Source organism: Afipia carboxidovorans OM5, from assembly GCF_000218565.1.
Lineage (GTDB): Bacteria > Pseudomonadota > Alphaproteobacteria > Rhizobiales > Xanthobacteraceae > Afipia > Afipia carboxidovorans.
This window is the reverse complement of record NC_015684.1, coordinates 909,343-1,363,665: the sequence shown is the minus strand read 5'-3', so window position 1 is coordinate 1,363,665 and position 454,323 is coordinate 909,343. Positions and strand designations below refer to the sequence as shown.

Genomic DNA, 454,323 nt, shown 5'->3' with positions numbered 1-454,323 from the left:
CTGCAAAAAATCCGGCGATCACGAAAGCGATCCAACGCGTCAGGTAGACATTGATGCCAATCAGCGAGGCACGATTTTCGTTATCGCGCACTGCCGCGAATCGCATTCCGAGCGGGCTTGCAACGAGCAGCGCGAACGCAGCGAAGCAGGCGAAAACGATCATGTAGATGAAATAGAACTGCGTCACGCGGTCGGTCAGCGACAATCCCGCCGCCTCCCATAACGCCGGGGTGCTGAAGGACAGCCCATCATCGCCGCCGGTGATCGATTTCGCCGACATCGCGACGAAATAGAAGATCAACGAAAACACGACCGTGATGATTGCGAAGTAGTGCCAGGTCAGGCGAACGGCCACCGCCCCCGAAATGGCCGCCATCGCGCTTGCGGCTCCGACGCCGAGGAAGAAAGCAGGCCACAAACCAAGGCCGAAATGGCTGACCCCGATCGCAACGCCATACATGCCGAAGCCGAAATAAAGCGCCTGACCAAACGACAGCAGCCCGACGTAACCCAGCAGCAGGTTGACGCTGGCGGCGAGCAGCGACCAGATCATGATCTCTGCGATAACGTTGATCCAGAACAGGTTACCGGTCTGCTCCAGGATCAAGGGAGCGCAAGCCAGCCCGGCGGCTATGACGGCAACACCCGCCCATTTGATACGACCGGCCATCATCGCGTTGCTCCTGCAAACAGACCATTCGGCTTGAGCAGAAGAACACCGCTCATCACGGCAAGGGACGTGATCCGGGCCAGCGTCGGATCGGCAAAGCTGGATACGAGCCCCTCGAGCACGGCGAGCAGGATCGCCGCCGCAACAGTCCCCTTGAGATTACCGAGGCCGCCAATCACAACGGCCATGAAACTGACCGGAAGGATGTCGACACCGGTACGGAATTCGACGGTGGTGATCGGCGCAGCGATCGCACCGCCCAGAAGCGCCATCGCGGTACCCAGTCCGAACGTGAAAGCACAGACGCGTGTGACCGGAATGCCAAGCGCCGTCGCCGTTTCACGATCGTGGCGTACCGCACGTATCCACGTTCCGAGCCTCGTGCGGGACAGAAACAGGAAGAACGCGGCAATACACAGCATGGCGAACACAGCCGCGAACAGCCGATAAACGTCGTATTCGAGGCCGAACAGCGGAACGGTGCCGGGAATTGGCGCGGCCATGCGACGGGCCTGCGCGCCGAACGTCGCACGCACGGCTTCCTGCAGGATCATCGACAGACCGAATGTCGTGACGATGGTCAACGATGCGGCGCTGATGGTTGGCCGGATCACCAGGCGCTCGATGACAAGACCGAGTGCGAGGCCGATGAGCGGCACCAGGACAAGCGCAATCCAGAAGCCTGTCGTCCCCGCAATGACCAACGCCAGCACCGTGCCGACCATGAAGAAGTCGCCGTGCGCCACGTTGATAATGTCAAGAAGGCCGAAAATGATCGAAAGGCCGAGCGCAATCAGCGCGACAATCAATCCCCACACCAGGCCGTTAATTGTCAAGGCAATGACAAGATCCATGCGCTCCGCCCAAATTATCGTTTTGCAGGACCAGAAAGCTTCCGCCCGGCTTTTGACAAGTTTGCAACACTTGCCTGTCGGCGGAAGCAAGAAAACGTGCAAGTGCCTTTGCGCAAATGATATGTCGCATTCGCGTGCAGTTGCACAATGGATCATCACGGGCATGGTCGATGGACGGACCACCCCACTGATGAAGCGGCTATTGCTGCTTAATTCCGAAGTCAACAAAGCCTTTTTCGCGCTGCAAAATTGACGCTGTCGCATGACGCGAGAGTGCCGGCGAGATTACCGCTCAGACAAGACGATATGTCGCGGCGCACATACGGCTTTGCCGTTACACCAGACAGACCGCTCCCCAGTGACGTCTCAACCCGTCACCACACAGTATAATGTGGACCCTGAAGGACGACGATCATTCCACGCAAGAGATCGCAACGGCAGCTTTCGCACTCGCGCAACTCGATCGATGTCGTGAGGAGAAACACCTCTGCCGATACGCAAGATGCTTGCAACACGCCTTGCAAGATTCGGCATCATTGCTCCTGAACAGACGTGCTAGCCTCGATCACACGATAAAACAGAACACGAGGTTTCGGATCATGTCGTCGCTTGTGAAAGTTGCTGCGGTTCATGCCGCGCCAGTCTTTCTCGATCGTGCCGCTACCACGGCGAAGGCGATTTCAATCCTGCGAGAAGCGGCGAATGCAGGCGCGGAACTGGTCGCGTTTCCCGAAACCTACATTCCGGCGTTTCCGGTCTGGGCTGCTCTGTGGGCGCCGATCGATAACCACGACCTGTTCACGCTGATGGCCGAACAATCGGTGTCGCTCCACGGCCCCGAAATCGCGGCGCTGCGCCGCGAGGCACGCGCGCTCGGCGTGATCGTCTCGATGGGTATCAGCGAAAGCTCGAACGCGAGTGTCGGTGCGATCTGGAACAGCAACGTGCTGATCGGCAGCAACGGCGACATTCTCAATCATCACCGCAAACTCGTCCCCACCTTCTACGAAAAGCTGGTGTGGGCGGCAGGCGACGGCGCAGGCCTCAAGGTTTCTTCGACGCCCATCGGGCGGATTGGAAATCTGATCTGCGGCGAGAACACCAATCCGCTAGCCCGCTATACGTTGATGGCGCAGGCCGAGCAGATTCACATTTCAAGCTGGCCGCCGATGTGGCCAACCCGTCGGCCGAGCACCGGCGGCAATTTCAACAACGTTGCAGCCAACCGAATTCGTGCCAGCGCGCACTCCTTCGAGGCCAAAGCCTACGGTATCGTGACAGCTGGCTATATGGATGCCGCGATGCGCGATTTCCTCATTGCGCGCGACCCATCCGTCGTCGAGGTCATCGACCGTACGCAACGCGCTGCAAGTTTCTTTGTCGACCCGACAGGTGAAGCCGTCGGCGATCTGCTGCAGGATCAGGAAGGCATCGCCTATGCCGAGTTCGATCTGACCCGCTGCATCGAGCCGAAGCAGTTTCATGATGTCGTCGGCTATTATAACCGCTTCGACGTTTTCGATCTCACCGTCAACCGCAAGCGGCTGAAGCCTGCCACCTTCCTGGACATCGCCGAGACCCCGGCCGCTTCCGAGACGGATGAAAGCGGCGCGCTGGACGATGCGTCCTTCCGAAATGGTAACGGAGGAAGTCTTGATGCGTGAGACCTTCTTCGCCGATCTGCTTAGTCAGATTGCGGATCGAGGGCGTGCACTGTTTTCGGGAAGCCGCCAGGTCCCGCTATTAGGGCATCAGCCCGACATTCGCGATCTTTGCCATGCCCTGCTCTCCCGGCGGGGTGAAGCGTCCGGCGTAGCACTCGCCGACCAGATCCTGAGCATCTGGAGCCAGGGCGACAGCGAACAGAAGAAGCGTTTCCTGCTGGATCTCGTCGCCGATTTCGGCCCTTCGATCCCGCAGTTCGAAGCGGCGGTAGCGGCGTGGAAGGAACAACCTTCGGAAGCTGCTCTTCGCACAATTCATGCGGCCGCCGAGCCTCGTCGCCAGGAACTTATTCGCCGCCTCAATCTCGCGCCGGGTGGCACCCGCAGACTGGTTTCGATGCGCGAGGAAATCTTCGCTCATCGCAAGGCGCATCCCGAACTCGACGTTCTCGACGCCGATTTCGTGCATCTGTTCTCGTCCTGGTTCAACCGGGGCTTTCTGGTGTTGAGGCGGATCGACTGGACCACGTCCGCCAACATTCTTGAAAAGATCATCCGCTACGAAGCGGTGCACGCCATCCACGACTGGACCGAACTGCGGCGACGGATCGAGCCGGAAGACCGCAGGCTGTTTGCTTTCTTCCATCCTCAGATGACAGACGAGCCTCTGATATTCGTCGAAGTCGCGTTGACGCGTGACATTCCCGACAGTATCGCACCGCTGCTTGCGCCGGATCGTCAAGCTATCAGCACCACCGAGGCCGACACTGCGGTATTCTATTCGATTTCAAACTGTCAGGCCGGTTTGCGCGGCGTGTCGTTCGGGAACTTCCTCATCAAGCAAGTGGTTGAGGATCTGCGACGCGAGCTTCCCAATCTTCGCACGTTCGTGACGCTGTCGCCGGTCCCCGGTTTTGCCAAATGGCTCGACCGGCAACTGAGCGCCGCCCCGGCATGGCTGACGCCAGCCGATATAGACGCGCTGGAGAGTCTGCGGCAAAGCGGCGGAATTCATAACGATCAGGAGCGTACACGCCTCGCCACCACGCTGGACGGAGCAGCCGCACAATATTTCCTGGTGGAGAAGAACGACCACCAGAAGCCGATCGATCCAGTAGCCCGATTTCATCTCGGCAATGGCGCGAGGCTCGAGCGCCTCAATCCTTTCGGCGATACGTCCGCGAACGGCATCCGCCAGTCCTACGGACTGATGGTCAACTATCTCTACGATCTAAAAAGTATCGAGGAGAACCACGAGGCGTTCGCAGAAGCCGGAGAAGTGGCGGCATCATCCGCCGTGCGCGGAAAGCTGCGCCCTGCAACAGTCGAACGCAAGGACAACAGGAAGATCGTAGCGTAACTCAGGGCGGAAATAGTAATGACAGACGAAATGGCCAATCTGTATACGGCCTTCGTTGCGCGCTGCGCGAATCCGGATAAGACTTTCATCAAAACGCAAGACGGGCGCCGCATCCGTTACCGCGAGGCTTTCGATCTCGCCGGACAGATCGCCAATGTCCTGAAAGGCAACGGCGTTAAGCCGCTCGATCGTGTCGCGGTTCAGGTTGAAAAATCGGCCGAGGCCCTGATCCTGTATCTGGCGTGTCTGCGCGTCGGTGCAATCTATCTGCCGCTCAACACTGCCTATACATTGAGCGAGCTCGATTACCTCATCGGCGACGCCGAGCCACGCGTCGTAGTCTGCAGACCTGCATCTCATGACGCAATCCAGTTGCTCATGGCACGCCTGCCCGGCTCGTCGGTTCTCACCTTGGGAACGCAGGGAAGTGGCTCTCTGATGGAGGCGGCCCGGACTGCATCCACCAAGATTGATGCTGCACCGTGCGGCCCCGATGATGTCGCAGCCATCCTTTATACGTCCGGTACGACCGGCCGCTCAAAAGGCGCGATGCTGACCCATCGCAATCTCTACTCGAATGCGGCAACGCTGGCAGATGCATGGCGCTTCACGGCGGATGACGTTCTGCTCCATGCGCTGCCGTTGTTTCATACCCACGGCCTGTTCGTCGCCACCAACATCGTCCTGATGGCTGGCGCATCGATGATCCTGCTGCCGAAATTCGACCCTGTGGTCATCCGCGAGAAACTGCCCCAAGCCACGGTGATGATGGGTGTTCCCACATTCTATACCCGCCTGCTTCAGGAAGATTGGCTCGATGCGAAGACCGTCGCGCATATGCGGCTGTTCGTATCAGGCTCGGCCCCACTGTTGGCCGACACTCATCGGGAGTGGAGCGAGCGTACCGGCCACGCCATTCTCGAACGCTACGGTATGACCGAAACCAACATGATCACCTCCAACCCCTACTCCGGTTCGCGCATACCCGGAACAGTCGGCGCGGCACTTCCAGGCATCGAGGTTATCGTCACGGCCCCACAGACCGGCGTGCCTCTTCCGCATGGCGACGTCGGGATGGTCGAGGTGCGTGGACCGAATGTGTTCAAGGGCTATTGGCGAATGCCCGAGAAAACCGAGGCGGAGTTGCGCAGCAACGGATTCTTCATTACGGGCGATCTCGGCAAACTCGACGACAACGGCGTGCTCTCGATTGTCGGTCGCGGCAAGGACCTTGTCATCACCGGCGGCTACAACGTCTATCCCAAAGAGGTGGAAACCCAGATCGACGAGATCGACGGCGTCATTGAGAGCGCGGTGATCGGCGTGCCGCATCCTGATTTCGGCGAGGGCGTCACGGCCATCGTCGTCAAGGCTGCTTCCTGCAATCTGAACGAGAACGCTATCGTTCAGGTGCTGGATAGCCGTCTCGCCAAATTCAAGCTGCCGAAACGCATCATCTTTGTCGATGAGCTGCCACGCAACACGATGGGCAAGGTTCTGAAAGAAGCGCTGCGGGCCCAATACAAATCCATCTATACTGGATAGCCTGATTAGCTCGATGTATCGGCCAACTCGCGCACGGCAGACACAGGCAAGCTCATTCGCAACGGCAGCGCGTCCGCTCTCCTCACAATGCGCTCCGGCGTGAAGCGCCAGGCTCGCTCAGCACCTTCGAACGAGGCGCCTTCGCTGCAGGCGGTCAGCACTTCGACCCGCCCCGTCATCTGCAGTAAATCTCCGCTCCGCCAGTCCACGAACACCAATCCCGCGCGCGAGTTGGCAAGGAAATTGCCGAGCGTATTGAAGAACATGTTTCCTGCATAATCGGGAATCGTGAGCGTGTTGACGTCGATCCGAACAAAGCCGGCTCTGCCGCCACGATGCGAAACATCGACGCGCCGGCCCCGCTCAGCGTCGACATAAGACGCCACGAAGAACGTATCCGCGCGCAAGATCAATTCAACCGATGCGCCATCGAGGCACGGCAATTCTACGGTCGCGCCCACTCTGGTTATTGACGGATCGCGAGTGAACTCCAGATTTCGAGGCGTAATGAAGCGCGGGCAGTTGCCAAAGGATTCCTGCACCAAAACCTCGAACGCCTCGCTTCGGTTGCGCCGGACGATGCCATTCAGCCGATTGCGGCGGCGTGTCTCGAGCTGGATGCCCAGAAGAGCGATAGCGTCACCATCGTTCATGCCGCTGTCTGCCGGATCCGTCTGATCACGACCGATCTCGACACGCAGCAACGATGGATCGGGCGAATGGAGGAAGCCGGGAGTGCCTGCGCGGAGCGTCGCCCAAACGTCGCCACGCCCATCGACCGCTCCCAACACAATGAAGGGCAACTCTGCAAAGAAAAGGCGATGCTGGTCGATAAGGTGGCGGCGAATGACCCGCGGCCCCACGACGCCCATGCGATCGGCGACGCCGGCGCAGCGCTGCATATGCACTTCGCCAGCGTGCCACGGAGAGAGTTTATCGTCGTTGCCTGGATGTGACATACGTCACCTCCGATCAGGCTCCTGCCTCGAGGCCTGCTTTCGTTTTACGGAAGGGGAAAAATCCGGACAGCGCTTCGACCCGGCGGAGCCATGATCTGACATGACCATAGGCAGCCAGATCGACATTCCCTTCCGGAGCGCGGTCGATATAGCTATAGAGCGCGACATCCGCGATGCTTGGCTCGACCGTTCCCGCGATCCAATCCTTGTTGCGAAGCTCATCATCCATCACACGCAACAGGGCATGCGATCGCTCGATGGCTTCGTCCGCATTCATCTTGTAACCAAACACCGTGATAAGCCGCGCGGCACAGGGGCCGTAAGCGACCTTTCCTGCCGCAACCGAGAGCCAGCGTTGAATATTCGCGGCCGTAACAGGATCTTCGGGAAGCCAGTCTGTCGTCCCACTTTTTTTCGCGAGATAAACGAGAATGGCATTGGAATCCGCGATAACGGTGCCGTCGTCATCCAGGACAGGAACTTCGCCAAAACTGTTGAGGCGGAGAAACTCGGCAGTCTTGTGATCACCGGCGCGAAGATTAAGTTCGATCGGCTCGTAATCCATTCCGAGCAACGACAGAAAAAGCCGCGCGCGGTGTGAGTGGCCGGACAGTGGTCCATAGTAGAGTTTCATGGTATTTTTCCGGAGAATTATGCATGTACGAAAACAAGATATGCTCTGGTCATCTTTGAAATAATGGATGAAATGGGTATAACTTTATTTCTGGAAATGAAATAATGGATCGCCTCGATGCCATCCGGGTCTTCATTGCCGTTCTGGATGAAGGCAATCTGACCAAAGCCGCTCTACGCCTGAACCGTTCACCGGTGGCCGTGACACGTGCGATTGCATTTCTGGAAGCGGATGTCGGCACCGAACTGCTTCACCGCACGACACGGAGCGTCCGTGTCAGTGAAGCCGGTGAACGATACGCGGTCGTATGCCGTCGTATTTTGAACGATCTGGAGGAAGCTAATCTCGCGGCGGCGGGATTGCATTCCTCTCCCCGTGGCGTGCTGACCATTACCGCACCGGTCTTGTTCGGAACAAGAATCCTGCGCTCCGTCATTGATGATTTTCTGGAAAAGTATCCGGCACTCAGAATCCGGTATCTTCTTGTGGATCGTCAGGTCAATCTGGCCGAGGAAGGCATAGACGTCGCCCTACGAATTGGACATCTGCCTGATTCAGGATTGATAGCCACAAAGATCGGCAGCGTGCGCCGTGTTATCGCTGCCTCCCCCTCCTATCTGAAGGGTAGACCCGCAATTCGCACTCCGTCGGACTTGGCGGCGCATAACTGCATCTCGAACTTCGAACTTGGGCATGGTGAGGTCTGGACCTTCCCACCGAAGCCCGGGACGAAAGCCCACCGCAATGTGCGGCTGAAGCCTCGCCTGAGCGTCAACACCATCGAATCCCTGGTTCGTAGCGCGGCCGACGGGCGCGGTGTTGTCCGCGTGCTGTCCTATCAAATTGAAGAAGAAGTCCGGAAGGGCAAGCTACAGATATTGCTTAAGAGCGCTGAGCCGGACCCTCTACCCGTTCATTTGGTCGTGCCCGATGGACGAGCGGAGCTATCCAAAGTGCGGGCATTTATCGACTACGTCGCGCCCCGTCTCAGAAAGATGTTACGCACGCCTGCCGTTTAAAGCCCGCCTCCCCACACGAAATCAATTTCGTCGGGGTCAACCAATCCCTAGACCTTAATACCAAGCTGCGCGGAAATCTTCTTTGCGGTCGCAAGGCGATCCGCTGTCAGCTTGCTGACCGCATTGCGCGCGTTCTCCAACACCTGCTTGGGGGCACGATCCGGAGTCCCTGCATCGAACGGCGGTTCAGGCTGATACTGCATGTAAAGCTGAATTTGCTCCGCCGCAGGCTGGCCGCGCAGCAAAGCGGCCACATGCAACGCACCATCAATTCCGGACGTCACGCCGGCAGCGAAGACCCAGTTGCCGTCAATCACAACACGCTGGTCCACCGGCGTCGCGCCGAAGTACGGCAGGAGATGGTGAGACGCCCAATGCGTTGTCGCCCTTTTGCCTTTGATCAAGCCGGCAGCACCGCAAAGCAAGGCGCCCGTGCAGACGGAAAATACATACGTCGCCTTTGATGCCTGCTTGCGGATGAAGTTGAGAGTCTCCTCATCTTCCATCAATGCCTGTTGCCCCGGGCCGCCCGGCACGTGCAGAACGTCCAGATCGGGAGCCTCGTCGTAGGTCATATCGGCAACGAGGTTCAGCCCGTGAAAGTCCTTAACCGGGCTCTTGGTCTTCCCGACGACATGCAGCGTCGAATTGGGAATAGCCGACAGAACCTCAAAGGGGCCGGTAAGATCGATCTGGTCGAGACCTGGAAACAGCATCGATCCGATCGTGAGGTGCTTGTCCGGTGGAAGCATGGTGCTTCTCCTGTTGCGGCGGTTCGGCTTCCGGTTGGTTCTAGCAGACAAATAACCTGCATCAAGACATAAATAGATCAAATTATATTTTGTCTGGACAATTCTCAAGAAACTCGAGATTTTGTCATAGAGAGCGTTCGGAACAGTGGCGTTACTCGATGGGTCTCACGACTCGCTCCTCTCCAGCCAAGAGATGTCAGCAATGGCAAAGACATTATCCGTGCAAACAAAGCCAACCGCCTCTGATGGGGTCGTCACCGGCCGGACAGCTATGCAGATCATGAGCAGTCTCGAGGCCGCCATTCGACGCGGCACCTTTGCCGCGGGCGAAGCCCTCCCGCCGATCAGGACATTGGCAGACAAACTGGGCGTGAACCGCAATACCGTTGCCTCTGCCTACCGACAGCTTTCCGATGCCGGCCTTATCGAAGGGCGTGGGCGCCAAGGCAGCCGCGTGGCAACTCCCGGTATGGGCGCCACGAAACCCCCTCCTTTCATTTACGATATGGGAGCGGGCAACCCCGACCCTCAGCTTCTTCCCGACGTTTTCGGAGCCTTGCAGCGCTGCCAATGGCGCCACCGCGACTACGACGACGCCCCCGATGAACCGGCGCTTCTCGAATACGCCACTCAGCAGTTTCGCCAGGACAGCATACCCATCGGCGATATCTGGATCTCGAACGGCACTTTCGACGCCATCGCTGTCGTCTTACGGGCAACCCTTCCGAAAAGATCCCCGATCGCCGTCGAAGACCCCTGCTTCATGACAACCTTGGGGTTATTGCGCGAACTCGGCTACCAGCCTGTTCCGGTCGCGGTCGACGATGAAGGCGCGATTCCTCAATCTCTCGACCAGGCGCTCAAGAGCGGCGTTAAAGCTGCCATCCTGACACCGCGCGCACAAAACCCTTACGGCGGCTCATGGTCGACGGCCCGCCAAAAAGAGCTTGCAGCAGTCATCGCACGCTACAAGGATGTCCTCATTATCGAAGACGACCATTTTTCAGCACTCTCACAATTTAAACCCGTCACACTGGTCTCGGACGATCGCCCCAATTGGGGCGTCATCCGGTCAGTCTCGAAATACGTCGGCGCTGATATGCGTCTCGCCTTTGTAAACTCCAGCAAAGAGCTTGGACCCAAGGTCATTGGATTGAGCGCGTTTACCTATCGCTGGGTCAGCAGCATTCTTCAGAAGACGTTGCTTGCGACAACCAGCGCAGCCGATTACGAGGCAACGATACGCAAGGCCTCAGAGCTGTACAAAAAGCGGCGGGAGACCTTCGTTCAAACGCTCGCCAAGTTCGGCATCGAGAGCCACGGAGCAGACGGCATCAATGTCTGGATTCCAGTCGAGCACGAACAGTTCACCGCCCAACGGTTGATGGAAGCCGGATGGATCGTCAGAACTGGATCGATCTTCAGGCTGAACAGCCCTCCGGGAATCCGATTGACCACAAGTACAATCACCAAATCGCAATCGGTCGAGTTTGCAAAACTCTTATCCAGCATTCAGCAACACGGAGCACGCGTGCAGCGTAGCGCTTAGTGTTACGTCAGACGAAAAAACGGACTGACGAAGATGCACCTGAGCATTGTGCTCAGGTGCATCTCCGGCAAGCGGCGACAAAATAAGAAATTACGCCTATAAATGCCTATACATAATGTGGATCTGAAATTCGCAGCTAGCAAGACTAATAAAAATACCGCCGTCAAAAAATACGCCAACATGAGCTAATGAAATCGCTCACGGATTGGAGTGCGGAGTATCGCGCTTTATCTTCTTCTCCTCCAACAAGACACGCTGCGCCCGGTTGACCAGTTCTCGAGGATCGGGATGACCGTCATATTCGACAACCCCTACGCTGAGTGAGCAGTCCAGCACCGTTTCCCCGTTCACGCTGAAATGGGTCGTTGCATATCGATCCGTAATAAATTTAGCGAGCTGCTTTGCAGCCAATAGATTCGCCTCGACATAGACGACCAAAAACGTCTCGCGCCCCATACTGAAGACGCTGTCGCTTGTGCGGGTCGAGTCAAAAATCAGTTGCGCGGTGCGCTGAACAATTATGTCACCGCCCGTCTCGCCCAAACGGGATCGCAGCTGATCGAATCGATCAATCTCGATCATCAGCACTGAAAATGGATGAGTCGACACCTTCTGCGCGGTGATCTCCGCGGAGATCACCGTGTTGACGAATTTCCGATTGAGAAGCTGCGTCAACGTATCGCGCGCACCCTGCGCCTCCAGCGAATTGTCGAACAAGAGAGCGAGGAGTGAATTGATTTCACCAATTGCCGCTTTGATCTTCCGTAAATAATCGATCCGCTGTTGAGGCGGAGAAAACGTCACCAGTTCAGAAATCTGTTCGACATTCTTTATAGCATCAATGAGCCGCTCGTACTCGGAGGAGCGATCAAACAATAAAATGGCACGATGAAATACCCACAAACCAAAATCTGATTGCGATATCGGAACAAAAGTAAGAGGGCTCGTGCCCACCTGTAGGGTGAAAAAGAACGACTGAGCCCACTCTGAAAGAGATGCGCGCTGGCGCTCACGCTCCGTCACGAGATTTTGGCCCAAAGAAAAGAGCCGAAATGCTTCATCCGACCGTACGCTTCGCTCAGAGCGATCAATGTAAGCGCACGTCATCACGTCGAAACCGAGATCGAGCAAAGCAGAGACAAAATAGATAGCGGCAGAAAGGTCTTCACGCGACAGGCGCGTTCCGCGCAGGCTGATGATAATATTTCGCTTCAGCTCGCGAAAACCTCGCGATACCAATCGCTCCGGCACCTTTATACGCGCATGGACCCAGCCAACCTGCTGCTGCCTCCGGATAAAAGACTTGGCTTCAATGCCATCACGCTTGAACAAGTCATCGAGCCACTCCTTCATCGCTCGATGGAGGCGCTCATTCACAAGTTGATGGTCGAGGAAAAAATGCGCGCCCGGCTGATTAATCACCACATCATAAAATTGATCGGTGAACTCGGCAGATGTCCGCCTAATAACGTCGTAGACAGTAGTCCGAACGCTGGAAGGTGTGACGCGATAGACTTCCTTTAATTCCGCTTCGATCGCCTCCATTTCCTCGGAGGCGCTCAGATTCTCACTTTGATTCTGCGTATTCACTCATGCCTACTCCTCGATGCGGTTTGAGAAATTATTTAAAATATATTTCAAACGTATCTAATCGTCTCTCAACTCAACTAAATGTTTTGTTTACTCCGGTTAATTCTCTTAATGAAGTGGCATCTCCTACTCGCCACCCGCCAAGCCCACGGTATCTATTTCCCGCTGATCTATCGCCGCTTTTAGGCGCGCTGTTAATCTAGATGAACGCACTCTTTAATTTTCTTAACCTTCCTTAACAAAATCCTAAAATCGGCAAACTGGCTCTCAGCCGCGAAACTTAACGCTGTTTGCGTTTTCTAGGCCTCGTTGTTCCGCTCCTTCCTGCGGGACGACATGCGGCACACACAGCGAGGCAGAGCCATTTCATGACTGCGACTATCTTTAATTTTTTAGCCAAGAGAAACGACGCGTCCGACCACATCCTTCCGCAATCTGCCTTCCCCAACAACCAAACCCTCGGTTCGCTGGTCGAAGGGCTCAACGCGCTGATGCAGGAGCTCGAGCACTTCTACCTGGAGATGGAGCACGTCCTCTCGGAGGGGGCTATCTCCATTGAGGATCAAAGCTCTCTGCGACACAGCCAGATCAGCGTCGTTACTGACATTCAAACAGCAAACAGAACCCTCTGCTCGCTTTTGCAGGAACTAGCTCCTGCGAACACCGCGCGCATATCGGATCCAGCAGAAACCGCTCTGCCGCCTTCAACTTCGATCCCCTCTCAAACTTTCCCGAGCTGAAGCCGTCACTCCACTCTCCAGTTTTCTCGAAAATTCCCAAACGCCATAGAATCACAAGGAACAGCAATGTTTTCTCGTAAATCTCACACTGACTCTCATGCGCAAATCGAAGCGATCGGTCAGTCGCACACCATCATCGAATTCAACATGGATGGCCTGATCATCACAGCCAACAAGAAATTTCTCGATACGTTCGGCTGCAGCCTCGAGGATATTCAAGGCAAACATCATTCGTCGGTTCTGCCGGCCGACCAGCGTGATGATACCGAATACAAGGACCTGTGGGCTGCATTGAAGCGCAGCGAATCCCGCACCATCCGGTGCAGGCGGTTGACCAAGGACGGTCGCGAGCTTTGGATCGAAGCGTCCTACAACCCAATTATGGGTCGCGATAAGCGGTTAAGCGGAGTGGTGGAAATTGCGACCGACATCGCACAGAAACAGAATTCCAACAGAAAAGAGACTACAAAACTCGATGCCATCAACAAAACTCAAGCGGTCATCGAATTCGATCTGGATGGCACCATTCTAACCGCCAACCAGAATTTCCTTGATGCGCTCGGCTACACGCTTGGCGACATTCAAGGCAAGCATCACAGCATGTTCGTCTCATCATCGGAGCGCGACACCGATGCGTATCGTGAGTTCTGGGCCAAGCTTAACCGCGGAGATTATGTCAGCGGCGAGTTCAAGCGCATCGGGAAAGGCGGCAAGGAAGTCTGGATCCTTGCGTCCTACAATCCGATCATGGACGAGAAGGGGCGGCCTTTTGGGGTCGTAAAATTCGCCACGGATGTGACCGCCAGCAAGTTGAAGAACGCCGATTTTGCCGGGCAGATCGAGGCGATTGGCAAGTCACAGGCCGTGATCACATTCAATATGGACGGCACGATTGTCACCGCCAACGAAAACTTCCTGCATGCCGTCGGTTATACTCTTCCGGAAATCCAGAACAGGCATCACAGCATCTTCGTCGATGCTGACGAGCGAAATTCCGACTCCTATCGTGAATTCTGGACGGCGCTTAATCGCGGCGAATATAAATCCGCAGAGTTCAAGCGGATCCGCAAGGATGGTAAGGAGATCTATATCCAGGCTTCCTACAACCCCATCCTCGACCTCAACGGCAAGCCCTTTAAGGTCGTCAAATACGCCGCAGACGTGACCCGGCAGGTTCTCGTCCGGATTGGCAATGAGCGGGTCAGGTCCATGATGGAGTCGGTTGCGGCAGGCTCCGAAGAACTCAGCGCATCGGTTCGCGAGATCTCGGAAGCCATGGTCAAATCACGCAGCACAGCCACGGGCGCGGTCGAACAAGTTGTCCTCGCGGATACGCAAGCTCTTCGTCTGACGGAAGCAACCCAATCGATGAGCGGGATCGTTCAGCTCATTCACGACATTACGGGTCAGATCAATTTGCTGGCTCTGAATGCCACGATCGAGTCCGCTCGCGCTGGCGAAGCGGGTCGCGGCTTTGCCGTGGTCGCGTCGGAAGTCAAGAATCTTGCCAATCAAGCCAAGCAGGCAACCGATAAAATCGCCGCTGAGATCGATAGTCTCAATGGCATCTCCAGCGACGTGGTCGCGGTGCTGAGTGCCATAAAGACTGCGATCAACAATGTCAGCGAGTATGTCACGTCCACCGCGGCGGCCATTGAAGAGCAGAGCGCCGTGACAAACGAGATGTCCAACAGCATTCAACATGCCGCCGCTGAGGCCTCCAAAATTGCTTCCGGAGCAGCATAACCACCTTTGCCGGGATCAAGTCGGGAGACATAATTTGTCTCCAGAATAACGAGGATGATCCCAGGCTACCGACCTTGTGTATGACCCGAGAAGTCGGGTCATACGCTCCCTAGGAAGCAACAAGGCAACGCACCGGCCTGCCGACTACCTCGCTAGTTGATGTTCTCAGACCGACAGCCACGAGTAGGACGCCATCACCAACAGGCTGTTCTGCGGCAGGTAAAGCCTCCTGAGGCATCGGGACCGAATTCGGCCAAAGCCTCTTCAATCCAATCATATTGCGCGTCACGTAGTCGGTGTTCCGCCCCGCTCGTGGCGAGGCAGCACGTGCGTCCCGCTTTAGCACTTGCTATATATTCAAATATTCGTATATTCGTAAATATGAATATTAAATCGAAGATCGACCCGGAAGCGATGCGCGTGGCCGCCGACGAGGCCAGCACGCTGTTGAAGACGCTGTCCAACCAGCACCGTCTCCTCATCCTCTGCCAACTCGTTGGTGGCGAGAAGTCGGTCGGCCAACTCGCGGAGTTCCTCGACATCCGCGATTCCACAGCATCGCAGCATCTATCGTTACTGCGCCGCGATGGCATCGTTGCCAGCCGCCGTGACGGCCAGACCATTTGGTATCGCATCTCCAGCGAGCCTGCGCTCCACATTATGCAGGCTCTCTATGCGGAATATTGCACTGGATCAAAGTCGAGAGACGGCAAGAGGCGATCATGAGCCGCACGACCATTGCAAAGCTCTCGAAGCATTACGGACGAAGGCTGATCCATAAGAGGACGCCGCCCCTCCGCAAATCGCCACCCTGTTCACAAGGAGTAGAGCAATGACTATCGATCGTGCCGTTATGCTGTTTGCCGGCTTCATGGTGCTGTTGTCGCTGGCGCTCGGCTTTTACCTCTCACCCTATTGGTACCTTTTGGCGGCCTTTGTCGGCGTGAACCTCATGCAAGCGTCGATGACCGGTTTCTGCCCCGCAGCCAGAGTCTTCAAGATGCTGGGCGTAAAAAGCGGATGCGCGTTCGACTGATCGCCCACGCTCGGCGAGCGATAGTCAGCGCACGGCTCCGTTTATCTGAAGGAAGCACCATGCCTCGCGGCATCAGCTTTGTCTGCCTCACGGCGTTGACGTTGCTCTCCAGCGCCGCGTCGGCAGCGGCCGAGTATGTGGTTCGGCCCATCGCCGTGCCGGATATGAAGGCTGTGTTCGGCCAGGTCGAAAGCCGAAGGGTCGTGCCAGCGCGGGCGCGCATCGGCGGTTCGCTACGCGAGATCAAGGTCAGCGAAGGCACGCAAGTCAAGGAAGGCGAAGTTGTCGCCATCGTTGTGGACGACAAGCTCGCGCTCGAATTGAACGCCGCCAACGCCAAGATCGAGGCGCTCAATGCGCAGCAGGAAAATGCACGCGCCGAATTTGAACGGGCACAGCAGCTTCTCGCCCGCGGCGCGGGGACCCAGGTTCGCCTCGATCAGGCCAGGATGCAGCTCGACGTCGTCGTTAATCAAGTTGCCGCCGCACAAGCCGAGAAAACTGTCATCGAGCAACGGGCTCGCGAGGGCGAGGTGCTCGCTCCGGCGGACGGCCGCGTGCTGACCGTCCCGATCACGCTCGGATCGGTGGTGCTTCCCGGCGAGGAGATCGCGCGTATCGCCAGCGGCCGTTACTACCTGCGGCTGTCTTTGCCCGAGCGACATGCTACAGAGATCAAACAGGATGCCCTCGTACGCATTGGCCAGCGTGGGCTTTCACCCGCCGCCAGCGGCAACATCGCCGAAGCACGGCCGGGCCGCGTCGCCAAGGTCTACCCGGAAATCACGAACGGCCGCGTCATTGCCGATGTCGATGTCGACGGCATTGGCGATTATTTCGTCAACGAGCGCACGCTGGTGTGGATTCCGGTCGCGCAACGTTCGGTACTCGCCGTTCCGCCACAGGTGATCGTGACACGCCACGGCATCGACTATGTCCGCGTCATCACGGATGACGGACCGATCGAAATCGCCGTAATCCTCGGTGAGACGATTGGAACCGATGACGGCTCGCGCATTGAAGTGCTGACCGGGCTGCGCGACGGCGACCGCATTTCCCTGCCGGGCGGCAAGCCATGAAGCTCGGAATCGCTGGTCACCTCACCCGTGCCTTCATCGCCTCGCCGCTGACGCCGCTATTCCTGCTCGCAGCGTTTGCTCTCGGGCTGGTTGCCCTCCTCACGCTGCCGCGTGAGGAAGAGCCGCAGATTTCGGTGCCGATGGTGGACATCCATGTCGAGGCCAACGGGCTCAAGGCGGAGGATGCGGTCAAGCTCGTCACCGAGCCACTCGAGACCATCGTCAAGAGCATCGATGGCGTCGAGCACGTCTATTCGCAGACCGAGGACGACGGCACTGTCGTCACTGCGCGCTTTCTCGTCGGCACCAGCGCCGATGCCGCGATTCTGCGCATCCACGAGAAAATCCGCGCCAATATGAATCGCATCCCGGTCGGCATCCCGGAGCCGCTGATTGTCGGCCGCGGCATCGACGACGTCGCCATCGTCGTCGTGACGCTGACGCCAACACCGGCTGCTGCGGAACGGTGGACCGCGAACGACCTCACTCGCCTCGCCCGCGAGCTTCAGGTCGAAGTGCTCAAACTGCCCGACATCGGCCTCACCTATATCGTCGGCGATCAGCCGGAGGAAATCCGCGTTGAGCCAGATCCAGAGCGGCTGTCGCTCTATGGCATCACGCTGCAGCAGCTCGCAGCCAAGATCGCCGGCGCCAACCGCTCGTTCCAGATCGGCCGGGTGCGCGAACGTGGCGAACAGCGCACGCTCATGGCCGGCCAGACCCTGCAATCGCTCTCCCAGATCGGCAACCTCTTACTGACGACGCGCGACAGTCGGCCGGTTTACGTGCGCGACGTTGCCACTGTCGTGCTCGCCACCGAGCCGAACGAGGCGCGGGTGACGAACATCCGCAAGACGGCCGTAGGCCTGCAGCGCGCGCCCGCCGTGTCGCTCGCCGTCGCCAAGCGGCCTGGTACCAACGCTGTGGTCATCGCCCATAATATCGTGGAGCGGCTCGAGCAGGCGCGTGGCCAGATCTTCCCGGCCGAGGTGGAGATGTCCGTCACCCGCAACTATGGCGAGACGGCGAACGAGAAGGCCAACGAACTCCTGTTCCATCTCGGCCTGGCGACCGTCTCGATCGTGATCCTGGTCGGCTTCGCCATCGGCTGGCGCGAGGCGCTGGTGGTGGCGGTGGTGATCCCGACCACCATCCTGCTCACGTTGTTCGCATCGTGGATCATGGACTACACGCTCAACCGTGTCAGCCTGTTCGCCTTGATCTTCTCGATCGGCATCCTGGTCGACGACGCCATTGTGGTGATCGAGAACATTGCCCGCCACTGGGCGATGAACGACGGACGGCTACGCAGGCAGGCCGCAATCGAAGCCGTGGCCGAAGTCGGCAACCCCACCATCGTCGCGACGCTGACGGTGGTTGCCGCATTGCTGCCGATGCTATTCGTTTCCGGCATGATGGGCCCCTATATGAGCCCGATCCCTGCAAATGCCTCGGCGGCGATGCTGTTCTCCTTCTTCGTCGCCGTCATGCTCACACCATGGCTGATGGTGAGATTTGGCGGCGGCGCGCCTACAGCCGCGCACGAGAGCCAGGGTGGCTGGCTCGGCCGCGCCTATGTCAAAGTTGCCGACCCTATTTTGCGTACGAAGAAGCGGTCATGGATCTTCTTGATTGCCGTCGGAATCGTCACCCTCGCCTCGCTCGGGCTGTTCTACACACAGCACGTCACCGTCAAGCTGCTGCCGTTCGACAACAAGACCGATCTTCAGGTGGTGGTCGATCTGCCCAAGGGTTCGTCGGTTGAAGATACCGACCGGGTGCTGCAGACGATGGTTGAACGGCTTGCAGGCGTCACGGAGGTGGTCTCGTTCCAGACCTACGCTGGCAGCGCCGCGCCGTTCAACTTCAACGGCCTCGTGCGTCACTATTATCTTCGCTCACAGCCGCAGCAGGGCGATATCGCGGTCAATCTCGCACCCAAGGGCGAGCGCAGCCGCACCAGTCACGATATCGCACTCGATCTGCGGACGCGGCTGAACGGCCTGCCGCTTCCCGAAGGCACCATTGTGAAAGTGGTCGAGCCGCCACCAGGCCCGCCCGTGCTCGGCACCCTGCTCGCGGAAATCTATGGCCCCGATCCGGAGACACGGCGCGCGGTCGCCGCCAAGGTGCGAGAGACGTTTGCAAGCGTTCCCTTTATCGTCGACATTGAGGACAGCTTCCGCAACCGGCCTGAGCGCGTGCGAGTCAGCATCGATCAAGACAATCTTGAATATTACCGTGTCGAGCAAGGCGACGTCTACGATACGATCCGTACGTTCGGCAGTGGCACAACGGTCGGCTACTCTCATCGCGGCGGTGGGCGCCAGCCCATCCCGATCCGCATCGCACTTGGGAAAAGCGAGCGCGTCGTCAACCCGCGCACCTTGACGACGCCAGTACCGGCGAATGCATTGCCCGGTGACCGTGCGATCGTCGAACTTGGAGACGTCGTCTCGGTGACGCGCGAGCGGGCCTCCTACCCGATCTTCCGGCACAACGGCCGCGCCGCCGAGATGGTGACAGCCGAACTTGCCGGCACGTTCGAGGCACCGGTCTACGGCATGCTCGCGGTATCCGACGCCATCGCCCGAGCCGACTGGGGTGACGTTCCGAAACCGGTCATTGCGTTGCACGGCCAGCCTAACGACGAACAGCACCCGACGCTGTTATGGGACGGCGAATGGGAGGTCACCTGGGTGACCTTCCGCGACATGGGTGCAGCATTCGCGGTCGCGATCCTCGGCATCTACATCCTCGTCGTTGCGCAATTTCGCTCATTCACCCTACCGCTGGTGATCCTGACACCGATTCCGCTCACCTTCATCGGCATCATGCTCGGCCACTGGTTGTTCGGCGCGCCGTTCACCGCGACCTCGATGATCGGCTTCATCGCGCTCGCCGGCATAATCGTGCGCAACTCCATTCTGCTGGTGGATTTCATCCGCCATACGCGAACACCCGGACGGCCGCTGGTCGAAGCGTTGCTGGAAGCCGGCGCCATCCGCTTCAAGCCGATTCTTCTCACGGCGCTCGCCGCCATGATCGGTGCGGCTGTGATCCTTACAGATCCGATCTTTCAAGGGCTCGCCATCTCACTGCTGTTTGGCCTCGCATCCTCGACGGCCCTGACCGTGATCGTCATCCCGGCGATCTATATTGTGCTCAGGGGAGAACGGACTTTGCGACAAGAACCTGACCGCCTTCCCAAGGCGTGACAAATATCAAAGGCACGGCCTCAGAAACACAACGCATCGTCGTGCGTTAGAGAGCTATGTTTGTCGCATATGTGAGCAGTCGATGCTTAAAGTCAGCAAGCATTCCGATATTGATTTAATGAGGCGCTGCATTGCATTAGCCAGATCGTCCCTCGCTGCGGGTGAATATCCGTTTGCAGCCGTCATCGCCTGCGATGGCGTATTCGTATGCGAATCGATCAACAGGGCAAGGCAGGATCAGGACGTTAATCGTCACGCAGAAGTCGTCGCGATTTCGTTGGCGCAACAGATTCGAGGAATAAATTTGGCTGATTGCACCCTCTATTCAGCGGTCGAGCCATGCGCCCAATGCTCATACGCAATTCGCGAAGCCCAGATAGGACGGGTTATCTATGGTTTAAAGTCACCATTGATGGGCGGGCATTCCCGATGGGACATTCTGTCGGATGCCAAGCTGTCAACCGTACTTCCCGAGGTCTTCCTGCCGGCTCCTGAGGTTGTGTCCGGATTTCTACACGAGGAAGTCGAAGCCCTCTTTCGCGAGTGGAGCCCTTTAATTTGGTCCATTATCAAGGCACGCGGCGTGTTCGTCAGTGACACAGAAGAACGCGTTCAGCTTCCGCATCGGCGCGGATTTGTGGCCACCCTGTTCAGACGCTTCAGAATGTACATTATCGATCGTATCAGGCAGCGGCGCGGCGCGCCTGCATCAACATCCCATCAGCCCGCAGCCGCTATCGATCTTGACACACATCAACGGTAGAGGCCCTGCCATACTTCATAGTTGCGAGCACCGGAGCGGCCATGGACACGTCAGACTCCTTTCCAGATGATGATGTTGGCAATGCAGCGGTGTCTGGTGAGCCTGCACAGGAAGCCGTGTTCGCCCTGCTCGCCGATCCGGCGACCCACGGCGGCGGGCCGGTGCTACGCTGTGATACCCATGCGTCGGCGGTGTTTCTGGCGCCTCGGCGGGCCTACAAAGTCAAGCGCGCCGTGCAATTTCCGTTTCTTGACTATTCGACGCTGCCGAAGCGCAAGGCCGCATGCGAGGCGGAATTGGTCATCAATCGCCAGTTCGCGCCACGCCTCTATCGTCAGGTGATAGCGATCACGCGAGAGTCAAACGGCCAGTTAGCGGTAGGCGGTAAAGGCAAGCCTGTCGAATGGGCGGTCGAGATGGAGCGTTTTGACGAAAGCCGGACTCTGGATCACATCGCCGCTCGTGGTGCCTTCGACGATACTTTGCCCGCAAAGCTCGCTCACATGGTCACAGCGATGCACCAGAGAGCGGAGTGCACCGATCCTGATCCGTGGCTCGCGGCACTCCCCCGCTATATCGAGCAGAACACCGTCGCGTTGCGTGAGGCCAGTGACATCTTTCCCGCTGAAGCTGTCAGCGAACTCGATCGGCGCTCGCGGGACGCGCTGGCACGGATTCGTCCGCTTCTCGTCTCCAGAGGCCAACGGGGCTTGACACGCCGCGGCCACGGCGATCTGCATCTCGGCAATATCGTACTTCTCGACGGAGAGCCCGTTCCCTTCGACGCTATCGAATTCGATCCAGTTATGGCATCCGGTGACATCCTGTACGATCTATCCTTCCTGCTGCTGGATTTGATCGCGCACACGCTTACTCCTGCCGCCAATGTCGTTCTCAACGGATATTTCGCGGCAACACATCAGATTGAGGATTATGACGGCCTTGCCGCGCTGCCCCTCTTCATGTCGATACGCGCTGCAGTCCGGGCGAAAGTGACCGCGGCTCGCCTCAGCCAAAATACCGGTGACAAACGGAACGAGATTATCCAGGCGGCTCAACGCTATTTTGAGTTGGCCCGGATATTGATCGCACCTCCATCACCTTCGATCGTTTGCGTCGGAGGCCTTTCCGGGACGGGGAAATCGATATTGGCACGATCACTTGCGCCGCTTATTCACCCTCTTCCGGGCGCGATCGTTCTGCGCTCTGATGTCGAACGCAAAACGTGGTTCGGTGTTGATGAAACCGATCGCCTGCCCCCAGAAGCCTACCGACCTGAGATATCGACAACCATCTATGCAATGTTATGCGACAAAGCTGCCCGGATTGCCCGAGCCGGTCATTCGGTCATCGTCGACGCCGTCTTTGCCAAAGCTTCCGAACGCGCCGCGATCGAGGCCATCGCGCGCGAGGCGAATGTGACATTCCATGGGTTATTTCTGGAAGCCGATCTGGCCACGCGCATCGCTCGGATCAGCGGGCGAGGCCCGGATGCCTCCGATGCGAACCCGAGCGTCGCGCGCCAACAGGAAGACTTCGAAGTCGACTCCCTCTCGTGGTCCGTCATCAACGCCGCCGGTTCTCCGGCGGACACGCTCGCCCGGGCATGTGATACTCTTCCAGAACCATGAAGTTTGGAGAGCGCTGGGTCATGAGGAACGAAACGATCCAACCTGAGTGACGGCCATGACAATCCGAAATCTGAGTCATGCTTTCGCACCCAAATCCGTTGCCGTTATCGGAGCTTCGCTTCGCCATGGCTCGGTTGGACACATCGTGCTCAACAACATCGTGAACGGCGGTTTCGAAGGTGAAATATGGCCTGTGAACCCGAAGTACACGGATTTGAACGGCCGCCGCTGCTATCCCTGCGTAAGTGATCTTCCCGGAATTCCCGACCTCGGCGTCATCATAACGCCGGCAGCCGTGGTGCCAGACCTTATTAAAGAGCTGGGCGAAAAAGGAACCCGCGCTGCCGTCGTCATCACCGCCGGTATCACCAGGGAAAACGGCCTGAGGCAAGCCATTCTTGATGCGTCGAAGCCTCACCTGCTCCGCATCATCGGCCCGAACACCCTCGGACTCGTGCTGCCTCTCGCCAAACTCAATGCAAGTTTCGCCCATATGGGAGCTGCGCCCGGCAACATCGCCCTGCTGTCTCAGTCAGGAGCCATCGCCACCTCATTGATCGATTGGGCAGCGGCAAACGGTATCGGATTTTCGCAAATTGTATCACTTGGCGACATGGCGGATGTCGATGTTGCGGACTGTCTGAACATGCTCGCGGGTGACGCTCAAACACGCGCCATCGTGATGTATTTGGAATCGGTGCCGAACCCGCGAAAATTCATGACCGCAGCCCGCGCTGCTGCACGCGTCAAGCCGGTCATCGCCATCAAGCCGGGACGCCACGCCGAAGCTGCCAAAGCCGCCGCAACCCACACCGGAGCGCTTTCAGGCGTCGATCGCGTGGTGGACGCAGCGCTCCGCCGTGCCGGAATTCTGCGGGTGAACGAACTGGCCGATCTTTTCGGCGCAACGGAAACAATCGCGCGGTTTTCACCCATTGAGCGGGCGCGCGTCGGTATCGTCACCAACGGCGGCGGAGCCGGTGTTCTGGCCGTCGACCGATTGATGGATTTTCATGGCGAGCTTGCCGTTCTATCACCCAAGACGATTGCTGCCCTTGACCAGACGTTGCCGTCAAACTGGTCGCATGCCAATCCTGTCGACATCGTCGGAGATGCTCCGCCGGAACGCTACCGCGCCGCCGTCGAAGCCGTCGCCGCAGATCCGGACGTCGATGTGCTGATGGTGATGAATTGTCCGACCGGCGTAGCGTCGTCGTCCGATGCAGCGACGACGGTCGCATCCCTCGCGAAAAACGGCACGATCAACGACAAACCGGTTCTGACATGCTGGCTGGGCGAGCAGTCCGCGCGCGGCGCCCGCCGGTTGCTGCAGGCGGCTGGGATCACAAGCTATGAAACCCCGGCGGCAACGGCGACGGCGGTATCCTATCTGACGGACTGGTCGCGCTCCCAGAAGATGCTCCACCGCGTTCCTTCAGACAGAAGCACGGACGTCACAAGCGCCCGCGCCACCGCACTCTCTATTTTTCGACAAGTCGCGGGGGAAAGCCGCCGCATGTTGACCGAACCCGAGGCAAAGGCCGTCGCAAAGGCTTACGGCATCCCGGTTCCAGAAATTATCGTGGCGCATTCGCCTGACGACGTCGAACAAGCAGCAACAGATCTTCTCGCCAATTCAAACAAGGTCGCTGTCAAGCTGCTGTCGAAGTCGATCACGCACAAATCGGACGTGGGTGGCGTTGTCCTCAGTCTCGAGACAGCGGCAGCCGCACGCGAAGCGGCAGAGGCAATCACGCGACGACTGCATCAGCATCGCCCGGATGGCACCATCGAGGGGTTTGCCGTACAGCCGATGATCGAGCGCAGGCAGGCGCAGGAGCTTATCCTTGGCGTCAATCGTGACGCTATTTTCGGCCCCATCATTCTTTTCGGCGCCGGCGGCGTGGCAGTCGAGGTCATGGATGATATCGCCATTGGCCTGCCGCCGATGGACGACATTCTAGCTGGCGATTTGATTGACCGGACCCGGATCGGACGCTTGCTCGCCGGTTTTCGAGATCGTAAGCCGGCAGACCGCGCCGCAATCAGCCAGGCACTCAACGGACTGTCGCAATTAGTCGTCGATTTTCCTTGCGTCACCGCCGTGGATATCAATCCTCTGTTGGCCGATAGCGATGGCGTGATCGCCCTCGATGCCCGGATTGAAATTGACCCACTGTCTGTCGAACAGCCCGGCCCCAATCCTGCACTTGCCATCCGGCCATATCCGGCAGAATGGGCCAGGGATTTTACCCTCGACGACCACACATATCATATACGACCGATCCAGCCAGCCGACGCGGCGCTCTATCCTGCATTCCTCGCCAAGATTGCCAAAAGGGACATGCAGCTCCGCTTCTTCAACATCAGTACGGAATTTTCAGACAAGTTTCTGGTGCGCCTCACTCAGCTCGACTACGACCGCGAAATGGCATTCGTGGCTCTCGATGAAGAGAGTGGCGCACTATGTGGCGTCGCACGGCTGTCGAACGATCCGGATCATGAAGTGGCGGAATATGCAGTCCTGGTGCGCAGTGACCTGCAAGGACAAGGCCTCGGCTGGACGATGCTGAATCACCTGATCCGCTATGCCAAGGCGGATGGTCTGAGCCGGGTTGAAGGTATCGTTCTCAGCGCGAATACAAAGATGCTGCGGATGTGCCGCGAGATCGGCTTCCAACTCGCCGCGGAACCTCCCGGGGATGGCACGGTCAAGGTGTCGCTTGATCTTGCCAAATACGACCCGGACTGAAGCGGCGATTGCAGAGCACTGCGCTCGTTCAACGAAAGGCGTCTGTGGCGGGTCTCTGTGCACCTTTCCATCGCCAGTTTCTCACCTCAGGCAGATCGACGCCGTGAGTACGGATGAAACGCTCGTGCTCAACCAGTTTGTCGCGAATAGCCTGTTTGGTGTAGACGGCGGCCGCGCCAAGCTGCGGCACCCAGTCAATGACAGCCGCAATCAGATGAAATCGATCGATCCTGTTCCGAACAGCCATATCAAAGGAGGTCGTCGTGGAGCCCTCCTCTTCATAGCCCCGCACATGGATATTGTGGTGATTTGTACGTTTGTAGGTCAGCCGATGAATTAACGTCGGATAGCCGTGATAAGCAAAGATCACCGGCTTGTCCGTGGTGAACAGCGCATCGAAATCGTTGTCGGCCAGCCCGTGCGGATGCTGTTCTTTTGATTGCAGCGTCATCAGATCAACGACATTCACGACCCGAATTTTCAATTCCGGAATCTGCTGCTCCAGCAAATCGACAGCAGCAAGCGTCTCCAGCGTCGGCACGTCACCCGCGCACGCCATGACGACGTCCGGCTCGCTGCCGCGATCGTTGCTGGCCCATTCCCAAATTCCGATTCCTTCCGTGCAGTGTTTGATCGCAGCATCCATCGAGAGCCACTGCGGGCTCGGCGCCTTACCAGCAATGATGACATTGACGCGATCCCAGCTCCGCAGGCAGTGATCGGCCACATACAGCAGAGTGTTTGCGTCGGGCGGCAGATAAACGCGGACGATATCGGCCTTCTTGTTGATGACGTGATCGATGAACCCGGGATCCTGATGGCTGAAACCATTGTGGTCCTGCTGCCAGACGTGCGAAGTGAGCAAATAATTCAACGAGGCAATCGGCTGGCGCCATGGCACCTCCCGAGCGGTTTTCAGCCACTTGGCATGCTGGTTGAACATCGAATCTACAATGTGAATGAAGGCCTCATAGCAAGAGAAGAAGCCGTGGCGGCCGGTCAGCAGATAGCCTTCGAGCCATCCCTGGCAGGTGTGTTCGCTCAGAATCTCCATGACGCGGCCATCGGGACCAAGGTCATCATCGTCCGGGATTATTTCGGCATTCCATGACCGGTCGGTAACGTCGAACAGAGCCTGTAGTCGATTTGAAGCTGTCTCGTCCGGACCGAATACGCGGAAATTGCGGTTGGCTTTGTTCGCCGCCATGGTGTCGCGGAGGAAGCCACCCAGCACGCGCGTTGCCTCCGCGTCGACCTGTCCTGGAGCTTCCACATCAACCGCGAATGACGTGAAGTCAGGAAGGCAGAGCGGCCGCCTTTTGGTGCCCCCATTCGCATGAGGGTTGGCGCTCATCCGCTTTGCCCCTTCCGGCGCGAGGGCCGCGATCTCGGGGCAAAGCCGGCCAAGATCATCGAACAGCCGCTCCGGAAGGTAGCTTCGAAGCCAGTTCTCCAGAAGCTGCAGGTGACCGGGGGCTCGTATGTTACTGAAAGGGACCTGATGCGATCGCCATGATCCTTCGGTCTTCTGGCCATCCACCGTCTTCGGCCCGGACCATCCCTTTGGGGTTCGCAGAACAATCATCGGCCAACGCGGCCGCTCAGGATTACGTTCGCTTCGGGCTGTTTTTTGGATTTTTGCGATATCGGAGAAGGCAGTTGAGAGCGCCAACGCCATCTTCCGATGCATCTGGAAATGATCGTGCCCCTCTACGAAGATCGGCGCATATCCGTAACCTTCAAACAAGGCGCGAATTTCCTCCGAAGGAATGCGCGCAAGAACGGTTGGGTTGGCGATCTTGTAGCCGTTGAGATGAAGGATCGGCAGCACGGCACCATCGGACGCCGGGTTGAGAAACTTGTTGCTGTGCCAGGCGGCAGCAAGCGGCCCGGTCTCGGCCTCCCCGTCGCCGACCACGCAAGCAATAATCAATTCCGGATTGTCGAACGCCGCTCCAAAAGCATGGGATAGCGAGTAGCCGAGCTCACCACCTTCATGGATAGAGCCCGGCGTTTCAGGTGCGGTGTGGCTTGGCACACCACCGGGAAACGAAAATTGGCGGAACAGGCGCTTGATGCCTTCAATATCCTGCGTGATTGCAGGACAGAGTTCGCTGTAGGTGCCCTCGAGATAAGCGTTCGCAATAATTCCCGGAGCGCCATGACCGGGCCCAGTCACAAACAGAATGTTCAGGTCTCGCGCCTTGATGAGACGATTGAGATGCGCGTAGATGAAGTTAAGCCCCGGCACCGTTCCCCAGTGGCCAAGGAGACGCGGCTTGACGTGCTCGATAGCGAGCGGAATTTTCAAGAGCGGATTGTCGAGCAGGTAAACCTGACCGACAGAAAGATAATTGGCCGCCCGCCACCAGGCATCAATGAGACCAAGCTCGTGATCCGTCAGGGATGTGTCCGCTACCATAGAGCCCTCCGGTCAGCATCCAGGAGGTAAGACGACGTTTTATCCTTGGGCGATATCAAACTCGGCCCGATAAAAATGCAGCGCCCGATCGGTTCCGGTTAGCGTATCGCCCACGATAACCACCCCCAGGATGCCTGCATATTTTTACACGGCGATTAAGGCGAGACAAGGAAAGGCGTCCTACGCCGACCCTTAACCTAACGTCTCCAATATATCGCATCGACTGTGGTTATCTGTTGAATCTTAATTTTAAAGGCACTGCTCCTCTAGGTAAGTGTTCCTGTCAGAGCCCGACGGCTGCGACGTTTCGCGACAGCAGGACATTCTCTCCATCTTGCGCGAAATCAAGCGCGCCTCTTCCGAAAGCCTTATTCTGAAAGCAATAGACCGGCCAAAATCGCTTATCCCGTGACCGACCCAGATGGAAGCGATCCGGCGCTTCATTTCAGGAGAAGGCAAATGCACCTCGACAAAATCCTCGTCGACGAGAAACAGCCTGCCGATCTCATCCAGGGAAAGACCGTTATAAAATACCCAACAGTCGCAGCCGCCGCGTTTGAGTTTCAAAAGCTCTCGCCCCGCGAGCAGAAAAGAACGCGCATCAAAAGCGGCGGGTTCACCTACACGTACGACGAGATTGAACGGCTTTGCTACGCAAAAGACGAGATTTCGTGCAGTACAAAGCCGCGGCGCCTTACGAATCTGGCCCGCATCAAGAAGGCGCCGTTTTCCTATCGCGCATCAAGGCGCCAAGCGCACGATAGCGTGCTGAGCAATTAAGGCTGGAAATTGCCATTGCAGTAGCGGGATGAGATAGCGCCCTTCCCGCTCCGCTCCCACGAGCCTTCAACACGTGCGACAATCCAAGTCACGGCGCCCCAACTAGCTGCGGGATTCCCGGCGTTCGTCTTCCGGAGACAGCAGGCTCAGGCCGGACATCGGATCAATCCAGCAAAGATGATCATGGACTCGCTTCACGCCTTGCACATTCTCGGCCGCGACGATGCTGGCCTGCCGCGACCGCTCATCGGTAATGATGCCATCGATATGAACGACGCCCCCGCGAACGCGAATATTGAAACTGATCGGCCGCCAATCGTTCGATTCGATCGCACGGATAATGCGCTGCTGTAGATGATCATCATCGGCCGTGGGATCGGGAACCTCACGATCCAGGCTGGCGACGGTGCGCAACAGGTCCGTCCGCGTCACCATTCCCAGAAGCTGCATATCCTTCACCACAGGCAGCCGCTTGATGTTGTGCTTCTCCATGAGGCGCACGATGTCTTCCAGATTGGTATCCTCGGTTATGGTCACTGGCTGAGGGTTCATGACCACTCCGACCTTGCGGCCTCGCTCATGGACGAACTCGGTCGCGGCCCGGCCGGGACCTATGAAGAACGCCAGCCACCGAGCCCGTTTCGTTTGAGTGCCAATCTCCACCCTGCGCACGAAATCTCCTTCGGAGATAACGCCGACGAGCTTGCCAAATTTGTCAACGACAGGGAGCCCGCTGATGTGATTCTGCAGCATCAGCAGGGCCGCCTCTCTCAAGGTGGTATCTTCAGTAACGGAGACCGGATTCCGGGTCATGATCTGATGGGCGCGCATGGCTCTCTCCTTCAACTGGCGAAGGAATACACCCGTCGGGGCTAGTGCTTTTGATACCGATCAACCCGAATTGTCGCCTGTTTAGCGGAACTCTCCTAAATCGCTACCTATCATACGATATAATTATCTGGCGGCGGGTGAGTGCGTCATCCTATCGCATCAAGGCTTGAGGACGGCCGCCCCGACCAGACTTCCTTGTCGCAACATGGCAAGCGCCTCGTTGGCGCGCCCAAGTTGGAAGACCGTGGTATGCGTCTGGACCTTGGCTTGGGGCACGATTCTGAGAAACTCGATCCCGTCGCGACGGGTCAGGTTTGCGACCGAGACGATCTGTCGTTCTTCCCATAACAAGCTGTACGGAAAGGATGGGATATCGCTCATGTGAATGCCGGCGCACACGACACGGCCGCCTTTCCGCACCGCGCGCAGCGCCGCAGGAACAAGAGAGCCGACAGGCGCATACAGGATCGCGGCATCGAGAGGCTCCGGCGGCAACGCGTCGGAGGAACCGGCCCATACCGCGCCCAACTCTCTCGCAAAGGCTTGCGCTGCAGCATCATCGCCGCGGGTAAAGGCATAAATCGACCGGCCTTGCCACTTCGCCACTTGCGCCACGATATGGCCGGCTGCCCCAAAACCATATATTCCAAGACGCTTTGCATCACCGGCCATGACCAGCGAGCGCCAGCCGATCAGGCCGGCGCAAAGCAACGGGGCAACCGCCTCGTCAGGTCCCTCCTCTTCCAACGGAAACGCGAAATCTGCGTCGACAACCGTGTGCGTCGCAAATCCGCCATCCCGCGTATAGCCGGTGAACAGAGGATCATCGCAAAGATTTTCCATCTCGCTCCTGCAGTAAAAACACTCCCCGCAGGTGTGACCAAGCCAGGGAACACCGACCCGCTCGCCAAGACAATGGTTGGAGACGCCAGGTCCGATCGCGTCCACGCGCCCGACAATCTCATGTCCGGGAATGATCGGATATTTGATATGCGGCAACTCGCCGTCCATGACGTGAAGATCGGTTCGGCAGACGCCACAGGCACCGACCCGCACGCGCACCTGGCCGGGCTGTGGAACAGGATCCGGCAGATCGGCCATCTTGAGTTCCGCTCCCGGTCCGCTCAGAACCATCGCGCGCATTTGCCACCTCTTTGCCCAAGAGCCCGATAAAATTATCTGCCCACCGATCTTTGACTCCGCTCAACACAAAAATGATCGGTCCGGCAAAAATAGCTGCGGAGCATGTGCTCCGACATGGAGGCTATCATGACAGTGAAATCAGTCATTCCCGTAGCTCAAGATCGTGTCGTTGCCCGCAAGGAGTCGAACCCGTTCTCCCTGCTGCAACATGAGATCGACCGTCTGTTCGACGGCTTTACGCGCAACTTCGCGCCATTCTCGCAAAACCCTGTTGTCCCCAACATGGATGTCGCCGAAACCGAGAAGGAAATCGAAATCACGGCTGAACTCCCCGGTCTCGAGGAGAAGGATGTTCAGATCAACGTGGCCGACAATCTTCTCACCATTCGCGGCGAGAAGAAGAATGAGCGCGAGGAAAAAGAGAAAGACTATCACCTCGTGGAGCGTAGCTACGGCTCGTTCCTTCGCACGGTCGAACTGCCGCCAGGCGTGAACCTTGACACCATCAAGGCCACGATCGCCAAAGGCATTCTGAAGGTGACGGTGCCAAAACCTGCGCCCTCGCAAATGAAAAAGATCGAGGTCAAGACGGCGGCGTAAATGATGGATGAAAGAAAAGCGGCATAGACAACTATGCCGCTCTTTTTTGGTTGGCGCCTAACCGCGCTAGAGGCGCTCTACTCGCATCACCCGGAAGGGGCGTGCCTCCTCATCCTCCGTAATCGAGACATATTCCCCTTCGACAAAACGCTCGTCTTCAAAATGATACCCCGCCTCATCAGGCGACGTCTCATAGCGGAATGCCCAGGTTCCTCCTGGACGACGGACCAGATGACCATGGATCTCGGGCTCGTCTCGCCGCAAGCGGATGACGCGGCAAGCATCTTTGTGATCGCGCCATAGCTCGTGATCGATATGTCCATCCGGCGTCAGCGGCATGACGAGGACATAGCCGACCTCCTCGTCGCCGGCCGGATGGTCCGGCTCCCGCGCAAGGATCAGGCGAACGCTACGGAACGCTGGCGGCAGGCTGGTGTTCAATATCGGCTCCAGCTTCGGCATGGGACCTCCATGAACTAATGAAGACAAGCCCAGAAAGCCTAGCTTTAGCAAAGCTGCCGCTGTTGACTTGCCTCAAGGTTCCATCGCTGCCGCTCCCTTGAGACACATCAACACTGCTCACACACTAATCCGCTTACTAAGCGTCGAAGATTGGTTGGGAGGCAAAGCATGAGTGTCGCGCCGAAATTGACGACCGATCTGATTGACGGTCGCGCGCAGATGTACGCTGCCGGATCCTGGACAGCATCTCAGGTATCAGCGCTTGAGCCTGCGGTCGAAGCCGCAACACGCACCGCGTCTGGAGCACGGGCACTGCAGCTCGACATGTCAGCCGTGAACGAGATCGACACCATTGGGGCCTGGCTTCTCGAGCGCATGATCCGTCACGCACGCCAGGCGGGCTCGGAAATTAAGACGGTGGGGATCAGCGAGCGCTTCGCGGGGCTGATCGAGGAGCTGCGATCCGCCAACCTCAATCCTCCGGTCTACGAAAAGCAGAATCCTCTTCTCCTCAAGCTCTACCAGATCGGCCAGTCGACGGTTTCCTCACTGCAGGAACTGTTGATCTTTATCGACATGCTGGGTCGGCTCGGCACCGTTCTCGCAAGGGTTATTCTTCATCCCAGGCGTTTGCGCCTGACATCCACGATCTATCAATTGCACAAAGTCGGATGGCAAGCCGTCCCTATCATCGTGCTGATCACTTTTCTGATCGGAGCCATCATCGCCCAGCAGGGCATCTTCCATTTCCGGAAATTTGGTGCCGACGCCTATGTCGTCGACATGGTCGGCATTCTGGTCTTGCGCGAAATCGGCGTTCTGATCGTTGCCATCATGGTCGCCGGCCGGTCAGGCAGTGCGTACACCGCAGAGCTCGGCTCCATGAAGATGCGTGAGGAGATCGATGCCCTCACGACGATGGGCCTCGATCCGCTCGAAGTGCTGATCCTGCCGCGCGTCATCGCCCTCATCATTGCGCTGCCGATCCTGACATTTATCGGATCGATCGCAGCGCTTTACGGCGGCGGTCTGATCTCATGGCTCTACGGCGATATGATGCCGGCAACCTTCATCGCCCGCCTTCACGAAGCCGTGTCAGTCACCCACTTTGAGGTTGGCCTCATCAAGGCGCCGTTCATGGCACTCGTCATCGGCATCGTCGCCAGCAGCGAAGGATTGCGCGTCAAAGGAAGCGCTGAATCGCTCGGGCGACAGACGACGACATCAGTCGTTAAATCGATCTTTCTCGTCATCGTTCTCGACGGACTGTTCGCGGTCTTCTTTGCATCGATCGGGATGTGACCATGAACGAGTTACAGCCTGACATTGCCATCCGCGTCCGCGATCTCGTCGTCGCATTCGGCAAGCATACGGTCCTCGATCACCTCTCGCTCGATGTCCGGCGTGGCGAAATTCTCGGCCTCGTAGGAGCATCCGGCGGGGGCAAGTCGGTGCTGATGCGCACCATCATCGGATTGATCCCGAAGCAAAGCGGCACCGTCGATGTGATGGGATCGCAAATTCACGGCGCCGACGACAGGCAGACGCAGGAGTCGGCCGCGCGCTGGGGTATTCTGTTTCAACAAGGTGCGCTGTTCTCATCTTTGACCGTGCGGCAGAACATTCAGGTGCCCATGCGCGAACACCTCTCCATGTCGCAGGAGCTGATGGACGAGGTGGCCAATGCGAAACTCGAGATGGTCGGCCTGAAGGCGACTGACGGCGACAGATACCCCTCGCAGCTCTCAGGCGGCATGACAAAGCGCGCCGCACTCGCGCGCGCTCTGGCCCTCGATCCTGCAATTGTGTTTCTCGATGAACCGACCTCTGGACTCGATCCGATCTCGGCCGGCGACTTCGATGCGCTGATCAAGACCTTGCAGAAAACACTCACCTTCACCGTGTTCATGGTGACGCACGACCTGGCCAGCCTCCATACCGTCTGCGACAGGATTGCCGCCTTGGCTGACGGCAAGATCGTTTCAATCGGCACGATGGACACACTTCTTGAAGCAACCCACCCCTGGGTGCGCGCATATTTCCACGGCGCTCGCTCGGAAATGCTCCAACCCCGTAAAAATTGAGGATTCCGATGGAGACGCGCGCGCCCTACATCATTGTCGGTCTCTTTGTCCTCTCGATCGCGGCAGCCGTGTTCGGCTTCGTCTATTGGCTGAACAATGCCGGTGGCCTTGGCGCGCGCAGCATCTATCAGGTGCAATTCGACGAGCCGGTGCCAGGATTGCTCGTCGGTGCCGGCGTGCTGTTCAACGGCATCCGCGTCGGCGAGGTGACACGCCTCGCGCTCGATCCTCAAAGCCCGCGCCGCGTGAATGCATCCGTCAGCGTGCTCACCGATACGCCTGTCCGCGCTGACACCAAGGTTGGGCTGGAGTTTCAGGGGCTGACAGGCGTCCCTGTGATCGCACTCGAAGGCAACAAGGATACGCTTGCGACAACTCCGATCGGCGTGCTGGTGGCATCACCCGGCGCGGGCCAAAGTATGACGCAGGCGGCTCGTGAAGCGCTTAGGAAAATCGATTCCGTTCTCAGCGATAATTCGCAACCTCTCCATGACACCATCGCCAATCTGAGCACATTTGCCGAAGGGCTCGCCCGCAATACGGGACGCCTCGACGGTATCCTCGCAGGATTGGAAAGAATGACCGGTGGAGGCGAACCGCAGGCGCAGAAGCACGTCTACGATCTAAGTGCCGTTCAGACCTACGCGGCTACCCGGACACCTCTCACGCTCCAGCTTGCGATTCCCGAGCCAACCGTAATCCTCGCACTCGATACGCAACGCCTGATCGTGACACCGGAGGGGGACGCCCTTGATGCGTCGATCGCTCAGGCGCAGTGGGCCGACAGCATACCCAAGCTCGTTCAAGCCCGGCTGCTCGAAAGCTTTGAAAATTACAGCGAAGAGAAAGCGCCGGTTCGCCCGACCGATGGAGTGCAAACCGATGCGACGCTGCTGAGCGAAATCCGTCGCTTTGGCGTCGACACTTCCGGTAGCCCGACTGCCGAAATTTCCCTCTCGGTGAAGCTCGTTGCTAAATCCGGGCAGATCGTCGCCTCCCGCATTTTCCGGTCGAACCAGCCAGTCGCACACCTTGATGCAAAAACCGCCGTGTCGGCTATCGATCGTGCCTTCACCGACACAGCCAAACAGATCGTCACCTGGGCTGCCGACAAACTCAAATGAGATCGGCCGGTCCGTCCAACTTTGGAGCACGAGATTGGCCGTCAGCGAACGACCAACACCGGTACCTTCGAAGTCGAGACAACTTGCGTGGTCTGGCTTCCGAGCATGGCTCGACTGAGACCAGTACGACCATGAGACGACATCACAATGAGACTGCAGCCACACTGCTCCGCGATTTCCACCAGCGCATTCGCAGGTGTGCGCCACGGAACGTGGATGGTCTCGATCGGGACGCCAGTCGCTTCAGCATCTTGCCGGATCCGCTCCAGGATACGCTTCGCTATTGCAGCCTGATTTTTGTCGTAGGCTGCGATTTCGCCCTCGCTTGGCGACCACAGATCGGAGGCGAAGGCAAATTGTCCACCGAGCGGTTCGGTCACCGTCACGGCGGTGACCTTGCTGCCATGTATTTTTGCCAGCCTTAACCCATGATCGACGCCCGCTTGCGCGAGATCCGAGCCATCGCTCGATACGAGTATGTGCTCATACATCATCGATTTCTCCGCTCTTGGGTCGTGATTATCCAAGCCGACTGCACTGGCCGGCAAGGATGTCATGAAGGCGGAGGCATCTCAATTCCGGAGCATACCTGAGGAAGAAACCACACGATTTCTGGCTGACGGTCGCACCCCTTCAGCCTCAAGCCTTTGCGCGAATACACGTCCGATGCCGATCAAAGCAGGCTGCCCATCCCGTATGATAGTGCAGCAGTCCGGCAGCCCAGCCAGGTCCGTCGAATGTATCGCTTCACCGGGGCGGCCGATGTTCACACCAACGACAGCGGGCGTGCGAGCAGACATCCCCCGCTGAATAAGCTCCGCGGAAATCCGGGCGGCCGTACGCGCGCCCATATAGAAGATCGTCGTGGCAGAGGGATCGGCAACAGCAGCCCAATCCACATCTTGCGGCAAGCCACCATGCTGCGAGTGGCCAGTCACGAACCGCACGGACCTCACGCAGTCGCGGTGGGTCAGCGACACGCCGAGCCGTGCAGCCATCGCAAGCCCCGCAGTGATGCCGGGCACGACATCGTGCCCAATGCCTTCATTTTCAAGGGCCGCAATTTCCTCACCCAAACGTCCGAAGATCATAGGATCACCGGACTTCAGACGTACGACCCGTCGACCGGCCTTTGCGAGCGCGATCATCATCTCGTTGATCTCATGCTGCTTGCAGCTCGGCCGCCCGGCGCGCTTTCCAACGAGGATGCGCTTCGCTTCGCGCCGCGCCAGTTCCAGCACCTCATCTGACACGAGATCATCGAACAGGATCACGTCGGCCGCCTGAAGCGCGCGGACAGCCTTCAACGTGAGCAGTTCAGGATCACCGGGCCCGGCACCAACGAAGGTGACATAGCCCTGCCGTTTCTGTTCAGCTACCTCACGAATATCGCTGCGAAGCTGTTCCAGAGCATCACCGCTGGGCGCACCAGCAAAGGCGCGATCGACGAACCGCTCCCAGAAATGACGTCGCGCCTCACCTGGCAACAGGCGCTCAGCGACAACATCGCGCAACTGTCGCGCAAGCGCGGCCCAGTCAGCAAGCGAGCATGGTAGCAGTGTCTCAATGCGGCGGCGTACCGCCTGGCTGAGGACAGGGGCCGCGCCCGACGTCGAGATGCCAACCACCAATGGTGAGCGGTTGACAATAGAGCCGAACTGAAACTGGCAATGGGCCGGTCTGTCGATGACATTCCAGGCCGCACCTGTTTTGCGGGCGGCCGCTGCAAAAGCTATCGCCTCCGATTCATCCTCCACATCGGCCAGCGCCATCACGGCGCCCGCAAGGCAATCCGCATCCCAGACGTGGCGGTGGAGTTTCACGCGGGGCTCGCGCTCATGCAGCACCACCATGCTCTCTGACAAGCGCTCGGAAGCTGTATAGACATCGACCTGAGCGCCGGCCGCGGCTAGAAGTTCCGCTTTCCAAGCGGCAGCCTCACTGCCGCCGGCCACGACGGCTCGCTTTCCCGTAAGATCGAAAAACGCGGGAAGAACGCTCAACGCGGCAATGCGCGGCGGTGCGGAGTCACTCGGCGGCCTGGAGACGAGCTTCATCGATGATCTTTCTGATTTCAGCGCGGCAGGAGCCGCAATTGGTACCAGCACGAATGTGTTCGCCGATTTCGCCCACGCTCCGGCATCCCGCAGCGACCGAGACCGCAATCTGGTTTACCCCGATGTTGAAGCAGGAGCAGACGATGCGGCCGATGGACGGCGTCGGGACAGGCGAGCGGCCGGACAGGAGCGCCATGCGCTCGGCCCCGCTCAATGGTACGCGAGAGCCAAGCAGCGACACCAGCCAGTCGCGCGATGGCAACTGGCCCTGAGGACTGACCAGCAGCGCCTCGGCCATCGCTCCATCGTCGTCGATGGCGGCCGCGCGATAGTTCAAGCCGCGGCGGTCAGTGTACTCCAATAACTCCTCGCGCCGGTACGCCTCCATGAACTGCCGAGAAAGCAGAATGCCCTGATCGGGCGTCTCAGTTCCACAGAGCTCGTAGATCCATCCGCCCGACACGGTTTGCCGGCTCCAATGAACAAAACCAGTAGGTCGAAGATAGCGTCGTGTGATCAGAACGCCTTGCCATGCAACTTCCTCGCGCACGATCTTCACTGGAACGTGTTTCAACTCCGGCTGGCCGGAAACCGCATCGGCCAATGGTGTTGCAAGTGGCCCTGCCCCGGCATTGGCCGCGAATTGGCCGCTCCAGTGCATCGGGAGGAATGCGCTGCTCGGTTTCTGACTGCTGGAAACCTTTACCTTGGCACGCGCTAAGCCGTAGGGACTCGAGACGCTGGCGAGATCGCCATCCGCCAGCTCATATCTAATAGCGTCTTCGGCTGCGATTTCCAGCAATGGCTCCGGTGCGTTCGACATCAATCTCGGCACACGTCCGGTCCGAGTCATGGTGTGCCACTGATCACGTAGGCGACCTGTATTCAGCGAGATAGGACGCGTGGCGTCGACAGCCTGCGCGACACTTTGCTGGCGGACGGCGACGAAGAAAGCGCGGCCGTCGGCCGTTGGAAAGCACCCATCACCAAATAGCCGATCAGCAGACGCACCATCACGCGACACCGGCCAGCACACGGGCGTAAAGCCGTCATACTCTGCCTCGGTGACGCCCGCGAAAGCGCCAATATCAAACAGCCGCTCACCCGCGTTCTCATAGGTGGAGAGAGCCGCGTGCTCGCGAAAGATGGCGGCCGGCCCATCGAAGCTGAACGCGTGCCCATATCCCATGCGGCGAGCCACGTCGCAGACGATCTTCCAGTCCGGTCGTGCGGCTCCCGGCAGCGGCAGAAACGGGCGCTGCCGCGAAATCCGGCGTTCCGAATTTGTGACAGTCCCACTCTTCTCGCCCCAGCCAGCAGCCGGCAGCAGCACATCGGCGAACCGCGTGGTGTCGGTTCGGATAATGTCGGAGACAACGACGAAATCGCAGGCCTTGAGCGCGGCGCGCACGCGGCCAGCGTCCGGCATGGAGACGGCGGGATTGGTGCCCATGATCCACAGCGCCTTGACGCGACCATCGCCCGCCGCTCGGAATAGATCGACTGCCTTCAGCCCAGCCTTTCGTGCGATGTTCGGCGCGTTCCAGAAGCGTGAGACAGTCTCAATGTCCTGCGTGGATTCGAAGCTCATATGAGCGGCGAGCTGGTTGGCCAGGCCTCCAACCTCGCGGCCGCCCATGGCGTTGGGTTGCCCCGTGACTGAGAACGCGCCCATGCCGGGCCTGCCGATACGCCCCGTCGCCAGATGGCAGTTAATGATCGCATTGACCTTGTCGGTGCCGTGCACCGACTGGTTGACGCCCTGGCTATAGACGGTGATGGATCGCTCCGTTGCCGCGAACAGCTCATAGAAAAGGCGAACGTCGCCGGAGTTGAGGCCGCATCCCTCAGCCACCGACTCGATCGACGGAGCATCGGCAGCCGCCGCATCGAGTGCTATCGCGAGGCCCGAGGTTCGGCCGGCCACGAAGCTCTCATCGATAACGTTTGATCGAGCCAGATGAGCCAGCAGCCCGTTGAAGAGCAGCACGTCCGTTCCTGGATCGATGGCAAGATGCAGATCGCCCTCCTCCGCCGTCGCAGTACGGCGCGGGTCGACGACAACGATCTTCGTGCCCCGCTTGCGCCGAGCAGCCAGCAAACGCTGATAGATGATCGGGTGGCACCAGGCGGTGTTGGATCCCGCCAGCACCACAAGGTCAGCCTGTTCGAAATCCTCATAGATACCGGGAACGATGTCTTCACCGAAAGCGCGGCGATGGCCCGCTACTGAAGATGCCATGCACAAGCGCGAGTTGGTATCGATATTGGCGGAGCCTATGAAGCCTTTCATCAGCTTGTTGGCGACGTAGTAGTCCTCCGTGAGCAACTGGCCGGAGACGTAGAAAGCAACCGAGTCAGGGCCGTATCGCCCGACAGTATCCGTGAAGCGCCGCGCAACGAGATCCAGCGCATCGTCCCAGGATGCTTCGCGTCCGCCGATCTCCGGCGCAAGCACGCGTCCTTCCAGACCTGTCGTCTCGCCGAGCGCCATCCCTTTCGAGCACAGCTTGCCGAAGTTGGCCGGATGCTCGGGATCGCCACGAACAGAAACCGATCCATCGGGGGTCACCCGCGCGAGGACGCCGCAGCCCACTCCGCAATATGGGCATGTGGTTCTTACTTCGGCTACGGCTGGCTCCTGCATGCCGTCACTCCGCCGCCGCCAGAGCAACGTCGAGAGCGAGCGAGATACGCCCTCCGACAAGCCTGACCGGAATGGTCTTCAACGCACCTTCGTCAGCTCCCAGCGCCTTGCCCGTTTCCAGCGAGAACACCCAATTGTGCAGCGGGCAGGTTACGGACGCGCCATGAACGATGCCCTGACTGAGAGGGCCGCCGCGATGCGGGCAGTGATCCTCGACCGCGTAAACCTTGTCATCGGCCGTCCGAAAGACGCCGATACGACCCTGCGGCGTCTCAACACACCGCGCACCACGCTGTGGGATGTCTTCAAGTGCACCTATTTCAAACCAACCCATCGCCTCACTCCGCCGCCTGCGGGAAAGGAACAGCCGCCATGGGCCGAAACTCATGCTTGTCCTTGCCCGACACCCGCTCGGCCCAAGGATCGATCTGCGCGAATTTCTGGCTAAAGACGAAGCGGTCGAAATACTCCTGGCGCCGCGCGGTATTCTCCAGCACCTGCTTCCTGATCTCATCGGTGCCGATGCGTTTGGCCCATTTGTAGATGCGCTCCAGATAACGACCCTGCTCGCGATACATCTGGACGAGCGCGACGATCACCTCGAGCGCCTCGTCCTCTGTCTTGACGAGGCCGAGGACTTCCGTGCCCTTGATGTCGAGCCCGGCAGCACCCGCGAAATGAATCTCGAAGCCGGAATCCACACAGATCACGCCCACATCCTTGCAGGTCGCCTCGGCGCAGTTGCGTGGACAGCCGGACACAGCCATCTTCACCTTGGCTGGCGTCCACGAGCCCCACATGAATTTTTCGATGCGGATGCCGAGCCCCGTAGAATCCTGAGTGCCGAACCGGCACCAATCGGTTCCCACACAGGTCTTTACCGTGCGCAGGCCCTTCGCATAGGCATGGCCGGATACAAAGCCAGCCTGACCAAGATCAGCCCAGACAGCGGGCAAGTCTTCCTTCTTGATACCCAGCATGTCGATGCGCTGGCCGCCGGTGACCTTCACTGTCGGGATGGCAAACTTGTCCACGACATCGGCGATGGCTCGAAGCTCGCGCGCCGAGGTGACGCCACCCCACATTCGCGGCACCACCGAATAGGTGCCGTTCTTCTGGATGTTGGCGTGGGCGCGCTCGTTGATGAAACGGGACTGATAGTCGTCGGCATACTCATCTGGCCAGTCGGCCACCAGATAGTAGTTGAGTGCGGGCCGGCACTTGGCACAGCCGCAGGAGGTCTTCCATTCAAGCTCCTGCATGACGGCAGGAATGGTCTTGAGTCGCTTGGCCTTGATGAGCCGGCGCACCTCGCCATGCCCGAGCGTGGTGCAGGGGCAGACCGGCTGAACGGTGGCCGGATTGTAGCTGTCGCCCAAGGTGAGCGTCATCAGCTTCTCGACCAGTGGCGTACAGTTGCCGCAGGACGCCGAAGCCTTGGTATGAGCCCGCACGCCGTCGAGGCTGGTCAGCCCCTTGGACGTGATGGCCGAGACGATCGTACCCTTGCACACGCCGTTGCAGCCACAGATTTCCGCATCATCCGCCAGTGCCGCAACGGCCGCCAAAGGGTCCGCAGACGTACCACCTTGGAGCGCTTGACCGAAGATCAGCGTGTCGCGCATCGCCGATATATCGGTCTGCTTTTTCTGCAGGTCCGCGAACCATGCCCCGTCCGCCGTTTCGCCAAACAGAACCGCGCCGATGATGCGATCGTCCTTGAGCACGACGCGCTTGTAAATACCCGCGGAGGCATCCCGCAGCACGATCTCCTCGCGGTCGTCGCCATCGGCAAAGTCGCCGACCGAATAAAGATCGATGCCTGTCACCTTGAGCTTGGTCGGCGTCTCGGAATGCACGAAGCGCGCCTCCGGCGCACCGGCCAGATTCTCGGCCGCCACGCGGGCCATCTGATAAAGCGGCGCGACGAGGCCATAGGTCCGGCCTTCGACTTCCACGCATTCGCCGAGCGCCAAAACCGACGGATCGGATGTCTGCATGGAGGGATCGACCACAATGCCGCGCCTAACCTCCAGGCCTGCCTCCTTTGCGAGCGTCGCATTCGGGCGAATGCCGACTGCCATGACCACCAGTGAAGCCGGGATCACTCGACCGTCCTTCAACGCCACACCGGTGACGCGCTTATCGCCAAGGATTGCCCTGGTATCAGCCTTGGTGATGACCTTGATGCCTCGCGCCTCGACGGCCTTCTGCAGCAGGTAACCGGCAGCGGGATCGAGTTGACGCTCCATCAGAGTCGGCATGACATGGAGGACCGTCACATCCATGTCTCGCTCTTTAAGTCCGGCTGCCGCTTCAAGACCGAGCAGCCCACCGCCGATAACCACCGCCTTGTCACGCGATTGCGCGGCAAGCAGCATGGCATTCACATCATCCAGGTCACGATAGGTTATGACTCCGGGAAGATCGGAGCCCGGCACCGGGATGATAAAGGGGACCGATCCGGTCGCCACGACCAGCTTGTCGTAACTCTCGGTAACGCCCTTGTCCGAGGTAACCGTCTTCCCTGCACGGTCGATGGCAACGATCTTGTGACCCTTGTAGAGCGTCACGCCATTGGCGATATACCAACCATCGCCATGGATGACGATTTCCTCGAAGGTCTTCTCGCCGGACAGCACAGGCGACAGCATGATACGGTCGTAATTGACCCGCGGCTCCGCATTGAAAATGGTTACCTCGTAGCGGCCGGGAGCAGCCTCGAACAGGTGCTCCAACATCCTGCCGGGAGCCATGCCGTTACCGATGATGACAAGTTTCTCGGTCATTGCCGTATTCTCCTCAACGATTATTCCGCGGGCTGAGCGAGCGCAGAGCTCGACGGCGTAGCGCTCGTTTCCATGCGTCGGATCGCGAGATGCATCCACGCGAGGCACACTCCTGCGAGAGCGAACAGCAGCATGAAGCAGTTCGACCAGATGCCGGTGAGATCGTTGAGCGCACCAAAGACGATCGGCAGAACGAAGCCGCCGAGACCGCCGATCATGCCGACGAGGCCACCAACCGCGCCAACATTGTTCGGATAGTAGACAGGGATGTGCTTGTAGACGGCGGCCTTGCCGAGGCTCATGCAGAAGCCAAGGATGAAAGCGACTGCAACGAAGGCGACCGGCCCGACCGTCATGTGGAAGGCGATCGGTCCCTTGATGCCGTGCACCGTGTAGTCAGCGGCCGGAATCGACAGGATGGCGCAGCAAACCGCCGACACCGCGAAGGTCCAATAAAGCACCGTGCGCGCACCGATCCGGTCGGAAAGAATGCCGCCATAGGCCCGGAAAATCGAAGCGGGAATTGAATAAGCCGCACCGATGATACCAGCGGTCGCTATGTCGAAGCCGTAGACGCCAATGAGATAGCGCGGCAGCCACAGAGCCAGCGCAACGAAGGCCCCGAAGGCGAAGAAATAGTAGAGCGAGAAGCGCCAGACGCGCACATCCTTCAGCGGCTTGAATTCGGCAAGGAAGCTGCGCGCCTGCCCGCCCCCGGTCTTGCGGCGATGGCGGATCACCGGATCGTCTTCGGTCATGAACCAGAACACGACCGCGATGATGGCCAATACGCCGGACCATATCATCGCAACGCTCTGCCAGCCCCACGCGATAAGGACGAACGGTGCGATAAACTTGGTGGCTGCCGCACCCACATTGCCGACACCGAAAATGCCGAGCGCCGTGCCCTGCCGAGAGGCTGGGTAGAAACGCGACACATAGGCAACGCCGACCGCGAACGAGCCACCGGCCAGGCCGACACCAAGCGCTGCGATCAGCATTTGGGAATAAGTCGTCGCAAAGGTGAGCAGGAAGGTCGCCAGCGCCGCGGCAAGCATCGTGATGGTGTAGACGAGGCGCCCGCCGAGGCGATCGGTCCAGATGCCGAGAAGCATGCGCACGAGAGAGCCCGTCAGGATGGGCATCCCCACCAGAAGGCCAAATTGCGTATCACTCAGACCGAGTTCGTCCTTGATGCGAACGCCGATGATCGAAAAGATCGTCCACACGGCAAAACACACGGTGAAAGCGATCGTCGACATCGACAGTGCTCGTGTCGCCGAGCGATCGCGCATGTGTGCGGGGTTAGCAGCTTCCGTCATCTCTCACTCCATCAGCACCACGCGGAAGCGGTGCTGGATTGAAAACAAAAGGCCGCCGATCAACCTCTACGCACCCGGATATCCGGATCGCGATCGAGCCCGAGCGGCGGCCTTGCCTGGAAGCGCCCGACGTTGGACGCGAAATTTCTCACCCAGCTTTGGGCTTGCAGCACTTGTTAAGCAGGAGATGTGCCAGTTTTGGCGATGTGCTGATTTATTAAATATGCCAGCGACTTAACGGCCCAAGCGTCGCCATGCGGCGTGGGCACATAACCGATCATGATCGAAATTGAAGTTGATGCTGCCCAAGATTTGTGCGCTGCATAATTATGCGCCGTCAAATGAAGCAGGCGTCGAGCCGATAGGGTCGGGAGCTATGTGTTTTCCGGACCAAGCAGACCGGCGGCCATGACCAAGCTCTCGGCAACTTCTGAGATCTTGCGGTTCTGATTCATCGCGGTCCTGCGCAGGAGCGCATATGCGCCCTCCTCCGAAAGGCTACGCGACTTCATCAAGATGCCTTTCGCGCGTTCCACGAACTTGCGGTTCTCCAGTTCGGTTCGCACTTCCTCCAGCTCCCGTGCCATCCGCGAGACCGCATTGAAGCGGCTGATTGCCATATCAAGAACTGGCTTCACGCGGTGCTTGTGCAGCCCATCAACGACGTAAGCCGAAACGCCCGCTTCGACGGCCGCCTCGATGGAGGCGCTATCGGAGCAGTCCACGAACATAGCAATCGGCCGCTTCACGGAGCGGCTTAGCTGAAACATGCTTTCAAGCATGTCGCGGTTGGGGTTTTCGAGGTCGATTACAATGGCATCCGGTTCGATCTCAGCAATGCGCTGCGCTATGCCCGTCATGTCGTGGATGATGGTCACGCCACCATGTCCCGCCTCGCGCAAACCTTCTTCAATGATCGCTGCGCGAACCTGGTTTTTATCAACGATCAGGATACGAAGGGCGTGACGGCTCATGAGACAACTGGTTCCGCATTAAACACCCATCGCTACAGGCAAAATCGGTGCCAAACGACAGAACGCATTGGGCGTCGTCACGTCAGCACTAGCGGAATTCAATGGCCGCTCAGCACCAGTGTCTTGACCGGCAATAGCAGAGCCTGAATACGCAGCAGCATCGCATGCACGATCCCGACAGCATCGACAGCATGCAGCCAGAGACCCTTCAGAAAACCGGTTTCCTTCGCGGCGATCCGATCATGATTGCTGGTATAGGCATTGGCGATGCAACGGCTGCCTGGAGTAACGCCGTCAAGGCCACCTTTATAAATCGGCTCCATAATGACAAGAATAGAGCCAGGCGCCAAAGCTTGCTGGGCGTCGATAAGTTGCTCACCGCCCCGGAATTGGCCCGCTGCGATGTAATCCTGCACGCTCGTGATAACCATCGGAATAACGGTCCATGGCTTTGAGATGCATGTCGCCTCAGCCACCATTCCGACCTTCATGACCTGCGCTTCGATCTGTCCGAACCCTGCCGCAAGCCTCTGCCGTCCTGCGCCTTCCGGAATAAGGACACCAGCCGAGCGCATCATGGGATTAACGACATCGCCCGGCCGCAACAGGAATTGTTCAACACGACCATCAACGCCGGCGCGAATGAATGTCTTGTCCATATCCACCTGTGCTTGAGCGAGCGCAGCCTCTGCACTGGCTTTCTCCGCGGGCAGCAGGGCCGTCACGCGAGCCATGATGGATTGGTGGGCGGCGGTTGCCGCATCGACGGCGGCTTGACGGCCGGAAACGACAACGTCCAGCTTTTCAATATCGCGCTGCGGGACGATGCCGGGATTGCGCCTCTGCAAATCGCGTTTGACATCCAACTCCTCGACCGCCTGCCGGTATGCACTTTTGGCTTCCTGGATCTGCGCATCCGCTTTCAGAATGTCTGCCTGTGCCGCAACCATGGCAGCATCGATTTCCGCGACTTTGCGGCGGGCAGATGCAAGTGCGGCCTCCTGCTTTGCGCTATCCAGCTTGAATATCACCTCCCCTTTTTTAACGGGAGCGCTGAAATCGGCGTGAACCTGCGATACACGTCCGATCGTCTCCGGCACGATCGGAACAGTTCTGAAATACAACGTCGCACTGGTCGTGGAGGGATGAAAATAGAAGATGATTGTGATCAGAGCGACTGTCAGCATGAGGCATGAGACGATGCCCCATCTTAATTCGTACCAGACTGAGAAGAGCGTAATCTCTCGGCCAATGCGCTTGCCTTGCGCGTAGCGACGATAAAGATAGTCGGGAAACACTGTCAGGAGTGAACAGAGGATGAGCTCAAGCATGGCCCTGCTCCCTCACTTCGTCGTTTGAATCTTCCTTTTCATTTGGCAGGCTCGCAGCCGCTCGAGACATTTCAGGCGGCTCTGGCGGATCCGGGTCGGGAGGAATGCCGGCTATTTTCTGAACGGAAGCTGCGATGCTGTGCAGCGGCGTAGTGAAATCGGGAAGATCGATCAGAGCAAGAAGTAATCCAGCCACCCAGAACAAGTGATTGTGCGTAAAGAGGGCGAGCAGGCAGAGTACGGCTACGATCTCGAACTGCAGCTTCTGCGATTTGTGCGCCATCCGCTCCGGCAAGGAGTGGATCTGCAGATAGATGTTGCCGACAAACAGAATGGCGAGAAGCAGGATGATGCCGACGACGACCATCAGGATGTCGGTATTGCCGGGAGGGGTGATGAACGATGGCAAATGATGCGGCGCGAGCGGATGCAGCGAATCGTTCAAAGCAGCCTCCCCTAACGATTGTTCATCGAACAACGTATGATCGGTACTGGCCGTCCGGTTCCATCTTTGCACAAAGCGAGAGGCTGGCAAGTGCAGAGGTGTTTGCGGTGGCGCACAGGTTCAGACCGGCGCACGCTGTCGACGGCGAAACAACGCCTTATACCGACTGACAAAAGTAATGATTATTGATGTTGAGAGTGAACTGACAAAAAAGCCAATATCCAAATAAAATCAATCGGCTGAGAGACAGCACAATCCAAAATTACGTTGATCCCTGCAGTCGTTAATTGCGCGGGCTGCTTCGTCTAAATCGGTCTCTGCACGGCGACATGAAGATGACCGTGCTGCGACACCATGCGAGCTCCCACGACATAGACCTCCTCAACATCTGCGGCGTAACCGCCTCGCTGATGAAGAAGAGCGCAAAAGAAAGCTCGCCATCGAGAAACGAGGGCGAGCTAAGGTTGTGCTGGCACTCAACCAGCTAAGGGGAGAAGTTGACGGACCTACTAGAAGCCAATCCAACCTTTCCAAAAACAGGCTACATTCGATCGACAAAACATTCTTTGATCTTAAACAACAAAAACCCCGCTTTCGGGAGTATCCAGCTCGGACCACCGCCGCACGCAATCGAGTGATTCCGGATCGCAGTTGCCTGACAAAATCAACCCTTCAAGGGCCCGCTGTCAGCGATAACCAATACCCATCACATAGTCGCGCAGCAAATCTTCCTCGTATTCCGTTTCCTTCAACAAGGCCTGCAGTGCATCGCGAGCATTGAGGGTGCCGAGCGGACGATTATCATCATCGACGACTGGAATATGCGCATGACCTTTTTCCTTCATCCGCTTCCACGCTGTTTCGAGCAACTCGGGCGGCCGGCAATAAATTACGTCGCGTGACATGACCGAAGCGACCGATGCCGTGCAGGCATGGCCCTGACACCGGCTGATCCGCGAGACGATATCCATGCGGGTGACAACCCCAGCCATCTTCCCCGTATCCTCGCATACCACGACAAGATCGATCCTGCCGCTGCCCAGAAGGGACGCCGCATCTACCAGTTGAGCCTTGTCGCTGACCGTGATCAGGCGCTCCCGCGTAACGGAAAGGATGCTTGCGATGTTCATGGCGTCACCATGGACAGACAAGCATGCGCAATGTCCGGAAAGCCCGGAGACACTTGTCGATAGCATTGCTTCACTTCCAGCATGTTGCGCCACCGTAGCAGCGGTTCCGGGAGAATTCGGATGCACCAAGGATACTCGCAACCAGCAGAAGCAGATTGATCAAGGACAAACTGGCCCCGATATCGAATCCGCGGAACTGCAGCCGACAAACCATGGCGCGCGTCTTCAGGAAGTCACGCCACCTTCCACAGGCACCCATTCAGCATATTCAAGCGCCAGTTGGAGGGAATGCCGCCAACGGGTTGCTCTCTTGGCTACCGTCTATTCAGCGGACGTTGAAGCTAGAACGACACTCCTCCACGGGAGAAACGATGGCAAACCAACATTGCTAGGTAGCAACATGGTCTTTCATAAACTGCATCGTTTAAATCGCCCCCTGCACAACGACATGAAGATGACCGTGAAGCGACTCCACGCGCGCTTCCACGGCATAGACCTCGCTCAACATCTGCGGCGTAACCGCCTCATCCGGCGCGCCATGCAGATAGAGCGCTCCGTGATTGAGAACGACAATCGAGTCTGCCCAACGTGCGGCTTGGGAAAGATCGTGCAGCACGCAGATGACGATCTTTCCCGCCGCGGCGAGCTCACGGACAACCCCCATAACGGTCGCCTGATGGCGCAGATCGAGAGCGCTGGTCGGTTCATCCAGCAAAAGGATCGAGGGATCGGAAACCAGCGACTGCGCCAGACTGCAGAGCTGACGCTGCCCGCCTGAAAGACAATCGAGCGGATCCAGCGCGATATCCGTAATGTCGAGCTGCTCGAGCACCGAGATCGCACGGTTACGATCATGAGCGTTGCCCATCATGCCGGGGCGGCGCGTGGCACGGAGCGTTGCGATGACGCTTTCCAGAACGGTCAACGACACGCGCTCCGGAACCGACTGCGGCATGTACGATACGAGCGCAGATCGTTCGCCATAACCCATGGTCAGCAGGTTCTTGCCGTGAACGAGCGCCGATCCGCTGGCCCGCAGCAAGCCTGCAATGGCGCGGAGCAATGTTGTCTTGCCGGCCCCATTCGGCCCGACCAGAGCCGTCACCTGCCCCGCCTTGATCGACGACAAGGTCAGATCGCGGACAATCCGCTTGCTGCCATAGCTCACCGACAAATGCTCGAGCTGCAGGTCCCCGCTCTCGTGAGCCATCATGCGAGCCTCCGCGGACGAAGGATCAGCGAGAAGAACACCGGAAGCCCGATCAGTGCCGTGACGATTCCGATCGGAATCAGCACGCCGGGCAGGATCGCTTTACTGGCAATCGACGCGAGCGCCATGATCGCGGCGCCAGTCATCGCACTCGCCGGAAGAAAAAAGCGGTGGTCCTCTCCGAGTAGGAGACGCGCGATATGCGGACCAGCAAGGCCGACAAATCCGATCGTGCCCACGAAGGCCATCGCCGCTGCCGTCACAGGCTGACGCGCAGCAACGACATGAAGCGAAGGCGCGTAACATTGACGCCAGCGCTTCTGTCTCGATCTTCGCCGAGTCGAAGTGCCGTCAGTTGCCGGCTTGCAGCGAAGGAAAACGGCGTCACGACTGCGACGACAAGCGCAAGGACCGTAACTTTCTGCCAATCCGCGCGGGCAAGGCTGCCCATGATCCAGAATACCAGTTGCTGCAGCGCCTGCTGGCTCGCCACAAACTGCAACAACGCAGTCAGAGCATTGAAGGTAAAGAACAGCGCAATGCCGCACAGCACCAGCGTATCGATCCCGGAGCCGCGAACGCGCGCGATCGCCTGCAGGAGCATGACCGAGATCGTTGCGAAAATGAAAGCATTGGCCGGCACGATCCAGACTTGGGAGATGCCCGGCAATCCTGCACCGATGATGATGGCAAGAGCTGCACCGAAAGCCGCCGCAGACGACACACCCAGCGTGAACGGACTCGCCAGCGGATTGTTCAGGATGGTCTGCATCTCGGCGCCGGCCAGAGACAGCGCAACACCCACGAGCGTGGCAAGGCAGGCTTGCGGCAGCCTCACCTGCCAGACGATGGACGTCGCCGCTTGAGAGGCCTGTCCGGAGTCTATCAGCGCAGCCCATACCTGATGCACACCAAGGTCGGAGGGGCCGATCACGAGGTCGAGCAGAAATCCCGCCACCGCGATGACAAACAAAGCAACGCAGATGGCGATGCGCTTTCGCACGAAAGCATCGTAGCGCGCCGCAACGGATGCTCCCTGCGGAGAAATATTCAAAGATGGGCCGGTCAGGTTGTCCGTCAAAACTTTCTCTTGCTCAAAGCCCCAGAGAGTGCGCCCCACATCACTTCAGATCGACCAGATAGATACCCTTCAAGGGGACGGAGAGAAATCTCCTATTGATCTCATCGATGGTTTGCGCCGGATCAAGATCACCAAACAGCGACGGATGAATCCATTTTGCCAGCGCTTCCGTGGCGACGATATTCAGCGGCGTCGACATCAGGTTGTGAAACATGCCGTGAATCCGGCCGTTTCGCACAGCATTGATCGAGGAAAATCCGGGCCGCGCAGCAAGCCCGGCAAGACGTTTTCCGGTGCCGTGGTCTGGATGTACGAATAGACCAACGATCCACCGGCCGTGCGCGCGTGAGTGTGGGTATAGCCAGCATAGACCTGCAGCCCGGTCGCAAGTTTGTCCAGTTGATGTCGCGAAGGCCTACCGGGGCGAAGATGCCCGTATAGCTGCAGCCTATCGCGCAGCGAATGAGGAAGAAGCTGAAGCTTTCAGAGCTGATGGACGGCCAGGGCGCGCGTTATCAGCGCACAAGATCCAGCAGAGCCACGGGGGACACGCCCAACGCAACATCGCGCGGGCTTTGTCAGCGCCCAGAAAGCGTCACGCGCACCGGCTGGTGAACGCTTTGGCAACATCCGTTCAGAATGGGCAAGGAAACAGTTTCAGAATGAGACTGTGAAAATTTCCAAATAGCCAAGTAAAATCAATTGGCTGGGGCGGGAGGATTCGAACCTCCGCATGGGGGAATCAAAATCCCCTGCCTTACCACTTGGCGACGCCCCAACAGCCTTGAGAGCCTCCCGAGCCGGGAGTTTCAGCATGATCTCGCGGCCTTGGTCCGCACGATCCGAGCCTCGCGCTGTCTATAGGCACCGCGCCGCGGTTTCAACCGCGAAGGCGGATTATGCGCGCGAAATTGTTCTGAAAAATCAGCGGAGTGAGAGAAATTGCCTGTCGCTCCAGCGATTACGGCGACAACCAGCGCGCCTGATAATGCCTGCGCCGTTTCTGTTCGTATGCAGCAGCTCGCGCTGCCGCTACCTGAAGATGCTCGCGTCGGAAGGAGAGATCTGAACCCCCACGACGTCATCTTCCGAAAAGCCGTTACGCTTACCGATATGGGGCACGTCGATGAAGATGTCCTCGCCACCAGTCTTCAGGGCATAACGGATCGTCGATCCTAAAAACTCCCGGCCTGAGATGCGGGCCGACAATCTCAAATCGGAGCCAGAGGCGACTTCGCTCTTTGTGACGAGGCTCGCATTCTGCGGACGGAAGAACAGCTTTGCAGGACCCGGCTCCTCATTAGCCGGCGCCGGCAGAACCTCTCCTCCCACGGCCTGAAACACCCTCTCCGAGCCATTGGCGCGGATTTCGCCGCTCACCGTATTCGCCGTCCCGAGAAAGCGGCCGACGAACAGATTGGCGGGATTGTCGTAGAGCTCCATCGGCGTGCCGACCTGCTGCACCATGCCTTCGCTCATCACCGCGATGCGATCGCAGACCGTATTCGCTTCTTCCTGATCATGCGTGACGAAAATTGTCGTCAGCCCGAGCCGGCGCTGCATCGCGAGAATTTCGCGCCGCACCTGAACGCGCAGGCTTGCATCGAGGTTCGACAACGGCTCATCGAGCAGAAGCACGGTTGGTCTGACGGCAATGGTGCGGGCCAGCGCCACACGCTGCTGTTGGCCGCCGGAGAGCTGCGACGGCTTGCGGTCCGCCAGCTTTTCGAGGCCGACCAGCTTCAGCGCATCCTCCGCGCGCTGATTGCGCTCCTGCGCCGAGAGCCGACGCTCCTCCAAGCCGAACGTGACGTTCTTCCAGACCGTCATATGCGGCCACAGCGCATAGGACTGAAACACCATGCCGACATCGCGCCGCCATGGTGGCAGCGTCAGCACATTGCGCCCGCCGATCACCACGCTGCCGGTCTGCGCGGTGTTGAAGCCCGCAATCAGGCGCAGAAGTGTGGTCTTGCCGCAGCCGGACGGGCCAAGGAAAGCGAAGAACTCGCCCGGCTTGATTTCCAGATTCACGTTCTTCAGCGCGTGATATGCGCCGTACGACACATTCACATTGCTGATCGAAATCTCGGCAGCCTCGCGCTTCAAAGCATCCAGAGACGATTCGGCCATGTTGCGCTCCCTGATCGATAACGTCGCTGTTAGTGCGACTGCGAGCTGTTGCGACGCTCGAGATAAACGTGGCTGAGATAGGCGCACACGCCGACGATGATGACCGCGATCACGCCAAGCGCAGCGCCCGGACCGCGACCCGCCGGAGACTGCATGAAGACATACAACCCATAAGACAGCGGTGCGTTGTCGGTCGATTGCACCAGCATCATCGTCGCCGACAGTTCGACCGCCGCCGTGGCAAAGCTCGTGACGAACCCGGCGACAATGCCGCCCGCCATCAGCGGAACGACAATGCGGCGGATCGTCTTCGGCTTGGCGACACCGACATTCTCGGCTGCCTCCTCGAGCGAGACAGAGACCTGCTGCAGGCCGGCCGAACAGGCCCGCATTGCATAAGGCAGGCGGCGGATGCCGAGCGCGATTCCGAGCATGATCCAGAACGCAGCAAGCGACGTGCCATCCGGAAGCTGGATGTCGTAGAACGTGCGCAGATAGCCGATGCCGAGAACGACGCCGGGCACGGCGAGCGGCGCCGTGGCGATATAGTCGAGCGCGTGGCGACCGATCGCCTTGGTGCGCTGCGACAGGTAGGCAATCGCGGTACCGAGCGACACACCGATCACTCCGGCGATGGTCGCATACAACAGCGTGTTGGTGACGAGCTGCGAAGACTCGTCGAAAATCACCTTATAGTGCGACAGCGTGTAGCCATCCGGCAGCGGCGCGAACGACCAGACGGTCGCGAACGACAGCAGCAGCAGGCCAACATGCGGCGCAAGCACGATAGCAAGGATTGCGAAGATGATCCCGTAAGCGACAATGGTGTCGACCTTGTTCATCCGCCGCTTCGACAGGCCACCGCCGCCACGTTGAACGGTGGAATAGTCCTTGCCCTTCGTCACCAGCGTCGAAGCCCAAAGTGAAAACACCGAGAAGGCAATCAGCACGACGGAGATGACGTAACCCATCGGGTCAGCGATGCCCATCGAGGTGATGCGCAGATAGGCCTGCGGTGCCAGCATGTCCTGCACGTTGAGCAGGAGCGGCGTTGCAAGATCATCGAACACCTTGATGAAGACAAGCGCGGCGCCCGCGATGTAACCCGGCATTGCCAGCGGGAAGATGATCCGCCGGAACAGGCGGAGACCGCGGCAGCCGAGATTCTGCGCCGCCTCTTCCATCGAGCGATCGATGTTGCGCAAGCTCGCGACAAGATTCAGCAGAATGAACGGGAAGTAGTGAACGGACTGCACGAGAATGACGCCGTTCAGCCCCTCCATGAATGGCAGCGTGAAACCGAACCAATCATCCAGCAACAGATTGACCGTGCCGGTGCGCCCGAACAGCAACTGCATGGCAATCGCGCCGGCGAACGGCGGCATAATCAGGGGCAGAACGCCGAGCGTCTGAATCAGGACAGCGCCCTTGAACTCAAACCTGGTGGTGATGTAGGCGAGCGGGATTGCAAATGCGCTTGCCCACACCACCGCCATGAATGACGCATAGATCGAATTCCACAATGACCGCCGGAACAGATCGTTCTGGAAGAAATCGTAGAAGTTCACCAGTGTGAAGGTGTTTGTGCCCTTCTGCATAAAGGCGGTCGTGATGACGCTGAGAAGCGGCACCAGAAAGAACACCGCAAGAAACAGGAACAAAAAGGCCGTTACAGCATGCAACGACCAATTCGTTCGCGCCGGCGGCGCGCTTTCCACTGATACAGAAATAACGTCCGCTTTTGCCACCGAAGACACGGCTTCCCCTCGTCGCTTTATGTTACGCGGCGGTTTCGAAGCTGGTGCAGGCTAGCCGATCGCCTGATCGGCCTTTTTCGCAAGCTCCAGAGCCTTCGCATAATGATCGCGTGCAAATGTCGACCACTGCTGCTCAAGCTCCGACTGTCTTGCTCCCTTCGGTGCCCCCTTCTTTCCGGAAGCTCCGGCGAACGCCTCGATGTACTCCTTGGACACAGCCTGGTTCTCATCGAACGGGCTGGCTGCAATCGCCTCCCGCGCCTGCTTGAGGAGATCGGCCGCCGTCGCGTTGCTCTTCTTCGCGAGCTTCGCATCGGCGTCGTGAATGGCCTTGGTTGCGGCCTTCAGCGCATCGAGCTGGAAGGTGATCGTCTGATCGAACATGGAGTCGACCACGGCGTAGCGCGTCTCGGACTTGAGGACGTCGAACTTGAATCCGCCACCCGGGCCCCATTTGATCTCGAACGGATTCGGAACCCCTTCCGGTGCTTTCTTGTAGGCGGCGGGGAGTACCGGCAGACGGCCGATCTTCGGATTGAACAGGAGCGCCTGCCCTTCCTCCGACAGCATATATTCGATGAACTTCTGCGCCATCTCCTTGTTCGGCCCGTTCTTCACCACGCCGATGTTGGAGGGCACGATGGTGGTATCCGGCGGATAAGCAAATTCGACCGGGAAGCCGGAGCCATGGGCCGCCAGCGCCTGATAGTCGAACACGATACCGTAGCCAAACTGCCCCGAACTCACGGCGTCCGGCACGCCGAACGAGCGCTCCGTGATCTGGCGCATGTTGCCGCACATGGCCTTCACCAGAGCCCAGCCGCCGTTCCAGCCGCGTGCCTGTAGAATGGTTTCGAGCGTGAGATGCGTCGAACCCGACCGCGACGGCATCGCAATGCCGGTCTGATCGAACAGTTCGGGCTTGGTCAGATCGTCCCAGGTCTTCGGGACAGGAAGCTTCTTGGCCTTGAGGTAGCGCGAATTCCACATGATCGCGCCGCCGGAGAGCGCAAAGCCTGCATAGTAACCCTCGGGATCGTTGATCGGATAATCGCCGATCTTGGCAGGGACTCCCGACTCCTTCGGAGAGAACTTCTCCAGGAGATTGTCCTTCTTTAGCACCTCGAAAGCGTCGGGCGCCGACGCCCACATGATATCCGAGGTATTGTTCGCCTTGGTCTCGCGCAGGAAGGTTACAGCAGCCTGCGTTCCACGCTGCTGCACCTCGACGACAACATCAGGATAGAGTTTTTCGAATCCCTGCTTGTACGCCGCCGACAATTCTTTCGGCAGCGACGTCAGTACGGACAGTTTCTTTTTCTCCTGCGCAAACGCTGCAGGCACGGAAAAGACAACCGGAGCAAGGCAAGTTCCGATCAGAAATTCGCGGCGCTTCATGACTCTCTCTCCCTATCCTGTATTTATATTTTTAGTGTGACAGCCAGACTCTAAGCTGGTCCGTTCAAGGCAAAGTCAAAGATGTCGAAGTTGCGCAGCCGACGCGCTGCAACGATGGCCTGATATTCTTTGTTCAGCGGCTTCGACACCATAAAGGGCACAGGCTGTTCGGATAGCCCGCCATGCGAGCGGAGCTTGTGGCCGTTCAGCCCGCTCAGGTCATGCTCATCCGGACGCGAACCGATCGCCGTATAGGTGTCTCCGATCGCGATGAAGTCGCCTTCCCTTTCGATCGGCATTTCGTAACGTTCCGACGCACTCTTGCCGTCAAGCACCAGCGCTACGCCCGGAATACGCGCAGCCGCATCCATCAGAGTTTCAGGCGAAGTCTTGCCGGTGGCGTAGACACGCACGAACGATCCGAGCGCACCGTGATGTTTGACGAATGGATCGGTAATCGGGCAGATCACCCGCACCGATCCCGGGCCGAACTGTTCGTTCAGCATCTTCTCCAGGAACACCACCTGCGGCTCGCCGTCCGGCGTGCATTTGTCGGTCATGCCGTGATCGGCAACAATGCCGACGACCGCACCAAGCTCCATCAGGCGGCCAACGCGCTGGTCGACGTCGCGATTGAACTGGTCCGCAAGTTCCTCTCCGGGCCCCGCGCTGTGCTGCACCATGTCCGACAGCGACAGATAGAACAGGTCGGCCTTCTTCTGCTCCAGCAGCTTGATACCGGCATCGAGCACGAACAGCGACAAATCGGGGCTGTACATGCCCGGCGTCTTGCGGCCGACGAGCGCTTCAACGTTCTCAATGCCGTTTTCCGCAAGCGTCGCTTCATTGGCTTTCTCGGACGAGAAGCAAATGCCCTTGAGGCCGCTGCCCAGCATCTTGCGCAGCTTGTCCTTGGCGGTAATTGCAGCCACCCGGACGCCCGCATCGGCAAGCCCGGCGAGCACCGTGCCAGACGACACCAGCGAGGCGTCGGTGATCATCACTTCTTTTCCGGTCTTCTTATCCAGATAGTAGTTGCCGGAAATGCCGTGCACGATCGGCGGCGCGCCGGCGACGATCGACATGTTGTTTGGATTGGTGAACGTCGGCATCGCCGCGTCGGCGATCGTATAGAAGCCCTGCGAAATCACCTTCGAGATGTTCGGGAAAAGGCCGGCGGACAGGCCATGCGAAATGTAGCGAGGGTCGCAGCCGTCGAAACAAATCACTGCGGTTGGCTGGCGCGGTGCACGATAAACCCGCCCGTTCACTTCAACCGTTTTGTTTTGTGCTACCGTTGCCATCATCGCGTCCTCGATTAATTCGCTAGTCAAACACTATGAATTTTCGTACGAATAAAAATCGATAATATCTCACAATCATGTGCGGAAAACTCAACGATGAAAACGCGCGAATTGCCCCTCTCCGCCCTGCGTGCATTCGCCATCGCTGCGCAGTGGAAAAATCTCGGTAACGCCGCACAGGAACTGGGCGTGACCCACGGCGCCATCAGCCGCCAGATCGGCAAGCTCGAGCAATGGATTGGGCGCGACCTGTTTACCCGTCAGGGGCGCCAGCTTGTCCTGACGCCGACAGGCGAACTGCTCGCATCAAAGATCGGAAATTCTCTCACCGAAATGATCGGCGCCTGCACGGAAGTCGCCGGCACCGGACAGCGACACATCGTAACGATTGAAGCGCCGACGACGTTTGCGATGTACTGGATCCTTCCCAAGCTGAAGGAGTTCGAAGCGCGTATTCCGGAGACGGAAATTTCTCTCACCACGCGCATGACGAATGAAATTCACGATGGACCGTTGAGCGATATCGTCATTACGCGCGGACCCGGCTTCGACCGCAGATTGCAGAGCTACGACAAATTCATTCTGTTCTACGAAGATCTCTGCCTGCTCGCAGCGCCATCGTTCGTGCGGTCTGCCAAAATCTCAAAGGCCCGGGACGTCCTGCGGCAACAGATCGTGGGCTCGGTGACACGGCCGACGGATTGGCCCGGCTGGCTGAGCGAAGCCGGCTTGCGCGGAGAGCACATCCGCTTCCGGCATGTGTTCGACCACCTGTTTATCGCGATGCATTGCGTCCGCGACGGCATCGGCACCATCGTCGCGCCTCGCAACATCTTCAACAGCGGACCGGGCTCATCCTCCGCGGGCTTTCGCCCTGTCCTGCCGAACATTCATTTTCGGGGGGCGCCTTATGTCGTCCACCACCGTCCGTCGGACCGGAGAGTTATCGGCAAGCTCGTCAAGCTGATCGAGACATTCTCGGAATAATATGGCCCTGCTGGAACCTTGATCACTGCCCACAACCGCGAGTAGACGCGATGCTTGTGCCGCGTCATTCGAGCCGGCAAAGTGCTTCATCTCTATCGCTTACGGACATCCAACCATGACGTCATCTGCCTCCCCCGTCCTCTATCGCGGCATGAACCGCGCTGAACTCGACGCTGCCTATAATAACGGTGCGGCTGTCAGCGACAGCGCCGCATGGACGGAGTCATGGCGCGAGCGCAGCGCGCAGGCACAGCAGAAGCCTGGGGTACTTCTGGATATTCCCTATGCGGACGGCGAGCGCACGAAGTTCGACTACTTCCCAGCCGGGGCTGCGAAGGCGCCGCTGTTTGCCTTTATCCACGGCGGGTACTGGGTGCGCAATTCCCGTGACCTGTTTTCCTTTTTGGCCACGGGACCGAACGCGCACGGCATCGATTTCGTCTCGATCGGTTACACGCTGGCACCGCAGGCGCGCCTGCCGAAGATCGTCGACGAGATCCGGCAATGCCTCACATATCTCACGACGCGGGTGGACGACCTCGGATACGATCGCGAACGGATTTTCGTTGGCGGCTGGTCGGCCGGCGGTCATCTCACGGCGATGACCTGCGATCATCCCGCGGTGCGCGGTGCGCTCCCGATCAGTGGGGTCTTCGATCTGGAGCCGCTGTCGCTGAACTATCTCAACGAGCCGCTGCAATTGACATTAGAAGATATCCAAACACTAAGCCCTCTGCACCACCTGCGGACGGGGCTGCCGCCGCAACGTCTGGTGGTCGGCGGCAGCGAGCTGCCGGAATTGCAACGGCAGTCCCGCGAGTACGCCGCGGCAGCAGAAAAGCAGAATCTCGATGTGAAAATGCGCGTTTTACAGGGGCATCATCATTATTCGATCCTCGACGAACTCGCCAAACCGGACGGCGGCATCACCTCGGATCTGGTCAAACTGATCTCCCACGCATCAGGCCCGGCACGCTAACCGCACCCGTTACGTCATTGATATACAACCCTCTTGTCAGTGATATACAAGCAATGTAGGGTCGATCATAAAGAGAATCGTTTAAACTAACCGCTCTGGATATATCGTTCCCTGATATAGACTGAGACGCTGTTTTTTACGACCGATTTTCGAGACGATGCGAACATCTCAGCCTGCGGCGAGCTGTCGCTGGCCAGAAAAGAGACGAATTTTGAAATCAAAAAAAAAACTTCAAAGCGGCGCACCTCTGCAGCGAGGGCTAACCACGCGACCCTGACAGACCTCGCCTATAGCGAGCTCGAAGAAATCATTGTTACTCTGCAAATTCCCCCCGGCACGGTGTTGTCGGAACGCACGCTGATGCAGCGCCTGAAGATCGGGCGCACGCCGACCCGCGAGGCCCTGCAGCGCCTCGCCCACGATGGCCTCGTCGTGATTATCCCGAGACGCGGCATCATGGTCTCCGAAATCAACCTGCAGAAACAGCTCCGCCTGCTCGAGGTTCGCCGCGAGATCGAACGGCTGATGGCCCGCCTCGCCGCCGAACGGGCGAATGACGAGGAGCGGAAGGAGTTCGCCGAGCTCGCCAAGAACATGGTGAAAGCCGCCAAGAGCGCCGACGACATCGAGTTCATGCGGCTCGATCAGCGCTTCAACGGCCTCATCGCCAATGCCGCGCATAACGAATTTGCCCGCCGCTCGATCGGTCTGATGAGCGCAACCTCCCGCCGGTTCTGGTATCAGCACTATCAGCGGGTTGCCGACCTGCCGTTGGCGGCGACGCTCCATGCCAAGGTCGCCAAGGCGATTGCGGACCGTGACCCGAAGGGCGCAGCCGACGCCTCCGACCGCCTGATCGACTATATCGAGGATTTCGCACGCAAGACGCTCGATACCTGATGCAGGGAGAGCCTCTGGCGGCGGCCGCCGCCAGAGGTTTACCCGCTCGTCTTAGTCGAACATCACAATGCTGCGGATCGTCTCGCCCCGCTTCAGCGCTTCAAAGCCGGCGTTGATATCCTCAAGCGAGATACGGCGCGAGATCAACGAGTCGAGATCGAGCTTGCCGTCGAGATAGGCCTGCGCCAGCAGCGGAAAATCACGCAACGGGCGGGCATTGCCATAGCTCACGCGGCGGATGCGCTTTTCCTGCATCAGCGAGCCCCAGCGGAACGAGACATCCTGCTGTACATCGACCTTGCCGAGCCAGATCACCTGGCCGCCAGGCCGCACGGCTTCCATCGTCGTCCGAAACGCCGCAGGGCTTCCCGCCGACTCGATCACCACGTCGACGCCACGGCCATTGGTGAGATCGCGAGCCGCCGCCACCACGTCCTGCTCCTTGGCATTGATGCCGTGGGTGGCGCCGAGCCTCTTCGCCAGCGCGAGCTTGGCCGGATCGAGATCCACCGCCACCACGGCGCCTGCGCCCGCCAACCGCGCGCCCTGCACCGCCGCAAGGCCAACCGCACCACAGCCGATCACCATCACGGTGTCACCATAGGCGATGGCATTCAGATTGAGCGCCGCACCGACACCGGTCATCACGCCACAGCCGATCAGGCAGGCGCGATCAAACGGGATGTCCTTTGGCACCACGATCGCTTGCTGGTCCGGCACGATGCAATACTCGCCGAACGCACCGAGATACATCAGATGCTGCAAACTGCGGCCATCACCGAGCGTCGCCCGGCTGTCACCGTCAAAGCCCCGCGCCTTGGCGCCTTCGCCGAGATAGGTCTCGCACAGGATTGGCGCGTCGCGATCGCAATAAAAGCAATGGCCGCAATGCGGATTCCACGACAGCACGACATGGTCACCCTTGCGGACACCGCGCGCCTCCGGCCCGACCTCTTCGACGACGCCGGCCGCCTCGTGCCCGAGCACGATCGGCATCGGAAAGCGCAATCCGCCTTCGATCACTTCAAGATCGGTGTGACAGAGCCCGGCAGCCCGTATCCTGACGACAACATCGGCCGGCTTGAGCGGCGTTGCCGTCACGGGCTCGATCGTCATCGGCGTTTTGGCGGCGTGCAGAACCGCCGCACGATAGGTCAGCGGCATCAGGCGACGGCCTTACCGCCCTTGAGAATGGCCAGCGCCTGGGCGATGTCGTCCGAGGTCATCTCCCATTCGTTGCCGAAGTTGGCGACAACACTCTTCATGAACGCGCTGGACGACGCCTTGGCGGCTTCCGCATCGCCAAGATGATCCATCAACAACGCAAATGCGAGCTGGAGCGGCGACTCGCCCTCGTAGCCCCATTCAATGCCGTTATCGCTATATTGCATGACGTCAGTCCGCGGCGACAGCGGAACGCCGTCGACGCTGACCTGAACTCCGTCAATCGTTCTGTCGCCGACATAATGTTTCATTTTTATTGTCCTCTTACGTTTCAATAATTCCAGCGCAGCAACTACGACGCCATCTCGACTTCGCCGGCGATCACCCGCATCACGTCGCGATCACGATGCGCTTCCGCGAGCGTGCCGGTGAACATCAGTTCGCCGCGCTCCAGCACGTAGAGCCTGTCGACATATTCGGGGATGTGGTGGACGTTGGATTCCGCCATCAGAACGCCCTTGCCCATGGCGCGGATCGAAGCGACGCCTTCGGCGATCAACGGAATGATTGCGGGCGACAGTCCCTCGAACGGCTCATCGAGCAGCAGAAGTTTCGGGTCGAGCGTCAAGGCGCGGGCGATCGACACCATCTTGCGTTCGCCACCGGAGAGCTCCGCACCGCCGCGGGCGAGATACTGCCGGAGTTTTGGAAACACATTGTAGGCTTCCTCGATGCGCGTCTTGGCATCGCGTCCGGTCGGCCGCGTCCAGGTCGAGAGTTCGACATTCTCCGCAACCGTAAGGTCGGCATAGACCTCCGACTCTTCCGGCGAGAAGCCAATGCCGCTCTGCGCGATCTTCCAGGTCGGCATCTTGGTGAGGTCGAGTCCGTCAAAGGTGATCTCACCGGAGCGGATGCGGCGATAACCCATGATACTGCGGAAAGTCGTGGTCTTGCCCGCGCCGTTGCGGCCGACGAGGCAGACGAGTTCGCCCGCACCGACCTCAAGAGTCACGCCGTTGAGAATGCGGCTGCCCTGGATATCTACCTTCACATTGGAGAGGTTGAGCATCACGAAGCCCTCTTCATGTTCGGCGGCCGGGTGCCGACCACAGCGGAGATCATTTCCGGATCGGAGAAGAATTGATCAGGCGGCATGTCGGCCAGCACCTGCCCGGCTTGCAATGCGACGATCCGGTGCGAGTAACGCGCCACCAGATCCATATCGTGCTCGACCTGGACGATGCCGCGCACGCCCGCCTCCTTCGCCGCACGCACCAGCACTTCCATGATGGCGTGCTTGTCGCCGGTGGAGACGCCGCTGGTCGGCTCGTCGAGCAAAATGACCTGCGGATTGAGCGCAAACGCACTCGCGATATCGAGGAGCTTTTTCTCGCCCTGTGACAACGTCGACGTCACGGTATCGAGACGCGAGCGCAGGCCGAGGACTTCAGCCACACGCTCGGCTTCGGCCTGCAACTCCGTATCCTTCCGAAGCGAGCGGAACGGATTGGAGACGCGATTGAGGCGCGACGCGATGGCGACGCCAAGCGTCTCACGCACCGTAAGTGCGGGAAACACGTTGACGAGCTGGAATGCCCGCGCCATGCCGCGGCGGCCCAGTTCGACTGGCCCGACACCTGCGATATCGCGGCCAAGAAACCGCACTTCGCCGGTCGTCGGCTTAAGGAGGCCTGTCACCACGTTGACGATGGTGGTCTTGCCTGCCCCGTTCGGGCCGACGATCGAGATGAACTCGCCATCGCTGAGGCGGAACGAAACGTTATGCAGCGCACGATAGGCGCCGTAGAACTTGCTCACGCTCTCCGTCTCAAACAGAGGCGTATCGTTCTTTGCAGGAGTCGCTTGAGGCTGCATCACTTGCCTCCACTCTGGCGGGAGAACAGCATCTTGAATGCTCCGGAAATGCCCTGCGGCAGGAAGATCACCAGGAGCACCAGCACCGCGCCCATCACGAAGCGCCAGTACTGCGTCACGGTCATCACGATGTCCTGCAGCGTCACGAAAGCGAGCGCACCAATCACTGGGCCTACAAACGTCCCGCTGCCACCAAGCACCGCCATGAAAACGAGGTTGCCAGAGTGCGTCCAGTACGCGAGCTCGGGATCCGCAAGGCCGGTGGTGATGGCAAGAATAGTGCCACCGACACCGCCATAAACCGCCGAGATTACGAAGGCGGCAAGCCGCATGCGGAAGATCTGCACACCGACATAGGCCGCTTTGTTCGCGTTCTCGCGGATCGCCTTGAGATGCAATCCGAACGGCGATTCCGTGATCCGCCACATCACCGCGCCAAGCACTGCGAACAGCGCCAGCACATAATAATAGAACGGACCGATCAGGAAGCTGGTCTTGCCCCCGCCGAAATCTATTCCGAGCAGCAGCGGACGCAGCACACGCATGCCCTGATCGCCGCCAGTGACGGAATAGAACTTGAACAGGAAGGAGTGGAACAGCATACCGAATGCAAGCGTCAGCATGCCGAAGAAGATTTTGGTGTAGCGCACGCACAGCGCGCCCACGATGACCGCGACCAGCGCGGACACCAGCATGCTGACGAGGAGAATCGCCTCGTAGCTCAGCACACCGAACTTCGATGTCAGCGTCGACGCCGTATAGGCGCCGACGCCGAGGAACAGCGCATGGCCGAACGACAACAGGCCGGTCGTACCGAACAGCAAGTTGAAGCCGAGCAGCGCGATTGCGTAACCGAAGAACGGCAGCAGCATCAGCAGCATGTAGGATGATGCGAAGAACGGCATCACCGCCATGACGGCAATCAACGCCGCAAGAACCCACAGGCCGGAAATACGCGGCATTGCTCGTCGCTCCGTGCGTGGCAGAGATACATCCATGGATTGCTGGCTCATGCTGTCACCTTTCCAAACAATCCGGCAGGCTTGAGAATGAGGACCGCGACCACGACGAGATAGACCGACAGCAACTCCATTTCAGGCATGATGGAGATCGACGCCGCACGCATCAGACCGACGATGAGAGCGCCAACCAGTGCACCACTCATGCTGCCGAGACCACCGATCACAACGACGGCGAACGCCTCGACGACGAGTTCGACGGCCATTTCCAGCGACGCAGCGCTGGAGGGCACCACAAGCGCGCCACCGACAGTGCCGAGCATGCAGCCGACCGTGAATACCAGCGCGAAGATCTTCGAGACGTTGACGCCAAGACCTTCGGCCATGTCGCGATTCTCGGCGGTCGCACGCACGATACGACCAGTCCGGGTCTTCTGGAGGAACAGGCCGAGCGCAACGGCAATGCCGATGCTCGCTGCGATCACCAGAAGATTGTAGGTCGGCACGCGGACACCAAAAATGTCCGCGACACCATAGACCAGATAGGCATTGTCCATAGTGCGCGGCGTGGCGCCCCAGACAAACCTGAACACGTCCTGAAACATCAAGAGTAGGCCGAACGTGATGAGAAGCTGGTAGCTCTCGTCACGCCGGTACACTGCACGCAGGACGCGCTCGATCGGAAAACCGACCAGGCCAATCAGGAGGCCTGCCGCGATCACCACCGGAAAGAAGGAGGCTGCAGGCAGACCCAGACTCATTGCGATCCCAACCGCCGTGATCCCGAAATACGCGCCAAGCGCGTAAAACGAGCCACAGGCGAGGTTGATGATCTTCTGAACCCCGAAGACGAGCTGGAGCCCAGCCGCTACCAGAAAAAGGACAGCGGCATGGAATGCCCCGCCGAGGATAACGTCGACGACCCCCTGCATGGTCAGACCGGCATCTTACCAGTCTTGATCCACTCCCAGAAGTCGACTCCGGGCGGCTTCTGAAGCTGATCGGCCTGGAACACGTCCACCGAAGCCAGCGTCGGGAAATCGTACTTGTTCTTGTTGGTCGAGGGGCCCTGATAGAACACCTGCTCCGCAATCTTGTCCTTGCGGAAGCGCCCCTTGCCGCCGAGGCTCTCGACATCGAGACCCGGAATGGCCTGCGCCACGGCATCTGGCGTCGGCCACTTGCCACCCGCCTTCTGCGCCGCCTCAACACCAGCCTTGTAAGCGGCGAGCGCGAAGTAGGCACGATCGGCTTCCCAATGCGGAGCTTCCTTGTAGCGATCCATATAGTCCGCAACGAAGGCCTTCTGCAGCGCGGAGCCGTCGGCGTAATCGAAGTAAAGGGTGTTGTGTCCGAAGATCACGCCGTCAGGCATGAATTCCTTCTTGAGCTGGTTGAGCTGCCAACCGGCTGCCGGCAGCACGACCTTGACGCCATCGAACAGACCGGCCGCGGTGCCCTGCTTCATGAACACCGGCAAGTCAGCGAACAACATCGAGGAGAAGATCAGGTCTGGCTTTTCAGCCTTGAGCGCAGCAACGTGCGAGGTCAGATCAAGCGTGCCGACCTTCGGCCACTGCTCGGCGACGAACTCGGCCTGAACGCCGAAGCGCGTCAGAATCTGCTTGAAGGCTTCCCAGTTGTTGCGGCCATACGAGTAATCCGGGTTGATGCCGGCGACGCGCTTGAACTTGCCTTTGAAGTGCTTCACCGCGAGAAGCGAACCCATCACGGCTTCACACTCGTTATCGGTTGAGCGGAACACGAACTTCGGATCCGGCATCGTTTCCTTGACACCGTCCTGCGTCGTTCCGTCCCACATCACGAACAGCGAACGCTCTTCTTCGGCCACCGGTGCAACACCGAGGCTGACGCCGGTCGAGATCAGACCGTGCACGCTCTCGACCTTCTCCTGAAGGATCAGGCGGCGGAACCGTTCGATCGTATCCTTGGGGTTGGTTTCTTCCTCAACAATGAGCTGGATCTGACGGCCAGCGATGCCGCCCGCCTTGTTCATCCGCTCTGCCGCCCACTGCACGGCACGAATGCCGCACTCGCCGGCAGTTCCGGCCACGCCGGAGCGCGGCGCCAGAATACCGATCTTGAGCGGTCCGCTCTGGGCGATCGCCGGGCTGAAGACTGCAGGAATTGTCGCAGCCGCAAGACCCGAGCCGGCAAGTTTTCCAAAGGAACGACGGGTTAGTTTCATAGGCCCCTCCCATATCATTGTTTTAATTAGGAACGTTATGTTGTAGGCATACGTTGTTGCCATACCATAAATATATCACGGGCATTATAGCAAGCAGTTTTTGATATAGATCTAAAATTTTCGCGACTCGCGTGAACTGCTATTGTCTGCGTAATAGATGGCTGATATATCAGAATCCAGCGCGATCCTGTTACGGGTCGGTCAGACTATTCATTCAATGGGAGGACAGAATGGTGGAACTCACTTCCAGTCCGATGATGGACAAACAACGCAAGTATCGTGCGACCTATCGTGATCGGATCGCCGGTTGGTATAATGGCTGGCTGCACGTCGCCGTCATCTCGATCATCGGCGCCGCGGCACTGTCGGTTTATATCGGCAACATTCACAACGTCGCCTGGTGGGAATGGCTCATCGTCCCGGTGACCTTCCTGTTTGCGAACTTCTTCGAGTGGTGGATCCATGCCGTCGTCATGCATCGCCCCTCCAAGATCAAGGCGTTCCGCGCGATCTACAATCGCCACACGCTGATGCATCATCAGTTCTTCACCGAGAAGGAGATGCGGTTCGCCGATCATCACGACTGGCGCGTGACGTTCTTCCCGCCCTACGCGCTCGTGACCTTCACGCTGATGTCGATCCCGCCGTCGCTCGTGCTCGGCTGGCTGATTTCGCCGAACGTCGGCTGGCTCTTGATCACCACGACGACGGCGACCTACCTCGTCTATGAGTTCATGCACTTCTGCTGCCACGTCGGCGACAACTGGTTCATGCGCAACACGCCGTTCATCAACACAATCCGGCGCCACCACACGGCCCACCACGATCAGTCGATCATGATGGAGCTCAACATGAACCTGACGTTCCCGATCATGGACTGGCTGCTCGGCACCTCGGATCTCGACCGCGGTCTGATCGGTCACCTGTTCAACGGCTACAGCACCAAGCATCTGCGGAAAGATATGCGTAAGACGTCCCGCACGCCGATGCCGAAGGCTGACGGGAACAACGGGCAGATCGTGTCGCCCGCCGAGTAAAGACGACAGACAAGGACAACGCTCATGAGTTCGATCGAACCAAATTGGCTGTCTCTGCTCTGGTTCACATTGTTCGCGGCGATCTGCGGCATTTCGCTGCTGATCGTCACGGGCATGTTCCCGCTCGGCCACGATCCGGAGGGGCGGCGCCGCTCCGGATTGACCGTGCTCCTCGTGCTCGGCAACGCCGCTCTGCTCCTGGCGCTGGCGATCGGGACCGGGATCTACGGCTACAACGAACTGCGATGGAGTTCGCTTGTGGCGGTGACCGGCCTGATCATCCTGTTTGCGCCAGGCCTCTTTGAGGAGTGGCGCTGGCCGATCGGCGGCATCCGGACTCAGCTTGCCGTTCTTGTCGGCGTCCAGGCGCTCGCGCTTGTTACGCTCAGCCAGATCGGCGGCACCGTCCTGCCGTTCGCATCATAGAAAACTGACCAGGGAGCAACCCCATGCCTTTCCACATCAAGCTAATGATATCGATCGTCACAGCGATCACCGCGGCCGTCGCCTTCTATATGCAGGGGCAGATCGGCCATGTCCGCGAACAATACCTGATCGCCTTCCTCGGCCTCTTCATGGTGTTCGCAATGTGGCTCTTCCCGGAGGTGAAGCGGGAGGAGCGCCCCAATCGCAACAAGCAATCTGCCTGAGTAAGTACGACTACCCTACCTACCTTTGCTTCGCCTCATCCGGCCCGAAACGACGCTCTCCGTTTCGGGCCGTTTTTTATGTCAGCTACCAACGCTGCTGGCATAGCTAGGCCAGCACGATCGACGCACGAATTACGGCTGGTCAGGAAGATTGGCGGGCGACCCAGGTCGATAACCCGGCGATGGTCTTGAAGTCGTCTGCTGCACGGGCGGCGATGCTTGGCATCTCCTCTCCCATGATCTTTGTCAGGGCCTTCCCTGCTCCAAACTCGAGCGTTGCAGTGACGCCGTATTCACTGAGCGCCAACATCGTGCTGGCCCAATCGAGGTGCACACAGATTTGCCGGGCCAGACTGGAAATCGCTTGCTCGCGGCTCGTCACCGATGCGCCATTGATGGGAGACAGAAGGCGGTGAGACGGGCGCCGCCACTCGCATTGCTGTAAGACTGTCTCGAATTCCGCTGCAGCCGAAGCAAGGTAGCTCGTGTGAGAAGCAACTCGCACCCCGAGACGTTTGATATGCGCGCCGGCAGCCTCGGCTTTCGCTTCCAGCGTGTCCAAAGCAGCAACCGGCGCGCCGACAACGACGTGATCACGCCCATTGACGAGAGCAATCTCGACACTGCTATCTGAAGCCATCTCCTGGATCGCCTGAATCGAAAGGCCGCGTATCCCCGTCATGCCAAGCATCGTGCCGCACTCGGACGCGGCGCGATCCATTGCACGCCCCCGAGCATCTGCAAGCTTCAACGCATCGTCGATCGAGATCGCCCCGGCGAGCGCATGCGCCGCAAGATCCCCAACGCTGTAGCCTGCAACTGTCAGCCCATGTGTCGGACGGTCGGAAAGCGATGACCAAAGTGCGAGCGTGTGACCAACAACAAGAACCTGTGCGATCCTGTTTTCGGTGAGAACCTGCGGATCGTCGAGATTGCTCAGGGTGAGACCCGTGAGTTCCTCGATCTTCGCCAGAATCAGCTTTGCCGGCTCCACGTCAAGCAATCGTTGAAACATGGCCGCATGCTGACTGCCCTGCCCGGGACATAGAATCGCAAGCGACATACCGCTCAGACTCCGAACATCGACTCGAAATCATGGAGAAAGTAGCACAAGGCCAGCATGTCCGCAGAGCCGCCGGGGCTGAGCCACGCGGCAACAAACTCGCTATGAAGAAGCCGCGCCGCACACCGGCCTTCCATGGTAAAAGCACCGCCAAGCAGCAGCGTTTCTTTTGCGCCACGTTGCGCAAAGTCGAGGGCATCCCTGCCCCCACGATGCAGCAGATTGCTGTCGTCAAGCACCGCAACACTGGTCAAAAACGACTGCACACCAGCCCAGTTGATATCGAAGCCGGCCTCGCGCGCCGCACGCAACGCCGGGAAGGAATGCCGACGCAGCGCCGGAAATCCGTCGGCCGCCTGCTCGCGTGCACCGGCAACACCGTAGCGATCGCGCACAAGAGCACCATTCGTGCCTCGGCACTGATAGCTCGTGGCGAGCATCTCGGCGCCCCAGAGATTGCCGACCTGCAGGCAGACCGAATTTGCTGACAGGCGTTGATCGCGTGCCGCCCCATGGCCGGCGGCGGCTGCGAGCAACCCTAGGGAAAACACCGCACCGCGATGCGTATTCACGCCTTGGGTCGCGGCCAACATTTTCTGCTCGGCGGCCATTCCGATCCGGTTGAGCGTTTTGAAATCCACCGCGCGACGGCCGGCATCGGCCATATCTTTGAAGTAGCCGCGAAGGCTATCGATGCTGGCCAGAAAGGTCGCAGCATCCATATCGGCATGGCTGCCGCAATCCCGGAAGCTAACGAGGCCGGGCTTGGGATAACAGGCGAGCTCGGCGTGGAGCGCTTTGATCGCAAGATCGTCGACGGTCTGCGCAAACGTCGAGGTTTCAACAGTTGCGTTGACGGTCATGGTACGCGCCCTTCCAGGGGGCTCAGCCACATATCGCGAGACGCAATGCGTGGGCCGCGAATATCCTTCACCAGAACATCCCTGCTCGAGCTCAACAGCTCGCGCCATGCGACAGCTTCACCGCTCGGCGCAACGATCTCCCCGTCAATGCGCGGACCCGGTGACAGATCACTGTCTTCGAGAATTTGCAGCAATGCTCGCAATTGGGCCATGCTGGTCGGGTGGATCACGAGATCAAGGTCAGACCGCGGATGGAGATAAATCTCGCCGGTGAGATATTGCCAGGCAAGCGAGCCAACCACGCGCACGCTCGCTGCGTGCTCGGTTAATTCCTGACACAGCCTGTCAACCCCAGCTCTCCACTCGGGCGGCAACGTCTCGATAGCTTCGCGCAAGGACGGCGGCTGCGCGACAGATTGAACGAGCGAGGGCTCAACGGTGAGTGCAATGCGTTTCTTGCCAAGATTGAGCGGCAGCGGCAAACCAAGCGCAATCAGGCCATCCGCATCCCGATCGGAGCGTGTACGGGCGATCAGCGGCCGGCCTGCGCGTATCCAGCTTTCGATAACAGCAATATCCTGCGAATGAGCCGTACGGATCGCTCCATCGCTCAGCCGCTCCGGCGCGCAATAGACGAAGGCATGGCGTTCGCCGGGATGGCCCGTCATAACCGCTCACGTCCTTCGCGCACCGCCTGAGCAACCTTGGCAGCGAGCAACCGCCCACCTCGCTCCGCACCACGTGCTCGGCGAGGGTCTTCCTGATCAGGCGAGGACAATGCTTCGCGCAGATGCGTACGCAGATCGCCCGACCACACACCAGCGATCGCGCCAATGCGCTCAAAATTCTTCACGCCCGGCCCAAGAATAGGATTGGACTTCGTGAGTTCGCCAAGCCGCTCCAGCGGAATACGCGTAATCCGGCTCATCGCCTCCGGCGCCATCACGCGAAGCTCAGCACCTTCACAAGCGTAGCAGTCGCCGGTCGCCATGCCCGTCGCCATGAACCCGCCGCTGATCGCAAGCTCATGCACAAGGCCGATGACCGTGTGCCCACGCCGCCGCGCCGCATCGAGGCACGTCGACAGATGCGCGATATATCCGTTATTACCGATCAGTTCGTCGAACAGACTGAGCTTCTGCCCGCTATTCTCGACGACGAGAAGGATCGGCCGCCCGGGGTGATCCCGCATCACATCGAGAACATAGCGCGCCTGCTCGAGCGCAAGGGAGGCACTGATATAGGCCCGCTCCAGCGTCCCGAGAATAGCGATCGTCTTGCCTTCGAACGTCGCCTCGCCATGAAGCAACGAGCCATCAAATTCGATAGCATACTTGTCGCCAAACAAATCGGAAAAAAGCCGCTCAAGGCTTTGATGGGATTGTTCACTCATGGCCGACGCACCGCGCAGGAAGATGCAAGATTTTCGAACTCATCCGGATTAAGGTCCGGCACGCGGCCCGACTCGTTGACGCCAAGGCGCGCCCATATCTCCCGCGCATCGCGGCAATCCTCAAAACGCTTGAGGCGGCTTGCAAGAAATTCCTGTTCCGCATTCAGCGCATCAAGCGTCAATGGCCGCGATTTCCCAAAATAATCCTGTGCGGCTGCGCGGAACGCGTCGATATCGTCAGCCACCACGCGGTCGATATCGCCAATCAGGCGGCGATGCTTGACACCCATCGTACGCCACACCAGCGCGCGATCCTGCGAGTCGAACTCCTCCGCGCCCTCGACCGTTTCGATCACTTCCGGGCCGGAGATCGAAAGTCGTCCCTCTTCACTCCCGATAATCCAGTCGCAGGTCCGCGCAACGATCGAGGTTCCGCCGTAACAGCCGTTACGTCCCCCAACAAGCGCGATGACCGGCACACCAGCATGGCGCGCAGCCAGAACAGCGCGCTGAATTTCACCGACCGCAATGAGACCAGCGTTCGCTTCCTGCAAACGGACCCCACCGGTGTCGAACAACAGCAACACCGCTGAGGGCTTGATGTCGATGGCACGCTCCAGAAGGCCGGTCAGCTTCGCACCATGCACTTCGCCGACGGCGCCGCCCATGAACTTGCCTTCCTGCGCTGCAATCAGAACGGTACGGCCACCGATCTTGCCCTCGCCAACAGCTACACCGTCATCGAAGGCAACCGGCATATCCAACTCGGGAAGGTGTGGACTGGTGACCCGTGCGGTCGGGCCCAGAAATTCCACAAAGCTACCCGGATCGAGCAGACCCAGGATGCGGTTGCGGGCGCTCGCTTCCAGATAGCTCCTGCTCATCGGGCCGCTCCGAGATAATCCGCGACAGCCTGATCGAGCCGCAATGAGACCACTGCCGGCGTCGCTCCGCCATCGTTGATGGAAATTCGAATGTCCGACAGCGTATGTCGCTCCATGAAATCCGTCAGCACCTGCCGCCACGTCTCACCAAAGCCGACAATCGATGTCGAGATGGTTGCGAGACAATCGCCTTTGAGGTCGGCCGGCTCGATCAGAACTTCGAGATTGCCGGACCCGACCACGCCGACGAGTTTGCCTTCGGCCTTCCAGACAAGGCCGGGCCGCCCCGGAAAGCGAAATTCAAGATGCTCCATGAGATCACCAATTCCGAAAACGCGCGGGCGGATCGTACAAACCGCCAGACCAACGCACGAGGTCTTTGATGGAACGCGCCGCAAGAAGGTCGCGGGTCGCAAGCCGCTTATCGACGCCGATGTCCTCGGGGTAGACGACCGCGCCCTTGGCGCGCAATCGCGTAACTACCGCCCGGTCACGGCCGAGGCCGACAGGTGTATAGCCCGCAACGGCACGAATGGCCTGCTCACGCTCGGCAAGATCATCGCACAGCAGAAGATTGGCAATGCCCTCTTCAGTCACAATGTGCGTGAGATCGTCGCCGTAGACCATGACCGGCGGCAGCGGCAGACCGAAGCTGTCCTTCAAGGTCCATGCATCCAATCGCTCGACAAAGGTCGGCGATGTCGGATCGGAGAACGTCTGGACAAGCTGCACCACAAGCTTGCGCCCGCGCGGCATACGGTACGGGTCGCGTGATGCCTCCTGCCCCGCCAGCAGCCAACTGGGGCTCGCATGACGCCGGCCTCGTGACTCCGAACCGAAATTCGGCGCTCCGCCAAATCCGGTGATGCGGTTATGCGTTGCCGTCGAACTGTTTCCTTCCAGATCGATCTGCAGCGTCGAGCCGATAAACAAATCCGCATAGTGGCCGGCAAGCTGGCAGAACACCCGGTTCGAGCGCATCGAGCCGTCCCGGCCGATAAAGAAGACATCGGAGCGCGCAGCCACGTAATCGCTCATGCCGACTTCGGAGCCGGCGCAATGGATACCATCTATAAAACCGGACTCGATCGCCGGGATCAGCGTCGGACATGGATTGACCGACATATAGCGGCAGATCTTGCCCTTGAGGCCCAGATCCGCAGCATAGGTCGGCAGGATCAGCTCAATCGCCGCCGTATCGAATCCGATGCCGTGATTGAGCCGCGTCACACCGTATTTCTCATAGATGCCGCGGATCACCATCATCGCCATCAGGATCTGGATTTCCGTGATGACAGCGGGATCGCGGGTGAAAATCGGCTCAATGTAATAAGGCTTCGGCGACTCGATCACATAGCTGACCCAGTCTCCCGGCACATCAACCCGCGGCACGCGATCGACGATACGGTTGACCTGTGCGATCAGGATACCGGACTTGAACGCCGTCGCCTCGACAATGGCCGGTGTGTCTTCCGTATTCACGCCCGTATAGAGATTGCCATCGCGGTCGGCAGCATCGGCCGCAATGAAGCTCACATGCGGCGTGAGATCACAAAAATAGCGGCTATAAAGCTCGAGATAAGTGTGGATCGCGCCGACCTTCACCTGCCCGTCTTTCACAAGGCGCGAGATGCGAACGCCTTGCGGGCCCGAGTAACAAAAGTCGAGTTTTTCAGCGAGACCGTTTTCAAACACATCGAGATGTGTCGGCAACGCGATATTGGACTGCACGATGTGCAGGCCGTGAATCCGCTCCGGCGAACAGCGGGCGAGTTCGGCGGCGAGAAAATCTGCATGTTTCTGGTTGTTGCCTTCGATGCAAACCCGATCACCGGGTTCGATCACAGCCTCCATCAAGGCGACTGCATCCTGATGCGGGACAATCTTGTGCCCGGATATCGCGTTGCCGCGCTCCATGCGGCCCCGATAGCTCTGCTCGAGCCGGGTCCAGTCCCGTGCGGGCTTTCCTAACATCGAAGATTGATACACAGGCGTTCTTGTCCTCTCAGAAAAATCACCGAGCGCCTCGATTCACGATAGTCGATATCGCAGCGCGCAAGCAAAGCGCACCATCAGGACGATGGTTCAACCGTCACCGTGGCCGGCCGTCCGAAAAGGCGACGTACCTGGCTGGTGATCGGCCCCCACAACAGCAGCGCGAACGACAGCACCACCAGCGTGGTCACGAGCGGATTGTCGAAGAACACCGACAAGTCACCAGCCGATCCGATCAAGGCCTGACGGAAAGCATCCTCCGCCCGGTCACCGAGCACAAGCGCCAGCACCATCGGAGCAAGCGGATAGTCCAGCTTCTTCAGCACATAGCCAACGATCCCGAACACCAGCATCAACCAGATGTCGAAGCGCGAGTTCGCAACCGTAAACGCACCGATCGCACAAACCATGAGGATGACAGGTGCGATCAGAGCAAACGGTACGCGCATAATCGCGGCGAACAGCGGCACCGTGGCGAGAACGACCAGCAATCCGGTAATATTGCCGAGATACATTGAGGCGATCAGGCCCCAGACGAAATCCTTCTGCTCGACGAAAAGCAGTGGCCCCGGCTGCAGGCCCCAGATCATCAGGCCACCGAGCAACACGGCGGCAGTCGCAGACCCGGGAATGCCGAGCGCAAGCATGGGCAGCAAAGCCGACGTGCCGGCGGCATGCGCGGCCGACTCCGGCGCGAGCACACCCTCGATGTTGCCCTTGCCGAAGCTATCGCGGTTCTTCGAGAAACGTTGCGCAAGACCGTAACCCATGAACGACGCGGCGACTGCGCCACCAGGGGTCACGCCCATCCACATGCCCGTGATCGATGAGCGGACCAGCGTCTTTAGATAGCGCGGTATCTGACGCCAGACATGGAAGACCACGGCCATATCGATGCGTGCGCGCTTGCCTTTGAACTCCAGCCCCTCCTCTAGGGTGACCAGAATTTCGGAAATGCCGAACATGCCGATAACCAGAACGAGGAAATCGAATCCGTTCATCAGTTCCGGAACATCGAACGTCATTCGCATGTCGCCGGAAATCGTATCGATGCCGACGGCGGCCAGCACAAAGCCGCCTGCAAGCGAAGCAACGATCTTCGCCTTGTTCTCCTTGCCCATGCCAATGAAGCTGCAGAACGTCAGCAGGAACACAGCGAAAAATTCTGCGGGACCGAACCGTAACGCGAACTTCGCTACCATCGGTGCGAGGAACGTGATCAGAATGACGCCCGAGATCGCCCCGATGAACGATGCCGTGAAAGCCGCTGCCAGCGCCTCGCCGGCGCGACCCTGCTGCGCCATGGGATAGCCGTCGAACGTCGTTGCGACCGACCATGGCTCACCCGGAATATTGAAAAGAACGGCAGTGATGGCTCCGCCGAACAGCGCGCCCCAGTAAATCGCCGTCAGCAGAATGATCGCCGTTGTCGGATTCATACCGAACGTCAGCGGCAGCAGGATCGCTACGCCATTGGGGCCGCCGAGCCCCGGCAGCACGCCGACGACGATACCAAGCAGAACGCCGATAATCATAAACAGAACGTTGTGCCAGGTCAGCGCAACCGCGAAGCCATGAAACAGAAGCTCGAGGTTTTCCATCAGTTCACCTCAGTATCCCAGCCAGGCTTCAAGCGGCCCCTTCGGGAGCGGCACCTTGAACTGCAGTTCGAAGACCCAGAACGTCACCAGCGGGATGAGGAGTCCTGACAGCAGAACCGCCCACCACCGGAACGAGCCAAACGCAACCATGAATCCTGCGATGAAGAACGCGGAGGCAACATAGACGCCGACATATTCGATGGCGAGGATGTAAAAAGTGAGCGGGATCAGCACCTGCGCGACGCGACGCAACTGCAACCACGTGACGAGAACGCCAGGTGGTCGACGCAACCCCTGAAAGAATATGAATATCGAAGCGACGAGCAGAATGCCGGCCATCTGCGCCGGAAAGAATCCGCTCTGCGGCCCGCCAGACCATCCTGCTCCCCGCTCAAAGCTATCCCAGAGCGCGAGCCCGGAGAAAAACGCGACGATAAGCGCCCATCCACATTCCGCAGCTCGATAGGATAAGCCGCGTTCGAACTCGCCTTGCTGCAAGTCTGATTGATCTGACATCCCACTATCTTTCGAAGAGCATTCCCGATCACGCGCGACTTTGCAGAAGCAGGCAGCCCGTTATGAGCCGCCTACCTACTGTCCGCGTTTATTTTGTCGAGACGAACCCGGCTTCGGTCATCAAGGTCTTGTGCTTGCTTTCGTCAGCCGTGAGGAAGTCGACATACTCTTTCCCGGTTCTCAGATCCGGAAGAAGAGCGTTGCGCTGCAGGTATTCCTTCCATTCAGGCGTTGCCGCGACCTTCTTCAGAAGATCGACGAAGTAAGCCTGCTGATCCTTGGTCACGCCGCCCGGCATAAAGAGGCCGCGAAGCATGTTGTAGGTGAAGGAAAGCCCCTGCTCCTTACAGGTCGGCACATCGCTCCAGGCAAGATCGGTCGTGATCTTTTCGGTGTAGGTGATGCGCTTTTCCGAAAGCACGCAGAGTGGCCGCGTCATGCCGGCACGCCAGTTCGCAACGTCCTCTGAGGGATTGTTGGTTTCCGCAGCGGTGTGACCACCGGCGAGCTGCGTCGAAGCTTCGCCGCCGCTCTTGTAGGGGATGTAGGAGACGGTCGCGCCGAGCTCTTTCCACATGCCATAGGTGATGAGTTCGTCTTCACGCTTCGACCCGCCACCACCGATCTTCAACGGCGGCTTTGCGGCCTTCGCGGCCTCAACGAGATCCTTCAGCGTCTTGTAAGGCGCTGCCTGATTGACCCAGACGAGAAACTCATCCTGCGCCACCATTCCGACCGGCGTGAGATCATGCCAGGTCACAGGAATGCGGGTTGCGAGCGGCGTCATGTAAATCGTGCTGGACGTCGTCAGCAGCTTGTGCGCATCGCCTTTCGACTTCTTCATGTCGAGCATCGCTTCGCCGCCAGTGGCAGCCGGCTTGTTCACGACGATGAAGGATTGCGAGGAAAGATTATGCTTCTGGATGATCGCCTGCATGGTGCGAGCCATCTGATCGGAAGCGCCGCCCGGGCCAAACGGCACGATGATTTCGACAGGCTTGGTGGGTTCCCAGGCAACGGCGGTCAGTGTCGACAGGAGCAATCCAGCTCCGGCAAGAGTCAGAGACTTCATATTCCCCCCTTGTGAGTTTCACGCGTGTTTCCGCGCTTGTAGGGGGACTTTGTTATGTCAGTCGGTCACGATATGCAATTGAAATATTCTAGATATACTAGATGTCAGCCTGTACGAAATACATAAATATCGCACGATGGATCGCAGAAAGCGGCGTTACATGAGTTTCACTCGTATCGTGAAAACTACAAAAACAGCTGATACATCGTATCATTTCGAAATAAGCACGAATGCGTGAGCGGTAAGCAGTTGCAGATCTTCAACACGTGTTAGCACATGCAACATTCAATGCAGACGCGCACGCTACGCAATCAATCGGCGGCGCGCTATCGCTAGCTCTAAGCTTTGGATGACGAAGCCAGCGGTAATGCCTGCATCTGTTCGCTCTTGGTGAAACGAGAAATCAACGCCGTGCGATTTAATCGTTCGATTTGTCCGCTCATTCCGTTCACTGCAGCAGAAGCGGCACAAAAGATGCAAGCCAAGCCTTTCATGGATACGCGACCGGTTTGGTCTTAGGTGGCGCGATTGCCTCGTTAGCCTGTTGTGACGGGACGTCTCCGTCGGGCCACCAAAGCACTTCCACACGCCCGGATCCGGTAGACATTAATATGAACGCCGGAGATCGCCTCAAGGCGGATAATCATCTTCTTCGTTTGCGCGCGAAAAGAGGAACTTTCTCTCCCTGCCGAGAGGCGGAAGGTCATTTTTTGTTATTTTTCTGAATGGGTTGCCCGCGCTGGACGCCTGTTCCACGATCCCCACATCAGAATTTCATCATCCGACCGAAAGGTGGCCGAGGCCCTTTGCACCGGCCGCCCGGAACGATGCTTATTAGTGGAACGCACCATGACACGCTTGCCTATTCTTAATGCCGCAACAGCCCCCGAAGCCGCCAAGGAGAGAGTTCAGAACGCCGAGAAGGCGAACGGCTTCCTGCCCAACCTGATCGGGCTTCTCGCCAATGCGCCCGTGGCACTCGAGACCTACCAGACCGTCAGCGGCATCAATGCGCGCAGCGGCCTGACACTTGCCGAGCGCGAGGCCGTACAGATCACCGCTGCCGCCACCCATGGCTGCGGCTTTTGCGTCGCTGGCCACACCGCCGTCGCCTACAAGAAGGCCGGTCTCGATGAGGCGGCCGTAAACGCGTTGCGCGATGGTTCGCATGGGCCGGACGCACGCCTCAATGCCGTCGCCGATTTCACCCGCGCGGTGATCCGCAGCCGCGGCCGCGTCGAGGATGCCGAGTTGAAGGCGTTCCGCGATGCCGGGTTCTCCGATGCCAACGCGCTTGAAGTGGTGCTCGGCGTCAGCCTCGCCACACTGTGCAACTTCTCAAACAATCTCGGGCAGCCGGATCTCAATCCGCAGCTCCAGCCCTATGCCTGGAACAACACCGCCGCCATTGCTGCTGAATGACGAGCGAGGACATTGCCGTGACATACCTGACCTCTGATCTTGGTGCGTGGCTCGACGCCAACGCCTTCCATCTCGATACCGCGGCCGACACTGATGCATCAGTTCTGCCGAAGCTCGCGGAAGGCGGCCTGTTTCGCATCGGCGTGCCGGTTCAGTGGGGCGGCAGCGGCGGCAATGTTGGTGAAGCGGCCGCAGCGATCGCCGAAGTCTCGGCACGATCGCTGACGGCAGGCTTCGTGTTCTGGGGCCATCGCACGTTCATCGAATATCTCTTGCAAAGCCCGAACGCGGCTCTGCGCGAAGCGCTGCTGCCAGATCTGCTGGCCGGCCGCGTCGGCGGCGCCACCGGACTGTCGAATGCGATGAAATTCCTCTCGGGCATCGAGGGGCTGTCGGTACGGGCACAGCGCGATGGCGCACGGCTGCGCCTCGACGGCCGCCTCCCCTGGGTCACCAACCTGCCGACGACGGGCTTTCATGTGGCGATGGCCGTCGAAGGCGCGGACGGTGCTCCGGCTTTCCTTGCCACGTTGTCGTCCAAGGACGCCGGCCTTTCGCGTTCTGCCGATCTCGATCTGATGGCCATGCGTGGCTCAAACACCGCGGCGCTCAAGATCGACAGCGCGCATATCAGCGAGAGCCGCATCATCCATCCCAACGTGGCCGAATGGCTGCCGTTTGTCCGCCCTGCCTTTCTGTCGATGCAATGTGCGATGGCCATCGGGCTTGCACGTCGCTCGCTCGAGGAAGCAGGCAGCCGGCTACAGAATGATCGCGACATTCTGAGCGAACCGGTTGCGGCGCTGACCGCAGACCTCAAAGCTGCCGAAACCGCGATGCACGACGGCCTGAACGGGTCGCGCTTTGTTGAGCAACCGGCGAGCCTGTTCCGCCTTCGCATTCGCCTCACCGAGATCGCGGTGCAGGCCGTGCAGCTCGAACTGTCCGCCTCGGGCGGCAAGGCCTATTTGTCCGAACCCGGCGCGGGCTTCCAGCGGCGGCTGCGTGAGGCCGCTTTCATTCCGGTCGTTACGCCGAGCCTGGTGCAGTTGAAACTCGCGCTTCGCATTCAGGAGTTGCCGACGGCTGTCGGCGCCACCGCATGACAGCGACCGCACAACTCGCCCCTCCTCCACCGGCTCAGCAAGCCGCGCTTCTCGAAGCGTCCGGGATTGTGCTGCGCTACCCCGGCCAGCCGCAGCCGGTGGTCGAGACGTTCGACTTTGCGCTCGAAGCCGGCGAGACCGTCAGCGTGCTTGGTCCGAGCGGCGTCGGCAAATCAAGTCTGCTGCGCGTCCTGGGCGGCCTGCAGAAGCCGACCGCCGGCGCAGTGATGATGAACGGCAAGCCGCTGCAGGGCGTATCACCGCGCGTCTCCATCGCGTTTCAGGATGCGAGCCTCCTGCCCTGGCTGTCACTCGAGAAGAACGTCGCATTCGGATTGAACTTCAAGCATCAGCCCGAACTGACGTCAGAGGAAAGCAAGGCCCGCGTCGATGTTGCAATCCGCGAAGTCGGACTGACACACGCGCGCCGTTACTTCCCGGCACAATTGTCCGGCGGCATGGCGCAACGCGCCGCGCTCGCGCGCTGCCTCGCACGCAACCCGGAAATCCTGTTGCTCGACGAGCCGTTCGGCGCGCTCGATGAAGTGACCCGCACCGAGATGCAGCATCTGCTGCTCAAGGTTGTGCACAATTTCCATACCGCGGCGATCCTCATCACCCACGATATCGATGAAGCGCTGCTGGTGTCCGATCGCATTCTGCTGCTTGGCGGCGCGCCCGCACGGATCATCGGCGAATGGCGCATCGACCTGCCGACGCCGCGCGAGGATTACATCGCAGAGCTTGGCGCCATTCGTGTCGAAATTCTCTCGCGACTGCGCGGGGCCACGCAACGGCGCGTTCACTGAACCGTCCCGCGGGAACACCGCGCGACAAGATGACGACTTAAAGGACCTAATTATGTCGATCGATGAATTTTCCCGCTATGATGTCTCGCGCCGTCAGATGCTGCGCCTCTCGGCGCTCCTCACGGCAGGCGGTGCCTTGCCGCTCCTGAAGGCCTACGAGGCGCGGGCACAGGAGCCCGACGCACCGCTGCGCATCGGTTATCTGCCGATCACCGATGCGACGCCGCTTCTGGTGGCGCACGGCAAGGGCTTTTTCGAAGAAGCCGGCATCAAGGCCGAGAAGCCTGTGCGCCTGCGGAGCTGGGCGCAGGTGTTGGAAGCTTTCATTTCCGGTCAGGTCAATGCGGTTCATCTGCTCTCCCCGATGACGGTGTGGGCGCGCTTCGGCAGCAAGGCGCCGGCCAAGGTGGTTGCGTGGAATCACACCAGCGGCTCCGGCCTCAGCGTTCTGCCGCACATCAACAGCGTAAAAGAGCTTGGCGGCACCACAGTCGCCATTCCGTTCTGGTATTCGATCCACAATGTCGTGCTGCAGATCCTGCTTCGTGAGAACGGGCTGACGCCGGTGTCGAAAAAGACCGGCACGCCTGCCGCGAACGAGGTCAACCTCATCGTCATGGCACCGGCCGACATGGTGCCCGCGCTCGCCTCGAAGCAGATCTCCGGCTACATCGTCGCCGAGCCGTTCAACGCCGCAAGCGAAGTGCTCGGCGTCGGGAAAATCCTGCGCTTTACCGGCGACGTCTGGAAGGACCACGCCTGCTGCCTCGTGTTCATGCATGAGCGCGATATTCAGCAGCGCCCGGAGTGGGTACAGCGTGCGGTCAACGCCATGGTGAAGGCGCAGCTTTGGACACGCGAGAACCGCGCCGAGACGGCTGCCCTGCTCTCCAAGGACAATCCGAACCAGTACACGCCGCACAGCGTGCAGGTCCTCAGCAAGGTGCTGGCGCCGCCGGAAAGTGACGATGCCGTCTACATCAAGGCCGGCGCGATCCGGCACGCCGACTGGCGCGAGCGCCGGATTGATTTCCAGCCTTATCCGTATCCGAGCTACACCGAGGAGCTGATCCGCCGGCTGCGGACCACGCTCGTCGAAGGTGAGCGCGACTTCCTCGACAAGATCGATCCGGGTGCGGCCGGCCGCGAGCTCGTCGACGACACCTTCGTCAAAAAGGCAGTGATCGCCGCAGGTGGCATGGCCGCGTTCGGCCTGCCCGAATCCTTTACCCGAACCGAGGTCGTCGAAGCATGAGTGCAAGCTGGTCGAGCGACAGCCTGGGCGTGTCCACGTCTTCGCAACCCGTCGGAGCGTGGCGTGGCGGCAAGCTGCCATTGACGCTGCCCGGGCTGATGGGCGGCCTGCTCGGCATCGGCGGCCTCATCACGCTGCTTCTGCTGTGGTGGCTCGGCACGGATGTGCTCGCATCATCGGAAGGCTTCATCCGCCAGTTCTCACCGACCACAGCGATCCCGAAGCTCGCAGCAATGCTGGCTGGCCCCGATCTGCCGGTGCACATTATGGTCAGCCTTCGCCGCGTGCTGGTCGGCCTTGGCTTCGCCCTGCTGATCGGCGTGCCGCTCGGCCTCGCGGTCGGCAGCTATGCCCGCCTCAACATCGCGACCTCGCCGGCGTTTCAGTTTCTACGCATGATCTCGCCGCTGTCGTGGATGCCGATCGCGGTGATGGTGTTCGGCGTGGGCGACAATCCAATCTATTTCATGCTGGCCTTCGCCGCGGTGTGGCCGATCCTGCTCAACACTGCTGAAGGCGTGCGCCGCCTGCAGCCGAGCTGGCTCAGCCTTGCGGATAGCCTCGCGGCCACCCGCTGGGAAACGCTGTGGCACGTCATTCTCCCGGGCGTGCTCGGCCATGTACTGACCGGCCTGCGGTTGGCCATCGGCATTGTCTGGATCGTACTGGTGCCGTGCGAAATGCTCGGCGTCTCGGCCGGGCTTGGCTACTTCATCCTCGATACCCGCGACCGCCTTGCCTATTCCGAACTGATGGCAACGGTGCTGATGATCGGCATTCTTGGCTTCATGCTCGATGCCGGAGCGCGGGCGCTCTATCAGGCCGCAACCCGCAGCCACGCCGCCTGACCGCGCAACAGCTTTACAGGCCGCGCATCCTTCTCCCCAAAAAAAATCCACCCGGAGCGGACCTATCCGCTCCGGGTGGAGACTTAAGTCAGATCGACAGTCTTAGAACTTGACCGTGATGCCGGCGTGGAGGCTCTCCTCGGTGCAGGAGCCAGCACGCAAGCCCGTGCAGGTTGGGCTCCGCGCATGATCGATACCGAACTTGTTCTGCCAGTAGCGGTAAGCCACCCAGACGTCGGTGAAGTGCGAGTACTTCGGACCCCAGATCATCTTACTGGCATCGAGCGTCAGACGAACCGGCTCGGTGTTGATTTCAGTGACAGTCGCAACACCGGTATTAAGCGGGCTGTTCTGGTTGCCCTTCGGACCGTAGAAGCCCGCACGACCGCTGATGGAGATCGGCAGATAATCCGGCAGGAAGCCGAGATCCATGTAGTAGTTGATCTCCAACGCCCATGACGTCTTGTATCGGGTGTTGCCATCGACGAGACACGGCGGCGCACCGAGTGTCGCGCACGACAGGAAGGCGTTGTGGTTGAGCTCCTTGGCAACCATCGGTGAGATGTTCAGGAAGCCCTTGTACGGCAGGCCGAACTGGAATTGCAGACCGGCAAGGCCGAGGCGCTTCGCGGGATGAACGGCATTGTTATGAGTGTTGGCATCACCACCAATGACGAACGACACGTTACGCAACGGGCCGACCGAAAATGCCTTGGTGTCGAAAATCTGATTGAAACCAAAGGTGCTGCGCAAGATGCCATAGAACTCTGTTGAGCCGGCAGTGCCACCAACGGCCGGGTCGTTATGGTCGGACTTGTTCACCGAAATCGAGAAGAAGTTCGTGCCATAAGCCCAGACGTCGAAGTGGGTGAAATTGTAAACCTGCTTCGCCGTCTTGCCCGTGACGCCTGGAGCCGTACCATTGAAGATGTACGAGTAGCTCAGGCGGTTATCGTTGACGAGAAAGAATGGATTTTCCGGCACCGTGACAACCGGCTTAACCTTGGCAGGCATGTCGGCTGCGAACGCAGAGCCGAGGCATATTGTTGATATGAACAATGCTGCACTAACTTTACTTCCTAATGTCATTTGTCCCCCCTGATGAGACCCGGAATCGCATCCGGGCTTGATGGTTGATCGTCAGCCCACTCACGAAGTCCCGTGGCTCCCAGTTACGATTGCCTTCCGGACGCCTTCGTGAACTCTCGGCCACATTCGCGCCCTCTCGGATTGCGCGCGCCCTGCGTCATCCGTTAGTTACGAACAGGGAAACGCTAGATATCGTTGACTATTCAGTCAACTAGACCAATCAACTGCATTACTGACGAAAATATCAGCTTGAAGATCGCCGTCTTATTTTCAGAAAATATAGGTATTTTCGCAGCTTACGCTTCAAACCAATCAATCTGTAGATGGATTGGTAGAGTCGCTAAACCAACTAATCTGTGTTGACTATTTTGTCAGTGTGATTGTCATGACACGGAAAAGAACAAAAAAATAAGTAATTAAATACCGAGACGACGTGTCGATCAGCCAGGAGAGAATCGGAGAGGCAGAATCTTCAACGCCATTCGGCTACACAAGCAGAGGACAAAGAAAGTCGCTCATCGGCTAGACAATAAACCATCCTAACAGAGCGATTGCTCAACTACGACGGACGACTTCATCTCCGCTACCGATCATTGTCCGGCCTTCACAGCCACTATGGACGACAACAAGGTTCTCAGTGATGGCACCCGGTCGGCGATTGAGAGTTAAACCGAGGAGCGACAAAGGATCGATTATTGAAAGTTGTGTCACGTCGGCAGATCGCGAGAATTCCTGGCGACAATTCGTGGGTCACGGGTGGCGTAGTAACCGTATGTCAATGAGGCTTACTAACAACTTAGACTAATACCCAAATACCCAAACACCCAATTATAGATTCACAATCGAAATACACTTCTTCCGTGAAGCTGCGCCTCATTATCTCCAACGAACCCGCGTCTTCCGGAGCGGAACCTCGCATGCTATTATTATTAGCTTTCTGCCTGCACTAGAAGAGCGCTTGTGAGCGGTAACGCCGCCGCTGTCGGCTTGGCCGGCCACATCCACCATCCGGCATTGTCGCAGGATATTTTTCCGAACTCCTGCGTATTCGAAGAACTTACTGGAGACGAACCTTGGCACGCCGTAGCGCCGACCCTGTCCGGACTCGAGAAAAAATCTTGAAATATGCAACCGATGAGTTTGCTCGTTTTGGTTTTGGCGGTGCTCGGACCGACCGCATCGCGGCACGATGCAAGCTCAGCAAGAACATGCTCTATTATTACTTCAAGTCCAAAGAGGGCCTTTTCATCGCCGTTCTCGAACGCATGTATCAAACATTACGCGATAATCAAAGAGACCTTTCTATCAGGGCGAGTGATCCTCTCCGTGCGCTGGAGCAACTGATCCGACATACTTTCCATGCGTTCGAAAGCAATCCCAACACCATTCTCCTTCTCAACGAAGAGAATAAGCATCGCGCCAAATACATCCGAAAGTCACATCGTACGAGGGAGATGTACTACCCTCTCATCGATACGGTGGGTCTCGTTTTGGAAAAAGGGCAACGGGAAGGAGTTTTCAGACCCGGCCTGGATCCGACCGACGTGTATCTGACACTTGCGTCGATGTGCTATCATGTCCTTTCAAACCAATACACGCTCGAGATTGCGCTGAATCGCAATTTTGGTGCTACTAGGGTAAAAAGCAAATGGCTAGATCACATCGTTGATGTGATCTCCATGTACTGCATGCTCGAGCCGGTGCATCGGCCCAGTGAAAAAGAAAAGACCCAGAAGAATGCCTTGACAGCGGCATCTTAAACAAACTTCACGTCCCTGCCCCGGTGACGAGCCCCCTATCGCTGCGCATCACGCGCAAAAACAAACCGGCGCCAACGGCGCCGGTTTTGATCACATCACGGAAAGCGAAAGCGAAGTCCGCCTTCTCTTCATGCGGGCATTACTTCTTGTTGCCGCTCGCGTCGAATTGCTTGAGATAGGCAATCACGTCCGCACGCTTGCCGGCCTGCGAGATGCCGGGAAACGCCATCTTGCCGCGCGGCGCAAGGTGCTTCGGATTGGTGATGTAGTCGTCGAGCGTCGCCTCGTCCCAAACCTTGCTGTTCTTACCTGCCGTCAGATCGGCTGAGTAATTATAACCTTCGACTGCGGCCCACTTACGCCCGACGATGCCGTTGAGCTCAGGACCGACCTTGTTCTTGGCGCCGGGGCCGACCGCGTGACAGGCCATGCACACCTTGAATGCCTGCTCGCCCTTGGTAACGTCGCCTTCGGCATGGGCCGTGCCGACAAGGGCAACGAGGGTGGCGGCTGCAATCATCCAACGCATTTTCTTCTCCTTTTTTTGTTCAACAAATCGAACCGCAACGCTCCGTCCATGCTTGGTCAGCCAGCGCCGGAGCTCGGCGAAGGCTCTACAAGGCGCGGCTGGGAGGGTTGGATTTGGGAAATCCAAAGCGAGGCTGCGATTTTCGTTACCGCTATACCACGATCAGACATGCTGACGGCAATAACAGCACCGCATCTTTTCATCACAAGCGAATGTGATGCTGAGGCCGCTTCATCGGCGGATGATCAGCACGTGGAAGATCAGGCAAGCTTGCGTGCAAACGGATAAAATTTCAGCGCACCGCTGCCCATTATTGCGGCAGCGGCGCGTGCAATGTCCCTCTATAAGGGCAATGCCTCTCTATAAGGACGCCCATGCGCATTCTCGTCTTTCAGCACGCTGCTATCGAGACCCCCGGCATCTTCCGCAAATTCTGGCGCGAGGCCGGACACAACCTCACCACGGTACAACTCGACGAGGGCGAGAGTATTCCGCCGCTCGACGCATTCGATCTGATGGTGGTCATGGGCGGCCCGCAGGACGTCTGGCAGGAGGATCGGTTTCCCTGGCTCGTCTCAGAAAAGGCCGCGATCCGCCATTGGGTCCGCGAGGCGGAAAAGCCGTATCTCGGCATCTGCCTTGGCCATCAATTGCTCGCCTCCGCACTTGGCGGCACGGTCGGAAAAATGCAACGGCCTGAAGTGGGGCTCGCACCTATCATGTTGACGCCGGAGGGGTTGCGTGATCCCGTCCTTGCAGGTTTCACAAACCCGGTGGAGAGCTTTCACTGGCATGGCGCCGGCGTCAGCGAGCCGCCTGCGGGCGCCGTGGTCCTTGCGGGCAACGAGGCTTGCCCGGTGCAGGCGATCCGTGTTGGCCGTAACGCTTATGGCTTTCAGTATCATTGCGAGATTGAAGCCACCACGGTCGAGGACTGGAGCACGATCCCGGCCTATCACGCGAGCCTGATGAAGGCGCTCGGCCAAGATGGCGCCGCCCGGCTCCCGCATGAGTTGCTGGAGCGCCTGCCCGCTTTTCACGCTCGCGCAGAGCGGCTCAACGCCAACCTGATGGATTTGATCGCCACCACAACCGCCTGATACGAAACCTGCCGCTCAGTGCAGCTTGATAATGGAATGCTCGGCTGACGCCACGATGTGCGCCAGCGCTTCTTCCGTCTGCGGCGGGCTGAACAGATAGCCCTGCATCTGATCGCAACCGAGCCTCCTCAGCGCATCGAGTTGCGCGGCCGTCTCGACGCCTTCGGCAGTCGTCGTCATGTTGCGGGCAGCGGCGATATCGACCACCGCCTTGACGATGTGAGACGCGCCATGCGGCTCGTTGATGTTGCTGATGAAGCAACGGTCGATCTTGATCTTGTCGAACGGGAAAAGCTGCAGATAGCGAAGCGACGAATAACCCGTGCCAAAATCGTCGAGCGCGATCCGCACGCCGAGCCCGCGCAACTCATGAAGGATGGCCAGCGCTTCCTCATCGTCGCGGATCAGAACAGCCTCGGTGATCTCAAGCTCAAGACGGTTCGCCGGCAGGCCGGAGGAGCCAAGTGCCGCGGCCACATTGAGCGCAAGCGTATGGCCCTTGAACTGCACCGGCGAGACGTTGACCGCGAGGCGCACACGCTCCGGCCAGTTTGCGGCGGCGTGACAGGCCGTCTTCAACACCCATGAGCCGAGCTGGTCGATCAGGCCAGTCTCCTCGGCGATCGGAATAAAGTCGGCAGGCGAAATCAACCCCCGCTCCGGATGACGCCAGCGCACCAGCGCTTCCGCGCCAAGAACGGTCTTCGTTTTGATGTCGACAAACGGCTGGTAATAAACCTCGAACTCCTGACGCGCGAGCGCGCTGCGGATTTCCATTTCCAGATCGTGGCGCTTCTGGGCACGAACTTGCATCTCCGGCTCGAAGAAGCGATATGTCCGCCGGCCACTGCCCTTCGCGGCATAAAGCGCGAGATCAGCATTGCGCAACAAGCCCTCGAGTTCGCTACCGTCGCAGGGGGAGACAGCAACGCCGATGCTCGCATCGACATTGAGGCGATGCCCGACACAGCTATACGGCAAGCGGATCGCCGCGTGGACGCGCTCGATCAACGGAATGAGGTCCGCCCTCTCGCGTACGCCGTGGCGCACGATAGCAAATTCATCACCGCCAAGCCGCGCGACAAGATCGCCGGGCTCCATGCAATCGCTGACCCGGCCTGCAATCGCGACAAGCAGCTCGTCGCCCACGAAATGGCCGAGCGTATCGTTGACCTGCTTGAACTCATCGACGTCGATCGACAGAACCGCGAGAGGTTCACTCTGTCTCAACATCGTCTCGAGGTGATCGCGGAACATAGTGCGGTTCGGCAGATCGGTCAGCGCGTCATAGCGGGCCATATGCGCGATCCGCTCCTCGGTCCGCTGCCGCTCGGTGATATCCTCGAAGGTCGAAACCCAGCCGCCGCCGGAGATCGCCTGAAAATTGGTGTGGATGATCCGCCCATCCGGAATCTCGGTGGTGAGAGAGCCGCTGTCGGAGGCGAGATTGAGCGCATTCAGGCAATAGCTCTCGATATCGCCCTTGAACATGCCGCGCCGCCTCAGCAGCTCCATGATATCGCGCAGGCTGCAGCCGGGCGCGATATCCCGCCTCGGAAGATGGAATATCTCGGCATAGCGACGGTTCACGACCACCAGCCGATGATTGGCGTCGAACAGCAACAAGCCCTGCTTGAGATTGTTGACCGCGGTGTCGAGGCGCTGCTTCTCCAGCATCAGCCGCTGCCGCGCGGCCTGATGCTGCGACATCAGGCGGCGGACGATGAACCAGACAATCAGCACCACCGCCATTGACGCAGAAAACGCGATCAACACCAGCATGCGGATCTGCTCGTACCAATCCTTCAACGCAGCATCGACGGTCTTGGTGGCGATGATGACGATCGGAAAGTCTTCGAGCTTGCGAACAGAGCCGACCTGCTTCTGGCCGGTGACGGGGCTCACCATCAGCCGCGAACCATAATTGGCATGTCGCAGTACGCCCTGAAACAGCGGGCCGTTACTGAAATTCCGGCCGATCATGGAGTCGACATGCGGATAGCGCGCGATCATCGTTCCGTCTGCGTGGAACATGGAAATCGCAGCGTCCGAGCCGAGCGCCAGCGAGGCAAAGAAAGCCTCGAAGCGCGAGGGCTCAATGCCCCGGCTCACCATGCCGACGAACTCACCCTTGGCACTGACGAGCTTGCGCGCAAAAACCGTCGTCCACGTTCCCGTCACCCGGCTGTGGACAGGGTTGACGACGAGTTGGAGCGATGCCGCGCCATATTTCAAAGCTTTGAAATGCGACCGGTCGGACACATTGATATCCGGCACCGGCCATATTTCCGAAGAATTGACCAGCTTGCCGTCGGGATCGAAGAAATTGACGGCGCCGACATACGGCAGGGCCCGAACCTTGTTTGAAAGCCTGCGGTGGAAGTCGTCGCTCGAAATGAGGCGGACATAGTCCTTGACGGTCTTGGCTTCGAGAGCGCGAACACTCGCGACCGCATCATCCTGTGCGACCTGCCAGTCCCGCAATTGCTGATCGAAATGACGGGTCAGCAGAAGAAGGGTGTTTTCAAGTTCGCGCTCGCTGCTCAGCAGCGTTCTCTCGCGAAAATTGTTGATGGCGAGGACCGTGCCGAGGACGATCGCCGCAACGAGTACGGCACCGCTCACAATCAGCCAATAGATCGGGCTTCGCTGGCGAGGCTTGATGGCCTGTTCTATCGCAGCGGCGATCTCCGGCGCGTCGAGGCCGCCGTCCTGATATAGAGCGTGATTTCCCATCATCCCTCTTTTCCGGGATGAGTGGATACAGGTGCGAAGTGGATATCGTGTTAGCAGGAGGGGTTAGCGGGCGGTTAAACGCTGCCGCAAAATATTGCTAACGCTTTCTTTCTTGCTCAAGCCCGTTCCGAAAAATGAAAGGCGCCGCACAAGGCGGCGCCCAATCATTTCCCACACCCTCGGGGTCACATATTCGGGAAGGCGAACTCCGCACCCGAGGCAATGCCCACCGGCCAGCGGCTCGTGATGGTCTTGAGCTTGGTATAGAAGCGCACGCCTTCCAGCCCATGCATGTCGTGATCGCCGAAGAACGAGGCCTTCCAGCCGCCGAACGAATGGTAGGCCATCGGGATCGGGATCGGAATGTTGACGCCGACCATGCCGACCTGAATGCGATGGGCGAACTCACGCGCCGCATCGCCGTCCCGCGTGAAGATCGAGGTGCCGTTGCCGTACTCATTCTCATTGATCATCTTCGCGGCGGTCTCGTAGTCGGGCGAGCGCACAACAGAAAGAACCGGGCCGAAGATCTCGTCCTTGTAGATCTTCATGTCGGTGGTGACGTCGTCGAACAACGTGCCGCCGAGGAAGTAGCCGTTCTCATAGCCCTGCATCTTGAAGTCGCGACCGTCGACCACGAGCTTGGCGCCCTCCGCCACACCGGTGTCGATATAGCTGTGCACGCGGTCGCGATGTGCCTTGGTGACGAGAGGCCCCATCTCGGCATCGAGATCGGAGCCCGGCCCAATCTTGAGCCCGCGCACCCGCGGTGTCAGCTTCTCGATCAGCGTATCGGCGGTCTTCTTGCCGATCGGCACCGCAACGGAGATCGCCATGCAGCGCTCGCCGGCCGCGCCATAGGCCGCGCCCATCAGAGCATCGACTGCCTGATCCATGTCCGCATCCGGCATGATGACCATGTGGTTCTTGGCGCCGCCGAGCGCCTGGCAGCGTTTTCCTTCATGCGTCGCGGTCTGGTAGATGTAGCGCGCAATCGGCGTCGAGCCGACGAAGCTCACCGCCGCAACGTCGGGATGCTTCAGGAGAGCATCGACCGCCTCCTTATCGCCCTGCACCACGTTGAAGGCGCCATCCGGCACGCCTGCTTCCTTCAGCCAGTCGGCGATCAGAAGCGCACCGGAGGGATCGCGCTCGGACGGCTTCAGCACGAACGTGTTGCCGCAGGCGAGCGCCACAGGGAACATCCACATCGGCACCATGGCGGGGAAGTTGAACGGCGTGATGCCGACGACGACACCAAGCGGCTGGCGCACGGCATAGCTATCGACGCGCGTGCCGACATCCTCGCTGTAATCGCCTTTGAGAAGATGCGGCGCACCGGTCGCGAATTCCACGACTTCCATGCCGCGCTGCACTTCGCCGCGCGCATCGGTCAGAAGCTTGCCGTGCTCCTGCGAGATCACCTTGGCGAGTTCCTCGCCGCGTTCCTCGCAGATGCGCAGGAAGCGATTGATGATGCGCGAGCGGCGCAGCGGCGTCACCGCAGCCCATTCAGGAAACGCGCGCTTCGCAGCGGTCACGGCCTCATCGACTTCCGCCGCATTCGCAAGCGACACCGCCGCGATCTGCTGGCCGATCGCCGGATTGAACACCGGTGAGGCACGTCCGCTTTTGCCCGCTACGCGCCGGCCGTTTATATAATGGGGGACATCCGAGGCCATCATTGCTCTCCCGAGGCTGTTTTCCTCCTCTGAAAATCGCCCCGTAGCGGCATGCGGACAATCTCAACTATTGTCCCTCCGTTGTGCAAAAATTAAAGTACCTCATGTGAGGTGCTCAATGGACTGGGATCGCGTCCGGATATTTCTCGAAGTCGCCAGAACCGGCCAGATTCTTGGCGCTGCAAAAAAGCTCGGGTTGAATCACGCGACCGTGGCGCGGCAACTCACCGCTCTCGAACGCGAGATGAAGACGCGCCTCGTCAAGCGCGACACCACAGGTTGTACGCTGACGCGCTCGGGTGAAGCGCTGATGACGACCGCAGAAAAGGTCGAATCCGAATTTCTGCGCATCGGCTCGCAGCTTGTTTCCACGTCCGACCGGGTCACGGGAACCGTGCGGGTCGGCGCGCCGGACGGCATCGGAAATTATTTTCTTGCCGAACAGCTCGGCGCGCTTGCCGCAATGCACCCGGAACTGATCGTGCAGCTTGTTCCACTACCGCGCACCTTCTCGCTGTCGAAGCGCGAGGCCGACATCGCCATCATGGTGGAGCGGCCGAAGGAAGGCCGCCTCATCACCACCAAGCTCACGGATTATTCGCTGAGCCTTTACGCCTCGAAGCAATATCTCGATCGCTTTCCGCCGATCCGCAGCGAGGCCGATCTCGCAGGCCACCTCTTCATCACGCAGGTGAGCGATTTCATCTACAGCCGCGCGCTCGACTACTCGTCCTATTTCGACACCATCATGTCGCGGCGTTACGAATGCGGCAGCGTCGTTGGCCAGGTCGAAGCGGTGCGCGCCGGCCACGGCATTGGCATCCTGCATGATTTCTCGACCCGCCGGCATCCCGAACTGCTGCGGCTGCTGCCGGAAATCCGTTTCGTGCGGAATTACTGGCTGATCTCGCATCCGGACACACACGGCACCCGGCGTGTCCGTGAAGTCCATCGCTACATCGCCTCGCGGGTCCGCGCCGAGCGGCGGCATTTCCTGATCGAATGAGGAAGCCTGCGGCGAGCGCTGCGGCCATTCGCAGCGCCTCGCCTCTTTCCGCACATCAAGCTATCCTCGCGAAACCTGCCGCTTCTCTGAAGAGTTTTGCCGATGACTTACCGCGCTCCCGTTGATGATATCCTGCTTGCGCTCAATTACGGCGCAGGCCTGAATGACGCCGTCACCGCGGGCCATTACCGCGCTTACGATGCCGAGACCGCAGCCGCCGTGATCGAGGAAGCAGGCAGATTCGCCACCGAGGTGCTGGCGCCGCTCAATCGGGTCGGCGACGAGCATGGCGCGACGCTGAAAGACGGCAACGTCACCACCTCGCCGGGCTGGCGCGATGCCTATCGCAACTGGGCTGAAGCGGGCTGGAATTCACTCACCGGCGACGAGGCGTTCGGCGGGCAAGACCTGCCGATCGTGCTTCATGCCGCCTGCAGCGAAATCTGGAGCGCGGCGAACATGGCGTTCGGTCTCTGCCCGCTGCTCACGGCGGGCGCGATCGAGGCGATCGGCGTACACGGCAGCGACGATCTCAAGCGTATCTATCTTGAAAAGCTCATTTCCGGCGCGTGGACCGGCACCATGCAGCTTACCGAACCGCAAGCGGGCTCCGATGTCGGCGCGCTTCGTACCCACGCCGAGACGCAGGCCGACGGCAGCTATCGCCTGTCGGGCACAAAAATCTTCATCACCTACGGCGACCACGACATGACCGAGAATATCGTGCATCTCGTACTCGCCCGCCTACCCGGTGCGCCGGAAGGCACCAAGGGCATCTCGCTGTTCGTGGTGCCGAAATTTCTCGTCAATGCCGACGGCTCGCTTGGCGCGCGCAACGATATTTACGCCAGCGGGCTCGAGCACAAGCTCGGCATTCACGGCTCGCCGACCTGCACCATGACGATGGGCGATCATGGCGGTGCCGTCGGCTATCTGCTCGGCGAAGAGAACAACGGCATGGCCTGCATGTTCACGATGATGAACCAGGCCCGCCTCGGCGTCGGCCTTGAAGGTGTCGGCATTGCCGAGCGCGCGATGCAGCAGGCGATCGCCTATGCACGCGAGCGCAGGCAGGGCCGCGCCATCGGAAAGAAGGACGGCGGGCCCGATCCGATCATCGTGCATCCTGATGTGAAGCGGAATCTTGTGACGATGCGTGCGCTCACCGCGGCGGCACGCACGATCTGCTACGCCACGGCAGTCGCAATCGACGTCGCGCGCGAAAGCACAGACGAAAATATACGTACGAAAGCCTCGGCCCGCGCCGGCCTTCTCACCCCGCTCGCAAAGGCTTTCTCCACCGATATCGCCAATGACGCCGCGGCGCTCGGCGTTCAAGTGCATGGCGGCGCTGGCTTCATCGAGGAAACCGGCGCTGCGCAATATATTCGTGACGCGCGCATTCTCACTATCTACGAGGGCACCAACGGCATTCAGGCCAACGACCTCGTGATGCGCAAGCTTGCCGTCGACAAGGGCGCGGCGCTGAATGATTTATGCGCAGAGCTTGCAGCGATTGTCGCGCGCGTGGCGGCCTCGAACGATCCCACCTTCGGTGCAACGGCAGCGCGACTGCAGGACGCGCTTGGGTCTGTCGAGCGCGCCAGCCGCTGGCTGCTGGACAAAGCCGCATCCGCACCGAACGAAGCGCTGGCAGGCGCAACGCCGTATCTGCGCTTGCTTTCGCTTGCGACCGGCGGCTGCCTGCTGGCGCGCGAAGCACTCGACGGCCGCGCTGATGAGACGCTGCGCGAGGCCGCAACACGCCGCGCCTCGCTGGCGCGTTTTTTCGCCGAGGCTATCGTCGTGCAATCAGGAGCCCTCGAGCACAGCATCGTTGAAGGCGCGGCAGCGCTTGCGGCGGCCGATGCTGCCTTTATGCACGACAGTACCTGATACGAACCTGACAGCGCTTCCGCCTCTAAAACAGGCATGTCTCTCCCCAGATCATTCGGGGCCGCCGGCGTTTGCCTATTAGGGCTCCCGCGCAACATCGTGTAAGATAGCGCGACATTGCCGCCCGCCCCGCAAGGTTAAGGACACGCATGCCAGACCATGTCATCGTCACCGACGAAGAAGCCATCCGCATCATCAAACTGCGCCGGCCGGAGAAGAAGAACGCACTGACGCAAGGCATGTACGATGCGATGCGCGATGCCATCGACACCGCGCAGAACAACCCGGCGATCCGTTGCCTCATGATCACCGGCGGGCCGGGCGTCTTCACCGCAGGCAACGATCTCGAAGATTTCCGCAGCACCACCGCGGGCGACCCGCGGCCAGTGGGTGCCGTCAAATTCATGTACTCGCTGGTGCAGAATACCAAGCCGGTTATCGCGGCCGTCGATGGCATCGCCATCGGGATCGGCGTCACGATGATGTTTCATTGCGACTACGTGGTCGCGAGCACCACGGCGTTGTTCTCCACGCCCTTCATCCATCTGGGGCTGGTGCCGGAAGGTGCATCGAGCCTGCTCGCCCCGGCGACGATGGGCTATCAGCGCGCATTCGCGATGCTACTGATGGGCCGCCCCATCAGTGCCGAGGAAGCTCATCAGGCAGGATTCGTCAACATGGTGGCCCCGCCCGGCCATGCCGAAGTCGAGGCGCTCAAAGTTGCGCGCGACATCTGCATGCTGCCCGCGGAGGCGCTCGCGGTTTCGCGAAAATTATTGCGTCCCCCGCCGGAACAACTCTTGCGCCGGATCGATCAAGAGAGTCATCTGTTCGGCGAGCGGCTTTCTTCGCCCGAGGCGGTTGCCGCATTCAACGCGTTTTTTGCGCGCAAAAGCGCCTGACGCCGCACCCGTACCACATGCATTCGTGACCTATGCAAGGATCGTCTATGTCCACTCTTCTGCTGACGCACACCGCTTCGTCCCTCAATCATAAAGTGAGCGAAGGCCACCCGGAGCGCCCCGACCGCATTCGCGCGATGGAGAAGGCGCTGAGCCAGGACACCTTCAAGCCGCTGGTGCGCGAGGAAGCGCCGATGGGGGACCTCGAGACCGTCAAGCTCTGCCACGACGAAAGCTACGTCGAGGAAATCCGCGCGATGTCGCCGAAGCAGGGCCTCGTCTATCTCGACGGCGACACCATGATGTCGCCCGGCACCTGGGAAGCCGTGATGCGCGGCGTCGGTGGCGCCAATGCGGGCGTCGATGCCGTCGTCAGCGGCAAGGCGCAGAACGTGTTCGTCGGCACCCGCCCCTGCGGCCACCATGCCGAGCGCAACCGCGCGATGGGCTTCTGCTTCTTCGATCAGGCTGCGATCGCCGCGCGCTATGCGCAGAAGAAGCACGGCGTCGGCCGCGTCGCCGTGGTCGATTTCGACGTTCACCACGGCAACGGTTCGCAGGATATCTTCTGGGCCGACCCCACTGTGATGTATTGCTCGACCCACCAGATGCCGCTGTTTCCCGGCACCGGCGCGGCACAGGAGCGCGGCGAACATGACACCATCGTCAACGCGCCGATGCGCCCCGGCGATGACGGCGTGAAATTCCGCGAAGCCTTCGAGGGTGTGATCCTGCCGCAGCTTCAGAAGTTCTCGCCCGAACTCATCATCATCTCCGCAGGCTTCGATGCGCACTGGCGCGATCCGCTCGCCAACATCCAGCTCGACGAGAAGGATTTCGGCTGGGTGACGCGCAAGCTGATGGACGTTGCCGACAAGAGCGCCGGCGGACGTATCGTCTCGGTGCTCGAAGGCGGCTACGATCTGCAGGGTTTGCATGATTCGATCGTGGAGCACGTCAGCGCCCTGATGGGCCACTGATACGCCACATTGCGTCCGCAAATCGCACCTACGATTCACCACGCGTCACAGGATCGACCGGGAAATACTGTCATGGCCAGCAACGCTTCAGCCGACGTCACGACGATGACATTCGAGCGCGCAATCGAGGAACTCGAATCCATCGTCAAGCGTTTGGAAGACGGCAAGGTGCCACTGGAGGAATCGGTCGCGATTTACGAGCGTGGCGAAACGCTGAAGCGCCGCTGCGAAGAGTTGCTGCGGCAGGCGGAGGCCCGTGTCGACAAGATCACCACGGACGCAAACGGCGCGCCCGTGGGCACCGAGCCTCTCGACGTTCGATAATACGGCCTTTTCGTAAGCGGTTTTCCTAAGCTTTGCCTTGCGCGGCCAGCCTCGCGCAAGGCCTTTCGGGCTCGCTTCAGACGCCATTTTCGGCCCTTTCCGGACACGTTTTCAGGCGTCGGGACGCATTGGCATGACTTTGGAATTGGTATAAAGCCTGCCGCATCCCGACCCGGCTTCGGCTGGAGGGTCGCTCCCCTATTCCGCAAGGTTGATCCGTGACCAGCACGACCCCGTTGCTCGACAGCGTTCCGACTCCCGACAAGCTTCGCGCGCTCTCGCCCGAGCAACTGCCGCAGCTTGCCGACGAACTGCGCCGCGAAATGGTCGATGCCGTCTCCGTCACGGGCGGCCATCTCGGCGCGGGGCTCGGCGTCGTTGAACTGACCGTTGCCTTGCATTACGTTTTCAATACGCCGGCCGACCGCATTATCTGGGACGTCGGCCATCAGGCCTATCCGCACAAGATCCTCACCGGACGCCGCGACCGCATTCGCACGCTGCGTCAGGGCGGCGGCCTCTCCGGCTTTCCGAAGCGCGCCGAGAGCGAATACGACGCGTTCGGCACCGCGCACTCCTCGACCTCGATCTCCGCCGGCCTCGGCATGGCGGTAGCGCGCGACCTGCAGGGCGGCAACAACAACGTCATCGCGGTGATCGGCGACGGTTCGATGTCGGCCGGTATGGCGTATGAGGCGATGAACAATGCCGGTGCGCTGAACTCACGTCTGATCGTCATCCTCAATGACAACGATATGTCGATTGCGCCGCCGGTTGGCGCGATGTCGGCCTATCTCGCCCGCCTGATCTCGAGCCAGACCTACGGTACCGCGCGGGAAATCCTCAAGACCATCGCGCAGCGGATGCCGAAATTCTTCCACGATCGCACGCTGCGCGCGGAGGAATATGCCCGCGGCATGGTCGCGGGCGGCATGCTGTTCGAGGAGCTCGGCCTGTTCTATGTCGGTCCGATCGACGGCCACAATCTCGATCACCTGTTGCCAGTACTCACCAATGTGCGCGACAGCGGCACTGGCCCGGTGCTCATCCATGTCGTCACCAAGAAGGGCAAGGGTTACGCGCCGGCCGAGGAATCCGACGACCGCTACCATGGCGTCGTGAAGTTCGACGTCGCGACCGGCAAGCAGTTCAAGGCGAAGTCGAACACCCCCTCCTACACTTCGGTGTTCGGCAACAGCCTCGTCAAGGAAGCGCAAAAGGACGACAAGATCGTCGCCATCACCGGCGCGATGCCGGGCGGCACCGGCATCGACATTTTCGGCAAAGCGTTTCCCGATCGCACGTTCGACGTCGGCATTGCCGAGCAGCATGCAGTGACGTTTGCGGCCGGTCTTGCGGCGGAAGGCTATAAACCGTTCTGTGCGCTCTACTCCACCTTTCTGCAGCGCGGTTACGATCAGGTGGTGCACGACGTTGCAATCCAGAACCTCCCGGTGCGTTTCGCGATCGATCGTGCGGGCCTCGTCGGCGCGGATGGCCCGACCCATGCGGGCTCGTTCGACAACACCTACCTCGGCTGCCTGCCGAACTTCATCATCATGGCGGCGGGCGATGAGGCCGATCTCGTGCACATGATTGCCACCCAGACCGGAATCGACAATGCGCCGAGCGCGCTGCGCTATCCGCGTGGCGAAGGCCTTGGCGTCGAGTTGCCGGATGTCGGCGTGCCGCTCGAAATCGGAAAGGGCCGCGTGCTGCGCGAAGGATCCAAGGTCGCGCTGTTCTCGTTCGGCACCCGGCTCGGCGAATGCCTCAAGGCGGCCGACGATCTCGAGTCCCGCGGCCTGTCGACCACGGTCGCCGATGCCCGCTTCCTCAAGCCGCTCGACACCGATCTGCTGTTGAAACTCGCGCGCTCGCACGAGGTGCTGATTACGATCGAGGAAGGTTCGGTCGGCGGCTTCGGCACCCATGTCATTCAGGCGCTGGCCGATCACGGCGCGCTCGACAAGGGCCTTAAGATCCGCTCGATGGTGCTGCCCGACATCTTCATCGATCAGGATTCGCCCGCGAAGATGTACGAACAGGCCGGGCTCGACGCCAAGGCCATCGTCGCGAAGGTTCTGGAAACGCTCGGCAACGGTGTGGCGCCCAGCAAGCTGGCGTGAGTTGGCGAAGACGTCACAAAGCTAATGCACTCCCTCTCCCCGGCGGGGAGAGGGTCGGGGTGAGGGGCACTGAATGCCTCAGTGCGGCACCGATCCCCTCACCCGGCTCGCCTTGCTCGCCGACCTCTCCCCCACGGGGAGAGGTGAAAAAGGGACGACGATGACTGAACGCAAGCGCGCGGACGTTCTTCTGGTCGAGCGCGGCCTGTTTGAGAGCCGCGCTCGCGCGCAAGCGGCCATCGAGGCTGGGCTCGTCACCGCCAACGGCAAGGTCATCGCCAAAGTCTCGGAATCAATTCCAGTCGACGCAGACATCAGCGCCGAGCCTGCACATCCTTGGGTATCGCGCGGCGGCGTCAAGCTCGCGGCTGCACTGGAGCATTATCCGCTCGATATCGAGGATCACGTCTGCGTCGATGTCGGCGCCTCGACCGGTGGTTTCACCGAGGTGCTGCTTGCGAACGGCGCGAGCCTCGTTTTTGCAATCGACGTCGGCACGGCCCAACTGCACCCGAGCCTGCGCGGGAATCCGAAAATCGTATCGCTGGAGAACACCGATATCCGCTCGCTTGAAGGCCGCCGCCTTGAGGTGCGGCCGGATGTTGCGGTGATCGACACAAGCTTCATTTCGCTGAAGCTCGTATTGCCAGCGGTGTTCTCGTTCACCGCCGCGCCGATGCAGATGCTCGCGCTCATCAAGCCGCAGTTCGAAGCCGGCCGCGCGCAGGTGAAAAAGGGCATCGTGCGTGACGAAGCCGTGCATCGCGCGATCTGCGACGATATCGCGGCGTTCGCGGCCGCGCAGGGCTGCACCGACATCGAGGTATTTCCCTCGGCCATCGCAGGCGGCGACGGCAACCGCGAGTTCTTCCTCGGAGCCAGGCGCGGCTAATGTCGCTCGAGCGCCTCACCATCGACCATGTCGGCCAGCAGGGCGACGGCGTGTCGTTCGACAGCGGACACGCACTCTACGTGCCCTACACGCTTCCCAATGAAGTCGTCGACGTTACCTCCTCGCCCGGCGCACAAGCCGATCGCCGCGGGCTGGTGAATATCATCACCCCGAGTGCGGAACGCATCGCACCGTTCTGCACCTATTTCGGCATTTGCGGCGGCTGTGCGATCCAGCATTGGCAAGAGGATTTCTATCGTGCCTGGAAGCGCCAGCTTGTTGTCGACACGTTGAAGCAGGCAGGCTTGGTTTGCGAGGTCGGCGAACTGATCGATGCCCATGGCACCGGCCGCCGCCGCGCCACATTCCACGCGCGACAGGGGTCGGGCGGACTGCGTGTTGGTTTCGCCGCGGCGGGACGACACGAGATTGTCGCCATCGACCGCTGCCCCATTCTCGATCCGGCAATGGAGGCCGCGCTTGCCGCCGCCAATGCGATTGCGCAGCTACTAAAGCCCGTCGGCAAACCGCTCGATATTCAGGTGAGCGCGACCGAGAACGGCCTCGACATCGATGTACGTGGCTCTGGTCCGCTCGATACGGCGATCTTAACAAAGCTGTCCGAGCTCGCGGACCAGCATTGCCTCGCCCGCCTGACACGCCATGGCGAACTCGTTCTGCTGCGCGCGCCACCAACCATCCGCGTCGGCCGAGCAGGCGTGACACTGCCGCCCGCCTCCTTCATGCAGCCAACACAAGCCGGTGAAGAAACGCTCGCTGCTCTCGTCATTCAGCGCTGCAAAGGCGCGAAGCGGATCGCCGACCTGTTCTGCGGCTTCGGCCCGTTCGCGCTGCGGCTCGCGGAAAAATTCCGCGTGGCCGCTTTCGACAGTGACGGCAAGGCGATCGACGCGCTGAATAACGCCGTCCGCGCCACGCAGGGGTTGAAGCCGCTCACGGCGGTGGCGCGCGATCTGTTTCGCCGGCCGCTGGTGCCGCAGGAGCTACGCGAGTTCGACTGCGTCGTGTTCGATCCGCCGCGCCAGGGCGCTGAGGCCCAAAGCCGCCAGCTTGCCGCCAGCCGCCTGTCCCGGGTGGTCGCCGTCTCGTGCAATCCCGCGACCTTCGCCCGTGACGCACGAATCCTGACCGGCGGCGGGTTCAGGCTCGCAAGCGTCAGCCCGGTGGATCAGTTCCGCCATACGGCCCATGTCGAACTCGTCGCGGACTTTATCCGCTAGGACTTTGCCTAGAGCAAAGAGGGCTCGGGCCGGTCACGGATTTCGGTGGCCAACGGGTAGAGATTTACCAACATTTCATACTGTTTAGTTACCTTGTCACATGCGGGTCCGGGTCTCATTGCAGCGCCTCGGCCCGACTGGAACTCGCCACCTCTGCTTCCGCGACAGTCTGGTTTCCCAGGCAATGCCGCCTTGCGTCTTTTTTCAGGGCTCTCCCGCCTTTAAGGACTTCGATCATGCTCTCCAGGCTCTCCATCAGCGCCAAACTCATTACGCTCGTGTCCGTCCTCCTGCTTTCGCTTGCAGCGCTCGGGACGTTTTCGATTGTCGAGATGCGGACGATCAATGCGTCGACCCAGGAAATCCGCACCAACTGGCTGCCGAGCATCCGCTACCTCGGCGAGATGCGCACCCAGGCCGCGCGCTTCCGCGCCGTGCTGCGCGACACCCTGACGGAGCCCGATGAGGCCTTCATGGCCGACATCATGAAGAACCTGACTGCCCGCGCCCGCGACTTCGACAAGGCCTTTGAAGGCTACGGCGCGCTGATTTCCTCACCGGCAGAGCGCGAGATGTACGCCGACCTTGATGCTTCCTGGAAGAAATTCCGGGCTTCGGCCGACGAAGTCGTCGAACTCGCCAAGAAGAAGGACGTCGCCGGCGCCCGCAAGCTCAACGCCGAGAAGTCGGTGAAGATCGGCCGCGCAATGGACGGCGCCCTCGCCAAGATCGTCGCCCTGAATGACCAGAGCGCCGACGCCGCCGGCAACCAGGCCACCGAGGATTACAACATCGGCTCGATGATCGTAATCGGCGCGCTCGCCATTATGATCCTGATCGGTGCAGGCGCTGCATTCCTCATCGTCCGCGACGTCGCCCACTCGATCGGTTCGGTCATCAAGCCGATGGAGATGCTGGCGGAGGGCGATCTCTCCGCCGAAATCCCGCAGCAGAGCGAGAAGACCGAAATCGGCAAGATCGCGGCCACGCTGCAGGTTTTCAAGAACGCGCTGGTCGCCAAGAAGGCAGCCGACATCGCCGCTGCCGAGGAGGCAAGCGCCAAGGTCAAGCGCGCCGAGATGGTGGATGGCATCACCCGCGAGTTCGAAACCATGATCGGCGAACTGGTGACCTCGCTGTCGTCAGCTTCCACCGAAATGGAATCCTCCGCCGGGACGCTGACCAAGGCCGCGGACGTCACCCAGCAGCTCTCGACCTCCGCCGCCAACGGTTCGCGCACGGTGTCGGAGAGCATCCAGTCGACCGCTGCGGCAACCGAAGAGATCACCTCCTCCGTCGGCGAGATCGGCCGTCAGGTGATGGAATCGAGCCGCGTCGCCCAGCGCGCCGTGCAGCAGGCCGAGAAGACCAACGCCAGCATCAGCGAGCTTTCGGCTGCCGCTGCCCGCATCGGCGACGTCGTCAAGCTCATCACCGCGATTGCCGAGCAGACCAACCTGCTTGCCCTCAACGCCACCATCGAGGCGGCGCGCGCGGGTGAAGCGGGACGCGGCTTTGCGGTCGTCGCTTCCGAGGTGAAGGCCCTCGCCTCCCAGACCGCGAAGGCGACCGACGAGATCGGCGCGCAGATTGCCGGCATGCAGGCCGCGACCGACGACTCGGTCGTGACCATCAAGGAAATCAGCGCAACGATCGACCAGATCTCGGAAATCTCCTCCGCGATCGCCGCCGCTGTCGAAGAACAGGGCGCGGCGACGCAGGAGATTGCTCGCAATGTGCGTCAGGCGGCCGAGCTCTGTTCGCAGGTCGCCGTCAACATCGACGAGGTCCATCGCGGCAACAGCGAGACCGGCGCGGCCTCCTCGCAGGTGTTCTCGGCGGCACAGTCGCTGGCACAGGAAAGCACCCGGCTCGAAGTCGAGGTGCAGAACTTTATCGGCCAGATCCGCGCTGCCTGAGCTGACACCACTTCAACATGCAAACGGCGGCCCAAGGGCCGCCGTTTTTGTTTGCCGGAGCGTTGCGATAACGCCGCAAGCGATCAATCGCACACGTTGACGGTCCGTGCGTGCCAGCCCGTCCGGGTGTGATAGCGCGTCACCCGGTAACACGAGTCATTATAGGCGTAGTCGCCGTAGTAGCTGTCACCGTAATAACCATCGCCGTAATAGGCGTAGTCATACGGGTAATCGTCGTAATAACCGCCGTAGTAGCCATAGCCGAACGCCAGCGGGACTCCATAACCCCAACCACGGTGACGCCATCCGCGATGTCCATGGCCGTTCCAACCGCGGACATAGCGACCGCTACCGACTGTGGGACCAAACGAGCGGTTGATTGTGGCATTGCGCATCACGCCCGGATTGGTCGCCGCAAAACTGTTGCGCATGCCGCCGCCGCGCATCACGGAGCCGCCAAAGCTTCCGCCGCCGCGGGAAAAACCACCACCGCGCGCGAACCCGCCGCCACCAAAATGACCGCCGCCAAATCCGCCTCCGCCGCCGAAGTGCGCACCGCCGCCCATGTGGCCGCCTCCGCCACCTCTATGCTGCGCCATCGCCGCACCGGGCTCAAACGCCGCCATGGCGGCGACGATCGCCGTGCCTATCAGGATTGTCTTGAGCATCGCTCATCTCCACCTATCCGTTCCGTGGAGATAATGAGCCTGCGACCAATTGGCTCCCGGCCCGCGCGCAACAATGCGCGTTCCGGCATCAGCAATCCGTGAACGAAAGAATGTGAGTCTAGCCGTTCTGGCCGCGGTGGCGCAGGAAGTGATCGGCCAGCACGCAGGCGACCATCGCTTCGGCAACCGGCACCGCGCGAATGCCGACACAAGGATCGTGCCGGCCCTTGGTCAGGATGTCGGTCTCCCCGCCTGCGCGATCGACGGTCTTGCGCGGCGTGAGGATCGACGATGTCGGTTTCACGGCAAAGCGCGCTACCACGGCCTGTCCGGTCGAGATGCCGCCGAGGATGCCGCCCGCATGGTTCGACAGAAACACCGGACCGTTATTGCCAGCGCGCATCTCGTCGGCGTTGTCCTCTCCGCGCAACTCGGCTGCGCCGAAGCCCGCGCCGATCTCGACGCCCTTCACCGCGTTGATGCTCATCAGCGCAGCCGCAAGATCGCTATCGAGCTTGCCGTAGATCGGTGCGCCCCAGCCCGCGGGTACGTTTTCCGCGACCACTTCGATCACAGCACCGATCGACGAGCCGCTCTTGCGGATCTCGTCGAGATATTCCTCGAAGAAGGCGGCCTTGGTCGCGTCCGGGCAGAAGAACGGATTGCGCGTGACATCGTCCCAGTTCCAGTTGGCGCGGTCGATCTTGTGCGGCCCCATCTGCACGAGCGCAGCGCGCACCTTCACATCGGGAATGACCTTGCGCGCCACCGCGCCCGCCGCAACCCGCGCCGCGGTCTCGCGCGCCGAGGAGCGGCCGCCGCCACGATAGTCGCGGATGCCGTACTTGGCTTCATAGGTGTAGTCGGCATGACCGGGACGATATTTGTCCTTGATGTCCGAATAGTCCTTGGAGCGCTGATCGGTGTTCTCGATCATCAGCGCAATCGGCGTGCCGGTCGTCACCTGCCCGCGCTCGGTCTCCATCACGCCGGACAGAATCTTGACCTGATCGGCCTCCTGCCGCTGCGTGGTAAAGCGCGACTGGCCGGGCTTGCGGCGATCGAGATCGCGCTGGATTTCCGCAGCCGTCAGTGGAATGCGCGGCGGGCAGCCATCGACCACGCAGCCGAGCGCTACCCCATGGCTCTCGCCGAAGGTGGTGACACGGAACATATGGCCGAAGGTGTTGAAGGACATGAGCCAAGCCAAATAGGAAATTTCCTACGTGGTAGCCAGATGTAGCGAAAATCGCAACAGCCGTCGCAACATGCGTCATGCCCCGCCTTGTCCCAGTCATGACACTGGGGACGGGACTCTTCCCCTCTCCCCTTGTGGGAGAGGGTGATCCGAGCGTTAGCGAGGATCGGTGAGGGGTCTACCACCTTGAGCCTTGACCCCTCACCCGGCTCAATCTCGCTTTGCTCGATTCGCCACCCTCTCCCACAAGGGGAGAGGGGAAGAAGCAGCTGATAGGCTCGGCTTCCTCTCAACTATGCTTGGTGATCTTGCCGTCCTTGAAGACGTAGACGACGCCCTGCTCGATATAAATCTCGACCGCACTGACCGGCGTCTCGACCTCGAGCGCCGCCATCAGCGCGCGGCAGGCGCCGCCATGGGACACCGCAACCGTGTCCTGCAGCAGCGAATCGTACCAGTCGCGCATGCGTAGCGCCACCGACGCATAGCTTTCGCCACCGGGCGGCGGCACGCCCCATTTGTCGGCCTGCCGCTGCGCAAACAGTTCGGGGTGAGACTTCTCCATCTCGACCAGCGTCGAGCCTTCCCAGTGGCCATAACCCACCTCGCGCAGACGGTCATCAAGGTCATAGCCGTGCGGCGGCATGCCGAGCTCGCCGCGCACAAGCTCCATCGTCTGACGCGCCCGGCCAAGTGGCGAGGCGACAAACGGAATGCGCTCCGGCTTGTGTGAATCCACAGCGAGAATGTCGGCCAGCAGTTCGCCCGCGCGCACCGCTTGCACCTTGCCGCGCTCGTTCAGCGGAATGTCCTGCGTGCCCTGAAAGCGGCCGGCCGCATTCCATTCGGTCTGGCCATGGCGGATGAAGTAGATGGTGGGAGACGGCATCGGGCGATTAATCTCAATTCAGGTCGTCATTGCGAAGGATCGGCCCCTCAAGTGTCCCGGGCGCGATGCGGCGTGCAACGCCGCTTCGCAGAACCGGGACCCTCGCGGACACCGAATTCGAAACGGCCCCGGCTCTGCAGCGCACCACTTACGTGATGCGCTGCGTCCGGGGCACGCAGCGTCGGAGTTCAGTCTTTCCCCGCAAGCGATATATCCGGCGCGTCGGGGCGTTTCATGCCGACGACATTATAGCCGGAATCGACATGGTGCACCTCGCCGGTGACGCCGCGCGCGAGATCGGACAGCAAATACATCGCACTGTCGCCGACTTCTTCCTGCGTCACGGTTCGGCGCAGCGGCGCGTTGTATTCGTTCCACTTCAGGATGTAGCGGAAATCGCCGATGCCGGACGCGGCGAGCGTCTTGATCGGTCCCGCCGAAATCGCGTTGACGCGGATGTTCTTCTCGCCGAGATCGGCCGCGAGATACCGCACGCTCGCCTCGAGTGCCGCCTTGGCAACGCCCATGACGTTGTAATGCGGCATCCACTTCTCCGCGCCGTAATAGGACAGCGTGAGAATCGAACCGCCCTCCGTCATCAGCTTCTCGGCGCGCTGCGTGATCGCCGTGAGCGAGTAGCAGGAGATCAGCATCGAGCGCGAGAAGTTCGCCTCGGTGGTGTCGAGATAGCGGCCGTCGAGTTCGTCCTTGTCGGCAAAAGCAATGGCGTGGACGACAAAATCGATCTTGCCCCACTGCTTTTTCGCTTCCTCGAACACAGCGTCGATGGAAGCGCCGTCGGTGACGTCGCAATGGCCGAGCGTGATCGCGCCGAGCTCCTTGGCGAGCGGCTCGACGCGCTTCTTCAACGCATCGCCCTGCCAGGTCAGCGCCAGTTCCGCGCCCTGGTCGCGGCAGGATTTGGCGATCCCATAGGCAATCGAGCGGTTGTTCGCGACGCCAAGGATGATCCCTCGCTTACCGCGCATCAGACCGGTATTTTCAGCCATGAAAACTGTCCGTTGATTGGAAAACCTGAAAAACAGAGGCCCGTCTTGGCATAGCCGGTTTGACCGGGCAAGGCCGCGAATGGGCGGGGCCAATACCCTGCCTAAAGCCACCAGAGCGGGAATAGACGTAATTTCACGGTGTTATACAGGACAACGCGAACCAGCCGCCAGAGCCTGAACCCATGCCCGACTTCCGCGACAGCGTTGAGACCATGATTCCCGCGCTGCGCCGTTACGCCCGGGCGCTGACCCACGACCGTGAGGCGGCCGACGATCTCGTCCAGGATACGCTGGTGCGGGCGCTGCGGGCGGAGAAGCTGTTCCTCGGCGGCGACCTGCGCGCCTGGCTTTATACGATCCTGACGAACCTTAACCGCAACCGCCGGCGATCGCTGGCGCGGCGGCCGGTGCTCGCGGAGTATCACGACGATGCGCCCGAACCCTCCGGCACCGAGGCCGAAGGCCGCGATATCGCCCGCGCGCTTGCGACATTGCCGGACGACCAGCGCTCCGCGCTTCTTCTCGTCGCGCTGGAAGGCCTGAGCTATCGCGACGTCGCCGAGATTCAGGGCGTGCCGATCGGCACCGTGATGTCACGCCTCGCGCGCGCCCGTACCCAGATCCGATCCGTTCTCGACGGTGAGCGCCCCGCGCTTCGCCGCGTCAAGTGAAAGACACTGCGATGATCCACGACACGCCTGTCACCGAAGACGAACTCCACGCTTACGTCGATGGCGAGCTACCATCCGAGCGACGCGACGCGGTGGAAGCCTGGCTTGCCGCGCACCCTGACGATGCGGAGCGGGTTCGCCTGTGGCGCACGATGAGCGACATGCTGCATGCGAAATACGATCATGTCGCCGACGAGCCGGTGCCCGCGCGCCTCGCGCTCGATCGTTTGACGCAACGCCCGCGGCAGTGGGCCTTGACGGCGACGGCCGCGATGCTGGCCGCCTTCCTGATCGGCGGGGGCAGCGGCTATGTTCTGCGCGGCATGACCGCGCAAACGACTGCCACCACGAGCTTCACCGGCGATGCGCTGGAGGCGCACCGGCTTTACGTCGTCGACGTGCGCCATCCGGTGGAAGTCGGAGCAAGCGAGCGCGCCCATCTGCAGCAATGGCTCACTAACCGCTGCGGCTGGCAGGTGCGCGCGCCCGAACTCGATGCGCAGGGCTTGAAGCTTGTCGGCGGACGTCTCCTGCCCGGCCCCAACGGCCCGGCGTCATTCTTCATGTATGAAAATGCATCGGGCGAGCGCTTTACGATCTATGCGTCGCGCGCAACGAGCGCGTCGAGCAACATGCGCTATGCTGCGCAGGACAAGGACGCCGCGATGTATTGGGCGGACAACGGCATCGGTTATGTCGTGTCGGGCCCGGCCGACAAGGAGAAGCTGACGCAAGTCGCGCGGCTTGTGTTCGACCAGACCGATCAGGCGGGGCGGAAACTGTAGGGCCGCATCAAAGCAGCCCGTCATGGCCGGGCTTGACCCGGCCATCCATTATTTTTGAAAGATGGATGCGCGGATCAGGTCCACGCATGACGACTGAAAAATCCCTCGTCTATGCAAAACATAGGCATCCCTCACGCGCCGTAATACTCGCCGACGGATTTCGTGGCCGCTCCCCAATCCCATTCGGTGCCGGGCTGATATTTCGGACCGGCTTTCAGCTTCTCGACCGGGATCATGATCTGATAGCCGCCAAGGTCGACGTTGTATTTCAGTGCGGGCCACGGCAGCGGGTAATGCGCGTCGCCGATGCCAAGAAACCCGCCGAAGCTCAGCACTGCGAACGACACGCGGCCGCTTACCTTCTCGATCATCACGCATTCGATCACGCCGATCTTCTCGCCATCGGCATCGAACACCGAAGTGCCCTGCACACGATCGCTTCCGATCAAACTGGAGGTCGAACGATTGAGGTCGGTCGGCATAGCATTCTCCCGTCAGAACAAGGAAGTAATGCCCGCTGCAACGCCGTGGTTCCGCAGTCCGCGGCACCATCACGCAATCGGTTTCGGAACTACCGTGCGTAAAAAACAAGGCCGGAGCAAGCTCCGGCCTTGCGAACAAACATGGGTTGAACAATCTGCAGGTGAATGACTAACGGCCGCGTACGGCCGCCATCTCTCACGCTTTCGCGCGCTTCAAGACCGGCTTTGCGGCCTCTTCAGCCTCTCTGGCGAGGCGCAAGGCACGCAGCCTTGCCATGTTCTGACGGACGGCAACCGCCTCGCGTGCAACCTCGGCGAGTGCCTTCTCGCCCTCGATACGGGCGACACGTTGCTTTTCCGCACGGGCGATCTGTTCGGGGGTTTGGGATTTCGCTGTTTTGCTCATCCCTTAGATATGGGGATGGAACCGTAAATTTGAAACCCGTGGAACCCGGAAAAATGGCCGTTTCAGGACCCGTCGCCGGAGCCTCAGCCGAGCCCGCTGCGGGGGTTGTAAGGGTGCTGGCTGCGCCACTTCTCCATCAGCGCCTCAAGTTCGGCGTCGTTGCCATCCGGCAAGACGATCCGCACCGAAACATAGAGATCGCCGCCTCCGCCTTTCGCAGGCACACCCTTGCCCTTGAGGCGGAAGGTGCGGCCGCTCGAGGTGTTCTTCGGAATGGTGAGTTCGACCGCGCCCTTCAGTGTCGGCACGCGGACCTTGCCGCCCAGCACCGCCTCGTAGAGCGTCACCGGCAGTTCGATGCGCAGGTCGTTGCCGTCCACCTTGAAGAACGGGTGCGGCGCGATGTTGATCGTCAGCAGCACGTCACCGGGCCGATGCCCGGGCGCGGTGTCGCCCTGCCCCTTCAGCCGGATCTGCTGGCCTGAAGTTACGCCCGCCGGAATCTTGACGTTGAGCTCCTTGCCGTTCGGCAGGCGAATGCGCTTGCTGCCGCCATTTGCTGCCTCTTCCAGCGAAACGCTCAGGTTTGCCGCGATATCGAGATCGACGCCAACGCCGGGATCAAATTCGAAGCCGCCGCGTCCACCGCCGCGCGGACCTGCACCGCCCATGCCGGCTCGCCCGCCGAACATGCTGGAGAGAATGTCCTCAAAGCTGCCCGCTCCGGCACCTGCGCCCGCACCGGGGCCGCCGCTCGTAAACGAGTATTCAAATCCGCCGGGCCCTGCACGCCCACCGGCGCCGCGCGCACCGAACGGAGAGCCCGCACCCTCGAAGCCCTGAAAGCGCGGCTTGCCTTCGGCATCGATCTCGCCACGATCGAACTGCTTGCGCTTGTCCTCGTCACCAAGGATTTCGTTGGCCGTATTGATCTCGGCAAAACGCGCCGCCGCTTTCGCGTCGTTCTTGTTGGCGTCGGGATGGTGTTTCTTGGCGAGCTTGCGAAATGCGCTTTTGATCTCCGCAGCGCTTGCGCTTCGCTGCACCCCCAGGACCTCATAGGGGTCGCGCATCCGTTACCTCTCCTTCAAGCATCACTCAGTCAGATGATCGGGCCGGACAGCCCCAAGAATACCGACAATAAATGGGAACGCCGTGAAGCGGTTGCAACCGTATCACGACCGCTTCCAGGGCTTCATACTGCGGATTTCCCAGGCACCGCCTGACTTGCAGGCCTCGCCCTGCAGCCAGCCCTCGTTCGTACCCCGCACATAGCTTGCGAGGAAATCCCGGCACATCCGCCCGCCCTCGCCGGTATAGGCAGAGGCAAGAGGCGTCACCGAGCCGCGCGCGCCGGTCTGCGGGTTCTCCCACGGCTGGCTCGCATCCCTGGCGCCACGGGTCAACACGTCGGAGGCAGCGTTACGCGCCAGCGCGAGGTCGGTATCGGTGAGATTGGTATCGTCGGTCAGGCGTACCGGGGTAATCGAGCCGGTCACTTCGACCTCGGCAGGAGCCGCAGCCTCTTTTGCCTTGTCGCCGCCCAGCATATCGCCGAGCTTGTAACTGCAGCCACCGGCGCAGATACCAAACCCGACCATCAGCGCCACCACCGCCATCTGGCGGATCGGCGTTTTCCCCATTCGATGGCTTGCCCTATAATGGGGGGTAAACGCGCGGTTAATGGGCGCGGGCCAACGCAACGCGGTACTCCAGACATGAACACGACTGATGCCATTCAACAACAAAGTCCGTTAACATCCGGTGATTTTACCGAAAGCACCGAACCGTTCGCGCTTTTCACGGCATGGTTCAACGAGGCAAGGGCCTCCGAGCCGAACGACCCCAACGCCATGGTGCTCGCGACCGCCGATGCCGATGGCATGCCGGACGTGCGCATGGTGCTGATGAATGGCGTCGGTCCGGATGGCTTCGTATTTTACAGTCATATCGGCAGCGCCAAGGGGCAAGAGCTTGCGGCCAATCCGAAGGCCGCGCTGTTGTTTCACTGGAAGTCGCTGCGGCGGCAGATCCGGGTTCGCGGGCCGGTCACGCCCGTCAGCGACGCCGAGGCCGACGCCTATTTCGCGACCCGGCCCAAGCAGTCACAGATCGGCGCATGGGCGAGCAAGCAGAGCCAGCCGCTGGAGAGCCGTCTCGCCTTCGAGAAAGCGATTGCCCTGAACGCCGCAAAGTATGCTATCGGCGACGTCCCACGTCCGCCGGGATGGAGCGGATGGCGGATCACGCCGCAATCGATCGAGTTCTGGCACGATCGCCCCTTCCGCCTGCACGATCGCATCGTTTTCCGCCGCGAGGGCGACGGCTGGAGCAAGACCCGCCTTTATCCTTGAGCGATTTCACTGTCCTTTCTGTCACCGTGAGTGAAGAATCCCATCATGACGTCACCTCCCCCACCCAACCAGCCGCGCCGCACGCTTCTGTTGACCGGCGCGAGCCGCGGTATCGGCCACGCCACAGTGATCCGATTTTCCAGTGCGGGCTGGCGCGTCATCACCTGCTCGCGCCATCCCTTTCCCGAGCAGTGCCCGTGGGACGCCGGGCCTGAGGATCACATCCAGGTCGACTTGTCGGACATCGACGACACCGAGCGCGCCATTCAGGAAATCCGCAGCCGCCTCGAAGGCGGCCAGCTTCATGCGCTGGTGAACAATGCCGCGATCTCGCCCAAGGGCGAAGGCGGCAGCCGGCTCGGCACCATCAAGACCGACAACGACACCTGGGCGAAGGTGTTTCGCGTCAACTTCCTCGCGCCGGTGTTTCTCGCGCGCGGCCTGATCGAGGAATTGAAAGCCACCAAGGGTTCGGTGGTGAACGTCACTTCGATTGCGGGGTCGCGCGTGCATCCGTTCGCGGGCGCGGCCTATGCCACCTCGAAGGCTGCACTTGCGGCGCTGACGCGCGAGATGGCTTACGACTTCGGCAAGGTCGGCGTGCGCGTGAACGCCATCGCGCCCGGCGAGATCGACACTTCGATCCTCTCGCCCGGCACCGAAAAGATCGTCGAACAGCAGATTCCGATGCAGCGGCTCGGCACGCCGGACGAGGTGGCGAAGATCATCTACGTGCTCTGCACCGAAACCTCATCCTATGTGAACGGCGCGGAAATCCACATCAACGGCGGCCAGCACGTTTGAGGCATCAGCCTCAGTCGATCTGCTCACTGCGTCATTGCCGGGCATAGCCTGTCGAAGACGGGCGTGAACGCCCTTATGCCCCCGGCAATCCATTTTTTTGGAAGATGGATGCGCGGATCAAGTCCGCGCATGACATTTCGTTAAAGCGAGAGAGCAGTCAAAGGAACCTGAGCGCAGCCTTGCGGGTTTATCTCCATTCCTCGCAAGGCAGCCTCCCGTGACCCGTAAAAAGCTCTCCGTCTACCAGACCAAACGCGACTTCACGAAAACCGCGGAGCCCTCCGGCGCTGCAAAAGTTACGCGTGGAAAGTTGCCGCGTTTCGTCATCCAGAAGCACGATGCGACGCGACTGCATTACGATCTTCGGCTCGAAATCGACGGCATCTTCAAATCATGGGCGGTGACGCGCGGCCCCTCGCTTGATCCGAAGGACAAGCGCCTCGCCGTCGAGGTCGAGGATCATCCGCTCGACTACGGCGATTTCGAGGGCACGATTCCGAAAGGCCAGTATGGCGGCGGCACAGTGATGCTGTGGGACCGCGGCTTCTGGCACAGCGACGATCCCGCAGGCGGCCTAAAGAAGGGCGATCTCAAATTCACGCTGGAGGGCAAGAAGCTGCACGGCGAGTGGGTGCTGGTGCGGATGCGCCATGACCGCACCGGTGGCAAACGCACCAACTGGCTTCTCATCAAGCATCGCGACGAGGCCGCGCGCGAGGGCGAGGACATTCTCGATCAGGATCGCTCGGTCGCATCCGGCCGCACGATGGAGCAGATCGCGCAAGGCAAGGGCCGCGGGCCGACGCCGTTCATGACGGCGAAGGGAAACGCAAAGCCAAGCCGCTCCAAAGCCGACCGCGTCTGGCAATCGAACCAGGGCACAGCGGCGGCATTGCGCGCGAAATCGGTGGCAAAAACGAAGACGCTGGCAAAGCCAGTGCAGGCAGCCGTGCGCAAGGTCGATCACCTGCCGGAATTCATCGCACCGCAACTGTGCAAGTCCGTTGCCCGCCCGTCCGATGGCGCGGACTGGATTCACGAAATCAAGTTCGATGGCTACCGGATGCAGTTGCACATCCAAGGCGGCAAGGTGCACTTGCGCACGCGCAAGGGCCTCGACTGGACCGATAAGTTTCCGGCTATCGCCAAGGCGGCCGCCAAGCTGCCGGAGTGCATCATCGATGGCGAGATCGTTGCACTCGACCACGAGGGGCACCCGAGCTTCGCCTCGCTGCAGGCGGCGCTATCTGATGGCGACACCGATGAACTGATCTTCTTCGCGTTCGACCTTTTGTTCGATAAAGACAGCGACCTGCGCCGCCTGCCGCTCACCGAGCGCAAAGCGCGGCTGGAACAGTTGCTCGACCGCCAGAGCAAAACCAGCGTCATCCGTTATGTCGCGCATTTCGACACCGGCGGCGACGCGGTGTTGAAGTCGGCCTGCCGTCTCGCGCTCGAAGGCATCATCTCCAAGCGGCGCGACGCGCTCTATCATTCCGGTCGCACCGAAAGCTGGACAAAAGCAAAGTGTCGCGCGGGGCACGAGGTTGTCATCGGCGGCTGGAAAACCACCGCGGGCAAATTCCGCTCGCTGATGGTCGGCGTGCCGCATGAGGATCATCTCGCTTATGTCGGCATCGTCGGCACCGGTTACGGTCAGGCCGTCGTTAAACGGATTATGCCGGAGTTGAAGAAGGTGGCTTCGACGACAAATCCGTTCGGCGGCAAGAACGCGCCGCGGAAAACGACGGGCGTGCACTGGGTCAAACCCGAGCTTGTCGCCGAGATCGAGTTCGCCGGCTGGACCGGTGACAACATGGTGCGGCAGGCCGCGTTCAAAGGCCTGCGCAAGGATAAGTCGGCAGACGAAGTGCAGGTCGACGAACCGGTCGTCACGCCCATCGCCGAACCCGCACCACGCAAGACCAACACCAAGGCCAATACGAAGACTCGCGCGAAAGCTGCCACACGCACGTCCTCCTCCGGCAACGCCGTGGTGATGGGCCTCACCATTTCCAAACCGGACAAACCGCTCTGGCCGGACGATGGCAAAGGCGAGCCGGTCACCAAGCTCGATCTCGCCCGCTACATGGAGACCATGGGCGAATATCTGCTCCCGCACATCGAAGGGCGGCCCTGCTCCATCATCCGCGCGCCGGATGGCATCGAGGGCGAGAAGTTTTTTCAGCGTCACGCCACGGCCGGGATGTCGAACCTGATCGATCAGGTTCGCGTCTCCGGCGACCGCAAGCCTTACATCCAGATCGATCGGATCGAAGGGCTTGTGGCGGCGGCGCAGATCGGCGGTGTCGAATTCCATCCGTGGAATTGCGCGCCGAACGAACCCGATGTGCCGGGCCGTCTGGTGTTCGATCTCGATCCCGCGCCGGGCGTCAACTTTACCGATGTCATCACCGCCGCGCGCGATCTGCATGATCGGTTGTCGTCGCTCGGACTCGAGAGCTTCTGCAAGACCACCGGCGGCAAGGGCCTGCATGTGGTCACGCCGTTGAAGGATGCGAAGAAGGATCGCATCGACTGGAAAGCGGCGAAGGCCTTTGCACAGGCGGTCTGTCAGGCGATGGCGGCGGATGCGCCGGAGCGCTATCTCATCAACATGTCGAAGAAGAAACGCGAGGGCAAAATCTTCCTCGACTATCTGCGCAACGACCGCATGTCGACGGCGGTCGCGCCGTTCTCGCCGCGCGGGCGCGACTTCGCTCCGGTGGCATGGCCGATCACCTGGGCTCAGGCGCGCACGGGCCTCGATCCGCTGAAGTTCACGCTACGCACCGTACCCGCGCTGGTGAAGACATCGAAGGCGTGGGCCGGTTACGACCGCGCCGCGCGCTCGCTGAAAGATGCGATCCGGAAAATGGGTGGCTGACGGTTAAAATCCGTCCACAAAATGATCTGTCATGCGCGGACTTGATCCGCGCATCCATCTTCGAAAAAGTGGATGGATTGCCGGGTCATGAGGGCGTTCACGCCCGTCTTCGACGGGCTATGCCCGGCAATGACACCCGGATGTTTCCGAGCGACATGAAAAACGCTTCATCCCACCTCACCCATCAGCCATGCCCGATATTTTTCGCCGACGCCATCGACCGGCAGGCGAATGATCTCAGGTGTATCGTAGGGATGAAGCTCCAGCAGCAAGACTTCCAGCACGGCAAACTGGTCGGTCCGCGTCTTGAACAGGATCATCTGCTCGCCGTCCTCGACGACTTTGCCCTCCCAGCGATAACAACTGGAAATCGGAAGGGTCTGGGCGCATGCCGCAAGGCGCGCATCGACCACCGCGCGCGCAAGCGCCTTTGCCTGCTCCGGGGTCGTGACGGTGGTCATCACGATGCAAACGTCATCGGCCATCATTACCTCCTATTGTTCCAGGCGGGATGGCTTACAGCCACTTCTTCCACTTGAAGAACACATAGGGCAGCACCGCCGCAAACAACATGGCCATCAGCGCAAAAGGATAGCCGTGCCGCCATTCAAGCTCCGGCATGATCTTGAAGTTCATGCCGTAGATCGAGGCGATCAGCGTCGGCGGCATCAACACCACCGCCATAACCGAGAACAGCTTGATGATGTTGTTCTGCTCGAGATTGACGACGCCGAGCATCGCATCGAGCACGAAGGTGATCTTGTTCGACAAATAGGAAGCGTGATCGGTGAGCGACTGCACGTCGCGCTGCAACGTCTTGAGTTGCGCGCGCTGCTCCTTGCTCCAGCGCCCGGTCTGATCGATATCGACCGTGACAAAGGAAATCACGCGGCCGATCGAGACGAGACTTTCGCGCACCTTCGACGTCAGGTCTCCCTTGCGGCCGATGGTGATGAGAATGCGGGAATATTTGCGCGCCTGCCCGCGATCGGCGGACAATTCGAAAATCGTGTTGCTGACGTTATCGACATCGGCACCAACACGCTCGAGGACGTCGGCGCTGCGATCGATGATCGCCTCCAGCAGCTCCAGCAGGACAGCATCACCGGTCGTCCCCGCGGGGCAGGTACGCCCGAGCTTTCCCGCTACCAGCATAAAGGGCTTCGGCTCATCATAGCGCACGGTTACGAGCCGCTGCCCCGTCAGGATGAAGGAGACCGGTGCCGTGCGCGGGTTAACGCCATCTGTGCCGCAAACGAGCGTCGCCGTCATGTAGCGAGCGTTGTTCTCGATATAGAGGCGCGAGGAGATTTCGATCTCCTGCATGTCCTCGCGGGTCGGGATCTGGATGCCGACGAGCTTCTCGACCGCCTTGTCCTCGCCGGGAACCGGTGCCTTGAGGTCGAGCCAGACGGCATCCTCAGGCAGCGCGTTGAGATCCGCGACGTCGACTTTCTTCAGCGACCCCGATGAGGGTGCGAATACGGACAGCATGACAGGTGGTCTCCGGCTGCGGCACGACGTCACTCGCCAAAACGCAAATCCGCTCGATTCGGGCAAGTCGGAAGGAGTTCGGCCCCGGGGATGCCTGTTCCACGGGCAGAGGCAGGGTTTACAGAAGCTTTATGACGCAGGAGTGCGGCAGCAATGCCACAGGTGGGATGCTGCGTGGCAAAACAAGGCTCGCGTGGCTGGCGTTGGGCGAAAACCTGATGTTTATAAGGCAAGCGATATGATGGCGGCTTAGGTCCATTGATTCTTGTTTTATCCGCCGCCGCGCCTTCAAGGTTCAAGTCGATGCCGTCGATTGCTTCCAAATTTGCCGTGCTCGCCGCCGGCCTGTTCTTGGCGGGCTGCATGCAGACCACCCATTACGAGGCCTCGAGCGATAGCCTGCTCAAGCCGCGTGACAAGGAACTCCTGTCCAAGGTGACCTATGCGAAGGCGCCGGTGGCTGAGCCGTTCCGTCGTGCCATTGTGGATTACCACCGCAAGGAAGCACCGGGCTCGATCATGGTCGATTCCGACAACCACTATCTCTACTACGTGCTCGATAACGGTAAGGCGATCCGCTACGGCATCACCGTCGGCGAAGAAGCCATGGCCTGGTCCGGCATCGCCAAGGTCGGCGCGCTGCGCGAGTGGCCGGATTGGCACCCCACCAAGAGCGAGATCGAGCGCCTCGGCGTTCCGACCTTCGTCAAGGGCGGCCCGGACAATCCGATGGGCTCGCGCGCGATCTACCTGTACTCGGGCGGCAAGGACACGCTGTTCCGCATTCACGGCACCAACCAGCCGGAATATATCGGAGCGTCGATTTCCTCGGGCTGCATCCGCATGACCAACGAGGACGTCATCGACCTCTACAGCCGCGTCAAGATGGGCGCGATCGTCGTCGTGCTCGAGCCCAAGCAGGGTGACTCGCCCTTCAACTCGAAGATGGCGCTGCAGGGCGGCAACACGCTCTATCAGTAAGCTGTCGCAATCTTTCAATCGAAGCGCCGCCCCTCACCCGGGCGGCGTTTTTCGTTGGGCGATACAGGTATTGCCATGCGAGCTCACTCATTCGTTGCCCAATCTCGCAGCAGCGTTCCCTTCACCTCTCCCCCAACGGGGAGAGGTCGGCGAGCCATTAGCGGGTCTTTGACACGCTAGGGCGAGCCGGGTGAGGGGGACCAGATATTCAATCGAGGCATTTAGATCCCCTCACCCCAACCCTCTCCCCAACGGGGAGAGGGAGCACACCGTGGGCGATAAACCTCCTCACAATAACGATTCAACCCGATTCATTCCGCCTTGCCCGCAGCCGCACCCGCTTCCCCCTTTGAAGGCTCGGACGTAGCAGGCGCCGGTGCATCTGACGGTCGCTCCGCCGGCAGGAATGGCGGGGTCGCCGGCAGCGGCTCGTAGATATTCCACTGGCAGAGTTTGTAGTTGTTGCGGCGCTGCGCGATGTCGAGATGGATATGATCCTCGTGATACCAGTCCGAGCCCGGACCGAGCACCGTCGTGAAGCGCGTGCACACCGACCACAGCACCTTCTCGCGCACCTCGGGCGCCAGCGCACGATCGGTCAATGACAGTTTCCTGCCGTCGGCAAGATCGAGGCTACGCACATCGAGCGCATTCGCCTTGCCGTGCTCGGACAGTTTCGCTCCCTTCACGCGGTTGCGGCCGCGGCAAGAATAGGAATCGAAATTGTCGAGCGCATCGAGCTCGGAGCCGAGGCTCTGCGCGAGAGGAGAGGCATCCTCGCGTATCCAGTCTGCAACCGCCCGCGCCATCTCACAGCGCAGTGTTGCCGCCGGCTTGAGGCCGACACGCCGCCCGTCCCGCAGCACCACGGCCTCGAGCCGCACCAAATCCTCGCCACCACAGCCGCTGGCATCGCGAATTGGCGCGATTGACGGGGCAATCGCGATGTCGTCGGTCAGGGACTTGCGGCAGGCCGAGACTTCCGGCGTTGCGGGCTCAGCCGGGGCACTCTTCTTCTCGTCACCAACCTGCGGAGCCGCCTCCGGCGCGACTGCGGGCACCTCCGCAGGGCGCGGCCGGGGCAGCGGTACGGACGCCATCGCGGCCGGCAGCAAGGCAAGCATGCCTCCCGCCGCAAGGGCCATAACCCACGCCTGCAGAAGGCCGTGCGCGCGGAGATTTCGATAGGCTTGCGGGATCGGCATTCCGGAGCAGACAGGCAATTCTGGAAGGGACGACGGAAGGTGCTTCGTTGCCTTTCCCCCACCATAAAGCGCCCTGCCGCTGCTGCCAATTCCGGGCACGCACGCGATACGATAGAACGGAACCATGGGGCTGATTCTCGTTCTCATCGTCGGGCTTGTGGCCGGCATCTTCAGCGGCATCGTCGGAACCGGCGCTTCGATCATGCTGGTGCCGGTCCTTGCCACCATCTATGGACCGAAAGCCGCGGTGCCGATCATGGCGGTCGCCGCGGTGATGGCGAATCTCTCGCGCATCCTTGCGTGGTGGCGCACGGTCGATTGGCGCGCGTTCGCGGCTTACAGCATCACCGCGGGTCCCGCCGCGTTTCTCGGCGCGCGCACGCTGCTGATCCTGCCCGCGCGCGCGGTCGATTTCACCATCGGACTGTTTCTGCTGTCGATGATCCCGCTACGGCATCTGCTCGCCAAACGCATGATCCGCCTGACGCTGTGGCACATGGCGCTGGCGGGCGCGGTGATCGGTTTCCTCACCGGCATCGTCGTCTCCACCGGACCGATCTCGGTGCCGGTGTTTCTCGGCTACGGACTCGTGAAAGGCGCATTCCTCGCAACCGAAGGCGCGTCATCGCTCGTCATCTACGTCGTCAAGGTGCTGACTTTCGGCAGCAGCGGCGCACTGCCGCTCGACCTTCTGCTGAAAGGCCTCATCACCGGCGCCGCGATCATGGCCGGCACCTTCATCGCCAAGCCGTTCGTGCTGCGCCTCGCGCCGGAAACCTTCCGTGTCATCATGGACGGGCTGATGCTGATCTGTGGCCTCACCATGATCTGGAATGCGGTGATGGCCTCATGAATTCGCGGCCCGATTTCGATGTCCACGACTTCCCTCCCCGCAGGGAAATAGGCTAGGTCAAACGAGCCGGCGCAAGCCCTGCGCCCGTGGATCATCGAATGGCCCGCCGCTTTTCAGCCGCCTATCTGAAAGAACCGATTTCACCGCTCGCCTCGTGGGCGCGGCGAATGGCGGTGTTCGCGCTGGTCGCGACGGTTGCCTCGGTTCTGGTGGTGCGTTTCGGCTTCCTCGATTTCCGCCCCGCATTGACGACGTTCTTCGGCGCGCTCGCCTGCGCGGGCCTCTCCATCCTGCTGTGCTTCGCCGCCTTCGCCGCGATCTGGCAGAACGGCTCGCGCGGCATGAGCCGCATCCTGCTCGCGCTGTTCATCGACGTGCTGATCCTCGCCTACCCGGCCTATCTCGCCTTGCAGTACCAGCGCCTGCCGCGGCTCTACGACATCTCGACCGATCCGATCGACCCGCCGCGCTTCGATGCACTGGCCCGCCTGCGCGCCGCCGATGGCGCGAACCCGGCCGCCTATGCCGGGCTCTATTCCGCCGAGATGCAGCGCGAGGCCTATCCCGACATCGAGCCGGTCTATGTCAACCTGTCGCCGCAGCGCGCCTACGACATGGCGCTGCGGATCGTCACCCACCGCAAATGGCTGGTGATCGACGATCGCCCACCGGCTCCGCCGCAGCGGATCGGGCGCATCGAAGCGGTGGCGCGCACGCAGGTGATGGGATTGCGCGAGGACGTTTCGATCCGCGTCGTGCCGGACGGCGACGGCGCGCGCGTCGATATTCGATCTTCCTCGCGCTACTTCGAGCATGATTTCGGCAGCAACGCTTCGCGCATCCGCGCCTTCGCGAGCGAACTCAGCGACGCGGCCGACAACGCCAAACCCGAGAAGAAGATTCTCGAACCGGCAAAGCCTCAGCCCAAGGGCACCAAGAGGCGATAGGTCTTGTCGATGGTCGGCGCGCCATTGGTTACGACGATGCCGCGCTCGGCCAGATCTTCGAGATGCGCAAGCACCGAATAGCCTGCAGCGCTCACAAGCCGTGGATCGATGCCGATATAGCTCGCACGCACGATGCTCGGAATATCGGCATCGCCCTTCGCCAGCCTGTGCAGGATCGAGGCCTCGCGCGCACGGCGATGACGGATCATGAAGTCCGCGAACCGCGGCCCATCTTCAATCTCCGGCCCGTGGCCCGGAAAATAAAGCCGCTCCGGCCGCGCTGCGAGCTTTTCGAGCGAGGCCATGAAATCGATCATCGCGCCATCCGGCGGCACCACGATGGTGGTGGACCAGCCCATCACATGATCGCCGACGAAGATCAACGAGCGCTCGCGCCAGGCAAACGCCATATGGTTCGCGGTATGGCCCGGCGTCGTCACCGCCTGCAGCGACCAGCCCTCGCCTGAAACAACCTCGCCGTCCGTTAGCGCGACATCCGGGCGAAAGTCGAGATCGTTGGATTCCTTGTTGCGGGGCGGCTCGCCTTCATGCATCGGCCGCGCCGCGCGGTGCGGGCCCTCGGCATAAACGCTCGCACCGGTCGCCTGTCTGATCTTCGGCACAGCAGGCGAATGATCGCGATGAGTGTGGGTGACAAAAATGTGCGTCACCGTCTCGCCGCGCACGGCGTCGAGCAGCGCCGCGATATGCGCATCGTCGTCCGGCCCGGGATCGACGATGGCGACGCGCCCTTCGCCCACGATGTAACTCACCGTGCCGGTGAAGGTGAACGGGCCGGGATTGTCACAGAGAACTCGCCGCACACCCGGCACCGGACGATCGACCACGCCGGGCTTCAGCGGAAAGTTGCGATTGAACGGAATGTCGTTATCGAGCGCCATCACGCGCCCCTTTGCGCGAGCGTGCGCAAACCCATCATCGCATGCCGTACGCGCATCAGGTGAACGCCTGAATTCCGGTGATGGCGCGGCCGAGGATCAGCGCGTGCACGTCGTGGGTGCCCTCATAGGTGTTCACGCTTTCCAGATTCTGCGCATGGCGCATGACATGGAATTCGCTGGAGATACCGTTGCCGCCGTGCATGTCGCGTGCGACACGGGCGATGTCGAGCGCCTTGCCGCAATTGTTGCGCTTCATGATCGAAACCATCTCAGGCGTGACCTTGCCCTCGTCCATCAACCGGCCGATCCGCAATGATCCCTGCAAACCGAGTGCAATCTCGGCCTCCATGTCCGCGAGCTTCTTCTGCACGAGCTGGGTCGCGGCGAGCGGCCGGCCGAACTGCTTGCGGTCGAGCACATATTGCCGCGCGCGATGGAAGCAATCCTCCGCTGCGCCCATCGCACCCCAGGAGATGCCGTAACGCGCGCGATTGAGGCAACCGAACGGCCCCGCAAGCCCGGAGACATTCGGCAACAGCGCGCTTTCCGGCACCACGACGCCATCCATCACCACCTCGCCGGTGATCGAGGCGCGCAACGACAGCTTGCCCGCGATCTTCGGCGCCGAGAGGCCCTTCATGCCCTTTTCGAGAATGAAGCCGCGTACCTTGTTGTCATGCGCCTGCGACTTCGCCCACACCACGAACACGTCGGCGATCGGCGCATTCGATATCCACATCTTCGAGCCAGTGAGACGATAGCCGTCGGAAACCTTCTCGGCGCGGGTTTTCATGCCGTCGACATCGGAGCCTGCGTCAGGTTCGGTCAGACCAAAGCAGCCGACCCACTCGCCGCTCGCAAGCTTCGGCAGATATTTCTTGCGCTGCGCCTCGTCGCCATAGCTATAGATCGGATACATCACCAGCGAGGACTGCACGCTGTTCATCGAGCGATATCCGGAATCGACCCGCTCGATCTCGCGCGCGACAAGGCCATAGGCGACGTAACTTGCGTTGGCGCAGCCATATTCTTCGGGGAGCGTGAGGCCGATCAGGCCAAGCTCGCCCATCTCGCGGAAAATGTCGCGATCCGCCGTCTCATCGGCATAGGCATCGAGCACGCGCGGCAGCAGCTTGTCCTGCGCGTAGGCATGCGCCGTATCGCGGATCATGCGCTCGTCTTCGGTTAGCTGGTCTTCAAGGAGAAATGGATCGTCCCATTTGAATACGGGCTTGTCCTTCGCCTGGGGGCGCACGCTCATGTATCGCTCTCTCGCTTGCTCTGCCCGAAAAACCTAGCACGCCGCCGCGTCGGCCGTATATCGCCGGCCTTTCGCAAATCGTGTCAGCTCTCGAACAGCTCGTTCCCCACGATCTCGATGCCGTATCCCGACAGACCCTTGTAGTCATGGACCGCGGAGGTGAGATGGCGGATCGACGTCACGCCGAGGTCACGCAGGATCTGTGCGCCGACACCGATCTCGCGCCATTGCCGATTGCGATCCGCCTCCGAGGAATGATGCTGATCGATCGGCGCCACCGGCACGCCGACCACGCCGTCGCGCAGATAGACGAGCACGCCGCTGCCGTTCGCCTTGAACCGCTCCAGCACCTTCGCAAGGCGCTCCGATCCGAAGAAGATGTCGCGCGTGAGGTTCGGCTTGTGAATGCGGGTTAGCACACCCTTGCCGTCGCCGACACCATTATAGACGAAGGCCGCGTGATAGACCGGATCGAACGGCGAACGATAGGCATAGCCCTGCATCGGGCCGATCGGCGAATCCACGGTGAAGGTGGAGACACGCTCGATCAGTTTCTCGCGCGCCTGCCGATAGGCGATCATGTCGGCAATGGTGACATGCTTGAGGTTGTGCTTGGCGGCGAAGCTCGTCACCTGCTCGCCCTTCATCACGGTGCCGTCGTCGTTCATCAGTTCGCTGATGACGCCGACCGGCGGCAGGCCCGCGAGCTTGCAGAGATCAACCGCCGCCTCGGTATGGCCGGAGCGCAGCAGCACGCCGCCCTCGCGCGCGATCAACGGAAAGACGTGGCCCGGCCGGGCGAAGTCCGCGGCACCCGCATTCGGGTTGGCGAGCGCACGGCAGCAGGCAAGCCGCTCTTCCGCCGAAATGCCGGTCGTCATGCCGGGCTTGTAGTCGATGGAGACCGTGAATGCCGTGGTGTGGTTGGAATCGTTGTTCGCGACCATCGGATCGAGCCGCAGGCGCCGCGCATCCTCGACGGTGATCGGTGCACATACGATACCGGAAGTGTGGCGGATGATGAACGCCATCTTCTCCGGCGTGCATAAGGTGGCGGCAACAATCAGATCGCCCTCGCCCTCACGGTCGTCATCGTCGGTCACGACAACGAGTTCACCCGCGGCAAATGCCTTCAGGACTTCGGCTATAGTGTTCGGCATTTTTCGTACTCAGTGCGACTTATTGAATCAGGCGATCGATTAAATCGTATGATGCACAGGGCGGCCTCGCACAACCGCCTGCCGGGCTAACAAATTCCTTACCTATCTGGTGAGAATGGCACAACGGGAATCCCGCAGCCTTTTCCCCGGTGGCTTTTCGGTGCATTGAAGATGAGAGCCCGATCGCCCATATCAGATATGGAGATTCGAGACGATTCCCCCGTCATTCGCCCCTCGGTTCCACAATCACGCACGGTCCTGATGGTTCTTTCCGCACACAACATCCTTCTCGCCGGTCTCGCATGCGTTGCGATGACGCTCACGGTCCCGCTTCCCGCTGCCGCGCAGAATACCAATCCGGTTGTCGGCACGTGGCGGACGGAGAAAGGCGATGCCACGGTGCGCGTCACCACCTGCGGTAGCGGCATTTGCGGCAAGGTCGTCGGCTTGCGTGAGCCGATCGATCCGGACACCGGCAGGCCCGCGGTTGACAACAAGAATCCGAATCCCGCGCTGGCACAGCGCCCGATCATCGGGCTCAATCTCTTCAACGACATGCGCGAGACCAGCGCGACAACCTGGGCCGGCCGCATTTATAACGCCGACGACGGCCAGTTTTACGCGAGCAAGGTCGCTATCGAGGGCCCTTCGCGGCTACGCGTGGAAGGCTGCGTCGGCGCGATCTGCGGCGGCGAGATCTGGACCAAGGTCAGCCGCTGATATCGCATGCTCGTCAATCGCGCGACGTCAAAATTTCACCTCGCGTATAACTCTCCAAACTCATCGCATGCCTGAGCTTCGAGCGCGCGCATCAAGCCGTCGCCACGCCTGATGTTGAATTTCCGGTCAGCATCGCATTCCAATGCCGGCTGGCCGAAGAGATGACGCGCCAGACTCATGCATCGCGCAAATGTTTGAGCATCGCTCAAAGTCTGACAGACCGTGCCCTCGAACATCGGCGGGCGGAAATGCACCTTCTGTGAGGGCCAAGGGTGCAGATATCCTGAAAACAGGTACCACCACCACTGGTCTGACGATGACATTGCGCCGGCAGGCCCCATCCATGGCCGGCAACCCGGCCGAGAGCGGCTTGGAGCAACCTGCCGGAAAGCGGCGGCCTCATCTCCCGGCTTTCAGGAGGGATTGCGCCGAAATTCACCGAGCGCCGGACGCGTATGTCACACGCTCCGCTGCGAGGAAATACCGGTCAATTTCAGGGATTTGAAAAAATGGTCGGAGTGGCAGGATTCGAACCTGCGACCCCTGCGTCCCGAACGCAGTGCTCTACCGGGCTGAGCCACACTCCGACGTTGAGGCGGGTCTTATAGCCGCGCCCTCCGCTCGCCGCAAGGCGCGCGAGAACGCTTTGACGCAGGCGCGCCCAGCGCTCATAAAAGGGCGCGATGACCCTGATTTTGACCACAAAAATCCTTCCCGCGGCGGAGGCGACCCGCCCGGCGGCAGAATGTCTGGCGGCTGGCGGCCTCGTCGCCTTCCCGACCGAGACCGTCTATGGCCTTGGCGCGGACGGCACCAACGGAAGCGCCATTGCGCGGCTTTACGAAGCCAAGGGGCGGCCCTCCTTCAACCCGCTCATTGCCCATGTGCCGACGCTGGAAGCCGCCCAGCGCATCGCCCGCTTCAACGACACCGCCTTCAAGCTTGCGAGGGCCTTCTGGCCGGGGCCGCTGACGCTGGTGCTGCCCAAAACGGCCGATTGCCCGGTTTCGGACCTCGCCACCGCGGGGCTCGAGACGGTCGCCGTGCGGATTCCGGCGCATCCGGTGGCGCAGGCGATTCTGCAGGCGCTCGGCCGGCCGATCGTCGCCCCTTCGGCCAATCGCTCCGGCCATGTCTCGCCGACGACCGCCGCGCATGTCCGTGATGATCTCGACGGCCGGATCGATCTCATCGTCGATGGCGGACCGGTCCAGGTCGGCGTCGAATCGACCATCGTCGGCTGCACTGGTACCCCCATTCTGCTGCGCCCCGGCGGCACACCTCGTGCCGCGATCGAAGCCGTACTCGGCACGCCGCTGGCGCGCCAGCCCGCGCCTGTGCAGAACGGCCCGCTCGCGCCCGGCATGCTGGCCTCGCATTATGCGCCCTCAGCCAATGTCCGACTCAATGCCACGGAGCTTCGCAACGGCGAGGCGCTGCTTGCCTTCGGCCCGCCGCTCCCCGGTGCGCCTGCGGGCCGCACGCTCAACCTCTCGCCGCGTGGCGATTTGATCGAAGCTGCTGCCAACCTGTTCAGCCATCTGCGGGCGCTGGACGAGACCGGCGCGCGCACGATAGCCGTGATGCCGATTCCCACTGCCGGCCTCGGCGAGGCGATCAACGACCGGCTGCGCCGCGCCGCCGCCGAGCGGCCCGCGCCATGACGGCCGCGCCCCTCTCCGACGATCTGCTTGCGCGTTTCCGCGCCATCGTCGGCGACAAGCATGCCGTCAGTGGCGAGGCGGATAAGGCGCCTTATCTCGTCGAGGAGCGCGGCCTCTATCAGGGCCGCACGCCGCTGGTGCTGCGCCCCGGCAGCACCGACGAAGTCGCGGCGATCTGCAAGCTCGCGAGCGAGACGCGGACGCCGCTGGTGCCGCAGGGCGGCAACACCGGCCTCGTCGGCGGGCAGATCCCGCATCACGGCGAGATCGTCATCTCGCTGCGCCGCCTCGACAAGATCCGCGAGGTTGATGCTGCCTCCAGCACCATGATCTGCGAGGCCGGCGTCATTCTCGCCAATGCCCACACGGCGGCAGAACAGGCCGACCGCATCTTCCCGCTATGGCTCGGCTCGGAGGGAAGCTGCACCATCGGCGGCAATCTCTCCACCAATGCCGGCGGCATCGCCGCGCTGTCCTACGGCATCGCGCGCGATCTGGTGCTCGGGCTTGAAGTCGTGCTCGCCGATGGTCGCATTTTGCGCGGCCTGTCGAAGCTGAAGAAGGATAATACCGGCTACGATCTGCGCAACCTGTTCATCGGCTCCGAAGGCACGCTCGGCATCATCACCGCGGCGGTGCTGAAGCTGCTGCCGAAGCCGCGCACGGTCGAGACCGCCTTTGTCGGCCTTGCCTCGCCGCAAGCCGCACTGTCGCTTCTCAACCGCGCGCAGGCCGCCGCAGGCGCGACGCTGACAAGCTTCGAGTTGATCTCCGACGTCGCGGTGTCGTTCGCGGTGAAGCATGGGCCGAGCTTGCGCGCGCCGCTCGTAGGCCCATATCGCTGGTATGTGCTGATGGAAATTTCCTCGCCGCGCGAAGATGCGCGCACACTGATTGAGGACATTCTGTCTGCTGCGATGGAAGATGGCTTGGCCGACGATGCGGTGATCGCTGCAAGCCTTGAGCAGCGCAAGATGTTCTGGACGCTACGCGAGGTGATCTCGCCCGCACAGAAGCCCGAAGGCGGTTCGATCAAGCACGACGTCTCGGTGCCGGTGGCGGCGGTGCCGACGTTTCTCACCGATGCCGATGCAGCGGTGGCGAAGCTCATTCCCGGCGCTCGGGCGGTGGCGTTCGGCCATCTCGGCGACGGCAACATCCACTACAACGTGAGCCAGCCCGTTGGTGCCGACAAGGCGGCCTATCTCGCGCGCTGGCATGAGATGAACGAAGTCGTCCACGCGATCGTGTTGAAGCATGGCGGCTCGATCTCTGCCGAACACGGCATCGGCTTTCTCAAGCGTGACGAGCTTGCGCATGTAAAGGACCCGGTCGCGCTCGACCTGATGCGCACGCTGAAGCGCACGCTCGATCCGCTCGACATTCTCAATCCGGGCAAGGTGGTGTGAGATTTGTCATGCCCGGCTTTATGCCGGGCATCCACGTCTTAAAATTTTCGCCCGAAGGAAGACGTGGATGGCCGGGACAAGCCCGGCCATGACGAGTCTTTCCATCAGATCAATTTAAAACAGCGAGCCCTGCCTCTCCTCCGACGCGCGACGCGTGGCACGACGCGACGAAGCCTCCGGCTTCTCAGGCTCCGCAACTTCAACAGGCTCGATGCGCTCCAGCAACCCGGCGTGATCGTTCGCAACACGATTGACCTCGACCGACACCGGATGCCACGCGAGGCTTCCCGAGGGCGGCGGCTGCAACAGACGGATCGCCTCCGCCGTTGCGGCCTCGCCGCCGTCGAGCCAGCAGGCATAGTCATTCGGCGCGATCAGCACCGGCACGCGCGCATGCAGATGCGCCATCTCCTCCCGCGCCGCTGTCGTCACGATCGCCACGGTGTCGAGTTCCTCACCGTTCGGCCCGACCCATGTCTCGGCAATTCCGGCGAGGCCCATCGGCGCGCCGTCGCGCGGGTGAATGTAGAACGGCTGCTTGCGCGCGCCGCCCGCCTGCCATTCGTAATAGCCGTCGGCCGGCACCAGGCAGCGCCGCCGCCGGATCGCATTGCGGAACGCAGGCTTCTCCAGCACGCTTTCGGAACGCGCGTTGATGACGAGCGAAAACGCCTTCGGGTCTTTCACCCAGGCCGGGATGAATCCCCAGCGCACCAACTGGAAATGCCGCGCGCCCTCGCTGGCCAGCACCACCGCGACCGGCTGCGTCGGCGCAACGTTATAACGGGGCGGAAAGTTCGGCTGCTCGGCATAGTTGAAGGCCTGCCGCAGGATAGCCGGCGCCGATGTCAGCGTGAATCGCCCGCACATGCCTTCCCTCTAACCAGATACCGATCATTAATGGGCCGCGTTGTAACCTTTTAGCCAGCCGCATCAGACCCTTCAAAGCCCGCAATGGCGTTATCCCAATCTTCAGCCCTGACGATGAGCCAACCCGATGCCGCGGCAAAAGCGGCTCGCGACAAACTGCTGAAGGACAACAACATCAATCCGCGCACGGGGCTCGCGACCGACTATCTCAATCATTTCAACGAAGCGATCATGCTGCTCGAAATGATCCCGGACATGCCCGAATGCGCCGAGGATTTCCTGAGCTGGCGGCCGCTGACCTACCGTCAGCATTTCGAGGCCTCGAACCTCAAGGCGCGAGAGCTCACCATCGAGGCCTATGAGCAGGCCGAGGTCGCGATGAAGGCCGAATTCGACCGCGTGATCGGCTCGATGCGCGATATTCTGGTGGCGGTCAGCGAAGGCATGCGCAGCACCAGACAGGACACCACCCGCATCAGGCTCGCCACCGAGGCAATCGGCTGGATTCAGCCTCTGCTTGCGATGGCTGGCGCTTTGATCCACGGTGTCTCCGACGGCACCGATATCGACAGCATCATGGAATCCTGAAGACGTGAACGACACCCTCGCCGCACGGCCGCAGATCGCGGTCAGCGCAGGCATTTTCCGCGACGGCAAGATCTTGCTCACCCGCCGCAACCGCAACCCGGCCCGCGGCATCTACACCTTCCCCGGCGGCCGTGTGGAATTCGGCGAATCCCTGACCGAGGCGGTCGCACGCGAGGTGATGGAGGAAACCGGCCTCACCATCGAGGTCGTGGGGCTCGCCGGGTATCGCGAGGCCCTGCCGCTCAGGACCGGCGCCGGCCGCCATTTCATCATCCTGCCCTTTGCCGCCCGCTGGGTGTCCGGCGAGATTAATCTCAACGACGAACTCGACGACGCCAAATGGCTGACGTCCGGGCAGCTCGGCAACCTGCCGGTGACCGAAGGGCTGCGGGACGTCATGCTCTCCGTCGAGCGGATTCTGGCGGCGACCCCATAAGCCAGCCTCGGCCTGCCGCGAGAGCCGCCTTGCTTACGCCACGCCGGCAGGGTTATGACCCCCGCCATGCTGCGCCGTGCCCTCGCCGTGCTCCTCACCTGCCTGATCCTGCTGCCGGCCACCGCCGCGCGGGCGGAGGACGAGGCCGCGCCGTTCGATGCCGATTTGCAGCGGCTCGCGGAAATCCTCGGCGCGCTGCATTACCTGCGCGGCATCTGCGGCACCAACGAGGGCCAGAAATGGCGCACGCAGATGCAGGCGCTGGTGGAGGCCGAGACGCCGTCCGGCGACCGCCGCACCCGGATGATCGCCAGTTTCAACCGCGGCTATAACGGCTTCCAGCAGACCTACCGGACCTGCACCCCGGCGGCGAATCTCGTGGTCCGCCGCTACCTCGTCGAGGGCGCCGACATCTCGCGGAACCTGACTTCGCGATATGCCAACTGATTTATCTACAGCCGTCTCGTTTGCGTTAACCCTTTCGCAAGAACTGACTGGGCTCGCCCGCCCCCCATGTTAAAGCTCTGGAACATTTCAACGGCGCGCCGCGCCTGATTCCGGATCGTTCATGTCGTATTCCCGTCTCGCTCCGTCCCGTGCCGCTCTCCCCGATCAGGAACAGAAGCAGGCCGCGCTGACCTATCTAAACGAGGCGTGGGCGGAAGCGCTTCACGACGGCATCGACGGCGACTGCCTCGCGCAGGCGAGCCTGTTCGCGGCCTTCGCCGAACTGGTGAACACCTACGGCGAGGATGCGGTGGCGAAGTTCGTCGAGGGTCTGCCCGCACGCGTGCGCAGCGGCGAATTCTCGCTGGTGACGTTCAAGCAGTAACGACGCTCAAGGTATCCCACGCACTATCGCCGTTCCCGCGCAAGCGGGGACCCAGATAGATTCAAAAAACACGCGACCTTCATCACCGAGCTTGTCCCGGTGATCCACGCTTTTTTTCTGCGGATGTCGCCAAGGCGTGGATGGCCGGGACAAGCCCGGCCATGACGCAAGCAGCGTATTCTCTCACCAGGAATTACGGCTTCAGCGTTTCCATGAAGCGCACCGGTTCGCCGCCGGATGCCGCCACAAGTTCGCCCTGCCACATCACCCGCCGTCCGCGAACGAACGTGCCGACCGGCCAGCCCTTCACCTTCACACCATCATAAGGCGTCCAGCCCGCGCGCGACGCGTTGTCCTCGTTCCGGATCGTCTCGCTGCGCTTCATATCGACGACGGTGAAGTCGGCATCGTAGCCCGCTGCGATCCGGCCCTTGCAGGCGATGTTGAAGATGCGCGCCGGCCCCGCGCTCGACAGATCGACGAAGCGCGCAAGCGACAGCCGCCCGGCATTGACGTGATCGAGCATGATCGGCACCAGCGTCTGTACGCCGGTCATGCCGGAAGGCGAAGCCGGATAGGTTTTGCCCTTCTCGTCCAGCGTATGCGGCGCGTGATCGGAGCCGAGCACGTCGACGATGCCCTGTGAGATGCCCTGCCAGATCGCCTCGCGATGGGTTGCATCGCGCACCGGCGGATTCATCTGCGCGCGAGTGCCGAGCCGTTCGTAGCATTCGGGCGCGGCGAGCGTGAGATGATGCGGCGTCGCCTCGCAGGTTGCGACGTCCTTGTGATCGCGCAGGTAGGCGATCTCTTCCTTGGTCGAGATATGCAGAACGTGAATCCGCTTGCCGTATTCGCGCGCGATGCCGACGAGCCGCTTGGTCGCAATCAGCGCCGCCATCTCATCGCGCCACACCGGGTGCGAGCGCGGATCGCCCTCGATGCGCAGATTCTTGCGCTCGTTGAGGCGATATTCGTCCTCGGCGTGGAACGAGGCGCGGCGGCGGATCGCGCTCAGAATATGCCGCAGGCCGTCATCGTCCTCGACAAGTAGGCTGCCGGTCGATGAGCCGATGAACACCTTGACGCCCGAGCAGCCCGGCGCGCGCTCGAGTTCCGGCAGATCGCGATAGTTCTCACGCGTGCCGCCGATGAAGAAGGCGAAGTCGCAATGCATGCGGTGATGCGCGGCGTTGATCTTTGCGGTGAAGGTTTCCTCGGTGATCGTCAGCGGGTTGGTGTTCGGCATCTCGAACACGGCGGTGACGCCGCCCATCACCGCACTGCGCGAGCCCGTTTCCAGGTCTTCCTTGTGGGTGAGGCCCGGTTCGCGAAAATGCACCTGGGTATCGATCACGCCGGGCAGGATGTGCAGGCCCTTGCAGTCGATCACCTCGCCGGCACTGGCATCGTCCGGCACGTCGAGCGCGGCGATGCGCCCCGCGGTGACGCCGATGTTGCGCACCCCCTCCCCGTCCTGATTGACCACGGTGCCGGATTTGAGGAGGAGATCGAAGGTCTGAGCCATTATCTGAAATGCCGCTGCTGGAATGTCACATTTGCGCCGCGCAAGCCGCGCGCGGGGCTTGTTGCGCGCACCTTACAGCCTTACGTTTCATGGCGATATCGGCGATGTGCGATTCTTCGCGAAACTTCTGCCGATCAACGTCTTTCAAGAACTTGCCGATCAAGAATCCCATGAAATCCGCATTTCTCTCCGATCGGGGCGTGATCAAAGTCGGCGGCGAGGACGCTCGCCACTTTCTCAACGGCCTCGTCACCACCAATATCGAACTGGTCCGCCCCGGCCTTGGCCGTTTCGGCGCGCTGCTGACGCCGCAGGGCAAGATCATCGCCGACTTTCTCGTCACCGAGATTCCCGCGGGCCATGGTGGCGGCTTTCTGCTCGATTGCCCGAAAAGCCTCGCGCAGCCGCTCACCGCGCGCCTGTCGATCTACAAGCTGCGCGCCAAGGTCGTGATCGAAAACCTTTCCGACTCGCTCGGCGTGTTGGCCGTCTGGGACGGACAACCGCAGATGACGCCGGACCTCGCGTTCGCCGATCCGCGCGACAATGAGCTCGGCTGGCGTATCCTCGTGCCCGCGGAGCTTGCGGAGAAGGCGGCAGCGGCCATCGGCGCCACGATGACGAGCGAGGCCGACTACGAGGCCCACCGGATTGCCTGCGGCGCGCCACGCGGTGGCGTCGACTTCGGTTATAACGACGCCTTCCCGCACGATGCCAACATGGATCGCCTGCACGGCGTCGATTTCGACAAGGGCTGTTACATCGGCCAGGAGGTCGTCTCCCGCATGCAGCATCGCGGCACCGCGCGTAACCGCATCGTCCGCGTCGGCATCGACGGCGATGTTGCGTCCGGCACGACGGTGATGGCGGGCGAGAAGACGGTCGGCACGTTCGGCTCCTCCGCGGGCGGACACGGACTCGCGCTGCTGCGCGTCGACCGCGTCAACGATGCGATCGAATCCGGATTGGCGGTCACGGCCGAGGGCCATGCGCTGACCTTCGTCGCGCCGCAGGACATCGCGCTGCCGAAGAAGGCCGTCACATGAGCCCTGCTCTTTCGCGCGTGAAAGATCTGCCGCGATGCGCCTGGCCGGGCGAGGACCCGCTCTACGTTGCCTATCACGACGAGGAATGGGGCGTGCCGGAATATGACGACCGTGCACTGTTCGAGAAGCTGATCCTCGATGGCTTCCAGGCGGGGCTGTCGTGGATCACCATCCTGCGCAAGCGCGACAATTTCCGCAAAGCCTTCGACGATTTCGATCCGGTGAAGATTGCGCGTTACGACGCGAAGAAGATCGCCGCGCTGATGAACGATGCCGGCATCGTGCGCAATCGCGCCAAGATCGAAGGCGCGGTGAAAAGCGCGCAGGCCTATCTCGTCATCATGGAGGAAGGCCCCGGCTTCTCGAAGCTGTTGTGGAGCTTCGTCGACGGCAAGCCGAAGATGAATCGTTTCCGCAGTAAAGGGCAGGTTCCGACCTCGACGCCGGAGTCGATTGCGATGTCGAAGGAGCTTGTGAAGCGCGGCTTCAAGTTCGTCGGCCCGACCATCGTCTATGCCTTCATGCAGGCAACCGGCATGGTCAACGATCACATGATCACCTGCCATTGCCATGCCACCTGCGGGCAACCGAAGCGCCAACGCAAGACTTCCCGCAAAGCCTCATGACGGCGAAACGCACACCCGCAAAGCCCGCGCCTCGTGCCTGGCAGCGTATGCTGTCGGGCCGCCGTCTCGACCTACTCGATCCCTCGCCGCTCGATGTCGAAATCACCGACATCGCCCACGGGCTTGCCCGCGTCGCGCGCTGGAACGGCCAGACCCACGGCGCGCATATCTTCTCGGTGGCGCAGCACACGCTGCTGGTCGAGGAAGTGCTGCGGACGCACGCGCCGCGCGTCGACCGCCGGGTGCGGCTCGCGGCAATGCTGCACGATGCGCCCGAATACGTCATCGGCGACATGATCTCTCCGTTCAAGGCGGTGATCGGCGGCTCCTACAAAGTCGTAGAGCGGCGACTTCTTGCCGCAATCCATCTGCGCTTCGGCCTGCCTGCGGTGCTGCCCGCCGAGATCGAGACCATGATCAAGGCCGCCGATATCGGTGCGGCCTATCTCGAGGCGACGCGCCTTGCGGGCTTCAGCCAGGCCGAGGCGAAACGCCTGTTCGGCCGCGACCCGAAACTCAGCCCGGCGAGCGTCGACAGCTATCTGACGCCCTGGTCGGCGACCAAGGCGGAAAAGCTGTTCCTCGCGCGCTGCCAGTCGTTGACCGCATAGTCGGTCCGCCCCGCCGCGCTTTGCCCGCGCGTCTGCCTGACGTATAGAGGGCTGATATCCCGAGGCCCTTGATGATCCACGTCTGTTCGCTCGCCGAGCTTCATTCCACCGTCGCCGCCGTCAGCGCGAGTCACATCGTGACCGTGATGGGGAAGGTCGAGAAGGCGCAGACGCCCGCCTCTATCCTCGCGGCGAACCATCTGCGTGTCTCGATGGACGATATCACCGAGGCCGCCGACGGCTTCAAGGTTCCCGCAGCCACGCATATCGAGACCGTGCTGCACTTCGTGCGGCACTGGGACCGCCGCGCGCCGCTCGTCGTCCATTGCTTCGCGGGGATCAGCCGTTCGACCGCGACCGCCTTTCTCGCCGCCTGCGCGCTCAACCCCGGCCGCGACGAAAGCGAGATCGCGAGCGCGATCCGCGCCGCCTCGCCAAGTGCGAGCCCGAACCGGCTGATCGTGCAGTTGGCCGACCAGATCCTCGGCCGCGACGGCCGCATGGTCCGCGCCCTCGATCATATCGGCCCCGGCAGCGCCGTGCTGGAAGGCCGACCGTTCCGCATCCACATCGAGTAACGCGATGGCCGAGAAGTCGCTGACCCCGATCGAGATCGGCCTCACCGCCGCGATCGTCTCGATCAACGACAACGAGCCGCTGATCCTCACCGCCCCCGGCGACGAGGATGAACTCGCGGGGCTGCCGTTCGGCCCGTTCGATGCGGTGAGCCATCGCACGTTCGAGATCGGGCTGCGCGCCTGGGTTGCCGAGCAGACCGGCCTCCGCCTCGGTTATGTCGAGCAGCTCTACACCTTCGGCGACCGCGGCCGCCACGCCACCGCCGACCACACCGGTATGCACGTCGCCTCGATCGGCTATCTCGCGCTGACGCGCAGCGTCGATGGCGAATCCTCGCCCAAGGTCGAGGGCGCAACGTTCGAGCCGTGGTACCGCTATTTCCCGTGGGAAGACTGGCGCGTCACCAAGCCCGCTCTCATCGATCAGGAAATTTTGCCCGCACTGAAAGCCTGGGCGGACAAATCGGATGCATCGAACGCCAACCGCGCGCTCAGCCGCGCCGATCGCGTGCGGCTTTATTTCGGCGCGGAAGGCGCGCACTGGGACGAGGAGCACGTGCTCGACCGCTACGAGCTTCTCTACGAGGCAGGCCTTGTCGAGGAAGCGAAGCGCGACGGTCGCCCGGCAGCACTCGCGCGCAAGTCACTGCCGCCGCTCGGCGCCGCGATGCGCTTCGACCATCGTCGCATTCTCGCGACCGCGATTGCGCGGCTGCGCTCGAAACTGAAATACCGCCCGGTGGTGTTCGAACTGCTGCCACCGGAATTCACGCTGACCGAATTGCAGCACACGGTGGAGGCGATCTCCGGCCGCCATCTGCACAAACAAAACTTCCGTCGCCTGGTGGAAGCGGGTGCGCTGACTGAGCCGACCGGTGAAGTCTCGACCCGCACCGGCGGGCGCCCGGCCGCCTTGTTTCGCTTCCGTCGCGAGGTGCTGCAGGAGCGCCCGGCCCCGGGGTTGCGGGTGCGCGCGCGCAGGTAACCTTAACGACCCGCCGAAAAAGCCCGCAGCCAATGCCTGCAGGACAGGCACAGGCTTCATCAAAAGGTTTTATAGTCCATCGCATCGCCTGAAAAATTTTATCGGTCCCAGATATGGCCGTGATAGATGATTTTCAGGACCAGGCTCCCGCTCCGACGCGGGATCACGATTTTCTGACGCCGCAGGGGCCGCACCACTCCCTCACCGGCGATGAAGGCGAGGACCTTTGAGCATGCAAGACTCTTCGAGCAGCGACGTTACGACGTCCGGCCCCACCGGCGAGCCAACCATGTTGCCTCCGCTGGTGCCGCACCGGCTGCGCGCCTCGATCCTCAATGAGCTGCACGCCCGCCCGTTCACCGCGCTCGCGGTGCCACGGCGCATCCTGCACTTCGCCTTCCAGACCGACGAGGCGGCCGCGCAGACCGACCGGGTGAACCTGTTCGCGTTCTGCACGACGCGCGGCCTTGCCGGGCCGCTGCCTGCGGAAAAGCATTATCGCGTCGCACTCGGCTCCACGGTGCTGCGCTGGGAGCAACACTCCGAATTCACCACCTACACCTGGGAGATGCCGTCCGCATCGAGCGATGCGCCGTTCACGCCGAACGTTGCGGTGATCGAGCCGCAGACCCGCGCCATTCCCCAGCCCGGACCGCTGCTGGTTGCGATCGACCTGCACATCCTGCGGAAGGATCCGAACCACCTTCCGCTCGAAGATATTTTCGATCGTGCAAGCCTTGCGAGCGCCGAAAACTCCGACGGCTCCGCATCCTATGCGACAGACTTCCGGCTCGACCCGTCGGGCTTCGTGCGCATTCTCATCACCGACAACGGCCTTGCGAGCGATCGCGCCGGCGCGCTCGTGCAACGCGTGATCGAGATAGAGACCTACCGGACGCTGGCGCTCCTCGGCCTGCCCGAAGCGCAGCGGCTCGCGCCCTCGATCAACAAGATCGAACAGAAGCTCACCGAGGTGACGCGGAAGATGCGCGAGGCGACCGACCTCGGCAGCAACCGCCAGCTTCTCGACGAACTCGTGGGTCTCGCCTCCGACCTCGAAGCCGGCGCCGCCGCGAGCGTGTTCCGCTTCGGTGCGACGCGGGCCTATGACGAGATCATCCACCAGCGTCTCGCCACCATCGGCGAGCGCAAGATGGGCGGGCTGCCGACCTGGACTTCATTCCTCGCACGGCGAATGGCGCCCGCGATCCGCACCTGCATCACCACCGAGACGCGGCAGAGCGAACTGTCACTGAAACTGACGCGCGCCGCCGACCTGTTGCGCACTCGTGTCAACGTCGAGCTGGAAAAGCAGAACCAGGAACTCTTGAAGTCGATGAACGAGCGCACGCGCATGCAGCTCAGGTTGCAGACGACGGTTGAAGGGCTGTCGGTCGCGGCGATCACCTATTACGTCGTCAGCCTGTTCGGCTACGTCGCCAAGGCGATTCACGAGACCGGCTACGTGCACATCGATCCGGTCTACATGATCGCGGCGTTCATTCCGGTCGCGGCACTTGGAATCTGGGCGACAGTGCGCCGCATCCGCAAGCACCACATCTCGCATGAATGATGGTTCTCATCTCTCGCGTAGGGAGAGGTGAAGGCGCGAGTCCAAACTAAATCGGTTTAGTCCGCCTTGGTCCGGCGCAGTTCGGCGACCGGCTCCGAGCGCGCTTCGGCGCGGCTGGCATCGGCGCGCACTTCGTTCGCCTTGTTCGGCGCATGGAGCGAGCGCGGCTTGCGCTGGATCATCCGCGTCAGGAAGGTGCGGACGTTGCCCTGGCGGCGGAAGTCGCAATAGGCGAAGCCGAGCCCGTTGACCGAGCCGCGGAAGCTCACCTCGTCATGCTTGTTGAGGTTGAAGCACGGCTCGAACGGAAGGCCCTTCACCGAGGCGCAGACATTGCCCGAGCGAACCTGCAGCGTATTGCTCGGCAGCCGCATGTGGCGCAGCGGCCCGGTGCCGCTGAACTGCACGGAGCCTGCTGCGGAGCCGTCGTCATAGATGCGGCCCGCGCCGCGCGTGCCGTCGAAGCAGGTAAACGAGAACAGCTTGTTGGTGACGAATTTGCGCGCCTGGCTGGCGTCCATCTGCTCGGCGAAAGCCGGCGCGGCCATGCACCCGGCGAGCACAACTCCAAAAGCCAACCGTGCGAACATGCAGACCACTCCAACTCGGGACATATCGGGATGGAAGCCGCGACAACCGTCCGGCCTTAAATCCCTGATTACCATATCAACGATGGCAAGAATGGAGCACTATGGTTTGCAAACCCTGAACGGCGTCAGACGATTTTCACCACCACGCGCCCGCGAATCTTGCCCGCGAGAATGTCGGAGCCGGCGCCAATCACCTCGTCGAGGGTGATTTCCCGTGTCATTTCAGCAAGTTTTGCCTTGTCGAGGGTGGTGGCAAGCCGCGCCCATGCGACATCGCGCAAGGGCAGCGGGCACATCACGGAATCGATACCCAAAAGGCACACCCCACGCAAAATGAAAGGCGCAACCGTGGCAGGCAGGTCCATGCCGCCGGCAAGGCCGCAGGCGGCGATGGCGCCGTGAGCTTTGGTCATCGACAACACATTGGCGAGCGTGGTCGAGCCGACGCTGTCGACACCCGCCGCCCAGCGCTCCTTGCCGAGCGGCCGTCCCGCGCCGGACAGCTCCTCGCGGTTGATGATTTCCGCTGCGCCGAGATCCTTCAGGTAGGCGCTCTCGCTGACACGCCCGGTCGAGGCGATGACATGGTAGCCCGCCTTCGCAAGCAGGCTCACCGCCACCGAGCCGACGCCCCCGGCCGCACCGGTCACGACTGCCGGCCCGTCCGCAGGCGTGATGCCGTGCCGCTCCAGCGCCAGCACCGACAGCATGGCGGTGAAGCCCGCGGTGCCGATCGCCATCGCCTCGCGCGCGCTCAGGCCCTCCGGCAGCCGCACCAGCCAGTCGCCCTTGACGCGGGTCTTTTCCGCATAGGCGCCGAGATGGGTCTCGCCCATGCCCCAACCGGTGCCGATCACCTTGTCGCCGGCCTTCCACTTCGGATGCTCGGAGGAAATCACCGCCCCGGCGAAGTCGATGCCGGCGATCATCGGAAATCGCCGCACCACCGGGCCCTTGCCGGTGAGCGCGAGGCCGTCCTTGTAATTGAGAGTGGACCATTCGACGGCGACGACGACGTCGCCCTCCATCCATTCGCTTTCGTCAAACTGCGTCAGCGACGCGACGGTGCCCTTGTCGGCCTTGTCGATGCGGATGGCTTTGAACGTTCCCACAACTCGCTCCCTTATTTCGTGCAGCCGCACAGTAGTATCGGGTTGCGAAGCGTCAAATCGACGATGGTGTTATGCAGAAGGCCTCTTATTCCCTGCGCAATAAATTTGGGAGAAGGTCTGGCGAGGTCGTCAAAGACCTGTTATATTAGTTTTGCTCTAATTGAGAATAATGGTCGCCATACCGGCGATTTCTCGAGGCGGGCAATGTACCGGCCTAGGCCGGCTTTCTCAGCGTTCATATATGCTCAATCGGAGTATATATGGGAGGTGACCATGCCCCTGACTGGATTGTTCGGACCCGAAGATTTCGGCACCCCCGCTTTGGCCCGGAACACGGATGCGCCGCGCTGCGACGCCCGCGAACGCTTCACCTCGCTGCCGACGCCCGCTCTTGAGTGGACGCCCGAGGTCGAGCGCGCGACCGCGCACCTCTACGAGCGCGTCAAGGAAGTTATCCCGCCGGTCGAGTGGCCGTTCATGGCGCCGTACATCAAGGCGATCAACGACCTGAAGCGCGAGCGCAACGCCGTGATCCTCGCGCACAACTATCAGACGCCTGAAATCTTCCATTGCGTCGGCGACGTCGGCGGCGACTCGCTGAAGCTCGCCATCGAGGCGACCAAGGTGAAGGCCGACGTCATCGTCCAGTGCGGCGTGCACTTCATGGCCGAGACGTCGAAAATCCTGAACCCGTCAAAGACCGTGCTGATCCCGGATTCTCGCGCAGGCTGCTCGCTCGCCTCCTCGATCACCGGCGAGGACGTTCGCCTGCTGCGCGAGCGCTTCCCCGGCGTGCCGGTTGTCGCCTACGTCAACACCTCCGCCGATGTGAAGGCGGAAGTCGATATCTGCTGCACCTCGTCGAACGCGGTTGCGGTGGTGGAGAGCCTCGGCGTCGACACCGTCATCATGGTGCCGGACCAGTATCTCGCGAAATACGTCGCCACGAAAACCAAGGTGAAGATCATTGCCTGGAAGGGCGCGTGCGAGGTGCATGAGCGCTTCACCGGCGACGAGTTGCGCAGCTATCGCGCGGCCGACCCCGACGTGCAGATCATCGCGCACCCGGAGTGCCCGCCCGACGTCATCAACGAGGCGGACTTCACCGGTTCGACCGCGCACATGATCGACTGGGTTCGCAACAACAAGCCGAAGCGCGTCGTCATGGTCACCGAGTGCTCGATGGCCGACAACGTGCAGGCGGAGTTGCCGGAGGTGAACTTCGTCAAGCCCTGCAACCTCTGCCCGCACATGAAGCGCATCACGCTGCCGAAGATTCTCGACAGCCTGCTCTACATGCGCGAGGAAATCGTGATCGATCCGATGATCGCGGACAAGGCCCGCCGCTCGGTGGAGCGGATGGTCAATCTGAAGAACTAACCAACGAGCTCGCACCTCTCCCCTGCGGGAGAGGTCGGCGCCAAAAGCGCGCTGACGCGCGTCTTCGCCGCGCTATGGCGCCGGGTGAGGGGGGTTCCATGCCAATGATTTGGACATTGATCCCCCTCACCCCGACCCTCTCCCCGCAGGGGAGAGGGAGCAGATCGCACATGCGATTGGAGTACGTCCTATGAGTGCGATTGCGCATCCTGATTTTATGAATACAGCCTCCGACCATGTCGTCATCGTCGGCGCGGGCCTCGCCGGTCTGTTCTGCGCACTGAAGCTTGCGCCCCGCCCCGTCACCGTGATCTCCGCGGCCTCGCTCGGCGAAGGCGCATCGAGCGTCTGGGCGCAGGGCGGCATCGCGGCGGCCGTCGGCGAAGGCGACACGCCGGAATCCCACGCGGCCGACACCATTGCAGTGGGCGGCGGCATCGTCGATGAAGCGGTAGCGCATCGACTCGCCCGCGAAGCCGCAGGCCGCATCGAGGACCTGTTGCGCTACGGCGTGCCGTTCGATCGCGACCTTGAAGGCAAGCTCGCAGTCGGCCGCGAGGCCGCGCACTCCGCGCGCCGCATCGTCCACGTTCAGGGCGACCGTGCCGGCAAGGCGATCATCACCGCGCTGATCGAGACCGTGCGCAAGACGCCGTCGATCCGGATCATCGAAGGCTACACCGCCGAAGACCTCATGGTCGCGGATGGCGCCGTCGCCGGGCTGCGGCTGCGCAGCACCGCCAGCGGCAAGACGCGGACGCTGCCCGCGCGCGCCGTGGTGCTGGCGACCGGCGGCATCGGCCATCTCTATGCCGTCACCACCAATCCTTCCGAATCCTATGGCGGCGGCCTCGCCATCGCCGCGCGCGCAGGTGCGGTGATCGCCGATCCGGAATTCGTGCAGTTTCACCCGACCGCCGTAATGATCGGCAAGGACCCTGCCCCGCTCGCCACCGAAGCGTTGCGCGGCGAAGGCGCGACACTCATCAACGGCGCGGGCGAGCGCTTCATGCTGAAGCGCGATCCGCTCGGCGAACTCGCGCCGCGCGATATCGTGGCGCGCGGCGTGTTCGCGGAGAACGCCAGCGGGCGCGGCGCCTTCCTCGACGCGACCAAAGCCGTCGGCGCAGAGTTCGCCTCAAGGTTCCCGACCGTCTATGCAAGCTGCATCGCGGGCGGCATCGACCCGGCGACGCAGCCCATTCCGATCGCGCCCGCCGCGCACTACCACATGGGCGGCATCGCGGTGGACGGGCGCGGCCGCTCGTCCATCGTCGGCCTGTGGGCCGCAGGCGAAGTCTCCTCGACCGGCGCGCATGGCGCCAACCGCCTGGCCTCCAACTCGCTGCTGGAAGCCGTGGTCTACGCCGCACGCATTGCCGACGACATCGGCCGCTTCACATGGAACGCACCGGCTCCGCTTCCCGCTACAACAGAAACGGCCAACGCCGCCGTCGAACGCGATCTCGAGACGAAGCTGCGCCAGACCATGAGCGCGCATGTCGGAGTCATCCGCAATGCGGACGGACTTGCGGAAGCGGTCCGCATCTTCGGTGAGATCGAAGCTGCCTCGCAGAGCCGCGCACTGCGCAACATGGCGACCACAGCGCTGATCGTCGCTACCAGCGCCTATGTCCGCGAGGAAAGCCGCGGCGCGCATTTCCGCTCCGATTTCCCGGTCGCCGTTCCTGTGTTCGCGCGACGGACCATGACGACGCTGTCCGCGACGCGCGCCGTCGCCGCCGAGATCGCGCACGGCGCACCGCTGCAGCTTGCCGCGGGAGCATGAGATGAGCGCGCCGGTCTCACCCGCCTCGCTGCTGTTGTTGCCTGACGCCTTCCTCGCACCGCTGGTGATCGAGGACGCCGTCCGTCACGCGCTGTCTGAGGATCTCGGCCGCGCCGGTGACGTGACCTCGATCGCCACCATTCCGGACGGCATGCCCGCGCGCGCCGTGATGGTGGCACGTCAGGCCGGTACCATCGCAGGTCTGCCGCTCGCGGTGACCGCATTCCGCATGCTCGCGCCCGATATCGAAATCGAAGCCGGCGCCCGCGACGGCGACACCGTGACGAAGGGCCAACCGCTTCTCACCTTCGCCGGTTCGGCGCGCGCCGTGCTCTCGGCCGAGCGTGTCGCACTCAATTATGTCGGCCGCCTCTCCGGCATCGCGACACTGACGGCGAACTATGTGAAGGAAACGGCAGGCACCAAGCTGCGGATCTGCTGCACGCGCAAGACCACGCCGGGCCTGCGCGCACTGGAGAAATATGCCGTGCGCTGCGGCGGCGGCTTCAATCATCGCTTCGGCCTCGACGATGCCATCCTCATCAAGGACAATCACATCGCGGTCGCGGGCAGCATCGCCGCGGTGCTGACGCGCGCTCGTGCGGTCGCAGGCCATCTCGTCAAGATCGAGATCGAGGTCGATACGCTCGATCAGTTGCGCGAGGTGCTCGCAACCGGGCTCGCCGACGTCGTGCTGCTCGATAACATGGATATCCCGACGCTGCGCGAGGCTGTTGCGTTGACGGCGGGCCGCGTAGTGCTGGAAGTGTCAGGCGGCGTCACGGTCGAGCGCATCGCCGAGATCGCCAAAACCGGCGTCGACTATGCTTCCTCCGGCGCGCTCACGCACTCGGCACCGAATTTCGACGTCGCGCTGGATATTGAGGTTTAGCTCAACGCGCTACGGCAATTGGTTTGAACAAAACCCGCCACTCGTCATGCCCGGCCTTTATGCCGGGTATCCACGTCTTTCTTTGTAAAGCATTCTAAGACGTAGATGGCCGAGACATAAGGGCGTTTACACCCGTCTAGGACGGGCTATGCCCGGCCATGACAGAATCAATATGTTTCGATCAATCGGAGCGCCCTTAGCGCTTGTAGCCCTGCTCGGCCGAGCTCTTTGCCGCTTCAAGCAGTTCCTTGGAGATTTCCGCCGTCTGCGAAGGCGAACCCCAACTCGGTGCATCCTTGCCGTCGCCCCATGCGCGAGGCCGATAGAAGGTGTGCACACCGAAGCGATACATCTTCTTCATCTCGTTCGCCCAGGACGGGCGCACCCAGTAGGCGTGATAGTGGGTCGACTTCGCGACTTCCGGCAGCCACAGCTTGCCGTCGAGCGTCGCCTTCGCAATGCGCTTCGCGCGCTCCCACATCTCCGGCTCGCGGATCACGTCGCGGACGTTGTCGCAGGCGAAAGTGAACTGGCAGGCGAGATGCCGATGTTTGTTCTGATAGACCACGCCGCAGATCGTGGTCGGATAGAAGCCAGAGAACACGCGGTTCATCACCACCTGCGCCACCGCGATCTGGCCACGTACGGCCTCGCCGCGCGCTTCGTAATAGACCGCTTCCGCGAGGCACTTCTCGCCCTTGGCGCGCGCCTTGGCGTCCAGCTTCAGCCGCTGCGCGGGTGAATCCTTGTTGACCTCGCCCTTCGGCGCGATCGACTCGCCGCTCTCCGCATCGCTTGGTGCATGCGGCGACAGCGTCACCTGCCGCTTCAGGTCCGGATCCGGGCCCGGCACGATCACCACCGGCTCCTCGCCGGGCTGCCAGCGCTCGAGCCGCTCGCCGCTCTCCCCGAGCGCGGCGCTGCCGAAGAACAGGCTCGAAGTCTTGACGGTGAACGGGTCGCGCGGCGCGACCGCACGGTTGGGCGTGGCATTGAGAGCAACGAGCGCGTTGTCGTCAAGCACGGCATCATCGGTCTTCGGTGCATCGTATTGCGGCAGGCGGGGCGCATCGAGCGCCTCCTGCAGTTCACGGTCGAGCGGCTCGCTCGCTGCCGCGACATTCTCCGATGTATCGGGTGCGGCCTCAGTGGACGCATCTGCGCTCTCCGCGTCAGATGTTTGTTCCGGCGCGGGCGAGACCGAGCGCGGTGCAACGGGAAGGCGATCACCCTTCGCGGCACGCATCACGGTCGGATAATCGGAAGGCTGCAGCGGGCGCACAGCCTGCCCGAGCGCGTGACGGCCGAGCGAGCCTGTGATGTCGACATCGCGGCCGCCGAGGCTTGCGAGCGTCAACGAGGCGGCTTGCGGCACGTTGGTGCCGATCGGGCGGACGAAATTGAAGGACGCGACGCGCAGCGCATTGCCCGGCGAGGACACCATATGCTGCTGCCACCGTTGCGCAACGCCCGGCTGGCGCGCGAGCTGCGCGGCGATATCCTGATAGCCGACCTCGGTCGGCATCAGCGCCAGAAGGCAGACAACAAAACTGAAGGGCGCAACCTTTGCGCCCTTCAGCCTGTTACGCAACATAACCATATTACGCTCACGCAACACACGTCACACACGCGATCTCCTCGCACATTCAGTGCAATTTGATCGTTTTCGGTGTTATCGAATTAAAGTTGCTGCTGAGTTAATCGTGCGACTGCGCCGCCACACGCAACACTATCGCACCGCTGACGCGATGAATCGTGCTCTTTAGTAAACGGCCGCTCTCACAGCGTGGTAAACAATCGGTCAACAAAAGCGAAGGCCGCACCTTCTTTCATGAAGGCGCGGCCCGCAATTTCATCAATTCTATCGTAACCGGCGTATCAGGCCTGACCCGCCGCCGATTTGCCGAGCGCGGCCTGCGCGGCGGCGAGGCGCGCGATCGGCACGCGATAGGGCGAGCACGAGACGTAATCGAGCCCGACCTCGTGGCAGAACGTGACCGATGCCGGGTCGCCACCATGCTCGCCGCAGATTCCCATCTTCAGCTTCGCGCGCACCTTGCGGCCACGCTCGGCGCCGATCCGCACCAGCTCGCCGACACCATCGCGGTCGATCGAGATGAAGGGATCGGTTTCGAGGATGCCCTTGGCGAGATACGGGCCGAGGAACGACGCCGCATCGTCACGGCTGACGCCGAAGCCCGTCTGCGTGAGATCGTTGGTGCCGAACGAGAAGAACTCCGCGCTCTTGGCGATCTCGCCCGCCATCAGGCAGGCGCGCGGCAGTTCGATCATGGTGCCGACCTGATAGGTCAGCTTGCCGCCGGTTTCCTTCACCACCGCCTGCGCCATCGCATCGATGCGGTCGCGCACGATGTCGAATTCGTTGCGGGTGGCGATCAACGGTACCATCACCTCGATCACCGGCGGCTTGCCGGTGCGCTTGGCGGCTTCCACCGCCGCCTCGAAGATGGCACGCGCCTGCATCTCCGCGATCTCCGGATAGACAATCGCGAGACGGCAGCCACGGAAGCCGAGCATCGGGTTGAACTCGGCGAGTTCGCGCACGCGATCGGCGACCTTGCGCGGATCGGTGTTGAGAACGCGCGCGACTTCCTCGATCTCGTGCTGCGTGTGCGGCAGAAATTCGTGGAGCGGCGGGTCGAGCAGCCGGATCGTCACCGGCAGGCCCTTCATGATCTCGAACAGCTCGACGAAATCAGCGCGCTGCATCGGCAACAGTTTTGCAAGCGCCGCACGGCGCGCCTGCTCGTCCTCGGCGACGATCATCTCGCGAACAGTGCGGATACGCGTCTCCTCGAAGAACATGTGCTCGGTGCGGCAAAGGCCGATGCCCTCGGTGCCGAAGCGGAGCGCAGTGCGCGCATCCGCCGGCGTATCGGCATTCGCGCGGATCTTGAGCTTGCGGAATTGATCCGCCCAGCCCATCAGCGTGCCGAACTCCCCGGACAGCTCCGGCTCGATCATCGGCATGCGGCCCGCGAGCACCTGACCGAGTGAGCCATCGATGGTGATGATGTCGCCCGCCTTGAAGGTGCGACCGCCGACCGACAGCGTGCCGCGGCCGTAATCGACACGGATGCTGCCCGCGCCGGAGACGCAGGGCTTGCCCATGCCGCGCGCGACCACCGCCGCGTGCGAGGTCATGCCGCCGCGCGTGGTGAGAATGCCCTCGGCGGCGTGCATGCCGTGAATGTCCTCGGGCGAGGTCTCAACACGCACCAGCACCACCTTGTGGCCTTCGGAATGCAGCTTCGCGGCTTCATCGGAGGAGAACACGATCTCGCCCGACGCGGCACCCGGCGACGCCGGCAGACCGGTCGCGACGATATCGCGCTCGGCGTTCGGATCGATGGTCGGATGCAACAACTGATCGAGCGAGGCGGGCTCGATGCGCGCAACGGCATCCTTCTTCGAAATCAGACCTTCATTGGCGAGCTCGACCGCAATGCGCAGCGCCGCCTTGGTGGTGCGCTTGCCGTTGCGGGTCTGCAGCATCCACAGCTTGCCCTGCTCGACCGTGAATTCCATGTCCTGCATGTCACGGTAGTGCTTCTCGAGCTTCTGATAGATGCGCGTCAGCTCGGCGAAAGCCTCGGGCATTTCCGATTCCATCGACGGCTTGTCGGAGCCGGACTCCTTGCGCGCCGCCTCGGTGATCTCCTGCGGCGTACGGATGCCGGCGACGACGTCCTCGCCCTGCGCGTTGATGAGGAATTCGCCGTAGAGGCGGCGCTCGCCGGTCGAGGGGTTGCGCGTGAACGCAACGCCGGTCGCGGAGGTGTCGCCCATGTTGCCGAACACCATGGACTGCACGTTGACGGCGGTGCCCCACGATTCAGGGATATCGTGCAGGCGGCGATAGGTGACGGCGCGCGCCGTCATCCACGAGCCGAACACTGCGCCGATCGCACCCCAGAGCTGTTCGTGCGGGTCCTGCGGGAAGTCGTTGCCGGTCTCGCGCGCGATAACTTCCTTATAGCGGCCGACGATAACCTGCCAGTCGTCTGCATTGAGATCGGTGTCGAGCGAGTAGCCCTTGCTGTCCTTGTAGGTGTCGAGCACGTCCTCGAAGTGATGATGCTCGAAGCCCAGCACCACGTTCGAATACATGGTGATGAAGCGGCGGTAGCTGTCAAAGGCGAAGCGGCGATCGCTGGCGTTCGCAGCCAGCGCTTCCACCGTCACGTCGTTGAGGCCGAGGTTGAGGACGGTGTCCATCATGCCCGGCATCGAGGCGCGCGCACCGGAGCGCACGGAGACGAGCAGCGGGTTCTTGGCGTCGCCGAATTTCTTGCCGACAGCCTTGCCGACAATATCGAGAGCCTTCTCGACCTGAGCCTTCAGCTCTTTCGGGTAGCTCTTGTTGTTGGCGTAGAAGTAGGTGCAGACCGTGGTCGGGATGGTAAAGCCGGGAGGGACCGGCAACCCGAGGTTGGACATTTCGGCGAGGTTGGCGCCTTTGCCGCCGAGCAGGTCTCGCATACTCGCTTTGCCTTCGGCCTTGCCGTCGCCGAAGAGGTAGACCCATTTGCCGGATTTCGCGGCGGTTTTCGTGATCGTCGGCCGTTTGGCGGCGGAGGATTTCAGGGCTTTCGCCGGGGTGCGGGCTTTGGTCGGAGCCGCTCTCGTCAGCGCTTTCGCGGGCGCGCTTCTGGCCGCTTTCGTTGGCGTTTTCTTGGCCGCCTTTTTAGGCACCTTGCGGGGCGGCGCCTTTTGCACGGTCTTGCGTGAGGCCGCCGCGCGCTTGTTCGAGGATTTTGCTTTTACGGATGATTTTTTGACCCTGGAGAGAGCTTTTGCCATGACCGCCAGTCGCTGGATGGAATTGGAAAGCAGGCGCGTTACACCACGGTTTGAAGGCGTGATGCAAGGTATGCGCGACGCATAGCACGTCGCCGCAATATCGACTTTCGACTAGCTCAGCGGAAAATGCCGAGCCCGAGAATGCCGACAAAAATCAGATAGATCGCGACGATGAAGTTCAGAAGCCGCGGCACGAGGAGAATCAGGATGCCGGCGATCAACGCGACAACAGGTTGCAGATGGGCGACAGTAATCGTCATGACGGCATCTCCTGGAAGCACGGGGTTGAGTTCGTCGCGGGACGTATCGCTCAGCGCGATAGACGATCAACGACGATTCTGAAAGCCGATCAGTTCCACTCCCGCACAAAATGGCCCCAATGATGTCACGACTGGTGCAGGAACACCCCTCGTCTCCGTGAATTGACCGGCAGCCGCTCTCAGCCGGCATCACTTTACAGGAGACAGACATGCGACAGTCAGCACTTGTTCTTGCCGTCCTCGCCGGTACTGCCGGCCTGCCTGCACTTGCGCACGCACAGGACCGCATCATCGTGCGTGAGGGCGCAACAACCGGCATGGTGGTGGAAGGTATCTCGCCCGATGTCCGGCCGCGCTTCCGTGAATATCTCGTGCAGGAGAACGTCCCGAACTACACCGTACCCGGCCGTATCATCGTCGGCGCAACGTTGCCGGAAATCGGCGTGACCTATTACGACGTGCCGCAGCAGTATGGCGCGCATCGCTACCGCTATACCCGCGTCAACGATGAATACGTCGTGGTCGATCCGCAGACGCGCCGGATCATTCAGGTGATCGATTAAGCGGACGGATCGGTTCACCTCTCCCGTGGGGAGAGGTGAGGGATTGCTTCGCTCGCAATGACGAAATTTGAACTAAGGCTTCAGTCCTGAATCCTGGAGAAATCCGCGACCGCGCGCGTCGCCTCGCGGATTTCGTTCAGGAGCTTGAGGCGGTTTTCGCGCACCGCCTTGTCGTCGTCGTTGACCTTGACCTTGTCGAAGAACGCATCGACCGCGGGCCGCAGCTTCGCCAGCACGCTCATCGCGCCTGCAAAATCTTCCCTAGCAACCGCCGCGGCTGCCTCAGCCTTCACCTCATCGATGGCGCGCGCGAGAGCCTTCTCTTCATCGAGCTTGTAGAGCGCGGCATCCGGCGCACCGGTGAAGCTGCGCTTGTCCTTCTTCTCCTCGATGGCGAGGATGTTCGCCGCGCGCTTGGTGCCCGCGAGCAAATTCTTGCCGTCGTCGGTATCGAGGAATTTTCCGAGCGCCTCGACCCGGCGCACGACCATCAAGAGATCGTCCTGCCCTTCAAGAGCGAACACCGCATCAACGAGGTCATGCCGCGCACCCTGCTCGCGGAGCTGGACTTTCAGGCGATCGGCGAAGAAGGAGAGAACGTCGGAAGGCAGTTTATCGAGCACTCCTAAACACACAGAGTAATCCAAGACTTCCTTCCGAAAAACCGAGGGCGTCATTTTCTGCAGAAGAAAGTAATTCGCTACAGACTCATCGGAAAGGTCCCTTTCCCCACGATAACACCAGATTTCTTGATCTGAAGGCAAAGGCCATTTTTCTTCATAGAACGAGACTGACCCGTCTTCTTCGGTATGACACCATTCCGATTCGTCTTGCCAAAATGAAAGTTTCTCAAAGAACCCTGACGTTGGATTGCGCGTAAACAAACGAAAGGCATTTGCTTCTTTTCGTAGAAACAGTTCATGAGCAGAACGAAGTCGCTCAATAATTTTTAAGCGTAAAGAATTATCGCTTATTAACCGGATCACACCCAGCGCAGCGCGGCGCAACGCGAATGGGTCCTTCGATCCGGTCGGCTTTTCATCGATCGCCCAGAACCCGGTGAGAATGTCGATCTTGTCCGCGAGCGCAACAGCAATCGCAACGGGATCGCTCGGCACGCGGTCGCTCGGGCCCTGCGGCTTGTAGTGATCCTCAATCGCCTGCGCGACGCTCGCGTCCTCGCCCTGGGCCAGCGCGTAGTACTTGCCCATCAGGCCTTGCACCTCGGGAAATTCGCCGACGACTTCGGTGAGCAGGTCCGCCTTGGCAAGACGCGCGGCGCGCTTCGCCTTTTCCACGTCGGCGCCGACCAGCGGCGCGAGCTCAGCCGCCAGCCGCTCGATGCGCGCGATACGCTCGGCCTGCGAGCCGAGTTTTTCGTGGAACACAATATTGTCAAATTTGTTGAGCCGCTCCTCAAGCCGGGTTTTGAGGTCGGTCTCATAGAAGAATTTGGCGTCCGACAGCCGTGCGCGGATCACGCGCTCATTGCCGGCGATGATCGCACTGCCGCCGTCACTCGCCTCGATGTTGGCGATGAGAATGAACTTCGGCGCGAGCTTTCCGGTCGGCGCCGCGTCGCCGAGCGCAGTCCGCGACGCTGCGCCAGACTTGGGATCGCGCACCACAAAGCACTTCTGATTGTTGCGGATGGTGGCGCGGATCACCTCATCGGGGATCGCGAGAAACGCCGGATCGAACGAGCCCATCAGCGCGACCGGCCATTCGACAAGACCCGCCGCTTCTTCAAGCAACGCGTCGTCTTCGACAAGCTCATAGCCTTGCGCGAATGCAAGCTGCTTCGCATCCGCAAGGATCGTATCGCGCCGGCGCTGCGGATCGAGCATCACCTTGGCGGCATCGAGCTTCGCGACATAATCCTCGAAGCGGCGCACGGAAAATTCGGCCGGCGCCATGAAGCGATGACCGCGTGTCACCTGCCCCGCTTTGATGCCACCGACATCGAACGTCACAACGTCGGGGTCTTCGGTCTCGAGGCCGAAGGTCGCGACGATGGAATGCAGCGGCCGCACCCATGTGAGCGCGCCGGATTTTGCCGAACGCTCGCCCCAGCGCATCTGCTTCGGCCACGGGAAGGTGCGCACGACAACCGGCAAGATCTCCGCGATCACATCGATCGCGGGACGGCCCGTCTTCTCGATCAGCGCGATATAGAAATCGCCCTTCTTCGGGTCTTTCTGAATCTTTGCTTCATCGAGCGAGGCAAGACCGGTTGCTTTCAGAAAGCCCTGGATCGCCGCGTCCGGCGCGCCGACCTTGGGACCCTTGCGCTCTTCCTTCAGATCGGGCTGACGGCCGGGCAAGCCATGCACGGTGAGCGCGAGACGGCGCGGCGTCGCAAATGCCTTGGCGCCATCATAGACAAGCCCCTCGGCGACAAGCTTGTCGGTCACCATCTTGCGCAGATCATCCGCCGCCTTCGCCTGCATGCGGGCGGGAATTTCTTCGGAGAACAGTTCAAACAGAAGATCGGGCATGATTTCTACTCACCCTCCCCTTGAGGGGGAGGGTCGCCTGCCAAAAGCAGGCGGGGTGGGGTGGCGTCGATCGCCTGACGTATCATCTCCAGCACAGCCGTCGTCTTGTTCATCACGTCATTGTTCCAAAATCGAAGCACGCGGTAACCTTCATCGTTCAACCAGCGCGTTCGCTCACCATCTCTTCGTAGACCTTCGTCCGTTCCGTGCTGCGATCCATCAACCTCAATAACCAGTTTCACAGACAGGCTGGCAAAATCCGCGATGTAAGGCCCGATCGCAACCTGCCGCCTGAAATGACTCCCCTGTACATCAAGATGTCGGAGATGATGCCAAAGGAGCGCCTCTGCACCCGTTACATTCGCTCGTAATCGCTTCGCAGTCCGCCGCTTGAAGTCGCTGACAGTCTTCCTGACCATTCGCCACCCCACCCCGGCTCGCTACGCTCGCCGACCCTCCCCCTCAAGGGGAGGGTAAACTCAAACCATCACGTACAAAACTATCCCCTCACCCCACCCGCTTCGGTATGAATCCATGCCTCACCGCAGGCTTTAGCCAGTTCGCGCACGCGCAGAATGTAGCTCTGGCGCTCGGTGACAGAGATCACGCCGCGCGCGTCCAACAAATTGAACACATGGCTTGCCTTGATGCACTGATCATAGGCCGGCAGCGCCATCAGGTGCTTGTCCTTCTTGTCGCTCGCCCAACCGGCATCGAGATATTTTTTGCACGCGCCTTCGGCCATTTTGAATTGCTCGAACAGCATCGCGGTGTCGGCGTGCTCGAAGTTGTGCCGCGAATATTCCTGCTCGGCCTGCAGGAACACATCGCCATAGGTCACCTTCTCGGCGCCATCGCGGCCGTTGAAATTGAGGTCGTAGACATTGTCGACGCCCTGCACATACATCGCCAAGCGCTCGAGACCGTAAGTGAGTTCGCCCGCGACCGGCGCGCATTCGACGCCCGCGACCTGCTGGAAGTAAGTGAACTGCGACACTTCCATGCCGTCGCACCAGCATTCCCAGCCGAGCCCCCACGCACCGAGCGTCGGGCTCTCCCAATCGTCCTCGACAAAGCGGATGTCGTGGAGCGCGGCATCGACGCCGATCGCCGCGAGCGATTTCAGATAGAGGTCCTGAATGTCTTCAGGCGATGGCTTCAGGATCACCTGAAACTGATAGTAGTGCTGCAGGCGGTTCGGATTCTCGCCATAGCGGCCGTCCTTGGGGCGGCGCGAAGGCTGCACATAGGCCGCGTTCCAGCGCTTCGGACCGAGCGCGCGCAACGTCGTCGCCGGATGGAAGGTGCCTGCACCGACCTCCATGTCGTAGGGCTGCAGGATGATGCAGCCGTAATCGGCCCAATAGCGCTGCAATGTCAGGATCAGGCCCTGAAACGACTTTTCGGGGCGCATATGCGGCGGAAGCGTATCCATGGAGATGTCTGCAATCAGGTCAAAGGCGGCAAAGCCGGGCTGGCGCGGCGGACCGTATCGGCGCGGGGGTCAGGAATCAAGGAGAGGCCGCGGAAAACGGCGTTCTTCGCGGAATCCGGCAAGTCCTTCCAGAGCCATGCTTAATCCGGACGGACCGATGCGGCTCGCCTAATGCGGACGGTAAGTGCCGGTCTGCGGGTCGCGGCGCAGCCGCACCGCGTCGGTCTGCTCGGAAACCGCCTGCTCACGCGCCTCATCGAGCTCGCGATTGATGCGGCGGCTTTCCTTCATGGCGAACCGAACCAGTGCGGCTCCGCCCATCACACCCAGTGCAATCAGAACCAGCGGCGGCATGCGTTCCTCACCTCAAAGTCCGTAGCGCGCCCACAAGGCGCGCGCCTCGATTGCGGAAATCAGATCATCACCGAGGCCCGCACCAAGACCCGCCGCGATCATCGCGCCGGCGCCCGGCTTCCGGCCTGAAAGATTGGCGAGCAGCCCGCTCTTCGGTGCGATCACCGGCATGCGGACAGTCTCGCCAAACCGCGCACGCAACACGCCGCGCAGATCACCAATCGCATCGGCAAGTCCGAGTTCGATCGAACGGTTCCCGGCCCAGTATTCGCCGGAGAACAGATAGGCCTCCTCGCCTTTCAATCGCGCGCCGCGACTCCGTTTCACAAGGGCGATGAAGTCGTCGTGAATATCGCGCTGGATTGCTTTCAGCCGCGCCACGTCGTCCGGGTTTTCCGGCAGGAACGGATCGAGGCTGCTTTTATGCTCGCCCGAGGTGTAGATCCTGCGCTCGATGCCGAACCGCTTGATGAAATCCTGAAAGCCGAAGGTGCCGCCGATCACGCCGACCGATCCCAGGATCGAGGATGGATCGCAGAAAATCTCATCGGCCGCGCACGCGATCATGTAACCGCCGGAGGCTGCGACATCCTCGACGAAAGCCAGCACCGGAATTCCCTTCGCCGCGGCAAGCTGGCGGATACGCGTGTAGATCTGGCGCGACTGCACCGGCGAGCCGCCCGGCGAATTGATGACGAGTGCGACCGCCTGCGCGCGCTTGGTCTCGAAGGCCTTGTCGAGCGTCTTGCTGACGCCTGCGAGCGTGAGCCCCGGACGCAGCGGCGTCACCGCCCCGATCGTGCCGCTAAGGCGGACCACGGGAACGACCGGTGCGCGAAAGCGTTCCGGCAGGTAGCGGGTCCAGTCACTCATCAGCACTTTTTGATCGCCTCTCTCAAAGGTCATGAAACGCTTTCCACATTAACCGCTTATTAGCCATGAGCTGACACTTAGAGCGCCCTGCGGCACAGCCCTTGCTTCGACAAAGCGAGCGGATGTCCGCCTTTGCCGGTCAAGCCCCCGGCAATGCCAGCCGAAAAAGGTGCCTCGATGAAAATCTACCTGATGATGTTGATGTTGGGGGCTCTTTTTACGGCGATCCGATTCACGTCCAGCCAAGATAAGCGACCGACCTCGCTTCCGCAGTAAGCGTTCCGCCTATTTTTCGGGCACGTCACGCGGCGTTTGGTCCGCCCCGGAACCGAGCGCCGCACCTTCGAGAATTGATTTCGCTTCTGCTGATGGATTTCCCGCAACATCGTTCAGCACAAGGCCGGCGCACAGGTGAAGCGGCGCCCGGCTTCCCTTGACTGCCCGCACCAGAATCCGGATCGCCGCGCCTTCGGGCTTTGGATAGACCGGAACAATCTCGATCCCGCCGAAACCGCGGCGAAGCGCCGCGAGCACCCGGTCAAGCTCATCGGCGCGCCAGATCAGCGTCAGCGTGCCGCCGGATTTCAGAACGCGGCGCGCGGCTCCAACCCAGACATCGAGCACCTCGCCCTCATCGAGATGCGCCGTCCGCCGCGCCGCATCGGGCGAGGCGCGATGCCGTTCCGCTGCATGAAAGGGTGGATTCATCAGCACATGGTCGGCGCAATCCGGCGGCAGCCCGGCTTCCGCAAATTGTGCGGGCGGCGCGCCAAGATCGAGAACCACGGCTCGCGCCACGATGTTGTTCGCAGTCGCATTGGCTTGCGCGAGATCAACGAGCGCGGGATTGATATCGATCAGGGTGAGATCGATGCCATTCACCCGCCATGCCAACGCGAGCCCCGCCGCTCCCGCGCCCGCGCCGAATTCGACAACACGTGCGCCAGCCTGCGCCCGAACGGCGGCCGCAAGCAGGATCGCATCATGGCCCGCGCGATGGCCGCGCCTCGGCTGGCGAAGCGAGAGCCGCCCCGCGAGAAAGGCATCCTCGGTGAAATCGGCGGCAGCGGCCGGATCAGCGGGCATCGCGCAATTCGTGCCCCAGCCCGGCCTCGGTCAGCAATTGGCGAGCGGCGGCATCGTCGTCGTCGCTCACGAGCATCCGGCGGGGAATGGCACCGGCCGAACCTTCGAGGACGCTCATATTGCCGTCGAGCAGCACGTGCTTGATGTTCGCCCCATCGAGCAGCGCACCCACAGCCGACACCAGAACCATATCGTTTGTCCGCAAAATCTCGCGCAATCCTGCTTCCTCCCGTCGCCCATGACCGAGGAGCCCTTGCCGTGAGACGCCTCAGTTTCTATTGTCCGCCCAGCCAGACCCCGGAGACCCTGCGTGGCCGTTATCGTACCTTTTGAGAGTCATTCCACCCCCTCGATCGACCGGCTTGTTTCGCTTGTGGCGGACGATATGGCAGGGGTCAATACGACCATTCTGGCGCGGACCGGGTCTGAAGTCACCATGATCCCGGAGGTCGCGAACCACCTGATCTCCTCGGGCGGCAAACGGCTGCGGCCGATGCTGACGCTCGCGATGGCGCAGCTCGCGGGCTATGTCGGCGACGGCCACATCAAGCTCGCCGCCGCAGTTGAATTCATGCACACTGCAACGCTGCTGCACGACGACGTCGTCGACGAGAGCGAACTGCGCCGCGGCAAGCTGTCAGCGCGGATGCTGTGGGGCAACGAGGCGAGCGTACTCGTCGGTGATTTCCTGCTCGGCCAGGCCTTCCGGATGATGGTCGAGGTCGGATCGCTGCGCGCGCTCGATATCCTGTCGTCGGCCGCTGCTACTATTGCCGAAGGCGAGGTAATGCAGCTTGCCGCCGCGAAGAACACCGCAACCACCGAGGACGAATATCTTGCGGTGATCCGCGGCAAGACAGCAGAACTGTTTGCCGCCGCCTGCGAGGTGGGCCCGGTGATTGCTGAGCGGCCGAAGGCTGAGCAGACCGCCTGCCGCGCGGTCGGCATGAATCTCGGCATCGCCTTCCAGCTTGTCGATGACGTGCTCGACTATGGCGGCACCGCCGCAAAGCTCGGCAAGAACGTCGGCGACGATTTCCGCGAAGGCAAGATCACGCTGCCGGTCGTTCTCGCCTTCCGCCGCGGCAACGATGTCGAGCGCGACTTCTGGATCAGGACGCTTGAGCGCGGCGAGGTTGCGGACGCCGATCTCGACCATGCTATCGGCTTGATGGCCAAGCATCGTGCACTTGAAGATACCATGCAGCGCGCGGAGCATTACGGCGCGAAGGCCGTCGACGCGCTGGCGCTGTTTCCATCCTCGCCGATGAAGAGCGCGCTCGAACAGGTCGTGGCGTTCTGCCTCGCCCGCTCGAACTAAACTAGCTCAACACCCCGGCGTGGACCCACCATTGCGGATGGGCCTGCGCGACATGACCTGCGATCTCTTTCGCGGTCGCAACGTCATCATAGACTGCAAAACAAGTCGCCCCCGAGCCCGACATCCGCGCAAACCGCACACCCTCGTGTGCGCGCAGCGCAGCCAGAACCTCGCCGATCACCGGCTCGACGCGTAGCGCCGGCGCTTCCAGATGGTTGACGCCCATCGCAAGCTGCGTGATCCAATCACTAGCCGAGGCTCCATCCTTGGGCAGCGTCACCGCCTCGATCATCTCGCCGACGCCGACCCGCAACTCGCCGGCACGAAGCCCAAGCCCCGCGAAGACGTCCTTGGTCGCCACCGCAACCCGCGGATTGACCAGAACGCACGCGAGCGGCGGCAGATCGAGTATCGTCAGATTTTCGCCGACCCCGCTCATCACGCAGGCATGCGAGGGCACGCACACCGGCACGTCGGCACCGGTCGCACGTGCCGTCTCGACCAGCCGCGGATCATCGGTTGCGAGGCCGTTGATCTTTGCCAGCAGCCGCAGCGCCGCCGCGGCGTCGGCCGAGCCGCCACCGATGCCCGCCGCCACCGGCAGATGCTTGTCGAGCGTGAAGTGGCCGAGCCGCAAGCCCGGCACGCGTTCGGCGAGATGACGCGCAGCACGGATGACGAGGTTATCGTCGCCCTCGCCACAGACAGCGGCGCCGGGGCCGGTGACAGTGAGGCCGAGATCGCGATGCGGATCGAGCGTCAGGCGATCTGCGCAATCGGCGAACGCAACGATGCTGTAGAGATCGTGATAGCCGTCCGGGCGGCGGCCCAACACACGCAGCGTCAAATTGACCTTGGCCCGCGCGATATCGGTCAGCTCACCCATCGACATCCCTTTTCATCGTGCCCGCGCCTGTCGGCGGCAGCTTCAGCCATACCAAGACGGCAATGGCCGGGACAAGCCCGGCCATTGCATCTGAGAACTGCGCGCCGAAGGACGGCGGACTCCAGGACTCGTACCCAAGGGGCTAGCCGCCCTTGTCGTCCTTCTTCTTGTCCACGGATGCCGCAGCCTCGCCGGGCGGCAGGTCCGGCAGGCCGTTCGCGATCTTCTCCTCGATCTTCGGCAATTCCTCCGCCTCGGGCTTCAGATCGCGCGCATGCGTCCACTGATACTTCGCCTCGAGCGTCCGGCCGACACGCCAATAAGCATCGCCGAGATGGTCGTTGATGGTCGGGTCTTCCGGTTTGAGATCGATGGCGCGCTCGAGCGTCTTCACCGCGTTGTCGTAGTCGCCGATGCGATAATAAGCCCAGCCGAGCGAATCGACGATGTAGCCATCGTCAGGGCGCTGCTCGACCGCGCGGCGGATCATCGCCATGCCCTCGGGCAGATTCATGCCCTTATCGACCCACGAATAGCCGAGATAGTTCAGAACGTGCGCCTGCTCGGGTTGCAGCTCCAATGCCTTCTTCAGGTCGGCCTCAGCTTTCGGCCAGCGCTTGGAGCGCTCCTCGCAGATGCCGCGGAAATAGAACAGCACCCAGCTCGGCTTTGACGCATCGGATGAATCGATCGCCTTGGTATAGGTCTCGCTGCAATCGTCGAACTTCTTGCGCGCGCGCTGGATGTTGCCGAGCGCCGTCAGCGCCTCGGTGTCCTTGGCATCGCTCGCCACGACATCCTCGAGAATCTTCACCGCTTCGTCGGTGCGCTCGACGCTATCGAGATCGGTCGCAAGCTGAATCTGCGCATTGCGCTTCAGCGGCGAGTTTGCCGGCATACGCTCGTACACCTTGATCGCGAATTGCGGCTTCTTCACTGACTCATAGAGATCGGCAAGCGACAGCAGCGCCAGCGGGTGCGTGGGCTGCAGATAGAGCGCAAGCTGCAAGTAGATGAGCGCGAGGTCTTCGCCGCCGCGCCGCGTCAGCGACGAGCCGATGCCATAGAGCGCCTCGGCAGCACCGGCCTGCGGCGTATCGATCTGCGCCGGCAGCTTCTTGCCCGCCTTCAAATCCTTCAACGCATCGAGCACCATCGGATGGCGCGGCACCTTGGTGCTGAAGGTCTCGAACAATGCAGTTGCTTCCGTCGGGCCCTTGTTGCGCGACAACCAGCGGCCATAGGCATCGACAATCCGCAGCGCGGTGTCATCGAGCTTGTAGGCCGCCTCAAAGCGGACGCCCGCATCCTTCTGCCGGTTGGCAAGCTCGTCGATCAGGCCGGCATGCAGGTTCTTGAAGATCGGGTACCATTCGGGGCCGGTGAGCTTGTCGATGTTGGCAAGCGCGGTAGACGTGTTGCCCGCCCCCTGCATCGCATAGCTCGACAAAAGCGTCGCCACGAGATCGGTGATCGGCCCCCGCACCGACTGGTTGATGTGCTGCTGCGCCGCCGTGTATTTCTTCTGCTTCAGCGCGTGAACGCCTTCGACAAGGCGCGCAACGCGGTTCGTCTTGTCGATCGCGAGAATTTTGCCGGCGAGCTTGACCGCCTCTTCCATCTCGCCATCGGCGACCGAGGAGATGAAGGCGCGATCGAGAAGATCGTTGTTCTTCGGATTGAGGCGCAGTGCCGCGCGATAGAACGAGGCGGCCACCCCGGCGTCGCGATCCGCGCTCGCATGACGTGCGGCGAGATAGCTGCCCGCCGGGCTCAATCCCTGCAGGTCCCGCGCCGTCGGATAGCTCGACAGGCCGTTGTCGATCGTGGGCGTCGGCTCGGCGAAGCCTGCAACCGGCGCGAGGCCGACGAGCGCCGCAACCGCGGCAATCCGCACCGCGCGAGAAGAACGAGTTTGGAAATTCACGCGCACCGTCTCCGTGAGAAGGGGTTGAAAGGGCAAGGCGCGAGGGCCGCCCGACCGACCTGCACAATGGCCCGTTTGCAGGCCATTCGCAAGGATTCGCACCGCCGTCAGAACGGCTCAGAAAGTATGGCCGTATCGTGGCCGTTGCCTGCGGGAACGCAAAAGCCCGCCTGAGGCATAGGGGTGCGGAACACACCGTTTCAGCGTCATCGAAAGCTGCTTTGGTGCGCGTCAAATGTTTTTAACGATCAGCGCGGCACCCGACACGATCAGGATGATGTAGATCATGAAGAGCAGGCTCTCGCTCTTCAACCTGTCGTGAAGGTGATGGCCAAGCTTCACGCCGGCGAAGCAGGCTGGCAGCGCGAACAGCCACCACCACCAGATGTGCGCATTCGCATAGAGGCCGCTCGCACCGAAAATGATGATCCGCAGCGTCGTCGTCACCACGATCACATTCAGGATGGTGGCGCGCAGTTCGCCCTTGTCCCAGATCCGGCTGGAAAGATAAGCCACGAAAATCGGGCCGCCGGTTCCGAACGTCATCGAGATCGCGCCTGCGACGAGGCCGAGCGGAATCGCAAGCCATCGATTGATCTGCGCCCTGCCCTTGGGCCCGAGCAGACGATAGAGGCCATACCCGCAGATGAGGACGCCGAGCGCGAGGAGCAGCAACCGTTCCGGAGCTGTCAGCAGGATCGTCGCGCCGCCGAGCATGCCGATAATGGTCGGCGGCAACAGCACGCGAAGCTCGCCGTAGTTCGCCTGCTTGCGGAACTTCGCCATGTTCCACAGCACGAACACGGTATCGAGCAGCGTCATCAGCGGCACGAAAAACTTGAGCGATCCGATCATCGCAAGGAGCGGCATCGCAACAAGACTCTGGCCGAAACCGGTAATGCCGAACAGCGTATAAGCGCCGAACAGGATGAATGCCGTCAGACCAAATGAAGCGACGTCATCCATCGGGCCTCCCCCAAAGCTTTCACGGAGGCTTTCCTGATCGAGGCTGTCCTTATCAAGGCTCTCACCGCGCGCCTCTCACATGCCCTGATAGTTCGGACCGCCGCCACCTTCCGGCGGCACCCACACGATATTTTCGTTCGGGTCCTTGATGTCGCAGGTTTTGCAGTGAACGCAGTTCTGCGCGTTGATCTGAAAACGGGGACCGTCCGGCTCATCGAGCCATTCATAGACGCCCGCCGGACAATAGCGGTTCGATGGCCCGGCGAAGACATCGTGCTCGGACGATTTCTGCAGCGCCATGTCGCGCACCTTGAGGTGGATCGGCTGATCCTCCTCGTGATTGGTGTTCGAGAGAAACACCGACGACAGCCGATCGAAGGTGAGCTTGCCATCCGGCTTCTGCACGGGGCGAAGCTTGCAGGCGCTCGCGGGCCGCAACGTGGCACTGTCGGGCTTTCCGTGACCCAGCGTGCCGAACAGAGACAGGCCGAGCAGCGTCTGCATCCACATGTCGAGACCGCCGAGCGCCACGCCGAGCACCGTGCCGTATCGCGACCACAACGGCTTGACGTTGCGCACGCGATAGAGGTCGCGCCCGACCGAGGATAACCGCCAGCCCTCTTCATAAGCCGCAAGCTCATCGTTGGCGCGCCCGTCGGCGAGCGCCTCCACGACATGACGCGCGGCGATCATGCCGCTGCGCATCGCGTTGTGAACACCTTTGATGCGCGGCACGTTGACGAAACCAGCGGCACAGCCGATCAGCGCGCCGCCCGGAAACGACAGCTTCGGCACCGACTGATAGCCGCCCTCGGTGATCGCGCGCGCGCCGTAGGACAACCGCTTGCCGCCTTCCAACATCGGTGCAACCGAAGCGTGGGTCTTGAAGCGCTGGAATTCCTCGAACGGTGACAGATAAGGATCATCGTAATTGAGATGCACTACGAAACCGATGGAAACGAGGTCCTCGCCGTAGTGATAGAGGAACGAGCCGCCACCGGTTTTGCTATCGAGCGGCCAGCCGAACGAATGGCGGACAAGGCCCGCTTGATGCTTCGCCTTGTCAATCTGCCAGACTTCCTTGAGCCCGATTCCGAATTTCGGCGGCTCACGATCCTGCGCAAGGCTGTAATGCGCGATCAACTGCTTCGTCAGGCTGCCGCGCGCACCCTCGGCGAACAGCGTATACTTGCCGAGCAATTCCATGCCGCGCGTGAAAGACGCCTTGTGCGAGCCGTCGCGCGCAACGCCCATATCGCCTGTCGCAACGCCGCGCACCTCACCCGCCTCGCCATACACGATCTCCGCCCCGGCGAAGCCCGGATAGATCTCGACGCCGAGCGCCTCGGCACGCGCACCGAGCCAGCGGCATAGATCGCCAAGCGAGCCGATGTAGCAATGATGGTTGTTCATCAGCGGCGGCATAAAGACATTCGGTAGCTTCACCGCCCCGCCGCCGGTCATCCAGTAAAACTGATCCTCGGTGACGCGGGTCTTGAGCGGGCAGTTATCCTCCTCGCGCCATTCGGGAAGGAGATCGTCGAGCGAGGCCGGATCGATTACCGCACCCGACAGAATATGCGCGCCGACCTCGGAGCCCTTCTCGATCACCACCACGCTGAGCTCGGGCTCGATCTGCTTCAGGCGAATCGCGGCAGAGAGCCCCGCGGGGCCTGCTCCCACAATGACGACATCGAACTCCATGGACTCACGGGGCTCGGCTTCGTGGGACTGCAACTCGTCGTTCATGTCGGGACTCGGCGGATGGCAGGCGGGATTAAAAGATCACACGTTGTTGACGATTTTTCCTGAGGCGGCAAGCCATCCGAAATTCATTGCAGCCGTGCGGGATGGCAGGGCTCAATGCGAATGCGATAGGATGCAAATCGGGACTCTCATTCCCGGCCGGGACGCTTTAGAATGACCACCATGATGTCCGAGCGCCCGCCTACACAGCACGAACTGCTGGCTTTCTATCTGGAAGCCGGCGTCGATTGCGCGCTCGCAGAAGAGCCCGTCAATCGCCTGTCGGAGACAGAAGCGGAGCCCGCACCGATGCGCGCGACGCCCGTCAGGGAACGGCCGGCCCCTCTTCCCGTACCGCGCACCGACGTCGCGCCCGCGCCAGACGTCGCCATCGAATCCGCGCGCGAACTCGCCCCGCAAGCGAAGACCCTGGATGAGTTGCGCGGCCTGCTCGAAGTCTTCGACGGCTGTGCATTGAAGATGACAGCGACCAGATTGGTTTTCGGTGATGGCAATCCGCAGGCGCGCGTCATGTTCGTCGGCGAAGCGCCGGGCCGCGACGAAGACCTGCAGGGCATTCCTTTCATCGGCCGCTCGGGCAAGCTTCTCGATCTGATGCTCGCCTCGATCGGGCTCGACCGCACCAGCGCCTATATCGCGAACGTCATCCCCTGGCGCCCGCCCGGCAACCGCGAGCCGTCGCCGCATGAGACGCAGATGTGCCTGCCGTTCATCAGACGGCAGATCGAACTCGTCGACCCGGATGTTCTTGTCTGTCTCGGCAAGCCATCCTCACAGGCCGTGCTCGAACTCAAGGACGGCATCGTGAAAAGCCGCGGGCGCTGGTTCGACTACAACACCGGCACGCGCATGATCCGCGCGATGGCGACTTTCCACCCCGCCTACCTGCTGCGCCAACCGATCTACAAGCGCATGACATGGAAAGATTTGCGCATGATCCGCCGCGCGCTTGCAGCGTTGCCGCCGCGTGAGAGCGCGTGACGCACGCACACACGCGCTCGCACGCAACCCCTCGACATCACGCCGGGGGCAGCACATCCGTTTCGCCTCAGGAGACTCCCATGGCCGCAGAGAACAACGGAAATTCAAAAGCGAAGATCGCTCTTGTGACGGGCGGCAGCCGCGGCCTCGGCCGCAACACCGCGCTCAGCCTTGCCCGCAAGGGCATCGACGTCATCATCACCTATCATTCCAATCACGCGGAAGCCGACGCCACCGTCGCCGACATCAAGGCGCTCGGACGCAAGGCGGCGGCGCTGCAACTCGACACCGGCGCAACCGGCAGCTTCGCCGATTTCGCCACGCGCCTGAAGACAACGCTTCACAACACATGGAGTGCGGCGCAGTTCGATTACCTCGTCAACAATGCCGGCATCGGTATCTACAAGCCGTTTGCGGAAACCACCGAGGCCGATTTCGACCGCCTGATGAATATCCACGTCAAGGGCGTGTACTTCCTGACCCAGACGCTGCTGCCGCTGATCGCGGACGGCGGACGCATCGTGAACCTCTCGAGCGGCCTCACCCGTTTCAGCCTGCCGGGCTTTTCCGCCTATGCCGCAGCGAAGGGCGCCATCGAAGTGCTGACGCATTATCTCGCGCGGGAACTGGGGCCACGCCGCATCGCCGTCAATACGGTGGCGCCCGGCGCCATCGAGACCGATTTCGGCGGCGGCCGCGTCCGCGACGATGCCGAAGCGAACCAGCAGGTCGCGAGCGCCACCCCGCTCGGCCGCGCCGGGTTGCCGGACGATATCGGGCCGATGATCGCGTCGCTGCTGTCGGAGGACAACCGCTGGATCAACGGCCAGCGCATCGAAGTTTCCGGCGGGATCTTCGTCTGAGCCATTTCCCTCGCGCCATGCGACTCACGTGCGAAAATGCATAGGGGGTCTTCGCAACCGGGAGAAGGCTTTTCCATTTCACCCCGGCATGCGAGAGAGATTTTCTCTTGCGCGCCGGGACCATCATGACCGCCTTCGCTCTCGATACCAGTGACGACCGGAAAGCCCGCGATATGGCGGGGCGACTTGCCGTCGCCCAGGCGCTGACCGGCGCCAACACCGCGGTGATTTTCGCGACCGGCTCGATCGTCGGCGCCGCAATCGCGCCAAGCCTGTCGCTCGCAACGCTGCCGCTATCGGTCTACGTCGTCGGGATCGCCGCCGGCACGCTGCCCACCGGGTGGATTTCGCGGACCTACGGTCGCCGCACCGCATTCCTGATCGGCTCCGGCTGTGGCGCACTGTGCGGCCTTCTCGCCGCGATCGCCATCATCTGGAGCTCGTTCCCGCTGTTCTGCCTCGCAACCTTCTGCGGCGGCCTCTACGGCGCGGTTTCGCAAACCTATCGCTTTGCCGCAGCCGATCGCGCAAGCGAGGGATTCCGGCCCAAGGCGATCTCGTGGGTGCTGGCGGGCGGCATCTTTGCAGGCGTGCTTGGTCCGCAACTCGTGCAGTGGACGATGGATTACTGGCCACCACATCTGTTCGCGGCAAGCTTCGTCGTGCAGGCGATCGTCGCGCTGGTGGCGATGGCAGTGCTCTCCACGGTGGATGCGCCGAAACCCGCCGCAACCGACTTGTATCGCGGGCGGCCGCTTTATCAGATCATCGGTCAGAGCAGCTTCATCGCGGCGGCGCTGTGCGGCACCGTCGCCTACGCCATGATGAATCTGGTGATGACCTCGGCACCGCTCGCGATGCAAATCTGCGGGCTGCCGATCAGCGATTCCAACTTCGGCATTCAGTGGCACATCGTGGCGATGTATGGCCCGAGCTTCTTCACGGGCTCGCTGATTGCGCGCTTCGGCGCACCGGTGATCGTTGCGATTGGCCTCGCGCTCGAGGCGACCGCCGCAGCGATCGGCATGTCCGGCATCACGCCGATGCACTTCTGGGTGATGCTGATCGTGCTCGGGTTCGGTTGGAATTTCGGCTTTATCGGCGCCTCCGCGCTGGTAGTGGAAGCCCATCGGCCCGAGGAGCGCAACAAGGTGCAGGCCTTCAACGACTTCCTGGTGTTCGGCATGATGGCGATCGGCTCGTTCGCCTCCGGCCAACTGCTCGCTGATTTCGGCTGGACCATCGTCAACGCCGTGGTGTTTCCGCCGGTCGCGGTCGCGCTGATCTGCCTCGGCGTCGCACGCCTGATGAAGCGTCGGGCGCGGTCTTCATAAAAAGAGAATGCTGGAGAAGCAGCAGGCCGTCAGCCGCTGCTTGAAAACGCCTAGCCCATGCCGAAGAACATCAGCGTCTTGCGGGTGTATTCCTCGGCGTAATCGACGATGCGGTCGGAGCCTTCGCGCGCGCCCGCCTCGTCGTTCTCCGCGATCCGCCGCGCCACGAAGGCATGCAGCGCGCAGACCCGCTGCAGGTCGCCGAACTGTTTGAAATGCACGTACCAGAACCGCCGCGTCTGCGCCTCGATCGGGGAGATCGCCTGCGCGGCATATTTGTTGCGCGCGGTCGTCACGATCAGCGAGTTGAACTCGCGGTCCGCCTCGACAAAGATGTGGCCATCATTGGCGGCAGCCGACCGCTCGAACATTGCCGCCAGTTCGCGAAAGCGCTTGCGTTCGGGCTCGCCTGCAAAGCGCGCGGCACGTCCCGCCAGCACGTTCTCGATGCCCTTACGAACTTCGATCATCGCGAGCTGATCGACGAGATCGATTTCGGAGACGAAAGCGCCCGAGCGCGGCACGATCCTGACCGTCCCCTCGAACGACAGCCGCTGCAGCGCTTCGCGGATCGGCGTGCGACCAATGCCGAGCTTGGCACTCAACGACGCTTCGGAAATGCGCGAGCCAGGCGGCAGCTCGTGCGTCACGATCATCGCCTCGATCAGGCGATAGGCCGTACGCGACTGCGGCTCATCGTCATGGACTTCGTCAACTTCAGGTAGCGTCATGGTGCGCATTGTAAACGCAGGTGTCATTGCAAGGTGTGAAAAAGCAGGCGGGAATGCTGAATGCAAGCCCGCCCAGTGGAGGATAACGAAACGTCGCCCCTGCGACAAAAAGACATCGTGTTGCGGCCGTGAAGCCGGAAGAGCTCGAACAACGAGCCCCTAGCGCAAGAGCCACGAGCGAATCGCGGCGATAAATCACATCGGATCGGTATCTGAAGGGCACGGCGTCCGCCATGCGCGACCATCCGATTCTGCGATCTGAGTCCGGAAATCTACGGCAGGATCGCTGACCTACTCTCCACCGCTCCCTTGTCGCCAGACTCAAATACCGCTTGCAGCCTCCGACAAAGTTCAAATACAACTGACATGGTAGAGATATCTCAGTGAAAAACAAGGCACCAGAAAATGGGCCGACAGTCACAACATAGGGAGCGAAGCAAAATGACGACCACAACTGCACCAAACGGGGCGTCGCCATCGACGCGATGGTTCCAACTTATTCTCGGCATGATCGCCATGATGGCGATCTCCAGCCCACAATACGTCTGGGCGCTGTTCACCGGCCCTCTGACGGAAAAACTGCGGGTGCCGCTCGCAGAAATTCAGGTGACCTTCTCACTGCTGATCGTGCTGCAGACCTTCCTGTCGCCCGCTCAGGGATATCTCGTCGACCGCTTCGGCCCTCGCCTTCTGCTGTCGTTCGGCGCAGCGCTGACCGGCCTGAGCTGGGTGCTCGCCGCACAGGTTGAGAGCCTGATGGGCCTCTACCTCACCTATGGTCTTCTCGGCGGCATCGGTACCGGCATCATCTATGTCGGCGTTGTCGGCATGATGGTGCAGTGGTTCCCGGACAAGCGCGGTCTTGCGACCGGCCTCGTCGCTGCGGGCTACGGCTTCGGTGCGATCCTCACCACGCTGCCGATCTCAACGAGCCTGAAGACGAGCGGCCTGTCGAGCACGCTCATGACCTTCGGCGTCATCATCGGCGTCGTCGGCATCCTTGCGGCTCTCGGCACCCGCCGTCCGTCCACTGCCGTCGCTCACGTCGCGGCCGATGCGGAAGAGCGCGGCCTCGTGCAGGAAACCCGCAACTACACGCCGCGGGAAATGCTGCGCAGCCCGATCTTCTATTTGCTGTTCGTGATGATGACCATGATGTCCACCTCGGGCCTGATGGTGATCTCGCAGATGGGCGCCTTCGCCAAGGACTTCGGCGTCAAGGACGCGCTCGTCTTCGGCCTCGCCGCCCTGCCGCTCGCGCTGACCATCGACCGCATCACCAACGGTCTCACCCGTCCGTTCTTCGGCTGGGTGTCCGACCGGATCGGCCGCGAGAACACCATGACCATTGCCTTCGGCCTTGAGGGCATTGCGATGACGATCTGGCTGCTCTATGCCCACAATCCGTTGGCCTTCGTGCTGCTGTCGGGCGTCGTGTTCTTCGGCTGGGGTGAAATCTTCTCGCTGTTCCCCTCGACGCTGACGGATACGTTCGGCACCAAGCACGCCACCACGAACTATGGTTTCCTGTATATTGCACAGGGTATCGGCGCGATCCTCGGCGGCCCGCTCGCGGCGCTGCTGCATCAGATGACGCTGTCCTGGCACGTGGTGTTCGGCGTTGCGATCACGATGGACCTGGCAACGGCGTTCCTTGCGTTCTTCGTGCTGAAGCGGATGCGCGCCAACCATCGGGCCCGCAATGCGCAGCAGATGGCGGCGCTCGCGACTGCCTAACGATCATCAGCCGGGGCGCTCGGCGCGCCCCGGCTCTTTCCACGCACAACAGATCAGGTCGAAAGATGTTACAAACTGTTCGTTCCACCCGCGGTATGGCCGTTGCTCCGCATACCCTGGCAGCACAAGCCGCCGTCGATATTCTGCGGGCGGGCGGCAATGCCCTCGAAGCCATGGTCGCGGCGGCATCCACCATCGCGGTGGTCTACCCCCACATGAACAGCTTCGGCGGTGACGGATTCTGGACGATCTCCTGCCCCGGCAAGCCGGTGGTCGCCATCGAGGCCTGCGGCCCGGCGGCGAGCAGCGTCTCCACCGAGTACTACACGGCCAAGGGCTACAAGAAGATTCCGACACGCGGGCCGGATTCCGCCAACACCATCGCCGGCGCGATCGGCGGCTGGCAGGCGGCGCTCGAACTCAGCAAGGAATGGGGCGGCAAGCTGCCGCTCGGCCGGCTTCTGGAAAACGCAATCTTCTATGCCAAGGACGGCATTCCAGTTTCGCGTTCGCAGATGATCGCGACCACCAAGAAGCTCGACGAGTTGAAGCCGATCCCGGGCTTTGCCGAAACCTTCCTCGTCGACGGCAAGGTGCCGCAGCCGGGCGACCGGATGCGCTTCGAGCCGCTCGGCCGGACATTGCAGGCACTCGCTGACGACGGCCTCGACAGCTTCTATCGCGGCCGCATCGCCGAGAGCATCGCCAAAGAGCTCAAGGCGCTCGGCAGCCCGATCTCGGCCGAGGATCTCGCGAAGTATCGCGCGCAGATCCGCACGCCGCTCGTGCTCAAGCACAGCCTCGGCCAGATCTACAATCTGACCCCGCCGACACAGGGGCTCGTCTCGCTGATGATCCTCGGCATTGTCGACCGCCTCGGCATCGACCGCTTCACGGCAGAGAGCGCCGAGTACGTCCATTGCGTCGTGGAGGCGACCAAGCAGGCATTCATGATCCGTGATCGCCACATCACCGACCTCGACCACATGGACATCGATCCGCAGTCCCTGCTCTCGCCTGAGCACCTCGACAAGTTGACCTCGGCGGTCAACATGGAGGCGGCGCTGCCGTGGGGCCAGGGCAAGGGACCGGCCGACACCGTGTGGATGGGCGTGATCGACGGCGAAGGCCGCGCGGTGTCGTTCATTCAGAGCATCTATCACGAGTACGGCAGCGGCATCGTGCTGTCGGACACCGGCATCAACTGGCAGAACCGCGGCTGCTCGTTCTCGCTCGATCCGCAGCACATCAACGCGCTCGCGCCGAACAAGAAGCCGTTCCACACGCTCAACCCCGCACTGGCGCGGCTGAACGACGGTCGTGTCATGGTCTACGGCACGATGGGCGGCGACGGCCAGCCGCAGACGCAGGCCGCCGTGTTCACGCGCTACGCTGTCTATAATCAGACGGTGCAGGCGGCGATCACCTCCCCGCGCTGGCTGCTCGGACGCACATGGGGCGAAGACACCGATAGCCTCAAGCTCGAAGGCCGCTTCCCTGAAGAGACCTGCCGCAAGCTCAAAGCGCTCGGCCATGACGTCGAGATGGTCGACAATTTCGACGAGATCGTCGGCCACGCCGGCGCCATCGTTCACTATCCGAACGGTGTCTTTGAAGGAGGCAGCGACCCGCGCAGCAATGGCGGTGTCGCGAGCTTCTGATGTCCTCGCCTTCAGCGGCGGCGGCTATCCGCCTCTGAAGGTGCGTGCGGTGAAGCAACCCGGCTGGCCCCTACCCCTTCCGGGTTGCTTCGCTTTACGCGTAACGGCGGCTTCAATGCAAGCCGCACGCGATCACGACAAATAAAAAAATTCTAGCCCGCAGTCACGCGAGTGACGCAAGAGCTCTTCAACTCGCGCGCGCTTTGTCTGCTTTTCTTCTGATGCCTACTTGGTATCGCGCGGACGCACCACGCCCCAGCCGATCCGCAGCGTTTCCTGCTGCCCTTCGATCAGCCGATCGAACGTGCGCGGCACTTCGGCAACGAGGCCGGGAAACTGCTTTGCGAGTTCCGGCGGCGGCGCACCGACCGTATCGTGCGCGCGCCACACCACGACCCCGCCTCCATTGTTGATCGTTGCGGTGTCGATCCATGGCGTCCGGCTGTAGCGTGTACCGAACAGCACTTGCGGCCGCGACGGCGCGCCGAGGCTAATGAGCGACGCAATCTGCGGATCGCCTGCAACCGCCGGCAGCGGACGATTGGTGCGCAGGCGATAATGGTCGGAAAAGAACGTGCCCATCTGGCGCGCAGGCAGCGAGGTCTGCACCTCCTTGCCGTCTATCCAGGGCTGCACACCCACTATCACGAGTACGATGATGACCGGCGTCGCAAGCGCCAGAAGCCAGATCGCGCGCAGCACCTGCTGACGGCGCAGATAGATGAGATCGCCGCCCATCACGACCACGAGAACACCGGCGAGAAGCAGCACGACACCATTGCCGCCGATGACATGATCAAACCCGAACGCAGCAGAGACCGGCGGAAACAGCACAAGCGGCAGCACGCCGAAGAACAGCACGAAGTGCCGCGCGAGCGGATCGAGATGCGGGCGGAAGATCGCAGGCGCTTCCTCGCCCTTGCGCTCGAACCAGGGCGCGTTCGCCACGACAAGCGCAATGACGCCGAGCGCCGACAGCACCAGCGCGCCGTACAACAGAGCCGCGCGCCACGCATAAGCCTCAAGCGAACCAAGCGAGAGGCGCCGCCAGATGACGCCGTTGCGCACCAGCCAGATCGCATAAGGCAGCGCGATAACGGCAATCACGAGAAGACCGAGCACCGGGTCGATCGACCTGAGCGCCTTGCGGCCGCGGGACGTGGCGAGCGCAAAGATGACGAGCAGACAGAACAGAACCGGCGCTATCGCGGTGGTGAGAAACAACAGCCCGAGTTCGATCGAGAGCGCGAACCATGCGCCGCGTCGTCCCTCGCCAATGACATACCATGCATGAAGAAGCACGAGCGCCCATAAGGGCCGCGCCAATATATCGGGGCCGAACTCCAGCCCCGGATAACTGAACGCCGCGATGGCGATCGTCAGAAGCGTGGCGACCGCACCCTGCTGCGGACCGACCATTGCGCGCGCAAGCGCGAACACCGCGGCCATCGTCACCACGAAACAGATCTGCGCGAGAATATAGACGCCGAACGCGTAGCCGCCGACAAGGCGGAACGCGACATCGGCAAGCCAGAATGCGAGTGGCGGCCCGAGTTCGCTTCCGAGCTGATATTCGCGGCCGAAGGCCAGCACATCCGGCACGCGGCCGGGCGGACTGAGATAAAGCAGCGTCGGCAGGATCAGCCACACCAGCGCCAGCGCAAGAACGCTGCCCCAGAAAATCCATCGCGGCTTGGCGCGGATAAGCTCGACGATCAGGGAGGTGAAACGCATCGCGCGGGCGGACCGGGGCGGGAGGGCGGAAAGAGCGCTATCGCGTTTGATAGAGGTCCGCGTCCGATCAGGCAACCTGAACGGCAGCTTCCTCAACGACGACCACGCTGTCCGGCAGATCAAGGCCCGGCAATTCCGGGGCGCCGGACACGACGCCTTCAAGGCGGGCCCACGCCGCCGCCACCGGCGCGAAATGCCGACGATGATGCGGTGTCGGGCCATGACGCTCCAGCGCCGCGAGGTGCTGGGGCACGGCATAGCCCATGTGGGACTCAAAACCGTATTGCGGATATTGCCGTGCAAGGGCGCACATCAGGCGGTCGCGCGTCACCTTGGCGACGATCGAGGCCGCGCCGATCGAGAACAGCAAACCATCGCCGCCGATCACCGCTTCGCACTCGCACGACACTGCGATCTTGTCGCGGCCGTCGACGAACACGTGGCGTGGCGGCTGCGGCAGCCCTTTGACTGCACGCGTCAACGCCCAGAGCGAAGCACGCAGAATATTGTCGCGATCGATCCGCCACGGCGGCGCCGCTGCAACCGAGACGAACGCAGTCGCACAAATTTCCTCGAACAACGCCTCACGCGCCTCCGCCGTGAGCCGCTTCGAATCATTGATGCCCTTTGGAATACGATCGGGATCGAGAATGACCGCGGCGGCCACCACCGGCCCCGCGAGCGGCCCGCGCCCGACTTCGTCGCAGCCCGCAACCGGCCAGATGCCCTGCTTCATCAGCGCGCGCTCGCGGCGGAAGCTCGGCCGCGTCACAACCGTGACCTTCGCAGGCTTGTCCACAGCCTTGGCGGCGACTTTGGCGTTCGCAGGAGATCCGGTCCGACTCATGGCCGGACAGTGCGATCAGACGCGTCGCCTCGCAAGCCGGAACTCGAAATCTTACCCGTTATCCAACCCGGCCAGCCCATGCGGAGGCGTCCACCATATAAACCTGCCGCGCGCCGCGATTGCTCACCGTCAGGTCCTTCACATGCGTCATGCCGATCTTCTCGATGACCCGACGCGAGGCAGCATTGTCGGGATGGACCAGCGCCAGCAGGCGGCTTCGCGCCATTTCGCGAAACCCGAAAGCGAGTTGCCCTTCACCGATCTCGCGCGCAAAGCCCTGTCCCCATGCCTGTTTGGCGAGAATGAAGCCCAGCTCCAGGTCGTCCGCTCCCAGTACATCGCAGGGAAGCAGCCCGGCAGCACCAATGATCTCTTCCGAACCTCTCTCCATCAGCACGGAGAGGCCGGTCGTCGCATTCCCGAAATTGAAATTTGTCTTGATGAAGGTTTCAGATTCGCCGGCCGACAACTCGCCGCCCGCGAAAACATAGCGCATCACCTCGGGCACGCCGAAAATCCGCTGATGAAGCGATGGAATGTCCGTCTCACAGACAGTCCGCAACAACAGCCTTGGCGTGATCAGCACCGTTCCCATCGGACCCTGTTTCGCATTTCATGGCGAAGATGATCCGAAATCATTGCCGCACGCTAGAATAAATCGAGTTGCTCGCCACTCTTTGCCGGTTGCACGAAATGCGCAGTCGAGAGCTTCACCCGCTTGCGGTTCAGTCCGAGCCGCTCGCAGGCAATCTCGAAGCGGCGGCCGATCATCCACGCTATCGGACCCGTGCCTTTCATCCGCGAGCCCCACTGCGAGTCGTAATCCTTGCCGCCGCGCATGTCGCGGATCAGCGAAAACACATGGCGGTAGCGATCCGGGTAATGCGCCATCAGCCATTCCCTAAACAGGTCACGCACCTCGAGCGGCAGCCGCAACACGGTGTAGTTCGCCTCGCGCACGCCGGCATGGGCGGCGGCATCGAGAATGCGCTCGATCTCCGAATCGTTAAGCGCTGGAATGATCGGCGCGGTCATCACCACCGTCGGAATGCCCGCGGCGGAGAGTTGCCGCAATGCCTCCAGCCGCTTCGGTGGTGTCGAGGCCCGCGGCTCCATCGCGCGCGCGAGTTTCGGATCGAGCGACGTCACCGAGATTGCGACCTTGGCAAGACTTTTCTCCGCCATGCGCGCAAGAATATCGATGTCGCGCGTGACCAGCGCCGACTTGGTGACGATGCCGACCGGATGGCCAGCCTTCTCCAGCACCTCGAGAATACCGCGCATGATGCGGTGCTCGCGCTCGATCGGCTGATAGGGATCGGTGTTGGTGCCGATCGCGATCGTGCGCGGCTCATAACCCGGTGCCGTCAACTCCTTCTCGAGAAGCATCGGTGCATCCGGTTTCACGAACAGCTTGCTCTCAAAGTCGAGACCGGGTGACAGCCCGAGATAGGCATGGGTCGGCCGCGCGAAACAGTACACGCAGCCATGCTCACAGCCGCGATACGGATTGATCGAGCGATCGAATCCGATGTCGGGCGAATCATTGCGGGAGATCACCTTGCGTGCAGTATCGAGCGCGATGGTGGTTTTGAACGGCGGCAGATCGTCGAGGCTCTGCCAGCCGTCATCGAACGCAGCGCGCGCCTCACGCTCATAACGTCCGCTCGCATTGGTCTGCGCGCCGCGGCCGCGGCGACGCTCGGCGTCGATCGCAACGCCGATTTCGGCGAAGTCGGAAATGCCGCCCGCCGGAACGGGAGGCAGCGGTGAAGATGCGGGCTGCAAGGCTTTGCTCAAGACTCTGCTCGTGGCTCTGCTCATGCAAAAAGCATAATTACTCTTAAGAACAAAACAAGAACATTTTTAGCCTTTCCTCATGGAGCTTTCGCAAAGCACCCGCGTTGTCGCCCGGGTGGCTTTCAGGAGGAGGATTCAATGCGGACATATCTTTTGGCAGCAGCGGCACTGGGCCTCGCCGCCGCGGGCATTACCACGGTCGGCACAGTGCCCGCCAAGGCTGGTACGGTTTGCCTCACCGACCAGGACAGCCCGAACACCTATCGGTCCTGCGAGTATTACAGCTTCCGCGCCTGCCGGGCTTCATCGCGGGGCGTTGGCGGCTCCTGCGTGCGCAATCCGTTCGGTGACGAAGATGCTTATCTCGTCGCGCCATCCGTCGAGTTCGGTTCGGCCTACAACCGTTATGACGGCCCGATCTACGATCGCGGCTATTACGGGCCGCGCTATCGCTGGTAAGTCTGAGATTTTTTACTGATTGAAAGCCCTCTCCTACCGGGAGAGGGCTTTTGGCCGCATTACTTCGCCTGTGCCTTGCCGCGCTTCAGGTGCTCATCGAGCCGCGGCATGATCTCGACGAAGTTACACGGATTCGTGCGGTAATCGAGTTGATGGGCGAGAATGCCATCCCAGCCATCACGACAGGCACCGGGCGAGCCCGGCAGCGAGAAGATAAACGTGGTGCCCGCAAGACCCGCCGTCACGCGACTTTGAATCGTCGATGTGCCGATCTTGGCGTGGCTCAGCATATGGAAGGCGATGGAAAAACCGTCCATACGCTTGTCGAATAAAGGCTCGACCGCATCGGGCGTGATATCGCGTCCGGTGAAGCCGGTGCCGCCCGTTGTCACCACGATGTCGATGCCATCATCGGCAATCCAGCGTTTCAACTGTGCCTGAACTTTCTCGATATCGTCGGTCACGATCTCACGCGCAGCCATCTTGTGGCCTGCCGCGGTGATCCGATCGGCCAGGATCGAACCGGACTTGTCGTCGGCAAACGAGCGCGAATCCGAGACGGTCAGCACCGCGATGTTGAGAGGAATGAAAGGCTTTGATTCATCGAGAGAGGTCATGATCTTTTATCCGTCATTCCGGACAGGCCGCGAAGCGGACTGATCCGGAATCCTGATATGAGGCGTGAGATTCCGGATGCGCTCGCAAGCGCTCGCGCTCCGGAATGACGTCACAAATTCCCCGCGCCAAAGGTGTTGCACGCCGAGATGTTGCCCTGCTGATAGCCGGTCATGAACCAGCGCTTGCGCTGCTCGGCCGAGCCGTGGGTGAAGGAGTCCGGCACCACGCGGCCCTGCATCTTTCGCTGCAGCGTGTCGTCACCGATCGCCGCCGCGGTGCGCAGCGCGCCGTCGATGTCACCCGGCTCGATGAAACCCGGCCGCTTTTTCTCCTCGCGATTGACCCAGACGCCCGAGAGGCAATCGGCCTGTAGTTCGATCCGCACCTGAATGGCGTTCGCCTCGGCCTTGCTGCGCGCCTGGCGCTGCTGGGCGTTCGCCTTTTCGAGAATGCCGAGCAGGTTCTGCACGTGGTGGCCCGCTTCATGCGCGATGATATAGGCCGCGGTAAATTTGCAGGCGCTGCCCTGGCAGCCGTTGAAGCGCGTCTCGATCTCGCGGAAGAAGCTGGTATCGAGATAGATGCGCTGGTCCGGCGGGCAGTAGAACGGACCCATCGCCGATTGCGCCATGCCGCACTGGCCGCCATTGGTCGCCTGACGGAACAGGACGACGCGCGGGCCGCGATAGGTTCGGCCATTGGCCGAGAAGATTTCGCTCCAGCGATCGTCGATCTCGCCGAGGACGCCGGCGATCATACTGCCGACCTCGTCGGTCGGGGCACCACGCTTGGCCTGCGATGACGGCCGGTCGGTCTGGTAGCTCGGCGCCTGCCCGCCGCCGGTGAGAATCTCCGCGCCGCCGATCAACACCCTGGGGTCGATGCCGACCGCCCAGCCGATCAGGCCGAGAACGATAACGGTGCCGATGCCGAGCCGGCCCCCACCGCCCATGGGAAAGCCAAACCCTCCACCGCCGCCGCCGAATCCGCCGCCATCCTCGCGCCGGTCCTCGACATTGTCGCTGCGGCGGAAATCGTCATAACGCATCGGTCTCTCCTCAAGGCGTCCTTACGCCCAACGGCCTACGGCGGGAATCGTTTGCGCCATGATGCGACAAAATCCGTCCCCGGATGAGAATTTTAGCGCCCCCGGCAATTTTTGCCTAGTCGCACTGCGCGGCCCGATGGTGCATTGGGCGACACCATTTTCACACGGCGCGTACCTCACGCGAAACACATCGAACAGCAACGCAACACGATGCATTTTTGAAAATGCAAAATACGGATTCGAAAATGCAAAAAGCAATTTCGAAAATGGAAAACGATTAAGTCGATTTTTACCTTGGGCATTCATGGTGATGACAAGTCGGATTTGTTAGTCCCGCGTCGCCGACTGCGTCGCCTGAGTCAGGTTTTGAGTCATGGTTGTGTCGCGTCGCGGGGCGTCTGCAAAGGCGCCCCGCACTAATTTTGAAACCTCGCCATCCGCACGCATCGTCATCGGCGATTGCGTCGCTGAAATGACGAAGCTGCCTGCGAACTCCGTTGATCTGGTGTTCGCGGATCCTCCTTACAACCTGCAGCTCAAGGGCGAATTGAAGCGCCCGGACGAGTCGCATGTCGATGCGGTGAACGACGATTGGGACAAGTTCTCCTCGTTCGCAGCATATGACGACTTCACGCGCGCCTGGCTCTTGGCCTGCCGCCGTATCATGAAGCCGACAGCAACGATCTGGGTGATCGGTTCCTATCACAACATCTTCCGCGTCGGCGCGATCATGCAGGATCTCGGCTTCTGGATCCTGAATGACATCGTCTGGCGCAAGTCGAACCCGATGCCGAACTTCCGCGGCCGCCGTTTCACCAACGCGCACGAGACCATGATCTGGGCCGCGCGCGACGAGGCGACCAAATACACCTTCAATTACGACGCGCTGAAGGCGGCCAACGAGGACGTGCAAGCCCGCTCGGACTGGCTGATCCCGCTTTGCACCGGCGAAGAGCGCCTCAAGGGCAAGGACGGCCGTAAAATCCACCCGACGCAGAAGCCGGAAGGCCTGCTCGCGCGTGTGCTGCTGTCATCGTCGAAGCCCGGCGACCTCGTGATCGACCCATTCAACGGCACCGGCACCACCGGCGCCGTCGCCAAGCGCCTCGGCCGCAGCTATATCGGCTTCGAGCGTGACCGGACCTATGCCGAAGCCGCCGAAAAGCGCATCGCCGCCGTCGAGCCGCTGCCGCAGGCAACGCTCGCGCCGTTCATGACCGCGCGCGAAGCCCCGCGCGTTCCGTTCGCCGAGCTGATCGAACGCGGCATGATTTCGCCCGGCGCGAAACTCGTCGATTCCAAGAAAAAACATGCCGCCCTGGTGCGCGCCGACGGCGCCATCATGCTGGGTGATAAGGTCGGCTCGATCCATCGCATGGGCGCGCTGGCGCAAGGCTCGGAAGCCTGCAACGGCTGGTCGTTCTGGCATGTCGAGACCAAGAAGGGCCTGCGGTTGATCGACGAGTTGCGCGCCGAAGTCCGCCGCGAAAGACAGTCCGCCTGAACGACGGATTCATACGCCAATACAAAAACGGACGCCGAGAGGCGTCCGTTTTGCGTTCGATGATAGTCGGGCCTTAGCCGCGCAGCAGGCGATAACGCTTGTGCATCAGGCAGGTGTTGACCACGAGCGCATAGTCCGCGGTCGCCTGATCCGCCGTCATCGCACCGCTCGCCGCCACCGCACCACCGGCCGCCTGCGCGGCATCGGTTGCATTCCCGAGCGTGTAGGCCTGACGGAACGACGAAACCGGAATGAAGGACGCTGCCGCGCCCGCCACGGCAATCGCTGTACCGGCTGCCTGCTGCTGACGCGCCTGACGGGCCACCGCTTCCTGCGGCGCGGCCTGCTGACGGCATTCGGCGAGATCGCGACGATACTTTACGGGATTGACACGATGCATATCCACGAGCGGCTCGTAGATCGGCGGTAAAGCTTCCTGTGCCGCACCGGTATCAGAGGCCGCCGCGACCGGTCCCGGGGCAGGCCCGGTGGTCTGATTGCAGCCCGCAACGAGCAACCCCAGCCCCAACGCAAAAATTATACGCATGAACGCTTCCCCCAGCGCTGAAAATAAAGCGCGTCCTAAGCATGCGCTGCGACGGGGAAGCAAGCGCTGCCGTAAAAGGCCCCCTGCGACACTTTAGACAGGTAACAGCCAAAACCGGGCGGAGGGTGAGCGCCGCCCGGAGATCAATCAGGCCACTGGCCTAGTGAGGGAAGGTCTGTGTCTCAGGCCTTGTATTGCGCGAGCACTTTCTGCACGGCCGGACGCTCCTTCATGCGCCGGTAGTGATCAGCGACCTTCGGGAAGTCGGCAATATCGACGCTGTCGCTCTTGGCCCACCCAGCGATGGTGAAAAGATACGGATCGCAGATCGAATAGGCCTCGCCCATCACCCAAGGACCGCGCATCATTTTGGTTTCGATAAGGTCGAACCCGGCACGGATATTTTCAGGCACCTTGCGGCGCATATCCTCGAATGAGGACTCTTCGCTCGCCCAGCGCCGGCCGCGCATCCGGTGCGCATGGGCGATGTGCATGCCCGAGCAGATGTAGCTGTTGAACGACTCCGCCTGCGCGAACGTGAACGGATCATCGAACGGCGCGAGCTTCGCCTTCGGAAAACTCTGCGCGATATACATCAGGATCGCCGGGGTCTCGGTGATCACGCCTTTATCGGTCGCGAGCGCCGGGACGCGTCCCTTGGGATTGACCGCGAGGTAGTCCGGGCTGTTCTGCTGGTTCGCCTTGAGATCGAGCCGCTCGGCAACGTAATCCGCGCCGGATTCTTCGAGTGCGATATGCGAGGCAAGCGCGCATGTGCCGAGGCCGTAGTAAAGCTTGAGCATTCTCATCTTCCTCCCAGTCCGTGCGCAATGACCTTGCGCATCAGGTTCGGCAACGCCTCGTCCGCGAGGGTAGCGATCTTCACCCAGCGCATCCCCTTCGGCGCGCGCGTGCCTTTCGGAACTTCGCTCGCATAGACCGAAAGCTCCAATGGAAAATGCGTGAACACATGGGTGACGGTGCCGGTCTTGCGCCGCCAGCGGGCAAGATCTTTCAATACCGGCGCTGCCGCACGCGCGGCTTTCTCATCATGCTCCGCGAGCCAGGCCGAGGTCGGCACCTCGGTCATGCCGCCGAGCAGGCCTTTTTCGGGTCGCGTACGCACCAGAAGTTCATCGCCGCGCGTGACGACAAAGGCCGCGCCTTGCCGGAGCGCGCCGGTTTTCTTAGGCGCCTTGCGTGGAAACGTCTCCTGCTCCCCCTGATGACGCGCAAGGCAATCCTCGTTCAGCGGGCACAACACACAGGCCGGTTTCTTCGGCGTGCAGATCGTGGCGCCAAGGTCCATCAGCGCCTGCGCCGAATCTCCCGCACGCGACGGCCCAAGCAGCGTCGCCGCAAGCCGCTGGATTTCCGGCTTCGCCTTCGGCAACGCTTCTTCGACCGCGAACAAACGCGACACCACGCGTTCGATATTTCCGTCGACCGGCATGGTGCGGCAGTCGAAAGCAATCGCCGCAATCGCCGCCGCCGTATAGGGGCCAATGCCGGGCAACGCGCGCAGTCCTTCCTCAGTATCGGGAAAGGCACCGCCATGCGCGCTTGCTACCGCAACCGCACAGGCATGCAGGTTGCGCGCACGCGAGTAATAACCAAGCCCTGCCCACATCCGCAGCACATCGTCGAGCGAAGCGGCGGCAAGATCGGTGACGCGCGGCCAACGCGCGACGAATTTCATGAAATACGGACCGACCGCTTTCACGGTGGTCTGCTGCAGCATAATTTCCGACAGCCAGACGCGATAGGGATCGGCGGTCTCGCCCGGTTTCGCCCGCCACGGCAGCACGCGGCGGTGACGGTCGTACCACGCAAGCAACAGTTCCGCGCGCGGCACGGATTCCCCCGGGCCGGATGCCGAGACTTTGTTTCGTCGCGCCGTCGCACCTGTTAGGGTCGTCATCAGACTTCTTAGGCACCACAGACAATTATGAGCAAGCCCGGCCCGCTCACCTCCAAGCCGTTATCCGCGCTTCTTGCGGGCGTCTTCAACGACGTTTTCAAGAAACAGGGGTTCGCCTCGCGCGAACTCGTCACCCGCTGGAGCGAGATCGTAGGCAGCGACATCGCGACCTATGCCGAGCCGCTGAAGATCCAGTGGCAGCGACCGATGGAGGGCCAACCGGACCTGCCCGCGACACTGATCCTGCGCGTGGAAGGGCCCCGCGCGCTGGAAATCCAGCATTCCTCGACGGTGATCCTCGAGCGGGTCAATCGCTTCTTCGGCTGGAACGCGATCGGCAAAATTGCGTTGCGGCAGGCGCCCCTATCGCGCCGGGAAAAACACAAAGCGGGACGGCGGCCGAGCGAGACGGAGATCGCCGACAAGGCCCGCGAACTGACCAGCGTCGATGACGAAGATCTGCGCACCGCGCTCGCGCGGCTGGCCACCTCGATCAAGCGAAATTGACGGGTGTCGGGGCGCCTCTCCTCCCGTTCCCAGCATTGCCTCGCGCAGGGTTTCAAGCTAGCAGACCTCATCCCGCGCGCTTGCGCCAAAGCCGACCCGGAGTTTCCAGCGATGATCACGCGTCGTACGTTCAATGCCGCTCTCGCATTCGCAGGCGCCACCGCCATAGTCGGCACATTGCCATGGAAACTCGTGAGCTCCGCGTTGGCCCAGGAGCCGGCTGCGATCGCAAAGCCGAGCACGCTCGGCGACATGTCGCTCGGCGCCAAGGATGCGCCGGTGACGATCATCGAATACGCCTCGATGACCTGCCCGCACTGCGCCGCCTTCACCAAGGACGTCTTCCCGCAGATCAAGTCGACCTATATCGACACGGGCAAAGTGCGCTTCATCTTCCGCGAGTTTCCGCTCGATCAGGTCGCGCTTGCAGCCTCCGCGCTGGCGCGCTGCGTCGCCAAGGACGACTCGAACAAATATTTCGCCATCATCGATATCCTGTTCAATCAGCAGGCGGGCCTGCAGAACCAGGCCTTCGAGACGATCAACCGTGTGGGCAAACAAGCAGGCCTCACCGAGGCAATGATCAAGGCCTGCGTGCAGGACGACCTCACGGTGCAGAAGGGCATCCTCGCCGATCGCGAATACGCCAACCAGACGCTGAAGATCGACTCCACCCCGAGCTTCTTCATCAACGGCACGCTGGTGAAGGGCGAAACCTCCTTCGACGGCTTCAAGAAGATCATCGACCCGCTCATCAAGAGCTGAGCCGGGGTTCCCTGAGCCCTCCCGGCGGTAATCCGGTCAGGGCCGCAGGGCAGTTTTGTTCGCTTTTCTTTCTCATGGAACCGGGCAAGCTGCCGTAAAATCGTTGGAAAATCGGTCAAAACCACCGGGAAACGGCGGTCGGGGCGTTGCCCTGCCCCCGCCTGCTGGCCATTGTCCGGCCAATCATGAGTTTTGGCGATTCGCCAAATGCTCGCGATCACCGGTGGGGATGATGTCCCCGAGGGCATGGTCCGGCGGGCCGTCCGTACAAGCCGCCAACAGAGTAAGTGTCGCATGAAACTAACGCGTCTACGCCTGCATGGATTCAAGTCGTTCGTCGAGGCGACCGACTTCCTGATCGAACCCGGCCTCACCGGCGTGGTCGGCCCCAATGGCTGCGGCAAGTCGAACCTTGTCGAGGCGCTGCGCTGGGTGATGGGCGAGACGTCCTACAAGTCGCTACGCGCCGCCGATATGGATTCCGTGATCTTCTCCGGCTCCGGCAACCGCCCTGCGCGCAACCACGCCGAAGTGGTGATGTCGATCGACAATGCGGACCGCACAGCGCCGTCGTCGATGAACGATTCCGAGTTGCTGGAAGTCTCGCGCCGGATCGAGCGCGAAGCAGGCTCGGTCTATCGCATCAACGGCCGCGACGTGCGTGCACGCGACGTGCAGATTCTCTTCGCTGACGCCGCGACCGGTGCACGCTCCCCTGCCCTCGTCCACCAGGGCAAGATCGGCGAGATCATTCAGGCCCGCCCCGACCAGCGCCGCCGTGTGCTGGAAGATGCCGCGGGCGTCGCCGGCCTTCATGCCCGCCGCCACGAGGCCGAGCTGCGGCTCAAGGCTGCCGAAACCAACCTCACTCGCGTCGAGGACGTGATCGGCCAGCTTGCGAGCCAGATCGAAGGCTTGAAGCGGCAGGCACGGCAGGCGATCCGCTTCCGCGAAGTCGCTGCAAAGGTCCGCAAGGCCGAGGCGTTGCTGTTTCACCTGCGCTGGCTGCAAGCGAACGAGGATGTTGCTGAATCGAGCCGCACCCACAATGCGACGGTGCGCGAGCAGGCCGAGCGCGTTCGCGAGCAGGCCGAGAGCGCACGCATTCAGGCAATCCGCGCTTCCGAACTACCAGCATTGCGCGAGAACGAAGCGCGTGCAGCCGCTGGCCTGCAGCGCCTCACCAATGCGCGCGACATGCTTGCGCGGGAGGAAGAGCGTGCCAAGGAACGCGCCGCCGAACTCGATCGCCGCCTGACACAATTGGCCGCCGACGTCGCGCGCGAACAGCAGCAATTGTCCGACGCCGGCGTCGCCGTCGAGCGCCTCGACTCCGAAGAGACGATCCTCAAGGAAGAGATCAAGTCGCGCGTTGAAAAGCGCAGCGGTGCCGATGCCCGCGTCTCGGAAGCGGACGCGGCGCTTGCCGCTGCCGAGCGCACCTTCTCCGAACTCACCACTGCGCTCGCCGACCTCACCGCACGTCGCCGCCAGTTCGAGGCAAACGTTCGCACCCACACCGAACGGCTCGCGCGCATCGATCAGGAGATCGCGAATGTCGGCCGCGACGTCGAGAAGCTCGACGCCGAAACCGGCAGCCTCGCCAATCTCGAGACGCTGGCGCAGGCGATGACCGCGGCGCAGGACACGCTCGCGCAATCCGCCACCACCGTGCAGACGAACGAAGCCGCGCATATCGCCGCGCGCGCCAAGCTCGACGGCTCGCGTGCGCCCGTTGTTGAAGCCGACAAGCGTGTGCAGCGGCTCGAGACCGAAGCGAAGACCATCGCCAAGCTCGTCAACAGCGAGACCAAGAATCTGTGGCCGTCGATCATCGATGGCGTCAGCGTCGCCAAGGGTTACGAGAAGGCGTTGGGCGCTGCGCTCGGCGACGATCTCGACGCGCCGACCGATGCGTCCGCACCACTGCGCTGGTCGAACCTCGGCATCATGGCCGACGACCCTGCACTGCCGGATGGCGTCGAAGTGCTCGCCACCCATGTCAACGCGCCGCCAGAACTGGCGCGACGTCTCGCGCAGATCGGCGTCGTCAGCCGCGAACGTGGCGCCGAACTCGTCAGCCGCCTCAAGACCGGCCAGCGGCTGGTCTCGACCGAAGGCGATCTGTGGCGCTGGGACGGCTTCATCGCCGGCGCCCATGCACCGACCGGCGCGGCACGCCGCTTGGCCGAGCGCGCACGCTTGGCCGACATCGAGCACGAACTGGAGCAGGCTCGCGCGGATGCCGCCACCAAGCGGCAAGCGCTGGAAGCCGCTGAGTCCGAGCTAAAGTTCGCCGCCGCCGCCGAGCATACCGCACGCGAATCCGCCCGCGCCGCACAGCGCGATGCCGATACCGCGCGCGAGCGTCATGCGAGCGCCGAGCGCGAGATCAACCGCCACACCGCGCGCCGGTCCGCACTTGCCGAGGCGCACACCCGCCTCGCCGCCGACCGCAGCGAAGTGGAGAGCGCCCACACCGTTGCCGTTCAGGCGGTCGCAGACCTTCCGGCAAGCGACGAGACCGAAGCTCAACTCGCCACCGCACGCGCAGCGATGGACGAGAAGCGTCAGTCGGCCGCGCAGGTGCGTGCCGAGGCGCAGGCGCTTGCCCGCGAAGCAGAGCTCGCCGACCGCCGCGTGCAGGCGATCGCCTCCGAGCGCAACGAGTGGCAGGCCCGCCGGGACAATGCCACCAAACAGATCGCGACCATCGAGGAGCGCACCACCGAGGTGAAGACCGAGCGTGCGCAGCTTGAGGACGCGCCGGCGCAATTCGCCGAGAAGCGCCGCGGCCTCATCAGCGAGATCGAGACTGCCGAAGCCGCGCGCCGCGAAGCTGCCGACGCGCTCGCTGCAGCCGAGGCGCTGATGGCCGAGACCGACCGCGCGGCACGCGCCTCGCTTGAAGCTCTCTCTGCCGCGCGCGAAGCAACCGCCCGTGCCGAAGAGCGCATGGAAGCAAGCCGCCGCCGTCTCGAAGATATCGAGCGCGAAATCCGCGACGGCCTTGAGACCGAGCCGCAGAACGCCGCATCGCTTGCGGAAGTCACGCCCGAGACCGAGTTGCCCGACGTCGCCTCCGCCGAGGCCAATGTCGAGAAGCTGCGCCGCGACCGCGAGCGCCTTGGCGCTGTGAACCTGCGCGCCGAGGAAGAGCTGCGCGAGATCGAGACCCAGCACACCAGCCTCACCACCGAACGCGACGACCTTGTCGAAGCGATCAAGAAGCTGCGCACCGGCATCCAGAGTCTCAACAAGGAAGCGCGCGAACGCCTGCTGAGTTCGTTCGAAACCGTGAACAACCACTTCAAGCGGCTGTTCACACAACTGTTCGGCGGCGGTCAGGCCGAGTTGCAGTTGATCGAGAGCGACGATCCGCTCGAGGCAGGCCTCGAGATCATCGCCAAGCCGCCCGGCAAGAAGCCGCAGTCGCTGTCGCTGCTCTCCGGCGGCGAGCAGGCGCTGACCGCGCTCGCGCTGATCTTCGCGGTGTTCCTCACGAACCCCTCGCCGATCTGCGTGCTGGACGAAGTCGACGCACCGCTCGACGACCACAACGTGGAGCGGTTCTGCAACCTGCTGCACGAAATGACGTCGCAGACCGAGACGCGCTTCATCATCATCACACACAACCCGATCACGATGGCGCGGATGAACCGGCTGTTCGGTGTCACCATGGCCGAGCGCGGCGTCTCGCAGCTCATCTCGGTGGACCTCGATGGTGCGATGAAGGTGCTGGACCAGAACGTGGCGTGATTTCGCCCTCCCCTTGAGGGGGAGGGTCGGCGCGAACAACGTGAGCGCCGGGGTAGGGTGACAATCGCAAATGAAATCCACCCCACCCCGATCTTCGCTATGCTCAGATCGACCCTCCCCCTCAAGGGGAGGGTGAAAGATGTCCGCCTTCGACCTCCCTGCCGATCTGAAAGCCGCGCTGGCGCGCAAGGCCGAGGGGCTGTCGCGCAGTGACGCTGCGAAGCGCGCAGGCACAATCTCGGAAACCTATCGCAGCGGCGGCACCTCCGCGCCGATTCGCACCGAGGCCGATGCGCTCGCCTACGCACTCACACGAATGCCCGCGACCTATGCGGCAATCGCAGCCAGCCTGAATGCACTTTCCGAGCGACGGCCCGACTTCACTCCCGCGACGCTGCTCGACGTCGGTGCCGGCCCCGCAACCGCAAGCTGGGCCGCGGCGCGGACATTCGATTCACTCACGCACTTTGTCGCCATCGACGCCAACGCCGCGCTGCGTGCGCTTGCCTGCGATACCGTCACAGATAGCCGCCTCGCAGCGATGCGCTATGTCGAAGGCAATGTGCTGGCCGGCTTGGCGGCGATGGAGAGCGCCGATCTCGTCATCGCAAGCTACGTCATCAACGAACTTGGTGAGGCGGATCGCACCACGCTCGCTGACCTGATGTGGCAAAAGACCCGCGACACCCTGCTGGTAGTCGAGCCCGGCACGCCCGCGGGCTACGAGCGCATTCTCGCACTCCGCGCGCACCTCATCGCGCAAGGCGCGCATGTGATCGCACCCTGCCCGCACGACAACGCCTGCCCGCTTACCCCACCCGACTGGTGCCATTTCTCACAGCGGCTCGCGCGCTCGCGGGCACACAAACAGATCAAGGGGGCGGAGCTTCCGTTCGAGGACGAGCGCTATTCCTACGTCGCACTCTCCCGCACGCTCGCACCGGGACATATCTCACGCATCCTGTCCCAGCCCACACTGACCAAGATCGAGGTCGCGGCCAAACTCTGCACGACAGCGGGATTGTCGCGCCTTGCTGTGCCTCGCCGCGACAAGGCGGGCTATGCCGCCGCGCGCCGCTGGAACTGGGGCGATGCAATTGCGGACAAGGCGGCGGAATAAATCGGCAAGCCCGGAGTTATCCCTGTGACGCGCCCAGCGTCGCGTTTCACAGGGAGTCCTCACATGCCACGCACATCGCTCAAATTCGCCGCCGCCATCGTTATGGCCACGGCTTTCAGTTCGCTCGCGCTCGCTCAGGCAACCGCACCAGCCAAGACCGCCGACACCGCGAAAGGCAAAATCCTCGTCGATGCCAAGGGCATGGCGCTCTACACCTTCGACAAGGACTCCGCCGGTAAGTCCGCCTGCAACGGCCCCTGCGCCGTCAACTGGCCGATCCTTGCCGCAGGTGCCGACGCCAAGGCCTCCGGCGACTGGAGCGTCATCACCCGCGACGACGGCAGCAAGATGTGGGCCTACAAGGGCAAGCCGCTTTATACCTTCAAGCAGGATGCCGCGCCGGGCGAGGTCAAGGGCGACGGCTTCCTGAATGGCGCCTGGCACGTCGCCAAGCCCTAACAGCCCCAACGGCACAAGGCGCCCTGCCCTCGTCACTGCAACAATCGCGGCGGGCGGGCGGGGATCGCCTGACATTTTCTTCATGAAGCGACGCGAGGCTTGAACGTCGCCACCTTGAGGGCAACTTAGCAAGGCACGCGCACATTGCGCGGGCCCTGCCATGCAGCGCACTTATCTAACTTTTTGTTTTGACGCGTTTTCTTCACGCGAACCGGTTTCCACTTCGCTCGAAAACGCTCTAGGGTGTGCGGGTCCGTTGTCTCTCAGGGAGCTTACTTCTATGTCGACCGGCTGGATTGTCCTCGGCGTTATCGCCCTTCTCGTCCTCTTCGGTTTCTCCGCCTACAACCGCCTCGTCGCGCTGTCGCAGCGCGTGAACCAGGCTTTTGCCGACATCGACGTTCAGCTCAAGCAGCGCCACGATCTTATTCCGAACCTCGTGGAGACGGTGAAGGGCTATGCTTCGCATGAGCGCGGCACACTCGACGACGTGGTGAAGGCGCGCAACGCGGCGCTCTCTGCGCAAGGGCCGGCGCAAATCTCCGCCGCCGAGGCACAGCTCTCCGGCGCGCTCGGTCGCCTGATTGCATTGTCGGAAGCCTATCCAGACCTCAAGGCCAACGCGAACTTCCAGCAGTTGCAGAGCGAGCTCTCCGACATCGAGAACAAGATCGCGGCGAGCCGACGCTTCTTCAACAACGCGGTTCAGGAATACAACACCGGCATTCAGCAGATGCCCGCAGCGCTGTTCGCCGGCATGTTCGGCTTTACCCGGAAGGATTTCTTCGATCTCGGCGAGAGCCGCGGGCAACTCGAGCAGGCGCCGTCGGTCAAGTTCTGACTGTCGATTTCGTGGCGACGACTCCGTCATTGCGAGTACAAGCGAAGCAATCCGGCAAGGCTAGCAAAGGGCTGGATTGCCTCGTCGCTCTGCTCCTCACAATGACGACCATGTAGGACAATCCCTGCCATGGCCGCCTACGGTCTCTATACGCATATCGCCTCGAACAAGACCCGCTCGGTGCTGCTGCTCGCCGGGCTGTTCCTGCTGGTCTATGTGATGGTCTTCGCCGGCGCGCTTGTCGGCGAGGTCTTTGCCGACGGCGGGCGGGCCGTGAGCGACTATTTCCATCTGGCGCTGCGTGATCTGATCGTCGCCCTGCCCGTCGCCACCATCGGCGCGGCGATCTGGATCGTGATCGCTTACTTTTTCCATCAGTCGATCATCGATGCGGTGACCGGCGGCCACGAGGTTACGCGCCAGGAAGAGCCGCGACTTTACAATCTTCTGGAGAACCTCTGCATCTCGCGCGGCATTCCAATGCCGAAGCTGAAGATCATGCAGAGCGAGTCGTTGAATGCTTTCGCCAGCGGCCTCAACCGGCGCCAGTACGCGATCACGGTGACGACCGGCCTCCTCGACGCGCTCGACGATCATGAGATCGAGGCGGTGCTCGGCCACGAGCTCACCCATATCCGAAACGGCGACGTGCAGTTGATGGTGATCGCGGTCGTCATTGCAGGCGTCGTCGGGTTCTTTGCCGAGCTGTTCTTTCGCATCTATTTCAACTCCGGTGTCCGCTTCAGCGGCCGAAGCTCGAACGGTGACCGCAAGGGCGGCGGTGCGATCCTCGTGATCATATTGGCGGCAGCGCTGCTCGCGCTTGCCTGGCTGTTGTCGCAGGTGGTGCGGTTCGCGCTGTCGCGATCGCGCGAATTCCTGGCCGATGCCGGCTCGGTCGAACTCACCAAGAACCCCGATGCCATGATCTGGGCGCTGCGCAAGATCGAAGGCCGGGGCGAACTGCCCCGCGCGACCTCGGCGATCATGGAAATGTGCGTCGACAATCCTCGCCGGGGCTTTGCCGACCTGTTCGCAACCCACCCCTCCGTCGAGGCGCGGGTCCGGGCGCTCGTGCAATATGCCGGGGGACACGATCCGGGGCCGCTAGCGCTGCCCGAGCCCCCGCAGGAGGGTGAGGGCTACGGAGACGACGGCACCGCCGCTCCGCCGCCCGATGGCCCCTGGTCGGCCCAGCAGGGCCCGTGGGGCGGCAAAACCCCGCCGGACGGCCCTTCCGGAGGCACCACGCCGGGCCGTGGCGCCGACATTATTCCGGGCCCCTGGGGCAGACGCTAAGCCCTTTACCTGTTAACGAAATCGCGGGATGACCTCTCGGGGCCGCAGTCAAGAATTGAAATCTCTCTCGATTCTGCCATGGTCCGAAAAACGCTGGGTGGCGCCACTGGTGCGAGCCAGTCTGGCGCGGTAAAGGGACGTGATGGCGAAGCCGGCAGTTATTGTGGTGGGTGCGGACAAAGGCGGGGTCGGCAAGACTACTGTGTCACGCACCGTTCTGGACTATTTCACCGCCAACAACATTCCGACGCGGGCCTTCGATACCGAGTCCCCGCGCGGCACGCTGAAGCGGTTTCATCCGGAGGTCACAGAGATCGTCGACGTCACGACGACCTCCGACCAGATGAAAATCTTCGATACGCTCAACACGGCGACCGCCAACGTCACCGTGATCGACGTCCGCGCAGGCCTGATGTCGCCCACCCTCGCAGCGTTGCGCGATATCGGCTTCCTCGACGCCGCCCGCTCCGGCCAGATCACCTTTGCCGTGTTCCACATCCTCGGCCCGTCGATCGCCTCGCTCGACGAGATCGCCGAGACCGCGAGCTTCATGGACGGCGCGAAGTACTTCCTGGTGAAGAACTTCATCAACAACACGAGCTTCTTCGAGTGGGACCAGGCGACTTACAACTCGTACTTCAAGCGCATCAAGAACGCGACCGAGATCACCATCCCGAAGCTCAACGAAATGGCCTATGAGCAGGTCGAGGTCTCCTCGGTACCGTTCCTGAAGTTCGTCGCTAACAAGGGCCCGAACGACGAAACCGCCAACTATTCCTTCGTGCTGCGCGGCTATGTCCGTCACTGGCTCGGCAATGTCTGGGGCGAGTTCGACCGCATCAAGCTCACCGACATTGTCGGCAGCAAGGACAAGGGCTTTGCCCGCGCCGACGAAGACTGACAATGACGGCCGCGGCGCGAACGCCGCACGCGGCTGATTTTTCACGATGCCCCGCACGCCTGTCTACATCGTTTCCTCGCCGCGACCTGATGTCGGCAAGACGCTGATTTCTCGCGTCCTGAGCGAATTCCTGTTGCTGCAGAACGGCAATGTGCTCGCCTTCGACATCAACCTGCGCGAACCCTCGCTGCTCGACTACCTGCCCCGCACCACCGAGACCGCGGCGATCGACGATACTCGCGCCCAGATGGCGCTGATGGATCGCCTCATCATCAATGACGGCGTCTCCAAGGTGATCGACCTCGGGCTGCATGCTTTCGATGATTTCTTCAGGGTTGTTGACGAAATCGGCTTCATGAAAGAAGCGATCCGGCACGGCATCGAGCCGGTGGTGCTGTTCATCCCCGATGCGACACGCACCTCGTCCAATGCCTGGACGATGCTGCGCAAGACCTTTCCGGGATCGCCGTTGATCCCGGTCGACAACGAGCATGTTTTACACGGCGAAACGCCGAAAGATTTCACCAGCGTAAGGCCGCTGCGGATCGCGGCGCTGCCGGCGTTCCTCCGCTCCATCGTGCAGCGCCAGACGTTCTCGTTCACGCATTATCTGCGGACGGCACAGGACTCATCCGCGGAGCTGCACCAGTGGACCCGCGCCAACTACACGAAATTCCGCAATCTCGAAGCGCGGCTGAAGCTTTACGAATAGTACGCCCAGCAATAAGGGCGTATCGCGTTAGTGCCCGTCGAATTCCATTAGCGTGCGCACCGGCACATCCATCGCCCGCAGCTTGGCCGCACCGCCGAGATCCGGCAGATCGATGATGAAACAAGCCGCAACGACTTCGGCGCCGATCTGGCGCAGCAGCTTGACGGCGCCCTCCGCAGTGCCGCCAGTCGCGATCAGATCGTCGATCAGGATCACGCGCTCGCCGGGCTTCACCGCATCGGCGTGCATCTCCATCTCATCGAGACCATATTCGAGAGAGTAAGCAATGCGCACCGTGGTGTGCGGCAGCTTGCCTTTCTTGCGGATCGGCACGAACCCGGCCGAGACCTGATGTGCGACTGCGCCGCCGAGAATGAAACCGCGCGCCTCGATGCCCGCGACCTTGTCGATCTTCGAGCCGGCCCACGGCTGCACCAGTTGATCCACCGCCCGGCGGAACGCGCGCGCATCGCCGAGCAACGTCGTGATGTCGCGAAAGATGATGCCGGGCTTCGGATAATCCCGGATCGCGCGGACCGAGGCCTTCAAATCGTCAGCGATGGTCATGGATGCTTCTGCCATTTATTTCTGCCCCAGCCGGAACGCGTTCTCGACGATCTTGAGGCCGACATCGCCTTCCAGCGACATCAGCGACTCGGGATGGAATTGCACGCCGCCGACCGGCAAATCCTTATGTTCGATCGCCATCGGCACGCCGTCTTCCGTCGTCGCGGTGACGACGAGAACATCTGGCATTTTGTCGGGCGCAACGAACAGCGAATGATAGCGGCCGATGGTGATCTCGTTCGGCAGATTGCGCATCAAGGTGCCGCCACGGTTCTGCACGCGCGAAGGCCGGCCGTGCGCGGGCTGCGCGAGTTGGCCAAGTTGGCCTCCGAAATGCTCGCCGATCGCCTGCAGGCCGAGACAGACGCCAAACACCGGCATCTTCTTGCCGAGTGCCTCGGTAATGAATCGCGACACGCCGAAATCCTCCGGCCGCCCGGGACCGGGCGACAGCACGAGAAGATCGAACGTCTCGTTCTTGAGTCGCTCCATGGCATGCACGTGCCGCGTCACGCTGACATTCGCGCCGACCTGACGGAAATAATCCGCCAGCATGTGCACGAACGAGTCATCGCAATCGACAAGCAGCACGCGCTTGCCCGAACCGGTCGCATCCGGCGCGAAGGCCGAGAGCGTCTTTGGCGGATCGCCGCGTAGCGCCTGAAACAGCGCCGCCGCCTTGGTCTGGCACTCCAGCTCTTCCGCGACCGGATCGGAATCGAACAGCAGCGTTGCGCCGACACGCACCTCGGCGAGGCCGTCCTTCATGCGGATGGTGCGGATGGTGAGGCCGGTGTTGATGCCACCATCGAAGCCAAGGAAGCCGAGTGCGCCGGCGTACCAGCGGCGCGACGAGCGCTCGTTGTCCTCGACGAATTGCATCGCCCACAGTTTCGGCGCGCCGGTCACCGTCACAGCCCAGCAATGGGTGAGAAAACCGTCGATGGCATCGAACCCCGGCCGCAGCATGCCTTCGACATGATCGACGGTGTGGAACAGCTTCGAGTAGGTCTCGATCTGCCGCCGCGCCAGCACCTTGATCGAACCCGGCACACAGACGCGCGCCTTGTCGTTGCGATCAACGTCGGTGCACATGTTGAGCTCGAACTCGTCCTTCTGCGAGTTCAGCAACTCCTGAATCTGCCGCGCGTCGCCGATGGCATCCGCACCGCGCGCGATCGTGCCCGAGATCGGACAGGTCTCGACGCGCTTGCCGTCGGAGCGCACGAACATTTCCGGCGAGGCGGAGACCAGAAACTCGCCTTCTCCAAGATTGAGCAGCGCGCCGTAGGGCGAAGGGTTGATCGTGCAGAGCCGCTTGAACACCTCGGCCGGCGTGCGCTCGCACGGCTCCGCGAACAACTGCCCGGGCACCGTCTCGAACAGGTCGCCGCGCGCAAATGCCTGCCGGGCGCGCTGAACCGTCGCCTGATAATCGCCGGGCGCGTGATCGGCAAAGCCTTCGCGCTTCGTCTTGGCATAAATACTGTCCGGCGTATCGCGTCCCTGCCCGCGCGTTGTCGCGCCCTTGTAGCTGAATTCGTATTCGATCACGACGCCGCGCCCGGTTGCGCGGTCGTAAGCCAGCAACTCGTCGGGAATGTAGAGCACGATGTCGCGCTGATCGGCTTCGCGTTCGCGCTTCTGTTTCAAATCCTCGATCTGAAACACAAGGTCGTAGGCGAATGCGCCGAACAGGCCGAGTAGCGGATCGCCCGCATGGCTCATCGACGCAATGATTTCGCGCACCAGCGTCATGATCGATGCGCGGCGGGTGCGCTGCTCTTCATCGACCGGCGCGGCACCACGCACGATATGGCCTTCGATGCGCTCGATGGTCATCGCGGTGATTTCGATGGCGGGATGCTCGAGCGTCGCCGCGAGGAACGCGACCAGCACCTTGCCGCGCGCGTTCAACGCCGCGATGGTGAAATTCTCCCCACGCGACTCCACCCGCAGCGGCGGGTTGGCGAAGCCGAGATCGAAACTCTCATAGCGTCCCGGCACCGTGGTGCCGGACGACAGCACAACGCCGCGCCGCCGATCGAGGAGATCGATCAGCGCATCGAGCTTCTGCCCGCCGGAGAACGGCGTCACCTGCCGCGTCACCTCGAGGCCGCGGGCCGTGGTGTAGGCCACCGTGGGGGGAAGCGAAAAAACGGTCCTGTTCATGGGTTCCTCTTAGCGCATGATCCGCGGAAACGTGAGCAGTTTGACGGATCGTTCGTGCGCCTTTTCAGGGGTTTGATGAGGACGCCATGCAAGACCAATAAAAAAGCCGCCCTGCGTGGCGGCCTCGACGACAAGTCATGACGAAAATTCATGCGCAATCGCACCGGCCACCTTTTACAAGGTGCGCCACCAAGAACGGAGGGTGCGGATCGCTGCGGTCATGAGCGGCAAATCATCACCCGGCAGGGCAGATGTCAAGGGCCGCATACCGGCCGAACGCCCCTCGCCTGCTCTCACGAAGGCAGGACCAAGCCCTGCCCCTACCCCAAATGCTTCTTGAAGAAATCGATCGCCCGGCCCCAGGCGAGCTCCGCCGCTTGCCGATCGTGGACCGAAGCGCGCTGTTCGTTCACGAAGGCATGGTCGGCGTCGTAGCGGAAGAATTCGCACGATTTGCGCGCTTTCTTCAGCCCGCTCTCGAAGGCATTGACCATCTCGGGCGAGAAGTAATCGTCCTTATTGGCGAAGTGACCCTGCAGCGGCACCTTCACGTCGGCAGGCTTCACTGCTTCCGCCGGCGGCACACCGTAGAACGAGACCGCTGCCGTCAACTCCGGAATTTTCGCCGCGCCGATGATGGTCACCGCGCCGCCCATGCAAAAACCGGTGAGGCCAACCTTGGCGCCGTTGCGCTTGAGATACTGTACAGCGCCGCGCACCGTCTGCTCGGTCGCGTCCATGAAATTCAGCGACTGCATCTCCTTCGCCGCCGCCTCGGCGTCGTGATACGGCACGACCACGCCGTTGAAGAGATCGGGCGCCAGCGCATCGAACCCGGCCACCGCGAAGCGATCGACCAGTCCCTTGATCTGCTCGGACAGTCCCCACCATTCCTGAATGACGACGACGCCCGGCGCATTGCCGCGCGCAGCGTTGGCGAGATAGCCCGTGGCTTCCTTGCCGTCGGGACGCGAGAAGCTGATCGTAGTGCCCATGAGAAACCTCGGGAAATAGCAATGGAACGAGGCTGACAATGCCGCCTCACGCCCCGGAGTGCAACGAGGCAAAGCCGCACTGGGTTCAACGCCACCTCACGAAAAAGGGCTCCCGAAGGAGCCCTTTTCATTTCTGCCGTCATTGCGAAATCGCAACGACCCAAGCGTCCGATCCAAGCGTCAGTGAGCGTCAGCCCAGATCTTGCGCTTGGTGAAGTACAGAAGTCCCGCCAGCACGACTAGGAACAGCATCACCTGCATGCCGAGCCGCTTGCGGGCTTCGAGGTGAGGCTCCGCGGTCCACATCAGGAAGGCGGCGACGTCCTTCGAGTACTGCTCGGCCGTCGCAGGTGCGCCGTCGTCATAGGTCACCTGACCGTCGGAGAGCGGTGGCGGCATCTTGATGGCGTGGCCGGGGAAGTAGGTGTTGTAGAACGAGCCTTCCGGCAACTGGAAGTTCGCAGGCTTTTCCGCATACCCGGTCAGGAGCGCGTGGATGTAGTTCGGACCACGCTCCTGGAACTGGGTGAACAGATCGAAGATGAAGCGCGGGAACGGCCGCTCATAGGAGCGCGCCTTCGCCATCAGCGACAGGTCCGGCGGAGCCGCACCACCGTTGGCGGCACGAGCTGCGTTTTCGTTCGGGAACGGCGCCGGGAAGTAGTCCGCGGGGCGGCCCGCACGCTCGAACATATCGCCGGCATCGTTCGGACCGTCCTGGACCTTGTATTCCGACGCAAACGCTGCTGCCTGCGCCGGGCTGTAGCCCGGTCCGCCCGGATCGGCGAGATTGCGGAAGGCAACGTAGTCGAGCGAATGGCAGCTCGCGCAGACTTCCTTGTAGACCTTGAGGCCGCGCTGAAGCTGCCCCTGGTCGAACTTGCCGAACGGTCCTGCGAACGACCAGCTCATCGCCGCCGGCACAGCGCCGTGACCATCAGCCGCCTTGGCAGTGTCGAGGCCACCGAGCGTCAACGAGCCTGCCAGTGCAAGGGCCAGCGCCGCCGACACCATCGGCTGCTTGCCGGACTTGGCGAGCACATCGTCTGCGATCGAATTCGGCAGAGGCCGTGTGGTCTCAATCCGCGACAGGATCGGCAGAACGATCAGGAAGTAGGCGAAGTACGCAACCGTCAGGATGCGGCCCGCGATGACGTAGATGCCTTCCGGAGGCTGGGCGCCGAGATAGCCGAGGCCGATGCAGACCGCGACGAAGATCCAGAAGAACTGCTTCGCAAGCGGACGATACTTCGACGAACGCACCTTGCAGCTATCGAGCCAGGGCAGGAACGCGAGCACGATGATCGCCGCGAACATCGCAATGACGCCGCCGAGCTTGCTCGGGATCGAACGCAGGATCGCGTAGAACGGCAGGTAGTACCATTCAGGCACGATGTGCGCGGGCGTCACGGCGGGGTTCGCCGGGATGTAGTTGTCCGCCTCGCCGAGATAGTTCGGCACGTAGAAGATGAACCAGGCGAAGAAGATCAGGAAGCAGACCATGCCGAACCCGTCCTTGACGGTCGCGTACGGCGTGAACGGCACGGTGTCCTTCTCGGTCTTCGGCTCGACGCCGGCCGGGTTGTTCTGGCCAGCGACATGCAGCGCCCAGACGTGCAGCACGACAACGCCTGCGATCACGAACGGCAGCAGGTAGTGCAGCGAGAAGAAGCGGTTCAGCGTCGGGTTGCCGACCGCGTAGCCGCCCCACAGCAGCGTCACAATGCTGTCGCCGACATACGGGATCGCCGAGAACAGGTTGGTGATGACGGTCGCGCCCCAGAAGCTCATCTGGCCCCACGGCAGCACGTAACCCATGAAGCCCGTCGCCATCATCAACAGGTAGATGATAACGCCGAGAATCCAGAGTACCTCGCGCGGCGCCTTGTAGGACCCGTAATAGAGACCACGGAACATATGGATGTAGACGGCGATGAAGAACATCGAGGCGCCGTTCGCATGAATGTAGCGCAGCAGCCAGCCGTAGTTCACGTCACGCACGATCAGTTCGACCGACTTGAAGGCGAAGTCGACGTGCGGCGTGTAGTGCATCGCGAGGATGACGCCGGTGATGATCTGCACCGCGAGCATCATCGAAAGGATAGCGCCGAAGGTCCACCAGTAGTTGAGGTTACGCGGTGTCGGATAGGCGACGAAGGAGGAATGGACTAGTCCGCCAATCGGCAGGCGTTGCTCGATCCACTTCAAGGCTGGATTTTGCGGGTTATAGGTAGAGGGTCCGCTCATGAGTTGCGATCCTGGAAAGTAGACGGCGACTGACGTCAGCCGATTTTAATCTTGGTGTCGGAGACGAAAGCGTACGGAGGTACGGGGAGGTTGAGCGGCGCGGGCCCTTGGCGGATACGGCCGGACGTGTCGTAGACCGAGCCATGGCAGGGGCAGAAGAAGCCGTCGTAAGAACCTTCGTGGGCAATCGGAATGCAGCCGAGGTGGGTGCAGATGCCGATCACGACGAGCCACTGGTCGTGGCCTTCCTTGACGCGGGACTGGTCAGTCTGCGGATCAGGAAGGGTCGCCACGTTAACGGCGCGCGCCTCCTCGACCTGCTTCTTGGTCCGGTTCATGATGTAGATCGGCTTGCCGCGCCAGAACACCTTGATGTCCTGTCCCTCCGCGATCGGCGACAGATCGACCTCGATCGGTGCACCGGCCGCAATCGTCGCGGCGTCGGGATTCATCTGGGAGATCAGCGGCCAGACAGCGGCCGCGCTGCCTACGGCAGCAACCGCACCGGTTGCGACATAAAGAAAATCACGGCGCGTCGCCGGATGTGCCGAAGAAGAAGCAGTCACGTTTGCAAACCCTTTCCGAACTGCAACCGCCCGACGGCCTCCCATCAATGCGCGGGCAAACGCGCGGGAAACGTCAGCCGGTGCCCGCGGGCCTCGCGGTGGCAAAGACCAATTGTCCCGCGCTGAGGGCAGAACAGGTGATCTAGAATCGATCTATTGGCACCCTTGCCGATTGAGCGCAAGCCCGGTATCGGCTCCCGCTCGCGCGATGCGCAAATTCTGCGCATGGCAACGGTTTTTGCCCCCATTTTTCAATCGCCTCATCGCCCATGCGGATCGCCCTCTATCAGCCCGATATCCCCCAAAATACCGGGACGATTCTGCGCCTGTGCGCATGTCTTGAGGTCGAGGCACATATTATCGAGCCCGCGGGCTTTCCTGTGAGCGACCGCCATTTCCGCCGCGCGGGGATGGATTATCTCGACCGGGTCTCCATATCGCGTCATGTGTCCTGGAATGCCTTCCGGGTCTGGCGCGAGGCCGACGGCGGGCGGCTCGTATTGTTTACGACCAAGGCAGCGACCTCCTATCTCGCGCATCGCTATGAAGATACTGATATTCTTCTGTTCGGCCGGGAGAGCGCGGGCGTGCCCGACGAGGTCGCCGAAAGCGCCGATCAGCGGTTGTTGATCCCGATCGCGGAAGGTATGCGCTCCCTCAACATCGCCGTCAGCGCGGCGATGGCGCTCGGTGAGGCGCTACGTCAGACGCGTCATGGTGTCACAAATGGAGACAACGCGCCGTGAGCTACGCGGTGAAGGAAATCTTCCTGACCTTGCAAGGTGAAGGCGCTCATGCGGGGCGCACGGCCGTGTTCTGCCGTTTTGCAGGCTGCAATCTCTGGACCGGTCGCGAACAGGACCGTGCCGACGCCACTTGCCGATTCTGCGACACCGACTTCGTCGGCACCGACGGCACGCTGGGCGGCCGCTACGCCACAGCCGATGCGCTTGCTGACCAAATCGCTGCAACCTGGGGCGAAGGGACGACACACCGTTTCGTGGTGCTGACCGGCGGCGAGCCGCTGCTGCAGATCGACGTGGAATTGATCGAAGCACTTCATGCACGCCATTTCATGATTGCGGTTGAGACCAACGGGACACTCCCCGCCCCGCCCGGCCTCGACTGGATCTGTGTGAGCCCCAAGGCTGACACAGAGCTTGCGATCCGGCAGGGCCACGAACTGAAGCTCGTTTATCCGCAGGCGGAGAACACGCCGGAGGATTACGCTGCGCTTGCCTTCGCCCATTTCTCACTGCAACCGATGGATGGGCCTGATTTGGCGCAAAACACCGAACGCGCGATTGACTATTGTCTGCGCCACCCGCAATGGCGGTTGAGCGTGCAGACCCACAAAACCATCGGGATCAGGTAAGACAGTCGCTGGAGTGATCTTTCGTAATGTGGGAATTGACCAAATCCTTCCGCTTTGAGGCCGCCCATTCGCTGAAGGGCACGACGCTCGGCGAGTCGAGCGAGGAAATCCATGGCCATTCATTTCGTGCCGAAGTGACGGTCCGCGGCACACCCGACCCTGCCACCGGCATGGTGATGGATCTTGGCCTGCTCGAGCAGAAGATAGCGGCCATTCGCAGCGCGCTCGACCATAAATTCCTCAACAAGATCGAGGCGCTCGGCGTACCAACGCTGGAGAACCTGTCGCGCTACATCTGGGAGCAGGTTCAGGGCGCGGGCAACGTGACGCGTGTCAGCGTTCATCGCGATAGCTGCGGTGAGAGCTGCACCTATTTCGGCCCTTCAAGCTGACGGATTGAAAATGGACGCTCCTCTCCTCGAAAACCGCAAGACCACCGCCCGCGCATGGTTCGAGAAGCTGCGTGACGATATCTGCGTCTCCTACGAGCGGCTGGAGGATGAAGCGCCCGCCTCCCTCTATGGCGATCAAGCCGGACGTTTCGAGCGCAAGGCATGGGAGCGCACCGACCATACCGGTGCGCCGGGCGGCGGTGGCATGATGTCGATGATGCGGGGCCGGCTGTTCGAGAAGGTCGGCGTCCATTGCTCGACCGTGTTCGGCGAATTCGCCCCCGAATTTCGGGCACAGATTCCGGGCGCGGCCGACGATCCCCGCTTCTGGGCCTCCGGCATCTCGCTGATCGCCCACCCGCGCAACCCGAACGTGCCCGCGGTGCACATGAACACCCGCTTCGTCGTCACCACCAAGCGCTGGTTCGGCGGCGGCGCCGATCTGACCCCGGTGCTGGAGCGGCGGCGTACGCAGGAAGACTCTGATACGATTGCGTTTCACGAGGCCTTTCGCAAAACCTGCCACGCCCATGCGGCGGTCGCGCCCTACGACAAGTTCAAGAAATGGTGCGACGACTACTTCTTCCTCGCCCACCGCAAGGAGCCGCGCGGCATCGGCGGAATCTTCTACGACTGGCTGGAATCGGGCGACTGGGACGCCGACTTCGCCTTCACCCAGGACGTCGGCCGCGCCTTCACGGCGATCTACCCCGAACTGGTCCGGCGGAATTTCGAGGCGCCCTGGCAGGCGGCCGACCGCGAGGAGCAGTTGATCCGTCGCGGACGCTATGTCGAATTCAACCTGCTCTACGACCGCGGGACCATCTTCGGACTGAAGACCGGAGGCAATGTCGAATCGATTCTGTCGTCGATGCCGCCGGAAGTTAAGTGGCCGTAAACCACGGTTCCGCTTGGCTTTATCGTCCACTGTGGCCGCAGAGCTACATCGCGCTTCCCGAAAATCCGATAGCTTTTGGCAGAATTCACGACGTCATCGGGTTTGGGGATTTTCATGAAAAAGATTCTGCTGGGCTCCGTCGCCCTGATTGCTCTGGGCAGCGCCGCCAACGCGGCTGACCTTTCGGCCCGCTACACCAAGGCGCCGGTCGTTGCGCCAGTGTCCAACTGGACCGGCTTCTACGTCTCCGGCGGTTTCGGCTACGGCATCATGGAAGCCGACCAGCATGCAACCACCAGCGGCGTCGCCTCCGTGGTCGACACCCGCATGGGCGGGCGTGGTTACTTCGGCACCGTTGGCGTCGGCTACGACTACCAGATCACTCCGTCCTGGGTGGTCGGCGTGTTCGGCGATGCGCAGTGGGGCGACATCCGCGGCAGCCTGATGGATCTTAACAACGGCATCACGGCGCGCCTCAAGAACGACGCTGCTTATGCCGCAGGTGCCCGCCTCGGCTATCTCGTTGCGCCGAACGTGCTGTCCTACGTCAACGTCGGTTACAGCTACGCCTCGTTCAAGGGCACGACCTTTGACGACGGTGTCAGCACCATCGGCAAGTCGCATCGCGACGGCTGGTTCATCGGCGGCGGTGTCGAGAACGATCTGAACTTCTTCGGCATCAACGCGCCGGGCTGGTTCATGAAGACCGAATATCGCGTTGCCGAGTACAACCGCCGCAACAGCGTTTACGCCGGCGACATCGACGGTATCGCCTTCAAGCCTTACGTGCAGACGGTTTCGACCTCGCTCGTCTACCGCTTCAATTCGCAGGTGCGCCCCGGCGCCCAGGCTGGCACGCCGTTCTACACCAAGGCGGCCCGCTCCCCCGCCTATAACTGGACCGGCTTCTACCTCGCAGGTGGTGGCGGCTATGGAATGTTCTCCGCCGATCAGCGCAGCGTCGATACCACGACGGGCGCCATCACCGGCATCGACACCCGCAACGGCGGCCGTGGCTACTTCGGCACCATCGCCGGCGGTTACGACTGGCAGATCAACCCGACCTGGGTGGTCGGCGTGTTCGGCGACGCACAGTTCGGCGACATCCGCGGCTCGCTGTCGGATGCCGGGCTCGGCGTAACTGGCCGCCTGAAGAACGACACCAACTACGCCGCGGGTGTTCGCGTCGGTTACCTGATTGCGCCAAACGCGCTGTCCTACGTCAACGGCGGTTACAGCCACGCCGACTTCAAGGGCGTGACACTGACCGATGAGACCGGCCTGGCAGTTGGCAGCACAGGCAAGAGCCATCGTGACGGCTGGTTCATCGGCGGCGGCGTCGAGAACGACCTGAACTTCTTCGGCATCAACGCGCCGGGCTGGTTCATGAAGACTGAATACCGCGTCGCCGAATACAGCCGGAAGACCAGCGCGCTTTACGACGCAGCCGGCACGCTGACGACCGACGGCATCGCCTTCAAGCCTTACGTCCAGACGGTCCAGACCTCGCTGGTCTACCGCTTCAACTGGGGCAGCCCGGTCGTCGCAAAATACTGATCCGGTTCACCGGAATTGAAAAAGCCCCGGAGCGATGCTCCGGGGCTTTTTTGTTTCAGCGAGTAGCAACGACTGAATATCCGCGCGGCCGCAAGCGTTGCAGGTTGCTCCCGCAAAGTCTTCTCGCCTCAAAGTTGATCGAGCCCGTGCGAATCATCGCAGCGATATCGCTGCGCTTCACCGCGCGTAATTCCATCGCGATTGAATCAAATACGCACTGCTGCAGAGGCAAAACTGCCGCGGGTTGCCGTTACGGCCGACATATGGTTTCAACAATAAACTCAGGGCTGAGATCGACTGACAGACAGAAAGGGGGGACTCGATATGACCAGACTGCTTTTGGCCTCGGTGGCCGTGATCGCATTGGGGACATCGTCCTACGCGGCGGATCTCGCCGCACGGCCGTACACGAAGGCTCCTGCCACGGCGGTCGCGCTCTACAACTGGACAGGTTTTTATATCGGCGGCTTCGGCGGCTATGGCTGGGGCGGCAAGGCTCGTGCCGACAACACCGATTTCGATGACGACGGGATCGATGACACCGCTGCATTCCCCAAGATGAAGGGCGGCTTCGGCGGCGGCACCATCGGTTACAACTGGCAGGGGTTCGGCAGCCCGTTCGTGTTCGGCCTCGAAGCCGAGATCGCGGGTAGCGGAATCGATCTGTCGTTTGTCGATCCGGCGGATGGCAGCGGCGCATCCTACAAGCTCAACATGTTCGGCAGCGTCACCGGCCGCGTTGGCTACGCAGTCAACGATATGCTGTTGATCTACGCCAAGGGCGGTTACGCCTGGGCCCGGACGAAGCTCTCCGTTGTCGATGGCGCGGATTCGTTCAGCTCCAGCGCAACGCATTCCGGCTACACGATCGGTGCCGGCCTCGAATACATGATGGCCCGGAACTGGTCCACCAAGGCGGAGTATCTCTACGCCGATTACGGCAAAGCCACCTACGGCCCGGCGCCGGATGGCGACACCGGCCGCATCGGCTTGAGCAATCACACCGTAAAGTTCGGTATCAACTACCACTTCAACTAAGCACGGGTTGCGGGCCGCATCGGCCTGCACCGGAAGCTATATCGATAAACTCAAGCCCGCCCTCGATTATCGGAGGCGGGCTTTTCATTCGCAGGTTTGTTTAACTGGCTGAGACTCGCTCAAAGCCTGTGATCGTGCCGGAAGCGTTGCAGCGTCTGGTCCGCAATAGTGGCAAGGCTTGCGGCATCGAGCGGGAAGTTCGCGGCAAGCCACGCATCCTCGGCAAGCGTCAGGACGTGGCCAAGTGCAGGTCCCTCTTTCAAGCCGCGCGCAATGAAGTCCGCCGCCTTGAGCGGAAACACCGGCGCAGTCCAGCGCCGCGTCAACGTTGCAAGATCGCGCCAGCGCGGAGCCGAAAAATCCTGACCCGAACGCGCCCAGGCCAGCATCACGCGCTCGGTGTAGCGATCCGCGCCGAGGCGATAGACGCGGCGGCGCGCCACCTCCTCGTCCATGCCGCGCATCCGCCACCAGCGGTGCCCCATCGAATCGAGGCGCTTCGTCTCCGCATTGGAGAGCCGCAGCCGCGTCGAGAGCCGCTTGGCGTCTTCCGGCGTTGCAACGGTGAGCGCGCCGAGCCGGCGGATCGGATCGGCCACAAAGCCCAGCATCCGCTCGGCCTCGACCATGCCGGCAAATGGCCCATGGTAGCTGACGCCTGCCGTGATGCGCCCGAGCAGCCCGGCATCGTCCATCGCAACGAGGGCATCGGCTGCGCCGCGCGCCACCACAAGCTTCAGCATCTCCATTCGCAGCCGCTCGGCCGACAGCAGATCGAGACCATCGCGCGCTGCGATACAGGCATCGCGCGCAGCCTGATCGGGCTCGCCTTCGCCGTAAGCCGCATGGATACGGAAGAAACGCAGAATGCGCAGGAAATCTTCGCCGATACGCCGCGCCGGATCGCCGATGAACCGCACCCGCCGCGCGGCGATATCGGGAAGGCCGCCAACGTAATCGTGCACGGTCCCATCGGTAGAGAGCGACAGGCCGTTGATGGTGAAATCGCGCCGCTCCGCATCACGCGCCCAGTCGCGGCCGAACGCCACCTTGGCCTTGCGGCCGAAGGTTTCGATATCTTCGCGGAGCGTCGTGACCTCGACCGGCGTTCCCTCGATCACGAGCGTCACGGTGCCATGCTCGAGCCCGGTCGGCACGCATTTGATACGTGCGACTCGCGCGCGGCGGACGACCTCTTCGGGCAACGCAGTTGTTGCGATATCGATTTCGCCGACCGGCAGATTGAGGAGCGCATTGCGCACCGCGCCGCCGACGACCCGCGCCTCCTCACCCTCAGTATTCAGGAGCGCGAGCACGCGTGCCGCGGGGCCGGATGTGAGCCATGCCCCCGCAATCACTGCAGCCGACCCGCGCGAGCTCTCGCTCATCGACTCGATCCCGATCCCGGAATGAACTTGCCGTTCTCAACTCGCGCCGGTGTATAGACCGAATCCGGCGCCTCGCCCGAGAAATGCGCGAGCAATACGAGGCTCAGGATCACCAACAGAAACGCACTGACCGAGAGGATCAGCACGATCCGCAGCGGCCAGGACGAGCGGTTCAACACATCCCGGCGGCTTGCGAAAACGAACAGCGCATAGGCCACGAACGGAATCAGGAATATCCCGACCTCAGTCAGCAGCGGACGGATCATGGTTTGTAGATCCGCTCGTACAGCACGCGCAGCATGCCCGCCGTCGCGCCCCAGATGTAACGCTGCTCATAGGGCATTTCGTAGAAATAGCGAAGCCGGCCGCGATATTCCTTGGTGCCCTGCTTGTGGTTCGCGGGGTCCATCAGGAACGCGAGCGGCACCTCGAACGCATCGTCGACTTCACCGGTGTTGAGATGGAGGTCGAAGCCGGGACGCACCCGCGCAAGCGTTGGCAAAATCCGGAATCCGAAGCTCGTGGAATAGACATCGAGATAGCCGACCGGCTCGATGAAATCGGGTGTGAGGCCGATTTCCTCGTTTGCCTCGCGCAACGCCGTCTCGAGCGGCGAGTTATCCTGCGGATCGATCTTGCCGCCAGGAAATGAGATCTGACCGGGATGCTCGTTGAGGCTCGGCGAGCGTGTGGTGAGCAGCACGGAGGGCTTCTCGCGCTCGACGATGCCGATCAGCACCGCCGCCTGCCGGATCGGCTTCTCACGGGCCACGATCTCGAGCATCCAGTCGGTGCCGCGATCACCGGTCTTGGGAACGATGCTGGGATCGCTGAGCGCGGGCGGCACATCGAAGCTCAGCCGCTCGCGAGCGCGCTCGAAAAATTCCGCCGAACTCATATCGATTGAATCGCGGTGCGGAACCGGAAGCGCGTTGGCACCCGCTTTGTCTTCCAGGAAACTTTCGCTCAAGCGCTACCCTTTAACTTGCGCGGCATCGGCAATCGCGAAGAACGCATCTCCCGACGCCACGCCAAAAATCTCTTCACCCTTGATCGCACGAATCTCGCCGCGATCGACCAACTCATAATATAGCGGCCGTGACAGTTTTGCCCACAAGCCCGACCGTACATGCAGATAGGGCACAAGCCCGCCCCTAGGTGCGTCCTCGAACCGCAGCCCATGTGCGGCATCGCAACACACCCAGTCTCCGACATTGGTGCGAAACGACAAAAGCGGCTTTCCGTCCTGTTCCACGGCCATCATTTCCACCGCCAGGAACGGCGCATCGTCAACGACGATGCCTATTTTTTCCACCGGCGTGACCAGAAAATAGCGATCACCCTCGCGTTTCAGCACGCTCGCAAACAGACGCACCAGTTCGGGACGGCCGATCGGGCTGCCCAGATAGAACCATGTGCCATCGGCCCCCACGCGGATATCAAGATCGCCGCAGAACGGCGGATTCCATTTCTCGACCGGCGGCAGGCCGGAAGCTCTGACCCGCCGCGCGGCCTCGGCCAGCGCATCGAGCCGCTGTGCACCCGGCTCGGCCTCCTCGGTCTGCCCTTGCTTCGCCATGGTTTACCCTGACTCTCGGGCGTGATCTGGCATCATTTAGGCGCGTTTTTCCATATTCAACCGCCTCATCCAATCGACGCATCGTGATGGATGTCGCATCATCGGACCGTTAAAATAGGATGACCGGCGCACCAAGTGAACCCAGGGTGACCTCAAAGAGGCAACCTTAAGTAAAACGGCCGCCGGTGACCTCGACGTGGACCTCGACCAAGTGCGCGCTTGGAAACGGGCTTTCGCGAGGTCAGCCTTCGCCCGGCAAATCGGCCCGACACCATCGGGATCTTAGAACCCCCAATCCGCGATCGGCGCGGCAAGGAGCAGGAATGAGCGGCGCAGATGTCGAGAAGCTGGAAGACGTGATCGTGCGCTCCGCGGAGCAACTCGCGGACAACATTCGCGCCGCACGACAGGCAGTGTCCACCGTGATCTTCGGCCAGGAGCAAGTCGTGGACAATGCGCTGGTGACGATTCTGGCGGGCGGCCATGCGCTGCTGATCGGCGTGCCGGGCCTCGCCAAGACCAAGCTGGTGGAAACACTCGGCGTCACGCTTGGGCTCGACGCCAAGCGCGTACAGTTCACGCCGGACCTGATGCCGTCCGACATTCTTGGCGCGGAAGTGCTTGACGAGAGCACCTCCGGCAAGCGGTCGTTCCGTTTCATCGCGGGACCGATCTTCGCCCAGCTTCTGATGGCCGACGAAATCAACCGCGCCTCGCCGCGCACGCAGTCGGCATTGCTGCAGGCGATGCAGGAGCAGCACATCACGGTTGCGGGCGCGCGCCACGATCTGCCGACGCCCTTCCATGTGCTTGCGACCCAGAACCCGCTGGAGCAGGAAGGCACCTATCCCCTGCCCGAGGCGCAGCTCGACCGCTTCCTGATGGAAATCGATGTCGGCTATCCCGACCGTGAGGCCGAGCGCAAGATCCTGTTCGACACCACCGGTGCGGAGCAAACCGCCGCGAAACCCGCGATGACCGCCGAGACATTGATCGCCGCGCAGCGTCTGGTGCGACGCCTGCCGGTTGGCGATTCCGTGGTCGAGGCGATCCTGACGCTGGTGCGCTCGGCGCGCCCCGGTGAAGGCAGCGACAAAGCAACGAAATCGATCGCATGGGGCCCGGGCCCGCGCGCGAGCCAGGCCCTGATGCTGGCGGTGCGCGCCCGCGCGCTGCTTGATGGGCGTCTTGCACCGTCAATCGACGACGTGCTCGACCTTGCCGAACCGGTGCTGAAGCATCGCATGGCGCTGACCTTCTCCGCGCGCGCCGAAGGCGAAAGCGTCTCGGGCGTGATCGGGCGGCTGAAAGCGCGGATCGGCTGATGGCCGCGGCGCTCAAACCTGCGCTGACCGAAATCGAAGCGATCCGGCGCGCCGATGGCGAAAGCCGGACGCTGGCGGCTGCAATGCCGCATCTCGTGCTGGAAGCACGCCGCATCGCCTCAACCGTGATCCACGGCCTGCATGGGCGCAGACGCGCCGGCGCAGGCGAGAACTTCTGGCAGTATCGCCGCTTCGTCTCCGGCGAGGCTGCCCAGCGCGTCGACTGGCGCCGCTCGGCGCGCGACGATCTGCTTTATGTCCGCGAACAGGAATGGGAGGCCGCGCACACCGTGTGGCTGTGGCCCGACCGCTCCAGGTCGATGGCGTTCGCATCGAAAGACGCGCGCGACAGCAAACTCGAGCGCGCGATCGTGCTGTCTTTCGCGCTTGCCGAATTGCTCGTCGCGGGTGGTGAACGCGTCGGCATCCCCGGCCTGATGCGGCCGAGTGCAACCCGCGGCATCATCGAGCGAATGGCGCAGACGCTGCTGCACGATTCATCCACGCGCGACAGCCTGCCGCCGGGTTTTGTGCCCGCCTCGCTTGCCGAGGTCGTCGTGTTCTCGGATTTCTGGACGCCGCTCGATGGCATCTCCGCAACGCTCGCGAGCCTTTCCGCCTCCGGCGCGCGCGGCGTGCTGCTGCAGGTCGTCGATCCGGTCGAGGAAACCTTTCCCTATTCCGGCCGCATCGAATTCACCGAGCCCGAAGATGGCCGCGCAATTCTCGCCGGCCGCGCCCAGACATGGCGCGACGATTACATCACCCGGCTCGAGATGCACCGCAGTGCTATTCGCACTGAAGCCGCGCGGCGCAACTGGCTGTTCTCTACCCATCGCACCGACCGCTCAGCGGCCGAGCTTCTCCTGTTCCTGCATCAGGCGCTCACGGCCTCGCGCGAAAGCAACGCTCGATCGAGGTGGCCCGCATGATCGGACTGCCGCTTTCCTTCACCGAACCGTGGCTGCTGGCCGGGCTGATCGCCCTGCCCGCGCTGTGGTGGCTGTTGCGCGTGATCCCGCCGCGTCCGGTGAAGATCGACTTCCCGCCCGCACGGCTTCTGTTCGACATCAAGCCCCGCGAGGAAACGCCTTCGCGCACGCCGTGGTGGCTCACGCTGCTGCGGCTTCTCGCTGCGGCGCTGGTGATCCTCGCCGCCGCAGGGCCGGTGTGGAATCCGAACCAAGCGGGCGGCACATCAAACGGCCCCCTTGTGATCCTGCTCGACGACGGCTGGAGCGCGGCTGCAAGCTGGGAGATGCGCATCCGCTCCGCTGACGAACTGATCTCCCACGCCGACGTCACGCGCCGCGCCGTCGCACTTGTTCCTCTCTCTGAGCCGGCGCGCGACATCACGTTGATGCCGGCCAGCACCGCGCGGGTGGCGATGCGTCAGATCGTGCCGAAACCCTACGCCATCGAACGCGGCGCAACGCTGCCGCTCATCAAGCGCTCCCTGGACGAGATCGGCGACGCCAGCATCGTCTGGCTCAATGACGGCATCGACAGCGGCCGTGGCGCAGACTTCGTGAGCGGGCTTCGCGACGCTATCGGCAATCGCTCGCTGACGATCTTCGAAGGCGGCACGCCGCCCGCACATGCGCTTGTCGCCGCCGACAATGCCGCCGCGCAGATGACCGTGAAGGTGCTGCGCGCAAGTGGTGGCGCCGATGCCGGCATGGTGCGGGCGCTCGACCAGAAGGGCGCGCCGATCGGCGAAGCGCATTTCACTTTCTCAGGCGACACCCGCGAGACCGAAGCTGCCTTCGACCTGCCGGTCGAACTGCGCAACGATATCGCGCGACTCGAAGTCGCGGGCGAACGCTCCGCAGGCGCGGTGCAGCTTCTCGACAAGCGCTGGCGCCGCCGCGCGATCGGCATCGTCTCGGGTGCAAGCACCGATACCTCGCAACCCCTGCTCGCGACGACATTCTATCTCGCGCGCGCGCTCGCGCCATTCGCTGATGTCCGCACCGCCGAACACGCCGCGCCCGCGGAAGCGATTAGGCAACTGCTCGACCAGAAGCTGCCGATGGTGATCCTCGCTGATGTCGGCACGCTGTCGCCCGAACTGCACGATCGGCTGGAAGCATGGATCGCGCAAGGCGGCGTGCTGGTGCGCTTCGCGGGCCCGCGCCTTGCCGCCGGCGAGGACGACCTCGTGCCGGTGAAACTGAGACGCGGCAATCGCAGCCTCGGAGGCACTCTCACATGGGAGAAGCCGCAGCACCTCGCGGCCTTTGCCGCCGATGGCCCGTTCGCGAACCTTCCCGTGCCAAACGACGTCACCGTGTCGCGGCAGGTGCTGGCCGAGCCTGAACCCAACCTCGCCTCACGCACCTGGGCCTCACTCGCTGACGGCACGCCGCTCGTCACCGGCGAGCGGCGTGGCAAGGGCGTGCTCGCGCTGTTCCACACAAGCGGCGATACCCGCTGGTCCGATCTGCCGCTCTCCGGCACTTTCGTTGAGATGCTGCGCCAGATCGTGGACATGGCAGGCTATGCCGATGTCACCGGCAGCAACCTCACATCCGACGCCAAGGTCGACACCGTCGCGCCGTCGCGCGTGCTCGATGGCTTCGGCGCATTCTCCGCACCACCTGCAACAGCCAAACCCGTGAAGACCGACTATCGCGGCCGCGCAAGTCTCGATCATCCGCCGGGATTCTACGGCCCGGCCGATGGTCCGGTTGCGGTCAATACACTGACGGCGACCGACCGCCTAACGCCGCTCGACACATCGGCGCTCAGCGCGACACGCGCGAGCTATTCCAATGCCGAACCGCGTGACCTGCGCGGTGCGTTGCTGTCGCTCGCGCTGCTGCTGTTCGTCGTCGATGCGATCATCATCGCATTGATCGGCGGCACGCTAGTCTCGCTGTTCGCGCGGCGCACGGCGACAAGCGCTGTGCTGGCTCTCGCCATCGCACTGACACCGCTCCTGCCCGCCCAAACCTATGCACAGACGCCCGCACCCGCCCAAAATTCTGCGGCAAACGACCAGCGTGCGATCAACGCCGTCTCGGAGACCCATATCGCCTATGTCGTCACCGGCAATGCCGAGGTCGATAACGTCGTCAAGGCCGGCCTCAGCGGACTCGCGCTGTTTCTCGCCCAACGCACCGCGCTCGAAGCGGGCGACCCGATCGGCATCGATCCGGCAAAGGACGAACTCGCTTTCTTCCCACTGATCTACTGGCCGGTCGTGGCGGATGCGCCGAAGCCGTCGCAGGATGCGATCAACAGGCTCGACGCCTACATGAAGAACGGCGGCACGGTGCTGTTCGATACGCGCGATGCGATCGATGCGCCGCCAACTTCAAATGGCGAAGCGCAGACACCGGGCATGATGGCGCTACGGCGGATTTTGGCCTCGCTCGATATTCCGGAGTTGGAGCCGGTGCCGCGCGAGCACGTGCTGACGAAAACCTTTTATCTGCTGCGCGATTTTCCCGGCCGCTTCGCTTCAGGCCAGACCTGGGTGGAAGCATTGCCGCGCGACAATGAGGAAGACGGCATCGAGCGCCCGGCGCGCGGCGGCGACGGCGTCTCGCCGATCATCATCACCTCGAACGATCTTGCCGGCGCATGGGCGCTGCGCCCCGATGGCCAGCCGATGCTGCCGCTGACGCCGGGCGAGCCGCGCCAGCGCGAATTCGCCTTCCGCGCGGGCGTCAACATCGTGATGTACACACTGACCGGCAATTACAAGGCCGATCAGGTTCATGCCCCCGCGCTCATCGAAAGGCTCGGGCAATGACGCGTATGAAAGCTCGATATGCGCTGCACGGCGGATGCACTCCCTCTCCCCTGCGGGGAGAGAGTTGGGGTGAGGGGCTCTTAATGCCAAACGCGGCGCGACCTCTCCCCCACGGGGAGAGGTGTAAGAAGAGGTATGCCGCATGACCCAATACGGCATCGCCTTCGCGCCATTAGTCCCCATGTTCGTGCTGTGGCTCGGGCTTGCGGCGGCGCTTGTCGTCGTGGCCGTGCTGCTGCTCCGGCGTGCGCGGGGCACGGCATGGCGCGCGGCGGCGCTGGCGCTGATCCTGCTTGCGCTCGCGAATCCCTCCTTCACACGTGAGACGCGCGAACCGCTGTCGTCGGTTGCTGCCGTGATCGTCGACAAGAGCCCGAGCCAGAATTTCGGCGATCGCACGAAACAAACCGACGAAGCGCGTGACGCGCTGCTCGCAAAGCTGCGCGAGATCAAAGGGCTCGAAGTCCGCGTGGCCGATGCCGGTCAGGCAGACGGAGAGACCGACGGCACTCGGCTGTTCTCCGCACTGTCGTCCACGCTGTTCGACGTGCCGACCGATCGCATCGCCGGCGCGTTCTTCATCACCGACGGGCGCGTCCACGATATTCCGCCGAACTCCGAAGCGCTTGGCTTCCAGGCTCCGGTGCATGCGCTCGTCAGCGGACATTCCGGCGAGCGCGACCGTCGTGTTGCCATCGTCTCCGCGCCGCGCTTCGGTATTGTCGGGCAGGCACAGACCATCACTTACAAGCTCGACGATCAGGGCGTGAGCGGCGAACGCGCCGAAGTGACCATACGGCGCGATGGCGAAGAGCTGAGCCGTCGCATACTCGCGAGCGGCGAGACTGCGCGCATCCGGCTCGACATTCCGCATGCCGGCCAGAACATCGTCGAGATTGAAGCCTCGCCTCTCGAGGGCGAACTGACACCGGTAAACAATCGCGCGGTCGTCTCGATCGACGGCGTCCGCGACAAGCTGCGCGTGCTGCTGGTCTCGGGTGAGCCACATGCGGGCGAGCGCACCTGGCGCAATCTTCTCAAGTCCGACGCCTCGGTCGATCTCGTCCACTTCACCATTCTGCGGCCACCGGAGAAGCAGGACGGCACGCCAATCAACGAGCTCTCGCTGATCGCCTTCCCGACGCGCGAACTGTTCCAGCAGAAGATCAACGAGTTTCAGCTTATCATCTTCGATCGCTACGCGCGGCAGGGCGTGCTGCCGACCGCCTATTTCGACAACATCGCACGCTATGTGAAACGCGGCGGCGCGGTGCTGGTCGCCGCCGGTCCCGATTATGCGAGCCAGACCAGCATCTGGCGCACGCCGCTCGACACCGTGCTCCCGGCCGAGCCGACCGGCGTTAGTGAAAAGGCCTTCCGCGCGCAGTTGACCGACATCGGCAAGCGTCATCCGGTCACACGCGGGCTGAGTGGTGCGGCGAGCGAGCCACCGAACTGGGGCCGCTTCTTCCGTATCGTCGATACTCGCAACCCCACTGTGCCGCCGGTGATGGAAGGCGCGGCCGGTGAGCCGCTGCTGCTGCTGTCGCGGCAAGGCGAAGGCCGCGTCGCGCTGCTGTTGTCGGACCAGATCTGGCTGTGGGCGCGCGGCTATGACGGCGGCGGCCCGCATCTCGATCTGTTGCGGCGGCTGTCGCACTGGTTGATGAAGCAACCCGAACTCGACGAGGAAGCACTGCGCCTCGGCACGCAGGCGCGCGATCTCGTCGTCACCCGCCAGACCATGGCGGAAGGCGTGAAGCCGGTGACGGTGACATCGCCTTCGGGCAAAAGCCGCGAGGTCACGCTTTCCTTGAGCGAGCCCGGCGTCTGGCGGGCAACGCTTCCTGCCGACGAGCTTGGGTTATGGCAAGCCACCGATGGCGAGTTGAAGGCGCTCATCAACGTCGGCCCCACCAATCCGAAGGAATTCGCCGAGGTCACGTCGACGACCCAAGCCCTCGCTCCGCTCGCCAAGGCGACCGGCGGCGATGCACGGCGCATCTCCGAGAGCGGCAGTGTCGTGCTGCCTCGCATTCTGCCGATTCACGGCTCGTCGGTGTTCGAAGGCTCCGGCTGGCTCGGCGTGAAAATGCGCGATGCCAGCGTCGTGCGTGGCATCGGCGTGTTTCCCGCACTCACCGGCCTGATCGGGCTTCTCCTGCTGCTTGGCGCTTTTGCGGCGACCTGGGTGCGCGAAGGACGGTGACGGCAAAGCCACAGCTGCGAGCCGTCGTGCACAGCCACAGGCCCGGATGCATTGACATCGCCTGACCTCCCGATGTTACATTGTAACATCCGGGCAGGATCGCACCGGCAGGGGATGACTTCCAATGGGTTGGCTGCGCACGAAAGCCAGAGGGCTGTCGTTGCTCGCGCTGTTTGCGCTGGCGATGCAGTTCGGGCTGTCGTTCGGCCACACCCACGTCTCGGCCGCGCCGACAGACGCTACCGCGATTGCCGCAAGCCAATCCTCCAGCGATACGCCCGACCATCACGATGCCGATGCGCTCTGCGTCGTTTGTATCGTCACCGCGATGACGGCGAACGCGCTGAGCCCGGCCGGGCCCGCGCTGCCGCTTCCCGTCTCGTTCTCTACCGTTGCCTTCGTATCCTTCAGTTTGACGGATGCACCACGCGCACGCACGGCCGCCTTTCACTCGCGCGGCCCGCCCTCCTTCCTGACCTGAACCTTCGTTGCCGCTTTCGCGGCTGAACTCCGTTCAATCCATGGCCGCTGCCGACGCGCAGCCCGTGGCGTCAGGATCATCGACGATCATGCCCCGCTCTCTTCTTCGCGCTTCGCTCGCAAGCGCCTCCGTTTTGTCTCTCGCTCTCGCCGCGCCGCCTGCCAATGCGCAGCAGGCGAGCCAACCCACTTCACCTGCACCGGTTGCAAACAGCACCGTGCTGCCGGAAATCATGGTGCATGCGCCAAGCCCGATCGATCACCATCGGCATCATCACGCGACCGCATCGAAACGCGGCAGCAACGTTGCGCGCACCCGTGGCAAACCACGAGAAACCCCTGCGGCACCGGCTGTTGTTGAAGCCGCACCGGCACCGCTGCAAGGCGCGCTGCCGATCGTCGCCGATCAGTTCGCGACGGTGACGGCCGTCACCAATGAGGAAATCCGCCGCAGCGGCGCGCAGACGCTGGGCGATCTTCTGAACGACAAGCCCGGCATCACCGGCTCGTCGTTCGCGCCGGGTGCATCGAGCCGCCCGATCATTCGCGGCCTCGATGTCAACCGTGTCGGTATTGTCGAGAACGGCATCGGCAGCAATGGCGCATCCGATCTCGGCGAAGATCACTTCGTGCCGATCGATCCGCTCACCACCAATCAGGTCGAGGTGATCCGCGGTCCGGCGACGTTGCGTTATGGCTCGAATGCCATTGGAGGCGTGGTCAGCGCCGTGAATAACCGGATTCCGGACGCATTGCCCTGCAATCCGATTACGCCAGCACAAACATGGGGTTACGCCGTGAAAGCGCCGCCGTCCGGAAACGGCGGTTATTGTGGCAGCTTTGAGTCACGCATGGGCTATTCGAGCATCGACAATGGCCGCGAAGGCGCGGTGCTGTTGGACGCCGCGACCAGCAATTTTGCGATCCACGCCGACGGCTTCGGCCGCAAGACCGACGACTACGGCGTCCCGAACTCGCCCTATCGCTTCGAGCCGGGCCATCCATTCAACGGCACGCAAGCGAATACCGGAACCCGCTCCTATGGCGGCTCGGTCGGCGGCTCGTATTTCTTCGACGGCGGCTTCATCGGCGCCGCGATCCAGCAGAACAACAACCTCTATCGCATTCCCGGCGAGGAAGGCGAGGAGCTCGGCACCCGGATCGACGCCAGGCAGACCAAGTTCACCGCCAAGGGCGAATATCGTCCCGATGCAGCGGCGATCGATACGATACGTTTCTGGGCGGGCGTCACCGATTACAAGCATCATGAAATCGGGCTCGCCGATGCAGGCGATCCGTTGTCGGACGGCATTCGCCAGACCTTCACCAACAAGGAGCAGGAAGGCCGCGTCGAGGTGCAGTTCGCGCCGGTGAACTTGAGATTCGCGGCGATGACGTCGGCGCTTGGCGTGCAGGCCTCGCATCAAGAGCTGACGGCGCCGAGCCCGGATGACATCGGCAGTCCGTTGAACGGACTGTGGGACCCGAACAGCAACACGCGGATCGCGGGCTATTCGTTCAACGAGTTCGCCTTCAACAACACAACGCGGGCGCAGATCGCCGGCCGCATCGAGCATGTCAACCTCAAGGGCAGCATGCCCGCGTTCATTCCGGACGTGTTCGACATCAACACCAACCCCGGCGATATCGGCCCCTCGCTATCACGCAACCTCTCCTTCACGCCAGCGAGCGGCAGCGTCGGCCTGATCCACGACCTGCCCTACGGACTTGTCGCCAGCATCACCGGGCAATACACCGAGCGCGCGCCGAAGCCGGCGGAGCTGTTCTCGCGTGGCGGCCACGATGCCACCACGACGTTCGACATCGGCAATCCGAACCTGAAGATCGAATCCGCACGATCGATCGAGATCGGGCTGCGCCGCGCGACCGGGCCGTTCCGGTTCGAGATCACCGGTTACGCCACGAAGTTCAACGGCTTCATCTACCGCAACCTCACCGGCAACAAGTGCGAAGACGGGGTCTGCGATGCCGATCCGACGCTCGAACTCAATCAGGCGGTCTACGCACAGCGCAACGCCTATTTCCGCGGCGCGGAATTCCAGTTCCAGTACGATGTGATGCCGTTGTGGGCCGGGCAGTTCGGCGTCGAGGGGCAATACGACATTGTCCGCGCGACGTTCGACGATGGCAGCAACGTGCCGCGCATTCCGCCGCAGCGGCTTGGCGGCGGCGTCTACTATCGCGACGCCAACTGGCTCGCACGCATCAACCTGCTGCATGCGTTCGCGCAGAACAACGTCAGCGGCGTCGAGACGACAACGCCGGGCTACAACCGGCTGAAGGCGGAGCTGAGCTACACCACCAAGCTTGCCAAGAACGACTGGTGGGGCGCGCAGGAAATGCGTGTCGGCATCGTTGGCGACAACCTGCTCAACGAGGATATCCGCAACGCGGTGTCCTACAACAAGGACCAGGTGCTGTTGCCCGGAATGGGCGTGCGCTTGTTCGCCAACGTCAAATACTAACCCCTGAGCGTTTTCAGGCGAAGTGGAAACCGGTTCGCGTAAAGAAAACGCGCCAAAATAATAAGTTGGAGTCTCGCTTTGTCTCGATCAAAGCGGAGAAGACTCTGGTGCGGCCGCCTTCGGGCGGCCGCTTCATTGGGCTGCGACCCTTGACACCCTTATCCTTTTAATTGTTATGTTATAACATAACATATTGAGGCTCGATGTCCCTTCAATCCCGGCTTGATGCCCTTCACAGGCTTTTTGATCTCGATGCAAAAACTCCCCGTCACAGTGCTGTCCGGCTTCCTCGGAGCTGGGAAGACCACCCTCATGAACCACGTTCTGAACAACCGGCAGGGCCTGAAGGTCGCGGTGATCGTGAACGACATGAGCGAAGTCAATATCGATGCCGATCTCATTCGTGACGGCGGCGCCAACCTCTCGCGCACCGACGAGAAACTCGTCGAGATGACCAACGGCTGCATCTGCTGCACTCTGCGCGACGATCTCCTGAAGGAAGTGCGCGCACTCGCGGAAAGCGAACGGTTCGATTATCTGCTGATCGAGTCGACCGGCATTTCCGAGCCGCTGCCGGTTGCGGCGACGTTCGACTTCCGCGACGAAGATGGCGCAAGCCTCTCCGACGTCGCCGTGCTCGACACCATGGTCACGGTGGTCGACACGGTGAATCTCCTGAAGGATTATTCCTCGACGGAATTTCTGCGCGAGCGCGGCGAGTCGCTCGGCGACGACGACAAGCGCACGCTGGTCGATCTTCTCGTCGAGCAGATCGAATTCGCCGACGTCGTGGTGCTCAACAAGATCGACGATGCAGACGCCGCGCAACGCGATGCCGCGCGCAAGATCGTTCGCGCACTCAACCCCGATGCCGATATCGTCGAGGCCAATCACTCGCGCGTGGCCTATGAGCGCGTGCTCAACACCGGCCGTTTCGATTTCGAGCGCGCACAGCAGCATCCGCTGTGGGCGAAGGAGCTTTACGGTTTCGCCGACCACGTGCCGGAGACCGAGGAGTATGGCGTCACGAGTTTCGTGTATCGCGCGCGGCGCCCGTTCGAGCCGGCGAAGTTTCACCAGTTCCTGCAGGAAAGCTGGCGCGGCGTGATCCGCGCCAAGGGCCACTTCTGGCTGGCGACGCGGCCGCAATGGCTCGGCGAACTGAGCCAGGCCGGCGCCCTCGTCAAAACCGAGGGGCTCGGATTCTGGTGGGCGAATGTGCCGATGGAGCGCTGGCCGAACGATCCGTTCTGGCGGCAGACGGTGAAGAAGAGCTGGAACGAACTATACGGCGACCGCCGTCAGGAGATCGTGTTCATCGGGACCGGCATGGATGAGGAGTCGATCCGCAGGCGTCTCGACGCCTGCCTGGTCGGCGGCAAGCCCGGCATGCATCTCGATGCGTGGTCGAAACTGCCCGATCCGTTTCCGCGCTGGCTGCGCGCCGACGAGATCGCGGCGGAGTGAGATTTACGCGACCGCGTTCCAGTCCGGACGGATCGCGCCGGAGACGCCCTCGAAAGCGCCCTCTTCCAGCTCGTGCACCAGAAGCCGCGCCGGGTCCACCGGGCCCGGCATGGTGGTGACGCCGCTCGCAATCCGCTTGAAGCCCATGCGGCCGTAATAGGGCTCGTCCCCCACCAGCACCACGAGCCGATGGCCTTTCGCCTTCGCCTCCGCGAGCGCGTGATCCATCAGCGCGCGGCCGATGCCACGGCCACGGAACGGCGGCTCGACGGTCAGCGGCCCCAGCAGCAGCGCGGGCGTATCGCCGATGCAGATCGGCAGTTGCCGCACAGAGCCGACGAGCAGCGTGCCGATATGCGCGGTGAACGACAGATCGAGTAGATGGTCGACATGCTCGCGCAGCCGGTAGGCGCTGAGCACGAAACGGCCCGGCCCGAAGGTGCGCTGATGCAGCCGCTCGATCGCCTGCGCGTCGTTCGGCGTCTCCGCCAGAATGGTGATGGAAAGATCGGTCATCGCCCGCGCGAATAGCACTTGCCGCGCCGCCGGTCCATCCGTCGATGATGGAACGGCGGAATTGGGTGAATCGCCAGTTTCGGCCGCGCTCGCACGCGGCTAGAGTCTTTCCCGCTTTGATGGAATCAAAGCGGGAAAGACTCTAGCTTATTGTTTTGACGCGTTTTCTTCACGCGAACCAGTTTCCACTTCGCTTGAAAACGCTTTAGCTCCAGTCCGCCGGAATCGGCCGGTTCTCCAGCACTTCGGCGATCCGCAGGCGCGTGCCGCGGGTGGTGTCGGGCGGCAACGCGGCCGGGTGAAAGAAGCCGCAGGCGACGATCTCGTGGTTCGGCTCCGGCAGCTTCTCCTGCCGGAAATCGCGCACGATATAGACCGCGACATGATCGCGCCGCGAGACATGACGGTTGAAATAGACGCCGTGCAGCCGCGGTTCTCCGGTGAGTTCGATGCCGCCCTCCTCGATCAGTTCACGCGCCAATGAGGCGAGGATGGTCTCGCCGGTCTCGACGCCGCCACCCGGCAGATGCCAGCCCGAGACGTAGCTGTGCTTGACCAGAAAGACGCGGTTCTCGGCATTGAGCACAACGGCACGGGTGCCGAGCGTCATGCCGCGCGCAAACCGCGCATAGACGTGAAACACGCGGCGGATGACGGGTTCGAATTTCAGCCGCAGTTTTTGGCTCGACATGAAGGAGATCACCTGAGCGGATGCCCGCGGGAGGGGAGATGGCTTTTAGTAGAGCGTTTGCGCCCTGATGGAAATGTACTTCCACATGGCCGGGCGCCTGTGTCTCTCATTGTCATTGCGAGTTCTTCTTTCACCTCTCCCCGACGGGGAGAGGTCGCGAGCCATCAGCGCGTTTACGCGCGTCTATAACGCGCTATGGCGAGCGGGTGAGGGGACCTAGGTCTTCAATCGAGGCATTTAGAGCCCCTCACCCCAACCCTCTCCCCAACGGGGAGAGGGAGCGCATTGCGGGTGCCGGAGCAAAAGGACGTTACGCTCATCTTCGTAACTTGCCCCGCGCCACCACAGGCCTTGCGCCCTCTTGTGCTTCCGGCCACAACGGCGGCAGGCTTGATCGGGAGCGATCAGCCAGCGCCCGAACCAACGATCCATGGCAGCATTTACCCTCGCCCATCTTTCCGATCCGCACCTTGGGCCGATGCCGCCGGCGCGGCTGATCGAGCTCTTCGGCAAGCGGGTGATCGGCTACACCAACTGGAAGCGCCGTCGCCATGCCATCCATCGGCGCGACGTGCTGTCTCTGCTGCTCGCCGACCTGCACGCCCAGCGCCCCGACCACATCGCGGTGACAGGCGATCTCGTCAACGTCGCGCTGCCGGCCGAATTCACGCAAGCGCGCGCATGGTTGGAGACCGTCGGCTCCGCGCAGGATGTCTCGCTGGTGCCGGGCAATCACGATGCCTATGCGCGCGCCGCGCGCGGCCAGTTCGCGCTGTCGTGGGCCGATTACATGCGCGGCGACGGCGAGACCGAGGTGCACTTTCCCTATCTGCGCCGCCGCGGGCCGCTCGCCTTGATCGGCCTCACCACGGCGGTGCCGAGCGCGCCGTTCATGGCGACGGGTCGGATCGGCCGCGCGCAACTCGCAGGCCTCGACCGCCTGCTCGCGCGCATCGCAACTGAGCCGCTGTGTCGCGTCGTTCTCATCCATCATCCGCTGCGTTCGGCACCGGGGCGATGGAGCGCGCGTCTCACCGATGCGCCAGCGCTGATTGCGCTCCTCGAGCGTCACGGCGTCAACCTCGTGCTGCACGGGCACGACCATCGCCACGCAACCGTCTGGTTCAAAGGCAGTCGCGGCCGCTTCGCCTCGATCGGCGTGCCGTCGGCTTCGGCATCAACCGGCGGGCACCATCAGGCGGCGGCGTATCAGCTTATTTCGTTCGAGGAAGATGCGGCGAAGGGATGGACCATCAGCCGCCGCGTGCGCGGTTTCGGCAGCGACGCATCACCGGACAGCATCGTGGAGTTGAAGGCCGAGACGCTCGCCTGACGCTTACATCGAGCGCAGCGCTGAGATCAGCGCGATAGCGAACAGCCCGGCGGCGCCGATGATGACGCCCAGCACGAACGACCAGAACCGGCTCGCGGGTTTCGCCGCAACCGCAACGCTCCGCGTGGGCGACACGATGTCCGCGGGCAAGGCCGACACCAGCGCGCGGTCGCGCTCGATGATGCGGCGCGCGATGTAATCGGTGACGGCATCGACCATCACCGGCACGTCATGCGATTCGGCGAGCACGGTGCGGCCGTAGCGGGTGTCCTGCACGAAGCGATAGATCCGCTTGTCGCGCCCCATCGCGACATGAGCGATCGAATCGATCCACAGCCGCGGGGTATCGCCCTGGCTCATGCCGCGGTCGAACAGGTCGACGCCCGGCGGGATCTCGCTGAAAAGCTGGTCGAGCGCTTCGTTCAGGATTTCCAGACGCGCCGCTTCGGCATCGCGCAGGTCGACGACCACGCCGGTGCGATCCGCCGCCTCGATTCGCGCCTTGTGCAGCGCAGCACGCAGACTCCCCGCGCCGGGCTTCACGGCCGCTCCGTCGACACCCTGCTCCGCCATGCGGTCATCCTTCCCGTTCCTTCTCATTAACCTAGCAATAACCAAAACGCCCCGCTAGCCGCCTCGCGGGGTGCTCCCGGATAACCAACGGATGGACCGCCGCCTTGTGCCTTGGTTGTGGCTTGTGATCTGCCTTGGGACGAAAAAAAGCCCCGCCCTTTGAAGGGGCGGGGCCAGTCTAGAGCAGGCGCGGAGTACGCCCCACCCTGGGAAAGAATCGCCTGAAGGCTTTCACCGTTGGGGGAAACGGCGAAAGCCTTCAGAGTCTTGCTTCGACGCGTCGTCCTCAAGCGCTCTCGCGCTGCGGCTCCTCGACGACGGAAAAGCGCACGCTGCCACGATGACGATTTTCCTCGGAAACGACGCGCCAGGCATCTTCGGCTTCCTTGCGGGTCTTGAACGGGCCCTGCACCTGAGCCGAGCCATGGACGAGCTTGTGGAAGTTCATCGAACCGAACTCACCGCCGATCACCCAAAAATTGCTGCCACTCATCCGAGCCTCCATTGGTTAGCTAGAAGTCCATTCAATCGTCAGAACTGGTTCATGGTGTTGTGAACGCCGCCCGCCTTCAGGGCCGCATCACCGGCAAAGTATTCCTTGTGGTCGTCGCCGATGTCCGAGCCGGCCATGTTCTGATGCTTGACGCAGGCAATGCCCTGGCGGATTTCCTGACGCTGCACGTGCTTGACGTAGCCGAGCATGCCCTGCCCACCGAAATAGTCCTTGGCGAGATTGTTCATTGTCAGGGCCTCGGTGTGATAGGTCGGTAGCGTAATGAGGTGGTGGAAGACGCCGGCCCGCTTCGCCGAATCCGCCTGGAACGTGCGGATCAACTGGTCGGCTTCGATAGCCAGCGGCGTGTCGTCGTATTCCGCCTTCATCAACTCGGCGCGGTTGTATTTGCTGACGTCCTTGCCGGCCGCCTTCCACTCGTCGAACACCTGCCAGCGGAAGTTCAGCGTCCAGTTGAACGACGGCGAGTTGTTGTAGGCGAGCTTCGCGTTCGGGATCACCTCGCGGATGCGATCGACCATGCTCGCGACCTGCGCGATGTTCGGCCTCTCGGTTTCGATCCACAGCAGGTCCGCGCCGTTCTGCAGCGACGTGATGCAATCCAGCACGCAGCGGTCCGCACCCGTACCCGGACGGAACTGATACAGGTTGCTCGCCAGACGCTTCGGGCGCAGCAGCTTGCCGTTGCGGCTGATGATGACGTCGCCGTTGCCGATCTTGGTGGCATCGACCTCCTCGCAATCGAGGAAGCTGTTGTACTGGTCGCCGAGATCGCCCGGCTTGTGGCTGACGGCGATCTGCTGGGTCAGGCCGGCACCGAGCGAGTCGGTACGGGTGACGATGATGCCGTCTTCGACACCGAGTTCGAGGAACGCATGGCGGCAAGCGCGGATCTTCGCCAGGAACACTTCATGCGGCACAGTGACCTTGCCGTCCTGATGGCCGCACTGCTTCTCGTCGGAGACCTGATTCTCGATCTGCAATGCGCAGGCGCCTGCTTCGATCATCTTCTTTGCGAGCAGATACGTCGCCTCCGCGTTGCCGAAGCCGGCATCGATGTCGGCAATCACCGGCACGACATGAGTGTGGAAGCCATCAATCTTCGCGATCGCCGCGGCTTCCCTGGCCTTGTCGCCGGCCTCACGCGCGGCATCGAGTTCGCGAAAGATGTCGTTGAGTTCGCGCGAGTCGGCTTGACGCAGGAACGAGTAGAGTTCCCTGATGAGATCCGGCACGGTGGTCTTCTCGTGCATCGACTGATCCGGCAGCGGCCCGAATTCCGAGCGCAGCGCTGCGACCATCCATCCCGACAGATACAGGTAGCAACGGTCGGTCTTGCCGCCGAAATGCTTCTTGATCGAGATCAGCTTCTGCTGCGCGACAAAGCCGTGCCAGCAACCGAGCGACTGGGTGTATTTGGTGGGGTCCGCGTCATACGCGGCCATATCCGCACGCATCAGGGCCGCCGTGTAGCGCGCGACATCGAGACCTGTCGTGAACCGGTTCTGCAGGCGCATGCGGGCAATGGCTTCCGCCGTGACGCCGTTCCAGGTGGGTTTGTCCTTGAGCAAGGCTTCGGCCGCCTTGATCTCGCTTTCGTAGGAAGACGGACCCTGGACCGCATGGTCGGTGATGTCGCGTGCCTGATAGTTCATTTTAATACCTACATTTGTTACATCGCATTGCCAAAGAGGACCCTTGCATCCAACGCTATTGTTCAGATATCGTCTAGATACACAGGAAAACGATCATGATGGGTTGTATGAGTTTTACATCAGCATGACCGTTAATTTGTAAATCTTGTAAATATCTTGCTCCAAGGCCAGGACCGACGCCCATGCGCACCCCCACCGAAACGGGACGAAAGCTGTTCGTCGGGCCACGCTTCCGCCGCCTGCGCAAGCAGCTCAACCTGTCGCAAACCCAGATCGCCGAAGGGCTCGGCCTGTCGCCGAGCTACATCAACCTGATCGAGCGGAACCAGCGCCCGGTGACGGCGCAGATGCTGCTGCGCCTCGCCGAGACCTACGACCTCGACCTGCGCGACCTCGCCACCTCCGACGAGGACCGCTTCTTCGCCGAACTCAACGAAATCTTCTCCGATCCCCTGTTCCGGCAGATCGACCTGCCGAAGCAGGAACTGCGCGACCTCGCCGAACTCTGCCCCGGCGTGACCCACGCGCTGCAGCGGGTCTATGCCGCCTACACCGAGGCGCGGCGCGGCGAGACCATGGTCGCCGCCCAGTTTGCCGATCGCGACAAGGCCGTCGGCCACGACTATGAGGCGAACCCGATCGAACGCGTGCGCGACCTGATCGAAGCCAATCGCAATTATTTCCCCGAACTCGAGGCTGCCGCCGAGAGCGTGCGCGACGAGATCGACACCGACTCGCAGGGCTTACTCGCCGCGCTCGGCAATCGTCTGCGCGAGAAGCATTCCACCACCGTGCGGATCATGCCGGTGGACGTGATGCAGGAAACGCTGCGGCGCTGGGACCGCCACCGCCGTCAGGTGCTGATCTCCGAACTCGTCGACAGCATTGGGCGCACCTTCCAGCTTGCGTTCCAGCTCGGCCTGTCCGAGGCGGGATCGGTGTTCGATTCCATCATCAACCGCGCCGGGCCGCTCGACGACACCACGCGCAAGCTCTACCGCATCACGCTCGGCAATTATTACGCCGCCGCGGTGATGATGCCCTATCAGCCGTTCCTCACCGCCGCCGAAACGCTCGGCTATGACCTCCACGTTCTTGCGCGGCGCTTCAATGCGGGCTTCGAGCAGGTCTGCCACCGGCTCACCACGCTGCAGCGGCCGAACGCGCGCGGCGTGCCGTTCTTCCTGCTGCGCGTCGACAATGCCGGCAACGTCTCGAAACGATTCTCGTCGGGCACGTTTCCGTTCTCGAAGTTCGGCGGCACCTGCCCGCTGTGGAACGTGCACTCCACCTTCGACACGCCGGACCGGCTGCTGCAGCAGATCATCGAACTGCCGGACGGCAGCCGCTATTTCTCGATCGCGCAGACGCTGCGCCGCCCCGCCGTGCCGTGGCCGCATGTGCAGCCGCGCTTCGCCATCGGCCTCGGCTGCGAAATCCGCCACGCCGCAAAGCTCGTCTACACCGCGGGCCTCGATCTCGACCGCGCCGAGGGCACGCCGATCGGCGTCAACTGCCGCCTGTGCGAGCGCGAGAATTGCAGCCAGCGCGCCGAGCCGCCGCTGACGCGCGCGCTCATTCTCGACGAGAACACGCGGCGGGTGTCGTCGTTCTCATTCGCCAGTGCGCGCGAGATGTGAGTTCGGAGAAATACGGAGCTGAAGTCGAACGGGTCGCGAGATCGTCCTCGCAGGAACGTGCGTTGCACACCCGCACGAAAGCGTTACATCGGTGCTGCCGCCTGCGCGGCGATCACGTTCAAGAAGGCCCGCCGATGTCGTTCTATGATGGTACCGCTCCGCTGTTCACTCACGCCCTGATCGCGCTCTCGAAGGTTCTCGCCAAGGGCGAGGCTTATGTCAAAGACCAGGGACTCGCACCGGAGGTGCTGCTCAACGCGCGGCTCTATCCGAACATGTATCCGCTGACGCGACAGGTTCAGCTCGCGTGTGATTTTTCCGGCCGCGCCTGTGCACGGCTTGCGGGCGTTGAAGTGCCGGCGATGCCGGACACCGAGACGACGTTCGCGCAGTTGCAGGAGCGCATTGCCAAGACGATCGCGCACATCAAGGCGATTCCGCCGGAGCGCTATGACGGCAGCGATATCCGCGACGTCACCTTCCCGGTTGGCAAGGACCAGACCAAGACGTTATCGGGACAGCGATTCCTGAATCACGTCGCGGTGCCGAATTTCTTTTTTCACTGCACGACCGCCTACAACATCCTCCGCCACAATGGCGTGCCAATCGGCAAGCTCGATTTCCTCGGCGCGAATTAGAGAAAATCAACAACGCGCTACGGCGTCGCGTCCGACCCGTCATTGCGAGTGCAGCGAAGCAATCCAGAAAAGACCCCCACCCCAACCCTCCCCCGCAAGCGGGGGAGGAAAAGGGAGGGGCTGGATTGCTTCGTCGCCATAGCGCGTCGAAGACGCGCGTAAACGCGCTTATGGCTCCTCGCAATGACGAGAAAGACGAGACGACAAAAGCCGGCACGGCAGGTGCCGGCTTTTTATTGTGTAATGATGTGAGCAGGAAAGCCCGTGCGATCAGGCGATCGCCGTCGCAGGCTTGCGCTTGCCGCGCAGAAGTTCGCGCGCGACACGCTCCGCCTCGCGCACGCTGCGAAACAGACGGCCTTCGAGTGGATTGAAGCGATTGCTCGCGGCGAAGAAACGGAATCCCGCCTTGTCCCTCACCACGATACCCGCCGGCTCGGAACTGACTTCGATGATATAGGTATCCGACATTTTAGCCCTGCCCGGATGGCTCCGGTCCCTTCAGATGGCGCAATAACGCAAAATGGCTGAGAAAGTTTCAGACGCACGCGTATTGACATACGGCCATTCGACATACGGCCGCCGTCGCGCGGGCTTGGCGCGACGCAAGAATAAACGGTGAGGAAGCGAACGGTGAGAGACGTTCGTTGCTCGAAAGCTTGGCTGTCAGGATCAGCATGATTGGGCTGCCTTTCACTTGCTTCGTACCACGAGCATATAACGAATTTTCGACACGTTGAACGACGAAGTGACGCATTATCCCAAATTGTAATGTCCATGCTGCGCTGCGCACACACGAGAGCATAAAGCGCATGCGTAAACGCACGTGCGAAAATTGGTTTCCTTCTAAAAAGTGGTATTTAACGTCGATCTTTCAAGTCTTCCGCAGACTTGGGTGCAACGCGTTGATGCACCACGGCACGATCGTCAGCATAAATGCGCTGCCAACCGGGCAAACGATCCAGCAATTTTATTGCTGGTGTATTGGATGTCAGCAGCGTCGCATCAATGTCATAAGTGTTAAGCAGCGACAGGAACCCGCCGACATCTTTCAGCGCGAAAGCGTTGAGCGTATCGACAACAAATCGCTCGCCGTACAATTCGGCACGACCGTCGATGAATACCGGAATGTTCTGCGTGATGAGATAGCCGCCGAGCCCCGCTGTGTTGAGAACGCGACGCGGATGCTGCGCTTTCAACGCCTCAACCGCCGCAACGGGTGTGATTTTACTGTACGGAACCGGTGGGCGCGCGATAAGCGCCGCAACAACGACCGCGCATGTGACAAATATCAACGCGACAAGACTCCATCGTGACGATGGCTGTTGCGCGACCGGCGCGAGCTTCCATTGCGCAACCAGCGGCTTCGCGACGACGAGCGGCGCCAGCAGTGCGAAGATCTCGAAGTTGCGGCTGTGCGACAGCGCCATGTAAAGGAGGCCCGTGACCAGCAGCGCGCGCGGCAGCGATAGCGCCACGCCACGCATCAGCAGGCCGCCAAGGCAGACCATCACCGCGATCTCGAAGAATTCCGGCTCGGCAAAATTCGCAGGCAGCCATTCCGGAATCAGCGCCATCGCACTGCCGAGCGCGAGAATGTTTCGCGACGCGAGGATCGAGTTCCAGCCGTAAGGCGTGCAGCACGCGGCAATGAGCGTCGCAATGCCGAACAGAAACCATCGTATCAGCAGCGAGACGCGCGCGTCGGTGTCCGCTTCCCACATTGCGATCAACGCGAATGGCGCAACGAGCGCGATGCCGAACACAAAGCTGCCGTGCAGGTTGGCCCATAGCACCATCAAGGGAAGCAACAAGAGAGACGGCGCACGCCGCGCGTCCGCCGCCGAGGCGAGACCGGCCGCCCATGCCAGCGTCAGCGGCAGCACCAGTACATGCGGCCGGGCAAGGAAGTGCCCCATCGAGATCAGAACAACGACGAGCCCGATCAGCACGGCCTGCCGCGGCGCCAGCCATTGGCTCAACAGATAGACAAACAATCCGAACGTGACCGCGATCGGAAGTGCGGCCACGACAACCGGTCCGGCCCATCCTGCCGCGTTGTAGGACAGCGCATAGAGAACCTGCGCGAGCCACGAGGTCGAAATCCACGGCTCGCCGAGTTTGGTGAACGAGTAGACATCGACATGCGGCCACGCGCGATGATCGATGATCCATTGTCCGACCGCGATCTGCCAGTAGGTGTCGGCATCGTAGAGAAGGCGGCTCCCGCCGATGACGAGCAGCACGAATGCGCAGGCGCCGAACCACGCCCATGCCGGCGGCGCGATGCGCACGCGTGTTTCCGCGCCCTGTTCCCTCTCCGCGCTGGACATTGCCACGCTCATGGCTGCACCTCACCGGACGTGCGACTGGGATCGCGGACATGCACGACCGCAACGCCGTCGGCATGGACGCGCTTCCATCCCGGCAGGCGATCGAGCAGCGTCACCGCGGGCGTCGCGGGCGCAAGCAGTGTCGCATCGATGTTGTTATCCGAGAGCAGCGCAAGAAAGCGATCGACGTCGCGCAATTCCAGCGCGCGCAGATAATTCGTGTCAAACTCTTCGCCATAGAGTTCGGCGCGACCGTCGACGAACACCGGCACCTTGCGCCAGATCAGATAACCACCGAACGGCAGATCGTTGAGGACGCGCGTGGCGTGGTGCTGTTTCAGCGCATCGACCGCGACCGATGGCTGCGCTGCGAACGGCGTGAAGCGCAGGGCATACGCCGCCGTCGCGCCCACGCCCGCACATAACGCCACGAGAAGCGCCAGCATCACGGGTGAAGCGGATTTGCGCGGGGCTTGCGTATCCACCGCGATGACCGGGAAACGCGCAACCAGCCGCGCGGCGACAACGAGCGGCACGAGAAGCGCGAGCAGTTCGATGTTGCGCCGATGCGCCAGCGCCATGCCGACGAGGCCGAGCACGATCAGCGCGCGCGGCCATGCAAACGAGATGTTGCTGCACAGGAGGCCGATGATGAGGCCAAGCACGGCGATCTCGAATAGGCCGGAATGCCCGAAGTCGGCGGGCCGCCATTCGGAGATGATGTTCAGCAATCCGCCAAGGCCCAGAATCTGCGAGGCCGCGATGAACGAGCCCCAGCCATAGGGTGTCATGCAGGCGGCGAGAAGCGCACCGCATCCGAACGCCGCCCATTGCAACACAAGCCGCCCGCGCTGTGCCGCCGGCGCATTCCACAACGCGTCGAGACCGAACGCGCCCGCAATCGCGATACCGAACACGAAGCTGCCATGCAGGTTCGCCCACAGCGCGATCAGCACCAGCAATAACGGCGACGGCGCGCGCCCCGCTTCGCCCGCCTTCGACAACTCTGCCACCCACAGCACCATCACCGGCATGACGAGCACATGCGGCCGCGCCAGAAGATGCGGCATCGACAGCGCCAGCGCGCCAAGCGCGATAACGGCGGCGTAAACCGGCGCAACATATCGGCCGAGCGCACGCACCAGCAGACCTGTGGCCGCGGCAATCGCAGCAGCGGCGAGCGCCACCACGCCGCCCCAGCCGCCGAGCGCATAGGCCTGCGCATACAACACCTGCGAGAGCCACGACGAAGAGCGCCACGGCGCACCCGCGCGCGTGAACGAATAGATGTCGGCATACGGCATCGCACCGTGATCGATAATCGACTGGCCGACCGCGATCTGCCACAGCGTGTCGGAATCGTTGAGAAGCCCGTTGCCGCACGCCATCATCACAACGAAAGCGCCCGCGGACACCAGCGCCCACGCCGGTGCGCCCGCGCTGCCGCGCGGCGTAGACCTGATGTTCTCAAGCTGCGCCACGCTCATCGTTGACCCAGGGGTTCTCAAAGGGCTCAAGGCGAATTCCGCGCGCGGCCCCGCAACCGGAGCGCGCATCCGCCTGAAAACTACGGCAAGGCCGATAATTCCGGGTAAACTTGGCGTCAGCACTTACATCTAAAGTATTGACCCCCGGGGGTCGAAAGCCTATCGTTAATACCGTTCCGAGGGGGGCTCCGTCGCAGGAGCTGAGATACCGCGAGTGTGCGGTGACCCTTTGAACCTGATCCGGGTCATGCCGGCGAAGGGACAGGGATGTTACAGAATCCAGCGTCTTCCGACGCAACTCATCACATTCAGGACGCCGCCAATCGCCACATCACCATTGTGGGCGCAGGCGTTGCCGGTGCGTGGCAGGCGCTGTCGTTCGCCAAGGCGGGCTATAGCGTCAAGCTATTCGACCGCGATGACGCGGCAATGACGCACGCCACCAGCCACTTTGCCGGCGGCATGCTGGCGCCATGGTGCGAGCAGGAAACCTCGGAACCGGTGATCACCCGGCTCGGCACCCGCTCGCTCGATCTGTGGCGCACGGAACTGCCCGACACGCCGTTCAACGGCTCACTGGTCGTGGCGCATCCGCGCGACCGTGCCGATTTCGAACATTTCGCCCGCATCACCAGCGAATACGAGCGGCTCGATGGCGAGGCCATCGATAAGCTCGAACCCTCGCTCGAAGGCCGCTTCCGCGAAGCACTGTTCTTTCCGGCCGAAGGCCATGTCGAGCCGCGCCGCGTGCTGCCGCAACTGCACGACAAGATCACCAAGGCCGGTGGCGAAATCCGCTTCGGCTTCGAGTGCGCGCCGGATGCGCTCGCAAGCGATGGCGGCCTCGTCATCGATTGCCGCGGCATCGCCGCGCGCGACGCCGTCACCGACCTGCGCGGCGTGAAAGGCGAGATGATCATCGTCGAGACCGACGAGGTCTCGCTGTCGCGCCCGGTGCGGGTGATGCATCCGCGCTGGCCACTTTACGTCATCCCACGCGAGGATCATCGCTTCATGATCGGCGCGACCTCGATCGAGAGCGAGGACAATCGCGTCAGCGTGCGCTCCGCGCTTGAGCTGCTATCGGCCGCTTATGCGCTGCATCCGGCGTTCGGCGAGGCGCGCATTCTCGAAGTGGGCGCGGGGCTGCGCCCTGCCCTGCCCGACAACCTGCCGCGCATCACCGTCGACGGAAACAAGATTCGCGTCAACGGGTTGTACCGCCACGGCTTCCTGCTCTCGCCCGCACTGGCGGAACTGACGGTGAATTACGTCACGCGCGGCCTGATCGATAACGAGGTGATGCAATGTTCGTGACCGTGAACGGCGAGCGCCGCGAGATCAAGGCGACCCATGTCGCGGAGCTGCTGAACGAGCTCGACTATCAGGGCACGCATGTCGCGGTCGCGCTGAATTACGACGTCGTGCCGCGCACACGCTGGAGCGACACGCCGCTCAACGACAATGATCAGATCGAAATCCTCACGCCGCGGCAGGGAGGGTGAGAGTGATGGCGGTTCATAATCTTTCGTCATTGCGAGCCCCCTCCCCAACCCTCCCCCGCAAGCGGGAGAGGGAGCGTATCTCGTTCTTTCTTCACCTCTCCCGCTTGCGGGGGAGGTCGACGCGCAAAGCGCGGCGGGTGGGGGCATGGACTGTGCGCGGGAGCCAGATATGACCAAAGTGAAATTCTACGACAAGGAATTCTCCTCGCGTCTGCTGATCGGCACGGCACTGTATCCGTCGCCGAAGGTGATGCAGGACGCGATCCGCGCCTCGGGCGCAGGCATCGTCACCGTCTCGATCCGTCGCGAAATGGCGGGCGGCAAGACCGGCGATGCGTTCTGGTCGCTGATCCGCGAACTCGACGTCACCGTGCTGCCGAACACCGCGGGCTGCAAGACCGTGCGCGAGGCCGTCACCACCGCCAAGCTGGCGCGCGAGCTGTTCAACACCTCGTGGATCAAGCTCGAGGTGATCGCCGACAACGAGACGCTCCAGCCGGACGTCGTCGGCCTCGTCGAGGCGGCGGAAATTCTGGTGAAGGACGGCTTCCAGGTGTTCCCCTATTGCACCGAGGACCTGTCGGTGGCGCAGCGCCTTGTCGATGCCGGTTGCCGCGTGGTGATGCCATGGGCGGCGCCGATCGGTAGCGCGCGCGGCATCACCAACCGTGACTCGCTCAAGCTGTTGCGCGCACGCCTGCCCGACATCACGCTCGTGGTCGACGCCGGCATCGGCGCGCCGAGCCACGCCGCGCAGGCGCTCGAACTCGGCTTCGACGCCGTGCTGCTCAACACCGCCATCGCGAAGGCCGAGCGACCCGTCGAGATGGCGAGCGCCTTCCGCCTTGCGATTCAGGCCGGCCGCGCCGGCTTCGAGGCCGGGCTGATGGAAGCGCGCGACCTCGCCTCTCCTTCCACTCCAGTCGTTGGGACACCGTTCTGGCATGCCGTATCCTGATCGCTTCTATCCCGTCGTCGATAGCGTCGCCTGGCTGGCGCGCCTCGCCAAGCTCGGCGTCGGCACCGTGCAGTTGCGCACCAAGGAGCTTGACGACCCGCAGGCAAGTACCCTCGTGCGCGATGCGCTCGCGGCTGTCGCGGGCACACAGACCAAGCTCGTCGTCAACGATTACTGGCGCGCGGCGATCGATCACGGCGCGCAGCATCTGCATCTCGGCCAGGAAGATCTCGTTGACGCCGACCTTGCCGCGATCCGCAAGGCGGGGCTGACGCTCGGCATTTCCACGCATGACGAGGAAGAACTCGCCATCGCGCTCAAAGCCAGGCCCGATTACATCGCGCTCGGCCCGATCTTCTTCACCACGCTGAAGGCGATGCGCTTCAAGCCGCAGGGCATTCCGCGCATCACCGAATGGAAGCGCGCGATCGGCACTATCCCGCTGGTTGCGATCGGCGGCATCAAGCTCGAACACGCCGCCGATGTGTTCGCGGCCGGTGCCGATTCCATCGCCGTCGTCAGCGACGTCACCCAGAACGCCGACCCCGATGCGCGCGTGCGCGCCTGGCTCGATGCCACGATGGAGACGGCGTGATGAGAGAGCTTCTGATCCCATCATTCCGGAGCGCGAGCAACGCGAGCGCATCCGGAATCTCGCTCAACGAATTCCAACTTCAAGATTCCGGATCGGTTCGCGCTGCGAACCGTCCGGAATGACAAGCAGAGAGTTAACAGGAGAGACGCCATGAACATCCGTTCCAACCCAGACACGACGCTCCCCGCCGTCACCACCGGCCCGTTGCCGTCCTCCCGCAAGATTTTCTCGACGCCTGAAGCCGCGCCGGATCTGCGTGTGCCGCTGCGCGAGATCATCCTCACCGAAGGCGCGGGCGAGCCGAACCTGCCGGTCTACGATACGTCCGGTCCCTACACCGACCCGGCCGTCGTCATCGACGTCAACGCCGGTCTTCCCCGCACCCGCATGGCGTGGGTGAAGGAGCGCGGCGGCATCGAGGAATATGAAGGCCGCGAGATCAAGCCGGAAGACAACGGCAATGTCGGCGCGAGCCACGCGGCCGCGGCCTTCAAGGCGCATCACAAGCCGGTGCGCGGCGTCGGCGATGCGCCGATCACCCAGCTCGAGTTCGCCCGCGCGGGCATCATCACCAAGGAGATGATCTACGTCGCCGAGCGCGAGAACATCGGCCGCAAGCAGCAGCTCGAGCGCGCAGAAGCCGCGCTCAAGGACGGCGAGAGCTTCGGCGCGGATATCCCCGCATTCATCACGCCGGAGTTCGTGCGCAGCGAGATCGCGCGCGGCCGCGCCATCATTCCGTGCAACATCAACCACGCCGAACTCGAGCCGATGATCATCGGCCGCAACTTCCTCACCAAGATCAACGCCAACATCGGCAACTCCGCCGTCACCTCCTCCGTCGAGGAAGAAGTCGACAAGATGGTGTGGGCGATTCGTTGGGGCGCCGACACGGTGATGGACCTGTCGACCGGCCGCAACATCCACACCACGCGCGAGTGGATTTTGCGCAACGCGCCGATTCCGATCGGCACTGTGCCGATCTATCAGGCACTGGAGAAGTGCGAAGGCGACCCGGTCAAGCTGACCTGGGAGCTTTATCGCGACACGCTGGTCGAACAGTGCGAACAGGGCGTCGACTATTTCACCATCCACGCCGGCGTGCGCCTGCCCTACATCCACCTCACCGCCAACCGCGTCACCGGCATCGTCTCGCGCGGCGGCTCGATCATGGCGAAGTGGTGCCTTGCCCATCACAAGGAGAGCTTCCTCTACACCCACTTCGAGGAAATCTGCGACCTGATGCGCAAGTACGACGTGTCGTTCTCGCTCGGCGACGGTCTGCGCCCGGGCTCGATCGCCGACGCCAACGACCGCGCGCAGTTCGCCGAACTCGAGACGCTCGGCGAACTCACCCAGATCGCCTGGAAGAAGGGCTGCCAGGTCATGATCGAAGGCCCCGGCCACGTGCCGATGCACAAGATCAAGATCAACATGGACAAGCAGCTCAAGGAGTGCGGCGAAGCGCCGTTCTATACGCTTGGACCGCTGACGACCGACATCGCGCCGGGCTACGATCACATCACCTCCGGCATCGGTGCGGCAATGATCGGCTGGTTCGGCTGTGCGATGCTCTGCTACGTCACGCCGAAGGAGCATCTCGGCCTGCCGAACCGCAACGACGTCAAGACCGGTGTGATCACCTACAAGATCTCGGCACATGCCTCCGATCTCGCCAAGGGTCACCCGGCCGCGCAACTGCGTGACGATGCGCTGTCGCGGGCACGGTTCGACTTCCGCTGGGAGGATCAGTTCAACCTCGGACTCGATCCCGACACCGCGATGGCGTTCCACGACGAAACGCTGCCGAAGGAAGCACACAAGGTCGCGCATTTCTGCTCGATGTGTGGGCCGAAGTTCTGCTCGATGAAGATCACGCAGGACGTGCGCGACTACGCCGCCACGCTGAACGATCCCGAAGCGGTCGGCCTGCCGCACGCCGGCACCGCCGAGGAAGGCATGGCGCAGATGTCCAAGAAGTTCATGGACATGGGCGGCAACGTCTACGTCGAGGCCGACTCCGTGAAGGAGAGCAACAAGGCGTTGTAAGGCGTCGGCGTTTCTCTCACATCATCCCGGGTTCGCCCGGGTTGCATCTAAAAACCAAAGGCCGGGTGAAAGCCCGGCCTTTTTCGCTAACAGCGCCGCGCGATGCAGCTCACCACACAATGCGGGAGCATCGTGCAACCTTTCCGCGCGATCCGGCTTTGCTATACGGCGCGCGTGCGCGTGTCCCGCCATCAACCTCCGTGCCAACCCCTTCAGGTGCCGCGATGAAAATAACGAAGCCCGTTTACATGTCCGCTCTCATTGCGCTTGTCGCGCTGGTAGCCGCTGCCAGCACCACGACAAGCGACGCCGCCGGCACGCGGGAGCAGCGCCGCGCCTGTCGTGCGGACGCCATGAAGTTTTGCCGGGACCACGTTCCCAACGTCAAACGCATCACCGCCTGCATGGAAAAGAACATCGCGAAACTCAGTCCGGCGTGCCGGGCACAATTCCGATAGTTCGCAGGATCTGAGCGAATCGAGCAATGGCGCTTCGCCTCACCGCCGCACGATCTTTTCCCTCATTGATGAAAGGCCCGACGACCACGCGGCCTTTTCTATCGCCCGTTTATATCGTGTCGCTGGCAACAACAGAGCCACGGCCAAAGCCTAACACCATACCTCTCCGCAAAAGCCTTTGAAGCGATACGTTTTTCCGCGTAGCCACGGTCTCGCCACAAGGTTCCGCGGCGGTTCCAATTTGTCAGTTGTGATAATGGGTTAGCCCGCATTTTAAGGCTTTGTTAACCACCCGCGCCGACCCTTGAGAGCGGGGATTGGGGCTCATCTCTTCCACTCCGGCTGAGGAAGCCGGGCAGCATCGGAGGTACCGATGAACCAGACACCACTCCAGCCGCTGGAGTTTCCGGCACGGCCGCCAGTCGCACCGGGGCGCGTCGTCCCGCTCCTGATCGGCGCAACGGTTGGCGAGATCGAACGCGAACTCGTGCTGCAAACGCTGGCACGCTGCAGCGGCAACCGTACGCAGGCCGCGCTCATGCTTGGCATGTCGATCCGCACGCTCCGCAACAAGATCCGGCAATACACCGCCCACGGAATCGATGTGCCGGGACCGAACGCGGATGCACTGGGCCGGGCTAGCTGAGCATTGATTGTTTCGCGCCGTAACCTGCGGCGCGAAACGACATATTGAGCGATCATCGCAGCGCTCATGCTTCGGCAGTCGCTAGAATGGCGCCTTGGTCTTCTTGAATTTGGACGTGACGTTGCCGGCGAGCGCGATGTCATCCGGGTCAAGCGCCATCACCGGTGCGCCGGATTTGAGATCGAACTTCATCAGGTCGGCCCAGATCACGTTCGGCGATGTCGTCAGCTCGAAGAAATACCAGCGCTTTCCGAGATCCATCGCCGTCCGGTATTCGGTGTTGTAGATGCCGAAATCCTTGTAGGGCGCGCCGAACGGCACGGAGACGTTGCGCGCGATCGCGAGCACGCCCGCAATGGCTTCCCGGTCGCTCTTCGGCTCCGGCAGCATCGAGGCATAATAAGTCGCCCGCTGGAAGCGATCCTGCGCGTTAACGTTTCCCGGCAGCGGCATCGTGCTCGACGGCTTGGAGAAATCCTGCTGCTTCAGCAACGCCAGTTGCTCGTCGTATTTCGGATCGTTCGTCATGATCGTGTACTGGCGGCCGTGGTGAATGAGCGGCTTGCCGTCGACATATTCAACGATGGCGGAATCGCCACTCGCATCCTCCATCGCAAGATGCACGGTGGCCTTGCGACCGCGCGCCTCGGCCATCACGATCTGGACCTTCTCCAGAATCTTCAGTGCCTCATCGACGCTCGCCGCATTGTCGAGAACATATTGTCCCCACAGGCCAGCATGGATGCCCGGCTTGCTGGCGTCGCGCGGGCCAAAATCGGTCGCGTTGAGGTAGAGCAGATGAATGCCGACGCCTTTCTCGTTGATGCCATCGACGGCGCCCAATCCATAAACCGTGGTGACGAGGCTGCCGTACTTCGCTGTCCACTTCGCGGGATTGTCCTGAAAGGCCTTGTCCGGGCCGCGGCCGATGGCGGCCCCGTCACGCTTCGTGCCGCGCGGAAACACCACGAGCTTCGGCTCGGTGCTTTCGGGCCAGTCCATGGTCCGGCTGGCGAATGTCGACAGCTTGTTGTCGTTCCAGAGAATGCGCGTGCAGGCGTCGGAATTCCGGATCAGCAGGATCGATGCGGCTACGCACACCGATGCGATGAAGAGTTGCTTTTTCATCAAAATCTCCCTTGCTCCGTGCCTGCGATCCATCGATTAAACGCGGCGGCACTGCATCCGCCTAGCGATTTATTCCCTCGCCTTCTCACAAAAATCTCACCTCATTCGATATTGATGCCATGTTAGCGTTCTCGCCGAGCGGCCCGGCAAGCGGCCGCCCTGGGGAGAAACATCATGAACCTGTTTCACGCCTGTCTCGCAATGACCATTGCCACTGTCCTTTCCGCCGGCACCGCTGCAGCCGCGGATTATCCCGTACCGAAGCAAGGCGATTTCATCGCCATGGATTTCAAATTCCACACCGGCGAAACCATGCCGGAGTTGAAGCTGCATTACACCACCGTCGGCGAGCCGACCGGGCAACCGGTGCTGGTGCTGCACGGCTCGGGCGGCAGCGCGCTGACGATGCTGACGCCGGGCTTCGCCGGTGAGCTGTTCGGCCCCGGCCAACCGCTCGACGCCACGAAATATTTCATCATCATTCCGGACGGCATCGGCCACGGCAAATCCGCAAAACCGTCCGACGGCATGAAGACCGCGTTCCCGAAATACAATTACGAGGACATGGTCGAAGCGCAATATCGCCTCGTCACCGAAGCGCTCGGCGTCAAGCACCTGCGGCTGATCATCGGCAATTCGATGGGCGGCATGCACGCCTGGCTGTGGGGCGCGAAGTATCCGACGTTCATGGATGCGCTGGTACCGATGGCCTCGCAGCCGACCGAGATGGCAGCACGCAACTGGCTGTTGCGCCGCGCGATGCTGGAGACGATCCGCAACGATCCCGGCTACATGAACGGCAACTACACGACGCAGCCGCCGATGATCAAATATGCGGTCGCGGCGTTCGGCCTCGCCTCGGCGGGCGGCACGCTCAATTATCAGACGCTGGCACCGACGGCCGAGAAGGCTGACAAGATTTACGACGCGCGCATCAACGGGCCCTTCCACGCCGATGCCAACGACTTCGTCTATCAGTGGGATGCCTCGCACGATTTCAATCCGTCCGCCGGGCTCGACAAGATCGTGGCGCCCGTGCTGCTCATCAATGCGGCCGACGACGAACGCAATCCGCCGGAGACCGGCGTGACGGAAGCCGCAATGAAGCGCGTGAAGAACGGCAAGATCTATCTTATTCCGGCGAGCACGCAGACGCGCGGCCACCAGACCACCGGCAATGCGAAGTTCTACAGCGCGCAGCTTCGCGACTTCATCGCCGCCACAGCGAAGTGAGGGACAAGCCTCTCGCCTCTAAGGCTGCGCCGCTGCTGCAAACAACGTCCTCATGACTACTAAAGCCCCGGCCCCGCGCCGGGGCTTTGGTATCCTGCTCGGGATAACCACGCCTCGAGGCCACGCCCCGTGCGCGCAGCGTCTTGCCGGAATCATCGGGCTCGGCATAGTTCGAGACAGACGGGCTTCCGGCGAGGTGCATCTTGATCAAATATCTGACCCACCCGCTCACCATCGCGATCCTGCTCGCGTTCAACGGCGGGGTCGTCGACACCGCCGGCTTCCTCGGCCTGCACGGGCTGTTCGTCGCTCACGTCACCGGCAACTTCGTCACCATGGGCGCCGCGATCATCGGCGGCGGTCAGGGCTTCATCGGCAAACTCGCGGCGTTGCCGGAGTTCGTGTTGGTGGTGGCGCTTGCCCGCCTCGCCGGCACCGGAATGCGGCGGCTGGACTGGCCAGCGATGCGCATCCTGTTCGTGACGAACATCCTGCTTCTCATCCTGTTTACCGGCCTTGCGATCTGGTACGGCCCGTTCGCCGATGGCGATACGCCGATTGCGTTGCTCACAAGCGCGGCGGGCGTCGCGGCGATGGCGATGCAGACGGCGGTGCAGCGCGTTCATCTGGCTGACATGCCGCCCTCGACCATGATGACGGGCTCGACCGTGCAGGCAACGCTCGACGCGGTCGATCTCCTGACCCGCGCCCATCCCGAGCAGCAGGCCGCGACCAGCGCGCGCCTTCGCCGCCTGTCCAGCACCATCGCTGCGTTCGCCTGCGGCTGCGCGATCTCGGCGGTGCTGTTCTCCTATGTCGGGTTCTGGTGCCTCTTGCTCTCCGTGGTCGTCGCGATCTGCGCCACCGACCTGCAATCTTCTCGTCACCTTGAGGCGAGCCGCTAGAGCAGGTTTGCTTTAGACAAGACGAAATCAGCGGCCCGTCATGCCCGGCTTTATGCCGGGCATCCACGTCTTTAGAATTTCAGCAAAGAAAGGCGTGGATGGCCGGGACATAAGGGCGTTCACGCCCGTCTTCGACGGGCTATGCCCGGCCATGACGAAACAGAGTTCCGTCAAAACACATCCAGCTCCAGATGCAAATTGCCCCGCAACGGCAGTGCCGGTGCGGGGCAAGAAACCATGACCTTGAGCGGTCGCGGGATCGACTAGCCTTCTTCCGGCGGATTGTCGTCGCCGATGTGGCCGATGTGGCGCTGTTCGTAGAGCTGCAGGCCAACCCGCTCGACAAGGTCAAGCTGGGTCTCGAGGAAGTCGATATGGCCTTCCTCGTCCTTCATCAGCGACTCGAACAGGTCGCGCGAGACGTAGTCCTTGACGCTGTGGCAGTAGGTGGCGGCCTCCTGATAGAGATCGCGCGCGCTGTGCTCGGCGGCGAGATCGCACTCCAGAACTTCCTTGACGTTCTGGCCGATCCGCAACGGATCGAGCACCTGCATGTTCGGGAAACCGTCGAGGAACAGGATGCGATCGGTGAAGCGATCGGCGTGGTGCATCTCCTCGATCGACTCCTTGCGCCACTGCTTGGCGAGTTCCTTCAGGCCCCAGTGGTTGAGAAGGCGGAAGTGCAGCCAATACTGATTGATGGCGGTGAGTTCACTCCGCAGTCCCTTGTTCAGATAGTCGATAACCTTCGGATCACCCTTCATAGCCATCTGCGCTCCGTGAAATGGGCTGGAAATCTAATTTAGAACGTTTCTAAATGAGATTTGGCGCAAGAGCAAGCCCTCGCCGGGAGCATGGATGAAACGTGAGAATTGCGTGTGGAGAAATCCGGAAAACGTCGCGCTCAGGCGGCGACGTCGATCTTCGCTTCTGCAGCGGAATCAATGGCTTCCGAGTGCGCTGCGGCATGCGGACACGCCGAGCAGCAGCCACCTTCGCAAGCGGCCAGAGCCTCGTTCATGATCTTACGGATGGTGCGGGCACAACGGCCACACTGGGCGCTGCAGCCAAGGCAGCCATAGACCTGCCCCGTCGTCCGAGGAGGCTGCTTTGCATCGGTGACGACACCGCGAACATCGTGGTCGCTCAACACATTGCAGGAACAGACAATCATCAGCACCAACATTGCGAAAGAGAAGGTGCTTATTGATATGTCACCCGCCTCGCCGGATGCAAAAGCAAAAGGGCCACTTTCTAGCTATTCCAAACTGAGGCGAATCGGACACGGCCTTACCGAGACACCTCGACGGCGGAGGGCTGTGCAGAACCCTGCACGTTCCCCGATCAACACTTCTGACCGAGTGTTACGGCGTTTCGCCACCGTCCTTAAAAGCAAACAATATCAAATATTTATATCGATCTGAACAAACCCGAAGAAACTTGCTTAAGACTATGATCGCAATTTCGTCACATAGCCCACGTACGTCGCAGCGCAACCTAATCACGCACATGCGAACGAGGATCATGCGGAAGCTTCCGATTGCCATTATCGTTGCCCTGATGTCGATGAGCGCCCCCGTCGTCGCACAGGATGCATCGGCCAAGCCCGCGAAGGTTTCCACGCTGCGTGCCGCCATTAGTGAGGTCGCGATCATCCGCTGCCGCGCCGCACTTAAGCTCAAGGCGGAACAGGAAAAATACTGGCCGGCGGTTGCCGCCGCGCTTCGCACCCTGTCGCGTCAGCCGATCACCGAGGAAGCCGTCCGTCGCGCCGCCCCTGCGGTCACGCCACTCCTCGAGACGCTCGACGATCGTCAGCGCGCGGTTGCGATGCAATTCGCCCAGCGCGCCGGGTTCAGCCAGTACGCGGCGCTGTTCTAAGTCGCTCTCATCACAGTTTCCGATCCTTCCAAATCCGGGCCCTGCGCCCGGATTTTTGCTGCGAGGCAAGGAAGTTCATGGCAGAAAACAGGCGCGCCCGTTCAGACTTCATTTAATGCGCTCGTGCAACCTTCCAGGCGCGGTGACCGTTGTCCGGGCCGTTCACACTTCGAAAGGTGAAGCCATGAAGAAGATGTTTCTGGCAGCCGCGGCGGCCGCCGTTCTTGCAGCAGCAAGCGTTGTGGCGCCGGCGCCGGCGAATGCGCGTAACGGCGGTGCCGTTGCAGCAGGCGTTCTCGGCGGTCTTGCCGCTGGTGCCATTATCGGCAGCGCTGCTGCCTCTGCCCCTCCTCCGTACTATTACGGCCCCGGCCCGGCCTACGTCGCCGGCCCGCCCTGCTACTGGCGCCGTGAGCGTTTCTGGGACGGCTATGGTTGGCGTGTCCGTCGCGTCCAGATCTGCGATTAAGTCGTATCGCGACGCTTAAGACTTTGATCACCAAACCCCGACCGGCTGGCCCGCCGGTCGGGGTTTTGCGATTCTCTTTAAGCTTTTGCTCCTTAAGCTTTTGGCTCTTTGATAAAGCGACCAACCGGCCAGCTTGAGGAGACGATGATGAAAGCCCCCTGCGCGCTGTCCCTCGCGGCGATGATGCTCGGCGCCTTTGGTGCCTTCGCCATCGTGCAGCCCGCGACGGCCGCAGATATGCCCGCCGATCGCGCGCCCGTGGTCAAACGCATCCCGCACGCGCATGGCCGTGTTATCGTGCGCGGCTGCCGCCTCGGCACCGAACGACTCTGGGACGGTTACGGCTGGTATGTGCGCGACATCCAGGTTTGCAGATAAACCCGACTATCTCGCACGATAGATTTTTTAGTCAGCGTCCGGCCCGCATCGCGCGCAGCACTTCTTCGCTCGGCCAGCAATCGACCTTGATGCCTGCTCTCTTCTGATACGCACCAAGCGCCGCGCGGGTTTTCATCCCGGCCTTGCCGTCGATCTTGTCGCTGTACAGACGCAATTCCGTCAGCCGCCGCTGCATCGCCTCGACCGAAATCGTGCGAAGCTGGTGCGAGGCCGACCATGGCGTCTCGAACGACGCGCCGCCAGCCATGCGGTCGGCGAGATGGCCAACGAACAGCACGTAGAGATCGGAGAAATTGTATTCCTTGATGACGAAGTAGTTCTGCGTGGTCAGAAAGGACGGGCCGTAGATGCCCTCCGGCTGCAACAGCGATGCGCTTTGCGCCTGCTCGGCCGCGCTCAGGCGCAGACCGCGCGCCGGCACAAAGCCTTCCTGCAGCCATTGTCCGATCGGCTTGGTCACTTCCGGCACGCCCTGCGTGCAGTCGGCATTGCCCGGCGCGCGCACCTCGTAAGCCCACCGCACGCCACGCTGCCAGCCCTTGTTGACGAGTTGCTGCGCGGCGGAGGCAAGCGCATCCGGTACCGAATGCCAGAGGTCGACGCGGCCATCGCCATCGAAATCGACGCCATGCTTCGTCACCTCGGACGGCAGAAACTGCGTGAGGCCGACAGCGCCGCCCCATGACGCGCGCAAATCCTTGCGCGTCACCACGCCGCTTTGCAGGAGTTGCAACGCCGCGATCAGTTCGCCACGATACTGCTCCTTGCGGCGACCGACATAGGCCTGTGTCGCCAGCACACGCACCGCGTCATACGGCAGACGATGACGGCCGAAATCGGTTTCGCGGCCCCAGATCGCAAGAATGATCGGCCCCGGCACACCGAAGCGCTGTTCGATGGCGCGCAGCGTCGCAGCATGCTGCTGCATCAGCGTGCGACCGTGAGATGCAAGGCGAGCGATGCTTGCTTCCCGCAGATAGTCCGCCGGCACCTGAACGAATTCCGCCTGCGACGGCGCACCGGTTTTCGGCCGCCCCGGCAGCAACAGATCCGGCAGCTTATAGTCGGGCTCGAGCCCGCCGGTCTCGCGCGCGAACACGGCGCGTGAGACGCCGGCCTTTGCGGCTTCAGGCCATAGCGAGGAGATGAACTGCGTGAAGTCTGCGTCGGCGGCAGCGGCAGACGACGGCACAACCGTCATTGCGAGGAGCAAAGCGACGAAGCAATCCACCCCTCGCCTGAGAACCAACCGAACTGGATTGCTTCGCTTCGCTCGCAATAACGATTCCTTTCGCGTTTAGCTGCGCGCTATCCCGCTGCTGCCTCAATGGCCGTGCGCGCCCTCCTCCTCGAGGCTGGAGGAAATGCGGTCGACATAGGCGATGCCGATGGCCGAGAGAATGAAGACGACGTGGATGATGGTCTGCCACATCACGCCCTCAGACGTATAGGTGGTGGTGCGTCCGACGCCGCCGAGATTGCCGGCCTCAATGAAAGTGCGCAGCAGGTGGATCGAGGAGATGCCGATGATCGCCATCGCGAGCTTGATCTTGAGCACACTGGCGTTGACATGGCTCAGCCATTCCGGCTCGTCCGGATGGCCCTGCAGATTGAGCCGCGACACGAACGTCTCGTAGCCGCCGACGATCACCATCACCAGAAGGTTCGAGATCATCACCACGTCGATCAGGCTCAGCACCACCAGCATGATCTGTTGCTCGGAAAAATCGAACGAGTGCTGGATGAGGTGCCACAGTTCTTTCAGGAACAGGATGGCGTAGACACACTGCGCGACAATCAATCCAACGTAGAGCGGCAACTGCAGCCAACGCGATCCGAAGATCAACATCGGGATCGGGCGCAGCGCCACGCCACGCGGGGGCAGCGGCGTTTCGGGGGTCATCGACATTGCGATCTCCACTATCCGGTCAAATGGCTTTTCGGATGGCGAGAATGTCCGATTCTGTCATGCCGCGCCGCAACGACGTTTAGCCGCAGAATGCTTTTTGTGCTGTCATCGTGACATCATACCGCCAGTGGAACCGGCTGGCTGCAGACGCTTGGTGTGAGATGCGTTAGCGCGTCAGCACGATGAAGAAGCGCGGAAACCGCAGCAGCACCTTACCGTCGATCCGCGGCGGATAAGCCTCCGCGATGCGGGCGGTGTAGGCTTCGAGGAATTCCTTGCGCTCGGGAAAGTCGAGCGGATCGAGGAAGGGACGCAGGCCCGTGCCCTTCACCCATTCGACGATCGCCGCAGCATCATCGAGCGCATGATGATAGACCGTGTGCCAGATATCGAGAGCGCGGCCGAGCGGGCGCAGCGCATCGTAATAGACGCTGGGATGCGGCAGCGCGGCCCGCGCCTCGGCCGCATGCGCAAGCTGCTTGCGGAATTGCGGAAGCTGCGCGACCTGACGCATCAGCGCATGCGAGGGCTGATCGAGATTGTCCGGCATCTGCACCGCGAGCACACCACCTTCCGGCAGTCCTTCGGCAAGGCGCTTGAATTGCGTCAGATGATCCGGCACCCACTGAAAGATTGCGTTGGCGAACAGGATATCGGTGCCCGCAGGCGGCACCCAATGCGCGACGTTCGCCTCGATAAACGTCGCATCCGGCAGCCGCTCGCGCGCCTGACGCAGCATATCGGCCGAGGTATCGATGCCGATGATCTTCGCCTGCGGCCAGCGCCGCGCCAGAAGCTCGGTGGAATTACCGGGGCCGCAGCCGATATCGGCAATCTGCCGTGCCTCAAGCCGCGGAATCTGCGCGAGCAAATCGCGCGCCGGCCGGGTGCGCTCATCCTCGAACTTCAGATACTGCTCCGCGCTCCAGTCGGCCATGCCGTACCCTTATCACGTCACCGCGTCAGCTTCTTGTACTTTACGCGGTGCGGGATCGCAGCATCCTGTCCCAAGCGGCGCAGCTTATCCTTTTCGTAATCCTGGAAGTTGCCCTCGAACCATTCGACATGGCTGTCGCCCTCGAAGGCCAGCATGTGGGTGGCGATGCGGTCGAGGAACCAGCGATCGTGGCTGATGATGACAGCGCAGCCGGCGAAATCCTCCAGCGCTTCTTCCAGCGCGCGCAGCGTATCGACGTCGAGATCGTTGGTCGGCTCGTCGAGCAGCAGCACGTTGGCGCCGGACTTCAGCATCTTGGCGAGATGCACGCGGTTGCGTTCACCGCCCGACAGCGCGCCGACCTTCTTCTGCTGGTCCGCGCCCTTGAAGTTGAACGCCGAGCAATAGCCGCGCGAGTTCACTTCCTTCTTGCCGAGGAGGATCTGGTCGTTGCCGCCGGAGATTTCCTCCCACACGGTCTTTTTGCCGTCGAGCGCGTCGCGCGACTGATCGACATAACCAAGATGCACCGTTTCACCGATAGTGATGGTGCCCGCATCCGGCTTCTCCTGCCCGGTGATCATCTTGAACAGCGTGGACTTGCCCGCGCCGTTGGCGCCGATCACGCCGACGATGCCGCCCGGCGGCAGCTTGAAGGTGAGGTTGTCGATCAATAGGCGATCACCGAAGCCTTTGGTCAGGCCCTCGAAGTCGATGACGTTGTTGCCGAGACGCTCGGCCACCGGAATGATGATCTGCGCAGTCTGGGTCTGCTTCTCGCTCGCCTGCTTGAGCAACTCGTCATAGCGTTGATAACGCGCCTTGGACTTGGCCTGACGCGCCTTCGGCGAGGACGCGATCCACTCCTGTTCGCGCGCCAGCGTCTTCTGATGCGCGGCGTCCTCGCGGCCTTCCTGCTCGAGCCGCTTCTGCTTCTGCACCAGCCACGAGGAATAGTTGCCCTCGTAGGGAATGCCGCGGCCGCGATCGAGCTCGAGAATCCAGCCGGTGACATTGTCGAGGAAGTAGCGATCGTGGGTGACGATCAGGATCGCGCCGGGATAGTTGCGCAGATGGCCTTCGAGCCACGACACGCTTTCCGCGTCGAGATGGTTGGTCGGCTCGTCGAGCAGCAACAATTCAGGCTGGTCGAGCAACAGGCGGCACAGCGCGACACGGCGGCGCTCGCCGCCCGAGAGCTTGGTGACGTCGGCATCGTCCGGCGGACAACGCAGCGCGTCCATCGCCTGATCGACCTTGCTGTCGAGATCCCACAGGCCGGCGGCCTCGATCTCGTCCTGCAGCTTGGTCATCTCGTCGGCGGTCTCGTCGGAATAGTTCATCGCCAGTTCGTTGTAGCGATCGAGGATCGCTTTCTGCTTGGCGACGCCTTCCATGACGTTCTCGCGCACGGTCTTGCTGGCGTCGAGCTGCGGCTCCTGCTCGAGGTAGCCGACGCGCGCACCTTCCGCGACCCAAGCCTCGCCGCTGTAGTCCTTGTCGATCCCCGCCATGATCTTGAGCAGCGTCGACTTGCCGGCGCCGTTGACGCCGAGCACGCCGATCTTGGCGTCGGGGTAGAACGACAGATGAATATTATCGAGCACCTTGCGGGTGGGGTAAGCCTTGGTCAGGCCCTGCATGAAATAGACGAACTGACGCGCCATCTTGATCCTGTCTGAAGACCGAACTGTGCGGGGATTTTGCTTGCTGTGATGTAGCCACGACGGCAGGAAAGGGCAACCATCCCGCTCCATGACGCAAGCATCGCGTGCGTTTCACCGGATCGGCCTGATTTTGAGGGCTTGCCTGCACGCATAAACGCTTGCGCCATGCGCATTCCGGCTGCGATATTCCGGCCCTGCGCTGGCCGGGCCCTCCCCGGCGACGCGGCGCTCCGGGGGCCTGTTTCTCCCGAAATTCGACATTTCCGTCACATCTTTCGAGATTCCGACGGAATGCCCGCCAAATGCCCGCGATGAACGGCCAAGTTTCGGTCAGGTTATTGACGGTCCCGCGGCGTCCACTTACCACTTCGGGGCAAACGACAGCACCCAGCCACCACCAGACCCCCTCTCCCATGGCGGCTGCATATTGTTGTGCCCGTATAACGACAGGTGAAGGATTAAATGCTCGACGAAAAGCTTCAGCCGATTTTTGCCGAAGTGCTGCGCCGCAACCCAGGCGAAGAGGAATTTCATCAGGCCGTTCGTGAGGTGCTCGACAGCGTCGGCGCCGTCATCGCCAAACACCCGCATTACGCAGAAGACGCGCTGATCGAGCGCATCTGCGAGCCCGAGCGGCAGATCATCTTCCGCGTGCCGTGGACCGACGACAAAGGCAAGATCCACATCAACCGCGGCTTCCGCGTCCAGTTCAACTCGGCGCTCGGCCCGTTCAAGGGCGGCATCCGCTTCCACCCGACGGTCTATCTTGGCACGATCAAATTCCTGGGTTTCGAGCAGACCTTCAAGAACGCATTGACCGGCATGCCGATCGGCGGCGGCAAGGGCGGCTCGGACTTCGATCCGAAGGGCCGCTCCGATCGCGAGATCATGCGCTTCTGCCAGTCCTTCATCACCGAATTGTATCGCCACCTCGGCGAGTACACCGACGTGCCGGCGGGCGACATCGGCGTCGGCGGGCGGGAAATCGGCTACATGTTCGGCCATTACAAGCGCATCACCAATCGCTACGAATCCGGCGTGCTGACCGGCAAGGGTCTGGCCTGGGGCGGCTCGCAGGTGCGCACGGAAGCGACGGGCTACGGCGCCACCTACTTCGTGCAGCGCATGCTGGAGACCCGCGGTCAGGGCTTCGACGGCAAGAAGGTCGTCGTCTCGGGCTCGGGCAACGTCGCGATCTACACCATGGAAAAGATCATGGAGCTCGGCGGCAAGATCGTCGCGTGCTCGGATTCCAGCGGTTACGTCGTCGACCAGTCCGGCATCGACCTGCCTCTCCTCAAGGAGATCAAGGAAAAGAACCGCGCCCGCATCTCCGAGTACGCCAAGGCGAAGGGCAGCAGCGCGACCTTCATCGCCAACGGCCGGGTGTGGGACGTGCCTGCCGACGTGGCAATGCCCTCGGCGACGCAGAACGAGCTCAACGGTCAGGACGCCCAGACCCTGCTCAAGAACGGCCTCATCGCCGTGGGCGAAGGCGCCAACATGCCGTCTACGCCGGAAGCCGTCCGCAAATTCCTCGATGCGGGCATCCTGTTCGCACCGGGCAAGGCGGCCAACGCCGGCGGCGTCGCGACCAGCGCGTTAGAGATGCAGCAGAACGCCTCGCGCGATTCGTGGACCTTCGAGGCGACCGAGAAGCGCCTCGAGACCATCATGCACAACATCCATGATCGTTGTGCCGAGATGGCCGAGACCTACGGCTCGCCCGGCAACTATGTGCTCGGCGCCAACGTCGCGGGCTTCATCCGTGTCGCCGAAGCGATGCGCGCGCTCGGCATCGTCTGAGTTCAGCTTCTTTTAGAGTTGCCCGGCACCCGCCGGACAGCCCTCAACCGCCAAACAAAAACGCCTCTCATCCGATCTGGATGAGAGGCGTTTTTTATTCTGCGATCGTCAGATCAGCGCACGTTCACCGGAGCGGGCAGCGGCGGCACGGCGGCCGGTCCCTGATTGGGAACGCCCATCGGTGCAGCTTGCGCGCCACCCGGCGCATGACCGGCAGCGGCCGGCGCGGCATTCGCCGACGGTCCGTAGCCTGCCGTATCGGCAGCGGGCTGTGCCGAAGCGGTCACCGACGGCGGCGGGCCACCGGGCAACACCACGACGCGGGTGCCGACCTTGACGCGCTCGAACAGATCCTCGACGTCCTCGTTCAGCATGCCGATGCAACCCGACGATACGAACTTGCCGATCGTGGACGGCTGGTTGGTGCCGTGGATGCGATACACGGTATTACCGAGATACATCGCGCGGGCACCGAGCGGGTTGCCGTCGCCACCGGCCATGAAGCGCGGCAGATAAGGCTGGCGCTCGATCATCTCTGGCGGCGGATGCCAATCGGGCCACTCGGCCTTGCGGGTGATCTTCTGGACACCGGCCCAGGTGAAACCGTCACGGCCGACGCGCACGCCATAGCGGACGGCCCGGCCGTTGCCGAGAATGTAATAGAGCTGGGTGTTCGCCGTATCGACGACGATGGTGCCGGCCGGCTCCTTGGTCTTGAAGTTGACCTCCTGACGGCGGAGGCGAGCGGGCAACTCCGGCCGCGGGCCGACTTCCGGCTGATCCTCAACCGGCAGCGCGGCGATCTGCACCGGCTGGCCATTGGCGCCAATCCGGCCCTGCTGCGGCATGCCGGCGGCATCGATTCCACCCGGCGGGCGGAGCGAACCGTCAGGGTTCTGCTGTTGCTGCGGCACGCCCTGACCACGATCGGAATAGAGCGGCGGCGCATCCGGCGGGCGGCCATAGCGCGGATCGTCCGGAGACAGAATCGGCCCCTGAGGTGCGGCCTGATAGGCAGGCGGTGCGGACGATGTCTGGTAGCCCTGCTGCGGCGGGCCGGCATCCTGGAAACCGGGAGCCGACAGCGACGCCCCGCCACGCGAGTCGTCGTGCAGCCGGTCGAAGTCCGGCATCCGGTTGTCCTGATAGCGGTTCGCTTCTGAATAGGGCGACTGCTGATAGCCAGGCGGCGGAGGATAATTCTGGGCCAGCGCAGTCGGAATTCCGGCCATGCTCGCTGCCAGCACCAGAAGGCTTGTCGAAAGGCGATTGGACATTGTGCCCCTATGATAGTGCGAAGCGGAAACCGCATCGTTAACGCCACATCGCCCACGATCACGGCGCATTCAAGACATGACGCAAAAAAAGCCCTCTGTGCTGACTTTTTTGCGACAGTTGGAACACAAAACCGCTATCCACCGCCATTTCAGGCCCGCCCGGGTTTTGCACGGCGCGCCGTGCAGCCTTTCGGCTATCCTTAGCTCGCCCTTGATTCGACGGTGGTTTCAGGCGTGCCCGGACGGAGGCCACGCTTTTCACCTGCCGCTGATTCAAGGCCAATGGCTCCGGCTCCTCTTTTGGGCCTCCCGAGGCAGGACACGATTGCACCATGCTCCCCGGATTCCGGCTTTTGGCGATCATCGTGGCCCTTTCGGCATCCACGCTGGTTTTCGGCCTGGGAACAGCGGCGGTGCTGCGCGCCACCCATGAGGAATTCGCCACCGCACCGTTGAAGAGCATGCAGGTGCCGCCTTCGAATTTCGTCGCCGAGACACCGACCCTCGCGCTGCTGCAGGTGGAGCCGCCGGCCGACCATGAGGCGCTCCCCGCCCCGCCGCCACCGATGGAAGCGCCGCCTGCTCAGGAGACCAAGGCAACCGAGCCCGAGGACGAATCGCTGCTCCCGCTGGTGATCATCTCCGATCCGCCATCGCCGCCGCTGACCGACGCTGTCGTCGAGCTTCCGCCGCAGTCCGAGGCCGCACCTGAGATCATACCGATCCCGGAGAGCAGGCCGCATACGCTGAAGCAGAAGGCAACGGTTCGCCACAGGCCGCGCGTTCGCCACCGGGCGCATCGCCATTACCGCCGCATCGTCCGGCCGCGCCCCGCGCCGCCGCCTCCGCCGCAGCCGAGCTTCTTCCCGCTGTTCGATCCGCCGTCCGCCACCACGGCGTCGACCGTCGCCACGACAGCGACATTCCCGCCGCGTTGATAATAACGGCGGCGAGCGATCAAGGCTTACCGGTCGCAACCGGCGGGCCATCGGGCAAGCCCCATTCCGCCCACGAGCCATCATAGAGCGCGCTGTCGACACCAAGCCGCGCCAAGGCCAGCGAGATCACGCCGGCGGTGACGCCCGAGCCGCAGGAGGTGACGATCGGCTTCGCTAAATCGGCGTGAGCCGACGCAAAGATCGTGCGCAACTCATCTACCGGGCGCAACGCGCCGGTTGCGGGATCAACCAGATCGGTGAAGGGTACATTGAGGCTGCCGGGAATACGCCCCGAGCGCCGCCCGGGCCAAGGCTCCGGCGCGGTGCCTTCATAACGCTCGCGCGAGCGCGCATCGATCACCTGCTCTCGGCGGCTGTCGAGATTCTGCTGCAACTCGCCGAGCGAGCGCACGCGCGCCTTGTCGAACTGCGCACGATACGTTTTCGGAGCAGGCATCACGGGATGATCGTCAACGGCGCCACCTTCAGCGAGCCATGTCTTCAAGCCGCCATCCAGCACACGGACACGATCATGGCCGAATACGCCGAACATCCACCAGGCGCGCGGCGCGCCCATGTAATCGCCGCGATCGTAGACGATGACAAGATCGTCATTGCCGATGCCAAGGTTGCCGACGTCGCGCGCGAACTGCTCCGGCGACGGCAGCATATGCGGCAGCGAACTCGACCGATCCGCGATGGCATCGACATCGAAGAACACCGCACCCGGAATGTGGCGCGCGGCATAATCCTCCGCCGTTGTCGGCGGGCGCATCGCCGGCATCCGATAGGACGCATCCATCACCTTCACGGCGGGATCGGCGAGATGCGCGCGCAGCCATTGCGCCGAGACCAGCGGATCGTTTGTCGTCATTGCTTGTCAATCCTCACTCACTCTTTCGGCTTGCGCGGCTCGACCTTCTCGATCGGTCCGCCCGCCTCACGCCACGCCGTGAAGCCGCCTTCGAGATGGGCGACCGGCTTCAGCCCCATGTCCTGCGCGGTCTTGGCGGCCAGCGCCGAGCGCCAGCCGGAGGCGCAGTGAAATACAAATTTCCTGTTCTGCTGAAACACCGGCTTGGCATAAGGGCTTTCGGGATCGATCCAGAATTCCAGCATGCCGCGCGGGCAATGGAAGGCGCCGGGGATGCGCCCTTCCCGCTCAAGCTCGCGCGGATCGCGCAGATCGACGATGACGAGATGATCGTCTTTCAACGCCGCCATCAGGTCCTTCGCCTTGATCGTCTCGACCTCGCGGTTCGCCTCTTCGAGCAGCGTCTTGATGCCGCGGTGGATCGTCTGAGCCATACAACCTCCCGATAAAAGCAATGCTATCGCGCAAGCTCGCGGATCGCCTCGTCGAGGCCTTCCAGCGTCAGCGGATACATTCGACCTTCAAACAACGACCGGATCATGGTGGTGGATTCCGAATAATCCCAATATCGGCGTTGTTCGGGATTGAGCCAGACGACGTTCGGATAAGTCTGCACCACCCGCTGCAGCCAGACCGCGCCGGGCTCGGCATTGACGTGCTCGACCGAGCCGCCCGGCACCGCGATTTCATACGGGCTCATCGCGGCATCGCCGACGAAGATCACTTTATAGTCGGACGGATATTTGTGCAGCACGTCCCAGGTCGGGGTCCGCTCGTTGAAGCGGCGGCGGTTGTTCTTCCACACGCTCTCGTAGAGGCAGTTGTGGAAGTAGAAATACTCCATGTGCTTGAACTCGGTCCGCGCCGCCGAAAACAATTCCTCGACCTGCGCGACATACGCATCCATCGATCCGCCGATGTCGAAGAACAGCAGCACCTTGACTGCGTTGTGCCGCTCGGGGCGCAGATGCACATCGAGATAACCGCGATTGGCGGATTGCTTGATGGTGGTATCGAGATCGAGTTCTTCGGCGGCGCCGGTGCGAGCGAACTTGCGCAGCCGGCGCAGCGCCACCTTGATGTTGCGCACGCCGAGTTCGACATCGCCATCGAGATCCTTGAACTCGCGGCGGTCCCACACTTTCACCGCGCGGAAGTTGCGGTTGCCGTCCTGCCCGATGCGGATGCCGGCGGGGTTGTAGCCATAGGCGCCGAACGGCGAGGTGCCGCCCGTGCCGATCCACTTGCTGCCGCCCTGATGGCGTTTCTTCTGCTCCTCCAGCCGCTGGCGCAGCGTCTCCATCAGCTTGTTCCAGCCGAGCTCTTCGAGCTTCGCCTTCTCTTCGTCGCTTAAGTATTTCTCGGTGAGCTTCTTCAGCCATTCGGACGGAATGGCGGTCTCATCCACCGCGTCCGCAAGCGACTCCAGTCCCTTGAAGGTTTCACCGAACACCCGGTCGAACTTGTCGAGATTGCGTTCGTCCTTCACCAGCGCAGCGCGCGACAGGTAATAGAAATTCTCCACATTGTGCCCGGCCAAACCCGCGTCGAGCGCCTCCATTAGCGTGAGGTACTCGCGCAGTGTGACCGGCACATGCGCCTGTCGCAACGATGTGAAGAATTTCAGAAACATCGCATGAGGTTCGCGCACGGCAGGGTGTCCGTCAAGCGCAGCCGTGGCATCGGGTTTTGCGCTTTACGGCAGCCTCATTTCGCTTACATTGCGGATGCCCTGCAAAAAGGCTTAGGAAGCCGCTTTCATAACAAAGCAAGCGCGCCACCACCCCGACCCTGAACGGACGTCATGCAATTTACCGGCACTGAAAATTACGTCGCGACGGAAGACCTCAAGCTCGCGGTCAACGCCGCCATCTTCCTGCAGCGCCCGCTTCTCGTGAAGGGAGAGCCCGGCACCGGCAAGACCGTGCTCGCCGAAGAGATCGCGCGCGGGGTGAATGCGCCGCTGATCACATGGCACGTCAAATCCACCACCAAGGCGCAGCAGGGTCTTTACGAATACGACGCCGTGTCGCGCCTGCGCGACAGCCAACTCGGCGACCCGCGCGTCTCCGACATCGCCAATTACATCAAGCGCGGAAAATTGTGGGAGGCGTTCACCCACGCCGAGCGGCCGGTGCTGTTGATCGACGAGATCGACAAAGCCGATATCGAATTCCCGAACGACCTGCTGCTCGAACTCGACCGCATGGAATTCCATGTTTACGAGACCGGCGAGACCATCAAGGCGCGTCAGCGGCCGATAATCGTCATCACCTCGAACAACGAGAAAGAGCTGCCCGACGCCTTCCTGCGCCGCTGCTTCTTCCACTACATCAAATTCCCCGACACCGAGACCATGAAGGCGATCGTCGAGGTGCACTTTCCGGGCATCAAGCAGCAGCTTGTCGACGAAGCGCTGCGGCTGTTCTTCGACCTGCGCGACATTCCGGGGCTGAAGAAAAAGCCCTCGACCTCCGAGTTATTGGACTGGCTGAAGCTTCTTCTCAACGAAGACATCTCGCCTGACACTTTACGCGAGAGCGATCCGCGCAAGGTGATCCCGCCGCTGCACGGCGCGCTGCTGAAGAACGAACAGGACGTCCACCTGTTCGAGCGCGTCGCGTTTCTCAGCCGCCGGGAAAGCTGAGCCCGCCTCGCTCAGGCCAAAGCGGCAACGCCCTGCGCAAGCAGCTTGCGGAAGGCGCGGTCGCGTTTCAAATGCCACTCGCGGCTCATCGCCTCGTTGCGTGTTGCGAACGTCTCGACATGCAACAGCACCCAGGTTCGCCCGCGCGTGGAGCGTGCACCGGTGCCAGCATTATGGCGGGCGAGCCTGCGCGCGACATCGTTGGTCCAGCCGACATAGGTGGTGGTGCGGCCCTTGTGCAGGCAGCCGAGCACATAGACGAAACAGGCGTCTTGCGGCGCGTCGCACTTCTGTAGCGCATCGCTCATTATTTCGCAGCCGGCTCCTTCGGCTTAGGTGCTGGCGGCGCGGCCGCCGCTTCCAGTTTGCCGACCTTGGTCTGCAGGCTCACCACGGCTGCTTTCAATGCATCGATCTGCCGATTGGCGGCATCAATCTTCTGCTGATGCGCCTGCGCCTGTTTCGAGAGCGTGCGCATCAGGAAATTCACATTGCTTTGCAGGCAGCTCGTGCGCCGCTCCATGGTTTTCTCGGCGGTGCAGATTTCAATGCCGACGACATCCTGCGCCATCGCCTGCCCTGCGAGCATCACCATCGCGAACACCGCGCTCGATTTCCACATCATCATGCTCCTTCGTTGAGGCGTGGTGCCCCATTTTGCGACAGCCAGATGAGCCTGCTTTAACTCTCGGAACACGCCCGGAACGAACCGCGTCCGAATCAGCGATTCATATCACGACTGGTTTCGTTCCCAACAAGATGTGGTGTCGTCTGCTCTCTTCCGCCTCTATTCACACGCCCCGCAACTCCGTTTTCCTACGCCTGCGACGCAAAAGTCTTAACGCGGGTGTTGAGAAGCCCGCGCCCCGCCCCATCTCCATTGAAGGGCCGGGTCGCACCGCGAACCCGGCGAGGTGGCAGTGCGTTGGAGAGAACATCGGGAACACGAGAGGCGAGGCCATGATCAAGGTCGTCTATCAGATCGTCGAGCACGACGGCGGCTGGGCGTACAAATTCAACGGCGTGTTTTCCGAAACCTTCCCGAGCCGCAAGGCTGCCTATGACGCAGCCGTGGCTGTCGCCACCGAGCAGCGCGTGCCGGGCCGGACCGAAGTGATCCAGTACGAGGATTCCGAAGGGCACTGGCACGAGGAGACGGCGCGCGGCAGCGACCGCCCCACAACCGAGGTCTCCGACGAGTAGCGGCGGACGAACCGGCTGCGGCGATTCATGATCAGAGGATGTAGCGGCACAATAGCCGCGTACATTCCTTCTCTCCCGTTTGAGGCTCCCTCTCCCCCGTTGGGGAGAGGGTTGGGGTGAGGGGCTTTAAATGCCTCGATTGATATCTAAGCCCCCTCACCCGCCGCGCTTCGCGCGTCGACTTCCCCCCGACGGGGGGAGGTGAAGAAATGACGTTTGTTTTCGTCAAAATATGCGGCCGAGTCGGCAGATAGGGATCAGCCCAGCACGTTGTACTTCTTGAACCAGGCCTGCATGTCGGCCCACGCCTGCTCCGCCGGCTCCTTGCGATAGCTCGGCCGGTAGTCCGCGTGGAAGCCATGCGGCGCGCCGGGGAAGATGCGGAATTCCGCGGTCTTGCCGGCCGCGGCGAGTGCTGCCTTCATCGCATCGACCTGCGCGACCGGGATGCCCTGATCCTCCGCGCCATAAAGACCCAGTACCGGCGCCTTCATCTCGCCCGCGAGTTGCGTCGGGCTTTTTGGCCAGAGCGGATTCGGCGGATCGACGAGCGAACCGTAGAACGCAACGCCCGCCTTCAACTGCGTGCTATGCGCGGCATATTCCCATACGGCGCGGCCACCCCGACAGAAGCCGATGATGCCGAGACGGTTGCCGTCACCGCCCTGTGAGACTGCCCACGCCGCCGTCGCATCGAGATCGGACAACAGCTCGCTGTCCGCTTTCGCGTTGACGATCGGCATGAGCTGCGGAATGTCCTTGATCCTGGTGAGATCGGTACCGGCACGGAAGTAATAGTCGGGCGCGACGGCGAACGCGCCGAGCTTGCCGAGGCGGCGCGTCACGTCCTTGATGTATTCATGCAGGCCGAACACCTCCATCGCTACCAGTACGATGGGCGGGTTTGGTACGCCCTTGGGCCGCGCGAAATAACCCGGCATGTCGCCGCCCATCACCTTGATCGTGGCATTGCCGGTCTCGAGTCCCGTCTCGTCCGTTACGATGACATCGGCGCGAACCGGGCCCGCGGCGAGCGTGTATCCCGCGGCAACGGCCGCCGACGCCGTCATGAAACCGCGCCGCGACAAAGGAGAGATGCGGGTGAGGCCCATCTCATCCGAGGTGAGAGTCTCGTCGTCCATACTCTGTTGCGCCCGCGAATCCATCGTCATGTAGCCTCCAGATCGCCTGTCAGGTTCGCGCGCAGGCTAGGGGCACGGGCGGGGCTTGGCAAATCACCCGGCTGCGAGGTGATCGCGCAGCTCCCTTCTCCCAAACAAAAAGCCCGCCGGAGGGCGGGCTTTTGCAGATCCGGCGGGCGTCAGATACGGCCCATCAGGATAAGGATCAGCAGGATGACGATGATCAGGCCGAGGCCGCCGCCGCCGTAATAACCGGTGCCGTAAAATGGGCCGCCGCCGATACCGCTGAACCCGCCGAGCAATGCAATAATCAGGATGATCAGAATAATCGTGCCGATGGACATTTGATGCTCCTCGATCCCGTGACGTCACCCCAACGGGTCGCGGAAAATTTGGTTCCCGTCACGCAACCGGCGCCGGGCGGCCACATCAGGCCGGTTCGTGCGATACAATCCGCAATTCCAGAGCACGCTGGATGGCGTCTTTATCTATGGCGCGATCCCACGCCTCGATCGGTACCGGCAGCTTGCGCCGCCAGTTCGGGTGCTCATGCATCGTGCCCGGCACATTGGCCTGATCGACGACGCCGAGAAGATCCTCGATCGCGACGCCCAACAAACGCGACGGCGTGCAAGCAAGAGTGCTCAGCACCGCGCTGAAATCGGCACCGGACTCTCCTGCCTGCCCAAGCGCGGCGTCGAGCGCGGAGACGGCATTCTCCCGCTCCCGCCCGCTCTCGCCCGGATTGATGCCAATCTCTTCCTTCAGCGCGACGTCGTGCCCCTGCCGCCAGCCCGCATAGGTTGCGAGATCATGCGTGCTGAAGGTGACGAGCGCTCGCGCGGGATAATGCTCGGGCGCGACGAACCCGCCATCCGCACCACGCTCGAACATCATCACCCGATAGGACCAGATCGCCCAATCGGCGAGATTTTCGCGAAAGCCATCCGGCACCGTCCCGAGGTCCTCACCGATGACGATGCAGCGATGGCTGACGCTCTCGATCGCGACACTCGCAAGCATTGCCTCGAACGGCATGCGGATGTAGGCGCCACCATCCGGCGCGGCACCTTCCGGAACGACATAGATCCGGTTCAGCCCCAGCACATGATCGAGCCGCACCGCGCCGGCATAGCGCATCGACGCCGCCAGCATCCTCCGAAACGGCGCAAAGCCATTCGCGGCAAGCCCTGCCGGGTTGAAGCCGGCGAGCCCCCAATCCTGCCCCGCGGTGTTGAGCTGGTCCGGCGGCGCACCGACCGAGAGGAGGCGGGTGATCGCGCTCTGCTCGGCCCACGCGTCGAACCCGCCGGCTCTCACGCCGACGGCGATATCGAGATAAAGCCCGACCGGCAGATCGAGCGCGCGGGCAAGATCGACACACGCCTGCAATTGCTCGTGCGCGCACCACTGCACGAATTCGGCAAACGCAACAGCATCCGCATCTTCGCCACGGCGCAGATCTGCCAACGCATCGTCATCCGGCGCGCGCCATGGCTCAGGCCAATCCCACCAGGCGATCTTGTATTTCCGCCGCAGCGCTTCGAAGGAGGCAAACCGCGCCAGCGTCGCGCCACCGCGCTCGCGAAACGCATCGAACGCCGCGCGGCGCTTCAGCGTCGTCCATTTGTTGAACTGCGCGAACGCGAGCCTCAGCGCACGCTGCTTTAGCGCCGCGACGCCGGCATAATCGACGAACTCGGCATTCCGCAGCCGCTCGATCTCTGCCGCATGCTCGGTCGCAAAATTCTCCGGCAATTCCGGCAGCGCCGCGACGTCGATGTAGATCGAATTCAGGAACAGGCGACTGTTCGGCGCATACGGACTGCAATCGTCGCCTTCATCGTCAAACAACGCATGCAACGGATTGAGGCCAACTCCCGCCGCGCCACACGTCGCGGACCAACGCAGCAGCGTTTGCAGATCGGAAAAATCGCCGATGCCCCAGTTGCGCTCCGAGCGCACGCCGTAGAGCTGCACCGACAGAATCCATCGGCGATCGAACGCACCTTCATAAGCGTGCTCGGGCGCAATAATCAGCGATCGCTCGCCAGCGTCGCTGTCTTGCAGACGATAGACGCCGAAGGGAAGGTCGCTTTCACCCGAGACGCCATCCATCTCAGAGGCGAGTACGTCGCCATTCGCATCACACACGCGCCATGCCGGGAGGTGTGACAGCCTTGCGACAAGATCATTTTTCTCCACGCCATTCACAGTCCGAAAAATAACAGGCGCTGGCCCCGCAGGCGTAGGGCCCAGAGCATCCGCAATCCGATGGAAAGTCTGCTCGTCGATTGTGTGGGTGTGGCCTTTGCCGTCGATAAAACTTGTCTCAATCCCGTATCGGGACATTTTCTCGGGCAAATCCATGCTGCCTCATCGGAATAAGAGCGAACCTCACACATAGTTCGTCCTTACGGCAAACGCCCCACGCTTCAATCCGTTCCGATGGAACCAATCACCGCCTGCGCCATTGTCAGAGGACATCACCTCTATTTCGACAAGGCGCTCCCGGATGTCCGTGCTTCCGCCCATGAAAACAGTTGAAAATCAATTGGGCTTTTCCTCGACAGATTCACCCGGCCGCAGCGTTTTCCATATCGAGGATGTCTATCCTTGCATTGATGGCGGGCGCTTCCCGGTGAAACGCCTTGCGGGCGAACCGATCGAGGTCTGGGCCGACATTTTTCGCGGCGGACACGACATTGTGGCAGCAGCTTTGCTGTGGAGGCTTGAAACCGCACGCGAATGGCAGCGCACGCCGATGCACCTCCATAATAATGACCGCTGGACCGGTACGTTCACGCCGCAGGCTGTGGGCCGTCATGTGTACGTCATCGAAGCATGGACGGATGCGTTTGCGACCTGGCGCCACGGCGCGATCGCCAAGCTCGACGCCGGGCAGGACGTCTCGCTCGACGCGCTCGAAGGCGCGGCGATGATGACCAAGGCCGAGCCGCCCAACAAGGAGACGGCGTCGATCATCGGGACCGCCTGCGAAGCGTTTCTGCAGAAGGGCGACATCACCCCGCTTCTCAGCGACGACGTCGTACAGGCGATGGCCGTGAGCCAGCCGCGTACGGACCTCACCCGCTCAAAACCGTTTCCGCTGATGGCCGACCGCGCCCGCGCCATCGAGGGCGCCTGGTACGAGATGATCCCGCGCAGCCAGAGCACGGTGCCGGGCCAGCACGGCACCTTCCGCGATTGTATTGCGCGGCTACCCGATGTCGCATCGATGGGTTTCGACGTTCTCTATTTCACGCCAATCCATCCGATCGGCCACACCAACCGCAAGGGCCGCAACAACGCGCTAAAGGCAGAGCCCGGCGATCCAGGCTCACCTTATGCGATCGGAGACGAAAGCGGCGGGCACGACGCCATTCATCCCGAGCTCGGCACGCTGGATGATTTCCGCAATCTCGTGCGCGCGGCGAAGGCCAACGGCCTCGAAATCGCGCTCGATTTCGCTGTGCAGTGCTCGCCCGATCATCCGTGGCTGAAGAACCATCCGAACTGGTTTAAGCGCCGGCCCGACGGCACCATGCGCTACGCGGAAAATCCGCCGAAGAAATATGAAGACATTCACAATCCGGATTTCGACTGCGACGATGCGGACGCACTATGGCGCGCGCTGCGTGACGTCATCCGGTTCTGGATCGATCAGGGGGTCGAGATTTTCCGCGTGGATAATCCGCACACCAAGCCGTTTCCGTTCTGGGAATGGCTCATCAAGGACACCCAGCTTCATCACCCGAACGTCATTTTCCTCGCGGAGGCTTTTACCCGGCCGAAGCTGATGAAAGGTCTCGCCAAGCTCGGCTTCTCGCAGTCCTACACCTATTTCACCTGGCGCACGGGGAAATGGGAGATGCAGGAATACCTGCGCGAGCTCACGGACTATCCGGAGCGTGAATATTACCGGCCGAACTTCTTCGTCAACACGCCGGACATTCTGCCGTATCACCTGCAGGGCGGCGAGCCGTGGATGTTCAAATCGCGCGTGGCGCTCGCTGCAATGTTGTCGGCGTCCTACGGCATTTATAATGGCTTCGAACTGCTTGAGCACGAGCCGATCCCGGGGAAAGAAGAATATCTCAACTCCGAGAAGTACGAGATCAAGACCCGCGACTGGAATGCGCCGGGCAACATCAAGGACTACATTCGAAATCTCAACGCCGCGCGGCGCGCCAACCCGGCGCTGCGCCAGACGGCCCGCCTCGATTTCCTGAACGTCGATGACGACCACGTCATCGGCTTCAGCAAATCGACCGCCGACGAGACGAATGTCATCGCCGGTGCCATCGCCATAGCGCCCGAGCCGCGCGAGATCTGGCTTCCGCTTGGCGGCATCAACGTGCGACACGGCACCGAGCTTGTGCCGGTGGTGGCGCTCGAGAATATCGTGACCGGTGAGCGGCACGGCGTGGAATGGGGCGGCATTCGCCTGCGCCTCGATCCCGCGCGCGATCCCGCCGCCCTCTTCCGCTGCCTGGCGTGAGGTGCGCGCCATGAACGTCATGACCTCCATTGCCAAAAGCCAGCAGACCGAAACCGACGAACTCTGGTACAAAGATGCGATCATCTATCAGTTGCATGTGAAGGCATTCGCCGACAGCAACAATGACGGCATCGGTGACTTCGCGGGCCTCACCGAGAAACTCGATTATCTGCAGGATCTCGGCGTCACCTGCCTGTGGCTGTTGCCGTTCTATCCCTCGCCAGGGCGCGACGACGGCTACGACATCGCCGACTACGGCGCGATCAATCCCGATTTCGGCACGATGAAGGATTTCCGCCGCTTCATCACCGAGGCGAAGCGGCGCGGGCTTCGCGTCATCACCGAGCTCGTCATCAACCACACCTCCGATCAGCACCCATGGTTCAAGCGGGCGCGGCGAAGCCATGCCGGCTCCAGCGCGCGCAATTGGTACGTGTGGAGCAAGACCGACCAGAAATATCTCGATACGCGGATCATCTTTACCGACACCGAGAAATCGAACTGGACCTGGGACGCGGAAGCCGGCGCCTATTACTGGCACCGCTTCTTCTCGCATCAGCCGGATTTGAATTTCGACAACCCGCGCGTCGTCAGCGCCGTCGTGCAGGTGATGAAGCGCTGGCTCGACACCGGTGTCGACGGTTTCCGGCTCGACGCGATTCCTTATCTTTGCGAGCGCGAAGGCACCAATAACGAGAACCTTCCCGAGACGCACGCCATCATCAAGCATCTGCGCGCCGAACTCGACGCCTACGCTAAGGGCAAGGTATTGCTCGCTGAAGCCAACCAGTGGCCGGAGGATGTGCAGCACTATTTCGGCGACAGCGACGAATGCCACATGGCTTACCACTTCCCGCTGATGCCGCGCTTCTACATGGCCATCGCGCAGGAAGATCGTTTCCCTGTCACCGATATTCTGCGCCAGACGCCCGACATTCCGTCGAGCTGCCAGTGGGCGCTGTTCCTGCGCAACCACGACGAGCTCACGCTCGAAATGGTCACCGATGTCGAGCGCGATTATCTGTGGTCGACTTATGCGAACGACCCGCGCGCGCGCATCAATGTCGGCATCCGCCGCCGCCTCGCGCCGTTGATGGACAACGATCGTCGCAAGATCGAACTGATGAACTCGCTGCTGTTCTCGTTTCCCGGCACGCCGATCATCTATTACGGCGACGAGATCGGGATGGGCGACAACATCTATCTCGGCGACCGCAACGGCGTGCGCACGCCGATGCAATGGACGCCGGACAGGAACGGCGGATTCTCACGCTCCGATCCCGCGCGGCTCTATGCGCCTCCGATCATGGACCCGGTCTACGGCTATGAATCCGTCAACGTGGAAGCGCAATCGCGCAGCCTGTCGTCGCTGCTGAGCTGGACCAAGCGGCTGATTTCGGTGCGCAAGACCAGCAAGGCGTTCGGGCGCGGCGGCATCACCTTCATCCGCCCCAGCAACCGGGCGACCGTCGCCTATATTCGACAATATGAGGATGAGATCATCCTCTGCATCGCCAACCTGTCGCGCTCGGCGCAGGCGACCGAACTCAACCTCGCACCGTGGAAGGATCGCGTGCCGCTGGAAATGCTTGGCCGCACGACATTCCCGCCGATCGGCGAACTTCCTTATCTCATCACGCTCGCGCCTTATGGCTTCTATTGGTTCAAACTTCTTGAGAAGCCACCGGAGGCTTCGAAGGAAGAGCCATTCCCTGAATTCGAGACGCTTGTCGTGCCCGCGGGCTCGACCTGGGTCACACTCGAGCGGACGCGACATATTTTCGAACGCGACGTCCTGCCCGCGCACCTAGCGCGCACGCGCTGGTTTCCGCAGCGCTCCTCCTACGCGATCATCACCAAGGTCACGTCGGCTGTTCCGTTTGAAGAAGAAGGGCCGACGTCATGGCTGGCGATCCTCGAATCGCCGCTGCATGGCCAGATCCACCGCTACGCGCTGCCGATCCGGGTGGACTGGGTGCGGTTCGACCGCGAGCGCAGCAATCCGACAGCCCTTGCCGCTGTCCGTCAGGCCTCGCGCGAAGGCACACTGTTCGATATCGCAACCGACAAGCAGTTCATCATGCTGCTGCTCGATAATTTGCGCCATCACCGCGTCACGACCAACGGCACCGACCGGCTGCTGTTTGAACCGACCGAAAAATTCCTTGAACAGCCCGACATCGAGATTGAAAACGTCCATGCCGTTCAGACCGAGCAATCCAACAGCACGAGTCTCGTCGACGAATCTTTTGTCGTGAAGATTTACCGGCGGCTTGAAGCCGGCATCAATCCGGAAATCGAGATGGGCCGCTTCCTCACCGAGGTTGCGGGCTTCGCCAACACGCCGGAGTTGCTCGGCAGCGTGGAGCTTGAAGAAGGCGACAAGCGCTCGGCCGTAGCGATCATCCATCGTCTGATTCCGAACCAGGGCGACGCATGGGCGGTGACGGCGAATTATCTCGATCGTTTCGTCGAGGAACGGCGCCTGCTCAGCGTCGAGCAGAAGGACATGGAGCGCGCGGAGCAGAGCAATTATCTCCGCTACATGACGCAAGCCGGGCGGCGCGTCGCCGAGATGCAGACAGCGCTCGCAAGCCGCAGCGACATTCTCGATTTCGCACCCGAGGCGGCAACCGCCGAAGACCTGCAGGTATGGCGCAATGCGCTGCATGCCAGCACCACGCGCGTGCTGGAGGCTCTGCAGAATTATCTGCCGCGGCTGGAGGAGCGAGACCGCAAGCCGATCGAGGCGCTTCTCGCCTATCGCGCCGACCTCTCAGGGCTGATCGATACACTGCTTCCAAAGCCGAAGGACATTCTCAAGGTCCGCCACCACGGCGATCTTCACCTCGGGCAGTTGCTCGTCGCCTCCGACGATATCCAGATCATCGATTTCGAAGGCGAGCCGCGCCGCTCGCTCGCCGAGCGCCGGCGCAAGGCACCCGCGGCACGCGACATCGCGGGGCTTGTGCGGTCGATCGATTACGCCGCAGGCGCAGCGCTGTTGCGCGCCCGCGCGGCGGCGCCCGATGAGAATGGCGAAATCGCCGAGGAACTTGAAGGCTGGCGCGACATTTCAACGATCACCTTCATCGATGCCTATCGCGAGCACACAACCGATCCGCGGCTGTGGCCTTCCAATCCACTTGCCGCGGATCGGCTCTTGAAATTTTTCCTCCTGGAGAAGGTGTTCTACGAAATCGAATACGAATTGGGACATCGTCCGGACTGGCTCGGCATCCCGCTCGACGGCGCGCTGCGCCTCCTCGCAAGCGAAACGGAGGTGGCGACATGACATTGCCCGCCGAAGCCTACGCCATTCTCGAAGGCCGCCATTCCGATCCGTTTCACTATCTCGGCCTGCATCCGGAAGGCGACCGCAGCGTGGTGCGCGCCTTCCTGCCTCATGCCTCGCAGGTCGAAGCGATCGACGACAACGGCCATCGCGCCGAGCTGTCGCGCCTGCATGACGCGGGCTTGTTCGAGGGCTCGCTCCCGAGAGAAGTCGGCGCCTATCGGCTGCGCGCAAACTACGGCGACAACGTCGTGGAGCTGCATGACCCCTATCGTTTTCCGCCGGTGCTGACTGATTTCGATCTCTATCTGCTCGGTGAAGGCCGTCATCAGGAGCTCTACGACAAGCTCGGCGCGCACCCGATGACGATGGAGGGTGTGCACGGCGTTGCCTTCGTGGTGTTCGCGCCGAATGCAAAACGCGTCAGCGTGGTCGGTGACTTCAATTTCTGGGACAACCGCCCGCACGCCATGCGCGTGCGCGGCAATGGTTATTGGGAAATCTTTATTCCTGGCGTCGCCATTGGCAGCCGTTACAAGTTCGATATCTCGGGCCCGCATGGCGAACCGCTGCCGCTCAAGGCCGACCCCATCGCCTTTCAGGCCGAGATCCGGCCGAACACGGCCTCGATCGTTTTCGACGAACGCACCTTGTCGCCGAAGCTGCGGGCTCCGCCGCAGGCCAACGCACTCAGCTCTCCGATCTCGATCTATGAGGTGCACCTCGGCTCATGGCGCCGGAAGAACGGCAATGAATGGCTGACCTATCGCGAGCTTGCCGAGACGCTGCCGAAATATGTGCGCGAGATGGGCTTCACCCATGTCGAGTTGCTTCCCGTCAGTGAACATCCCTTCGACGGTTCGTGGGGTTATCAGCCGACCGGCCTGTTCGCGCCGACCAGCCGCTTTGGTCCGCCGGAGGATTTTGCTGCTCTCATCGAGGCCTGCCACGCCGAAGGGCTTGCCGTGCTGCTCGACTGGGTGCCGGGGCATTTCCCCGACGATCGTCATGGCCTCGGCCATTTCGACGGCACCGCGCTTTACGAGCACGCCAATCCGCTGCAAGGCCGCCACCTCGACTGGGGCACGCTGATCTACAATTACGGTCGCACGGAAGTCACGAACTTCCTCATTTCAAATGCGCTGTTCTGGCTCGAGCGCTACGGCGTGGACGGCCTGCGCGTCGATGCCGTCGCGTCCATGCTTTATCTTGATTACAGCCGCCCGGCCGGTGGCTGGATTCCGAACAAGTACGGCGGCCGCGAAAACCTCGAGGCCATCGCCTTCCTGCGCCGCTTCAACACCGAAGTGTTCGGAAAATTTCCACACGCGACGACGGCCGCTGAAGAATCGACCGCCTGGCCGCAAGTCTCGCGTCCCGTGGAATTCGGCGGTCTCGGCTTCGGCTACAAATGGAATATGGGCTGGATGCACGACACGCTGAACTACATCAGCAAGGACCCAATCCATCGCAAATATCATCACGATCAGATTTTGTTCGGCTTGCACTACGCATTCTCTGAAAATTTCATTTTGCCGCTGTCGCACGACGAAGTGGTCCACGGCAAACGCTCGATTCTCGGCCGCATGCCCGGCGACGACTGGCAGCGCTTCGCCAACCTGCGCGCCTATTATGCCTTCATGTTCGCCCACCCCGGCAAGAAGCTGCTGTTCATGGGCTCTGAGTTCGGCCAGCAGCGCGAATGGGATCACGATCACTCGCTTGATTGGCACCTGCTCGATCAGACCAGCCATCGCGGCGTGCAGGCGCTGGTGCGCGATCTCAACCACCTCTACCGCAGCCTGCCGGCACTCCACGAATTCGATAGCGATCCCGCAGGCTTCGAATGGATCATCACCAACGATTCCGACCGCAACGTGTTTGCCTGGGTCCGGAAGGGCAACGCGCCGCGTGAGCGTTGCCTTGTCGTGGTGAATTTCTCGCCGAACGTCTATCAGGATTATCCCGTGCGCGTGCCGTTCCCCGGCCGATGGCGCGAGGTGTTCAATTCCGATTCCGCGCATTACGGTGGCACCAATGTCGGCAACATCGGCGGACGCGAGACGCTGGAGGGTCTCGTGCCGCACTTGTCACTCACCATCCCGCCGCTTGCCGCGGTTTATCTCGTGCCGGACGGTGATTGATGCGCCTGTCAGCCGGCATACACACTCGCCTCGGCGCGACATGGGACGGCCGCGGCACCAACTTCGCGCTGTTCTCCGCACACGCCCAGAAGGTTGAGCTCTGCCTGTTCGATGCGCAGGGCCGTCGCGAGATCGAACGCATCGCTCTGCCGGAGCGCACCGAGGATGTCTGGCACGGCTATCACAACGATGTGTCGCCGGGGCAGCTTTACGGCTATCGCGTCCACGGCCCCTACGCGCCCGAGCAAGGCCATCGCTTCAACGCCCACAAGCTGCTGCTCGATCCGTATGCGCGGCGTCTCGCCGGGCGCCTCGTCTGGAGCGATGCGCATTTCGGCTACCGTACCGGAAGCCCGCGCGAGGATTTATCGTTCGACCGCCGCGACAATGCGCGCGGCGTGCCGAAGGCCGTAGTCGTCGATGAGATTTTCAACTGGGGCCGACGCGAGATCCGTCCCAATATCGCGTGGGCGGACACGATCATCTACGAAGCGCACGTCAAGGGGCTGACCCAGACACGGGAAGACGTTCCGCCGCATCTGCGCGGCACGTTCTCGGCGCTCTCCTGCCCCGCCATCGTCGATCACCTCAAGCGTCTCGGCGTCACCACGATCGAACTTCTGCCGATTCATGGCTTCGTCGACGACCGCTATCTGGTGGAGCGCAAGCTCGTCAATTACTGGGGCTACAACTCCATCGCGTTCTTCGCGCCGGAGCAACGCTACACCAATGCCAACAACAGTGCGCTCGATACCTTCCGCACCGCCGTAGCACGGCTGCACGATGCCGGCATCGAGGTGATGCTCGACGTCGTCTATAATCACACCGCGGAGGGCAATCAGCTCGGGCCGACGCTGTCGTTCCGCGGCATCGACAACCTCTCCTATTACTGGCTGAAGCCGGACAACCTCCGCTATTACGACGACTTCACCGGCACCGGCAATTCGCTCAACCTCACCCACCCGCGCGTGCTGCAGATGGTGATGGATTCACTACGCTACTGGGTCGAGGTCTGCCACGTCGATGGCTTCCGCTTCGATCTCGCCACCACGCTCGGGCGCGGGCCGAACGGGTTCGATCGCGGCGGCGCGTTCCTCACCGCCGTGCGGCAGGACCCGGTGCTGTCCACGGTGAAGCTTGTCGCGGAGCCATGGGATGTCGGCCTTGGCGGCTATCAGGTCGGCGCGTTTCCGTCGCAGTGGTCGGAATGGAACGATCGCTACCGCGCGACGTTGCGCCGTTACTGGGCTGGCGAAGGCAACCTGCTCGGCGAGTTGGGCGGCCGCATGACAGGTTCATCGGACCTGTTCAACCACGACGGCCGCACGCCGCAAGCCAGCATCAACCACATCACGGTGCACGACGGATTCACCCTGATGGACCTGTTCAGCTACAACGAGAAGCACAACGAGGCCAACGGCGAAGAGAACCGTGACGGCTCGAATGACAACAACAGCAACAATTGCGGCCACGAAGGCCCGACCGACGATGCCACCATCGTCGCGTTGCGCCAGCAGTTGCGCAAGAACCAGCTCGCCTGCCTGTTTCTCGCGCAAGGCGTGCCACTGCTGCTGGCCGGCGACGAAGTCGGCAACAGTCAGCAGGGCAACAACAACGCGTATTGCCAGGACAACGAGATCGGCTGGGTGAACTGGGACGGCACCGGCCAGGATGGCGATGACCTCACCGAGTTCATCCGCAAACTTGCCGTTCTGCGCGGGCGCTTCTCGCAATTGCGCTCACGCAAATGGGTCAACGGGCTGCGCGGCGATGGAAGTTACGGTGTGCTCTGGCTGACACCGGAGGGCAACGAGATGGAGGAAGCCGACTGGAATTTTCCCGAAGGCCGCTTCCTCTCTTATGTGCTCGGCCCGAAGGAGCGCGGCGAGGCGCCGCTGTTCATCGTGCTGAACGCCGCGCCGGAGCCGATAACGTTTACGCTGCCGAAACTGCACGAATACACCAAATGGTCCTGCGTGCTCGACACCACCACGGCAGCGGAATCACCGGACAATCGCGCATCCGGCGAGACGATTGAGGCTCCGCCACGCTCGGTGCTCGTATTCGCGGGGGCCGCATGAATGGTTTCTCGTTTGGCCCTCACCTGACATCTGACGGCGTCGCCTTCCGGCTCTGGGCGCCCGCGGCAGAGCGCGTCGATCTCATGCTCGGCGATGCGGCGCACGAGATGCAGCGCGAGCCGGAGGGATGGTTCACATGCGATATCGCAGGCCTTCATGCGGGCGCGCGCTATCGCTTCCGGATCGACGGCGATATGGAAGTCCCCGATCCCGCGTCCTCATTCCAGCCGGATGATATTTCCGGCCCGAGCGAAGTGATCGACCACCGCAGTTACACCTGGCGTGCAACGGAATGGCGCGGGCGGCCTTGGGAGGACGTGGTCTTTCTTGAAACACACGTCGGCACGTTCACACCCGATGGCACCTATCGCGCGATGATCGACAGGCTCGACCATCTGGTCGAGACCGGCATCACCGCACTGGAGTTGATGCCGCTTGCGGATTTTCCAGGCCGCTGGAATTGGGGCTATGACGGCGCGCTGTGGTACGCGCCGGATTCAAGCTACGGCCGGCCCGACGACCTCAAGGCGCTGATCGACGAAGCTCACCTGCGCGGGCTGATGGTGTTTCTCGATGTGGTCTACAATCACTTCGGGCCTGAGGGGAATTATCTCGGCCTCTATGCACCGCCCTTCTTCACGCGCACCCACACGCCATGGGGCATTGCGATTGACTACCGCGTGCCGGAAGTCCGCGGGTTTGCGGTCGAAAACGCCCTGCATTGGTTGCGCAACTATCGCTTCGACGGGCTCCGGCTCGACGCCGTCCATGCTATCGATACCGCCGACGATCTTCTCCTGCGGGACATCAGCATCGCCGCCGGGGCGCTGGCCCGCACCAGCGGCCGCACCATTCATCTCGTGCTTGAGAACGACGATAATCGCGCCAGCCTGCTCGATCCGCTCACTGAGCCGCCTGCGGGAAAATATCGTGCTCAATGGAATGACGACTATCACCATGCCTGGCATGTGCTGCTGAGCGACGAGAGGTTCGGCTATTATCAGGACTATCAGCCGCCGATGCCGCACATCGTGCGGGCGCTGGAGGCCGGCTTCGCCTATCAGGGCGAGCCATCATTGCATCGGGAAGGCGCATTTCGCGGTGAGCCGAGCGGCAACCTGCCACCCACCGCTTTCGTCAATTTTCTGCAGAACCACGACCAGATCGGCAACCGTGCCCTCGGCGACCGGCTCGCCTGCGATCCGGCAGCACTCGATGCCGCGCTTGCCATCACGCTGCTCGCACCGATGCCGCCGCTTCTGTTCATGGGCGAGGAATGGGGCGCCACCACGCCCTTCCCGTTCTTCTGCGATTTCCACGGCGATCTGGCGCAGGCCGTGCGCGAAGGACGCCGCCGCGAATTCAAACAGGCGTATGAAACCTTCGGTGACGACGTTCCCGATCCGCTCGCCGAGGCAACCTTTGCGCGCGCCAAACTCGACTGGCAGGAACTGCAAAGCCCGGACGGACAGCGCCGGCATGCGCTCATCCGAAAGCTTCTCGCCGTGCGTCAGCGCGAGATCGTGCCGAATTTACGCGATGCTACCTTCGGTGAAGCCGGAATCGAGTCGGACGGCACGCTGTTTGCCTCATGGTCGCTCGGCGGCGAGCTTCTGACGCTGACGGCCAACCTCTCGACTTACCCGAGCGCGCGAACCGTCCACAGCGACAGCTTCATCTGGGGAGAGCCCGGCCCGCTCGCACCATGGCGCGTCTGCTGGACGATGGAGGGCGCCTGATGCCACCCGCGATCCCGCTTGCAACCTATCGTCTTCAGCTCAACGAGAACTTCACCTTCGACGATGCCGCCGCTGTCGCGCCTTATCTGAAGGCGCTCGGCATCAGCCATGTCTACGCCTCACCCTTTCTGAAGGCGCGCGCGCATAGCCAGCACGGCTACGATATCGTCGATCATAACGCCATCAATCCCGAGCTCGGCGGCGAGGCTGCGTTCACGCGCTTCAGCGCCGTTCTGAAAGACAACGGGCTCGGCCTCATTCTCGATTTCGTGCCGAACCACATGGGTGTGCATTTCGCGGACAATGGCTGGTGGCTCGACGTTCTCGAATGGGGCGAGGCTTCGCCCTATGCGGAGTTCTTCGACATCGACTGGGATCTGCTGCCCTTTCGCGCCAAAGGCGGCGTGCTGCTGCCGATCCTTGGCAGTTCCTACGGCCACGCGCTGGAGAATGGTGAGATCGAGCTTCGGTACGACGCCGGCGAAGGCAGTTTCTCCGCATGGTATTACGAGCACCGGCTTCCCATCGCACCGGAACGCTATAGCGAAATTCTGCGCACGGCTGTCAGCGAGGCCGGTGCGGAGGACAACGAAACAGGACAAGCCATTCTCGATCTGGCTACTCGCTACAGCGGCCTTCACCGCCCGAGCCGCATGGAAGCGCCGTCCTTCAAGGCGGCGCTGCGCACGATCGCGGGAGCTGATGCGGTCATCACGCGCGGCTTGGAGGCCTATCGCGCGGGCGCGGGGCGCGAAGCGCAGATCAAGGCACTGCATTATCTTCTTGAGCGGCAGCACTATCGGCTCGCCCATTGGCGGCTTGCGACCAGCGAAATCAACTACCGCCGCTTCTTCGACGTCAACAGCCTCGCCGGTCTGCGCGTGGAGAATGCCGCGACGTTCGACGCCATTCACGGCCTGGTGCGAAAGCTGATTGCCGAAGACAAACTTCAGGGTCTGCGTCTCGATCACATCGACGGCCTGCGCGATCCGGCACAATATTGCCAGAGGCTGCAGCGACTGATCCGCGATACGCGCGGCCGGCCGCGTGAGGCGTTCTATCTGGCGATCGAAAAGATACTCGGCGAGCACGAGGACCTGCCGCACTTTCCTGGGGTTCACGGCACAACCGGCTATGAGCACCTCAACCTGATCTCGCGCGTGCTGCTCGACGGCAAAGGTCTCGACACGCTCGACGAGACATGGCGGCAAGCGAGCAACATCGCGCCGGATCTCGATCCCGTTCTTCGGGCCGCCAAGCGGCGCGTGATGGAAACATTGCTCGCAAGCGAGTTCACGGTGCTGGCGCGGTTGCTCGCGCGCATCGCGGGTGGCCATTATACGACGCGCGACTTTTCCGCCGACAGCCTGCGGCAGGCGCTGGAGCTGTTCGTTCTGCACTTTCCGGTCTATCGCACCTACATCGCGACAGGCGGACCTTCAGCGGAGGATCGCACGCTGATCGGTGAAACGATTGACAAGGCGCGGCGCGACTGGTTCGGCGCCGACGAAGGCATTTTCGATTTTCTGCGCGATACGCTGACGCTCGATCTCGCTGCGCCAAACCGCAAGGCGCACAGCCTCCGCCGCCTCCGCCGCTTTGCCTTCAAGGTGCAGCAGTTCACCGGACCGATGATGGCGAAGTCGCTGGAAGACACATCCTTCTATCGTTACCATCGCCTGCTGGCACTGAACGAGGTCGGCGGCAATCCGGCTGCAACGTCCCTTTCCATCACAGCGTTTCAGGCCGCCCTTCAGAAGCGAACCCAAACTTTCCCTCACGGCATGACGGCGACTTCCACGCACGACACCAAGCGTGGCGAGGATGCACGCACGCGCCTGCTTGCGCTCGCAGAGTTGTCCGGGGAATGGGCGAGCCTTGTCGGCAAGTGGAAAGCGCTTAATGCACCCCACGTCGTCACCGAAGGAAATCTGCGCGCCCCCTCGCCTGCCTTCGAGTACATGCTCTATCAGGCGCTGATCGGCGCATGGCCGGAGGCGATCGACGCAACATTTCTCGCGCGCATGAAGGCCTACGCCATCAAGGCAGCACGCGAAGCGAAGCTTGAAACAACCTGGCTCAATCCGAACGCTGCTTATGAGCGCGGGCTAGAGCTTTTCCTCGAACGGATTCTGGACCCGGCTCAATCCGCCGATTTCCTGTCCTCAATCGACGCGTTTGCGCAGCGCGCCTCGCTGATCGGTCGTCTCAATTCGCTATCGCAACTGATGCTCAAGACGATGATGCCGGGCGTGCCGGATTTCTACCAAGGCACGGAATTCTGGGACACCTCACTGGTCGATCCCGACAACCGGCGGCCGGTTGATTTCAAAGCACGTGCGCAGGTACTCACAAGCCTGCCGCCACAGCCGCAATGGCGCAACCTCATGACGCACGCTGCCGATGGGCACATCAAGCTTGCGTGGACCGCGCATCTCCTCGCCTTGCGCAATCGCTATCCTGACGTCTTCCAGCGTGGCGAGAGCCGCCCGCTCGACGTCACGGGGTCGCACAGCGATCACGTCATCGCCTTTGCACGCATCTACCGCAAACAGGCGGTGATCGTCGCCGTGTTGCGCTGGTTCGCGCCTTTCACGGATGGCGGGCGCATGTGGCCTCATGGCACTATCGACGGCGAGCTCAAGATCGACGGGCTACACGTTAGTCAAAGCGCCCAAAACGAACTGCGCCTGAGCGAGCTGTTCGCAAACCTCCCGGTGGCCGTCCTCGAAGCAACGGCCGCGCGGCAACATGAAAAGGCCGCCCGGGGTCCTGGCCGGGCGGCCTAGCGGACGTCGTGCCGACTCAAAGGTACGGTTCCCTCCCCCCGCGGCGGCGATTATTGAGACAGCTTGACGAAATTCAATTCGCCAAAAGGTTGGCTGCCCTGCTCTTCACAGCTTTCGCTGCGTTGTGCAGAAAACCCAACGCCGGGTTGCAGTTTTGCAAATTGCAAATATCTGTTTCGCTCATAGGAGATTGCCCGTGTCGAAGCCGCTTGTCGTTTCCATTCCGCATAGTCTCGGCCGCGAGGAAGCCATTCGCCGCCTGAAAAACGGTCTTTCAGGAGCTCGCACGCAGTACAGCCAGTACCTAACTGTGAATGAAGAGACCTGGGACGAGAACCAGCTCGCGTTTCGCGTCACCGCACTGAAGCAGGCCGTCAGCGGCACCATCGACGTCGCCGAAGATCATGTACGGCTCGAGGTGGTGCTGCCCTGGCTTCTCGCCAAGCTTGCCGACGGAGCACAAACGCTGATCCGCGACAAGGGCCGCCTGATGCTGGAAAAGAAATAGCTATTTTTTTATCGCACCAAAAAGCCGGCTGCACGCACGCAGCCGGCTTGTTGTTTCTCTATCGGATTATTCCTGACGAGCGGATATTATATCGCCTGCGTCACCAGCTTAGTGTTGAGGTAGGCTTCGACGGCTTCGATACCACCCTCGGAGCCGTAACCGGAATCCTTGATGCCGCCGAACGGCAATTCCGGCAGCGCAATGCCATGGTGGTTGATACTGACCATGCCGCTTTCGATATCACGACCGAGATTGGCCATCGTCTTCGCCGATGTCGTGTAGGCATAGGCGGCAAGCCCGTACGGCAGGCGGTTGGCTTCGGCAATCGCCTTGTCGTAATCAGAGAAGCGGCTGATGAGCGCGACAGGGCCGAACGGCTCTTCGTTCATGACCCGCGCCGACAGCGGCACCTCCGTCAGCACCGTCGGTTTGAAGAAATAACCGCGGTTGCCGATCCGCTCGCCACCGGTGGCGACCTTCGCACCGCGCGAGGTCGCATCCGCAACGAGCGCTTCCATCGCTTCGAGGCGTCGGCTGTTGGCAAGCGGCCCCATCCGGGTACCCTTCTCCATGCCGTCACCGACCTTGACGTTTTCCGCAGTCTCCACGAAGCCCGTGAGGAAATCCTCGTAGACCTTGTCCTGCACCAGAAAGCGCGTCGGCGCGACGCAGACCTGCCCGGCGTTGCGAAACTTGTTCGCCGCAAGAATCTTCACGGCGTGCGCCACGTCCGCATCGTCGAACACCAGCGCGGGCGCATGACCGCCGAGCTCCATGGTGACGCGCTTCATATGGCTGCCCGCCATCGCCGCAAGCTGCTTGCCGACGACAGTCGAACCGGTAAACGAAATCTTTTTGATGATCGGATGCGGGATCAGATACGAGGAAATTTCCGCGGGCACGCCGAACACGATATTCACCACGCCATCCGGGATGCCGGCTTCCGCGAACACGTCGATCAACGCGGCACAACTCGCGGGCGTTTCTTCCGGTCCCTTCAAAATGATCGAGCAGCCCGCAGCAAGCGCGGCGGAGACTTTGCGCACCGCCTGATTGAGCGGGAAATTCCACGGCGTGAAAGCGGCGGCGACGCCGACCGGCTCCTTCACCACCATCTGCGTGACGTTCATGGCCCGTGCCGGGACGATGCGACCGTAGGTGCGGCGCGTTTCTTCCGCGAACCACTCGATGGTGTCCGCGGCACCGGTCGCCTCCGCGCGGGATTCGACGAGCGGCTTGCCCTGCTCCAGCGTCATCAACGTGGCGATGGTATCAATCCGCCCGCGCAATATCTCCGCCGCGCGGCGGATCAGCTTGGAGCGCTCCAGCGCACCGGTTCGCCGCCATACCTCGAAGCCACGCTGCGCGGCCGCGAGCGCCTCATCGAGATCGGCCTGCCCGGCATGGGCGAGCGTACCGATCATCTCCTCCGTTGCCGGATTGACCACCGGCAGGCGCGGCTTGCTGCCGTCGCGCCAGCGGCCGTCGATGAAAAGCTGGGTGTCGGAATAGGAGGCCATCGCGAAGAACCCTTTGCCTTAAGATCAAGAATGACGTGCCGTAGCACAGAAAGGATGCAAGCGCATATAAACCGATCCGGCCCGCCAACCCACTCTCGAAATGTCAAAGGCGCCATGCGCAACCATGCGCCGTGACCGTAGCCGCTTACGTCGCGCCGCCGTTGCGGCGATAAATCCCTTGCGCCGCAATGCAATCTCCTTGCGGGGCGACCGGAAAACCGGCAGGATTCGCGGTACTCAAGGACCTTCGATTCTCGTAAGTGCCCGTAGGGCAAGCTGGTCAAGGAGACTCGCTTCGAGTTCGGCCTTCCGCAGCATGCTGTCCGGAGAAGGCCACTGACACTCTGTTGCGCAGCATCCTCAACACCGAGGGTGCAGATGGGGGCGCGCTTTCGAGGAATTTCGTTTTGGTCATTCTTGGCTACCTCTACCGGTTCGCTTCGAACTTCGCGTTCCTGGCGCTGGTTTATTTGACCCTGAATTTTCTCAGCAAGTACAGCGAGCGATCGATCATCGCCTTCCTCGTTCTGGTCTATTCGTCGATGCGGATCGTCTCGACGATCCGGCAGTTCATTTTCTTCCAGAAAATCGAGCGGCTCGAGAACGAAGCCAGGACCGGAAGCGCGGAAGGGTCGGTGCGCCGGCAGTCGGCCCGCGAGGTTTCGCGGCTGCGCCATGAGGGCGAGCTCAAGTCCTACATCGACCTGCTTTTTCTCACGCTGATCGTGCTGCTATGCGCCTCGAAAATCCTCACGAGCTGAGGCGCGAGTTAGCGTGACGAAATCATGGCGGCGAAGTTAGCGCGGCGAAATTGTGGCAAGGCGCCAAGAGGCGGCTGTCGCCCGCGCGATGCGATCGTCCATGAGAGTTTGGACGACGATGTGAGGTACGCCGCCACGCAAACCGCGGCATGAGCACTCAGCTCGTCAGCAGCGCGGGCGCGTCCTTGCGCTCATGATAGAGGAAGAAGATTTGCGACTCGACTTCCGCACGCCACAGCATAGTGGCGGAGGGCAGGAAGCTCTGCTTCATTCTGTAAAGCGGGTCGCCCTCACGCGAAGGCAGGTACGCCTTGATGAGAAAATAGCCGGCCGCGACGATCAACACGCCGCCGACCGCGCCGCCCATCAACCCTAGCCAGAATGTCCGGTTTTCCATCGTCGCCCCAAGAATGACGAACGATAGCCAGCCGCCGCTTCGATGTAAATCGTCAGGCTGTAGCCTTGATAGCCCAGGTTATTATCATGGGTTAATCGCGCGCGAAAAAAACGCAGTCGTCACAGCGGAAGGCGGTAACCGCCTTACCTCGCCGCCCTCGTGGAATATTTCAAACTTTGGTCGACACCCAAGGCGTCATGCCGGGCATAGCCCGTCGAAGACGGGCGTAAACGCCCTTATGCCCCGGCAATCCATCGCATCCGTAAACGGCCCCGGCTCGGCAGTGCGGCATCGGGCGATGCCGCGCTGCGTCCGGGGGCATAAGGATTGGGGAGTTACCCCACCTTCGGCACGATGGTTTCGACGATCGAGGCGTCGAGCGCCTCGTAGTCGTGGAGGCGGATCGTCGCGTAAAGCTCGGCGCGGGTCTGCATCTCGTCCACCATCGCCTTGGTGGTGCCGTCGCGCTTCAGCGCGGCGTAGAGCTTTTCCTGCGCCTTGTTCGCCACGCGCAGCGAGGACACCGGCCAGATCACCATCTTGTAGCCCATCGCCTCGAACTCGGCGGCGGTGAAGAACGGCGTCCGCCCGAACTCGGTCATGTTGGCGAGCAGCGGCACACCCGGCATGCGCTTGGCGAATTCCGTGAACATCTCCCGCGAGGTCAGCGCCTCGGGAAAGATCGCATCGGCGCCGGCCTCGATGTAGAGCTTGGCGCGCGCGACCGCGCCGTCGATGCCTTCGCTTGCCGCCGCGTCGGTGCGGGCGATCAGATAGAGGTGCCGCCGCGCCTTGGCAGCCGCGGCAACCTTCGCCGCCATGTCGCGCGGATCGGCCAGCTTCTTGTCGTTCAAATGGCCGCACTTCTTCGGCAGCAACTGGTCCTCGATGTGGACCGCTCCTGCCCCGGCATCCTCGAACGTCCGCACCATGTGCATGACGTTGAGCGCCTCGCCGTAGCCGGTGTCGCCATCGACCAGCACCGGCAGGCCGGAAGCACGCGCGACCTGGCGCACGAAGAACGCCACTTCATCGACGGTGATCATGCCGAGATCGGGCAGCCCCATCGAGGCCGTCATCGCCGCACCGGACAGATAGAGCGCCTCGAAGCCCGCATCCTTCGCCTGAATTCCGGCCTGCCCGTTATGGGCACCCGGAATGCCGAGAATGTGCGAACGATCGACCAGCGTGCGGAAACGCTCGCCCGCGGAGCGGTCAGCCAGATCGGCGCCGACAAGATAGGTCATGCTCTCTCCTTACCCGGCCTTCGACGAGGTCGCTTTCTTTCCACGCTTCTTGATCGGAACGAACTTCAGGTTCTCCGGGCCGACATAATTTGCCGACGGCCGGATGATCTTGTTGTCGATACGCTGCTCGATAATGTGCGCCGACCAGCCCGAGGTGCGCGCAATCACGAACAACGGCGTGAACATCGCCGTCGGCACACCCATCGCGTAGTAGGAGGCTGCGCTGAACCAGTCGAGGTTCGCGAACATCTTCTTGGTCTCGGCCATCACCGCCTCGATACGGTCGGCGATCTCGAACATGCGCATGTCGCCGCGCTCGGCCGACAGCCGCCGCGCCACGTCCTTGATGACCTCGTTGCGCGGATCGGCGACGGTGTAGACCGGGTGACCGAAACCGATCACCACTTCCTTGGCCTCGACGCGGCGGCGGATATCGGCTTCCGCCGCATCAGCATCGGCATAACGCTGCTGGATCTCGAAGGCGACCTCGTTGGCGCCGCCATGCTTCGGCCCGCGCAGCGCGCCGATCGCGCCGGTGATCGCCGAATACATATCCGAGCCTGTACCCGCGATGGTGCGCGCGGTGAAGGTCGAAGCGTTGAACTCATGCTCGGCATAGAGAATGAGCGAGGTGTGCATCGCGCGCTCGTGCGAGCTAGACGGCTTCTCGCCATGCAGGAGATGCAGGAAGTGCGCGCCAATGGAGTCGTCATCGGTCTCGACCTCGATGCGACGGCCGTTGTGCGAGAAGTGATACCAATAAAGCAGCATCGAGCCGAGCGAAGCCATCAGGCGGTCGGCGATATCCTTCGCACCCGGCTGGTTATGGTCGTGGGCTTCCGGCAGCACGCAACCGAGCACGGAGACGCCGGTGCGCATCACGTCCATCGGATGCGCGGCGGCGGGAAGTTGCTCCAGCGCCTGACGCACGGCAGCCGGCAGCCCGCGCATCGCCTTCAGCTTCGCCTTGTAGGCGTCGAGCTCGGCAACGGTCGGAAGCACGCCGTGAACGAGAAGATAGGCGATTTCCTCGAACTCGCAGGTCTCCGCGACGTCGAGAATGTCGTAGCCGCGATAATGCAGGTCGTTGCCGCTGCGGCCGACGGTGCAGAGCGCGGTGTTGCCGGCCATCACGCCCGACAGGGCGACGGATTTCTTGGGCTTCGGTGCGGAATTCGCGTCCATCACATTTCCTTCCTTTATTTCCCGGCGAACCGAAACCTTTCGCGTCAGGTCCGCCCATATTGTTCTTTCAGATCCCATTCTTTCAGGCCGAGTCGGCCCGGAGTACTCGCATAAAGGCATCCGGCCCCTGCATTTGCGCCCGGCCGCCGCTGGCGGCCGGAACACGCAGATACCGGGAGTTTTTACTTCGCGCGCCAGTCGAAAATGCCGTGCGGCGAAGCCTTGCCGAGCTTGCTCGCTTCGACCGTGAACGACAGTTGCGCAAGCTCGCCTGCCTTCAGCGAAGTCAGCGCCTCGACCGCAGCGATGAAGCGATCCTGCTCCTTCGTGGGCACGATTCCCTCGGCAAGCGTGCGGAATTTCTTGACGTAGTCGGGGCGCGTGAACGGCCGCGCGCCGAGCGGGTTGGCGTCGGCAATCGCGAGTTCGTCCTCGATCACCTTGCCGTCGTTGAGCGTGACCACAACCTTGCCGCCGAACGCCTTTTCCTTCGGGTCCTGGCTGTGATAGCGGCGGGTCCACTCCTTGTCCTCGACGGTCGAGATCTTGTGCCACAACGCCACCGTGTCCTTGCGCTGCGCACGCTCGGGCGCATAGGAGCGCTCGTGGTGCCAGCCGCCGTCCTCGAGAGCCACGGCGAAGATGTACATGATCGAATGGTCGAGCGTTTCGCGGCTCGCGTTCGGGTCCATCTTCTGCGGATCGTTGGCGCCGGTGCCGATCACATAATGAGTGTGGTGGCTGGTATGAATGACGATGCTCTTCACCTTTGAGAGATCGCCGATCTTCGGACCCAGGCGACGCGCGAGGTCGATCAGCGCCTGGCTCTGGTATTCGGCGGAGTGCTCCTTGGTGTAGGTCTCGAGAATGGCGCGCTTGGCCTCGCCCTTTTCCGGCAGCGGCACGACATATTCGGCCTTGGGGCCGGACAGGAGCCAGGCGATGAAACCATCCTCGCCCTCATAGGCCGGCGACGGCGCACCCTCGCCGCGCATTACGCGGTCCACCGCCTCGATCGCCATCTTGCCTGCGAACGCCGGGGCATAGGCCTTCCAACTCGAAATCTCACCCTTGCGCGACTGCCGCGTGGTGGTGGTGACATGCAGCGCCTGCTGCACCGCCTGATAGATCGTCTCGGTCGGCAGCTTCAACAGCGTGCCGATACCGGCCGCGGCCGACGGGCCGAGATGGGCGATGTGGTCGATCTTGTGCTCGTGCAGGCAGATGCCCTTCACGAGGTTGACCTGAATCTCGTAGCCGGTGGCAAGGCCACGCACGAGATCGGCGCCGGACAGATTGGTGTGCTGCGCGACCGCGAGGATCGGCGGAATGTTATCGCCGGGATGCGAGTAGTCGGCGGCCAGAAACGTGTCGTGGAAATCGAGTTCGCGCACCGCGACGCCGTTCGCCCACGCCGCCCATTCCGGCGAGACGCGTTTGTCGGCCGCAAGGCCGAAGATCGTGGCGCCAGGTGCAAACGGATGCGCCTCCGCCTGCGCCCGCGCGCTCACCACCGGCCGCCGTGCCAGTGAGGCGGCGGCAACGGAGGCATTGTCGATGATGCGGTTGCCGATCATCTCCGCGACCGCGGGCTCGACCGCGACCGGATCGGCAGCCACTTCGGCAATCTTCCAGGCCAACTGGTCGGCACGCTGGAGGTGTTCGGCGGATTTGTAGGTGCGGACGGTGTGGTTCTTCACGGGTCGGGCTTCCTTGGCTTTACGTCGATTGGGATGGGTCGGGGTCGATCCGGACCGGACGCCCCTGTTCGTTGACGGCAACCATCTCGAACTGGCCGCGCATCGCCGCGCGATGCTGCTTGCTCACGAGATCTTCGCGCAGGATTTCCACGCCCACCGTCATCGAGCTTTTTCCGGTGCGGGTGATGCGCGCCACGATCTCGATGAGCTCGCCGACCTTCACGGGTTCGAGAAAGTCGACCTTCTCGGCGGTCGCCATCACGACGTTGCGGCCGGCGCGGCGCGCACCCGCGACAAAGGCGGCCTTCGCCATCAGGCTCAGGGCGCTGCCGGCAAACAGGGTGCCGTAATGGTTGGCGTGCTCGGGAAAGACGATTTCGAGAAGACGCGTGTCGCCCGATGTGCTGGCTGCTGGGGCGGGCGCATCGGGGGCGGACTGTGGACGAGAGGTGGGGGTCCGGCTTTTCATCGCGGCGCACACTAGCCATCCCGACCGGCTTTTGAAATGACGAAGAAAGTCTAGGGCGGGCCTGCGGCGAGGAAAATTATACCTATAAGATCAGCGCGTTATCTTCCGGCCCCGATCACGGGCCCAACCCGCGCGACAATCGGGCCCGAAAAAATGCATCTTCTGTCATGGCCGGGCTTGTCCCGGCCATCCACGTCCTCCCCTGTCGAAGGTTCCAGAGACGTAGATGCCCGGCATAAAGCGGGCATGACAACTGGCGAGTAAATCCACCCGCCCTAGATCGCAATCGCCACGTAGATCGACACCGTGATGATCGACAGCGTGGTCGAAATCAGAATCGTGGTCGAGGTGATGCCGGCCTCGCGCTTGTAGAGCTCCGCGAGCATGAACGGACCCGTGCCGGTCGGCAGCGCGGAGAGCAGCACCGCAGCCTGGGTCAAGAACGGCGACAGGTTGAACACCTGCGTCGCCAGTACCCAGGCGAGCACCGGATGCAGCAGGAGCTTCAGCGTCACGAACAGCGTCGCCGCGCGGGTGTCGGCCGCGGCACTTTCACTCTCGCGCTTCTCGGCGAGAAACAGGCCGAGCGTCACCAGCGCGCAAGGCGCGGCGGTCGCGGCCAGCAGCTTGATGAAGTTGTCGATCGGCCCCGGAATCGTCACGCCCGAGATCGGGATCAGCGCGCCGAGCGCCGGCGCGACCAGAAGCGGATTACGCAGCAGCGAATTCCCGACCTTCAGCGCGACGAGATGCACCCTGCCCTCCGGCTGCAGGCCGATCTCGATCAGCACGATCGCAACCGCGAACACCACGCAGACCGTGATGATGCAGGCGATGGTGGTCGGCGCCATCGCCTCCTGCCCGAGCACGATCAGCAGCAGCGGAAATCCCATGAAGCCGGTGTTGGCATAGCCCGCATTGAGGCCGTCGATCGCCGCATCCGCAAGATGCCGCGGCTTGCGATAGCGCAGCACGAAGGCGAGCGCGTAGATCAGCAGGCTGCTCAGTCCGAACACCGCGATGAAGCCGGGTTTCCAGATATCGGCCCAGCCCGCATGGGCAATCACGTCAAACAAAAGCGCAGGCAGCGCGAGATAGACCACGAAGCGGTTGAGCTCGGACGTCGATTGCGGGCCGAGCACGCCAATGCGGCGCACCAGCCATCCCGTGAAAATCAGCGCAAAGACGGGGAAAACAACGACGAGGGCAGACAGCATGCTCAACCAATCGAGAGATCCGCAGGCTTCCTGCGAAGCAAGATGAAATCACGCGTGCCGCCCGCCGTTCAATGGGGCGCACGGCGTTCCGCATAAGACTTTGGTGACAACGCAAGATCGTCTCTCGATACGCTACCCGCGCGCGACAAGCTATGCGGCAGAAACGTTGGCCCCCTCCCCTGTTGCATAGGAAACTTTCGTCCGCATTGTTGTATTGCGTACGATATGCTTCAGCTTCGCATCCGATGAAAACCCGCCAGCCCAAACCCGCCGCACCGGCCCCCGCCGCCCCGATATGGGTCGAGCGCGGCACCGGCACCTATCGGCGCATTTCGATTGCACTGTTTCTCGCGGGCTTCGTCACCTTCACGCTGGTCTATGACGTGCAGCCGCTGCTACCGGAATTCGCCACCGATTTTCAGGTGAGCGCGGCGACGAGTTCGCTCGCTCTGTCTGTGACGACGGCCTGCCTTGCCATCGCCATTCTGTGCGCGGGCGCGGGCTCGGAAATGTTCGGCCGGCGCAAGCTGATGTTCGTCTCGATGGGCCTCGCCTCGTTCCTCAACATCGCGCAGGCGGTGGTGCCGGACTGGCACGCGCTGCTGATCATCCGCGCGCTCGAAGGCATCGTGCTCGGCGGCGTGCCCGCGGTGGCGATGGCCTACCTCGCCGAGGAAATCCACCCCAAAGGCCTCGGAATGACGATGGGCCTTTATATCAGCGGCACCGCGTTCGGCGGCATGGCGGGCCGCGTGCTGAGCGGCGTTATTGCCGAGCATACGTCGTGGCGATGGGCGCTCGGCACCATCGGCGTCATCGACCTTCTGATGACGTTCGCCTTCATCATGCTGCTGCCGCCCTCGCGCAACTTCCAGCGCCAGTTGGGCTTCGATGCCCGCTTCCATCTGCAGGCATGGGGCCGCCATTTGCGCGATTCCGGCCTGCCGTTTCTGTTCCTGATCGGCTGCCTGTCGATGGGCGCCTTCATCACGATCTACAACTACGCTGCCTTCCGCCTTGTCGGCGCGCCTTACGAACTGAACCAGACCCAACTTGGCCTGATCTTCACGGTCTATCTGTTCGGCATCGTCGCATCCTCGACCGCGGGCGCGATGGTTGATCGCATCGGCCGTGCGCCGGTGCTGCTCACCGGCCTTACCGTGATGCTGGCCGGCATCGGCGTCACGCTGCTGCAGCCGCTCCTTCTGGTGATCGCCGGCATCTCGCTCGTCACCATCGGCTTCTTTATTTCGCACTCGGTCGCGAGCGGCTGGGTCGGCCGCATGGCGAAGACCACCAAGGGCCACGCCGCCTCGCTTTATCTGCTGGCGTATTACACAGGCTCCAGCGTTGCCGGCTGGGTCGGCGGCTGGTTCTGGGCCGCGGAAGGCTGGCTCGCGGTGGCGGCCTTCACCGCCGTCATGGTCGCCTGCGGCCTCGCCGCCGCGCTGCATCTGGCGCGGACGCATCCGGGCTAGTGGGCTTCGCTTATGAGCCGGAAATCGCGCTGTCGAGCAGCGCTTCACTCGCATCCATCTGCGCCCGGCGTGTGTATCCCTCAAGATGCGCGGGAATGTTGGCGCGATAGCGCGCGATACTGTCAGGATGTTTGACAAGGTCTTCCAGTGTTGCCGCGAGTGAGGCCGCATCGCCCTTTTTGAACACCGGCCCGCAGGGGCCGATGACCTCCGGCAACGCACCGCTATCCGCGACAGCAACAACACATCCGCTCGCAAGGGCTTCCAGCGCGACGATGCCGAACGGTTCTTCCCATCGCGACGGCACCACGGCGATGCGGTGGTGGCTCAGCGTTTGCGCCAGCGCCTCGCCTCGCAACGCGCCCGTGAAGACGATCCGGTCCAGCACGCCCGCATTCTCGGCCTGCCTCTTCAAGGCGGCTTCTTCCGGTCCCGTACCGATGATCGAAGCCGTGATGACGGTGCCGTTCTTTGCGGCGAGAGCGATCGCCTCGACCAGAAGGTCGACGCCCTTCACCCGCGTCAGCCGGCCGAGAAACACGACATCGCGATCCGGCCGAATCTCCTCCCTGAAACGGAAGATATCCGCGTTATACGAGTTGGGAATGATCGGCCCATCGAGCTTGACGGCATCGCGCAAAGCCGTGCTGACAAAGCCATTGGTGCCCAGCTTGCAGACGTACCGTTTCAGGCTGCCGTATTGCGTGCCCGACCCCGGATCGGTGTCCAGCCAGATGTGATGCATGAAGACCACCGGACGGCGCAGCACAAGCGCGGGCCACACCAGCCGCAGCGAAATGTGGTTTTGCCACACCACGTCCGTATCGCGTGTCAGATTCCACATGGTTTTCGCGTCGGGATTGCGAACAACCTTGAATGGGTACCGATCCGGCTCGCTGCTCGGTGTCGTCGCGGCGACCGTGACATCGTGACCGCGTTCCGCAAGACCCGATGCAATGTCCAATGCGGCGGTTTCCATGCCGCCCACGCTCGGGGGGAATGCGACGGTCGAGATCAGAACGCGCATGACGTCAGTCTTTCACAAAGTTGAGCCGCATGACCGGAGCATGCAAAAGCTCCGGGTCATGGCGTAGCGTACGACAAGCAGGCCACCAGCCGTCAGCAGGTAAGCCAGCGCTGCGCCTGCAAGGCCCAACATCGGCAACAGCGCCAGATTGAGAATGATCGATGCGATAGCCCCGCCGACGCTTGCGATCGCAATCGCCCGGTCCTTGCGCAGCGCCAGCATCATGAAGCCATAGCTGTCGGCGCCGGCGCGCAACGCGGTTGCTGCAAGGATGATCCAGAACACAGACAAATTTTCCTGAAGCAAGGGACGATCGAGCAGCGGCAGCAGAAGAAACAGGGCAACGCTGGCGCCAACCGCGAGAAGGACAATCCAGATCCCACCTTCCCTCTGCAGCTTGCGTTCGAGAACACGAAACGATGCATCGTCCGGCTGCCGGGCGCTCTCGATCATGCGCCGGAGATTCGGCTGGACCACGCTGAACACGACGAGATTGTGCAGCACGTTGGCGACCGACCAGAACAGCGTGTAGACGCCGGTCAGTTCGAGGCCGAGGAACGCCGACAGCAAAAAACGGTCAAGATACAGGCTCACCGAGCCTGTCAGATCCTTGATGTAGAACGGGACGGACGCGCGAACGCCGCCCGCCATCCACGATGCGCGAATGCCGACGGCACGCCAGCGCGATTGCGAGAAGAGCTGCGCAGCAAGCACGATCCACGTCAAGATCAACGAGCAAAGCCAGCCAAGCAGGAGGCATTGAAGCGTGCGGGCTGACGGATCCAGAAGACCCCAGGCGATCACGACCGGAGGCCAGAGGCCGCCACGCATGAAGAACACGATGTTTGCGAAATAAACCCACCCGCGCCCGATCAGAAGGTCGCAGGCATCGGACGCGATGTGCTCGAGGAACAAAATAGCGCCGCCGATCAGCAGGAGCTGCCACGGCACCGGCGCGCCGAGCGCATAGTTCACGGCCCACAAGATTGGCTGGCCGATGGCGTGCAACAGCATCGGCAATGCAAGGCGGGTGGCGGAGCTCGCGATGGCCTCATCGCGCGGCATGGTGGCGATATGGCGCAACACCCAGTCGGTCGTACCGAGACCCAGCACAGCAGGGATCATCGTCGTCGCGCCGACGAGCAAGCCATAGACGCCGAGATCGGCGAGACCAAGGTAGCGCGCGGTATAGATCGTGAGAATGAATTTTGCAGCCGTACTGGCGATGCGGAGTGCCATAAGCAAAAGCGACTGCATCATGATCCGGTACCGGTTATCTGGACGTGTGATGAATTGAGGCCGATGATTCGAATGAGGCCGGTTAAAATCGTCCGATCCGCTGTGGCACCGCCCAAGCTCGCCCGGCCATCGGCGCCTCCTATAGAAGCGAAGGGGACCTTAATTTATCGCAAAAAAGGGCCGCAAAACTTCATCCAGAGGCTGATTTATTGGCCGGCACAACCATGGATTCAAAGGCTCGCAATCCTGCCACGCGTCATGACCGCAGCCGGACGATGCTGTCGCCGGCCGCCATCGCCGCATCGAAGGGCGCAAGGCTTGCCTCGCTCGAGGACAAAAGCACACGGTTACGCCCGGTGTGCTTCGCATCGTAAAGCGCAAAATCCGCCCGCCGCAGCAGCGCGATGATATCGACCTCGCCGTTCTCGCAGGCGACGCCGGCGCTGACCGTCACGCCGAAATCGCCCGACGAGGAAATGAAGCGCTGCCCGGCGAGGCTTTCGCGCACGCGCTCCGCCACCTGCATCGCCTGAGCAGCCATAGTGCCAGACAGAACGATGACGAATTCCTCGCCGCCGAGACGCGCGGCGAGATCGCCCTCGCGGGTGTTGGCGGCGAGCAGGCTCGCAAACGTCTGCAGCACGGTGTCACCGACCTGATGACCATGCCGGTCGTTCACCGCCTTGAAGTGATCGACATCGAACACCACGACGGCGACCGGCGCCGCAACGCGCTGCGACTTGTCGAACAGAGCGCGGCGGTTGAGGAGACCCGTCAGCGAGTCATGCTCGGCTTCGCGCTGATGGTGGCGGGTGATGCGGACCTGATTGAGCGCCAGCGACAATGCACCGAGCCCGCCGATACTGGTGATCGACATCACGAGATTGATGTTCTCTGCCCAGCCGGAGGGCGCGCGATGCATCATCCATTCGCCCTGCTGGAGCAGCACCACAGCGCACAGCACGAAGGACAACGCCGTCAACGCATAGAGCGCGGAGAGAAGAAGAATGAGGAGCGGCGCTTCGGCGCGCCAGCGCCAGTATTCCCACGCGGTCGCCAGCATGAACGCCGCCGCACCGAGATTGAGCGCGATATAGGAAATGCCGTCATAGCCCCGCAGCATCGGGACGGCCATCAGCGCGATCGACACGCCCGCTGTGACGGCAACGGTGCGCGCCGGCAGTTTGCCGGTCTGGAATTGGTAAGCCGAGCCCATGAACAGCGCGAGGCCGATCAGCAGCGCCGCAAAGGCGACGATGCCGATCACCGGCGAGAATTCCGCGACAAACGACTGGTAGAAAATCAGCGCGATGGCGAGGCAGGACACGCCGCCAGCCCATGTCATCAGGATGCTGTCGGTGCGCGACACCAGCCAGCTCCCGAAGAACGTGAAGGCGAGCCCGGCGCTACAAAAACTCAGCGCGATCAGAAGAGAATTGTAATCGAGCACGGCCGTCCCACGTTCCCTGAAACCCGGCTGCACCATGCGAGGCTTGTCATTAAGAGAACGCTTAATGCAGTGCAACACCCGCAAGCAAACCTAACGGATGCTGAATCGGATGATTAAAATGATAACTAAAATTATGCCGGGTGGAAGCGCGGCATTTGTCGGCTTGCAGCGGCGCGGCCAACATTCCCGTCATGCCCGGCTTTATGCCGGGCATCCACGTCTTTCCTCATCATTACGCGACGGACTGTGCTCCGCCCTAGTGCGCTGATTCACGCGCACTTAAACATAAACCTTACACGCCCCGCGCACCGCGAGCGGGCCGGCGGCGCTCGTGAAACCACGGTCGATACTTCGTCATCTTGGCGCGCTGGGCCTCCGGCGCGTGGCGCTTGCAGGTCGCGGCCTCGTCGCTACTCGCGGTCGCGCCCCACCGCAGTTCGACGCAGTCGTTGACGTTGTAGGCCATCTCCAGCGCGGGCGCGCGGTCGATCACATCCTTCACCGTCAGCGTCCACGGCGAGCCATCGCTGCGCGTATAGGTGAATTTACGTGCAGCAAGCTCTGAGGCGAGCGCGCTTTGCAGTTCGCCCTTCACGTCCGCAACGCTCCTGCCCGCCGGCATCGCGTAACGATCGGGTCGCCGCGCAACGCGGTCCGGGAAGCCGCGCACCACGTCGATCGCAATCAGAAGCCGCAGATCGCGTGAGGGGGTCGCGAAATCCTCCCACGCGCCGGTGGTCTCGAAGATCGCCGCGCCCTCCGGCATCGACGCAACACCGCGGCCACTGTCGAGATATTTGCGGCCGTTCTCGACCGACGTGACGCGCGCCTGCGCCTGTTCGTCGAGCGCGGCAATCACTTCCTTCATCGCGCGCGAGGGATCGAGCGGCGCGGGCGACATCACATCGTCCATGCGGTCGTAGAACGCCTCGGTCGTCATCTTCGACTGCTCGGCCGAATAATTGCCGTACTGCGCGCTGCCCGCGATCTGGGTGTTCGTCAACCGCCGCAGCGCGCCGTTGCGCTCGCGCACCACCGGGCGAAACCGCTTGAAGCCCGGCCCCGTGGTGTTGTCCTGCGCGAACAGGAAATTGCCGCGCCAGAATCGCTTGATCGCCACCGTGCCGTCCGGCTGCGCATCGGCCGCGAGGAAGACGCCGGCCGAATGATCGGTCTGCGCGACGCGCTTCGTCAGCATCAGGATGTGCCCGAACGGGTCGGCGTAGATCGTGCCGGGCCGCAGCGCTGCCTGCGTCAGCGCCACCGGATAGTAATCGGTGTTGTTATCCGCTGCCGCCGTTCGTCCCGAGCCGGAATGCACGGCATCGCCGATCACGTTGATGTATTTGCCGAAGGAGGCTGCGAGGCTGAGGCGCTTTGCCGGCGCAGGCTCGGCCGCGGCAGCATCCGCAGGCTCGGCCGATGCCGATTGCTGCGGTGGTTGACGCGCGGCCTCGACACTCTCGATGTTGAACCACTGCGGGCAGGTCGGTGCCTTGGTCGCGGTGCCGCGCGAACAGCGCGAATAGCCGAACGGCAGCCCGAGCTTGAAGGCGAAATACGCGCGCAGGAAATACGGCATGTCCGCGCAATCGGGGTGGAACACCATCCCCATCTCATCCTCACCGAGGCCGAGGTAATCGAACAGGAAATTGCGCGAGCGATCACGCAGCACCTCATGCAGCGCCTTCCACGACGGCGGCGCATCGAGCGAGGCATCGAACAGCTTCTCGATCCAGGCCGAATAGAGATTTTCCGTAGCGCGATCCCAAGTGTCGTGAACCGGCCAGACGCTGCCCGCCACGGTCCCCGGTTTCTGCGGCCGCTCGGCGCGCACCGCGATCTCGCGCGTCACCGTCTCGCAGCCGGACACAGCACGATCACGCACGAATTTCGCATGCCACGTTCCCGCAACCGGCGTTGCGACTTCGGCGATCCAGAAATAAGGCGGGCCACCATGCGGCTTGCTCGATTTCACCGCGACGCTGCCGTCCGGCGCAATCAGCGAAAGCTCGCCCTGCGCCGACTTCTCGGCTGCGAAGATCACCCGCAGCGGCGCACCTTTCCATGGCACGGCAGGCGAGGCCAGCACGGCGAGGTTGGTGCCCTCGGTGGCGCATGCGCTGGACGTTTCGGCCCATGCTTGCGTGGATGAAACAGGAGAGATGAAAAAGGCGCTCGCGATCAGCAGTGACGCAGTCGCGGCGGCAATCCGGCTGTGCGGAAACATCGGGCCTCCCTGCACGCTGTCAGAACGGCGCCCGGATATTGCGAAAAGCGAGGTGGCAGGTCCACCCTTTTATAGGGATCGCAAACCGATATTTGGGTGCGGAAGGAACCGGATTTGCTGCTCTCTGCCAGGGCTAGGCAGGTTCATCAGCGATTGATTCGAAGTTGTTATTCTGCGGGCCTCACCCGCGATGCGCTCCCTCTCCCCGTTCTTGCGGGGAGAGGGTTGGGGTGAGGGGCACTGAACTCAAACGTGAAATTCGATCCCCCTCACCCGGCTCGCCATAGCGCGTTGAAGACGCGCGTAACCGCGCTTATGGCTCGCCGACCTCTCCCCGCCGGGGAGAGGTAAAGGGAACCTCTGCGGGCACGATCACTGAATGAGTAACCTGCACTGCGATGACGAGAGAAGTTCGGCGCACTCGCCGCCTCATCAATCGTCGACCTCGGCGACCTTTTCCTCCGGGAACGTCGGGTAGATTCCCTTCACCCGCCCCATCTGCTTGGCGAGGGCGAGCACCGCATTGATGTGCGGCGTCGGCACTTCGGTGAGACGGCCGAGTTCCTGCACCGAGGTCAGCAGCGCGTCGAGTTCGATCGGGCGGTTCTTGTCGACATCCTGCAGCATCGAGGTGCGATGGGCGCCGACGCGCGCCGCGCCGTTGATGCGCCGTTCGATATCGACTCGGAAATGCACGCCGATGCGCCGCGCGATACGCTCGGCCTCCTCCATCATGTTGCGGGAGAGTTCGCGCGTGCCTGGATCGGTCGCGACGACATCGAGAGTCGCATGCGTCAGCGCCGAGATCGGGTTGAAGCACAAATTGCCCCACAGCTTCAGCCAGATGTCGTTGCGGATCTCGGGCAGGATCGGCGCCTTCAGCCCGGCGCTCTCGAACAGTTGCGACAGCTTTTGCGCGCGCTCGGTGACGGCGCGGGTCGGCTCACCGAGGCCGAACTTGTCGCCAGAGATGTGATGGATGACACCCGGCGCCTCGACCTCCGCCGCCGGATAGACCGTGCAACCGATGACGCGCTCCGGCCCGATCGCATTCCACTGCCGCGAGCCGGGATCGACGCTCTCGATGCGCCGGTCGGCATATTGCCCCTGGAAGCCGTGGAAGTACCACCACGGCAGGCCGTTCTGCGCGGTGACGACCGAGGTGTTCGGCCCGAGCAGCGGCTTCATCTGCTCGGCGACTTCCCACGCCTGATGCGCCTTCAGCGCAATGATGACGTAATCCTGCGGCCCGAGTTCCGCGGGATCGGCGGTCGCCGTCATCCGCGCGACCTTCTCCTCGCCGCCGATGTGCAGCTTGAGTCCGTCGTCCTTGATCGCCTTGAGGTGCGCGCCGCGCGCAATCAAAGACACATCGGCCCCGGCGAGCTTCATCAACACGCCGACATAGCCGCCAATCGCTCCCGCGCCGTAGATACAAACCTTCATCGAAATGCCTTGCTCTTTGTGTTGCGAACGACGCAGGTTTGCGCCTCCACAAGCGGCATGACACATCCGGCAGGGCCTCCGCCACGAATGCCGTGTGAGGTGTAAAAGTTAGTCAAATTACAAATTTACAAAACAAGTCAGCCGTCTTGTGACTAAACCGACTCCGGGAAAGCCGAACTGCTCCGAACGGGGAGCGGACGCAAGCAAGGACCACGGCACCCCCTCTCCCCGTTCTTACGGGGAGAGGGTTAGGGTGAGGGGCTCTCAATGCCTCGATTTAATATCCAGTTCCCCTCACCCGCGCCTATGGCGCGGCCTCTCCCCAACGGGGAGAGGCGAAGGAAACGCGGCTGCGGGACCGATCGATGAACTATTGAACATCCACGGCCGCGAACGACCGTCGCGATCAGTGCCCAAGCGACCAGCGCCGCTCGATCGGCGTTGGCTTCTTGCGCACCGCGCAAAGCGCGCAGCCACAGCCGGCAAGATGCTTGCGGGAAACGACACGCGGCTCCGACGCCGTCTTCTCCGAGCGCGAAAGTGCACGGCGCAATCCCGACCCCATCGTGCTGAGATGAGGCGTCGCCATCATCCGCGCCGCTTCGGCCGCGCAGCTCGGGCAGCACATCGCCTTCTCCGCTTCCGACATCTCCGCCCATCCCTCGAAGGGACCGCACTCTTCGCAGGCGTAACTGTAAAGTGGCATTCGATCCTCCAGAGTTTTTTGACGCGTTTTCTTCACGCGAACCGGTTCCCGGTTCGCTCGAAAACGCTTTAGATTTTCCCTTCGAGCATCAGCATGCCGGGCAACCATCCGGTGAAAATGCCGACCAGCAGTGTCGCCATGCCTGTTGCCGGCAGAATCGGACGCTTGGCCGCGAGCAGCAGGAAATACATGAACCAGAGCACCGCCCACGCGGTCCAGTTGAACGCCATCCAGAGGCCCGCGATATCGGCCGAGTCCCTGAATGCACCGATTGCAACCGGCACCACGGTGATCGCGACGAACAGGCTGAACCAGCCGAGGCCGCGCCCATCCACCGACACCACCCGGTTGTAGGCAACCCAGAGATACGTCGTCGTGAACAACAGGGTCAGCGCCGCGGCCCGCACCGAGCCGGCATTCGCGCCCGGCCCGAACGCCGAGTAGAGCGCGACGCACAGCGTGATGAAGCCCGACACCACGTTGATGAAAGCAATCTCGCGGTCTTCGATCTTCCCGAGCAGCCAAAGGCCATTCAGGGTCAGAACCGCGCCGACATAAAGTAACGCCAATCCGAGAAGCATGGCCCGTCCTCCGCCGGCACCGGTCGGCCCGGCAAAACTGCCGGGCCTTCCGCATGCATCAGTTGATCGACCGAGCGATCAGCTCGCTCTTGCGACATCCGCCCCGCTCACCTGCTTGGTCGGGCCGGTAGAGGATGGGTTGATGTCGAACTCGAAGATCTTGGTCGGGATCGCGACGGTGGCGCAGACGTTCGGGATATCGACAATGCCCGCAATGCGCCCTTCCACCGGCGCAGTGCCGAGGATCGAGTAAGCCTGCTCGCCCGAGTAACCGAATTTCTTCAGATACTCGATGGCATTGAGGCAGGCCCGCCGGTAGGCCACATGGGCGTCAAGATAATACTGCTCGCCGGTGTGCTCATCGACCGAGATGCCCTCGAAGATCAGATAGTCGTCGAAATGCGGATCGATCGGGCTCGGCTTGAAGATCGGGTTGATAATGCCGTACTTCGCCATGCCGCCCTTGATGAGGCCGACGCCGATGTCGATCCAGCCCGCCATTTCGATGGCGCCGCAGAATGTGATCTCGCCGTCGCCCTGCGAGAAGTGGATATCGCCCATCGAGAGGCCGCCGCCCTTCACGTAGACCGGGAAGTAGCAGCGCGAGCCGCGCGACAGGTTCTTGATATCGCAGTTGCCGCCATGCTCGCGCGGCGGCACCGTGCGCCAGCCCTCCTTTGCCGCCTTGTCGCGCGCGCCGCCGGACATCTGGCCCATCAGCGCGGTGTCGGCATAAGGCAATGCCGCAAGCGGCGGCACGCGGTCGGGGTTGGTCGCAACCAGCGCCGCTTCACGGCGGTTCGCTTCCGCGAGCAACTTGTGGTCCGGCAGACAGCCGATCAGGCCGGGATGGATGAGGCCCGGGAAACGCACCTTCGGGATGTGACGCGAGGTGGTGTAGACGCCGTGGAAATCCCAGCATGATTTGACCGCATGGGGATAGTGCTCGGTCAGGAAGCCACCGCCGTTCTTCTTGTCGAACAGGCCGTTGAAGCCCCACTCCGATCCCTCGATCGGGCCGATGTCGAGAATGTCGACCACCATGAGGTCGCCCGGCTCGGCGCCTTCGACGCCGAAGGGGCCGCTGAGATAGTGAACCTTGGTGAGATCGACGTCGCGAATGTCGTTGGCGCTGTCGTCGTTGTGAATTTGCCCGCCGGTCCAGTCGTAACATTCAACACGGAATTCGGAGCCCGGCTTGAATGTCTCCACCATCGGAAGATCGGGATGCCAGCGGTTATGTGTTTTGACTGACTGGGTTTCCGGGGCCTTGTTGACGTCGATCTTGAATACGGTCTTGGCCATTTGCTTCCTCCCTGTGCCGGTGCACGATATTTCGCTGAAAGTGCGCCCACGCAGACCGCGTGGCGCACCGCACCCGGGAAGAGGCTAAGCTCGTCATGTAAGCCGCATGTGATCGGAAGGCCGGCGCTATGTAATTTTTTGTAACCGGATTTTGTGCCGCAGGCCCATATCGGGCCAAAGCCGGATATGATCTACTCAATCGAGGATCGGGTGCCGTGAAACCCTGCGAGATGCAAGGGGAGTGCCGTGCAGACTCAGCGTATCCTGATGGTGGACGACGACCCGCGGCTGTGCGGCTTCGTCTCCAAGTTCCTGACACGCGAAGGCTATGCAACCGAATTCGCCTTCGATGGCAACGCGATGCAGCGGGCACTTGCCAATGTTCCGTTCGATCTCATCATTCTTGATCTGAGTTTTCCGAACGGCGAGGACGGCATCACCCTCGCCCGCGATATCCGCACCCGATACGATACACCGCTCGTCATGCTGTCCGGGCGGCATGAGACCGTCGACAAGATCATCTGTCTCGAAATCGGCGCCGACGATTATCTGACCAAGCCGTTCGAGCCGCGGGAACTGCTGGCGCGCATCCGCACCGTGTTGCGCCGCGCCCGGCCCACGCCGCAGCGCAGCGCCGCTCCCGCGGAGAAGGACATTATTCTTTTCGCCGGATGGCGGCTCGATCTCGGCCGCCGCGAATTGTTCTCACCGGATGATGAGGCGGTGGTGCTGACGAGTCAGGAGTTCCATCTGCTGGCGGCGCTGGTGCAGCGCGCGGGGCGCGTGCTGACGCGCGACCAGATCCTCGACCTGATCGCCAACCGGCACTGGACGCCGTTCGACCGCAGCATCGACGTGCTGATCGGCAAGCTGCGCCGCAAGCTCAACGATAACAATCGCGCCAACCAGATCATCAAGACGGTTCGCGGCGCGGGCTACGTCTTCACACTCTCGCCGGAATCGTCGCACTGAGCGAGCGCGCGGCGCAGCGCCGCCGCCAGCACTTCGATCTCGACGGGCTTCTGCAGGATCGGCACGCGAGGGGCTGAGCCTTCCTCGCATAACGTCTCGAGCGCAGCCGCGGGCAGCGCCGTCGCCAGCAGAATGGCGGTGCGCGGCCAGCGCTGCCGCACGATCCGGCACAGGTCCGTGCCGTTGATCCGGTTCGGCAGCATCACGTCGCTCAGCATCAGGTCGAAGGCGCGGCCGGATTCCAGAATGCGCAGCGCGTCCTCGGCATTCCCCGCCGCCATCACCTCGTATCCGAGGCGGTTGAGCTGGCGCGTGAACAGCGCCCGCACCGGCGCCTGATCCTCGACCAGCAGCACCCTGCCCTTGTCTGCAACTTCACTCCGGGCCGCCTGCTCCGCGCGCCGATCGGACGCGCACAGCGGCAGATAGAGCGAGACCGTGGTGCCGACACCCGGCATGCTGTCGATGGCAAGATTGCCTTCCGACTGCCGGACGAAACTGTAGACGGTGCTGAGGCCGAGGCCGCTGCCGCGCTCCGCCGCCTTGGTGGTGAAGAACGGCTGCAACGCCTTCTCGCGAATCTCGGCCGTCATGCCGCAACCATTGTCGGTCACGCTGATGCGGACATAAGAGCCGGGCTTCATGTCGGGTAGCAGCCGCGGCGAGCCTTCCCGCAGATCGACGCAGGCCACGTCGAGCACGATCCGCCCGGCCGCGTCTTCTCGCTCGGCAACGGCATCGCGCGCATTGATCGCAAGATTGAGAAGGCTCGCATCGAACTGATGGCGGTCGGCGTAAATCGCGCACGCGGTCTCCGGCACATTGACGACGAGACCGACCTCCTCGCCGAGCATGCGCTCCAGCGAGCGCGACAATTCGCTGACCTGAATCCGCAGGTCGAGCGTTTCCGGCGTCAGCGCCTGATTGCGGCCGAGCGCGAGGAAGCGGCGCGTGGTCTCCACCCCGCCGAGCGCGGCATCGAGCGCGTCCTGCACAAGTTCACGCAGCACCGCGGTGTCGGCGATCGCGGACGCAGACACATCTTCTCGCGCGAGGCGAAGATTGCCAATCACGACCGACAGGAGATTGTTGAAGTCGTGCGCGACGCCCGCGGTGAGCTGGCCCAGCGCTTCCATCCGGCGGCTGTGGCGCAACTGCTCCTCCGCCTCGCGCCGCGAGCGCACCAGATCGAGGCGCTCGAAACAGCGGTCGAGCGTCGCCAGCAGATCATCGGGATCGAACGGCTTGCAGAGATAATCGTAAGCGCCGGCGCGGATCGCCTTGATCGCGGTCTGGATCGACGCATAGGCGGTCATCATCACCACCAGAATATCGGGATGGTGCTGGCGCAGCTCCGCCGCAAGCTGCACACCATCGGCATGCCCGAGCCGGATATCGACCAGCGCGACATCCGCCCTGGCACCGAGCGGCAGCGCGGTCTCGGGCCCATGGGCGATCTCGACATCGTAGTGTTCGAGTTGCAGCAACGAGGCGAGGCTTCCGGCGACGTCGGCATCGTCGTCCACGATCAGGACGCGGCGGGCGCGCTGTTTCTCTCCATGCACGGGAAAGATCGCCTCATCCATTATCCGCGCCCTCCATCTCGCGAGCCGGCAGGCGCACTTCGATATTGCTGCCCTTGCCCGGCTGGGACGAAATCACAATCGTGCCCGCATGACGCTCCACGATGCGGGCGACATGCGCCATGCCAAGCCCGACGCCGAAGGTCTTGGTGCTGAACAGCGGCTCGAACACGCGGGCGCGCACCTCCTCCGTCATGCCGACGCCGTTGTCGATCACCGACAGGCGAACGACGTCGCCGATATTTTCGGTCGAGAGCACGACCTTTCCCTCGCCCGCGGGATGCTGCTCGGCCGCCGCCTGCATCGCATTCTGCACCAGATTGACAAGCGCCTGCCGCAACCGCTCGCCGTCCGCCTGAATGAAGCGGCCGGATCGCAGATCGAGATCGAGCGAGACATCCGACAGCGCCCGCAGATCCGCGGCGTTCTGCTCGATCCAGCTATCGATCGCGAGCGGCGCCAGCGCCATGCGCGGACGCCGCGAGAACTGCAACAGATCCTCGATGATCCGGGCGCACCGCTCAATGTTGCGCTGGATGCGGTCAAGCTCGCCGCGCACACCCGGGCTGGTATCTGGCGGCGTGCGTTTCAGCACCGCAACCGACGCCATCAGCGAGCCGAGCGGATTCCTCAACTCATGACTCACCGTTGCGGTAATCTGGCCGATGGTGGCGAGGCGCTCGGTGCGCGCGAGTTCGCCCTGCGCATCGCGCAATTTCTCCAGCGATGCCACCAGGTTGCGCTGCGCGAGTTCGCGGCTCTCGTTGGAAAGCACGATCCACCATGCCCCGACGGCGAGCAGCGGCAGCAGCGCCAGAAACACCCGCAGCAGCAGCGCGTCATTTTCGAGGCGCGGCACATCTGCTCCCGGCTCGACCAGACGATAGGTCAGCAGGAACAGCGCGCCCGCCACAACCGACAGTGCCAGCAACAGGCTGCCAACCTTGAGGAGCCGTTGCGGCATGTGTGGCGCCAGCATGCGCGAGAAGCCCGGCCCGAAATAATGCGAGCGCGAGGTTTCGATCGCCGCACTCGATTTCTTGCAGACGTCGTGACAATGCGCTTCGAGGCTGCAGCACAGCGAGCAGATCGGCCGCTCATAAAAGCTGCAATAGGCCATGTCCTCGCGCTCGTAGGAATGGTCGCAGATTTCGCAGCGGAGCGCCGGTCCCTGCATCCCGGCGATATGCGGCGGCGGCTGGCGGGCGATGTAATAACGCCCGCGCGTGGCGATGCCGATCAGGATCGCCAGCGAGAACGAGGCGACGAACGAAAGGGGCGCGGAGTAAGCCTGCGCAACCGGTCCCAGCAGCCCGTTGAACGCCACGATCGACACCAGCGAGCCGAACGCCATGCCGCCGCACCCGACCGGATTGAAATTCGGCAAATGCGCGCGTTTGAACTCGATGAAGGACGGGCTGACCTTTAGCGGCTTCAGCACCCACAGGTCGGCGAAGATCGCGCCGATCCATGCGGTGGCGATGTTGGAATAGACGGCAAGCACGAGTTCCAGCGTCTGGAAGATGCCGAGCAGCATCAGAAGAAGCGAGATGAGAATGTTGAAGACGAGCCAGACGACGCGGCCGGGATGATAATGCGTCACGCGGGAGAAGAAGTTCGACCACGCCAGCGAGCCGGCATAGGCGTTGGTGACGTTGATCTTCACCTGCGAGAGGATCACGAACACGGTCGCCGCAAGCAGCACGGTCGCCGCGTCGTCGAACACATAGCGATAGGCGGTGATGTACATATGGATCGGCTCAAGCGCGACGGCGGGCGGCAAACCGCCCGACACAGCGAGCACCGCGAGCAGGCCGCCGCAAAGCACCTTGAGCCCGCCGATGATGATCCAGCCAGGGCCTGCCATCACCACGGCGCTCCACCACCGCACCCGGTTCTCCGGGGTCTTGTTCGGCAAAAACCGCAAATAATCCGCCTGCTCCCCGACCTGCACCACGAGCGAGCACATCACGCTGACCGCCGCCCCGAAGGCGAGACTGTTGAATCCGGTCTTGCTGCCGTCGAGGCCGGCGAAGTTCGTCCACGCGACGATATCTTCCGGCTGCTTCCAGATGATCATGACGAACGGCACGATCATCATCAGGAGCCAGAGCGGCTGGGTCACAAGCTGCAGGCGGCTGATCATGGTGACGCCCATCATCGTCACCGGGATGATGATGAGCGAGGATACGATATAGCCGACGACCAGCGGTACCCCGGCATAGAGCTTCAGCGCCTGCGCCATGATCGCGCCTTCGAGCGCGAAGAAGATGAAGGTGAAGCTCGCGTAGATCAGCGATGTGATGGTCGATCCGATATAGCCGAACCCCGCGCCGCGGGTCAGCAGGTCAAGGTCGATGTTGTAGCGGCTGGAATAATAGGAGATCGGCAGATTGGTGACGAAGATGAAGATCGAGCCGACCAGAATTGCGAGCGCGGCATTGGTAAAACCGTAGCTCAGCGTCAGCGCACCGCCGATCGCCTCAAGCGCCAGAAACGAAATGCCGCCGAGCGCGGTATTGGAGATGACGAAAGGTGACCAGCGCCGAAACGACTGGGCAGCATAGCGGAGCGAATAGTCCTCAAGGGTCTCGTTCGCGATCCACGAGTGATAGGAACGCAAAGCCGGAAGCCGTGGCGTCTCCACTGAACAGGTCCCCGTTCATACGGGAACGATCTTATAGTGTTTTCGAGCGGCGTGGATACGATCCGCGTCAAGAAAGCGCGGCACCCGAAAAAGCGAGGCTTCGGGGCGGCCGCGTGCCGCCCGCCGTCAGGTCGAAAGCGCGCGGAGGTAACGCACGGTGCGGCCGGTCGAGGCCGCCTGCGCGGCGTGAACGATCGCGTTGGTGTCGATATTATAGTGATGGTAGAGGTCGGCGATGGTGCCGGTCTGGCCGAAATGCTCGACGCCCAGCGCCTTGACGCGATGGCCCTGCACGCTGCCGAGCCATGACAGCGTCAGCGGATGGCCGTCCGTCACCGTGACAATGCCGCAATTGCGGTCGAGCTTTTCCAGCATGCGTTCAATATGGCTCGTCGCCGCCGCATTGCCACGCTGGCGCGCACGCTCGGCCGCCTGCGCGCCGGCGTTGAGGCGATCCGCCGAGGTAACGGCGAGGATCGCAACATCGCGGCGATCTTCCGCGAGCAACCCCGCGGCGGCAATCGCCTCCGGCGCGATCACGCCCTGATAGGCGATCATCACGGTCGTGTTCGGCGTCGGCGGGCGCATCCAGTACGCGCCGAGAATAATGTCGTTCGCAAGCTGATCGGTCATCTCGCGCACCGGCTGCTCCACCGGCCGCGTCGACAGCCGCAGATAGACCGAGCCGCCGGTCTGGTCGCGCAGCCATGTGGTCTCGTCGGGATCGCCGTCGCCGTTGCGCTGCATGTAGTCGAACGCAAAACGCATGATGACGGCAAGCTCATCGATAAACGCGGGCTCGAACGCGCACAGGCCATCCTGCGCCATGCCGATCAGCGGCGTGCCGATCGACTGATGCGCGCCGCCCTCCGGCGCGAGCGTGATGCCGGACGGTGTGCCCGCCAGCAGGAAGCGCGCATCCTGATAGCAGGCGTAGTTCAACTGGTCCGCCGCACGATAGATGAAGGGATCATACAGCGTGCCGACCGGCAGCAGCCGCACCCCGTTGATCGAATGCGACAGGCCGAGCGCCGACAGCATGATCATCAGGTTGGACTCGGCGATACCGAGTTCGAGGTGTTGGCCGGAGGGACCGAATTCCCACGTGTAGGTCGAGGGGATGCGCTCGGCCTTGAACGTGTCGGCGAGCTTATCGCGCGCGAACAAGCCGCGGCGGTTCACCCACGGGCCAAGATTGGTCGAGACCGTGACGTCCGGCGAGGTCGTCACCACGCGGCTTGCAAACTCGCTGTCGTCGCGGGCGATCTCGTTGAGGATCTGGCCAAAACCCATCTGGGTGGAGACGACCTTGCCGGCATTTTGCGGGACGACAAGCTGCGCAGGTACATCCACGCTCGGTGCCGAATGGTGGCGCGTGCCTTGCGCGAAGAACGGTGCGGCGTGCACGAAAGCTTCCAGCTTCTTCGGATCGACCGCCGTGCCTTCCCACTTGTCCCATTCGTGGCCCTGGCGGACACCAACGCTGGTCTGGAAGGTCGCAAGTTGCGCGGGCGTCATCAGCCCGGCGTGGTTGTCCTTGTGGCCGGCGAGCGGAAGGCTGAAGCCTTTAATCGTGTAGCAGATGAAGCAGGTCGGCCGGTCATGCTTTGAAGCCGCCTCGAACGCCTGCAACAGGCTCGGCATGTCGTGGCCGCCGAGATTGTTCATCAGCGCCTCTAACTCGGCATCATTGCGCCGGTCGATCAGCGCGCTGACCGGCCCCTGATCGCCGATCTCGTCGAGCAGCTTCTTGCGCCACGCCGCGCCGCCCTGGAACGTCAGCGCCGAATAGAGCTGGTTCGGGCAACGGTCGATCCAGTCGCGCAGCACCTCGCCGCCGGGCTCGGCAAAGGCCTGCTGCTGCAACCTGCCGTGCTTGAGGATGACGACATCCCAGCCGAAATTCGCGAACATCTGCTCGAATTTCTGCCACAGCCCTTCGCGGATCACGGCATCGAGCGACTGGCGGTTGTAATCGACGATCCACCAGCAGTTGCGCAGGCCGTGCTTCCAGCCCTCGATCAGGGCTTCATAGATGTTGCCCTCGTCCATCTCGGCATCGCCGACGAGCGCCACCATGCGGCCTTCGGGGCGCTCGCCCATCCAGCCATGGGCGCTGACGTAATCCTGCACCAGCGAGGAGAACAGCGTCTGCGCCACGCCAAGGCCGACCGAGCCGGTGGAGAAATCCACGTCGTCGATGTCCTTGGTGCGCGAGGGATAGCTCTGCGCGCCCTTGAGGCCGCGAAAGTTCTGCAGCTTCTCGATGGTCTGGTTGCCTGCGAGATACTGGATCGCGTGGAAGATCGGCGAGGCGTGCGGCTTCACCGCGACGCGGTCCTGCGGACGCAGCACGTCGAAATAAAGCGCGGTCATGATGGTCGCGAGCGATGCGGACGAGGCCTGATGGCCGCCGACCTTCACCTCGCCCGGCTCGCGCACATGGTTCGCCTGATGGATGGTCCACGAGGCAAGCCACAGAATGCGCCGTTCGAGCTCGGCGAGCATCTTCAGCTTGTCAGATTCCGCGGGTGACATGGCGCGCTCCGCTGTTACTTGACCCCTGACCGAAAAAATTCATCGACCGCATTCCACAACACATGGCGCGCCTTGCCGAGCGTCGCAATGTGCGCGAGATGCGGCAGCACGGCGAACCGCTTGTCGTTGGTCGGCAGGCGATTGAAGAACGCCAGCAGGTCGTCCATCGTCGCGAGGCTGTCGTGCTCGCCACGCACCATGAAGGTCGGCGCGGCAATCCTGTCCGGGTCGACCAGCGGCAGCTTCGTCGTCATGTCGAGATAGGTTCCGGTCGGCACCGAGTCGTCATAAAGGAGCTGCGCGCGGGCGCACGCTTCGGCAACGGCGGGATCGGTGGTGCCCGGCCCGTCGCGCAGGAAAATGCCGACGATATAATCGATGTCGATGGCGCGGCGATTCGAGGCTCGGAACTGCGCCACGCCCGCCCTGCGCTTCTCCAGCGTCGGCGAGCCCTCCCCCGTCCACACGAACGCATCGAGCACGATGCGCGCGGCGTGTTCGGGCGCTCCTTGCGCGAACGCAGCAACCCGCAGCGAGCCTGACGACAGGCCATAAAGATTGAACTCCGACATGCCGGTCTCGGCCGCGATCACGCGCGCCGTCGCCTTCAGGTCTTCCACGCCTGTTGCAATGTCGGAGTTTCCGGGTGTGACAGTCGAGCGGCCATAGCCCTCGTGATCCATCGCCCAGACGTCCCAGCCCCGCAATGCGAGCCAGTCCATGAACGAGTAATCCGGGTGCCCCGGCACGGTGAGGTCGAAGGTCGGCAGCGCCGAATTCGACGACCCGTGCACGAGGACGACGGGGAGACGCTTTGTTTGATCCGCGGAACGCTCTCGCAGCCGCTTGCGCGCCACGAACAACGAGACGTCTCCCTTTTTCGCCCAGTGCTCGTCGTAGGCAATCCGCGGATCGGTGGTCATGGCAGCATTACTTTTCCGGAAGGAACGCGTTGGTGAAGGTCTTTTCGAACTCGATCTTCTTGTCGCCCGGCGGCTGCAGGAAGTCGTAGACCTTCTTGCCGCCTTCGAGCGTCATGCGGCCGTCCTTGCTCCAAATCTGCGTCAGCGTCTCGTAGGAGCGCTCGTTGGTCTCCGCGGTCATTTCCGGAAACTCCTGGGCCATGATCTTCTTGCCGCGCGCAGGATCGAGCAGGATGCGCTGCGCCTCGGAGAACACCGCCGCGAGCTTCTTCACGGTCTCGGGCTTGTTCTGGATCATGTCCGGCGTGGTGACGACGCCCATGAAAATGAGATCGCGGAACTGCTCGACGTCGCCCTTCATCAGGTTGACAAAGATTCCGCCGAGCTTCTTCTGCTCGAGCATGACGCCCGCAGGCTCGAACGGCATCGCCGCATCGATCATCTTGGCCTGGAACGCGCCGACATAACCGCCGGCATCGGCGCCGAGATAGACGAGCTGGACATCGCCCGGCAGCGTGAGCCCGTATTCCTTGGCGAGAACCCCGAGCATCTTCTCGCCCGAGCCGCCCGGCGACGGCGTGCCGATGCGCTTGCCCTTCAGCGCCAGAATTTTGTCTTTCAGCGATTTGTTGGCGTTGGCCTCGATCAGTTCGTTATTGGCGATGACGTTGTTGATCGGCCGCGTGGTGATGTTGAAGATCTGCACCAGGCTCTTGCCCTGTGCCGCCGCGGTGATGACGTGCTCATAGGTCAGAACGCCGAAATCGGCGTCCTTGCTGAGGAGCGACTGCAGCACCAGCGAGCCGCCCTTCACGAAGGTCACGTCCGCCTTGAGGCCGTGCTTCTCGAACAGCTTCTCGCGCATCGCGACATAAAGCGGGCCCGCGTAATAGCCATGCCCGATATTGGTAATGCGAACGGTTTCCTGAGCGTTGGCACAGGTTGCGCCAACCATCGCAAACAGGGCCAGGATTGCACACTTGATCGATCTCATCTTAGCGCCTCCTCCCATTGCACCTTAGCGGTGCGTTTCGTTGTCCTATCGATTAACAATCTTCCAGCGTTCGAGTCGCTCCTGCGAAGCCTGAACGAACTCGTTGAGCACCGCGGCAATCACCGCGATGATAGTCAGCGCGGCAAATGCGCCCGCTGTATCGAACTCGCTTCCCGCGCGCTGCACGAGATAGCCGAGGCCTTTGTTCGAGGCGATCATCTCACCGATGATGACGCCGATCAGCGCGTACGGCAGCGAGGATTTCAGACCGACGAAAATCCACGACAGCGCCGACGGCAGGATCACCTTCATCAGGATCTGCGAGCGCTTTGCCTTCATCAGGCGCACACCGTCGATCAGATCCTGATCGACCTCGCGCACGCCGGAGAAGGTGTTGACGAACACCAGGAACACGACGAGCACCGCGGCGAGCGCAACCTTCGAATGGATGCCGAGCCCGAACCACAGGATCAGGAGCGGCGCCAGTGCGACTTTCGGCAGCGCGTTGAACGCCCAGATGTAGGGATTGAGCAGCCGGCTGAAGAACGGCGACACGCCGAGCCAGATGCCGCCGACCACGCCGAGCACGGCGCCGATCGCAAAGCCGAGGAAGGTTGCGTACACCGTCGCCCAGATATGGACGAAGATGCTGCCGTCGGATGTCCATGCGACAAGCCGGGCGATCACTTCGAGCGGGCTGCTGATGAAAAACGGATCGATCAGCCACTCCGAGGCGGCCTGCCACAGCACCAGCAGCAGAAGGCCGAACAACGTCTGGTAAACCGCCATCATCGCCGTAGACGCATCGGCAAGCGTCCGGCTCTGCCGGGCTTCCAGACGTTCCGCTTCGGACTCGGTCGTTTCAACTGCAGCAGGCTTATTCAAATCCGTTCCTCGTCGTATTCCTCGCGGAGGCGGTCCCAGATCGAATTGTGCGTGTCGTGGAATTGCTTGGTGAAGCGAACCTCGCGCACGTCACGCGGCCGCGGCAGATTGACGAGCTGATCCATCGCCACCCGCGCCGGGCGCTTGGTGAAGACGACCACGCGATCGGCCAGCGTGATCGCTTCGACGAGATCGTGCGTCACCAGAACGATGGTCTGCTGCTGCTCGGTCCAGAGCTTCAGGAGAAGATCGTGCATCGCCAGCCGCAACTGCGCATCAAGCGCCGCGAACGGCTCGTCGAGCAGCAGCGTCTTCGGCCGGTACAGCAGCATGCGCGCGAGCGACACGCGCTTGCGCATGCCGCCCGAGAGGCTGCTCGGATATTTATCCTCGAACCCGTCGAGGCCGACCTGCTGGATCAGCGCGCGGGCCTGCGCGTAGCGGGCCTCACGCGACGTGCCGGTCAACTCGAGTGGCAGCGCGATGTTGTCGATCACACTGCGCCACGGCAGAAGATTGTCCTTCTGCGTCATGTAGCCGACGTCGGTGTTGACGTCGGTGACCTTGTCGCCGTCGTACATGACCTTGCCGACGGTCGGGCGGTAAAGGCCCGCAATCATGTTGAGAAGCGTGGACTTGCCGCAACCGGACGGGCCGATCAGGGCGACGATCGACCGCGGCGCGATGGTGAGATTGACATCGGCAACCGCTTTCGTCCGGTTCGCGCCGGCGCCAAACGTCTTTCCGATGCCCTGCAGTTCGATCATCTCACCGCCCGCCTCATCAAGATCACGATATATCGCCCGTCCGCCTGCCGCGGACTTACCACAGCCCCTTCAAGCGGCCTCCGTCGACGTTGAGCGAAACGCCCGTGATGTAGCTTGCCCGCTCCGAGCACAGGAACGCAATCGCGCTCGCAAGCTCTTCCGGCTTGCCGAAGCGGCCGAGCGCGTTTTTCTTCGCGGCCAAGCGTCGCGCCTCGTCCTCGTCGCCAACGCCGAGTTCCTTCTGCAGGCCCTGCGCATGCTGACGCCACAGTGCGGTTGCAACCCAGCCCGGGCACACCGCGTTGACGAGCACGTTATCGGGACCGAACTCGGTCGACAGCGACTTCGTCATGTTGAGAAGCGCGCTGTTGGTGATCGCAGAGCCGAACATATAGGGGTCCGGCTCCTTGCCGGCACCGCCGATCATGCTGACGATGCGGCCCCACTTCTTGTCGCGCATGATCGGCGCGACGGTGCGGATCATCCGCAGGAAGCCGAACAGCTTGGTATCGAGCTGCTTCTGCAGGCCCTCGTCGGTCATCTCGGCGAAACGGCCGGAATACATCGTGCCGGCACAGTTGACGAGAATATCCACCGTGCCGAATGCTTTCACGGCCTCATCGACCACGCGGGCGATATCGGCAGGCTTTGTAGTGTCAGCGACCGTGTGCTTGATCTCGCCGCCGGTGAGCTTGGCAAGCTCCTCGCTCGTCTTCGTGATCTCATCGGCCGTGCGCGAGCAGATGAACACCTTCGCGCCCGCCTGCAGGAATTCGCGCGCGCTTTCGCGGCCGATACCACGGCTTCCGCCCGTGACGATGGCAACACGGCCCTTGATACCCAAATCCATCGGCTACTCCCCTGATCGGTTCAAACTTGTCGTTGGTTGGCTTTCGAGTGCAGGCACGCGTCCGCGATCTCTGCCTGCGCAGAGCGCGCCCCGTCCGGGCGTTAGGTCCGGATCGTCCGATATGTCGGCTTGCTGCCCTGCGGGCGGCGACGGCTCCTCTCCCTGACGTTTCCTGCGCGAACGGGCCTTTTGGCCTCATTTTATTCTGACAATATTGTCATACAATATTTTCAGCGTTTTGAAAGTCAATCGCCATGTGCGATTTTGAAGCACGAGCGAGGGTGAGATGGCGGCGAGCGTTGACGTAATTGATGAAGCCGGCAGGCCCAGTGCGGCCGGCCTCGGCAGCGCGGCGGGCGCACGCCGCGGCAAGATCGTCGATGACATTATAGAGCGCATGCGCGAGGCGATCTTGGCCGGGCGCATCGTGCCGGGACAACGGCTGGTCGCGAACGATCTCACCACGCAGCTCGGCGTCAGCCGCGGCTCGGTGCGCGAGGCGTTTCAGCATCTCGCGGCTGACGGCCTCGTCGATCTCATTCCGAACCGCGGCGCGATGGTGCGGCGGCTATCGCGCGATCACGTGCGCGAACTGTTCGAGATCCGCATCAATCTTGAAGGCCTCGGCGCGAAGCTCGCCGCCGAGCACATCGACGAGGGCGATCATCGCGCGCGCTTTCTCGCGGTGTGGGAGGAGACGAAGCCGGACGGCTCGAGCTGGTCGTGGTCCAATTTCATGCGGCAGAACCGCATCTATCATCAGACCATCGTCGGCATCGGCGCCAACAAGCAGTTGTCGCAGCTGATCGAGAACCTGCATCTACCGATCGTGATGTTTCAGGTCGGCCAATCGATGCAGCCCGACAAAATCGTCAGTTCGCACAAGGATCACATCCGGATTGCCGATGCGATCCTCGCAGGCGACGCCGCCGCCGCGCAGAACGCGATGGAAGATCACCTGCGCGCCTCCGCAAGCTGGATTCTGCAATTGCCGGATACAGCGTTCAATTTGTGAGGGCTACGCACCTGAACTCTGCATGCGCCCTCTTCTCCCTCGCCCCGCTTGCGGGGAGAGGGTTGGGGTGAGGGGCAAAACTGCGAAGGGCATTTCCTGCAGGCCTGATAATCCCCCTCACCCGGAGCTTTTGCGTCCGCTCAAGCTCCGACCTCGCCCCGCAAGCGGGGCGAGGTGAAGACAGGAGCCGGCGGCCGCAGCCAAGCGGGAGTTCAGCCACTTCTTCAACACAGACAAGCCCACCCCGAAGCCGGAGCGGGCCTGCCCTTGCACCACGTTGCAATCAGAAATGCGTGCGGTTGTGGTTAGTGCTGACCGCCGCGACGGCCGGCGTCGGAAGCGCGCTGCCGATCGTTGGCAAAATTGCCCGAACCACCGCGCTGACCGCCCTGCTGGCCGCTCGACCCGCCGCTCTGCTGCTGCTGACCACCGTGACTATGCTCGCCGCCCTTGCGGCCCGCTTCGGCAGCCAACTCGCGGTCCTGCGAAAAGCTCCGCTTCTCATCCGGCACGCTTTGCCCGCCCTTGGCTGCGATGTTGCGCTGCTTGTCTTGGTCCATACCGGCAAAGCCGCGTCCTTCATTCGCCATGACATCTCTCCTCTTGCTTGGCTTGAGGCAGTGCGTCGTTGCACTGTCCCTGGTCAAGCAAGGGCGCATGTCCGCGTTCCTGCCGATGAATGTGATCTTTCCAAGAAAGGAGCTTCACTCCCTCGCCACACTTCGCGGCAGCGAAGCGTTCTCAAGGGCTCGGCGGTGGTCATCTCCGGCGGAAAGAAATCATTGCGAACACGAGGCATCCAAGTATCTTACCTCGATATTTCGGAGTGTTTGTTATGCGAGTCGCCGTTGCCGCGATCCTTCTTTTCCTTACATTTCAAACCGCGCCCTCGAGTGCCAAGGTTTCTCCGGAATATGTCGACGCCGTCATACAAAGGCTTATGAGCAGCGCGCAAGCCTACCCAATTCGAGGCGATCGAAATTGCCGGGTTTTGACGACTATCGTGAAATTTAAAATCGACCGCGATGCCCTCTCATACGCCAAAGTATTGAAATCCAGCGGATTCGACATTGCAGACAAGGCGGCAATCATCAACGTGCAGCGGGCTCAGCCCTTTCCGCCGCCGCCGCGCAACTTCGACGACAGTTTCCGCGTCCCTATCGTTTTCAGACCATCGCGGATGAGATGTCCGATGCTGGAAATGTAATAGGCCGACCATCCAGGACTAACGACCACCCAAAACTAATGATGCCTTCCCGCAAGAAAAAGCCCGCCGCGGGTGACATCCGGGCAGGCTCAAGTCGAGGGAGGTACAGGCCCAACCACGCGCGCCGCAAAAGGTTTCAGCGTGGCCACGATATGTCGCGGCGATTCAGGACTCGATTTTTGATGAGCGTCGTCGCTTAACAAGCGAGGCTGTTATCAGCCGACCACGGCGGGTTGAGCATCCAGCTCCTCTTTGAGCACATCGATCAGCACCTGATCGCTGGTTTGGACCCGGAGATATCCATTCCAGGTGACAGGCCCGACCTTGGCCTGCTCCGTCGGAAGGCTGTCGCGAAGCACCGAGAACTGTTCGCGGTGGCGAGGCGGGATGAGCAACTCCATGTCAAAACCTCCAAGGACCTTCAAGGCCTGCCTGCCGACGGGACAGCAAAGCTGCGATGCGCTGCTGGGTTCGTTCACCCCCGTTTTGTCGGCGATGGCTTCGTCGAAGAAGATGACGCATCACCTCCTCGAATCATAGGCCTCATGACAGAGGTGGTTTCTGGCCAGAGTATGTCCGCTGCTCTCAAGATGCAGCGCTCGTTTTCCCGCGCGGCCGCCGTATCCGGGAATATGAGGGCCGGGAAAGGCTTCAGCTTGGCCGCAGCGATTGTCGCACGGGGCTGACCAGCCGATGCCCGCAAGCCCGAGGTGAGAGCGGCCACCGACCCCGTCACCCTTCCCTATTTGCCGGGCCACCAAGCTGGTGCGCGTTGGCCATGGGTGCGCGTAGCAGGCGACGATCAACCGATAAAAATCCCACCGCAAAATTATATCGCTTCGCGAATTATTAACGACACGTACTATACCGTATACCACCCGGTATTTCAGGGAGGTTATTTTGACCGTCGATCTTATTTCTTTGATTGGTTTTACTGAAAACGATACTCGGCAACTTCGCGAACTGAAGGCTTCGATCACCGGCGACCAAGCCGCCATTATGGACAATTTCTACGGCCGGATCCTGTCATTCCCTTTCTTCCAGGACATGATCGGCAAGAGTTGCGCCCGTAACAACATCGATGCTGCGCAACTGGTCGCGCACATCAACGGCATCCAGTTCAAGCATTGGCAGCGATTCTTTGACGGCACGCCGGATGCGGAATTCCGTGAACTCTCCCAGAAGATCGGGCTGGCGCACGAGAAATGCCTGTTGACCAACGACCTTTACGTCGCAAGCTCGGCCATCCTGCTGGAAAATTTCCTGACCCGGATCGCCACGCAGCATCTCGGCGAAGGCGAGCAGGCAACCCGCCTCAGCGCCGCTATGAACTCCGTTGTCCGCATGTTCTTCCTGGACCTGTGCTACGCGATTTCGGCCTATGACAGCGCCGCCTCGCGCACCCAGATCAGAGAGATTTCCGAGCCGCTCCTGAACACCTTTGAGGACGACATTCTCAAGGCGATGGGCTCCGCCGCGGAAGAGCTGAACGAGACGGTCAAGACCGTGGCCTCGCTCAATGACGACAATCTGCAGCGCTGCCGCGAGACCGTCTCCAGCATCAATGTCCTGACACAAAAGCTCACCGAACTTGGCGAGATCACCAGGCAGATCGAGAGCTTCGTCAGCGTGATCACCGAGGTCTCGCGCAAAACCAAGCTGCTCGCGCTGAACGCCGCGATCGAAGCCGCCCGCAGCGGCGAGTACGGCCGCGGCTTCAACGTCGTCGCGAACGAGGTGAAGGCGCTTGCCGCCGAGGCCGAGAACGCCACCCACAAGGTGAAGAATCAGTCGAAGGACATTCAGGCAGCCCTTCTCGGCGCGATCCAGCAGATGGATGGCTCCCAGAAGCTGGTGCAGGCGATCGACCAGGGCATCGCGTCCGAAAGTCAGGCGATCCACCACCAGCACTCGGCGGCCAACAACATCTCGACCAATCTCGCCGCCGTCTCCGCCAGCGCGCGCTCGCTCCGTGAACGCCTCAACGCCCTCGACGCGGCCTGATTGTTGATCCGAAACGGCGGCCGCGGATTGCCCGCGGCCGCCGGAATTTCTCCCGGCAGGCTGTAATTGCCGCCGTGTCCGGCCCATTGTAAGGAATGGGGCCGATGTCGCCCCCATCTCGCGACAGGGGCCTGTAGCTCAATGGTTAGAGCCGACCGCTCATAACGGTCTGGTTGCAGGTTCGAGTCCTGCCGGGCCCACCATTTCCCCTTGCCGTGCTGGCCACCCTATCCGCAGCCGCCGATACCCCCGCCGTCCTCCCGCGTTAACCCTTTACTAACCATACACCGGGCAAATTTTGCCCAGTGAAAGTGAGTGTCGTTCTGCACCAGCGGGGGTCCCGTGGAAGCAAGCGCGGTGAATCACTTATCGCCCGGCGGCCCTCCGGCCGCCGCAAAAGTGTTTGGCGGGCAGCGGCGGCGTTCGCGTGGGGAAACGGCAGGCATGGTCGATGTGACGGCGGGGCAAGGCGGACCATCGCGCCTGCAGATTCCAAGTTTCGGTGACATCAAGGACACCCTGAAGCGCGGCGACCTCACGCTCGCCTTCGGCGTGCTGACGATCCTCGTCGTCCTGATCCTACCGCTGCCGCCTTTGGTGCTCGACCTGTTTCTGGCGATCTCGATCACCTTCTCGGTGCTGATCCTGATGACGTCACTGTTCATCCATGCGCCGCTCGAGTTCTCCGCCTTCCCGACCGTGCTCTTGATCTCGACGATGCTGCGGCTGTCGCTCAACCTCGCGTCGACCCGCCTCATCCTCTCGCACGGCCACGAGGGCACCGCCGCCGCCGGTCATGTGATCGAGGCGTTCGGCAGCTTCGTGATGAGCGGCAATTTCGTGATCGGCATCATCGTCTTCACGATCCTCGTCATCGTCAACTTCGTCGTCATCACCAAGGGTTCGGGCCGCATCGCCGAAGTCGCGGCACGCTTCCACCTCGATTCCATGCCCGGCAAACAGATGGCGATCGACGCCGACCTTTCGGCGGGCCTGATCGACGAGCAGACCGCGAAAGCCCGACGCAAGGAGATCGAGGACGAAAGCGGCTTCTTCGGTGCGATGGACGGTGCCTCGAAGTTCGTGCGCGGCGACGCCGTCGCGGGCCTCCTGATCGTCTTCATCAACATCATCGGCGGCATCATCATTGGCGTGGCGCAGCAGGGCCTGAGCTTTGGGGACGCGGCGCGCACCTACACGCTGCTCACCGTGGGCGACGGCCTCGTCACCCAGGTGCCGGCGCTGATCGTCTCGACCGCGGCCGGCCTGTTGGTGTCGAAGGCGGGTGTCTCCGGCGCCGCCGACAAGGCGATGATGAAGCAGTTCTCGGGCTATCCGCAGGCGCTCGGCATGTCGGCCGGCGTCATGCTCGTGCTCTCGCTGGTGCCGGGCATTCCGATGATCCCGTTCCTGGCGCTCGGCGCGGGCGCGGGCGTGCTGGCGCTGAAGGCGCGCCGCCGCAACACCCACGCCAAGGCCGAGGAAGCGCTGGCCGCCGCGGCACCGAGCGCCGAGGCCGCCGCCGCGGCTGCAGAGGAAGAGCCGATCTCGAGCGCGCTCAAGATCGACGACCTCAAGATCGAGCTCGGCTACGCGCTGCTGCCGCTCGTCAACGGCCCGGACGGCAACGACCGCCTCACCGATCAGATCAAGGCGCTGCGCCGTTCGCTTGCAATCGAGATGGGCTTCGTGATGCCGGCGGTGCGCATCCTCGACAACGTGCAACTCGAGGCCAACACCTACGTCATCAAGATCAAGGAAGTCGACGCTGGCGCGGGCCGCGTCTGGGCGAACCAGCTCATGGTGATGGACCCCGCCGGCAATCAGGTCGCCCTGCCCGGCACCCACACCACCGAGCCGACCTTCGGTCTGCCCGCCACCTGGGTCGACAATTCGCTCAAGGAGGAAGCCTCGCTCAAGGGCTACACCGTGGTCGATGCCGCGACCGTGCTGTCGACGCACCTCACCGAGCTTCTCAAGAGCAACATGTCGGACCTGTTGTCCTACGGCGAAGTGCAGAAGCTTCTGAAGGAGTTGCCGAAGGAGCAGAGCGAGCTCGTCAAGGACATCGTCCCGAGCCAGATCACAGTATCGGGCATCCAGCGCGTGCTGCAACTCCTGCTCGCCGAGCGCATCTCGATCCGCGACCTCTCCACCATCCTCGAAGGCATTGCCGATGCGCTGGCGTTCTCGCGCAACCCGGCGGTGCTGGTCGAGCACGTCCGCGCCCGCCTCGCGCGCCAGATCTGCGCGCAGAACACCTCGATCAACGGCTACCTGCCGCTGATCGCGCTCTCCGCCCGGTGGGAGCAGGCCTTCGCAGAGTCGATCATCGGCACCGGCGAGGACCGCACGCTGGCGATGCAGCCTTCGAAGCTCTCCGAATTCATGACCGCGACCCGCGACCGTTTCGAACAGGCCGCGCGCGAAGGCGAAAACCCGGTACTGGTCACCTCTGCGGCAATTCGTCCCTTCGTGCATTCGCTGGTGGAGCGTTTCCGCGCCCAGACCACGGTGCTGTCGCAGGCGGAAATTCACCCGCGGGCGAAACTCAAGACCGTTGGAAGCGTTTGAGAATCTGCGCTTTTGCCACCCGGCCGACATGACAATTTCGTCACATCCAAACGATTTCTTAAGCGTGCCGTTCGCGACTTCATGGAACTCGGATGGAACTAAAATTGTAACTATCTGATTTATCGTTATTTTTATTTCGTTCGCTAGATTGCTCCCGACCGATCAAGAAAAATCACTCGCTTGTGATGGGGTCTGGGAAACAAAAACGCCCTTCCCCACGTTTACGGAACATCGAGTTTGAACGGTTCGGCTCGGGACTGACCCCGCGGCGAACCAGGTAAGGCGGACGACGGCGAAAGCCGACAAGCGTGAGGGAGGCGACATGAACCATTCGTTGTACAGCGCTGACCGCATGACCCACCTCAAGATCGTGGTGGTGGGACTGGTGGCGGCCATCGGCATCGCCGGGCTCAGCATCTCCGCGCACCTCACCGCCGAAGCCAACGGTGTGCAGACCGCGCACGCGAACGCACCGGTTCTCAAGGCCAGCAAGACCATGATGTTGACCGACTCCGAACAACAGGTGATCCGCTGATCTGAATTTCATGAATTCATAAGGCTCTCTTCCCCGCCCCCCGAAGTCGCCTTGTGAATATTTCCGGGACATCTCATCCCCAATGAACCCGGACAAAAAGCGCCCGTCCCCCCACGGGCGTTTTTTGCTGTCTGGGGTTGGCGCGGCGGCGTCTCGATGCGAAGCAAAGTTCGATCAACTCATCCTTTAAGATGCAGCCCGAGATATCTCGTACCCACAGAAAGATGCAGCCCGAGATATCTCGTACCCACAGACTGTCATGCGCGGGCTTGATCCGCGCATCCATCTTTAAAAAAGTGGATGGATTGCCGGGTCAAGCCCGGCAATGACGCGCAAAGAGATTCACAGCATCTCCGTTAGACCGCCCTCACCGCGCCGGGACGCTCTCGTAGAGCTTGCCTGCCCAGAGCGGCTGGGCCGTTGGCTTGCCGTTCGGCGCGCCACCTTCCGGCTCCGGTGTCACGGCATAGATCGCGCCGTTCACTGTCGCGGCATCGAAGCTTGCGAGCGCATCGCTTGTGGTGAAGGTATCAGCCCCGATCACGCCGAGCGAACGTGGCTCGTTGGTGCCAGCCGGCACGATCCAGAGTTCATAGCTCGTGCCTGCCGGCGGCGGCGGACCGACACGGCGCACTGTGTAGCGGCGCGTTCTGGCATCGATGCTCAGGACGAAGCCCGGATCGCGCGCATCGGACTGCAGCGCGGCCACGAACTGCGCGGCCGGAGGCGGTGGCGGGATCAGCACCTTCTCGACGCGGATCTCCGGCTTGGGCCGCAGCGCGGCCGGCAGCCACTGCGGCCCCACGATCTGCAATCCGGCCAGCGCCGCGAACGCCGCCGCAATCAGAGCCATCAGGCGGCCGAAACCGCTGGAGGCTTTCGCGGGCTCGCGTTGCGCAAGCCTGTCGGCCGTTGCGGACGCAACCGCCATATCGCGTGATGTGAGCTCCGCATCCGCTTTCGGCGCAGCATCGGTTTCCGTAAGCCTATCGGATTCAGACGCGAGGGAAGGATCACTCGCCCCATCCGCCAGCGGCAGCGCACCACCGGCAGACGGTGCATCGGGCGTCACCTCCGCGGCTGCTACGTCCGCAGCCGCCAAGTTCGGAGCCGCCGAGTCTGTAGCTGCCAAGTCTGTAGCGGTCATGTCCACGGCATCGACGGGCGATTCAACGACAGGTGCGACCGGCTTCTCCCGAGGCGGAATGGCCGTCCTGATCCGCTCCCAGAGCAGTCCGGGCGGCTCGACCGGCGACACCATCTGATGCAGCGGCGCGAGCTTGCGCTCCCATGCGTGCACGATGGCGAGAAACCCGGGATCGACGATCATCATCGTCTCGACCAGCGCACGCTCGTCCGCATCGAGGGTACCGAGCGCGTATTCCGCCGCAAGGGCGATATGGTCTTCGCTGTACGCCATCATGCAAGTCCGAGGCAGGCGCGGATATCGAGAAGGCTGCGGCGCAGCCAGGTTCTCACGTCGCCAAGCGGCGCGTTGAACTTGACCGCGAGCTGCTCACGGCTCCAGCCGTTATAATAGGCGAGCAGGATGAGCTTCTGCCGGTCCGGCTCAAGCTGGCCGACGCATTCCAGCAGCGCCTTCAGTTCGTCCGACATCTCATGGCGCGCCAAAGGCTGCGGCGTATCGGAGGCCGCTTCAAAGCCCGCGGCCTGCGCCAGCGGCGCACCGCCACGCTTGCGCTCGACATCGACGGCATGGGTGCGCGCGATCGCCACCATCCATGACAACACCGATGCATCCTCGGGACGGTAGCGCTCAGAGTCGTTCCAGATCTTGACGTAGGCTTCCTGCAGCACTTCTTCGGCGAGGCTCGTGTCACGCAGGATACGCAGCACCACGCCGTAAAGCCGCGCGCGGGTCGCCTCGAACAGGCGCTCGAACGCACCCTGATCGCCATCGGCGACCTGGGTCATCAACTCCGAAAGTTCGGCCGGTGTGTGCATGCGAAGTCCCCAACTCCCGCGCAGCAGCGACAGCGGTCTTTATGCCAGCCTCCGGCGCGAGTGTAAAATGCGGGCTCGCACGTGCGGCGGCGCGCTTCCCATCCGCCTCGCAGCCTGTGGACCGCCGCCTGTCAGCCGGCAGCAAAAAGCCCGGTCCTTGCGGGCCGGGCTTTCCAACGTTTCAAAAATACCGTGTGTCTCAGGCGACCGCGCCGATCCGCGAGCGCATCAGGCCGATGCTGTCGAGGTCGGCCTGCTCGCGCGCGTTCTCTTCAGCGCGCTCACGGGCCTGGTCGCGCTCGTCGAGCAGTTCGACCTTCTTTAATTCCTCGAACGCGTCTCCGAGCTGCGCCTTCGCTTCCTCGAGCTGGCCGCGCAGTTCGTCGGCGGAGCGCATCAGATTCTCGCGGCGCTGGATCGCGGCCTTGGCGTAGGTCGGATAAGCGAAGTGAGAGGGGTCCTGAATGCCGGCGCGATCCTGCTCGGTCTGGATCTCGCGTTCGAGATCGACCGACATCCGCTGGAATTCTGCGATCATGCCCTCGATCTGAGCAACCCGGCGACGCTTTTCGTCGACCTGAAATTTCTTCAGACGGATGAGCGTTTCTCGTGACTTCATCGACTCAAACTCCCCAGAAGTCCCAGTACCAAAACGGGACAGAACCGGCTCCCCGATCGGGCCCCACCGGCGATAAACAGACACTGGGGATCATGGCCCGACAAAGTTAGCTTTCCGTTTCCACAGAACTGAGGATTTGCTGCAATTGCTGGTAGCCGCTGGCAAGCCCGGTGGCCTCATCCTTGGCCTGCCGCAGGAAATCCTCGAGCGGCTCGTGCAGGCGGATCGCCTCGTCCACCTCCGGGCTCGAGCCTGCGCGGTAGGCACCTAACCGGATCAATTCCTCCATGTCGGCATAAGTCGCCATCACCTGACGGCCGCGCATGATCACAGGCAGGAACTCCGGGTCGGCCGATTTCGGCATGGTGCGGGAGACCGACTTCAGAATGTTGATCGCCGGGTAGCGGCCGCGCTCGGCAATGGCGCGCTCCATCACAATGTGCCCGTCAAGGATGCCGCGTACCGCGTCCGCCACCGGCTCGTTGTGGTCGTCGCCGTCGACCAGCACCGTGAAGATGCCGGTAATGGTGCCCTCCCCGAGCCCCGGCCCGGCCCGCTCCAGCAACTTTGGCAGTTCGGTGAACACCGTCGGCGTATAGCCTTTCGCGGTCGGCGGCTCGCCCGCGGACAGGCCGATCTCGCGCTGGGCCATGGCAAAGCGCGTGACCGAGTCCATCAAGCACAGCACGCTCTGGTCCTGATCGCGGAAATATTCGGCAATGGCGAGCGTCAGATACGCTGCCTGCCGCCGCATCAGGGCAGGCTCGTCCGAGGTCGCGACCACGACGACGGAGCGCGCAAGGCCTTCCTCGCCAAGATCGTCCTGCAGGAACTCCTGCACCTCGCGGCCGCGTTCGCCGACGAGACCGATGACGGAAATGTCCGCATCGACGTTACGGGCGAGCATCGACAGCAGCACCGACTTGCCGACGCCGGAACCCGCGAAGATACCCATGCGCTGCCCGCGGCAGCAGGTAAGAAAGGTGTTGAGCGCACGCACGCCGAGGTCGAGCGGCTCGCCGACCCGCTTTCGCGCATGCGCGGGCGGCGGCAGGTTCCGGAACGACACCGGCACCGAGCCCTGCGGCAGCGGCCCCTTGCCGTCGATCGGCTCACCCATTGCGTTAACGACGCGGCCGAGCCACGCCGCGCAGGGCCGCACCTGACTTGCCGCGTTCACAATAATGGCGCGGCAGCCGCGCCGCACACCCTCGAGCCCCGCGAACGGCATCACCACGGCGTTGCTGCCGGTAAAACCGATCACCTCGCAGGGAATGGTGCGCGCGCCGCCGGTTTCGATCACGATCCGCGCGCCGACCGACATCGCATGAATGGGGCCCGCGACCTCGACCATCAGGCCACGCACGCCCACAACGCGGCCATAAATATTGACGCCGTCGATATCGCCGATCTGTTCGGCCAAAGCCTTCACTGCAAACCTCGCGTCACCGGAGCGCCTTCTTCATTTCAAAAAGCTTAAGTTTCCACGGCTTGGTCGCGTGTCTTTAACCCTGTGTTTACTCGCATCGTTAATGATTGCGTCACTGTCTTTGGTAACTGAAAGCGATCCGACCTTCAGAACGGAGGGGCGAATCGCAGGAAACGGTTAGGCCCGCTTCCTAAGACGAAACTTGAACGCGCGTGGATAAGAAAAGCCGCTTCTCTGCAACATCTTAGGTCGATTCGGCACAATTTGCACGAATAGAGCTTGCAGGCACGAATCAGCATTTGTTAACCATGTCTCGTCAGGATTCGAATCAGTTGTTCAAAGGCGTTCCAGTGCCGCGAGTGGTGCGGCCGACCTGACGCCCGCAGAGGCGACTATTAGGGGACTGGCATGCGCGTATTGCTGATAGAAGATGACAGCGCCACTGCGCAGTCGATCGAGCTGATGCTCAAATCCGAGAGCTTCAACGTCTACACGACGGATCTCGGCGAAGAAGGCATCGATCTCGGCAAGCTGTATGATTACGACATCATCCTGCTCGACCTCAATCTGCCCGACATGTCCGGCTACGAGGTGCTGAAGCAGCTCCGGGTTTCAAAGATCAAGACACCGATCCTGATCCTCTCCGGCCTCGCCGGCATCGAGGACAAGGTGAAGGGTCTCGGCGTCGGCGCCGACGATTACATGACGAAGCCGTTCCACAAGGACGAACTCGTCGCCCGCATCCATGCGATCGTCCGCCGCTCGAAGGGCCACGCCCAGTCGGTGATCCAGACCGGCGACCTCATCGTCAACCTCGACACCAAGACTGTCGAAGTCGGCGGCCAGCGCGTGCATCTGACCGGCAAGGAATATCAGATGCTGGAGCTGCTCTCGCTCCGCAAGGGCACCACGCTCACCAAGGAAATGTTCCTCAACCATCTCTACGGCGGGATGGACGAGCCGGAACTCAAGATCATCGACGTGTTCATCTGCAAGCTGCGCAAGAAGCTCGCGAACGCGTCCGAAGGCCGCAACTTCATCGAGACGGTCTGGGGCCGCGGCTATGTGCTGCGCGAGCCGAGCGAAGACGAAGCCCGCATCCCGGCCTGAGCTTCCTTTCACGGAATTGCAAAAAACCCCGCCACTGGCGGGGTTTTTTATTGGCGAAAAAGGCACCGCAGCGAGTTAAGCCGTGCAGGTGTCATTGCCGGGCTCGACCAGGCAATCCATCTTCTTAAGAAGACTCTTTTTTGATGGATGCGCGGATCATAGGCGAGCGGAAGCGACGCCGTTCTTCGAACGGCTATGTCCGCGCATGACTAACTGTGAATGTCGCTTGAACTAGGCCAACTCAGCGCAGCGCGGCACGCAGACTGCCTGCGCCCATCAATGGCACGATCGAGGGAGAGCCCGTCTTCGGCAGGTAGACGCCGCGGCGCTGCTGGCAGGGGCGATAGGCATCGGTCAACCCGACGACGGTTTCGGCCGCGCCGAGGAACAGGCAACCGTCCGGCTCATTCACCCGCAGCATGCGGGTCAGCACTTCCGCCTTGGTCGGCTGATCGAAATAGATCAGCACGTTGCGGCAGAAGATGACGTCGAACTTGCCGAGGCTCGCGAAGTCATTCAGCAGATTGAATTCCTTGAACTGCACCATGGCGCGGATGTCGGGATTGATCTGCCACATCTCGCCGATCTGCTTGAAGTAGCTGACGAGCTTCTGGATCGGCAGGCCGCGCTGCACTTCAAACTGGCTGTAGATGCCGGCCTTGCACTTCTCCAGCACCTCCTGGGAGAGGTCGGTCGCGACGATCTCGACGCGCCAGCCGGACAAGGCCGCGCTCATGTCCTTCAGGATCATCGCCAACGAATAAGGCTCCTGCCCCGTCGAGGCGGCCGCACACCAGATGCGCAGGGTCTTGCGCGCCGCACGAGCCTTGATGAGCTCGGGGATGACGCTGTCCTTGAAATGCTCGAACGGAATCTTGTCGCGGAAAAAGAACGTCTCGTTCGTGGTCATCGCCTCGACGACATCATAGACGAGGCTTTCGTTGCCACGACGCAGTTCGGCGACGAGTTCGCTCAGGCCGCCAAGGTTGACCTTGCGGGCGAGCGGCAGCAGGCGGCTCTCGACGAGATACTGCTTGTCGTCGGCGAGGACGAGACCGGACCTGTCTTTCAGGAGCTTTCGCAGAAAATCGTACTCGACCTGAATCACGAAAAATCTCCCGAGAACACTCTTTGCAGTTTTTGGCCGATCTGGTTGAGCGGCAGCACGGCGGCGCAGATGCCGGCCTGTGCGGCCGATCCCGGCATGCCCCATACGACGGAGGTCGCCTCGTCCTGCGCGATCACATTGCCGCCGGCGGCGACGATCTCCTTGCCGCCGCGCGTGCCGTCCGAACCCATGCCGGTGAGGATCACGGCAAGCACGTCGGAGCGCCAGATCTCGATCGCCGAGGTGAACAGCGGGTCGACCGCGGGGCGGCAGAAATTGATCTGCGGACCATCATCGAGCGCGATGACGGTGTTGACGCCCTGGGTCTTGACGCGCATGTGCAGCCCGCCCGGAGCGATATAAATGTTGCCGGGGCTGACGATCTGACCATCGACGCCTTCCTGCGTCGGGCGGCCGCTGGCACGGCCGACATGCTGGGCGAGAATGGTGGTGAAGGTCGGCGGCATGTGCTGGGTGATGAGCACCGGCACCTTGTCGACGATCGGACCAAGCTCGGTGGCGAGCACCGTCAGCGCCTGCGGCCCGCCCGTCGACGAACCGATCAGGAGAGCGCGGGGCTTCACCTTATTGAAGGCGCGTAGCGGGAATTTGACCGCGGACGGCGGCGCCATGACGGCAGCAGGCGCAGCGGCCACTGCGGACGTCGCAGGAGCGGCCGGGACCAAAGGCGGGCTCGCCACGCGGCGGCGCCGGAGGCGCGCGCTGAGGTGACGGATCTTCTGCACGAGATCGTGCTTGAACGCATCCGCGCCGCCGAGATGGTTACTCTCGGGTTTGGGGATGTAGTCGGCCGCGCCGAGCGAGAGCGCCTTGAGGCTGATCTCGGCATTCCGCAGCGTCAGCGTCGAAGCCATGATGACGACGAGGTCACGCTTCTTTGCCAGCAGCAGCGGCAGCGCGGTGATGCCGTCCATGTCCGGCATCTCGATGTCGAGGATCACGACATCGGGCTTGATGCGATCGATCTGATTGACGGCGTCGAGGCCGGTGCGGCAGGTCACCGCCACCGTCATATCGGCCTCGGCTTCGATCCAGCGCGAAATGATGCCACGGATGATGGCGGAGTCGTCCACCACCATAATCTGGATGCGGTCGCCGCTTTGCGAAACCGGTCGGGAGGCGGCTGCCAGATCGATACTCATTCAGTTACCAAACACGCTTTCTGCCAACGGCAGGGACACAACGACATCGATCAGGTAGCCAGCCGGCCTTGTTAGATCAGGCCGACTTCCTGAAACTTTGCCGTCACGATCTCCTTGTCGAACGGCTTCATGATGTACTCGTTGGCGCCGGCGTGAAGCGCGCGCGCGATGTGAGCGACATCATTCTCGGTGGTGCAGAACACCACCTTCGGCTTCTCGCCGTTCGGCATCATGCGCAGGTTGCGCAGGAATTCGTGGCCGTCCATCACCGGCATGTTCCAGTCGAGCAGCACGGCGTCGGGAAGGCTGCGCTTGCAGACCTCCATCGCCTTCTCGCCGTCCTCGGCTTCGATGATTTCAAAATTCAGGCCTTCGAGAATCCGGCGCGCGACTTTGCGGATCACGCTGGAGTCATCAACCACGAGACACGTTTTCATGCTGGCACCTGTTCTCCAACTCAAGCCCTGACGGGCTCTCAAGCCGCCATGTCAGGGGCAATCTCAAGGACACGATCGATATCGAGCACCACCATCAACTGGCCATCGAGCCGGTGGATGCCGCCCGCCACCTTTTCCATGCGGCGGTCGAGGTTGACCGGGTTCATCTCCCGGCTGTCGTCGGACAATTTCATGACTTCGCCGATCGAATCGATCAGGAGCCCGTAGGACTCGCCGCGATGATCGACACCGATCGCCATCGGCGGACGACCGTCTTCATGTCTCGGCAGGCCGAGCCGTGCGCGCATGTCGATCGCGGTGACGATACGGCCGCGCAGGTTCAGCACACCGGCGACATCCTGCGAGGCGAGCGGCACGCGGGTGAGCCGCTCCGGCATGAACACGTCCTGCACGCGCGAGATCGGCAGACCGAAGAGCTGACCGCCGATCATGGCGGTGACGTATTCGGTGATGTGGCCGTCGACTTTCTGAGCTTCCTGATCCATCTCGATGTCCTTACGCCGCGTGGCTGTCGCGAGCGGCCTGTTCCTTCAACGCCGCAATGAGGCCGGGCCGGTCGAACTTCGCGACGTAATCGTGGAAGCCGACCTGACGGCCGCGCTCGATCGCTGCGGGCGAAACGAGCGAGGACAGCGCGATGATCGGGGTCTCGGTATTGCGCTGGTCGGAGCGAATGGCTTCGGCGAACTCGAAGCCGTTCATCTCTGGCATCTCGATGTCGGTGAGGATGACGTTGAACTGCTTGCCGCCGCGCAGGATGTTCAATCCCTCGTTGGCGCTCATCGCAGTCTGGACGTTGTAGCCCGCCGCCTTCAGCACCGGCGCCAGCATGTTGCGGAAGAACGCCGAGTCGTCGACCAGCAGCACGTCCTGCGTGAGGCTCGAGCGCTGCATGTCCTTGCGGGTGAACCAGTCGGCGAACGCCATCGGCAGGAAGTGGCCGACGTCGATCACCTCGGTCGCCTGACCCTTGATCACCGCCGAGCCGAGCAGACCTTCCTGCGCGCTTGCGACTTCGATCTTGAGATGCTCTTCGACGATATCGACGATCTCGTCGACCACGAGGCCCATGGAGCGGCCGTCATCGACGAACACCAGGATCGGCTGCACGCCTTCGCTGCGGATGGAGACACCCTCCATCGTCACCAGCGGCATCAGGTGCTCGCGATACTGCACCATGTGGCGGCCGTTGGAGAACTCGATCTTCTCGGCTGCGATTTCCTCGAGCCGGGTAACGAGCGCAAGCGGCACCGCCTTCGGCTGCGTGCTGCCGGCATGGAAGACAAGAAGCGAGGTCAACTGCTCGGAGCCGGAGGTACGCGCCGCGGCGTTCTCGTCCATCAGTTCCGACTGCGCCGACATCGTATTGCCGACCGACTGCGAGATGCCGTTCGGATCGATGATCATGATGACGGTGCCATCGCCGAGGATGGTGTTGCCGGAGAACATGTTGATGTGACGCAGCATGGTCGACATCGGCTTCACGACGATTTCCTCGGTGTGGAAGACGCCGTCGACCACGATGCCGAAGGTCTGGCTGCCGACCTGCATCACGACGATGAAGCCGTTCTCCGGGTCGATCTCCTGACCGTCGCTGATGTTGAGAAGCTTGCGCAGGTGCAGGAGCGGCAACAGCTTGTTGCGCAACCGCAGCACCGGCGTGTCCTTGATGCGCTCGATGCGGTGATCCGAATTGGCGCGTGCGCGCACGAGTTCGACGACCGCGATCTGCGGGATCGCGAAACGCTCACCCGCCGACTCCACGATCAACGCCGAGACGATCGCGAGCGTCAGCGGAATCTTGATGGTGAAGGACGATCCCTCGCCCGGCACCGACTTGACGTCGATGGTGCCGCCGATCTGGTCGATATTGTTACGAACCACATCCATGCCGACGCCGCGGCCCGACACGCTGGTGACGGCGGCGGCGGTCGAGAAGCCTGCCGCGAAGATGAACTTGTGAATCTGAGACTCGCTCATCTTCTCAAGTTCGGCTTCCGTGACGATGCCGTTTTGCAGCGCCTTCTGCTTGATGCGCTCGGTGTTGAGGCCCTGGCCGTTGTCGGCGATGCAGATGATGATGTGACCGCCTTCGTGATAGGCGGACACGCGAATGGTGCCCACTTCCGGCTTGCCGGCGGCAACGCGCGCGGCGGTGCTCTCAAGACCGTGGTCGGCCGAGTTGCGCACCATGTGCGTCAGCGGGTCCTTGATGAGATCGAGCACCTGGCGGTCGAGTTCGGTATCGGCGCCGTGCATCTCGAGTTCGATCTGCTTGCCGAGTTCGGCGGAGAGATCGCGCACGATGCGCGGCAGCTTCTGCCAGGCATTTCCGATCGGCTGCATGCGCGTCTTCATGACGCCTTCCTGCAGCTCGGCGGTGACGTTGGAGAGACGCTGCAGCGGCACCTTGAATTCGGTGTCCTCGTGGCGGCGGCTGATTTCCATCAACTGGTTGCGGGTCAGCACCAGTTCGGAAACCATCGTCATCAGATGCTCGAGCGCATCGACATTGACGCGGATCGACTGCGTCGCGACCTTGTCGGCCTCCGGCACTTCATGATCGGCGCCGCTCTTGCGGGCGGCCGGTTTGGCATTCGCTTTCGGCTTTGCAGCCGCTGCGGCCGGCGCGGGAGCCGATGCAGGAGCTGCAGGCGCGGGTGCGGCAGGTGCTGCCGCTGCAGGCTCAGCCACTTCGACTTCGGTCTCGCGGAATGCCCGCTCCAGCTCGTCGAGCGAGACTTCGCCCGGACGCAATTCGCGCTCCAGCGTCTGCACAACGAGCGTACCTTCAGTGGCCCCGGATGACGCAGCGGCGGGCGCGGCTTCAGGCGGCGCGCCACCGGCCATCGCGGCCATGCCGATCTCGACCATTTTTTCCAGCGACTCGATGAGATCGCGATCCTCGCCCTCAGGCTCGGCCTCGCCCGACTCGAGTTCGGCCAGAAGATCCTTGATCCGATCGATGGTGGTGAGAATAAGCGACACGGCGTCGCCGGTGACCGGCATGCCGTCGCGGAATTTGCCCATCAGCGTTTCGGCCGCATGTGCCAGCGCTTCGAGGCGCGGCAGGCCGAGAAACCCGCAAGTGCCCTTGATGGTGTGAACAAGCCTGAAGATATTGTCCAAAATCTTGGCGTTGTTCGGGTCCTGCTCAAATCGGACCAATTGATTGTCGACGGTATCGAGGCTCTCGTTCGTTTCCGTCAGAAATTCACGCAACAAATCATCCATGAAACAGCCCAGCCTTCGAACGGAAGCGCACAACGCGCTGTCAAAGTCTGCGCAGTTTCAACTGAAAGCGTTTAATTATTGGTGAGCGAAAGGTAATTTTGTCGGGTCGAGCCACATGCGCGGCGCGCTTTTTTGGCGCGCCGCAAGCTGCAACGGTTCGTTAAGATTTCGACCCCTTACGCCGTCGCAATAACGACGGCGTCGTCCTCTTTGGTCATGCTGACCTTGAAGCCGCAGGCCTGGGCGAGCAGCGCCGTGTAATAGGGCTGCACCGCATGGGCGGTGACGGAAGCGGCATTCTCCGGATTGAGCTGCTCAGCGATGCCGTGCGGCTCGCGGGCGTTTTGCCCCACGGCGCGAATCCGGAAGCCCATGGTTTCGCCCTCGCCGAGCGGATCGATTACCAGCTCGCCGCCGCGCGGAATCGCCTGCTGGGCGATGACCATCATGTTGAGAAGCAACTTCACCCGGTTCTTGGGGAGCAGCATGTGCGGCAGATTCCAGGTGATCTTGGTCTTGGCGTCTTCCAGATGGCCGCGGGCGACCTTCTGCGCATCGCCGAGGTCGATCTGGGTGCCGGCCGAGCCCGCCGCGCCATAGGCGATGCGGCAGAACTGCAGCCGCGCCGAGGTGCTGACGGCGCTTTTGCGGATCAGGTCGAGGGCAAATTCCTTGTCTTCGGCCTTATTGCTGGAATCCATCACCTCAAGGCCATTGACGATTGCGCCTACAGGATTGATGAGATCGTGGCACACCCTCGATGACAGCAACGCGGCCAAATCGAGTGCATCGGGAGCGCCGGGGGTGCCTGACATGGAAATTTTCCTGCTGTGTGTTGGTGTAGGACGAACCGCCGCTGCAATTGCCGCAGCCGAATCACGCCGGATCATGATTTGATACACTGCGAAGCCCGCCGCGGCCACACAGGCCCTCGACGCGCCGCGGCAGGCGGGGAAAATTATTGTGTCTAAAGGGGTTATCGTCGCTGGCGAGAACGCCGTGGCGTTGATGGAGCCGCTGACAAAGCTCGCCGTCGAGGCGGGCGCCGCGATCCTGTCGATCAACCGCGCCACCATGGGGCTCGCTCAAAAACCCGACGGCTCTTCGGTGACCGATGCTGACATGGCGGCGGACGCGATCATCGCGCAGGGCCTCGCCCGTCTTGCGCCCGGCATTCCGGTGCTGTCGGAAGAACGCACGCACGCCGCCGCCCGGCCCTACCGCGACAGCTTCTTCCTGATTGATCCGCTCGATGGCACCCACGAGTTCATCGACGGGCGCGACGAATTCACGGTCAACATTGCCCTCGTCACGCAAGGTGCCCCCCTGCTCGGCATCATCGTCGCGCCGGCGCTCGGGACCGTATGGCGCGGCATCGTCGGCCGAGGCGCCGAACGGCTGCTCACCACCAAGGACGGCGCAAGCTGGGGCGCGCCCCAGCCGATCCGGACCCGGCCGCACCCCGGCCCCGCCATACCGTGGATCGCCGCCGTCAGCCGCTCCCATGCCGATCCCCGCACGGAAGCCTTCATCCTGGCCCGGCCCGGCGCAGTCCGGCAGGTGCTCGGCTCCTCCATCAAGTTCTGCCGTGTCGCCGAAGGTGGCGCCGATATCTATCCACGCCTCGCGCCGACCAGCGAATGGGACATCGGGGCGGGCCATGCCGTTCTCACGGCGGCGGGCGGCCTCGTCACCGGGGAGGACGGCAAGCCGCTCGTCTTCGGCGAGGAGCACGATGGCTTCGGCATCCCGAGCTTCATCGCCTGGGGCGACCCGGCTGCCGCAAGGAATGGCGCGGCCGCGCCGCAGCCCCAAAAGCAGCAACCTCAATAAGCCGCTCAGTAATCGGCAAGAGTCTCGCTCAGGGCCGGCCATTTCTCGGCCGCCTCGGCGAAGGCCGCAGGGTTGGCCGCGAAGGCATCGCGGTTCTCGATTCGGCTGAACAGATAAAGCCGCCCGCCATGGATCAGCCAGATATTGGGCTCGCCCGCGATGATCCGGCCGCGGGCGAGGCCGGTCGGATCGTAGCCGCCGAAGCGCGGGGCATAGACCTCGGGAGCCGATAGAAAGATCTCCCGGTCGCGCGCGTCATGGAAGCGCCAGATCGCCCCGCCCTGATGGGCCTCGAAGTCGGCCTTCCCCGCCACCGGCCGGGACTGGATGAAATAGGCGACCGGATCGAACCCCGCGATCGCAAGGCCGGTCCGATGGTCGGTGACGATCCGCTCGGTCGAGGCGGCCTCCGCGGGCGCCGCCCATGTTACCGCCGCGCAAAACAGGCCCAGCAGCGCAAGACCTGTTACTTTGGAAGCCCGGACGCCCCGCACTTTATTTTCCTGCCGCCATGCCGTCATAGTTGCTGCCGATAAGGTTTGAGTCGCGAGTTTAAGACACGCCTGTCAGCAAGCCGTTAAGCTGGAGGCCGGTGCCTTACCCGCCTCGACACAGCCTCGTTCGGCCCTCAAGGGAGTCTTCCATGAAATTCGCTCTGCGGTGTGCGGCCCTGCTTCTGGCAGCGGCGTTCTCCTTCTCCACACCTGCTTCGGCGCAACAGGCCCACCGTTCGGACTCCTACCGCTCCGACGAACTGGTGAACGCGGGCCATCGCTTCTTCGGCAGCGTCTCGCGCGGCCTCGCCACCATTATCGAGCGCGCGGTCAGCCGCTGGGGTCTGCCGAACGGCTACGTTCTCGGCGAGGAAGGCGCCGGCGCATTCGTCGCCGGGCTGCGCTACGGCGAGGGCACCCTCTACACCAAGAACGCGGGCGACCTGAAAGTCTACTGGCAGGGTCCCTCGGTCGGGTTCGACTGGGGCGGTGACGGTGCGCGGACCATGATGCTCGTCTACAACCTGCCCGCGACCCAGGCGATCTACCAGCGCTTCGGCGGCATCGACGGCTCGGCCTATGTGATCGGCGGGTTCGGCATGACTGCCCTCACCGCGAACAACATCGTGCTGGTGCCGATCCGCGCCGGTGTCGGCCTGCGCCTCGGCGCCAATGTCGGCTACCTCAAATTCACCCCGCACGCGACCTGGAACCCGTTCTAGGGCAAGGCTTTTCCCGCCGGCGAAAGAGCTGTACCAGGCCTCCGGATTTTCAACCCGGAGGCCTCGCCCGTTTCCCCCGGACGCGGTAATGCTCTAGAGCGTTTTCAGGCGAAGTGGAGCTGACCTCATGATTGAGCCGATCATGTATCTCGCGATCGGTTTTCTGATCTCGATGCTGTGCGGACTGATGATCATGCCGCTCGTGCATAATCGCGCGGTGCGGCTGACGACGCGGCGGCTCGAGGCGGCGGCGCCCTTGTCGATGGCCGAAATTCAGGCCGACAAGGACCAACTGCGCGCCGAATTCGCAATGTCGGCGCGGCGGCTCGAGATGAGCGTCGAGCAGCTCAAGGCCAAGACCACGAGCCAGCAGGCCGAACTCGGCAAGAAGGCCGACGCCATCAATCGCCTCAAGCTCGAGCTCAGCGAGAAGAGCGCCGCGATCCTCTCGCTCGAGGCGCGCGAAAAGGCGCTGCGCGACCAGTTGCAGACCACCGAGAAAGACTTCGCGAGCAAGACCGACAGCCTGCGCGACGCCGAACAGGCGTTGCGCGAAAAGCAGATCGAACTGACGAAGCTCTCCACCGAACTCTCCGACCGCACGCAGACGGCGGAAGCCCGCGCGGCCGAACTCGCCGCCGTCAAGGCGCAGATCGAAACCCTGCAGACGCGCGTTGCGCAGGCGGAGGAAGAACACACCGAGGCGCGCCGCCGTCTGGAAGATCATCGTGGCCAGTCGGAAGCGACGAGCCGCGAACTCGTCGATGCCCGCACGCATGCGGAATCGCTGACGGGCCGGCTCGGCGATCTCGACAAGCAGCTTGTCGATCAATCCGAGAAAACGCAGACGCTCACCGCGCGCATCAAGGAACTGGAAACGCGCCTCGTCACGCAGGACAAGGTTCTGCTCGAACGGGAGCGGGATATTGCCGACCTGCGCAAGCGCCTCGAAGCCGCAACAGCTGCCGAAGAAGCGCTGCGCGCCGGGCTTGCAACCGCAGGCACGGCCAAGACCGAGACACCGCGCGACTCCGAGGCGAAGGCCGTGCGCGAGGAGCACGACAGGCTGACGCGCGAGATCGCCACCGCAAAACGAGAGATCGAGACCGGTGCTACCAATGAGCGCCGGGAGAACACGCTGCTGCGCGAGCGGATCAACGCCATTGCCGCGGAGGTCGCGGGCCTGGCGATGACGCTCGAAGGCCCGGATTCCACGATCAAATCGATGCTCGCCACCGAGCCTGAATCCGCCATCACCACCATCGTCAATGGCGGCACCGCGAATGCCCCCGCGAAGCCGCAAGGCAGCCTCGCGGAGCGGATTCGCGCGATTCAGGAGATGCAGGCCGCACGCACCGGCGGGTCACGCCAGGCATAATTCGGCGGAACGCGCTTGACACCCCGACCATCCACTTCGTAAATCGCGGCTTTCCGGCTTCCGCGTGAAGCCGTCCCGGGCGCATAGCTCAGCGGGAGAGCGTTCCCTTCACACGGGAGAGGTCCAAGGTTCGATCCCTTGTGCGCCCACCATCATCAATCTCCATTCGATTGAAGAAAATCCGCCTCGCGGCGCGTGAGCCGGGACCATATGCCGCCTTCACGTTGCTGTGGGTTGCAGCGCGCTGGAGAATATGGCCTTTCTGAGAATCGAACCGACATAATTGTCCCCGAAGATCATCTCTGAAAGGCCTGCCGATGAAGCGCGTCGTCCCGTTGCTGTCCGCCTGTATTCTTCTGGCCAGCATGCCATTTGCTACCGCGCAGGAAGCAAACAGCATCGACGTCATGTTTCCGAACTTCTTTTCCTCCGGCATCGGCAAATCTAGCCCGATCCCGAAGCAGCGCGTGAGCTATCAGAGCAATTACGCACCGGGCAGCATCGTCATCGATACGCGCGAGCGCCGTCTCTATCTGATCACCGCGCCGGGCGAGGCGCTGCGTTACGGCATCGGCGTCGGGCGCGACGGCTTCCGTTGGGGAGGCGTTCACCGCATCACCGCCAAAAAGGAATGGCCGGCCTGGACCCCGCCGGCGCAGATGCTGAAGCGCCGCCCCGACCTGCCGCGCCACATGCCGGGCGGCCCCGACAATCCGCTCGGCGCCCGCGCGCTCTATCTCGGCTCGACGCTCTACCGCATTCACGGCTCGAACGAGCCCGAGACCATCGGCCAGGCCGTGTCGTCAGGGTGCTTCCGCATGGTGAATGAAGACGTGATCGACCTCTACAGCCGCGTGTCGGTCGGCGCGACGGTCTACGTCAAGAACTGACAATGCCGCGAGCAACGCGCCTGACCACCACGCTGCTCGCAGCTCTGCTTCTCGGAGGCGGTGCACTCGCCGCGATTGCCGAGACCCCGATCGTCACCGCAAAGCGCAACTACGAGCGGACGACGTTCACCGACGCCGAGATCATCGACGGCTTCATGAAGACGGCGTTCGGCGCGGAGTATCAACTCGCCGGACGCGTCGACCGCATCCGCAAATTCCAGAAACCCGTCCGCGTCTTCATCAATGGCGCGGCGCGGCCCGATCGCAACCGTCAGATTGAACACATCACCAGCGATATCGCCCGGCACATCCGCCATCTCGATCTCGCGCTGACGCCGCAGCGGGAAGGCGCCAACCTCATCGTCAATCTCGTGCCGGAGCGCGACTTCGACCGCGAGATTCGCAAGCTCTATGGCACATCGAACGCGCGCAAGATCCGCAAGTCGCTCGATCCACAGTGCCTCTCCGGTTTCCGGAAAAACGACGATTACGAAATCGAGCACTCCGAGGTGATCCTCACCGTCGACAACAGCGAGTTCGTATTCCTCGACTGTGCCTATGAGGAAATCCTGCAATCGCTTGGGCCGATCAACGACACCACCTCGGTGCCGTGGACGATGTTCAATGACGACGTGTCGATGGGTTTCTTCGACACCTACGACCGCTATCTGATGAACATTCTCTACGATCCGCGCATCAAGGCCGGCATGAGCGCTGACGAGGTGCGCCCGCTGCTGCCGGCGATCCTGAAGGACGTCCGCGCCAAGATCACGGTCCACTCGGCGCCGCAGCGCAAGACGCCGCATTAACCCAGCGCGCGCGAGGCTTCCTTCACCTTGCGGGTGGCGTCGTCGACCGAGCGGGTCGCTTCCGCAATCTCCTTCATGCTGCTGTCGATCTCGGAGACGCCCTTGGCGGCGACCTGCATGTTCGACGACATGCTCTGCGTCACCGACGCCTGTTCCTCCACGGAGGCGGCAATCGCCGACGAAATCTCGTTGACGCGCGAAATCGTCTCGGTGATCGCCTCGATCACCGTCACCGCGTTGCCGGTCGTGGTCTGCACCTCCGCGATCTGACCGCTGATCTCGCCGGTCGCTTTCGCCGTCTGCGCCGCAAGGCTTTTCACCTCGGAGGCCACCACCGCAAAGCCGCGCCCTGCCTCCCCCGCGCGCGCAGCTTCGATGGTCGCGTTGAGCGCGAGAAGGTTGGTCTGGTCCGCGATATTGTTGATAAGCTTGACGATGTCGCCGATCTTTTGCGCGGCGGCGGCAAGGCCCGAGACGATCGCATTGGTTTCGTTGGCCTGCTTGACCGCCTGCATCGAGATGTCGAGCGCGCTGGCCGCCTGACGGCTGATCTCGCCCACCGAGGCCGCAAGCTCCTCCGCACCGGAGGCCACCGCCTGCATGTTCGAGGAAGTCTGCGTCGACGCGCCGACGACAGATGTGATGCGCCCGGTGGTTTCGTTCACCGCGCCGGTAATCAGATCGAGATCGCCGTCGATCGCTTTCTGGATTTCGCCGCGCCGCAGTCGATCCTCGACCTGCGCGGTGACGTCGGTTGCGAACTTCACGACCTTCATCAGTTCACCGCCTGCGCCGTAGATCGGATTGTAGGAGGCCTGAATCCACACGACACGACCGCCTTTGCCGAGGCGTTTGAATTCGCCGGACTGATATTCGCCACGGCGCAGCGCATTCCAGAACTCGCGATAGTCAGCACTGTCGCGATAATCCGGCTCGACAAACAGGCTGTGGTGCTTGCCGCGAATTTCATCGATCTGATAGCCGAGCGCCGCGAGAAAGTTGTCGTTCGCCGTCAGCACATTGCCGTTGAGGTCGAATTCGATCACGGCCTGCGATTTGTGGATCGCCTTGATCTGCCCCTCATAGTCGGCGCTCTGCATCTTCTGCCTGGTGATGTCGAAGGCGAACTTGATGACCTTGCAGGGCTTGCCGGCGCGATCGAGCAGTGGGCTGTAGGACGCATGAATCCACACCACGCGGCCATCCTTGGCGATGCGTTTGAATTCGCGGGTCTGGAATTCGCCGGCGCGCAGCCTGGTCCAGAATTCCTTGTAGGCGGCGCTGCCGCGCTCGGCCTCGGGCACGAACAGGCTGTGGTGTTTGCCCTGCACTTCCTCGAGCCGATAGCCCAGCGCGTTGAGAAAATTCTCGTTCGCGGTGATGATCGTGCCATCCATCCCGAACTCGATGATGGCCTGTGAACGGCCGATGGCCTTCATCGTCGCGCGCAATTCCTGGTTCGCCCCGAACAGAGACATCGCTTTCCCCCATTGCTCCGGTTCGGGAAACGTGGGCGCGATTTGTTTAAACAACCATAACTTGTGTTAAGTCTGGTGTTCTCCCCTATGGAGGTGTCATCAAGGCACCACACCTTTCATCGGAGTCTGGCCCGCGCGCACCCGACAACACCGGATCGCACCATTCTCCGGTCATGGCCTTCGCAGGCCGTGCGGTGTATCAGGGGCGCGCCTTTTCTCTCTCGTGACGAGGATTTTCGTTTGACCCGCCCCGCTTCCAAGCCGTTCCTCGATGTCCTCTCTGGCCAGCGGCAGGTGCCGCCGCCGCTCTGGATGATGCGGCAGGCCGGGCGCTATCTGCCGGAGTACCGCGCGGTGCGCGAGAAGGCCGGCGGCTTTCTCGATCTCGTCTACAACCCCGACTTCGCCGCCGAGGTGACGCTGCAGCCGATCCGCCGTTTCGGCTTCGATGCCGCCATCATTTTCTCCGACATTCTGGTGGTGCCGCATGCGCTCGGCCGCGACGTTCGTTTTGAGGTCGGCGAAGGGCCGCGGCTAACGCCGCTCGATACGCCGGAAAAGGTTGCGGCGGAGCCATTCTCTGCCAACCTCGCGACCTTCGAGCCGGTCTATGAGGCGCTGCGCCGCGTCCGTCGCGAGCTCGCACCTGAAACAGCACTGATCGGCTTCTGCGGTGCGCCGTGGACGGTTGCGACCTACATGGTCGCGGGGCAAGGCACGCCCGATCAGGCACCGGCGCGGCTTCTCGCCTACAGCGCACCGGAGGCGTTTGCCAAAATCATCGACGCACTGGTCGAAACCTCGATTCCTTATCTCGTCGGCCAGCTTCGCGCGGGCGCCGAAGTACTGCAGATTTTCGACACCTGGGCCGGCGTGCTGCCGCCTGCGGAATTCGCGCGCTGGTCGATTGCACCGACGCGACGCATCGTGGAAGGCGTTCGTGCGCAGGTGCCGGATGCGAAGATCATCGGCTTCCCACGCGGCGCGGGTGCGCTGCTGCCCGCTTACATCGCGGAAACCGGCGTCGATGCCGTCAGCATCGACTGGACAGCCGAGCCGTCTCTGATGCGGGAGCGCGTGCAGAGCCGCGTCGCGCTGCAGGGCAATCTCGATCCGCTGGCGCTGATCGCTGGCGGCGACACTCTCGATCGGGCGGTCGATGACGTGCTTGCGAATTACGCCGGCGGTCGCCTGATCTTCAATCTCGGCCACGGCATCCTGCCGCAAACGCCGATCGCGCATGTCGAACGGATGGTCGCGCGGGTGCGGGCGTTCAAGGGCTAGGACCTCATTCGTCATGCGCGGACTTGATCCGCGCATCCATCTTTTAAAAAAGAAGATGGATTGCCGGGTCGTAAGGGCGTCCACGCCCGTCTTCGACGGGCTATGCCCGGCAATGACACTTCGTGGCCACGGCCACTAAAGGAACAGCCTTACTAATGCGCCGACACGGGCCGGGTGCGCGCGATGACATCGGCGGCGCCTTTGGCGAGCAGTTCGAACGCAACCGCACGGCCGAGTTCACGCGGGCGCGAAGCCGGACCGCGGCGTGTCACCTCGATGAAGTGATCGTTCGCCTCGTCGAGCACGGCCGCCTTGAGCAGCACGTCGTCGCCTTCGACAATCGCGTAGCCCGCGATCGGCGAATTACAATGGCCGTTCAGAACCCACAGCACCTCGCGCTCGGCCGCAGCACAGCAGCGCGAGACAGGATCGTCGATCTGCGCGAGGCGCGCGAGCGTACACCAGTCGGACGCCGCGCATTCCACCGCAACGATCCCCTGCCCCACCGCCGGCAGAATCTCATCCGGCGAGAAACAATGCGCGATACGATCCGCACAGCCCACGCGCTCGAGGCCCGCCTGCGCCATCACCAGTGCATCGGCGGGACCGACTTCGCCACCCTCGGGCAGCCGCTGCTTCTCGCCATTGTCGAGCTTGCGAATGCGCGTGTCGGCCGCTCCGCGAAAATGAATGATCTCGCATTCGGGAAACAATCGGCGGACATAGGCCGCGCGCCGCACCGCATTGGTGCCGATCTTGAATCCCTTGCCGCCCGTGCGCCGCAGATCGGCCAGCGTCACGCCATGACGCACCACCAGCGCATCGGTCGGCGGATCGCGCGTCAGCGTCGCGCCGATCACAAGACCGGGTGTGTCCTCGTTGCCCGGCATGTCCTTCAGCGAATGCATCGCTGCTTCGAGACGGCCTTCGCGCACGGCATCGCGGATCTGCGCCACGAACGCACCGCCCTTGCCGCCAAGGTCAAGCAGCTTACCGGTCTGGTCCTGATCGCCGGTGGTCTCGAACTTGACGATTTCGACGTCGAGCGCGGGATCGGCGGCCGTGAGCTGACGCGCGATCTCGCTCGTCTGCGCCAACGCCATCACGCTCTTGCGCGTGCCAATCCGCATCGCCTTGTCCGTCACGCCATCACCCGTTTTTTGCGCCACAGCTTGCGGCGCCGCGCATTCATTAGCTGCGAATGGCACCTCTCACAAGGCATTCTCCGCGCGCCGATTTGCGCCTCGCTCTCTGATCGAGTAATCGAAAAGCGCCGCGACAGGCCCGCCCGGACGGACAGATGAAGATCGCTCTCATTACCTTTCATGCTGACCCTACGCGTGGGGGAGCAGAACGCTATACAATCGAATTGGCTGGAGCACTTACTCAACAAGGGCATGATGTTGTTATTCTGCACTATACCCCACTCAAGAGCGCTCCTGCCCCAAACCTTGATTACACTCGAGTCGGAAGAAACCGCAGGACAAAGGCTGGACAGTATCTCGCGTTTATCGATGCGGTGGATAAACAAATTACTCGCGATCATTTTGATATCGTTCACGCAATGCTTCCGATCCGACGCTGTGACATCTATCAACCTCACGCCGGTTTCGCTATCGACTCCATCGCAGGAAATAACAAAAAGCGACGTGGCTTAAGTCGACTCCTGGCGCGCATTGGGAGCCAGCTAAACAGAAAGCGCCGGCTCTACGCATCTATCGAACTTGATCTGCTCACAGCCCCGTCCCCACCAACGGTGATTTGCCTCAGCGAGGCAATGAAAACTAGAATTTCGCCCATCATCCAACCTGATCTCATCCGTCTTTCGGTCATTTACAACGCTGTTGATCTAAACCACTACGATAGAAGCATAAATCCAGAAACGGGCCTCGACCTCAAAACAAAGCTTGATATCGTTCCCGATCAGGCCGTTGCATTATTTATTGCTCAAGATTTTGAACGAAAAGGATTAGCGCCCTCGTTAAAAGCACTAGCCGAGGTACACGATCCAACGCTTAAACTAATCGTTGTCGGCGGCGACAATGCTAAACCGTACCGGCGGCTTGCGGAGACCCTCGGTATTGCTCAAAGTATTATCTTTGCAGGAGAGATACACGACGTCTATCCGTTTTATGCAGCGGCAGACTTCGTTCTTTTTCCATCGTCATTTGATCCATTTGGGCTGGTCCCCGCAGAATCGATCTCAATGTGCGTACCTCCAATTGTGAGCCGCCAGTGCGGCGTCAGCGAGCTGCTCACCCACAATTACGATGCGTTAATTATCGAAGATCCCAGCGAGGTTTCTCAACTGGTCGCAGCCATTCATAAAATTCTTGAACCAAACTCACGTCGACTACTCGCATCTAACTGCGTTCAATCGCGTCAAGTTTTTGCTTACAAAAAGCACCTCGACTCAATACTCCAAGAATATCGAATCCGAATAAACGCACTATAGATTCTCTTCATGGAGCTGCCGCTCCGCCATGCAGAGGCAGCACATCACAAAAGCACTGCGCCGCTACGCCACAATACGAAAACGTGATATGTCACCCACCGGCTGGAAACCTCCAGCCACTCTCCTCCGCCGAAACGGCCACGCTTCGACGAGCGCGCTCGGGAATCTCCCGTGCAGCGCTTGAGCCGGACAGTTTCGCGACGGGAGACTTTCAAAACCGGGAAGGTTTGAGGCTTATGTCATTGACGAATAAGATACATATAAAGTATATCTTATTGGCGAGCCTTGATAAGCGCCAAGCCTTCCGATGGTCATGTCCGAACGAAGGCGCGACTGGCGAGAAGGATGCCCGATGACTCACGTCGTCACCGAAAATTGCGTTAAATGCAAATACATGGATTGTGTGGAGGTCTGTCCGGTCGATTGCTTCTATGAAGGCGAGAACATGCTCGTCATCCACCCCGACGAATGCATCGATTGCGGCGTCTGCGTGCCAGAATGCCCGGCCGAGGCGATCTTCCCCGACTCCGATCCTGCCGCCGAGCCGCAGTGGCTCGAACAGAACCGGAAATACTCCGCTATCTGGCCGAATATCCCGTTCAAGAAGGTGCCGCCCGAAGACGCCGACAAGTGGAATGGCGTGCCGAACAAATACGACCAGTATTTCAGCGAAAAGCCGGGTGAGGACACCTGACAACTCTGGACGCACACCGCCTTGCCGCCGCCGCCAAACCAAGGTGAAATAGCCTGTTCGAGGACAGCTTTTTCCGTGCCAGCCCAGATTCCGCCAGCGAGTTCGTTCGACGATCTGCTCCAGCTTGGACTGGAGGGGTCGGATATTGGCACATGGGACCTCAACCTCGAGAACCGCGAACTCACGCTGTCGCCGACGACGCGCAAGCTGTTCGGCGTCTCGCCTGACGAGAGCATCGATTATCCACGCTTCCTCTCGCTGCTCGACCCGGAGGACCGCGAGCGCACCGAGCGCGCGATCGAACAGTCGATCGCAACCGGCACCAATTTCGACATCCAATACCGCATCGCCGCAACGCGCGGCACGGCGCATTGGGTCCGCACCCGCAGCGCCGTCGTCAAAAGCGCAAGCGGCGCCCTGCATCTTTGCGGCATCGTGATCGACATCGACGAGCAGAAGCAGCTCGAAGCCGCACTGCGAATTCGCGAGGGCCACCTGCGCTCGGTTCTCGACACCGTTCCCGACGCCATGATCGTGATCGACGGTCAGGGCATCATGCAATTCTTCTCCAGCGCCGCCGTGCGTCAGTTCGGCTATACCGAGCGCGAAGCGATCGGGCAGAACGTCAGCATCCTGATGCCCTACCCCGACAGCGCGCGTCATGACTCTTACATCGCGCGCTATCGCACCACCGGCGAGCGCCACATCATCGGCATCGGCCGCATCGTCTCGGGCAAGCGCAAGGACGGCACGATTTTCCCGATGCACCTTTCGATCGGCGAAATGCAGACCGAGGGCGAGCCCTACTTCACCGGCTTCGTACGCGACCTGACTGAGTATCAGCAGACCCAGGCACGGATGCAGGAGTTGCAGTCCGAACTCGTCCACGTCTCTCGTTTGACCGCGATGGGCGAGATGGCGTCTGCGCTCGCGCATGAACTCAATCAGCCGCTCGCGGCGATCAGCAATTACATGAAAGGCTCGCGCCGTCTTCTTGCCGCCGACACGGAAGAGAACCGCCACAAGATCGAGAGCGCGATGGATCGCGCCGCCGAACAGGCGATCCGCGCCGGGCAGATCATCCGCCGCCTGCGTGAATTCGTCTCACGCGGCGAATCGGAGAAGCGCGTCGAGAAGGCCTCGAAGCTGATCGAGGAGGCCGGCGCGCTCGGCCTGACCGGCGCACGCGAGCAGGGCGTGTCGCTGCACTTCCATCTCGATCCCGATCACGATCTCGTGCTGGTCGACCGCGTCCAGATCCAGCAGGTGCTGGTCAACCTGTTCCGCAACGCGCTCGACGCCATGACCGAATCCGCCCAGCGCACCCTCGTCGTCACCTCAACCCGCGCCACCAATGATATGATCGAGATCGCCGTTTCCGACACCGGCCATGGCATCGGCAAGGAACATCAGCCACGTATGTTTCAGACCTTTTTCACCACCAAGAAAAATGGCATGGGTGTTGGCCTTTCCATCAGCAGAACCATTGTCGAGGCTCATGGCGGACGCATGTGGACCGAAAACAACCCGGCCGGCGGAGCGACCTTCCGCTTCACGCTGCCGGCCGCGCCCACCGAAGGACTGACCGATGCCGGCTGAGGGGACCGTCTATGTGATTGATGACGATCCGGCGATGCGGGATTCGCTGGACTTTCTGCTCGACGCGGCAGGCTTTGAAGCGCGGCTGTTCGAATCCGCGGTGAGCTTTCTCGCCGCCCTGCCTGCGCTCGGTCCGGGTTGCGTCGTCTCCGACGTGCGCATGCCCAATCTCGACGGCATCGAACTGCTGCGGCGCTTGAAGGAAACCAACAAGCCGTTCCCGATCATCATCATGACCGGCCATGGTGATGTTCCTCTCGCGGTTGAGGCGATGAAGCTTGGCGCGATCGACTTCATCGAAAAGCCGTTCGAGGACGATCGCCTCATCGGCACCATCAAGGCCGCGCTCTCGAGTGCCGCGCAGCGCCACAAGGGCGAAGCGGTCACGGCCGATATCGCATCGCGGATTGCGAGCCTCAGCCCGCGCGAGCGGCAGGTGATGGAAGGCCTCGTCGCCGGACTGTCGAACAAGCTCATCGCGCGCAATTACGAGATCAGCCCTCGCACCATCGAGGTCTATCGCGCCAACGTCATGACCAAGATGCAGGCATCGAGCGTCTCGGAACTCGTGCGTTTGGCCATTCGCGGCGGTCTCCTGAAGGATTGAGACAAATCAATGCGGACGGGGAGCGGCGCAGCCAGTTTGGCAAAACGCGTCAACGCGCCGTTTTTCCGATCGAGTCTGCATGTCCTCGCTGCGCAAAAGTACCATTTATGTCATCGATGACGATCCCGACGTTCTCGGCTCGTTGCGTTTTCTTCTGGAAGCGGAAGGCTTCGAGACGCTGACGTTCCGCACGGCCGCCGCGGCGCTCGAGACCGGCGTGCCCCGCCACGCCGACTGCTTCATCATCGACTACAAGATGCCCGGCATGGACGGCCTCGACCTTGCCTCCCGCCTGCACCGGCAGGATGCGCGAACGCCGATCATCCTCATTACCGGCGACCCGGATGAGAGCATTTCGGCAAGAGCCGCCGCCGTCGGCGTCGCCTACGTGCTGCGCAAGCCGCACCTTGAGGAAAACCTGGTCGCCCACGTTCGCCGGGCGATGCAGGAGACCGAAACCACCCCCCGGCCCTGATAAAAGCGCCCCGGTCAATTCCGGTGGAACCCTTAGGTTGGGTTCCTTAGGGGACCAAGCGAAATACCTCTGCGCCTGCATTTCGGACAAATAGTCACATCGCCTGATAGGAGATGACCCATGTTTGTCGAGATGCCCGCTTCCCCCGCCACCAGTTCTTTCGGGCGGATTTCCGCCACCACGACGGCGCCGTGCATCGATCGCTTCGATACCCTGCTCGGCCGCGCCGGCCTCGCGAGTGCTTTCCTCAACTACCATAAGGACGAGGAAATCTACGGCGAGGGTGAGCCCGCCGATCATGTCTACAAGGTCGTCTCCGGCGCTGTGCGCACCTACAAGCTCCTGCCGGACGGCCGCCGCCAGATCGATGCCTTCCACCTTGCCGGCGACGTGTTCGGCCTCGACTCGGGCGAGGACTATCGCCTGACCGCCGAGGCGATCGTCGACACCCAGTTGCGCTCGGTGAGCCGCCGGCCTCTTGAGGTTGCGGCCGAGACCGACGTGCGGGTCGCCCACAGCCTCTGGACCATGACGGCCGACCATCTGCGCCATGCCGAGGACCACATGCTGCTGCTCGGCCGCAAGACCGCCACCGAGCGTGTCGCCACGTTCCTTCTGGAAATGGATCAGCGGCTGGCCGTCACCGGGCTGATGTCGTTGCCGATGTCGCGGCGTGACATTGCCGACTATCTCGGCCTGACGCTCGAGACGGTGTCACGCACCTTCTCGCAGTTGCAGAGCCAGGGCGTGCTCGGGCTCTCCGGCGCGCGGCGGGTGTCGCTGCACGACCGTCAGTGCTTGCGCGGCATGGACGCCTGAGGCGGCAGGCTGACGGTGAGAAACACCGGCGCATAGATCAGCGCGAAGCCGAAGAACGCCACGAACCACAGAGCAGCGGCCAGATGTATCAGGCCGCTGTTCCATTCGGGGAAAAGCACCGCTCCGATCCGCACCAGCGCCGCCGCGACCGCAAACGCGTAGACGGTCTGTGTCAGCCCTGTCGCCGCCAGCGGACGGCCGCTATGGCCGAGACTTGCCCGCGACATCACCGCAAGCGTCATGATGCCTGCAGCGCCCGCCATCCACGAATGAATGGCGGCACTCCTGCCGATCTCACCGAATGCCGCAGCACCGGCGAGCAGGAAACCGAGCGGCACGAAGGCGTAGCCGATGTGCAGAATCACCAGAAGCCGGTTGGGCCAAGTGCGATAGCCGGCCCAGCGCGCCAACCGCGCGAGGTGAAACAGTCCGGCAAAGAGGCACAGACCGCCGGTGATCGCGCCTTCCGGACGCACCACCCACGCGAGCAGCGCAACGGCGGCAACGCCTACGGCGGCGGCATCGAAGCGGGAAAACGGAATCGGCATGCGGCCCTGCGGCGCGCGCATCAGCCAGATTCGCGTAAATGCCGGCACGATGCGGCCGGCAATCACCGCAAGCAGTACGACAATGACGGCAATGCCGGCGCGCATACTGATGTCAGCCGCGCCGTGGGCATGCGCCTCAAGGTGGAAGGCGACGTTGCAGGCAAACAGCGCGAGCACGAGCACAACCACCTTCACATTCCGGGTGTTCTTCGCGACCAGCACCTCATAGCCGGCGACAATCGCCGTCAGGAGAAGGAACGACACATCGATCAGCATCGCTGGAAACCAGCCGATGTTCGCCGAACACGCCATGGCGATGCGGCCGATCAGCCAGACCACCGTCATCAGCAGCAGGAGGCGGCCCTTTACCGGCGCCCGGCCGGTCCAGTTCGGGATCGCGGTAAGGAGAAATCCCCCAATCACCGCGGGCAGGAAGCCGAACAGCATTTCGTGGATATGCCAATCGACCGGCGCAAAGGCCGTCGGCAGCGTGATCTCGCCGAAATAGAACGGCACCCAGATTGCAATCGCGAGTCCCGAGAACAGCGAGGCTCCGAAAAAGAAGGGGCGGAAGCCGAAGGACAGGACGGCGAGGCCGTTCTCATCCCCAAGCGGTGACATCTGGATCTTCATGGCTCCCCCAGCCGCTCGCGGCATGTGGCTGGCGCACGGCCGATCATAGCCGCGCGAGGAGCCGCGAGTTTACAAAAACAATCAGAAGCTGCGCCGCCGTGGTTTCCGGAGTCCGGCATGGCGGACGGGCGCCGCGCGCAGATCTTCCACCGCGCGCGCAGTCACCAACAATACCAGAACCAGCAGGACAAGATAGATCGACATGGCTGCTCTCCACTACGAACCAAGTCTCGCGTGTTTTGCCGGTTGCGGCATTGAGGAAAATCAACTCCATTTTGAGGAAATTCGGCGGGAAAAGCCTGTTCCTGTGCGTCGTTTTTCCGCATTTTACGGGACAAAAATAATCGTGGCGCGATGAATGCCGATTTGAAAAACCAAGCACAGTTTCACTTGGGCGCGCGCGTGACTTTGCGCTATCGCAATGCCCCCGGTTCGCCTGCGGATAGATTGTCGCAACAGTCTCGCAAATCCCAACAACGGTATGGCAAAATTCTGTAAGATACCTTGTGAACGCGGTCTGCGTTCTCCGAGGGGGATTTCCCGAGTCCTGAAGTCACCGCCTGCCGCGAGCAGGCCTTCGCCGGTGCGGAGCAGATAAAATGAGAATGGTCGAGCAACTCACCACCAACGAGCGAGAATCCGCGCTCGCCATCCTGATCGTCATGTTCATCGTCGGCGCCGTCATGACGGTCACCGGCCGCGCCGATGCCTTCGGCGTCCATGGCGCCATCGTTCTCCTCGCGGCGCTCGCCGGCATCTTCTGGATCGGTTCAGGCTACTACGCGCCGGAACCCTCGCCCGAACGCCTCTCGCAATATTACGACGACCCGACCAAAGCCGGCCTCCTCATCGCGATGGGCTGGGCCGTGGTCGGCATGTTCGTCGGCGACTGGGTGGCGTGGCAGCTCGTCAATCCCAACCTTGCCTTCGATGCCGGCTGGTCGAGCTTCGGTCGCCTCCGCCCGGTTCACACCAGCGGCGTGATCTTCGGTTTCGGCGGCAACGCGCTGATCGCGACCTCCTTCTACGTCATGCAGCGCACCTGCCGCGCGCGGCTGCCCGACCAGTTGACCCCGTGGTTCGTGCTGCTCGGCTACAACCTGTTCTGCGTCATCGCGGCGACCGGCTATCTGATGGGCGTCACCCAGTCGAAGGAATATGCCGAGCCGGAATGGTATGCCGACATCTGGCTGGTGATCGTGTGGGTCGTCTATTTCGTCCTCTACATGCGCACGCTCGCGCGTCGCAAGGAACCCCACATCTACGTCGCCAACTGGTACTACCTCGCCTTCATTCTGGTCGTGGCGATGCTGCACATCGTCAACAACCTCGCGGTGCCGGTGTCGTGGACGGGCGTGAAGAGCTACTCACTGTTCTCCGGTGTGCAGGATGCGATGACGGAGTGGTGGTACGGCCATAACGCCGTCGCCTTCTTCCTCACCTCCGGCTTCCTCGGCATGATGTACTATTACATGCCCAAGCGCGCGGAGCGGCCGATCTACTCCTACCGGATGTCAATCATCTCGTTCTGGGGCATCACCTTCTTCTACATGTGGGCGGGCTCGCACCATCTGCACTACACCGCCCTGCCGCAGTGGGTGCAGTCGCTCGGCGTCACCTTCTCGGTGATGCTGCTGGTCCCCTCCTGGGTGTCCGCCGGCAACGCGCTGATGACGCTGAATGGCGCCTGGCACAAGGTACGCGACGACGCCGTGCTGCGCTTCATGATGGTCGCCGCGGTGTTCTACGGCCTCACCACCTTCGAGGGATCGTTCATGGCGATCCGCCCGGTGAACTCGCTGTCGCACTATACCGACTGGACCGTCGGCCATGTGCACGCCGGCGCGCTCGGCTGGGTGGCGATGATCACCTTCGGCGCGATCTACGCCTCGGTTCCGTGGCTATGGAAGCGCGAGGCGATGTATTCGGCGCGCCTTGTCGAAGCCCACTTCTGGCTCGCACTCGGCGGCACCATCACCTACGTGTTCGCAATGTGGAATTCCGGCATCATCCAAGGCCTGATGTGGCGGACCTATAACGAGAACGGCACGCTTGCCTACTCGTTCACCGACTCGCTGGTCGCGATGCACCCCTATTACATCGCCCGCGCGATCGGCGGCCTGATGTTCCTGATCGGCGCCATCATCGGTTGCTACAACATCTGGATGACGATCCGCACCGCGCCGGACGTCGCAAGCGAGCCGACGGCAGACCATCCGATACCCGCGGGCGCGCCAGCCCTGCAGCCCGGGGAGTAACGCCGATGTTTGGATTCCACTATCGCCTCGAACGCAAGTCGATCGGTCTCGTGCTGATGATCGTCGCCGTCGCGAGCGTCGGTGGCCTGTTCGAGATCGCGCCGCTGTTCACCATCCATCAGACGGTGGAAGCTGCGCCGAACATGCGGGTCTATACGCCGCTCGAACTCGCGGGCCGAAATATCTACATCCGCGAGGGCTGCTACGCCTGCCACTCGCAGATGATCCGCACGCTGCGCGACGAAGTCGAGCGCTACGGTCACTACTCGCTCGCGGTCGAGTCGAAATACGATCACCCGATGCTGTGGGGCTCGAAGCGCACCGGCCCGGATCTCGCACGTCTCGGCGGCAAGTATTCCGACGAGTGGCATGTCGTGCATCTCAACAATCCGCGCGATGTGGTGCCGGAGTCCGTGATGCCGGCCTACGCCTGGCTGTCGCGCAACGAGCTGCGGGTTGACGACCTCAGCGGCCATCTCAAGGCGCAGCGCGCGGTCGGCGTTCCCTACACCGACGACATGATCGCGAACGCCCCGACCGATGCCTACGGTCAGGCCGCGCCGGATTCCACCGCTGCGGAAGGCGTCTCCAGCCGTTACGGCAAGGAGACCAACATCCGCGCCTTCGACGGCAAACCCAACCAGCTCACCGAAATGGATGCGCTCGTTGCCTACCTGCAGATTCTCGGCCGCCTGACCGATGTCGCAGGCAAGCCGGTCGCCGCTGCGGGAGAATGAGCATGAACTTCGATCACGACATTCTGGTCTGGTTCTCGAAATCCTACGGGCTGTTCTATCTGCTCGCGCTGTCGGCCGCAGTGCTCATCTACGTCTACTGGCCGTCGAACAAGAAGGTGTTCGAGGACGCGGGCCGCGCCATCATCGAGGATGAAGACCGGCCGGATACCGGCAAGACCGTGGTGAAGGGCTGAACGATCATGGGCGAGAATTTCATCCGCGACCCTCACACCGGTCATCAGACAACCGGCCACGAATGGAACGGCATCATCGAGCTGAACACGCCGGTGCCGCGCGTGATCTATTTCTTTCTGGCGATCACGGTCATCTTCGCGGTCGGCTACTGGATCCTGATGCCGACATGGCCGATCGGCACGACCTATACCAAGGGTCTGCTCGGCGACGACGTTCGCGCCGACGTGACCGAATCCGTCAAGCAGGCCGCGCTCCAGCGTGCACCGTGGGCCTCGCAGATCGAAAGCAAGAGCTTCGCCGAGATCGAGAAGGATTCGGCGTTGATGAATGTCGTGCGCGAAACCGGACGGACATTGTTTGGCGACAACTGCGCCGCTTGCCACGGGCGCGAGGCCAAGGGCAACAAGGGCTACCCCAACCTCACCACGCAGTCGTGGCTGTGGGGTGGCAGTCCCGAAGCGATTGCCGAGACGATCCGCGTCGGCATCAACTCCACGCATCCGGATACGCGCAGCTCGCAGATGCCGGCTTTCGGCCGCGACGGCATGCTGCAGCGGCCCGACATCGACAAGGTGGTCGCCTTCATCCGCAGCCTGTCGCATCCGAACGACAAGACGATTGCCGCGGATCAGGCCACGGCGGGCAAGGAAGTGTTCGCAGCGAACTGCGCCTCCTGCCATGGCGAGGACGCCAAGGGTAATCAGGAGATGGGGGCGCCCGACCTGACCGACGCGTTCTGGATTTACGGCGGTGACGTTCAGTCGATCACCAATACGGTCTGGGGCGGCCGCAACGGCCACATGCCGACATGGGAAGGCCGGCTGACCGACCTCGACCGTAAAATTCTCGCGCTTTACATCGCCGACCTGCGGAGTGAGAAGCCATGATCACCAGCACACCGATCGGACGCCGTGGACGTCTTGCGATGTGGATCATCGCAAGTGCGATCGTTCTCGTTGTCGCCATGGCGAACTGGCACCTCGTGTATGTCGCCATGACGTCACAACCCGAATGTGTCTCGCATCTGAAGCTCGGCAGTAACGGCACCGCATCCGGCGCCTTCAGTGCCGCTAAATCCTCCTGCACGCCGAAGTAAACGAGGGCCGCCATGATCGTCATTCCGGCTGTTGTCCCGCCGCTTCCTCACGAAAATCGCTGGAGCCGCAATCTGCCGCCCTCGACGGCGCTGACATGGCTCGCGCAGGGCTGGCAGGATTTCCGTACCTCGCCCGGTCCGAGCATCGCCTACGGCATCCTGATCTTCCTGCTGTCGGCCATCGTCATTCACGGCCTGTTCCTGTTCGGCCGCGACTACATCCTGTTTCCGGCGCTTGCGGGCTTCATGGTGATGGGGCCGCTGCTGGCGCTCGGCACTTACGCCAAGAGTCGGCAGATCGCGCGCGGCGAACCGGTCAGCCTGATGCGGATGATCCTGGTGAAGCCTGCGGCGGGTGCGCAGATTCTCTTCACCGGCGTTCTGCTCTGCCTTCTGATGCTGGTGTGGATGCGCGCCGCCGTCATCGTTTACGCGCTGTTCTTCGGCGTGCGGCCGTTCCCCGGCCTCGACCATGTCGCGGAGATGCTGTTCACGACGCCTGTCGGCTGGGCGATGCTGATCGTCGGCAGCGCTGTCGGCGCGCTGTTCGCCGCCTTCTCGTTCGCCATCAGCGCCTTCTCGCTGCCGATGCTGCTCGAGCAGCGCGTCGATGCGCTCACTGCCATGGGCACGAGCTTCGCACTCGTCGGCAAGAATCTGCCGGTGATGCTTGCCTGGGGCGCGATCGTGCTCGGCCTGTTCCTTGTCAGCCTCGTGACCGGCCTTCTCGGCCTCATCATCGTGTTTCCCGTGCTGGGTCATGGAACCTGGCATGCGTATCAGGCGATGAAGGCTGCGCCGGTTGCCGCTGAGGCCGGCTGAGTGCTATGGACCGGCGGCACCGCCGCCGGATTGTGAAAGCCCTTCCGCGTTGATCGCGCGAAGGCGTGTTGGAGAAGCCGATGACGTGCTGCACCTCCGCTGCAGGTATCGCGCTGACGGTCGCGAGCGACATCAACAAGGATGGCGAAATTCTGCTCGCGAGCCGGATTGTCGGCGAGGGCCTTCGCCAGACCGATCTCTCGGTGCCTTCCATCCATTGCGGTGCTTGCATCCTCGCCGTCGAGACCGCACTCGGCGCGCTGCCGGGCGTCGAAGCCGCGCGCGTCAATCTCTCCACCAAGCGCGCCACCATCCGCTGGCGCGACGGCGCACCGCCGCCTTTCATCGAAACACTGCGCCAGGCGGGCTACGAGGCTCACGTCTATGACGCGGGCGCGGACGTTACCGACAAGACCTTTGGCGAGCTGATCCGCGCGCTCGCGGTCGCAGGCTTTGCCGCGAGCAACATCATGCTGCTGTCGGTGTCGGTCTGGTCCGGCGCGGACGATGCGACGCGCGATCTGTTCCACACCATCTCGGCCGTCATCGCGCTGCCGACGCTCGCTTATTCCGGCCGCGTGTTCTTCCGCTCCGCCTGGCAGGCGCTGCGGCACGGGCGCACCAACATGGACGTGCCGATCTCGATCGGCGTGCTGCTCGCGTTCGGTCTCAGTCTCTACGAGACGGCGACCCATGGTCCGCACGCCTATTTCGATGCCTCCGTCACACTGCTGTTCTTTCTGCTGATCGGCCGCACGCTCGACCATCTGATGCGCGAGAAAGCCCGCACTGCCGTCAACGGCCTTGCGAACCTTGTCGCGCGCGGCGCACTGGTGCTGCAACCTGACGGCAGCCGCGTCTATACGCCGGTGAACGAGATCGCCGCCGGCATGACGGTACTGCTCGCGGCCGGCGAACGCGTGCCGGTCGATGCGGATGTCGTGAGCGGCCAGTCCGATATCGACAGCGCGTTGCTGACAGGCGAAAGCGCGCCGGTCCCGGCCGCGCCCGGCACACGGCTACAGGCGGGCGTGCTCAACCTCACCGGGCCGCTTACACTTGTTGCCACCGCAACGGCACGCGACTCCACACTCGCCGATCTGGTGCGGCTGATGGAAGCTGCGGAAAGCGGTCGCTCGGCCTATCGCCGGATCGCCGACCGCGCCTCGCAACTCTATGCGCCCGCGGTTCACGCCACCGCATTCCTCACCTTCATCGGCTGGATGATCGCGACCGGCGACCTTCACCGCGCGATCACCATCGCCATTGCCGTGCTCATCATCACCTGCCCCTGTGCGCTCGGCCTTGCCGTGCCGATGGTGCAAGTGATGGCCGCACGCCGCCTGTTCGAGAGCGGCATCCTTCTGAAGGACGGCAGCGCGCTGGAGCGGCTCGCAGAGATCGACACCGTGGTGTTCGACAAGACCGGCACGCTCACCGCGGGCGTGCCGCGCCTCGCGGCGCCCGACGCCATCGATGCAGGCACGCTGTCGCTTGCGGCCGCCATCGCCGCGCATTCGCGCCATCCCTATTCCCGGGCCATCGAAGCAGCCTCCACCGGCAAGGTGGCACCACATCTTATGCCCGAGACCGTGACCGAGCATCCCGGCTGCGGGCTCGAGGCGAAGGTCGGCGCGCATCTCTATCGTCTCGGCCGCGCCTCATGGGCGCTCGCCGCGCAGGATGAGGCGCACGACGAGGGACTCGTGCTGGCACGCGACAGCGCGCTGCTGACGCGCTTTGAGTTCGAGGACAAATTGCGTGGCGGTGCGCATGAAGCGCTCGCCGCTCTCAAGACGAATTTCGACATCGAGATTCTCTCCGGCGACCACGACGCCGCGGTGAACCAGATCGCCGGTGAACTCGGCCTGCGCTATCGCGCCGGCACCATGCCGGCCGGAAAGGTCGCACGCATCGAGTCCATCGAGGCGAGCGGCCACAAGGTGCTGATGGTTGGCGACGGACTGAACGACGCGCCGGCGTTGGCTGCCGCCCATGCCTCGATGGCGCCCGCCACCGCGGCCGATATCGGCCGCAACGCCGCCGACCTCGTGTTTCTGCATGACAGCCTCGAGGCCGTACCGCAGGCGATCGGGATCGCCAGAACGGCAGCACAACTCGTGCGGCAGAACCTCGCGCTTGCCGTCGGCTACAACATCATCGCGGTGCCGATCGCAATCCTCGGCTACATCACGCCGCTCGTCGCGGCGATTGCGATGTCGTCGTCCTCGGTGATCGTGATCGCGAATGCGCTGCGGCTGCGCGCTAAGCGCACCTCCGGCAAACGCGCGACGCCTGTGGCAAGCCGCCGCGCGCTCAACGTCACGGAGGAACCTGCGTGATGGCCGACTTTCTTTATCTCGTCCCCATCGCGCTGCTGCTCGGCCTCGCCGGGCTCGGCGCATTCATGTGGGCGCTCAGCAACGGGCAGTACGAAGATTTAAGCGGCGCCGCCGAGCGCATCTTCCTCGATGACAAGGATGTGCCGCTCTGAGCGCGACACCGCGCCAGCCTGAATGATCGCTTGAAGGGGAAATTGGCGCTCCCTACGAGAATCGAACTCGTGTTTCAGCCTTGAGAGGGCCGCGTCCTAACCGCTAGACGAAGGGAGCATTGGCACAAGGGAATAGCCGCCATGGCGGCAATCCGCAAGATGCGAAAGGCGGATTCGAGGCTTTAAGGCTCGTTCGCGAACCGCGCCCGGCCGAGCAATTTGAAGCTTTTGGCGTCAAACGTGCGGATTTCCGTGGTCCCGCCGACATCGAGCGTCACCGCGATCCGGTCGCCCAGCGCTGCCGTCGAGACGATCCGTGCCCCCTTCGGCACCACAAGGGTGGCCTCCGCCACCGCGGCGCCCTCGCCACGGTACAGCTTGTAGCCGATCGCCACGAACACCGCACCGATGCCGAGCGCAGTGGTGAGCCCGGCAATCAGCATCAGACGCTTGAGCCGCACCATCATGGCGGCCTGTTCAGGATCGGGCTGGGCGGCTACATGTTCGCTCATGCAAAGGTCTTCTTCAGATCATCCCGAAACGGGAACGGACATAGGACCCGGTCCTGCGGAGGCGGGCGACCGCCGCTCTATCACAGCCGCGGCCTCGGGCAAATCGCAGCGGCTCGACCGGCTGCTCGCGGAACAGATCGACGATCTGTCGCGTACCCGCCTGAAGGCACTGATCCTGGCGGGCCACGTCAGCCTTGGTGACACGGTGGTGCGCGACCCTGCCTATCAGGTGAAGGCCGGGGAGGCCATTACGATCGAGGTACCGCCGGCCGTCGATCCGGAACCGGTCGGGGAGAACATCCCGCTCGATATCGTCTACGAGGACGATGACATCATCGTGCTCGACAAGCAGCGCGGCCTCGTGGTGCACCCCGCCGCGGGTCACGAGAACGGTACCCTCGTCAATGCGCTGATCGCCCATTGCGGCGCGAGTCTTTCCGGGATCGGCGGCGTCAAGCGACCGGGCATCGTCCACCGGCTCGACAAGGACACCACCGGACTGATGGTGATCGCCAAGAACGATCATGCCCATCAGTCGCTGACGGCACAGTTCGCCGACCATGGCCGCACCGGGGAGCTGCGGCGCGGCTATCTCGCCTTCGTCTGGGGCGTGCCGGCGCGGCCGCGCGGCACCATCGACCAGCCGATCGACCGCCATCCCTTTGCGCGGGAAAAGATGGCGGTGCGCGCCTCCGGCCGGCAGGCGATCACCCATTGGGAGATGCTGGAGAGCTTTGCCGGGCGCGATGGCAAGCCGCTCGCCGCCCTCCTCGCCTGCCAACTCGAGACGGGGCGCACCCACCAGATTCGTGTCCATTTGAGCCACGCCGGCCATCCGTTGATCGGGGACGACGTCTACGGGTCGGGCTTCCGCACCAAGGTGAACCAGCTCGCCGAGCCTGCGAAAATTGCCGTCACCACCCTCGGCAGGCAGGCGCTCCATGCCTATCTCCTGCAGATCGAGCACCCGACGACAGGAGAGGTTCTGGAGTGGCAATCGGAGCTCCCCGAAGATCTGGCCCACCTGCAGGCCTTGCTACGCGCGGCGCCTTGACGCAGCTTCGCTTGAAGAACTCTAAAGATTACAGATATTTAATAGCCATAACGGGATCGTGAACCCGTTTTGTTCTTCCCTTTTCGCTCCGCGCCGGTGTATGCTGCACCTGCGTGACGGAGATGTCCCGGCACGGAACATTGCAGCTCCGCTGGCTTTGACAAAGCAGCAGCCTGCCTGGCCCGCCACTGTCGGGGGCCTGAACAACGGAGGGCGCTACCACATGGCCCGTACAGCCACTCTGCCGATTCTCAACGGAGAATCCGGCCTTTCCCATTACCTCGCCGAAATCCGCAAATTCCCCATGCTTGAACCGCAGGAGGAATACATGCTCGCCAAGCGTTGGCGCGAGCATGACGACCGGGATGCGGCGCATAAGCTCGTGACCAGCCATCTGCGGCTCGTGGCGAAGATCGCCATGGGTTACCGCGGCTACGGCCTGCCGATCTCCGAGGTCGTCTCGGAGGGCAATGTCGGCCTGATGCAGGCGGTCAAGCGGTTCGAGCCCGAAAAGGGCTTCCGCCTCGCCACCTATGCGATGTGGTGGATCAAGGCGTCGATCCAGGAATACATCCTGCGTTCGTGGTCGCTCGTGAAGATGGGCACCACCGCGAACCAGAAGAAGCTGTTCTTCAACCTGCGCAAGGCGAAGAGCAAGATCTCCGCGCTGGAAGACGGCGACATGCACGAGGATCAGGTCAAGCTGATCGCGAAGCGTCTCGGCGTGACCGAGCGTGACGTGATCGACATGAACCGCCGCCTCGGTGGCGACGCCTCGCTCAACGCGCCGATCCGCGACGACGGCGAACCCGGCGAATGGCAGGACTGGCTGGTCGATACCTCGCCCAACCAGGAAACCATCATGGCGGAGAGCGAGGAATACGATCACCGCCGCAACGCGCTGACCGGCGCCATGGGCGTGCTCAACCCGCGCGAACGCCGCATCTTCGAGGCGCGGCGGCTTGCCGAAGAGCCGATGACGCTCGAGGATCTGGCCGCCGAGTTCGGTGTCTCGCGCGAACGCGTACGCCAGATTGAGGTGCGTGCCTTCGAGAAGGTACAGGCCGCGGTGAAGAGCACGGTCGCACGTCAGGAGAAGGCCGCGCTGGAAGCCGCCTACTGACCCCGATCAACTCGTTTTCAAGAAAAATGAAGCCGGCGGAAACGCCGGCTTTTTCATATCAGTCGTAATCCTGCAAAAATTCCGCGAGCGAATCCGGGTTGTAGATATCCTTGCCGCCGAGAGGTTCGTTCAGCATCGTCAGGGCATTGGTTTTGTAATCCGCCTCGACATTATCCGGCGCGGCACCGAGCGGCTGCGACAAGATCGAGCGATACGATAAATAATTATCCTTGCTGCCGATGAAGATGCAGGCGCATCTCTTGGGATCGGCAAACAAGTAGCGCGTCACGCCACCGACAGTGTGAATCACGAAGCGATGCGGCGGCAGGGCGCGCAACGCTTTCTCTCCCTTGGGGCCCTTCGCAAGTTGCACCTTGAACCCGGCGGACGAGAGGTAAAAATTATTCTTGTCCAGAAAAGAAAGGCTGAGCTGCTCCTCCGCCGAGAGCGGGCTCGTCGACAGCAGCGAGATCAATCCGACCCCAAGCGACCAACGTCGCGTTCTCGTGAAATTCATGAACGATCCTCCGGCCGGAACGGAAGATGGGCTGCGGCGATCGATCTATCAAGAAAAAATGAGGAGAACAGTGAAGGCGTCCGTTCTCCGGGAACGCATCCCCGTGCCGCAACGCTTAACCGGCGCCGCCTTACGCGAGGCACCAAATATAGCGCAGCGCATGCACGCGATCCGCAAGCATCGTTACAAGGACGTCATGAATGCGCGCGTCATGCGTGCACGAGTAGAGATATTCTGAATTGCGTCCGATGATTTCGGCGCGCGCATTCATCGCCTGACTCACAACAGCCTCAATGTCCCTCGATGGTGCCGCATCACACATCCAACCAAGGAGATGCGCATGGTCAATCACCCGCCAGAAACCTTCAGCGCTGAAACCGTGGCTGCACTGCGCGAAGTCCTCGATATTGCGGTTGCCCAGATCGCCGTGGAAAATCGGACACCCGCCACCACCGCCAAGATGGCCGAGACGATCGTGCGGCGGGCGGCCGAAGGCGTGACCGACGCCAGCCATCTCGTCACGCTCGCCATTGCCGAAGGCCGGACACCAGCAGCGTAAACGATCATGCGGAATGAGGATGCAATGCCCGGCCGCGCGCCGGGCTTTTTTAATCGGGTGGCGCTTCGATTGCGGATTACGCTTCGACGGCAGCCTTGATCCGCGGCGCTCGCGTCGCGAACCGCTCGTCCTGCGGCTTGGCTGGCAGCGAGCCGAACGTCTTGGCATGATCGATCACACGCGCCATCAGCTTCAAACCGAGCGGCGCCAGTGCCCGCTCCCACAACTCGCGCGCGGTCTCGCCCTTCACGACGAAGCACCATTCCTGCGCGGCAATCGCACCGGCATCCATGCGCTCGGCGAGATGATAGATCGTACCGCCAGTCACGGGATCACCTTCGCGGATGGTCCATTCCACCGCGGCGATGCCGCGATGGCGCGGCAGCAGCGAGGGATGATAGCCGATGCCGCCGAGCCGCGAGGCCGCAAGCGCCTCCTCCGAGACACGGGCATGGCTGTGCGCGGTGATGATGAGATCGGTATCCGGCGGAATCTCGGACGCCTCGATCACCTTCGGGTCGGCCTGCACATGGAGATTGAGCCCGGCGTCGCGCGCCGCAGCCGCAAGACGATCATCGCCGTCGGCCACGACCACGCCCGCGATCTCGACGCCATGGGTCAGCAGCATTTCGAGCGTCTTCACCCCGAAGTGACGCGAGCCTGCAAGAGTCACTCTCAAGGTCATTGCCCCCAAGCCGAGAAAGCTTCGTTGAAGGCACGATCGCCGGGCGAGCCCTTCTCGATCGAGAGAATGGCGCGCTTGCCGTTGCCATAGACGATCGGGATATCGAGCGAGGAGCGCTCCTTCAGCACCTGAATGTTGCGGGCGCGATCGACGTCAACGTTGGACAATCCGATCAGGAAGTAGCCATCCTGCACCTTGACTGAAGTCGCGGCGAGCGGCGTGCCGCGCGGCTGGTCCGGCGACTTGGCATAGACGCCCGGCACGTTCGCAATCGTGGTGCCAAAGTCAGGCCCGACCACGAACACGATCTCCATGGTGTGGCTCGTCGCCGGCATGGTCGGATCGGTGTTGCGCATAATCGTGAGCGCCACTTTCACCTTGCGATCCGGCAATTCGACGTCGGCCTTGATCGCGGTATCCGGCTTCTGCTTCGGCGAGGGCGCGACCTGATCGAGACGCCAGACCACGGTGCCGACCGTCTGCTTGCCCTGAGGATCGGACGGATCTTCTTCGTAGAGGATCGCACGCTGCGCGACCGGCGCGACCTGCTGCCCGGCGTCGGGCTGGCCGACGCGGTCGGTGATCTTCGGCTGCACGCCGGTGTTGTTGGTGCCGGTCTGCTTTGCGCTCTGCTGGGCCGAGCCGAACATCGCCTTCAGCGAGGCGCCGTATTTCTGAAAACCTAGAATGCCGCCGCCGATCAGGATCAGCGCGAGGCCCGCGATCATTATGCCTTTGAGCGGGAAGCCGCCACGGACTTTGTCACCGGCGAGAGCGTCACGTCGGCCCTTTGCGCCGGCGGGCTCCTGCGGGCTGAGCTCATCGAACGACTCGTCTTCCGCATAAGCGGGGTAAGCGCCCCGCTCTTCCATGTCGGGTTCGGTGCGCTCGAACTCCGGGGTCGGCGAAGCAACCTTGGCGAAGGTCTTGCGCGCCGAGCGCGTCGCCTGCGAGGCAGCCCGTCCCAGTTCGTCGGTATCGGCCACGACATCGCGGAAACCGCGTGTGCCGACGCCCGGATGCGGCGGACGGCCCGGACCGGGCGGTAGATGCCCGCCCGGCAGAATATCGCGCCCCTCGCGCGGTGGGCCCGGTGGCCGGGATGGCGGGCGATCGCGATCCTCATAAGGAGGCGGCGGTGTATCGCCCCGCGACACGGTTGGCCGCGCCCCGTGGGGCCCACCATGCGGGCCCGGCTGGGCAGCACGGGCACCGGCAGCAGCGCGGGCGCTGTCGCGCAGGATATCACCCCGACGCGGGCCTTCACGGCCGGGGCCTTCCGGCCTCGGGCCACGCGGTCCCTCGGGGCGATGGTTATCGCCGCGCATGCGATGGGCTGCTTCCGCCTCGACCTTGCGCACGGCCTCCTCGAGCGCCAGGCGCTCGCGGGTGATCTCGGCCTCCGTCAGCGGCGGCTGCACCCCGCGCAACTGCGCGATCAGCGCAGTGCGGGCACGCTCATACAGGGCACGGCGGCTTTCCCCTGTGGCGTTGGGATCGAGCCCCGCGACGGCGCGCGCAATGAGGGGATAATAATCAGCCATTCTTGTTCAGCCGGCGAACCCTTTACACAACCTCATGACCAACCCGAGGCACGACCTGATAGCCGAGGCGCATGCCCTTTGCGGAATCATGCCTCGAACGGGTTTTGTACCAGAATAGTATCTTCACGTTCGGGACTTGTGGAAAGCAGCGCGACCGAACATCCCACCAATTCTTCCACACGCCTCACATATTTGATTGCCTGCGCCGGCAGATCGGCCCACGAGCGCGCATTCGCGGTCGGCTCCTGCCAGCCTTCGATGGTCTCGTAGATCGGCTTGATTCGGCTCTGTGCGCCCTCTCCTGCCGGAAGATGGTCGATTTCCTTACCATCGAGCTCGTAGCCGACACAAACCTTGATCTCCTCGAAGCCATCGAGAATGTCGAGTTTGGTCAAAGCGAGGCCATGGATGCCGCAGGTGCGGACGGTCTGGCGCACCAGCACGGCATCGAACCAGCCGCAGCGGCGCTTGCGCCCGGTGTTGACGCCGAATTCGCGACCGCGCTCGCCGATCAATTCGCCGGTGGCATCCATGAGCTCGGTGGGGAACGGTCCCTGTCCGACGCGGGTCGTATAGGCCTTGCAGATGCCGAGCACATAGCCGAGCGCGTTGGGGCCCATGCCGGAGCCGGTCGCGGCCTGCGCCGCCACCGTGTTCGACGAGGTCACATAAGGATAGGTGCCGTGATCGACGTCGAGCAGCGCACCCTGTGCGCCCTCGAATAGGATACGCTTGCCTTCGCGGCGCTTGTGATCGAGCAGATTCCACACCGAATCCGCGAACGGCAGCACCTTCGGCGCCAGTTCGGCGAGATCCTTGATGAGCGCGGTCGCATCGATCTCCGGCAGCGACAGGCCACGGCGCAGCGCGTTATGATGCGCCAGCAGCCGGTCGACCTTGTGCGGCAGGGTCTGCGGATCGTCGAGATCCATCAGGCGGATCGCACGACGGCCGACCTTGTCTTCATAAGCGGGACCGATGCCACGCTGGGTGGTGCCGATCGCGGTCGCCTTGCTCGCGTTCTCGCGCACGGCATCGAGCTCGCGGTGCAGCGGCAGAATCAGCGTGACGTTCTCGGCAACACGAAGATTGTCTGGAGACACGGCAACGCCCTGCTCCTTCAGCCGCTCCATCTCGATGATGAACGCCTGCGGATCGAACACCACGCCGTTGCCGATGACCGACAGCTTCGACGGCCGCACGACACCGGACGGCAGCAAAGCGAGCTTATAAGTCTTGCCGTTGATGACGAGCGTATGGCCGGCATTGTGCCCGCCCTGGAATCGAACGACGATGTCAGCCTGTTCCGACAACCAATCGACGATCTTGCCTTTCCCTTCGTCCCCCCACTGGGCGCCGACGACCACAACATTAGTCATTGGGGTAAGCCATTTTCTGGAAGCATCCTCGCGTTCGACGGAAGGCAGCCGATCAGGGCCGCGCCTGAAAGCAGCAACGCTCGCATGCCAGGCCACCACCCGATAAAGGATGATGGCATGTGACGCAAGCGCAACAGGGTTTTGACAAGGCCTGTAACATCTCCGCAAACCATTGATATCCCCAGCTAAATCGAACATTACGAGAATAGCTGCCGCCCGCAGGTACAATCCCCGATATGCCCCCGCCGAAGACGTTCCTGTCGACCCTCGGCCTCATGCAGAGGCCCTATCTGATCCTTTGCCTTGCCATGATGTTTTGGGCGGGAAATGTCGTGATCGGCCGCCATGCAGCGGGCGTGTTTCCGCCGATGGCACTATCATACCTGAGATGGCTCTTCGCCTTCCTCACCATCCTGCCGTTCGCCTGGTCCGACCTGAAGGCGGACTGGCCGATCATCCGCCGTCATTTCGGACTGGTGCTCGTCCTGTCTGTCACCGGCGTCGCGACCTTCAACACGCTCGGCTACTGGAGCCTGCAGTACACGACCGCGCTCAACGGGCTGCTGCTGCAATCGTCCGGGCCGCTTTACGTGGCGCTGTTCGCGCTCGTGCTGTTCAACGTGCGGCTCACCTGGGGCCAGGCGCTCGGCATCGCGATTTCGCTGATCGGCGTGCTGACCATCATCCTGCAGGGTGAATTCAGCGCCCTGCTGCGGATCGAGTTCAACAAGGGCGACATCGGTTACACAGTGGCGCTGTTCATCTTCGGCCTCTATTCGGCGGTCGCCGCACGCCGCCCGCCGATGAAGCCACTTGCACTCATCGCCGCCAGCTTCGGTATCGGCTCGCTGTTCATCCTCCCGCTGTTCATTCTGGAAATGTGGTCAGGACGCGTGACGCCGATCAACGCGCACACCATCCCGATTCTGATCTACGTCTCGATCTTCCCGTCGACGCTCTCGTACATGTTCTACAATCGCGGCGTCGAGCTGATCGGCGCCAACCGCGCCGCGCCCTTCCTGCATCTCATTCCGGTATTCGGATCGGTGATGGCGATCGGCTTTCTCGGCGAGACGCTGCATCTCTATCATATGGTCGGCTACGCGCTCGTGTTCGCCGGCGTCGTGCTCGCCGCGCGCAAGCCCAAAACGACATAAGCCGCGCGGGACACGAATCCCGCACGGCTTTTATGTTTCGATGCTCGCCCGGTGTTTACCGGAGCAAGCCCCAGATCAATTTCAGAACGCCAGCGCCTTGGCCTGCTTCACCTGTGGCAGCGCCGCAACCTTGGTGAGAATCTCCTGCGGCACCGGACCGTCGACTTCGACCAGCGCGATGGCGTCGCCACCCTGCTGGTTGCGGCCGAGATGGAAGGTCGCGATGTTGACCTTGGCATCGCCGAGCAGCGAAGCGAACTTGCCGATGAAGCCCGGCTTGTCCTCGTTGGTGATGTAGATCATCGACTTGCCGAACTCGGCGTCGACGCGGATGCCCTTGATGTTGACGAGGCGCGGAGCGCCGTCGGCATAGACCGTGCCGGAGACCGAACGCTTCATATCGTCCGTTGTCACGGTGACGGTGATGACGCTTTCATAGTCGCTCTCGGCGGCCCGCAGCACTTCGTCCACGATCATCCCGCGCTCCTTGGCGACGACCGGCGCGGACACGACATTGACGTCGCCCAGCATCGGACGCAGCAGGCCGGACAGCGCAGCCGCTGTGAGCGCCTTCACCTTCATCTCCGCAACCGCGCCCTCATAGGTGATCTGCACCTTGGCAATGTTGCTCTCGGTGAGCTGGCCCGCGAACGAGCCGAGCTTTTCGGCGAGTTCGATGAAGGGTTTGAGCTTCGGTGCTTCCTCCGCCGTGATCGAAGGGAAGTTGATCGCATTGGAAATCGCGCCAGTGAGCAGATAATCCGACATCTGTTCGGCAACCTGCAGCGCGACGTTCTCCTGAGCCTCAGTGGTGGATGCGCCGAGATGCGGCGTGCAGATCACGTTGGGATGACCGAACAGCACGTTTTCCTTGGCCGGCTCCTCGACGAACACGTCGAACGCCGCGCCGGCAACATGGCCGCTGTCGAGCGCCGCACGCAGCGCCGCCTCGTCCACCAGACCACCGCGCGCGCAATTGATGATGCGCACGCCCTTCTTGGTCTTGTTGATCGCGGTTGCATCGAGAATGTTGCGGGTCTTGTCGGTGAGCGGCGTATGCAGCGTGATGAAATCCGCGCGCTTCAACAACTCATCGAGGTCGACCTTCTCGACACCGATATCCTTGGCACGCTCCGGCGACAGGAACGGGTCGAACGCGACCACCTTCATCTTCAAACCAAGCGCACGATCGGCAACGATAGCGCCGATGTTGCCGCAGCCGATCACACCGAGCGTCTTGCCGGTGATCTCGATGCCCATGAAGCGGTTCTTCTCCCACTTGCCGGCCTGGGTGGAGGCATCGGCCTGCGGGATCTGGCGGGCGAGCGCCAGCATCAGCGTAATCGCGTGCTCGGCCGTGGTGATGGAATTGCCGAACGGCGTATTCATCACAATGATGCCGCGCGCGGTTGCTGCGGGAATTTCCACGTTGTCGACGCCGATGCCGGCGCGGCCGATCACCTTGAGGTTCTTGGCGTTGGCGAGAATCTTCGCCGTCGCCTTGGTCGCGGAGCGAATGGCAAGACCGTCATAGTTGCCGATGATCTCGGCGAGCTTGTCCTTGTCCTTACCGAGCGCGGGCTGGAAATCGACATCGATGCCGCGATCCTTGAAGATCTGCACGGCGGCGGGAGACAGCGCATCCGAGATGAGCACTTTGGGCTTGGTCATGGGTATGATCCTGAAAGCTGATGCATTTTGCTGAGCGTCACCCGCGGGCTCGACCCGCGGGTCCATCTTTTCTGATGGATGGCCGGGTCAAGCCCGGCCATGACAGGCTTCATGAGTAAGAAAACGCTACGCCGCCTTGGCGAGCGTGGCCTTGGTCTCGGCGAAGGCCCAGTCGAGCCACTGCGTGAGCGCCGCGACATCAGCGGCTTCCACCGTCGCGCCACACCAGATGCGTAGGCCCGGCGGGGCGTCGCGATAAGCCCCGAGATCATAACCCGCGCCTTCCTTCTCAACCGCCGCGACGAGCTTCTTGGCGAAGTCCGCCTGCGCGTCTGCAGGAAGTGCGGTGATCGCGGGATCGACCACCTTGAGGCACACCGAAGTGTTGGAGCGGATCGCCGGATCGGCCGCGAGGAAATCGACCCACGGCGTCTTCGCAACCCAATCGCTCAGCACCTTGGTGTTGGCATCGGCGCGCGCCGTCATACCTTTGAGGCCGCCGACCGACTTCGCCCAGTTGAGCGCATCGAGATAATCCTCGACGCAGAGCATCGACGGCGTGTTGATGGTCTCGCCCACGAAGATGCCTTCGTTGAGCTTGCCGCCCTTGGTCATGCGGAAGATTTTCGGCATCGGCCACGGCGGCGTGTAGCTCTCGAGCCGCGCAACAGCGCGCGGCGACAGGATCAGCATGCCGTGCGCGCCCTCGCCGCCGAGCGCCTTCTGCCAGGAGAAGGTGACGACATCGAGCTTGGACCAATCGAGCTTCTGTGCGAACGCCGCCGAAGTGGCGTCGCAGATCGCAAGGCCTTCACGGTCGGCCGCGATCCAGTCGGCATTCGGCACACGCACGCCGGAAGTGGTGCCGTTCCAGGTGAAGACGATGTCGGAATTCTTGTCGGCCTTGGCGAGATCGGGAATCTCGCCATAACCGGCGGTGAGCTTGGTGACGTCCTTGAGCTTCAGCTGCTTGACCACGTCGGTGATCCAGCCTTCGCCGAACGATTCCCAGGCGATCATGGTGACGGGGCGCGGGCCGAGCAGCGACCACAGCGCCATTTCCACCGCGCCGGTATCGGACGCGGGCACAATGCCGATGCGGTAATCGGCGGGAACTTCGAGCACCTCGCGGGTGAGGTCGATCGCGAGCTTGAGCTTGGCCTTGCCGACCTTCGCACGATGCGAGCGGCCGAGGCTGGCGTCTTTAAGATTTTCGGGGGTCCATCCGGGGCGCTTGGCGCAGGGGCCGGAGGAAAAGTGCGGCACGTTCGGCCGCAAAGCGGGCTTCGCTACAGTCATGTTCTATCCTTCCAGATAGCAAGCCTCCCGTTGGGGGGAGGTGTCCCGCCGCCGGAAATACGCGAAGCCGGTGGGCAGGTCAAGAGAATGCAGGGGCTGCCGCCGCCGGCATACCTGCCCTCTCCAATCCGGGGTACGCTCACGGCGACAGGCACCGTTCCCCCTCATCCAAAGGTTTCCCCGCCCAAATGCCGACCCATGTCCTCCTGCTCGTTCTGCTCTCTGCACTGATGCACGCGAGCTGGAACGCCATCGTCAAATCCGGCGAGAACAAGCTCGAGGAAGCAGGCCTTGTCGCGGGTGCGGCCGCGGTGATGTCGGCGTTGGTGCTGCCATTCGTCGAACTGCCGGCGTCAACAAGCTGGCCCTGGGTCATCACTTCGGCGGCGGTTCACCAGATCTACTTCATGCTGGTTGCCGCCGCCTATCGCGCCGGCGACATGGGCCACACCTACCCACTGATGCGTGGAACCGCACCGCTGATCGTTGCGCTTGTCAGTGCGGAGGTGCTCGGCGAAACGCTCACGATCGCGAGCTGGGCGGGCATCGGCCTGATTTGCGGCGGCATCCTGCTGCTTGCGATCCATCGTCACGCGAATAATCGTGCAACGCTGATCGCCGTCGCTAATGCAATGGTGATTGCCTTCTACACCGTGGTCGATGGCACCGGCGTACGGCTGTCAGGCAATGCCCTGGCCTATGTGTTGTGGCTCAATCTGCTCAGCGGAATTCCGATCTTCCTGTTGGTCTTGCTGCGCGACAGGCCGAAAGTGTTGGGCATGATGCGCACGAGCGGCCTCACCGCAACGATCGGCGGCGCCTGCAAGTTCGGCGCTTACGGCCTCGCGCTATGGGCGATGACACAAGCACCCGTTGCTGCAATCGCGGCGCTGCGCGAAAGCTCGGTGTTGTTCGGAGTTGCGATCTCGGCGCTGATCCTGCGTGAGAACAGCGGCACGCGCCGCATCGTCACCGCGGCTCTCATCGCCGCCGGAGCGGCGACGCTCAGGCTCGCCTGAGTTTTACAATACGATCAGAACTTGTAACCGAGGCCAACCCGGCCCGTGTTGATACTCGTATCAATCGGACCCGCGTACTTCAGGTATTCCCACTCTACGCGGCCGAAGAGATTTCCGAACAACATCATATCGACGCCGAGACCTGCGGCGTAGCCATAGATGAAACGGCCTCCCTGAGCTTCAGACTTCGCGAGATACACATTCAACACATCGTTCGGTGGTGCAGCGCCCGGATTTGTCTGCGTTCCCGAAATCACGGCCGTGCGCGCCACATCAGCCCGGCCGAGCGAAACACCTCCGAAGACGTAGGGCAGAAAGTTGTTCCATGCATAGCCAGCGCGAACCCTCAGCGAGCCGGTATCCGTTATCTTGAACCTGGATGTTCCCGAGTAGGTTATGTCATCGGTGTAGCCAGGGGCTGGCGTCGTTATGATGTCAGCAAACACGTAATTCAGGCTGCCGCTTGCGCTTCCGTTGAAGTTGCCGTGGGTATAGCTTGCCTCAACACCGAGAACCACATCGTCCCACTGGCTGTTGTAACCAACGAATCCGCCAAAGCCGTGCCCGTGTTGCGATTCCCTGCCTAGGATGGGCCACTGCGACACCTGAGCGCTCTGCTCGATGCTCGCGTACTGAAGTTGGCGGCTGATAAGCGAGCCGGTTGAGTTCGCGAAATTCATATCGGCCGAGCCATACGCCGCCTGCCCGCCAACGTAGAATCCCTGCCAGTTGACGACGCCGGTGCCGTATCCGACCGGGCCGCGCAGCGCGTAATAATCCGGCATGTCCGCTGCGTGGGCGGCCTGCACCACTCCCGCCACCATCATCGCCACCACCAGCCGACGCATCTGCGCACTCCTCAACACGATTACTTAACCCTGTCCGATCATCGCCCGTTAACCTTAACCAATCGTGTGCAGGGCCCTACCCGCGCAAAAGAAAACGGCGCGGGGTGAACCGCGCCGTTTCGAATTTATATCGTAGAGAGAGGTATCAGCCCTTGGTGATGAGCGGCGGATGATAATAGGCCGGTGCCGGATCGATCGCCCAGCGCACACCGAACTTCAGATCGTGCGAAGTGATGTGCTTGAAGTGCATCGCCTGATTGATCGTGCTTCCATCCGTATTGTAAAGGATGCCTGTCACACCATCGCCCATATCGACGTAACGATATGCTAGTTCCATCGTCCAGTTTGGCGCGAGTTTGTAGGCCAGGCCTGCGTGCAAAGCCCACGCAAAATTCCATTTTGAAGCATCGGCGGCGACGCCGGTGTGAACACCATTGTCGAGATAGTCGTTGAAGCCACCCAACGTGACACGCGCCGCACCGATGCCCGCACCCACGAACGGCGTGATATTCCACCACGTCCCAAGATCTGCATAGGCATTGGTCAGGACAAGCCATTCCGACTTGTGGCCGGTATAGTTGTCAGCACCGGCAGTTCCGGGGCTCGGACTGACCAAGAAAGTATCCCGTCCCCGATAATTCGATTTGGCGCGATACTCGCCCGTTACATCCATACGGAGCCAAGAGTTGAACTGATAGCCTACGCCTAAGCCGTAGATGCCCGCCGAATCGAAATGCGTGCTCTGATTGAGAGAGCCCGGAACGAGATCGGTATCATACCGAGAGTAATGCCGTTCCTTAATGCGCTGATTGCTGAAGCCGATATCGCCACGCAGGTACCATCCGCCGAATTCCTGCACCGGCGGCGGCATGTAGGGCGGAGGAAGCGGCATGTCGGCGGCGGAGGCCGCACCCGACAGGAGAGCCACCGCGCCGGCGGCAACTACAGTTTTCACGTAACGCATCGGATGGTCCTTTCGTCTGGTGAGGCAGACGACGCAAAGGCCTCACACTCATAACCTTCGACCCGGACCATGGCACCAAATGCTTAAGCCGCACTTAACCCTAATTCTTAACCGTGATTTTTAATGCGGGTGAACAGACGCGATTAACGCTTCGCTAACGCACGTTCATCTTGCTTAACAAAGGATTGAGAAGCGGAGAGAGGTCAGCCGCGCACGACCGACTTACGCGGCACGATACTTCAGCCGCGGCAGGAATACGGCGAGCAAGCCGATCGCCGGCAGGAACGCGCAGACCTGATAGACGAAGTCGATGCCTGCCCGGTCGGCAACGTAGCCGAGCACGGCCGCGCCGATGCCGCCGATGCCGAACACCAACCCGAAGAACAGGCCGGACACCATGCCGAAGCGATGCGGCATCAGTTCCTGCGCATAGACGATGATGGCGGGCATCGCCGAAGCGATCACGAGGCCGATCAGGATGCTTAGCATCAGCGTGCCGACAAGCCCCGCATAGGGCAGCGCTAACGTGAACGGCAGCGCGCCGAGGATCGAAAACCAGATCACGTATTTGCGGCCGAACCGGTCGCCGAGCGGACCGCCAATGAAGGTGCCGACCGCGCTCGAGGCGAGAAACACGAACAGATAGATCTGCGCCGTCTGGGTCGAGACATCGAATTTATGGATCAGATAAAGCGTGTAGTAGCTGCTGATGCTCGACAGGTAGAATGCCTTCGAGAACAGCAGCACCATCAGCACGACAAGCGCGAAATTCACACGCCGCGACGACAGATGGATCGCCTCGCGCGCCGCTTTCTTCGCCACGCGCGGCATGATCCGCGGCTTGTACCAGATACCGATGCGCCACAGGATGAACATCGCCGCCGCGGCAATCAGCGAGAACAGGCTGATAGCGCCCTGCCCGAGCGGCACCACGATCAGCGCTGCCAGCACCGGGCCGAGCGCGCTGCCGAAATTTCCGCCGACCTGAAACACCGATTGCGCGAAGCCGAATCGTCCACCGGACGCGGCACGCGCGACGCGCGAGGCTTCAGGGTGGAAGATCGCCGAGCCCATGCCAACGAGGCCAGCGGCAATAAGAATGACGCCATAGACGTGGGCGACGCTGAACAGCAACATGCCGATGAACGTGAACCCCATGCCGAGCGCGAGCGAGAACGGCTTGGGATTGCGGTCGGTATAAAGCCCGACCAGTGGCTGCAGCAGCGATGACGTGAACATGAAGGCGAGCGTGATGAGCCCGATCTGGGTGAAGTCGAGCGCGTAGTTCTCCTTCAGGATCGGATAGATCGCAAAGATCAGCGACTGCATGATGTCGTTGAGGCAGTGCGACACGCTGAGCGCACCAAGCACCATCATCGCAGGCCCCGCGGGCTGCGCCTTCACTGCCGCCTCGCCCTCCACCACGATGGGGACGGCGTTGACATCCTCCGAAAGAATGATCGGCTTGTTCACGTCAGACAATCCATGGCCGGAAGAACGAACGCGACAGATCAATTGTCCCGCATACACGTTGCCGGACGGCAGGGCCAGCCCCGTTTCGTCAGAGCTGGCGCGCAAAAGCCTCGCACGGGGCGTGCGGCTCTCGAAATCAAGACTTCGTCAGGGAGTTATTAGGCCGCGACCCCGATGCTCAAGGCCGCCACGATCATATCGACCGCCTCCTCGACCCTGTCACGATCATCGCCCTCGCCCATTACTCGAATCACTGGTTCGGTGCCGGAGGAACGGACCAGCAGGCGGCCGCAGCCGTTCAGCTTCTTCTCGGCATCGGCAATGGTCGACTGCACCTTCGGATTCTCCAGCGGCTTGCCGGAACGGTAGCGCACGTTCTTCAGGATCTGCGGCAGCGGCTCGAAGCGATGGCACACTTCCGAGACCGGACGGCCGAGCTTCTGCACCACGGCGAGTACCTGCAGCGCCGCGACGAAACCATCGCCCGTCGTGGTGAAGTCCGACATGATGATGTGGCCGGAAGGCTCGCCGCCGAGGTTGTAGCCCTGCGCCATCATCTGCTCGAGGACGTAGCGATCGCCGACCGGCGTGCGCACCATCGAGAGCCCTTCGCCCGCGAGAAATCGCTCAAGGCCGAGATTCGACATTACCGTGGTGACGATGCCGGGCTTTGCCAGACGGCCGTCTTCCTTCCAGCTCTGCGCGATGACGGCAAGCAACTGGTCGCCGTCGATCAGGTGCCCGCGCTCGTCGATCATCAGCACGCGATCCGCATCGCCGTCGAGCGCAATGCCAATGTCCGCGCGCATCTCACGCACCTTGTGCGCCAGCGCATCCGGCGAGGTCGAGCCGCATTCCTTATTGATGTTCATACCGTCGGGCTCGGCGCCGATGGCGATAACGTCAGCGCCCAGTTCCCACAGTGCTTCCGGCACCACCTTGTAGGCGGCGCCGTTCGCGCAATCGACCACGACGCGCAGGCCTTCGAGGCTAAGCTCGCGCGGCAGCGTGCGCTTGGCGAATTCGATGTAGCGGTCATGGACGCCATCGATGCGGCGAGCGCGGCCGAGCTGGGTGCTCTGCGCGAGGCGGCGGTCGATATTCTCGTCCATCAGCTCTTCGATCTGCAGTTCCACCTCATCCGAGAGCTTGTAACCGGAGGGGCCGAACAGCTTGATGCCGTTGTCGGCGAACGGATTGTGCGAGGCGGAGATCATCACACCGAGATCGGCGCGCATCGACTTGGTCAGCATCGCCACCGCCGGCGTCGGAATCGGGCCGAGCAACAGCACGTCCATACCGACGGAGGTGAACCCTGCGACCATCGCGGTTTCGATCATGTAGCCGGAGAGGCGTGTATCCTTGCCGATCACGACACGGTGACGATATTCGCCGCGCTGAAACACCAGCCCCGCCGCCTGACCGACCTTCAACGCGAGCTCCGGCGTGATCACGCCGTTAGCGCGGCCGCGAATGCCATCGGTGCCAAAATACTTTCGAGCCATATTGCCCCCGTGAACCAAATACCGTTGCGGGCGCTGCCGAAGCGGCGCGCCTCGCCCGGAAGGCTTCCTTATAAAGTGCAGGCGATTGAAACCGTTTCAAAAAATATGATGAATCATTACGCTCGCCAAGCCGGTAGAACCCGCAATCGTTGATCCTGCTTAACGACACTACTCTCCCTAACACCTTGAATTCGCTCAATGAGGCGATATTCAGCCAGGCTTGCGCCAGTCTTTCGGGCGTTTCGGCGGATGGGGCTGCGTGACGCTGACCGGATCGGACGCGGGAAAGGTATCCTCGAGCCCTTCTTCGAGCTGTTCTTCCAGCTCCTTGCGGTTGCCATTAGGCCTTTTGTCGGCATCCGAAGTATGATTTCGATCAGACATGATCGCCTCCATGCGACATATCTACTGACCGGCGAATGGCTGCTGACCCAAGCGGCCATCGATGGTCGTTTGCCTCGGGCCACCTACGTTAACCGGAAACAACAATGAAGAACATCACCTGCATCGACGACCTTCGCGACCTGCACATGCGGCGCGTGCCGAAGGCCTTTTTCGATTACTGCGACCGCGGCTCCTACACCGAGTCCACCCTGCGCGCGAACCGCGAGGATCTGGACCGCATCAAGTTCCGCCAGCGCATTCTCGTCGATGTCGCCTCACGAAGCCTCAACACCACCATCCTCGGCGAACCGGCCGCAATGCCGATGATCCTCGCGCCGGTCGGCCTTACCGGCATGCAGCACGGCGACGGCGAGATTTACGCCTGCCGCGCCGCGCACGAAGCGGGCATTCCCTACACGCTCTCGACCATGTCGATCTGCTCGATCGAGGACGTCGCCGCGAACGTGAAGAAGCCGTTCTGGTTCCAGCTTTACATGATGAAGGATCGCGGCTTCATGAAGTCGCTGATCGAGCGCGCGATTGCCGCGAAGTGCAGCGCGCTGGTGCTCACGGTCGACCTGCAGGTGATCGGCCAGCGCCATGCCGATATCAAGAACGGCATGACCGTTCCGCCGCAGTTGAAGCTGCGCACACTTTACGACTTCGCCACCAAACCCGCCTGGGTCTCCGGCGTGCTGCGCGGCAAGCGCAAGACCTTCGGCAACCTCGCGGGCCAGATGGCCGGCACCGAAGACCTCACCTCGCTGTCGGAATGGATCAGCACGCAGTTCGATCCTTCGCTAAGCTGGAAAGACATCGAATGGATCCGCAACATCTGGCCGGGCAAGATGGTGATCAAGGGCATCCTTGACATCGTCGATGCGCGCGAGGCAGTGCGGACCGGTGCCGAGGCGCTCGTCGTATCGAACCATGGCGGGCGGCAGCTTGACGGCGCACCGTCGTCGATTTCCGTGTTGCCGGAGATCGTTCAGGAACTCGGCTCGCAGATCGAGATCATGTTCGACGGGGGCATTCGCACCGGACAGGATATCCTGCGTGCACTCGCCTTCGGAGCCAAGTCCTGCATGATCGGCCGCGCCTATGTCCATGGCCTCGGCGCGGGCGGACAGGCGGGCGTCGCCAAGGCGATCGACATTCTCGCCAAGGAACTCAGCACCACCATGGGGCTATGCGGCATCAATCGCGTCGAGGATATCGACCGCCGCATCCTGGTCGATTACCGCAATAATCTCTGAGCTGAGATACCGCAACCTGAAAGACGGCATGCCCGGCACGATCCGGGCATGCCACCTTCTACATCACATCGGCGGCGTAAGGCCGCCCAACCCCACGCTGATGCGCGAGGTTTCCAGCACGCCATCGGCGTTACGCGAAGCGGCAGCAACGATCTTCGCACCGGACTGAAGGTCGGAACGTTTGCCCGGCACCAGCCGCACCACTTCGGTTTCAGGCCCAACCGTGACCTGCTTTTCACCGCTACGATATTTCACTGTCAGCATGTGGCCGTCGTTGCCTTCCACGATCTTGTCGAGTCCGCCATTGGTCATGCTGCTGCCGGGCGCAGTGTCCCATGCCTGCGTGCCTTCGCCTGCGCCGCGCAACGCCTCCGGAAACAGGTGAACCTCAGTGGCCTTCTGGTTGCCCTGCGCATCCGCGACTGTGGTGACACCGATATAGGCGCCGGGCTTGATGTCGGAGAGCGAGATTTTCTCCACGCCGGCAACAGCGACGTTTGTCGCCATCCTCATCGTGACATTGCGGCCATCACGGCCTTTCACGATCAGGAGATCGCCGTTGATAGATTCAATCGTGCCACGCACGCGAACGGGCGCCGGCTGCGCATCCGCCACCGGCGGCGCAATCGCGATGCAGGACAGGGCCACGAGGCCGGCGAGGAGCAAACGCAATGGCGACATGGTCATCCTCCTCTTGATTTCCGGTCGCATTGACCGCGCCGAATCCGCCGATATTTCGGCACTCACTTCACTGTGAGATCCGCTTCGACCAAAGCACGCAGTGCAGGCGAAACCTGCGGCCTGCGGCCAAACCACAACTCAAAGCCGCGCACCGCCTGATGTAGCAGCATGCCGAGACCGTCGGCAGTCTGCAGCCCGCGTCCGGCGGCGGCCGTGAGCAACTCCGTCCGCAACGGCACATAAACAAGATCAGCAACGGTTGCATCGGCCCGCAGCAACGCGACATCGAGCGGCAAAGGCGGCTGCCCCTTCATGCCGAGCGAGGTGGTGTTCACCACAAGTCCCGCTTTCGGCAGCAAGGATTCTACGTCGTCCCACGAGGCAACGCTGACGCGCTCGCCATAAGGCTGCGCCAGGGCCTGCGCGCGCTCACGGCTGCGATTGACGAGATGGATGCGCGGCACGCCACGCTCGATCAATCCGAACACCACCGCGCGCGCCGAGCCGCCTGCGCCGAGCACCACGGCGTCATCATCGGCGCGCCAGCGCTGCGCGGACGCATCGAGATTGCCGATAAAACCTTCGACATCGGTGTTGGTAGAATGCAGCTTGTCGTCACGAAAATAGAGCGTGTTGGCGGCGCCCACCGCACGGGCGCGCGCATCGGGAAGCGACAGCGCGAGCGCCTTTTCCTTGTGCGGGATGGTGACGTTCGCCCCGCAATAGCCGCGCGCGGCCAATGAGGCGATGAAATCCGGGAAGGCCGCGGGTTCGACCGCCTCAATGCGATAGTCGCCCGCAATGCCGAGTTCCTTCAGCCAGTATTTGTGGATGATGGGCGAGCGCGAGTGCGCCGCCGGCCAGCCGATCAGGCATGCGGTGGGCGTTTCACTCATCAGCTCGATCCCACATCAGGCATGATCTCTCGCCGTTCAGGAGGTCGCCGCCGCAAGTGCGGCACGGCCTTTGAACTTCGCATAGGCGCGCTCGATGTCGGCATCATATTCGACGAACGGCGGCCGCGCGCCCTGCTTGAACAATTCGCGTCGGACACCGGGCGACGTGCCGGTGAGATAAACCCGCATCTTGCGCTTGTGCGCCTTGGCGGCGGCGCGCCCGATCACGTTCGCCGCAGTCGAATCCAGGAACGGCACTTCAGTGAAATCGATAATCAGCGCCTTGCGGTCGGTGAGGAGACCATCGAGCACCGCGCCGATGGTCGAGGCCGCGCCGAAGAAGAAGGCGCCGGTGATCCGATAGACCGTCACATCCGTATCGCGGGCCATGCTTGTATCGTAACGCGTGCGATCCTCGCGAAGATCGGACTCATCCTCGACGGCGAGCGGGACATGTTTCTCGATTTCGGCAATCTGCGCCATGCGGTGAATGAACAGGATCGAGCCGAGCGCGAAGCCCACGACGATGCCTTGCGTCAGGTCGCGGAAGATCGTGAGCAGGAAGGTCGCGAGCAGCACGGCCGCATCGCCCCAGGACGAGCGCACAAGCGTTGCGAATTCATGCTTCGCCGCCATGTTCCACGCGACCACTGCAAGCACCGCCGCCAGAGTCGCGAGCGGAATGAAGCTGGCAAGCGGCGCGGCAATCAGCACGAACAGCAAGAGGAACGCCGAATGCAGCATGCCAGCGATCGGCCCGCGCGCGCCGGAGCGGACGTTGGTTGCGGTACGCGCGATCGTTCCGGTCACGCAGATACCGCCGAACAGCGCGGAGCCGATATTGGCGATGCCTTGGCCGACGAGTTCGCAGTTCGAGCGATGACGCCGCCCCGACATGCCGTCGGCGACCACCGCCGACAACAGCGATTCGATGGCGCCGAGAAGCGTAAACGCCAACGCGTCGGGGAAGACGGCGTGGATTTTCTCAAGCGACCACATCGGCACCGCCGGCGCAGGCAGGCTTTCGGGAATGCCGCCGAAGCGCGTGCCGATGGTTTCCACCGGCAATCCGAACACCCACACCGCAAGCGCGCCGACCGCAACCGCGATCAGCATGCCCGGCCAGTTCGGCCGCCACTTCCGGAGGCCAACGATGATGGCAATCGTCATCACCGAGACGGCAACGGCCGAAAGATTGGTCGTGCCGATCGCACCCGCGAGCGTCTCGATCTTGGGAATGAGTTCACCGGGCTCCTTGCCGGCGAGCGTAATTCCGAAAAGATCCTTCACCTGACTCGCGAAGATGATGACCGCGATGCCGGCGGTGAAACCGATCGTCACCGGATAGGGGATGAACTTGATGTAGGTGCCGAGCCGCAGGAATCCCGCCGCCACCAGAAACAGGCCCGACATCAGCGTCGCCAGAATCAGCCCGTCGATGCCGTGGCGGTCGACGGTCGCCGCGACCAGCACGATGAACGCGCCCGCCGGGCCACCGATCTGGAAACGGCTGCCGCCGAACAGCGACACCAGGAAGCCGCCGACGATTGCCGTGTAGAGGCCACGATCCGGCGTGGTGCCCGAAGCGATCGCAATCGCCATCGACAGCGGCAACGCGACGATCGCAACGGTCAGGCCCGCGACGATATCCGAGCGCAGATCGCCCAGCCCGTAGCCTTCGCGGAAAACGGTGACGATCTTGGGCGTGAACAGCTCGACGAAAGTCGGCGCGGACGATCGTTTTGCGCTATCCCGCTTGCTCCTGCCGGAGCGATATGAAACGGACTGGTTCAACGCCCGGGCCGCAATTCCAGACTTTGCACACCAGCCGCAACATTGAGGCCGGTCTGACCCTGCAGGCTGAGCGGCTGCAACGCATATGAATTGGCCGAGCCGCCGATCAGCGCATTGGCGCCGAGGCCGACGCCGACCGCGGCGCTCGCGTTGACGCCGGCATAGTTGCCGGAAAGATCGCCCCGCCCGAGCTGGACGGTCGGCGCGAACACCACCCATGACAGCGCGGTCTGGTCGGTGATGCCGAGATCGAGCCCAAGCTTGGTGACGGTCGCGACGTAGAGATCGTCAGGGCGGCCTTCGGAGCGGAAAACGCAGCCAAGATTGTTGACCGAGCCGACCACCATTCCGACGTGTGGTCCGCCCCGGCATTCGAGCACTCCGGCCTGCACCCGGCCCTGCTGGGCCTCGGCGGCAACGGTCAGCGTGACGAGAGCGGCGGCGGTGAAAGACAGAACTGCGAAGGCGCGGCGCATGGACATCCCCCTCTGGCCGGCGCCCTCATGGCGCAGGGCCTTGACCTTTTATCCCCACCCGCAGGGAGAGTTCAACCGGATCGCTGCAAAGACCACCGCAAAGAAAACAGGCCCGCTTGCGCGGGCCTGTCCGATATATTTCAGAATTCTCAGAGCCGATCAGCGATGATGGCGCTTGTGCTTCTTCTTGACAGGGCCACGCTGCACGTAACCGACCGGGCGCAGCTCGAGGCTGACGACGCCGCCGGACACGTTGAGGCCGGTCTGGCCCTGCAGGCTGAGCGGCTGCAGCGCGAAGGAGTTCTCCGAACCGCCGATCAGGAAGTTGCTGCCGCCGCCGACGCCGATCGCGACGTTGCCGCCAACGCCACCATAGCGGCCGGAAAGGTCGCCGGGGCCAACCTTGACGGTCGGGGCATGAACGCGCCAGCCGAGCTGGGTCTCGCGGGTCGCACCGAGTTCAACGCCGAAACGGCGGACGGTCGCGACGTAGCCTTCCGGACGGCGGCCGCGGCTCTCGAACACGCAGTCGAGCTCGGTCACCGAGCTCAGGATCTGGCCGACGCTCGGGCCACCATGGCAGTGAAGGACACCGACCTGAACACGCTGCTGCGCATTCGCGGTGGCGAACGACGCGAGGAAAATGGCGGATGCTGCGCCGACGATATAGGAAAATCGCATGGAAGGTCTCCGACTACACGCAATCAACGGTGATGCGTTGGGATAGGTGGGAAGTTCGATAAGGTAAAGAGAGAGTTGCGCATTATCACGCTGCTCTCTCTCTGCAAGTCACAATGGCGAGACTAGTGTGGAGGTTCAGAAGTTCGCTTCATTTTCTCTGCGAGCCCCTCAAGCGAACTTCTGAACCTAAACCACACTAGAATCATAGATTTGCTAGTGTCCTTTCGAATCCGAAGTTCGCAACTGAGGGGCTGCATGATGTGACCAACTTCGGATTCGGGACACTAGCGCCAATTGCTTACCGCAAGTTTGCACAAAAACGCTGAATGCGATTGCATGCCTCTTCAAGATCGCTGTTCTTGGTCGCATAGGAAATGCGGAATGCCGGGCCGAGGCCGAAGGCCGAACCCTGCACCACCGCAACGCCCTCGCTCTCCAGAAGCTCGGTGACGAAATCCTCGTCGGTCGCGAGCTTTTTGCCGGACGGCGACGTCTTGCCCATGGTGCCGGCACAGGACGGATAGACATAGAACGCGCCTTCCGGGCGCGGACACTGAATGCCGTTCGCCTGGTTAAGCATCGAAACCACGAGGTCACGCCGGCCCTTGAAGAGCTCGGCGTTGGTGGCGATGAAATCCTGCGGGCCGGTCAGGGCCTCGAGTGCCGCCCACTGCGAGATCGACGCCGGGTTGGAGGTCGACTGCGACTGAATGGTCGCCATCGCCTTGATCAACTGCGTCGGCCCGCCAGCATAGCCGATACGCCAGCCGGTCATGGAATAGGCCTTCGAGACGCCGTTCACGGTCAGCGTGCGATCGTAGAGTTTCGGCTCGATCTGCGCCACGGTCGTGAACTTGAAATTGTCATAGACGAGATGCTCGTACATGTCGTCCGTCATCACCCAGACATGCGGGTGACGCACCAGCACGTCGGTGATGGTCTTGAGTTCGGCCTCGGTATAGGCCGCGCCGGTCGGGTTCGACGGCGAGTTCAGGATGATCCACTTGGTCTTCGGCGTGATCGCCTTTTCGAGATCGGCGGGCTGTAGCTTGAAGCCATGCTCGGCGGTGCAGACCACCGGCACCGGCGTGCCGCCGGCGAGTTCGACCATATCCGGATAGCTCACCCAGTACGGCGCCGGGATGATGACCTCGTCACCGGGGTTCACCGTCGCCATCAGCGCGTTGTAGAGTACCTGCTTGCCGCCGGCGCCGACCGTGATCTGGTTCGCGGCATAGGTCAGGCCGTTCTCGCGCTTGAACTTGGCGGCAATCGCCTCCTTCAGTTCGGGAATGCCGTCGACGGCAGTGTACTTGGTCTTGCCGGCCTCGATCGCCTTGATCGCCGCAAGCTTGACGTTGGCAGGGGTGTCGAAATCAGGCTCGCCGGCGCCAAGACCAATCACATTGCGACCTGCCGCTTTCAACTGTCGCGCTTTATCCGTGACCGCGATGGTCGCGGACGGCTTCACGCGGTCGAGGGCGGCTGACAGGAACGGCATCAATGTCTCCATCTGGACAAGCGAACGGCCGGGCTTGCGCCCCCCGGTTTCGCGATTTCGGCTAAAAGTGCGCCGCACACTAAAACTCCAGGGACCACGGTGCAAGGTGTCAACCGGCTCAATCCCCTCGCAAAAGACAGCCCGCCTCATCACGAAAGATTAAACCGGGTCACCTAGCGTGCGGTGCTCCCGCCAAGAGCGGGACGAGGCGATGGAATCGGCCCCCGCATGCGGCTTTTCTGGCACCAGGTGAGATCGGGAGAATGGCTCACGGTTGAGCGCATCCGCGGCTACAGCCTGATCGTGCTCGCGATCAGCGTTGCCGCGGCCATGGTCTGGCTCGGCCTTGCGGAGGGCTGGAGCGACCGCAACGGCAAACCGGTCGGGACCGATTTTTCCAGCTTTTACGCTGCGGGCGGGTTCGCGCTCGAAGGCCACGCCGCCGATGCCTATGACATGGCGTTGCACCACGCCCGCGAGCAGCAAATCTTCGGCCCAGCCACGCCCTATTACGCCTGGCTCTATCCACCGATCTTCTTTCTGATCGCGGCGCCGCTTGCAGCGCTGCCCTACCCGGCCGCACTCGCGCTCTGGCAGTTCGGCACGTTCGCGCTCTATCTCGCGACGATCGGGGCCATCCTGCGCCCCGTGCGTGACCGACCCATCGTCCGGCGCACCTGGCTTCTGATCGCAGTGGCATTCCCGGCCGTCCTGATCAATTTCGGCCACGGCCAGAACGGCTTTCTCAGTGCGGCCCTTCTCGGCGCGGCTCTTGTTGTGCTGCCACGCCGGCCGGTGCTAGCGGGCCTTCTGTTCGCAGCACTCGCCTACAAGCCCCAGTTCGGTCTCGCCATTCCCTTCGCACTACTCGCGGCGGGGCGATGGCGGACGATTGCCACGGCTTGCATCACACTCGCCTCGCTTATCGGCATCACGATGCTGCTGTTCGGCACTGAGGCATGGAGCGCGTTCCTCGCCTCGGCCGGCGTCTCGCGCAAACTTCTGCTCGAAAGCGGCGCGGTCGGATTTGAGAAGCTGCAAAGCGCCTTCGCCGTGGTGCGCCTCTGGGGTGGGGAAACCCCGCTCGCCTATGCCGTGCAGGCCCTCGTCTCGGGCGCGACCATCGTGAGCCTCGTGTGGGTATGGCGCTCGCGCTGCGACGCGGCCACCAAGGCGGCTCTGCTCGTGTCGGGCAGCCTTCTCTGCTCGCCGCACATCCTCGACTACGATCTGATTGCACTTGCGGTGGCGATCGCCTTCCTCGCGGCACGGGGCCTGCGCGAAGGCTTCCGCCCTTACGAGATTTCTCTATTGGCCGCGCTCTGGATCGTGCCGGTTCTCACCCGCACTGTGGCAGGAACACTCGCTTTGCCGCTCGGCTTTTTAGCGACCCTCACCTTTCACTTCACGATTTTGCTGCAGGCCCGACGCGAATTGCACACACAGCCCAACAAACTCGCAAAGATGTGATTGCACGCTGCAGAAGGCGGTTGATGCCACAAAGGCTGCGAAAAAGAGAACTTTCAACTATTCCAGCACAGTGCCCTTGCAGGCCTCCCACCCGCACCTCATTGTCTGTGCTGCGAAGCCTTACGTTGCCCGTGCGAACCTCTGGTTGCCTGCGCAAAGCTCTGCGGTCGGACACCTATCCACCGCCCAACAAGACGATGGACGGATGTACAAGCTCTATTCGATGCAGCGCTCGGGCAACAGCTACAAGGTGCGGCTCGCACTCGCCCTTCTCGACATTCCGTTTGAGGTGATTGAGATCGACATCCTGCGCGGGGAAAGCCGCACGCCGGATTTCCTCGCCAAGAATCCGCGCGGACAGGTGCCGCTTCTCGAAGTCAGCGAACAGCACTACCTCGCGGAATCGAACGCGATCCTCTGGTATCTCGCCATTGATACGGCGCTCGCGCCGAAAACTCCGATCGAGCGTGCCGAAGCGCTGCAATGGATGTTCTTCGAGCAGCATGCGCTCGAGCCGAGCGTCGGTGCGGCCTATTTCTGGCTGGCACTGGTGCGCGGCGGGCGCGACCTGCAGATGCATGCGCTTGAGGACTGGATGGAGCGCGGCTACAGCGCCCTCGGCGTGATCGAGGCCCATCTCCGGACCCACGACTATTTCGTGGCGGGGCACCTCACGATCGCGGATATCGCGATGTACGGCTACACCCACGTCGCCGAGCAGTGCGATTTCAGCCTGATGGAATTCCCGGCGCTGCGGACCTGGCTGCAGCGGATGGAGAGTGAGCCACGCTTCGTGCGCATGGACTGGGTCCGCGCAGCCACCGCCGGAAAGGACATCGGCCTCGTGGCACGGGTGGATTAAACGGACCGGCCAAGATTGGAACTCCCGGCCTACCGGCCACGTTTCCGCCTTATTCCAGCCCGGCGCTGCCAAATTTCAAACGGCAAAACCTGTCACTTCTTCGGGTGGGGTGATTCGCACCACGTCCAGGATGCCGCATGATGCGTTCGAAGACCGTCGTCCAAAACTCCAGCCCAGGCTCTCGTCAGGGCTTCGGATACCTGTCCGCGCCCTCAACCCCGCGTCTGACTCACAACCGCGCAGCCGCCGCCATTGCCGCGCTCTGCCTGTCCGCGGGGCTCGTCGTCTCGCTCACCATGCTGTCCATTCACGTTGTGAACGCCATCGTGTGAACGGCGCCATTAGGCTTGCACATTCCCACCCGCCCGGGGTTGCCGATGAAACTGTCGGTCGTTTTTGTTGCCGCATCGCTCGCTGCGGCCATCCTCATTCTCGCATCCCTTTTGATCCTGACGAAAGCGCATTCGGAGGACGAGACAGTCTTGTCCGGGCGTACGATCCTTTTGACGCCGACAACTGCGCCGTCTCAGCCCTTCTGGAATATCAAGAATGCGCCCGCCGCGATCAAGGCGAAGCCGACGGCGTGATTCCAGCCGAGCGGCTCCTTGAGATAAAGCGCGGAGAAACCGGCAAAGACGATCAGCGTGATGACTTCCTGAATGGTCTTGAGTTCGACCGGCGAATAGACCGCACTGCCCCAGCGGTTGGCCGGCACCGCGAGCCAGTATTCGAACAGCGCGATCCCCCAGCTTGCCATCACCACGAGCGCGAGCGGCGCGGTCTTGAAGCGCAGGTGCCCGTACCAGGCGAAGGTCATGAAACAGTTGGAGGCAAACAGCATCACGATCGGCAAAATCGCGGGAGGAATGGTCGGCATCGGATGTCCTGATTTGAAATAACGGAGCGAGGTCGAGGCCCGGCTTGGCACAAACCCGGCCTCCGATTGAAGGTCGGAGCGGAGGAGAATCCCTCCGTCATACGCCCGCAACAAATCACGGCTAGGTGTTGAATGCGACTGCTTTGCCGACGACGTCACCTGCGATCTCAGCCCACCCGTTCCCCCTACGGGCTCCGGCTTGCGGTCGCTTTTTTCTGCACACCTCTTGCGCAGCGGCAAGGTATAAGCGGCGAACTCGATATCTTCCCCGGTCCGTGATGATCCGCGCCGTTCTCGTCATTCTCACACTCAGCCTCACCTTTCTGGTGCTGGCGCCGCTGCATGTTCTCGGCCTGGTGTTGGGGAACGGCCTGCGACGCAAGGTGCCGGTCGTTTTCCATCGTATCGTGTGCCGGCTGCTCGGCGTGCGTATCCACGAGATCGGCGAACGCGCCAGTGCCGAACAAATCCTGATCCTGTCGAACCACGCCTCATGGCTCGATATTTCGGTGCTGAGCGCGCTCGCCCCTGTGGTGTTCGTCGCGAAATCCGAAGTCGCGGGCTGGCCGGTGTTCGGTCTGCTCGCAAAGCTGCAACGCACGGTCTTCATCGAGCGCGAGCAGCGCCACAAGACCGGCGAAGCTACTGCCGCGATGGCCAGCCGTCTCGACAATGGCGACAGCGTGGTGCTGTTTCCCGAAGGCACGTCCAGCAACGGCACCCGCATCTTGCCATTCCGTTCCGCGCTCGTCGGCGCCGTGCATCACACGATCGACGACCTCAACGGCCCGCGGGATGTCGTGGTGCAGCCGGTCTCGCTGGCTTATGTGAGGTTCGGCGGCGTACCGGTCGGCCGTGCGCTGCGCGACAAGGTCGCGTGGTATGGCGAGGCCGATCTCGTGCCGCATCTTCTCGGCGTGCTCAGCATGGGCGCGATCGACGTCACGGTGAGTTGGGGCGATGTTATCGCCTGCAATCCCGGTGCTGACCGCAAATACATTGCCCGCCGGGCGGAGAGCGCGGTGCGCACCATGACCGCAGCTGCCTTGCGCGGCGCGCACTAGCCGCTTTAGCTCTTGATCGCCGCAACGGATGGCGCGAGCCTGAACTCAGACCTCGCTGACCGGCTATGACCGATTCGTCGCCCAATCCCGCTCTTCCGATCTCGCGCCGGCTCCTGTGCGCGCGATGCGGCACGGCCTTCACATGCGACCTGTCCGGACAGTGCTGGTGCGTGGAAGAAACCATACGCCTGCCGATGCCGAAGGAAGGCGAAGACTGCCTGTGTCCCGCCTGCCTGCGCGCAAGTGCAAATACCCATCGCGAGGCCTGAAACAGGCCGCGCGCATTCAGGCAGCATCCACCACCGGGGCTTTTCGCGCCATGCCGTCGAACAAATCGAGCATGCGCTCGCGCCAGGCATGGATCAGATCGTCCGGCTTCAAAAGCTCGAACGGACTCGTCACCCGCGCCCACTGAAACGGTCCGAATACGACATAATCGGCATAGTTCGGTTTGGCGCCGCCGAGATACGGCTGCGTACGCAGCGTCATCCGCAGCGGGTGCAGCCAGCGGCGCAAATCGTCGAGCCGCGCTTCACGCCCGGCGACCACTTCTTCCAGAGGCTTGCCCATGCCCTTCTCGCGGGTCCTGCGGAAGTAATCCTTGTCGCCCGGATCGAGCTGCGCGTGGATATCGGCAATGATGAACGGCGCCATCTGGCCGATGGAGATATCGCTCCAGTTGTTGATGAAGCGCGCCATTGCACGTCCGCCCTCGCCGCCGAACAACGAGGGGCGATCCGGATAGGTCTTCTCCAGATATTCCGCGATCACCCAGGAATCGTTGACGCAGATTTCATCATCGACCAGCACCGGCACCTTTTCGGAGCCATGTGCGCCGATGACGTCCTTCTCAGCGAAACGCCACGGCACCGATTCGAAGTCCAACTCCTTGTGCGCAAGCGCCATGCGCGTGCGCCAGCAATAGGGGCTGAAAAGCCGCGCCGGATCGCTGCCGGCTAGCTCATAAAGTCGCCGTGCCACGGCTTACGCCTTGCCCGCGGTTTGGCCGAACAGAATCTTTTTCGATTCCTCATTCACCGTCGGCGTCTTGTCGGGATTCACCTGTTTCGCGAGCTTGTAGGCGCGTGCGGTGGCCGGCCGCGCATAGATCGCCTCGAACCAGCGCTTCAAGTGCGGGAAATCATCAAGATTCTGCTGCTGGTTCTTGTACGGCACGATCCACGGATAGCAGGCCATATCGGCGATGGAATATTCACCGGCGATAAATTCGCGATCGGCGAGGCGCTTGTTGAGCACACCATAGAGACGGTTGGTCTCCTTGATGTAGCGCTCCATCGCGTAGGGAATCTTCTCCGGCGCGTACTGCACGAAATGATGGTTCTGCCCGGCCATCGGCCCGAGGCCGCCCATCTGCCACATCAGCCATTGCAGCACGTCGAAACGCTTGCGCATATCGGTCGGCAGGAATTTGCCGGCCTTCTCCGCGAGATAAATCAGGATCGCGCCCGATTCGAAAATCTTCACCGGCTCGCCGCCGTCGTTCGGCGCCTGATCGATAATCGCAGGCATGCGATTGTTCGGCGAGAATGCGAGGAATTCCGGCTTGAACTGATCGCCTTTGCTGATGTTCACCGGCACGATTTTGTAGGGAAGACCGCTCTCTTCCAGAAACAGCGTGATCTTGTGGCCGTTCGGCGTGGTCCAATAGTAAAGATCGATCATGTTGTGGGTTCCGATGGAAAAGAGCAGATTCATGCGAATGCATGAACTTTGCGCGATTGCTCCCCCAAGTCAACCAGAACGCCCTGCCCTCACCGATTGTTCATTGCCGCCATGTAGCCGGCGCGGCTGATTGCACCGCTTCCCGCCCGGTGAGACAAACGACGTATCGCTTTAAAAAAGCCTGCCGAGGACGCCATGTCGTATTCCAAGACCGACCTGCGAGCTGCGTCCGAGGCCGGCATCATCTCGCCTGGGCAATTGGAATCGCTGCTGACGTTTCTGCAGGTGCGCGGATCGGCATCGCCGGCCACTGCGAAATTCGATGTCGTACATGTGCTCTGGTACGCCGGTGCGCTGATCGTGATCTCCGCAATGGGCCTGTTCAGCACGCTCGCGTTCGCGCAGATGGGCGGAAAGGCACTCACCGCGACCGCGCTGATCTACGCGGCGGTGTTTGCATATGCCGGACACTACCTATGGACCGTCAAGAACCTGCGCACGCCGGGCGGACTTCTGATTGCAATCGCGGTGTCGATGGCGCCGCTCGCGGTCTATGGCATGCAGCATGAGTTCGGGCTCTGGAATGAGTTCGGCAAACCGGATTCCTTGCGTGGCCCGCTCTGGCTCAAAGGAAGCTGGTTTCCGATGGAGATCGCCACGATTGCCGCCTCGGCTGTGGCGCTGCGTTTCTATCGCTTTCCGTTCTTCACCTTCATCATGGCATTGGCGCTCTGGTTCCTGTCGATGGACCTCGCGCAGTGGATCGTCGGCAAACCCCACAATTGGGAGATTTCACGCCAGGTCTCGATCTGGCTCGGCCTTGCCATGCTCGCTGCGGCCGTGGTGGTGAACGCACGCCAGCGCGCCGGCGATTTTGCCTTCTGGCTTTATCTGTTCGGCGTGCTCGCGTTCTGGGGCGGCATTTCCTTCACCACGAGCGGCACAGCCCTGCAGAAAGCAGCCTATTGCGCGATGAATGTCGGCTTCCTGTTTCTCGCCGTGTTCCTCGGCCGGCGGGTGTTCGCGGTCGCCGGCACCATCGGCATTGCCCTTTATCTCGGCGATCTTGCTGCAGTGGTTTTCAAGGACTCGCTTCTGTTTCCATTCGCGCTGTCGCTGATCGGCGTCGCCATCATCGCCTTCGGCCTCTACTACCATCGCTATCAGGCGGCGATCACCGCCTGGGTCGATGCACGCATGCCTGCGATGCTGAAACGGTTGAGGCCTGCCGACACCGGCGCTTGAAACCCTTTTCCTGTGCGCCTCGCGGCCCCATATTCGGCCCATGGCGAAAAATCCAGATTCTCCCAAAAATCCTCCGAAAGCGCCGCGATCGAAAGCACGCCGCGCCGCGGTGAAGCCGATCTCGCCCGCGCTTGCGGAGCTGTTGAATCCCGCGATCAATCGTGGCGAAAGCGGGATCGGTTCCTCCACCGGCCTGCAGCCGCCGCCGGACAATTCCTGGGACCGCCGCTCGGGCGGCGAGGCCGCGATCCACCGCGCACGCAAATCGACGCCGAAGACGTTCGATGCCGACGCGCATCATCCCGCTCCGCCGCAGCCCTATTCGCAATCGCAGGGCACGCAAGGCGGGATGGAAGAGAAGCCGCAGGCGATCTACGGCACCAGCGCCACCATTCCAACGCTCGACCCGGAGCTTGCCAAGCAACTCGGCTACGATGTCGAGGACGACGACGCGTTCCGTCCCGCGCGCAACAAGATGGAGGCACTCGGCGTCAAGGCGACCGCCGAAGCGCTGGAGGCGCTGATCCGCGACGGGCGCCCAGAATTCCGCGGCGACAAGATCTGGACGCCACATCGCCCGCCACGCCCGGAGAAATCCGAAGGCGGCGTGCGTCTCGAGTTGAAATCCGAATATGAACCGAAGGGCGACCAGCCACAGGCGATCAAGGAACTGGTCGAAGGCATCAACCGGCAAGACCGCACGCAAGTGCTGCTCGGCGTCACCGGTTCGGGCAAGACCTACACTATGGCGCAGGTAATCGCGGCAACACAGCGCCCGGCGCTGATCCTCGCGCCGAACAAGACGCTCGCGGCCCAGCTTTACGGCGAGTTCAAGAATTTCTTCCCGGACAACGCGGTCGAATACTTCGTCTCGTATTACGACTACTACCAGCCGGAAGCTTACGTCCCGCGCACCGACACCTATATCGAGAAGGATTCCTCGATCAACGAACAGATCGACCGCATGCGTCACTCCGCGACACGTGCGCTGTTGGAGCGCGACGACGTCATTATCGTTGCGTCGGTGTCGTGCATCTACGGTATCGGCTCGGTCGAGACCTACACCGCGATGACCTTCGCCATGAAGAAGGGCGAGCGTATCGACCAGCGGCAGATCATCGCTGATCTCGTGGCTCTGCAGTACAAGCGCACTTCGGCCGATTTCACCCGCGGCACCTTTCGCGTGCGCGGCGACACCATCGACATCTTCCCGGCGCACTACGAGGATCGCGCCTGGCGCGTGAATCTGTTCGGCGACACCATCGAGAGCATCGAGGAGTTCGATCCGCTCACCGGCCACAAAAGCGACGAACTCGAATTCGTCAAGATCTACGCGAACTCGCACTATGTGACGCCGCGGCCGACGCTCATTCAGGCGATCAAGAACATCAAGACTGAGCTGAAATGGCGGCTCGACCAGTTGCATGCGCAGGGCCGGCTTCTGGAAGCGCAACGCCTTGAGCAACGCACCACGTTCGATCTCGAAATGATGGAGGCGACAGGAAGCTGCGCCGGCATCGAGAACTATTCACGCTATCTCACCGGCCGCAAGCCGGGCGAGCCGCCGCCGACGCTGTTTGAATATGTGCCGGACAACGCACTGGTGTTCACCGACGAAAGCCACGTCACGATTCCGCAGATCGGCGGCATGTTCCGCGGCGACTTCCGCCGCAAGGCGACGCTCGCCGAATACGGCTTCCGCCTGCCCTCCTGCATGGACAACCGTCCGCTGCGCTTCGAGGAATGGGACATGATGCGCCCGCAGTCAGTTGCGGTGTCGGCGACGCCCGCGGCATGGGAACTCGAACAATCGGGCGGCGTGTTTGTCGAACAGGTCATCCGCCCGACCGGCCTGATTGATCCGCCGGTACATATTCGCCCCGCCCGCACGCAGGTCGACGACCTTGTCGGCGAGGTCCGTGAAACCGCACGCAACGGCTATCGCTCGCTCGTCACCGTGCTGACCAAGCGCATGGCGGAGGATCTCACCGAATATCTGCACGAGCAGGGTATTCGCGTCCGCTACATGCACAGCGATATCGACACCATCGAGCGCATTGAAATCATCCGCGATTTGCGGCTCGGCGCGTTCGATGCGCTGGTCGGCATCAACCTGTTGCGCGAGGGCCTCGACATTCCCGAATGCGCACTGGTTGCGATTCTCGACGCCGACAAGGAAGGCTTTCTACGCAGCGAGACCTCATTGATCCAGACCATCGGCCGCGCCGCGCGCAACGTCGACGGCAAGGTGATCCTCTATGCCGATCAGATCACCGGCTCGATGGAGCGCGCCATCGCCGAAACCGATCGCCGCCGCGAAAAACAGGTCGCCTACAACGAAGCTCACGGCATCACGCCGGAGAGCGTGAAGAAATCGATCGGCGACATTCTCAATTCGGTCTATGAGCGCGACCATGTGCTGGTCGAAGTCGGTGACGGCGGCATGGCTGACGACACAGTCGCCATCGGCCACAATTTCGAGACGGTGCTCGCCGATCTCGAAACGCGGATGCGCGAGGCGGCTGCCGATCTCAATTTCGAGGAAGCGGCACGTCTGCGTGACGAGGTGAAGCGCCTGCGTGCCACCGAACTCGCCGTGGTGGACGACCCAACCGCGAAGCAGAAGGCAATCACCGGCAAGGCCGGCGCCTATACTGGTACGAAGAAATACGGCGACAGCGCCAACCTGCCGCCCCGCGCGGACAAGTCGAAGCCGGGAAGCAAGTCGCGCATTCACAAGCCTTCGCTGGATGAGATGGGCATCGCCACCTGGCACGAGGTGAAGCCCGACCGCGCGGAAGCGAAGAAGCCGAGCCGTGCACGTAAACCGACGCTCGATGAGATGGGACCGGGCAGCGAGAGCCGAATCTACAAGCCGAAATCGATGCGCGAGGGCGGACAGGAATTCGGCGGCGTGGTCAAAGGCCCCGCGCCACGCTCAACCGGCGGCGCACCGGGGCATCGCGGTGGGTGGAAGAAGAGGTAGTTGCAGAACGATCTGTTTTGAATGGTTCAGGTTTACTCGGAATCGTCATGCGCGGGCTCGACCCGCGTATCCATCGGAAAGAAGAGTCCTTTCAAGAAGATGGATTGCCGGGTCAAGCCCGGCAATGACGACTTCGTTTTCATAACAAGAAAAATCGCTCTACCCGCCCACCCCCGGCGCTTCGTGCCCGGTGCGCGCGACATATTCCGTATAGCCGCCGCCATATTGATGGATGCCGTCGGGCGTCAATTCCAGCACGCGGTTGGAGAGCGCACCGAGGAAGTGGCGATCGTGCGAGACGAACAGCATCGCGCCCTCATATTCCGACAGCGCCGCGATCAGCATCTCCTTGGTCGCCATATCGAGATGGTTGGTCGGCTCGTCCAGCACCAGAAAGTTCGGCGGATCGTAGAGCATCTTCGCCATCACGAGACGCGCCTTCTCGCCACCGGAGAGCACGCGGCATTTCTTCTCCACATCATCGCCGGAAAAACCGAAGCAGCCCGCGAGCGTGCGCAGGCTTCCCTGTCCTGCTTGCGGGAACGAATCCTCCAGCGACTGGAAGATTGTGCGCTCGCCGTCGAGCAGATCCATCGCGTGCTGGGCGAAATAACCCATCTTCACGCTGGCGCCGACCGCGACGCTGCCGTCATCCGGGTCAGCCGCGCCCGCGACGAGTTTCAACAGCGTCGACTTGCCCGCGCCGTTGATGCCCATCACGCACCAGCGTTCGCGGCGGCGGATCTGAAAATCGAGCCCGTCGTAGATACGGCGCGCTCCATAGCCTTTCTGCACGCTCTTCAGCGTAACAACATCCTCACCCGAGCGCGGCGCGGCCGGAAAATCGAACGACACGCTCTCGCGACGTTTTGGCGGATCGACACGCTCGATCTTGTCGAGCTTCTTCACCCGGCTCTGCACTTGTGCTGCGTGAGACGCACGCGCCTTGAAGCGCTCGATAAACTTGATCTCCTTTGCCAGCATCGCCTGCTGGCGCTCGAACTGCGCCTGCTGCTGCTTGTCGGCCAGCGCACGCTGCTGCTCGTAGAAATCATAGTTGCCGGTGTAGGACGTCAGCGTACCGCCATCGATCTCGATGATCTTGTTGACGATGCGGTTCATGAACTCGCGGTCGTGCGAGGTCATCAGCAGCGCGCCGTCGTAATTCTTCAGGAAGCCCTCGAGCCAGATCAGGCTTTCGATATCGAGATGGTTCGACGGCTCGTCGAGCAGCATCACGTCAGGCCGCATCAACAGAATGCGCGCCAGCGCCACGCGCATCTTCCAGCCGCCAGAGAGATTGCCGACATCGCCGTCCATCATCTCCTGCGTGAAGCTCAGCCCCGCGAGTACTTCGCGCGCGCGGCTTTCCAGCGCGTAGCCATCGAGTTCCTCAAAGCGCGCCTGCACCTCGCCATAACGAGTAATGATCTCGTCCATCTCGTCCATGCGATCGGGATCGGCCATCGCGGCTTCGAGCTCTTTCAGTTCGGCCGCGACTTCGCTCACCGGCCCGACGCCATCCATCACCTCCGAGACGACGCTGCGGCCTGCCATCTCGCCAACGTCCTGGCTAAAGTAGCCGATGGAAACACCGCGCTCGACCGCGACCTGGCCTTCGTCCGGCAGTTCCTGCGCGGTGGCGAGGCGGAACAGCGTGGTCTTGCCCGAGCCATTGGGCCCGACGAGACCGGCCTTCTCGCCCTTGAGAAGCGTCGCCTGTGCCTCGATGAAAATGATCTGATGGCCGTTCTGCTTACCGATATTGTCGAAACGAATCATGATGCCGCACTGATTTGGGATTGCGCAGGCTCTTAAGGCATGCGGCGCGCTTGCGAAAGAGACAGTTCCATCGATGAACTGCGGCGAAGCGCGAGATTTCAGAAATGCGACAGCATTGCGGCAATGCCTATGAGAAATATTTGTGCATGACGTGATGCGGCAGAGGCTGAAATGCAGCCGCGAAAGGTGTTATTAACCGCCATCGTTTGAGGTCGGCGGCGCGTTGCCCCGTCTTGCGAGAAACCGATGATTTCTTTTCACATCAGAGTTCCAAGCCAGGTTCGGGCGGGGTTCGTTTTGCCCGTCGCGCTGCTGACGCTCTCGGCGGTGGCGGCGCACGCGCATGCGCAGGACGAATCCTCGAACGACCAGGAGCCCGCGACTGAGGTCACCGCGACCGATATTCCGGAGCCGACCGCACTCGAATGGAGCCTGCTCGATCCCTCGATCCCGGTGACGATCGAGAAACCGATCAAATATCGCGGGCCGGCCACACTTTCGAGCGCCGCCGCAGCGAAGTGGGATCGCACCACGCGGGATGACGGCGGCGCTGCCGTGACCGTGAAACGGCCGCTGCTTCCGTTCTGGGACACCAAGGTCGGTGCCGATATGAGTGTCGCTTCCGGCGAGCCCGTGACGTCGGCCGACCTGCTCGCGCGCCGTGCACAAGGCGATACATCCTCGCTGCAATCGAGCGGCAGCGCCTGGGCACGCATGAGCGCACCCGGCGTCGCCGGCATCTGGGACAAAACCGCGATCGAAGCGCGGCTCGATCCGGCCGCCGATCAGAGCCGATTCGGCACCGCGCTCAGCAAGACGATTCCGCTCGACAACAATCAATACGCACTCACGGTGAAGAACGGTTACGCTGTTGCGCAGCCGCTTGATGCACCGATCGCAGGGCTCGGCCCGCGCACCGGCCGCAGCGTTGAGGCCGACCGCTCCGCAAAACTCGAATTCCGCAACACCGGCACGAGCTTCATCGCGGGCGAGACCATGTCGACACTCGACAACAAATGGCTCGGCCGCGTCGGCGCCGAGCAGAAGCTGTTCGGCGGAGTCAGCATCACCGGGATGCTTGCACAAACCATTGATGGCCCCGATAGCCGGAGCATCACCGCGGCCTACAAATATCATTGGTAGGCGCGCGTATTATATCGTTATCCCTTTCATAAAAAGCGTCTGAGATTGCCTCACTCCGGCCTCGTTCTCGTCATGATCGGCGGAGGTAATGCGCCCTCACGTCGTCGTGAGAGGGGCGACCTCTCGCAAGCGTTGCGAAAAGGAGAAAGCCGATGAACGCCATCCCGTCCGAGAAGGAAGACGAACACGAGATCGCCGACAATCTCGCAGCCGTCACCGATGTCGAAGCCGGCATCCGCGATTTCGTCCGCAACGATATCGCCTATCTGCGCAAGACGCCCTCGATTCTCAGCAATGGCGACACGCCGGATGCGGCGGCGGAAGCGACCGTCAATAACGTCAACACGCTGATCCAGCGCGTGGCTGGTGCGTCCGCCAACGAGATCGACACCCTGATTGCCGAACTCGAAGGCCTGCGTGCCTTCATGCATCAGGAAGGCCAGCGCGTGCAGCGTGAGCTCGCAAGCTTCGCGCAACTGAGCCAGACCGCGATGAAGTCGACCCGCATGATCGCGGACAGCCTCGCGCAGTGGAAGCGGCCTTCCGAACAGTAAGTTCTGCCAGAGCCTTTCTTCCGCAAGGCCGCCCGCCCGGGCGGCCTTGGCGTTGGCGCGCCGCACGGCAGGATTTCCTGCCGCCACCCGCATCGCCACATACTCTTTCGTTAAATATCCTTCGCAAAACAGCAGCGCCGCAGACTTTCTCCGGCGCACGCGTCGTGCAACAATTCGAACAAACGCAACATGGGGATTTGCGCATGTTCCAGTTCAACGATCTTTTTCAGTGGGATCGCTTCATCACTCCGACGATCATCAAGACATTCTACTGGCTTGTGATTGCGCTCGTCATCCTGAGCGGCATCTCGGGGATCTTCGGCGGGCTGTTGCAGATGGCGGTGAGTCCGTTCGCCGGTTTCATCATGGTGCTGATGGCGATCGCCGGCGTCGTCGCCGGCATCGTGTTCTCGCGCATCATTGCCGAACTCGTACTGATCATATTCCGGATCAACGAGCATCTCGGCGCCATCCGCGAACAGGGGCGCAGCGAAGCGCAGCCGCGGTTCTGAACCGCGACTGCGAACTTCAATCAGGTGTTGAAACGGAAATGCATCACGTCGCCATCGGCGACGACATATTCCTTGCCTTCGAGACGCAGTCTGCCCGCATCGCGCGCACCCGCTTCGCCGCCAAGCGTGACGTAATCGTCATAGGCGATGGTCTCGGCGCGGATGAAGCCCTTCTCGAAATCGGTATGGATCACACCTGCCGCGGCCGGCGCCTTGGTGCCCTTGGTGATGGTCCAGGCACGCGCTTCCTTCGGGCCCACGGTGAAGTAGGTGATGAGATGCAAGAGGTCGTAACCGGCGCGGATCAGGCGATCGAGACCGGCCTCTTCAAGCCCAAGCGTTTCGAGGAAATCCACGCGCTCCTCGCGTGACAGCGTCGCGATTTCGGATTCGATCTTCGCGGAGATGGCAACTGCTACTGCGCCTTCCTTCTTCGCATGCTCGAACACGGCCTTTGAAAAAGCGTTGCCGTCAGCCGCCGCGCCTTCTTCGACGTTGCAGACGTAAAGCACCGGCTTCGAGGTCAGCAGGCCGAGCATGCGGAAGGCCCGCTCCTCTTCCGCCTTGCGCTCGAGAAAGCGCGCGGGCTTGCCGTCACGCAACAGCTTCAGTGCGCGCTCGACGAGATCGAGCTGCTCCTTGGAATCCTTGTCGCCGCCCTTCGCCTTCTTGCTCAGATTGTCGACGCGCTTCTCGAGGCTTTCGAGGTCGGCAAGCATCAGCTCGGTCTCGATGGTCTCGATATCTTCAAGCGGCGCGATACGTCCTTCGACATGGGTGATGTCGGAATCCTCAAAGCAGCGCACCACATGCGCTACCGCATCCACCTCGCGAATGGTGGCAAGAAACTGGTTGCCGAGCCCTTCGCCCTTCGAGGCACCCTTCACCAGACCTGCGATGTCGACGAAGGTGAGCTGCGTCGGGATGATCTGCGCCGATTTCGCCACCTCAGCAAGTTTGTCGAGGCGCGGGTCCGGCACCGCGACCGCGCCGACATTCGGCTCAATCGTACAGAACGGATAGTTCGCGGCCTGCGCTGCCGCGGTTTCCGTGAGCGCATTGAACAGCGTGGACTTACCGACGTTCGGCAGTCCGACAATGCCGCATTTGAATCCCATGATCTTCTTTCGATTATGGCAGGTCTACCGGTTGGCTCTAATCGTCATACGCGGGCTCGGCCCGCGTATCCATCTTCTTTGAAAGATGGATGGCCGGGTCAAGCCCGGCCATGACCACATCGTTGTTCGGGAAGTATCGGTGTCAGTCCTTCCCGCCGTTGTTCTCCGTCGCAAATCCCTTCGCATCCATCGCAAGGTGCACCCTGTTCTGGAACTGAGAGTCTTTACCAGACACCAGAAGCTCCGCATGCTCCGCGACCGTTTCGCAAAGCGCCGCGACCCACGGCCGCTCGGACTTCGCAAAGTCGTTCAGCACATGGATATGCACGATCTCCTTGACGCCGGGATGCCCGACACCGAGGCGCACGCGGCGATATTCGTTGCCGAGATGCGCCGAAATCGAGCGCAAGCCATTGTGGCCCGCGATGCCGCCGCCGACCTTCACGCGCATCTTCGCCGGCGGCAGTTCGATCTCGTCGTGAAACACCACGACTTCACTCTCGCCAAGCTTGAAGAACTTCGCCGCCTCCTGCACCGCGCGGCCGGATTCGTTCATGTAGGTCGCAGGCTTCAGCAGAACGACGCGTTCGCCCCCCAGCACGCCCTCGGAGGTCTCGCCTTGAAAACGACGGCGCCACGGTGAGAAACCGTGACGCCGCGCAATCTCGTCGACAACCATAAACCCGATATTGTGCCGATTGCCTTCGTACTTCGATCCGGGATTGCCCAGTCCGACGAACAGGCGCATGGCGCGGGTGTTCTCTTACTTCTTCTTGTCGCCGCCGGCCGCGGGAGCCTTGGCGGCAGCAGCCGCAGGAGCCTTCGCAGCACCAGCCGCAGGCGCCGCAGCACCGGCCGCAGGCGCAGCCGCACCGGCCGCAGCCGCCGCAGCGTCAGCACCGCCCTTGGCTTCCTCGCCCATGCCAGACGGCGGAACGACGGTCACAAGCGTCATGCCCTCGCGCAACACCGGCTTCACGCCCTTCGGCAGCGCAACATCGTTGAGGTGCACCGAGTTGTTGATCTCGAGCTTGGAAACGTCGACCTCGATGAACTGCGGAATATGATCGACCTCGGCTTCGAGTTCGACCGTGTGGTTCACGATGTTGACGGTGCCGCCGCGCTTCACGCCCGGAGAAAGTTCGGCGCCCTTGACGTGCAGCGGAACGCTGACGCGGATGGTCGCGCCTTCGCCGAGGCGGAGGAAATCGACATGCAGCGGGAAATCCTTCACCGGATCGAGCGCGTAGTCGCGCGGAATCACCCGGTACTTCTGGCCGTCCAGATCGATGTTGAACAGCGTGGTGAGGAAGTGGCCCGCGAAAATGCTCTGACGCAGAGCCTTGTCATCGAGAGAAATCGTCACCGGCGGTTTGTTGTCGCCGTAAATCACAGCCGGCACGCGGCCAGCACGACGTTCAGCCCGAGCGGCCCCCTTGCCGGCCTTCGGACGAGCGGTCGCCTTCAATTCCTTGACGGTCGCCATTTTGGTAAGTCCTTGTTTTTACAAAAGTTAAGGGCCGCAAACGCGGCCCGATCGGTCGCCGCGGCAAGCCTCCAGGGGTGCGGGGGCCGCGAACGAGGCGGTTCTTAGCCAAAATGGCCCCAAAACACAAGGAATCCCGCAGGGACACCGCTTCGGCGGGCCGGGCCACTGGGAGCAGCCGGCAAACCTCGCGTCCCTTAAAATTCTAAGGGTTCCGAAACGGTTTTATCGGAACTTTACCCCTAGGGTCACGCGGCCGGCAGAACAGCCGGCGGCCCCACGACAGTTTCAGGGTTTCAGAAGAGGCCAAGATGACGCTTGCATACAGCTCCGCCGCCCGGCGGCGCGTGCTCCTTGCATCAGACCGCGCTGACCGCAGCGAAGACCTGACGGCCATTCTGATGAATGCCGGCGAGGTTGAGCGGATAACGACCGCGGAAATGCCGGACGATCCGCAGAGCTATGCAGGCATCGTGATCGATATCGATCTGTCGTCCGTGCCGAGTGTGCAGACCGTGCGCCGCAAGCTGACCGGCAAGGCCTATCAGGGCATGCCGCGGCTGTTCGTGCTGTCGGATTCGTTGCATCGCGAAGCGACGCAGGCATGGTCGCTCGGTGCGACCGATACCATCCGGTGGCCATTCGATCCCAAAACCATTCTGCAGCGCCTTGCTCTCTCCTTCCCTCAGACGGAGGAAGAGACGAGCGCAAGCATCGTCCTCAGCGAAGGCGTCTCGGCCGCGCAGGACGTCATGGTCCGCATGTTCGAGAAGCTGCCCGCGGGCGAGCCGCTCTCCTACAATCACGTCGTGCGCGCCGAGGACAAAATCCTGCGTGCGCTACGCCGCTCGGGCCTGCGCGAATGGCTCGTGGCCATCAACAAGCATCACATACGCAGCTATCGGCACACGCTGTTCGTCACCGGCTATGCCGTCGCTTTCGCCCAGCACCTCGGCATGCGCAACGAAGACCAGCGTCGCCTCGCCCGCGCCGCGCTGATCCACGATGTCGGCAAGGCGTACGTTCCGCTGGCGATCCTCGACAAGACCGAGGCGCTGACATCTGAGGAAGAAGCCGCTTTCGCCAAGCATGTGGAGATCGGCCACGAGGTGCTGAAAGCCCACGGCGATTTTCCGCCGGAGATGCTCGACGTCGTGCTGCACCATCACGAACTGCTTGATGGCACCGGCTATCCGCAAAAGCTACGCGGCGATCAGATCTCGGACATCGTACGGATGATTACGATCATCGACATCTTCGCGATGCTGGTCGAGGATCGCGCCGACAGTCCGCCGATGTCGCATGAGGACGCGATCGCGGTGATGGAGCGGATGCACACGCAGATCGATCAGCCGCTCCTGCAGGCGTTCCGGCCGGTGGCGCTCGGGGCGTAACAGGCATTTCTTATTGAGGCAGAATTCGTCATGCACGGACTTGATCCGCGCATCCATCTTTTTTGAAAAATGATGGATTGCCGGGTCAAAAGGCGTTCACGCCCGTCTTTGACGGGCTATGTCCGGCAATGACACATTGGGTTAGCTGCTGCCGAGAGCTAGGCGCCGCCGAGTTTCGCCTCAATCGCTGCGAGCCGCTCTTTCAGCGCCTCGTTTTCCTCACGTGCGAGCCGCGCCATCTCCTTCAGTGCCTCGAATTCCTCGCGCTTGACGAGATCGAGATCGTTGAGGATGCGTTCGGCCTGATGGCGCACCACCGTGTCGATCTCGCGCTTGACACCCTGGGCGGCGCCGGCGGCATCGTTCATCAGGCGTGCGACTTCATCAAAAAAACGGTTGCTGGTCTGGGTCATCTCATTCTCCCAATGGCCCCAAAGCGGCCTCGATCATCACGATGGCCGGGTGTTGTTCCCACAATGGGGATCGAAAGGCGCGTGCGCAAGTGATCTGAGACATGATCTGAGACCTCATCTGACGATGCTTTGATGGTGTAAGACAGAGCCACGCTTGACTTTCGCCCGCCGCAACGGCCATCACCGCACCGAGACGACCGCCACGGGATCGCCCGCCGATGCTGTTTACCATCCTCTTCACCGCAACGCTGATCCCGCTCCTGCTCCAGTTTCCGGCGTTCGATCCGATCGCATTGAATCTCGGGCCGCTCGCGATCCGCTGGTACGCGCTCGCCTATATCGGCGGCATCGTGCTCGGCTGGCTCTATGCCCGACGCATCATTCGCACCGAGCGGCTGTGGGGCGGCCCTGCGCCGATGACGACGCTCGATTTCGACGACTTCATCCTGTGGGTGACGCTCGGCATCATTCTCGGCGGGCGGATCGGTTACGTCCTGTTCTACAATTTCGATTTCTTCCTCGCCCATCCACTGCAGATGCTGGAGCTGTGGAATGGCGGCATGTCATTCCACGGCGGCTTCCTCGGCTGCGTCGCCGCCGTTCTGGCGTTCGGATACCGGCGCAAGATTCCTGTTCTCTCGCTCGGCGATGTCACCTGCGCGGTCGGCCCGATCGGGCTGTTGCTCGGGCGGCTTGCGAATTTCGTCAACGGCGAATTGTGGGGCCGGCATGCCGACCCGAGCCTGCCATGGGCGATGGTCTTCCCGACCGGCGGGCCGCTGCCGCGCCACCCGAGCCAGCTCTATGAGGCCGGGCTTGAAGGCATCCTGCTCTTCATCATCCTCGCAATTGCGATCCGCGCCGGTGCGCTGAAGCGGTCAGGCCTCATCATCGGCATTTTCGCCACCGGCTACGGCCTCGCGCGCATCACCGGCGAATTTTTCCGTGAACCGGACCCGCAGCTCGGTTTTCTGTGGGGTGGCTTGACGATGGGAATGATATTGTCCGTCCCCATGATCGTCGCCGGACTGGCATTCATCGGTGCAGCCCTGCGCCGTCGCAACAATGAGGCATCGTGACCGAACACTCCCCGCTCGAACACTATCTGCGTCATCTCATCGCCACCGCCGGGCCGATGCCGGTCGCCCGTTACATGCAGCTCTGCATGACGCATCCGGACTACGGCTATTACGTCAGCCGCGATCCGCTCGGCCGCGGCGGCGACTTCATCACCGCGCCGGAAATCTCACAGATGTTCGGCGAGCTGATCGGCCTGTGGGCAGCCTCGGTGTGGAATGCGATGGGTATGCCCGAGCGCGTGCAACTGATCGAACTCGGCCCCGGCCGCGGCACCATGATGGCGGACGCACTGCGCGCGATCCGGATTCTACCGGCGTTCTATGAGGCAATCGAAGTCCACCTGATCGAACTCAGCCCGTCGCTGCGCGCGGTTCAGCGCGACACGCTCGCCGACGTCAAACCGTTCCAGTGGCATCATCTGCTCGGTGACGTGCCCGACGGCCCGGCGATCATTCTCGCCAACGAATATTTCGACGCCCTGCCGATCCATCAGATGGTGAAGCAGGAGACCGGCTGGCACGAGCGGATGGTGGGTCTCGTCGACGACGCTTTCGCCTACACCATCGCGCCGGAGCCGACGCCGCGCTTCGGGGTGTCGGTGCCGCCGCATGTCCGCAACGCGCCGAACGGCACCATCTTCGAATGGCGCGAGACCAACGAGATCATGGCGATCGCACGCCGCATCCGCGAATTCGGTGGCGCCGCGCTGCTGATCGATTACGGCCATATCCGCAGCGACGCCGGCGACACCTTCCAGGCCGTCGCACGGCACGAATACGCCGATCCGCTGCGCACGCCCGGCACCGCGGACCTGACCGCCCATGTCGATTTCCAGGCACTGGCCGACGCCGCGCAGACAATGGGCGTTCTCACCCACGGCCCCGTCGAACAGGGCGCGTTTCTCACGCAGCTCGGCATCGAGACCCGCGCACAGACGCTGATCAAACATTCCGCCTCGCAAAGCGCGAGCGACGTCGCGAGTGCGCTGAAGCGGCTGGTCGAGAGCGGCCCGAAGGCGATGGGCTCGCTCTTCAAGGTGCTCGGCCTGTCACATCCGTCGATCACGACGCTTGCAGCACTCTCTGACTCCAACGGTCCGGCATGATCGTCACATCATCCCTACTGTCGGGCCTGCCGGGTCTGCGCCATGCCTTCTTCACCCGCGAGGGCGGCGTGTCCCAAGGCATTTACGAGAGCCTGAACGGCGGGCTCGGCTCGAACGATGATCCCGCGCATGTCGCGGAAAACCGCAGCCGCATGGCGCGGACGCTCGGCGTTGCGCCCTCGCATCTTCTGGCACTCTATCAGGTGCACTCGCCTGATGTCGCAATCGTCACCGAACCATGGACGCCTGACGCCCGCCCGCATGCTGACGCCATGGTGACGCGGACGGCCGGGATCGCGCTCGGCATCTCGACCGCGGATTGCGGGCCGGTACTGTTCGCCGATCCAAACGCACGGGTGATCGGCGCGGCCCATGCTGGATGGAAAGGTGCGTTCGGCGGCGTGATCGAGGCGACGCTTGCTGCGATGGAAAAACTCGGCGCAGACCGCAGCAATATCCACGCGGCGATCGGCCCGCTGATCCGCCAGCAGAGTTACGAGGTCGGCGCGGAGTTCGTGGAACGCTTCACCGCGACGGATGCCGCTAACGTGCGCTACTTCACCGCCTCCACGCGTGCGGACCATGCAATGTTCGATCTCGCAGGCTTTATTCGCGCGCGGCTCGACAGCGCTGGCGTCGCACATATCGACGATGTCGGGCTCGATACCTATGCGGATGCGCGCTTCTTCAGCTATCGCCGTACCACGCACCGTGCGGAACCCGACTACGGCCGCAACATCCACGCGCTGGTGCTGGATTAACCAAGCCGTGGCATCTCCGGGTCTGCCCTAGACCTTAACGCATTTTAACGATATCGCTTGGACCTACAGCGCGACAGACGCTGGCGGGGATGCGTGACTTGACGCTTTCAAGTGCAAAGACGGCAGCGGGCCACAACGGTCCCGCACGGCACCTGCGCTGGCTCGTGCTCGGCGCGCTGGCGATGCTTGCGGCAGGCTGCACGGCGCAGGGGCCGAGCCCGACCGCCTCGCAGGGTTTCGGCCCGACGGTCGCTTTCGATTCCGTGGATGGCCCACCGCCGCAGGTGTTTCAGCGGCTCGTCCGCGTGCTCGAGGCTGAAGGCGCCACCCGCAACATTTCCGTGGTCTCGCGCGACGCCAACCCCTCCTATCGCGTGCGCAGCTATTATGCCGCGCAGGTCGAGCGTGGCAGCCGCCGCGCCTCGATTTCATGGGTCTGGGATGTCTATGACGTCGACCAGAGCCGAGCGATGCGCCTGAGCGGCACCGAACCCGCAGGCGCGGCCGGGCGCGATGCCTGGGACGCCGCCGACGACGCCGTGCTGCGCAAGATTTCCCAGGCAGGCCTCGTCGGGCTCGCCACGCTGGTGAACGGCGGCACCCCGGCAAGCCCGGCCCCGCCGGTTCCCGAAGCGTCCGGCCCCGCCGTGGCGGCATTGCCGGGAGATAGCGCCCCTGCTGCTGACGCCGCGCCTCAGGCGCTCGCCTTCAGCGGCCAGTAACCGCGAGATTCACCGGAAAAACACCGTAAGACTTATTGCCAGCAGCGGTATGCGCTTGTTATCACCCCGGCAACTGCCAAGAGCTGCCAAGAGCCGAATAACAGGGACCTGCCGACATGCTGACGAGCGTAGGAACGAAGACGCGCGACAAGGTCTCCGCGTCGGCGAAGAACGGTTCGATCAAGCTCGTCACCGGCAATTCCAACCCGGAACTGGCTCAGGCCATATCCGCCCATCTTGACCTGCCGATGACAAAGGCCGTGGTCCGGCGCTTCGCCGACATGGAAGTCTTTGTCGAGATTCAGGAAAACGTCCGCGGCTCCGACGTCTTCGTGGTGCAGTCCACATCCTATCCGGCCAACGACCACCTGATGGAGCTGCTCATCATCATCGACGCGTTGCGTCGTGCCTCCGCGCGCCGCATCACCGCGGTGGTGCCCTATTTCGGTTACGCCCGGCAGGACCGCAAGGCGGGACCGCGCACGCCGATCTCGGCCAAGCTGGTCGCCAACCTCATCACCCATGCCGGTGCCGATCGCGTGATGACGCTCGACCTGCATGCCGGGCAGATTCAGGGCTTCTTCGATATCCCGACCGACAATCTCTACGCCGCGCCGGTGATGGTCCGCGACATCCGCGAGCGCTTCGACCTCGGCAGCGTGATGGTGGTGTCACCCGACGTCGGCGGCGTGGTTCGCGCGCGCGGCCTCGCCAAGCGCATCAACGCGCCGCTCTCCATCATCGACAAACGCCGCGAGCGCGCGGGCGAGTCAGAGGTGATGAACGTGATCGGCGACGTCACCGGCTACACCTGCGTGCTCGTCGACGATATCGTCGATTCCGGCGGCACGCTGGTGAACGCGGCCGACGCGCTGCTCGCCAAGGGTGCCAAGGAAGTCTACGCCTACATCACCCACGGCGTGCTCTCGGGCGGTGCCATCGCCCGCATCACCGCCTCGAAGCTCAAGGAGCTCGTGATCACCGACTCGATCCAGGCAACCGAGGCGGTACGCAACGCGCCCAACATCCGCACGCTCTCGATCGCGAACCTGATCGGCGAAGCGATCGACCGCACGGCGTCGGAAGAGTCGGTGTCGAGCCTGTTCGACTGACGCGACCATTCGCGTCCGCCTCGTCCTCCTCCATCTTCGATCATCTTCCGCTGCTTAAGCGAGACGCCTGTTCTCGCCCGCATCCCGACTCATTTTCAGCCTGCGGAATCCTCCTGCGCCGGCTAACGCCGAGGCGCTTGCAGACAGTTCGCGGGACTCGCATCGCGCGAAGATTTTGCGCGAGACTCGTAACCGTCGATTTGATTCCGGTTTGTTCTCGTTTCGCCTGTTGATGACTGCATTTTTTTTCTGAATGCCTGTGGAACGAGTCCCCGGTCGATTGCGCCGGAGTCGCAAATCACAGATCAATTCTCGGGCACGTTCGATACGGCCTGACGAAGCCACTCGAATTTGCGACGGGATCACCGTCGAACCGTTTTGCCCTCGTTTCGCGTGCACCAAGCCACAGGATGAAACCGGCATGTCCCTTCTGGACATCACTCTCGATTCAACATCCAGCCCGCTCGCGGTCGTCGAGGAAATTGCGGCCAACAACGATCTCGCCTTCGAGCGCTCAGGCGAAGACGAAGTCACGATCGTCTACAAGGGCCACTTCACCGACTATCAGGTATCCTTCACATGGATGCCGGAGATCGAGGCGTTGCACGTTGCCTGCGCCTTCGACATGAAGATTCCAGCTGGCCGCCGCGCCGAGGTGCAGCGCCTGATCGCCGCCGCCAACGAGCAGATGTGGGTCGGACATTTCGATCTCTGGTCGCAGTCGGGCATGGTGATGCACCGCCAGTCGCTGCTGCTGCCGCGCAACCTCACCGCCACCAACGCGCAGTGCGAAATGATGTTCGAGACGGCGGTGATGGCCTGCGAGCGCTACTTCCCCGCCTTCCAGTTCGTGGTCTGGAGCGGCAAGACCGCGACGGATGCCATGTCGGCGGCGATGTTCGATACCGTGGGCGAAGCCTAGGACGAAGACCCGGCCTGAAACATCGCAACCAGCCGATTGGTCGGCTTGTTGCAAGTATCACCCTGACATACAAATTGCCTCTGGGTCCCCGCCTTCGCGGGGCGATGCGGCGTTGGAACGATGACCTCACCTCACACCGATATTCTTGCCAAGCTTAACGGCACGATCCTGCTCGCTGGTGCGGGCAAGATGGGCAGCGCGATGCTCGCCGGCTGGCTCGCGCAAGGTGTTGCCGCGAACAAGCTCGCGGTGATCGACCCTGCACCGTCCGCCGACATCACAAAGCTCGCTGCGCAGGGCCTTCGCATCAATCCGGATCACGACGCGCTGAGCGGCGTCGATGCGCTGGTGCTGGCGGTGAAGCCGCAGATGTTTGCCGATGCCGCGCCGCAATTGCGCAAGCATGTCGGGCCCGAGACACTCGTCCTCTCGATCATGGCAGGCGTACCGATCGCAAAGCTCGCGCAAGCCTGCGGTGGCAAGGTGGTGCGGGCGATGCCCAACACACCTGCCGCCATCGGACGCGGCGCCACCGTTGCAGTGGCGGACAAGAGCGTTGGCGATACACAGCGCGCCATTGCCGATGCGCTGTTGCGCGCAACCGGCCTTGTCGAATGGATCGAGGACGAAACGCTGATGGATGCCGTCACCGCCGTCTCCGGCTCCGGCCCGGCCTATGTCTTCCTGCTAGCGGAAGAGCTTGCCCGTGCCGGTGTTGCAGCGGGGCTGCCGCCTGAGTTGGCAACGCGGCTTGCGCGCGAGACGGTCGCGGGTGCAGGCGAACTCCTGCACCGCTCGGAATTGAGGAGCGAGACGCTGCGGAAGAACGTGACTTCGCCCGGCGGCACCACAGCGGCCGCACTCGACGTGCTGATGGGTGCCAACGGCTTTCAGCCGCTGCTGACGCGCGCCGTGGCGGCGGCGGCAAAACGCTCGAAAGAACTGGCGAAGTAACTCTCTCTCCCCTTGTGGGAGAGGGAAAAAGAGCTACACCGGCACACGCACCGCAGCGCGCAGGCCGCCGAGCGGGCTGTCGGCCAACGTGATATCGCCGCCATGAGCGCGGGCGATGTCGCGGGCGATGGCAAGGCCGAGCCCGCTGCCACCCTCGTCCTGATTGCGTGCATCGTCGAGCCGCAGGAACGGCTTGAAGACTTCTTCGCGCAACTGCAGCGGAATGCCGGGGCCGTCATCGTCCACCGTCACCGTCAGCCAGCGGTCATCGCGAAAGCCGGTGATGGCGATTGTGTCGGCGTGGCGCGCGGCATTCGACACGAGGTTCGCGAGACAGCGCTTGAACGATGCGGGGCGCACCGTGACCATCGGGTCGCCCTCGAAGGCCACGCGCACCGGATGACCATGGCGTTCGGCGTCGCTGGCCAATTCCTCCAGCGCCTGCGCCATGTCGGTCAATGTAGCCTGCTCGCCGCCGTCGCCGCGCGCAAACGCAAGATAATCCTCGAGCATGCCGCTCATCTCATCGACATCCTTACGCATGCCCTCGGCTTCCGGCGCATCGCCGAGCAAGGCGAGTTCAAGCTTGAAGCGGGTAAGGATGGTACGCAGGTCGTGGCTCACGCCTGCAAGCATCGTCGTGCGCTGCTCGAGGCTGCGCTCGACACGCTCCTTCATCTCCATGAAGGCTTGCGCCGCGCGTCGCACCTCGCGCGCCCCGCGCGGGCGGAAATTCGGCGCATCGCGGCCTTTGCCGAAATTCTCCGCGGCATCGGCAAGATGCAGGATTGGCCGGATCTGATTGCGCAGGAACAGGACCGCGACGATCAGGAGGATCGACGACGTGCCGAGCATCCAGAAGATGAAGATCTGCGAGTTCGAGGCATAGGCGGCGCTGCGCTGGGCGTAAATCCGCATTACCGTGTCTTCGAGCTTGATGCGGATCTCGACCGTGTTGGAGCGCCCGACCGTATCGATCCAGAATGGCCGGCCAATCTGGCGGCTCAATTGCAGCGACAGCGTCTGGTCAAGCAGCGAGAAGAACGGCTTCGGCCCCGGCGCCGGCATGTCGTTCGGCGGCAGGAAATCCACCACGAGACCAAGCCGCGTCTGGGCGATGCGGCGAAGCTGCACACGATCCTTGTCCTGCGGATAGGATTTGTAGACATCGATCAGCGCCGAGATGTCCTGCACCACCGCCGCCGAGAGCCGCCGGGTCACCGTGTTCCAGTGACGCTCCATGAATACGAACGCCACCACCGACTGCAGGATCACCATCGGCACAATGATGATCAGCAGCGCGCGCGCATAGAGGCCTTTCGGCATCAGCTCTTTGAGGCCACGGCCGAACCAGCCGTTCAGCGTCGAGAGTCCGCGCCCGAGCGCGCCTAACATCGATTTTGCGGAGACAAGCGCACTCATGGGCGAACAGCGATTGGGCGAGCAGCGGCTAGGCGGACAGCGACGGTCATGGCGAGGCAACCAGTCGATAGCCGATGCCACGCACCGCCTGCAGGAACAGCGGATTGGCGGGATCGCGCTCGATCTTGCGGCGCAGGCGGTTGATCTGCACGTCGACCGCCCGCTCGTTGCCGTTATTGCCGTTGCCGGTCAGCATTGCGCGCGACACCGTCTCGCCCGGCGCAGACGCAAGAATGCGCAGCATCTCGCGTTCGCGGTCGGTCAGGTGGATCACCTCATCGCCGTTGCGCAGTTCGCCGCGCTCGAGATGATAGACGTAAGGCCCGAACGCCACCGACTCCACCGGCATCACCGCGATCGGCGCCACACGCTTCAGGATGTTGGCGATCCGCAGCAACAGCTCGCGCGGCTCGAAGGGCTTTGCGACGTAATCGTCGGCACCAATCTGCAGACCCTCGATCCTGCTTTCCGCCTCATGGCGCGCAGTCAGCATGATGATCGGCACTTGCGAGGTTTCACGCAACGCCCGTGCCAGCTCGAAGCCGGTTTCGCCTGGCATCATCACATCGAGAATCAGGAGATCGAAATCAAGGCCGGTCAGCTTGGCGCGCGCCGCAGCAGCACTCCGCGCGGTGGTGACGCGGTAGCCTTCATTGCCGAGAAAGCGCGAAAGCAGATCGCGAATGCGGCGGTCATCGTCGACGAGCAACAGATGCGGCGCCTCGTCGTCGATCCGTCTTGGCTTTCTCTCGCCGGCCGCTGCCTCGTTCACGCCCTCGTCCTCATTTCTCCCCGGCCCTTGAGAATGGTCTGCAGCACCTTGTCGGGATCGTCATGGTCGATCAGGCCGAGCAGGAACTTGCGCACGCTGTCCGCGCCCTCGCGGCCGAGCGGGGCCAGCGCCCGCTCGATGCGGCGGGTCTGCAGGCTCGCAAGCCGCACCACAAGCGCTTCGCCTTTCGGCGTGGCAAAAAGAAGACGCTGGCGGCGATCGCTGTCGCCGGCGCGCTGGACGATGTAACCCTCATCGAGGAGCTGCTTCAGCACGCGGCCGAGCGACTGCTTGGTGATGCGCAACACCTGCAGAAGATCGGCGACCTTGAGGCCGGGGTAGCGCTGCACGAAATGCATCACACGATGGTGGGCGCGGCCGAAGCCGAACTCCTCCAGCACATGGTCGGCGTCGCCGACGAAATCGCGATAGGCGAAAAACAGAAGCTCGACGATGTCCCACCGGACCTCGGATGCCGGCGTTTGCCCTTTTGCACTGTCGGTTTTCAAGGTTCTCATACTTATGTCAGTCATGTTGACATATTTTTGGTGTTACGTTACAAAGCAGATGTCTTTTGTGAAACTTTCGGAAAATCTCGGCCGTCTCCCGAATGTCCTCCAGGGATTAAAAGGCAACGGCGCAAAGTCGCGATTGTCCGCCTGCCCGGCGCGAAACATACTGGACTTCACGGATTTCGCGAAATCGTAAAGAACACCGCCGCAAAGGCATGGCGCGCAGCCACGCAGCGCAGCCGCAGCGTACAACAAACGGGAGAGCAACCATGGGCGTGTCCTTCGACAAGATCGACGGCGCGGCGCTATTGAATTTCGAGATTCGCCCGACAGCGAATCCGACGCCGGAGACCGAGCGCGCCGCCAAGCTCTCCAACCTCGGCTTCGGCCAGGTGTTCACCGATCACATGGCGGTCGTCCGCTATAGCACCGCGAAGGGCTGGCACAGCGCGCGCGTCGAATCCCGCGCGGCTTTCGCACTCGATCCCGCGACCGCAGTGCTGCACTACGCCCAGGAAATTTTCGAAGGCCTCAAAGCCTACAAGCGCGATGACGGCGGCGTGAACCTGTTCCGTCCCGACGCCAATGCACGCCGCTTCTGGAATTCGGCCGAGCGGATGGCGATGGCGCCGTTGCCGGAGCACGTCTTTATCGAGGCCGTGGAGCAACTCGTGCGCATCGACCACGACTGGATTCCCGGCGGCGAAGGCAGCCTCTATCTACGGCCCTTCATGATCGCCAACGAGGTGTTCCTCGGCGTCAAGCCGTCGGCCGAATACATCTTCGCCGTTATTGCTTCGCCGGTCGGCTCCTACTTCAAGGGGGGCCCTGCGCCGGTCTCGATCTGGGTATCAGAGAATTTCACCCGCGCCGCGATCGGCGGCACCGGCGCCGTCAAATGCGGCGGCAACTACGCCGCAAGCCTGCGCGCGCAGGCCGAGGCGATCGAGCATAGCTGCGATCAGGTCGTGTTCCTCGATGCGCTCGAGCGCCGTTATGTCGAAGAGCTCGGCGGCATGAACATCTTTTTCGTGTTCGATGACGGCTCGCTGCTGACGCCGCCGCTCGGCACCATCCTGCCCGGCATTACCCGCGACTCGATTATCAAGCTCGCACGGGAAGCCGGCAGAGAGGTCCGCGAAGATACTTATTCGATCGAGCAGTGGCGAGCTGACGCCGCGAGCGGAAAACTGAAAGAGGCTTTTGCCTGCGGCACCGCAGCCGTGATCTCGCCGATCGGCAAGGTGCGCTCGCCGCACGGCGATTTCCAGATCAACGGCGGCGCCGCAGGCCCGGTCGCGACGGGATTGCGCAAGCAACTCGTCGATATCCAGTACGGCCGCGCGGCCGATCCGCACGAGTGGATTCGCAAAGTGGTGTGAGCGGCACGCTCTCCGCTTCCATATATTTGCAAAAGATCGAACGCCGCAGTCTTCACTGCGGCGTTTTCAATTGGCGGGCACGAGGCCGAGTCGCGCGCGCCGCATCCAGCGCCCGATCATCGCGCACGCAACCACGGCAAGCCCGACCGCAAGGCCGATCCAGATGCCGACACCATCGAAGCCGAACTTGAAGGCGAGCAACAAGCTCAGCGTCATGCCGATGCCCCAATAGCCGACGGCGGCATAGATCATCGGCACCCGCGTATCCTGCAGCCCGCGCAGCATGCCCGCGCCGACCACCTGCGCACCATCGGCAATCTGGAAGATCGCGGCCCACATCAGGAACGACGCCGCAAGGCCGATCACCGCGGCATTCGCCGGATCGTTGACGTTGATGAAGGCGGCAATGAGTAGCTGCGGCGCGGCCAGCATCAGCACGCTCATCGACGCCATGAAGCCGATCGCCAGCGCAAATGCAGTCCAGCCCGAACGCGTGACGGCATCGGCATCGCGCGCACCATAGGCAAGCCCTACGCGCACCGTTGCCGCCTGCCCGACGCCCATCGGGACCATGAAGCTCGTCGAGGCGATCTGGATCGCAATCGCGTGCGCGGCAATCGCCGCCGTACCGAACTGCCCCATCAGGAACACGGCGGCGTTGAATACGGTGATCTCGAACATGATCGTCGCGCCGATCGGCAGACCGATCCGCCACAGCGTGCGCAGCCGCGGCCAATCCGGCCGCCACCAGTGTCCGAACAGCGCATAGCGGCGGAACGGCCTGGCCCGAGTCACCACTACGACGAAGCATGCGAACAGAACGGTGTTCGACAGCGCGGTCGCAGTGCCGGAGCCGATGAGTCCCATCGCCGGGAAACCGAAATGGCCAAACACCAGCGCATAGTTTGCAAGAATGTTGAAGACGAATGCGAAACCGGTGACGACCAGCGCCCACGCCGGCCGCTCCAGCGCGGCGACGAACGAACGCAGCGCGATGTAGCCGAGCGACGGCAACAGGCCCCACTGCAAATGGTGCATGAAGGAAGCCGCTTCCGCGGCAAGCTCAGGTTCGATCCGGAACAGGATCAGGATCGCTTCCGCCTGCCACAGCATGACCCAACACGGAAGCGCGATCAGCGCCGCAGTCCACAGCCCCTGCCGGAAAGTGCGGCGCACGTCGCGCACCATGTGCAGCTTGCGGCCAATCGCGCTCGCCATCATCGGCGAGGTCGCAGTGAGCACGCCGATGCCGAACAGATGCACGGCGAGATAGAGGTTGAAGCCGAGGGTCGCGGCGGCAAGCGCGGTTGGCCCGAGCCGCCCCACCACGATCATGTCCGTCGTCGCGAGCGCGATCTGTACGAGGTTGGTCAGCACCAGCGGCCAGGCAAGCGAGAGAGTTGCGCGAAATTCATCGCGCCAGGTTTCTCGCTGCAAAGTCTCCCCATGCGAAGTCTCGCGCAGGGCTGCGTCCGGACGAGGCTTGAAAAGCATGCGATCCTTTAACGTTGCGAACCGGCATTGGAAAGCGCAGGGGTATCGCAAGATCGCGGCGGTTTGGCCAGCGGCGCGGCCGCAGGCGAGCCATGAGCAACGCCACTGTCATGGCCGGGCTCGTCCCGGCCATCCACGTCTTATCTAACTCGAATGCTGAAAACATGGATGCCCGGCATAAAGCCGGGCATGACGGGTATTGGTTCCTTACGGCTGGGCGCGCGCCGTCCACATCTCGTAAGGGTCGTCGCCGTCGATGCGAACGGGAACATGCGTTGCCTTCAGCGACTGCGCGGAAATCGGTCGCGCCATTTCGGCATAGATCGTCGCCGTGGACAGGCCGTAGCGCTCGCCCTCATCATTGGAATAGGCGTAGGCAAGTTCGCGAATGCCGGTGAGATGCATCGCCGCAAGGCACATCGGACACGGGTGGCCGCTCGCATAGACGATACAACCATCGAGCCGCGGCGTGCCGAGCACTCGGCTTGCGGCGCGAATGGCCTGCAATTCAGCGTGGGTCGTCGGATCGCCGGTTGCACCAATCTCGTTGACGCCGGTCGCGATCACCTTGCCGTCCTTGACGAGCACCGCGCCGAACGGGCGGCCACCGTTACGGACGTTGTTGCGCGCCAGTTCGATCGCCTCGCACAGAAAGCGCTCCGTATCCGACATGGATGCCTCCTGAATTTTGTTCAGCGCAGGTCCTGCGCGCCGACCCAGAACACTTCGCCTTCCGAGTCCTCGGTATCGAGCCACAGGAGCGGCAGCATCGGGAATGCATCCTCCACCGCCTCGCGGCATCGGCCGACCTCACACAGAAGTCCGCCCTGCGGGGTAAGGTGCGCACCCGCCTCGCTCACGATCCGCCGCACGATATCGATGCCGTCGCGTCCGCCATCGAAGGCGAGCTTCGGCTCGTGCCGGCACTCGGGCGGCAGCGATGACATGCCTTCCGCATCCACATAAGGCGGATTTGAAATGATGAGGTCGTAGCGCGCATCGCCAAGCGGCGCGAACAGATTGCCCCGATGCAGTGCGATGCGATCCTCTAATCCATAATCGGCGACGTTCTTCGCGGCGACCGCAAGCGCGTCCTTAGAGATATCGACCGCCTCGACGCTCGCATTGTAGAACGTCTGCGCCGCCAAGATTGCGAGACAGCCGGAGCCGGTGCACAGATCGAGCACGCGCGAAACGCTGCCCGGATCGTCGATCAGCGGCATCTCGCTTTCGCCGCTGAAATGCGTGTCCAGTATTTCGCCGATGAACGAGCGTGGCACGATCACCCGCTCGTCGACATAAAACGGCAGGCCGCGCATGTAGATCTTGTTGAGGAGATAAGCGGCAGGCTTTCGCGTACGCACGCGCTGCTCGATCAGGCCGAGCAGCTTTGCGGCCTCTGTGCGGGTGACGCGCGCCTGCGCAAAGCCGTCGAACTGTTCAGGCTCAAGATGCAGCGCACCGGTAACGAGAAACACCGCCTCGGCCACCGGATCGGTGGTGCCATGCGCGAACACAAGTTCGGCCTCGTTGAAGCGGCTCACCGCATAGCGCAGGTAATCGAGCAGCGTAACGAGTTCGCCGGGTTTGGCAGCAGGCTTCACCATCGCCGCCTTGCGGCGCGTCGGCGCGGAGGCTTTCTTTTTCGCCTTTGCGGTGCGCGCCACTATTTGCGCTCCCAGCGCGAGGTGGCATCGTCATCCTTGCCGCAGGCCTCGACCCAGACTCCGCCTTCACCGGTGAGACGCTTCTCAGATTTCCAGAACGGCGCGTTGGTCTTCAGATAATCCATCAAGAACTCCGCAGCCTGAAACGCCGCCTCGCGATGCGACGATGCCGTCAGCACCAGCACGATATTGTCGCCCGGCGTCAGCGTGCCGAAACGATGGATCACGGTGACGCCGGCCAGCGGCCAGCGACGGCGCGCTTCCTCGGCATGGCGGCGGATCTCGGTTTCGGCCATGCCCGGATAATGCTCCAGCGTCATTTCCGAAATCGCGAGGTCATCCTCCCCGACACGGCAGATGCCGACGAAGCTCACCACCGCGCCGATGTCCGGCCGATTGGCGGTGAGCATCCGCGTCTCGAGCGCCACGTCGAAATCGTCGTGCTGCACGCGGACAGTGATCGGGATCGTCATGATCGTTTCTCGAATTCACGCATGCTCGGACCGGAAATCCGGTTTGTGCGGAACATGCGTCTCAGCCGCCCGTCATCGGCGGGAAGAACGCGATCTCGCGCGCGCCCGCAATCGCCGCATCGGACCTCGCATGCGTATGGTCGATCGCGGCGCGGATGATTCCGGGCTTCTCGAAAGCGCGGGCATATTCCTCGCCCTGCTCCGCGAGCCAGCCGATCAGGTCGCCGACAGTACGCACGGCGGCGGGCGGCTCGATCGTCTCTTCCGCCTTGCCGATGCGCTCGCGCACCCATGCGAAATAGAGAACCTTCATCATTCATCCTCCACGAGGTGATGGATGCCGGAGCGGAAATAGTCCCATCCGGTGTAGAGCGTCACAATCGCCGAAATCCACAACAGCGTGATCCCGATCGGGATCGTCGCCGGCAGGATATCCTCACCCGCCTCGCCCGCGATCAGGAAGCCGAGCGCGACGAGCTGGACCGTGGTCTTCCACTTCGCAAGCTGCGTCACCGGGACACGGACATGAAGCGCGGCGAGATATTCGCGCAGGCCCGACACCAGAATTTCGCGGCACAGGATCACGAACGCCGCCCACAGCGACCAGCCCCGGATGGTCTCGTCAGCCGCGAGCATCAGAAGACAGGCCGCGACCAGAAGCTTGTCGGCGATGGGATCGAGCATCCGCCCGAACGCCGATTGCTGATTCCACATCCGCGCGTAATAGCCGTCGAGGAAATCGGTGACGGCAGCGACGATGAAAACCGCAAGGGCGATCCACCGCAGCCAGAGCGGTCCCTGAGCAACCGATTGCGCATACATGCAGCCGGCCACGATCGGCACCGCCGCGATCCGTGAGTAGGTCAGGAGGTTCGGCAGCGCAAACGAGTGTTTGAGCGACTTGCGGGTGGTCACACTGGACATGGCTCCGATACCAATACTGTGCCGCCTGGAAGGTCAACACCGAAAGGTATGTCTGGCGGGTATGTAAGGGTGCCAAACCTCTTCACGAACGGGTTGGGTGGAAAAAGTCGAAAATCCGCCGGGCGCTCTCGGCACTGACGCCCGGAACCTTGCCAAGGTCGGCCAGCGACGCCCGCTCGATCTCCTTCAGCGTACCGAAATGGCGCAGCAGCGCACGTTTGCGCGCCGGACCGATTCCGGGAATTTCCTGCAAGCCGGCCTCGCGGATGTCCTTCCGCCGCAAATTGCGGTGCGAGCCGATCACGAAACGATGCGCTTCGTCGCGAAGCCGTTGAATGAAATAGAGAACCGGATCGCGCGGTTCGAGCTTTATGGCCGGACGATCCGGCAGGAACAGCGTCTCGCGCCCGGCGTCGCGGTCCGGCCCCTTGGCAACCGACATCAGCGACACGCCGGTGACGCCCAATTCCTCGAAAATCCCGCACACCGCGTTGAGCTGGCCGAGCCCACCGTCGATGATGACGAGATCCGGCCATTGCGGCACATCGTCATCCCCCTGCCGGGCGGTCGCCTCATCAGACGTAAGCAGCCGCTTGAAGCGGCGCTGCAGCACCTCGCGCATCATGGCGTAGTCGTCGCCCGGCGTGAGGTTTTCCGAGCGGATGTTGAACTTGCGGTACTGATTCTTGACGAAACCCTCCGGCCCCGCGACCACCATCGCGCCGACCGCGTTGGTGCCTTGAATGTGGCTGTTGTCGTAGACCTCGATGCGGCGCGGCGCGCGCGGCAACTGCAAGGCACGCACCAAGCCGTCGAGCAGCCGCGTTTGCGTTGCGGCATCGGCAAGCTTGCGGCCCAGCGCCTCGCGCGCGTTGGTCAACGCGTGCTGCACCAGTTCGCGCTTCTCGCCACGCTGCGGCGTTGCGACCTCGACCTTGTGGCCGGCCTTGACCGTGAGCGCGCTCGCGAGCAGCGCCTCTTCCTCGATCTTGTGCGAGAGCAGCACCAGTTTCGGCGGCTGCTTGCCGTCGTAGAACTGCGAGAGAAACGAGGCGAGCACTTCGTCGGCGGCAATCGACTTATCGGCGCGCGGAAAATAGGCGCGGTTGCCCCAGTTCTGCCCGGTGCGGAAGAAGAAGACCTCCACGCAGCTATAACCACCCTCCTGATGGATGGCGAAGACGTCGGCCTCTTCCACCGTGCGCGGGTTGATGCCCTGCTGGGCCTGGATTGCCGACAGCGCCGCAAGACGATCGCGATAGAGCGCCGCGCGCTCGAATTCGAGTGCGGCCGATGCTTTCTCCATCTCGTCGGCCAATTCCTGCTTCACCGCGCGCGAGCGGCCGGAGAGGAAGTCGGTCGCCTCGCGCACGAGGTTGCGATAGGCCGGAAAATCGATCTCGCCGGTGCATGGTCCCGCGCAACGCTTGATCTGAAACAGGAGGCACGGCCGCGTGCGGCCTTCAAAGAAAGAGTCGGTGCAGGAGCGGATCAAGAACGCGCGTTGCAGCGCCGTCAGGGTGCGGTTCACCGCGCCCACCGACGCGAACGGCCCGAAATAGCGGCCGGGTCGTGTTTGCGCGCCGCGATGCTTGACGAGTTGCGGCGCCCAATGGTCGCTCGTGATCAGGATGTAGGGGAACGACTTGTCGTCGCGCAGCAGCACGTTGAAGCGCGGCCGCAATTGCTTGATGAGGTTTGCTTCGAGCAGCAGCGCTTCGGTCTCGGTCTCGGTCGAAATGATCTCGACCGTGATCGTGGCCGCGATCATACGCGCGATCCGCGCCGAGTGGCCGTTCACGCGGGTATAGGACGTGAGCCGCTTTTTGACGTTCTTGGCCTTGCCGACATAGAGCACATCGCCGCCCTCGTTCAGCATCCGGTAGACGCCGGGCGAGGTCGGAGCGAGTTTCACCGCCTTCTCGATGGCTGCCCGGCCGGTGCCGAGGCGGCTGCCGTCCTCCTCTTCCGCGGCAGCATCGACCTCCTCGGGGAGCGCGCTGTCGTCTTCTTCCGGGTTGGTGACGGCCAGGTCGATGTCCTGCGGCGGGACATCCGCGGCGGACCCAGCCGCCTTCGCGCGGTCAGCCTTATCGGCCTCCGTCACCGGATCGTCCGCGCGCCGCCCCGGCGGCGCCATCGATCCTTCATGATCGTCGCTTTTCATGGGCTCAAACTAGTGATCGCAACCCGCCGCGGCCAGCGGAAGGTAAGGTTCTCTTAACAACGTTCCACCCCGAAAAGCCCGCGTTAAGAAGTGTTTAACGTAAAACTCTCGATAAATTTTACGCAGAAAAGACGGACTTTCGTAACCACGAAGGTCCGCACCCGCCGCCTTTGCGGCGTGGTCCGAGTTCGGTGGCGTATGCGTCGGGAGTGAGTAAAAATGTTGAAGAAGGCCCTCGGAGTAGCGATTCTGGCCGCAAGCTGCGCCGCAAGCGCCCAGGCTGCCGATTTTAGTTATCGCCGCCAGGCAGCGCAGCCCTACACCGTCAATCAGCCGCTGAATGGCTTTAGCTGGGCCGGTCCCTATCTCGGCGCCAACCTCGGTTACAACTGGGGCAGCGTCTCCAACAGCGGCACCAACCCGACCGGTTTCGCCGGCGGCGTTCAGGGCGGCTACAATTGGCAGTTCGGCTCTCCGTGGGTGTTCGGCCTCGAGGCCGACATTCAGGCCACCGGCGCCGATGATACCTTCGCAGCGTGGAAATTCTCGAACCCTTGGTACGGCACGGTGCGCGGCCGCGTCGGCTATGCTCTCAATCCGAACTTCATGCTCTACGGCACCGGCGGTCTCGCTTTCGGCGAGCTGAAGGGCTCGACTCCGTTCTACTCGGCGAGCCACGTCTCGGCCGGATGGACGGTCGGCGCGGGCGCCGAATTCGCGCTCAACAACGCATGGTCGCTGAAGGCCGAATACCTCTACGTCGATCTCGACAGCAGCAACATCAACGGCCTGCCGAACGGCTACAACTTCAGCACGGTGCGGGTTGGTGTGAACTACCACTTCTGATCGCGCAAACGCGCATAGATCATCAAACCTCAAGCCCCGAGCCTTGCACCCGGGGTTTTTCGTTGGAAGCGATACTTGGGCGGCGTCAGGATGAAACCACGAGGTTGACCGCCTTGGGGCCCTTGCCCTTCTTGTCGGGCTCGACCTCGAAGGTAATCTGTTGACCCTCGACCAGATTTTTCAGGCCCGCTCGCTCCACTGCGGTGATGTGGACGAAAACATCGCGCCCCCCGTCATCGGGCTTGATGAAACCATAGCCACGCTCCGCATTGAAAAACTTCACCGTCCCCGTCATTGCCATGGGATTTGCCTCCCCCGTCTCGTCCGGCCGGCGTCCCCACACCGGTTCCCCACGCCAAGCTAATCACTGCCGGCGAGTCTTGACTATTGCCTATGTGGCGAGTCCGGAAAAATACCGGGGTACCGGGTGGGAGGCTGTCAGGCCCGTGCAGCCTCAACCCGGTACCGTCCGGCACCACCGAGGCCGAGTGGCTTTTCCAGCTCGGGAAGGATCGTCCGGAGCTCGGAGGCGAGCGTCCAGGGCGGATTGACGATCAGGAGGCCGGTGGAGACGAGGCCGCTGTCGGCTGTTTGCGGTGCGACGCTGAACTCCACCCGCAGGCAATGTTCGCTGCTGTTGCCGCGCGCTGCGACCAGCGAGGCCGCCTGCCGCACAAACTCGTCCGGCCCGCGCCGTTCCTTGATCGGGTACCAGATCATGTAGATGCCGGTCGGCCATTTCGCGTAGGCCGCGCCAAACCGCTCGGCGAGACGCGCGAATTCGTCCTTCGCCTCGAACGGAGGATCGATCAGCACGAGGCCGCGCCGTTCGCTCGGTGGCACGAAGGCAGTAAGCGCGGTCCAGCCGTCGAGATCGACCACCCGCGCCTGCGGATCATTGTAGAGATTGCCGATCAGCGCCTTGCGCGCGACGGGCTCAAGCTCGCAGGCGACGAGCCGGTCCTGCGGCCGCAGCAGCGCCCGCGCAATCAACGGCGAGCCGGGATAGGCGACGAGATCGCGCGGCGGATTGAACGCCCGCACGATATCGAGATAGGGCGACACCAGCGCCTGCGCCTCGTTCGAGAAGCGCGCCTGCAGCACGCGCGCGATGCCGAAGCGCCATTCGCCGCTGCGCTGGGCCTCATCACCTGTGAGGTCATAACGCCCTGCACCCGCATGGGTGTCGATGACGCGGAAGGCCGACTGCTTCTGATGCAGATAGGTCAGTATCCGCGTCAGCACGATGTGCTTGATGACATCGGCAAAATTGCCGGCATGAAAGGCGTGGCGATAATTCATCGGCGCGGCTTACGACAGGAGCGCGGCAAGCGTAAAGCCTCTCGCGGATCGGTATCAGCCAGCCTCGGCAAACTGCTACCCGCCGCGCATCGGCGGCATCACAATCTGATTGCGGCGGCAGGCGCTGCGGTTGACCTGCTCGCAAGCGCGGAATTGCAGATCCTTGTTCATGCAAATCCGCACCTCGCCAAGCCTGCGGCTGTCGCAGCGCACGGCGATCGCAGCGGCGCTGAGGCCCGGATTGGCCTTGATGAAAGCTTCCTCCACCTCACCCGGCGTGACCGTCTTGGGCGAGGCCAGATCGAGATATTCCTCGGGAATTTTCACCGAGGCGCGCGCCTTGCGCACCGTCTCGAAATAACCGCGCGCACCAAGCCCCGAGCAGGTGCCGTGCTTGTCCCACTCGTTGTAGACGAGCCCCGGCGCGGGCATCAGATCGAGCATTCCGCGCATGACGTTGCGATCGAGCCGCGGCGAGGGCCGCTTGCAATATTCGGGATAGCCGCGCTCATATTGCGGCCACAGCCCGTGCACCACGAACGAATAAGGCCGCCCGCTGCACTGGGCCTGCGTGCTGCGCCCGGTGTTGCCGCGCTCACGCGCCGCCTCGCAGAACGACGGCGACCACGACAGCGACAGCACATAGAAATCAAACGCGCCCGGCGCATTCTGCCGATGGTCCTGCGCCGCCGCGCCGAAGCTGGCGACAAGCAGCACGCCCATTGCAGCCGTGAGCGAGGCCAGCCCGCGACGGAAATTCACCCCATACCCGATCATGATTGAGCCCCTGCGCCACGCCGTCCGAAAAGGTAGCGAGGCCCCGGGAACATGACAAGAACAAACATGACAAGAACGATTCGCGGCCAGTCGAATCAGCCGTCTCAGGGCCGCGCCGCGCGGCAGCCGCGCCCGTAAGCCCAGTTGCGATCGAGCCCGACCACACACCACTCGACGCCCGAGGTCAGCCCGGAGCCTGCAAAGCCGCCATCCTCGATGATGGAATAGTGCACGCGGCGCGGATGGCCATCGTTGATCATCGCGCTTGCGGTGCAGAAGCGGCGCGGAATGGCATTATAGGCACCGTTCGGCCCTTCCCACGGACGGAAGGCCACTTCGCGCACATCGGCAAAGCCGGTGATGCGCAGGGCCGAATTCCAGTAGGTCGATTCCTTTTCCGCGAACTGATACGAGATGGCGCCGAGCGCCTGCGAGCAGTCGCCCATCTGCCCGTCGTAGCGCGGGCCGGACAGCCAGAAATTCAGTTCCAGCGGGTTGGCCGCGCGGGCGCTGCCGTCAGACAGCATGCCGAAAGCAGCAACCAGGATGGCGAAAACCGCAATCCGCGGCGAGGGGATAGCAATGCGCATGTGACGAAGGCCCATGGTGAGTTGGCGGACGGTGCCGCGAAGCCCCCTTCGGGTCAAGTGCAGCGCGGCCACACCTTCGGACAACGCCCCGTCAATGGCCCGCGAGCGCTTTCAAAGCCGGCCCCGCGCGGCTAGACTCCGGCACAAATCAGGGAGCCTTTCGATGCGCATGAACGGACGTTGGATAATGGCGGCGGCAACGTTCGCCTGCGGGATTGCGATGAGCGCGCCGGCGCAGGCTGACTGGGTTCCGCCGTTCAAGGGCAACGATACCGGCGGCATCATCGCTTATGCGCTCTACCAGCAGGGCGCGGACATCAAGGCGATGGCGGTCGATCACTGCGCGCGTTACGGCAAGGTGGTGAAGCTCACGGGCGCCGATGCGCAGTATGGCGGCTACATCTCGTTCGCCTGCGTCTGGGTGCCGCCCGGAAGCGCCGACCGGCCGCTGCGCGCCGCCTACTGAGGCATCGTTTCGCGACTTTCAGGCCGCGAAAATTAGCGTGGCAGAATTATGTCTTTGCCTGTCGCTCCAGATAGGTCTTCCCGCCCTTCATCTTGTGGCTGAGTGGCGCCTCGTTGATCTGAATCACCACGACCTCGGGATCGACACCAAGGTTCTTGACGAGCGCGGCGGTGATGTCCGCCATCATGCCGCGCTTCTGCTCGTCGGTGCGGCCGGCCGCCAGGTTGATCGTGATCTCGGGCATGAGATTTCTCCGCGTTCGATCTGAAAGACTTCAGGTCCAGTTGATGCCGTGGCGCGCCAGCACTTGGCGCACACCCTCAATCAGCTCGCTTTCGCTGACGGCGAACTGCGCCTCGTGCTGCTGCTTCTGCAGGAACGCCTCGCGATCTTCACTCTCGCCGCCGACCTGCGCGCCGAGGATCAGATCCTTGATCTGCACCACGCCCTTCGCCTTTTCGTCGCCGCCCTGAAGGATGGCGCAAGGCGAGTTGCGGCGGTCGGCATATTTGAATTGCACGCCGAGATTGTTCTTCGGATTGCCGAGATACATCTCGGCACGAATACCGGCGTTGCGTAGTGTCGCGACGAATTTTTGATATTGCGCGATCTCGTTACGATCCATCACCAGCACGACGACGGGGCCGGCTTCGGGCTTGGTGTCGATCTTGCCGAGCAACGTCAACGCCGCCTGCAGCCGCGAAACGCCGATGGAGAAACCTGTCGCCGGCACCGGCTCGCCGCGAAAGCGCGAGACCAATCCATCGTATCGCCCGCCACCGCCGACCGAGCCGAACCGCACCGGGCGGCCCTTCTCGTCCTTGGTCTCGAGCAACAGTTCAACTTCGTAGACAGGGCCGGTGTAGTATTCGAGACCGCGCACGACGGAAGGGTCGATCTGTACGCGTCCGTCATCATATCCAGACGCAACTAGCAGATCAGCGATTTGCCGAAGCTCCTGCACGCCATCCTCAAAAACCTGAACCTTTTGGCCTAGACGCTGCCGAACATGATCGAGCGTTTCAAAGACGCTCTCGAATGTTACGCGGCGGTGCCATTCAGCGCCGTCCTGAGATGCAAACGTCAGAGTGTCGAGTGGCCGCGCTTTCTTTTCAGTTGTACTTGCTGGGCCCGTAAGAACAACACCGGTCTGAAACACCGAAAGAACAAGCTGGATGGATCTTTCATCTAGTCCAGCGCCCTTCGTGAAATCTCCACTCTCATCCTTCCGCCCTTCACCCAACAATAGGCGCACGCCCTCAAGTCCGAACTTGTCAAACTTGTCCATTGCCCTGAGCACGGTGAGTTTGCGGCCGGCTTCGTCATCGCCAAGGCCAATGCTGGACAGCACACCATCAAGCAGCTTTCGATTGTTTATTCGAACCACGAACTGATGAGGGGCAATGCCCAGCGCTTCCATCGTGTCGGCGGCCATCATGCACATCTCGGCGTCGGCGGCAGGCGAGGCCGAGCCCACCGTGTCGGCGTCAAACTGCATGAACTGGCGGAAGCGGCCGGGGCCGGGCTTCTCGTTGCGATAGACGTAGCCGTGGCGATAGCTGCGATAGGGTTTTGGCAGCGTGTCGAAATGCTCGGCGACGTAGCGCGCGAGCGGCGCGGTGAGATCGTAGCGCAGCGAAATCCACTGCTCGTCGTCGTCCTGAAACGAGAACACGCCCTCGTTCGGCCGGTCCTGATCGGGGAGGAACTTGCCGAGCGCGTCGGTATATTCCATCGCAGGCGTCTCGACCGGCTCGAAGCCATAGCGCTCATAGACGCTACGGATCGTCTCCACCATCGCGCGGGTCGCGGCGATCTCGGAGGGCGTGCGGTCGATCAGCCCGCGCGGCAGGCGCGCGCGCAGTTTCTGCGGTTTTTTCGGTTTCTTGTCGGACATGGAGCGGTTGGTACCAGCCGCCAAATCGTCTCGCAAGCGTCCCCCGGCATCTTCCTCGCAAGAAGCCCCTCACCCCGACCCTCTCCCCGTAGAGAACGGGGAGAGGGAGAGACTGTGCTCCACCTCTCCTGCTTGCGGGGACACGATCATCTCGCCCCAAGAACGAGGGAAGAGAGAGGAATGCATGAGCCAAACCTCGCCCCGCTTGCGGGGAGAGGTCGGATCGTGAAACGATCCGGGTGAGGGGCAAGCCGATGCGAGGACCGGATCGCAAGGCCACATCACGGGCGCGGCAACTTCGCAGTCACCAAACCGACGCGGAAACCAAGCTCTGGCACCGGTTGCGCAACCGCCAGATCGCGGGTTGCAAGTTTGTGCGGCAAGAGCCTGTTGGCCTCTACGTCTACGATTTCATCTGCCGCGAGCGAAAATTGGTGATCGAAGTCGACGGCGGGCAGCATGCGGAAGCGAAAGCCGACATCGTTCGCGGCGACACCCTTACACGGGACGGCTACTGCGTGCTGCGCTTCTGGAACAATGAGGTTCTCGGAAACATCGACGGCGTTCTGCAGACAATCGAAAGCAAGCTGCTGGACCAAGAGCCCCTCACCCCGACCCTCTCCCCGTAAGAACGGGGAGAGGGAGGACAACGGCCTTTCACCTCGCCCCGCTTGCGGGGAGAGGTCGACATGCGCAGCATGTCGGGTGAGGGGCATTCCCTTCAATTCACCAGCACGGCGCCGTCGCAACGGATAGCTGCCACCCAGACATCCGCCTGCCCCAACCCGACGCCGAGCGTCTGCAGCACGGTGTTGAGAAGCGTATCGACCGAGCTGGTCGCGCCTGAGATGATCGACGTGACCTGCGGGCCGAGCCCGGGGACCGGCAATGCCAGCGGGCCTAATTGAATCGCAAGCGCGAGATCGCCAAGCAAGCTCGCCGTCAGCGACGACGTAAATGAGGTGGTGGTGACCGTCTTGCGCGTCTGCGCCTGAATGTCGGCATAGGTAAAGTTCACGTTGGTGGCAGCGGTGTTCGCCATCGCCGCATGGGCGCGCCCCGTCACCTTGACGGCGCCGAGATCAACCAGCGTCGCCGCCGGCGGATTCGGTTTGGTGGAGAAGTTCGTCATCTCCGCGCTGGTGACGTTGCCGATCCACGCATCGACGATGCCGGGCGACACGCCAAGCTCCACCTTCGACGACGCAATATCGGGATAGCCGCAGCTCACGCTGTTGAGCGTCGCGGTGCCACTTGCCACCTCGACATAGACCGGAAGGTTGACGGCCGCGACCGAACCGCTGCCGAGCAACTGGATGGTGGCGAAGATGCGGGTCTGCGCGGTGTGCACGCTCGCGCCCGCCTGCCCGATGGTGATCCAGTTCGAGCCCACCGGCCGCTCGCCCACCGTAATTTGCAGCGTGATGCCGGCAATGCCCGGCAGGCCGAGATTGAGACTGGCCGCGATCTGATGCGTGCCGTTGGCAAGCTGTGCGGTGGCGGACAACAGATCGAGTGCTGCGAGATCGACGCCGACTTTCGGCTGCTGGCCCACCGTCATGTTGCTGTAAGGCCCGGCATCGATCAGTTGGCCGAGCGCGATTTTCGTGCTGATGCCCGACAGCGCCGAGCCGATGTTCGACAGCGCGCTGCTCGCCGCACTCGTGGTGCTGCTGGTCTGCAGCGCGCCGATGATGTCCGTTATTTTCAGGTTCGATTGCAGCAGCGTATCGTAACTTGCGCCAGTGAGGCTCGCGCGTGTCGCCAGCGCCGACATGAAATCGAACAGGTTGATCTTCGCATCCGCCAGCGCCTGATAATCCATGGCGGACAGCGACAGCGAGGTGCCGAGCATCTGGCCGAGCAGCGCGTTGAGAAGCCCGCCATTCACCGCCGCAAGGCGCGAGCCGATGGCGAAGGTCGCAAGCTGCGTGGTGGTCGCGACCGACGTGACGCGCAGATTGACGGTCGGATCGCCGGTCAGCACCTTGCCGAAGAACAACGGCGTTCGCGTTTGCATGGTCACGCGCACGGCGCTGGCAGGCGTGGTGCCGGCGGAGAAGCGCTGCTGCGGCCCGAGCGAGGTGTTCGCCGTGTAGACGCCGGTCTCGACAGCCACGAGAGAATCCGGCGGGTAGTGATTTTTGGCGACAGTGGCCGCAGCAGCGCGAGAGGCACGGGAAAGATCGCTGGCGGCGACGATCGCCGCGAGATCGGCCGCGCTTTGCGCGCGGCGCTTGTCGGTGAACACCGCGCCGACATCGACGCCGAGCGCGGCGCAGCCGGTGACGAGGACCATGCACGCGGCGGCGATGAAGGCGACATTGCCGCGCTCATTGGCGGCGAACCGGCGCAGCAGGCCCTGCCCCCTCGCCCCGCTCTTTGCGGGGAGAGGGTCGGGGTGAGGGGCTCTAAATGCTTCGTCTAAACTCGGGAGCCCCCTCACCCGCTCGCATTCGCTCGCGACCCTCGGGTCAAGCCCGAGAGCAGGCCTCTCTCCCCCATGGGGAGAGGTAAAGAAGCGCCGGCACCGATCAAAATATCTTCGCATCAATAGCCTCCGCGCGGAATGGCGGCCGAGCGCACGATGGTGGGCGGCGGTGCAGGCACGAAGGACGGCAGCGTGTAGATGAACGTGTGCGAGGCATCGTAATTGACGGTGACGATGAACACGTTGGGATCGGTCGACGACGTCGCGGCATTGACCGAGAGCTGCGCGGGCACGATCAGCGGATAGCTCGCCGCATTCTGCGCGACGTAACTCGCCGCAAGCGAGCGGCGCTCGGTTTCATTCAGGCCCGCGACGGACGTGCGCGCGGCCTCGGCGGCGAGTTGCTGCACATCGTGCACCAGCGCGAGATAGGCGCCGAACATCACGATGCCGAACACCAGCATCAGGAACACCGGCAGCACGATGGCGAACTCGACGGCGGAGGCACCGGAGCGGGCTTTGGAGAAATCGCGGAAACGGCGGAAGCGCGTTGTCATGCCGCCATATTGGCCACACAACTTTTAATAAGCAGAAAAAGAAATATACTAGCAATGGTAGTATGTATCTGCCATTGCGGATGCAGCGGATGAGTGGCGGGAGCGATGCAGTCCCTGTCGTTCCGCTTGCATGGCCGACCTGATAGGGTCCGATCCCATGCCTGCCCTGGAAGGCATGTCTTTGGAAGGAAAGTTGCCTTGAATATCCAATCGCCCCGCTCCGTTTTGTCGCCGAACGATCTTGCCGCCTACTGGATGCCGTTTACCGCCAACCGCGCATTCAAGCAGGCGCCGCGCATGCTCGCGGGCGCGAAGGACATGCACTACTTCACCACCGATGGCCGCAAGATCATCGATGCCGCTGCCGGCATGTGGTGCTCCAACGCCGGCCACTGCCGCGCGCCGATCACCGAGGCGATCACCAAACAGGCGGCGGAGATGGATTACGCGCCGCCGTTCCAGTTCGGCCATCCGCAGGCGTTCGAACTCGCAAGCCGCATCGCCGCGCTGGCGCCGAAAGGCCTCGAGCAGGTGTTCTTCTGCAATTCGGGCTCGGAGGCGGCCGACACCGCGCTCAAGATCGCGCTCGCCTATCACGCCACCCGTGGCGAGGCCGGATGCACGCGCCTGATCGGCCGCGAGCGCGGCTATCATGGCGTCGGCTTCGGCGGCATCTCGGTCGGCGGCATGGTCAACAACCGCCGGCTGTTCGGCGCACTGTTGAACGGCACCGATCATCTGCCCGCGACCTATAATCACGAGCATCAGGCGTTCTCCAAGGGCGAGCCGGAATGGGGCGCGCATCTTGCCGATGAACTCGAGCGCCTCGTGGTGCTGCACGGCAAGGACACCATCGCCGCCGTGATCGTCGAGCCGATGGCGGGCTCGACCGGCGTGCTGGTGGCGCCGAAGGATTACCTGAAGCGGCTGCGCGCGATCTGCGACAAGCACAACATTCTCCTGATCTTCGACGAGGTCATCACCGGCTTCGGCCGCCTCGGCTATGCCTTCGCCGCCGAGCGCTACGGCGTGGTGCCGGACATGATCACCTTCGCCAAGGGCGTCACCAACGGCGCGGTGCCGATGGGCGGCGTGATCGTGCGCGAGGACATCCACGACACCTTCATGAAAGGGCCGGAGCACATCGTCGAACTGTTCCACGGCTACACCTATTCGGCACATCCGCTCGCCTGCGCGGCCGGCCTCGCCACGCTCAACATCTATCGCGACGAGGGGCTGTTCGAGCGCGCGCGCCAGCTCGAGCCGCTGTTCGCCGACGCCGTGATGGGGCTGCGCAAGGAGCCGAACGTCACCGACATCCGCACTGTTGGCCTGACGGCGGGCATCGACCTCGCGCCGAAGGATGGCCAGGGCGGCCTGCGCGGCCTTACCGCGCTCGCCTGCGCCTTCAACGACCATGACCTGATGCTGCGGGTCGCGGGCGATACGCTGGCGCTGACCCCGCCCTTGATCGTCAGCGAGGCGCAGATCGGCGAGATCATCGACAAGGTCGCGGGCGTGATCCGCTCCGTCGCGTAAGGGAATTGTACAGGGCGGGCGCGACCCCGCCCTGCCTACGCATCTTTCTGTATGAGGCGTGGAGAAGAGGTCTCCGCGCCTTTCCGCCTGTTCGGTCTTGATGTTAGGATCGCGGCCGCCGGGAGGGTGGCTGCCGCATGATCCGCGTTTCGACGATTTTCATCACCATCTGCATGGTGCTGATCGCGGCGTCGTTCGGCCTCATTCTCTATGCGCTGACCGGACTCAGCATCCGGGAATCGGCGTTTGCGGGCCTCGCCGTTCTTGCCTCCCTCGCGCTCTACAACGTGATCTCGACACGGGTGCGCGGCGCCGATGTCGGCACCCGGATCACCGATCTCTCGCATGGCACCGCCGACCTCGCCCGGCAGGTCGCGGAATATGGCCGCCGCCTCGCGCTGATCGAAACGCGGCTCACCGCGACCGACACGGCGGCGCAGGACCGCGCCCGCTCGGTGATGAGCGAGATCGGCGAACTCGGCATGATGATCAAACATCTCGCGGGCTCGGTCGCGACCCATGACGAACTGCTCGCCTCGGCGACGAGCCTCGCCAGCGCCCACCATCTGCCGCCGCAGCCGCACGAGGCCGCACCGGTTACGCCCTCGCCTGCGGCCGAACCCGCACCCGCCGTTGAGGCTGCTGTCACCACGCCGCACGCCGCGGCCGAGGAGTTGCCGCCAGCCGCCGCGCCGCTTGCCGACGTTCTCGCCGCGATCAAAAGCGCGACGCAGGCGAACCGCATCGACCTCTATCTGCAGCCGATCGTCTCGCTTCCCCAGCGCAAGGTGCGCTTCTATGAAGCCGTCTCGCGGCTGCGCGACGACAGCGATCGCATCTTCAACGCGGGCGAATTCATCGACATCGCCGAAACGAGCGGCCAGATCGGCCAGATCGACTATTCCGTGCTGTTCCGCTGCGTGCAGGTACTGCGCCGGCTACATGTCCGCGCCAAGGACGTCGGCATGTTCTGCAACATCTCCGGCGCGACGCTCGCGAACCCGGCGATCTTCAGCGAATGCATCGCCTTCCTTGAAGCCAACCGCGCGCTCGCACCCGCGCTGGTTCTCGAATTCAAGCAGAGCGCCTTCCGCACGCTCGGCCCGATCGAAATCGAGCATCTCGCGATGCTGAAACGCCTCGGCTTCCAGTTCTCGATCGACAACGTCACCGACCTCAAGATCGACGGCCGGGAGCTCGCCGATCGCGGCGTGCGCTACCTCAAGGTGCCGGCGTCGCTGCTGCTCGAGCGCGCCGATGCCTCATCAGCCGACATTCACGCCGCCGATCTCTCACACCTGCTGACGCGCTTCGGCATCGACCTGATCGCGGAGAAGATCGAGGGCGAACGCGCCGTGGTCGATCTGCTCGATTACGACGTGCGCTTCGGTCAGGGCTTCCTGTTCTCGGCACCACGGCCACTGCGGCCGGAAGCCGCCATGCCCGCGCCGGTTGCCGCCAGCAGCAATCCGCCGAAAGCCCCGAGCCCAACACCTGCCGAGAACGCGACGCCGCCCGCTCGCGCTGCCGCCGACACGCGCCTCTCCGGCACCGCGGCGCTCGCGCGGCGGATCGCGCAGAGCTAGGGGCGTTTTAGGTTTATTCAGAATCGTCATGCGCGGGCATAGCCGTTCGAAGAACGGCGTCGCTTCCGCTCGCCTATGACCCGCGCATCCATCAAAAACGAAGAGTCGTTTCAAGAAGATGGATTGCCGGGTCAAGCCCGGCAATGACAGACTCGTTTCCATCAATCGCGCCTTATGCGGCCTTTCTTTCTTCGCCGCATCGTGGCAGGGGTGAGCCTCCTTTGCGCGCCGACGTTCCTCGCGCCTCATCCCTCCCCGGACTTTCGACATGACGTTTCCCCGCTTCGTTCCGCATTTGCGCGACCTCGTGCACAACACCGACGCTCTCATCAGCGATATCTGGGGCGTGGTGCATAACGGCGTGACGTCGTTTCCGGAGGCTTGCGAGGCGCTGCAGACCTTCCGCCACAACGGCGGCACGGTGGTGATGCTGACGAACTCGCCGCGCCCGACACCGGCGGTGATAGAGCAGCTTCGCGACCTGCGCGTGCCCGACGATTGCTACGACGCCATCGTCACCTCGGGCGACCTCACGCGCCATGACATCGCCGCGCGCCCCGGCGAACCACTCTACGCCATTGGCCCCGATCGCGACGGCCCGGTGTTTCACGGCCTCGATGTCACCTTCGCGCCGCTGGAAGACGCACGCTACATCGTCTGCACCGGCCTGTTCGACGACGAGGTCGAGACCGCGGAGGATTATCGCGAGATCCTGCACGCTGCGCTCACGCGCAAGCTGCCGATGATCTGCGCCAATCCCGACATCATCGTCGAGCGTGGCCACAAGATGATCTATTGCGCGGGCGCGGTCGCCGAACTCTATCGCACGCTCGGCGGCGAGGTGACGTTCTACGGCAAGCCGCACGCCCCGGCGTACGAACGTGCGTTCGCGCTGGTGGCGGAGCATCGCGGCCAGCCCGTGCCGCGCGAGCGGATGCTGGCGATCGGAGATTCGGTGCGCACCGACCTTGCAGGAGCCAACGGCGCGGGACTGCCTTGCGTGTTCATCACCCGCGGCATTCACGCAGCCGAATTTGCGGAGCTGCAGGAGATCGACGCTGCCGCCACCCAGCGGCTGTTCGGCGACACCAAGCCGCCGTTCGCGCTGATGCGCGAACTGCGCTGGTAGCACGTCCGGAGCACTCGCGACGGTGCTCTAAAGTGGTTTCGCTTCTGGTGAAAGCGAAAGCCGTCATTGCCGGGCTTGCCCCGGCAATCCATCATTTAGAAATGATAGTTCAGGGACGCCTTGACGATGTTCAGCTTGAGATGCGCGTCGATGGCGAGTGGCAGACCGGCGAAGCCTCCGGAAAGATGCGAGCTGTCGAAGGCGTAGCTCTTGTTGCCGAAGTCGGCATAAAGATATTCGAAGCCGAACGACACCTGGCGGGCCAGCTTGACCTCGCCACCTGCGCCGACCACCCAGCCTGAACTCGTCGCCTTCGCCGTGATGTCATGGGTGCCGTCGATAAACGTATCCGTCGCCCTGGTGCCGGCGAATGCCGCGCCGCCCGTCGCATAGATCAGCAATTGCGGATTGACGGCGAAGCCGGCCTTACCGCGCACGGTGGCGAGCCAGTTGACCGATCCGATCGCATAGGAATCTCTCGGAAGGCCTGAGCAACCCGCTCCCAGTTCGGCGCATGCGCGGCCGCTCAAATCCGCCCAGGCCATGTCGCCGACGAGACCGCGCCGTTGGCGAACTGATAGTTGTAGCCGAGCTGCCCGCCGACGAAGCCGCCCTTGGTGGTGAGATCGATCGGATAAGCGCCGGCGAGGAGGAGAATGCCGGTCGGCTCCGAATGCGACGGTCCCGTCGCATAGCCGCCGATGATGCCCGCATAGGCTCCCGTCCAGCTATCAATCGGTGCTCTGTAAACGGGGGCTTTGACCGCAAGGTCCGCCGCGGAAGCACAATTGACTGCATCGAACACGGTGAGTGCAGTGAATAAACCGATTGATCGCAAACGCATTTTCAGCCCCCTGAATTCTTAAATATACTTGAAGCAGCCCCACAGGCGTCCCTGACTAACCAAATGGAACTTTGAGTTCTACAGAATTTTCGCGCGGAGAAGGCCGAAGTCCACGGATTGTTGCACTCGCGCGACGCTGGATGGGCGAAGGGACGCTCACGTTCGCGCTGATGCGCGAGCTGCGCTGATAGCGCTTGACCAGGTTTGAGTGAGCTTAATCAGCAACCCCAAGCTCAATAAACGCTTGGGCGCCACCTCTCCCGTGGAGAGAGGTCGGAAGCGGAGCGCAGCGACGTTTCCGGGTGAGGGCGTACGATGCTTGAGAGAATTCGGGGACTTGCCCCAAGCAATTTCAGGAGCCCCCTCACCCGCTCGCCATGCGTGGCGAAGACGCGCGTAAACGCGCTTATGGCTCGCGACCTCTCCCCAACGGGGAGAGGTGAAGAAAGAACCGCATTTCCATCTTGATGAAAGTTGCTTACGCCGCGTGATCCGGGAACACCGCGTCGATCTTGGTCTTGAGCGTCGCCGCATTGAACGGCTTGACGATATAATTGTTCACGCCGGCCTTCTTCGCCGCGATCACGTTCTCGGTCTTGGACTCCGCGGTGATCATGATGAAAGGCGTGGTGGCGAGATTGGGGTCGCTGCGCACTTCCTTGAGCAGTTCGTAACCTGTCATCGGCTCCATGTTCCAGTCGGAAATCACGAGCCCGTATTTCTTGCCGCGCATCTTGGCGAGCGCAGCCGAGCCATCGCTGGCGTCGTCGATATTTTCAAAACCGAGTTGCTTCAACAGATTCCGGATAATACGGATCATGGTGTTGTAGTCATCCACCACCAACACCGGCATCGACAAATCCATAGCCATCGCTCAGCTTCCCCTCGCGCCCGTGATACGGCACGTCCTAATATCCATGTGGTGCAAATCGAGCCGCGGCCCCTGGCACCACTTCAGCCTGTGATCAACTGCTAGCATCCCGGCTTAAACAGCCCGTTAATCCGTTTGGTCGCCTTGACTTCATCCTTTTGTATCGCTCACTTCCACCATCCCGAGCTTGCCTGGCCTTATGATAAACAATCCGTTTCAGATCATCCGCGACACCACGCCCAACGCCGATATCCCGCGCGGGGCGACGATCGCGCTCGGCAATTTCGACGGCGTCCATCTCGGCCACCGCACGGTGATCGAGGCCGCGCTGACAATGGCGAAAAGCGCTCATCAGCCAGCCTTTGCTTTGACCTTCGAGCCGCATCCGCGCAGCTTCTTCAAACCCGACGCGCCGCCCTTCCGCCTCACCGACGAGACCACCAAGCTGCGGCTGCTCGCAGGCACCGGACTCGACGGCGCGATCGTGCTGACATTCGACGCCGCGCGCGCCGCCACACCCGCTCAGGAGTTCATTAACCACGAACTGATCGAGCGCCTCGGCGTCAGCGGCATCTCGATCGGCGACGACTTCCATTTCGGCAAAGGCCGCGGCGGCACGCCCGCAACCCTCGTCGAATGGGGCAGACAACGCGGCATCCCCGTTCACGTCCAGACCCATGTCGGCCTTGCCGATATGCCGATCTCGTCAAGCGCGATCCGCGCGGCGCTCGCCGAGGGCCGCGTCCGCGACGCCACCGCGATGCTGGGCAGCCCGTGGTTCGTCAACGGCACCGTGATCCATGGCGCCAAGCGCGGGCGCGATCTCGGCTATCCCACGGCGAATATCCGCCTCGCCCCCCACGTCGACCTGCAGCACGGCATCTATGCCGTCCGCGTCGGCCGGGGCGGCGGCAGAGAGCTTCTCGGCGGCGTGGCGAGCTATGGCCGCCGCCCGACCTTCGACAACGGCGACGCGCTGCTCGAGGTGTTTCTGTTCGACTTCGCCGGCAGTCTCTACGACGAGGTGCTCGACGTCGCCTTCATCGAATATCTCCGGCCCGAGAGGAAATTCGACGACCTCGCCGCGCTGGTGCGCCAGATGGACGACGACAGCATCCGCGCCCGCGCCGTGCTGCGCGCCGCCCCGGATTCCTTCCCCACGCTCGGCAAGGTGACGGGTTAGGCTTCTGGCTTCCCCTTCCCTCTCCCCTTATGGGTGTCGTCCCCTCTCCCGCATAGCCCGTCAAAGACGGGCGTGAACGCCCTTTCGGTGGGAGAGCGTTAGGGAGGGGGAAAGCCACAGCGGCCATCGATCACTCCCCCTCTCCACCTCTCCCCCGCAAGCGGGGGAGAGAGCAGATCGTACCCGCTGTAAAATCAGGCCCTGACGCAACATTTTCATCTGGCGGGTTTCCCCCGCCCGCCAAAACGCGCTATTCACCCCGCCATGACCGACAAGCCGAAAACCGACGCCCCCGATTATTCCAAGACGCTCTATCTGCCGCAGACGGACTTCCCGATGCGCGCGGGCCTGCCGCAACGCGAGCCGGACCTCTTGGCGCGCTGGAACGAGATCGACCTCTACGGACAACTGCGCGCGACCTCGAAAGGGCGGCCGAAATTCGTGCTGCACGACGGCCCGCCCTACGCCAACGGCAATATCCATATCGGCCACGCGCTCAACAAGATCCTCAAGGACCTCGTGACCCGGAGCCAGCAGATGCTGGGCTTCGATTCCAATTACGTGCCGGGCTGGGACTGCCACGGCCTGCCGATCGAATGGAAGATCGAGGAAGGCTACCGCGCCAAGGGCAAGAACAAGGACGCGGTGCCGATCAACGAATTCCGCAAGGAGTGCCGGGCGTTCGCGCAGAAATGGGTCGACATCCAGCGCGAGGAATTCAAGCGTCTCGGGGTGATCGGTGACTGGGCGCATCCCTACACCACGATGGCGTTCGCCGCCGAAGCACAGATCGCGCGCGAGATCATGAAGTTCGCCGCCAACGGTCTGTTGTATCGCGGCTCCAAGCCGGTGATGTGGAGCGTGGTGGAGAAGACCGCGCTTGCCGAAGCGGAAGTCGAATACGAGGACCACACCTCCGATACGGTGTGGGTGAAGTTTCCGGTGAAGGCCGCGTTCGGCCGTCTCGCCAACGCCTCGGTGGTGATCTGGACCACGACGCCGTGGACGCTGCCCGGCAACCGCGCCATCTCGTTCTCGTCGAAGATCGCCTACGGTCTCTACAAGATCACCGACGCGCCCGCCGACAACTGGGCGAAGACCGGCGACCTTCTGATCCTCGCCGACAAGCTTGCCGAAGACGTGTTCAAGCAGGCGCGCGTCACGTCCTATGAACGCACCTCCGACATCGACAGCGGCATTCTCGACGCGCTCGAATGCAGCCATCCGCTGAAGGGATTGGACGGCGGCTACGAATTCACCGTGCCGCTGCTCGATGGAGATCACGTCACCGACGATACCGGCACCGGCTTCGTCCACACCGCGCCGGGCCATGGCCGCGAGGACTTCGACATCTGGATGCACAATGCACGCGAGCTCGAAGCGCGCGGCATTTCGGCGGCGATCCCCTACACGGTCGATGAGAACGGCGCACTGACGACGCAGGCGCCGGGCTTCACCGGCCGCCGCGTGCTCACCGACAAGGGCGAGAAAGGCGACGCCAACGACACCATCATCAAGGCGCTGGTGGAGCGCGGCGCACTGCTCGCGCGCGGCCGCCTCAAGCATCAGTATCCGCATTCGTGGCGCTCGAAGAAGCCGGTGATCTATCGCAACACGCCGCAATGGTTCATCGCGATGGACAAGGCCATTAAGGGAGAGGTGAAAAAAGGCGATACGCTGCGCCATCGCGCCTTGCAGGCGATTTCCGTCACGCGCTGGGTACCCGCGCAGGGCGAGAACCGCATCACCGGCATGATCACCGGCCGCCCCGACTGGGTGGTGTCGCGCCAGCGCGCCTGGGGCGTGCCGATCACCGTGTTCGCGCGCGAGAACGGCGACGGCTCGGTCGAACTGCTGCGAGACGAGGCCGTCAACACGCGCATCGCCGAGGCTTTCGAAAAAGAGGGCGCCGACGCCTGGTACATCGAGGGTGCGCGCGAGCGCTTCCTCGGCAACCACGCCAACGAGGACTGGCAGAAGGTCGACGACATTCTCGACGTCTGGTTCGATTCCGGCTCCACGCACGCGTTCGTGCTGGAAGATCCGGTGCATTTCCCGGGCCTTGCCGGCATCGAGCGGAAGGTGGACGGCGGCCGCGACACCGTGATGTATCTCGAGGGCTCGGACCAGCATCGTGGCTGGTTTCATTCCTCGCTGCTGGAGAGCTGCGGCACGCGCGGACGCGCGCCCTACGACGTGGTGCTGACTCACGGCTTCACGCTCGATGAGCAGGGCCGCAAGATGTCGAAGTCACTCGGCAACACCACCGCGCCGCAGGACGTCATCAAGCAGTCCGGCGCCGACATTCTGCGGCTATGGGTCGCCCAATCGGATTATTCCGACGATCTGCGGATCGGGCCGGAAATCCTGAAAGGCACCATCGAGACCTATCGCAAGCTGCGCAACACCATCCGCTGGATGCTCGGCACGCTGCATCACCTCACGCCGAACGACAGCGTCGCGTTCGCCGACATGCCGGAACTGGAGCGGCTGATGCTGCATCGCCTCAGCGAAGTCGATGCCACGGTGCGGCGCGCCTATGCCGAATTCGACTACAAGAACGTGATCGCGGCGCTCACCAATTTCATGAACACCGAACTCTCGGCGTTCTACTTCGACGTGCGCAAGGACGTGCTCTATTGCGACCCGGCGTCATCAACGACGCGGAAGGCCGCGCTCACCACCGTGAGCATTCTGTGCGACGCCATCGTCAAATGGCTCGCGCCGATCCTGTCCTTCACCTGCGAGGAGACCTGGCTCACCTATCGCGCGAGCGAGGCGCCGTCGGTGCATCTCACCACCTTCCCCGACGGGCTCGACAAATATCGCAACGATGCACTGGCCACGAAATGGGAGAGCATCCGCGCGGTGCGCAGCGTCGTCACCGGCGCGCTGGAGATCGAACGTGCGGCCAAGCGCATCGGCTCCTCGCTCGAGGCCTCGCCGCTCGTCTATGTCTCCGACATGAAGCTGTTCGCGATCCTCGCCGACACCGATCTCGCCGAAGTGTGCATCACCTCGAATGCGATGGTCACCAACGACGATCCGCCCGCGGATGCGTTCCGGCTCACCGAGGTGCCGGGTGTCGCCGTGGTGGTGGAAAAGGCGGTGGGGAAGAAGTGCGCGCGCTCGTGGAAGATCCTGCCCACAGTCGGCGACGATCCGGAATATCCCGACGTCACACCCCGCGACGCGCAGGCGTTGCGCGAATGGAAGGCGCTGGCGAAGGTCTGACGGCGATGTGCGATGGCCCGCACCGCACCCGATGCCCGCGCTGACAACGCGGGCATGACGAGGGCAAGTACGGGTCCGATCAGATTATCGCATCAGAACGTCGCACGGGCTTTGGCGTAGAAGGTGCGGCCGGCCTGCGGCAGGCCCCAGGCCAGTTCGTAATTGTCGTCGAGGATGTTCTTCACGCCGCCGGACACCTCGAAATTCTCGTTGAACTTGTAATTGAGGTTGACGTTGAGGAGCGTGTAGGCCCCGGTGCGGATATAGCCACCGTTCGGGAAAACGTCGCGCACCGCCTGGTTCGCCGCGTTCGTGCCAACGTTCACATCGCTCCAACGGTCGCTGGCAAGCTCCAGGCTCGGCGTGACGGTGAACCGATCGATCGGCTGCCACGAGGCATAAAGGAATGCCTTGTGGGACGGCACGCCGGTCGCCTGCAAATTGGGCTGCAACGGGTCCTTGATGGTGCGACGGATGAAGGTGTAGTTGCCGCCGATCGCAAGCTGCGGCAACAGTTGCTTCTCAGCCGAGACCTCGAAGCCGTAGAAATGACCGTCGCCGACATTCTGCGTCTGCGTGGTGCTGTCGGGAAGCTGCACGGTCTGGATCATGTCGCGCACGTCGCTGTAGAAGATCGCGGCCGTGCCTTGCAGGTCGGGCGTGACGCGACCCTTCCAGCCGAGCTCGTAGTTCGTCGCGCGCTCGGGGCCGAGATTCGGGTTCGGCGTCGCGGTGCCGAAGCGCGTGCTGTAAAGCTCGAACAGCACCGGAAAGCGGGCGCGATCGGAGATGCTGGCGTAAAGCTGCGCGACCTCGCTGTAGCGCCAGATCGCCGCCGTCTGCCAGTTGAAGGCGTCGGAGCCGCCCTTGGGATATTCATAGATGAAGCCGCCGCCGCTATTCCATTCCTCGGCCCTGCCGACCCAGTATTTATCGTAGCTGATGCCGCCGACCAGATCGAAGTTCGGCCTGACGTGGAAGGTATTTTCCGCTGCGACCGACCACGTCGTCTGTCCCTGAGTCTGCTTCGGCTCGACAGAGCCCCCCGACGGTAGGGTCGGCTGGTTGTGATTCCACTCGACGTGGGTATCCTCGCGATAGTGGAACGCCCCCTTCAGCGTGTTCATCGGGATCAGCCGTGTGCCGACCTCGACCGAACCGCCTTTCGCGTTGTCCTTGTAGTAACTGTCGAAGCGGCCGTCCGCCGACTGCGTCGTGTAGCTGATGTTATCGTAGGCGGAGAGCACGTTGTCGAACGTGTTGTAGTAGAGCTTGGTCTTGAGGTACGAGGCGTCGCCAACCTGAGTGTGCGACAGGAACGATAGATTCTGGATGTTCCACACCGGCCAGCGCCAATAGCTGTTCGGCGGCTGCAACGGATTGGTGTAGACGTTGAGCGGCGCGCCCTTCTTGCCTTCCTGCTTGATGAAGTTGATGGTGTATTCGTCGGTGGCGTTGGGCGTGAAGCCGACCTTGGCGTTGATGCGCCAGTCGCGGGAATCGGAGCCGATGCGGCGGCCGCCGTCCTCGAGCGATCCCTGATAGGCACCCTGCGCCGGGAACGGCTTATAGTCGCGCGACAGCGACCAGAAGTCCCGATCGAGATAGCCGGCGCTGCCTTGCAGGTAGAAGTTCTCCTGGCGGGTACCGAGCCTGCCGTAGGTTTCCCAGCCCTGGAACGAGCCGCGATTGTCGAACGCGGTGCCGGCGCTGTACTCGGCCTCGAACGGCTTCACCGGCTTGCGCGAGACGAGATTGATCGCGCCGCCCATCGCGCCGGGGCCGTCGAGCACCGAGGCATAGCCCTTGCTGATCTGGATTTCGGAGATATCGCTGGTCAGGAAGCGGCTGAAATCGAGCCGGTTGTCGGCGGGCAGATAGACGCGCACGCCGTCGATCATCAGCGGCACCTGCCAGCGGCCGAAGCCGCGCACGAAGATATCGCTCTCGTTGCGGCGGCCGTTGGAATCGAACGTGCTGACCACGCCCGGCACCATGTTCACCGCCTGATCGAGCGTCTGCTTGTCGAAGATCCAGTTTTCCTCGCGGGTAATGGTGGAGCCGCCGACACCGGTGCCGGACGCAACTTGCTTCGTTTTTCGATATATTTCTTCGGATATAACGATTCCAGACCGACCACAAGCGCAGGGCGTATGAGGCGAGATGCCGCGGCGGGTGGGGATAACTGGCCGTTCTTTTTCATCATGCCCGCACGCGTTGCGGGCTCCCACGCCTGTTGGTAGGTTCGGCAAAGACGCGGATCGCTGGGACAAAAGGGCGTTCACACCCCTCTTTCGACGGGCTATGTCCGGCCATGACGTAGACTTGAGACAGGTAGCCTGATGTCCCCCCTGCTCCGCTCCGGACTGATTGCCGCGGCCAGCGCGCTGATCCTCGATCAGGCGTCCAAGCTATGGCTGCTGTATGTCTTCGACATCGGCCGGCGCGGCATGGTGCGGGTGACGCCGTTCTTCGATCTCGTGCTCGCGTGGAATACCGGCATCAGCTACGGCTGGTTTCAGGATACGGGCTCGTTCGGCCAGACGCTGCTGCTGATGGGCAAGATCATCGCCGTGATCCTGCTCGGGGTGTGGATGTCACGCTCGCAGACCCGCCTCGCGGTGATCGGGCTCGGGCTCATCATCGGCGGGGCGATCGGCAACGCGATCGACCGCATCGCCTATGGCGCGGTGGTGGACTTCGCCCTGTTCCACATCGCCATCGGCGGAAAAACCTATAGCTGGTATGTGTTTAACCTTGCCGACGCGGCGATTGTTGCCGGTGTCGCCGCCCTGCTATATGACTCACTGGTCGCGCCTGCCGCCGCAAAAACGCCCCGATAAACGGCGATATACGCTCCCGGCTGCCAGACGCTTTAAGTGACTGCGCTGTCGCCATATTTCCTGTCGAAAGCCGGACGGATCACAATGACCTTTCTGCGTTCCGATGACACTTCCACCGCCAAGGCCGTCTTGCTGCGCGCCATCAGGCTCGCAGGCGCCGCGTGCGCCGTGACGCTTCTTGTCGCAGGCAGCGTCGCCCACGCCGATGACGACGATGAAGTGCTGCCGGAGCGCTCGTTCGAACAGAAGCTGATCGACGGCCTGCTCACCGGCCTCGGCGGCAAGAACGTCGAAAACAGCCGCGGCATCGAATATCGCGAACGCTCCCCGCTCGTAATCCCCTCCAAGCTCGATCTGCCGCCGCCCGCGTCGAAGTCCTCGCCTGAAGCCGCGAACTGGCCCAAGGACCCCGACGTTCTGGCGCGCAAGCAAGCCATCGAAGAAGCCCGCAAGCCGGGCGTCGATCCGGATATCGCCAAGCGGCCTTTGATGCCGAGCGAACTCGCCAAGCGGCCGTCGACCAAGAGGCGCGCAGGCGTCATGAACGACGATCGCCCCGGCGTCGACAATACCAGCTACATCCTGAGCCCGTCGCAGCTCGGCTTCAAGAACAGCATGATCTCGGACCTGTTCGGTGCGGGCAAGGAAGAGACCGCGAAGTTCACCAGCGAGCCCGAGCGCAGCGAACTGACGCAGCCACCCGCGGGTTATCAGACGCCGTCTGCGAGCTACGCCTATGGCGCGGGGCCTGCGGAGAGCAAAACGCAGACTCCGTACAACCCGCTGTTCGACAAGGGCGGCAATTAAAGATCGTCCATGTCGCCGCTCTCGCCTTTGCAGACGAGCGGCGCCGCTTTAAATACGCGCATGGTTCCGCCATCCGGGCAGTCGGTCGAGATTGCCCTTCGCCGTCTTTTCGGAGTCCTGATCGGATCATGCGCGATCTCAAAAACATATCCCGACGCACGGCGCTACGCGGCCTCGCACTGACGGCCACCGCCCTCACCGCCTCGTGGTCCCCGCTCAAGCCTGCGCTCGCTCAGACCGCGTCCACGGCACCGGGCCAGCCCGCGACCTTCACGCTCGCCAACGGCCTTCAGGTCGTGGTCATTCCCGATCACCGCACGCCGACCGTGACCCAGATGATCTGGTACAAGGTTGGCTCCGCCGACGAGACGCCGGGCAAATCCGGCCTCGCGCATTTTCTCGAACATTTGATGTTCAAGGGCACCGCGCAGCATCCCGTCGGTCAGTTCTCGCAGAGCGTGGTGCGGGTCGGCGGCAGCGAGAACGCTTTCACCTCGTACGATTACACCGGCTATTACCAGAGCGTGCCGCGTGACAAGCTCGCGCTGATGATGGATTTCGAATCCGACCGCATGACCGGGCTCATCCTCAAGGACGAGAACGTGCTGCCCGAGCGCGACGTCGTGCTGGAAGAATACAACATGCGCGTTGCCAACAGCCCCGACGCGCGCCTCACCGAACAGATCATGGCGGCGCTCTATCTCAACCATCCCTATGGCCGCCCGGTGATCGGCTGGCGCGCGGAGATCGAGAAGCTGAACCGCGAGGACGCGCTCGAGTTCTATCGCCGCCATTACGCGCCGAACAACGCAACCCTCGTCGTCGCGGGCGACGTCACCGTCGACGACCTGCGCCCGATGATCGAAGCGACCTACGGCAAGGTCGCGCCGCAGCCTGCGATTCCGGCCAAGCGCATCCGCCCGCAGGAGCCGCCGCCGGCAGGTCCGCGCACCGTAACGCTTGCTGATCCGCGCGTCGAACAGCCGAGCCTGCGCCGGCTTTATCTCGTGCCGTCGGCGGTGACCGCCGCCGCGACCGAGAGCGAGGCGCTGGAGGTGCTGGCGCAACTGATGGGCGGCGGCATGAACGGCTATCTGTTCCGCGCGCTTGCGATCGAGCAGAAGATCGCGATCAGCGCCAACGCCTGGTACCAGGGAACGGCGATCGATCCGGCCCAGTTCGGCGTCGCGGCTTCGCCGAGACCCGGCGTCACCTTCGAGCAGGTCGAGGTGGCGATCGACAAGGTGATCGATACGGTCGCGAAGAACCCGGTGCCTGCCGAAGATCTCGAGCGCGCCAAGACGCAGCTGATCGCGGAGTCGGTTTACGCGCGCGACAGCCAGAGCACGATGGCACGCTGGTATGGCGCGGCGATCACCGTCGGCCTTACCGCGGCCGACATTCAAAGCTGGCCCGACCGCATTCGCGCGGTGACGGCAGCGCAGGTGAGCGACGCCGCGCGGCGCTGGCTCGACAAGAAGCGCTCCGCGACCGGCTATCTCATCAAGGAAGCGCCCGCGCACGAGGAGAAACGCTCGTGACGATCTTTTCGCCTTTCATGCGCACGCTTGCGCTGGGCGCGCTTCTCGCATTCGGCCTCGCGCCATCTGCAGAGGCCGCGGCCAAAATCCAGCGCGTGATCTCGCCGGGCGGCATCGAGGCCTGGCTGGTGCAGGACGCAACCGTGCCGCTCGTCGCGATGCAGTTCGCCTTCCGCGGCGGCAGCGCGCAGGACCCGGCCGACAAGCCCGGCGTCGCGCAACTGATGTCCGACAACCTCGATGAAGGTGCGGGCGATCTCGACTCCAAGGCCTATCACGAGCGGCTCGATCGCAACGCCATCCAGATCAGCTTCTCGGTGACGCGCGACTACATCCGCGGCTCGCTGCGGATGCTGAAGGAAAGCCGCGACGAGGCGTTCGATCTCGTCCGCCTCGCGGTGACGTCGCCGCGGTTCGACGCCGAGCCGCTGGAGCGCGTGCGTGCACAGACGATCTCGATCCTGCGCCGGGAGTCGGTGACGCCGGGCCCGATCGCGAGCAATCGGTTCTTCGCCGAGGGCTTCCCCAACCATCCTTACGCACATTCGCCGCGCGGTACGCTCGAGAGCATCCCGACGATTAGCGCCGACGATCTGCGCGCCTACCGGCAGAAGACGTTCGCCAGAGACGGGCTGACCGTCGGCGTCGTCGGCGACATCGATGCCGACACGCTGGGCAAACTGCTCGACAAGACCTTCGGCGCGCTGCCGGCCAAGGGCGATCTCGCCTTAGTACCGCAGGTGACGCTCGCGACCAGTGCAGGGAAGGTGGCGGTGCCGCTCGACGTGCCGCAGACTTCCATCCTGTTCGGCACGCCAGCGCTGAAGCGCGACGATCCCGATTTTATGGCTGCTTATATTGTCAACCACATCATGGGCGGCGGCTCGCTGTCGTCGCGGCTCTATCACGAAGTGCGTGAGAAGCGCGGGCTCGCTTACTCCGTCTCGGAATCGCTGTGGTGGATGGACAAGACCTCGCTGATGTTCGGTAACACCGCAACGCGCGCCGACAAGGCGAACGAGACGGTGGAGCGGATCGCCGCCGAACTGAAGCGCATGGCCGACGAGGGCCCGACCCAGCAGGAGCTCGACGAAGCGAAGTCCTACCTCAAGGGCTCGCAGATGCTGGCGCTCGACTCCTCGACCAAGTTCGCGGGCGCGCTGGTGCAATATCAGCTCGACAAGCTCGGCATCGATTACCTCGACCGCCGCCCGGCGATCATTGATGCGGTGACGCTCGACGACGCCAAGCGTGTCGCCAAGAAAATCTGGGGCCAACCGCTGTTGACCGTCAGCGTCGGCCGCCCGCCCGCAGAAGCCACCGCGCCGAAGCCGATGAAGAACTAGGGGATTGGCTTAGCGTCATTCATACCCGGCGCTGCGCGCCGACCTCTCCCCCATAGCCCGTCGAAGACGGGCGTAAACGCCCTTCTGTGGGGAGAGGTGAAGGAAACATTGCCGCGAAATCAAACCTCCAAATATTCAGCCCGCGCATCGCTTTGAGCGCTGTGCTATCCCTCGCCCATGATCCGGGTGACGCGCGACATCATCATCGACGAGAGCGACATCGACATCTCCTTCGTTCGCGCTTCCGGGCCGGGCGGGCAGAACGTCAACAAGCTCTCGACCGCGGCGCAGTTGCGCCTTGATGTCGGCCGCCTGTCGCTGGCTCCCGATACATTTACGCGGCTGCAGACGCTCGCGGGTCAGCGCATGACCAAGGACGGCGTGCTGGTGCTGCACGCCCAGCGCTTCCGTACCCAGGAGCGCAACCGTGCCGATGCGATCGAGCGGCTGCTCGTGCTTCTGCGCGAAGCCGCGGTACGGCCGAAGCCGCGCCGCCCCACCAAGCCGACGCTCGGCTCGAAAAAGCGCCGCCTCGAAGGCAAGAAGCGCCGCTCCGACGTCAAGGCCGGCCGCAGCGGTCGGTTCGACGATTGAGGAACTGCTTTCTCCCTGCCCTGCTCCCTCGCCCCGTTCTTACGGGGAGAGGTGAGGACAAGCCGCTGGAATTGGACCTTCTGCCTGCGAGCGGGATGCGTTCCCCGCCAAAACTTCCTACATTCGGCTCCCATTCACGAGTCGCCTGCTCCCATGCCCGTCCGCCAACTGCCCGAACAGATCGTCAACCGCATCGCCGCCGGCGAGGTGGTGGAGCGGCCCGCGAGCGCGGTGAAGGAACTCGTCGAGAACGCGATCGACGCAGGCGGCACGCGCATCGATATCTTCACCGAAGGCGGCGGACGGCGGCGCATCGTCATCACCGACGACGGCAGCGGCATGACGCAGGGCGACCTTGCGCTCGCGGTCGAGCGCCACGCCACCTCAAAGCTCGACGACGAGGACCTGTTGCGCATCCGCACGCTGGGCTTTCGCGGCGAAGCGCTGCCTTCGATCAGTTCGGTGGCGAAGCTTGCGATCACCACGCGCCATGCAGCCGAGCCGCACGCCTGGGCGGTCGAGGTCGATGCCGGTGCGAAGTCCGCGATCGCACCTGCCGCGCTCCAGCGCGGCACCCGCGTCGAAGTCAGCGATCTTTTCTACGCGACGCCCGCGCGGCTGAAATTTCTCAAGACCGACCGCACCGAAGCGGAGGCGATCCGCGAAGTGGTGCGGCGGCTCGCGATGGCGCGGCCCGACATCGCCTTCACGCTTGCGGGCGAGGAGCGCGCGCCCGTCACCTGGGCCGCGGCGCTGCCCGGCGCGCCGGGGCGGCTGACGCGGCTCGGCGATATTCTCGGCAGCGATTTCCGCACCCACGCGATCGAAGTCGGCTCTGAGCGCGAAGGCGTCAGTGTCGAGGGCTTTGCCGCCGCGCCGTCACTGACGCGCGCCAACGCGCTCGGGCAATATCTGTTCGTCAACGGCCGCCCGGTGCGCGACAAGCTCATTCTCGGTGCGGTACGCGCCGCCTATGCCGACTATCTGCCGCGCGACCGCCACCCGATCGTGGCGCTGTTCGTCACGCTCGACCCGCAGGAGGTCGACGCCAACGTCCACCCGGCCAAGACCGAAGTGCGTTTCCGCAACGCCGGCCTCGTGCGCGCGCTGATCGTGCATGCGCTGAAGGACGGCCTGGCGCGCGAAGGCCGCCGCACCGCCGCCAACACCAATGGCGCGGCGATCACCACCGCGTTTCGCACTGAAGGATTCTCCCGCGAAGGCTTTGCGCGCGAGAGTTTGCCGCGCGGCGGTTACGACTGGCGCTCCTCGCCCGCCGCGCCATGGCCACCGCAGGCTGCGGCGCAAGCGCCCGCAATGGGCTTTGACGAATCCGCACAGGCCGCGTTCGATGCCGGCGCGCCGAGCGCCGACACACGCGGCAACGAGGCGCCGCTGGGCGACGCGCTCGGCCGCCCGCTCGGCGCGGCGCGAACGCAGATCCACGAGAATTATATCGTGGCGCAGACTAACGACGGTCTGATTCTTGTCGATCAGCACGCCGCGCATGAACGCATCGTCTACGAGCGGCTCAAGGCTTCGCTCACAAAGAACGGCGTCGCCCGCCAGATGCTGCTGATCCCCGAGATCGTCGAGATGGACGAGGCGTCGGTCGAGAAGCTGCTCGCGCGCGCGAGTGAACTGGAAAAATACGGCCTCTCGATCGAATCCTTCGGCCCCGGCGCGGTTGCCGTGCGCGAGACGCCGGCGCTGCTCGGCAAGGCGAATGCGGCCTCGCTGTTGCGTGACCTGGCCGAACACATGGCGGAATGGGACGAGGCGCTGCCACTGGAGCGACGGTTGATGCACGTCGCCGCCACCATGGCCTGTCATGGCTCGGTGCGCTCCGGCCGCATCCTCAAGGTCGAGGAAATGAATGCGCTGTTGCGCGAGATGGAAGCGACGCCGAATTCCGGCCAATGCAACCACGGCCGCCCGACCTATGTGGAATTGAAGCTCGCCGATATAGAGAAGCTGTTCGGACGGCGGTAGTTCTCTCTCGTCATGGCCGGGCATGACGACAACTATCATCGCGGCAAATACAAATATCGCGTCGTCCCCGCGGATGCGGGGACCCAACGCGCTCACGATGAGATCGAATCCCGATTGCTTATTTGCGAAGTCTGGGTTCCCGCATCCGCGGGAACGACATCGTGTATCAGGGGCGATCTATTGCGCTCTTAAAAACACAAATTCAGTGTCGTCATAAACACGGCGCTCGAGTTCGTCATAGCCGTCCGGTGCTGCGAAGGCCGCCGCCTTCGCTTCCTCGACCACCACAAGCGCATCCGGCACCAGCCATTTGCCATCACGTAATGAGGTGAGCGCCTTCTCAGCCAAGCCCTTACCGTAAGGCGGATCGAGAAACGCCAGCGTGAACGGCTCCATCGGGTGTGCCGGTCCCAACGCTGTCGCATCGCGACGATAGACTTTTGTGACGCCGCCCAAACCCAACGCCTCGACATTGTTGCGCAACAGTGCCCGCGCCGCCGCGCCGTTGTCGATGAACAGCGTGAACGCCGCGCCGCGCGACACCGCCTCGATGCCGAGCGCGCCGGTGCCGGCAAACAGATCGAGCACCCGCGCATCGAGTGCGGGATTGCCGTAGGCATGCATCAGGATGTTGAACAGCGACTCGCGCAGTCGATCCTGCGTCGGCCGGATTTCCTGCGAGGCCGGCGAGGCAATACTGCGCCCGCGCATCTTTCCGCCGACGACGCGCATCAGAGGACTCGCGCCAAAACCGAAGCGGACTCCCTCTCCCGGGGGGAGAGGGTTGGGGTGAGGGGGTACGATCTATCGTGAGCGCGTACCCCCTCACCCGTCACGCTTCGCGTGCCGACCTCTCCCCATAGCCCGTCGAAGACGGGCGTAAACACCCTTATGGGGAGAGGTGAAGAGGCGCGTGCCGGAATGATCCGCGTCTTCACCGCTCAATCCTTCGGCGTGAAGTCGCGCTTGCCGTGATAGCGACGCTGGGGGCGGCGCGGTGGGCCATAGCCACCCGCCTCGGCCTCGTTGCGCGCACGCGCTTCGTCGCTGCCGGAGCGTTGCACCACGACGCGGCGGCCCTTGCGATCCTCAATCGCGGACCGCTTGATCTTCTTGTTCGCCGCCTTGCTGCGCAACGGCGTGCCGTCACGACCGAGCTTGGCCTCTGCGTCGTCGCCCTCCTGCACCGGCTTGTCGAATTGCGCACCGGCGAGCGCGATGATCTTGTCGCCGAGCTGCTCGCGCAGCACGCGGCTCTTGATCTCCTCGACCTGCCCTTCGGGAATTTCGCCGAGCTGGAACGGGCCGTACGACACGCGGATCAGGCGGTTCACCTCGAGCCCGAGATGCGCCATCACGTTACGCACCTCGCGGTTCTTGCCTTCGCGGATCGCGAACGTCAGCCAGACGTTGGCGCCCTGATCGCGCTCCAGCGTCGCATCGATCGACCCGTATTTGACGCCATCGACTTCGACGCCGTTCTTCAGTTCGTCGAGCCGCGCCTGCGTCACATCCCCATGGGCGCGCACGCGATAGCGCCGCAGCCAGCCGGTGTCGGGATGCTCGAGCGCGCGCGACAGCCCGCCGTCATTGGTGAGCAGCAACAACCCTTCGGTGTTGAAGTCGAGCCGGCCGATGGAAATCAGGCGCGGCAGTCCGTCAGGCAGATGATCGAACACCGTCGGCCGTCCTTCAGGGTCGTCATGCGTCGTCATCAGCCCGCGCGGCTTGTGATAGAGGAACAGCCGCGTGCGTTCGCGCTCCGGCAGCGGCTGGCCGTCGACCGTAATCACATCGCGCGCCGTCACATCGAGCGCGGGCGAGCCGATAACGCGGCCATTGACGGCAACGCGCCCCTGCATGATCCAGTCTTCCGCATCACGCCGCGAGCACAGCCCGGCGCGCGCCACCACCTTGGCGATGCGCTCGCCGCTCTTGTCGGCCTTCTTCGGCGCCGCGCGCTTGTCGGTGCTGGCCGGCCGTTCGCGATAACCGCCGCGGCCACCGAAGGCCGGGCGCTTGGCGAAAATCTTGCTGTCGTCCTCGTTGTCGCGGCGAGGCCGCTCGTCGCGCTCGAAGCGCTCACGCTTCTCGCCGCGCGGATGCTCCTGCCAGGCGTTGCGGCGCGGAGCGCGTTCATCGCGATCGCGCTCAAAGCGCGGGCGGCCAAAGCCTTCACGCTTGCGCTCGAACCGCTCACCACCTTCAGGGCGATCGTCACGGGATCGCGAAAACCGCGGACGATCGCTCGCGCTGCGATTATCGTCGCGTGGACGCTCGAAACGCTTGGTATCATCACGGCGCGGCGCGCGCGTCTCCCACGGCTTGTCATTGCCGCGATCCGGCCGATCGCCAAATTCCTTGCGCGGGCCGCGCGCGGGCCGCTTCTCATCGCGATCGAAACGCGGACGATCATCGCGCTGCGGACGATCGTCGCGATTGAAACGCGCCGGACGCGGTCCATCGCTACGCGGGCCATCCTTGCGGAAGCCTTCGCCGCGCGGCGTATAAGGCCGCTTCTCGCCAAACTTCTTGTCACCGAACTTCTTGTCGCCAAACCCACCGGAACGGCTCGGGCGCGCATCGCTGCGCTCGCCACGCGGCGCACGATCTTCGCGCGGCTTGAAGGAACGTCCTTCACCACGCGGACCTGCACCAAACTCCTTGCGGGGGCCAAACTCCTTACGTGGCCCACGCGCCGGTCGCTCGCCATGGTCCTCGCGCGGCTTGAACGGGCGTCCCTCGCTACGCTCGGTGCGCGCGGGCCGCTCGTCGCGATCAAAACGCGGACGCGGACGATCGCCGTCGCCGAATTTGCGCCCGGCAGGCTTCCGGTCGCCGAACTTCTTGTCGCCGAACTTTTTGTCACCGAATTTGCGCTCGCCGCGCGGGGCAGAGGATCGCGCGGGGCGCTCGCCACCGGGGCGGCCCTTGCCGGCACCGCCGCTGCGGCCACCGCCGGACGGGCGGCCACGGCCGGGCGGACGTCCGCCTGTGTTGTTTTTATCGTTGTCGCGGGGCATGTAGGGTCTCGCTTGAAAAGGCGCATAAAGCGCGGGGGGCCGGTTGGAACGGCCGCGCGGGCCCTCTCACGAGGGTCCGCCTGTCGCAAAGCCGGTGGATCAAGGGCGCTCTCATATCAGACTTCGCCGCAGGACACGAGGGATGACGGCACAAAGTTTCATGGATCTGGCCCTGCGGCAGGCCCAAAACGCCGAGGCGAACGGCGAGGTGCCGATCGGCTGCGTCGTGGTCCAGAACGGCACGGTGATCGCCGCGGCCGGCAACCGCACCATCACTGACCGCGACCCGACGGCACATGCCGAAATGCTGGCGCTGCGCGAGGCGGCCAGCAAGCTCGGGCGGGAACGACTCGCCGATTGCGATCTCTATGTCACGCTCGAGCCCTGCACGATGTGCGCGGGTGCGATCTCGCACGCCCGCATCCGCAGGCTCTATTACGGCGCGCTCGACCCGAAAGGCGGCGCGATCGACAGCGGCGTGCGCTTCTTCGCGCAACCGACATGTCACCATGTGCCGGAGGTCTATTCCGCCGTCGGCGAGGCCGAAGCCGCCGCGCTGCTGCGCGACTTCTTCAAGACGCGGCGCTAGAGCGCCATCGGAAACACCACAACGTTCAGCGTCCGATTTCTCGTTCGCCGTGTCCCGGGCGCGATGCAGCGTGCAACGCTGCTTCGCAGACCCGGGATCGCCGCAGATGCCGCGCTTGAAACGGCCCCGGCTCTGCGGAGCGGCATGTCATGCCGCGCCGCGTCCGGGGCAAGCGACGATTTTTGGCGGCGGTTTACAAATCGACGGTCAGCGCCTCGTGCGACATGCGCATGCCGATGCGCTCGTAGAAGCGGTGCGCGGCGGTGCGGCGCTTGTCGCTCTTGAGCTGCAGCGAACGGCAGCCGCGCTCGCGCGCGATGCCCATCACCGCCTGCATCATCTTCTCGCCGATACGCTGGCCGCGCATCGCACGATCGACCCGCACGCCTTCGGCCTGCGCAAGCCACGCGCCCTGATAAGACAGCCCGGGCAGGAAGGTGAGCTGCACGCAGCCTACTGCAAAACCGTTCTCGTCCCAGACATAGAGGACGTTGTTGCGATCGGCCGCGATGGCATCGAACGCCGCCTCGTAAGGGCCGAGGCCCTTCGACGTGTCCTCCCGGCTTTGCGCCAGGTCGTCGTCCATCAGCAATTGAAGAATCCGCGGGATCTCATCGCGCCTCGCCTTGCGTAACGGCATTTACCCCTGCTCCCGCTTGATTGCCTGCCAGCCGATGTCACGGCGGCAGAACCCTTCCGGCCACTTGATCTGATCGATTGCCTGATAGGCGCGCCGTTGCGCCTCTCCGACAGTTTTACCCGTGGCGGTGACGTTAAGCACACGCCCGCCATTAGCAAGCACCCGCGTACCGTCTGCCCTGGTTCCGGCGTGGAAAATTTCCACGCCCTCGACACGCGATGCGTCGTCGAGGCCCGAAATTAGCGAGCCTTTTATATAATTGCCGGGATATCCCTGCGCGGCCATCACCACGGTGAGGGCCGGTTGCGGGTACCAGCGCAGATCGAAATGAGCGAGTTCGCCGTCGACCGCCGCGACCAGCGCCGGAACGAGATCCGACATCAGCCGCATCATCAGCACCTGCGTTTCCGGATCGCCGAAGCGAACATTGTATTCGATGAGCTTCGGCCCCTGCGGCGTCACCATCAGGCCCGCGAACAGCACGCCCTTGTAAGGCATGCCCCGCTCCTTCATGGCGCGCAGCGTCGGGCGGATGATCTCGTCCATGGTGCGCGCGACCATCGCATCGGTCATCACCGGCGCCGGCGAATAGGCGCCCATGCCGCCGGTGTTCGGTCCCTTGTCGCCGTCGAAGGCGCGTTTGTGATCCTGCGCGGTCGCAAGCGGCAACGCGTGCTCGCCGTCGCACAGCACGAAGAACGAAGCTTCCTCGCCTTGCAAAAACTCCTCGACCACCGCTTCCGCGCCCGCGGACGCAAACAGCGCATCGATCGCGGCTTCCGCCTCGGCCAGCGTTGCGGCAACAACGACGCCCTTGCCCGCCGCGAGCCCGTCCGCCTTCACCACGATCGGCGCACCCTTGGCGCGAACATAGGCTTTGGCAGAATCCGCATCCTTGAAGCGCTCGTAAGCGGCGGTCGGGATGTTGTGCGCGCGGCACAGATCCTTGGTGAAACCCTTCGAACTCTCGAGCTGCGAGGCTGCCCTGGTCGGGCCAAACGCCTTGATGTCGTGTGCCGCGAGATCATCGACGATGCCCGCCGCCAGCGGCGCCTCGGGCCCCACCACCACGAGATCGACCTTGTTCGCCTTGCAGAAGGCAATCACCGCCTCATGATCGGCCACATCGAGCGCAATACATTCGGCATCGCGGGCAATTCCGGCATTGCCCGGTGCGCACCACAATTTCGTCAGTTCCGTCGAGGCCGCTATTTTCCAGGCCAGCGCGTGCTCGCGCCCGCCGGAGCCGATCAGGAGGATATTCATGGGAGAAGATCGAACCGCGGTTTATCGAGAGGAAAAACAGACTATCATGGACAACTGTCCTATCATGGAAGCTCCTGACAAGACCAGATTCGGTTACCGATGAGCAAAGACTCCGAGTCGTTATCCAATACTGCGGAATTCACCGTATCCGAGCTGTCCTCCGCGCTGAAACGCACGGTCGAGGACGCCTACGGCCATGTCCGCGTGCGGGGCGAGATTTCCGGTTTCCGTGGGCCCCATGCCTCGGGCCATTGCTATTTTGCCCTGAAGGACGAGAGCGCCAAGATCGAAGCCGTGATCTGGAAAGGCGTCCATGGCCGGATGCGGGTGAAACCGCAGGAAGGCCTTGAGGTCATCGCCACCGGCAAGCTCACGACATATCCCGGTTCCTCGAAATATCAGATCGTCATCGAGGCGATCGAGCCTGCGGGCGTCGGCGCGCTGATGGCGCTGATGGAGGAACGCAAGCGCAAGCTTGCCGCCGAGGGCCTGTTCGACGACGCCCGCAAGCAGCTTCTGCCGTGGCTGCCGGAGGTGATCGGCGTCGTCACCTCGCCGACCGGCGCCGTCATCCGCGATATTCTCCATCGCCTGCACGACCGTTTCCCCCGCCGCGTACTGGTGTGGCCGGTGCGGGTGCAGGGCGAGGGTTCCGCCGAGCAGATCGCAGCCGCCATTGAAGGCTTCAACGCGCTCGAGGAAGGTGGCGCAATTCCCCGCCCCGATCTTCTGATCGTCGCGCGCGGCGGCGGCTCGCTCGAAGACCTGTGGTCGTTCAACGAGGAAATCGTGGTGCGGGCGGCGGCGGGAAGCATGATCCCGCTGATCTCGGCGGTCGGGCATGAGACCGACATCACGCTGATCGATTTCGCCGCCGACAAGCGCGCGCCGACACCAACGGCGGCCGCCGAAATGGCGGTGCCGGTGCGGGCCGATCTTGCGATCGAGATTTCCTCGCTGGCGCGGCGCGCCTTCGCCTGCTGGCAGCGCGGCCACGAACATCGCCGCTCCGAATTGCGCGGTGCCGCGCGCGGCCTGCCGCGGCTCACCGACCTCCTCGCGATTCCGCGTCAGCGTTTCGACCGCGCCGCCGCGCAACTGCCCCGCGCGCTGCGGGCCAATACGCACGTCTATGACCGTCGGCTGTCGATGGTGACGGGACGGCTCACCGTCACCACGCTGCGCACGCAGATCGCGCGCAGTCGGGATCAGGTCAATCGCCTGTCGGAAATCGCAAAGCGTTGCTCGGATCATTTTATCGCGCTGCGACGCAACCGCGTTCAGCACAGCGCGCAGATGCTGGCGGCGTTGTCCTACAAGAGCGTGCTGTCGCGTGGCTTCGCGCTGGTGCGGGATGAGGCGGGGCAGCCGTTGCACCACGCCGCGCAGGTCGGCGCGGGCGAACGCATCAGCATCGAGTTCGCCGACGGCCGCATCGCAGCGACCACGCACGGACCGGCCGTGCCCGCGGCAAAGAACGTCAGCCCCGCACGCAAGCCTGCCAAGGCCGAGAAGGCCGCAAAGCCGGAGCCGAAGAAAGTTCAGGGCGACTTGTTCTGAGGCACGCGCCTGTTGTTTTGAAGCGCATCTGCGGCGGCGTGGCGCTGCATGCGATGACACGTCCATGAATCGTTTTTGCAGCCGCGAAAAATATCCTGCTCCATTTTCGGACAATCGAGTCACGCTCGCAGCGCGATAGATGTTGCAGAGGTCATATCTGCCGCTATTGTTCTCCTGTTGCTCGAAAAGAAGAAAGGCAGGCCTTTATGACCTTCTTCGCGCGCTCGAATTTGAAAAACTGGCTTCCCGGTGCACTCGGGCTTCTTGGCATCATTGTTTTGATGGCCGTTGCCGACATTTCCCATCGCAATGCGGGTGCGGATGCCGAGCAGGCGCTTCTGAATGCGCCGCCGACGCAAACCGCGAGCACCGAAGCGCCTGCCGCCAAACAACCGGCCACTCCCGCACCGGCTGCCGCTCCCGCCGCGCCTGCGAAGACCGCGGCCGCACCGGCGAAATCAGAACCCGCACCCGCGGCCAAGCCTACGCCCGCACCGGCAAAGAGCGCGGCAACCGAAGCGCCGAAGGCTGCTCCTGCTCCCGCGCCTCAAGCGCCTGCTCCCGCGGCAAAGGCCGATGCACCTGCGCCGGGCCATGCGATGAACCATGCGATGGCGATGGCCCCCGCGAAAACCACCGCGCAAGCCCAGTCCGCGGCAACACCCGCTGCGGCAACAGCCCCGGCCCATCTCGAGGGTGACGCGGCGCGCGGCCAGCAGGTCTACAAGAAGTGCCAGGCCTGCCACTCGCTCGAGCCCGGCCGGAACGGACTGGGCCCGTCGCTTGCCGGCATCGTCGGCCAGAAGGCCGCCGACGTTCCGAACTACAATTTCTCTGCGGCGATGAAGGGAAGCGGCCTGACGTGGGACGTCGCGACGCTCGACCGCTATCTTGCCGATCCGCAGAAGGTGGTGCCGGGCAACAAGATGCCGTTTCCGGGCCTGAAGACCGAGCACGAGCGCAGCGCTGTCATCGCCTATCTCGTCAAGATCTCGGGTGGTGCGAGCGGCGCTGCGGCAGCGAGCCCGGCGGCGGCGCCGAAGCAGGCGCAAGCACCCGCACAAACATCGGCACAAAAACCTGCGCCCGCGCAGGCAGCCGCGCCGCAACAGCAGGCGGCGGCATCATCGGCTCCGGCCGCGGCATATGTGCCCGGCGTCCGCTACACGCTGCGGTCCGGCATCGCTGAGGGCCGCATGGTGTTCATCGGCGTCGGCGGCACCATCGACGGACAGATCAATCCGCTGCTGTCCGCCGCCGAAGGCCAGGTGGTGCAGGTGACGCTGATCAACGGCGAAGGCGCCGAGCACGACATCGTGTTCGACGGACAAGGGCCCGCCGGCAGCTCGCCGCACATCGTCGGGCGCGGCGCCAGCACCAATATCGCCTTTGTCGCCGGGAAGGCCGGCGACTACGCCTACTTCTGCAGCATTCCCGGACACCGGCTCTCCGGCATGGAAGGCCAGTTCCTGGTGACGCCGCAGCCGCCGGCGGAAACCGTGGTCGAGGCCGACATCTCGCTGCAGTCGACCCAGGTGCCGCCGCCGATCGGCAAGCGTCAACCGCAGACGGTGCGCGTCGATCTCGTCACCGTCGAACTCGAAGGCCGTCTCGCGGAGGGCACGACGTTCGGCTACTGGACGTTCAACGGCAAGGTACCGGGCCCGATGCTGCGCGTGCGCGTCGGCGATACGGTCGAGGTGCACCTGAAGAATGCCGAGAACAGCGGCATGGTGCATTCGGTCGACTTCCACGCGGCCACCGGTCCGGGCGGCGGCGCGGCATCGACCCAGGCCAATCCGGGCGAAACCAAAACCGTGAAGTTCAAGGCGCTGGTGCCCGGGCTTTACGTCTATCACTGCGCCACGCCGATGGTGGCGCATCACATCGCCAACGGCATGTATGGGCTGATCCTGGTCGAGCCGGAAGGCGGGCTGCCGCCGGTCGATCGCGAGTTCTATGTCATGCAGGGCGAGATCTATACGGCGCAGCCGTTCGGCCAGCACGGCAGTCTCGATTTCGACGTCGAGAAGCTGCTCAATGAGCGGCCGGAGTACTTCGTCTTCAACGGATCGGTCGGCGCGCTGTCGAAGCTGCATCCGTTGCAGGCCAAGGTCGGCGAGACGGTGCGTTTCTACTTCGGTGTCGGCGGACCGAACTTCACCTCGTCGTTCCACCTGATCGGCGAGATCTTCGACAAGGTCTACAATCTCGGCGGCGTGCTCAGCGAACCGCTGCATGGCATCCAGACGGTGACGGTGCCGGCCGGCGGCGCGGTGATTACCGAGGCCAAGCTCGACGTGCCGGGCAACTACACGCTGGTCGATCACGCACTCTCACGCATGGAGCGCGGACTCGTCGGCATCCTGCATGTCGAGGGCGCGGCCAATCCGGACATCTATGACGGGGTGATCGAGCCCGGCCACTGAGCCGACATGAGGCCTAAGAAGCGCTGGGATTAGCGGTTGACCGCCGCTTCCCAGCGCTTATTTGTTAGTGGATCGCAGCCAGAGCGACGGCTGCGGAGTTCCGGGAGACGTCCATCTTGTTGAATAAATTGGGGCTGTCCGGCCATGGCGAAGCCAAGGTCGAATATCTGGATGGCGATTTCCGAATCATCTCGCCCGGAGCCTATGTGCTGTGTGCCGTGACCGGCGAGCGCATCCCGCTGGAACAGCTCTCGCTGTGGAGCGTCGACCGGCAGGAGGCCTACGCGACGCCGCAGATCGCGCTGGAACGCACCTTCCCGAACGCCGCGAAGAAAAAAGCCTGAGCTAAAGCCTGAACGCTTGTCGCGCGGTTATGCCGCGCGATCATGGCCGTACAATTTATTGCCGCGCCTGCCGCGCGCGGCGCATCCGCGCCTTCAGGAAGTCGAGCAGCGCGCCCTCGTCCTCGACCCGCAGCGTCACCGCGAACGGCACGATCTGCGCCGCATAGGCCGCAAGCGCCGGATCGCCCTCGATCCGCGCAAGATCCTTTTCCGTCGTCACCAGCGTCAGCCCGCCCGCCTGCGCCTCATCCGCGAGCGCCTTCAGCTCCGCTTCAGTGAAGGGATGATGATCGGCGAACTCCTTGCGTGAGGCGAGCTCGACGCCGTGCTTCGCAAGCGTCGCGAAGAAACGGCCGGGATCGCCGATGCCGGCAAATGCGAGAACGCGCGCGCCGCGCAGCCGCGCCAACGACGATTCCTCCGGCACGAACGCCGCGCGCACCACGAGCCCTCCCCGCTGCACCACGCCTTGCGCGATATCATCCGCGGCATGGCCCTCGCCGATCACGATCAACGCATTGGTGCGGGCGACCTGCGGCGCGAGCGGCGCACGCAGCGGCCCGGCCGGAAAAATCATACGGTTGCCGAGCCCGCGCGCGGCGTCGATTACGATCACCGCGGCATCCTTGGCGAGCGCGGGATTCTGAAAGCCATCGTCGAGCAGCACGACGCTCGCACCTTCGCGCCGCGCCAGTTCCGCGCCCTCGACGCGATCGCGCGCGACGATCACCGGCACATGGCGCGCCATCATCTTCGGCTCATCGCCGACATCGGCGGCACGATGCGTCTCGTTCACCCGCACCGGCCCGGCGAGCGTGCCGCCATAACCGCGGCTCACCACCACCGGCGTCTCGCCGATCTCGCGCAGGATTTCGACCAGCCGCAACGTCGTCGGCGTCTTGCCCGCGCCGCCAACATGATAATTGCCGATGCAGATCACCGGACATCCGGCGCGTGTGCCCTCGCGCGCCAGCCGTGCAGCCGCCACCGCGCCATAGCAGGCCGCAATCGGCGCAAGCAGCACCGAGCCCAACGAGACCGGGCCGTACCAGAACCGCGGCTCACGCATCGACGCCTCCCTGCTCGATCCGCATCTGCAGGAGGTAAGGCTCAAGCGCCGCCATCGTCTTGTCAACCGCACCACCCAGCCGCGCCACCACGCTTTGCGCCGACATGGCGAGGCGGTTGCGCGCAATCGGATTGCCGAGAAGATGCCGCAGCAGCGTGACGAACTCGTCGGGATCGCGCGCCAGCAATGCGCCTTCGGTGCGGTCGAGCTCGGCATAGAGATCGGCGAAGTTGAAAATGTGCGGCCCGTGCAGGATCGCGGCGTCGAGCTTGACGGGCTCGATCGGGTTCTGCCCGCCATGCGGCACGAGCGAGCCGCCCATGAACACCACCGGCGCAAGACGATAGAACAGCCCGAGCTCGCCCATCGTATCGGCGACGTAAATATCGGTATCGGCCGAGGGCAGATCGCCGCGCGAGCGCAGCGCCGTCTGCAGCCGCGCATTCGCCACCATCTGCGCGATCGCGGGCCCGCGCTGCGGATGACGCGGCACGATCACCGTCAGCAGCGAGGGAATTTCCGCCGCGAGGTGACGATGCGCCTCGATGATGATTTCTTCTTCGCCGGGGTGGGTCGAGGCCGCGACGAACACGGTGCGCCGTCCCGTCGCCGCCTTCAGCCGATCGAACCGCTCAGGGTCGGCCGGCAGCGCCTTGATATCGAGCTTGAGATTGCCGGAGGTGATCACGTTCGGGCTGCCGAGCGCCGCGAACCGCTCATGATCGATATCCGACTGCGTCAGGCAGAGATCGAAGCACGACAGCAGCGTGCCGATGGTGACGCGCGCTTTTTGCCAGCGCGGGAACGAGCGCGGCGACATCCGCCCGTTGATGAGCACCAGCGGAATCCGCCGCTCGGATGCGGACAACAAAAGATTCGGCCAGAGATCGGACTCGATGAACAATCCGAGCCCCGGCTTCCAGTGATCGAGGAAGCGCGCCACAAAGCCCGGCACATCGTAGGGAATGAACTGATGGATGACGTCCGGCGGAAAACGCCGCGCGACAATGTCGGCTGACGTCTTGGTGCCAGAGGTAAGAAGCACGCGCAGATTCAGCGCGCGCAAGCGATCGACAAGCTCGGCCGCGGCGAGCACTTCGCCGACGCTTGCGCCGTGAATCCACACGAGTAGCCCCGGCGGGCGCTCGACGCTCGCAAACCCGCGCCGCTCCGCGACGCGCTCGGGGTCTTCCTTGCCCTGTTTCAGCCTGCGCCCGATGATGAGGCCCGCGAGCGGCGCTGCGAGAGCCGAAGCCCGCCGGTACACTCCAAGCGTCACCGGCAGGGCGTCAGCCATTGAGCCCCTCATCGGGATGGCCAAGCCGCGTGTAGGCGAGGCGATTTACATCGTTGAGCGCGGTCTCGAGCCGCTGGCGCAGCACTTCCATCGCCGCATCATCAGCATCCGGCGGCACGTGGATCAACTCTGTTGCCGCCATGATCCCGCGTCCGAACGGCAGGTTGATGACGGAGCGGTCCCAGTTGTTCAGCCGCTTGAAGCGGCTCGTCGCGATCGCGACCGGCAGGATCGGCCGCCCGGATTCGCGCGCGAGCATGATGACGCCGAGCCCCGCCTTGCGCGCGACCTTCGGCACGTCGGCGGTGAGCGCCATGTTGGTGTTGTTGTCGAGCTCGCGCAGCATCGTCTTGAATGCAGCGACGCCGCCCTTGCGATGGAATTCGGAGCCGTGATCGCCGGAGCCGCGCACGGTTCCGACATTGAGCCGCTCGGCCGCGATGGCATTGATCTCGCCGTCACGATGGCGCGAGATCAAAACCTTGGCGGCATATTTCTTCCGCTTCAAGAACGGCATCATGAAATGCTGCCCGTGCCAGAACGCGACGATCACCGGCATGTGGTGCTCGGCCTGCTCGTAGATATCCGGCGGCTCGTATTCGAACCTGTTGGTCAACCAGACGAAGCGCAGAAACTCGGCCGCGAGAAAACCCACGGTCTGCTGCACCCAGGCGGCACGGCCCAATCTACGGAGCGACAAAATCACTGTCCGGTTTTCGAATCGAGCCCGGGATCGAGCAGGCGGTGAACATGGACGATGAAATACCGCATGTGGGCGTTGTCGACGGTTTGTTGCGCCCGCGCCTTCCAGGCCTGATAGGCGGTCGCATAATTCGGGAACAGGCCCACGGTTTCGACTTTCGACAGGTCCTTGAACGTCGTTCCGTCGAGGTCGGAAACCTCTCCGCCGATCACGAGATGAAGGAGTTGGGGCGGTGCGGTATCCGGCATGGTGGTCCTTAAAACCACGGACCCGTGCGGTAATTCAAGCCTCAAATAGGCGCATTGGCATTAAAAACCGGCCTGCGGGCCAGAGCATTCAGCAGCGCCTGGTGCCGGGGGCGCCCGGCTGCGACCAAAACGCCGTGGGCAACGACGGGGCAGTTGTAGCGCAGGTTCTCGCCGGTGAGTTCGGTCATCGCCCCGCCCGCCTCGCGGATGATGAGATCGGCGGCGGCGACGTCCCAGTCGCGGCTGTGACCACCGGCGAAAGCGACATCGAGCGCACCGCTGGCGACGCGGCACATCCGCAGCGCAAGCGAGCCGATGCGCGGCGCACCCGCCGTGCCGCCCGAGATTTTCGCAACGCGATCGAGGATCGAGGGCGGTGCGGCAACGCGCGTCAGATCGAGATCGGCGCCGCGCGCGGAGAGGATCGCACTCGCATTGAGCGTCGCGCCCTTGCCGCGCTCGGCCAGATAAAATTCATCGCTCATCGGCGCATAGACGCAGCCGAGCACCGGCACGCCGTGATCGACCAGCGCGACGCTGATCGACCAGTCCTTGCGGCGATTGAGATAGGAACGCGTGCCGTCGATTGGATCGACCACCCAGACCCGCGACTTGCCGAGCCGTGCGGGATCGTCCGCGCTCTCTTCCGACAGCCAGCCGTAATCCGGATTGAAGGAGCGCAGCCGCTCCTCGAGGAAATGATTGACCGCGATATCAGCTTCGGAGACCGGCGAGGATACGCCCTTCACCCAGCTTTTCAGGTCGGACCCGAACATGCCGGACGCAAGTTCGCCCGCCTCGCGCAAGGTGCTGGCCAGAAGCGCGGCCTCAACCGCGAAATCGTTTCTAGCGCCCGGCAATCGTCAGTCCCTCGATTCGCACCGTCGGCGAATTCACACCGTACTTGAACACGAGATCGTTCGCCGGCCGCATCGACTTGAAGATATCGAACAGATGGCCCGCGATCGTCACTTCGCTCACCGCATAGGACGGCTTGCCGTTCTCGATCCAGAAGCCCGACGCGCCGCGGCTGTAATCGCCGGTGACACCGTTGACGCCGGAGCCGATCAGGTCGGTGATGTAGAAACCGTCCTTGATGTCGGCCATCAATTCTTCCGGCGTCACATCGCCGGGTTCGAGATGCAGATTGTAGGCGCCAGGCGACGGCGAAGATGATACGCCGCGATGGGCATGGCCGGTCGTCGTCATGCCAAGTTCGCGCGCGGTGGCGCTGTCGAGCAGCCAGGTGGTGAGCACGCCGTCATCGACAATCGCGCGGCGCTGAACCGCAACGCCTTCCGCGTCGAACGTCTGCGAGCGCAAGCCGCGCACACGCAGCGGATCGTCGATGATGCGGATGGAAGAATCGAACAGCACCTGCCCGAGCTTGTCCTTGAGGAAGCTCGTCTTCCGCGCAACGGAGGCACCGTTCACCGCGCCCGCAAGATGGCTGATCAACGAGCCGGCCACGCGGGGGGCGAACACCACCGGCGCCTTGCAGGTTGCGACCTTGCGCGGATTGAGGCGCGCGATGGCACGCTCACCGGCGCTGCGGCCGATCGCAGCCGGTGCTTCGAGGTCCGAGCCATGGATCGCGGACGTGAAATCGTAATCGCGCTCCATGCCGGTGCCCTCGCCCGCAATCGCGGTCATCGACAGGCTCTGGCTCGAACGCAGATAGGCGCCATGAAACCCGGTGCTGGTAACAAGCACCATGCCGCCGATGCCGGAGCCGGCCGACGCGCTACCCGATTTGGTGACACCCTTCACTGCAAGCGCGGCCTCTTCCGCTTCGCGGGCCCGCGCTTCGAGTTCGTCGAGCGAGGGCACGTTCGGATCGAGCAGATCGAGATCGGGGAAAGTCTTCGCAAGCAGCGCGGGATCGGCGAGACCCGCGAACGCATCTTCCGGCGCGACTTTCGCCATTGCCACCGCGCGCTCGGCAAGAGCGGCAACATTGCCGCCGCCGATATCGTTGGTTGAGACGACCGCCTGCCGCTTACCGACCAGCACGCGCAGGCCGACATCGTCACCCTCGGCGCGCTCGGATTCCTCGACACGGCCATCGCGAATTTCGACGCCTTGCGAGACGCCGCGCACCGCCACCGCATCGGCAGCATCGGCACCCGCCTTCTTCGCAGCCGCAACGAGACGTTCGGCGAGATCGGTCAGCGCGCTTTGATCGAGAAGGGCGGTCACGGGTTTGGAAGAAGCTTTGCTTGAGAGCGATGAAACGGAAGAAATGACGTTTGGTGAAGAGATCACGAATGGAATCCTGCCGCTCAGGTTGATAGGCGTTAACGATGCAGATGTGCCTGTTTTACGCAGACTTCAAGCGTTCCGTTGCAAAACGCCTTTAAAATTTCTCAAGGGTGCAAGGTCTCGTCAATCATGTGGGCCAACCTCTTATCAAGCATGAGATTCGAAGCAATCCGGACAACGTCCGATTAACCAGCCTTCTTAAGCCAATCCAGAGCGGCGGCTGACATTCTCCTCGCATCGACCGGGAAAATAATCCCGGCGGGGAGAATAAGAACGTGAGGCGTCAATACGGACTAGGCGGGGCCCAACTCGCCGGGTCGAGCCGCGATCTGCGGCTCGACCCCCTTTCCTTGCCAGCCCGATTTGAAGCGCGCGACGGGCGCGCCGATGGCGGGTCACGGCAGATCGAAATCAATCGCGAACGCGTCGTCGTGCGCCGCATGGTGCGCGGCATGCGCATGACGCTGCAGCTACGGATGCCGGAGTTTCTCGGCATCGCGCGGCGGCAGACCGAGAACGCGGAAGCGCTGGTGTTGATCCACCACGATCCGTCGTTGTCCGTGCCGCTGTTCCTCAGCGACGATGCCGAGGAGATCGAGCGGCAGTGGTCGGCGTGGAGCGAAACGCTGGCGTTGCCGCAGGTGGAAGATGAAGGCGAGGCCGCCGGTACACCCGCGCCTCGCCGTCGCCGCCACAACGTCATCCGCATCCGCAGGCCGCGCTTCCTGATGCGCCGCAAGGCAGGCCACCCGGTGGCGGAGACCGCCGTGTATCGCGATGAGCGCGAAATCATCGCGCGGACGTGACGGCATTCAAAAGGATCGTGCGTGCCTTTAAACCGAGGCGCGCACGATGGCGTCGACCAGCAGGCCCGCGAACAGCACGAGCCCGGCGTCGCGGTTGCTGCGGAATAGCCGCAGGCATAGCGGCGAGTCGGTGATCCGCAGCCGCACGACCTGCGAGCCGAGATGCGCCGCGAACGCCGCAAGCCCGAGATAACCGGCAAGCCCCGCACCGCCCTGCCATAGCGCGAGAGCGACCAGCACCACTGCGAGCCCATAGAACAGCGCGAGCCAGCATTGCGTATTTTCTCCGAACAGCAGCGCGGTTGATTTCACGCCGATCAGTGCATCGTCGTCGGTGTCCTGATGGGCGTAGATCGTATCGTATCCGATCACCCAGGCGATCGAGCCTGCGTAGAGCCAGAGCGCAGCCGCATCGATCCGCGCCAGGATCGCGGCAAAACCCATCAGCGCACCCCATGAGAACGCGAGGCCAAGCACCGCCTGCGGCCAGTAGGTGACGCGCTTCATGAACGGATAGACCGCGACGATAATCAGCGAGGCGACACCGGTCGCCACCGCGAACCAGTTGAATTGCAGCAGGACGACAAGCCCGATCAGGAGTTGCAGGCCGAGAAAGGCGACGGCCTGTTCCACCGTCACCTGTCCCGCAGGGATCGGCCGCGAGCGGGTGCGCTCCACCCGGCCGTCGAGATCGCGGTCGGTGATGTCGTTCCAGGTGCAGCCCGCGCCGCGCATCACCAGCGCGCCGATCGCAAACAGAACCAGCGTCACGGGAAGATGCGAGAGATCGCGCGCCACGCCTGCCGCGAGTGCCGCCGACCACAGGCACGGCATCAAAAGAAGCCAAGCTCCGATCGGCCGGTCCATCCGCGCCAGCCGCAGATAGGGCCGCGCCCATAGCGGCGCGTGGGTATCGACCCAGTTCGCCGTTGCATCGGCCACCGGTGCGCTGAAATCAGTCATGAGAAATTTGCCGTGGAAATTTGCCGTCCGGCGCGGCGCGCAAGAAAAATGTTAGCGCGCCAGCACATTGCCGCTCAGAGTATCGAAGGTCGAGCCGCCGTTGCGCTTGGTCGGCTTCGCCTCGGGCAATTCGACGCCCGCGCCAAGCGCCTCGCTGAGGCTCATCGCGGCGCCGCGCGGCTGCTGGGCCTGCTGCTGGGCGGCGTTGCAGACATTAGCGCGCATCTGCTCGGTGCCCTTGTGGCCCTGCGCCATCTGCTCGGCAACCTGCGGCGGAATTCCGCAGCGTTGCGCATTCGTCTTGATGTAGTTGATCATCTTGACTTCGGACTGCGAGAACGCGCCGATCGCCTTGCACGCCTCGTTCGCGGGCGCCTTGCGCTTGCTCATCGCCTTGATGACCTCGGCGCGCTTCTCCGCTTCCGCCTTCAAAGGCGCAAAGCCCTTCATGCAGTCGGCCTGCGAGCCGCCGCTCGGCCCTGCCGCGGGTGCGGATGGCGCGGACGAAAAGCCCTGCCCCATCGGCGCCACGCCCTGCGAGGGAAACGCGAGCGGGGTGTTCATCGGCTTCATCGGCGCCGAGCCGCTGATCGGCGGAAACGCCGACGTGCTCGCCTGCTGCGGCGGAGGCGCGGCGGCCTGCCCCGGCAGCGGCGCGGGAAACGCGACCTGTGCGTGAACGCTCGATCCGAACGAGACAAGCGCGCAGGCTGCGACAGCGGCCATCATCCAACGCGGCTGGCAAGATGAGATCACGGCATTCCTCCGGCTGCGGCTCACGCCTTGGCCTGCTTTTACGATTCCGAATCCACCTTAACAACCCGCCGAATCTGGCATTAGCGCGGCGCTTTCACGCATTTAGCCCGCTCAAGGGGCCTTTCGGCGGGTTTTCTCGCCCAGTTCCATGATCTAAAAGGCCGAAATCCGATGACGCAGCGCGATTTCAAAAGCCCCCGCCTGTTCGTGGACGCCCCGCTCGGAGCTGGCCGCGAGGTCGCGCTCGCACGCGAGCAGGGCCATTACCTCGGCAATGTGCTGCGGCTTTCCGCGAGCGACACCGTTCTGGTGTTCAACGGCCGCGACGGCGAATGGCGCGCGCAGATCACGGGCCGCAAGCGGCTTGAACAGCTCACGCCGCTTGAACAGACCCGGCCGCAGGACCCGCCTTGCGACCTGCATCTTCTGTTCGCACCGCTGAAGCATGCGCGGCTCGATTACATGGTGCAGAAGGCGGTGGAGATGGGCGCAAGCCGCCTCACGCCGACGCTGACGCAATTCACCCAGGTCTCGCGCATCAATCTTGAGCGGATGCGCGCCAATGCCATCGAGGCGGCCGAACAATGCGGCATTCTCAATCTGCCGGAGATCGACGAGCCTTTGCCGCTGACCGGCCGCCTCGCGGAGCGTGACGGAAAGCGCCTTCTTGTTTTCTGCGACGAAGCCGCGCCGCAGGCGAGCCCGCTTGCGGCCCTGAAAGAAGCCGCAAACGACGGCGGCCTCGACGTGCTGATCGGCCCCGAAGGCGGCTTCTCGGAGGACGAGCGCGCGGCGCTACTCGCCCAGCCCCGCCTCGTCCGCCTCTCGCTCGGCCCGCGCATTCTGCGGGCGGACACCGCCGCCGTGGCGGCGCTCGCTTTGGTGCAGGCCGCGCTCGGCGACTGGACCTAGGCTCGCCGAGCCCCAGAGCGGGCCGCCACTCGCGCCACCCACCACCTCCCGCGGACAGCAAGCGTCTCAAAGACAGCGAACGCCCATTTAAGGACGCGCCACAGGCAGAGCATCTTCACAATTATCCTTGCAAATGATTTTCAACTGCATCATAGATGCAGTTAGGAAT

Annotated in this window: 425 protein-coding genes, 5 tRNA genes, 1 pseudogene and 1 riboswitch (1 of these 432 only partly in view); of the genes and pseudogenes, 202 read left to right on the top strand and 229 right to left on the bottom strand. The window is 62.4% G+C overall.

Annotated features, from left to right (window positions below):
- Both OCA5_RS06425 and OCA5_RS06420 read right to left on the bottom strand, forming a co-directional pair.
- Positions 1–673, bottom strand: partial view of a branched-chain amino acid ABC transporter permease gene (locus tag OCA5_RS06425; RefSeq protein ID WP_013912966.1) — the 5' portion only. 338 nt of this gene lie to the left of the window's left edge; only the first 673 of its 1,011 coding nucleotides appear in the window; it begins with the start codon at positions 671–673; the stop codon falls past the left edge of the window.
- Positions 670–1,524, bottom strand: coding sequence for a branched-chain amino acid ABC transporter permease (locus OCA5_RS06420; protein WP_013912965.1), 855 nt, complete (start codon positions 1,522–1,524; stop codon positions 670–672). Before OCA5_RS06420 ends, OCA5_RS06425 begins: the two co-directional genes overlap by 4 nt.
- Between OCA5_RS06420 and OCA5_RS19120 the strand changes: the two genes are divergently transcribed.
- The 4 genes from OCA5_RS19120 (at position 1,523) to OCA5_RS06405 (ending at position 6,093) form a co-directional block, all read left to right on the top strand.
- Positions 1,523–1,777 (top strand): hypothetical protein, encoded by a 255-nt coding sequence (locus OCA5_RS19120; RefSeq protein WP_148261422.1) that lies wholly within the window; start codon positions 1,523–1,525, stop codon positions 1,775–1,777. The genes OCA5_RS06420 and OCA5_RS19120 overlap by 2 nt on opposite strands.
- Positions 1,778–2,123: 346 nt before the next feature.
- A complete protein-coding gene (locus OCA5_RS06415) occupies positions 2,124–3,188 on the top strand; it encodes a carbon-nitrogen hydrolase family protein (protein WP_012563941.1) in 1,065 nt (354 codons plus the stop codon).
- Positions 3,181–4,548 carry a malonyl-CoA decarboxylase gene (locus tag OCA5_RS06410; protein ID WP_012563942.1) on the top strand — a complete coding sequence of 456 codons (1,368 nt, stop codon included), beginning with the start codon at positions 3,181–3,183 and terminating at the stop codon, positions 4,546–4,548. Before OCA5_RS06415 ends, OCA5_RS06410 begins: the two co-directional genes overlap by 8 nt.
- A gap of 18 nt (positions 4,549–4,566) precedes the next feature.
- Positions 4,567–6,093 carry a malonate--CoA ligase gene (locus tag OCA5_RS06405; RefSeq protein WP_013912964.1) on the top strand — a complete coding sequence of 509 codons (1,527 nt, stop codon included), beginning with the start codon at positions 4,567–4,569 and terminating at the stop codon, positions 6,091–6,093.
- Positions 6,094–6,098: 5 nt separating this feature from the next.
- Here OCA5_RS06405 and OCA5_RS06400 read toward each other — a convergent pair whose 3' ends face one another.
- Positions 6,099–7,052 (bottom strand): pyridoxamine 5'-phosphate oxidase family protein, encoded by a 954-nt coding sequence (locus OCA5_RS06400; protein WP_012563944.1) that lies wholly within the window; start codon positions 7,050–7,052, stop codon positions 6,099–6,101.
- A 13-nt stretch (positions 7,053–7,065) separates the two neighbouring features.
- Positions 7,066–7,686: a glutathione S-transferase family protein gene (locus OCA5_RS06395; RefSeq protein ID WP_012563945.1), complete on the bottom strand. Its 621-nt coding sequence runs from the start codon at positions 7,684–7,686 to the stop codon at positions 7,066–7,068.
- 104 nt (positions 7,687–7,790) lie between these two features.
- Here OCA5_RS06395 and OCA5_RS06390 point away from each other — a divergent pair, with 104 nt between their 5' ends.
- On the top strand, positions 7,791–8,705 hold the full coding sequence (locus tag OCA5_RS06390; protein ID WP_012563946.1) for a LysR family transcriptional regulator: 915 nt from the start codon (positions 7,791–7,793) through the stop codon (positions 8,703–8,705).
- 47 nt (positions 8,706–8,752) lie between these two features.
- Here the strand turns inward: OCA5_RS06390 and OCA5_RS06385 are convergent, their stop codons facing one another.
- A complete protein-coding gene (locus OCA5_RS06385; protein ID WP_012563947.1) occupies positions 8,753–9,457 on the bottom strand; it encodes a DJ-1/PfpI family protein in 705 nt (234 codons plus the stop codon).
- A 202-nt stretch (positions 9,458–9,659) separates the two neighbouring features.
- Between OCA5_RS06385 and OCA5_RS06380 the strand changes: the two genes are divergently transcribed.
- Positions 9,660–11,006 (top strand): aminotransferase class I/II-fold pyridoxal phosphate-dependent enzyme, encoded by a 1,347-nt coding sequence (locus tag OCA5_RS06380; protein ID WP_013912963.1) that lies wholly within the window; start codon positions 9,660–9,662, stop codon positions 11,004–11,006.
- A 198-nt stretch (positions 11,007–11,204) separates the two neighbouring features.
- Here the strand turns inward: OCA5_RS06380 and OCA5_RS06375 are convergent, their stop codons facing one another.
- A complete protein-coding gene (locus tag OCA5_RS06375) occupies positions 11,205–12,596 on the bottom strand; it encodes a GGDEF domain-containing protein (protein WP_012563949.1) in 1,392 nt (463 codons plus the stop codon).
- A gap of 368 nt (positions 12,597–12,964) precedes the next feature.
- Between OCA5_RS06375 and OCA5_RS06370 the strand changes: the two genes are divergently transcribed.
- The 9 genes from OCA5_RS06370 to OCA5_RS06330 all read left to right on the top strand — a co-directional run bounded on the left by OCA5_RS06370 (position 12,965) and on the right by OCA5_RS06330 (position 25,561).
- Complete coding sequence (locus OCA5_RS06370) at positions 12,965–13,336, top strand: hypothetical protein (RefSeq protein ID WP_013912962.1); 372 nt, start codon at positions 12,965–12,967, stop codon at positions 13,334–13,336.
- Positions 13,337–13,402: 66 nt separating this feature from the next.
- Positions 13,403–15,082 (top strand): methyl-accepting chemotaxis protein, encoded by a 1,680-nt coding sequence (locus tag OCA5_RS06365; RefSeq protein WP_012563950.1) that lies wholly within the window; start codon positions 13,403–13,405, stop codon positions 15,080–15,082.
- Between the two features lie 381 nt (positions 15,083–15,463).
- Positions 15,464–15,808 (top strand): ArsR/SmtB family transcription factor, encoded by a 345-nt coding sequence (locus OCA5_RS06360; RefSeq protein WP_012563951.1) that lies wholly within the window; start codon positions 15,464–15,466, stop codon positions 15,806–15,808.
- A 106-nt stretch (positions 15,809–15,914) separates the two neighbouring features.
- Positions 15,915–16,118 carry a YgaP family membrane protein gene (locus OCA5_RS06355; RefSeq protein ID WP_012563952.1) on the top strand — a complete coding sequence of 68 codons (204 nt, stop codon included), beginning with the start codon at positions 15,915–15,917 and terminating at the stop codon, positions 16,116–16,118.
- A 59-nt stretch (positions 16,119–16,177) separates the two neighbouring features.
- On the top strand, positions 16,178–17,197 hold the full coding sequence (locus tag OCA5_RS06350) for an efflux RND transporter periplasmic adaptor subunit (RefSeq protein ID WP_012563953.1): 1,020 nt from the start codon (positions 16,178–16,180) through the stop codon (positions 17,195–17,197).
- Positions 17,194–20,415: an efflux RND transporter permease subunit gene (locus tag OCA5_RS06345; RefSeq protein ID WP_012563954.1), complete on the top strand. Its 3,222-nt coding sequence runs from the start codon at positions 17,194–17,196 to the stop codon at positions 20,413–20,415. The genes OCA5_RS06350 and OCA5_RS06345 overlap by 4 nt, the downstream gene beginning before the upstream one ends.
- A gap of 82 nt (positions 20,416–20,497) precedes the next feature.
- Positions 20,498–21,178 carry a nucleoside deaminase gene (locus OCA5_RS06340; protein WP_013912960.1) on the top strand — a complete coding sequence of 227 codons (681 nt, stop codon included), beginning with the start codon at positions 20,498–20,500 and terminating at the stop codon, positions 21,176–21,178.
- Positions 21,179–21,219: 41 nt separating this feature from the next.
- Positions 21,220–22,809, top strand: a complete 1,590-nt coding sequence (locus OCA5_RS06335) for a bifunctional aminoglycoside phosphotransferase/ATP-binding protein (RefSeq protein ID WP_012563956.1) — start codon at positions 21,220–21,222, stop codon at positions 22,807–22,809.
- Between the two features lie 55 nt (positions 22,810–22,864).
- Positions 22,865–25,561, top strand: a complete 2,697-nt coding sequence (locus OCA5_RS06330; RefSeq protein ID WP_012563957.1) for a bifunctional acetate--CoA ligase family protein/GNAT family N-acetyltransferase — start codon at positions 22,865–22,867, stop codon at positions 25,559–25,561.
- 28 nt (positions 25,562–25,589) lie between these two features.
- Here OCA5_RS06330 and OCA5_RS06325 read toward each other — a convergent pair whose 3' ends face one another.
- Positions 25,590–27,983: a phosphoketolase family protein gene (locus OCA5_RS06325; RefSeq protein WP_012563958.1), complete on the bottom strand. Its 2,394-nt coding sequence runs from the start codon at positions 27,981–27,983 to the stop codon at positions 25,590–25,592.
- Between the two features lie 459 nt (positions 27,984–28,442).
- Here OCA5_RS06325 and OCA5_RS06315 point away from each other — a divergent pair, with 459 nt between their 5' ends.
- Positions 28,443–28,763, top strand: a complete 321-nt coding sequence (locus OCA5_RS06315; protein WP_012563960.1) for a hypothetical protein — start codon at positions 28,443–28,445, stop codon at positions 28,761–28,763.
- Positions 28,764–28,865: 102 nt separating this feature from the next.
- On the opposite strand, the gene OCA5_RS06310 is transcribed toward OCA5_RS06315, so the two are convergent.
- Both OCA5_RS06310 and OCA5_RS06305 read right to left on the bottom strand, forming a co-directional pair.
- A complete protein-coding gene (locus OCA5_RS06310; RefSeq protein ID WP_012563961.1) occupies positions 28,866–29,594 on the bottom strand; it encodes a CBS domain-containing protein in 729 nt (242 codons plus the stop codon).
- 159 nt (positions 29,595–29,753) lie between these two features.
- Entirely contained in the window at positions 29,754–30,737 is a 984-nt protein-coding gene (locus tag OCA5_RS06305) for a zinc-dependent alcohol dehydrogenase family protein (protein ID WP_012563962.1), read from the bottom strand.
- A 126-nt stretch (positions 30,738–30,863) separates the two neighbouring features.
- On the opposite strand from OCA5_RS06305, the gene OCA5_RS06300 reads away from it, so the two are divergent.
- Positions 30,864–31,337, top strand: a complete 474-nt coding sequence (locus tag OCA5_RS06300) for an Hsp20/alpha crystallin family protein (RefSeq protein ID WP_012563963.1) — start codon at positions 30,864–30,866, stop codon at positions 31,335–31,337.
- Positions 31,338–31,403: 66 nt separating this feature from the next.
- Here OCA5_RS06300 and OCA5_RS06295 read toward each other — a convergent pair whose 3' ends face one another.
- Complete coding sequence (locus OCA5_RS06295; protein ID WP_012563964.1) at positions 31,404–31,799, bottom strand: hypothetical protein; 396 nt, start codon at positions 31,797–31,799, stop codon at positions 31,404–31,406.
- A gap of 168 nt (positions 31,800–31,967) precedes the next feature.
- Here OCA5_RS06295 and OCA5_RS06290 point away from each other — a divergent pair, with 168 nt between their 5' ends.
- The 3 genes from OCA5_RS06290 to OCA5_RS06280 are packed head-to-tail and all read left to right on the top strand — an operon-like array spanning position 31,968 to position 35,007.
- Positions 31,968–33,101: an ABC transporter permease gene (locus OCA5_RS06290; RefSeq protein ID WP_012563965.1), complete on the top strand. Its 1,134-nt coding sequence runs from the start codon at positions 31,968–31,970 to the stop codon at positions 33,099–33,101.
- Between the two features lie 2 nt (positions 33,102–33,103).
- Entirely contained in the window at positions 33,104–33,883 is a 780-nt protein-coding gene (locus OCA5_RS06285; protein ID WP_012563966.1) for an ABC transporter ATP-binding protein, read from the top strand.
- 8 nt (positions 33,884–33,891) lie between these two features.
- On the top strand, positions 33,892–35,007 hold the full coding sequence (locus tag OCA5_RS06280; protein WP_012563967.1) for an ABC-type transport auxiliary lipoprotein family protein: 1,116 nt from the start codon (positions 33,892–33,894) through the stop codon (positions 35,005–35,007).
- Between the two features lie 41 nt (positions 35,008–35,048).
- On the opposite strand, the gene OCA5_RS06275 is transcribed toward OCA5_RS06280, so the two are convergent.
- From OCA5_RS06275 to phnA, 18 genes and pseudogenes are all read right to left on the bottom strand, one after another.
- Entirely contained in the window at positions 35,049–35,498 is a 450-nt protein-coding gene (locus OCA5_RS06275; RefSeq protein WP_013912959.1) for a universal stress protein, read from the bottom strand.
- An 81-nt stretch (positions 35,499–35,579) separates the two neighbouring features.
- Positions 35,580–37,064: a siroheme synthase CysG gene (gene cysG / locus OCA5_RS06270; RefSeq protein ID WP_012563969.1), complete on the bottom strand. Its 1,485-nt coding sequence runs from the start codon at positions 37,062–37,064 to the stop codon at positions 35,580–35,582.
- Positions 37,036–39,711: a nitrate reductase gene (locus OCA5_RS06265; protein WP_013912958.1), complete on the bottom strand. Its 2,676-nt coding sequence runs from the start codon at positions 39,709–39,711 to the stop codon at positions 37,036–37,038. Before OCA5_RS06265 ends, cysG begins: the two co-directional genes overlap by 29 nt.
- A 4-nt stretch (positions 39,712–39,715) precedes the next feature.
- A complete protein-coding gene (gene nirD, locus OCA5_RS06260; RefSeq protein ID WP_012563971.1) occupies positions 39,716–40,045 on the bottom strand; it encodes a nitrite reductase small subunit NirD in 330 nt (109 codons plus the stop codon).
- A gap of 4 nt (positions 40,046–40,049) precedes the next feature.
- Entirely contained in the window at positions 40,050–42,500 is a 2,451-nt protein-coding gene (nirB, locus tag OCA5_RS06255) for a nitrite reductase large subunit NirB (RefSeq protein ID WP_012563972.1), read from the bottom strand.
- 20 nt (positions 42,501–42,520) lie between these two features.
- A complete protein-coding gene (locus OCA5_RS06250) occupies positions 42,521–43,822 on the bottom strand; it encodes an MFS transporter (RefSeq protein WP_012563973.1) in 1,302 nt (433 codons plus the stop codon).
- A 374-nt stretch (positions 43,823–44,196) separates the two neighbouring features.
- On the bottom strand, positions 44,197–44,796 hold the full coding sequence (locus OCA5_RS06245) for an ANTAR domain-containing response regulator (protein WP_012563974.1): 600 nt from the start codon (positions 44,794–44,796) through the stop codon (positions 44,197–44,199).
- A gap of 98 nt (positions 44,797–44,894) precedes the next feature.
- On the bottom strand, positions 44,895–46,127 hold the full coding sequence (locus tag OCA5_RS06240; RefSeq protein ID WP_012563975.1) for an HlyD family secretion protein: 1,233 nt from the start codon (positions 46,125–46,127) through the stop codon (positions 44,895–44,897).
- A complete protein-coding gene (locus tag OCA5_RS06235; protein ID WP_012563976.1) occupies positions 46,120–46,572 on the bottom strand; it encodes a hypothetical protein in 453 nt (150 codons plus the stop codon). The genes OCA5_RS06240 and OCA5_RS06235 overlap by 8 nt, the downstream gene beginning before the upstream one ends.
- 686 nt (positions 46,573–47,258) lie before the next feature.
- Positions 47,259–47,702, bottom strand: coding sequence for a CBS domain-containing protein (locus tag OCA5_RS06230; protein ID WP_244396074.1), 444 nt, complete (start codon positions 47,700–47,702; stop codon positions 47,259–47,261).
- A 424-nt stretch (positions 47,703–48,126) separates the two neighbouring features.
- Positions 48,127–48,915 (bottom strand): ABC transporter ATP-binding protein, encoded by a 789-nt coding sequence (locus OCA5_RS06225; RefSeq protein ID WP_012563979.1) that lies wholly within the window; start codon positions 48,913–48,915, stop codon positions 48,127–48,129.
- Positions 48,912–49,822: pseudogene (locus tag OCA5_RS06220) on the bottom strand (FecCD family ABC transporter permease). The gene OCA5_RS06225 and the pseudogene OCA5_RS06220 overlap by 4 nt, the downstream one beginning before the upstream one ends.
- Before the next feature lie 211 nt (positions 49,823–50,033).
- Complete coding sequence (locus tag OCA5_RS06215; RefSeq protein ID WP_244396075.1) at positions 50,034–50,207, bottom strand: ABC transporter substrate-binding protein; 174 nt, start codon at positions 50,205–50,207, stop codon at positions 50,034–50,036.
- A gap of 489 nt (positions 50,208–50,696) precedes the next feature.
- Positions 50,697–50,771, bottom strand: a tRNA-Gln gene (locus OCA5_RS06210).
- 254 nt (positions 50,772–51,025) lie between these two features.
- Positions 51,026–52,126: an ABC transporter ATP-binding protein gene (locus OCA5_RS06205; protein ID WP_012563983.1), complete on the bottom strand. Its 1,101-nt coding sequence runs from the start codon at positions 52,124–52,126 to the stop codon at positions 51,026–51,028.
- Between the two features lie 29 nt (positions 52,127–52,155).
- Entirely contained in the window at positions 52,156–53,883 is a 1,728-nt protein-coding gene (locus OCA5_RS06200) for an ABC transporter permease (RefSeq protein ID WP_012563984.1), read from the bottom strand.
- A gap of 51 nt (positions 53,884–53,934) precedes the next feature.
- A complete protein-coding gene (locus OCA5_RS06195) occupies positions 53,935–55,281 on the bottom strand; it encodes an ABC transporter substrate-binding protein (protein WP_012563985.1) in 1,347 nt (448 codons plus the stop codon).
- Between the two features lie 50 nt (positions 55,282–55,331).
- Entirely contained in the window at positions 55,332–56,588 is a 1,257-nt protein-coding gene (gene phnA / locus OCA5_RS06190; protein WP_012563986.1) for a phosphonoacetate hydrolase, read from the bottom strand.
- Positions 56,589–56,681: 93 nt separating this feature from the next.
- On the opposite strand from phnA, the gene OCA5_RS06185 reads away from it, so the two are divergent.
- The 3 genes from OCA5_RS06185 (at position 56,682) to OCA5_RS06175 (ending at position 59,451) form a co-directional block, all read left to right on the top strand.
- Complete coding sequence (locus OCA5_RS06185; RefSeq protein WP_012563987.1) at positions 56,682–57,572, top strand: LysR family transcriptional regulator; 891 nt, start codon at positions 56,682–56,684, stop codon at positions 57,570–57,572.
- A gap of 115 nt (positions 57,573–57,687) precedes the next feature.
- Positions 57,688–58,551 carry an alpha/beta hydrolase gene (locus tag OCA5_RS06180; protein ID WP_012563988.1) on the top strand — a complete coding sequence of 288 codons (864 nt, stop codon included), beginning with the start codon at positions 57,688–57,690 and terminating at the stop codon, positions 58,549–58,551.
- A gap of 216 nt (positions 58,552–58,767) precedes the next feature.
- The gene (locus OCA5_RS06175; protein WP_081463042.1) at positions 58,768–59,451 is read left to right on the top strand and encodes a GntR family transcriptional regulator; all 684 of its coding nucleotides are present in this window, start codon (positions 58,768–58,770) and stop codon (positions 59,449–59,451) included.
- A gap of 51 nt (positions 59,452–59,502) precedes the next feature.
- Here OCA5_RS06175 and OCA5_RS06170 read toward each other — a convergent pair whose 3' ends face one another.
- From OCA5_RS06170 to OCA5_RS06140, 7 genes are read right to left on the bottom strand one after another with little or no spacing between them, the layout of a single operon-like run.
- Positions 59,503–60,615 carry a Zn-dependent alcohol dehydrogenase gene (locus OCA5_RS06170; RefSeq protein ID WP_012563991.1) on the bottom strand — a complete coding sequence of 371 codons (1,113 nt, stop codon included), beginning with the start codon at positions 60,613–60,615 and terminating at the stop codon, positions 59,503–59,505.
- Positions 60,615–60,926, bottom strand: a complete 312-nt coding sequence (locus OCA5_RS06165; RefSeq protein ID WP_012563992.1) for a DUF6166 domain-containing protein — start codon at positions 60,924–60,926, stop codon at positions 60,615–60,617. The genes OCA5_RS06170 and OCA5_RS06165 overlap by 1 nt, the downstream gene beginning before the upstream one ends.
- Before the next feature lie 41 nt (positions 60,927–60,967).
- Positions 60,968–61,687 (bottom strand): ABC transporter ATP-binding protein, encoded by a 720-nt coding sequence (locus tag OCA5_RS06160; RefSeq protein ID WP_012563993.1) that lies wholly within the window; start codon positions 61,685–61,687, stop codon positions 60,968–60,970.
- A complete protein-coding gene (locus OCA5_RS06155) occupies positions 61,687–62,493 on the bottom strand; it encodes an ABC transporter ATP-binding protein (RefSeq protein WP_012563994.1) in 807 nt (268 codons plus the stop codon). The genes OCA5_RS06160 and OCA5_RS06155 overlap by 1 nt, the downstream gene beginning before the upstream one ends.
- A complete protein-coding gene (locus OCA5_RS06150) occupies positions 62,493–63,506 on the bottom strand; it encodes a branched-chain amino acid ABC transporter permease (RefSeq protein WP_013912955.1) in 1,014 nt (337 codons plus the stop codon). Before OCA5_RS06150 ends, OCA5_RS06155 begins: the two co-directional genes overlap by 1 nt.
- Positions 63,503–64,384, bottom strand: coding sequence for a branched-chain amino acid ABC transporter permease (locus OCA5_RS06145; RefSeq protein ID WP_012563996.1), 882 nt, complete (start codon positions 64,382–64,384; stop codon positions 63,503–63,505). The genes OCA5_RS06150 and OCA5_RS06145 overlap by 4 nt, the downstream gene beginning before the upstream one ends.
- A gap of 2 nt (positions 64,385–64,386) precedes the next feature.
- The gene (locus tag OCA5_RS06140) at positions 64,387–65,661 is read right to left on the bottom strand and encodes an ABC transporter substrate-binding protein (protein WP_012563997.1); all 1,275 of its coding nucleotides are present in this window, start codon (positions 65,659–65,661) and stop codon (positions 64,387–64,389) included.
- Between the two features lie 233 nt (positions 65,662–65,894).
- On the opposite strand from OCA5_RS06140, the gene OCA5_RS06135 reads away from it, so the two are divergent.
- From OCA5_RS06135 to OCA5_RS06125, 3 genes are read left to right on the top strand one after another with little or no spacing between them, the layout of a single operon-like run.
- A complete protein-coding gene (locus OCA5_RS06135; RefSeq protein ID WP_012563998.1) occupies positions 65,895–66,698 on the top strand; it encodes a sterol desaturase family protein in 804 nt (267 codons plus the stop codon).
- 24 nt (positions 66,699–66,722) lie between these two features.
- Entirely contained in the window at positions 66,723–67,124 is a 402-nt protein-coding gene (locus OCA5_RS06130; protein WP_012563999.1) for a hypothetical protein, read from the top strand.
- Positions 67,125–67,147: 23 nt separating this feature from the next.
- Positions 67,148–67,348: a hypothetical protein gene (locus OCA5_RS06125; protein WP_012564000.1), complete on the top strand. Its 201-nt coding sequence runs from the start codon at positions 67,148–67,150 to the stop codon at positions 67,346–67,348.
- Between the two features lie 142 nt (positions 67,349–67,490).
- Here OCA5_RS06125 and OCA5_RS06120 read toward each other — a convergent pair whose 3' ends face one another.
- The 10 genes from OCA5_RS06120 to OCA5_RS06075 form a co-directional block, all read right to left on the bottom strand.
- Positions 67,491–68,411, bottom strand: coding sequence for an ACP S-malonyltransferase (locus OCA5_RS06120; protein WP_012564001.1), 921 nt, complete (start codon positions 68,409–68,411; stop codon positions 67,491–67,493).
- Positions 68,412–68,416: 5 nt separating this feature from the next.
- Complete coding sequence (gene mdcB / locus OCA5_RS06115) at positions 68,417–69,274, bottom strand: triphosphoribosyl-dephospho-CoA synthase MdcB (RefSeq protein WP_012564002.1); 858 nt, start codon at positions 69,272–69,274, stop codon at positions 68,417–68,419.
- Complete coding sequence (gene mdcG / locus OCA5_RS06110; RefSeq protein WP_012564003.1) at positions 69,271–69,942, bottom strand: malonate decarboxylase holo-[acyl-carrier-protein] synthase; 672 nt, start codon at positions 69,940–69,942, stop codon at positions 69,271–69,273. Before mdcG ends, mdcB begins: the two co-directional genes overlap by 4 nt.
- Positions 69,939–70,667: a biotin-independent malonate decarboxylase subunit gamma gene (locus OCA5_RS06105; protein ID WP_012564004.1), complete on the bottom strand. Its 729-nt coding sequence runs from the start codon at positions 70,665–70,667 to the stop codon at positions 69,939–69,941. The genes mdcG and OCA5_RS06105 overlap by 4 nt, the downstream gene beginning before the upstream one ends.
- Entirely contained in the window at positions 70,664–71,551 is an 888-nt protein-coding gene (locus OCA5_RS06100) for a biotin-independent malonate decarboxylase subunit beta (RefSeq protein ID WP_012564005.1), read from the bottom strand. Before OCA5_RS06100 ends, OCA5_RS06105 begins: the two co-directional genes overlap by 4 nt.
- Positions 71,548–71,865: a malonate decarboxylase acyl carrier protein gene (gene mdcC, locus OCA5_RS06095; protein ID WP_012564006.1), complete on the bottom strand. Its 318-nt coding sequence runs from the start codon at positions 71,863–71,865 to the stop codon at positions 71,548–71,550. Before mdcC ends, OCA5_RS06100 begins: the two co-directional genes overlap by 4 nt.
- 4 nt (positions 71,866–71,869) lie before the next feature.
- Positions 71,870–73,525, bottom strand: coding sequence for a malonate decarboxylase subunit alpha (mdcA, locus tag OCA5_RS06090; RefSeq protein WP_244396076.1), 1,656 nt, complete (start codon positions 73,523–73,525; stop codon positions 71,870–71,872).
- A gap of 98 nt (positions 73,526–73,623) precedes the next feature.
- Positions 73,624–75,147 carry a tripartite tricarboxylate transporter permease gene (locus OCA5_RS06085; RefSeq protein ID WP_012564008.1) on the bottom strand — a complete coding sequence of 508 codons (1,524 nt, stop codon included), beginning with the start codon at positions 75,145–75,147 and terminating at the stop codon, positions 73,624–73,626.
- A gap of 9 nt (positions 75,148–75,156) precedes the next feature.
- Positions 75,157–75,645: a tripartite tricarboxylate transporter TctB family protein gene (locus OCA5_RS06080; protein ID WP_244396077.1), complete on the bottom strand. Its 489-nt coding sequence runs from the start codon at positions 75,643–75,645 to the stop codon at positions 75,157–75,159.
- A gap of 106 nt (positions 75,646–75,751) precedes the next feature.
- Complete coding sequence (locus tag OCA5_RS06075; protein ID WP_012564010.1) at positions 75,752–76,735, bottom strand: tripartite tricarboxylate transporter substrate binding protein; 984 nt, start codon at positions 76,733–76,735, stop codon at positions 75,752–75,754.
- 849 nt (positions 76,736–77,584) lie between these two features.
- Here OCA5_RS06075 and OCA5_RS06070 point away from each other — a divergent pair.
- The 5 genes from OCA5_RS06070 to OCA5_RS06050 are packed head-to-tail and all read left to right on the top strand — an operon-like array spanning position 77,585 to position 82,175.
- Positions 77,585–78,157 (top strand): carboxymuconolactone decarboxylase family protein, encoded by a 573-nt coding sequence (locus tag OCA5_RS06070; protein WP_013912953.1) that lies wholly within the window; start codon positions 77,585–77,587, stop codon positions 78,155–78,157.
- A 17-nt stretch (positions 78,158–78,174) separates the two neighbouring features.
- The gene (locus OCA5_RS06065; protein ID WP_244396078.1) at positions 78,175–79,263 is read left to right on the top strand and encodes an acyl-CoA dehydrogenase family protein; all 1,089 of its coding nucleotides are present in this window, start codon (positions 78,175–78,177) and stop codon (positions 79,261–79,263) included.
- Positions 79,260–80,072, top strand: a complete 813-nt coding sequence (locus OCA5_RS06060) for an ABC transporter ATP-binding protein (protein ID WP_012564014.1) — start codon at positions 79,260–79,262, stop codon at positions 80,070–80,072. The genes OCA5_RS06065 and OCA5_RS06060 overlap by 4 nt, the downstream gene beginning before the upstream one ends.
- A 52-nt stretch (positions 80,073–80,124) precedes the next feature.
- Positions 80,125–81,327 carry an ABC transporter substrate-binding protein gene (locus OCA5_RS06055; protein WP_012564015.1) on the top strand — a complete coding sequence of 401 codons (1,203 nt, stop codon included), beginning with the start codon at positions 80,125–80,127 and terminating at the stop codon, positions 81,325–81,327.
- Positions 81,324–82,175, top strand: a complete 852-nt coding sequence (locus tag OCA5_RS06050; protein WP_012564016.1) for an ABC transporter permease — start codon at positions 81,324–81,326, stop codon at positions 82,173–82,175. Before OCA5_RS06055 ends, OCA5_RS06050 begins: the two co-directional genes overlap by 4 nt.
- Positions 82,176–82,277: 102 nt before the next feature.
- Here the strand turns inward: OCA5_RS06050 and OCA5_RS06045 are convergent, their stop codons facing one another.
- Complete coding sequence (locus OCA5_RS06045) at positions 82,278–83,264, bottom strand: hypothetical protein (protein ID WP_013912952.1); 987 nt, start codon at positions 83,262–83,264, stop codon at positions 82,278–82,280.
- Positions 83,265–84,337: 1,073 nt separating this feature from the next.
- Here OCA5_RS06045 and OCA5_RS06040 point away from each other — a divergent pair.
- Entirely contained in the window at positions 84,338–85,024 is a 687-nt protein-coding gene (locus tag OCA5_RS06040) for a TetR/AcrR family transcriptional regulator (RefSeq protein WP_012564019.1), read from the top strand.
- A 139-nt stretch (positions 85,025–85,163) separates the two neighbouring features.
- Here the strand turns inward: OCA5_RS06040 and OCA5_RS06035 are convergent, their stop codons facing one another.
- Positions 85,164–85,553 carry a c-type cytochrome gene (locus tag OCA5_RS06035; RefSeq protein ID WP_013912951.1) on the bottom strand — a complete coding sequence of 130 codons (390 nt, stop codon included), beginning with the start codon at positions 85,551–85,553 and terminating at the stop codon, positions 85,164–85,166.
- 374 nt (positions 85,554–85,927) lie between these two features.
- On the opposite strand from OCA5_RS06035, the gene OCA5_RS06030 reads away from it, so the two are divergent.
- Entirely contained in the window at positions 85,928–86,653 is a 726-nt protein-coding gene (locus OCA5_RS06030) for a type 1 glutamine amidotransferase (RefSeq protein WP_012564022.1), read from the top strand.
- 15 nt (positions 86,654–86,668) lie between these two features.
- On the opposite strand, the gene OCA5_RS06025 is transcribed toward OCA5_RS06030, so the two are convergent.
- Both OCA5_RS06025 and OCA5_RS06020 read right to left on the bottom strand, forming a co-directional pair.
- Positions 86,669–89,389, bottom strand: a complete 2,721-nt coding sequence (locus tag OCA5_RS06025) for a bifunctional diguanylate cyclase/phosphodiesterase (RefSeq protein WP_013912949.1) — start codon at positions 89,387–89,389, stop codon at positions 86,669–86,671.
- Positions 89,390–89,574: 185 nt separating this feature from the next.
- Positions 89,575–91,071, bottom strand: a complete 1,497-nt coding sequence (locus tag OCA5_RS06020) for a CoA-acylating methylmalonate-semialdehyde dehydrogenase (RefSeq protein WP_041559662.1) — start codon at positions 91,069–91,071, stop codon at positions 89,575–89,577.
- A 118-nt stretch (positions 91,072–91,189) separates the two neighbouring features.
- Here OCA5_RS06020 and OCA5_RS06015 point away from each other — a divergent pair, with 118 nt between their 5' ends.
- The 9 genes from OCA5_RS06015 to OCA5_RS05975 all read left to right on the top strand — a co-directional run bounded on the left by OCA5_RS06015 (position 91,190) and on the right by OCA5_RS05975 (position 102,360).
- Positions 91,190–92,077, top strand: coding sequence for a LysR family transcriptional regulator (locus tag OCA5_RS06015; RefSeq protein WP_013912948.1), 888 nt, complete (start codon positions 91,190–91,192; stop codon positions 92,075–92,077).
- 102 nt (positions 92,078–92,179) lie between these two features.
- Positions 92,180–93,973 (top strand): acyl-CoA dehydrogenase family protein, encoded by a 1,794-nt coding sequence (locus OCA5_RS06010; protein WP_012564026.1) that lies wholly within the window; start codon positions 92,180–92,182, stop codon positions 93,971–93,973.
- 149 nt (positions 93,974–94,122) lie between these two features.
- Entirely contained in the window at positions 94,123–94,875 is a 753-nt protein-coding gene (locus OCA5_RS06005) for an enoyl-CoA hydratase-related protein (RefSeq protein WP_012564027.1), read from the top strand.
- Positions 94,876–94,922: 47 nt separating this feature from the next.
- Complete coding sequence (locus OCA5_RS06000) at positions 94,923–95,855, top strand: histone deacetylase family protein (protein ID WP_012564028.1); 933 nt, start codon at positions 94,923–94,925, stop codon at positions 95,853–95,855.
- A gap of 72 nt (positions 95,856–95,927) precedes the next feature.
- A complete protein-coding gene (locus OCA5_RS05995; protein ID WP_012564029.1) occupies positions 95,928–96,179 on the top strand; it encodes an exodeoxyribonuclease VII small subunit in 252 nt (83 codons plus the stop codon).
- Positions 96,180–96,397: 218 nt separating this feature from the next.
- Positions 96,398–98,308, top strand: coding sequence for a 1-deoxy-D-xylulose-5-phosphate synthase (dxs, locus tag OCA5_RS05990; protein ID WP_012564030.1), 1,911 nt, complete (start codon positions 96,398–96,400; stop codon positions 98,306–98,308).
- 160 nt (positions 98,309–98,468) lie between these two features.
- Positions 98,469–99,200, top strand: coding sequence for a TlyA family RNA methyltransferase (locus OCA5_RS05985; RefSeq protein ID WP_012564031.1), 732 nt, complete (start codon positions 98,469–98,471; stop codon positions 99,198–99,200).
- Entirely contained in the window at positions 99,200–100,441 is a 1,242-nt protein-coding gene (locus OCA5_RS05980; protein WP_012564032.1) for a class I SAM-dependent RNA methyltransferase, read from the top strand. Before OCA5_RS05985 ends, OCA5_RS05980 begins: the two co-directional genes overlap by 1 nt.
- Before the next feature lie 236 nt (positions 100,442–100,677).
- Complete coding sequence (locus OCA5_RS05975; RefSeq protein WP_012564033.1) at positions 100,678–102,360, top strand: methyl-accepting chemotaxis protein; 1,683 nt, start codon at positions 100,678–100,680, stop codon at positions 102,358–102,360.
- A gap of 83 nt (positions 102,361–102,443) precedes the next feature.
- Here OCA5_RS05975 and OCA5_RS19115 read toward each other — a convergent pair whose 3' ends face one another.
- From OCA5_RS19115 to fabI, 4 genes are all read right to left on the bottom strand, one after another.
- On the bottom strand, positions 102,444–103,028 hold the full coding sequence (locus tag OCA5_RS19115; RefSeq protein WP_041559596.1) for a hypothetical protein: 585 nt from the start codon (positions 103,026–103,028) through the stop codon (positions 102,444–102,446).
- Between the two features lie 118 nt (positions 103,029–103,146).
- Entirely contained in the window at positions 103,147–104,226 is a 1,080-nt protein-coding gene (gene aroC / locus OCA5_RS05965) for a chorismate synthase (RefSeq protein ID WP_012564036.1), read from the bottom strand.
- A gap of 289 nt (positions 104,227–104,515) precedes the next feature.
- Positions 104,516–105,115, bottom strand: coding sequence for a histidine phosphatase family protein (locus tag OCA5_RS05960; protein ID WP_012564037.1), 600 nt, complete (start codon positions 105,113–105,115; stop codon positions 104,516–104,518).
- Positions 105,116–105,303: 188 nt separating this feature from the next.
- Entirely contained in the window at positions 105,304–106,125 is an 822-nt protein-coding gene (fabI, locus tag OCA5_RS05955; RefSeq protein ID WP_012564038.1) for an enoyl-ACP reductase FabI, read from the bottom strand.
- A 182-nt stretch (positions 106,126–106,307) separates the two neighbouring features.
- Between fabI and OCA5_RS05950 the strand changes: the two genes are divergently transcribed.
- Together OCA5_RS05950 and OCA5_RS05945 are read left to right on the top strand one after the other, a co-directional pair.
- On the top strand, positions 106,308–106,796 hold the full coding sequence (locus OCA5_RS05950) for a sigma-70 family RNA polymerase sigma factor (RefSeq protein ID WP_012564039.1): 489 nt from the start codon (positions 106,308–106,310) through the stop codon (positions 106,794–106,796).
- 11 nt (positions 106,797–106,807) lie between these two features.
- Positions 106,808–107,581 (top strand): anti-sigma factor family protein, encoded by a 774-nt coding sequence (locus OCA5_RS05945; RefSeq protein WP_012564040.1) that lies wholly within the window; start codon positions 106,808–106,810, stop codon positions 107,579–107,581.
- A gap of 131 nt (positions 107,582–107,712) precedes the next feature.
- Here the strand turns inward: OCA5_RS05945 and OCA5_RS05940 are convergent, their stop codons facing one another.
- The 4 genes from OCA5_RS05940 to OCA5_RS05925 all read right to left on the bottom strand — a co-directional run bounded on the left by OCA5_RS05940 (position 107,713) and on the right by OCA5_RS05925 (position 110,112).
- Positions 107,713–108,063: a PRC-barrel domain-containing protein gene (locus OCA5_RS05940; RefSeq protein ID WP_012564041.1), complete on the bottom strand. Its 351-nt coding sequence runs from the start codon at positions 108,061–108,063 to the stop codon at positions 107,713–107,715.
- Positions 108,064–108,259: 196 nt separating this feature from the next.
- Positions 108,260–108,469 carry a hypothetical protein gene (locus tag OCA5_RS05935; protein WP_012564042.1) on the bottom strand — a complete coding sequence of 70 codons (210 nt, stop codon included), beginning with the start codon at positions 108,467–108,469 and terminating at the stop codon, positions 108,260–108,262.
- Positions 108,470–108,552: 83 nt separating this feature from the next.
- Positions 108,553–109,542, bottom strand: a complete 990-nt coding sequence (locus OCA5_RS05930; protein ID WP_012564043.1) for a DnaJ C-terminal domain-containing protein — start codon at positions 109,540–109,542, stop codon at positions 108,553–108,555.
- Between the two features lie 102 nt (positions 109,543–109,644).
- A complete protein-coding gene (locus tag OCA5_RS05925; RefSeq protein ID WP_012564044.1) occupies positions 109,645–110,112 on the bottom strand; it encodes an RT0821/Lpp0805 family surface protein in 468 nt (155 codons plus the stop codon).
- A gap of 75 nt (positions 110,113–110,187) precedes the next feature.
- On the opposite strand from OCA5_RS05925, the gene pdxH reads away from it, so the two are divergent.
- The 3 genes from pdxH (at position 110,188) to ligD (ending at position 114,514) form a co-directional block, all read left to right on the top strand.
- On the top strand, positions 110,188–110,823 hold the full coding sequence (gene pdxH / locus OCA5_RS05920) for a pyridoxamine 5'-phosphate oxidase (RefSeq protein ID WP_012564045.1): 636 nt from the start codon (positions 110,188–110,190) through the stop codon (positions 110,821–110,823).
- Between the two features lie 45 nt (positions 110,824–110,868).
- The gene (locus tag OCA5_RS05915) at positions 110,869–111,627 is read left to right on the top strand and encodes an SDR family NAD(P)-dependent oxidoreductase (RefSeq protein ID WP_012564046.1); all 759 of its coding nucleotides are present in this window, start codon (positions 110,869–110,871) and stop codon (positions 111,625–111,627) included.
- 217 nt (positions 111,628–111,844) lie between these two features.
- Positions 111,845–114,514 carry a DNA ligase D gene (ligD, locus tag OCA5_RS05910; protein WP_012564047.1) on the top strand — a complete coding sequence of 890 codons (2,670 nt, stop codon included), beginning with the start codon at positions 111,845–111,847 and terminating at the stop codon, positions 114,512–114,514.
- A gap of 167 nt (positions 114,515–114,681) precedes the next feature.
- On the opposite strand, the gene cutA is transcribed toward ligD, so the two are convergent.
- Genes cutA through OCA5_RS19110 form a run of 3 tightly spaced genes read right to left on the bottom strand, consistent with a single transcriptional unit; the run spans position 114,682 to position 116,373 of the window.
- Positions 114,682–114,999: a divalent-cation tolerance protein CutA gene (gene cutA, locus OCA5_RS05905; RefSeq protein ID WP_012564048.1), complete on the bottom strand. Its 318-nt coding sequence runs from the start codon at positions 114,997–114,999 to the stop codon at positions 114,682–114,684.
- 31 nt (positions 115,000–115,030) lie between these two features.
- Positions 115,031–116,008 carry a magnesium transporter CorA family protein gene (locus OCA5_RS05900; RefSeq protein ID WP_012564049.1) on the bottom strand — a complete coding sequence of 326 codons (978 nt, stop codon included), beginning with the start codon at positions 116,006–116,008 and terminating at the stop codon, positions 115,031–115,033.
- A 29-nt stretch (positions 116,009–116,037) separates the two neighbouring features.
- Positions 116,038–116,373, bottom strand: a complete 336-nt coding sequence (locus OCA5_RS19110; RefSeq protein ID WP_162485796.1) for a hypothetical protein — start codon at positions 116,371–116,373, stop codon at positions 116,038–116,040.
- Here OCA5_RS19110 and OCA5_RS05895 point away from each other — a divergent pair.
- Positions 116,312–116,989, top strand: a complete 678-nt coding sequence (locus OCA5_RS05895) for a L,D-transpeptidase (protein WP_013912946.1) — start codon at positions 116,312–116,314, stop codon at positions 116,987–116,989. The genes OCA5_RS19110 and OCA5_RS05895 overlap by 62 nt on opposite strands.
- 311 nt (positions 116,990–117,300) lie before the next feature.
- Here the strand turns inward: OCA5_RS05895 and OCA5_RS05890 are convergent, their stop codons facing one another.
- Positions 117,301–118,320, bottom strand: coding sequence for an extensin-like domain-containing protein (locus OCA5_RS05890; protein WP_013912945.1), 1,020 nt, complete (start codon positions 118,318–118,320; stop codon positions 117,301–117,303).
- Here OCA5_RS05890 and OCA5_RS05885 point away from each other — a divergent pair.
- Positions 118,319–119,047, top strand: coding sequence for a sulfite exporter TauE/SafE family protein (locus OCA5_RS05885; RefSeq protein WP_012564052.1), 729 nt, complete (start codon positions 118,319–118,321; stop codon positions 119,045–119,047). The genes OCA5_RS05890 and OCA5_RS05885 overlap by 2 nt on opposite strands.
- 98 nt (positions 119,048–119,145) lie before the next feature.
- Positions 119,146–119,994 (top strand): DUF1499 domain-containing protein, encoded by an 849-nt coding sequence (locus OCA5_RS05880; RefSeq protein ID WP_012564053.1) that lies wholly within the window; start codon positions 119,146–119,148, stop codon positions 119,992–119,994.
- On the opposite strand, the gene OCA5_RS05875 is transcribed toward OCA5_RS05880, so the two are convergent.
- From OCA5_RS05875 to ribB, 3 genes are all read right to left on the bottom strand, one after another.
- Entirely contained in the window at positions 119,967–120,896 is a 930-nt protein-coding gene (locus OCA5_RS05875) for an MBL fold metallo-hydrolase (RefSeq protein ID WP_012564054.1), read from the bottom strand. The genes OCA5_RS05880 and OCA5_RS05875 overlap by 28 nt on opposite strands.
- Positions 120,897–120,951: 55 nt before the next feature.
- Positions 120,952–122,157, bottom strand: a complete 1,206-nt coding sequence (locus tag OCA5_RS05870; RefSeq protein WP_012564055.1) for an acyl-CoA dehydrogenase — start codon at positions 122,155–122,157, stop codon at positions 120,952–120,954.
- Positions 122,158–122,240: 83 nt separating this feature from the next.
- Positions 122,241–123,317: a 3,4-dihydroxy-2-butanone-4-phosphate synthase gene (gene ribB / locus OCA5_RS05865; RefSeq protein WP_012564056.1), complete on the bottom strand. Its 1,077-nt coding sequence runs from the start codon at positions 123,315–123,317 to the stop codon at positions 122,241–122,243.
- A gap of 261 nt (positions 123,318–123,578) precedes the next feature.
- On the opposite strand from ribB, the gene OCA5_RS05860 reads away from it, so the two are divergent.
- Positions 123,579–124,037, top strand: a complete 459-nt coding sequence (locus OCA5_RS05860) for a DUF2147 domain-containing protein (protein WP_012564057.1) — start codon at positions 123,579–123,581, stop codon at positions 124,035–124,037.
- 510 nt (positions 124,038–124,547) lie between these two features.
- On the opposite strand, the gene OCA5_RS05850 is transcribed toward OCA5_RS05860, so the two are convergent.
- Positions 124,548–124,624 (bottom strand) — tRNA-Pro (locus OCA5_RS05850).
- 96 nt (positions 124,625–124,720) lie between these two features.
- On the opposite strand from OCA5_RS05850, the gene OCA5_RS05845 reads away from it, so the two are divergent.
- Positions 124,721–125,701 carry an L-threonylcarbamoyladenylate synthase gene (locus tag OCA5_RS05845; protein WP_013912943.1) on the top strand — a complete coding sequence of 327 codons (981 nt, stop codon included), beginning with the start codon at positions 124,721–124,723 and terminating at the stop codon, positions 125,699–125,701.
- Entirely contained in the window at positions 125,698–127,110 is a 1,413-nt protein-coding gene (locus OCA5_RS05840; protein WP_012564059.1) for an FAD-binding oxidoreductase, read from the top strand. The genes OCA5_RS05845 and OCA5_RS05840 overlap by 4 nt, the downstream gene beginning before the upstream one ends.
- Before the next feature lie 114 nt (positions 127,111–127,224).
- On the opposite strand, the gene OCA5_RS05835 is transcribed toward OCA5_RS05840, so the two are convergent.
- A complete protein-coding gene (locus OCA5_RS05835; RefSeq protein ID WP_012564060.1) occupies positions 127,225–127,980 on the bottom strand; it encodes an SOS response-associated peptidase in 756 nt (251 codons plus the stop codon).
- Between the two features lie 84 nt (positions 127,981–128,064).
- Here OCA5_RS05835 and OCA5_RS05830 point away from each other — a divergent pair, with 84 nt between their 5' ends.
- From OCA5_RS05830 to OCA5_RS05815, 4 genes are all read left to right on the top strand, one after another.
- Positions 128,065–128,568: a hypothetical protein gene (locus OCA5_RS05830; protein ID WP_013912942.1), complete on the top strand. Its 504-nt coding sequence runs from the start codon at positions 128,065–128,067 to the stop codon at positions 128,566–128,568.
- A 4-nt stretch (positions 128,569–128,572) separates the two neighbouring features.
- On the top strand, positions 128,573–129,004 hold the full coding sequence (locus OCA5_RS05825; RefSeq protein WP_012564062.1) for an NUDIX hydrolase: 432 nt from the start codon (positions 128,573–128,575) through the stop codon (positions 129,002–129,004).
- A 66-nt stretch (positions 129,005–129,070) separates the two neighbouring features.
- Positions 129,071–129,451 carry a TIGR02301 family protein gene (locus OCA5_RS05820; protein ID WP_041559597.1) on the top strand — a complete coding sequence of 127 codons (381 nt, stop codon included), beginning with the start codon at positions 129,071–129,073 and terminating at the stop codon, positions 129,449–129,451.
- A gap of 121 nt (positions 129,452–129,572) precedes the next feature.
- A complete protein-coding gene (locus OCA5_RS05815) occupies positions 129,573–129,836 on the top strand; it encodes a hypothetical protein (protein ID WP_012564064.1) in 264 nt (87 codons plus the stop codon).
- Between the two features lie 193 nt (positions 129,837–130,029).
- Here OCA5_RS05815 and OCA5_RS05810 read toward each other — a convergent pair whose 3' ends face one another.
- Positions 130,030–131,364: a dihydroorotase gene (locus tag OCA5_RS05810; RefSeq protein ID WP_012564065.1), complete on the bottom strand. Its 1,335-nt coding sequence runs from the start codon at positions 131,362–131,364 to the stop codon at positions 130,030–130,032.
- A gap of 25 nt (positions 131,365–131,389) precedes the next feature.
- Positions 131,390–131,536: a hypothetical protein gene (locus OCA5_RS19105; protein ID WP_158306802.1), complete on the bottom strand. Its 147-nt coding sequence runs from the start codon at positions 131,534–131,536 to the stop codon at positions 131,390–131,392.
- Here OCA5_RS19105 and ygfZ point away from each other — a divergent pair.
- From ygfZ to OCA5_RS05780, 6 genes are all read left to right on the top strand, one after another.
- A complete protein-coding gene (ygfZ, locus tag OCA5_RS05805; RefSeq protein WP_013912941.1) occupies positions 131,535–132,410 on the top strand; it encodes a CAF17-like 4Fe-4S cluster assembly/insertion protein YgfZ in 876 nt (291 codons plus the stop codon). The two genes, OCA5_RS19105 and ygfZ, sit on opposite strands and share 2 nt — an antisense overlap.
- Positions 132,407–133,036, top strand: coding sequence for a DNA-3-methyladenine glycosylase I (locus tag OCA5_RS05800; protein ID WP_012564067.1), 630 nt, complete (start codon positions 132,407–132,409; stop codon positions 133,034–133,036). Before ygfZ ends, OCA5_RS05800 begins: the two co-directional genes overlap by 4 nt.
- Positions 133,033–133,647, top strand: coding sequence for a YfbR-like 5'-deoxynucleotidase (locus OCA5_RS05795; protein WP_012564068.1), 615 nt, complete (start codon positions 133,033–133,035; stop codon positions 133,645–133,647). The genes OCA5_RS05800 and OCA5_RS05795 overlap by 4 nt, the downstream gene beginning before the upstream one ends.
- 71 nt (positions 133,648–133,718) lie before the next feature.
- Positions 133,719–134,225 carry a tyrosine phosphatase family protein gene (locus OCA5_RS05790; RefSeq protein ID WP_013912940.1) on the top strand — a complete coding sequence of 169 codons (507 nt, stop codon included), beginning with the start codon at positions 133,719–133,721 and terminating at the stop codon, positions 134,223–134,225.
- A gap of 4 nt (positions 134,226–134,229) precedes the next feature.
- Positions 134,230–135,210 carry an NUDIX hydrolase gene (locus OCA5_RS05785; protein ID WP_012564070.1) on the top strand — a complete coding sequence of 327 codons (981 nt, stop codon included), beginning with the start codon at positions 134,230–134,232 and terminating at the stop codon, positions 135,208–135,210.
- Between the two features lie 289 nt (positions 135,211–135,499).
- Entirely contained in the window at positions 135,500–136,783 is a 1,284-nt protein-coding gene (locus tag OCA5_RS05780) for a DUF3422 family protein (protein WP_012564072.1), read from the top strand.
- 56 nt (positions 136,784–136,839) lie between these two features.
- On the opposite strand, the gene OCA5_RS05775 is transcribed toward OCA5_RS05780, so the two are convergent.
- Together OCA5_RS05775 and acuI are read right to left on the bottom strand one after the other, a co-directional pair.
- Positions 136,840–137,373, bottom strand: coding sequence for a hypothetical protein (locus OCA5_RS05775; protein WP_012564073.1), 534 nt, complete (start codon positions 137,371–137,373; stop codon positions 136,840–136,842).
- A 125-nt stretch (positions 137,374–137,498) separates the two neighbouring features.
- A complete protein-coding gene (gene acuI, locus OCA5_RS05770; protein ID WP_012564074.1) occupies positions 137,499–138,485 on the bottom strand; it encodes an acrylyl-CoA reductase (NADPH) in 987 nt (328 codons plus the stop codon).
- Between the two features lie 273 nt (positions 138,486–138,758).
- Between acuI and nadA the strand changes: the two genes are divergently transcribed.
- From nadA to nadC, 3 genes are all read left to right on the top strand, one after another.
- Positions 138,759–139,865: a quinolinate synthase NadA gene (gene nadA, locus OCA5_RS05765; protein WP_012564075.1), complete on the top strand. Its 1,107-nt coding sequence runs from the start codon at positions 138,759–138,761 to the stop codon at positions 139,863–139,865.
- Between the two features lie 190 nt (positions 139,866–140,055).
- On the top strand, positions 140,056–141,654 hold the full coding sequence (locus OCA5_RS05760; protein ID WP_012564077.1) for an L-aspartate oxidase: 1,599 nt from the start codon (positions 140,056–140,058) through the stop codon (positions 141,652–141,654).
- Position 141,655: 1 nt separating this feature from the next.
- The gene (nadC, locus tag OCA5_RS05755; RefSeq protein WP_012564078.1) at positions 141,656–142,546 is read left to right on the top strand and encodes a carboxylating nicotinate-nucleotide diphosphorylase; all 891 of its coding nucleotides are present in this window, start codon (positions 141,656–141,658) and stop codon (positions 142,544–142,546) included.
- A gap of 196 nt (positions 142,547–142,742) precedes the next feature.
- Here the strand turns inward: nadC and OCA5_RS05750 are convergent, their stop codons facing one another.
- Together OCA5_RS05750 and ppdK are read right to left on the bottom strand one after the other, a co-directional pair.
- Positions 142,743–144,146, bottom strand: coding sequence for a cell wall hydrolase (locus OCA5_RS05750; protein ID WP_013912937.1), 1,404 nt, complete (start codon positions 144,144–144,146; stop codon positions 142,743–142,745).
- Positions 144,147–144,424: 278 nt separating this feature from the next.
- The gene (gene ppdK, locus OCA5_RS05745; protein ID WP_244396081.1) at positions 144,425–147,049 is read right to left on the bottom strand and encodes a pyruvate, phosphate dikinase; all 2,625 of its coding nucleotides are present in this window, start codon (positions 147,047–147,049) and stop codon (positions 144,425–144,427) included.
- A 46-nt stretch (positions 147,050–147,095) separates the two neighbouring features.
- On the opposite strand from ppdK, the gene OCA5_RS19450 reads away from it, so the two are divergent.
- The gene (locus OCA5_RS19450) at positions 147,096–147,455 is read left to right on the top strand and encodes a hypothetical protein (protein ID WP_244396082.1); all 360 of its coding nucleotides are present in this window, start codon (positions 147,096–147,098) and stop codon (positions 147,453–147,455) included.
- Between the two features lie 31 nt (positions 147,456–147,486).
- Here the strand turns inward: OCA5_RS19450 and OCA5_RS18685 are convergent, their stop codons facing one another.
- Positions 147,487–147,630, bottom strand: a complete 144-nt coding sequence (locus tag OCA5_RS18685; protein ID WP_012564081.1) for a DUF3096 domain-containing protein — start codon at positions 147,628–147,630, stop codon at positions 147,487–147,489.
- A 209-nt stretch (positions 147,631–147,839) separates the two neighbouring features.
- Here OCA5_RS18685 and OCA5_RS05740 point away from each other — a divergent pair, with 209 nt between their 5' ends.
- The gene (locus OCA5_RS05740; protein ID WP_012564082.1) at positions 147,840–148,193 is read left to right on the top strand and encodes a DUF1236 domain-containing protein; all 354 of its coding nucleotides are present in this window, start codon (positions 147,840–147,842) and stop codon (positions 148,191–148,193) included.
- A gap of 80 nt (positions 148,194–148,273) precedes the next feature.
- Here OCA5_RS05740 and glyS read toward each other — a convergent pair whose 3' ends face one another.
- The 7 genes from glyS to OCA5_RS05705 form a co-directional block, all read right to left on the bottom strand.
- Positions 148,274–150,691 (bottom strand): glycine--tRNA ligase subunit beta, encoded by a 2,418-nt coding sequence (gene glyS, locus OCA5_RS05735; protein WP_012564083.1) that lies wholly within the window; start codon positions 150,689–150,691, stop codon positions 148,274–148,276.
- A gap of 5 nt (positions 150,692–150,696) precedes the next feature.
- Positions 150,697–151,110, bottom strand: a complete 414-nt coding sequence (locus tag OCA5_RS05730) for an endonuclease domain-containing protein (protein ID WP_013912936.1) — start codon at positions 151,108–151,110, stop codon at positions 150,697–150,699.
- Positions 151,111–151,190: 80 nt separating this feature from the next.
- The gene (locus OCA5_RS05725) at positions 151,191–152,105 is read right to left on the bottom strand and encodes a glycine--tRNA ligase subunit alpha (protein ID WP_012564086.1); all 915 of its coding nucleotides are present in this window, start codon (positions 152,103–152,105) and stop codon (positions 151,191–151,193) included.
- A 189-nt stretch (positions 152,106–152,294) separates the two neighbouring features.
- On the bottom strand, positions 152,295–152,480 hold the full coding sequence (locus tag OCA5_RS05720; protein ID WP_012564088.1) for a hypothetical protein: 186 nt from the start codon (positions 152,478–152,480) through the stop codon (positions 152,295–152,297).
- Positions 152,481–152,492: 12 nt separating this feature from the next.
- The gene (locus tag OCA5_RS05715) at positions 152,493–153,386 is read right to left on the bottom strand and encodes a S49 family peptidase (RefSeq protein ID WP_012564089.1); all 894 of its coding nucleotides are present in this window, start codon (positions 153,384–153,386) and stop codon (positions 152,493–152,495) included.
- Between the two features lie 252 nt (positions 153,387–153,638).
- Positions 153,639–154,439, bottom strand: a complete 801-nt coding sequence (locus OCA5_RS05710) for a tRNA1(Val) (adenine(37)-N6)-methyltransferase (protein ID WP_012564090.1) — start codon at positions 154,437–154,439, stop codon at positions 153,639–153,641.
- A complete protein-coding gene (locus tag OCA5_RS05705; protein ID WP_012564091.1) occupies positions 154,429–154,656 on the bottom strand; it encodes a putative signal transducing protein in 228 nt (75 codons plus the stop codon). Before OCA5_RS05705 ends, OCA5_RS05710 begins: the two co-directional genes overlap by 11 nt.
- A gap of 93 nt (positions 154,657–154,749) precedes the next feature.
- Here OCA5_RS05705 and OCA5_RS05700 point away from each other — a divergent pair, with 93 nt between their 5' ends.
- On the top strand, positions 154,750–155,760 hold the full coding sequence (locus OCA5_RS05700; RefSeq protein WP_012564092.1) for a polyprenyl synthetase family protein: 1,011 nt from the start codon (positions 154,750–154,752) through the stop codon (positions 155,758–155,760).
- Position 155,761: 1 nt separating this feature from the next.
- Here OCA5_RS05700 and OCA5_RS05695 read toward each other — a convergent pair whose 3' ends face one another.
- The 4 genes from OCA5_RS05695 to OCA5_RS05680 all read right to left on the bottom strand — a co-directional run bounded on the left by OCA5_RS05695 (position 155,762) and on the right by OCA5_RS05680 (position 161,288).
- On the bottom strand, positions 155,762–156,646 hold the full coding sequence (locus tag OCA5_RS05695; protein WP_013912935.1) for a 4-(cytidine 5'-diphospho)-2-C-methyl-D-erythritol kinase: 885 nt from the start codon (positions 156,644–156,646) through the stop codon (positions 155,762–155,764).
- A 142-nt stretch (positions 156,647–156,788) separates the two neighbouring features.
- Positions 156,789–158,573 carry a tetratricopeptide repeat protein gene (locus OCA5_RS05690; protein WP_012564094.1) on the bottom strand — a complete coding sequence of 595 codons (1,785 nt, stop codon included), beginning with the start codon at positions 158,571–158,573 and terminating at the stop codon, positions 156,789–156,791.
- Between the two features lie 231 nt (positions 158,574–158,804).
- On the bottom strand, positions 158,805–159,539 hold the full coding sequence (locus OCA5_RS05685) for a sulfite exporter TauE/SafE family protein (RefSeq protein WP_012564096.1): 735 nt from the start codon (positions 159,537–159,539) through the stop codon (positions 158,805–158,807).
- 75 nt (positions 159,540–159,614) lie between these two features.
- The gene (locus OCA5_RS05680; RefSeq protein WP_012564097.1) at positions 159,615–161,288 is read right to left on the bottom strand and encodes an electron transfer flavoprotein-ubiquinone oxidoreductase; all 1,674 of its coding nucleotides are present in this window, start codon (positions 161,286–161,288) and stop codon (positions 159,615–159,617) included.
- 180 nt (positions 161,289–161,468) lie between these two features.
- Here OCA5_RS05680 and OCA5_RS05675 point away from each other — a divergent pair, with 180 nt between their 5' ends.
- The 3 genes from OCA5_RS05675 (at position 161,469) to OCA5_RS05665 (ending at position 164,484) form a co-directional block, all read left to right on the top strand.
- Positions 161,469–162,287 (top strand): uracil-DNA glycosylase, encoded by an 819-nt coding sequence (locus tag OCA5_RS05675; protein ID WP_041559663.1) that lies wholly within the window; start codon positions 161,469–161,471, stop codon positions 162,285–162,287.
- A gap of 80 nt (positions 162,288–162,367) precedes the next feature.
- Entirely contained in the window at positions 162,368–163,150 is a 783-nt protein-coding gene (locus OCA5_RS05670) for an SDR family NAD(P)-dependent oxidoreductase (RefSeq protein ID WP_012564100.1), read from the top strand.
- Between the two features lie 125 nt (positions 163,151–163,275).
- A complete protein-coding gene (locus tag OCA5_RS05665) occupies positions 163,276–164,484 on the top strand; it encodes an MFS transporter (protein WP_013912933.1) in 1,209 nt (402 codons plus the stop codon).
- Between the two features lie 50 nt (positions 164,485–164,534).
- Here the strand turns inward: OCA5_RS05665 and OCA5_RS05660 are convergent, their stop codons facing one another.
- Positions 164,535–165,215 (bottom strand): GntR family transcriptional regulator, encoded by a 681-nt coding sequence (locus tag OCA5_RS05660; protein WP_013912932.1) that lies wholly within the window; start codon positions 165,213–165,215, stop codon positions 164,535–164,537.
- Between the two features lie 441 nt (positions 165,216–165,656).
- Between OCA5_RS05660 and oxlT the strand changes: the two genes are divergently transcribed.
- Complete coding sequence (oxlT, locus tag OCA5_RS05655; protein WP_012564103.1) at positions 165,657–166,952, top strand: oxalate/formate MFS antiporter; 1,296 nt, start codon at positions 165,657–165,659, stop codon at positions 166,950–166,952.
- A 65-nt stretch (positions 166,953–167,017) separates the two neighbouring features.
- Positions 167,018–168,613: a gamma-glutamyltransferase family protein gene (locus tag OCA5_RS05650; RefSeq protein WP_012564104.1), complete on the top strand. Its 1,596-nt coding sequence runs from the start codon at positions 167,018–167,020 to the stop codon at positions 168,611–168,613.
- Between the two features lie 225 nt (positions 168,614–168,838).
- On the opposite strand, the gene OCA5_RS05645 is transcribed toward OCA5_RS05650, so the two are convergent.
- The 4 genes from OCA5_RS05645 to OCA5_RS05630 all read right to left on the bottom strand — a co-directional run bounded on the left by OCA5_RS05645 (position 168,839) and on the right by OCA5_RS05630 (position 173,018).
- The gene (locus OCA5_RS05645; RefSeq protein WP_012564105.1) at positions 168,839–170,347 is read right to left on the bottom strand and encodes a glycosyltransferase family 39 protein; all 1,509 of its coding nucleotides are present in this window, start codon (positions 170,345–170,347) and stop codon (positions 168,839–168,841) included.
- Between the two features lie 67 nt (positions 170,348–170,414).
- Positions 170,415–171,194, bottom strand: a complete 780-nt coding sequence (locus tag OCA5_RS05640) for a ribonuclease HII (protein WP_012564106.1) — start codon at positions 171,192–171,194, stop codon at positions 170,415–170,417.
- 58 nt (positions 171,195–171,252) lie between these two features.
- A complete protein-coding gene (locus OCA5_RS05635) occupies positions 171,253–171,789 on the bottom strand; it encodes a GNAT family N-acetyltransferase (protein WP_012564107.1) in 537 nt (178 codons plus the stop codon).
- A gap of 53 nt (positions 171,790–171,842) precedes the next feature.
- Positions 171,843–173,018 (bottom strand): PA0069 family radical SAM protein, encoded by a 1,176-nt coding sequence (locus OCA5_RS05630; RefSeq protein WP_013912930.1) that lies wholly within the window; start codon positions 173,016–173,018, stop codon positions 171,843–171,845.
- A gap of 114 nt (positions 173,019–173,132) precedes the next feature.
- Here OCA5_RS05630 and OCA5_RS05625 point away from each other — a divergent pair, with 114 nt between their 5' ends.
- Positions 173,133–173,453: a DUF3551 domain-containing protein gene (locus OCA5_RS05625; RefSeq protein ID WP_012564109.1), complete on the top strand. Its 321-nt coding sequence runs from the start codon at positions 173,133–173,135 to the stop codon at positions 173,451–173,453.
- A gap of 59 nt (positions 173,454–173,512) precedes the next feature.
- Here OCA5_RS05625 and moaB read toward each other — a convergent pair whose 3' ends face one another.
- On the bottom strand, positions 173,513–174,070 hold the full coding sequence (moaB, locus tag OCA5_RS05620) for a molybdenum cofactor biosynthesis protein B (RefSeq protein ID WP_012564110.1): 558 nt from the start codon (positions 174,068–174,070) through the stop codon (positions 173,513–173,515).
- A gap of 110 nt (positions 174,071–174,180) precedes the next feature.
- The gene (gene ypfJ, locus OCA5_RS05615; protein ID WP_012564112.1) at positions 174,181–175,119 is read right to left on the bottom strand and encodes a KPN_02809 family neutral zinc metallopeptidase; all 939 of its coding nucleotides are present in this window, start codon (positions 175,117–175,119) and stop codon (positions 174,181–174,183) included.
- Between the two features lie 373 nt (positions 175,120–175,492).
- Here ypfJ and OCA5_RS05610 point away from each other — a divergent pair, with 373 nt between their 5' ends.
- Entirely contained in the window at positions 175,493–176,623 is a 1,131-nt protein-coding gene (locus tag OCA5_RS05610) for a site-specific DNA-methyltransferase (protein WP_013912929.1), read from the top strand.
- A 73-nt stretch (positions 176,624–176,696) separates the two neighbouring features.
- Here the strand turns inward: OCA5_RS05610 and OCA5_RS05605 are convergent, their stop codons facing one another.
- The 3 genes from OCA5_RS05605 to mutY form a co-directional block, all read right to left on the bottom strand.
- Positions 176,697–177,170, bottom strand: coding sequence for a hypothetical protein (locus tag OCA5_RS05605; protein WP_012564114.1), 474 nt, complete (start codon positions 177,168–177,170; stop codon positions 176,697–176,699).
- Between the two features lie 182 nt (positions 177,171–177,352).
- The gene (locus OCA5_RS05600) at positions 177,353–177,973 is read right to left on the bottom strand and encodes a glutathione S-transferase family protein (protein ID WP_012564115.1); all 621 of its coding nucleotides are present in this window, start codon (positions 177,971–177,973) and stop codon (positions 177,353–177,355) included.
- 2 nt (positions 177,974–177,975) lie between these two features.
- A complete protein-coding gene (gene mutY, locus OCA5_RS05595) occupies positions 177,976–179,091 on the bottom strand; it encodes an A/G-specific adenine glycosylase (protein ID WP_013912928.1) in 1,116 nt (371 codons plus the stop codon).
- Positions 179,092–179,118: 27 nt separating this feature from the next.
- On the opposite strand from mutY, the gene OCA5_RS05590 reads away from it, so the two are divergent.
- The 9 genes from OCA5_RS05590 (at position 179,119) to OCA5_RS05550 (ending at position 189,454) form a co-directional block, all read left to right on the top strand.
- Positions 179,119–179,598, top strand: a complete 480-nt coding sequence (locus tag OCA5_RS05590; RefSeq protein ID WP_012564117.1) for a DUF721 domain-containing protein — start codon at positions 179,119–179,121, stop codon at positions 179,596–179,598.
- 111 nt (positions 179,599–179,709) lie between these two features.
- Positions 179,710–180,363: a DsbA family protein gene (locus tag OCA5_RS05585; protein ID WP_012564118.1), complete on the top strand. Its 654-nt coding sequence runs from the start codon at positions 179,710–179,712 to the stop codon at positions 180,361–180,363.
- Positions 180,364–180,657: 294 nt separating this feature from the next.
- Positions 180,658–184,122: a chromosome segregation protein SMC gene (gene smc / locus OCA5_RS05580; RefSeq protein WP_012564119.1), complete on the top strand. Its 3,465-nt coding sequence runs from the start codon at positions 180,658–180,660 to the stop codon at positions 184,120–184,122.
- Positions 184,123–184,261: 139 nt separating this feature from the next.
- Entirely contained in the window at positions 184,262–185,242 is a 981-nt protein-coding gene (locus OCA5_RS05575; protein WP_012564120.1) for a small ribosomal subunit Rsm22 family protein, read from the top strand.
- A 63-nt stretch (positions 185,243–185,305) separates the two neighbouring features.
- Complete coding sequence (locus OCA5_RS05570) at positions 185,306–185,701, top strand: COG4315 family predicted lipoprotein (RefSeq protein WP_012564121.1); 396 nt, start codon at positions 185,306–185,308, stop codon at positions 185,699–185,701.
- A 280-nt stretch (positions 185,702–185,981) separates the two neighbouring features.
- Positions 185,982–186,542, top strand: coding sequence for a LemA family protein (locus OCA5_RS05565; RefSeq protein WP_012564122.1), 561 nt, complete (start codon positions 185,982–185,984; stop codon positions 186,540–186,542).
- A gap of 129 nt (positions 186,543–186,671) precedes the next feature.
- Positions 186,672–187,841: a M48 family metallopeptidase gene (locus OCA5_RS05560; protein ID WP_012564123.1), complete on the top strand. Its 1,170-nt coding sequence runs from the start codon at positions 186,672–186,674 to the stop codon at positions 187,839–187,841.
- 142 nt (positions 187,842–187,983) lie between these two features.
- The gene (locus OCA5_RS05555) at positions 187,984–188,742 is read left to right on the top strand and encodes a P-loop NTPase family protein (RefSeq protein WP_013912927.1); all 759 of its coding nucleotides are present in this window, start codon (positions 187,984–187,986) and stop codon (positions 188,740–188,742) included.
- A gap of 46 nt (positions 188,743–188,788) precedes the next feature.
- Complete coding sequence (locus OCA5_RS05550; protein WP_012564125.1) at positions 188,789–189,454, top strand: hypothetical protein; 666 nt, start codon at positions 188,789–188,791, stop codon at positions 189,452–189,454.
- A 27-nt stretch (positions 189,455–189,481) separates the two neighbouring features.
- Here OCA5_RS05550 and OCA5_RS05545 read toward each other — a convergent pair whose 3' ends face one another.
- The 5 genes from OCA5_RS05545 to petA form a co-directional block, all read right to left on the bottom strand.
- Complete coding sequence (locus OCA5_RS05545) at positions 189,482–190,021, bottom strand: adenine phosphoribosyltransferase (protein ID WP_013912926.1); 540 nt, start codon at positions 190,019–190,021, stop codon at positions 189,482–189,484.
- 15 nt (positions 190,022–190,036) lie between these two features.
- Complete coding sequence (locus OCA5_RS05540; protein WP_013912925.1) at positions 190,037–192,193, bottom strand: anthranilate synthase component I; 2,157 nt, start codon at positions 192,191–192,193, stop codon at positions 190,037–190,039.
- A gap of 320 nt (positions 192,194–192,513) precedes the next feature.
- Entirely contained in the window at positions 192,514–193,188 is a 675-nt protein-coding gene (locus OCA5_RS05535; protein WP_012564128.1) for a dienelactone hydrolase family protein, read from the bottom strand.
- 180 nt (positions 193,189–193,368) lie between these two features.
- Positions 193,369–195,435 carry a cytochrome c1 gene (locus OCA5_RS05530; RefSeq protein WP_012564129.1) on the bottom strand — a complete coding sequence of 689 codons (2,067 nt, stop codon included), beginning with the start codon at positions 195,433–195,435 and terminating at the stop codon, positions 193,369–193,371.
- Between the two features lie 35 nt (positions 195,436–195,470).
- On the bottom strand, positions 195,471–196,046 hold the full coding sequence (petA, locus tag OCA5_RS05525) for a ubiquinol-cytochrome c reductase iron-sulfur subunit (protein WP_277996268.1): 576 nt from the start codon (positions 196,044–196,046) through the stop codon (positions 195,471–195,473).
- 224 nt (positions 196,047–196,270) lie between these two features.
- On the opposite strand from petA, the gene OCA5_RS05520 reads away from it, so the two are divergent.
- The 6 genes from OCA5_RS05520 to OCA5_RS05495 all read left to right on the top strand — a co-directional run bounded on the left by OCA5_RS05520 (position 196,271) and on the right by OCA5_RS05495 (position 201,261).
- Positions 196,271–196,747: a tRNA (cytidine(34)-2'-O)-methyltransferase gene (locus tag OCA5_RS05520; RefSeq protein ID WP_012564131.1), complete on the top strand. Its 477-nt coding sequence runs from the start codon at positions 196,271–196,273 to the stop codon at positions 196,745–196,747.
- Entirely contained in the window at positions 196,744–197,376 is a 633-nt protein-coding gene (gene queE, locus OCA5_RS05515) for a 7-carboxy-7-deazaguanine synthase (RefSeq protein WP_012564132.1), read from the top strand. Before OCA5_RS05520 ends, queE begins: the two co-directional genes overlap by 4 nt.
- A gap of 26 nt (positions 197,377–197,402) precedes the next feature.
- A complete protein-coding gene (locus OCA5_RS05510) occupies positions 197,403–197,768 on the top strand; it encodes a 6-pyruvoyl trahydropterin synthase family protein (RefSeq protein WP_012564133.1) in 366 nt (121 codons plus the stop codon).
- A gap of 10 nt (positions 197,769–197,778) precedes the next feature.
- Entirely contained in the window at positions 197,779–198,666 is an 888-nt protein-coding gene (gene hemF, locus OCA5_RS05505; protein WP_012564134.1) for an oxygen-dependent coproporphyrinogen oxidase, read from the top strand.
- A 114-nt stretch (positions 198,667–198,780) separates the two neighbouring features.
- Complete coding sequence (locus OCA5_RS05500; protein WP_013912924.1) at positions 198,781–200,223, top strand: outer membrane protein; 1,443 nt, start codon at positions 198,781–198,783, stop codon at positions 200,221–200,223.
- A 324-nt stretch (positions 200,224–200,547) separates the two neighbouring features.
- Complete coding sequence (locus tag OCA5_RS05495; RefSeq protein ID WP_012564137.1) at positions 200,548–201,261, top strand: outer membrane protein; 714 nt, start codon at positions 200,548–200,550, stop codon at positions 201,259–201,261.
- Positions 201,262–201,380: 119 nt separating this feature from the next.
- Here the strand turns inward: OCA5_RS05495 and OCA5_RS05490 are convergent, their stop codons facing one another.
- The 4 genes from OCA5_RS05490 to OCA5_RS05475 are packed head-to-tail and all read right to left on the bottom strand — an operon-like array spanning position 201,381 to position 204,228.
- Positions 201,381–202,649 (bottom strand): CCA tRNA nucleotidyltransferase, encoded by a 1,269-nt coding sequence (locus OCA5_RS05490; RefSeq protein ID WP_012564138.1) that lies wholly within the window; start codon positions 202,647–202,649, stop codon positions 201,381–201,383.
- Entirely contained in the window at positions 202,646–202,915 is a 270-nt protein-coding gene (locus tag OCA5_RS05485; protein WP_012564139.1) for a DUF6111 family protein, read from the bottom strand. Before OCA5_RS05485 ends, OCA5_RS05490 begins: the two co-directional genes overlap by 4 nt.
- Positions 202,912–203,619: a CoA pyrophosphatase gene (locus OCA5_RS05480; RefSeq protein ID WP_012564140.1), complete on the bottom strand. Its 708-nt coding sequence runs from the start codon at positions 203,617–203,619 to the stop codon at positions 202,912–202,914. Before OCA5_RS05480 ends, OCA5_RS05485 begins: the two co-directional genes overlap by 4 nt.
- 3 nt (positions 203,620–203,622) lie before the next feature.
- On the bottom strand, positions 203,623–204,228 hold the full coding sequence (locus tag OCA5_RS05475) for a DUF1285 domain-containing protein (protein WP_012564141.1): 606 nt from the start codon (positions 204,226–204,228) through the stop codon (positions 203,623–203,625).
- 323 nt (positions 204,229–204,551) lie between these two features.
- Between OCA5_RS05475 and OCA5_RS05470 the strand changes: the two genes are divergently transcribed.
- The 7 genes from OCA5_RS05470 (at position 204,552) to zigA (ending at position 215,955) form a co-directional block, all read left to right on the top strand.
- Complete coding sequence (locus OCA5_RS05470; protein WP_012564142.1) at positions 204,552–205,553, top strand: AAA family ATPase; 1,002 nt, start codon at positions 204,552–204,554, stop codon at positions 205,551–205,553.
- Entirely contained in the window at positions 205,553–206,485 is a 933-nt protein-coding gene (locus tag OCA5_RS05465; RefSeq protein WP_012564143.1) for a DUF58 domain-containing protein, read from the top strand. The genes OCA5_RS05470 and OCA5_RS05465 overlap by 1 nt, the downstream gene beginning before the upstream one ends.
- Positions 206,482–209,313, top strand: coding sequence for a DUF4159 domain-containing protein (locus OCA5_RS05460; RefSeq protein ID WP_012564144.1), 2,832 nt, complete (start codon positions 206,482–206,484; stop codon positions 209,311–209,313). The genes OCA5_RS05465 and OCA5_RS05460 overlap by 4 nt, the downstream gene beginning before the upstream one ends.
- A 142-nt stretch (positions 209,314–209,455) precedes the next feature.
- The gene (locus OCA5_RS05455; protein WP_012564145.1) at positions 209,456–211,522 is read left to right on the top strand and encodes a membrane protein; all 2,067 of its coding nucleotides are present in this window, start codon (positions 209,456–209,458) and stop codon (positions 211,520–211,522) included.
- Between the two features lie 124 nt (positions 211,523–211,646).
- Positions 211,647–212,003, top strand: coding sequence for a DUF2946 family protein (locus tag OCA5_RS05450; RefSeq protein ID WP_012564146.1), 357 nt, complete (start codon positions 211,647–211,649; stop codon positions 212,001–212,003).
- Positions 212,004–212,091: 88 nt separating this feature from the next.
- Positions 212,092–214,488, top strand: a complete 2,397-nt coding sequence (locus tag OCA5_RS05445; RefSeq protein WP_013912923.1) for a TonB-dependent receptor — start codon at positions 212,092–212,094, stop codon at positions 214,486–214,488.
- Between the two features lie 252 nt (positions 214,489–214,740).
- Entirely contained in the window at positions 214,741–215,955 is a 1,215-nt protein-coding gene (gene zigA, locus OCA5_RS05440) for a zinc metallochaperone GTPase ZigA (protein ID WP_193372368.1), read from the top strand.
- Between the two features lie 3 nt (positions 215,956–215,958).
- Here the strand turns inward: zigA and OCA5_RS05435 are convergent, their stop codons facing one another.
- Together OCA5_RS05435 and OCA5_RS05430 are read right to left on the bottom strand one after the other, a co-directional pair.
- Positions 215,959–216,471 (bottom strand): GNAT family N-acetyltransferase, encoded by a 513-nt coding sequence (locus tag OCA5_RS05435; protein ID WP_013912921.1) that lies wholly within the window; start codon positions 216,469–216,471, stop codon positions 215,959–215,961.
- A 205-nt stretch (positions 216,472–216,676) separates the two neighbouring features.
- Positions 216,677–217,162: an NUDIX domain-containing protein gene (locus OCA5_RS05430; protein ID WP_013912920.1), complete on the bottom strand. Its 486-nt coding sequence runs from the start codon at positions 217,160–217,162 to the stop codon at positions 216,677–216,679.
- 430 nt (positions 217,163–217,592) lie between these two features.
- On the opposite strand from OCA5_RS05430, the gene OCA5_RS05425 reads away from it, so the two are divergent.
- On the top strand, positions 217,593–218,495 hold the full coding sequence (locus OCA5_RS05425; protein WP_012564153.1) for a metallophosphoesterase family protein: 903 nt from the start codon (positions 217,593–217,595) through the stop codon (positions 218,493–218,495).
- Between the two features lie 3 nt (positions 218,496–218,498).
- On the opposite strand, the gene OCA5_RS05420 is transcribed toward OCA5_RS05425, so the two are convergent.
- From OCA5_RS05420 to OCA5_RS05410, 3 genes are all read right to left on the bottom strand, one after another.
- Entirely contained in the window at positions 218,499–219,068 is a 570-nt protein-coding gene (locus OCA5_RS05420; protein ID WP_012564154.1) for a hypothetical protein, read from the bottom strand.
- Between the two features lie 286 nt (positions 219,069–219,354).
- Positions 219,355–219,561 (bottom strand): DUF4170 domain-containing protein, encoded by a 207-nt coding sequence (locus OCA5_RS05415; RefSeq protein WP_012564155.1) that lies wholly within the window; start codon positions 219,559–219,561, stop codon positions 219,355–219,357.
- A 38-nt stretch (positions 219,562–219,599) separates the two neighbouring features.
- Positions 219,600–221,237 carry an isocitrate lyase gene (locus OCA5_RS05410; protein ID WP_012564156.1) on the bottom strand — a complete coding sequence of 546 codons (1,638 nt, stop codon included), beginning with the start codon at positions 221,235–221,237 and terminating at the stop codon, positions 219,600–219,602.
- A gap of 182 nt (positions 221,238–221,419) precedes the next feature.
- On the opposite strand from OCA5_RS05410, the gene OCA5_RS05405 reads away from it, so the two are divergent.
- On the top strand, positions 221,420–222,877 hold the full coding sequence (locus OCA5_RS05405) for a helix-turn-helix domain-containing protein (RefSeq protein WP_012564157.1): 1,458 nt from the start codon (positions 221,420–221,422) through the stop codon (positions 222,875–222,877).
- 134 nt (positions 222,878–223,011) lie between these two features.
- Positions 223,012–223,515 (top strand): DUF1993 domain-containing protein, encoded by a 504-nt coding sequence (locus OCA5_RS05400; RefSeq protein ID WP_041559599.1) that lies wholly within the window; start codon positions 223,012–223,014, stop codon positions 223,513–223,515.
- Between the two features lie 270 nt (positions 223,516–223,785).
- Here the strand turns inward: OCA5_RS05400 and OCA5_RS05395 are convergent, their stop codons facing one another.
- The 3 genes from OCA5_RS05395 to OCA5_RS05385 form a co-directional block, all read right to left on the bottom strand.
- A complete protein-coding gene (locus OCA5_RS05395; protein ID WP_012564159.1) occupies positions 223,786–223,986 on the bottom strand; it encodes a hypothetical protein in 201 nt (66 codons plus the stop codon).
- Positions 223,987–224,375: 389 nt separating this feature from the next.
- Entirely contained in the window at positions 224,376–225,860 is a 1,485-nt protein-coding gene (locus OCA5_RS05390) for a hypothetical protein (protein ID WP_013912919.1), read from the bottom strand.
- Positions 225,857–227,335: a hypothetical protein gene (locus tag OCA5_RS05385; RefSeq protein ID WP_012564161.1), complete on the bottom strand. Its 1,479-nt coding sequence runs from the start codon at positions 227,333–227,335 to the stop codon at positions 225,857–225,859. The genes OCA5_RS05390 and OCA5_RS05385 overlap by 4 nt, the downstream gene beginning before the upstream one ends.
- Before the next feature lie 169 nt (positions 227,336–227,504).
- A riboswitch (TPP riboswitch) is annotated at positions 227,505–227,614 on the top strand.
- On the opposite strand from OCA5_RS05385, the gene thiO reads away from it, so the two are divergent.
- The 7 genes from thiO to OCA5_RS05350 all read left to right on the top strand — a co-directional run bounded on the left by thiO (position 227,603) and on the right by OCA5_RS05350 (position 233,546).
- A complete protein-coding gene (thiO, locus tag OCA5_RS05380; RefSeq protein WP_012564162.1) occupies positions 227,603–228,652 on the top strand; it encodes a glycine oxidase ThiO in 1,050 nt (349 codons plus the stop codon). (Overlaps the previous riboswitch by 12 nt.)
- Positions 228,643–228,840, top strand: a complete 198-nt coding sequence (gene thiS / locus OCA5_RS05375) for a sulfur carrier protein ThiS (protein WP_012564163.1) — start codon at positions 228,643–228,645, stop codon at positions 228,838–228,840. Before thiO ends, thiS begins: the two co-directional genes overlap by 10 nt.
- Positions 228,841–229,009: 169 nt before the next feature.
- A complete protein-coding gene (locus tag OCA5_RS05370; RefSeq protein ID WP_012564164.1) occupies positions 229,010–229,798 on the top strand; it encodes a thiazole synthase in 789 nt (262 codons plus the stop codon).
- On the top strand, positions 229,785–230,393 hold the full coding sequence (locus OCA5_RS05365) for a thiamine phosphate synthase (RefSeq protein ID WP_012564165.1): 609 nt from the start codon (positions 229,785–229,787) through the stop codon (positions 230,391–230,393). Before OCA5_RS05370 ends, OCA5_RS05365 begins: the two co-directional genes overlap by 14 nt.
- A 150-nt stretch (positions 230,394–230,543) precedes the next feature.
- Positions 230,544–232,442, top strand: a complete 1,899-nt coding sequence (gene thiC, locus OCA5_RS05360; protein WP_012564167.1) for a phosphomethylpyrimidine synthase ThiC — start codon at positions 230,544–230,546, stop codon at positions 232,440–232,442.
- 248 nt (positions 232,443–232,690) lie between these two features.
- A complete protein-coding gene (locus OCA5_RS05355; protein ID WP_012564168.1) occupies positions 232,691–232,900 on the top strand; it encodes a hypothetical protein in 210 nt (69 codons plus the stop codon).
- Between the two features lie 373 nt (positions 232,901–233,273).
- Positions 233,274–233,546: a helix-turn-helix domain-containing protein gene (locus OCA5_RS05350; RefSeq protein WP_012564169.1), complete on the top strand. Its 273-nt coding sequence runs from the start codon at positions 233,274–233,276 to the stop codon at positions 233,544–233,546.
- An 81-nt stretch (positions 233,547–233,627) separates the two neighbouring features.
- Here the strand turns inward: OCA5_RS05350 and OCA5_RS05345 are convergent, their stop codons facing one another.
- Positions 233,628–234,674, bottom strand: coding sequence for a linear amide C-N hydrolase (locus OCA5_RS05345; protein ID WP_012564170.1), 1,047 nt, complete (start codon positions 234,672–234,674; stop codon positions 233,628–233,630).
- Positions 234,675–234,848: 174 nt separating this feature from the next.
- Here OCA5_RS05345 and OCA5_RS05340 point away from each other — a divergent pair, with 174 nt between their 5' ends.
- Both OCA5_RS05340 and OCA5_RS05335 read left to right on the top strand, forming a co-directional pair.
- Complete coding sequence (locus OCA5_RS05340) at positions 234,849–235,907, top strand: alpha/beta fold hydrolase (RefSeq protein WP_012564172.1); 1,059 nt, start codon at positions 234,849–234,851, stop codon at positions 235,905–235,907.
- A 203-nt stretch (positions 235,908–236,110) separates the two neighbouring features.
- The gene (locus OCA5_RS05335; RefSeq protein WP_012564173.1) at positions 236,111–236,812 is read left to right on the top strand and encodes a YoaK family protein; all 702 of its coding nucleotides are present in this window, start codon (positions 236,111–236,113) and stop codon (positions 236,810–236,812) included.
- A gap of 263 nt (positions 236,813–237,075) precedes the next feature.
- Here OCA5_RS05335 and bfr read toward each other — a convergent pair whose 3' ends face one another.
- Together bfr and OCA5_RS05325 are read right to left on the bottom strand one after the other, a co-directional pair.
- A complete protein-coding gene (bfr, locus tag OCA5_RS05330) occupies positions 237,076–237,576 on the bottom strand; it encodes a bacterioferritin (RefSeq protein ID WP_012564174.1) in 501 nt (166 codons plus the stop codon).
- Between the two features lie 140 nt (positions 237,577–237,716).
- The gene (locus OCA5_RS05325) at positions 237,717–237,986 is read right to left on the bottom strand and encodes a (2Fe-2S)-binding protein (protein WP_013912916.1); all 270 of its coding nucleotides are present in this window, start codon (positions 237,984–237,986) and stop codon (positions 237,717–237,719) included.
- A gap of 350 nt (positions 237,987–238,336) precedes the next feature.
- Here OCA5_RS05325 and OCA5_RS05320 point away from each other — a divergent pair, with 350 nt between their 5' ends.
- The 3 genes from OCA5_RS05320 (at position 238,337) to OCA5_RS05310 (ending at position 239,540) form a co-directional block, all read left to right on the top strand.
- The gene (locus OCA5_RS05320) at positions 238,337–238,693 is read left to right on the top strand and encodes a hypothetical protein (protein ID WP_012564176.1); all 357 of its coding nucleotides are present in this window, start codon (positions 238,337–238,339) and stop codon (positions 238,691–238,693) included.
- 184 nt (positions 238,694–238,877) lie between these two features.
- Complete coding sequence (locus OCA5_RS05315) at positions 238,878–239,162, top strand: hypothetical protein (RefSeq protein ID WP_012564177.1); 285 nt, start codon at positions 238,878–238,880, stop codon at positions 239,160–239,162.
- 144 nt (positions 239,163–239,306) lie between these two features.
- Positions 239,307–239,540: a hypothetical protein gene (locus OCA5_RS05310; RefSeq protein ID WP_244396083.1), complete on the top strand. Its 234-nt coding sequence runs from the start codon at positions 239,307–239,309 to the stop codon at positions 239,538–239,540.
- A 31-nt stretch (positions 239,541–239,571) separates the two neighbouring features.
- Here OCA5_RS05310 and OCA5_RS05305 read toward each other — a convergent pair whose 3' ends face one another.
- From OCA5_RS05305 to ettA, 4 genes are all read right to left on the bottom strand, one after another.
- Positions 239,572–240,762, bottom strand: a complete 1,191-nt coding sequence (locus OCA5_RS05305) for a lytic murein transglycosylase (RefSeq protein ID WP_244396202.1) — start codon at positions 240,760–240,762, stop codon at positions 239,572–239,574.
- A 123-nt stretch (positions 240,763–240,885) separates the two neighbouring features.
- Positions 240,886–241,470, bottom strand: a complete 585-nt coding sequence (locus OCA5_RS05300; RefSeq protein ID WP_012564180.1) for a TIGR00645 family protein — start codon at positions 241,468–241,470, stop codon at positions 240,886–240,888.
- 166 nt (positions 241,471–241,636) lie between these two features.
- A complete protein-coding gene (gene tam, locus OCA5_RS05295) occupies positions 241,637–242,407 on the bottom strand; it encodes a trans-aconitate 2-methyltransferase (protein ID WP_012564181.1) in 771 nt (256 codons plus the stop codon).
- Between the two features lie 17 nt (positions 242,408–242,424).
- A complete protein-coding gene (gene ettA, locus OCA5_RS05290) occupies positions 242,425–244,074 on the bottom strand; it encodes an energy-dependent translational throttle protein EttA (RefSeq protein WP_012564182.1) in 1,650 nt (549 codons plus the stop codon).
- A gap of 462 nt (positions 244,075–244,536) precedes the next feature.
- On the opposite strand from ettA, the gene gdhA reads away from it, so the two are divergent.
- On the top strand, positions 244,537–245,880 hold the full coding sequence (gdhA, locus tag OCA5_RS05285; RefSeq protein ID WP_012564183.1) for an NADP-specific glutamate dehydrogenase: 1,344 nt from the start codon (positions 244,537–244,539) through the stop codon (positions 245,878–245,880).
- A gap of 113 nt (positions 245,881–245,993) precedes the next feature.
- Here the strand turns inward: gdhA and OCA5_RS05280 are convergent, their stop codons facing one another.
- Positions 245,994–247,157, bottom strand: coding sequence for a L,D-transpeptidase (locus tag OCA5_RS05280; protein WP_012564184.1), 1,164 nt, complete (start codon positions 247,155–247,157; stop codon positions 245,994–245,996).
- Positions 247,158–247,489: 332 nt separating this feature from the next.
- Between OCA5_RS05280 and OCA5_RS05275 the strand changes: the two genes are divergently transcribed.
- Complete coding sequence (locus OCA5_RS05275; protein WP_013912913.1) at positions 247,490–248,095, top strand: hypothetical protein; 606 nt, start codon at positions 247,490–247,492, stop codon at positions 248,093–248,095.
- 19 nt (positions 248,096–248,114) lie between these two features.
- Here the strand turns inward: OCA5_RS05275 and sseA are convergent, their stop codons facing one another.
- Genes sseA through OCA5_RS05260 form a run of 3 tightly spaced genes read right to left on the bottom strand, consistent with a single transcriptional unit; the run spans position 248,115 to position 250,602 of the window.
- On the bottom strand, positions 248,115–248,969 hold the full coding sequence (gene sseA / locus OCA5_RS05270) for a 3-mercaptopyruvate sulfurtransferase (RefSeq protein WP_012564186.1): 855 nt from the start codon (positions 248,967–248,969) through the stop codon (positions 248,115–248,117).
- 17 nt (positions 248,970–248,986) lie between these two features.
- Entirely contained in the window at positions 248,987–249,403 is a 417-nt protein-coding gene (locus tag OCA5_RS05265) for a rhodanese-like domain-containing protein (RefSeq protein WP_012564187.1), read from the bottom strand.
- Positions 249,404–249,426: 23 nt separating this feature from the next.
- Positions 249,427–250,602 carry a vWA domain-containing protein gene (locus OCA5_RS05260; protein ID WP_013912912.1) on the bottom strand — a complete coding sequence of 392 codons (1,176 nt, stop codon included), beginning with the start codon at positions 250,600–250,602 and terminating at the stop codon, positions 249,427–249,429.
- A gap of 171 nt (positions 250,603–250,773) precedes the next feature.
- On the opposite strand from OCA5_RS05260, the gene OCA5_RS05255 reads away from it, so the two are divergent.
- Positions 250,774–251,616, top strand: a complete 843-nt coding sequence (locus OCA5_RS05255; protein ID WP_012564189.1) for an AAA family ATPase — start codon at positions 250,774–250,776, stop codon at positions 251,614–251,616.
- Between the two features lie 11 nt (positions 251,617–251,627).
- On the opposite strand, the gene OCA5_RS05250 is transcribed toward OCA5_RS05255, so the two are convergent.
- Positions 251,628–251,924, bottom strand: a complete 297-nt coding sequence (locus tag OCA5_RS05250; protein WP_012564190.1) for a GIY-YIG nuclease family protein — start codon at positions 251,922–251,924, stop codon at positions 251,628–251,630.
- Positions 251,924–252,241, bottom strand: a complete 318-nt coding sequence (locus OCA5_RS05245; RefSeq protein ID WP_013912911.1) for a hypothetical protein — start codon at positions 252,239–252,241, stop codon at positions 251,924–251,926. The genes OCA5_RS05250 and OCA5_RS05245 overlap by 1 nt, the downstream gene beginning before the upstream one ends.
- 335 nt (positions 252,242–252,576) lie before the next feature.
- On the opposite strand from OCA5_RS05245, the gene OCA5_RS05240 reads away from it, so the two are divergent.
- Positions 252,577–252,819, top strand: a complete 243-nt coding sequence (locus tag OCA5_RS05240; RefSeq protein WP_012564192.1) for a DUF2188 domain-containing protein — start codon at positions 252,577–252,579, stop codon at positions 252,817–252,819.
- A 257-nt stretch (positions 252,820–253,076) separates the two neighbouring features.
- On the opposite strand, the gene OCA5_RS05235 is transcribed toward OCA5_RS05240, so the two are convergent.
- The 3 genes from OCA5_RS05235 to malQ form a co-directional block, all read right to left on the bottom strand.
- On the bottom strand, positions 253,077–253,991 hold the full coding sequence (locus tag OCA5_RS05235) for a dienelactone hydrolase family protein (RefSeq protein ID WP_012564193.1): 915 nt from the start codon (positions 253,989–253,991) through the stop codon (positions 253,077–253,079).
- A 149-nt stretch (positions 253,992–254,140) separates the two neighbouring features.
- Positions 254,141–254,305, bottom strand: coding sequence for a DUF3309 family protein (locus OCA5_RS18680; protein ID WP_012564194.1), 165 nt, complete (start codon positions 254,303–254,305; stop codon positions 254,141–254,143).
- Positions 254,306–254,390: 85 nt separating this feature from the next.
- Positions 254,391–256,331: a 4-alpha-glucanotransferase gene (malQ, locus tag OCA5_RS05230; RefSeq protein ID WP_013912910.1), complete on the bottom strand. Its 1,941-nt coding sequence runs from the start codon at positions 256,329–256,331 to the stop codon at positions 254,391–254,393.
- 145 nt (positions 256,332–256,476) lie between these two features.
- Between malQ and OCA5_RS05225 the strand changes: the two genes are divergently transcribed.
- The 7 genes from OCA5_RS05225 (at position 256,477) to OCA5_RS05195 (ending at position 271,018) form a co-directional block, all read left to right on the top strand.
- Positions 256,477–258,462, top strand: coding sequence for an alpha-1,4-glucan--maltose-1-phosphate maltosyltransferase (locus OCA5_RS05225; protein ID WP_013912909.1), 1,986 nt, complete (start codon positions 256,477–256,479; stop codon positions 258,460–258,462).
- A 10-nt stretch (positions 258,463–258,472) separates the two neighbouring features.
- A complete protein-coding gene (gene treS, locus OCA5_RS05220) occupies positions 258,473–261,757 on the top strand; it encodes a maltose alpha-D-glucosyltransferase (RefSeq protein ID WP_013912908.1) in 3,285 nt (1,094 codons plus the stop codon).
- Complete coding sequence (gene glgB / locus OCA5_RS05215; protein WP_012564198.1) at positions 261,754–263,901, top strand: 1,4-alpha-glucan branching protein GlgB; 2,148 nt, start codon at positions 261,754–261,756, stop codon at positions 263,899–263,901. Before treS ends, glgB begins: the two co-directional genes overlap by 4 nt.
- The gene (gene glgX, locus OCA5_RS05210) at positions 263,901–265,982 is read left to right on the top strand and encodes a glycogen debranching protein GlgX (protein WP_012564199.1); all 2,082 of its coding nucleotides are present in this window, start codon (positions 263,901–263,903) and stop codon (positions 265,980–265,982) included. Before glgB ends, glgX begins: the two co-directional genes overlap by 1 nt.
- Positions 265,979–267,721 (top strand): malto-oligosyltrehalose trehalohydrolase, encoded by a 1,743-nt coding sequence (gene treZ / locus OCA5_RS05205; protein ID WP_012564200.1) that lies wholly within the window; start codon positions 265,979–265,981, stop codon positions 267,719–267,721. The genes glgX and treZ overlap by 4 nt, the downstream gene beginning before the upstream one ends.
- Positions 267,721–270,510: a malto-oligosyltrehalose synthase gene (treY, locus tag OCA5_RS05200; RefSeq protein WP_012564201.1), complete on the top strand. Its 2,790-nt coding sequence runs from the start codon at positions 267,721–267,723 to the stop codon at positions 270,508–270,510. The genes treZ and treY overlap by 1 nt, the downstream gene beginning before the upstream one ends.
- Positions 270,511–270,706: 196 nt before the next feature.
- Positions 270,707–271,018: a polyhydroxyalkanoic acid system family protein gene (locus OCA5_RS05195; RefSeq protein WP_012564203.1), complete on the top strand. Its 312-nt coding sequence runs from the start codon at positions 270,707–270,709 to the stop codon at positions 271,016–271,018.
- Between the two features lie 86 nt (positions 271,019–271,104).
- Here the strand turns inward: OCA5_RS05195 and OCA5_RS05190 are convergent, their stop codons facing one another.
- Positions 271,105–272,538: an NAD-dependent succinate-semialdehyde dehydrogenase gene (locus OCA5_RS05190; protein WP_012564204.1), complete on the bottom strand. Its 1,434-nt coding sequence runs from the start codon at positions 272,536–272,538 to the stop codon at positions 271,105–271,107.
- A 407-nt stretch (positions 272,539–272,945) separates the two neighbouring features.
- Here OCA5_RS05190 and OCA5_RS05185 point away from each other — a divergent pair, with 407 nt between their 5' ends.
- Positions 272,946–273,299 (top strand): hypothetical protein, encoded by a 354-nt coding sequence (locus OCA5_RS05185; protein ID WP_013912907.1) that lies wholly within the window; start codon positions 272,946–272,948, stop codon positions 273,297–273,299.
- 157 nt (positions 273,300–273,456) lie between these two features.
- On the opposite strand, the gene OCA5_RS05180 is transcribed toward OCA5_RS05185, so the two are convergent.
- From OCA5_RS05180 to OCA5_RS05155, 6 genes are all read right to left on the bottom strand, one after another.
- The gene (locus tag OCA5_RS05180) at positions 273,457–273,696 is read right to left on the bottom strand and encodes a hypothetical protein (RefSeq protein ID WP_013912906.1); all 240 of its coding nucleotides are present in this window, start codon (positions 273,694–273,696) and stop codon (positions 273,457–273,459) included.
- A 335-nt stretch (positions 273,697–274,031) separates the two neighbouring features.
- On the bottom strand, positions 274,032–274,943 hold the full coding sequence (gene prpB, locus OCA5_RS05175) for a methylisocitrate lyase (RefSeq protein ID WP_012564207.1): 912 nt from the start codon (positions 274,941–274,943) through the stop codon (positions 274,032–274,034).
- Between the two features lie 9 nt (positions 274,944–274,952).
- Positions 274,953–276,128, bottom strand: a complete 1,176-nt coding sequence (gene prpC, locus OCA5_RS05170) for a bifunctional 2-methylcitrate synthase/citrate synthase (RefSeq protein WP_012564208.1) — start codon at positions 276,126–276,128, stop codon at positions 274,953–274,955.
- 182 nt (positions 276,129–276,310) lie between these two features.
- On the bottom strand, positions 276,311–277,828 hold the full coding sequence (locus tag OCA5_RS05165) for an MmgE/PrpD family protein (protein WP_012564209.1): 1,518 nt from the start codon (positions 277,826–277,828) through the stop codon (positions 276,311–276,313).
- A gap of 19 nt (positions 277,829–277,847) precedes the next feature.
- A complete protein-coding gene (locus OCA5_RS05160; RefSeq protein ID WP_012564210.1) occupies positions 277,848–278,309 on the bottom strand; it encodes an acyl-CoA thioesterase in 462 nt (153 codons plus the stop codon).
- A 263-nt stretch (positions 278,310–278,572) separates the two neighbouring features.
- On the bottom strand, positions 278,573–279,514 hold the full coding sequence (locus OCA5_RS05155; protein ID WP_012564211.1) for an AEC family transporter: 942 nt from the start codon (positions 279,512–279,514) through the stop codon (positions 278,573–278,575).
- Between the two features lie 245 nt (positions 279,515–279,759).
- Between OCA5_RS05155 and OCA5_RS05150 the strand changes: the two genes are divergently transcribed.
- Entirely contained in the window at positions 279,760–280,992 is a 1,233-nt protein-coding gene (locus OCA5_RS05150; protein ID WP_244396084.1) for an MFS transporter, read from the top strand.
- A 10-nt stretch (positions 280,993–281,002) separates the two neighbouring features.
- Here the strand turns inward: OCA5_RS05150 and OCA5_RS05145 are convergent, their stop codons facing one another.
- From OCA5_RS05145 to fmdA, 9 genes are all read right to left on the bottom strand, one after another.
- Positions 281,003–282,019, bottom strand: a complete 1,017-nt coding sequence (locus tag OCA5_RS05145; RefSeq protein ID WP_012564213.1) for a glycosyltransferase family 4 protein — start codon at positions 282,017–282,019, stop codon at positions 281,003–281,005.
- 12 nt (positions 282,020–282,031) lie between these two features.
- Positions 282,032–283,258, bottom strand: a complete 1,227-nt coding sequence (locus tag OCA5_RS05140; protein WP_012564214.1) for a lipopolysaccharide biosynthesis protein — start codon at positions 283,256–283,258, stop codon at positions 282,032–282,034.
- A gap of 256 nt (positions 283,259–283,514) precedes the next feature.
- Positions 283,515–284,744 (bottom strand): GGDEF domain-containing protein, encoded by a 1,230-nt coding sequence (locus tag OCA5_RS05135; protein WP_244396085.1) that lies wholly within the window; start codon positions 284,742–284,744, stop codon positions 283,515–283,517.
- A 25-nt stretch (positions 284,745–284,769) separates the two neighbouring features.
- Positions 284,770–284,922 (bottom strand): hypothetical protein, encoded by a 153-nt coding sequence (locus OCA5_RS19100; RefSeq protein ID WP_012564216.1) that lies wholly within the window; start codon positions 284,920–284,922, stop codon positions 284,770–284,772.
- Between the two features lie 78 nt (positions 284,923–285,000).
- Positions 285,001–286,938 (bottom strand): hypothetical protein, encoded by a 1,938-nt coding sequence (locus OCA5_RS05130; RefSeq protein WP_012564217.1) that lies wholly within the window; start codon positions 286,936–286,938, stop codon positions 285,001–285,003.
- 432 nt (positions 286,939–287,370) lie between these two features.
- On the bottom strand, positions 287,371–288,384 hold the full coding sequence (locus tag OCA5_RS05125) for a 2-dehydropantoate 2-reductase (RefSeq protein ID WP_013912903.1): 1,014 nt from the start codon (positions 288,382–288,384) through the stop codon (positions 287,371–287,373).
- A gap of 406 nt (positions 288,385–288,790) precedes the next feature.
- Positions 288,791–289,090: an FmdB family zinc ribbon protein gene (locus OCA5_RS05120; protein ID WP_012564219.1), complete on the bottom strand. Its 300-nt coding sequence runs from the start codon at positions 289,088–289,090 to the stop codon at positions 288,791–288,793.
- Between the two features lie 68 nt (positions 289,091–289,158).
- Entirely contained in the window at positions 289,159–289,671 is a 513-nt protein-coding gene (locus tag OCA5_RS05115) for an AmiS/UreI family transporter (protein ID WP_012564220.1), read from the bottom strand.
- A 78-nt stretch (positions 289,672–289,749) separates the two neighbouring features.
- On the bottom strand, positions 289,750–290,976 hold the full coding sequence (gene fmdA / locus OCA5_RS05110) for a formamidase (RefSeq protein ID WP_012564221.1): 1,227 nt from the start codon (positions 290,974–290,976) through the stop codon (positions 289,750–289,752).
- Positions 290,977–291,222: 246 nt separating this feature from the next.
- Here fmdA and OCA5_RS05105 point away from each other — a divergent pair, with 246 nt between their 5' ends.
- On the top strand, positions 291,223–291,948 hold the full coding sequence (locus OCA5_RS05105; RefSeq protein ID WP_012564222.1) for a winged helix-turn-helix domain-containing protein: 726 nt from the start codon (positions 291,223–291,225) through the stop codon (positions 291,946–291,948).
- Here OCA5_RS05105 and OCA5_RS05100 read toward each other — a convergent pair.
- The 8 genes from OCA5_RS05100 to OCA5_RS05065 form a co-directional block, all read right to left on the bottom strand.
- Positions 291,912–293,534 (bottom strand): response regulator, encoded by a 1,623-nt coding sequence (locus OCA5_RS05100; RefSeq protein ID WP_012564223.1) that lies wholly within the window; start codon positions 293,532–293,534, stop codon positions 291,912–291,914. The genes OCA5_RS05105 and OCA5_RS05100 overlap by 37 nt on opposite strands.
- Positions 293,527–296,178, bottom strand: a complete 2,652-nt coding sequence (locus OCA5_RS05095) for an ATP-binding protein (RefSeq protein WP_012564224.1) — start codon at positions 296,176–296,178, stop codon at positions 293,527–293,529. The genes OCA5_RS05100 and OCA5_RS05095 overlap by 8 nt, the downstream gene beginning before the upstream one ends.
- Before the next feature lie 126 nt (positions 296,179–296,304).
- Positions 296,305–298,716 carry a transketolase-like TK C-terminal-containing protein gene (locus tag OCA5_RS05090; RefSeq protein WP_012564225.1) on the bottom strand — a complete coding sequence of 804 codons (2,412 nt, stop codon included), beginning with the start codon at positions 298,714–298,716 and terminating at the stop codon, positions 296,305–296,307.
- Between the two features lie 14 nt (positions 298,717–298,730).
- Positions 298,731–299,639, bottom strand: a complete 909-nt coding sequence (locus OCA5_RS05085; protein WP_012564226.1) for an alpha/beta fold hydrolase — start codon at positions 299,637–299,639, stop codon at positions 298,731–298,733.
- A gap of 7 nt (positions 299,640–299,646) precedes the next feature.
- Positions 299,647–300,633, bottom strand: a complete 987-nt coding sequence (locus OCA5_RS05080) for an ABC transporter substrate-binding protein (RefSeq protein WP_012564227.1) — start codon at positions 300,631–300,633, stop codon at positions 299,647–299,649.
- Positions 300,634–300,678: 45 nt separating this feature from the next.
- On the bottom strand, positions 300,679–301,518 hold the full coding sequence (locus OCA5_RS05075; protein ID WP_012564228.1) for an ABC transporter permease: 840 nt from the start codon (positions 301,516–301,518) through the stop codon (positions 300,679–300,681).
- Entirely contained in the window at positions 301,515–302,285 is a 771-nt protein-coding gene (locus OCA5_RS05070) for an ABC transporter ATP-binding protein (RefSeq protein ID WP_012564229.1), read from the bottom strand. The genes OCA5_RS05075 and OCA5_RS05070 overlap by 4 nt, the downstream gene beginning before the upstream one ends.
- A gap of 55 nt (positions 302,286–302,340) precedes the next feature.
- Entirely contained in the window at positions 302,341–303,135 is a 795-nt protein-coding gene (locus OCA5_RS05065) for an SDR family NAD(P)-dependent oxidoreductase (RefSeq protein WP_012564230.1), read from the bottom strand.
- A 286-nt stretch (positions 303,136–303,421) separates the two neighbouring features.
- Here OCA5_RS05065 and OCA5_RS05060 point away from each other — a divergent pair, with 286 nt between their 5' ends.
- Entirely contained in the window at positions 303,422–304,150 is a 729-nt protein-coding gene (locus OCA5_RS05060; RefSeq protein ID WP_012564231.1) for a GntR family transcriptional regulator, read from the top strand.
- Positions 304,151–304,455: 305 nt separating this feature from the next.
- Here the strand turns inward: OCA5_RS05060 and OCA5_RS05055 are convergent, their stop codons facing one another.
- A complete protein-coding gene (locus OCA5_RS05055; protein WP_012564232.1) occupies positions 304,456–304,740 on the bottom strand; it encodes a con-10 family general stress protein in 285 nt (94 codons plus the stop codon).
- A gap of 245 nt (positions 304,741–304,985) precedes the next feature.
- Here OCA5_RS05055 and OCA5_RS05050 point away from each other — a divergent pair, with 245 nt between their 5' ends.
- Positions 304,986–305,357 (top strand): energy transducer TonB family protein, encoded by a 372-nt coding sequence (locus tag OCA5_RS05050; RefSeq protein WP_244396087.1) that lies wholly within the window; start codon positions 304,986–304,988, stop codon positions 305,355–305,357.
- Positions 305,358–305,572: 215 nt separating this feature from the next.
- On the opposite strand, the gene OCA5_RS05045 is transcribed toward OCA5_RS05050, so the two are convergent.
- Positions 305,573–305,758 (bottom strand): hypothetical protein, encoded by a 186-nt coding sequence (locus OCA5_RS05045; protein ID WP_012564234.1) that lies wholly within the window; start codon positions 305,756–305,758, stop codon positions 305,573–305,575.
- 499 nt (positions 305,759–306,257) lie between these two features.
- On the opposite strand from OCA5_RS05045, the gene OCA5_RS05040 reads away from it, so the two are divergent.
- The 4 genes from OCA5_RS05040 (at position 306,258) to OCA5_RS05025 (ending at position 310,470) form a co-directional block, all read left to right on the top strand.
- Positions 306,258–307,361, top strand: coding sequence for a globin-coupled sensor protein (locus tag OCA5_RS05040; RefSeq protein WP_012564236.1), 1,104 nt, complete (start codon positions 306,258–306,260; stop codon positions 307,359–307,361).
- A gap of 127 nt (positions 307,362–307,488) precedes the next feature.
- Positions 307,489–307,564, top strand: a tRNA-Ile gene (locus OCA5_RS05035).
- Positions 307,565–307,805: 241 nt separating this feature from the next.
- Positions 307,806–309,935 carry a flagellar biosynthesis protein FlhA gene (flhA, locus tag OCA5_RS05030; protein WP_012564237.1) on the top strand — a complete coding sequence of 710 codons (2,130 nt, stop codon included), beginning with the start codon at positions 307,806–307,808 and terminating at the stop codon, positions 309,933–309,935.
- 322 nt (positions 309,936–310,257) lie between these two features.
- The gene (locus tag OCA5_RS05025; RefSeq protein WP_012564238.1) at positions 310,258–310,470 is read left to right on the top strand and encodes a hypothetical protein; all 213 of its coding nucleotides are present in this window, start codon (positions 310,258–310,260) and stop codon (positions 310,468–310,470) included.
- A gap of 367 nt (positions 310,471–310,837) precedes the next feature.
- Here OCA5_RS05025 and OCA5_RS05020 read toward each other — a convergent pair whose 3' ends face one another.
- The 4 genes from OCA5_RS05020 to fliI form a co-directional block, all read right to left on the bottom strand.
- Entirely contained in the window at positions 310,838–311,890 is a 1,053-nt protein-coding gene (locus OCA5_RS05020; RefSeq protein ID WP_013912901.1) for an anti-sigma factor, read from the bottom strand.
- Positions 311,890–312,435, bottom strand: a complete 546-nt coding sequence (locus OCA5_RS05015; RefSeq protein WP_012564240.1) for a sigma-70 family RNA polymerase sigma factor — start codon at positions 312,433–312,435, stop codon at positions 311,890–311,892. The genes OCA5_RS05020 and OCA5_RS05015 overlap by 1 nt, the downstream gene beginning before the upstream one ends.
- A gap of 199 nt (positions 312,436–312,634) precedes the next feature.
- Positions 312,635–313,054 (bottom strand): flagellar export protein FliJ, encoded by a 420-nt coding sequence (gene fliJ, locus OCA5_RS05010; RefSeq protein ID WP_012564241.1) that lies wholly within the window; start codon positions 313,052–313,054, stop codon positions 312,635–312,637.
- Between the two features lie 106 nt (positions 313,055–313,160).
- Positions 313,161–314,486: a flagellar protein export ATPase FliI gene (fliI, locus tag OCA5_RS05005; protein WP_012564242.1), complete on the bottom strand. Its 1,326-nt coding sequence runs from the start codon at positions 314,484–314,486 to the stop codon at positions 313,161–313,163.
- A gap of 405 nt (positions 314,487–314,891) precedes the next feature.
- On the opposite strand from fliI, the gene ctrA reads away from it, so the two are divergent.
- A complete protein-coding gene (gene ctrA / locus OCA5_RS05000; RefSeq protein WP_012564243.1) occupies positions 314,892–315,593 on the top strand; it encodes a response regulator transcription factor CtrA in 702 nt (233 codons plus the stop codon).
- Between the two features lie 241 nt (positions 315,594–315,834).
- Here ctrA and OCA5_RS04995 read toward each other — a convergent pair whose 3' ends face one another.
- The 6 genes from OCA5_RS04995 to chpT all read right to left on the bottom strand — a co-directional run bounded on the left by OCA5_RS04995 (position 315,835) and on the right by chpT (position 322,371).
- Entirely contained in the window at positions 315,835–316,701 is an 867-nt protein-coding gene (locus tag OCA5_RS04995) for a CheR family methyltransferase (protein ID WP_012564244.1), read from the bottom strand.
- The gene (locus tag OCA5_RS04990) at positions 316,698–317,864 is read right to left on the bottom strand and encodes a protein-glutamate methylesterase/protein-glutamine glutaminase (RefSeq protein WP_012564245.1); all 1,167 of its coding nucleotides are present in this window, start codon (positions 317,862–317,864) and stop codon (positions 316,698–316,700) included. The genes OCA5_RS04995 and OCA5_RS04990 overlap by 4 nt, the downstream gene beginning before the upstream one ends.
- A gap of 71 nt (positions 317,865–317,935) precedes the next feature.
- A complete protein-coding gene (locus tag OCA5_RS04985; protein WP_013912900.1) occupies positions 317,936–318,301 on the bottom strand; it encodes a response regulator in 366 nt (121 codons plus the stop codon).
- A 38-nt stretch (positions 318,302–318,339) separates the two neighbouring features.
- Positions 318,340–318,807: a chemotaxis protein CheW gene (locus OCA5_RS04980; protein ID WP_012564247.1), complete on the bottom strand. Its 468-nt coding sequence runs from the start codon at positions 318,805–318,807 to the stop codon at positions 318,340–318,342.
- A 10-nt stretch (positions 318,808–318,817) separates the two neighbouring features.
- The gene (locus OCA5_RS04975; protein ID WP_012564248.1) at positions 318,818–321,556 is read right to left on the bottom strand and encodes a hybrid sensor histidine kinase/response regulator; all 2,739 of its coding nucleotides are present in this window, start codon (positions 321,554–321,556) and stop codon (positions 318,818–318,820) included.
- Positions 321,557–321,732: 176 nt separating this feature from the next.
- Positions 321,733–322,371, bottom strand: a complete 639-nt coding sequence (chpT, locus tag OCA5_RS04970) for a histidine phosphotransferase ChpT (protein ID WP_012564249.1) — start codon at positions 322,369–322,371, stop codon at positions 321,733–321,735.
- A 193-nt stretch (positions 322,372–322,564) separates the two neighbouring features.
- Here chpT and OCA5_RS04965 point away from each other — a divergent pair, with 193 nt between their 5' ends.
- Complete coding sequence (locus OCA5_RS04965; RefSeq protein WP_422836368.1) at positions 322,565–323,389, top strand: 3'(2'),5'-bisphosphate nucleotidase CysQ family protein; 825 nt, start codon at positions 322,565–322,567, stop codon at positions 323,387–323,389.
- A gap of 5 nt (positions 323,390–323,394) precedes the next feature.
- On the opposite strand, the gene OCA5_RS04960 is transcribed toward OCA5_RS04965, so the two are convergent.
- Entirely contained in the window at positions 323,395–323,883 is a 489-nt protein-coding gene (locus OCA5_RS04960; RefSeq protein WP_012564251.1) for a YHS domain-containing (seleno)protein, read from the bottom strand.
- A 149-nt stretch (positions 323,884–324,032) separates the two neighbouring features.
- On the opposite strand from OCA5_RS04960, the gene OCA5_RS04955 reads away from it, so the two are divergent.
- From OCA5_RS04955 to OCA5_RS04935, 5 genes are all read left to right on the top strand, one after another.
- On the top strand, positions 324,033–324,605 hold the full coding sequence (locus tag OCA5_RS04955; RefSeq protein WP_012564252.1) for a DUF1134 domain-containing protein: 573 nt from the start codon (positions 324,033–324,035) through the stop codon (positions 324,603–324,605).
- A 127-nt stretch (positions 324,606–324,732) separates the two neighbouring features.
- Positions 324,733–325,983: a coiled-coil domain-containing protein gene (locus tag OCA5_RS04950; protein ID WP_012564253.1), complete on the top strand. Its 1,251-nt coding sequence runs from the start codon at positions 324,733–324,735 to the stop codon at positions 325,981–325,983.
- A 77-nt stretch (positions 325,984–326,060) separates the two neighbouring features.
- Positions 326,061–326,135, top strand: a tRNA-Val gene (locus tag OCA5_RS04945).
- Positions 326,136–326,300: 165 nt separating this feature from the next.
- The gene (locus OCA5_RS04940) at positions 326,301–326,873 is read left to right on the top strand and encodes a L,D-transpeptidase (RefSeq protein WP_012564254.1); all 573 of its coding nucleotides are present in this window, start codon (positions 326,301–326,303) and stop codon (positions 326,871–326,873) included.
- Between the two features lie 2 nt (positions 326,874–326,875).
- Positions 326,876–327,682, top strand: a complete 807-nt coding sequence (locus OCA5_RS04935) for a DUF2927 domain-containing protein (protein ID WP_012564255.1) — start codon at positions 326,876–326,878, stop codon at positions 327,680–327,682.
- Here the strand turns inward: OCA5_RS04935 and OCA5_RS04930 are convergent.
- The gene (locus OCA5_RS04930) at positions 327,679–329,160 is read right to left on the bottom strand and encodes a methyl-accepting chemotaxis protein (protein WP_012564256.1); all 1,482 of its coding nucleotides are present in this window, start codon (positions 329,158–329,160) and stop codon (positions 327,679–327,681) included. The genes OCA5_RS04935 and OCA5_RS04930 overlap by 4 nt on opposite strands.
- A gap of 240 nt (positions 329,161–329,400) precedes the next feature.
- Between OCA5_RS04930 and hemE the strand changes: the two genes are divergently transcribed.
- Entirely contained in the window at positions 329,401–330,444 is a 1,044-nt protein-coding gene (gene hemE, locus OCA5_RS04925; RefSeq protein WP_012564257.1) for a uroporphyrinogen decarboxylase, read from the top strand.
- 152 nt (positions 330,445–330,596) lie between these two features.
- Here hemE and hemC read toward each other — a convergent pair whose 3' ends face one another.
- Positions 330,597–331,574, bottom strand: a complete 978-nt coding sequence (gene hemC / locus OCA5_RS04920; protein ID WP_013912897.1) for a hydroxymethylbilane synthase — start codon at positions 331,572–331,574, stop codon at positions 330,597–330,599.
- A 170-nt stretch (positions 331,575–331,744) separates the two neighbouring features.
- On the opposite strand from hemC, the gene OCA5_RS18675 reads away from it, so the two are divergent.
- The 6 genes from OCA5_RS18675 to OCA5_RS04890 all read left to right on the top strand — a co-directional run bounded on the left by OCA5_RS18675 (position 331,745) and on the right by OCA5_RS04890 (position 337,093).
- Positions 331,745–332,899, top strand: a complete 1,155-nt coding sequence (locus OCA5_RS18675) for a glycosyltransferase family 4 protein (protein ID WP_012564260.1) — start codon at positions 331,745–331,747, stop codon at positions 332,897–332,899.
- Between the two features lie 352 nt (positions 332,900–333,251).
- The gene (fdxA, locus tag OCA5_RS04910; RefSeq protein WP_012564262.1) at positions 333,252–333,593 is read left to right on the top strand and encodes a ferredoxin FdxA; all 342 of its coding nucleotides are present in this window, start codon (positions 333,252–333,254) and stop codon (positions 333,591–333,593) included.
- A gap of 75 nt (positions 333,594–333,668) precedes the next feature.
- Entirely contained in the window at positions 333,669–335,192 is a 1,524-nt protein-coding gene (gene fixL, locus OCA5_RS04905) for a sensor protein FixL (protein ID WP_012564263.1), read from the top strand.
- A complete protein-coding gene (fixJ, locus tag OCA5_RS04900; RefSeq protein ID WP_012564264.1) occupies positions 335,182–335,799 on the top strand; it encodes a response regulator FixJ in 618 nt (205 codons plus the stop codon). Before fixL ends, fixJ begins: the two co-directional genes overlap by 11 nt.
- A gap of 79 nt (positions 335,800–335,878) precedes the next feature.
- Positions 335,879–336,274: a response regulator transcription factor gene (locus tag OCA5_RS04895; RefSeq protein ID WP_012564265.1), complete on the top strand. Its 396-nt coding sequence runs from the start codon at positions 335,879–335,881 to the stop codon at positions 336,272–336,274.
- 120 nt (positions 336,275–336,394) lie between these two features.
- Positions 336,395–337,093: a helix-turn-helix domain-containing protein gene (locus OCA5_RS04890; protein WP_012564266.1), complete on the top strand. Its 699-nt coding sequence runs from the start codon at positions 336,395–336,397 to the stop codon at positions 337,091–337,093.
- On the opposite strand, the gene OCA5_RS04885 is transcribed toward OCA5_RS04890, so the two are convergent.
- Together OCA5_RS04885 and OCA5_RS19575 are read right to left on the bottom strand one after the other, a co-directional pair.
- Complete coding sequence (locus OCA5_RS04885) at positions 337,066–338,274, bottom strand: NnrS family protein (protein WP_013912896.1); 1,209 nt, start codon at positions 338,272–338,274, stop codon at positions 337,066–337,068. The two genes, OCA5_RS04890 and OCA5_RS04885, sit on opposite strands and share 28 nt — an antisense overlap.
- 81 nt (positions 338,275–338,355) lie before the next feature.
- Positions 338,356–338,478 carry a hypothetical protein gene (locus OCA5_RS19575; RefSeq protein WP_012564268.1) on the bottom strand — a complete coding sequence of 41 codons (123 nt, stop codon included), beginning with the start codon at positions 338,476–338,478 and terminating at the stop codon, positions 338,356–338,358.
- On the opposite strand from OCA5_RS19575, the gene OCA5_RS19095 reads away from it, so the two are divergent.
- The 9 genes from OCA5_RS19095 to ccoS all read left to right on the top strand — a co-directional run bounded on the left by OCA5_RS19095 (position 338,477) and on the right by ccoS (position 345,876).
- Positions 338,477–338,632 (top strand): hypothetical protein, encoded by a 156-nt coding sequence (locus tag OCA5_RS19095; RefSeq protein ID WP_158306801.1) that lies wholly within the window; start codon positions 338,477–338,479, stop codon positions 338,630–338,632. The genes OCA5_RS19575 and OCA5_RS19095 overlap by 2 nt on opposite strands.
- Positions 338,633–338,879: 247 nt before the next feature.
- Positions 338,880–340,532, top strand: coding sequence for a cytochrome-c oxidase, cbb3-type subunit I (gene ccoN / locus OCA5_RS04880; protein ID WP_012564269.1), 1,653 nt, complete (start codon positions 338,880–338,882; stop codon positions 340,530–340,532).
- A 5-nt stretch (positions 340,533–340,537) separates the two neighbouring features.
- A complete protein-coding gene (gene ccoO / locus OCA5_RS04875; protein ID WP_012564270.1) occupies positions 340,538–341,269 on the top strand; it encodes a cytochrome-c oxidase, cbb3-type subunit II in 732 nt (243 codons plus the stop codon).
- Positions 341,270–341,271: 2 nt separating this feature from the next.
- Positions 341,272–341,463 (top strand): cbb3-type cytochrome c oxidase subunit 3, encoded by a 192-nt coding sequence (locus tag OCA5_RS04870; protein WP_012564271.1) that lies wholly within the window; start codon positions 341,272–341,274, stop codon positions 341,461–341,463.
- A 6-nt stretch (positions 341,464–341,469) separates the two neighbouring features.
- Positions 341,470–342,351 (top strand): cytochrome-c oxidase, cbb3-type subunit III, encoded by an 882-nt coding sequence (gene ccoP, locus OCA5_RS04865; RefSeq protein ID WP_012564272.1) that lies wholly within the window; start codon positions 341,470–341,472, stop codon positions 342,349–342,351.
- Positions 342,348–342,560 carry a hypothetical protein gene (locus tag OCA5_RS04860; protein ID WP_012564273.1) on the top strand — a complete coding sequence of 71 codons (213 nt, stop codon included), beginning with the start codon at positions 342,348–342,350 and terminating at the stop codon, positions 342,558–342,560. Before ccoP ends, OCA5_RS04860 begins: the two co-directional genes overlap by 4 nt.
- Before the next feature lie 12 nt (positions 342,561–342,572).
- Positions 342,573–343,382, top strand: coding sequence for a DUF2189 domain-containing protein (locus OCA5_RS04855; RefSeq protein ID WP_012564274.1), 810 nt, complete (start codon positions 342,573–342,575; stop codon positions 343,380–343,382).
- Positions 343,383–343,462: 80 nt separating this feature from the next.
- On the top strand, positions 343,463–345,724 hold the full coding sequence (locus OCA5_RS04850; RefSeq protein WP_013912894.1) for a heavy metal translocating P-type ATPase: 2,262 nt from the start codon (positions 343,463–343,465) through the stop codon (positions 345,722–345,724).
- A complete protein-coding gene (gene ccoS, locus OCA5_RS04845; RefSeq protein WP_012564276.1) occupies positions 345,724–345,876 on the top strand; it encodes a cbb3-type cytochrome oxidase assembly protein CcoS in 153 nt (50 codons plus the stop codon). The genes OCA5_RS04850 and ccoS overlap by 1 nt, the downstream gene beginning before the upstream one ends.
- A 43-nt stretch (positions 345,877–345,919) precedes the next feature.
- On the opposite strand, the gene OCA5_RS04840 is transcribed toward ccoS, so the two are convergent.
- Together OCA5_RS04840 and OCA5_RS04835 are read right to left on the bottom strand one after the other, a co-directional pair.
- Positions 345,920–345,994 (bottom strand) — tRNA-Glu (locus OCA5_RS04840).
- Positions 345,995–346,058: 64 nt separating this feature from the next.
- Positions 346,059–346,388, bottom strand: coding sequence for a hypothetical protein (locus tag OCA5_RS04835; protein WP_013912893.1), 330 nt, complete (start codon positions 346,386–346,388; stop codon positions 346,059–346,061).
- On the opposite strand from OCA5_RS04835, the gene OCA5_RS04830 reads away from it, so the two are divergent.
- Both OCA5_RS04830 and rpoH read left to right on the top strand, forming a co-directional pair.
- A complete protein-coding gene (locus OCA5_RS04830; protein WP_013912892.1) occupies positions 346,387–347,442 on the top strand; it encodes an RluA family pseudouridine synthase in 1,056 nt (351 codons plus the stop codon). The two genes, OCA5_RS04835 and OCA5_RS04830, sit on opposite strands and share 2 nt — an antisense overlap.
- 223 nt (positions 347,443–347,665) lie before the next feature.
- Positions 347,666–348,565, top strand: coding sequence for an RNA polymerase sigma factor RpoH (rpoH, locus tag OCA5_RS04825; protein WP_012564279.1), 900 nt, complete (start codon positions 347,666–347,668; stop codon positions 348,563–348,565).
- A gap of 58 nt (positions 348,566–348,623) precedes the next feature.
- Here rpoH and OCA5_RS04820 read toward each other — a convergent pair whose 3' ends face one another.
- A complete protein-coding gene (locus tag OCA5_RS04820; RefSeq protein ID WP_012564280.1) occupies positions 348,624–349,082 on the bottom strand; it encodes a hypothetical protein in 459 nt (152 codons plus the stop codon).
- Here OCA5_RS04820 and OCA5_RS19090 point away from each other — a divergent pair.
- Together OCA5_RS19090 and OCA5_RS04815 are read left to right on the top strand one after the other, a co-directional pair.
- Positions 349,081–349,320: a hypothetical protein gene (locus tag OCA5_RS19090; RefSeq protein WP_148261418.1), complete on the top strand. Its 240-nt coding sequence runs from the start codon at positions 349,081–349,083 to the stop codon at positions 349,318–349,320. The genes OCA5_RS04820 and OCA5_RS19090 overlap by 2 nt on opposite strands.
- A 102-nt stretch (positions 349,321–349,422) precedes the next feature.
- Complete coding sequence (locus tag OCA5_RS04815) at positions 349,423–349,641, top strand: hypothetical protein (protein ID WP_012564282.1); 219 nt, start codon at positions 349,423–349,425, stop codon at positions 349,639–349,641.
- Between the two features lie 76 nt (positions 349,642–349,717).
- Here OCA5_RS04815 and OCA5_RS04810 read toward each other — a convergent pair whose 3' ends face one another.
- From OCA5_RS04810 to OCA5_RS04800, 3 genes are all read right to left on the bottom strand, one after another.
- Positions 349,718–350,320, bottom strand: a complete 603-nt coding sequence (locus OCA5_RS04810; RefSeq protein ID WP_013912891.1) for a formyltransferase family protein — start codon at positions 350,318–350,320, stop codon at positions 349,718–349,720.
- A gap of 2 nt (positions 350,321–350,322) precedes the next feature.
- Positions 350,323–351,870 carry a hypothetical protein gene (locus OCA5_RS04805; RefSeq protein ID WP_012564284.1) on the bottom strand — a complete coding sequence of 516 codons (1,548 nt, stop codon included), beginning with the start codon at positions 351,868–351,870 and terminating at the stop codon, positions 350,323–350,325.
- 86 nt (positions 351,871–351,956) lie between these two features.
- On the bottom strand, positions 351,957–353,249 hold the full coding sequence (locus tag OCA5_RS04800; RefSeq protein ID WP_013912890.1) for an adenylosuccinate synthase: 1,293 nt from the start codon (positions 353,247–353,249) through the stop codon (positions 351,957–351,959).
- A gap of 236 nt (positions 353,250–353,485) precedes the next feature.
- Between OCA5_RS04800 and OCA5_RS04795 the strand changes: the two genes are divergently transcribed.
- Positions 353,486–354,406 carry a DMT family transporter gene (locus OCA5_RS04795; protein WP_012564286.1) on the top strand — a complete coding sequence of 307 codons (921 nt, stop codon included), beginning with the start codon at positions 353,486–353,488 and terminating at the stop codon, positions 354,404–354,406.
- 81 nt (positions 354,407–354,487) lie between these two features.
- Here OCA5_RS04795 and serA read toward each other — a convergent pair whose 3' ends face one another.
- Positions 354,488–356,077: a phosphoglycerate dehydrogenase gene (serA, locus tag OCA5_RS04790; RefSeq protein WP_012564287.1), complete on the bottom strand. Its 1,590-nt coding sequence runs from the start codon at positions 356,075–356,077 to the stop codon at positions 354,488–354,490.
- A 126-nt stretch (positions 356,078–356,203) separates the two neighbouring features.
- Positions 356,204–357,376, bottom strand: a complete 1,173-nt coding sequence (locus OCA5_RS04785; protein WP_012564288.1) for a phosphoserine transaminase — start codon at positions 357,374–357,376, stop codon at positions 356,204–356,206.
- Between the two features lie 188 nt (positions 357,377–357,564).
- Between OCA5_RS04785 and OCA5_RS04780 the strand changes: the two genes are divergently transcribed.
- Positions 357,565–358,395 (top strand): EamA family transporter, encoded by an 831-nt coding sequence (locus OCA5_RS04780; protein ID WP_012564290.1) that lies wholly within the window; start codon positions 357,565–357,567, stop codon positions 358,393–358,395.
- Positions 358,396–358,409: 14 nt separating this feature from the next.
- On the opposite strand, the gene OCA5_RS04775 is transcribed toward OCA5_RS04780, so the two are convergent.
- The 5 genes from OCA5_RS04775 to OCA5_RS04755 form a co-directional block, all read right to left on the bottom strand.
- Positions 358,410–359,243 carry an outer membrane protein gene (locus OCA5_RS04775; protein ID WP_012564291.1) on the bottom strand — a complete coding sequence of 278 codons (834 nt, stop codon included), beginning with the start codon at positions 359,241–359,243 and terminating at the stop codon, positions 358,410–358,412.
- Between the two features lie 145 nt (positions 359,244–359,388).
- On the bottom strand, positions 359,389–360,207 hold the full coding sequence (locus OCA5_RS04770; RefSeq protein WP_012564292.1) for an outer membrane protein: 819 nt from the start codon (positions 360,205–360,207) through the stop codon (positions 359,389–359,391).
- 222 nt (positions 360,208–360,429) lie between these two features.
- Complete coding sequence (locus OCA5_RS04765) at positions 360,430–361,680, bottom strand: MFS transporter (protein WP_012564293.1); 1,251 nt, start codon at positions 361,678–361,680, stop codon at positions 360,430–360,432.
- A gap of 158 nt (positions 361,681–361,838) precedes the next feature.
- On the bottom strand, positions 361,839–363,185 hold the full coding sequence (glmM, locus tag OCA5_RS04760; RefSeq protein WP_012564294.1) for a phosphoglucosamine mutase: 1,347 nt from the start codon (positions 363,183–363,185) through the stop codon (positions 361,839–361,841).
- Between the two features lie 210 nt (positions 363,186–363,395).
- Positions 363,396–363,581, bottom strand: a complete 186-nt coding sequence (locus OCA5_RS04755; RefSeq protein WP_041559682.1) for a hypothetical protein — start codon at positions 363,579–363,581, stop codon at positions 363,396–363,398.
- A gap of 92 nt (positions 363,582–363,673) precedes the next feature.
- On the opposite strand from OCA5_RS04755, the gene OCA5_RS04750 reads away from it, so the two are divergent.
- On the top strand, positions 363,674–364,825 hold the full coding sequence (locus tag OCA5_RS04750) for an alpha-hydroxy acid oxidase (RefSeq protein WP_012564297.1): 1,152 nt from the start codon (positions 363,674–363,676) through the stop codon (positions 364,823–364,825).
- A 63-nt stretch (positions 364,826–364,888) separates the two neighbouring features.
- Here OCA5_RS04750 and OCA5_RS04745 read toward each other — a convergent pair whose 3' ends face one another.
- The 6 genes from OCA5_RS04745 to OCA5_RS04720 form a co-directional block, all read right to left on the bottom strand.
- Positions 364,889–365,506: a hypothetical protein gene (locus OCA5_RS04745; protein WP_013912888.1), complete on the bottom strand. Its 618-nt coding sequence runs from the start codon at positions 365,504–365,506 to the stop codon at positions 364,889–364,891.
- Between the two features lie 62 nt (positions 365,507–365,568).
- A complete protein-coding gene (locus tag OCA5_RS04740; protein WP_012564299.1) occupies positions 365,569–366,402 on the bottom strand; it encodes a shikimate dehydrogenase in 834 nt (277 codons plus the stop codon).
- Between the two features lie 36 nt (positions 366,403–366,438).
- The gene (locus OCA5_RS04735) at positions 366,439–368,196 is read right to left on the bottom strand and encodes a SulP family inorganic anion transporter (RefSeq protein ID WP_012564300.1); all 1,758 of its coding nucleotides are present in this window, start codon (positions 368,194–368,196) and stop codon (positions 366,439–366,441) included.
- Positions 368,193–368,672: a DUF992 domain-containing protein gene (locus tag OCA5_RS04730; RefSeq protein ID WP_012564301.1), complete on the bottom strand. Its 480-nt coding sequence runs from the start codon at positions 368,670–368,672 to the stop codon at positions 368,193–368,195. The genes OCA5_RS04735 and OCA5_RS04730 overlap by 4 nt, the downstream gene beginning before the upstream one ends.
- Positions 368,673–368,831: 159 nt before the next feature.
- Positions 368,832–369,353 (bottom strand): DUF992 domain-containing protein, encoded by a 522-nt coding sequence (locus OCA5_RS04725; RefSeq protein WP_012564302.1) that lies wholly within the window; start codon positions 369,351–369,353, stop codon positions 368,832–368,834.
- 298 nt (positions 369,354–369,651) lie between these two features.
- Complete coding sequence (locus OCA5_RS04720) at positions 369,652–370,854, bottom strand: pyridoxal phosphate-dependent aminotransferase (RefSeq protein WP_012564303.1); 1,203 nt, start codon at positions 370,852–370,854, stop codon at positions 369,652–369,654.
- 228 nt (positions 370,855–371,082) lie between these two features.
- Between OCA5_RS04720 and OCA5_RS04715 the strand changes: the two genes are divergently transcribed.
- From OCA5_RS04715 to OCA5_RS04705, 3 genes are all read left to right on the top strand, one after another.
- On the top strand, positions 371,083–372,324 hold the full coding sequence (locus OCA5_RS04715) for a glycosyltransferase family 87 protein (protein ID WP_012564304.1): 1,242 nt from the start codon (positions 371,083–371,085) through the stop codon (positions 372,322–372,324).
- Positions 372,325–372,529: 205 nt separating this feature from the next.
- Complete coding sequence (locus OCA5_RS04710) at positions 372,530–373,186, top strand: glutathione S-transferase family protein (RefSeq protein WP_012564305.1); 657 nt, start codon at positions 372,530–372,532, stop codon at positions 373,184–373,186.
- A gap of 137 nt (positions 373,187–373,323) precedes the next feature.
- On the top strand, positions 373,324–373,518 hold the full coding sequence (locus OCA5_RS04705; RefSeq protein WP_012564306.1) for a hypothetical protein: 195 nt from the start codon (positions 373,324–373,326) through the stop codon (positions 373,516–373,518).
- Between the two features lie 194 nt (positions 373,519–373,712).
- Here OCA5_RS04705 and OCA5_RS04700 read toward each other — a convergent pair whose 3' ends face one another.
- The gene (locus OCA5_RS04700) at positions 373,713–374,063 is read right to left on the bottom strand and encodes a DMT family protein (protein ID WP_013912886.1); all 351 of its coding nucleotides are present in this window, start codon (positions 374,061–374,063) and stop codon (positions 373,713–373,715) included.
- 278 nt (positions 374,064–374,341) lie between these two features.
- On the opposite strand from OCA5_RS04700, the gene olsA reads away from it, so the two are divergent.
- Together olsA and OCA5_RS18665 are read left to right on the top strand one after the other, a co-directional pair.
- Positions 374,342–375,127, top strand: a complete 786-nt coding sequence (gene olsA / locus OCA5_RS04695; protein WP_013912885.1) for a lyso-ornithine lipid O-acyltransferase — start codon at positions 374,342–374,344, stop codon at positions 375,125–375,127.
- A gap of 65 nt (positions 375,128–375,192) precedes the next feature.
- Positions 375,193–375,396 carry a cysteine-rich CWC family protein gene (locus tag OCA5_RS18665; protein ID WP_012564309.1) on the top strand — a complete coding sequence of 68 codons (204 nt, stop codon included), beginning with the start codon at positions 375,193–375,195 and terminating at the stop codon, positions 375,394–375,396.
- Between the two features lie 16 nt (positions 375,397–375,412).
- Here OCA5_RS18665 and OCA5_RS04690 read toward each other — a convergent pair whose 3' ends face one another.
- Together OCA5_RS04690 and OCA5_RS04685 are read right to left on the bottom strand one after the other, a co-directional pair.
- On the bottom strand, positions 375,413–376,108 hold the full coding sequence (locus OCA5_RS04690; protein WP_012564310.1) for a glutathione S-transferase family protein: 696 nt from the start codon (positions 376,106–376,108) through the stop codon (positions 375,413–375,415).
- 3 nt (positions 376,109–376,111) lie between these two features.
- Entirely contained in the window at positions 376,112–376,810 is a 699-nt protein-coding gene (locus OCA5_RS04685) for a glutathione S-transferase N-terminal domain-containing protein (protein ID WP_012564311.1), read from the bottom strand.
- 195 nt (positions 376,811–377,005) lie between these two features.
- On the opposite strand from OCA5_RS04685, the gene OCA5_RS04680 reads away from it, so the two are divergent.
- Positions 377,006–378,055, top strand: coding sequence for a hypothetical protein (locus OCA5_RS04680; protein WP_012564312.1), 1,050 nt, complete (start codon positions 377,006–377,008; stop codon positions 378,053–378,055).
- A gap of 40 nt (positions 378,056–378,095) precedes the next feature.
- On the top strand, positions 378,096–381,041 hold the full coding sequence (gene uvrB, locus OCA5_RS04675) for an excinuclease ABC subunit UvrB (protein WP_012564313.1): 2,946 nt from the start codon (positions 378,096–378,098) through the stop codon (positions 381,039–381,041).
- 159 nt (positions 381,042–381,200) lie between these two features.
- On the opposite strand, the gene OCA5_RS04670 is transcribed toward uvrB, so the two are convergent.
- Positions 381,201–382,823: an ABC-F family ATP-binding cassette domain-containing protein gene (locus OCA5_RS04670; RefSeq protein WP_012564314.1), complete on the bottom strand. Its 1,623-nt coding sequence runs from the start codon at positions 382,821–382,823 to the stop codon at positions 381,201–381,203.
- Positions 382,824–383,120: 297 nt separating this feature from the next.
- Between OCA5_RS04670 and OCA5_RS04665 the strand changes: the two genes are divergently transcribed.
- The 3 genes from OCA5_RS04665 to OCA5_RS04655 all read left to right on the top strand — a co-directional run bounded on the left by OCA5_RS04665 (position 383,121) and on the right by OCA5_RS04655 (position 385,032).
- Positions 383,121–383,966 carry a hypothetical protein gene (locus OCA5_RS04665; RefSeq protein ID WP_012564315.1) on the top strand — a complete coding sequence of 282 codons (846 nt, stop codon included), beginning with the start codon at positions 383,121–383,123 and terminating at the stop codon, positions 383,964–383,966.
- Positions 383,967–384,118: 152 nt separating this feature from the next.
- Complete coding sequence (locus OCA5_RS04660) at positions 384,119–384,520, top strand: hypothetical protein (protein WP_012564316.1); 402 nt, start codon at positions 384,119–384,121, stop codon at positions 384,518–384,520.
- 203 nt (positions 384,521–384,723) lie between these two features.
- Positions 384,724–385,032, top strand: coding sequence for a DUF4282 domain-containing protein (locus OCA5_RS04655; protein WP_012564317.1), 309 nt, complete (start codon positions 384,724–384,726; stop codon positions 385,030–385,032).
- A 20-nt stretch (positions 385,033–385,052) separates the two neighbouring features.
- Here the strand turns inward: OCA5_RS04655 and ychF are convergent, their stop codons facing one another.
- From ychF to OCA5_RS04640, 3 genes are all read right to left on the bottom strand, one after another.
- Positions 385,053–386,150, bottom strand: coding sequence for a redox-regulated ATPase YchF (gene ychF / locus OCA5_RS04650; RefSeq protein ID WP_012564318.1), 1,098 nt, complete (start codon positions 386,148–386,150; stop codon positions 385,053–385,055).
- Positions 386,151–386,292: 142 nt separating this feature from the next.
- Positions 386,293–386,898: an aminoacyl-tRNA hydrolase gene (gene pth / locus OCA5_RS04645; RefSeq protein WP_012564319.1), complete on the bottom strand. Its 606-nt coding sequence runs from the start codon at positions 386,896–386,898 to the stop codon at positions 386,293–386,295.
- Between the two features lie 15 nt (positions 386,899–386,913).
- Positions 386,914–387,636 carry a 50S ribosomal protein L25/general stress protein Ctc gene (locus OCA5_RS04640; RefSeq protein ID WP_012564320.1) on the bottom strand — a complete coding sequence of 241 codons (723 nt, stop codon included), beginning with the start codon at positions 387,634–387,636 and terminating at the stop codon, positions 386,914–386,916.
- Between the two features lie 311 nt (positions 387,637–387,947).
- Between OCA5_RS04640 and OCA5_RS04635 the strand changes: the two genes are divergently transcribed.
- A complete protein-coding gene (locus tag OCA5_RS04635; RefSeq protein WP_012564321.1) occupies positions 387,948–389,030 on the top strand; it encodes an HD-GYP domain-containing protein in 1,083 nt (360 codons plus the stop codon).
- Between the two features lie 158 nt (positions 389,031–389,188).
- Here the strand turns inward: OCA5_RS04635 and OCA5_RS04630 are convergent, their stop codons facing one another.
- Complete coding sequence (locus OCA5_RS04630) at positions 389,189–389,443, bottom strand: accessory factor UbiK family protein (RefSeq protein ID WP_012564322.1); 255 nt, start codon at positions 389,441–389,443, stop codon at positions 389,189–389,191.
- 218 nt (positions 389,444–389,661) lie between these two features.
- Between OCA5_RS04630 and lgt the strand changes: the two genes are divergently transcribed.
- The 7 genes from lgt (at position 389,662) to proC (ending at position 396,099) form a co-directional block, all read left to right on the top strand.
- Positions 389,662–390,522 (top strand): prolipoprotein diacylglyceryl transferase, encoded by an 861-nt coding sequence (gene lgt, locus OCA5_RS04625; RefSeq protein ID WP_012564323.1) that lies wholly within the window; start codon positions 389,662–389,664, stop codon positions 390,520–390,522.
- Positions 390,519–391,628: a class I SAM-dependent methyltransferase gene (locus tag OCA5_RS04620; protein ID WP_012564324.1), complete on the top strand. Its 1,110-nt coding sequence runs from the start codon at positions 390,519–390,521 to the stop codon at positions 391,626–391,628. Before lgt ends, OCA5_RS04620 begins: the two co-directional genes overlap by 4 nt.
- The gene (gene pgeF / locus OCA5_RS04615) at positions 391,625–392,389 is read left to right on the top strand and encodes a peptidoglycan editing factor PgeF (RefSeq protein ID WP_012564325.1); all 765 of its coding nucleotides are present in this window, start codon (positions 391,625–391,627) and stop codon (positions 392,387–392,389) included. Before OCA5_RS04620 ends, pgeF begins: the two co-directional genes overlap by 4 nt.
- Before the next feature lie 89 nt (positions 392,390–392,478).
- Positions 392,479–393,111, top strand: a complete 633-nt coding sequence (locus tag OCA5_RS04610) for a hypothetical protein (protein ID WP_013912883.1) — start codon at positions 392,479–392,481, stop codon at positions 393,109–393,111.
- A 116-nt stretch (positions 393,112–393,227) separates the two neighbouring features.
- Positions 393,228–394,223 carry a ribose-phosphate pyrophosphokinase gene (locus tag OCA5_RS04605; protein ID WP_012564327.1) on the top strand — a complete coding sequence of 332 codons (996 nt, stop codon included), beginning with the start codon at positions 393,228–393,230 and terminating at the stop codon, positions 394,221–394,223.
- Between the two features lie 421 nt (positions 394,224–394,644).
- Entirely contained in the window at positions 394,645–395,145 is a 501-nt protein-coding gene (locus OCA5_RS04600; protein WP_012564329.1) for a type III secretion system chaperone family protein, read from the top strand.
- A gap of 120 nt (positions 395,146–395,265) precedes the next feature.
- Entirely contained in the window at positions 395,266–396,099 is an 834-nt protein-coding gene (proC, locus tag OCA5_RS04595) for a pyrroline-5-carboxylate reductase (RefSeq protein ID WP_012564330.1), read from the top strand.
- A 33-nt stretch (positions 396,100–396,132) separates the two neighbouring features.
- Here the strand turns inward: proC and OCA5_RS04590 are convergent, their stop codons facing one another.
- From OCA5_RS04590 to OCA5_RS04580, 3 genes are read right to left on the bottom strand one after another with little or no spacing between them, the layout of a single operon-like run.
- A complete protein-coding gene (locus OCA5_RS04590; protein WP_012564331.1) occupies positions 396,133–397,521 on the bottom strand; it encodes an ATP-binding protein in 1,389 nt (462 codons plus the stop codon).
- A 46-nt stretch (positions 397,522–397,567) separates the two neighbouring features.
- Positions 397,568–398,293: a response regulator gene (locus OCA5_RS04585; RefSeq protein WP_012564332.1), complete on the bottom strand. Its 726-nt coding sequence runs from the start codon at positions 398,291–398,293 to the stop codon at positions 397,568–397,570.
- Positions 398,290–398,811 (bottom strand): MarR family winged helix-turn-helix transcriptional regulator, encoded by a 522-nt coding sequence (locus OCA5_RS04580; RefSeq protein ID WP_012564333.1) that lies wholly within the window; start codon positions 398,809–398,811, stop codon positions 398,290–398,292. Before OCA5_RS04580 ends, OCA5_RS04585 begins: the two co-directional genes overlap by 4 nt.
- A 263-nt stretch (positions 398,812–399,074) precedes the next feature.
- Here OCA5_RS04580 and OCA5_RS04575 point away from each other — a divergent pair, with 263 nt between their 5' ends.
- Positions 399,075–400,187 carry a branched-chain amino acid aminotransferase gene (locus OCA5_RS04575; RefSeq protein ID WP_012564335.1) on the top strand — a complete coding sequence of 371 codons (1,113 nt, stop codon included), beginning with the start codon at positions 399,075–399,077 and terminating at the stop codon, positions 400,185–400,187.
- Positions 400,188–400,253: 66 nt separating this feature from the next.
- On the opposite strand, the gene OCA5_RS04570 is transcribed toward OCA5_RS04575, so the two are convergent.
- The 7 genes from OCA5_RS04570 to uvrC all read right to left on the bottom strand — a co-directional run bounded on the left by OCA5_RS04570 (position 400,254) and on the right by uvrC (position 406,912).
- Entirely contained in the window at positions 400,254–401,681 is a 1,428-nt protein-coding gene (locus tag OCA5_RS04570; protein ID WP_012564336.1) for an MATE family efflux transporter, read from the bottom strand.
- Positions 401,682–401,888: 207 nt separating this feature from the next.
- On the bottom strand, positions 401,889–402,353 hold the full coding sequence (locus tag OCA5_RS04565) for a nucleoside deaminase (RefSeq protein ID WP_012564338.1): 465 nt from the start codon (positions 402,351–402,353) through the stop codon (positions 401,889–401,891).
- 20 nt (positions 402,354–402,373) lie between these two features.
- Positions 402,374–403,288 (bottom strand): 50S ribosomal protein L3 N(5)-glutamine methyltransferase, encoded by a 915-nt coding sequence (gene prmB, locus OCA5_RS04560; protein ID WP_013912881.1) that lies wholly within the window; start codon positions 403,286–403,288, stop codon positions 402,374–402,376.
- Positions 403,289–403,347: 59 nt separating this feature from the next.
- Positions 403,348–403,821 (bottom strand): molybdenum cofactor biosynthesis protein MoaE, encoded by a 474-nt coding sequence (locus OCA5_RS04555; RefSeq protein ID WP_012564340.1) that lies wholly within the window; start codon positions 403,819–403,821, stop codon positions 403,348–403,350.
- A gap of 61 nt (positions 403,822–403,882) precedes the next feature.
- A complete protein-coding gene (gene moaD / locus OCA5_RS04550; protein ID WP_012564341.1) occupies positions 403,883–404,134 on the bottom strand; it encodes a molybdopterin converting factor subunit 1 in 252 nt (83 codons plus the stop codon).
- Complete coding sequence (pgsA, locus tag OCA5_RS04545) at positions 404,134–404,745, bottom strand: CDP-diacylglycerol--glycerol-3-phosphate 3-phosphatidyltransferase (protein ID WP_013912880.1); 612 nt, start codon at positions 404,743–404,745, stop codon at positions 404,134–404,136. Before pgsA ends, moaD begins: the two co-directional genes overlap by 1 nt.
- A gap of 82 nt (positions 404,746–404,827) precedes the next feature.
- Positions 404,828–406,912 (bottom strand): excinuclease ABC subunit UvrC, encoded by a 2,085-nt coding sequence (uvrC, locus tag OCA5_RS04540; RefSeq protein WP_012564343.1) that lies wholly within the window; start codon positions 406,910–406,912, stop codon positions 404,828–404,830.
- Positions 406,913–407,131: 219 nt separating this feature from the next.
- Between uvrC and OCA5_RS04535 the strand changes: the two genes are divergently transcribed.
- Complete coding sequence (locus OCA5_RS04535) at positions 407,132–407,758, top strand: outer membrane protein (protein ID WP_012564344.1); 627 nt, start codon at positions 407,132–407,134, stop codon at positions 407,756–407,758.
- 85 nt (positions 407,759–407,843) lie between these two features.
- On the opposite strand, the gene OCA5_RS04530 is transcribed toward OCA5_RS04535, so the two are convergent.
- The 4 genes from OCA5_RS04530 to OCA5_RS04515 all read right to left on the bottom strand — a co-directional run bounded on the left by OCA5_RS04530 (position 407,844) and on the right by OCA5_RS04515 (position 410,427).
- Positions 407,844–408,059, bottom strand: coding sequence for a cold-shock protein (locus OCA5_RS04530; RefSeq protein WP_012564345.1), 216 nt, complete (start codon positions 408,057–408,059; stop codon positions 407,844–407,846).
- Positions 408,060–408,196: 137 nt separating this feature from the next.
- Positions 408,197–409,060, bottom strand: a complete 864-nt coding sequence (locus tag OCA5_RS04525; protein WP_012564346.1) for a 23S rRNA (adenine(2030)-N(6))-methyltransferase RlmJ — start codon at positions 409,058–409,060, stop codon at positions 408,197–408,199.
- A 75-nt stretch (positions 409,061–409,135) separates the two neighbouring features.
- The gene (locus OCA5_RS04520; RefSeq protein WP_013912878.1) at positions 409,136–409,837 is read right to left on the bottom strand and encodes a ribonuclease T2 family protein; all 702 of its coding nucleotides are present in this window, start codon (positions 409,835–409,837) and stop codon (positions 409,136–409,138) included.
- A gap of 104 nt (positions 409,838–409,941) precedes the next feature.
- The gene (locus OCA5_RS04515; RefSeq protein ID WP_012564348.1) at positions 409,942–410,427 is read right to left on the bottom strand and encodes a hypothetical protein; all 486 of its coding nucleotides are present in this window, start codon (positions 410,425–410,427) and stop codon (positions 409,942–409,944) included.
- A 163-nt stretch (positions 410,428–410,590) separates the two neighbouring features.
- Between OCA5_RS04515 and OCA5_RS04510 the strand changes: the two genes are divergently transcribed.
- Complete coding sequence (locus OCA5_RS04510; RefSeq protein WP_012564349.1) at positions 410,591–410,893, top strand: hypothetical protein; 303 nt, start codon at positions 410,591–410,593, stop codon at positions 410,891–410,893.
- 46 nt (positions 410,894–410,939) lie between these two features.
- Here OCA5_RS04510 and OCA5_RS04505 read toward each other — a convergent pair whose 3' ends face one another.
- Both OCA5_RS04505 and hisS read right to left on the bottom strand, forming a co-directional pair.
- A complete protein-coding gene (locus OCA5_RS04505; RefSeq protein ID WP_012564350.1) occupies positions 410,940–411,137 on the bottom strand; it encodes a tautomerase family protein in 198 nt (65 codons plus the stop codon).
- 30 nt (positions 411,138–411,167) lie between these two features.
- Positions 411,168–412,790: a histidine--tRNA ligase gene (hisS, locus tag OCA5_RS04500; protein WP_012564351.1), complete on the bottom strand. Its 1,623-nt coding sequence runs from the start codon at positions 412,788–412,790 to the stop codon at positions 411,168–411,170.
- 254 nt (positions 412,791–413,044) lie between these two features.
- Here hisS and OCA5_RS04495 point away from each other — a divergent pair, with 254 nt between their 5' ends.
- Positions 413,045–413,419 carry an endonuclease domain-containing protein gene (locus OCA5_RS04495; RefSeq protein ID WP_012564352.1) on the top strand — a complete coding sequence of 125 codons (375 nt, stop codon included), beginning with the start codon at positions 413,045–413,047 and terminating at the stop codon, positions 413,417–413,419.
- Positions 413,420–413,511: 92 nt separating this feature from the next.
- On the opposite strand, the gene OCA5_RS04490 is transcribed toward OCA5_RS04495, so the two are convergent.
- Together OCA5_RS04490 and OCA5_RS04485 are read right to left on the bottom strand one after the other, a co-directional pair.
- Complete coding sequence (locus tag OCA5_RS04490; protein ID WP_013912875.1) at positions 413,512–415,341, bottom strand: pilus assembly protein TadG-related protein; 1,830 nt, start codon at positions 415,339–415,341, stop codon at positions 413,512–413,514.
- The gene (locus OCA5_RS04485) at positions 415,341–415,778 is read right to left on the bottom strand and encodes a TadE/TadG family type IV pilus assembly protein (protein ID WP_012564354.1); all 438 of its coding nucleotides are present in this window, start codon (positions 415,776–415,778) and stop codon (positions 415,341–415,343) included. The genes OCA5_RS04490 and OCA5_RS04485 overlap by 1 nt, the downstream gene beginning before the upstream one ends.
- A 198-nt stretch (positions 415,779–415,976) precedes the next feature.
- Between OCA5_RS04485 and aptA the strand changes: the two genes are divergently transcribed.
- The 3 genes from aptA to OCA5_RS04470 all read left to right on the top strand — a co-directional run bounded on the left by aptA (position 415,977) and on the right by OCA5_RS04470 (position 420,032).
- Positions 415,977–417,317 carry an omega-aminotransferase AptA gene (gene aptA / locus OCA5_RS04480; protein WP_012564356.1) on the top strand — a complete coding sequence of 447 codons (1,341 nt, stop codon included), beginning with the start codon at positions 415,977–415,979 and terminating at the stop codon, positions 417,315–417,317.
- Positions 417,318–417,454: 137 nt separating this feature from the next.
- Positions 417,455–418,903 carry an EAL domain-containing protein gene (locus OCA5_RS04475; protein ID WP_012564357.1) on the top strand — a complete coding sequence of 483 codons (1,449 nt, stop codon included), beginning with the start codon at positions 417,455–417,457 and terminating at the stop codon, positions 418,901–418,903.
- A 268-nt stretch (positions 418,904–419,171) separates the two neighbouring features.
- Complete coding sequence (locus tag OCA5_RS04470; protein WP_012564358.1) at positions 419,172–420,032, top strand: TIGR01459 family HAD-type hydrolase; 861 nt, start codon at positions 419,172–419,174, stop codon at positions 420,030–420,032.
- Between the two features lie 95 nt (positions 420,033–420,127).
- On the opposite strand, the gene OCA5_RS04465 is transcribed toward OCA5_RS04470, so the two are convergent.
- The 3 genes from OCA5_RS04465 to OCA5_RS04455 all read right to left on the bottom strand — a co-directional run bounded on the left by OCA5_RS04465 (position 420,128) and on the right by OCA5_RS04455 (position 421,747).
- Positions 420,128–420,577, bottom strand: coding sequence for an outer membrane protein (locus tag OCA5_RS04465; protein WP_244396088.1), 450 nt, complete (start codon positions 420,575–420,577; stop codon positions 420,128–420,130).
- Positions 420,559–420,876 (bottom strand): hypothetical protein, encoded by a 318-nt coding sequence (locus OCA5_RS04460; protein ID WP_013912873.1) that lies wholly within the window; start codon positions 420,874–420,876, stop codon positions 420,559–420,561. The genes OCA5_RS04465 and OCA5_RS04460 overlap by 19 nt, the downstream gene beginning before the upstream one ends.
- A 478-nt stretch (positions 420,877–421,354) precedes the next feature.
- A complete protein-coding gene (locus OCA5_RS04455) occupies positions 421,355–421,747 on the bottom strand; it encodes a response regulator (protein WP_013912872.1) in 393 nt (130 codons plus the stop codon).
- Positions 421,748–421,946: 199 nt separating this feature from the next.
- Between OCA5_RS04455 and OCA5_RS04450 the strand changes: the two genes are divergently transcribed.
- A complete protein-coding gene (locus OCA5_RS04450; RefSeq protein WP_012564362.1) occupies positions 421,947–422,930 on the top strand; it encodes a bifunctional riboflavin kinase/FAD synthetase in 984 nt (327 codons plus the stop codon).
- A 264-nt stretch (positions 422,931–423,194) separates the two neighbouring features.
- The gene (gene ileS / locus OCA5_RS04445; RefSeq protein ID WP_012564364.1) at positions 423,195–426,164 is read left to right on the top strand and encodes an isoleucine--tRNA ligase; all 2,970 of its coding nucleotides are present in this window, start codon (positions 423,195–423,197) and stop codon (positions 426,162–426,164) included.
- 92 nt (positions 426,165–426,256) lie between these two features.
- Here the strand turns inward: ileS and OCA5_RS04440 are convergent, their stop codons facing one another.
- Positions 426,257–428,395, bottom strand: coding sequence for a TonB-dependent receptor plug domain-containing protein (locus tag OCA5_RS04440; RefSeq protein WP_012564365.1), 2,139 nt, complete (start codon positions 428,393–428,395; stop codon positions 426,257–426,259).
- Between the two features lie 111 nt (positions 428,396–428,506).
- On the opposite strand from OCA5_RS04440, the gene lspA reads away from it, so the two are divergent.
- The 6 genes from lspA (at position 428,507) to mutL (ending at position 435,287) form a co-directional block, all read left to right on the top strand.
- Entirely contained in the window at positions 428,507–429,007 is a 501-nt protein-coding gene (gene lspA / locus OCA5_RS04435; RefSeq protein ID WP_012564366.1) for a signal peptidase II, read from the top strand.
- Positions 429,008–429,091: 84 nt separating this feature from the next.
- On the top strand, positions 429,092–429,814 hold the full coding sequence (locus OCA5_RS04430; RefSeq protein WP_013912870.1) for a hypothetical protein: 723 nt from the start codon (positions 429,092–429,094) through the stop codon (positions 429,812–429,814).
- A gap of 128 nt (positions 429,815–429,942) precedes the next feature.
- On the top strand, positions 429,943–431,355 hold the full coding sequence (locus OCA5_RS04425; protein WP_012564368.1) for a M16 family metallopeptidase: 1,413 nt from the start codon (positions 429,943–429,945) through the stop codon (positions 431,353–431,355).
- On the top strand, positions 431,352–432,701 hold the full coding sequence (locus tag OCA5_RS04420; protein WP_012564369.1) for a M16 family metallopeptidase: 1,350 nt from the start codon (positions 431,352–431,354) through the stop codon (positions 432,699–432,701). Before OCA5_RS04425 ends, OCA5_RS04420 begins: the two co-directional genes overlap by 4 nt.
- 177 nt (positions 432,702–432,878) lie before the next feature.
- Positions 432,879–433,295, top strand: coding sequence for an alternative ribosome rescue aminoacyl-tRNA hydrolase ArfB (gene arfB, locus OCA5_RS04415; RefSeq protein ID WP_012564370.1), 417 nt, complete (start codon positions 432,879–432,881; stop codon positions 433,293–433,295).
- Between the two features lie 153 nt (positions 433,296–433,448).
- Positions 433,449–435,287 carry a DNA mismatch repair endonuclease MutL gene (gene mutL / locus OCA5_RS04410; protein WP_012564371.1) on the top strand — a complete coding sequence of 613 codons (1,839 nt, stop codon included), beginning with the start codon at positions 433,449–433,451 and terminating at the stop codon, positions 435,285–435,287.
- Between the two features lie 177 nt (positions 435,288–435,464).
- Here the strand turns inward: mutL and rsmD are convergent, their stop codons facing one another.
- Both rsmD and OCA5_RS04400 read right to left on the bottom strand, forming a co-directional pair.
- Positions 435,465–436,019 (bottom strand): 16S rRNA (guanine(966)-N(2))-methyltransferase RsmD, encoded by a 555-nt coding sequence (gene rsmD / locus OCA5_RS04405; protein WP_012564372.1) that lies wholly within the window; start codon positions 436,017–436,019, stop codon positions 435,465–435,467.
- Between the two features lie 209 nt (positions 436,020–436,228).
- Complete coding sequence (locus OCA5_RS04400) at positions 436,229–438,310, bottom strand: pseudouridine synthase (RefSeq protein ID WP_012564373.1); 2,082 nt, start codon at positions 438,308–438,310, stop codon at positions 436,229–436,231.
- A gap of 142 nt (positions 438,311–438,452) precedes the next feature.
- On the opposite strand from OCA5_RS04400, the gene OCA5_RS04395 reads away from it, so the two are divergent.
- Positions 438,453–438,899: a nucleoside deaminase gene (locus OCA5_RS04395; RefSeq protein ID WP_013912869.1), complete on the top strand. Its 447-nt coding sequence runs from the start codon at positions 438,453–438,455 to the stop codon at positions 438,897–438,899.
- A 193-nt stretch (positions 438,900–439,092) separates the two neighbouring features.
- Here the strand turns inward: OCA5_RS04395 and OCA5_RS04390 are convergent, their stop codons facing one another.
- Positions 439,093–439,539, bottom strand: coding sequence for a GNAT family N-acetyltransferase (locus OCA5_RS04390; RefSeq protein WP_012564375.1), 447 nt, complete (start codon positions 439,537–439,539; stop codon positions 439,093–439,095).
- Positions 439,540–440,805 (bottom strand): phosphoribosylamine--glycine ligase, encoded by a 1,266-nt coding sequence (purD, locus tag OCA5_RS04385; RefSeq protein WP_012564376.1) that lies wholly within the window; start codon positions 440,803–440,805, stop codon positions 439,540–439,542. It abuts the gene before it with no gap.
- A 99-nt stretch (positions 440,806–440,904) separates the two neighbouring features.
- Between purD and xseA the strand changes: the two genes are divergently transcribed.
- The 3 genes from xseA to OCA5_RS04370 all read left to right on the top strand — a co-directional run bounded on the left by xseA (position 440,905) and on the right by OCA5_RS04370 (position 445,138).
- Complete coding sequence (gene xseA, locus OCA5_RS04380) at positions 440,905–442,365, top strand: exodeoxyribonuclease VII large subunit (RefSeq protein WP_012564377.1); 1,461 nt, start codon at positions 440,905–440,907, stop codon at positions 442,363–442,365.
- A gap of 206 nt (positions 442,366–442,571) precedes the next feature.
- Complete coding sequence (gene nirK, locus OCA5_RS04375) at positions 442,572–444,794, top strand: copper-containing nitrite reductase (protein ID WP_012564379.1); 2,223 nt, start codon at positions 442,572–442,574, stop codon at positions 444,792–444,794.
- A gap of 116 nt (positions 444,795–444,910) precedes the next feature.
- Complete coding sequence (locus OCA5_RS04370; RefSeq protein WP_012564380.1) at positions 444,911–445,138, top strand: DUF2093 domain-containing protein; 228 nt, start codon at positions 444,911–444,913, stop codon at positions 445,136–445,138.
- Positions 445,139–445,193: 55 nt separating this feature from the next.
- Here the strand turns inward: OCA5_RS04370 and lpxK are convergent, their stop codons facing one another.
- The 6 genes from lpxK to OCA5_RS04340 are packed head-to-tail and all read right to left on the bottom strand — an operon-like array spanning position 445,194 to position 450,699.
- Positions 445,194–446,207, bottom strand: coding sequence for a tetraacyldisaccharide 4'-kinase (lpxK, locus tag OCA5_RS04365; RefSeq protein WP_012564381.1), 1,014 nt, complete (start codon positions 446,205–446,207; stop codon positions 445,194–445,196).
- Positions 446,200–447,504, bottom strand: a complete 1,305-nt coding sequence (locus tag OCA5_RS04360; protein WP_012564382.1) for a 3-deoxy-D-manno-octulosonic acid transferase — start codon at positions 447,502–447,504, stop codon at positions 446,200–446,202. Before OCA5_RS04360 ends, lpxK begins: the two co-directional genes overlap by 8 nt.
- Positions 447,497–448,210: a lysophospholipid acyltransferase family protein gene (locus OCA5_RS04355; protein ID WP_012564383.1), complete on the bottom strand. Its 714-nt coding sequence runs from the start codon at positions 448,208–448,210 to the stop codon at positions 447,497–447,499. The genes OCA5_RS04360 and OCA5_RS04355 overlap by 8 nt, the downstream gene beginning before the upstream one ends.
- Positions 448,207–448,455, bottom strand: a complete 249-nt coding sequence (locus OCA5_RS04350) for a DUF4170 domain-containing protein (protein ID WP_012564384.1) — start codon at positions 448,453–448,455, stop codon at positions 448,207–448,209. Before OCA5_RS04350 ends, OCA5_RS04355 begins: the two co-directional genes overlap by 4 nt.
- Before the next feature lie 41 nt (positions 448,456–448,496).
- Positions 448,497–449,315, bottom strand: a complete 819-nt coding sequence (locus OCA5_RS04345) for a 3'(2'),5'-bisphosphate nucleotidase CysQ (protein ID WP_012564385.1) — start codon at positions 449,313–449,315, stop codon at positions 448,497–448,499.
- Positions 449,302–450,699 carry a TldD/PmbA family protein gene (locus OCA5_RS04340; RefSeq protein ID WP_042200938.1) on the bottom strand — a complete coding sequence of 466 codons (1,398 nt, stop codon included), beginning with the start codon at positions 450,697–450,699 and terminating at the stop codon, positions 449,302–449,304. Before OCA5_RS04340 ends, OCA5_RS04345 begins: the two co-directional genes overlap by 14 nt.
- A 293-nt stretch (positions 450,700–450,992) precedes the next feature.
- Here OCA5_RS04340 and OCA5_RS04335 point away from each other — a divergent pair, with 293 nt between their 5' ends.
- Entirely contained in the window at positions 450,993–451,523 is a 531-nt protein-coding gene (locus OCA5_RS04335; protein ID WP_013912867.1) for a DUF6101 family protein, read from the top strand.
- Positions 451,524–451,550: 27 nt separating this feature from the next.
- Here OCA5_RS04335 and ubiA read toward each other — a convergent pair whose 3' ends face one another.
- Both ubiA and OCA5_RS04325 read right to left on the bottom strand, forming a co-directional pair.
- Positions 451,551–452,486, bottom strand: a complete 936-nt coding sequence (gene ubiA, locus OCA5_RS04330) for a 4-hydroxybenzoate octaprenyltransferase (protein WP_012564388.1) — start codon at positions 452,484–452,486, stop codon at positions 451,551–451,553.
- A 51-nt stretch (positions 452,487–452,537) separates the two neighbouring features.
- Positions 452,538–453,242 (bottom strand): hypothetical protein, encoded by a 705-nt coding sequence (locus OCA5_RS04325; protein WP_012564389.1) that lies wholly within the window; start codon positions 453,240–453,242, stop codon positions 452,538–452,540.
- 171 nt (positions 453,243–453,413) lie between these two features.
- Between OCA5_RS04325 and OCA5_RS04320 the strand changes: the two genes are divergently transcribed.
- Positions 453,414–454,154, top strand: a complete 741-nt coding sequence (locus OCA5_RS04320) for a 16S rRNA (uracil(1498)-N(3))-methyltransferase (RefSeq protein ID WP_012564390.1) — start codon at positions 453,414–453,416, stop codon at positions 454,152–454,154.
- Positions 454,155–454,323 lie beyond the last annotated feature (169 nt).

What these genes read in the sequence shown, in the direction of transcription:
- OCA5_RS04830 (WP_013912892.1), top strand. Translation starts at nt 346,387, where the DNA reads ATGCAAAGGTCTTCTTCAGATCATCCCGAAACGGGAACGGACATAGGA.
- ettA (WP_012564182.1), bottom strand. Translation starts at nt 244,074, where the DNA reads ATGGCGCGTCAGTTCGTCTATTTCATGCAGGGCCTGACCAAGGCTTAC.
- OCA5_RS04475 (WP_012564357.1), top strand. Translation starts at nt 417,455, where the DNA reads ATGATCCGCGTTTCGACGATTTTCATCACCATCTGCATGGTGCTGATC.
- cutA (WP_012564048.1), bottom strand. Translation starts at nt 114,999, where the DNA reads ATGGCCGATGACGTTTGCATCGTGATGACCACCGTCACGACCCCGGAG.
- purD (WP_012564376.1), bottom strand. Translation starts at nt 440,805, where the DNA reads ATGAATATCCTCCTGATCGGCTCCGGCGGGCGCGAGCACGCGCTGGCC.
- OCA5_RS05560 (WP_012564123.1), top strand. Translation starts at nt 186,672, where the DNA reads ATGGCCGCCTACGGTCTCTATACGCATATCGCCTCGAACAAGACCCGC.
- arfB (WP_012564370.1), top strand. Translation starts at nt 432,879, where the DNA reads ATGATCCGGGTGACGCGCGACATCATCATCGACGAGAGCGACATCGAC.
- OCA5_RS05665 (WP_013912933.1), top strand. Translation starts at nt 163,276, where the DNA reads ATGACCGCCTTCGCTCTCGATACCAGTGACGACCGGAAAGCCCGCGAT.
- OCA5_RS05365 (WP_012564165.1), top strand. Translation starts at nt 229,785, where the DNA reads ATGCCGTATCCTGATCGCTTCTATCCCGTCGTCGATAGCGTCGCCTGG.
- OCA5_RS06015 (WP_013912948.1), top strand. Translation starts at nt 91,190, where the DNA reads ATGGACTGGGATCGCGTCCGGATATTTCTCGAAGTCGCCAGAACCGGC.
- OCA5_RS06120 (WP_012564001.1), bottom strand. Translation starts at nt 68,411, where the DNA reads ATGTCGCTTGCGATTCTATGTCCCGGGCAGGGCAGTCAGCATGCGGCC.
- OCA5_RS05895 (WP_013912946.1), top strand. Translation starts at nt 116,312, where the DNA reads ATGCCGTCGATTGCTTCCAAATTTGCCGTGCTCGCCGCCGGCCTGTTC.
- OCA5_RS06030 (WP_012564022.1), top strand. Translation starts at nt 85,928, where the DNA reads ATGCGCATTCTCGTCTTTCAGCACGCTGCTATCGAGACCCCCGGCATC.
- OCA5_RS05630 (WP_013912930.1), bottom strand. Translation starts at nt 173,018, where the DNA reads ATGAGCAGAGCCACGAGCAGAGTCTTGAGCAAAGCCTTGCAGCCCGCA.
- OCA5_RS06215 (WP_244396075.1), bottom strand. Translation starts at nt 50,207, where the DNA reads ATGTTTCACAACCTGATGTCGACGCCGCTGAATATCGTCGCCACGGAA.
- pgsA (WP_013912880.1), bottom strand. Translation starts at nt 404,745, where the DNA reads ATGTCCAGTGTGACCACCCGCAAGTCGCTCAAACACTCGTTTGCGCTG.
- OCA5_RS06070 (WP_013912953.1), top strand. Translation starts at nt 77,585, where the DNA reads ATGACACGCTTGCCTATTCTTAATGCCGCAACAGCCCCCGAAGCCGCC.
- OCA5_RS04870 (WP_012564271.1), top strand. Translation starts at nt 341,272, where the DNA reads ATGAACTTCGATCACGACATTCTGGTCTGGTTCTCGAAATCCTACGGG.
- OCA5_RS05830 (WP_013912942.1), top strand. Translation starts at nt 128,065, where the DNA reads ATGGCGTTATCCCAATCTTCAGCCCTGACGATGAGCCAACCCGATGCC.
- OCA5_RS06415 (WP_012563941.1), top strand. Translation starts at nt 2,124, where the DNA reads ATGTCGTCGCTTGTGAAAGTTGCTGCGGTTCATGCCGCGCCAGTCTTT.
- OCA5_RS05190 (WP_012564204.1), bottom strand. Translation starts at nt 272,538, where the DNA reads ATGGCCTCCTATTCCGACACCCAGCTTTTCATCGACGGCCGCTGGCGC.
- xseA (WP_012564377.1), top strand. Translation starts at nt 440,905, where the DNA reads ATGAGCAAAGACTCCGAGTCGTTATCCAATACTGCGGAATTCACCGTA.
- OCA5_RS19090 (WP_148261418.1), top strand. Translation starts at nt 349,081, where the DNA reads ATGAACGATCCTCCGGCCGGAACGGAAGATGGGCTGCGGCGATCGATC.
- uvrB (WP_012564313.1), top strand. Translation starts at nt 378,096, where the DNA reads ATGGCGAAAAATCCAGATTCTCCCAAAAATCCTCCGAAAGCGCCGCGA.
- OCA5_RS04565 (WP_012564338.1), bottom strand. Translation starts at nt 402,353, where the DNA reads ATGTCGGATACGGAGCGCTTTCTGTGCGAGGCGATCGAACTGGCGCGC.
- hemC (WP_013912897.1), bottom strand. Translation starts at nt 331,574, where the DNA reads ATGCGGATTGGCACGCGCAAGAGCGTGATGGCGTTGGCGCAGACGAGC.
- OCA5_RS04655 (WP_012564317.1), top strand. Translation starts at nt 384,724, where the DNA reads ATGTTCCAGTTCAACGATCTTTTTCAGTGGGATCGCTTCATCACTCCG.
- OCA5_RS06100 (WP_012564005.1), bottom strand. Translation starts at nt 71,551, where the DNA reads ATGAGCAGGAGCTATCTGGAAGCGAGCGCCCGCAACCGCATCCTGGGT.
- mdcC (WP_012564006.1), bottom strand. Translation starts at nt 71,865, where the DNA reads ATGGAGCATCTTGAATTTCGCTTTCCGGGGCGGCCCGGCCTTGTCTGG.
- OCA5_RS05930 (WP_012564043.1), bottom strand. Translation starts at nt 109,542, where the DNA reads ATGCGCGACCCCTATGAGGTCCTGGGGGTGCAGCGAAGCGCAAGCGCT.
- OCA5_RS05775 (WP_012564073.1), bottom strand. Translation starts at nt 137,373, where the DNA reads ATGTTCGCACGGTTGGCTTTTGGAGTTGTGCTCGCCGGGTGCATGGCC.
- mdcB (WP_012564002.1), bottom strand. Translation starts at nt 69,274, where the DNA reads ATGACCGTCAACGCAACTGTTGAAACCTCGACGTTTGCGCAGACCGTC.
- OCA5_RS04350 (WP_012564384.1), bottom strand. Translation starts at nt 448,455, where the DNA reads ATGCCGGATACCGCACCGCCCCAACTCCTTCATCTCGTGATCGGCGGA.
- rpoH (WP_012564279.1), top strand. Translation starts at nt 347,666, where the DNA reads ATGGCCCGTACAGCCACTCTGCCGATTCTCAACGGAGAATCCGGCCTT.
- olsA (WP_013912885.1), top strand. Translation starts at nt 374,342, where the DNA reads ATGATCCGCGCCGTTCTCGTCATTCTCACACTCAGCCTCACCTTTCTG.
- OCA5_RS06075 (WP_012564010.1), bottom strand. Translation starts at nt 76,735, where the DNA reads ATGAAGTCTCTGACTCTTGCCGGAGCTGGATTGCTCCTGTCGACACTG.
- OCA5_RS06405 (WP_013912964.1), top strand. Translation starts at nt 4,567, where the DNA reads ATGACAGACGAAATGGCCAATCTGTATACGGCCTTCGTTGCGCGCTGC.
- nirK (WP_012564379.1), top strand. Translation starts at nt 442,572, where the DNA reads ATGACCTTCTTCGCGCGCTCGAATTTGAAAAACTGGCTTCCCGGTGCA.
- OCA5_RS05465 (WP_012564143.1), top strand. Translation starts at nt 205,553, where the DNA reads ATGGCCGCGGCGCTCAAACCTGCGCTGACCGAAATCGAAGCGATCCGG.
- OCA5_RS06140 (WP_012563997.1), bottom strand. Translation starts at nt 65,661, where the DNA reads ATGAAACTAACCCGTCGTTCCTTTGGAAAACTTGCCGGCTCGGGTCTT.
- OCA5_RS04455 (WP_013912872.1), bottom strand. Translation starts at nt 421,747, where the DNA reads ATGGCTATGGATTTGTCGATGCCGGTGTTGGTGGTGGATGACTACAAC.
- OCA5_RS06305 (WP_012563962.1), bottom strand. Translation starts at nt 30,737, where the DNA reads ATGCGCGCGATGGTTCTGAGCGGACCGGGAGCGGAACTCAAGATGGCC.
- OCA5_RS04515 (WP_012564348.1), bottom strand. Translation starts at nt 410,427, where the DNA reads ATGCGCATTGCTATCCCCTCGCCGCGGATTGCGGTTTTCGCCATCCTG.
- OCA5_RS04890 (WP_012564266.1), top strand. Translation starts at nt 336,395, where the DNA reads ATGTTTGTCGAGATGCCCGCTTCCCCCGCCACCAGTTCTTTCGGGCGG.
- ppdK (WP_244396081.1), bottom strand. Translation starts at nt 147,049, where the DNA reads ATGCGAGACCTGCTCGGCGGCAAAGGCGCCAACCTCGCCGAAATGTCC.
- OCA5_RS05645 (WP_012564105.1), bottom strand. Translation starts at nt 170,347, where the DNA reads ATGCGTTTCACCTCCCTGATCGTCGAGCTTATCCGCGCCAAGCCGCGA.
- OCA5_RS05460 (WP_012564144.1), top strand. Translation starts at nt 206,482, where the DNA reads ATGATCGGACTGCCGCTTTCCTTCACCGAACCGTGGCTGCTGGCCGGG.
- OCA5_RS05385 (WP_012564161.1), bottom strand. Translation starts at nt 227,335, where the DNA reads ATGAGCGTGGCGCAGCTTGAGAACATCAGGTCTACGCCGCGCGGCAGC.
- OCA5_RS06085 (WP_012564008.1), bottom strand. Translation starts at nt 75,147, where the DNA reads ATGGAAAACCTCGAGCTTCTGTTTCATGGCTTCGCGGTTGCGCTGACC.
- OCA5_RS06250 (WP_012563973.1), bottom strand. Translation starts at nt 43,822, where the DNA reads ATGACGGAAGCTGCTAACCCCGCACACATGCGCGATCGCTCGGCGACA.
- OCA5_RS05915 (WP_012564046.1), top strand. Translation starts at nt 110,869, where the DNA reads ATGACGTCACCTCCCCCACCCAACCAGCCGCGCCGCACGCTTCTGTTG.
- OCA5_RS05140 (WP_012564214.1), bottom strand. Translation starts at nt 283,258, where the DNA reads ATGGCACTCCGCATCGCCAGTACGGCTGCAAAATTCATTCTCACGATC.
- aroC (WP_012564036.1), bottom strand. Translation starts at nt 104,226, where the DNA reads ATGTCCTTCAACACCTTCGGCCATATGTTCCGTGTCACCACCTTCGGC.
- OCA5_RS05130 (WP_012564217.1), bottom strand. Translation starts at nt 286,938, where the DNA reads ATGTTTCCGCACAGCCGGATTGCCGCCGCGACTGCGTCACTGCTGATC.
- OCA5_RS05345 (WP_012564170.1), bottom strand. Translation starts at nt 234,674, where the DNA reads ATGAAAAAGCAACTCTTCATCGCATCGGTGTGCGTAGCCGCATCGATC.
- thiS (WP_012564163.1), top strand. Translation starts at nt 228,643, where the DNA reads ATGTTCGTGACCGTGAACGGCGAGCGCCGCGAGATCAAGGCGACCCAT.
- oxlT (WP_012564103.1), top strand. Translation starts at nt 165,657, where the DNA reads ATGACGACCACAACTGCACCAAACGGGGCGTCGCCATCGACGCGATGG.
- OCA5_RS05720 (WP_012564088.1), bottom strand. Translation starts at nt 152,480, where the DNA reads ATGCCGCCGCTGGTTCTGATTGCACTGGGTGTGATGGGCGGAGCCGCA.
- OCA5_RS19095 (WP_158306801.1), top strand. Translation starts at nt 338,477, where the DNA reads ATGGCTGCTCTCCACTACGAACCAAGTCTCGCGTGTTTTGCCGGTTGC.
- OCA5_RS05430 (WP_013912920.1), bottom strand. Translation starts at nt 217,162, where the DNA reads ATGTCGAGCCAAAAACTGCGGCTGAAATTCGAACCCGTCATCCGCCGC.
- OCA5_RS04635 (WP_012564321.1), top strand. Translation starts at nt 387,948, where the DNA reads ATGACGCTTGCATACAGCTCCGCCGCCCGGCGGCGCGTGCTCCTTGCA.
- OCA5_RS05795 (WP_012564068.1), top strand. Translation starts at nt 133,033, where the DNA reads ATGACGGCGAAACGCACACCCGCAAAGCCCGCGCCTCGTGCCTGGCAG.
- OCA5_RS04965 (WP_422836368.1), top strand. Translation starts at nt 322,565, where the DNA reads ATGGAGCCGCTGACAAAGCTCGCCGTCGAGGCGGGCGCCGCGATCCTG.
- OCA5_RS05395 (WP_012564159.1), bottom strand. Translation starts at nt 223,986, where the DNA reads ATGTCGGATACCTATATCATCGAAGTCAGTTCCGAGCCGGCGGGTATC.
- OCA5_RS05120 (WP_012564219.1), bottom strand. Translation starts at nt 289,090, where the DNA reads ATGCCACTTTACAGTTACGCCTGCGAAGAGTGCGGTCCCTTCGAGGGA.
- glyS (WP_012564083.1), bottom strand. Translation starts at nt 150,691, where the DNA reads ATGCCCGATCTTCTGTTTGAACTGTTCTCCGAAGAAATTCCCGCCCGC.
- OCA5_RS05510 (WP_012564133.1), top strand. Translation starts at nt 197,403, where the DNA reads ATGTGGGAATTGACCAAATCCTTCCGCTTTGAGGCCGCCCATTCGCTG.
- OCA5_RS04680 (WP_012564312.1), top strand. Translation starts at nt 377,006, where the DNA reads ATGTCGTATTCCAAGACCGACCTGCGAGCTGCGTCCGAGGCCGGCATC.
- OCA5_RS04465 (WP_244396088.1), bottom strand. Translation starts at nt 420,577, where the DNA reads ATGGCCTGGGCGGATTTGAGCGGCCGCGCATGCGCCGAACTGGGAGCG.
- OCA5_RS05565 (WP_012564122.1), top strand. Translation starts at nt 185,982, where the DNA reads ATGTCGACCGGCTGGATTGTCCTCGGCGTTATCGCCCTTCTCGTCCTC.
- OCA5_RS05325 (WP_013912916.1), bottom strand. Translation starts at nt 237,986, where the DNA reads ATGATTGTCTGTTCCTGCAATGTGTTGAGCGACCACGATGTTCGCGGT.
- nadC (WP_012564078.1), top strand. Translation starts at nt 141,656, where the DNA reads ATGAGCGCGCCGGTCTCACCCGCCTCGCTGCTGTTGTTGCCTGACGCC.
- OCA5_RS05585 (WP_012564118.1), top strand. Translation starts at nt 179,710, where the DNA reads ATGATCACGCGTCGTACGTTCAATGCCGCTCTCGCATTCGCAGGCGCC.
- OCA5_RS06380 (WP_013912963.1), top strand. Translation starts at nt 9,660, where the DNA reads ATGGCAAAGACATTATCCGTGCAAACAAAGCCAACCGCCTCTGATGGG.
- OCA5_RS04775 (WP_012564291.1), bottom strand. Translation starts at nt 359,243, where the DNA reads ATGCGTCGGCTGGTGGTGGCGATGATGGTGGCGGGAGTGGTGCAGGCC.
- OCA5_RS05425 (WP_012564153.1), top strand. Translation starts at nt 217,593, where the DNA reads ATGGCAGCATTTACCCTCGCCCATCTTTCCGATCCGCACCTTGGGCCG.
- OCA5_RS06330 (WP_012563957.1), top strand. Translation starts at nt 22,865, where the DNA reads ATGACAATCCGAAATCTGAGTCATGCTTTCGCACCCAAATCCGTTGCC.
- OCA5_RS04740 (WP_012564299.1), bottom strand. Translation starts at nt 366,402, where the DNA reads ATGAGTGAAACGCCCACCGCATGCCTGATCGGCTGGCCGGCGGCGCAC.
- OCA5_RS05725 (WP_012564086.1), bottom strand. Translation starts at nt 152,105, where the DNA reads ATGCGCCCCGAAAAGTCGTTTCAGGGCCTGATCCTGACATTGCAGCGC.
- OCA5_RS04755 (WP_041559682.1), bottom strand. Translation starts at nt 363,581, where the DNA reads ATGGAGGCGATCATGTCTGATCGAAATCATACTTCGGATGCCGACAAA.
- OCA5_RS04795 (WP_012564286.1), top strand. Translation starts at nt 353,486, where the DNA reads ATGCCCCCGCCGAAGACGTTCCTGTCGACCCTCGGCCTCATGCAGAGG.
- ygfZ (WP_013912941.1), top strand. Translation starts at nt 131,535, where the DNA reads ATGAAATCCGCATTTCTCTCCGATCGGGGCGTGATCAAAGTCGGCGGC.
- OCA5_RS05600 (WP_012564115.1), bottom strand. Translation starts at nt 177,973, where the DNA reads ATGCTCAAGCTTTACTACGGCCTCGGCACATGCGCGCTTGCCTCGCAT.
- OCA5_RS06055 (WP_012564015.1), top strand. Translation starts at nt 80,125, where the DNA reads ATGTCGATCGATGAATTTTCCCGCTATGATGTCTCGCGCCGTCAGATG.
- OCA5_RS06025 (WP_013912949.1), bottom strand. Translation starts at nt 89,389, where the DNA reads ATGGGAAATCACGCTCTATATCAGGACGGCGGCCTCGACGCGCCGGAG.
- OCA5_RS18675 (WP_012564260.1), top strand. Translation starts at nt 331,745, where the DNA reads ATGAAGATCGCTCTCATTACCTTTCATGCTGACCCTACGCGTGGGGGA.
- OCA5_RS05100 (WP_012564223.1), bottom strand. Translation starts at nt 293,534, where the DNA reads ATGGATGAGGCGATCTTTCCCGTGCATGGAGAGAAACAGCGCGCCCGC.
- OCA5_RS06180 (WP_012563988.1), top strand. Translation starts at nt 57,688, where the DNA reads ATGACGTCATCTGCCTCCCCCGTCCTCTATCGCGGCATGAACCGCGCT.
- OCA5_RS19105 (WP_158306802.1), bottom strand. Translation starts at nt 131,536, where the DNA reads ATGGGATTCTTGATCGGCAAGTTCTTGAAAGACGTTGATCGGCAGAAG.
- flhA (WP_012564237.1), top strand. Translation starts at nt 307,806, where the DNA reads ATGGTCGATGTGACGGCGGGGCAAGGCGGACCATCGCGCCTGCAGATT.
- OCA5_RS05945 (WP_012564040.1), top strand. Translation starts at nt 106,808, where the DNA reads ATGATCCACGACACGCCTGTCACCGAAGACGAACTCCACGCTTACGTC.
- OCA5_RS05415 (WP_012564155.1), bottom strand. Translation starts at nt 219,561, where the DNA reads ATGAGTGGCAGCAATTTTTGGGTGATCGGCGGTGAGTTCGGTTCGATG.
- OCA5_RS04660 (WP_012564316.1), top strand. Translation starts at nt 384,119, where the DNA reads ATGAACGCCATCCCGTCCGAGAAGGAAGACGAACACGAGATCGCCGAC.
- OCA5_RS05555 (WP_013912927.1), top strand. Translation starts at nt 187,984, where the DNA reads ATGGCGAAGCCGGCAGTTATTGTGGTGGGTGCGGACAAAGGCGGGGTC.
- OCA5_RS04800 (WP_013912890.1), bottom strand. Translation starts at nt 353,249, where the DNA reads ATGACTAATGTTGTGGTCGTCGGCGCCCAGTGGGGGGACGAAGGGAAA.
- OCA5_RS05890 (WP_013912945.1), bottom strand. Translation starts at nt 118,320, where the DNA reads ATGGTTCCGTTCTATCGTATCGCGTGCGTGCCCGGAATTGGCAGCAGC.
- OCA5_RS04570 (WP_012564336.1), bottom strand. Translation starts at nt 401,681, where the DNA reads ATGCTTTTCAAGCCTCGTCCGGACGCAGCCCTGCGCGAGACTTCGCAT.
- rsmD (WP_012564372.1), bottom strand. Translation starts at nt 436,019, where the DNA reads ATGCGCGTCGTCGGCGGAAAGATGCGCGGGCGCAGTATTGCCTCGCCG.
- OCA5_RS05150 (WP_244396084.1), top strand. Translation starts at nt 279,760, where the DNA reads ATGAAAACCCGCCAGCCCAAACCCGCCGCACCGGCCCCCGCCGCCCCG.
- ychF (WP_012564318.1), bottom strand. Translation starts at nt 386,150, where the DNA reads ATGGGATTCAAATGCGGCATTGTCGGACTGCCGAACGTCGGTAAGTCC.
- OCA5_RS05670 (WP_012564100.1), top strand. Translation starts at nt 162,368, where the DNA reads ATGGCCGCAGAGAACAACGGAAATTCAAAAGCGAAGATCGCTCTTGTG.
- OCA5_RS04685 (WP_012564311.1), bottom strand. Translation starts at nt 376,810, where the DNA reads ATGATCGATCTTTACTATTGGACCACGCCGAACGGCCACAAGATCACG.
- OCA5_RS05115 (WP_012564220.1), bottom strand. Translation starts at nt 289,671, where the DNA reads ATGCTTCTCGGATTGGCGTTACTTTATGTCGGCGCGGTTCTGACCCTG.
- fabI (WP_012564038.1), bottom strand. Translation starts at nt 106,125, where the DNA reads ATGGCTGAAAATACCGGTCTGATGCGCGGTAAGCGAGGGATCATCCTT.
- OCA5_RS06295 (WP_012563964.1), bottom strand. Translation starts at nt 31,799, where the DNA reads ATGCCGAAGCTGGAGCCGATATTGAACACCAGCCTGCCGCCAGCGTTC.
- OCA5_RS05085 (WP_012564226.1), bottom strand. Translation starts at nt 299,639, where the DNA reads ATGACCACCGATCCGCGGATTGCCTACGACGAGCACTGGGCGAAAAAG.
- OCA5_RS04730 (WP_012564301.1), bottom strand. Translation starts at nt 368,672, where the DNA reads ATGCGCCGCGCCTTCGCAGTTCTGTCTTTCACCGCCGCCGCTCTCGTC.
- OCA5_RS04820 (WP_012564280.1), bottom strand. Translation starts at nt 349,082, where the DNA reads ATGAATTTCACGAGAACGCGACGTTGGTCGCTTGGGGTCGGATTGATC.
- OCA5_RS05315 (WP_012564177.1), top strand. Translation starts at nt 238,878, where the DNA reads ATGAAGAAGATGTTTCTGGCAGCCGCGGCGGCCGCCGTTCTTGCAGCA.
- OCA5_RS05590 (WP_012564117.1), top strand. Translation starts at nt 179,119, where the DNA reads ATGAGCAAGCCCGGCCCGCTCACCTCCAAGCCGTTATCCGCGCTTCTT.
- ctrA (WP_012564243.1), top strand. Translation starts at nt 314,892, where the DNA reads ATGCGCGTATTGCTGATAGAAGATGACAGCGCCACTGCGCAGTCGATC.
- OCA5_RS06340 (WP_013912960.1), top strand. Translation starts at nt 20,498, where the DNA reads ATGCTTAAAGTCAGCAAGCATTCCGATATTGATTTAATGAGGCGCTGC.
- OCA5_RS05845 (WP_013912943.1), top strand. Translation starts at nt 124,721, where the DNA reads ATGACCCTGATTTTGACCACAAAAATCCTTCCCGCGGCGGAGGCGACC.
- OCA5_RS05715 (WP_012564089.1), bottom strand. Translation starts at nt 153,386, where the DNA reads ATGACCTTTGAGAGAGGCGATCAAAAAGTGCTGATGAGTGACTGGACC.
- OCA5_RS05015 (WP_012564240.1), bottom strand. Translation starts at nt 312,435, where the DNA reads ATGCACACACCGGCCGAACTTTCGGAGTTGATGACCCAGGTCGCCGAT.
- OCA5_RS04710 (WP_012564305.1), top strand. Translation starts at nt 372,530, where the DNA reads ATGTACAAGCTCTATTCGATGCAGCGCTCGGGCAACAGCTACAAGGTG.
- OCA5_RS04520 (WP_013912878.1), bottom strand. Translation starts at nt 409,837, where the DNA reads ATGATCGGGTATGGGGTGAATTTCCGTCGCGGGCTGGCCTCGCTCACG.
- OCA5_RS05450 (WP_012564146.1), top strand. Translation starts at nt 211,647, where the DNA reads ATGGGTTGGCTGCGCACGAAAGCCAGAGGGCTGTCGTTGCTCGCGCTG.
- OCA5_RS05610 (WP_013912929.1), top strand. Translation starts at nt 175,493, where the DNA reads ATGGTTGTGTCGCGTCGCGGGGCGTCTGCAAAGGCGCCCCGCACTAAT.
- OCA5_RS06170 (WP_012563991.1), bottom strand. Translation starts at nt 60,615, where the DNA reads ATGCCGCTGACCTATCGTGCGGCGGTTCTGCACGCCGCCAAAACGCCG.
- OCA5_RS06125 (WP_012564000.1), top strand. Translation starts at nt 67,148, where the DNA reads ATGCCTTTCCACATCAAGCTAATGATATCGATCGTCACAGCGATCACC.
- OCA5_RS06400 (WP_012563944.1), bottom strand. Translation starts at nt 7,052, where the DNA reads ATGTCACATCCAGGCAACGACGATAAACTCTCTCCGTGGCACGCTGGC.
- OCA5_RS04700 (WP_013912886.1), bottom strand. Translation starts at nt 374,063, where the DNA reads ATGCCGACCATTCCTCCCGCGATTTTGCCGATCGTGATGCTGTTTGCC.
- OCA5_RS06105 (WP_012564004.1), bottom strand. Translation starts at nt 70,667, where the DNA reads ATGAGTGAACAATCCCATCAAAGCCTTGAGCGGCTTTTTTCCGATTTG.
- OCA5_RS05925 (WP_012564044.1), bottom strand. Translation starts at nt 110,112, where the DNA reads ATGGGGAAAACGCCGATCCGCCAGATGGCGGTGGTGGCGCTGATGGTC.
- OCA5_RS05675 (WP_041559663.1), top strand. Translation starts at nt 161,469, where the DNA reads ATGATGTCCGAGCGCCCGCCTACACAGCACGAACTGCTGGCTTTCTAT.
- OCA5_RS06360 (WP_012563951.1), top strand. Translation starts at nt 15,464, where the DNA reads ATGAATATTAAATCGAAGATCGACCCGGAAGCGATGCGCGTGGCCGCC.
- smc (WP_012564119.1), top strand. Translation starts at nt 180,658, where the DNA reads ATGAAACTAACGCGTCTACGCCTGCATGGATTCAAGTCGTTCGTCGAG.
- OCA5_RS06230 (WP_244396074.1), bottom strand. Translation starts at nt 47,702, where the DNA reads ATGAACATCGCAAGCATCCTTTCCGTTACGCGGGAGCGCCTGATCACG.
- OCA5_RS06345 (WP_012563954.1), top strand. Translation starts at nt 17,194, where the DNA reads ATGAAGCTCGGAATCGCTGGTCACCTCACCCGTGCCTTCATCGCCTCG.
- OCA5_RS05800 (WP_012564067.1), top strand. Translation starts at nt 132,407, where the DNA reads ATGAGCCCTGCTCTTTCGCGCGTGAAAGATCTGCCGCGATGCGCCTGG.
- ribB (WP_012564056.1), bottom strand. Translation starts at nt 123,317, where the DNA reads ATGCCGAACACTATAGCCGAAGTCCTGAAGGCATTTGCCGCGGGTGAA.
- OCA5_RS04400 (WP_012564373.1), bottom strand. Translation starts at nt 438,310, where the DNA reads ATGCCCCGCGACAACGATAAAAACAACACAGGCGGACGTCCGCCCGGC.
- OCA5_RS05300 (WP_012564180.1), bottom strand. Translation starts at nt 241,470, where the DNA reads ATGTCGATGACCCCCGAAACGCCGCTGCCCCCGCGTGGCGTGGCGCTG.
- OCA5_RS05885 (WP_012564052.1), top strand. Translation starts at nt 118,319, where the DNA reads ATGGGGCTGATTCTCGTTCTCATCGTCGGGCTTGTGGCCGGCATCTTC.
- OCA5_RS05680 (WP_012564097.1), bottom strand. Translation starts at nt 161,288, where the DNA reads ATGAACGACGAGTTGCAGTCCCACGAAGCCGAGCCCCGTGAGTCCATG.
- OCA5_RS06275 (WP_013912959.1), bottom strand. Translation starts at nt 35,498, where the DNA reads ATGTATGAGCACATACTCGTATCGAGCGATGGCTCGGATCTCGCGCAA.
- OCA5_RS18680 (WP_012564194.1), bottom strand. Translation starts at nt 254,305, where the DNA reads ATGTCCATCGGCACGATTATTCTGATCATCCTGATTATTGCATTGCTC.
- OCA5_RS05340 (WP_012564172.1), top strand. Translation starts at nt 234,849, where the DNA reads ATGAACCTGTTTCACGCCTGTCTCGCAATGACCATTGCCACTGTCCTT.
- OCA5_RS05815 (WP_012564064.1), top strand. Translation starts at nt 129,573, where the DNA reads ATGTCGTATTCCCGTCTCGCTCCGTCCCGTGCCGCTCTCCCCGATCAG.
- OCA5_RS04590 (WP_012564331.1), bottom strand. Translation starts at nt 397,521, where the DNA reads ATGAGTGCGCTTGTCTCCGCAAAATCGATGTTAGGCGCGCTCGGGCGC.
- OCA5_RS06155 (WP_012563994.1), bottom strand. Translation starts at nt 62,493, where the DNA reads ATGCAGCCTCAAGCGACTCCTGCAAAGAACGATACGCCTCTGTTTGAG.
- OCA5_RS05790 (WP_013912940.1), top strand. Translation starts at nt 133,719, where the DNA reads ATGATCCACGTCTGTTCGCTCGCCGAGCTTCATTCCACCGTCGCCGCC.
- OCA5_RS06240 (WP_012563975.1), bottom strand. Translation starts at nt 46,127, where the DNA reads ATGCTTGAGCTCATCCTCTGTTCACTCCTGACAGTGTTTCCCGACTAT.
- OCA5_RS05485 (WP_012564139.1), bottom strand. Translation starts at nt 202,915, where the DNA reads ATGATCCGTCCGCTGCTGACTGAGGTCGGGATATTCCTGATTCCGTTC.
- OCA5_RS06325 (WP_012563958.1), bottom strand. Translation starts at nt 27,983, where the DNA reads ATGGTAGCGGACACATCCCTGACGGATCACGAGCTTGGTCTCATTGAT.
- OCA5_RS05995 (WP_012564029.1), top strand. Translation starts at nt 95,928, where the DNA reads ATGGCCAGCAACGCTTCAGCCGACGTCACGACGATGACATTCGAGCGC.
- OCA5_RS05835 (WP_012564060.1), bottom strand. Translation starts at nt 127,980, where the DNA reads ATGTGCGGGCGATTCACGCTGACATCGGCGCCGGCTATCCTGCGGCAG.
- OCA5_RS05810 (WP_012564065.1), bottom strand. Translation starts at nt 131,364, where the DNA reads ATGGCTCAGACCTTCGATCTCCTCCTCAAATCCGGCACCGTGGTCAAT.
- thiC (WP_012564167.1), top strand. Translation starts at nt 230,544, where the DNA reads ATGAACATCCGTTCCAACCCAGACACGACGCTCCCCGCCGTCACCACC.
- OCA5_RS19100 (WP_012564216.1), bottom strand. Translation starts at nt 284,922, where the DNA reads ATGCCCGGCATAAAGCCGGGCATGACGGGAATGTTGGCCGCGCCGCTG.
- hisS (WP_012564351.1), bottom strand. Translation starts at nt 412,790, where the DNA reads ATGTCCGACAAGAAACCGAAAAAACCGCAGAAACTGCGCGCGCGCCTG.
- OCA5_RS06390 (WP_012563946.1), top strand. Translation starts at nt 7,791, where the DNA reads ATGGATCGCCTCGATGCCATCCGGGTCTTCATTGCCGTTCTGGATGAA.
- OCA5_RS04320 (WP_012564390.1), top strand. Translation starts at nt 453,414, where the DNA reads ATGACGCAGCGCGATTTCAAAAGCCCCCGCCTGTTCGTGGACGCCCCG.
- OCA5_RS05435 (WP_013912921.1), bottom strand. Translation starts at nt 216,471, where the DNA reads ATGACCGATCTTTCCATCACCATTCTGGCGGAGACGCCGAACGACGCG.
- OCA5_RS04715 (WP_012564304.1), top strand. Translation starts at nt 371,083, where the DNA reads ATGCGGCTTTTCTGGCACCAGGTGAGATCGGGAGAATGGCTCACGGTT.
- OCA5_RS04850 (WP_013912894.1), top strand. Translation starts at nt 343,463, where the DNA reads ATGACGTGCTGCACCTCCGCTGCAGGTATCGCGCTGACGGTCGCGAGC.
- OCA5_RS06045 (WP_013912952.1), bottom strand. Translation starts at nt 83,264, where the DNA reads ATGACATTAGGAAGTAAAGTTAGTGCAGCATTGTTCATATCAACAATA.
- OCA5_RS05840 (WP_012564059.1), top strand. Translation starts at nt 125,698, where the DNA reads ATGACGGCCGCGCCCCTCTCCGACGATCTGCTTGCGCGTTTCCGCGCC.
- OCA5_RS04950 (WP_012564253.1), top strand. Translation starts at nt 324,733, where the DNA reads ATGATTGAGCCGATCATGTATCTCGCGATCGGTTTTCTGATCTCGATG.
- OCA5_RS04640 (WP_012564320.1), bottom strand. Translation starts at nt 387,636, where the DNA reads ATGGCGACCGTCAAGGAATTGAAGGCGACCGCTCGTCCGAAGGCCGGC.
- OCA5_RS06050 (WP_012564016.1), top strand. Translation starts at nt 81,324, where the DNA reads ATGAGTGCAAGCTGGTCGAGCGACAGCCTGGGCGTGTCCACGTCTTCG.
- OCA5_RS05400 (WP_041559599.1), top strand. Translation starts at nt 223,012, where the DNA reads ATGTCGTTCTATGATGGTACCGCTCCGCTGTTCACTCACGCCCTGATC.
- OCA5_RS05405 (WP_012564157.1), top strand. Translation starts at nt 221,420, where the DNA reads ATGCGCACCCCCACCGAAACGGGACGAAAGCTGTTCGTCGGGCCACGC.
- OCA5_RS05750 (WP_013912937.1), bottom strand. Translation starts at nt 144,146, where the DNA reads ATGGTTATGTTGCGTAACAGGCTGAAGGGCGCAAAGGTTGCGCCCTTC.
- OCA5_RS05495 (WP_012564137.1), top strand. Translation starts at nt 200,548, where the DNA reads ATGACCAGACTGCTTTTGGCCTCGGTGGCCGTGATCGCATTGGGGACA.
- hemF (WP_012564134.1), top strand. Translation starts at nt 197,779, where the DNA reads ATGGACGCTCCTCTCCTCGAAAACCGCAAGACCACCGCCCGCGCATGG.
- OCA5_RS06285 (WP_012563966.1), top strand. Translation starts at nt 33,104, where the DNA reads ATGAACGAGTTACAGCCTGACATTGCCATCCGCGTCCGCGATCTCGTC.
- petA (WP_277996268.1), bottom strand. Translation starts at nt 196,046, where the DNA reads ATGGGAGGCCGTCGGGCGGTTGCAGTTCGGAAAGGGTTTGCAAACGTG.
- OCA5_RS06370 (WP_013912962.1), top strand. Translation starts at nt 12,965, where the DNA reads ATGACTGCGACTATCTTTAATTTTTTAGCCAAGAGAAACGACGCGTCC.
- serA (WP_012564287.1), bottom strand. Translation starts at nt 356,077, where the DNA reads ATGACCAAGCCCAAAGTGCTCATCTCGGATGCGCTGTCTCCCGCCGCC.
- OCA5_RS05980 (WP_012564032.1), top strand. Translation starts at nt 99,200, where the DNA reads ATGTCGCTCGAGCGCCTCACCATCGACCATGTCGGCCAGCAGGGCGAC.
- prmB (WP_013912881.1), bottom strand. Translation starts at nt 403,288, where the DNA reads ATGGTGAAGCCTGCTGCCAAACCCGGCGAACTCGTTACGCTGCTCGAT.
- OCA5_RS05180 (WP_013912906.1), bottom strand. Translation starts at nt 273,696, where the DNA reads ATGGAAAACCGGACATTCTGGCTAGGGTTGATGGGCGGCGCGGTCGGC.
- OCA5_RS04610 (WP_013912883.1), top strand. Translation starts at nt 392,479, where the DNA reads ATGCGTGACTTGACGCTTTCAAGTGCAAAGACGGCAGCGGGCCACAAC.
- OCA5_RS05240 (WP_012564192.1), top strand. Translation starts at nt 252,577, where the DNA reads ATGATCAAGGTCGTCTATCAGATCGTCGAGCACGACGGCGGCTGGGCG.
- OCA5_RS06060 (WP_012564014.1), top strand. Translation starts at nt 79,260, where the DNA reads ATGACAGCGACCGCACAACTCGCCCCTCCTCCACCGGCTCAGCAAGCC.
- OCA5_RS05820 (WP_041559597.1), top strand. Translation starts at nt 129,071, where the DNA reads ATGCTGCGCCGTGCCCTCGCCGTGCTCCTCACCTGCCTGATCCTGCTG.
- OCA5_RS05445 (WP_013912923.1), top strand. Translation starts at nt 212,092, where the DNA reads ATGCCCCGCTCTCTTCTTCGCGCTTCGCTCGCAAGCGCCTCCGTTTTG.
- OCA5_RS05685 (WP_012564096.1), bottom strand. Translation starts at nt 159,539, where the DNA reads ATGGATGACGTCGCTTCATTTGGTCTGACGGCATTCATCCTGTTCGGC.
- OCA5_RS06020 (WP_041559662.1), bottom strand. Translation starts at nt 91,071, where the DNA reads ATGGCCTCGGATGTCCCCCATTATATAAACGGCCGGCGCGTAGCGGGC.
- OCA5_RS04815 (WP_012564282.1), top strand. Translation starts at nt 349,423, where the DNA reads ATGGTCAATCACCCGCCAGAAACCTTCAGCGCTGAAACCGTGGCTGCA.
- OCA5_RS06160 (WP_012563993.1), bottom strand. Translation starts at nt 61,687, where the DNA reads ATGCTCAACCTCTCCAATGTGAAGGTAGATATCCAGGGCAGCCGCATT.
- OCA5_RS04835 (WP_013912893.1), bottom strand. Translation starts at nt 346,388, where the DNA reads ATGAGCGAACATGTAGCCGCCCAGCCCGATCCTGAACAGGCCGCCATG.
- OCA5_RS05275 (WP_013912913.1), top strand. Translation starts at nt 247,490, where the DNA reads ATGCTCCCCGGATTCCGGCTTTTGGCGATCATCGTGGCCCTTTCGGCA.
- zigA (WP_193372368.1), top strand. Translation starts at nt 214,741, where the DNA reads ATGCAAAAACTCCCCGTCACAGTGCTGTCCGGCTTCCTCGGAGCTGGG.
- OCA5_RS05870 (WP_012564055.1), bottom strand. Translation starts at nt 122,157, where the DNA reads ATGAGCGTGCGCCCCCAGGCGAAGGACAAGCCCGTATTCAAATGGGAC.
- OCA5_RS05260 (WP_013912912.1), bottom strand. Translation starts at nt 250,602, where the DNA reads ATGTTTCTGAAATTCTTCACATCGTTGCGACAGGCGCATGTGCCGGTC.
- OCA5_RS05575 (WP_012564120.1), top strand. Translation starts at nt 184,262, where the DNA reads ATGTCCGCCTTCGACCTCCCTGCCGATCTGAAAGCCGCGCTGGCGCGC.
- OCA5_RS05550 (WP_012564125.1), top strand. Translation starts at nt 188,789, where the DNA reads ATGCCCCGCACGCCTGTCTACATCGTTTCCTCGCCGCGACCTGATGTC.
- nirB (WP_012563972.1), bottom strand. Translation starts at nt 42,500, where the DNA reads ATGACCGAGAAACTTGTCATCATCGGTAACGGCATGGCTCCCGGCAGG.
- lpxK (WP_012564381.1), bottom strand. Translation starts at nt 446,207, where the DNA reads ATGCGTGAGCCGCGGTTCTGGTACGGCCCGGTCTCGTTGGGCTCGGTG.
- treZ (WP_012564200.1), top strand. Translation starts at nt 265,979, where the DNA reads ATGAATGGTTTCTCGTTTGGCCCTCACCTGACATCTGACGGCGTCGCC.
- OCA5_RS04940 (WP_012564254.1), top strand. Translation starts at nt 326,301, where the DNA reads ATGAAGCGCGTCGTCCCGTTGCTGTCCGCCTGTATTCTTCTGGCCAGC.
- cysG (WP_012563969.1), bottom strand. Translation starts at nt 37,064, where the DNA reads ATGAAGCTCGTCTCCAGGCCGCCGAGTGACTCCGCACCGCCGCGCATT.
- prpB (WP_012564207.1), bottom strand. Translation starts at nt 274,943, where the DNA reads ATGACCTATCTTGTCGGCGCCGATCTGGCTGACCGCTCCGCGGGCGAG.
- OCA5_RS04490 (WP_013912875.1), bottom strand. Translation starts at nt 415,341, where the DNA reads ATGCGAAGATATTTTGATCGGTGCCGGCGCTTCTTTACCTCTCCCCAT.
- OCA5_RS04525 (WP_012564346.1), bottom strand. Translation starts at nt 409,060, where the DNA reads ATGAATTATCGCCACGCCTTTCATGCCGGCAATTTTGCCGATGTCATC.
- OCA5_RS04460 (WP_013912873.1), bottom strand. Translation starts at nt 420,876, where the DNA reads ATGCGTTTGCGATCAATCGGTTTATTCACTGCACTCACCGTGTTCGAT.
- OCA5_RS05475 (WP_012564141.1), bottom strand. Translation starts at nt 204,228, where the DNA reads ATGGCGAAGCAAGGGCAGACCGAGGAGGCCGAGCCGGGTGCACAGCGG.
- OCA5_RS04535 (WP_012564344.1), top strand. Translation starts at nt 407,132, where the DNA reads ATGTTGAAGAAGGCCCTCGGAGTAGCGATTCTGGCCGCAAGCTGCGCC.
- OCA5_RS04450 (WP_012564362.1), top strand. Translation starts at nt 421,947, where the DNA reads ATGATAAACAATCCGTTTCAGATCATCCGCGACACCACGCCCAACGCC.
- OCA5_RS05740 (WP_012564082.1), top strand. Translation starts at nt 147,840, where the DNA reads ATGCGACAGTCAGCACTTGTTCTTGCCGTCCTCGCCGGTACTGCCGGC.
- OCA5_RS06395 (WP_012563945.1), bottom strand. Translation starts at nt 7,686, where the DNA reads ATGAAACTCTACTATGGACCACTGTCCGGCCACTCACACCGCGCGCGG.
- OCA5_RS05050 (WP_244396087.1), top strand. Translation starts at nt 304,986, where the DNA reads ATGCGAGTCGCCGTTGCCGCGATCCTTCTTTTCCTTACATTTCAAACC.
- OCA5_RS06145 (WP_012563996.1), bottom strand. Translation starts at nt 64,384, where the DNA reads ATGCAGGGGGTCGTCGACGTTATCCTCGGCGGGGCATTCCATGCCGCT.
- OCA5_RS06310 (WP_012563961.1), bottom strand. Translation starts at nt 29,594, where the DNA reads ATGCGCGCCCATCAGATCATGACCCGGAATCCGGTCTCCGTTACTGAA.
- OCA5_RS04605 (WP_012564327.1), top strand. Translation starts at nt 393,228, where the DNA reads ATGCTGACGAGCGTAGGAACGAAGACGCGCGACAAGGTCTCCGCGTCG.
- malQ (WP_013912910.1), bottom strand. Translation starts at nt 256,331, where the DNA reads ATGGATTTGCCCGAGAAAATGTCCCGATACGGGATTGAGACAAGTTTT.
- prpC (WP_012564208.1), bottom strand. Translation starts at nt 276,128, where the DNA reads ATGGACGCGAATTCCGCACCGAAGCCCAAGAAATCCGTCGCCCTGTCG.
- OCA5_RS05730 (WP_013912936.1), bottom strand. Translation starts at nt 151,110, where the DNA reads ATGGTCAGGAAGACTGTCAGCGACTTCAAGCGGCGGACTGCGAAGCGA.
- OCA5_RS04955 (WP_012564252.1), top strand. Translation starts at nt 324,033, where the DNA reads ATGAAATTCGCTCTGCGGTGTGCGGCCCTGCTTCTGGCAGCGGCGTTC.
- OCA5_RS05500 (WP_013912924.1), top strand. Translation starts at nt 198,781, where the DNA reads ATGAAAAAGATTCTGCTGGGCTCCGTCGCCCTGATTGCTCTGGGCAGC.
- OCA5_RS06195 (WP_012563985.1), bottom strand. Translation starts at nt 55,281, where the DNA reads ATGAAGCGCCGCGAATTTCTGATCGGAACTTGCCTTGCTCCGGTTGTC.
- OCA5_RS04530 (WP_012564345.1), bottom strand. Translation starts at nt 408,059, where the DNA reads ATGGCAATGACGGGGACGGTGAAGTTTTTCAATGCGGAGCGTGGCTAT.
- OCA5_RS05280 (WP_012564184.1), bottom strand. Translation starts at nt 247,157, where the DNA reads ATGTCCAATCGCCTTTCGACAAGCCTTCTGGTGCTGGCAGCGAGCATG.
- mutY (WP_013912928.1), bottom strand. Translation starts at nt 179,091, where the DNA reads ATGACGACCCTAACAGGTGCGACGGCGCGACGAAACAAAGTCTCGGCA.
- OCA5_RS06410 (WP_012563942.1), top strand. Translation starts at nt 3,181, where the DNA reads ATGCGTGAGACCTTCTTCGCCGATCTGCTTAGTCAGATTGCGGATCGA.
- OCA5_RS06420 (WP_013912965.1), bottom strand. Translation starts at nt 1,524, where the DNA reads ATGGATCTTGTCATTGCCTTGACAATTAACGGCCTGGTGTGGGGATTG.
- OCA5_RS04770 (WP_012564292.1), bottom strand. Translation starts at nt 360,207, where the DNA reads ATGCGTTACGTGAAAACTGTAGTTGCCGCCGGCGCGGTGGCTCTCCTG.
- OCA5_RS06010 (WP_012564026.1), top strand. Translation starts at nt 92,180, where the DNA reads ATGACTTACCGCGCTCCCGTTGATGATATCCTGCTTGCGCTCAATTAC.
- fmdA (WP_012564221.1), bottom strand. Translation starts at nt 290,976, where the DNA reads ATGGCCAAGACCGTATTCAAGATCGACGTCAACAAGGCCCCGGAAACC.
- OCA5_RS05530 (WP_012564129.1), bottom strand. Translation starts at nt 195,435, where the DNA reads ATGAGCGGACCCTCTACCTATAACCCGCAAAATCCAGCCTTGAAGTGG.
- OCA5_RS05455 (WP_012564145.1), top strand. Translation starts at nt 209,456, where the DNA reads ATGACCCAATACGGCATCGCCTTCGCGCCATTAGTCCCCATGTTCGTG.
- OCA5_RS04895 (WP_012564265.1), top strand. Translation starts at nt 335,879, where the DNA reads ATGTCCTCGCTGCGCAAAAGTACCATTTATGTCATCGATGACGATCCC.
- OCA5_RS05235 (WP_012564193.1), bottom strand. Translation starts at nt 253,991, where the DNA reads ATGACGATGGATTCGCGGGCGCAACAGAGTATGGACGACGAGACTCTC.
- OCA5_RS04425 (WP_012564368.1), top strand. Translation starts at nt 429,943, where the DNA reads ATGCGCGATCTCAAAAACATATCCCGACGCACGGCGCTACGCGGCCTC.
- OCA5_RS18685 (WP_012564081.1), bottom strand. Translation starts at nt 147,630, where the DNA reads ATGACGATTACTGTCGCCCATCTGCAACCTGTTGTCGCGTTGATCGCC.
- OCA5_RS06150 (WP_013912955.1), bottom strand. Translation starts at nt 63,506, where the DNA reads ATGAGCCAGCAATCCATGGATGTATCTCTGCCACGCACGGAGCGACGA.
- chpT (WP_012564249.1), bottom strand. Translation starts at nt 322,371, where the DNA reads ATGTCAGGCACCCCCGGCGCTCCCGATGCACTCGATTTGGCCGCGTTG.
- tam (WP_012564181.1), bottom strand. Translation starts at nt 242,407, where the DNA reads ATGGCCGACTGGAGCGCGGAGCAGTATCTGAAGTTCGAGGATGAGCGC.
- OCA5_RS04860 (WP_012564273.1), top strand. Translation starts at nt 342,348, where the DNA reads ATGATCACCAGCACACCGATCGGACGCCGTGGACGTCTTGCGATGTGG.
- OCA5_RS04855 (WP_012564274.1), top strand. Translation starts at nt 342,573, where the DNA reads ATGATCGTCATTCCGGCTGTTGTCCCGCCGCTTCCTCACGAAAATCGC.
- OCA5_RS05780 (WP_012564072.1), top strand. Translation starts at nt 135,500, where the DNA reads ATGTTGCCTCCGCTGGTGCCGCACCGGCTGCGCGCCTCGATCCTCAAT.
- ccoO (WP_012564270.1), top strand. Translation starts at nt 340,538, where the DNA reads ATGTTTGGATTCCACTATCGCCTCGAACGCAAGTCGATCGGTCTCGTG.
- OCA5_RS06035 (WP_013912951.1), bottom strand. Translation starts at nt 85,553, where the DNA reads ATGCGTTGGATGATTGCAGCCGCCACCCTCGTTGCCCTTGTCGGCACG.
- OCA5_RS06245 (WP_012563974.1), bottom strand. Translation starts at nt 44,796, where the DNA reads ATGAGCCGTCACGCCCTTCGTATCCTGATCGTTGATAAAAACCAGGTT.
- OCA5_RS04600 (WP_012564329.1), top strand. Translation starts at nt 394,645, where the DNA reads ATGTCCCTTCTGGACATCACTCTCGATTCAACATCCAGCCCGCTCGCG.
- OCA5_RS05410 (WP_012564156.1), bottom strand. Translation starts at nt 221,237, where the DNA reads ATGAACTATCAGGCACGCGACATCACCGACCATGCGGTCCAGGGTCCG.
- OCA5_RS05145 (WP_012564213.1), bottom strand. Translation starts at nt 282,019, where the DNA reads ATGCGCGTTCTGATCTCGACCGTCGCATTCCCCCCGAGCGTGGGCGGC.
- ypfJ (WP_012564112.1), bottom strand. Translation starts at nt 175,119, where the DNA reads ATGCGTTATGACGATTTCCGCCGCAGCGACAATGTCGAGGACCGGCGC.
- OCA5_RS04670 (WP_012564314.1), bottom strand. Translation starts at nt 382,823, where the DNA reads ATGATTCGTTTCGACAATATCGGTAAGCAGAACGGCCATCAGATCATT.
- OCA5_RS05350 (WP_012564169.1), top strand. Translation starts at nt 233,274, where the DNA reads ATGAACCAGACACCACTCCAGCCGCTGGAGTTTCCGGCACGGCCGCCA.
- OCA5_RS04485 (WP_012564354.1), bottom strand. Translation starts at nt 415,778, where the DNA reads ATGACAACGCGCTTCCGCCGTTTCCGCGATTTCTCCAAAGCCCGCTCC.
- OCA5_RS06335 (WP_012563956.1), top strand. Translation starts at nt 21,220, where the DNA reads ATGGACACGTCAGACTCCTTTCCAGATGATGATGTTGGCAATGCAGCG.
- OCA5_RS05635 (WP_012564107.1), bottom strand. Translation starts at nt 171,789, where the DNA reads ATGGGAACGGTGCTGATCACGCCAAGGCTGTTGTTGCGGACTGTCTGT.
- OCA5_RS06355 (WP_012563952.1), top strand. Translation starts at nt 15,915, where the DNA reads ATGACTATCGATCGTGCCGTTATGCTGTTTGCCGGCTTCATGGTGCTG.
- pgeF (WP_012564325.1), top strand. Translation starts at nt 391,625, where the DNA reads ATGATCGTCACATCATCCCTACTGTCGGGCCTGCCGGGTCTGCGCCAT.
- lgt (WP_012564323.1), top strand. Translation starts at nt 389,662, where the DNA reads ATGCTGTTTACCATCCTCTTCACCGCAACGCTGATCCCGCTCCTGCTC.
- thiO (WP_012564162.1), top strand. Translation starts at nt 227,603, where the DNA reads ATGTTACAGAATCCAGCGTCTTCCGACGCAACTCATCACATTCAGGAC.
- OCA5_RS05065 (WP_012564230.1), bottom strand. Translation starts at nt 303,135, where the DNA reads ATGGATTTGGGTATCAAGGGCCGTGTTGCCATCGTCACGGGCGGAAGC.
- OCA5_RS05520 (WP_012564131.1), top strand. Translation starts at nt 196,271, where the DNA reads ATGCGGATCGCCCTCTATCAGCCCGATATCCCCCAAAATACCGGGACG.
- OCA5_RS05070 (WP_012564229.1), bottom strand. Translation starts at nt 302,285, where the DNA reads ATGATCGAACTGCAGGGCATCGGAAAGACGTTTGGCGCCGGCGCGAAC.
- OCA5_RS04725 (WP_012564302.1), bottom strand. Translation starts at nt 369,353, where the DNA reads ATGCGATTTTCCTATATCGTCGGCGCAGCATCCGCCATTTTCCTCGCG.
- mdcA (WP_244396076.1), bottom strand. Translation starts at nt 73,525, where the DNA reads ATGTTAGGAAAGCCCGCACGGGACTGGACCCGGCTCGAGCAGAGCTAT.
- OCA5_RS06000 (WP_012564028.1), top strand. Translation starts at nt 94,923, where the DNA reads ATGTCCACTCTTCTGCTGACGCACACCGCTTCGTCCCTCAATCATAAA.
- ccoS (WP_012564276.1), top strand. Translation starts at nt 345,724, where the DNA reads ATGGCCGACTTTCTTTATCTCGTCCCCATCGCGCTGCTGCTCGGCCTC.
- OCA5_RS05490 (WP_012564138.1), bottom strand. Translation starts at nt 202,649, where the DNA reads ATGAGCGAGAGCTCGCGCGGGTCGGCTGCAGTGATTGCGGGGGCATGG.
- glgB (WP_012564198.1), top strand. Translation starts at nt 261,754, where the DNA reads ATGACATTGCCCGCCGAAGCCTACGCCATTCTCGAAGGCCGCCATTCC.
- OCA5_RS05080 (WP_012564227.1), bottom strand. Translation starts at nt 300,633, where the DNA reads ATGAGATCGATCAAGTGTGCAATCCTGGCCCTGTTTGCGATGGTTGGC.
- OCA5_RS05420 (WP_012564154.1), bottom strand. Translation starts at nt 219,068, where the DNA reads ATGGCGGAGCAGGGTGTCGACGGAGCGGCCGTGAAGCCCGGCGCGGGG.
- nirD (WP_012563971.1), bottom strand. Translation starts at nt 40,045, where the DNA reads ATGGGTTGGTTTGAAATAGGTGCACTTGAAGACATCCCACAGCGTGGT.
- OCA5_RS04935 (WP_012564255.1), top strand. Translation starts at nt 326,876, where the DNA reads ATGCCGCGAGCAACGCGCCTGACCACCACGCTGCTCGCAGCTCTGCTT.
- phnA (WP_012563986.1), bottom strand. Translation starts at nt 56,588, where the DNA reads ATGATGGCAACGGTAGCACAAAACAAAACGGTTGAAGTGAACGGGCGG.
- OCA5_RS19110 (WP_162485796.1), bottom strand. Translation starts at nt 116,373, where the DNA reads ATGCAGCCCGCCAAGAACAGGCCGGCGGCGAGCACGGCAAATTTGGAA.
- glgX (WP_012564199.1), top strand. Translation starts at nt 263,901, where the DNA reads ATGCGCCTGTCAGCCGGCATACACACTCGCCTCGGCGCGACATGGGAC.
- OCA5_RS06265 (WP_013912958.1), bottom strand. Translation starts at nt 39,711, where the DNA reads ATGCAGGAGCCAGCCGTAGCCGAAGTAAGAACCACATGCCCATATTGC.
- OCA5_RS05535 (WP_012564128.1), bottom strand. Translation starts at nt 193,188, where the DNA reads ATGGGCACTACGATCAGCTTCTCGCGTCCCGACGGCAAGGAAGCCACG.
- OCA5_RS04720 (WP_012564303.1), bottom strand. Translation starts at nt 370,854, where the DNA reads ATGCCGTTCCTGTCAGCCGCCCTCGACCGCGTGAAGCCGTCCGCGACC.
- OCA5_RS05045 (WP_012564234.1), bottom strand. Translation starts at nt 305,758, where the DNA reads ATGGAGTTGCTCATCCCGCCTCGCCACCGCGAACAGTTCTCGGTGCTT.
- ubiA (WP_012564388.1), bottom strand. Translation starts at nt 452,486, where the DNA reads ATGACTGATTTCAGCGCACCGGTGGCCGATGCAACGGCGAACTGGGTC.
- OCA5_RS05935 (WP_012564042.1), bottom strand. Translation starts at nt 108,469, where the DNA reads ATGAGCAAAACAGCGAAATCCCAAACCCCCGAACAGATCGCCCGTGCG.
- OCA5_RS05985 (WP_012564031.1), top strand. Translation starts at nt 98,469, where the DNA reads ATGACTGAACGCAAGCGCGCGGACGTTCTTCTGGTCGAGCGCGGCCTG.
- OCA5_RS05265 (WP_012564187.1), bottom strand. Translation starts at nt 249,403, where the DNA reads ATGGCTCAGACGATCCACCGCGGCATCAAGACGCTGCTCGAAGAGGCG.
- OCA5_RS05710 (WP_012564090.1), bottom strand. Translation starts at nt 154,439, where the DNA reads ATGCCCGCTGATCCGGCCGCTGCCGCCGATTTCACCGAGGATGCCTTT.
- OCA5_RS06290 (WP_012563965.1), top strand. Translation starts at nt 31,968, where the DNA reads ATGAGTGTCGCGCCGAAATTGACGACCGATCTGATTGACGGTCGCGCG.
- nadA (WP_012564075.1), top strand. Translation starts at nt 138,759, where the DNA reads ATGCCCCTGACTGGATTGTTCGGACCCGAAGATTTCGGCACCCCCGCT.
- OCA5_RS04630 (WP_012564322.1), bottom strand. Translation starts at nt 389,443, where the DNA reads ATGACCCAGACCAGCAACCGTTTTTTTGATGAAGTCGCACGCCTGATG.
- OCA5_RS04780 (WP_012564290.1), top strand. Translation starts at nt 357,565, where the DNA reads ATGCCGACCCATGTCCTCCTGCTCGTTCTGCTCTCTGCACTGATGCAC.
- mutL (WP_012564371.1), top strand. Translation starts at nt 433,449, where the DNA reads ATGCCCGTCCGCCAACTGCCCGAACAGATCGTCAACCGCATCGCCGCC.
- OCA5_RS05310 (WP_244396083.1), top strand. Translation starts at nt 239,307, where the DNA reads ATGATGAAAGCCCCCTGCGCGCTGTCCCTCGCGGCGATGATGCTCGGC.
- OCA5_RS05660 (WP_013912932.1), bottom strand. Translation starts at nt 165,215, where the DNA reads ATGACGCTACCTGAAGTTGACGAAGTCCATGACGATGAGCCGCAGTCG.
- OCA5_RS05940 (WP_012564041.1), bottom strand. Translation starts at nt 108,063, where the DNA reads ATGCCGACCGACCTCAATCGTTCGACCTCCAGTTTGATCGGAAGCGAT.
- OCA5_RS06315 (WP_012563960.1), top strand. Translation starts at nt 28,443, where the DNA reads ATGCACCTCGACAAAATCCTCGTCGACGAGAAACAGCCTGCCGATCTC.
- sseA (WP_012564186.1), bottom strand. Translation starts at nt 248,969, where the DNA reads ATGACGACAAACGATCCGCTGGTCTCGGCGCAATGGCTGCGCGCGCAT.
- OCA5_RS04975 (WP_012564248.1), bottom strand. Translation starts at nt 321,556, where the DNA reads ATGGATGATTTGTTGCGTGAATTTCTGACGGAAACGAACGAGAGCCTC.
- OCA5_RS19115 (WP_041559596.1), bottom strand. Translation starts at nt 103,028, where the DNA reads ATGCTCAAGACAATCCTGATAGGCACGGCGATCGTCGCCGCCATGGCG.
- glmM (WP_012564294.1), bottom strand. Translation starts at nt 363,185, where the DNA reads ATGGCTCGAAAGTATTTTGGCACCGATGGCATTCGCGGCCGCGCTAAC.
- OCA5_RS05090 (WP_012564225.1), bottom strand. Translation starts at nt 298,716, where the DNA reads ATGTCACCCGCGGAATCTGACAAGCTGAAGATGCTCGCCGAGCTCGAA.
- OCA5_RS05785 (WP_012564070.1), top strand. Translation starts at nt 134,230, where the DNA reads ATGGCCGAGAAGTCGCTGACCCCGATCGAGATCGGCCTCACCGCCGCG.
- uvrC (WP_012564343.1), bottom strand. Translation starts at nt 406,912, where the DNA reads ATGAAAAGCGACGATCATGAAGGATCGATGGCGCCGCCGGGGCGGCGC.
- OCA5_RS05245 (WP_013912911.1), bottom strand. Translation starts at nt 252,241, where the DNA reads ATGATGTGGAAATCGAGCGCGGTGTTCGCGATGGTGATGCTCGCAGGG.
- OCA5_RS05545 (WP_013912926.1), bottom strand. Translation starts at nt 190,021, where the DNA reads ATGACCATCGCTGACGATTTGAAGGCCTCGGTCCGCGCGATCCGGGAT.
- OCA5_RS06225 (WP_012563979.1), bottom strand. Translation starts at nt 48,915, where the DNA reads ATGATGGCTCACGAGAGCGGGGACCTGCAGCTCGAGCATTTGTCGGTG.
- OCA5_RS06350 (WP_012563953.1), top strand. Translation starts at nt 16,178, where the DNA reads ATGCCTCGCGGCATCAGCTTTGTCTGCCTCACGGCGTTGACGTTGCTC.
- proC (WP_012564330.1), top strand. Translation starts at nt 395,266, where the DNA reads ATGACCTCACCTCACACCGATATTCTTGCCAAGCTTAACGGCACGATC.
- OCA5_RS04390 (WP_012564375.1), bottom strand. Translation starts at nt 439,539, where the DNA reads ATGCCGTTACGCAAGGCGAGGCGCGATGAGATCCCGCGGATTCTTCAA.
- OCA5_RS04360 (WP_012564382.1), bottom strand. Translation starts at nt 447,504, where the DNA reads ATGGCTGACGCCCTGCCGGTGACGCTTGGAGTGTACCGGCGGGCTTCG.
- OCA5_RS05695 (WP_013912935.1), bottom strand. Translation starts at nt 156,646, where the DNA reads ATGGGTGAGCTGACCGATATCGCGCGGGCCAAGGTCAATTTGACGCTG.
- OCA5_RS05355 (WP_012564168.1), top strand. Translation starts at nt 232,691, where the DNA reads ATGTCCGCTCTCATTGCGCTTGTCGCGCTGGTAGCCGCTGCCAGCACC.
- OCA5_RS05880 (WP_012564053.1), top strand. Translation starts at nt 119,146, where the DNA reads ATGGCCCGCCGCTTTTCAGCCGCCTATCTGAAAGAACCGATTTCACCG.
- ileS (WP_012564364.1), top strand. Translation starts at nt 423,195, where the DNA reads ATGACCGACAAGCCGAAAACCGACGCCCCCGATTATTCCAAGACGCTC.
- OCA5_RS06365 (WP_012563950.1), top strand. Translation starts at nt 13,403, where the DNA reads ATGTTTTCTCGTAAATCTCACACTGACTCTCATGCGCAAATCGAAGCG.
- OCA5_RS06005 (WP_012564027.1), top strand. Translation starts at nt 94,123, where the DNA reads ATGCCAGACCATGTCATCGTCACCGACGAAGAAGCCATCCGCATCATC.
- OCA5_RS04395 (WP_013912869.1), top strand. Translation starts at nt 438,453, where the DNA reads ATGACGGCACAAAGTTTCATGGATCTGGCCCTGCGGCAGGCCCAAAAC.
- OCA5_RS05055 (WP_012564232.1), bottom strand. Translation starts at nt 304,740, where the DNA reads ATGGCGAATGAAGGACGCGGCTTTGCCGGTATGGACCAAGACAAGCAG.
- OCA5_RS05020 (WP_013912901.1), bottom strand. Translation starts at nt 311,890, where the DNA reads ATGGCGTACAGCGAAGACCATATCGCCCTTGCGGCGGAATACGCGCTC.
- treS (WP_013912908.1), top strand. Translation starts at nt 258,473, where the DNA reads ATGAACGTCATGACCTCCATTGCCAAAAGCCAGCAGACCGAAACCGAC.
- OCA5_RS05875 (WP_012564054.1), bottom strand. Translation starts at nt 120,896, where the DNA reads ATGGCGCTCGATAACGACATTCCGTTCAATCGCAACTTTCCGCTGAAG.
- OCA5_RS04930 (WP_012564256.1), bottom strand. Translation starts at nt 329,160, where the DNA reads ATGTCTCTGTTCGGGGCGAACCAGGAATTGCGCGCGACGATGAAGGCC.
- OCA5_RS04785 (WP_012564288.1), bottom strand. Translation starts at nt 357,376, where the DNA reads ATGACTGTAGCGAAGCCCGCTTTGCGGCCGAACGTGCCGCACTTTTCC.
- OCA5_RS05125 (WP_013912903.1), bottom strand. Translation starts at nt 288,384, where the DNA reads ATGAAGGTTTGTATCTACGGCGCGGGAGCGATTGGCGGCTATGTCGGC.
- OCA5_RS04750 (WP_012564297.1), top strand. Translation starts at nt 363,674, where the DNA reads ATGAAGAACATCACCTGCATCGACGACCTTCGCGACCTGCACATGCGG.
- OCA5_RS05025 (WP_012564238.1), top strand. Translation starts at nt 310,258, where the DNA reads ATGAACCATTCGTTGTACAGCGCTGACCGCATGACCCACCTCAAGATC.
- OCA5_RS05860 (WP_012564057.1), top strand. Translation starts at nt 123,579, where the DNA reads ATGGTTCTTTCCGCACACAACATCCTTCTCGCCGGTCTCGCATGCGTT.
- OCA5_RS05370 (WP_012564164.1), top strand. Translation starts at nt 229,010, where the DNA reads ATGACCAAAGTGAAATTCTACGACAAGGAATTCTCCTCGCGTCTGCTG.
- OCA5_RS05320 (WP_012564176.1), top strand. Translation starts at nt 238,337, where the DNA reads ATGCGGAAGCTTCCGATTGCCATTATCGTTGCCCTGATGTCGATGAGC.
- OCA5_RS06165 (WP_012563992.1), bottom strand. Translation starts at nt 60,926, where the DNA reads ATGAAACATTATGTCGGCGACAGAACGATTGACGGAGTTCAGGTCAGC.
- OCA5_RS05470 (WP_012564142.1), top strand. Translation starts at nt 204,552, where the DNA reads ATGAGCGGCGCAGATGTCGAGAAGCTGGAAGACGTGATCGTGCGCTCC.
- OCA5_RS05540 (WP_013912925.1), bottom strand. Translation starts at nt 192,193, where the DNA reads ATGAACAGGACCGTTTTTTCGCTTCCCCCCACGGTGGCCTACACCACG.
- OCA5_RS05975 (WP_012564033.1), top strand. Translation starts at nt 100,678, where the DNA reads ATGCTCTCCAGGCTCTCCATCAGCGCCAAACTCATTACGCTCGTGTCC.
- OCA5_RS19575 (WP_012564268.1), bottom strand. Translation starts at nt 338,478, where the DNA reads ATGTCGATCTATCTTGTCCTGCTGGTTCTGGTATTGTTGGTGACTGCG.
- OCA5_RS04885 (WP_013912896.1), bottom strand. Translation starts at nt 338,274, where the DNA reads ATGAAGATCCAGATGTCACCGCTTGGGGATGAGAACGGCCTCGCCGTC.
- OCA5_RS04580 (WP_012564333.1), bottom strand. Translation starts at nt 398,811, where the DNA reads ATGAGAACCTTGAAAACCGACAGTGCAAAAGGGCAAACGCCGGCATCC.
- OCA5_RS05950 (WP_012564039.1), top strand. Translation starts at nt 106,308, where the DNA reads ATGCCCGACTTCCGCGACAGCGTTGAGACCATGATTCCCGCGCTGCGC.
- OCA5_RS19120 (WP_148261422.1), top strand. Translation starts at nt 1,523, where the DNA reads ATGCGCTCCGCCCAAATTATCGTTTTGCAGGACCAGAAAGCTTCCGCC.
- mdcG (WP_012564003.1), bottom strand. Translation starts at nt 69,942, where the DNA reads ATGACGGGCCATCCCGGCGAACGCCATGCCTTCGTCTATTGCGCGCCG.
- OCA5_RS05900 (WP_012564049.1), bottom strand. Translation starts at nt 116,008, where the DNA reads ATGCTGTCCGTATTCGCACCCTCATCGGGGTCGCTGAAGAAAGTCGAC.
- OCA5_RS04980 (WP_012564247.1), bottom strand. Translation starts at nt 318,807, where the DNA reads ATGGATCAGGAAGCTCAGAAAGTCGACGGCCACATCACCGAATACGTC.
- OCA5_RS04805 (WP_012564284.1), bottom strand. Translation starts at nt 351,870, where the DNA reads ATGGCTGATTATTATCCCCTCATTGCGCGCGCCGTCGCGGGGCTCGAT.
- OCA5_RS06205 (WP_012563983.1), bottom strand. Translation starts at nt 52,126, where the DNA reads ATGGCCGAATCGTCTCTGGATGCTTTGAAGCGCGAGGCTGCCGAGATT.
- moaB (WP_012564110.1), bottom strand. Translation starts at nt 174,070, where the DNA reads ATGACCTCTCTCGATGAATCAAAGCCTTTCATTCCTCTCAACATCGCG.
- fixJ (WP_012564264.1), top strand. Translation starts at nt 335,182, where the DNA reads ATGCCGGCTGAGGGGACCGTCTATGTGATTGATGACGATCCGGCGATG.
- ccoP (WP_012564272.1), top strand. Translation starts at nt 341,470, where the DNA reads ATGGGCGAGAATTTCATCCGCGACCCTCACACCGGTCATCAGACAACC.
- OCA5_RS04510 (WP_012564349.1), top strand. Translation starts at nt 410,591, where the DNA reads ATGCGCATGAACGGACGTTGGATAATGGCGGCGGCAACGTTCGCCTGC.
- OCA5_RS04745 (WP_013912888.1), bottom strand. Translation starts at nt 365,506, where the DNA reads ATGTCGCCATTGCGTTTGCTCCTCGCCGGCCTCGTGGCCCTGTCCTGC.
- OCA5_RS05155 (WP_012564211.1), bottom strand. Translation starts at nt 279,514, where the DNA reads ATGCTGTCTGCCCTCGTCGTTGTTTTCCCCGTCTTTGCGCTGATTTTC.
- lspA (WP_012564366.1), top strand. Translation starts at nt 428,507, where the DNA reads ATGTCCCCCCTGCTCCGCTCCGGACTGATTGCCGCGGCCAGCGCGCTG.
- OCA5_RS05570 (WP_012564121.1), top strand. Translation starts at nt 185,306, where the DNA reads ATGCCACGCACATCGCTCAAATTCGCCGCCGCCATCGTTATGGCCACG.
- OCA5_RS06185 (WP_012563987.1), top strand. Translation starts at nt 56,682, where the DNA reads ATGAAAACGCGCGAATTGCCCCTCTCCGCCCTGCGTGCATTCGCCATC.
- OCA5_RS04470 (WP_012564358.1), top strand. Translation starts at nt 419,172, where the DNA reads ATGACGTTTCCCCGCTTCGTTCCGCATTTGCGCGACCTCGTGCACAAC.
- OCA5_RS05225 (WP_013912909.1), top strand. Translation starts at nt 256,477, where the DNA reads ATGTCCGTGCTTCCGCCCATGAAAACAGTTGAAAATCAATTGGGCTTT.
- OCA5_RS06300 (WP_012563963.1), top strand. Translation starts at nt 30,864, where the DNA reads ATGACAGTGAAATCAGTCATTCCCGTAGCTCAAGATCGTGTCGTTGCC.
- OCA5_RS06385 (WP_012563947.1), bottom strand. Translation starts at nt 9,457, where the DNA reads ATGCTTCCACCGGACAAGCACCTCACGATCGGATCGATGCTGTTTCCA.
- moaD (WP_012564341.1), bottom strand. Translation starts at nt 404,134, where the DNA reads ATGAAGGTTCTCTATTTCGCATGGGTGCGCGAGCGCATCGGCAAGGCG.
- ccoN (WP_012564269.1), top strand. Translation starts at nt 338,880, where the DNA reads ATGGTCGAGCAACTCACCACCAACGAGCGAGAATCCGCGCTCGCCATC.
- pth (WP_012564319.1), bottom strand. Translation starts at nt 386,898, where the DNA reads ATGCGCCTGTTCGTCGGACTGGGCAATCCCGGATCGAAGTACGAAGGC.
- OCA5_RS05625 (WP_012564109.1), top strand. Translation starts at nt 173,133, where the DNA reads ATGCGGACATATCTTTTGGCAGCAGCGGCACTGGGCCTCGCCGCCGCG.
- OCA5_RS04430 (WP_013912870.1), top strand. Translation starts at nt 429,092, where the DNA reads ATGACCTTTCTGCGTTCCGATGACACTTCCACCGCCAAGGCCGTCTTG.
- bfr (WP_012564174.1), bottom strand. Translation starts at nt 237,576, where the DNA reads ATGAAGGGTGATCCGAAGGTTATCGACTATCTGAACAAGGGACTGCGG.
- OCA5_RS04505 (WP_012564350.1), bottom strand. Translation starts at nt 411,137, where the DNA reads ATGCCCGAGATCACGATCAACCTGGCGGCCGGCCGCACCGACGAGCAG.
- OCA5_RS05250 (WP_012564190.1), bottom strand. Translation starts at nt 251,924, where the DNA reads ATGAGCGATGCGCTACAGAAGTGCGACGCGCCGCAAGACGCCTGTTTC.
- OCA5_RS05135 (WP_244396085.1), bottom strand. Translation starts at nt 284,744, where the DNA reads ATGGTGCAGCCGGGTTTCAGGGAACGTGGGACGGCCGTGCTCGATTAC.
- OCA5_RS06130 (WP_012563999.1), top strand. Translation starts at nt 66,723, where the DNA reads ATGAGTTCGATCGAACCAAATTGGCTGTCTCTGCTCTGGTTCACATTG.
- OCA5_RS05390 (WP_013912919.1), bottom strand. Translation starts at nt 225,860, where the DNA reads ATGAGCGTGGCAATGTCCAGCGCGGAGAGGGAACAGGGCGCGGAAACA.
- fliJ (WP_012564241.1), bottom strand. Translation starts at nt 313,054, where the DNA reads ATGAAGTCACGAGAAACGCTCATCCGTCTGAAGAAATTTCAGGTCGAC.
- pdxH (WP_012564045.1), top strand. Translation starts at nt 110,188, where the DNA reads ATGAACACGACTGATGCCATTCAACAACAAAGTCCGTTAACATCCGGT.
- OCA5_RS05640 (WP_012564106.1), bottom strand. Translation starts at nt 171,194, where the DNA reads ATGAGTCGGACCGGATCTCCTGCGAACGCCAAAGTCGCCGCCAAGGCT.
- fdxA (WP_012564262.1), top strand. Translation starts at nt 333,252, where the DNA reads ATGACTCACGTCGTCACCGAAAATTGCGTTAAATGCAAATACATGGAT.
- OCA5_RS04990 (WP_012564245.1), bottom strand. Translation starts at nt 317,864, where the DNA reads ATGAGTATCGATCTGGCAGCCGCCTCCCGACCGGTTTCGCAAAGCGGC.
- gdhA (WP_012564183.1), top strand. Translation starts at nt 244,537, where the DNA reads ATGCTCGACGAAAAGCTTCAGCCGATTTTTGCCGAAGTGCTGCGCCGC.
- OCA5_RS05305 (WP_244396202.1), bottom strand. Translation starts at nt 240,762, where the DNA reads ATGACGGTTGTGCCGTCGTCTGCCGCTGCCGCCGACGCAGACTTCACG.
- OCA5_RS05650 (WP_012564104.1), top strand. Translation starts at nt 167,018, where the DNA reads ATGTTACAAACTGTTCGTTCCACCCGCGGTATGGCCGTTGCTCCGCAT.
- OCA5_RS04985 (WP_013912900.1), bottom strand. Translation starts at nt 318,301, where the DNA reads ATGAAAACGTGTCTCGTGGTTGATGACTCCAGCGTGATCCGCAAAGTC.
- treY (WP_012564201.1), top strand. Translation starts at nt 267,721, where the DNA reads ATGCCACCCGCGATCCCGCTTGCAACCTATCGTCTTCAGCTCAACGAG.
- OCA5_RS04495 (WP_012564352.1), top strand. Translation starts at nt 413,045, where the DNA reads ATGCGAGGACCGGATCGCAAGGCCACATCACGGGCGCGGCAACTTCGC.
- OCA5_RS04555 (WP_012564340.1), bottom strand. Translation starts at nt 403,821, where the DNA reads ATGACGATCCCGATCACTGTCCGCGTGCAGCACGACGATTTCGACGTG.
- OCA5_RS05760 (WP_012564077.1), top strand. Translation starts at nt 140,056, where the DNA reads ATGAGTGCGATTGCGCATCCTGATTTTATGAATACAGCCTCCGACCAT.
- OCA5_RS06280 (WP_012563967.1), top strand. Translation starts at nt 33,892, where the DNA reads ATGGAGACGCGCGCGCCCTACATCATTGTCGGTCTCTTTGTCCTCTCG.
- OCA5_RS05255 (WP_012564189.1), top strand. Translation starts at nt 250,774, where the DNA reads ATGCAATTTACCGGCACTGAAAATTACGTCGCGACGGAAGACCTCAAG.
- OCA5_RS04575 (WP_012564335.1), top strand. Translation starts at nt 399,075, where the DNA reads ATGGGCGTGTCCTTCGACAAGATCGACGGCGCGGCGCTATTGAATTTC.
- OCA5_RS05060 (WP_012564231.1), top strand. Translation starts at nt 303,422, where the DNA reads ATGGCGGCGAGCGTTGACGTAATTGATGAAGCCGGCAGGCCCAGTGCG.
- OCA5_RS04705 (WP_012564306.1), top strand. Translation starts at nt 373,324, where the DNA reads ATGATGCGTTCGAAGACCGTCGTCCAAAACTCCAGCCCAGGCTCTCGT.
- OCA5_RS05960 (WP_012564037.1), bottom strand. Translation starts at nt 105,115, where the DNA reads ATGCCGTCTCCCACCATCTACTTCATCCGCCATGGCCAGACCGAATGG.
- OCA5_RS05605 (WP_012564114.1), bottom strand. Translation starts at nt 177,170, where the DNA reads ATGCGTATAATTTTTGCGTTGGGGCTGGGGTTGCTCGTTGCGGGCTGC.
- OCA5_RS18665 (WP_012564309.1), top strand. Translation starts at nt 375,193, where the DNA reads ATGACCGATTCGTCGCCCAATCCCGCTCTTCCGATCTCGCGCCGGCTC.